We start from the raw sequence: 461,373 nt of genomic DNA on the forward strand, positions 1-461,373 counted from the left end.
TTGCGTTAAAACCATGCGGAGCGCCTTCGATGACCGCAAGCTGGCTGCCAGAAATCATCTCGTGTGCCCGTTTTCCACTGACCTCTAGCGGAACGATGGCATCTGAGTCGCCGTGGATGACGAGTGTCGGCACAGTAAATTTTTCAAGGTCTTCTCTGAAGTCAGTCCGGCCGAATGCGGAGATACAGTCGAGCGTTCCTTTTGGCGATGCGAAATCGGCTATGTTTTTAATATATTGACGGAACGGCTCGCTCACAAGATCTGTTTTGTCTCCAGCGGTAAAGAATTTCTTTGTAAAGTCATCAAGAAATGCCAGCCTGTCGCTTTTGACTCCTTTCTCGAACTCAGCGATTGTCGCATCATCCAGCCCGCCATCAGGGTTGTCAGATGACTTGTAAAGGTATGGCGTAACAGCACCAGCTAGAACGGCCTTGCTCACACGTTCGGTTCCATACGTGCCGATATAGCGGGCAACCTCGCCGCCGCCCATTGAAAAGCCGACAAGAGTGACGTCCAGAAGATCCAACTGCTGTATGAGCTGGTGGAGATCATCTGCGAAAGTATCGTAATCATAGCCGCTGTATGGCTGTGAGGACTGGCCAAAGCCTCTGCGGTCATATGTGATAACTCTATATCCTGCATCGATAAGCGCTGGCACCTGTTTCTCCCATGAACGTCCGCTGAGCGGCCACCCGTGGATGAGAATGACAGGTTTTCCTGTTCCATGATCTTCGTAATAAAGTTCCACCGGCGTATTGTTTTCTGAACCTGCATTAATCCTTGGCAAAATAAAACCTCCTCATGTGTGGGGGGTACGGTACCATTTGATGAGAAAGCTTCTATGATGCTGTTTCTCCTAAATGGTACCGTACCCCGTCCCTTCTATCTCCTTTACCATTTTCCCCTCACACTATAGTGCTTAAACGGTTTTGACTGCGGCTATACAAACAACCATTTTTGCAAGATTAAGAGGTTTGTCCAAACACTTTAGACAAGCCTGCGTAAGATAAGGTATGAAAGGAGCATGACTCTTTTCCAGTTTCCTTATCGAGGGGGTGGAATTGACCGTGATTGAATTTCTAGAGGATTGGCTTTCTTTCAAGAAGAAGAAAAAGAAGAAAAAAGTTAGAAATGGTGACGACGCTGCTAACCCGCCTGCGTAGTTAAATACACCTCAAGAAAACCGGGAGTGAACCCCGGTTTTTTGTTGTTTAGGAGTCGAGGAAAACTCGTTTTAACAATTTGCGGGTTTATGATGCTTTGTTTGTTTTTGCTGTTCCTGAGGGCTGCTTTGTGGGGTACGGTACCCATTTGAAGAAAATGCTTCTATGACGCTGTTTCTCCTAAATGGGTACCGTACCCCCGACGAATATCCAAGCCAATCCGGACAAGCATCATATAGTAGTAGAAAGGGAGAACTCAATTATTACCTATAACTAATCGTTCATTTTCTGCCCTTTGGAAGCAGTAAAAGGGGGAATATCCTTGTATATTCGAAAAAGGGTCCGCGGCCAGGATGACCCTGTTTTAATTAATATGGTAATTAAACAATTTAAGGTTAAGAATGAAGTGATTACCGCTATCATCGAACAAGCCCATGAAATATTGGTTGTATGTGATGAACAGGATACGATAGTCGGTTTTGTATCGTACCGTTTTAAACTATTGGACATGGTTTATGTGGATTATGTTGTACTTGATGAAGAGCACCAAGGAAGAGGAATTGCGTCAAAATTTCTTCCTGTGTTTGAAAAGCATTGTTTAAAACAGGGCATACGTGTTATTTACGGAACAGTTGATAGTGACAATACAGATGCACTGAGACTTTTTGAACGCTGGGGCTTTACAGTGAAGGGTCAGCTCGGTTCAAGTGTGATTATTGAAAAGCATCTACAAGAGATACGTAATAAAAATGCACCGCCTCCATATGTTAAAAAGCTGTCCGAGCCGCCGGGTCTGACACGTAATAAATAATGATTTACTAAGAAAACCTTATCCCTCTGTAAAAGGGATAAGGTTTTTGTCATTGATAGCTTGTCCAATTATTCAGCAGCTCTGTCTGCGTGCTTCAACAGTTTTTTAGGCGGACGGCAGATCTCGCAGTCACAGTTAAAAAAGGAATGGTGCGGGGAAGCAATGCAGCATTCCCGGCCTTTTTCAATAGGCGGACACGTGCACTCGCGGCTTGAAAAACCGCATTGCGGGCAGTCACTCAATCATTCTCACCCCCTTGAAACAGCATGTTTTATAGTATGAGAAATGACATTGAAGGTTCTTTTCATGCTTGAAAAAAGGCTATATTCAAGTGCCGGTCACAAATTTTCGAACTTAATAAAGAAACGGTCATTTTAACGGGGGTGTCCTGAGTATATTAGATGGATTGAATTCCCATTTTTGTCGGAGGTGTTGGGATGGCTTTTCCCTCTAATGACCAATTTACGGCGATTACGGTAGGAGGTGTGCCCTACGCTGATGTGATCAATGACATCAGTCCAGCAGGAACAGATATTGTAGGGAGTGCCAGCTTTCCATCGTTTTATTTTGCGTATGATGAAATTAACGTTTATTTCCGCATGCGCGTAAAATCTGATCCGAGAAACAATGCGAAAACAGCATTCACTAATTTTGCATGGGGAGTACTGCTCAATACTACTGGGGTGCCGGGTACATATGACTGGCTGCTCGCGGTCAACGGTCTGAACAAGCGTGTTAACCTGGTTAAAAACACTATCATTGAAGTCAACTCATGGAACGATCCTGCAGAAGGTACGAACGGGAGAGGGGAGCCGAATTATTCCCGTTCTATTATCAATTTTGATGTAGCCCGTGTTCTGCAGGCCGATTCCACTCTTGGAAGCACGCAGAACTATTTTATTGATTTTCTCATTCCAGCCTCTACGCTGTTTTCTTTTTTAGGAATTAACGCATTAAGCCAGGTTCGAATGGTGGCATTTACATCGGCAAATAACAACAACTACAACAAGGACTCGCTGAGAACATCAGAGGGCTTTCAGTTTTCAGCAGCGCTATCCACCCCTGCGACGATAAATTCAGGAAATGTTAGAGCGAATCTCCAAGTTGCAAAAACGCTGCTTACCGGTCCGACGACACCGGCCGCGGGGCAGATCGGCGAATGGACAGGAAGAATTACGTTAACAAATACCGGTAAGAGCACGGCGACTCTTATTAATGTGACAGATATTGTTTCATTGGACGTAGTTTCTCAGTTTACGGTTATGAATGTTTCACAAGGAACAACCGCTTATAACGCAGCAACGAAAACATTGACATGGTCGGTCGGAAACATCGCGCGGGGAGCGAGTGCGATCCTTGATTTCGGAGAGAACGGTATATTTTACACACCAGGAAACAGGGTGCTGAATACGGCGCGGGCAACAGGGATTGACAGCTTTACGGGAGCGGATCTTACACCTGTATCGGCAAGCATTTCTGTTAATGTTCAAGCGGCGGGAGGAGCAGCTGGTACCGTGCTCGACAGCTCGAACGGCCAGCCGGTAGCCGGCGCACAGGTCCGTCTGCTTTCAGGTGCAACGCCTGTTGCGGTGACTTCCACCGATGCGTTCGGAAAATATAGCATTACCAATATTGCATCAGGCACGTATATTCTTGAATTTTCAAAAGCTAACTACACGACTCTTGCACAAGGGGTTCTAATAGAATCTGATACCATTACGATCGTCAATCCAGTATTAGTTGCCTTACCTGGAACACTGCAGGGAACCGTCACTGCAAGCGGAGGCGGGGGGGTTAACGGTGCTGCTGTTCTGTTGTCAGATAGCTTAGGGACTGTTGTGGCACAGGCGGTAACTTCTCCTGAAGGAACGTACTCCATTTCGGGCATTATACCGGGTCATTACACGCTCACGGTTTCGGCTGATGGATATCAGTCAGTAACAATCGGTCAAAATGTTCCATCAAATCAGGTGACAACAGCTGATTTTGTACTTCAGTCAAACCCGGGAACTGTCACGGGAACCGTTACAGGAAGCGGAGCGCCTTTGGCTAACGCGTTCGTTGAGGCATTGAATGCTACCGGTATTGTTGTTTCTTCTATATTAACGGATGGAGCAGGGCAATATTCTATCAGCCGTCTTTCAGCAGGGTCCTACAGGCTGAGGGTCAGTGCACCATCCCATCAGACATTTATCGTCGGTTTTTCGATTGCTGAAGGAGAGACGGCCACCGTAGATGTTAATTTGCTCGCGAGTCCTGGTTCCATTACAGGAACGGTTATTGATGAAGATACAGGTGCACCGATTGAAGGAGCGAGCCTGAAGGTTGTAAACAGTTCAGGAATAACGGATGCAACGGTACTAACTGACGTTAACGGCCAATATACGGTAAATTCCCTTGCTCCAGGAAACTATGTAATCACATTTTACTCTGACGGTCATGGTACAAAAACGGTCGGGGCATACGTGCAGTCTAATCTGCCGACGACAGTGAACGTATCGCTCAAAAGGCTGGCAGGGGTTTTGACAGGCATCGTATCCTCAGGGGGTTCTGCCATAAGCGGGTCAACTGTAGACGTTGTACTGAACAACATCGTAGTGGCCAAAACACTGACAGATGAAAATGGAAGCTACACGATCAGCGGCCTGTCACCTGAACGCTATACCGTTATTTTTAATGCAGAAGGATATTCACCTGTAACACTTGGGGCTGTTATTCAAGATAATGAAACAACGGTAGTCAATGCTGATTTGCAGCTAACATTCGGTTCACTATCAGGCAACGTTCAGGACAATGAAGGAAATGTGCTGGCCGGCGCTGTTGTTCTCGTGAAAAATGCAGACTCAGATGTCCTAATATCGCGTGTGGTAACTGATACAAACGGTGACTTTAACATTGGGGAACTGCTGCCGGGCAGTTACAACGTTATAGCGAATATAGATAATTATCAGACCGGTTTAATCGGAGCCATCATTATTGCAGGAGAAACATCAACTGTAAACTTTACTTTGGCTCCAGATCCGGCTGGCATTACGGGGCTTGTCATTAATGAGGAAACGAGTCAGCCTATATCAGGCGCTTCCATTGAAATTCAGCTTCTCGATTCAAACGGAGTTATTGTAAGATCAACATTTACAGATACAGATGGCAGCTTTATCGTCGAGTTTTTAATGCCGGGCACGTATACGATCATTGTGAGCAGCGAAGGCTTTCAGGCTTCATCTGCTTCCATTCAATTAACGCCGGGAAGTGTATCTTTTATCACGATTACATTAACACCAGCACCAGGGTTTGTGTCTGGATTGGTGGCTGACAGCTTGACTGGCCTCCCGATTGCTGGAGCAACCGTTAATATCAGCAACTCTTTGGGTTCTTTTGTGGATTCAGCGGTCACGAGTACAGATGGAACATTTATTTCACACGGTCTTTCAGGAGGCTTTTACACACTTGCTTCAGTAGCTCCTGGATTTGAAACAAACGTAGTCGGCGTACTCGTTCCTGCTGGACTAACCAAGTTTGTAAATATAGAACTAGCTCCAAATCCGGGGGGCGTTTCAGGAACGGTCACACCGGCAGTGGAGGGGACAGTGCTGCAGCTTTACACGAGTGATAACCAGTTTATTAATACAGTAGCTGCGACACCTGAGGGAGCGTTTTTATTCCAAAGTCTTGCACCGGGAAATTATTTTGTAAAAGCGGTGGCTGCTAATTATTCGGTTGGCTGTGCGGGTGCTTTCGTTGTTTCTAATCAAACAACGAACATCACTCTTACAATGCAGCCAAATCCAGGCTCAGTGAGCGGAACAATTTTCTCCGATTTAGGGGATCCGGTGGAAAATGCCACTATATCTTTGCTCGATGCAAACGAGACGCCGATTGGAAGCAGTACAACGGATTTAGATGGCGGCTATATCGTCAGCAGTATTCCTCCAGGGTCATATGCTGTGGTTATTAGAGCAGGAGGATTTGCCAATGCGACCGGTACAGTAGCTGTCGGTCCGGGGCAGACGGTTGCCGATTTAAATTTTCAGTTAGAGACGATTCGCGGTTCTATCTCTGGTTCGGTATCTGATTTTGCGACGGGAGCGGCAATACCAGGGGCGGTTGTGCTTATACGTGACAGCATCGGAATTATTATCCGTTTTACATCGACGGATCAATTCGGAAACTATTTGCTGCGTAATTTTGTTCCAGGATCTTATTCGGTCACGTCCTCTGCTCAAAGTTATTCAACTGAAATTACGGGTGTGATCGTACAAAGCGGCGAGACGGCAGGAGCTGATCTGCGGTTAAGGAGTACGGTAGGAACGATTGCCGGACAGATTACAAATGAAAACGGAGATCCTCTTGGCGGAGACAATATTCAATTAAAACTGTTTGGTTCAAACGGCGAGGTTCTTCAAGCATTGATCGCTCAGACAGACGGGTCCTTTCAGATACCTGATTTGGCAGAAGGAACGTATTTTGTCAGCGCGGACTTGGCGGGATATTCGCCGAACTTAGGGGCAGTCATTGTCACCGCTGGAGCGGTCAGCACGATTAATATCCCGCTGTCGCTTATCGTCACGACGCTGACAGGAAGCGTGACGGATTCGGCGACAGGAGCACCAATAGCGGGAACGGCAGTATCCGTTTCATTGACTACAAACACAGGTATGTTTATTGCGAAGCAGTTTCCGGGAACAGATGGCACCTTCACGTTTGGCTCAATAGCGCCCGGTTTGTATTTGCTGAATGTAAATGCAGAAGGGTACGGAAACGAAGTCATTACAGTCACTGTGCCTGAAACAGGGTTTAATATTGCTGTTTCATTGACACAGAATCCGGGTGCAGTAACGGGATTTGTGACGAATCAGCTGACAGGAGAACCGCTGTCTAATGCTATCATCCAAGTGATTGAGTTAGGCAAGCCGGTGGATTTAACAGGAGTAACAGACAGCTTCGGCCAGTTTGTGTTTTCTAATTTAACGCCGGATTCATACCGTGCAATCGTGAGTGCAGACGGTTTTTCCAGCCAGAGTGCTACGTTTACCATTTTCCCTGATCAGACGGTATCCTTAAGCTTTATCTTAACGCCAGAGCCTGGAAATGTGGCCGGTACAGTTACAGATGCTGTCACGGGGAATCCAATTCGCCAGGTAATGATACAGGTCCGTTATTTATCGCCGACAGGTCCAGTTATCGCAACGACTCTGACCGATGACCAAGGAAACTATATAACGCAAGGTGTGTATTCAGGAATTTACACGGTTATTGCTTTTACAGATGACGGATATGGTTCATCCAGTGCTTCTGTTCAAGTTCCGGCAAACGGAACAGCAGTCTTGAACTTTACGCTGCAGCCAGATCCTTCAACGGTTCAGGGAATCGTAACCTCCGCTTTGACAGGCGAGCCGCTCGCCAATGTGGCTGTCACGTTATTAGACGTTTACGGATTTACGGTGCGTGTGGTGAACACGGACGGTAATGGTTTTTATAGAATTATAGGATTTACGGAAGGGCAATATCTTGTGACCGCGATTGTTCCTGATTATCAAAGATTAAGAGTGGCGATTTCTCCTGTACCTGGAGAGACGGTCACGGCTGATCTCGCATTAGCTCCGGATCCAGGAAATATAGCCGGTGTCATATTAGATGAACAGACGCTTGCACCGCTCGTTGGGGCGCAGATCGAAGTGTATGCGCCAGGCGCAGTGACACCTATTGCCAGAAGAACCACAGGTGCGGGCGGGAATTTTCTGATCGAAGGTGTTGCACCAAGGTCCTACACGATTAATGCGTATCAGCTGAACTACAGCATCCGCTCCACAGGAGTAATTGTGCAGTCGAACGAGACGGCGAATGTACAGCTGACCTTAATACCTGAACCAGCTTCTGTTGCAGGTACGGTCACGGATAATAACGGGGCGCCGCTGTCTAATGCGAGCGTCCGAGTGGTGGATGAAACCGACCTTGAGATCGGAAATGGCATAACCGATAATAACGGGAACTATGTGATTGGAAACCTGCCTGCAGGGGCTTATACGGTTATCGTTGGCGCACGGGACTTCTCATCTGCTACGACAGGAATATCGCTGCAGCCGGGTCAAGAGCTTACAGGTCTTGCGTTCGCCTTGGATCCATTGGGAGGGCTTATTTCAGGAAGTGTAGTAAACGCAAATACGGGAGATGGTTTGCCGGGCATATTGATTTCCTTTTACACGCCAGAGGGCATTCCGGTAATTTCAACGAACACGGATACAGCAGGGAATTTTACATCGATCTTGCTGCCGCCTGGAACATACACAGTGATTGCGAGCTCTCCTTATTTTGTTCAAGATCAAACAGGGGTCATAATCCTGCCAAATCAGACAGCGGCCGTATCGTTCGCGCTCGCTGAGGTCGGCGGCTCTATTTTCGGAACTGTGGTTGATTTGGGGGGCATACCAATTACGGGTACATCGATTTCCGTCAGGCTTCTAAATGTTAATGGCGTATTGCTGCAATCGTTAAATGCTCTTTCAGATGGAACCTTTGCGTTTCCTAATCTGGCAGCTGGAAGTTATCAAGTAAATATCATCGCGGAAGGCTACCAGTCTGCAACAGTAGGTGCTATCGTAGTGAATGGCGAGGTTTCTGAGCTAACCGTTCCTCTAGCGCCGGAACAAGGGTCCATTTCTGGTGTCGTGACGGATGAGATTACTGGATTGCCTGTATCGGGCAGTTTTATTGAAGTTACAGATGCGAACGGAGTGCTTGCGGCAACCATTACTAGTGACCAAGATGGAGCGTTCAGGATCGACAATCTGCTGACAGGTCCGTTAAATGTCAGAGCAACAGCACGCAGCTATGGTTCTGCTACAGTCGGGGTTATTGTAAACGCCATGTCTGTTTCAACTGTTGAGCTTTCCTTGCCGCCTGACCCTGGCAGTATTGCTGGAACGGTTACAAGACCTGACGGCACACCAGCCGGTAATACGACAATAAAGATAGTCGATAGGAAAAATACAACTATTACATCGGTTATTACAGATGAAGATGGATCTTACGAGGTAGATGACCTTGATGAAGGACAGTACACGATTACAGCAAACAATACGAATTCCGGCAGTGGGATCGGCAGCGGAATTGTTCTGCCGGATATGGAAACTGATGTAGATATTATATTAATTCCTGAAGGTGGAGTGGTGGAAGGAAATGTGACCAGCCGATCAACGGGTGAGCCGCTGATTGGAGCTTCGGTCGAGTTAAGGTCTGTATCTCCGTTTGGCCCTGTAATTGTTACAGCGCTGACAAACAGCACCGGCAGCTATCGTTTTGACTTTGTTTCAACAGGCACGTACGCCATCGTTGTAACTAAAGAGAATTATGGATCTGAAATTGGATCTGTGCTCATTGAGAACGGTGTCACGTATTCCCGTGATTTTGCGCTGACTCCGCTGCCTTCTAACGTTACAGGTGCCATCACAGCGAGGATTCCAAGCGTTCAAGCGGAGTCAGATAGAGTTTCAGCAGCAGCTGATATAATCATTCCGCTCGTTAACACGGCTGTTCGTTTAATAGATGAGAACGGTGCGGAAATTGCTGCAGTGCAGACGAATGAGGAAGGAACATACTTGGTTGAGAACTTTGCTGCCGGAATTTATTCCTTAAACACATTCAATGTAGATTATGAAACAAACAACATTGGCTTTTCGGTAAATCCTGGCCAGACTCAAATCGTAAATATTGAGCTCGTTGCTCTTCCTGGCACGCTGACAGGAACGATTGTTGATCTGCAGACAGGGCTGCCGATTGCCGGCGCGATTGTTCAGCTTGTTTTCGGAGCGAGTTTGCAGCCAGCGGGGCGTGGGGTGACGGACAACGCAGGCATTTACACCATTTTAGGATTGTCGCCTGGTTCGTATTCTCAAACGATGACAACGCCTAACTACAGCACGTTTACATCTGGAGCAAACATTTCGGCTAACGCAACGACTACTGTTGACGGGTTTTTACAGGGTGATCCTGGTGTTGTCAGCGGGACCGTATCCGGCCCTGGCGGCGGTATTGGTGGAGCAGGTGTTAAAGTAATCGACGTGAACGGAACGGTTATCGGTTCTGCTGTTACAAATAACGACGGTACGTATTTTATTGGCAACCTGCCGGAAGGAACATTTGCGGTTACAGTAACGGCCCCTGACTTTTCAAGCGGTACACAGGGAGTAACGGTTGGACCAGGACAGACAGCGGATGTTTCCTTCGTTCTAACGCCTGATTCCGGCTCAATAACGGGATCAGTCATAGATGAAAACGGCGTACCGCTTGCTGGAGCGGTTGTGAATGTGCTGCTAAATGATGTCATTATTGCTTCAGCTGTTACAGATTTAAGCGGCGGCTATACATTTAGAGATTTGCTTCCAAACACCTACCAAGTCACTGCAAATCTATCTGGCTATGGGATAACATCAGTTGGAGCGATCGTAACAAGCAATGCTGCAGCGGCGGCCAGCCTTACATTAACTACGTTGTTTGGAAGCATTGCTGGGACGGTAACAGATGCAGGCGGTTCACCGATAACGGGCAGAAGCATTCAGATCAATCTCTACGACCAGAATAATAGCTTAATAACGACCGTTCTCGCCCAGTCGGATGGAACGTATGTCATCCCGCAGGTCAGACAAGGAAGCTATGTTATTACGGTTACTGTAAGAGGCTTTAATCCAGGGAATTTTGCAGCTGAGGTGACGCCGGGTGCACAGACAGCGGCTGATCTTTCGCTGACAGCAATTGGAGGGCGTTTGACTGTAAAAGTCGTGGATGCTACTACGAGTGTGCCGGTTTCAGGCGTTGTGACAAATGTTTATAATGAGGCAGGTATACCAATTACAACAGCAATTACAGATCAGGAAGGCGCATTTACCCTGCAGAGCCTTGAGGAAGGAAGTGTCATTCTATCCACTGCTTCCCCAGGATACAGCAGTCTGTCGCAAGGAGCCATTATTGAGAATGGTGTGACGACAGAAGCCGTTTTGGCAATTTCGCCAGAAACAGGAGATTTAACGGGAACAATCACGGGTCCTGATGGGCTTCCGATCACGGGCGCTGTTATTCAGATCATCGACGCCACCCGTGCTACCGTTAATACGGTATTGTCGCAATCCGATGGCACATATGCGGTGCTTGATCTTCTGCCAGGCATCTACACGATGACCGTGAGTGCAGCAGGCTTTGAACAGCTGTCACTAAGTGCGTTTATTGAAGCAAATGAAACGACAGTGACAGATATTACTCTCGCCTTTGAACCAGGAAGTGTCGAAGGAATCGTGACAGATGCAGGTACGGGTGCCTTTATTTCAAGAGCAAACGTCGAGCTGAGGCTGATCAGCCCGTCCGGTCCGGTTATCGCTTCCACCATTACGGACGTCCAAGGCAGGTATCGGTTTAACACGATCAGGAGCGGAACCTATACTGTTGTAGCTACTAACAGCAATTACGGTAATGATTCAGATTCTATATTTGTTGAACCAGGTCTCACCACATTTGCCGACCTTCAGCTGTCGCCGCTGACCTCAAGGGTAACAGGTACGATTACTGGTGATGGAGGACTGCCGCTGGTCAACACACTTGTGCGTGTTGCGGACTCAAATGGCACGGTCGTGGCAGAGATACAGACCGATATTGATGGACGCTATCTGGTCGAAGGGCTTCTACCCGGCGAATACAGCCTTTCTGTCATCAACATTGATTACCGCAGCGAGGTGGTAGTTTTTACGGCTGAACCAAATTTAACGGCAGTTGTAGATGTCAGCCTGACTGCGCTGCCGAGTTTGTTCACTGGGTTTGTCACGGATGCCGAGACAGGGCTTCCAATCGTGGGAGCGATCGTGGAGACGTTTACACTGCAGACCAGTCCAGTTACGAGTGCGTCTTCTAGCGCTGAGTCACAGGTGCAGGACTCTGCACAGTCAGAAACAGCTGCTGCAGTGGAGGCGCAGGCAGTGGATGTTCTGGGCCGTCCGGTTGCCGTCGCATTAACGAATATTAATGGTTTTTATACGATTCCAGGGCTTAGCAATGGAACATATACGCTGAGAGCTTCGGCACAGGGATATGGTACGGATGGAAGACTTACTGTGCTGCCTGTTAATGCAACAGTAGAAGAGGATTTTGCACTTGTGGCAGGCACGGCTTCCATTTCGGGTACCGTGTTGATCGCGGGCAATGGACCATTATTTAATGCATCTGTATCCGTGTTTACAGCTGACGGAGTTTTAGTAGCGAACGCAAGTACTAATCAAGAAGGGTTCTATTTTATCGGCAATCTGCGTGCAGGAAGTTATCGAGTTTCGGCTGATGCGGATGGATATTTGGAGCAGTCGACTTCCGTGGAGCTTGATAATGGAGAAGTGCTGGAGGACGTAGATTTTGCTTTAGTACCTGGAGCTGACGGCAACATCACAGGACAGGTGTCGGACAGCCGAACGGGGCGCCCGATTGTGGGGGCGGCTATACAGCTGTTCGACCTCCGAGGGAATTTGGTTGCTGAGGTGGAAACGAATGAAGTGGGAATCTTCCTGCTAACAGGAATTTCAGCAGGCTTCTATACGTTAAGAGCATCTGCGGCAGGATACGTACCGTTCACAAGTGATGAGTTTGAGCTTGTGGCGGGAGAAACGCTCTTACTGCCAATTACACTGCGCGCGGTGAGGCCGATACCTCCTGTTAATGGGACGGCACTGTATTATATCCTCGTTGGCGGCGAACCGTTAGCGCTGGATAGTGCGGAATCACCGACTGCATTCCAGCTGGAGAACATTGATCCCGACAGAAACTGCGCCGTTTTCTCGTATGAAGCGGTTGTGGATGGAGGAGGCACGGTCAGGAGGTATATCACGTTTGATCTGACGTGCATCAGCATTATTCGGATAATAGAGTAGCATGAAGAGAAGGTGTCCCGAGTGCGGGACACCTTCTTTGCTGTTTTGAGCTTGTTTGGGAGAGGGTGTAGGCAGTTTATTTGCAGATTTCAGAGTTTTATTTGCGAATTTCGAGTAATTATTTGCAAATCCCGGAGGTTTATTTGTAAATCTAAAAATTTGTTTGCAGCTCAAATTTTTATTTATTTTTCGACACATTTATTTGCAGCAAATCAGTCTTATTTGCGCCTGCTCGCCGGCTACCACTCCACATCACAAACACGAATCACAATGCATCTTCCCCCAGCTCAAGCAGCTGCGCCTCGTTCAACCCGCCGACCTGCTCAAGCTCTGCGATGACCTCATTGCCAAGCTTTTTATCCAGCGACAGCACCATGATCGCCTCGCCGCCCTTATCCGTTCGGCCGACCTGCATCGTGCCGATATTGATATCATGGCTGCCGAGCAGTGAGCCGACTTTCCCGATCATGCCGGGAACATCGTTATGCTTGATGAAAAGCAGATGGCTTTCTGGCCTGATGTCGATATGGTAATGGTTCAGCTTCACGATTCGTGCGCCGTATCCGTTCAGGACAGTAGCGCCGATGACCGCTGTTTCTCCCTGGTTGTGAACACGCAGCTCGATATAGTTGGCGAAGCCCTTGCTGCGCGTATTTTTCTCGACGTTGTACGGGATATCCTGTTCTTTTAACAGATGAAGGGCATTGATCAGGTTCACAGAGTCGGTCAGGTGGTGGGAGAGCAGCCCCTTGATCATCGTCCGGGTGAGTAGATCGGTATCCTCGGCGACAAGATCACCTTGATACGTGATGTCGATCTTATCTGGTGCATGCTTCAATAGTTGAATGACCAGCTGGCCGATCTGTTCGCCGAGCTTTAAGTACGGCGCCATCTTTTCCTGCTTTTGCTTGGAGATGGCGGGCATGTTCACTGCATGGCGGATATTTTTCGCTTCTAAAATTTCAATGATTTCCGCGCTGACCTCCTGCGCCACTTTTTCCTGTGCTTCGACTGTTGAAGCCGCTAGGTGAGGAGTCATGATAATCGCAGGATGTTTGAAAAGCCCCTTGTTTTCGGGAGGTTCGATCTGAAAAACATCGAGTGCAGCGCCTGCTACATGCCCTGAATCAATCGCGGCAACCAATGCCTCTTCGTCAATAATCCCGCCGCGGGCACAGTTAATGAAGCGCACGCCTTGCTTCGTTTTTTGAATATATTCGGCGTCGACCAGGTTTCGAGTCGCGTTCGTGAGCGGTGTGTGGAGTGTGATGTAATCCGATTCTGCCGCGATCTCGTCTAACGTTGCTTTACGGATGCCCAGACTTTTTGCGCGTTCCTCGGTCAGGTAAGGGTCAAAGCCAAGTATCTCCATCTCGAAGCTTTTGCAGCGCTTTGCCACCTCGGTTCCGATTTTCCCCATTCCGACGATGCCAATCGATTTCTTATACAGCTCGACGCCTTGAAAAGCGCCGCGGTTCCATTCGCCGCTTGATGTGAGCTGGTGCGCCTGAGGGACGTTGCGCGAGAGTGCGAGCATCATCGCCATCGTGTGCTCTGCAGCCGCAATCGTGTTGGCGCCGGGTGCGTTGATGACGATTATGCCTTTTCGTGTGGCTGAATTTACGTCGATGTTATCGACACCGACCCCAGCACGTGCGATTACCTGCAGTCTGCCAGAGTGCTCGAGAATGTCCTGAGTCACCTTCGTTTGGCTGCGAACGATGAGCGCGTCATAGTTTCCGATGATTTCTTTTAGCTCTTCTGGCGGGATTCCAACCTTTTTATCGACCGTAAAATCGTGGTGCTCATACAGGTCGATCAGTCCGTTATCGCTGATGCTGTCGGTTACAAGTACATTAAACATGTTGTATCCAAACCTCCTCTGCTTTTGCGGTTGCTTTTCCGAGCACGTTGTTTCCTGTCAGCTGCTGCGTCGCCATTTCGATCGCGTTTAATACTTGAAGCATGGAATACGGGGTGCTGTAGCCCATATGACCGATACGGATGATCTCGCCTTTTAGCTTCTTCTGGCCGCCGGCGATGCTCAACCCGTATTTATCAAGCAGCAGTTTCTTTAATTTCTTTGTTTCTTCCGTTGGTGTTCTGACGGCTGTAATGGTAGGGGATGCTGTTTCATCGCTCGTTAAAAGCGGCAGTTCCAATGCTTTCAATCCTTCGCGAAGCATGTTCTTTAGCAGGTCATGGCGTTTGATGACTTGATCCAGGCCTTCTTCTTCAATCATCGCGCAGACTTCAATTGTTCCATTGATGAGTGATACGGCTGGTGTAAACGGTGTTGACTTTTCATTGTCATAAGAGGAGAAATAACGGTTCAGATCTAAGTAAAAGCGTTTCGTCTTATTGTTCTGGATGACTTTTCTGGCTTGGTCGCTGCATGCGAGAAAGGCGAGGCCAGGAGGAAGCATGAGCGCTTTTTGCGAGCCGGCTGCAAGAATATCGATGTTCCAGCCTGGCATATCGGCTTCTACGGCTCCGATGCAGCTGACACCGTCGACGATAAAGAGAGCATCTGTCAGCTCTTTTGTCACTTTGCCGAGCTCGTGCACAGGGTTGAGGACACCTGTTGATGTTTCACAATATGTTGCGATGACCGCTTTAATGTTCTTGTCTAACTGCTTTAGAAACGATTGTAGCTGGTCGGGTGAGCATGTTTTTCCCCACTCGATATCAAGGCGGTGAACATTGGCGCCAAATGCTTCACAGATGCTCGCGAAACGGTCTCCGAACGCACCTGTCACGATTACGACGACATCATCGTTTTCTTCCAAGACATTCGCGGCGGCGGTTTCGAGCGCTGCCGTTCCGCTTCCGGAGATGATCGTGACCGGGTTATCTGAGCCGAAAACAGGCTGCAGGCGTGTGGCGGCTTGCTCAAGCAAAATCGGGAATTCCTGGCTGCGGTGGCCGATCATCGGCTTGTTCATCGCATACTGAACCCGTTCTGGAATCGGAGTCGGACCTGGAGTGTACAGAAACTGCTGGTTAAAAAGCATATCTTTCTCTCCTCTCGATATTTGGAATGGGGGTACGGTACCATTTAAGAAATTTGCTTTGTTTACGCCAGATTGGTGCAAATGGTACCGTACCCCCGAACTTGCTTAAAATAAAAACGCCCCTCATAACAGACAGAGTTGTCGTGTTATGAGGGGCGTGGATATACGCGGTGCCACCCTCGTTTGTTACCACAGAAATGCAGTAACCTCGAGAGAGATAACGGCTACTTGCCGGACGTACCTACTAAGGTTTCAGCACGTCAGTTCCGAATGGCTCAGGACTGTTAAAAAAAGCATCGGTTCGCAGCTACCACCGACTCTCTTAAGCTTCTTTTTAACGCCTCATTCGTCATTACTTTTTTGCATTTTTCAGAATATGTTGACTAGTTTACCTTGTTTCTTTACCGTTGTAAAGTGTAGAATTGACAAAAAGAAAAACCAAAGTGAGCGGGGAGAGATTAGATGATAAGTACTGTGCTTTTTGATGTAGACGGCGTTCTCTTAAGTGAGGAGCATTATTTCGATGCCTCAGCACTCACCGTTTGGGAGCTGTTACTAAGCGAAAATTATCTAGGGTTAGCTCCTAATCAATACCGGGTGGATGTTGCTTTTAGCGAGATCAAGCTTATCAGAGGCGAGGTGTTTCAGCATGATCAGGTTCTGTCCTTCTTAAAATCAAGAGGACTGAACGCAAACTGGGACATGATTTATCTGACGTTCAGCTGCCAGCTGATCGAGCTTTTGGCGCAGCTTGATGATAAAGAAAAAACGGCAAAATGGCTGAGTGCGCCAATTGACCGCGGAGTTTTGCAGGAAATTGGCCAGGCGCTGCGCGCTGCGGATGTGGAGATCCGTTATGAAGCATTTTTGGAGAATTTTAAGGATACTCCGGAAACGAAGCAGTGCTTGATGAAGCATCTCGATTTGCTGGCGGATGAAAAGCTTGGAGTAGAAACGTCCATTTTTAGAGAAAAAGGTGCATTATGGTCGGTTTGCGAGCATGTGTCGCAGGAATGGTATGTCGGGGATGAGCATGTGCTGCAATCGACAGGGCGAGAGAGTGTGCAAACAGGGAAAAAAGGTTTCCTGGCAGATGAAAAAACGCTTGCTCCGGCTGAGGAGATTGCAGGGCTTTTCCGCGGTCTGCTTGATGCAGGCGTGAAGATCGGGATCGGAACAGGACGTCCGCAGCTGGAGACCATTCAGCCTTTTCAGCACCTTGACTGGCTGCAATTTTTCGATGAAAATACGGTCATTACTGCAGATGACGTTTTGGCAGCGCAAAAGACGAACCCGGAGAGAGGGTCGCTGTCTAAGCCGCATCCGTTCACATACGTGATGGCGCTGAACGGCCGCGATAAGGGTGAGAGTGCTAGTTTAAAAGCGCAGCTGCCGTACGAAGGCGCGGGCGAAGTGCTCGTTGTAGGAGATTCATTGGCTGACTTGATCGCAGCGCGTGAGATCGGCTGCCAGTTCGCCGCTGTTCTGACGGGGCTATCGGGCGAAAAAGCTCGGGCGGATTTTGAAAAACACGAGGCGGATTACATTTTGAGTGATGTGATGGAGCTGAAGAGGCTGTTTTAACGGCGACGCAATTATAAGCTGTCAGAAAAAATATTTGGGCCGTCACTGAATTTTTATGAGCCGTTAAAAAACCTATATAAGCCCACTATGAAAATATATAAGCTATCACTAGCGATATATGAGCTAAACACTGCTGCACAACTATTATAGTTTGAAAAATAAACAGGGTTCTCTTCCAATGAGACCCTGTTTTCTTTGTTTTGGGGTTAGAAAGGCAATGCTTTTGGGTATTAAAATTCGTGATGGGAGTGGAAATTTTTAGAAGGAGCCCGTGATTGCATGAAAAGATATTGGTTATTAATGCTTATGCTATTTGTATTATTAATGGGATGCAGTGAGAAAGCCTCGTCTAAGGAAGAGACAAAGCAGCCAATAAATGAAACGAGCAAAACTGAAAAGAAGGAAGAAAAGACGAAAGACATGTCTTTTAAAGAAAAACAGCTCTACATCATTCAATTCATAAACAAGGATATTGAAGAAGTTTCAGTGCATGAAGTTGAAGCTAAACAAGCATTAGCAACGGTCTCTGGCAAAAATTATAAGAGTGATGAAGAAATGTACGGTGTACTGACTAGTCAAGTGATACCAGTCTATGAAAAAGCAAGGGATACGGCTGAAAAACTAGATCCCAAATTAGAAGAACTAGAGCCGCTTACAGACCGGGTTAAAGAGGCGACGAGTATATACTATGAGGCATTGCTGATTCAGAAAGAGGCGCTTGAAAAACAAGATAAGAACTTGATTGATCAGGCAAATGCGAAAGTCATGGAATACAGCGCTATTATTAATCAGCATCATGCTGAAATGGAGAAGCTGGCTAAGACTTATAAAGTAGATTATAAGCCTCACCCTGGAATACAGTAATTCAAACAAAAACAGCGAAACCGAACAATCGGCTTCGCTGTTTTTTTATATTGACTCATCCTCCACATACTCCAGCAGATCTCCTGGCTGGCAGTCCAGTGCTTTGCACAGGGCATCGAGTGTTGATAAGCGAATTGCTTTTCCTTTTTCATTTTTCAAGATAGATAGGTTGGCGGGTGTGATGCCAATCGTGTCGGAAAGTGTGTTGAGCGAGATTTTCCGCTTGGCCATCATGACATCCAGGTTGATTTTTATCATCACATTCTCCTTAAATCACTAGATTGTGTGTTTGTTTTCTTCTACAGCAATGACCGCTTTTTTCAAAGCCAGTGAAAAAATAATGAGCACGATGCCGTTTATGACATAGTCAGCGAATTGAATGTTAGAGTATGAGATTGTTGCATTCGCAATCTGCACATCCGAAAGGGATCTGTTAATCAGAATACCTTCAATCAGAGAGGAAGCAGCTCCGATAATCATAATGGTTAATCCCATTTTCATGAGGATGGACACATTTTCAATCATGAACAGGCTGTCTGTGTGGATGTTCTTCAAAAGCTTGTGCATGAACCACAGGAACAAGACGACAACAGCAAAAGTAGTGATTGTGGAAACTAATGATAACATGAGGAACGATTTTTGACTGTAAACAGCAGGCTGCTCGTGAAAGTTTAGGTTGAGGTAAGAAAAGATCGGTTCCACCTCGCCGAGTGATTTGGTAATCGCACTGTCTGGTGCAAAGACTCTAAAAGAATCTAATACAATGATCAACATTCCAAAAGCGGATAGTACGTAAAACAGGATGATACTGATTTTTGATAAAACTTTAAACAGATTAGTCATTTTCAACAAACCCCTTTTCCTTATTTATACATAAAGAATAAAACATGGTAATTTAAAAATCAATAAAAATTTATTGTTTTTCAATAAATTTTTATTATTTAGCGTGATATTTAAAATTAATTTTACAAATTGTGTTAATGTAAAAGGTGCAATTAAACGTACAAGCAGGGGGAGACATAATGAATTTTCAAATTTCAAAAGAGATTAATGAGAGTGCAAAAAGCCATATTAATCATCAGCTTTATGAATATAATCTGAAGCACTTTCCGGAGGATTTAAGAGGAAGATATCAAGAGGTTAATTTGTACCTTTTGGATGAAGAGAGCAATGTTCGCGGCGGGATTTTAGGAGAAATCTGCTGGAACTGGCTGGAGATTCATACGCTCATGGTTGATGAAGATTTACGAAAACATGGGTATGGATCAAAGCTATTGTATGAGGCTGAACAAATTGCCAGAGAGAAAAAATGTGATTTTATCAAGGTTGAAACGTTAAGCTTTCAGGCATTAGAGTTTTACAAAAAGCATGGTTATGAAGAGTTTGGTGTTCTGGATAATGTAGGCAGGGATTATCAGCATCATTATTTGAAGAAGGATTTATAGAGCTAAATTTTACGTCCAGAGAAAAAATCTCTGGGCGTTTTAAATCTGCAGCGAAAGAACCCTCAAGGATGATCACGAACGTTTTAAAGGGAACGCTGCGTGAATAAAAAAATAAGGAATGAAGTGCTGTCACAAAACAACGCTCTATCTCGTTTTATTTACAAACAGATAGAGGAGCGATGGAAATAATGGAGAAAACATGTGTTATTGTAGGCGGCGGCTATGCCGGCATCCATGCGGTTAAAGCGGTGCAGAAGGCTTTTAAAGGGAGAGCAATCAAGATTGTTTTGATTGATAAAAATTCTTACCATGTCCGGAAGGTGCTTCTTTTTAAGCCTGCTGTTAAAGATGAGGATATTAAAATTCCTTTTAGCGAAATCTTTCCTGAAGGTGTGGATATTATTCAAGCGTGCGTTCAGTCACTTTTTTCGGAAAATAAAATGCTGCGGTGCTTAGATTCAGCAGGAGAAACCTTTGATATCCACTATGACTATCTAGTGCTAGCTGCAGGCAGTGTCGTTCGCGAGCCAGAGACTGATCGTGGGGGAATTGCGCTTAGTGGAATTGATGCAGCTCAGCAAATCAACAAAGCTTGGCGAGCTAACCTAAAAGCTGCCGTGACAGAAACCGATAAGCAGAAAAAGCAGAGTCTACTGTCTATCTCAGTGGCTGGTGCTGGGCTGAGCGGTATCGAAACAGCAGCAGAGCTCGCTTATAGCATTCGTGCTTACGCAAAAGAGCTTGGACTAGAAGAACGTGAAGTGAATATATATTTGATGAACGCTCAAAATAGGCTGTTTTTAGATGGACCATCAAGTGTTGGGGATAAGCTTGAACGAGATTTGAAAGAAGCTGGTGTAAAGGTTTGCCATAACAGCAGGGTACTGCGGGCGTCAGGTGGAAAGGTGCAGCTAGAAAACGGAAATGAAATGTTAAGTGATCTATGTGTGTGGACACTTGGTCTGCAGCCAAACCCGATGCTGCAGCAGATGAACGTTCCATTGAACGCGGACGGTAAAGTGATCGTCGATTCAAGCTACAGAGTGAAGGGGTTGCCTAGCGTGTACAGCGTAGGTGACTGTGCGCATATTGTGGACGCTGTCAGCGGAAAGCCTGATAAGATGACGTGTAAAGAAGCGGGCGCACAAGCTGCAAGGCTTGGGCAGGTGATTTTAGCTGATATTAAAGGAATCAAGGCTCCTTTACACAAAAGTTATAGGGACACCTATTGCTGGAGTATCGGGCCGGATAAGGGGATGGGCTGGGTCTCGAAATGGGGATTGAACGTTATGATTACTGGAAAGCTTGGCTTGAAAATGAGGAAATTCACGTGGGACATAGCGAGTCTATTAAGAATCTATTAAGAAGCTGAGTGAGGGCAGGGGATGAAATGCACGACCTGTACGAGTCGTATCAACCATTGCTGTTTAAGATCGCTTATCAAATGACCGGCTCCATCAATGACGCAGAGGATGTTGTGCAAGATGTGTATTTGAAAATGTACGGTATGAAAAAACAAGTACAGGAGCCAAAAGCGTATTTATGCAGAATGGTGACGAATCACTGTTTGGACTTGTTAAAATCGGCGCGCAAACGGCGGGAGCACTATGTTGGGGAATGGCTGCCTGAACCGATCATGGTTTCAGACAACGAATTTTTTGATAGTGTCTATCAAGGCCAGCAATTGTCATACGCAATGCTCGTTTTGATGGAGAAGCTGTCACCTGCAGAACGAGCGGTGTACGTATTGCGTGAGGCGTTCGGTTTCGGATATAAAGAAATTGCTGAGTTAATGGAAAAAAGTGAGTCCAATTGCCGTAAGCTGTTCAGCCGGGCAAACGAAAAAATGGGCATTACAGAAGAACACGCTGTTTTGTTAGAAAAAGAAAGTGAAGCATGGGTCAGCCGGCTTCTCCATGCATTTGGGAATGGAAACATAGAGTCCGTCTTAGCGATATTATCTGAAGATGTTGTGCTCATATCAGATGGCGGAGGAAAAGCTGTTGCAGCGCTTCACCCGATCACATCGAGAGAGCGAGTTGCAAAGTTCCTTTTTGGCTTGTTAAAACAAATACCGCAATATGACGGGAACATTTCGTTTGAGGTGAAGAACATTAACGGTCAGGCTGGCATCGTCGTCCTATCTGATAGGGAGATCATTACGGCCATCCTGCTGCATACTTCAAATGACCGCATTCAAAACCTTTATTTTATCCGAAACCCAGATAAGCTGGCTAAAATGGGGCGCTAAAGATCTCCGGGGTCCGGTACCACAAACAAGAAAAAGCGGCTATTCCGCCGTTTTTCTCGTTTGGTACCGGACCCCGGTCTCGTTTTATACTAACGAACCTCTCTTTTTGCTCTCAACCATCTGAAAAGTTTATAAAGCCAAAATGCAGCAAAGCCCCCCATTACTAAACTATTAAAGACGGTTTTAAATGTATAAGATACGCTGTCTAGATTATTGATCACCATGATTAACATTATGACTACTAAAGCTAGTACGTTATTAATTTTATTATTCATGATTGTTGAATCCCATCAGTTGCTGCTCAGCAGTGACAACTCACTGGCTTGCTGTTTCGGATACCGCCAAGCGAAGACGAATTCCAGCGTAATCGTGCCGTTCACATCTGTAAAATTGATCACTCCATACTCTTGGGTCATGAACAAGTTCTTTGTGATAGGGCGGCAGGTCTGCTCTTTGTTATTGTGAACTTCTTTTAAGATTAAAGCTTCACCGTCGATTGAAATCTCGTACGATTCTTTTCCGCTGCCATAGACCCCAGTCCATTCTTCCCAATCCGATGGTTCAGGCTTATAGGTTGGCAGAAATTCTGGACATCCCTTGCTGTTGACCATGATGGTTTTTGAGCTTTGACCTGGGATCTGAGCAGGCAGTCCAACTGTAAAAGGCGTGTGGCCTTCAGCATCATGTGCAAAATAGGTGTCGCTGCTGTGGCGGACAAGCTTAAACTCCTGGTCGTTGTGCTTTAAAAAAACTTCCCCTTCACGTTTCTCAAGGTGGATAATTCCATAATAGCTGTGCAGATATGACCCTTCATACAATGCCCAGTCTGGTGTGCTGCCATCATCTGAGCTATCTTGGCGCGCACTCTCCACAGTTTCCCCTTTTAGAAGTTCGTCCACGATTTCATAGCCCGCTTGGAAAATGTTTTCGCCGTTTGCTAGTGCAATAACAGCGATTCCTTTTTCCGGAACTAGGATAAACTGGCTTGAATACTCATGGCTGTATTGCCCATAATGCCAGAAGCGGTCGATGCCGTCTTTGTTTTCCTGGAAAAACGTGATCCCGCACCCACCGTCTGTCGGCGTGTACCATTTGCTTTGCTGCGTTCTCATCTCTGCTACGGATTCCTCTGAGAGCAGCTGTTTGCCATCATACATACCGTCTTGAAGGTGCAGCATAGCGAACTTGCTGAGGTCTTCAATCGATGAAAACGCATAGTACGAGGGATAACAAGCTTTGTTATTGTACATCTGATGCTCGATGGCTCGATGTTCTCCGTCATTTGCAGGACCGTGTGGCAGCGCCAGCGGATACGTCATTGCTTTTAGCGGATCGTATGTTGTCTGGTTCATTTGCAGCGGTTTGAAAAGCAGCTCCTCCATGAGTGCAGCGAACGGCTTTTGTGTGACATGCTCAGCGACATAGCCTGCAATATTTAGAGAGTGGTTGCCATACGAATATGCCGTACCTGGGTGGAAATGAATGTGCACTGTCGGAACAGTTTCTTTCATGTAGCCTTCAAGGTCGGTTGTTATACCGTCACCGCCAGTCGGCAGTCCGGAAGAGTGCGACAGCAGCATGCGGATCGTGATCAGCTTAGAAAGCTCGGTGTCTGCAGTCGTGAACCATGGAACATAATGCTGAACAGGCTGATCGAGATCAATGAGTCCTTGTTCTACGAGCATCATGATAACAGTGCCAGTGAAAAGCTTGCTGACAGAGGCGATCCGGAAGAGAGTATTGGCCGATACAGGAGAACCCCAGCCTTCCGTATTTGTCATGCCGAATCCTTGTGAGAGGATCAGTTCATTATCTTTTATCACCGCAACAGCGGTGCCGGGTATATTGTTTGTTTTCATTGAGTCTTCAATGATGTTTTGGATATTGTCTATTAAATGTGACATGGCAGTTTCTCCCCTATAATTTCTTAATAACCTGTAATACATTCAATTAATGAAGGAGAATATCCTTTTGGCTATAGAGAGATTTGAAGAGTTTTAAATTAGAATCATGTAAAATGAGAGCATTATCACCTGCGCGGAAGGAGTTGTGGATTATGTTAAGTCTTACCGATACTGTACAGGATGCAATTTTGTTATTCTCGTCAATGGGCAAGGATGTTCTCGAAATTCATGACCAGAATGGCGAGGCTGCAGGCGAGTTTTCCTTATCTGATCTTCATAAAGCTATTCAGCAAGGGAAACTGAACGAATCTTTGAAAGATTTTTTACGTGATCAATCATCGAGTGAATCAATTCATAAAAATCTTTCTGTTAATGAGAATGAGTACTCGAAGCTCCTAGGAAATCACGTATTCTCTGAAATCATTAACTCTTTATATGATGGCGTTTATATCACGGATCATAACGGAATCACCGTTCAGGTGAATCACGCGTATGAACGGATAACAGGCATCAAAGCCGGTGAAGTGATAGGTCGCCACATGGATGAGCTTGTTAAAGCTGGTTTTATATCGAGATCTGTATCGGTTGAGGTTTTAAAAGAAAAAAGACCAATTACTAGAATGCAGACAATTAAAGATAAAAGAAAAATCATTGTGTCAGGAACGCCGATTTTTGGTAATAACCGAAACATTCTTTATGTCATTAACAGTGTTCGTGATATTACGGAACTGCTCCATTTAAAGCATGAAATAGAAGAATTGCAGGATTTGAAGAAGCTGAGGCAAAATGCGAGACAGATGCATGTAAACACGTACGACAGTATTCTAAATTCAACCATTATCAGCGATGAAACGCGAGAAGTATACGAGCTGGCTGAGCGTGTGGCTCAGACAGACGTTAAAGTATTGCTCCAAGGTGAAACAGGAGTAGGGAAAACGCTTGTCGCTAAGTTCATTCATCATAAAAGCAAACGAAAAGATGAAGCCTTTCTTGAACTGAACTGCGGTGCACTGCCGGCAAATTTAATTGAAGCTGAGTTATTTGGCTATGAAGCAGGAGCGTTTACAGGAGCTTCTTCTAAAGGGAAGAAAGGATTGCTAGAGCTTGCTCACCAGGGGACGCTGTTTTTGGATGAGATAGGAGACCTTCCGCTGGAACTACAGGTTAAGCTGTTAAAGGTAGTCGAGGAAAATAAATACATGCCGGTTGGCAGCACTGAAGTGAAATCAGTCGACGTTAGGATAATTGCTGCATCGCACAAAGATTTAGCGGAAATGGTGCAAAACGGATTATTTAGAGAAGATCTATACTACCGGCTGAGTGTAGTACCGATCACGCTTCCTCCTTTGCGCTCAAGAAGAAAAGAGATTATTCCATTCGTTCAGTATTATTTGAATGCATTCAATAAGAAATATCAATTCACAAAAGAGTTCTCAATTGAGGCGCTTGATGTGCTGACCGAATATACATGGCCAGGCAATATCAGAGAGCTGATAAATTTAGTAGAACGTCTAGTAGTCACGACAAATACGGACCAAATCGATGCAAAAGATCTTCCTGAAGGTGTGAAGACTCGCAGAAGTGAAAAAAATGAAGAAAGTACCTCTCTAAAAGATGCTGTTGAACACGTGGAGCGCCAGCTCATTACTAAAGCGTTAAAAAAATATAAAACGACTCGCAAGGCAGCAGAGGCACTGGATGTAAGCCAGTCCACCATCGTCCAAAAAATGAAAAGATGGGATAAAGTTGATTAAAAAACCAATCAAATGCAATCATTTGATTGGTTTTTTGTTCGTTCAATAATCGTCATCACCTTATTTTTGCTGTATTTTCTGAATTATTAGACTTGGCATGCTTTTTGCAAGACTAATAAGGAGAAAGGAGATTTGATATCATGACTATTTCTGAATTTAAAGTGGCAAACAAACTGATTACAGGTGAAGGTGCAACAGAAAAGCTGTATGAGGAAGCTTTGCGTCTGCATATGAAAAATCCTTTAATCGTAACTGACACCATTCTGCTGGAAATCGGTGTGGTTGATCAAATTAAAGAAAAATTGAAAGGGTTTTCACATGGTGTGTACAGCGGAGTTAAACCAGAGCCTGAAATCGTTCTCGTTGAGGAGTGCCGCTCTGTCTTTATAGAAGGAAACCATGACAGCGTAATTGCCGTAGGCGGCGGAAGTGCAATCGATATTGCTAAAAGTGTTTCGGTTTATGTGAAGCACCTAGGCAATATCGAGGATTTGTTTGAAAGCAACGCTGTACTAGAAAAAGGAGTGCCGGTTATTGCCATCCCTACAACGGCAGGAACAGGCTCTGAAGTAACAAATATTGCTATTTTATCAGATAAAGAGGCACAGCTGAAAAGGGGAATTGTCAGCAACTACCTTTTGCCTGATGTGGCGATTGTTGCTCCGGAGATGACGCTGACGATGCCAAAGGGCGTTACAGCAGCGAGCGGAATTGATGCTCTTGTCCATGCTATTGAGGCATATATTTCAACAAATTCTTCTCCTATAACTGACAATCTCGCATTAGGGGCGATGAAGCTGATTGCTGTGAATTTGCCAATAGCCTATCAAGAGCCAAACAATATGAAGGCTAGAGAAAATATGGCGACTGCGAGCCTGATGGCCGGTATGGCTTTCGGAAATGCTGGGGTTGCGGCGGTACATGCTCTTGCTTATCCGCTCGGCGGAAGATTTCAAATCGCTCACGGAGTTAGCAATGCCCTGCTTCTTCCATACGTTATGGATTGGAACAAAACCAGCTGTTTGGATCGGTTCCGTAATATTGCGGAGGCACTGGGTGAAAGTGTATCAAACCTTTCTGACCGTGAATCAGCCGACCGTGCAGTTGATGCGATGCGCCGCCTTTGCGAAACAGTTGATATTCCAAAAGGGATGCGGCATTTTAATGTGCCAGAGGAAGTGATTCCATCTATGGCAGAAGATGCGTTTAAAATTGACCGTCTCTTAAAGAATAATCCTCGGGTTTTATCTGTTCAGGAAATTGAAGAAATCTATCGATCAGCTTATTAGAAGAAGAGGAGGTTTTTATGATGTGGAAAAACCGTATTGATGGCGAAGAATCACCTTATATTCCGATGGGGCCATTTAAATTAAGACTGCCATTTGTTCACTATAAGTTTGAGTGGCCAGATTATGCACAAGGATTGCTGATGTGTGCTGTCGACCTTGCTGCGATACCATTGATGATTGAGCTTCTCGGAATGCCTTTTGAAGTAGCGTTAGCTGTCGTCATGCTCAATGGACTGCTGTATCTAGCGCACCACTTGCTTGGAGACCCTGTAGTCCCAGGATGGATCACGCCAGCCATTCCGTTAATCATGGCCTATGTATCGCTGTTTCCGGAAGGGGCAGAAAGGGTACATGCTCTAGTGTCCTTTCAGCTGACTCTCGGCCTGGTATCCATATTGCTTGGTGCGACCGGCATGGCCCAGCGGGTTGTACGGCTTGTTCCTCCTGCTATTAAATCAGGTGTTATTTTAGGAGCGGGATTTGCTGCTGTTATTTCCGTATTTCAAGTAGGCGGACGCTTTGAAACATTTCCATGGTCGATTTCCATTGCAGTTGGAATTGCCTTTTACCTGTTGTTTTCTAGACATTTTAATAAAATTAAACAATTTAACCCTGCACTTCTATTTATTTCAAAGCTTGGTTTGTTTCCGATCATCCTTCTCGCTGTTTTCATTGCACCATTATTCGGCGAAGCAGCTTGGCCAAAAATTGAGTGGGGTATCAGCAAGCCGGATTTTGTGACACTTTGGAGCGATTATACGATCTTTGGGCTGGGAATGCCGCCGCTAGAGATGTTTATCTCTGCTCTTCCTACTGTTCTGGCAACCTATATTGTCTTGTTTGGCGATATTCTTCAGAGCAAGGCACTTGTTCAGGATGGCAATAAAGTGAGGCCGGATGAAAAGATTGATTATAATGCTAATCGCGCTCATTTAATTTTCGGCGGTCGTAATACGGCCATGAGTATATTAGGCCCTGATGTCACCATGTGCGGACCACTATGGGCTGCGATGCAGGTTGTCGTTGTTGAGCGGTTTAAAGAAGGGAAAAAAGCGATGAATTCTATTTTCAGCGGATCTGGTTCTTTCCGCTGGGGAACGAACACGGGATTATTGCTCCTGCCAATTGTCAGTCTTGTTAAGCCGATACTCGGAGTCGCCTTGGCATTAACCCTGCTAATCCAAGGGTATGTAAGCGTAAAGGTCGGGATACTCGAATCAAAAAGCCAGCGGGACTTGGGAATCGCAGGTGTAATGGGGGCAGTATTGGCTACAAAAGGAGCAGCATGGGGATTTGTTGTCGGCATTCTTCTTTGCCTGCTGATATATGGCAAGCAATTCTTCAAAGGGGAAGAAGATGGAACATTTACTTCTGAAAATAATGTAGAAAAATCCGCCAACAAGGCATCGTAATTAAAGGAGGAGACTATGCAAAACTACGGATTATATATAAATGGTGAGTGGACTGGACAAAATCTTGAGAAAATTGAAATTGCCAATCCAGCAACAAATGAAGTCATCGCCACTGTGCCAAGAGGAGGCCATCAAGAAGCTGTTCAAGCTGTAGACGCAGCCCAAGAGGCTTTCAAGGAATGGTCTCAACACTCAGCGTACGAGCGTGCCTCTGTTATTCAAAAATGGCACGATCTCATTGAAGAAAATAAAGATGAACTGGCAAAAACAATGACAATGGAACAAGGAAAGCCTCTGAAGGAAGCAATCGGTGAAATGAGCTATGCAAATGGCTTCTTTTCCTGGTATGCGGAAGAGGCTAAAAGAATTTATGGTGAAACAATCCCTGCTACACAGCGCAATAAGCGTCTGTTTGTCCAGAAGCAGCCTGTCGGAGTTGTAGCAGCGATCACACCATGGAATTTTCCTGCAGCTATGATCACAAGAAAAGTCGGACCAGCACTTGCTGCAGGCTGTACCGTGGTTATTAAGCCCGCCAACCTAACGCCTTTAACCGCTATAAAAATGGTGGAATTAGCAGCAGATGCCGGCATTCCAAAAGGAGTTGTCAATCTCGTTACGGGAGACTCTAAAGCTATTGGACAAGCCTGGCTGGAAGACGACCGTGTACGAAAGCTTACGTTCACCGGATCAACGGAGGTAGGAAAAGAATTAATGAGAGGTTCTGCTGATACTGTAAAGAAAATATCGATGGAGCTTGGAGGCCATGCGCCTGTTATCGTATTGGATGATGCGAACCTAGACAAAGCGGTAGAAGGTGTCATTAACTCGAAATTCCGCAATGCTGGGCAAACGTGCATCTGCTCTAACAGAATTTATGTCCATGATACGATTTATGAGCAGTTTCTTGAAAAACTCGTACCTAAAGTAAAAGAACTTAAAATGGGAAATGGATTGGACGAGGGTGTTGATATCGGCCCTCTAATCGATGAAGCTGCAGTAAAGAAAGTGAAAAAGCAAATCGATGACGCTGTACAAATGGGAGCCAAGATTGAAGCTGGCGGTGAGGTTAGAGATGGCTTATATATTGAACCTACAGTCTTATCTAATGTTCACGATGAAATGAGCTGTATGATTGAAGAGACATTCGGTCCTTTGGCTCCTGTTACTTCTTTTTCAACCGTTGAGGAAGTCATCAATCGTGCAAACAATTCTATCTTTGGCCTGGCAGCTTATGTCTTTACGGAGAACATTTCCCGCGGCATCAAGGTGACAGATGCGCTCGAATACGGCATTATCGGTTTAAATGATGGTCTGCCTTCCACACCGCAGGCGCCATTTGGAGGATTTAAACAAAGTGGCATCGGACGTGAAGGCGGACATTACGGAATTGAGGATTATTTAGAAGTGAAATATATTTCTTTAGGTTTATAAGTTGGGCAGTTATCAAGCGGAGTGAAAATGGGCTCGCAGAACATAAACTTCTGCAAGCCCTATTTATTTCCTCTCATTCTAGGGTATACCTCTAATACACCAATTTACTGTAGGAGGATATCGTATGAAGTGGAGAGGAAGACAGGGAAGCCGGAATGTTGAGGACCGCCGTGGTATGGGCGGAGGCGGGAAGCTGATCGCGGGCGGCGGTGTCGGCGGGATTATAATTCTGCTGATCGTAACGCTTTTAGGCGGTAACCCTACGGAAATATTGAATCAAATGGGTCCTGAGCAGAACAACAGCGGTACGTATGAAGAATCGGCTGAGGAAAAGGAGCTTTCTCAGTTTGTTTCGGTTGTATTGGCCGATACGGAAAAAGTGTGGGCAGAGCAGTTTAAGAAGGAAGGCATGACGTATAAGGAGCCGACGCTCGTGCTTTATACAGACAGTGTTCAGTCGGCGTGCGGGACCGCGGGGTCATCTGTAGGGCCTTTTTATTGTCCAGGTGATCAGAAGCTTTATATCGATCTTAGCTTTTATGATGAGCTGCAGCGTGAGTTTAAGGCACCGGGCGATTTTGCGATGGCGTATGTGATCGCGCATGAGGTCGGCCACCATGTTCAGACATTGCTCGGTACAACTGAGAAGCTTGGACCGCTGCGTCAGCGTTTAAGTGAAAAGGAATACAACAAGTATCAGGTCCGTTTCGAGCTGCAGGCGGATTATTATGCTGGTGTATGGGCGCACCATGCGCAAGGAATGGACCTCTTAGAGAAGGGCGATTTAGAAGAAGCATTGACCGCAGCGAGTGCAGTAGGCGATGATACGATTCAAAAAAGGTCACAAGGCTATGCGGTGCCGGATAGCTTCACGCACGGCACGTCTGAGCAGAGGATGCAATGGTTTAAGAAAGGCTTTGACAGCGGCACGATCAAGGGCGGCAATACGTTTAAAGGAACGCCGCTAAATTAAACCCGCTTTTTGTCGTTGTAAAGATCAATGACAAGACGCCCGCTTGAGCTGACGACAGCATAGAACACATCGTCAAGAGAGTGTCCGCGGCTGTTGATCTCATGTATCAGCCAGCCATACGTATGCGTATGGCTGAAATTTTTCTCGATGATTCTGCCGTCCATAATCAGTTCACGCGGCAGTGACTGGTTTGGGGTCTCCGGCAGATGCAGGTCGCTTTTCGTAACGCTTTTATACCGGTCTTTTTTCATAATAGAAAGGTTGCCGCTGATTTCGAGCATGGCATATTCCACTTCTTCAATGTCAAAAATACCTGATTCACGGAGCTGCTGATTCAGGTCGTCGAGAGAATAGTGAATTTTTTTCATGTTGTGCTCTAGGATCTCTCCTTTTTCGATCAATACGGTTGGCGAGCCGGATAGCCATTTGCGCAGCGGTCGGCTGTGCATCGACACATACGAGATGAGGAAGTAGAGAAGAGACAGCATGACGAACGACATCAGCATCGGCCAGAACGAAATCCGCATGTTGAATCCCATGTTCGCCACGAGCGAACCGATCGTGATAGACAGGGCGAAATTGAAGTAGTTTTTATTCGAATTGATCTGTTTCCCGATAAAGTATGTAAGAAGCAGGAGCAGCAAGTACGAGACAGCTGTCCGTGCTCCAGATTGCAGAAGCTGTTCCATCAGGATCATCCTCTTAAAAAGGTTTTGCTGTTAGTATGAGCAGAGAACATAAAAATCCTCCTGCAAAATGAATTGCAGGAGGATTTTTTGTGGATATTTTTATTTAATACCTTTCATGAACACCTGGATTCTAGGCGCTAGCATGAATAGGAATAAGCTCAATACGATTGCTGCTACACCGATGACACCGAAGTACATCATTTCGTTTTCTGGATTGTAGAAGCGTACAAGCTGTGCGTTGATTGCCTGTGCTGCGGCACTGGACAAGAACCATAAGCTCATTGTCTGTGCAGAGAACGCTGCAGGCGCAAGCTTAGTTGTTGCAGATAGTCCTACTGGTGATAATAGAAGCTCACCGAGTACGACGATAAAGTAGCTCAGTACAAGCCATAGCGGGTTAACTAGTGTATCTGTTCCGCCAAAGTAAGCTGGAAGCAGGATTACTAGGAACGAAAGGCCGGCAAACAGAAGTGCTAGTGAGAACTTCTGCGGTACTGATGGCTGACGGTTGCCCATCTTCACCCACATCCAAGCGAATACTGGCGCTAGGACGATGATGAATAGCGGGTTCAATGACTGGAACCAAGCTGGTGCAATTTCAATACCTGCAAAAGTAAGGTCAGTACGCTTGTCCGCATAGCTTGCAAGGATAGTTGAACCTTGCTCCTGAATTGCCCAGAACATCACAGATGCGATGAAAAGCGGAATGTACGCGATAAGGCGTGAACGCTCAACATCTGTCGTTTTCTTGCTCTTGTACATGATGATGAAGTATAGTGTTGGGATCGTGATACCGAAAATCCCGACAAGGTTAATAAATACATTAAGCGTGAACATGCCGTTTGGAATCGTGATTCCTAGGATAACAGCTAACAGAACTGTAACTGCAGCGATGATTCCAGTGTACTTCTTCTTTTCAGCAGAAGAAAGCGGGTTTGGAACGTATGTCCCAGCAAGTCCAAGGTTCTTTTTCTTTGTTAAAACAAATACGATCAAACCTAAAAGCATACCAACTGCAGCGATTGCGAAGCCTGCATGGAAGCCTACATCCTTTTGAACTTTACCGATGATAAGCGGTGAAAGGAATGCACCAAGGTTGATACCCATGTAGAAAATGCTGAATCCTGCATCGCGGCGAGTGTCTTGCGGGCTGTACATATCCCCAACAACGCTCGATACGTTCGGCTTAAGCATACCTGTACCGATAACGATGAACGCCATTGAGATGAACAGCATCGTTACGTTTCCAGGAAGTGATAACGCGATATGACCAAGCATGATCAAGATACCGCCATAGAACAAGGCTCTCGATGTACCGAATACCCGGTCAGCGAGCCAGCCGCCGATTACACCAGACATGTAAACAAGTGATCCGTAAATCGACATGATTGCAAGTGCGGTCTTTTCGTCTAGGCCAAGTCCGCCCTTTGATACCTCGTAGTACATATAGTAAACAAGGATTGCGCGCATTCCGTAGTAGGAAAAGCGCTCCCAAAATTCGGTGAAGAATAATGTGAACAAACCTTTAGGATGTCCGAAAAAGCCTTTTTGCGGGACACTATCCACAATTTTCTGTTTATTCATAGTTGACATAATGTAACCTCCCCTATCCACAAATTATATTAACCGCAAATAATTTATATTGTCAAAACTTTTTGTGTGTTAATTGTTGGGAATTGTCGAATTTTCTTGTATTTTTGCGTATCAAAAATAGATTTTTTTGTTTAAAAAAGGTATAGTGATAGAAGCTTGCAACTGTTGATAATAATAGGTTTAGCGAGTGTTTTTTGAGCGAATTTCCATAGTGAAATGAGGGTTATGCATGAATAAGCCATCCATTTACGGATTAACGTCAAGCCAGCTGGAATCTTGGCTGCTTGAACGCGGACATAAGAAATTTAGAGCGTCCCAAGTGTGGGATTATTTATATAGAAAACGCGTGACTGCGTTTGAAGAGATGACCGATGTCAAATCTGAGTGTGTCGACCTTCTAGTTGAACATTTTTCGATTCAAACGCTTGAAGTGCACGTAAAGCAAGAATCAGCGGACGGAACGGTTAAGTTTCTGTTCAGGCTGCAGGACGGCAACTTGATCGAGACGGTGCTCATGCGCCATAAGTACGGTCTGTCCGTTTGTGTGACCACACAGGTCGGCTGCAATATCGGCTGCAGCTTCTGTGCGAGCGGATTGCTGGCTAAGACGCGCGACTTGTCGAGCGGTGAGATCGTCGAGCAAATCATGAACGTTCAGCATCACCTCGACAGCAAGGGTGAAAACGAGCGCGTCAGCCATATCGTTGTCATGGGAATCGGTGAGCCTTTTGATAACTTTGACAATATGGTCGATTTTATACACATCGTCACCGACTACAAAGGGCTGGCGATCGGTGCGCGTAAAATTACGGTATCGACAAGCGGCCTTGCGAACAAGATGAAAGAGTTCGCAGATACAGGATTGCAGGTTAATCTGGCGCTCTCGCTTCACGCACCGAATAATGAACTTCGTACGCGTATCATGAAGATCAACCGCGCGATTCCGATCGAGAAGCTCATGGAAGCTGTTGACTATTACATCGAAAAAACAAACAAACGCATCACGCTGGAATATATTCTGCTGCGAGATGTGAACGATCATGTTGAAGAAGCTGAGCAGTTAGCCGATCTTTTCGCTGATAAAGGCAAGAGTGTATATGTAAATTTGATCCCGTACAACCCGGTCGATGAGCACAGTCAATATCAGCGCAGTGATCAGGAAGATGTGCTCGCTTTTTATGATACCCTTAAAAAGCGCGGCATTAACTGCAAAATACGCCAAGAGCACGGCACGGATATCGATGCCGCTTGCGGACAGCTGAGAAGCAAGCAGATTAAGAAGGCGCAAGGGGAGTAAACCGGGGTGCCTCGAGGTGCTTTGCGGGCAAAAACTAAAATTTGCGGGCAAAAGTCGAATTTTGCGGGCAAAAATTAAGATTTACGGCTAAAAATAAAAATTTACGGACAAATAAAAGAGGCTCAACACCACAAGCGGTGTTGAGCCTCTTTTATTATGTTAAATACCAGATTAGTCCTGCAGCTCCAAACGAAAGGAATCCAACGAGCCCGCTGTACATTCCCATTTTGGTCCGAAATGCACGGTGATCTGCTGTTTCTGAGTGGTAATTAGCCCGCTGCTGTTCCCCGTTCGTCCATAATCCAATAAAGGTACCTGAAACAAGTATGGCAACCACCCCTGCTATTACAAAGAACCTTAACATACAGCTCAGCCCCCTATTCAAATGGATATATTTAACATAACCCACACTCAGGTATTTGGAAAGGTTTTCAAAAAAATAAGATTGACTGACTGGTCATAACCGCTATATACTAGCATATGTTGAGAATGACCAGTCGGTCAAAAGAGGTGAAGTAGTGAAAAACGCTAAACGAGTAGAGATTATAGAAAAAGCCATAGAAATGTTCGCCGAAAAAGGATTTCACGCCACGACAGTGCAGGAGATCGCCTCTGCACTTAAGATTTCAAAGGGTGGCTTTTATACGTATTTTCCGTCCAAAGATGAACTGATCATCGAGATTTTCGATTATTACAGCGAAAAGATGAAGTCTGGCATGCAGCAGGTGAGCACGGAGCTTCCGCCGCGCCAGAGGATGGAGCAGCAGCTCAAGGTACAGATGGAAAACTATATCGCGCATAAGCCGTTCATGCAGATGCATTTCCGTGAGCAGAATGCGTCGATTATTAAGGGCATCCAGCTTTTTATCCGCAAGAACTTTTTTGAAATGTCTAGATGGTATGAGAATTATTTTATCGAGATTTATGGACCAGATATACAGCCATACATGGGGGACATCATCACGATCTGTGAAGGAATGAAACAGTCCTTCGTCCGTGCGTTCATGTTCAATGAGGAAGAAGTGGATATGGAGCAATTCTCTGTTTACCTTATGGAGCGCTTTGATGATGTGATTTCTGGACTTCTTAAGACTGAGAAAGCTCCTGTTATCGATAAAAAAAAGTTCGATCAAAAGCTGAAGCCTTGGAGTGAGAAAGAACATAAAGAGGAAGAAGCGAAGGAAATTCTTAACACGATGAAAGAAAGGCTAGAAAAAGAAGTGCTGGAGGATGAAACGAGACAAGAGTTTATTCAGGTGCTCGACTTTATCCTGCAGGAAATAAAAAAAGAACAGCCGCAAAGGATGGTCATTCAAGGGATGCTGGCCAACTTAAAAGGCATAAAAGGAATTGAAACTGAGCGTGAACGCTTCGCGCAAATGATGAACGTTCAGCTTTTATAAGGAGAATACACAATGGAAACAACACAGAAGCAGCTCAACACTAAGCTGATTTTAGCCGGTCTGATCATCGGGATGTTTTTCAGTGCGCTCGAGCAGACGATTGTCGGTACAGCGATGCCGACGATCATCGCTGACTTAGACGGCTTTTCAATCTTTGCATGGGTCACAACGGCTTATTTGATCACCTCGACGACAGTCGTACCGATAGTCGGGAAGTTATCCGACTTATATGGAAGAAGAAAGCTTTATCTGCTTGGTAACATTATTTTTATCGCAGGTTCAGCGCTATGCGGAACTGCAACTTCAATGGAAGAACTCATCATTTATAGAGGGCTGCAGGGAATTGGCGGCGGTATGATCATGCCTCTTTCGCAGACGATCATCGGTGACATCTTCTCACCTGAGCAGCGTGCGAAATGGCAGGGTGTGTTTGGCGCAATATATGGTTTGAGCTCTGTTATCGGACCGTTCATCGGCGGTCTGATGGTCGATCACATCAGCTGGCATTGGATTTTCTTGATTAACGTACCGTTTGGCCTGATTTCTACAGCAATGATTGTTATCGGAATGAAAAATGAAACGATCCGGGCTGCAAAAGGTAAAGTAAACATCGATTATTTCGGGATTTTCACACTGATTCCGGCTGTTGTCCTTCTATTGTTAGGACTCACGTTCGGCGGCGACAAGTTCGAATGGAATTCATCAACTAGCTATCTGCTGTTCGGCGGATTTGCAGTCTTGATCGCTTTATTCTTGTTTATTGAAAAGCGTGCGGTGGAGCCGATTTTGAATCTGAATCTTTTTAAGAACAGAGTGTTTGCAACGACGAACGTTCTTGGCTTTTTGCTTGGATTAGGCATGTTCGGCGCGATCATGTTCGTGCCAATGTACATGCAGGGAATTCAAGGGGTGAGTCCGACAAAGGCGGGGTCTACCATGACGCCGATGATGGTTTCACTTATCTTGGCCTCCATCATTGGCGGACGATTGCTGCTGAAATTCCGTTTCAGAACGGTACTAACAGCAGGGATGGTCATCACATCAATTGGATTCTTCCTTATGAGCACGATGGGCGTAGACTCTAATGAATGGACAGCATACGGATTCATGGTTGTTCTAGGACTTGGAATGGGTCTTGTTATGCCGACATTGATGATTGCGGTGCAAAACGAGTTTCCGAAGTCGCAGCTTGGCGAGGTAACAGCCGCTTCGACGTTCTTCCGTTCTATAGGGGGAACAATCGGAATCACGATTCTTAACGCGGTAATGAATCACCAGCTTAACGATAAAATTAAGGATTCAGTGAACGGCGAGTCCAACCCGGTCGTAGCAGGCATTCTCGCGAAAATCGCAGAAAAAACAGATGCGATGTTCGGGATTTTAATTAAGCCGGATGCACTTAAGCTTCCTGCAGAAGTATCCGCACCTGTCATTGGAAATATTAAAGACGTTTGGGCGTCATCGTTCTCATCTGTTTTCTTGACTGGACTTATCTTCGTCGTGATTGGAATCGCGGTTGCTCTTTCTGTTGGGAAGAGCAGGATTGTGAGATCTGACAAGTCTGAGGAAAAGCAAGAACAGGCGATGACTGCCGTGGTAAAGCCAGCGGCGGCTGAATAAATAAAGAAGCTAACCTAGAGAAGGGGATTGCCCTTTAGGTTAGCTTTTTTTATTAGTTTTTTCAGATCAATCTTATGTTACCTTAATGATAGAGGTGTTTTATGAAAAATAAACCAATTTATGTAGAGATACCCATTAAAGCGGAAGTAGACGAAGTATGGGAAAAATCTCAGAACCCAGAGCTTCATGAGCAGTGGGATTTGCGTTTCACGTCCATCACCTATTTACCAAAGAAGAATGAAGAGGATCCGCAGTCTTTTTCATATGAAACCAGCATTGGATTCGGCTTAAAGGTAGCAGGATGGGGGAAAAGTGTTGGGACGCATGATAAAAGTGACGCTTCCAAAACGTCCTCGCTTCATTTCGGCACTGAACAAAAAATTTCACCGATATCTGAAGGGAAAGGCTATTGGAGATACATACCGAAAGAAAATGGAACAACTTTTTTGACGCAATATGACTATGAGACGCGTTATGGCTTTTTAGGTCGGCTTGCGGACGTCATTTTCCGTCCGATCATGGGCTGGGCGACGGCACTTAGTTTTGATGTGCTGAAACGATGGATTGAAAAAGGTGAGTCGCCGAGGAATCAATACATACGATTTTTCAGCAGTACGCTTATTTCGGTGCTCTTTTTCTTTATTTGGTTTTATCAGGGGCTTGTTCCTAAAATAATCGCCAAACATCCTGAAGAAGTGGCGATGCTGTCGAGCTTAGCTCCATTTAAAGGCGAAGCTGCAATTAATGCTGTTGTAGTAGTAGGAATACTGGAGATGATTTTCGGTGCCGTCTGGCTTTTTTATCGACAAAAAAGGCATCTGCATTTGCTGCAAATCATTGTGTTTCCGGCATTGACCGCCAGTGCTTTAATCGCAGCACCTGCTGTCGCATCACATCCGTTTAATCCGGTTACGTTTAATGCGGCTCTTTGGATTCTATCAATAATCGGCTTCATTTTGGCAAAAGACTTGCCAACAGCCGCCAGCTGCCGACGATCGAAAAAGAGTGATTCACAATGACCATTTACAAGACATTGTTAGGAAGCGATTTTTATAAGCTGCATCCAAATTTGCAGTCACGCTATGCTCTTCCAGTCGGAGAATCGTTTTATGGTAAGGGAACGATGCTTAGGATAAAAAATGGTGGGTCTTGGTTAAAGCCATTTCTGACGTTAGCTGCACGCTGGAAGTTTCTTTTTCCTGAAGCCGGGGAGAATGTTCCGTTTACGATTAAAAATACGTGCAGGCAGCTTCCTGATGGCAGGGATGAAGTGTATTGGGAACGGACCTTTTATTTTGAAAACAAAACACGCCATTTCAACGCGTTTATGACGATAGATTCCAAGCGAAATATAGTGCGGGATTATTTAGGGGAACCGAGTTTCTTTTATTCTGATTTGAAGTTTCAAGTCACATCTGAAGGGCGGCTACAAATTCGTTCCGGAGCCCAGCGGTTTGTAATCGGAAGTTTTGAAATTCCGATACCGCAATTTCTTGAGGGTGTCGTTGCAGTGGAGGAAGGTTACGACGATACGAGAGAGGTATTCACAATATCCGTGGACATTAGAAACCGTATCGCAGGAAGGTTGATGGCCTATGAAGGCGAATTTAAAGCGCATACTGTTTAGTCCGCTGACGGATATTGGGTGTCTGCTTTTTATTATTAGCAGTATATTTACTAGCGAACCCTATTTGCTTATGCTGACAGCGGCACAGCTAATCTTTGTTCCAATAATGCTTCAGCTGCTGACTGACATCAAAAGAATTCACATTATATTCATCGGATCGGGCATGATAGCAGTCAGTTTGATGCCGGTTGTTACTTCGGTTACTGGACAGATTATTCTTGCTCTCATTTATTTGATTTACACGTTGTTTGTGATGGTTTTGGGGCTGCTTCGGTTTTTTACTGTGAATCGTGCAAGCTGGAGCGACATTTCAATTAATGCAGGAATGATGTACTTATTTGTGGGCGGTTTATGGTATTTTGCATATATTGCGGGTATTGATACAGGTTTCAGCCCGCTGATTACGTGGCTGACCGCGATTCACTTTCATTATTCCGCTTTCTTGCTTCCAGTGTCGATTGGGTTCTTTGGTAGATTACATCATTCTGCTTCATATAAATATATCGTGACCATCATTTTAGCAGGACCGATGCTTGTGGCTGCAGGCATCACGTTCTCCAAGTGGCTTGAACTGGTTTCAGTTTTGCTTTACATAGCTGCGCTTTACACTTTGATCATCCTTGCTTTCCGGACGTCATTTTCCAGCCGGATGCAGGGTGCGCTCGTCCGTGTTTCGTATTCTGCGCTCGGCGTAACAATCCTGTTTTCTTTGCTGTATGCCGCAGGAAACTTGTTTGGGGAGTGGGCTATAAGCATTCACTTTATGCTCGCGTTTCATGGTTTGTTGAACTGTGTGGTATTTGGGCTGGCAGGAGTTGTTGGGTGGGCAATTGATACGCCGGAAAAAACGGAGTCAGAGTTGAATTTTCCTGTTAGCCGTATTCGAGGAAAGCTTAAAGGCGAAGGCAGCCAGAAACCAGGTCTAGTAAACAATCTGAATGTTTTTGTTGAAGCGAGCAGACTTCCGCAATCGATTGTTCATTTCTACGAACAGACAAGTGAATATCGATTATTTGCTTCTGTAAATTGGGCAGTATGGTTTAAGCCATTCGCCATTATTTACAAGCTGTTCAGCACGCAATGGCAGCAATTAAACTTGCCGCTTTCGAGTAAAGAAGTCGAGATGACAGGTGAAATTTTGTCTGTGGATTCTATGGTTGATGGACGGGAAGATCCCCGCGTTTGGATTCGAAAGGTAGATAACGAGACGGTATTTTCGGCGATTTACTCACAGCACGAAACAGACGGCAGACCGTACTTAAACATCGCGCTGCCGCTTCCATTTTCTACGATGATAGGAATACTGCAGCTGGAGGAGATTAATAGGTCTCTCGTTTTAAAAAGCGAGGGCGGGGGAGATGCTGGGATTTATCTGGCTGCTGGTAAAACGCTATTCAGGCTGCCGTTATCAGAGCATTTTATTATTGAAGAAACAGAAGAAGGATTGCTTGTGGCTATGCATAAAATGAAAGTGTTTGGTGTTCCGTTTTTGAGGATTGACTATCGCATTATACAAAAAGAGATGTCGGCCATTTCAAAACGATTTGATTAGGGGGAAATAGACGTATGATAAAAAAGTGGTTAACCAAGGAGAACCGTCCGCACCGTCTAAGCGAACTGATCAGTATGAGCATTTTATTTTTCCTTCTTCAGCTTTACATATTAAAGAAAGATATTCCCGGCGGCTGGATTGGTTTTATTGGTTATATTTTTACGGCGATCATCATCCTTATTGTTTTAGAATTTATTATGGCAGTGCTGTTAAAAGGAAGAGATAGAGAAGTTAAAAACAGCAGCTTTGTTTATAGCTTTGTGGCTATTGTTTTTATCATTATCGCTATTGATACAATCTCGTAAATTTATAGGGGAATTAAAGGATGTTAAAGCGATGGTTTAAGAGAGAAAAGTCTCCGCAACGCTTAAGCGGGCTGATTTGGCAGCAGTAATAATTTTAGTGACTGTATTAGAATTTATTTTTGCAAAGCTATTAAAAGGAAGAGACAGGGTAGTCAAAAACAGCAGCATTATTTACAGCATTGCTGTTATTACCTTTACACTTATTATTTTCACTATAATAACGGAATAAAACAAACCCGGAATTTACTAACGGGTTTACTTGTGAGGTCAATACGGTAAATCACAGACAAAATCACATATCAATTCACATTAATTTCACAGGACTATTCACAATGCAAAAAGGGCTTAGAGCACTTCCCGTCTCTAAGCCCTTTTTCATATTATCTTATTAAGCTAAAGCTACCCGTTAGTATAAGTACATTTTTTCACAATCTTGCTATTGAAAGTAAACAAAGGAGACTCCATTAAAAGAAAAGTTTTATCAACAATCACAATCGTTCTATTAACTTCAAATTTATTTATATAAATCTCCTTAAATATTCGCTAAATATTTTGTTCATAACTTTGGGAGTGTTTTCTAAATAAATATTAATTTGTTCAATGTTCGATTCGAATTTATCAGAGCTGCTTTCTTCTGTTGGAAAATCAGATATTCCTTTTATAATAATGCACTCAACATCATTCTTCTTACAGATATAAGCAATTGCACTCGCTTCTGTATCGGCTATTGTTATTTTGTTTTCTTTAAGTTCTAAATAGTCCTTCCACATAACTACTGCTTTATCAGCGGTGCCAATTGTTCCGGTATAAAAATCATTTCCATATTTTGATAGTTCAATATCGACTATGAAGGATTGTTTAATAAAAGGCTCAATTTCTTTTACTGTACAATCATATTGAACGGCTTTATCGGGTACAAAAATATCCAAATTACTGAATTTATCATCTATTCCTGCACATGTTCCAGCAACGATTACTTTAGTTAAATTAAATTTAGAAATCATATACTGATTACCACCAACACCATTAACTTTTCTTACACCGGTACTATAAAAAACAAGCTCAGTATCATTAATTGTTCTCATGAAATACTCGCCATAAGGATAACCGAAACGTTCGTTATCTTTTATGCTAAAGTATTCCAATGTCGCTTCATATTCCCACTTCGTAGCTATACTTATTCCTATCATTGACTTATCAGCCTACTTTTTTTAATTAAAGAACTTTATTATTCATTAACACCGACTTTTTGCAAACCCATAATTGTATAAGTTTTTTAAGTTAACCTGCCTCGTTAGTTTAAGTACATCTTTTCACAATTTCTACATTCATTTTAACATAAATATCCAAATACCTTGTAAAATGCCATACATTTCACTCGTTAAATCACAACAAAATCACAAATCCTCCAATAATTTTCCGTCATTGAGAAATGACCTGTGAATTGATGCGTGCTTTTTAAATTAAATTACAAAAAACATTGATATAACAAGAAAAATCGCACGGTAAATTTCAATGTGAAAATCAGTGCGATTTGCCTTGTTATTTACTTGTTTGTACCTCTGAAGTAAACCCGTTAGGAAATTACTCCGGGTTTGTTTTATGTAAAAGTCACTGATTTCCTCTCCAATCCTCTAACCGCATACACCTTATCAATCAGCAAGTCCTGCACGCCGTTACCGACGACGATGGTTTTCTTTGCTGATTCATCGGCCGTAACGTTCGTGATCCTGACAATATCGGCCTTGTTGTCACCGCCGAACACCTTAATGTCAGTATCGGCGCTTTTAAAATGGGTGATGTGAATGTTGTTTAACACTACATTACGTGCCCGGAACTGAACGGCGAGTACCGGACCCCCACTATAATCTTCGTAGTCAGGGTCACCGATCAAGGTGAAGTGGTTGATGACCACGTTTTTGTAGCCGGAGACGACCAGGCCGCGCGGTGCAGAGTCACTGTATAGTGAAGTCCGCAATGGAGCGACGGCGATGATGTTCGTCGCTTGGATGTTGTATGCTGTGAGCGACTCCGGATCGGCGGCGTGGTGGTGGCCGATATGCCGGAAGTTATATGACCGGTTATCGTTCACCGATAGATGACCGATGATATGAACGTTTGCTGCAGCGGCTGAATTGTGGTGCGCCTTGACCTCTATACCGCCGAAGCAGCGGGCTGATGAATTGTTCATGAGCCATACGTTTCGCGAGCCGTCATCGACTTCAAAACCGTTGGAGTTAGAAAAGCCGCTTTTGTGTGAACGGCCGCTAGGGTCGCACATGTGGCTGTTCGTGATCAGAATATTGTCGCTGTGATGAGTCGTGACCCCGTCATCACCGAACCCATAGCCAGTCAGGCTATCGAGCCATATATAGCTGCTGCCATAGCGGGCACGTGTGCCGTCGCCAAGGTACGTGTAATAGGCGGATGAAACATCAAAACAGTGAAGTCCCGGATTGATGGCTTCAACATTTTGCACCCAGCCGTACGTGACATGAGCGAGTGTAAGGCAGCTTGACTGGTTGTTGCCAGCCGCTGTTTTTGGAATGTTGCCGAGCCGCTCCACGTTCCAGTCCAACGACATGTTTCGGACGAGTATATTGCGGTTTCCTTTAATATAGCGGCTGTTAGTGACGAGCCGCCTTCCGATAGGGGCAGCGTCATGCAGTTTAAGAACGGTGATTCCTTTGCCTTCGCCTGAAAACGAAGTCCATGACGGCAGGCGGATTCCTTGTGTCACGTAAACGCCTGCAGGAACCGTCACATGAACACGGCCCGATCCGAGCGCTTTTTCAAAGGCTGCGGTATCATCAGTCACCCCATCCCCTTTGGCACCGTAATCCTTAACATTTACCTCTCGCGTCACTTCGGAAAAAAGAAGGTCATATTCGCTGTTGAGAATTGACATCCATTCAGGCTGAACCGATCCATCTTCCCCAATGATCGTATGAGAAGGCGTAAGGAGACGGTGTGAGGCTTTCTCCACAAAAAAACACTTCACCATGTTCTTTATCTTTTCAAAAAGAGAAAGACTAGGGATGGGTTTCATAATGGGCGTGTAATCGCGATTATAAATGTCCTGAAAAAGGCGCTCTGTCTCTTGAACAGCAGCGGCCGTGTTCAGGCCTTTCCATCCATATTCTGCAATCAGCTGCTGATTATCCAGCGGGTTGTGTTCTCGAGTCAACGTAAGCACGGCTGCACCTCTTTCTGGAGATTCTTGTTTTTACTTTTTAAAGTATTGTTTTAAAAGAAATTTCATCATCTGAGTTGCATCTTAGAGCAAATGATGCTGCTATTCTACGTTCGATTTTCAGCATACTTTTTCATTTAAACTTCTTGAGTCCATCACTGATAAAGTTGATCGGAGTGTAAGGTGCCGACTCCAGCGGGACGAGTGGGACAGGTGAGACCCTTTAGGGCGCGCAGCGGCAAAGGGGCTCACTTGTCCAGCAGAGAACGGCTAGCCCCTCGAGGTCAAAAGGGCAAGTGCCCAATAAGTCAAAGAGCGACTTACCGGTCCCTTTCCCTTTTGCTTGTCGGGGCTGAACGAGCCGTTTCTGCTTTTCGCCACGCCCCGCGGAAAGCTTGCGCCTGAAACGGAGATCAACCTCTTCTCTGAAAACTTTCATAGCTACGGGGTCTACCAAAGAAGCTTTACTGTATGAAAAAAAGCACTAAAATTTTAGCGCTTCTTTACGTTTTATGATGTAAAAAATTCGTTATGCCTCAACATAATCCCTTTCAAAATCTTCTCGATGCTGTTCAAAGTACTCTGCAATAATATCCTTATCAGAATGCGGGATTTTTTCTCCTTTTACAATCTGAGCACCGTTTATGCAGCCGCTCGTCAAGACGACCAGATCGCCTTCACGGCTGAGAGCAAGGGAGGATAAAACTCCTTCACGCCTTGTTGGTGCTCGATGAACATTGACTGCATGCTGATTCTTAAATCCGGTGATCACATGGCTGACGATTTCGTTCGGATCGTTAAATCCTGGGTGATCGACGGTAACGACAACTTCATCCGCATGTCCTTCTATTACTTCCGCCATTTTCGGCATCTTGTCCCGGTCTCTTATGCCGATCCCGGCAATCATCACGATCAGTCTTTTGTGCGGCAGTTTTTTCACCTGTGCTAACAGGTTTGTCAGCGCGACAGGTGTGTGTGCGTAGTCCAAAATAATGTTCCTGCTGCCGTACTGCTGCAGCACTTCGAATCTTCCTTCTGGCCCTTCAATTCTCGGAATCGCATATAAAATCGATGGCAGAGAATGGCCGAGCAGGACGGCGGTCCCGATCGCTGATAGCAGGTTCGCCACGTTATAATCTCCAAAAATCGGAGCTCGGACAATGTACGATTTGTTTTGAATCCTCAGCTCGAACGAAGTGCCTGTGCCGGACGTTCTCATGTTCATAGCGATGATGTCTGCTCCTGAATGCCTGTCCAGGCTGTATGTGATAACAGGTCCGGAAAAGCATTTAAGAATATCGCGTCCCATACCGCTGTCATCGATATTTACGACAGCCGTCTTTGCCTGCTGAAACAGCTTCAGCTTTGCTTTTTTATAGTTTTCAAACGTGTGATGAAATTCCAGGTGTTCCGGTGAAAGGTTTGTGTGTATCGCCACATCAAATGGTATCCCGGCAGTACGTTTCTGTTCAATGGCCACCGACGATACCTCCATGGCAGCGAGTCGGTCGCCGTGAGTATAAATTTTTTCGAATATGCCGTGAAGGTCAGGAGCTTCCGGAGTGGTCGGCGTTGTTTGCTGAAAATCCATCTTTCCTTTGGACGTTAAAACTCCGTTCGTTCCAATAAGAGTAGAAGGTGTACCGAGCTGATTCATGAGTGACCGGACGTAAGCTGTTACCGTCGTCTTGCCGTTTGTACCTGTTACTCCGACTGTTGTAATTTTTTCGTGAGCACGGCTGTGAAATTGAATAGAAAGCTGTGCTAAAAAATCCCGCGCGAATCTAACGATAACAAAAGTGATTTCGCTGTACTTAATGCTCAGCTGCTTTAAAATTTGTGCGTTCTCACCTGCGATCAGAACAGCGCCTTTTTCTATGGCCTGTTCAATATAATCATGTCCGTCATGATTTTCACCGCTCACACAAATAAAAGCAGACCCTTCAGCTGCTTTTCTGGAGTCGTATATAACGGAGGAAATGGCGACGTTGTCTTTTCCTATAATGTCTATTACTTCTGAGTTTTCAAGACTGCTGATACATATATTCATGGGTTTCTCCTTTTCAACTCTAAACTGGCGCGTATCCATCAATATTCCTTTACCCTTAAAAGCCAATAATAATGTCTGTTTCCCTTCATATGATCCGTTAGTGCTAGTTTTAATAGCTAGATTGAGGGAATAGGTTTTGAGAATGTACATAGCTTTTTAATGATCTGGAGGGATAATGTTGAAAAAAGACGAACAACTAGAACAGTATCGATCGGATAATGATGGAAAAAAGCTAACGACGAATCAAGGTGTGCGCATCACAGACGATGAGCATTCATTAAAAGCGGGCCAGCGCGGTCCGACACTCATGGAAGATTTCCACTTCCGCGAAAAGATGACCCATTTTGACCATGAGCGCATTCCAGAGCGTATCGTTCATGCCCGCGGATATGCAGCACATGGTGTGTTTGAAGTGTATGAATCAATGAAAGAGTACACGAAAGCTGGGTTTCTTCAGGATCCTGGTGCTAAAACTCCAGTGTTCGTCCGTTTTTCAACGGTAGCCGGCTCGCGTGGATCGGGCGATACGGTCCGTGATGCCCGCGGGTTCGCGACAAAGTTTTATACTGAAGAAGGTAACTACGACCTCGTTGGAAATAATATTCCCGTGTTTTTTATTCAGGATGCGATAAAGTTTCCTGATTTGGTTCACTCATTTAAACCGGAGCCGCATAATGAAATGCCGCAGGCGTCGACAGCACATGATACGTTCTGGGATTTCGTCGCAAACAATACAGAATCAGCCCACATGATCATGTGGGCGATGAGTGACCGAGCTATTCCGCGCAGTTTCCGTATGATGGAAGGGTTCGGCGTCCATACGTTCCGTTTTGTGAACGATCAGGGCAAGGCGCGTTTTGTAAAATTCCATTGGAAGCCTGTACTCGGCGTTCATTCTCTCGTGTGGGACGAGGCGCAAAAGATTGCGGGCAAGGATCCTGATTTCCACCGCCGCGATCTGTTCGAGGCGATCGAGATGGGCGATTATCCGGAGTATGAGCTTGGTGTTCAGATGATTGATGAGGAAGACGAATTCAGCTTCGATTTTGATATTCTTGATCCGACGAAAGTATGGCCGGAGGAGCAAGTTCCGGTTAAGATTATCGGAAAAATGACGTTGAACAAAAACGTGGATAACGTGTTTGCAGAGACCGAACAGGTGGCATTCCATCCTGGTCATGTCGTGCCAGGCATCGATTTTTCGAATGACCCGCTGCTGCAAGGCCGTCTGTTCTCTTATACAGATACCCAGCTGTCACGTCTAGGAGGACCGAACTTCCACGAGATTCCGATCAACCGTCCGGTGTGTCCGTTCCACAATAACCAGCGTGACGGCATGCACCGCATGACGATTGACCGCGGTCCTGTTTCTTATCATAAAAACTCGCTGCAAAAAGGGTATCCGCAGACTTCTTCTGTTGAGGAAGGCGGATATGAGCATTATCAGGAAAAAGTAGATGGGAAGAAGGTAAGGCAGCGCAGCGAGAGCTTTGCCGACCATTATTCGCAGGCGCGACTGTTCTGGAACAGCATGACGCCGGTCGAAAAACAGCATATCGTCAAGGCATTCTGTTTTGAGGTCGGAAAAGTAAAATCCAAGGACGTTCAGCAGCAGGTGGTGAATATGTTCAGCAACGTGGACGTATCGCTTGCTGAAGAAATCGCGTTGAGTGTCGGGGCGAAGGTGCCTGAAAATGCCGCAGCGGTTGACGTGAGCGCGACATCACCGGCACTCAGTCAGGAAAAAACGGCGAAAAGCCCGAAGACGAGAAAAGTCGCTGTTCTTGTTGATAAAGGCTTTGATTATGCCGAGGTGACCGCTGTGCTGCAGGAATTGAAGAGTGCCGGCGTGATGCCAGAGGTGGTAGGCCGTCATTTAGGAAACGTGCTGAGTGCTGACGGGCAGCCGCTTGAGGCTCAAAAAACATTCCTGACAACAGACTCTGTACTGTATGACGGTGTGTACGTGGCCGGCAGCGAAGGATTCTTGGAAAGTGTGAAAAAGATGCCGGAAGTGGCGGACTTTATCACCGATACGTTCAAGCACTTCAAGACCCTTGGTGCATCCGGCATTGCGGCAGAGCTTGTCGTGTCGCTTTGCGAAGGGAAAGGGATCGTTAGTGAAGAAGCGGGTGTACTTCTGAATGAGGCAGGCGGAGATTCTGCTTCGTTTGGGAAGAAGCTCGTCGAGGCCGTGACCGTTGACAGGCATTGGGTGCGGGTGCAGCAATAATAATGTGAGGATAGAGCAGGTTCCATGGTGTAGATGCCGTGGGACCTGTTTTTTTTGCGTAAGAGCGGAGTGAGTTCACGGGGGAGTAATTGAATTTGAGGCGAGGTGCAAATAAACGGTTAATGCTGCAAACAAACGTGTCGATAAATAAATATGAAGTATGTGCAAAAGTGAGCATGCAAACAAATTTTGAGATTTGCAAATAAGAGGCCGAAATTTGCAAATAAAACGTTAAGATTTGCAAATAAATAGCTCGGATCTGCAAATAAAATAATCGCGGGGTACCGTACCCCACAATTCCATTTATAATAAAGAGAAATCTATTAAAACGGCAGGGGTATAAGAGATGAACGAGCAGCAAAGCCGCATTTATAAAGTGCTGGATTACATACATAGCAATCTAAACGAAAATTTGCCTTTAGACGTTCTTGCTGAGAAGTCCACCTATTCTTCCTTCCATTTTCATCGTCTTTTTGCGGAAGTCATGCAAGAGACACCTGCTGATTATGTGAAGCGTGTGAGACTGGAAAAGGCAGCGCATATGCTCATTTATGAACCTCATGTTTCGGTGACAGAAATCGCCTACGAGTGCGGTTTTGGCTCGCTGTCTTATTTCACGACGGCGTTCAAGGATACTTTTCAAAACAGCCCTAAAGCTTGGCGTGAGGGCGGCTATCTTGAAAGATTTTCGAAGCCGTATCTGCATAGCAAGAAATCTAAACAAATGAGCAAAAATCAGAAAGAAAGCGGCGGGGAAAATCCATATAATCAAATTCAAAGGCTGAATCTTGAAAAGGTAACGACAGTGGAGCTTCCTGAGCGGACGTTTGTTTTTGCCCCGCACTTTGGAGCGTATTCAGAGGATATTGCAGAAACTTGGGAACAGGTTTACAGCTGGGTGAAGGCGAGAAACCTGTTATCAGCCAACAGCATGATAATCGGTTTGCCGCAAAACAATCCATACATTACCCCGCATGATAAATGCCGGTATGACTGCTGTATCTCTATTCCCGGCGAACTGAGCAGCTCAGAACAGGCGGCTAGCGTAACAATCCCAGGCGGAAGGTATGTATTTTACGAGTTTGAGGAGCCGGTTGCTTACGAGGATCGCCAGCTGTTAATCGAATGCTACGCTGAAATATACAGCATCTGGCTGCCGAGAAGCGGTTACCGTTATTTGGGCAATCCGGTCGAAATCGTTCAGGTAGAGGAAGTTCGAGGCACACTTGATCTGTTATGCAGAATTAAAAGCATTGCGCTTCCGATTGAGCCGAAATAATGAGAGGCAGGAAAATAAAATGGTTGAGTTGCAGAATTTAAATCTATTAGCCGTGCTGGCAGGCGGTTTTATTTACATGCTGTTTGGCGCACTGTATTATTCACCGATTGCGTTTGGTAAAACGTGGACGGTGATCCACCAGGAAAGGTTCAGCGCATACGGCGATGGTGCAAAATACGGTGTGGCCGCGGCTGCCGCGTTTATTAGCTCCTTTTTAATCGCTGTGATCGTAAACGATGCTGGGGCAGATAGCGTGGCAGACGGATTAGTGATCGGATTGATTCTCGGGTTGCTTATCGCTGTTGCACTATTAAAAAACATGATGTTTGGCATGATGCCGAAGAAGGCGTATTTCATCGCAGCAGGTGATCACGCTATTATCTATATTGTGCTGGCTGTACTGCATGCAGTTTGGCGTTAAGGGGAATGCTCCGGTCTATTAGACTGGAGTTTTTTATTTACCTGTATGCGAATTGCTTTCCATTATTTTTACAGAACGATATACTGTGCATAATAACCGATGAGTTTTAAAGCGGGAGGACGATAGAAATGAAAGTAGAAATCTGGTCAGATATCGCATGTCCATTTTGTTATATAGGAAAAAGAAAGTTTGAGACGGCGCTGGAGGATTTCGGGCAGAGTGCCGATATCGAAATAGAATTCAAAAGCTTTGAACTGGATCCTAACGCCAAAAAGGGTACAAACATGAGCAACTACGAGATGCTTGCTGCGAAATATGGCATGAGCATTGAACAGGCGAAGGTAACTAGTAATAATGTAGCTCAGCAGGCGCGAGCTGTAGGGCTGGAGTTTGATTTTGATAAAAACATTCTAACGAACACGAAGGATGCTCATAGGCTTCTTCATCTAGCTAAGGAAAAAGGCAAAATGATAGAGCTGAAAGAGCGTATATTAAAGGCTTACTTCACAGAAGGACTGGATGTCGGCGATCATGAAGTGCTGGCTGGGCTGGCTGAGGATGCTGGTCTGAGCAAAGAAGAAGCGAGCCGCGTGCTGACAGACGGTTCTTACAGTGCAGCGGTGGAGCACGATGAAAATGAAGCACGCGAGCTTGGAATCACAGGAGTACCGTTCTTCGTATTCAACCGAAAATATGCCGTATCAGGCGCACAGAATCCGGAGCATTTCCTCGATGTGCTAAACCAGGTGTACGAAGAGGAAAAAGGGAAGCCGGCGCTTAAAATGATGAACAGCAAGGCGAAAACTGAGTACTGCTCTGGAGATAATTGCGGAGAAGAAGAATAGTTTATATTAAAAAACCACACAGCTTCGCTGTGTGGTTTTTTTGATGTGAAGCTTTGTGGGGTCCGATACCATTCCGTAAATCGGCCGCTATAGCATCGATTACGGTGAATGGTACCGGACCCCGATGTTTTAAGCTCTTTCTTCGTAAAGCTTGATGATCTCGATCATAACGTTGACGGCTTTTTCCATGTTGTCGACGGAGACGAACTCGTATTTGCCGTGGTAGTTTTCACCGCCTGTGAAGATGTTTGGCGTCGGCAGCCCCATGTAGGATAGCTGTGATCCGTCTGTGCCGCCGCGGATCGGTTCAATGATCGGCTTTATATCGAACTTTTTCATCGCATCAGAAGCGATTTCGACGATTTCCTTTACAGGCTCGATCTTTTCGCGCATGTTGTAGTACTGGTCGCCCATCTCAAGTGTTACGCTTTTTTCGCCGTACTTTTCTTGGAATTCAGCGACTGTTTCCTGAATAAGTGCTTTGCGCGCTTCGAATTGATCGCGGTCATGGTCGCGGATGATGTAACCGAGTCTTGTATCCTCTACATCACCTGTGATGCCAGTCAGGTGGAAGAAGCCTTCGTAGTTTTCCGTATGCTCAGGTGCTTCGTCAGCTGGCAGCGCGCTGTTGAATTCCATCGCAATTTTCGCAGAGTTGACCATTTTTCCTTTTGCCGTGCCTGGGTGGACGTTCGTTCCTTTAAAGTTGATTTTTGCGTAAGCGGCGTTGAAGCTTTCGTACTGAAGCTCTCCGAGAGGTCCGCCGTCCATCGTGTAGGCATATTTCGCGCGGAATGCTTCCACATCGAATTTATGCGGTCCACGTCCGATCTCTTCGTCAGGTGTGAATGCGACGCGGATTTCGCCGTGTTTGATTTCCGGGTTGGCGATCAGGTGCGCCATCGCAGTCATGATTTCAGCGATACCCGCTTTGTTATCTGCGCCAAGAAGGGTCGTTCCGTCTGTTGTGATGAGTGTGTGACCGACATAGTTTTTGAGATTAGGGAACATGTCGGGTGACAGTACGACATCCAGCTCTTCGTTAAGGACGATGTTACCGCCGTCATAATTTTCACGAAGCTGCGGGTTTACGTTCGTCCCTGTAAAATCAGTTGCTGTATCTACGTGAGCAAGAAATCCAATCGTTGGCACATCTTTATCTGTATTTGAAGGCAAAGTCGCCATCACATAGCCGTTGTCATCGATCGTTACTTCTTCCATTCCGATAAATTTAAGCTCGCCGACAAGCTGGTTGGCAAGCTCAAGCTGTCCAGGTGTGGACGGACAAGAAGCATTCGCATAGCTTGACTGCGTATCTACTTTTACATAAGAGGTGAGGCGTTCGATCAATTCGTTCTTCATTTCTTCATCTCCCTTTGAGTACATATGTATATTCTACCATTATAGCTGGAATCTGGTTTTAATGAGCTCTGCCGTTTCAGCTGCTGATAGATTTGTATTGTTGATTTTGATGTAATTTTCCCTTGTTATTTCGCCATCTCGAGAGTTGAGGCGGTATTTTTCCATCGACGTTACAACATCGTGATCCGACCACTCCAAATCACGTTTCGTCGGTTTGTGCTGCAGCCGGTGCTCCGTCCTGTTTCGTTCGAGTCTCGTGTTGAGTTCAGATTCCAGCTCAACAAAATAAACTTCGGCTCCATAAGATTCAAACAGCTCAACTGTCCGGTTCACAAAATCCCAATCGCTTTGCTCGTTGAACGCCCATACATATGTAAAAATAAGCCCGTACATATTGCTCTTTGCAGCTTCCTCAAACATCTCCTCTCGAAAAAGGTTCACGAGCCGGTTGAACGGCTTTGTGCCGTAATCAAAAAAAGGAACAATCAGATCGATCGTCATATGGTTATGAAAAAGCTTGAGCTGTGTGGTTTTCTCCAGCTCATGACCGATCGTCATTTTGCCCGCAGCTTGCGGACCGAATAGCAGGATAAACTTCATAGTGAATTTTCCTTTCCTTTTTCAAGTACAGCAATGCTTTGTATGTCTCTCTGACTCGCCAAATACACACCGGCAAACACGAGAAGCCCGCCGAAAACCTGAACGGCTGTAATGCTATTTCCGAGCAGCATGCTTAAGATGGCCGTGAAAACTGTGATCAAGTTCAAATAGATACCGGCTTTTCCTGGGCCGGTTTTGCGGATTGCTGTATTCCAAAGAATATACGAGCATACAGAAGGAAACAGTGCAATGTAAATAAGTCCGGACGCCGCATGCCAGCTGATCTGCTGAGGAAGGCTGCTAGTCAGGAAGAAAGGCAGAGTGACGGCAAGACCGAGCACGACAGAAACAGACGTCGCTGCGATCGGAGGAATGTCCTTTAAACTGCGGCCGATGATAGAGTACAGCGTCCATACAAGAATCGCGAGCAGCATGAGCAGATCGCCTTGATTGTAGCTCATAGTGAAAACTTGAAGGACATGGCCATCTGTCAGAACGAACAAAACGCCGACTAGAGAAAGTAACAGACCCATTATGTTTTTTCGCGAAATCTTTTCTTTTAGCATTAAAAAGGAGAACAGGACCATAACGGCGGGGTTGAGTGAATTGACGAGTGCCGCGTTCATAGAAGAGGTGTGCTGCAATGCCTCGTATAGAATCGTGTTATAGCCGACGATGCCGAGCAGGGACAGAAGCAGAAGTGTCTTCCATTTTCTCCAAACGAGCCGCCAGTCGGGTTTTTCCATATAATGAGCGGCCGGGAACAGAAGGAACACGGCAATCAGCCAGCGGGAAAACGTAAGCTGGACGGGAGAAAGCTCCGTCACAACGCTTTTGGCAAACACATAGTTACCTGCCCAAAAAAGGGTGGCGAAAATAAGAAATACATAATATTTTTTCATAGTGAGCCCATACTCTCTGATGATTTGTCTTAATTTTCAACCAATAATAACAGATGGGACAGGTTGATTCAATGTGTAAAAAATTTACAGTGCATCATGAGAGTTTTATAATATGAAGTGAAAAAGGGGGCTGAAGAGGATGAGAGTAGAATGTTTAACGCGGGAAAAAGTTCCTGCTTTCAAGAGGTATTGTCAAAAACATATTCAGAAGCTCGATCAGTCATATATCACGGTTACAGAACTGGATTCTTTTCAGCCCGATGAGAAAAACCCGACGTACGTTGCTTTTGATGAGAACGGGGAGATGACCGCTGCGGCGTCATTGATTATAAACAGCAGCACAAAAGCGCGATTCCGGATTTTTCATAGTGATTCAGGCGAGCCGGATATCTATAAGCAGCTGTTTGACGCGATGCAAAAGCATACGCAAAAGCTGAACTACGTGTACCTTTTTACACAGGAAACAGAAACAAACCACCGGCAAATGCTTGAGTCGGCGGGGTTTGAGGTGGAGAGATACTCGTATGTGCTGGCGCGGGAGCCGAAGCGTGTGCTTGCCCTTGATCTGCCAGATGGCTGCACAATAGTGCCGTTCGTGTTTGATCGGGATGAAGAGCTTTTCTGTGAGGTGCGAAACGCCGCGTTTGCACAGCATCCGGGAAACGAGACACTTTCATCGGATATCATCAACCAAATAATAAACTCAGCTTACTATTTGGAAGGCGGCATGATGCTGCTTAAACATAACGACCGGGCAGTTGGAGCGGTGAGGGTAGAGAAGGAAATGGAAAACGGGGAGCAGGTTATCTTTATCAGCTCGCTGTCTGTATTGCCGGAATATCAAGGCAAAGGCTTAGGGCGGCAGCTGCTGCGTGCTTGTCTGCAGCTTGGTGAAGAAAAAGGAATTCCGAAAGCTATGCTGTGCGTGGACAGCCAGAACGACCGCGCTGCTCAACTTTATGAGAAAGAAGGCTTTGAAAAGATCGAAAGCTATGTTTGTCTTGGGCGAACTGTCCCGAACGGCAAATTAGTTATATAGTTCATTTATTTACACTTGTACGGGGTGTATTCTGTTTATAGCTTATTTATAAGGAAGAAGGGAAACGTAATGCAGGATAAAAGGATGCGGTATGTGGTGCTGGCGATGGCGCTCGGGCTTTTCATGTCGTCGCTCGATAATACGATTGTGTCTGCTAGTATCAATCAGGTTATCAAGGATATCGGCGGCTTTGAGCAGATGAGCTGGATTTTTACCGCTTATATGCTTGCAGCGACGAGTACGATGCTTGTTTTTGGAAAAATGAGCGACTTGTTTGGCCGCAAGAAATTTTACATGATCGGGATCGGATTGTTCCTGATCGGTTCGGCTCTTTGCGGGACAGCGCAAACAATAGATCAGCTTATTTTTTACCGTGTTATTCAAGGAATCGGGTCAGGCGCGATATTCCCGATCTCGTTTACGATTATTTATTCGGTATCGACCGATCCAAAGCAGGCGGCGAAAATGTCAGGCGTGTTTGCCGGAATCTTCGGCATCTCATCTGTACTCGGGCCGCAGATCGGAACATGGATTTCAGAAGCATCATGGCTTGGATGGCGCTGGTGTTTCTACGTAAACCTGCCGTTCGGGATTCTGTCGATGATCACGCTGTTCTTCTCGTTAAAAGAATCTAAGTCTGAGAAGAAGCCAAAAGTCGATTACGCGGGAACGCTGCTTCTCATCATGTCGACTGTCATGCTCCTCCTTGGCCTTGAGTGGGGCGGCAAGGATTACGCGTGGAATTCTGTGCAGATTATCGGTCTGTTTGCCGGTGCTGCGGTTTCGATTGCATTATTTTTATGGGTGGAATCACGGGCAGAAGAGCCGGTGCTGCCGCTTACTATTTTTAAAGATAAAATGGTGTTTGGGACGAGTGCCGTTGTGTTCTGCCAAGGCGCGATAATGTTCTCGGCGATCACGTATTTGCCGATCCTGTCTGTGGCGGTTATCGGCAACGAAAACTCAAACAGCGTGCTGACGCCGATGATGTTTCCGATTATGGTCGGCGCGATTCTCGGCGGATTTCTCTGTACGAAGCTAAAGTTCCGTTCTATCATGGCTGTTTCAATGGCGACTGGAATCGTGGTCGCTTATCTTCTTGGATCGATCACTCATAACACGGCGAAATGGGAAGTTACGACGATCATGGTCGTTCTTGGACTCGTCGTTCTCGGACCACTCATGAGCGTTTCGCAAAACGCAGTGGCGCAGTCTGTAGATGCCCGTTATATGGGGATCGCTTCATCCGTCGTCGGGTTCTGGCGCAGCATTGGCGGTGTAATGGGTGCCGCTATCACGGCTACTATCGTTAACAACCATCTAAAAGACAAGATGAGCGAGTTTGCGGCTGCGTCGGGACTGCCAGCAGGGCAGGCCGAGAAAATGGCTAAGCCTGAGATTCTCATGCAGGACAATATTCAGCTGCCGCCGCAAGTTGTCAGCTTTATGCGCGATGCGGTCGAGTCAGCGCTTCATAATGGTTTTTACGTCGGACTTGTCGCGTGTGCGATCGGATTTGCCATCTCACTGACTGTCGGGAACACGAAATATGTGTTTTTGAAAAAGAACGGGCCTGAGGGCTTAGAGAAGAAAGAAGAAGAGCGGGAATTGGTGACGAACTAAATTTTACTGAGCTTGAGGGCATAGTCCTCAGGCTTATTTTTTTGCATGAAAGAAGTGCTGTGTACAAAACCTAACTGTGAAAGGAGATGATATGATGAAAATAAGAAATACATTAGTTGTGCTAACATGTATCTTCGCGCTGACAGGAGCGCCGGCAGCCGCTAAGGAGGCTGCGAGAATTCAACAAAAACCATGTTATTCACAGCAGGCACTCACGCTTCATTCACATATGCGGAAATTGTGGAGTGATCATGTGCAGTGGACAAGAAGTTATATTGTAAGTGCTCTTGCTGGTCTTCCGGATCAGGATGCTGCGTTAAAGAGGCTCCTTAGAAATCAAGAGGATATCGGAAACGCTGTCGGTCAGTATTATGGGAAAAAAGCAGGCGATAAGCTGACAGGGCTTTTAAAGGAGCACATCATGATTGCGGGGCAGCTCGTTGCTGCAGTGAAAAGCGGCAATCAAGCCGACGTGGAAAAGTACAATAAGCTGTGGTACAAAAATGCCGACGATATTGCTGGATTTTTGAGCAGCGCGAATCCAAACTGGCCGAAAAAAGAAATGAAAGCTCTTTTGGACAGGCATTTAAAATTAACGACGGATGAAGTGGTTTATCGAATGAAGAAAGATTGGGTTTCCGATATTAAGGCGTATGACTTGGGCTACGATCATATTTTGGTGCTGGCTGATACATTGTCAAAAGGGATCATGAAGCAATTTCCTCAGAAGTTTTAATGAGAGATGTAAGCAAGGTCCTTGTGGCTTTGCTTTTTTGTATGAATGTATTCAGCGAATGTGTGTCGAATTTTGTCAAATGGCACATATCTTTAAAATATGGCACATAATGCTTCAAAAACGGCACACAACCCGATAAATCGGCACATAACACTCGAAAATGGCACATATCCGGCGGACTGAACGTTTTCGGAGAAGCTCACCCTCTTCCAGCACACTCAAACACTTAAAATTGACGGCTCGTGATGTGCTTTTTAGAATAAAGGAAGGTTATTGTAAGAAAATAAACATGTTTTCTCATCGTTTTCAACCGATGAGACCATGAAACGAGGGATACATATGAAAGCTTTAGTTTTTCATAAATTCGGTGGTCCGGAAGTGCTGCAATATGAGGAAATTTCAGAGCCTGTTATCGGGCCGGATGAAATTCTCGTCCGCATGAAGGCGATCGGGCTAAATTACGCGGACGTTTACCGCCGTAAAGGAAACTACCATCTAGCGGGAAATCCGCCGTACATCCCGGGCTACGAGGGTGCGGGTGTTGTTGAAGAGGTAGGCAGCAATGTAACAGGAATCCGGCCGGGAGACCGCATCGGGTTTGCTGATGTGCCGTTCGCGAATGCTGACCTTGTAGCGGTTCCATATGAAAAAGCAATTCCGCTGCCAGACGGGATCTCATTCGAGACCGCGTCATCCATTTTCCTGCAGGGACTGACTGCGCATTATTTAACGCGCGACAGCTATCCGGTGAAGCTCGGCTCGACGGTGCTCGTGCATGCTGCGGCTGGGGGTGTTGGCCAGCTTCTCGTCCAGATGGCGAAGCTCCTTGGCGGCCGTGTCATCGGGCTCACGTCATCAGATGAAAAAGCAAAGGCAGCAAGAGCGGCTGGGGCTGACGTTGTGTACTTGTACAGCGATGACTGGAAACAGAAGGTGCTGGATGCTACGGAAGGCAGAGGCGTTGATGTTGTGTATGAATCGGTTGGCTCGACGTTGATGGAAAGCTTTGAAGCGACGAGAATCGGCGGAACGGTCGTGTTTTATGGAATGGCAGGCGGAGATCCGGCGCCGGTTGATCCGCGTATGCTGATGGACACGTCTAAAACGCTGACGGGCGGGGATTTGTGGAACGTGCTGACGAACCGTGAAGAGCGCGTGAAACGGTCGGCTGAGCTGTTTGGCTGGATTGCAGAAGGTCAGCTAAAAGTGGCGGAACCAACGGTGTTCGCACTGAGTGAAGGCGGCAAGGCACATGAACTGCTTGAAAGCCGTAAAAGTACAGGCAAGATTTTGCTGCGTCCTTAAATGATACGAATTCAAAAATATATGAGCGAGACGGGGCGGTTCTCGCGGCGTGAGACCGATCGGCTGATTAAGGCCGGGCGGATTATGGTGAACGGTGAGGCTTGTCATAAGGATTCGCTAATTGCCGCGGATGATGTAGTGATGGTGGATGGAGAGCGGGTTGAGCGGCAGCAGGATGTTCGCGGCGTTTACATCCTGCTTAACAAACCGCGCGGCATCACGACAACTGCGCAGCCAGCGGTGGAAGGCAACATCATCGATTTTGTCGGGCATAGTGAACGGATTTTTCCTGTCGGCAGGCTGGACAAGGATTCTGAAGGGCTGATGCTGCTGACCAATGACGGCAGCATCGTGAACAATATAATGAAGTCGGAGTTTGGCCACGAAAAAGAGTATGAGGTCACGGTGGATCAGCCTGTGACACAGCTGTTTTTAGATAAAATGGCGGCAGGGGTTGAGATTCTCGGCGGGGTGCGGACGCTTCCTTGCAGGACGTGGCAGGTAAGTCCGTACGTGTTTCGCATTGTCCTTACACAAGGTTTGAACCGCCAGATCAGGAGGATGTGCAAGACATTAGGATATAACGTTATCCGATTGAAACGCGTCAGGCTCATGAATCTGACGCTGAATGGCTTGGAGACAGGGGAATGGCGGGAACTAAAAGCGGCAGAATTACAGGAAATGAATGATCTGTTGAGTGGAGAGAGCTGAGTTAGCGCTCTCTTTTTATTTTGTCGAACGATTCTTTGCACAAAACTAATATCATTAGTTTATAATAAAACTAAGAGCATTAGTTTTTGAAGAATAAAGGGGTTTTGATAAAATGAGAATCACAAAGGAACAGTCCGTTTATCAGTTAACTACCATGCCGCGAATGTTTCCGGTGAACTGTTATTTGGTTGAAGAAGAGAAGGAGCTCACGCTGGTGGACGCTGCAATGCCGTTCAGCGCTGCGGGAATCTTGAAAGCGGCTGGAGATATCGGAAAGCCGATCACTCGCATCGTTATCACTCATGCACACGAAGATCATGTTGGTGCGCTTGATAAAATTAAAGCTGCGGTTCCGGATGCGCGCGTTTATATTTCGAGGCGTGATGCCCGTTTGATCGAAGGCGACCGGTCGCTGGATGCTCATGAGGCGCAGACGCCGATTAAAGGCGGTGTACCGAAAAAGATGATCACCCGTCCGGATGTGCTGCTTGAAGAGGGAGATAAAATCGGTTCTTTGCTGGCTATATCATCACCGGGACACACACCGGGCTCGATGTCTTTTATGGATGTAAGAAACAACATCATGATCGCCGGTGATGCGTTTCAGACAAGAGCAGGTTTTGCGATCTCCGGCCAGGTGCGTTTCTGGTTCCCGTTTCCGGCATTGGCGACTTGGGACAAAAAGACGGCTGTGGCGAGTGCGGAAAAACTGCTTTCTTATCGCCCGTCTGTTCTGGCGATTGGGCATGGCGAGATGCTTAAGGCCCCTGAAGAGCACATCCGTAACGCCATCATGCTTGAAGAAGCGGCAGCATCTAAGGCTTGATTAAAAGGAGAGTAGGTTATGTCACCTAGAATTGGCTTGGATTTGGATAAAGTGGTAGAGGCTGCGGTGGAGATCGTGGACAACGAAGGATTTGGTGCTTTGACGTTAGCGATACTTGCGAAAAAACTCAATATACGTACCCCGTCTCTTTATAACCATATCGACGGGCTGCCAGCATTGAAACAGAAAATAGCTGTTTTTGGTTTAGAAAAATTGTTTTCTGTGATGGAAGAGGCTTCAAAAGGGCGAACTGGCGATGCTGCGATTATGAGTGTCGGAATTGCATATGTGAATTTTGTAAGGTCTCATCCCGGCCTTTATGAGGCAGGGTTTAAGCCGGCAGATCTTGACAGCGAGGAGCAGATGGCGGCAGGAGCTAAAATCGTTGAACTGTCGCTGAAATTGCTGCGTTCATATGGATTGAACGAACGTGATGCGTTCCATGCAGTCCGAGGATTGCGCAGCCTATTGCATGGGTTTGCCTCAATCGAACAGGGCGGGGGTTTTGCGATGGATTTTGACCGTGATGAAAGCCTGCGATTTACATTGGAACGATATTTGGCAGGATTAAAAAGTATGTAAAAAGGAAGGCCGCAGGGACCTTCCTTTTTCTTATGCAGTCTGTGTGTTGTATTCTTTTTTAGCGGTGATCGCATAACGTACCGTAACAATCACAAAATAAGCGATAGATGCGAGTGAAACGAACAGCCAGATTTGCTGTACGTTCGGAGTGCTCCAGACGCCAAGCATCATGAGCATCGCTGGGATCGTGAGAGTCGTCCATGACTGAACGAAAGCGATTTTGCCGATATACGCTTCAATCGGCTTTTTAACGGCGGATAAAAGGTAGAACAAGAACCATAGAAACGCCCACATGATCCAGATCAGTGTGTTGACGATGTCGTTTTGCTGTACGAAGTAAACGGCTGCGTAAACGAGTGCGACGATCGCGACCCAAAGCGAGTACCAGCCTAGTCCTGTTGTATCAAGATCTTTAAGGATCGTGACACCTAAGTACAAGTATGTGAGTCCGAAAAGAAAAATGGCTCCATTATTGAACGTGGCCCAGCTGGATCCGTCCGATGTGATGACAAGGTAAAAAGGCGCGGCGATCTGAAAAGCACCGACAAATAAGTTGAAAATGGCTGCGCTGCGAGCGTCAGCTTTGCCGGAAAGCATCATGCTGTTGATGAAAAGCGCGGCACCTGAAAGAAATAATCCGATAGCTCCCATATGTGAACCTGCCGAGTGAATAAGGCAGGACAACCTCCTTTTTGGTTGAAAAGTAAAGATGTCAGACCTCTGACTAATTTACTATAGTCAATTTCCTCTCCGTTATCAATAGCGCTTTCACAGTAAATTGTGGCAGGCTATTGAAAAATAAAAAAAGCCGGAGTATCCGGCTTTTAAAAAGTATCTCGTAATGGCATGAAATTAGAAGGATTGAGCTCCTCACTTTCTATAACGATGGCTGTTAAGCCTTTTTTAGTAGTAGTTTCATGACCTTCACCCTTAGTCCAAAAAACGGCGTCGCCTGTTTGTACGTGAACTCTTTCTTCATCCTCACCGCACACCCAGCCTTCTCCTTCCACGATCAAAAGCAGCTGTGGAACGACCGCATCATGATAGCCAATGACCCCGTTTTCCTCAAGGTGCATACAGCCGATGTGTGCTGGTTTAGACGTCATCATAATCCGAGACATAATGAAATCAGACTCGAAATGCGTTATTTTCTTTCCTGCTTTTTTATCAAAACGGTAGATTTCCAACGCTGCGGACCTCCTTAATCGTTAAAAGAAATCGATGAAACATACTGATTTTGTTGTGATGATCTCAGCAAGTGCATCCAAGTCTTCGCGAGATCCTGCGATTTTCTCCGTCTCATATAAAACGGCTGGCGGCATCGCGTTCAGCAACAGCGCGGTCAAGGTGCCGATGTCCATGGTTAGGCCAGTGCTGCTGTCTCCAGTGGTAATTCCTTCTTCTCCAATTCGGTAAGCGCTGTTGTTCCAAGGGCATTGGCTGTCTGTGACGGTGATTGTTATCGGACGCGATATATTTTCAAACGGATAGAGCTGCAAAAAGCCTTCAACGTCAACTATACGCGCCATGAAATAAGGATACAGCTCCTGCTTGATGCGCGGGTTTTGCAGGTGATAAGCGAGACTGTCATTTTCGGGCGCGACGATTTTCACTTTGTCGACCATCGAATCGTGCTGCGCGATAAAATTCCAGAGCGCACGGCGAGCCGTTTCGTTTAAGTAAACCATTTCTTGGACGTCCAGCAGCTTGTCAGCAGCCTTGCAGCAAAGGTAGCCTTCCGCCTCATTATTTTCGTTAAAATAAACGACGCGGTTATAGCCGTCCGTGAACACATGATGGTTCCACCAATTATCGTCGCGGACGAGCATATGATTGAATTTCGCGAACCATTGCTCGTAAACACTGTTCAGCACATCGTTGCCTTCGTCTTTTCCGAACCGCTTTATCCGGCCAGGTCCATCAGGATAGCGGAACAGATCTTTCTTTTCGAGCTCATATTTTTTTAAAGATGCGGTCAATTCCCAACCAAAGCGGCGGTAAAAGTTAATGTCGAACGGGTGAAGGAGGCTGATCGTCTGGCCTCGTTCCTTCATGGATTGCAAAGACTGCTTCAGCAGACGAGTGACCGATCCTTTGCGGCGGTGCTCAGGATACGTTGCAACTCCCGCAATTCCGCCCATTTCGAACAGTCTGTCTCCAATGTTGATCTTCTTGTGCAGTATGTGAAGCTTGGAAATGAGCGCATCGTCTTCATACTCACCCCAAATTTCATGCGTCTTCAGCATGTCGATTCGCCGCTCATAATCCTCGCTCGGCACACTGTATTGGAACGCGTATTCCGAAAGTTTAATCGCCTCGTCAAAATCTGTTTCTGTTAACTTGCGCATTTCGATCATGAGTACCGTACCCCCTAAGTATGTATGGTGTTATTTTACAGGGGGACAAGCTAGTGTGGGAAGCGATAGCCCTTATTTAGTCTGAAAACTGGTAAAATAGAACGACGAGATAAGAACGGGGAGGAATGCGGGATGAGTGAAGCAGTAAAGATATCAGTACGGTCGCTGGTAGAGTATGTGTACCGCAGCGGCAGCATCACGTCAGGCTTCATGACTTCCGCAAGTTTGACGGAAGGGACGAAGGCGCACCAGAAAATACAGAAAACGTATGGAGAAAATGATGAGCGAGAGGTGTATTTGAAGTGTGAGGTCGAGCTGGAGGGAATGACCTTCTTGATCGACGGTCGTGCGGACGGCCTTCTTTATAATGATGACGGCAAAGTGACGGTGGATGAGATCAAATCAACCGCCCGCGATCTGGCTGATGTGGAGGAGGACTCCCATCCAGTTCACTGGGCGCAGGCGAAGTGCTACGCGTATATGTATTCTCTCGATCACGGGCTGTGCGATATGAACGTGCAGCTGACGTATGTTCACGTTCATACCGAGGAAAAAAAGCGATTTGTCCGGGAGTTTTCGTTTAAGGAGCTTGAGGGGTTCGTTTTCGAGGTGGCAGAAGCGTTTGTGCCATATGCGCGCATGCTTGCTGATCATGAGAAGCAAAGGAATGAGAGCATCCGTGAGCTACCGTTTCCATATGAGAAATACCGTGAAGGGCAGCGGAAACTGGCGGGCGCAGTATACAAGTCGATCGCGGACAGCCGTACGCTTTTTGCCAACGCCCCGACCGGGACAGGAAAGACGATCAGTGTGACGTTCCCGGCAGTTAAGGCGATCGGCGAAGGCCATCTGCAGCGATTTTTTTATTTAACGGCAAAAACGATCACAAGAACGGCGGCGGAAGAGGCATTCCGGCACATGCAGTCAGGCGGGCTGCATATGCACACGGTGACGATCACGGCAAAGGATAAGGCGTGTTTAAAAGAAGAAACGATCTGCCAAAGTGATTATTGCGAGTTTGCGGACGGTCATTATGACCGGATCAACGGCGCGATGCTTGATATTTTAAGTAACGAAACGGTGATGACGCGTGATGTGATTCAGGAATATTCGCGTAAGCACCGGGTTTGTCCGTTCGAGTTTTCAATTGATCTGGCATATGCTTCAGATGCCGTAATCTGCGACTATAATTACGTGTTTGATCCAAAGGTGTCGTTGAAGCGGTTGTTCGAGGAGCAGAAGAAAAAAGCTGCGATCCTCGTGGATGAGGCGCATAATCTTGTCGACCGCGCGCGTTCGATGTTTTCGGCTGAGATTGAGAAAAAAGTGTTTCTGCAGCTGAAGCGGGAGTTCAAAGGACGCGATGCTGGGGTACGGTACTCAGCTTCAGCCCTGAATGACCACCTGTTAAATGCGCGGAAAAAGATGGAGCCGGAGCGGGAAAGTGTCGATGCAGCGCTGCCGGAGGAGCTTGTGGATCTGCTCGAGGAATTTTGTGTTCAGGCTGAGCGGGTGCTGGCTTCTGGAAGCGAAGACAGCGAGCTGCTGCTTGAGGCGTATTTTGCGGCCATGAGCTTTATACGTATCGCTGATTTATATGATGAGCGGTTCGTCACGTTTATGGAGCACGACCGGAGTGAGGTGCGGGTGAAGCTGTTCTGTCTGGATCCTTCGCAGCTTGTAAGTGAAGCGGGCCGTCGGTACCGGTCTCGTGTGTATTTTTCTGCGACATTATCGCCGTTAGGGTATTTCCGCGAGATGCTTGGCGGTGTGCCGGAGGATTATGTGTTCAAAATTCCGTCTCCGTTTCCGAAAGAAAACTGGGATGTGTACGTTCAGCCGCTTTCGACGCGCTACCGCGACAGGGAGCGGTCTTATGAGCCGATCGCGCGAACATTGGCTGAGGTGCTCGCCGGTAAGCCGGGGAATTTTCTCGTGTTTTTTCCGTCGTATGCGTACATGAACGAGGTGTATGAGGCATTTATTGCGCGTGATGATGGGATTGAAACGGTCTTGCAGCAGCCTGGCATGAGAGAGGATGAGCGGGAGGCGTTTTTGGCTGCTTTTAAGGCAGACCAGCAAGGGACGTTTCTCGGGTTCGCGGTCATGGGCGGCATCTTTTCTGAAGGTGTGGATTTAAAAGGCGACCGTTTGAACGGTGTAGCGGTCGTTGGTGTCGGGCTGCCTCAGTTAGGTTTGGAGCGGAATATCATTAAAGACTATTTTAATGGCAGCGGCCGGAGCGGCTACGATTATTCGTATGTGTATCCTGGCATGAACAAGGTGCTTCAGGCTGGCGGCAGGCTCATCCGGTCTGAGGAGGACACGGGAACGATTCTGCTGATCGACGACCGGTACTTGACGCCGAAATACCGTGCGCTGCTGCCTGAGGAATGGCAGGATTTTACGGTGTTGAATAGATGAAGAGGTTAGGCTGTCCTATTAATATATGGGGCGCCTTTTTTTGTTGTGAGTGTACTCTTTTGCTGCATTTTTTCATATCACATCAGCAAAATCTAACTTTTGAAATTAAAAAGGGCAGTTTATCTTTACCTATTTGCTCTGAAAACTGCATCGGCACATCAGTTTTGAGAGTTTTTACATCATTTCAAGGATTTCTTAAAGCATTTCAAAATTTTCTTATAGCATTTCATCAATTTCTTACAGCATTTCCTTAAAATCATACTACTTTTCTTATTGTGGGTGTGGGGGTCCGGTACCAAAGGTACCGGACCCCCACTACCACCTTTTTGTCAATTACATGTAATTTTGCAATATTCATTGTTTGATATAGCAGGAATCTGTATAATGGTTTTTGTTGAGATTGAGAATTATTATCATTCGGTTATTAGGGAGAGAACATAGATATGAAATTGAAACCGTTTAATACGATGGCAACGGCTGCTGTGGCGATGAGCTTGATGCTTGCAGGCTGTTCTGCTGGCAGCAGTGAAAAGGAGAAGGAAGAAGGCAAATCTTCCTCACCAGTAACCGTTAAGCCGACTGACTATACATTTGATACAGCAAGCAACATGTTTGCTTACGCGGAGTTTGAGCTATCAGGAGAGCCGCTTGTTGAAGGGCTTGGGCTTGATCTGGACATCCTAGATCCGAAGAAGGTGGATCAGCCGGCGAAGTTTGATTATACGGCTGGGATCGAGGCATATGAGTACTCTGAGGAAGCGATGTATGAGGTTGTTGAGAAATCAGGGCTTGGTCTTCACCTGCTGAACGGGCCAGTCATTCAAAAAGCAGCAAAAGAAGAAGGCAAGAAGCCTGAGGAAGTGCTTGGGGAGCGTTTTTATAAGCTGGCTGATTCCGTCGGATATCCAAAAGAGGAAATCTTCTCGAACATGTATCCGACGATGATCGAGTACGCTTACGGCGACCCGCATTATTCGCAAAAAGTTGAGACTGGCGAGTATGCTCCGGGCGAGGACGGCGCGTATGTGCCGGAATATCAAGTAAACTTTGAATCTCTCCGCTGGGACCGCAGCCGTATGGAGAAGCTTTTGACGCCAGCAGCTTACGGGGGAACGTTCCTGAAGCAGGCGCTTTGGGCGGGTGACTTTATGGGCGGATTCCATACAGTGGATAAGGATGAAGAGCTTGCCGGCGAAACGCCGAAAGATGATGACGACAAGAACATAAGGCTTGGCGTGAGCTCTGCGGACGGCATGCAAGGTGTGATTTTAACAGAAGAGATCTGGAACAAGCTGAACTATGTTCACGATTCATTGTTCTATCAATCTGCTAAAGGCGAGCTTGGAAAAGCAGGTCTTGGCAGCGAATATGATCCATCAAAAGGGTTCGTTTATCTGCCTCACGCGACTGAAGTGACGGAGGGCGGAAGTGAAGCTGCGCCAAACGCAGAGTCGCTGAACGTGACGGACAAGAGCAGCAAGCTGAACGACCAGTGGATGATGCTATGGCCATCTGCTGAATTCTTCGGCATGACGGACCAGCGTGCGGATAATAAAAACACGCCGCCGTCGTTCCGTGCGTTGTTTGACGGTGAGCCGTTTGCAGCTGCACCAAAAGAAAACACAGACAATGATCCTGCAAACGATGTTGTGTCTGACGATGCGTTCTCGGTAAACCGTGACGTGATGCTGCATACATTTAAAAACTTAGACGCGATGCACTTCAACAATGACGAAGGCACGTTTGTGACGGAGCATGACGGAAAAACGCAAGGCACTAAAGTAGATGCGTTTGAAGCGGGCTACACGATTGAGTCGCTTCGCATCTTCCAGCGCGCGATCGATGGACTTCCAGTTGGCTATGCGAGCGGCGAGGCTGCAAAAGGACTTGAAACGGCTGAAGGAAAGCGTGCATTGGAGCTTATCCGCAAGCAGGCTGATTTTATGATGAATGAGATGATCAATGACTCTGGGCTTGTTACAGAGAGCTATACGATTGGCAAGGGTAAAGAAGGCAATGAGACGCTGAAGGCGCAGCTAGGTGCGATCCGCGGCCTGAACGCGGCGTTCCTTGCGACAGAGGATGAGAAGTACCGTGATGCTGCACGAAAGCTTTATGCAGCGATGGATGAAAAGCTGTGGGACAAGAAAGCACATGCGTATGAGACAGCTAAAGGCGAGATGAAATACGATCCTGCAACAGCAGGGGCGGTCGCGGCTGTGTACCGTGTGGCATTGAATAACTTGAGCAATTCAAGCGGCGACGATGCGGTGAAAGCGTTAGATAAGGAAACGATCGTAAACCGCTATACTGACTTTTTTGATACTGTAATTGATGGACCAGGTCTTGATGAAGGAATGCAGACTAGCGAGTTCTGGGATACAGGCGATTTTTATAAAAAAGGCGATAAGAGCGAGAATACAGACGGCGACAACGTTCCGCAAATTCAGGCGGGACATGGAAAGTACGGCATTTCGCCAGTGCTTGTGCCGGTTGAAGTAAAGAAAAAGTAAAGAGGCGATTTTTGTGAAGCGAGTCATCTTTTCTCTGCTGCTGCTCCTCATGATAGGGGCAGCGGCCGGATGTCAGTCAGAGAACGTAACGCGTGATTATGCGGTTAACAGCGACAACATCATACAAACGCAAGACGGGAAGACCATCTTCACTGCGAACATTGATGTAAACTCGGTTACGTTCATGGACGCGAAAAAGAAAAAGGTGACCGCGGAAGTGCCGGTATGCAAGGAGCCGCGCCAGCTCACATTAAGTCCGGATGAAGAAGAGCTGTACGTCACCTGCATGTACGATAACAAGGTGAACGTGATTTCGGTTGAAGATAAGGAAGTAACGGGTTCCATCAAAACAGGTGTTGAGCCGTACGGCGTCGTAACGAGCCAGGACGGCGAGCTCCTGTACGTCGCCAACTACAGGTCTGATTCGGTGTCTGTCATCGATCTTGAGGATGAGAAGACGGTAAAAGAAATCAAGACTGGCAACCGGCCGCGGACGCTGGCTATCACAGCAGACGGCGGCAAGCTGTACGTGCCGGAGTACTTGGACGCCGGTATTGATGTGATCGACACGAAAAAGCAAAAGGTCGTAAAGGTCATTCAGCTGGAGAATTCTCCTGATAAGAAAGATGTGAAGAAAAGCCAGGGTATTCCGAACACACTCGAGCAGTTTGTGATCAGTCCCGACGGCAAAACAGCGTGGGTCCCGCACATGCTGACGAACGTAGACACACCGGTTCATTTTGAAGAGACAATTTTCCCAGCGATCTCGGTCATCGATTTGAAGAAGGATGAAGAGCTGGTTGACGAGCGGAAAGAGCTTTTTACATCAATTAACGTAAAAGATAAAAACGATAAAGCGATGATCGTCTCAAATCCTTATGATGTGGTGTTCCAAAAAGACGGCAGCAAAGCATACGGGCTCATGTCAGGCAGCGAGGATCTTGTTGTGTTTGATTTAAAGCGCGGCGGCAATGCCGTTCAGATTCTGCGCCGGATTGAAGGCGACAACCCGAGAGGCATGGTGCTCTCGAAAGACGGCAAGTCAATTTATGTGCACAACGCGATGAGCCATGACGTGGCAACTGTCGCGACCGGAGGCAAGTCAGCGTTTGCGCAGGCGAGGCTTTCAGGTGATAACGAAAAGCTGATACAGAAGGATTCGCTCACTCCGCTAGTGCGCAAGGGGAAGAAAATCTTTTACAGCGCCAACAGTGATGAGTATGCGACGGAGATTACCGGAAACAACTGGATGAGCTGCGCATCATGTCATGCAGACGGCGATATTAACGGTTTGTCCATCATGACGGCCAAAGGTCTCCGCAACATTCCGAGCAACGTGGGCACAACGGAGAACGGCCTGTTCATGTGGGACGGCACTCGTGATGATTTCAATGACTATCTGCTCACGGTACAGGGTGAGATGGGCGGTATGACGGAGCTTGATCCAGGTAAACCGATTCCAGCGGAGGTGCAGAAGATGTTTGACGCGATGTTCGCTTATCTGGATGATCCGCAATCGTTCCCAGCGCCGAAGAGTCCGTATCGTGATGGCGGAAAGCTGTCAGCTGATGCGGCAAAAGGGAAGGAATTGTTTGAAAAGGCAGGATGTATATCGTGCCACGCAGGCTCGCAGTTTACGGACAGTACGAAAGCGTTCGGTAAGGATGGAAAGCTCTCGACGAAGAACATTTCGTTCCTGCATGATATCGGCACAGGGAGTTCGATTGATAAGGCGTCAAAAGGAGATGCGCGCGCTGGGTTCTCAAACCCGCGTGACGCGAAGTCCTTTGATACCCCGACACTCCGCGGCGTTTATGATACCGCACCGTATTTCCATGACGGCAGCGCCAAAACGCTGGAAGAAGCAATCAGCCGTCATGAGTACAAAGATAAACCAAACCTGTCTAAGGGAGAGGTTATGCAGATCACGCAATATTTGAAGTCGATAGAGTAATAGGCGGAAGACCAGTCTTTTTTGGAGGCTGGTCTTTTTTTTGTGTAAAGGAAGGCACTATGTCCTCTTAATTGTCACTTTACCTTCCTCATTTTTCTCATTGTTCCAATGCACTTGAATCTCGAATGTTCCTGCTTCAAAAAATAATGGAAAGCGGCGCCGAATAGACTTTTGCATTGGCAGGCTGTACGCCTCGTTGATTTTTACCCAAACTGGCTTGCCTTCCATTGAGTTTTCGATGAGATCACCCGTAAATTCCTTTGTCAGGTAGTTGAAGATGATGTAACGGTCCTTTTTCTCCACGTTTATGTATTCATAGACTCCCTTGAATTCAAGGTTTTTCACGTCCAAGCCTGTCTCTTCCTTCACCTCACGCACAGCGGCATCTATAAAACTCTCAGGAAATTCAACTTTTCCTCCGGGAGGTATGAATCCTTTAAAGTGATCGTGCTGCCTGTCGAGCAAAAGAACGGAATCACCGTCCTGTATCATGCAGACAGTCCAGAATTTGTAGTTGATGTTGTTCATTTTTTGCTCCTCCTTATGAAGTTTATTCTAACAAAAAAAGGAAGTTTAAGTGATTTGGAGAATATTTCCTAAAAATAGGAAATTGGGGGATAAAAAGTGGATTCATCGCTTAAGCCGATAGATCGGTCACGGCTCAGAATTTATTTGGGGAAGAAGTTTTATCGATTGAAGCGCTATGCTGCATGGTATACAGACAGCAACACGTATGCGAAGCACAAAATGAATGAGAAGCTTCCTTTTACACGGTTTCGCCACCAGACACCGCTGATGAGGCAGCTTAAGGATGTTGATATGTGGCTGCAGCATAATAAAGTAAAAAATTTAAAGATAGCGTCAGACAGAGTGAATGGGATCATTCTGAAACCTGGCGAAACCTTTTCGTATTGGAAGCTAATCGGCAATACAACAAAAAGGAAGGGCTATGTTGATGGTATGATCCTGCATTATGGCAAAGTGACAGTCGGAACTGGCGGGGGGCTGTGTCAGTTATCAAACCTCATTTATTGGATCACGCTGCATACGCCGTTAACGGTGACGGAGAGGTACCGGCACAGCTATGACGTGTTTCCGGATTCAAAGCGAAATCAGCCGTTTGGAAGCGGAGCGACCTGTGCATATAATTATTTGGATCTGCAGATCAAGAACGAAACGAACCATGATTTTCAGCTGGTGCTGGAATTGAACGATACGCATTTAATTGGCGAGTGGCGATGCGAGGTACCATCCACGATGAAATATAAAGTGTATGAGAAGGATCACTTGATCACAAAAGAGTATTGGGGCGGCTATGTGCGGCATAATACGATCTATCGAAAGGTGTATAACGGCAGCGGAGAGCTGATCGATGACGAATTTGTTGCAGAGAATCACGCCATCATGATGTATGAGCCGCTGCTTCCGGCTGCTGAGGAGGCGTGAGAGGATCTTATCAAGGAAATCCTAAACAAATAGGCTGGTCCTGAGTATTCAGGGCCAGCCTATTTTAATGGGGTCCGGTACCTTTTCGGCGAAACCGCTTTGCAGCGGCTTCAAAACGAAAAGGTACCGGACCCCCATCTGTTTTACTTATCTTCCTTGATCAAGCCGATCTCAACGAGGCGCTGATACAAGAAGTCGCCTGCTGTGATCGCAGGATATTTTTCCGGGTTGTCCGGTGTAATGCACTGAGGGATCGTCTCAAGCAAGCAGTTCGGGTACGGGTGTACGAAGAACGGCATGGAGAAGCGAGAAGTGTTCTCTCCTTCAGGGTTCACTACGCGGTGAGTAGTTGCCGGAATAACTTCGTTCGAGATGCGGGAAAGCATGTCTCCAGCATCAACGATGATCTGGCCTTTTTCACCTTTAACAGGAATCCACTCGCCTTCGCGTGTAAGTAACTCAAGGCCTGATGCTGTAGATTCAACGAGAAGTGTGATCAAGTTGATGTCTTCGTGCTCTCCTGCACGAATCGCGTTTTTATCCATGGACTCATCAAGAGCCGGATAGTGAATCGTACGAAGGATGCTATTCCCATCCTGGATCATGTCAGAGAAGAAGTTCTGACGAAGATCCATTTCAAGAGCAAGCGCCTCAAGCATGTTGCGGGCTACGCGCTCAAGCTCGCGGTAGAAGTTCAATGCATGCTGGCGAAGCTCAGGAAGCTCTTCAGGCCAAACATTTGCTGCGTAGTCGCTTGAAAGCGGGTGTCCTACAGGAAGCTCCTGGCCGACATGGAAGAATTCTTTCAAATCGCCGACTGTACGGTTTTTCGCGTGCTCTTTACCAAATCCCGTGTAGCCGCGTGCTCCGCCAAGGATTCCTTCGTACTTCTTCTTTGTATCTGTATCTAATGAGAAAAACTTTTCCCAAAGCTCGTAGTTTTTATCGATAAGATCAGGGTTTACACCGTGTCCTTCAAGGATGATGAATCCTGTTTCTTTAATGCCTGCTGTAAAGCTTTCTGCGAACGCCTTGCGCTGGCTGCTTGTGCCATGAGTAAAGTCTTTTAAATTTAGCGTTTTTACCAGTGTTTGGATCACGAGTAAAGCACCTCCATAGATATGTTGTAATCGCTTTCATATAAACCTTTTTGATTTTATCACAAAAGCAATTAAAAACAATAGACTTTGTCGGAAATTAGTACATTCGTACAACTGAACTAGTAATCCCATTAAATGGGCCTTTTGTTGCAGTTTTGTAATTTTACGCTTTGCGGCTTGAAAGGTGTCAAGACATGCCCGATATAAAAGATGAGTCTAAATGTATATGGAATAGGAAAATATCGTCTTTTTAAACTCCTGGCTGTATAATGCTTAAGGGTTAATGAAGTGGTACTAACAACTATTGTAAATAACGGTAAATGTGTCTCGGAAAAGACATCTGTAAAAAAGAAAAGCTGCAAGTGGAGGTTTGCTATGTCTGAAGTTCAAACACGCTATTCCAGACTGGCTGAAATTACGAAACTAATCAATATGAAGCTGGAATTAAAAAATGTGCTGGAATATGTGGTTTATGCCATCTCTGAGGAGATCGTGAAATGTGATTCGGTAGGTATTTATTTACCGCAGGGCGACGGAACGTACCGGGGCTATGTTGGAAAGCCTGCGGTTATCAACGGCATGACGCTCGATAAACTAATCATCAATCCGGAAATCGATTTGCTTGCGCGGGAAGTGCTGTCTACGAAGCAACCTATCTATATTCCGGATACGTCACGTGATAAACGGCCGGACCCGGCGCCGGTTAATGCGTTCAGCATCAAGTCGCTGCTGTGCGTTCCTATTTTTTATGAAGATGAGATTTACGGGCTTGCGTTTCTGTTCGATTACGGAATCCCGATGAATCTTTCTCAGGACGAAATCCAGACGGTTGAAGCGTATGTGAATATGGCGGCAGTTGCCATCCGAAATGCGAATAACTTGAGCCGAAAAGAAAACCTGATCGCCGAAAAGCAGCTGCTGCTCGACATCAATAGAGACCTGCCGCACTGTGCAACCATGCAGGATGTATTGAATACATGTTTTCATTATGTTGGAAAAGTATTAAATAACACGAACGTTGCAGCACATGTGCTCGATCCGATCGTAGAGAAGAAAATTAAGCCTGAGAGCTTAAGCAAGGACAGTGATTGGACAGAGGAAGACTGGATGAAGTCGCACGGTGAGATGAAGCTCGATCATAACAAGGATGAGCTCATCCAGGAAGTAGTCAGGACTAAGAAAGCCATCTATATTCGAGACGTTTACGCCGATCCAAGACCAAACCATGAAGTTTGCCGTCATTTTGGAATTAGAGGCATGTACATGATGCCGCTGGTCGCTATGGGCGAAGTGCTTGGTGCTATTCCGGTCGTTCATCTGGATGAAGATGAGCCTGAGTTTTCGGAGTCAAATATGCTGCTGGCGCAGTCAATCGTTGATGCAACGGCACTCGCTCTTGCCAACCTTCTCTTTTTTGAGAAAAAAGAACTGATTATTCAAGAACGTACGTCTGAGCTGACGCAAAAGAATGCTGAGCTGGAGCATGTCGTGAAGCAGCTGAAACGATTGAGCCGTGAGAACGAACTGATCCTTGATTCAGCGGGAGAAGGCATTTTCGGATTGGATCTTGAAGGGAATTTCACGTTCTGCAACCCAGCCGCAGCTTCTATGCTCGGGTATCCCCAGAAGGAGGATCTGATCGGACTTCCTTTTAACAGTATTTATAAGCGCTATGCAAATAAAGAGCAATTGCATTTTGCTATTCCGCAAAACAAACATACGACCGATGAGCATTTCTTTAAAAAAGACGGCACTAAATTTCCTGTGGAATTTGTCGCATCATCCATCGTTGAGAGCGACAGTACAGTAGGATACGTGGTGACGTTCAAAGACAGCACCGTAAGAAAACAGATGGAAGAAAAAATCAAGTACCACGCGTATTACGATAGCTTGACGAACTTGCCAAACCGTGTGCTGTTCAAGGACCGTCTTAATCAGGCGCTCAACTATGAACGGAAACATAACGAGCAGCTCGCCGTCATGTTCCTTGATCTGGACCGTTTTAAGACGATCAATGATACGATGGGACACAGTTTTGGCGATGTTCTTTTGAAAAAGGTCGCGGACCGGCTCGTGACTTGCACGCCTGTTGAGTGTACGGTTTCAAGGCAAGGCGGCGATGAATTTACGATTATCGTGCCGAGTGTCAAGAATGAAGATGAAGTGCGAAAAATTTCAGACCGAATTCTTGAAGCATTTACAAGCCCGTTTGATCTGGACGGCAATGAAGTGTTTGTAAAAACGAGCATTGGTGTTGCGCTTTATCCGAAGGACGGCTGCGACAGCGAGGACCTCATCAAGAATGCGGACACGGCGATGTACAAGGCGAAGGAACTTTCCGGCGGCAACTGCCAGTTCTACGAGCAGGGTATGGACGTGCGCACGCTCGACAGCGTGAGGCTCGAGAACGATTTATATAAAGCGCTTGAAAACAATGAGTTTGTCCTCTATTTCCAGCCGCAGATGGATGTAAGGACGAAACAGATTTTTGGCGTCGAGGCGCTCATCCGCTGGAATCATCCAGTGCGGGGCATGGTTCCGCCGCTTGATTTTATTGGGATAGCCGAAGAAACGGGCCTTATTGTACCGATAGGAGAATGGGTCATCAAGACCGCCTGCACGCAGCTGAAGCATTGGCGTGATTTAGGCTACAGCATCAAGATGTCAGTCAATATTGCCGCTCAGCAATTTAAGCAGCGGGATCTGATTTCGGTCGTGAGCTGCGCACTTGAAGAGACAGGTGTGCCAGCTGATCTTCTTGAACTAGAATTGACGGAAAACGCCATCATTCAGAACACTGACATGACGATAAACATGATGAAGCAGCTGAAAAGTCTCGGTGTGAAAATTGCCATTGATGACTTTGGGACAGGCTATTCATCGCTTGGCTACCTGAAGAATTTTCCGATCGACACGCTTAAGATCGATCAGACGTTTGTCAGGGATGTGACGGGTGACAGCAATAACGCGGCCATCACGGATACCATTATCACTCTTGCCCAGAATTTGAAGCTTGATGTTATTGCAGAAGGCGTTGAGACAGAAGAGCAGATTGAGTTTCTTCTTTCAAAGGATTGTCATTATATGCAGGGTTATCATTTCAGCCGTCCGCTCACCGCGGCAGATTTGCAGAAGCAGTATTTCATAATGCAATCATAAGATCTATTTGCATAACTCTGTTGTTTTTAAAGAACTCAGAGAAGCAGTTGATCTGCGTTTCAGGGTCTCACCTGTCCCACTCGTCCCGCTGGATAAGGAAGGCTACGCAGCAAGACATCGCACGAAGAAAATGTGACCTTCATTTTCGAGGAGTCGGCACCTTACACTCCGATCAACTTTATCAAAGAAGGATTCATGGATGATAAAGCAATTTGATTAAATGACATGCATAGAAACTGAACGAGTAGAAGGAAATTGTCTAAAAGAAAAAAACTTAAAACAAAATAACACCGCTGCACAAAGGCAGCAACGATGATTGTCAGATAAAAAAATGCTAATGGGGAGCGATTTTTTATGAAAGCTGTTCGGGCTGTGTTGGATTATTTGAAAAGCGGCGGAGTTGAATATATCTTTGGAATTCCGGCGGGATCTGTGAATGCTTTTTTTGATGAGCTGTATGAAATGCCGGAGATCAAGCCGGTCGTAACGAAGCATGAGGGTGCGGCCTCTTATATGGCGGCAGCTTATGCCAAGTATTCGAAATCACTCGGCGTCTGCATCGCGTGCAGCGGGCCAGGCGCTACGAACCTTGTGACGGGTGCGGCGAACGCGATGAGAGAGCATCTGCCGGTTTTGTTCCTGACAGGTGCAGTTCCTGTCAACACTGAAGGGCTAAACGCATCTCAGGAGCTGGATGTGGCACCGGTTTTTGCACCTGTAACAAAATACAGCGTATCGGTAAAAAGCTCAGAATTGCTTTTAGAAGAAGTAGCTAAAGCGGTAGAAATCGCGCTGAGCGGCGTGCCGGGTCCTGTGCATGTGGCGATGCCGATCGATGTGCAGCTGGACATGCTGTCAAACGTTCCAGAACTTCCGGCATATCCTGTTAAAACTCCGGCGGTTCCGGATGAAAATGTGCTAGCAAAAGTGGCTGAACACCTGTTCAGATCTAAGAGCGGCTATATTTTTGCCGGGCAGGGAATACGAGGCTGTGAGAATCTTGTAATAGAGTTGGCGGAGCTGTTAGGCTGGCATATTTTAACGACTCCTCAAGCCAAGGGAATGATTCCGTCACAGCATCCTCTCAGTGCAGGTGTGTTTGGTTTTGCCGGACACGAAAAGGCATCCGAACTGATCAACAGCACGCGCGGAGAGACACTGCTTGTGCTGGGATCCAGCTTGGGCGAGACGGCAACGAACAACTGGAACGCTAATTTGGCAAAAGACCGTTATGTCATTCAAGTGGACATCGACGAAACAGTGTTTGGCAGAAAGTATGAAGTGGATCTGCCGGTAGTTGGAGACGTTTCAGTGACAGCAGCAGCTTTGATAGAAAAGCTGAAGGCGTATGGGTTTACGAAGGAAACTGCTGAAAAGTCTGGAAAAGCAGATCATGCTGCTTTGGAAGAGTACAACACGCGAAACGTTTTGCTGAAGCTGCAGGATTATCTTCCGGTTTCCACACGATACACAGTGGATATCGGCGAGTTCATGTCATATGTGATCCACCATATGGAAGTAAAGGAAACAGGTACGTTTGATATTAACGTTCACTTTGGCGCGATGGGAAGCGGCATTAGCACGGCGATTGGGTCGAAGCTGGCTGAGCCGGAGCGTCCTGTTGCGGCGATTACGGGCGACGGATGCTTCTTTATGCACGGAATGGAGCTGCTGGCAGCAAAGGAATATAATCTGCCAATCTTGTTCGTCGTGATGAACAACGCCCGCCTCGGAATGGTGTATCACGGTCATACTCTGCAGTATAAGCGCTCACACGACCGCTTTGAGCAGAAGCCGGTTAATATCGCAGCGATGGCGGAAGCGATGGGCATCCAAAGCGCTCGAGTAGAGAACATGGACGATATCAACTTGAATTTGTTCAGCACGTTGACGGGAGATGGTCCTGCACTGCTGGAGATCGCCCTCGTTGATAACAACGTGCCGCCGATGGGCGACCGCGTAAAGTTTTTATCTTCTTTTGGAAAATAAATAAGTTGAGGCCGGCTGATCCTGATGTGATCGCCGGCTGTTTTTATGGCTATAAGAATTTAATTTATAGCTATAAGAATCTGATTTATGTCCATTAAACATCTAACATCTTTATTAGAGCTAAGCAAACTAGTATAAAGAAACCTCTTCTGGCGTGCTTTTGATGTGCTTTTTCCTAGACTTGCCGTTCAAACCGGTCAGGATACGAGGCAAAGAGTATGGTTTTATTGCAAAATGATAGAGTGCAGCGACTGATCCATACGCAATGCAGGCGAGCAGCAAGAATTTTAGTGCAACAGACAGATCCAAACCTCTTAGAAAGAAGCCTGCTATGACAATAATCGGCTGGTGCAGCACGTAATAGGGCATTGATGCTTCGTTAAAATAACGCAAAGAAGAGTTAGAGAACGAAAGATGCTTGTTAGCAAGATGAAAGATTAAGAGTACACTTGACCAGCAATACAGCACTTGTACAGCCGCAAGCAGCAGGACGTTCCATTGCTGCAAAAACCCGGTCACCCAAAGCACAGAGCTGACAGAGGCAGCCGCAATCAACAAGGTGCTGTACTTTTCAAGCACCATTGTAAACGTACGATCTTTCAAAAAGTAAAATCCGTACAGCAAAACAGCTAAGTAAAAAAGAATATCATAGCCTCCAAGCTGGATTGTCGGGGCCAGCACTTTTATTAAAGATAGAGGAACAGGCAGCAAAATCAGATGATAGCCTTTGAAAGCTGCAGAGCTGTTTTTTGTCCGGATCAGCAGAGGCACTAGAACTGCTGAAAAAACGAGGAGCACAAGCACATACCACAGATGATGGCCGGCAAATGAAAAGTTTCCGCTTCCTCCAATATCCAGATAGAGGCCATCGGTATAATGCGGCAAAAATTGAAGAAAGCTGCCCGTGAATTGTCCGCTGGCGAACCTTTCGATGTAAACCTGCGGAGGCGACAGTACCCATACGGCAAACAAAAGCGGGATGCCAAGGCGAAGCAAACGTTCCTTTAACAAGACCCTAATGCTCCTTTTTTGAAGCGCAAAATATAGGCTGATTCCTGAAATCGCAAAAAACAGCGGCATGATGAAAGAACCGATTAAAAGCGAAAGAACAAGTATTACGCTATGATCAATATCGTTGTTTTTTACATGCCATGGCCATGGGTTGAAGAACATCGTGCAGTGATAAAAGATTACAAGTCCTGTTGCGAGCACCTTTATCCAGTCTAAATCATATCTTCTTTCCAACGCTCGTGCCTCCTTCACTCTATACGCGACCACTATAACGGAATCAGCTGTTTATTGGAAGAATACGGTTAATATTCCACGGGATGAAGCATTGTGTCACATGTAAACTACTTATTAAAAATAGAGGAAATAAACTTGTCTCAATGAAATATAGTGTAATAAGCAAGTACAAAGGATGGTGCATATGGAAGATTGGCTGATGGTCATGGCTGCCGTGCTGCTTTCAGGTATTGTAGTTGCGGTAATCATCGCACAATACAAAAAGGAAAGAAGTGAGGATATGTTCCGCCAGCTGTATATGTATCTTGTCCTGTTTGTGACGTTGATGATGACGATTAAGGGAACGGTCATGCTCTTTAACAATGGTGCAGATTTGGTGAGCCCTGAACCGTATTATGAGAGCTACAGCAGTTTTAAGTACAATGAAATAACTATGGCAAGAGAGCAAAAATTGGAGATACCATCAGAAGCTGAAATAAGACAGCGTTTTGATGAAAATGAAAAACTTCATTATGAGCAAGTAAAAAGAGGGGCGATGAAGGATATTATCCGTTCGCTTGGATGGATTGTTATTCCTCTTCCTTTATTCATATACTTCCAGCTTTTAATCCGGCGTGAGTGGAAAAATACAGCAAAGGGCGGCTGAGGCTGCTCTTTTTCTTTTGCAGTAAAGTGAAGGGCAAGGTAAAATGAACAGTGTGTAAGCGCTTACTTTTATGAGGGGGCATGTGAGATGGGGAGCAGGTTTTCCAACTATTTTTTAATGAAAAATGAAGACGTTATAGATTACGCGAAGGAAAGACTCGATTTCTTTGCGCCGGGCAGTGAGCTGGAGTGCGATGAGATCGGTGATGGAAACCTGAACTATGTCTTTAAAGTGCGCGACAAGAAATCAGGTAAATCTGTGATTATAAAACAGGCAGGCGAGACAGCGCGCATTTCAGATGAGTTCAAGCTGTCGACGAACCGAAACCGCATTGAATCTGAGGTGCTCGTGCTGCAAAATAAGCTGGCGCCGGGGCTCGTTCCTGCTGTATATCAATATGATGACGTGATGAGCTGCTGTGTAATGGAGGATCTTTCAAACTATAAAATTCTGCGGGCGGTTTTAAGTGAGGATCACCGCATTTTCCCTTATTTTGCAGAGCACATTACGTCGTTTATGGCGAACACGCTTTTGCTGACGAGCGATGTGGTTATGAATCATAAGGATAAAAAAGATGCGGCTGTGAATTTCATTAATCCTGAGTTATGTGAGATCACAGAGGATCTCGTGTACACAGAGCCTTTCAATGACTGTTTCGGGCGGAACGATGTATTTACCTCGAATCAGGAGTGGGTAGCGGCTGAAATTTATGGGGACGACCAATTGCGCCTTGAAGCAGCCAAGCTGAAGTTTCAGTTCATGACAAACGCGCAGGCACTTTTGCACGGCGATCTTCATACAGGATCCGTTTTTGTAACGGAAAAAGAAACGAAGGTGATCGATCCTGAATTCGCCTTTTACGGACCGATGGGCTATGACGTCGGGAACGTGATCGCCAACCTGATGTTTGCGTGGGCAAACGGCAATGCGGTCATAAAAGACGAGAAGAAGCGCAGCGAGTATATCGCTTGGCTGGAGCAGACGATCATCGATGTGGTGGACTTGTTCCGTTCGAAGTTCTCCGCAGTATGGGACGATTCCGTTCAAGATGTTATGGCGAAAGAGAAAGGCTTTAAAGAATATTATTTGCAAAATATAATTACCGATACGGCTGCTGTGACGGGTTTGGAGCTTATTAGACGCATTGTCGGCTTAGCAGGAGTAAAGGATATCACATCCATCGTTTCAGAACATGATAGAATGACAGCGGAACGTGTGTTGCTGACGGCGGCGAAAACGTTTATTAAAAACCGCTATTCTTTCGTAAAAGGACAGGACTTTTTAGATACATTATTACAAGTGCAGCAAGACTTTGACTGGAAAACGAGGAGAGATAACGATGAACAAACAGCTCATATCGATTCGCTGGGAACATGACCGCCTGATTCTGCTTGATCAGACGATCCTGCCGAATGAAGTGAAATATGATGAATATACAACTGCTGAAAGTGTGTGGGAAGCGATTCAGGCCATGAAAGTGCGCGGCGCACCGGCAATCGGCGTATCCGCAGCGTATGGTCTTTATCTTGGTGTGAAGGATCTGCCGGAAGGTGATTCTGATGCCTTTCATGAGGCGGTGGCAAAGACATCATCCTATTTGGCGACGTCCCGTCCGACAGCTGTTAACCTGTTCTGGGCGCTTGAGCGGATGGAGAGGGTCGCTGATGAAAACCGCAGCCTGTCCGTTTCAGAGGTTAAAAGCCTTTTAAAGCAGGAAGCAGAAGCGATTCATAAGGAAGACGAAGAAATCAACCGCCAAATCGGCGAGAATCTGCTGACACTTTTAAAAGATGGCATGGGGCTGCTCACTCACTGCAACGCGGGTGCGCTGGCAACGGCTAAATACGGCACGGCAACAGCACCTATGTATCTGGCAAAAGAGAGAGGCTGGGACTTTAAGGTGTACAGCGATGAAACACGCCCTCGTCTGCAAGGTTCAACGCTTACAGCGCTCGAGCTTCATTCTGCCGGCATCGATGTGACGGTCATCACCGATAACATGGCGGCAGTCGTTATGTCTCAGGGGAAGATCGATGCGGTTATCGTCGGCTGTGACCGTGTCGCAGCGAACGGTGATGCGGCCAACAAAATCGGCACGCTCGGTGTATCTATTCTGGCGAAGCATTATGGCATTCCGTTTTATGTGGCGGCGCCAACACCGACGATCGACATGAAAACGCCAGACGGCTCGCAGATTCCGATCGAGGAGCGCGATGCGTCTGAGGTTACAGGTCTTTACGGCACGAAGACAGCGCCTGATGGTGTGAAGGCGTACAACCCGGCGTTCGATGTGACACCGCATGAAAACATTACCGCCATCGTAACAGAAAAAGGAATCGTGTATGCGCCATTTGAAAAGAACCTGCAGGAACTTTTTTATGGCCAGCATACTTAAAAATCGAGGTGGAGCATGATATTACAGCAAGAACGTGAAGATATTGTGAAATACGGAAAAAAGATGCTGACGAGCGGCCTGACAAAAGGGACGGGCGGCAACATCAGCATCTTTAATCGTGAAAAGGGACTCGTCGCGATCAGCCCGAGCGGCTTGGACTATATGGAAACAGAGCCTGAGGACGTGGTAGTTATGGATCTAGCAGGTCAGGTGATCGACGGCAGCCGCAAGCCTTCGAGCGAGCTGGATATGCACCTGATCTTCTACCGAGAGCGTAATGATATTGACGCTCTTGTCCACACGCATTCGCCGTTTGCCTGCACGATCGCGACATTGAACTGGGAGATTCCGCCGATCTCGTATCTGGTGGCGTTTGCAGGTCCGAACGTGCGCTGTGCACCGTATGCGACGTTTGGGACGAAGGAGCTGGCTGAGCTGGCGTTCGAAGGGATGAGCGACCGCCGCGCCGTGCTGCTAGCGAATCATGGTATGATCGCTGGCGGTGCTTCAATACAGCAGGCGTTCAACATCGCAGAAGAGATCGAGTTCTGTGCCGAGATTTACTGGAGGGCTAAATCATCCGGAGGAGAGCCCGTGCTGCTTTCAGATGCTGAAATGGCGCTGCTTGGGGAAAAGTTTAAGAGCTACGGTGTGTAGTTAGAAAAGCTTGGGGGTACGGTACCATTAACCGCATTTCGCGCTGTTAAGCCGAAATTGCGGAATGGGTACCGTACCCCCTTGTTTATATTAAGAAACAGCTCCAAATGCTGAAGGATACTTCACCTTGCCTTTTATGCTGTCGAGTGAGTTCTCTTGCAGTTCGATGACCATGAACACTTCATCTGGCACAGGGAAAGGTGCTGCGATGCCTTTTGTGACAGAAGGAGTGAAGCCGAATTTTGAATAGAATTCAGGGTGCCCGAGAACAGCAGTGTGTTTGTAGCCAAGCTGTCTGCATTTTTGCAGCCCTTCTTTAACGAGAGAAGAGCCGATGCCCTGGTTTTGATATTGTGGCCTGACCGACATTGGAGCAAGAGCTAATGTTGGAACGGGACCAGCTTCTGTTTCAATGGAGATAATGCTGAACAGGATGTGTCCGATGACTTGGTTGTCATGTAGCGCAACAAGTGAAAGCTCAGGAACGAAAAACTCAGATTGTCTGATCGCTTCTACTAGCTTTGATTCATTTTCGCCTTTAAAAGCGAGATCGTTTACCTCTCTGATGGCAGCGATATCTTGTATTTGTTCAGGCCGAATGGTTATCAATGACCTCTTCCTCCCTATAAGTCAGTCTTATTAAAAAGAAGGTGCCCTTTTGAAAAGAGGGGCACCTTCTTGTCGTTATGGCGTGTCCTGTGGCGTTTATTTGCGATTTCAGGTCTTTTATTTGCAAATTTCAGAGTGTTATTTGCGAATCTTGAAGTTTTATTTGCAAATCCTGCAAGTTTATTTGCAGCTCTAAAATTGCTATTTGCAGATAATCTTGTTTTCTTGCTTTTTAACACATTTATTTGCGCAGAACCCCAGTTATTTGCATGCAGCAAGCAGGAAAGAATTTAAACCGGCATTTTCGCAAGCTGCTCCTGAATCGCATTTTTAATAGACTCTGGCTTGTCTGTCGGAGCAAAGCGGCTCACGACATTTCCGTTACGGTCGACAAGAAACTTCGTAAAGTTCCACTTAATCGACTTCGAGCCCAGTATGCCTGGTGCTTCTTTGCTCAAGTATTTGAAGAGCGGGTCAGCAGCATCGCCTTTTACATCAACCTTGGCGAACATCGGAAAGCTGACGCCGTAGTTTAGCTGGCAAAATTCCTGGATGTCGCTCTCGCTGCCCGGTTCTTGTGCGCCGAACTGATTGCACGGGAATCCGAGGATCTCGAAGCCCTCGTCTTTAAGCTCGCTGTAAAGTTCCTGAAGTCCTTCGTATTGAGGTGTAAAACCGCATTTGCTCGCCGTGTTTACAATCAATAAAACCTTGCCTCTCAGTCTATCAAGAGGTACCTCTTCACCTTTAATGTTCTTAGCCGTAAAATCATAAACCGTCATGAAGGCCGTGCTCCTTTTGTTTTTCTTTTATTGTACAATGCTTAGCCAGCGACTTCACACAATTTGCACAGCATTCACTTTTAATAGACGTAAACTCCAACAAGCAGCAGGGCGATGACGAAATTCATTCCCATAAAGTATGCGAAGCTTTTTAAGACGCCCCATTCTATCCCTTTCGCAGCCTTCAAAATAAGAAGGGAAAGGACAGATGCAGCAACTGGAATAACGTACGAGCTGCCCGAGAACGTCAAATAAGAAGGGGCAGTGGCATAGAAGGATTCGTTAAACAGCCGCTGTATGCCATAAACCTGTATAGCCGTGAACAGAAGAGCAGGCACCCAGAACACCCACGGCCGCTCATCGTCAACCGCTTTGCTGTTGGTTGCATAAAGAACCATAAATAACAGTATTGTAGGAACGATCCATAGCATGGCTACGGACATGGCAAAGAACCCAACCAGCACAGAAGAGAATGTATCGGATCCTGCAATGATTAGATCATTGCGGTTCATTTCCTGGCTCTGTTCCTTAATAACAGGATTGTGGCTGGAGGCATAAAGGCGGTTGCCATCTTTTTGCATTCCTCTCAGCCAGAAAACGTTCTCCCCGTCAATCGTAGCTGGGAAGCGATTAAAGTTATCGGTCGTGCTGATCCTTTCTGCATCCCAATCCGCTATTCCTCGAGTAGCTGAAAAAATGCTGACTGACTTTTGATTGGAAGCTAGCATTGCCCTTGCTGAAAAAAGAATTTGCGGCACTCCATCCTTAACAAAAATCTCGGTGTGTGTCGGCTTTTCAACAAATGTAGCGGTCTTTTTATCAAGAAAGAGCATCTTATTGAATTTCATTTCCTCAAGCTTATCGGCAGGTGCATGTCCGTAATAAGGGAAGTAGGACTGGCCGCCGCCTGCGGTTGAATATCTTGTGTATATGACGTGTACCTCTCCTTTTTCTTCTGCAAAACGGAAGCCAAAGAGTGTTTCTGAGGACAGTTTAAAGTACTTAACAAGCGCGGAGACTTTATATTCCTGTTCGTTCTTTGTAACGTAATACAGGTTTTGATTGGTGTTAGATGTCTCGGTCGCAAGGACAGAATCGCTTGTTGAGTTGCCTGAAAGGTGTGTCACTGGGGCTTCGAATTTCTTGATTTCCACCGTTTTTCCGCTATCAGGCGTATAGGCGAACAAGCTGCTGCCTCGTGAATAATACACGATACTTTTTGAAGGAGCCATCAGTTCCACGTTTTCTGCCAGCACGCTTTTTTCTCCATCTTTTAAAAGGATTAAATCCTTCTGATAGGTAGAAATAAACGTTGAACCATCCGACCAGACTCTTGCATTATCGTCTAGTGTTGTCTTGATTTTCTTCTGTTTAACAACATTTAGCGTTTTATCTAGTTCTACCGCCTGAACACCGGTTTTGCCCGCTGTAAATACAAGTGTATGGCCATCTTTTTCGGACAAGAAAGGCAAGTATTCTCCTGATTCAATTGGAAGCTCGATCGAACGGCTCCAGTCCTTTGAAGGCAGTCTTGTAACATTCTTAATATTGTCCCATAAAATGAGTGCGGCAAGGAGGGACAGGACAAGCAGCGGGACTAGCCAATGCTTGTATTCTCTTGGATCTTGCTGTTTCTTTTTTTTGAGCGATGTTTCCATATTTTTTCCCCTTTTTATTTCTCTGTACATTATGGATTCAAGATATAAATCCCATCTCCTTTTTATTTCGGCCATGTTCTCCTACGCCTCAAGTCTTATCTGAAATTATAGCTGCGGTCCATTATGAGAAAACGGAGATACAGGTAAGCTAAATGTATGAAAGGAGGAAGCCACAAATGAAAAAATTTGGCTTGCTTGTTATAGGAGGAATTGCGGCGATCGTGCTGCTGGCGAATCTCGGCCCGATGGCGGGACTCGCGATTGGATTGGCGATATTGTATTTCGCGTTTAAAAAGTTTACCGGTGCTGAAACGACCGGCAAGAAGGTACTGTGGGGAGCGATTGGGGTGCTTGCATTATGCGCTTCAATTTCAAACCTGCCAGCTATCCTTGGCGTAGTCGCGATCTACGTGCTGTATGTTGTGTACAAAAAATGGAACGACCATGCGATCAGTGAACCAGCTGTGTCAGACGATCCATTTACTAATTTTGAGCGCCAATGGGCGGAACTAAAGAAAAACTAAAGGAGAGATTCAGGATGAACGCATTTGAACGGTTGAAAAACACGATTATGGCAGATATTCACGATTTGATGGATAAGAAGGAGGAGAAGAACCCAATTCTTCTTCTGAATCAGTACCTTCGACAATCCGAGCAGGAGGTTGCGAGGATTGGAAAGCTTGTTGAACGTCAGCGAACATTGCTTGACCAGTTCGTCGGCGAGCTGAGAGAAGCGGAGGAAAAAGCGGCAAAGCGAGCAGGGCAGGCGGAGCTTGCACAGCGTGCTGGCGAGCAAGATTTGTATGATTTTGCGGTGATTGAAAAAGAGCAGTACGAATTGCGCGCGGCTCAGTTGAAGGAGTCAGGTTCGAAAGCAGAGAAGGATCTCGAGCAGCTTGAGCAAAAGTATGAGCAGATGAAGCATAAGCTGAAGGACATGTACATTAAGCGTATGGAGCTGATGGGGCGCGAGAATGTTGTGCGCGCGAACCGCAGCATCGACCGGGTGCTGAAGCCAGAGGATGCGAGCAAGCAGCCGTTCCGGTTTGAGGATATTGAAATGTTTATCGAGCGCCTCGAGCAGAAGGTGAACAGCGAGTATAACCGAAGCTCGATGGAAGCCCGTTTTGCACAGCTGGAAAAAGAGCTGAAAAAGGAAGAAGCGCCCGGCGCGGCGAACTAACTATAGCTGATTGTTTTAAGGCGCCTTAATTGTGCGCCTTTTCATGTTGAGAATGCTTTGGGGGTACGGTACCATTCATAGTAAATAAGGTTAACAGCGCTAGATTATGATGAATGGTACCGTACCCCCAGACCTTGAAAGAGAGAGTGACTGCACATGCGCCTGAAAAAGAAATCCGAATATATAAGCTGGATCCTGTTGATCGGGGTTGTGCTTTTATTATTAGAGGCATCCTTTAACGGCGAGGGCATCGTGTTCGTGTGCGTACTCTCTGCCGGCCTCATTTATCTCGGGAAGAAAAAGTGGAACAAGACAATTGGAAAGCTGATGTTCTGGGCTGGTGTCATTATTTTAGGCATAACGGTATTAAATTTAATGGCGTTTAAGTTTCTGCTCGTTGTCGCCCTGCTGTTTCTCATCGTTCAGTTTTATCAGTCCAAACAAAACCCTTCCATCATTGAACCGGTTATTTCAGGACCTGTCGAAGGGGCGGAGGAAGAGCTGTATGAACGGAAATCCCTGCTGCAGAATTTGTGGTTTGGCAAACAGTCGACGCCGGATTATGTGTACGAGTGGGATGATATAAACGTGCAGTGCGGAGTCGGTGATACGATTATAGATCTGAGCCAGACAATCTTGCCGCAGGGAGAAGCGGTCATTTTTATCCGAAACGTGATCGGCAACGTGCAGATTCTTATTCCTTATGATATTGACGTGAGCGTACAGCATTCTGTGTTTGTCGGCTCTACGGTTATTTTTGAAAAATCGGAGCAGAACATCTTCAACCAGACCCTTTATTACCGGACAAAGGAATATGCTACTGCTGATAAAAAGGTGCGGGTTCTTACAAGCATCGGTGCCGGGACACTGGAGGTGAAGCGAGTATGAGTACGGTACTGCGCTATATGATCTCTGGAATCGGCATCGCGTTTCTTGTTCTTGCCCTTATTTCAGCAAGTGTTTATTGGTATTTTCCGATAACGGATTATGAATTTTTATGGAAAACACATGTGCTGGATGTGCCGTTCGTGCTTCTCGTGCCGTTTGCATCGTTAATGATCGGAGCATTCTTAGGGATGTTCTCTGGCATCTCATCAAGACGACAGCTTAAAATCGTCGAGCAGACGCTGAAAATGATCGAGGACGGTCGACAGGTGAACGTGAAGGAAGCTGGCGGGCTGGAACTTCGTGCGGTGATGAAGCGGGTCGCTGCCATTCAGCAGCAGCTAGGCGAGAAAATTCGGCAGTCACAAAAGATGGCGTCCGAAAAAGCCGTGCATCAAGAGCAGCGTATACAGGATATTATCTCGCAGGAACGGCATCGGCTCGCGCGTGAGCTTCATGATTCGGTATCGCAGCAGCTGTTCGCCGCGAGTATGATTATGTCGGCGGTGAATGAAATAAGGCCACAATCTGATGACCGCGAAACGAAGCAGCTGAGGATGGTCGAGGAAACGATTCATCAGACACAGCTTGAGATGCGAGCATTGCTGCTTCATTTAAGGCCTGCCGCGCTGAACGGGAAATCGCTTCAAAAAGGGATGGAAGAGCTGCTCGGCGAGCTGCTGCAGAAGGTGCCGATCGAACTCAAGTGGAAGATTGAAACGATTCAGCTCGATAAAGGTGTCGAGGATCATCTGTTCAGGATATTGCAGGAGTCGGTCTCAAACATCCTGCGCCATGCCGAGGCAAAAACAGCACAGATTTTGCTCATTCAGCGTGATGATCTGATCATTTTACGAGTGGAAGACGATGGTGTCGGATTTAAGATGGAAGCACAGAAAACAGGTTCTTATGGACTGCAGAACATGCATGAGCGAGCAGCCGAGATCGGTGGCACGCTGAAGCTCGTAAGCGTTCCAGGCCAAGGAACAAGGCTGGAAGTGAAGGTACCGATTATTGCGGCAGGAGATGAGAATGATGATTAAAGTACTGTTAGTCGATGACCATGAGATGGTGCGGATCGGTGTTTCAGCTTATTTGTCGGCACAGCCGGATATCGAAGTCGTAGGCGAGGCGGAGAACGGAAAAGTGGCGGTAGAGCTGGCATTAGAGCACAGACCGGACGTCATTTTGATGGATCTTGTCATGGATGTGATGGACGGTATCGAGGCAACGCGCCAGATTACGAGTTTGTGGCCAGAAGCTAGAATTATAGTCGTTACGAGTTTCCTTGACGATGAAAAAGTGTATCCTGCACTCGAGGCCGGTGCGACGAGTTATATGCTGAAAACGTCCAAAGCGGGCGATATTGCGCAGGCTGTACGCGAAACGCATCATGGAAAATCGGTGCTTGAGCCAGAAGTGACCGGGAAGATGATGAGCCGGATGCGCCAGAAGACGGTCAGGCTGCCGCACGAGGAGCTTACTGCACGTGAGATGGAGATCCTCATGCTGATGGGGCAGGGAAAGACGAACCAAGAGATCGCCGACGAGCTGTTTATCGCGCTGAAGACGGTGAAGGTGCACGTGAGCAGCGTTTTGAGCAAGCTTGACGTACAGGACCGGACACAGGCTGTGATTTACGCGTTCAATCAAGGGCTGATTAAGGCATAAAAAATGGGGGTCCGGTACTCTTTGGTACCGGACCCCCATTTTTTTGTTAAATCTGAACGTGAGGCTCTGCTTCCTCTTTTGTCTTCTCTTCATGAGGTTTTTGACTGTTCTGCAGCTCTAGCTTCAGCTTTTTGATCGTGCTGTTCAGCTGCAGCATTTTGATAAAGCCGAAGAAGCCTGCAGCCAAGCCGCCAATCGCGGCGGATCCGAGTATGATCAGGACGAGCGGCCATTTTACACTTCCAAAGATATAGTTAAACTCCACATCATTTCCGTTAACCACCGCGAAAACAGCGATAATCAGGGCGAATACTAGTCCTAAAATAAGATAGCCTTGAGCTTTCATTCTACTTCCTCCTCTTATTTTCTTTTTTCATTGTTAAAATAAATCGCATTAATGATGCCGCCGAGAATGATGACCATTGCGGACAGGTAGAACCAAAGCATAAGTACTACGATCCCGCCGAGCTGGCCGTAAAAGGCGTCATAGTTATTGTCACTCACATAAGCCGCGAACCCGAACGAAACAAGCTGCCAGCATATCATTGAAAATACGGCCCCTGGCATAACTTGGCGCAGTGTGAGGTTGATAGACGGCGAAAAGTAGTATAAGGCGATAAAAAAGCTGAACAAAAAGATGCTCCCGATGCCCCACTGTACGCCCGTCCAAAACAGATAAAACTTAGGAATATCAAACACGTTTGTCAGATACACACGGATAAATTTTTCGAAAAACGGGATGATGACCGAAAATAGGACAGCGATCATGAAGCCTGCAGTAAGGAGCAGACCCTGCGCGATCTGCTTTAGAGCACTGTCATTTGACTGCACTTCATAGGCGTCATCCAATATCCGTTTCATGCATTGAAATCCCATCGAAGACAGCCAGAGCGTAGCAATTAAACTTAATGAAAGAAAATTGCTGCTGCTGTGGCTTGTCGTGTATTTCAAGGTCTCTGTGATCAATTCAAATGTTTCATCAGGCGCGTAGGGCTGTACGAGCAGCAATAATGCGTTCTCGTTTACAGGCAGATAAGCTAAAAGGGAATAGATCACGAACAAAAACGGGAAGACAGACATTAAGAAATAATAAGCCATCTGTGCAGAAAGGTCATACACCCGCATCGTCACGAACCGGCTTTTTAATTGCTGAAGCAGCACGGCGCTTCACTCCTTTCACCACGCCTTGTCCTTATTTTACGTTATTCATGTGCTGTAATAGGTATTCGGGAAGACGTGTTTTCAGGTTTCGATTGTTTCGTAGAATTTTACTATTGTGTTATAATAACTCATGCATATCAACGGATTATAAATTATTGAAAAATAAAATGCAACAAAAAATACTTCGTAGAATTTTATTCGTGAGGTGATTTTCCATGCTCTTTTCTGATGTCACAAGTCAGTTTTTAAAGAGTTTAAAAGGCAAATCGAATGAAACCATAAAAACGTATCATCACGTCATCAAGCAGCTTAGCGCCTTTCTTATAGAGAGGAAAAAAAGTATACAAAGTGTGACGAGAGAGGATATACAGCAATATTTGAACAATCTGGCTGCATCGGATAAAAGTCAGGCGACGATTCAAAAGCATTGGAGTGCGATCAACACTTTTGCCAAAATGTCCGGCAAGGAAAAGATACTGAAAGAAATCGTGGTACCAAGTAAGGAAGCCGCAGCGAAAACGATGAGAAGCGGCTTGGGCAAGCTGGAGCAGAGCAGGCTTGTGAAAAGTGTGAAAAAGCATGGCAGCAGGCGGGACGTGGCGATTATCATGCTGCTGCTTACAACGGGAATATTAATTTCCGAACTGATTGCTCTCAATAAAAAAGACGTGACGATCACGCCGCGGAAAGCGAAAATAACAGCTGGAAAGCAACGTGCCAAAAGGACGATCACGCTGAATGCAGCGGCAAGAAAAGCGCTGGTTGTGTATCTTGATCAGCAGCAGGAAAAAGAAAAAGAGAATGAAGCGCTGTTCTCGTCAAGCCGGTCTGGCAGGCTGGATGTCCGAAGTGTGCAGCTGATGCTGAAGAAACACGGCGTTACGGCGAGAGAGCTGCGCCAGACATTTATTATGAGTTTGGTATCGGCCGGAAAAAAGCTGTCAGAAGTGCAAAGTTTGACAGGAATTCAGTCACCCCAGCAATTGAGTGAGTACTTTATGAAGAAGAAGGAAGAAAAATAAGGAAAGCCTAGAATAACATCCTAAAGACAAGGATGTTATTTTTTTACATAAATACCTTGCATTATAGAGTAATGTGAATTATAACTAAATTAGGAGGTGGGCAATTTTGGAAGTGAACAAAGAGGTTTTAAAAGGACATATTGATACATTGATCCTATCGCTATTAAATGGCCGGGATATGTATGGATATGAATTAGCAAAACTGGTGCGGGAAAGAAGCGAAGAGCAGTTTGAATTGAAAGAAGCTACGCTTTATTTGTCATTAAAACGATTAGAAAAGAATAAATGGATCTCGTCTTACTGGGGTGATGAACAAGGACCTGGCGGAAGAAGAAAATATTATAAACTTACTGCTTTAGGTGAAAAAGGTTTTGAAGAAAAGCGTTCTGAATGGCAATTTGTTAAAAAGATCATTGATTCGTTTTTAGAGGGGGGAAAGAACCATGAAACAAATTGAAGTGTTTGTAGATTCGGTATATAACAGGGCAGGGGGCAGCACAAAAGAAGTTAAAGAGTTAAAGGCAGAACTGAAAAGTCACCTGCTGGAGGCTGTTCAAGATTTAAAAGCACAAGGAACATCAGAACAAGAAGCCATTACTATTGCTCTCGAACGCTTCGGTGGAGAAAGTGAAATGCGTTCTTTAGTCGATCAATTGTTCAAAGCTCAAAAGGTGTTTGCCAAACGATTGCTTCAGACAGCACTGGCATTCTTAGTTGTAACTTCCGTTATATGCGGCGGTTTATGGGCGATGGATGAGTCCGAAATGAAAGAGAATGTCACGGTTGTTGATAAAATAATCGGTACAGAAAATACAGCCGGAATTTTGGAAGGTAAAGAAGCAATTTCCGAGGATGCGAAAGAGAAAATCGAAGCTTTAGTACGAGATCATAATCAAATCTTAAATCTTCAAGTTTTTAAAATGACTGATGTCGCAAAAACATCAGAAACAGGCTCCGTTTATTACCGTGTAGACGAAGCTGCACCAGCGTATAAGGTTGGAAAATCGCCTTCTGATGAAAAAAATTGGATGTTGATAAAGGAAGAATATCTTTATGACAATGACTGGTATGTGCAGCTTGAAGCAGTAAAACTTTTTGCTTTCATCCCTTTTGTTTTATTGATCGGATTGGCGATATATGCGACATTGTTTACCATCTGGGCATCAATCAATGCCTATCATCATAGACGGCTAAACACTGGCTGGGTTCTTGCTTTTGCTTTGCTAAATGTGGTCGGTTACTTGGTGTATTATCTTTCGGGTAGAAAAGCAATGGTGTAAAAAACGATGAAATACAAGCTTCCTCATTCCTAAGCGAATCAGGCGGCTTTTTTTATGGTTTTTTTGTAGGGTACGGTACCATTCATCTTCCATTCAGGGATAACGCCTGCTGCAGATGAATGGTACCGTACCCCCATTTTCTGTTGACACAGCAGGCACTTACGAATTATAGTTATCATCGTGAACTGTTTAAGAAATGAACAACTTATTCTAGCAGGATGGAATGGTGAATAGAATGGACATTGTGCGTTTGCAATCAGTGATGCAGCGGTTTGATACAGCATCATTTACGGTGAATAAAAAGTTTGCCTCGCTTATACGGGAGCAGATTCAGGATGAGCTGACGATGGATCAGCTGAACATGATGCGGTATATCCAGAATTTCAGTCCGTGCACGACGACGGAGCTGGCGGATGCTTTTTGCGTGAACAAAAGTGCGATCACCGCGATCGTGACACGTATGACGGAAAAGAACTACATAAAGCGAGTCCGCGACCGTAAAGACCGCCGCATCGTTTACTTAACGCTGACGGCGGAAGGCAAGAAAGTGTTTGATTGGGCTGAGGAAAAAGTGTTTCAAATTGTGGGGCCGTATCTTCAGCAGTTTGATGAGAAAGAGATCGAAACGTTCCTTTCGCTATATGAAAAGCTAAGCAGCATGCTGCAAAAAGATTAAGGGGAGAAACCAACATGAGTTCACTGCTTAAAATGAAGTGGTTTGTTTTTGCTGCATGGGTGGCGGTTGTCGCGGTTCTTGTCACGACGGCGCCAAACATGGTCGACCTTGTCCGCGATAAAGGGCAGATCAACGTGCCTGATGGCTACTCGTCGAGCTATGCGAGCGAGCTTCTCGATGAGATGGCAAAGCAAGATAAGGATGCGAAGGGATCATCCGTCGCGCTTGTTTTTCACGAAAAGGATAAACTCAACGAGCAGGATCTAGCTTCGATCCAGACAGGAATTAAGAATCTTGAAGATAACAAAGAAAAGCTTGGCATCACGTCTATTGTTTCGCATTTTAACGAAAAAGAGCTGAAGAAGCAGCTTGTCGCAAAAGACGGAAAGACGGTGCTCGCGCTTGTTACGGTAGACGGAAAAGACCGTCCGGCAGCTGAGATCTCGGAAGACTTGTATGATGCCATAAAAGACGTGAACGTGAATCATTATTACACGAGCAGCTGGATGATCGATGAAGACGTGGTCATGAGCTCGCAAGAAGGGCTGAAAAAGACCGAATACATTACGCTGATCTTTATCTTAGCGGTGCTGTTTATCGTGTTCCGGTCGTTCGTAGCGCCATTTATCCCGCTCATTACAGTGGGATTGAGCTATATCACCGCACAGTCAATCGTGGCTTTTTTAGTGGATCAGTGGAACTTTCCGCTCTCCAACTTTACGCAAATTTTCCTCGTGGCGGTTTTGTTCGGTATCGGAACAGATTACTGTATCCTGCTGCTGAGCCGTTTTAAAGAGGAGATGGCACATCATGAATCACTTGCTGACGCAATAAAGGCAACTTATAAAACAGCAGGGCGTACCGTAATTTACAGCGGACTCGCGGTTATGATCGGTTTTGCCGCGATCGGCTTTTCGCAGTTCAAGCTGTATCAGTCAGCTGCAGCGGTCGCGATCGGGGTGGCTGTCCTTTTGATCGCACTATTAACATTGGTACCGTTTTTCATGGCGGTGCTCGGCAAGAAGATATTCTGGCCGGCCAAAGGCTCGATGGAGCACAAACAAAGCCGTTTATGGGCGGCGGCAGGAACGTTCTCACTCAAACGTCCGCTTGCCTCTTTGCTAGTGGTGGCAGCGATTACGGTTCCGTTTTTGGCAACATATGACGGTGATCTCTCGTTCAACTCACTAGACGAAATCGGCGACAGTTACAATTCGGTAAAAGCGTTCAACGTGATTTCGGAGAGCTTCGGTCCTGGCGAATCGCTTCCGGCTAAAATCGTTGTGAAGAACGACGAGCCGATGGACGAATCGCAGTATTTAACGACGATCGAAAAAATCAGCCGTGAAGTGGAAAAAGTGGACGGCGTAGATAAAGTTAGAAGCGCCACACGTCCGGTCGGCGAGGAATTGAGCGACCTGTACGTGTCCAACCAGGTGGATACGCTTGGCGAGGGACTTGGCAAAGGAAACGATGGATTGAAAAAAATCAGCGGCGGACTGTCAGAAGCGAGCGCGAAGCTGAGCGAATCCGAGCCGAAAATGAAGCAGACAACGGACGGTATCGGCGAATTGATCAATGGTACGAACGCGTTAAAATCAGGGGTAACGGATTTGTCTGGAGCGCTTAACCAAATTGAGCAAGGCATCCGTGACGGCTCTGCCGGAGCGGGCGATCTGACGGCAGGTGTTCAGCAGATCAGAACAAAGACGCAGGAGTTTTCAAAAGGCACCCAGACGCTTTTAACAAATTACAAGGAAGTTGAACAGGGGCTTGGCGACCTGCAAAAGGGATACAGTGACGCTCAAGCAAACCTGCAAGTTTCGTCTCAAGCGCTGGCAGGTTTGTCGGATAACTTTTCAAACCTAGAGTCAGCCTATCCTGGCATCAATTCAAACGATGATTACAATGCAATAAAGGGAACGGTCAACCAGGTAAGCGGAGGAACGAATCAGCTGTCAGAAGGGCTTGCAAAGTTGAACGGAGGACTAACACAGTCACAGAATGGCCTTCAGCAGCTGAACAATAATTTATCTCAAGTTGCCCAAGGGCAGCAGGCACTCGCTGACGGCCTTGGCCAAATCGAGTCTGGTCTAGCTGAGCTTGAATCAGGCTTAGTAAAGCTAGCAGACGGGCAGGGTCAGGTTACGGCGAAAATGCCGGAATTCACGAATGGTCTGAGCAAAATCGCCGGCGGTCAGGAGCAGCTGAAAAGCGGTTTCGGTCAGCTTGACGGACAGCTCTCTCAGCTGACGGACGGACTCGATCAAAGTGTGAACGGCATCGAGCAGGTGTCGGACGGATTGGATTCAGCGAATGACTATCTCGAGACGCTTTCTTCTTCAAGCGACAAAGAGATGGCCGGCTGGTTCATCCCGCAGGACGTTCTTAACAACAAAGAATTTCAGCAGGTGTTCGACAATTACATGTCTGAGGACCGTAAATACATGACGATGGATGTTGTGCTGAGTGAGAATCCTTACTCACAGGACGCTCTGACCAAAGTGGATGACATCGAGGCAGCGGTCGACCGTGCAGTGAAGGGGACGAACCTGGAAAACGCGGATTACGGCATCAGCGGTGTGACGAGCATCTATTCTGACCTTGATGAAATCTCCGCGTCCGACTACGCGCGCACGGTCGTGCTCATGCTTGTCGGAATCGGCATCATCCTTGTCGTGATGCTGCGGTCATTCATTATGCCGCTTTATATCATCGCATCGCTCATATTGACGTATTACACAGCGATGGCTATTACGGAGACAGTGTTCGTAAACATTCTTGGATTCTCCGGCATCAACTGGGCAGTTCCTTTCTTCGCCTTCGTCATTTTAGTCGCGCTTGGCGTGGATTACAGCATCTTCCTCATGGACCGGTTTAACGAGTATAAGGAGCTTACGGTTCAGAAGGCGATGCTTGAAGCGATGAAGAACATGGGGACGGTCATCATCTCGGCCGTTGTCATCCTTGGCGGAACGTTCGCCGCGATGTACCCGTCCGGCGTAGGATCGCTGCTGCAGATTGCAACCATCATATTAAGCGGGCTGCTGCTGTACGCGTTTATTATCCTGCCGCTTTTCATTCCGGTTATGGTAAAAACGTTCGGCAAAGCCAACTGGTGGCCGTTCATGCCTGGTGAAAAAGAATAAATAATAGAGTAACTGCCGCAGATGTGAAAGTCTACGGCAGTTTTTGTGTTTATGCTTTTAACGAAATATGCGAAAAGCTGCTAAAATCGAACAGCCCCATATCGGTCAGCTTAATCTCTGGTATAACCGGCAAAGTCAGGAACGACATCGTAAGAAACGGATCGAAATCACCGGTGAATCCGAGCTCCTTCAGCTTTGATTTTAAAGTAAGGATTTCGTCGTTCACTTGCTCAAAGCTTTTATCCGACATCAAACCGGAAATCGGCAGCGGAACAGAAGCGAGGACTTCGCCATTCTTAACGATCACATAGCCGCCTTTCATTTCCTGTATCGCGGATATGGCAGCGAGCATATCGCGGTCGTTCGTTCCAGCAACTACGAGATTGTGAGAGTCGTGGGCGACGGTTGAGGCGATCGCTCCTTCTTTTAAAAGCAGACCTTTTACAAGTCCTAAGCCAATGTTTCCTGTCTGGTGATGACGCTCGATGACCGCAATTTTCAGCAGATCATCTTTTACAGCAGGCACATCGCTTACTGTGATTTTCTTTTTGATCGTCACTAGTTTATTCGGAATAATCTCGATAACATTTGCGCTGTTACCATTATCCAGGTTAAGTGCCAGATTTTTTTCTGTAATTTGATGGATATGAATCGAGTCAGTGAGCGTTTCAGGCGGCTCAGCAGCAGGGAGATCTTGACCTGTATATGTTCCGTTACTGGCCGTTCGTTTTCCGCTCACATACACTTCTGAAATGGCGATGCTCTCAAGGTCGTCGAGCAGCAGAATATCGGCCTTATAGCCAGGTGCGATCGCTCCTTTTTCTTGGAGCCCATAGCATCGAGCCGCATTCAGTGAACTGAGCTGTATCGCCTGAAGAGGGTTCATACCATGACCGATGGCGAGCCGTACGTTATGGTCGACGCTGCCTTCTGCGACAAGATCGTCTAAATGCTTATCGTCTGTGCAAAACATAAAGCGGCTGGCGTTCGCTGGAGTTACAGCCGGAATGAGCGCGGCAAGGTCCTTAGCGACCGAGCCTTCCCGGATGAGCACGTACAATCCGCGGCGGATGCGGTCCAGCGCTTCTTCAGCTGTTGTGCATTCATGGTCGGTCGTGATGCCGGCTGACGCATATACATTTATCCCGTCAGCATCCAGCCCCGCGCCGTGTCCGTCGATGATTGCAGCGTTATGCGATACGGACAGAAGCTTGTTCAGCATGTCTTCTTTTCCGTTCAAAACAGCCGGATAGTCCATCACTTCAGCCAGACCGAGTACACGGTGGTGGGCATAGAAAGGATGCAGACTTTCTGCGTCTAGTGTGGCGCCGGCATTTTCAAATTGCGTTGCCGGAACACAAGATGGAAGCATGACCCGGACATCGAGCGGCAGACCCTCAGACTGCTGAAGCATGAACGATATGCCTTTGGTGCCGGACACGTTCGCGATTTCATGCGGGTCGGTGATTACGGTCGTCACACCGTGTGCGAGCAGCACTTTAGCGAACTCTTTCGGTGTTACCATGGAAGATTCAATGTGCACGTGCGCATCAATAAACGCTGGACTTATGTATCGTCCTGCTGCATCCACGATTTCCGTCGCATCTTTATAGCTCCCGATTCCAGCGATATATCCGTCTATTATGGCAACATCAGCCTCGATCGTTTCAAGGTTAAATACATCGATAATTTTTCCGTTCTTTATGATCAGGTCAGCTGGAATCCGCTTGCTCGCAGCATCGATCCGCCTTTTAAGTGCGTTCTTATCCATGAAGTACTCCTTTTTCACATATCTTATTCAATATCTCAAGTGTTGCACATTTTGGGGTGGATGAAACGTGGGAGTATTTAAAAAGGAGCGCTGATGGCGAGCGATGTGCAAATAACGCGGCGATGCTGCAAGCAAACGTGTCGAATAATAAATGAAATTACGCGCTGCAAACAAATTTTGAGATCTGCAAATAAAGGGTTCAGATTTGCAAATAAATCCCTCAGATTTGCAAAGAAAACTCCCGGATTTGCAAATAAATTAAGAAGTTATAAAATGTCTGCTGCTTTTGGTAAGCTCAGTTTGTATTTTCTATTCTTTTTTGCTCCTGTTGCAGGGATTACGAGCTGTTTTAATAGGCGGCTAGCAGTAAATACGGACTCTATAAGGACAAATTTTCTAAATAAAGAATTGGTGATATCTTCTCCAAATAGCAATACATAGTCATGTAAGGCAATAATGTGTGCATCGCGAGAAAAAGTTAAACAATTTCTGCAGCGCCACCCAGAATTAACTTTCACCATTGGATCACTAACCGATGGACAATTAGTATTTGGGCAAAAAACACCTAGAATTAAGTCATCCATTTTAAGGCTGTACCATTCCATTAGGTTGGGATTGTATGGAGTGTTGCGCTTCATCAGTATTTTGGAAATTTGTTTAATGGCTTTGTGGGATAGAAGCTCTTCTGTATGAACCGCTTCAAATTCAGTTGTTCGATTTGGAAGATTTAATCGAGAGGTAACGTTCTTATAAACAAAGTTGTGATTGGTTGTTGCGTCATACCTAGTATCCGAATTGCTCAGCACCACTTGGGTTTCTACTGGTACGAAAGGGCATTTATGATGTTTGAGCCAATTTTCCAGCTGTATGCGCTGTCTTTGAACCTGCAGAAGAGGATCGCTGTAGCTCCGTTCAAGGCCATTTTTATTATTATGAATCATATGCCGTGTATGCTGGTTAAACATAATGGAACCCGACATGTTTTTCGCTTCTAATATTAGAAAATAAGTAGGGGAGAGCAGAAGACAATCAATCTGAAAAAAATCTCCATTTTGGTTTTGAAGTCTCAGATCTTCAAGCACATAATAAAAGTCTTGTTTCAAAAACTTAAAATCATAATTTAAGGCAAGTTCTCCTCTATAACCCGCTAAACTCTTGGATAAATCCTCTTCAATTTCAACTCGTCTTTTATGCATAAGAGGAAGCCTTCTTAACAGAGCTTCCAGCTTCAAAATCTTTAGGGATATATAACGCTTTTTTAGAATGGTTACCATGGCATCCACCAGCCTTTTTTATGAATCATGGCATACATAAGATGATTTGCATAAAGAACAAAATCAGGATTTTAATAGTTGCTGACTGCTGAATTTAGATTAGTTCTAGCGTATTTCTCTAATTTTGATTGTTAGAGTAGTCATTTTTCTGCATTTCATAGTTTTTTGTGTGCAAATAATGCAGTGGTGCTGCAAGCAAACGTGTCGAATAATAAATAAAATTTCGCGCTGCAAACAAATTTTAAGAACTGCAAACAAAGGGTTCAGATTTGCAAATAAATCCCTCAGATTCGCAAATAAAACTCCAAGATTCGCAAATAAACCTGTACGGCCATCCTAAACAACATCTGCGCACTCTAAAAAATAGGTGTTGACACAAAGTGTCAACCCATATATGATTGTTAACAATTCAATATTGAGAATATTTACTCTTATCGAGAGCGGTGGAGGGACTGGCCCTATGAAACCCGGCAACCAAACTTACACGTTGTAAGTTCAGGTGCTAAATCCTGCAGAACACGTTTGTGTTCTGAAAGATAAGAGAGGTCTGAACTTAACTATTATGCCTCTCTGATTCTTTCAGAGGGGCTTTTTTGTATTCTCATAACAAAAATTCGAGGAGGACGACAAAGTATGAAAAAATGGGGACTTTTATTACTAATTTTAGTGGTGGCATTAACAGGCTGCGGAAGCGGTTCGGCAGAAAAAGGTGAAGCGCTGCCTGAAGATAAGCTGACGATCGGGGTAACAGCTGGTCCGCACGAGCAGATTTTTGAAAAAGTAGCGGAAGTGGCCAAGAAGGACGGACTTGAAATCGATGTGAAGGTATTTAACGAATACGTGATGCCGAACGTGTCGCTGTCTGAGAATGAGCTTGATGCGAACAGCTTCCAGACACAGCCATACTTAGATCAGTTCAAGAAAGACCGCAAGCTTGATATTGTGGAAGTTTTCGATACGGTCACGTTCCCGCTTGGCATCTACTCTAACAAGATTAAGAGCCTGGATGATATTAAAAAAGGCGATAAGCTGGGCATTCAGAACGATCCGATCAACCTGGCGCGAGCCCTTCAGCTGTATGAAAAAGCCGGCCTTATCAAGCTAAAGAAAGACGCGGGAATGGATGCAACGCAGAAGGATATCGTGGAGAACCCGAAAAATGTAAAGTTTGTTGAGCTCGAAGCTTCACAGATTCCTAGACAGCTGGATGAGCTGACAGCCGCAACGGTTAACACGAACTTTGCTATTGAGCACGGACTGAAGCCGAAAGAAGACTCATTGTTTATTGAAGGCGATGATTCGCCGCACGTGAACTTGATCGCGGTAAGAGGTGAGAACAAGAATGACAAGGTGCTGAAGAAGCTGGAGAAGGCGTACCGTTCGAAGGAAGTAAAAGATTTCATCCTGAAAGAATTTGACGGAGCAGTTCTTCCATCTTGGTAAAAAGAAAGGGCGGCGAGCGAGCAGATGATTAAGCTTCAGAACGTATCCAAAACGTTTGTCACGAAAAAAGGGAAGGTGGAGGCTCTGAAAAACGTCTCCCTTGAGGTAAAAAAAGGTGAGATATTCGGGGTGATCGGGTACAGCGGAGCAGGAAAGAGCACGCTCATCCGCACGGTGAATCTCCTCGAAAAGCCGTCGGAAGGGACGGTATCGGTGAATGGCACCGAGCTGACGAAGCTTTCTCCCAATAAGCTGAGTGCATCTCGAAAGAAAATCGGCATGATCTTTCAGGGGTTCAATTTGCTGAAAACAGCGACTGTCTATGAAAATATCTCGATCCCATTGCGGCTCTCCGGTCTGCCGAAAGCAGAGATTGATAACCGGGTAAAAAAATATCTATCTATCGTAGGAATTGAAAGCAAATCGGATTCGTATCCGTCACAGCTTTCCGGCGGGCAGAAGCAGCGTGTGGCGATTGCAAGAGCGATTGCACACGAGCCGGAAATCTTGCTGAGTGATGAAGCGACAAGCGCACTGGATCCGGATACGACCGAGGCGATTCTTGATCTTTTGCTGAAAATTAATGAGGAGCTCGGGATTACCATTCTCTTAATCACACATGAAATGAAGGTGATTCAGAAAATCTGTGACCGTGTCGCGGTTATGGAGAACGGTGAGGTGGTAGAGAACGGAAGCGTGCTGGATGTGTTTACGGCGCCGAGGCATGAGACGACAAAGCGTTTCGTGAACAGCATCTTCCATCATCAGCTGCCTGAAGCTTTACTAACAAAGCTGAAGGAAACCGGCTCGATCGTCAGCCTTTCTTTTGTGGACAACACATCGGGTGAACCGACGCTCGCTCTTGTGAGCAAGAAGTTCAACGTGTTTCCAAACATCCTGTCCGGTACAATCACTCAGCTGAAGGATGTGCCGTATGGAAAGCTGATCGTCCATTTGCAGGGTGATGACAGCGAAATCGACAGGGCAGTCGAGTTTTTAGAGCAACAGCATGTTTTGGTGGAAGGAGTGAAACGGAACGATGTCAAAAATAAGCGAATTTCTTGATCTGTGGGGCGACCAAATTATAGAGGCTATACTCCAAACGTTCCAGATGACGTCGATCGCGCTTCTCATCTCGATCCTGATCGGACTGCCGCTCGCGGCGTTTCTCGTATTGACGCGACAGGGAGCACGATTAGAAAACAAGTATGTTTACGGCTTTCTGAACACAGTGATTAACGTGATCCGTTCAGTGCCTTTCATCATCCTGCTGTTCTTTATCCTGCCGTTCACAAAATTTATTGTCGGCACATCGATCGGCGTAAAAGGAGTCATCGTGCCGCTTGTTGTTTACACAGCACCGTATATCGCGCGATTGATGGAATCGGCGCTGCTTGAAGTGGACCGTGGTGTGCTTGAGGCGTATGAAGCGATGGGCATCCCAACGAAAAAAATCATCTGGAACGTGCTCGTCCGGGAATCGCGCCCGGCTATCGTGCTAGGGCTGACTATCGCTACAATCGGGCTGATCGGCGCGACAGCGATGGCTGGACTCGTCGGAGCAGGCGGACTAGGAGACCTCGCGTATCGCTTCGGGCACCTGCGATATGAAGCCGATGTGATGTATGTGACCGTGTTCCTGCTGATTGTGCTCGTGCAAGGGCTTCAAACCGCGGGGAACGTGATTGCGGCTAGGTTGAGGAAGGATTAATCGATGACGGTTATTGAAAGAAGTCTCCCTTATTCGTATTCACATTTAGAAAAGGCTGCAGAACTGACGCTTGAAAAAGAACCGTTCACATACGTTCAGAGCGGAGCGGGAGCAGAGGTAACATTGCGTGCCAATGAGGAGGCATTTGAGAGGTGGGCTATTGTTCCCCGCGTTTTAAAGGATGTGAGCAGCCGCAATCTTTCGGCTAATCTCCTAGGCACACATCTGCCGTCTTCCTTTATGCTCGCGCCGATCGGCAACCAGGGCATCTTGCACGATGAAGGAGAGCTTGCCTCAGCGAAGGCAGCAGCCGCGTTCGGCGTGCCCTTTATCGCGAGCACCGTTTCGACCTTTTCGCTAGAAGAGATTGCTGCGGCAAACGGCGATGGCTCAAGGTGGTTTCAGCTATACTGGTCATCCGATTTTGAAGTGACAGCGAGCATGGTGCAGCGTGCGGAAACAGCAGGCTATTCAGCGATTGTCGTGACGGTCGATATGCCGGTCGTCGGTCATCGGGAGCGGGATCTGAATTATCAATATTTTCCCCTTGCACTCGGAAAAGGTGCGGCGAACTTCCTTCAAGATCCTGTTTTCCAAAGCAGACTGAGTAAATCTCCTGTTGAAGAGCGCGATGTAGCTCTAGCTGAGCTGCTGTCCGTCTTTTTTGAGCCGGCTCTAACGTGGGACAAGGTTCAGGAACTGCGAAAAATCACTTCACTTCCTATCTTGATTAAGGGAATTCTTCATGCAGATGACGCCAAAATAGCGGTGGACTTAGCCTTTGACGGAATCGTCGTTTCCAATCACGGGGGCAGGCAGCTGGATGGCTGCTTCTCATCGCTGGACGCTTTGCCGGCAATTGCGGACACAGTTAAGGGCAGAATTCCTGTTCTGTTCGACAGCGGCATTAGGCGGGGAGCAGATGCAGTGAAGGCACTCTCGTTAGGAGCGGACGCAGTACTCCTTGGCAGACCGTACGTTTACGGGCTAGCTGCAGGCGGAGAAAATGGCGTGAAGCATGTGATTGAGCAGTTTATAAAAGATTTCGATTCCGCCATAGCTCTGACTGGGCTTACAAAAGCGTCTGACGCGAATAGATCGATATTAAGAAAAGTAAATTAAAAAAGCTGGCCGTGGCCAGCTTTTCTTATTTATGCCGTCGTAATCACCGGCCCATTCTTCGTCACAATAATCGTATGCTCAATCTGCGCAACATAGCTGCCGTCATTTGTCGCAAGAGTCCAGCCATCTTCCATCTCATACGCTTCCTCAGCTTTCGTGGACACGAACGGTTCGAACGCCAAGACGAGGCCTTCCACCAGCAGCGTGCGGTCATGCGGCTCGTAATGATTGTGCACGAAATCCGGTTCGTCACGCAGCGACCAGCCGATACCGTGGCCGGTCAGATTTTTGATAATGTTATAGCCTCGTTCGCGAGCGCTGTTCTCGACCGCTCTCCCGACATTGTTCAGCTTAGTGCCTGGCTTGAACTTCTTTAATCCTTCTTCAAAGATTTCCCGTGCTGCCGCGCAAAGTTCCACGAGCTTTTGGTCCCCTTTTCCAACGACGAACGAGATGCCCGTATCGGCAAAATAATCGTTTTTCGAGCCGGAAACATCGATGTTAACCAAGTCGCCTTCTGCGATCACACGCTCGCCGGGAATCCCGTGCGCGACCTCTTCATTGACGCTGATGCACGTATATCCTGGAAAGCCGTACAAATCGAGCGGTGCCGAAACAGCACCATGCTTTTCAAATAAATCCTTCGCGAGATTATCAAGCTGTTTCGTCGTGATACCAGGTACGGTAGCTCGAACCATCTCATCGCGAATCCCTGCAACGATTTTTCCGATTTCTTTTAATCCGATTAAATCTTCTTCCGTTCGTACGATCATGTTTATCAGCCTTTCGAGTTGTTTTCTGCAAAATGTAATCCATTGTCTAAAAGAGCCTGACGAAGCTGCTTCATCACTTTTGGCCCGACACCATGCATGCTCGCGATTTCTGCCTCAGTATGTTTGGCGATGTCTTCTAAACTTATGCAGCCAGCTTGAGTAAGGGCACGCTGAGCAGGTTTGCTTATTTTAGGGAGGTCCATTTTACACCGCTCCTTTTTGTCAAAAAAACCAGCCCGAAAGTTCAGGCTGGCTGTATGCTATTCACTTAGGATGTCGATCACGCGGCCAACTTGTCCGTCTTCAAGGCGGACTTTGATGCCGTGCGGGTGGTTCGGCGACTTGGTCAAGATGTTCTTGACCACGCCTTTTGTTTTCTTTCCCGTACGCTGGTCCGCTTTTAGAATGACGTTCACAGGCAGTCCGGGTCTAATATTCGAGCGCTGACGGTGCATTATACACCAGTCCTGCGCGTTTGGTTGTTCTTCTTTTTCGTCTGCTGGCTCGACATCGGCTTGGTCGATTTCACCGGGTTCGTACTGAACGCGCCGCCGCTTTGCTGTGCTTTTTTCTCAGCCAGGCGCTGTTTAGCAAGCTCCTGGACGCTTAATTTCTTTTTCTCCTCAGCCATCGTTCAGGCCTCCTATTTTCTCGGCTTAAAGCCTTCTTCTTTTAAATAGCCTTCTGCTTCTGCATACGTTTCAAATGCTGCTTCAAGATTGCGGTTGTCGTCAAAAATGAACCACATCTCGTCTTCGAAAGCGAGCGTAACGTACTCGTAGTTCGGCCCAAGCCATCTAGACTCATTGCGGTCAGGAGTATCGTCTTTTTCCTGTTTCTCCTGCTGCCAGCCGTGGCGTTTGGACATGAATTCGATCGACTCTTGAATCTGAGCGATCAGTTCTTCTTTTTCAAACTCACGAATGTTCACATAGCCTTTGTCGTTGATCTGGTTCTGCGGCAGGTAGGCACCGTAAACAAATCCGTTTCCATTCGGGTGAAGGTGGTACACGACAATCGTCTTGTCCTGAACACTTTCCTCATAGTGGTAGTTCACGCGTCCAAGGGACACATCCGCACGCGTAAGCTGCGGGAAATTTTCTTCAATAATCGCAATTTTTTCTTCAAAAGAAAGCATGTATCGTAATCTCCGTTTCTTCAATATGATGGGATGATTATAACACACAACAGGGGTGAAAAAGAAATGGCGCCGGTGTATGGAATTATTGAACAAAAATCATAATCGTTACAACGGCGAAAGGCAGCCCGATTAACAGCAAAAACAAAAGCACCTGCTTTTTATGTTCTTTCATAAAATAAGCGAAGTTTGTTCTAGCCTTTTTGTTAGCCAGGAAAAAGACTAGAAAGAGAAAAGCAGCAATATATTCGATATTATCGAAAATGGATTTAACTATATTCATGTTATTTCCTCCAAGGGTTTACTATAAAAATTCTTGGCGGAGAATGGTTTTCCTTTGTGGTGTATTTGATTATTATCGAAAAATAAAATGGAGAAGTGTATTAATACACTACTCCACTTTAATCCTTAAAACCGAGTTCCTTTAAAAAGAACAAATAGAAAAGAAGCGGCAGCTGCCGCTTCTTTCATCTTTATACTGCTGACTCTTCTTTTTGTAACGCTTCTTCAAGCTCGTACCAATAATGGGCGAGTGTTTCCATGCCTTTGTCGAAGTTCTCGAGGTGGAAGTGCTCGTTTGGCGCGTGGAAGTTTTCCGTCGCCAAACCGAAGCCCATTAACACGACTGGAAGCTTCAGCAGCTCGTCGAACGTGGCAACGATCGGGATCGAGCCTCCGCCGCGTGTGAACGCCGTCGGTACGCCGTACACTTTTTCGTAAGCGCGCGCACCAGCCTGGATTGCCGGATGCTCGAGCGGTGTCACATATGGTGCGCCTTTATCAAACAGCTTCACGCTCACTTCAACACCAGGAGGCGTGTGAGCAGCGATATGGCGCTTCAATTTTTCCACGATTTCATCAGGCTGCTGGTCCGGCACGAGGCGGCAGCTTATTTTCGCATGAGCTTCGTTCGGCAGCACGGTTTTAATGCCTTCGCCTTGGAAGCCGCCCCAGATTCCGTTCACTTCAAGCGTTGGACGGACCCATGTCTGTTCCACATGCGTGTATCCTTTTTCGCCGAAAAGCTCCTTCACCTCAAGCTGCTTTTTCAACGGTTCCTCGCTCATGTTGAGCGCCGCAAACGCTTCTTTTTCAGCCTGTGTCATCTCTTGAACGTTTTCATAGAATCCGTCTACTAAAATACGTCCGTTACCGTCACGGAATGAAGCGAGAATCTCGGTGATCGCGTGAAGAGCGTTCTGAACGGCACCGCCGTAAAGGCCAGAGTGAAGGTCGCTGTTCGCGCCCTTAACATCAATCTGCAATGCCGCAAGTCCGCGCAGTCCATAGCAGATCGCCGGCTTGCCGCGGTCGAGCATGCCTGTGTCCGAGATTACGATCACATCAGCTGACAGCAGCTCTGTGTTTTCTTCAATAAACTTCGGCAGGTTCGCGCTTCCGATTTCTTCTTCGCCCTCGATGCAGAACTTGAAGTTCATCGGCAGCGTGCCGCGCGTTCTGAGGATCGCTTCGAGCACTTTTAAATGCATGAACACTTGGCCTTTATCGTCGCTCGCACCGCGCGCATACAATTTTTCATCGCGCACTTCGGCTTCAAAAGGCGGGCTGTGCCACAGCTCAACCGGGTCGACAGGCTGAACATCATAATGTCCGTAAATGAGCGCAGTCGGCTTTCCTTCTGCTTTGAGCCAGTCACCGTAAACAACTGGGTGCCCGTCTGTCTCGTAAACCTTTACATTTTCCATACCGATTTTCTCTAGATGGTCGGCAATCCACTGTGCGCCGCGCTGCATGTCGTCATTATGTTCCGGGAGTGCGCTGATGCTCGGGATGGCAAGCCACTCTTTCAGCTGGTTCAGGTTCTCTGTACGGTGCTGTCTCATATACTCCGCAATCACATGTTCCATGGACGTTCCTCCTATAAAGTCGTGTCTTTCTTCTAGTTTAATAGATTCGCGATGTAAAAGAAAATATTCTTTGGCAACGGGCAGGCACATATACTGGAACTTAACTCTGCAGAGGGAAGTCATTTTCCTCCTTTCCTAACATTTACTTTTCTTTGATAAAAGGCTAAAGTTAAGGATAAAAACCTTACACACTTGATAAGAATGAGAGAGAAAAGGGAGTGGAGCGATGAAACAGACGATTGGTTTTATTGGATGCGGAAAAATGGCGCAGGCGATGATCGGAGGCATGCTTAATTCTGGACTAGTGGCGCCGCAGCAAATCATGGCAAGTGCAAGATCCGAGAAAACGCTGGAATATGTAAAAGGAAAGTTTAACATCCTGACAACTGAGAGCAATGTCAGTGTGGCCCGTGAATCAGATGTCTTATTTTTAGCGATTCAGCCTTACGGGCATGAAGATGTACTAACCGAAATCGCCGAGCATTTGAAAGCCAATGCGGTAATCGTGACGATCGCAGCAGGTGTTAAAATAGAAAAGGTGGCAAGCTTCTTTGCATCTGGTGTTAAAGTTGTCCGCACGATGCCGAACACACCGTCGCTTGTCGGAGCCGGTATGACGGCTATGTCAGCGAACAGCGAAGTGACACGCGAAGAACTGCAGAACGTAATTACATTGTTTAAAAGCTTCGGTGAGGTCGAGCTGCTGCCAGAATCACAGATCGACGCGATCCCGGCCATAAGCGGTTCATCGCCAGCTTATGTATACATGTTTATCGAAGCGCTAGCAGATGGGGGCGTTAGGCAAGGCCTTTCCCGCAGCCAATCGTACCGTCTCGCAGCACAAGCGGTGCTTGGCGCGGCGAAAATGGTGCTTGAGACCGGCAAGCATCCAGGAGAGCTGAAGGACCAGGTCACATCTCCTGGCGGCGCGACCATTGCCGCTGTTGCGACACTGGAAGAAGAGGGTATGAGAAGTGCTGTGTTAAAGGCGATGGAAAGCTGTACAAATCGAGCGAAAGAACTGGGTGGAAAATAGATGAGTTTTAGAAGTTTAGGAATAAGTGAACAATGGGCGGAAAAGCTGGATGGGCTTCGGATTGTTAGTCCGACCCCAATCCAGCAGGACTCGATCCCGCACGTACTGCGCGGGCGTGATGTAGTCGGACAAGCACAGACTGGAACAGGTAAGACGCTGGCGTTCGTTCTGCCGATCGTAGAAAAATTAGATCCTGCTAAAGAGCACGTTCAAGCGCTGATCGTTGCGCCGACTAGAGAGCTGGCGATCCAGATCACAGAAGAAGTGCTAAAGCTGACAGAAGGAACAGGCGTTCATACGCTTGCCGTTTACGGCGGCCAGGACGTGCTCGCTCAGATGCACCGTCTGGAAGGGACTGTTCACATTATTGTAGCCACACCGGGCAGGCTGCTTGATCATGTGCGCCGGGAAACGGTATCACTTGACCGAGTTGAGACAGTCGTCCTCGATGAAGCCGATCAGATGCTGCATATCGGGTTTCTTTCAGATATCGAGCTCATTTTAGACGAAACGCCATCACAGCGCCAGACGCTGCTGTTTTCGGCGACGATGCCGGATGAAGTACGTGACTTATCAGAGCGTTTCATGAACAATCCGCTTCATATAAAAGTGAAAAGCGAGACGGTGACGGTAAAAGAAATCCGCCAGCGCATTCTGGAGACGACAGACCGCGCGAAGCAAGGCGATCTGATGAGCGCCATCCGTCAGCTTCGTCCGTTCATGGCGATCATTTTTTGCCGGACGAAACGCAGGGTGTCGAAGCTGAACGAAGCCTTGCAGGAGCACGGCTTTAACTCGGACGAGTTGCACGGCGACATGTCGCAGGCGAAGCGCGAAGACGTGATGAAACGGTTCCGTAAATGTGAAGTGCAATTTCTAATCGCGACCGATGTGGCAGCACGCGGCATCGATGTCGATGGGATCACGCATGTGTTCAACTATGACATCCCGCACGATGCTGAGAGCTACATCCACCGCATCGGCCGGACGGGGCGCGCTGGCAGTGAAGGTCTCGCCGTGACGTTTGTTGGGCGTAAGGATGATGAATTTTTGCGCGAGATTGAGAATGCAGCTGGGATGAAGCTGAAGCCGCTTGTTTTGGACAAGCATGAGAAGAAATCGGCTGATTCGGACGGAAATTCGAATGAAAAGCCGCGTAACTTTGCACGTGGACGAACACGTTCGAGGCAAGGGAACAAGGAAGAGCAATATAGAAGGAAACCACGCCGATAAATTATCGGAAATTAGGCCAGTGTTGCAGAAGATTCTGCAGTGCTGGCCTCTTTTTGTTGTGTGTTTGATTGGATTTAAGGTGGTGAGGGCTTGTGAAGGCTTGTTATGTGTGTCCAGCGGAAGTGCACTGAGGGGCGGCGGGCGTGTTCTACACAAATGCGGGCGCGATTAGCAAAGGCGCGGGCGCGAATGGATAAAACGCGGGCGCAAACACCTCATCCGCGGGCGCAAAACACCAAAGCGCAGGCGTTATTCCGTAATTTACCAAAAACCAACTAATTTCTACTTCACAAGCTCCCTCTTAAACCCCAAAAAGTCCTGCCGAAACACCGCATGCAGCACACAAGGCTGCTTTTCCCGCGTCTCCAGCCATTCCAGTTCCTCTGGAAACTGCGATTCAACATGCAGCGAAAAATAAGGAAGCTTCTCCTGCGCTTTCTGCGAACGGAGGTTAACCGCCCGCGCGCCGGCAAATACGTGCTCCATGCCAAGCTCCTCGAACGCGATCGACAATATCGCGAGCTTAGATGCCTGATTGTAGCCCATACCCCAATACTCATGGCCGATCCAGCTGCCGATATGGCAACGCTTCAGCTCACGGTCGATTTTCTTCAGTTCGGTAATGCCGACGAGCTCGCCATCCTCATTCAATATGACGCGCGACAGCACACGGCCCTCACGCTCTTCATCCATAATAAAATTCAAAAAAGACAAGGTATCTTCCACACTCGTATCGCGTAATCCAAGCGCGTCGCGGACTTGAGGCTGAGAGGCCAATTCGAAGATTCGCTGTGCGTATTTTAAATCGTGCTTAGCTAATGTTATGGTTTTCATCGATAACGTCACCTTTCAACCCGTAATAAAACTTTCCCCGTGCTCTGCCGGCTTTCCACCCAGTCATGGGCAGCGGCAGCCTCAGATAGAGGGTACTCCCGTCCTACTTTTATCTTCAGGCTGCCATTCGCTAAATAGCGAAAGACATGCTCTGCTGTTTCCTGCAGCAGCTCTGGCCGCTTAGCTCTTGTTGTACCAAAGCTGAAGCCAAGCACAGAACGGCAGCTTGAATGCAAATCTGCACTTACGACCGTACCCGCCTCGCCGCCTGCGTTGCCAAAATGGACAAGACGACCGAATGGCGCCAGGCACTTGAGGCTGTTTTCAAACACCTTGCCGGAAACCGAGTCTAGTATGACGTCAGCACCTCGGCCATCCGTTAACTCGTTCACTGCTTCAGCAAAATCTTCATCTAAAGTGCAAATCACATGATCCGCACCGGCGTCTGTAACCGTTAGCTTTTTATGAGGACGGCTTACCGTTCCGATCACGGTTCCGGCACCGAGCAGCTTTGCGAGCTGGATCGCAGTCGTGCCGATCCCGCCGGCGGCTGCGTGAATAAGCACAGTTTCACTTGGCTGAAGTCTCGCCACCTTTGAAAGAAGGTTAAACGATGTAAAAGAAACGATCGGGCAAGCGGCCGCTGTTTCAAGAGCAATGCCATCAGGAAGAACAAACGTAAGTTTTTCAGATGCCAGTGCATACTCAGCGTATGAACCGCCTGAAGTAAAGGCGATAACACGCTGGCCAGGCTTCAAATTTTCTACCCCAGGACCGACTTTTTCAATAACGCCGGCAGCTTCCATGCCAGGTATGTACGGCAACTCAACATTTCCTTTTTTACCGTAACGGGATTTTATATCTGCGAAGTTAACGCTTGTTGTGTGGACACGTATTAAGACCTGCTTATAGTCGGGGTCCGGTACCGGAACATCTGCAACGATCATATTTTCAGAACCGCCTAAGTTTTTAACGAGTATTGCTTTCATAAGTTGGCCCCCATTTTTTACAAAAATCTTATCATAATTTTGGAAATAAGTGGTGATAATACGTAGGTATATCGAATGAATTATGTGAAGTTTTCGTGAATAATGGGCTGTTATTAACACCTGGTAATAAATAAAGGTTGTATTATAAAGGTGACCTTGTTACGATAGGGATATTGGAAACGATTAGTAACGAAATTCAGGAGAGTAGGAGATGAGGAGAGCATGAAGGAACTGCATTCTTTCGGCTGGTATGCGAAGCAGATCACGCCAAAGCTGCCTGAAAAAGCATTTAAGCCTGTACCCGCACGACTTTTGGGAGGGCTAGCCTATTTGTCCATTACAGTTGCCGGTATTTTAGTGATCGGTTTGATAGATTCTTTTTATTGGTGGTTATCACTTATCATGGCTGCCGTTATTGGTTTAAGTTTTGCAGGAATGGGATTTTTGGGACACGAAATATTGCACGGAACGGTCGTACGCAAGCCGTGGCTCCGTGATTTTCTTGGAGGGGTAGCGTTCTACCCGCTTAGTGTCGGACCGAAGCTATGGCGCAAATGGCACAATGCCACTCACCACGCGCACACTCAGCATGTGGAGAAGGATCCGGATGCATGGCCGACGCTTGAGAAATTTACGCAGGACGACAACAAGTTTCAATGGGTGTACAAGCTGCCATGGTTTATTCGTTCAATCATCAGCTTTGCGTTTTTAGGAATTTCATTTACGATGCACTCGCTGAACATGTTCAAGCTGTTCATTAAAGAATTTAAGCCATCCAACCGTCCGATCGTTTGGATCCAGATGATTCTGCCTTGGGCAACATGGTTAGGTCTTCTGTTCTGGCTTGGACCGGTAAAATGGGTGTTTGCAATTCTGATTCCGCTTGCGATCGCGAACACGGTCGTCATGAGCTACATCGCGACGAACCACCGTTTGAACCCGATCACGAACGTGAACGATCCGCTGGCGAACAGCTTGTCGGTAACCGTTCCAAAATGGATCGACGTGCTTCACTTTAACTTCTCATACCATACGGAGCACCATTTGTTCCCGGGGATGAGCCCGAAATATTATCCGATGGTAAAGAAGCACATCATGGAAATGTGGCCTGAGCGCTATCATGCGATGCCGCACTGGAAAGCACTTATGGCACTTTGGAAGACACCGCGTCTGTATTACAACGAAAAGCAATTCATCGATCCTGCTCAGGGCAATGTGTACAACACCCTTGGCAACGGACTCGATCCAAGCAACATTGAATATATGAAAAAGCATGATATTAAAGGGGAGCAAGAGTCTCTTTAAATAGGATGAAACCGCCGGGCAGCTAGTGCTCGGCGGTTTTACATTTCACTGCATGGTTGAGGAAGAGAGAAGGTAAAGATCTGGCTCATGCTGTTGCAGAACCGGCGAGGGCTGGGGGACGAATGGCGCAGGTTGAGTATGAAGCGGCGCAGATAAGACCGAACGGCGCATGCTAAGTCAGTTGTGGCGTAGCGGGCTAAACAATCGGCGCAGGGTCTCTACTCAGTGGCGTAAGTCGAATGTTGAGTGGCGCAGGCTAATCAAAATTCCTTAATTTCAACTCCTAAAAATCGATAAACTCATTAGTGTGGCGCAGACTTGAAAATAAGCGGCGCAGGATCTCATCTTAACGGCGCGGGTTAGTTCCGAAAAGCTATCTGAACGGCGCAAGTTCAGTAGTTTAAATAGTGTTGGGGGTACGGTACCATGAGTACCGTACCCCCACCCCCCAACAGCTACCAATAAAAAAGCACAAAAAAATAAGGCTGATCCCACGCCAGTGGGATCAGCCTTCCTTGATTGCTATTACTCCGCCACGCGGTAAACACGCGCTTCATAAGGCTTCAACGTGAAGCTCGTCAATCCTTCATGAGCCTCTACCGGATAGTTCGCCAGCATCAAGCTCTCAGACGACAGCTTCAATTCTTCGAAGCTATACTCCGCATCTGTTTTAGACAAGTTCGTGATCACAACAACCTTGTCATCTTCAGATGTGCGTGTATACGCATAGATCTGTGCATCTTCTTCTAAAATCAGATCGTAGATGCCGTATGTGAACACGTCATTTTCTTTCTTCAACTGAATCATCTTTTTATAGAACGAGAGGATTGAGTTCTCGTCTTTTTCCTGAACAGCGACGTTGATGTCTGTGTAGTTCGGGTTCACTTTCATCCATGGACGTCCCATCGTGAAGCCTGCGTTCACGTCAGATGACCATTGCATCGGCGTACGGCTGTTGTCGCGGGAAGATGCCCAGATGACCGCCATGATATCTTCGTGCGATACGCCTTCTTCGCGCTTGATGCGGTACATGTTCTTTACGGCTACATCGTCATAATCCTCGATCGCCGGGAACTGAACGTTTGTCATGCCGATCTCCTGGCCTTGGTAGATGAACGGCGTACCTTGCATGAGGAAGTACATCGCGCCCATGCTTGTCGCACTCTCACGCCAGAACTCCTCGTCGTTGCCCCAAGTGGACACTACGCGCGGCTTATCGTGGTTTTCGATAAACAATGCATTCCAGCCTTCTTTTTCAAGGCCTTTCTGCCAGCGAGATAGTACCTTTTTCAGCTCGACGATATCAAGATCTGGGTTATCTTCTGCATCCCATAGTCCGAGGTGCTCGAACTGGAAGATCATGTCCATCTTGCCGTCTTTTTCGCCGACCCATAGGTCAGACTCGTCAACCGTTACACCGTTCGCTTCACCGACTGTCATTACGTCGTAGTTCGCGTATGTGCGGTCTTTGAACTCTTTCAAAAACTCGTGGATTCCTTCTTGGTTCATGTGCATATCGAAGGAAGAAACGTACTTCTCGTTTTTCGGATTCGGCATGTCTGGGAAACCAGGACGCTTTTTAATGTGGCTGATCGCGTCGATACGGAAGCCGTCGATGCCTTTATCAAGCCACCAGTTAACTGTGTCATAGAGAGCGTCGCGCACTTCTGGATTTTCCCAGTTCACGTCAGGCTGCTTGGTAGAGAACACGTGCATGTAATACTGTCCAGTCGTCTCGTCGTATTGCCAAGCCGATCCTGAGAAAATGGACTCCCAGTTGTTTGGCTCTTTGCCGTCCTTGCCGTCGCGCCAGATGTACCAGTCGCGCTTCGGGTTGTCTTTGGAAGAACGGGACTCGATAAACCATTGGTGCTCATCGCTCGTATGGTTGAGGACGAGGTCGATGATCAGCTTCATGCCGCGGTCGTGAACTTCTTTTAAAAGCTGGTCGAAATCCGCCATCGTGCCGAAGTCATCCATGATGTCCTGGTAGTCGGAAATGTCGTAGCCGTTATCATCGTTCGGCGATTTGTACATCGGGCAGATCCAGATTACATCGATCCCAAGATCCTTCACATAGTCGAGACGCTGAATGATACCTTGAAGATCCCCGATTCCGTCACCGTTGGAATCCTGGAAGCTGCGCGGATAAATTTGATAGCCGATGGCTTCTTTCCACCATGCTTTTTTCATGTTTGTTCCCTCCAAAATAACAGGGCAGGGGGCCTGCAAAGTTTGCAGATCCCCATGTAGTCCCGTTTATAAAATAATTTCAGCTTTTACACCCATATGATCAGAGATAATAGGCGTTTCTTTTCCGTTAAAACGAACGAATGAAGATTGTACGTTCAATTCCTGATTGCAGAGGATATAATCGATCCGAAGTCCATCTTCGTTGCCTTCCCAGCCAGCAATCGATCCCTCGATCGTCAAACCATCATCCTTTTGCGCAGCAAGCTCATACGTATCATAAAAGCCGCTTTTGAGCGCTAAATCGTAGCCTTCGTTTCGTGCGACAGCTGGGTTGTTCAAGTCACCCATCAAAAAGGCAAGTCTGTCAGACGGCACATGCTTCAGGAAGTTGTTGAACTGTCTTTCAAACGGCTCCGCTTCGTCTGTCCACCAGCCAAAGTGGCCGGAGAAGAACGTGATTGGGCGGCCGTTATAGTCAATATCTGCTTGTACGATCACACGTGTTTTCCATGTATCCATCGAAGTGCTGTCTGTGATAAAAAAGCTTTCGTGATGCGTGATGGAGTGGCGGGTAAGGATCGCCAGACCTTCCTCGTACGTTTCATAGCCGATGTGCGCCTGCGCCCAGACGATATCGTAGCCTGTCACACCGAGTTTTTTCAGCTCATCTAAAACTACGAGTCCGTAGTTGTCTTCTTTTAAAACGCCGCTGACGAGCGGTGCTGCGATTGACTGCATCACTTCCTGCAGGGCGATCACATCATAGCGCTCGGCTGCGATATCCGCAGCGAGCGCCTTAATTTTTTCCATTTGATTGTCTTCTTGCCAGGCATGGACGTTCACGGTAAGAAGTTTCATCATTTAAGCTCCTAATCGGTCTTGGATATCTGACTTCAGGACGTCGGCTTTCGGTCCGTAAATCGCCTGTACACCTTGTCCTTTTAGGATCAAGCCTAGTGCGCCTGATTCTTTCCAGCTCTTTTCAGCTGCAACAGCTGCAGGATCTTTTACCGTAACACGAAGGCGAGTCATGCAAGCGTCAACGTCTTCAATGTTAGAAGCGCCGCCAAGCATCGCGATAACTTTTGAAGCTAGAGAATTGTCATCGCCAGCTGCTGCTTCAGCTTTTGCTGTTTCAGCAGGTGCTTGAGTCGTTTCGATATAGTTGCCATTACGGCCTGGTGTCGGCAGGTTGAACTTTTTGATCAATACATAAAAGACAGAGAAGTTAAGAGCAAAGAACGCGATACATGTTAGAGCAAAGTTGATCAAGTCTTTCGTAAGACCTGCTTTTACAAGCAATGGTGTACGAGTCAGGAACTCGATGAATCCGAACGAGTGAACACGAAGGTGGATGATGTCCGCCATCGCGAACGCAAGACCTGTTGTGATCGCGTATACCACGTAAAGAAGCGGTGCCGCGAACATGAACATGAATTCGATCGGCTCAGTTACACCTGTTAAGAAAACAGCAAGAGCTGCAGAGAAGAACATAGACTTGTACTTGCTGCGCTTTTCTTTATCAACGTTCATGTACATCGCAAGTGCAATCGCGATAAGTGACGCAGTTGAAAGAATAACTTGTCCAAGCTTGAAGCGGGCAGGAACAACGTCATTCAAAAGTGCTTCGTAACCAGCTTTATCGCCAGCTGAAAGCAGGTTGTTAAGGTCAGTAACCCATGCGAGCCAGAGCGGATCTTGTCCGGCAACAGTTGAACCAGCGCCTGAACCTGTAAGGATTGTGTACGTTCCGCCAAGCTCTGTGTAGTTGATCGGAACAGTAAGCATGTGGTGAAGCCCGAAAGGCAATAACAGACGCTCTAATGTACCAAAAATGAATGGTGCAAGAACAGGTGCAGTGTCGCGTGAAGTTGCGATCCACTGACCGAAGCTGTTTAGTGCAGCCTGAATGAACGGCCAAACAATCGCTAATGCAAGCGCTGTAATAACAGACCAGAAAATAACGACGAACGGTACGAAACGCTTTCCGTTAAAGAACTCCAGCGCTTTTGGAAGCTTGCTGTAGTTGTAATATTTGTTGAAAAGAACGGCTCCTAAGAAACCGGCAATAATACCGACGAACACACCCATGTTAAGGGCAGGTGCACCGAGAACAGAAGTAAAGTAGTTCTTTACGACAAGCTCGCTGCCAAAAAGGGATGTAACCTTTGCGCCTTCTTCAGCCATCATCGTGTTGTTAACGCCGAAAATGGCACCTGTAATACGGTTGATGAGGATAAAAGCGATAACGGCAGCGAATGCACCGCCAGCTCTTTCCTTCGCCCACGATCCACCAATGGCTACGGCGAACAGGATGTGCAGGTTCGTGATGATACCCCATCCGATGTCTTCCATCACTCGAGCAACCGCTTGCACAAATGCGATGTCTCCGCCACTCATGCCGATCACTTTACCGAGTGAGATCATTAAACCAGCCGCTGGCATAACGGCAACTACTACTAATAGTGCTTTACCAAGCTTTTGCCAAAAATCGAATGAAATCAGTTTCCCTTTTTTCATCGAAAAATTACCTCCTTAAGTTTACCATATTGTTATGTGTAATCGTATACATTTTGTTCGTATGTATACGCTTGCGCAATCGTTTGCATCTGTCATTCTATATGAAATCGATTTCATATGCAAGCGTTTTAGCAAGATTTTTAACAAGCAAGGATTGCGCACTAATTGCAGCTTTAAAAATAAAAAAGGAGCCAATAACGGCCCCTGTTTAAAGCTATTATTCTTATAATGATTTCACTACTGCCATCTCTTTCCCAAAACGGTCGCCATGATCAACAAATCCAAGGCTCGCGTACAGGTTATGAGCGCCTTTATTCTCTGGGTGGTAGCCGACCACAATCTTTTTCACATCAGGCAATTTTTGCATCTCATCCATCATGAGCTGAGTCGCTTTCTTGCCGATTCCTTTGCCTTGAAACTTTTTGTCTATCATAATGCGGTAAACCCAATAGCCGTCCAGTTCTTCCGGCTCGGAATTAAACATGAGGAAGCCAGCAGTCTGTCCTTCATAAGTGATGGTATAAGGCTTTAATGAAGGCTGGAATTTTGATTGAGCGATGGAGATGGCGTTCGGTTCCATATAATCTTCTTGTTCTTTTGTTAGTTCTAATTGGCAGCACTCGTACCAGTTGTCTGCGTTTAATTCAACTAGCTTTACTGTATTCATTTGATTTCCCCCTGTGTATGTAAAATAACGGAATTACGCCCGCGGATGGCTCGTTTGCGCCCGCGCTTTCCTCTTTCGCGCCCGTGGATTGGCTAAACGCGCCCGCGCCTGCCCAATATGCGCCCGCAAATGTGTAGAACCCGCCCGCGCGCCTATCAATACTGTCTTTTTTACTCAATAAAAGGTCCTGAATTACCCGATATCAGATTCCGAAACACAGGCTGCTGCGGTGTCCAGATCTCTGGCAGCTCGTTTAGCGGGAAAAACTGCAGTTTCAGTGTTTCCGCTGCATCACCGGCAAGCTCTCCTTCAAACTCACGGCATGTGAACATGATTTTAATGAGTGCGACCTCGTCGCCGTTCACCAGCTTCCGGTCATGCGCGCTTCCTGAATAGATGCCAAAAAAGTCCAGCTTTCCAAGTCTCAAGCCCGTTTCCTCGAAAACCTCCCGTTTTGCCGTCTCGGTTACACTCTCGCCGAGCTCCATAAAGCCGCCGGGATGGCCCCAAGCTTTTTCATCCGACCGAAGCTGCAGCAGCAATCGGTTTTCATGATCAAAAATAAGCACGCCGCACGCTGCCATAATGACTTTCGAATGGCCGACCATGCTGCGTAAATAAGTTATGTAGTCCACGATTCACTCACATCCTTATTTTTACATTCTAACATTAGTAGAAGGGAAGCAGTGAAAAAGAAAGAAAGGTTAGGAAGAGGAGTGTGAGTAAAATGCCGCTTGAGAGAGTGAAATCATTTATTAAAAAATTCGATGAAACGTTGGAACCGATCGTGCTGAATGAGGAAATGCATACATCAGAGGCAGCCGCTCGAATGCTCGGTGTGGAGACGGGACAGATCGCAAAATCAATCTTGTTCAAGTGCGGAAGCGAGTTCGGTCTGTTTGTAGCCGCAGGAGACGTGCGGATCGATCCCAAAAAGGTGAAGCAGCAGCTCGGGCCTGGGAAGGTGAAGATGGCGAGTGCAGAAGAAGTGCTGGAGATGACAGGATTTCAGCCGGGTGCGGTCTGCCCTTATGCATTAGCAGCAAATCTGCCAATCTACTTAGATGAATCGCTCGCCCGGTTTGATACGGTGTACACAGCGGCAGGCATACCGGAATCGCTGCTGCCTGTCTCTCTTGATGTGCTGAAGGATATGACCGGAGGCACAGTTATTAATTTGCAAAAATAGAGATATTAATTATGCTGTAATCGCGCCTTTGTGGCGGGCTTTAATTTGAGACAAAGGAATCAATTGCTTTGAAAATCTCCGGAAATACTTTGAAAAATCCTTAAATTGATTTAACAAATCCTTGAAATGCTTTGAAAAAGTATAAAAATGCTGTAAAAATCTTCCCAAATGATGTGAACGGACATTTTCTAAGCGCCCATCAATGGTAATAGGATGCTCATCAGTGATTATAGAGAGATTTTTGCCATTAATTATTAGAGGTTATGAGGATATTACATCTATTTAATGGGATTTCACAAAAATTCCGCAGTTTTTAATCTACCAAATCAGTTACAAATCTTACAAAAGCCACCCTTTATTACAAACCTTAAAAGAACAGCCGTTTTGTGCGTTTCCTTTGACACACTTTTCTCTCTTGCATTAGTCTTTATAAGCGAAAAGCAGAGCGATATGTTTTAAGAGGCGCCTGCTGGTGAAAACTTATAACAGCATAGAGGAAAGGTGACGATGACCATGTTTAAGAAATTATTCGGATTACAAGAGGAAAAACAGACAGAGGATACGCTTTTATCGCCTTTAACTGGGAAAGTAGTAGCGATCGAGGAAGTACCGGACCCTACGTTTGCACAAAAAATGATGGGTGACGGAATCGCGATCGAGCCGACAGAAGGTGTTGTTGTTTCACCAGTTGACGGAGAAATCGTGCAGTTCTTCCATACAAAGCACGCGATCGGCATCAAGTCTAACGCGGGAACTGAAATCCTTATCCACGTCGGGCTAGAGACGGTCAACATGAAAGGCGAAGGATTTGAAGGACATGTGGAAGTAGGCGACAAGGTATCTGCCGGCCAGAAGCTGCTCACCTTTGATCTGGATCTAATCAAGGAAAGAGCCGCCAGCACGATCACCCCGGTCGTCATCACAAACAGCGACCAGATCGAAACACTAAACAAACGCGCCGCAGACGAAGCAGTGAAAGGCGAAACCGCTTTGCTTTCTTTAGAACTGAAGAAAGTATAACTTTTTCTGAAGCGGATTTCAGAGATAACCATGCCGCATCATTGGCTTGATTCTCGAAGTTTTCCTGAAATACAACCGCTGTTTCCTTAAGGATTACAGTACTTTTATTTCTCACTTGAACATCCTTGAATAAGTTGATCGCAGTGTAAGGTGCCGACTCCAGCGGGACGAGTGGGACAGGTGAGACCCTTTAGGGCGCGTAGCGGCAAAGGGGCTCACCGCCCGCCCCGCGGAAAGCGTGCACCTGTAACGGAGATCAACAGCTTCTTCGACTTCTTTCATAGCAAGTGTTTCTTTACAATTAAAAGTGCAATAAGCCCTTGCAATGCAAATGAAAAAGAGTATGATATAGGTGAAATGAACAGGCAGCCAAATGATTGCCTGTTCATTTTCGTTATTTAAGGGAAGTTAGCGGGCTAGCAAGCGGTTTTGGAGCCTTAAAAACTTTTCAAAATAAGGGAGGCCTGCAGATGAAGAATGGTGTGATCTCGCTAGGAGAGGCACTGATCGATTTTATCCCGCTCGATGAAAGCAACTTGACGTATCAGAAAAGTCCGGGCGGCGCCCCTGCGAATGTGGCGGTAGGCCTCGCGAGGCTTGGCGTTCACTCCGTCTTTTTAGGCAAAGTGGGCGATGATGTACTAGGAAACTTTTTAATTGATACACTTCACAACTATGGTGTTGTGACAACGCATATATATAAAACGAAAGAAACGCGGACAGGCGCTGTTTTCGTGACGCTTGCTCCGAACGGAGAGAGAAGCTTTGACTTCTATATTAATCCGAGCGCGGATCGTTTTCTTCATAGCGAAGAAATAGACAGTGCGCTTTTCGAGCAAAACAAAATTCTTCATTTCGGCTCGATTTCGCTGATCAGCGAACCGTCGAGAAGCGCGACAGAGCGTGCGGTTCAATTGGCAAAAGAGAACGGCATGGTGGTTTCGTATGACCCTAACTTAAGGCTGTCGCTTTGGGAAAACGAGAATCATGCAAAGGAAACGATCATTAGCATGCTGCCGGCTGCAGATATCGTCAAGATTTCGGATGAAGAGCTTGTTTTTTTAACAGGAGAAGAAGAGCTTCCGGCTGCCCTTAAGGCGATGGAACGCTATAATATTCCGCTTCTGCTCGTCACGTTTGGCGAGAACGGGAGCTATTGTGTGACGAAGGAAGGATATGTCCATGTACCTGCAAAAAAGGTGCAGGCGGTCGATACTACAGGTGCGGGGGACGCGTTCGTTTCCGGGATGCTTTATCAATTAAACAAATACGAAGGAAACCTTGCTGATATCACGCTTGCAGAAGCGGCCGAAATGGCGCGTTTTGCCAGCGTATCCGGCGGACTGGCGGCGTCTGTAAAGGGCGCGATGACCGCACTGCCGACTCTGCAGCAGGTGAACGAACTCGTCTTATTCTAGATGTAACATAAGGGGGATTGCCTTGTGACAGAGCGTGAAAAAGAATTGCTGGCACAAGCATATGCTGAAATAGAAAAAAATCGCGATATCGTCGAAAACGACCCGTATCGCATGAATTATCATATTATGCCGCCGACGGGCTTGATCAACGATCCGAACGGCTTTATTGAGTGGAACGGCAAGTATCATCTGTTTTATCAATGGCAGCCATTCAAGACGGGACATGGCACGAAGTTTTGGGGCCATGTGTCCTCAACGGACCTTGTGCACTGGGAGCATGAGCCGATCGCGCTCGCGCCGAGTGAATGGTACGAGCAGGATGGCTGTTATTCCGGCAGTGCAGTTGAGCAGGACGGGAAGCTGTTTCTTTTATATACAGGAAACGTGAAAGAGGATGATGATCGCGAGACGTATCAGTGTCTTGCAGAATCGTCAGACGGCAAAACGTTCAAGAAGCATGGCCCTGTCCTACATCTGCCAAAAGAGTACACAGCGCATTTCCGTGATCCGAAAGTGTGGAAAAAGAATGACACGTGGTACATGATTATCGGTGCACAGACCAAGAAACTTGAAGGCCGCGCTGTGTTGTTTCAATCACAGGATCTGAAAAACTGGACGCGCCTTGGCGATGTGACAGGGACGAACACCGATCTAATCGGAGAGTTCGGCTATATGTGGGAATGTCCAGATCTGTTTGAGCTTGGCGGAAAAGAAGTCATGGTCGTGTCGCCGCAGGGCGTAGCGCCTGACGGTATGCTGTATCATAACGAGCATCAGTGCGGATACCTTGTCGGAGACCTTGATTACGAAGAGGTAAAATACCGCCATGGGGCGTTTGTCGAGATGGATCGCGGTTTCGAGTTTTACGCGCCTCAGACGCTTGTTGACGCGAAAGGACGCCGTATCATGATCGCCTGGATGGGGATGCCGGATCAGTATGAACAGAAGCATCCGACGATTCCGTTTAAGTGGATTCACAGCCTTACGCTTCCACGCGAGCTAAAGCTTGTAGGAAACAAGGTGTACCAGGTGCCGCTTGAAGAAATGAAGATGCTTCGCGGCGATGGAGTCAGCTATGCTGGGGCTGAAATGGTTAATGAGGAAAAGCAGTTTGACGGTGTAGAAGGCGACGTGATGGAGCTCGGCCTTGATGATATTTCTGGTACGTTTGAACGGCTGGAGATCACGCTGCGCGGAAACGCACGCTTTATTTATAACAAAGAAACGAAGCTGGCTACGCTTGAGCGGGCAAGCTTCGCACACGGGCAGACCGAGTCGCGCCATTGCTATTTGGAAGAGCTGAATTCGCTTCGTATCTTTGTCGACAAATCATCGATTGAAATTTTTATCAATGAAGGGGAAGAAGTGTTCAGTGCAAGGCAGTTTGCGTATCCGGAAAACAAGGGATACAGCTTTGCTTCGAAAGGCTATGTTTCTTTTGATCTGAACAAATGGAACCTAAACAAAAGCGCTGCTGCTTATCAGGTGCAGGACGAGCGCTACGCATAGCTTTTAAAGATGCCAAAATCACGGAAGCCGTTATATTCTGGATAAACCGATTCAAAGAACATCCAAATCGGTGCCATGTCCAGGTGCGTGTGAGCTTCAAAAAAAGCTTTGTCGCCGAATCGTATTGATTTCAGCGCGAGCGGGAGCTCTCTCGTGAAGATTTCAAACCGTTTTTTCGCAATTTCTTTTGAAACAGAGGAATCTGCCACGAGCACCTGGCCCGCAAAAACGGGATAAGAAAAATTCGTTTTCCACTCGCCGAGCACTTCGTCGCGCATCGGTCCGATCATGTTCCATGCGTATTGTGTGCCGATGTTCAAAAATAAATCGCCAGTCTCATCAGAATGAGTAAGGGTATAATGGCGCCCGATGACCGGTTCTTTTTCCGTTGCGGGCGGTGTGATGACGGTTTTCAGCTTTTGCGGGTTAAACATCACCATATAAAGACCTCCTGAACGTTTGTGAGGTGCGAAAAAACAAATCGTTTTGACTAACACTTTTGTTTTTTGGTAATATTACTATATTAATTACAACAGCATACGCGACTATGAAGGATAATAGTAGCTGTCGAATCTTTTGCAAAGCGAGCCAGGGGCGGTGGAAGCCTGGTGAAAAGGCGCAGTGAAACGGAGATCTGGAGTTGCCTGTTCATGAAAAGAGGATGCGCTATAAATTTTTTGCGCGTCAACTAGGGTGGAACCGCGGGAGAATTTAACTCTCGTCCCTGGGCTAAAACTAGCCCGGAGACGGGAGTTTTTATATTTTTACAAACCATTAATAGGAGTGATTTTGATGTCAAAGAACATGGAAACTATCACGAACCATGCGAAGCACAGAGGCTTTGTGTTCCCGGGTTCTGAAATTTACGGCGGTCTTGCTAACACGTGGGATTACGGCCCGCTAGGCGTTGAGCTGAAGAACAACGTGAAAAAAGCATGGTGGAAGAAATTCGTTCAAGAATCTCCATACAACGTCGGTCTTGATGCTGCGATTCTGATGAACCCGCGTACGTGGGAAGCATCCGGCCATATCGGCAACTTCAACGATCCGATGATGGACTGCAAAAACTGTAAAGCGCGCCACCGTGCTGACAAGCTGATTGAAGATGCCGCTGAAAAAGAAGGCAAGGAAATCATCGTCGACGGCCTTCCGTTCGAAAAGATGGAAGAGCTTGTGAAAGAATACAACATCGCGTGCCCTGAGTGCGGCAGCCACGACTTTACGAGCATCCGTCAGTTCAACTTGATGTTCAAGACACACCAAGGTGTAACTCAGTCCAGCTCGAACGAAATCTACATGCGTCCAGAAACGGCGCAAGGTATTTTCGTTAACTTTAAAAACGTTCAGCGTACAATGCGCAAAAAGCTTCCATTCGGTATCGCACAGATCGGCAAAAGCTTCCGTAACGAGATCACGCCTGGTAACTTTACATTCCGTACGCGTGAGTTCGAGCAGATGGAGCTTGAGTTCTTCTGCAAGCCTGGCGAAGAGCTGAAATGGTTCGACCACTGGAAAGAAACAGCTGAAAAATGGCTGAAGTCACTTGGCATGGCAGAAGAGAACCTTCGCCTGCGCGACCATAATGATGATGAGCTTTCTCACTATTCAAACGCAACAACAGACTTTGAATACAAGTTCCCGTTCGGCTGGGGCGAGCTTTGGGGCATCGCGTCACGTACGGATTATGATCTGAAGCAGCACATGGAATTCTCAGGCGAGGACTTCAACTATATCGAGCCAGAAACGAACGAGCGCTACGTTCCTTATTGCATCGAGCCATCACTTGGGGCAGACCGCGTGACACTTGCGTTCTTGATCGATGCATACGAGGATGAGCAGCTAGAGGACGGCACGAGCCGTACGGTGATGCACCTTCACCCGGCACTTGCTCCATACAAAGCGGCAATTCTTCCATTGTCTAAAAAATTATCTGAAGAAGCGCAGGAAGTTTTCGGAACGCTCGCGAAAGACTTTATGGTCGACTATGACGAGAGCGGTTCAATCGGCAAGCGTTACCGCCGCCAAGATGAAATCGGTACGCCGTTCTGTATCACATATGACTTCGATTCCAAAGAAGACGGCATGGTAACAGTCCGCGACCGCGACACGATGGAGCAGACACGCGTGAAAATCAGCGAACTGAAAAGCTTCTTAGAAGAGAAGATGAGCTTCTAAATATATCTTTTAGAATTCGGAGAAGAGTTGATTTCCGTTACAGGCGCACGCTTTCCGCGGGGCGGGAGGTAAGCCCTTTTGTCGCTACGCGCCTTTAAAAGGTCTTACCTTCCCACTCGTCCCGCAGGAGTCGGCGCCTTACACTCCAATCAACTTGATCAAAGAAGTATTCAAGACGATTTTTATCGAGCTAATGAAATTGAATGTAGTTGATAGAATTCCTCTTGAGTAGTCGTCATGTTAATCCTTAAGAAATAACTAATACAAACTGATTAAATGAAAACTAAGAAGACCTGGCGCCTGCCAGGTTTCTCTACATATTTTACAAGGGGGAATTCTAATGAGCGAAAGACTCCAGAAATTTACACAATGGGTAAAAGAAGAGAACTATGCGTTCTCGTTCGTGCATACGTCTGCGAACGTCCTTTATTTGACAGGCTTTGACTGCCACCCGCATGAGCGTGTGCTCGGCCTAGTTGTCCTGCCAGATGCTGATCCGTTTCTCGTATGTCCGGGGATGGAGGTGTCGCAGGCAAGAGATGCTGGCTGGAAGCATGAAATCCTAGGCTACAGCGACTCTCAGAATCCATGGGCGATGATTCAAGAAAAGCTGAACGAGCGCGGTGTTGCGAAAGCGGAAAAGATCGCTGCAGAAACCGAGACTCTTCCATATGCTCGTGGCGAAAAGCTGCTTGGCATGTACCCTGGCGCGAAGCTTTCGGCAGCAGAAGAAGCATTGAATGAGCTTCGCCTCGTAAAAGAAGAAAGCGAGCTTGAAATCTTGAAGCGTGCTGCAGCGTTGGCTGATTACGGCGTAGAAGTCGGTGTTTCGGCGTTAAAAGAAGGCGTCACAGAGATGGACGTGATCGCGAAGATCGAGTACGAGCTCAAGCTAAAAGGTGTCAGCGCGATGTCGTTCTCCACGATGGTTCTTTTTGGCGAAAAATCCGGAGCACCGCACGGCAATCCAGGTCTGCGCAAGCTGAAGCACGGCGACCTTGTGCTGTTCGACCTTGGCGTTGTGCTTGATGGCTATTGCTCGGACATTACCCGTACGGTGGCGTTCGGTGACATTGACGAGAAGAGCAAAGAAATCTATGAGACTGTGCTCGCGGCACAGCTCGCAGCACTCGAAGCGTCTAAGCCGGGCACGCGCATCGGTGATCTTGATTTGACAGCGCGCAAGGTGATCTCGGACGCGGGTTACGGCGAACACTTCCCGCACCGTATCGGCCACGGACTTGGCATCGACGTGCACGAGTTCCCGTCAATGAGCGATAACAACGACGGGATTCTGAAAGCCGGTATGGTTTACACGATCGAGCCAGGCATCTACATCGATGGCCTTGGCGGCGTGCGCATCGAGGATGATGTTGTTGTAACGGCTGATGGGTATGAGACATTGACGAAATATCCGAAAGAATTGCAGATTATTAAATAATGAGTTGAGTAGAACGGTAAAAGCGAAGCCTCGTGCTTCGTTTTTACCGTTTTTTGTTTTGTTAGAGAGAGTGGACGGATGCGGAAAGTGGTTCTCGGGCAAATTTTTAAATTTACGGACAAGAGTAGAAGAATTGCGGCTAAATTATAAAATTCACGGGCAAAAATCCAAGATTTCCGAGCAAACTGCCAAATTTCAATAAAAGGCTTTCAACATAACAGGAAAAAGTGCCTTTCATCTTGAATACATACTCATCCATTTATAGGAAATCAGGGGGATGTGCTGATGGAACTGCAACTTTATGAGAGTATTCCGGAGTTTTACGGTGATAATGAGGCGTTTTTGCTGGAGCACGAGGACCGGGCTTGCATCGTTCTTGGCAACTGCCTTCGCTTTGCTGCTGTTGAGTGGGAGAAGGAGAAGCCTTTTTTGGCTGCGGTAAAAGATAAAGAAGAAACGCTGCTGCTGGCGATGCTCATCCCGCCTTATTCGATGCTGATGCTCGAAAAGAATGAAGAAATCTCGGACGAAGCAGCAAAATTGATCGCTGACTATCTTAATAGCATACAATACGCTGTGCCTAAGGTGATGGCGAGCAAGTCTGCTGGACTGGCGTTTGCTCATCATTGGACAGGCACGTCGCCGGTTTTAAGGAAAAGAGTAACGATGGACCTTAGGCTGTACACACTGAAAAACGTCAGCCATCCAACTGGACTGGAAGGAACGATGAGGAAAGCGACTGAGCAGGACCTGCCATTTCTGCCAGACTGGATTGTTGGCATGACAGACGAGACAAATCAGCTGATCAGCCGAAAAGAAGCGGAAAATTATGCGTTGGAACGGATCGGCACAGGCTCGCTTTACATATGGGAAAGCAAAGGAAAGCCCGTTTCGATGGCAGCCAAAACGAGACCGAACATTAAAGGAGCATCGGTGAACCTCGTTTATACACCAAAAAATCTGCGCGGGAAAGGTTATGCCAGCGCGCTCGTCGCAGCGCTGAGCCAGCACTTGCTCGATTCTGGTTTTGAATTCTGCACACTGTTCACCGACCTCGCGAATCCAACATCCAATAAAATCTATCAAAACATCGGTTATGCGCCAGTCTGTGATTACATCGAGTACAAGTTTGGCTAAACGCACTTTAAGCTTTTTTGATAGTAATCTAGGAACGTGCGGTAGCTTTGATGAAGCGTGTCTGGCATATGATTGAGAGAGAAGTATTGAAGAGATACGGTTTCATCGTTGTCGGTGCGAGCTTTGCCTTTTGTTTCGCCGGCTATGTATACTGCAGTGACACAGAACATCTCATCACCGTTGGCCACTTTTAAATAGAAGTCAGAGCCAGAGAATACATGAAGCTGCTGAAGCGAAAGAAGGTGCAGTCCAGTCTCTTCAAGAAGCTTTCGCCCAGCTCCATCAGCCCGCCAGGCAGACCCCAGCCGCCGTCAGACCGCTGCTGCAGGAGTATATCGCCTTTCTCATCAGTGATGATGGCAACCGCACCAGGAAGGATAAGCGGACGAGAGCCGACAAACTTTCGTAAATCAGCAAAATAGGACATGAGTGTTCCTCCTGTTTTTATACAAGTTTAACATGTTCATACAAAAAGTTATTAGGAAACTGCCACATAAAGAAGTAAGATGAAAACAGAGGGAATTTTCCTAATATAGTAAAGGGGATCTTGGAATGAGCGTAGAGTCAAAACTTGAGAAAATCGTAAAAAAGCTCCGCCAGGATGAGGTGGATGTCAGACATGACGCGATGGTCATGCTGCAGGATTTAAAAGAAGACGATGTCGAGGCAGCGATCGATAAGCTTGTTTGGGTAGTGAAGGAAGCAGCGAAAGGTTTTCCGACAAGCGGAGAGCCGTGGGATGTACCGGAATATCACTTGATGCAGTTTGTCTGCCAATATTACGTGCCGCCAGTGACGGAGGCGATCAGTCAGCATTTTCATTCTTTTCCGCCGATGGTAAAAGAGATGCTGATTGAATATATGTGCGAATCGCCGGATGACAGGGCAGAGCTGTTTGTGTATCAATGGTACGAAAAGCTGCTGGAGGAAGACACCGCGATTTATCCGCTCGGCAGCCTGTACAGTCAGCCGCAGCTTTTAAAGCGTATCGTGACGAACCATATGAATAAAATTGAGCATCCGGAATGGAAGCATTTTATTTACGCCAGCCTTCTGTTCCTGCTTGATAATGATGCAGTAGACCGATTGTCTCCGGGTCTTATTCATGAGAGGCTTCCGGCTGATTATGAAGAAGCGAAGGCAAAGTTCAAAGAGTATGAAGAATCGTATTCAACCAAATTTGTATACCGCTTCTGGAAAGGAGATTACTTTGACAGGCGTGCCGAGCTGATCACGTGCATGGCTTTGCTCGACTATTACTTTAAGCCAGAGTATGAAGCGATCTTCACAGAGGCTAGCAGTTTCAAAGATCCTGTCGTGCAGGGACGTGCTTTGACTCTTTGTATGCAAAAAGGCTTCCACTATGACAGCTCTGCACTTGAACACTGTGCTACGCATCTTGAGACGAGCGTGCTCATGTATGAAGAGCTTCTTGAACAAAGAAAAGACCACCTTTTCCCGGTCAAATCGAAAAAACAGCATTATTTTGCGAGAACCATACTGTTTAAGTTCTTGATGGAACAGGAAGAATATGAGGATTTCCCGGTCAGCATGACGGTCAAAGAAGAAGTGAACACAGAAAATATTTATGGTCAGCCGGTCCGGTATTATCTGATGGGCTTTACGGGTGAAAATCATGAGGAATACGCGGCGTGGGTCGGTGCGTTCAGCACGGAAAATAACGATGACTCTTCTGATATGTGGGAAGGGACGTACACAGATTTTGAGCCATTTGCAAAGCGTACGGTCCCCCAGCACGTTGACCGCTTTTTCAAAGACCGCGAACATGCAATAGCGGAAAGCGAACAGGAAGTTCATTATGAAGACGGCGCGGGCAGCAAGCGGGTGGCGATCATTGGTACTAGCCTTGTTTATGAGAACGGGAAAACGGAGCATAAAGTGCGCTTGCATGAAGTGCTCAGCATCACGGTTGAGCGCAAGCGCAGTCTGTTCATGAGCGCTATTCATATCGTCGTGACCGGGAAGGATAACAAAGAACTCTTCTCCTTCCCGGCGAAGCTCGTGGATTATGACGAGTTTGCCGGTGCGATGCTTACACTGACAAATCATCTGAACGATCCGCCTGTGGTAGAGGAGCTTGTCACAAGTTATGGCGTATAAAAGTTGAAACGCAGCAGCTGCCTATTAGAATCTTAGCTGAGGAGAAAGTGAACGATTTGAGAAACCAGATTAAATAAAGGGAAGTAGGTTATGAGTAAATCATTTATTGAACAAGTACATTATATTAGAATTCCTGTTAAAGATTTAGAACGGTCTGCATATTGGTATAGAGATGTATTAGGGTTCAAGTTACAGAACATTACTGAGGAACTTGCCATTTTAAAAGTAAATGAAGGACCTTTCTTACTTATCCTGGTTCCTACTGAAGATGAAACATTTGCACATTTTACAATTGATAATGAACAAGAATTTAGTATTGGCTTTACAAGTCCAGACTTATCTAAATTTCATCAACACTTAATTGATAATCAAGTTAAGGTCGAGGATATAAAAGAAGATAATGGTCATGCCTTTTTCCACTTTTATGACCCAAATGGTAATAAACTTCAAGTACACTGGTAAGATCATGATAATTTGCCTTATTTCATTACCGGTGCTTTAACGGAATAAAAATGGGAACGTCCAAATCAGACGTTCCCAATTTTTTTGCTTGATATTTAACAAAGCCTATAAATGCAGCTCTCTACATGGAAGAGACTCGAAGTCCTTATAAATTAGGGGCATGTCATCATTCAAGTTTTTTGTTTTGTGCGTGCATCGTTTGGCAACAATGCAAATATCGACTTTTTTGCAGAGGAGCCATTCAGATGACAGAGTATGCCCGTCCGAGGCTTGTTGTAAGCCAGTGTCTTGAATTTGATGCGTGCCGCTATAACGGTGACGTGATACATAATGCCGTTGTGCAGCGGCTCATGGATTTCGTGGATTTTGTACCCGTTTGTCCTGAGGTAGAGATCGGGCTTGGGACGCCGCGTGAAACGATACGTATCGTCGGCCGTGACAGCAAGCATCGCCTTCTTCAGCCCGCTACCGGAAATGATGTGACAGATGCGATGAATGATTTTTCAGAGCGTTATCTGGACGGTGTTTCAGACACGGATGGCTTTATTTTAAAAAGCCGGTCGCCTTCTTGCGGGTTAAAGGAAGTGAAGGTGTACGCTGGAACCGAGAAGGGCCCGGCGATCGGCAACGCGAGCGGGCTTTTTGGCGGAAAGGTGCTCGAGCGTTTTGGGTTGTATGCTGTTGAAGAAGAAGGACGCCTTAACAATTTTACGATCCGTGACAGGTTTTACACGAAAATGTTCACGCTCGCCGCGTTTCGGTCGGTGAAGGGGAACGGAGACGGATTAGAGGGGCTGCATGAGTTTCATGAGAGAAACCGATATTTGTTCATGGCTTATAGCAGGCCGACTCTTAAGGTGCTTGACCGTATATTGAAGGAAAGCGATGACCGCAGTGAGGAACAGGTGATGTCGCTGTATGAGAGAGCGCTGCTGAAGCTGTTCAACCGCGCTGCGCGATATGATTCTAACTTGAATGTTTCACGTGTGATCGCCGAGCGGTTTGCGGATCGGATCAGTGAGGGTGAGCGGGCTTTTTTTGATGAGCTCGTTGAAAAATACAGAGCTAAAAAAGAACCGTTCTCGAGTATCGTGACGCTGCTGAAATCATGGGCTGTCCGCTTTGAAGATGAAGGGCTGCTCGAGCAAACTTTTTTCGCGCCTTATCCGGAAAAGCTGATGGAGATCACCGATTCGGGAAAGGGAAGGGATTATTGAACGGTGGCCTTGGCCGTATTCGGTGGCAGACTGCAGCTGGCTGCAAATAAATAGGGCTAGCCGCAAGCAAATGGTCTTGCGTGCAAATAAAAAATGCCTCTCGTGAGCCCCGTGCAAACAAAATTTAATATCTGCAAATAAGAGGACCTTATTTGCAAATAAAAGTCCCGGATTTGCAAATAAAACCTTCAAATTCGCAAATAAAAGGTGAGGCAGGGTACCGTACCCCCTCATGCTGCCCCATAAAATGTGTGCTACCCTATAAACAGAGCAACAACGATTACATAATAGGGGATGAGCGCATGTTTTTAGCGAAAGGAGAAGTTCTTTTCCGGCAAGGCGAGTCCGGACCGCTGTTTGAGCTAAAAAGCGGACTATTGAAGATTGTGAAACTTCACGAAGATGGCAGTGAGGTGCTGCTTAACTTAATTGTTCCAGGGGAGATCATTCCGCACCACTCATTGATCAGCCCGAAGGAATACAATGGAACGGCACATGCATTAATTGCCTCTGAAGTAGAAGTCTTACCCGCGGAAGAGTGGTATGGGAAGCTTAAGCAGTCTCCTGAGCAGTATGAGGTGGTCGCGATGCGGCTGCAGGAGAAGCTGCGAATGATGCAGCAGCGAATCGATCAGCTGACAGCCCTCGCACCTGTTGAAAAGATTCTTAAATTGCAGACGTGGTTTGCTGCTTATTTTCCAGGCGTGGATGTGCAGGATGTACTGAAGCAGGAGGAAATCGGACAGTTTGTTGGACTGAGGCGTGAAACAGTTAATCGTGCAATGAAGCAGCTAAAGAATATTTTATGAGTGACAGCGCACCTTTTGTATCACACTAACACTGTACGTTAGATGAAAGGGTGCGTTTTTTATGAAAAAAATTGTCGTCTTGATGCTGGCAGCTTCTGCAGTACTTTTTAACCCGGGGTACGGTACCGCTGAAAAAACGGGGTTTGTTCAGTCAGACAGCCCTAGCCGCATGCAGTTTCAGGAAGAGCTTCATAAAGCCAATCAAATCCGGTTTGAACGGCTTGAGATCAAACAGGATATACTTCAGAAAAAGGATGAACTTCTGCAGCTTCGGGCTCATAGGATCGCAGATAAAAAGGGAGCTGGCCTGACTGATGTGCGTAAGCAGATGAAGGAAATACGCAGCGATTTGATACAGCTGCAAAAAAAATCGGCAACTGCGAAGAAAGAGTTCAAAGCGGCTATGAAGAAGAAGAACCACGCTGAAGCCAAACAGAAGATGGATAGCTGGCTGCTTGTGCAGGAAGAGATCAATGCTAAGCTGAAGGAAAAGGTAAAGCTGATGGATTTGATGATTGTAAAACTAAAAAGCTGAGAAAAGCGCTGCGGAGTGAACCCGCAGCGCTTTTCTTATTTCAGGGAATAACCAATCTATTGTTTATGTTGCGGCACGTAATCCGGATAATCCGTAATAATGCCATCAACGCCAGCGTTTAAAAGAGGTTGTACTTCTTCTTGCTTACGGACGGTCCAGCTCATGATGCCCATATCATAAGAATGGCTGGAATCAACGACTTCGCTTGTGACGTTGCCTAGGTAAGGGTTCACGTATTCACAATAAGCCGAGAATTCTTTTAGCTTGGCGGCTGTTAAATCGTCCTTGTTTCCTGTTAGTGCCCCGATCGGCATGTCAGGCAAAAGTTCATTTGTGATTTTTAGAGAATTGAAGTCAAATGACTGGATGATTATTTTGTTATTGGCAGGCTTGTCCATGTCGCGCTTTTTAAGAACAGCAGCCACTTTTTTCTCTATACCAGGGTATAGATGTGGTGCCTTTAGCTCAATCAAAATACCATTTCCTCGGAATTCGTCGATCACCTCTTCAAAGGTTGGAATTTTTTCTCCGGCAAATTCAGGGGAGTAGAAGCTTCCTGCATCCAAGCGGCGGAGATCCTCTAGAGTGTGGTCTTTTACATTGCCGCTTCCGTCCGTAGTGCGGTCCAGCGTTGTATCATGAATAACTACCAGTTCACCGTCTTTGCTCATCTGTACATCGATTTCAATATAATCAGCCTTCATTTCAACGCCTTTGCGGAAAGCCGCCATCGTGTTTTCAGGAGCATAGCCTGATGCGCCGCGATGAGCGACTGTCTGAACTTGTTCGGATGGATCGTAAGCAGATGTTATGGAACTGGTCCCTGCACTGATCAGTCCTGCTGCAACCAAAGTTGTTAAAGCCAGCTTCTTCACATTAAACATCGTTCATTCCCCCGTGATTGTAGTTTTAACGGCCTTGCATCACTAGACTAACAAAGCATAGTGGGGAATGAATGGTGATGAATACCCAACCTTTTTTAAAGAAAATTGGGGACATCGAATCGCAATTTTTTACAAACTTCGACTTGGCTGGGGCATAAGACCATATATCTAATAAATGGAATTTTTTAATGCCGAAAATGGAATCAATGTGCTACACTAATTTTGAAGTGATGAACGTGCAGGATAGGGGGCGCATAACAGTGTCTGTACCATTTATTGAAAGTGAGAACGTTAGCAAGGATTTCAACGGACAGCGTGTTCTGCAAAATGTAAGTTTTTCTATTGATGAAGGAGAGGTTGTCGGGCTGCTCGGTCCGAATGGTTCTGGGAAAACGACGATGATTCGGCTGCTGAACGGGGTGATTAACCCTTCTTCAGGAAAGATGAGGGTAGGAGATTATAATCCGGAAAAAAATGCCGATGATATTCGATCGATGAGCGGTATTTTAACTGACGGAGCTGGTCTTTATCAGGAAATGACGGGGCTTGAAAATCTTGTGTTTTTTTCTAAGCTGTATAAGGCGTACGATTTAAAACGGATTAAATTGCTGCTTGAAGAATTCGGTCTTGCGGAAGCTCAGTATAAAAATGTCGGGAAATACAGCACAGGTATGAAACGCAGGCTCGGTATGATCAAAGCGATTCTGCATAAGCCGAAGCTGCTTTTCCTGGATGAGCCGACGAACGGCCTCGATCCTGAGGGCATTCAGATGGTGTTGAAGTATATAAAAGCCTTGAACCAGCAGGAAGGGACGACGGTTTTGCTGTGCTCGCATATTCTTCATCAGCTCGAGCATGTATGTTCACGCTATTTATTTTTGCAGCAGGGCCAGATTATAGAATCCGGAACTTTAAAAGAGCTTGAGAAAAAACGGGTTAACATAATAGAGCTGAAAGTAGAGACTGGTCTGCCGGTCAGTGCTGGCGAATTTGGCTTTCCTGCAGCGGCAGCAGGAGAAAATGTCTATCGTTTCACTCTCCCTGACCGGTCGGACATAACGCCGCTGATTCAGCGTATCGCGGCTAAGGCGCCGGTTTATCATGTGGAAATAGAGAACCGGGATCTGGAGTCACTTTATTTTCAGATAAGAGGTGGCAAGAATGAATAAACAGATGGTCTGGGCGATCGCTGAAAAGGACATAAGGGGTATCACGAAAAACAGCCAAGTATGGATAGGAATGATCCTCCTTCCTGTGCTGTTCGCCGTTCTCGTGCCAATTGGTTTTATATTGGTGATTAAGTATATGCCTTCTCTTTCGCCTGAAATGGAGCAGATGGTAAATAAAATTATCTCAGGCATCGGAAACGAAGAAATGAAGCAGGAGCTGATGAGCCTGCCGAGCATGACGCATCAGATGATTTTTGTCGTGGTCAACTATTTGCTTGGATCGATTTTTTTAATGATTCCGTGCCTGAACGCTATGATGATCGCGCTTAACAGCTTTGTTGGTGAAAAAGAGAGAGGCACATTAGAGACTCTTCTTTTTTCTCCTGTCACCTTGAAGGAACTGTTTGTAGGTAAGATTCTTTCTGCCTTTATTCCGGCGATGGGTATTTCACTTCTAAGCTTTCTGCTGTTCGGTACGATTACAACCATCCTTACGTACCCGATGTTCGATGAATTTATATTTCCGAACAGCAACTGGCTTGTGATGATTTTCTGGCTGATTCCTATCATTACTATTTTTACGATTCTTGTTAATATTCTCGTATCCGCTAGAGCAAAAGGTTTTCAGGAAGCTCAGCAGATCGGGGGGATTGTGGTCCTCCCAATCATCGGGCTTTTCATCGGCCAGGCAACCGGATTGCTCATTATCAGCCCGGTGATGCTCTTTGCCATAGGTGCTGTGCTGCTTATTGCGAACGCAGGTATTCTAAAGCTTATTACAAAGTATAATGACCGGAACATGCTGTTTACGAAGCAAATATAAAAGCTTGAGGAGAATTTCCTCAAGCTTTTTTCATTAACATAATACGGACCAGTTTATCGCTAAAAAGGATTGGCCGGCGTTGGCTGACCAAACTTATTTCTTTTTCGGTACATAAATAGTGCTGAATAGCCGTTCTTTTCTTCCATCACCAGGCGGATTAGTGATGTATTTACTCACAACGCCGTTCAGTTCCTGAGCGAAGGAAGAGAGCTCTTCATCAGTCAGGTGAAGGGCAGTCTGCCGGTAGCCAACACCGTCAGTAAGCATGTCAAAATTGCCACTATTAAGATACTCATCAAATTGCTGATGAAGCATCAGCAGAAAGGTAAAAAAGGAACGGAGATGATCGTCTTTTGACATCGACTGAATCTCTTCAGGAGACACTTCAGCCCCCGCCGCAGCAATACGGTAAAACTTTTCAATTGAGCCTCTCGACTGCTGTTCTTTTGCGACCTCAATCATACCGGCTTCTGCAAGAATGTTAACATGGCGATACACGCTCGTTCTCGGAATGTCTGATAATCGGACGGACAGTTCTTGAGGGGAATAAGATTCATTTCCGATCAGGCATTGGAGGATCCGCATTCTTACCGGGTGAAGCAGAATATCGATCTTTTTCACGATGCCTTTCCTCCTTTTATTGATTTATTGGCGCTGCTCATGCTCTTCAGGAAATTCATACCCTCGAGCGATATAAATAAACGGAGTGGATGCAGCTGATACAACAAATTTAATCACATAAGTGGAAAGAAGAATCTGCCACCAAACATCCCAAGAATACACTCCTGCAAACGCGATCGTACAAAAAACGAGCGAATCAATAAGCTGGCTCGCCATCGTACTCCCGTTGTTACGAATCCAGAGCTGCTCAGGCTTTGGGAACCTTCTTCTGAGCAGAGAATAAAGCTTCACATCGGCAAACTGGCTGATTAAATAAGCAGCAAGGCTTCCTAGCGCAAGCCGCCAAAGCAAGCCGAACAATGCTTCCATATGCGGCTGGGCAAAATCGCTTTCCGCCGGCTCGAATATCAGGACGAGCTGCATGATAATCGTCATCATGATAAGGGTGAAAAAGCCGAACCAAACCGCTTTTTTGGCTTCTTTTTCGCCATATTTTTCGTTTAGCAGGTCAGTTGCCAAATAAATCGTTCCGTAAATAACGTTTCCGAGCGTCATGATGATACCGAACATTTCAATCGTTTTGACGACTTGAATATTGGCAAGAATCGTGGCTGCTCCAATCCATGCATACAATCCTGTTCTTCCAAAAAACCGGTAACATAGTAGGAATAATACAAAGTTAACGAGCGCGAACCCGATTCCGAAATATAAATTAAACATAATTAAACATAACGCCTCCTGCTTTAGAGGGGAACAAGTCCCTTAATAACACTACCATTATACACCAGTCGACAAATTATTCACCGGGAAATAAAAGGACCTCATTCGTTAAGGCGAATGAGGTTGGTTGTTATTTAAATTTTACTTCGAATGAAGCAGGTTCAGCCAGCTTTTTCTTGTTTTTGTCGAACGCTTCACTCGTCTTTAACGTGAGAGATTTCATTTTAGCCGGGTCTGTATCGTCGATTATAAAACCAAGGCTGCCCATTTTTTTCTCGCCAGGCTTTATTTCCCCGTTCAGCTCTTCAATATAAAAATCATTTTCCCATGTGACTTTCTGCCCTTGGTCGGTTTTTACTTCAGACACTGGTGCGAACTGTATTGGATCATCTGATGTGTTTTCAAATACAACGTTTACCCTGACGTAAGGAAATTTCTTTTCGTCTTTATGTGTATAGCCATGGAAGAAGTCAACCAAATCCACCGAGGGCTTGTATTCGATCACACGTACGTTTGCGACTTTCATCTTGATCGGTCCAATTGTTTTCGTTTCGTTTAGCTTAGCCTCTTTTAAAAGAGTAACAACGCCGTCATCGTCTTCATTAGAGGTTCCTGGTTTCGGTAAGACACTGTCATCTGCTGCCTGCGGGCTGTCGCCGAACGCTTCTTTTTCAGTTTCAGGTTTTTTCTCTGTTTCCTGCTGTTGCTGCTCTTTTTTCGGTTCTTTTTCAGGATTGGATTCCTCTGGCTTAGCGGTACAGCCGATAGTGAATAATGAAATCATTAAAAGAATCATAATCTGTCTCAATGTTATCCCTCCAAAAAGACGAGCACCCCGCCGCGACGGGCAACGGGATGCTCTTGTTTACCTTACTGTACCCTTACGGAAAGAGTATTATTTATTGAAAGCTGATTTGCTCTGTTCAAGGATAGCGAAGATTTCTTTAGCTGTGTCTGTGTTTTCGATTTTCCCAGCAAACTTCTCCATACCAGGACCATAAGCATAAACCGTTACGTCTTCACCAGTGTGGCCGTCTGTAGTCCAGCCAGTACCTGAACGAAGATCAAAGATTTTTTCGATCGCGTTGTCGATATCCAGCGCCTTGCCTGATTTTTCTTTAGCATCTTTAACTGACTGGATCTCTTCAGGTGTAAGCTCAAGGTCGATATACTTCTTCAATGTTTCTTCAACAGGTGCGCCGCCTTCGATTTCTTTTGCGATGAAATCAGGTGTTTTCTTAGCCGCTTTTAATGGAGCTGGATCCCACTTGTACTCACCGTCACGTCCCATTGTCATGCCGCCAGTAGAGTGGTCAGCTGTCGCGATAACGAGTGTATGCTTGTCCTTTTTCGCGAATTCAATCGCAGCTTCGTATGACTCTTCGAAGCTCTTCATGTCGCTCATTGCCGCAACAACGTCGTTATCGTGGCCAGCCCAGTCGATCTGTGAGCCTTCAACCATAAGGAAGAAACCTTTTTTGTTCGAGTCCAAGCGGTCTAGTGCAGAGTTTGTCATTTCCTTAAGAGTAGGCTGTGTTTCAGGACGGTCAATATACTTGGCCATTTCCTTTTCGCCAAATAATCCTAGGATCTGCTTGTTCTTGTCTTTCAGCATGTCCTCACGTGTCTTAACATAGCTATATCCGTCTTTCTTGAATTGCTCAGCGATGTTGCGGTCTTTACGCTCAAAATACTTCGTTCCGCCGCCGAGAAGAACGTCAACTTTGTGCTTGCCGTTAATAAGATCATCATAGTAGTCGTTTGCGATCGCGTCATAGTTTTCACGAGAATGATCGTGAGCACCGAATGATGCTGGTGTCGCATGGTTGATCTGTGAAGTAGCGACTAGTCCTGTTGATTTGCCGTTTTCTTTTGCTTGTTCAAGTACAGTTTTAACGTCTTTTTTGTCCATATCAACACCGATTGCGCCGTTATATGTTTTAATTCCTGCTGACATAGAAGTTGCAGCAGCTGCGGAGTCCGTTACGGATTCTTTCGGGTCCCAAGAATAAGTCGACTGCATGCCGACTAAGTCTTTGTCGAATGAAGTGTCTTCCTGCATAGGAGTTTCTTTATTGTCTTTAAATGAACGGTAAGCCGTCGTATAAGTAGGCCCCATTCCGTCACCGATTAAGAAAATGACATTGCGGATCTCGTTTTTCTTTGATTTTTCTGCTGCTTGTGCAGGTGAATCAGAGTTAATTGTGAAGCCGCTGACAGCTAATGTTGAAGCGAGTGCTACAGGCCACAATTTTTTAGTGATTGTATTTTTAGGCAAAATAATAACCTCCCAGAAGGAATTTGTTTTATTGCTAACACGATAAAATATATCAGCATAGTGTTAAGGGGAGGTTAGAGAAGTATTAAGAACATGTAAATAAATATGACGAAAGCCCCCTGAATAGTTCAGAGGGCCTAAATAATTATTATTTAATTATACAGTTTGAAGCGTTTTAGCTAGTGCTTCTTCAGCTGTCATGTACTCGTAGCCAAGGTCACGTGCAACTGCTTCGTAAGTAATCGCTCCGCCAGCAACGTTGAGTCCAAGCTTAAGAGCTGGGTTTTCAGCGATCGCGCGTGCAGCACCTTTGTTAGCGATTTGAAGCGCATAAGGAACAGTTACGTTTGTAAGCGCGATTGTAGATGTGCGCGGAACCGCACCAGGCATGTTAGCAACTGCATAGTGAACAACGCCGTGCTTTTCATAAGTAGGGTTGTCGTGAGTTGTGATGCGGTCAACCGTTTCGAAAATTCCACCCTGGTCGATCGCAACGTCAACAACAACAGATCCTGGCTTCATGCTCATGATCATTTCTTCTGTTACAAGCTTTGGCGCTTTTGCTCCTGGGATAAGAACAGCACCAATTACTAGGTCAGACTCAGCAACTGCATCAGCAATGTTCATTGGTGAAGACATAAGCGTCTGGATGCTGTATCCGAAAATGTCGTCAAGCTGGCGAAGACGGTCTGGGCTAAGGTCGATGATCGTTACATCTGCACCAAGTCCTGCAGCAACTTTTGCTGCGTTTGTTCCTACAACACCGCCGCCGATTACAGTAACTTTACCGCGCTTAACGCCTGGTACTCCTCCAAGAAGGATTCCCATTCCACCTTTTGGCTTTTCAAGGAACTGTGCACCGATTTGTGCAGACATGCGTCCAGCAACTTCGCTCATTGGTGTTAGAAGCGGAAGTGTGCGGTTGTGCTCAACAGTCTCGTAAGCAATCGCTGTTACACCGTTCTCTGTAAGTGCTTTTGCCAATGCAGGCTCAGCAGCCAAGTGAAGGTATGTAAACAAGATAAGTCCTTGACGGAAGTAAGTGTACTCAGACGCCAACGGTTCTTTAACTTTCATGACCATTTCAGCTGCCCATACGTCTGCTGCAGTGTCGATCAGCTTCGCGCCAGCTGCTGCGTAATCTTCGTTTGTAAATCCGCTGCCAAGTCCAGCATTTGTTTCTACTAATACTTCATGTCCAGCTGCAGTAAGAGCTACTACACCAGATGGCGTGATTGCCACGCGGTTTTCGTTATTTTTAATTTCCTTAGGAATCCCGATAATCATTGATAAAAACCTCCTGTGTGAAGCGCTGTTTTGAGTGCGCTTTCATTACTATGAAATCAGTATATCTGCTGTCTCGTGGAAAATCTTTGTTAGAAAAAAAGAAAGTTATATGCGGCGTTTGTGGAATTTCACAAATGGAGTTCCTGAAATTTGGATGTGACTTGAATTGTGGTTTATAGAAACATACAAGGGTTTAAATTGTAAGTGTTCATTCAAGATGTACAAAATGGGGTGAATGTCTTTTTCGAGTACCGTACCCCATAAGAGAAAAAACAAAAAACCTCAAGATCAGAAGAGTTTTCTGATCTTGAGGTCGATCATGAGCATGATTTTCTGCTCTGGGCTTTTGAGGTTGAGGGTTGTGATCTCGGTTATTCGCTTCAGGCGGTACATGAGGGTGTTGATGTGTATGTGCAGGTGTTCTGCGGCGTGGTGCTGGTTTTCGTCGCAATTCAAGTACGTTTCAAGCGTTTCGTAAAGATTGGTTCGGTGCATCTTATCGTATTCCTGAAGCTTTACGAGCACTTCATTCTCGTATCCGTCACGAGTCTGTTTTTCTCGGATAACATCAAGGAACTGGTAGATGCCAAGATCTTTGTAGCCGTAAAGGCTGAGTGTATCCGCGCCGAATTTATCTTGTATCGACAAGACGTTCAATGCTTCTTTGTAGCTTTTTTCGGTCTGATCGAACCGGCTGATCAGGCTGCCGTATGCGGCTTTTACATTCGTGATGGAAAAGCGCTCTTCCATGTGTGTGAAACAGGTGCTAATGAACTCCTGTATCGTCTGCTCATGTTGATCTTTTTGGTTCGAGCTCACAAGAAGGATCATCTGCTGTCCGTCTGCGGCTGCAAGGAGCACGCGGATGCGCTGGTGAACAACAGCTAGGTACAAAATATCCTTCTCACGTGCATCAGTTACTTCATCTTCAAACTGAAGAATCATGACGGAGACAGGGAGAGTTGGCAGGATCGAGATCTCCTGAAACTTCTCCAAAATGCGTTCTTCAGACGGATGATTGCCAGTGAGAAGCTTCCATAGAAACTCCTGCTGATTTTCCTGCTTCTTTTTCGTCCCCATCTGATGCTGCAGCAGCTGGCTGCGGGCCGCCTGTGCGGCCTGCTTCAGCACTTCGAGATCGTCCTCGTCCAGCTTCTTGTTGATTTCGAGCACCCAAATATAGCCGAGCACTTCTTCATTTTTACGTATGGAAACGGCCACACGATCGCCGAGGCCGACTTGATTGATCGACTTCACGCGCAGCGGATCACCGCTCTTTTGCAGTGTCGGGATGACGCCATCCTTCCAGAGGCTGTTGATAACCTTTTCAGGCACGCGTCTTCCTATAATCGTCGCGATGCGTGCGGGGTCAGTACTGTCTTCGTGTGTGCTGTAGGCGAGGAGGCGGTGGTTGCGGTCCTCGATCGTCACCGGACAGTCGAGCACGTCGCTGATCCGGTCAGCCAAGTTCTCGAGGCTTCCGAACGTGCCTTTAAAATGCTCAGTCTGCTTCATGTTATCTCCGTCCTTGTTGGTTCATACCGTTATCATAACAATATCAATTTTAAAAAGGAATATGGGAGGCTTTGGAGAATTGATTATTGGGAGAAAAAGGAGGATTACACGATGAAATTTAATCAATTTTCATATAGCAGGCCAGATATGGATGATCTGAAAAAGCAATTTGAAGGGCTGTTGAATCGTTTTGAAACAGCTGGTTCGTTTGAGGAGCAGATCACGGCGATGAACCATATTTCCGAGCTGCGGAGCTCCTTTGAATGTCAGGCCCGCATCGCGAGAACCCGATATACAATTAACACCGCGGATGATTTTTATAAAAAAGAACAGGGATTCATGGACGAGAACCTGCCTGTTTACCAAGGGATGATTAAACGGTTTTATGAGGCGCTCGTAAAGTCTAGTTATAAAAAAGAGTTAGAGCAAAAGCATGGCACTCAGCTGCTAAAGCTGGCTGATCTGCGTGTGAAAACATACAGCGATGAGGTGCTGGAGGATTTAAAACAGGAAAATAAGCTGACGAGCGAATATGTGAACCTTGTGGCGTCTGCTAAAATTCCGTTTGAAGGAGGCGAACTTACTCTTTCTCAGCTCTCGCCTTATATACAGTCAGCAGACCGGGAAACAAGAAAGAAAGCGTTCTTGGCGAGCAACGGATTTTACAGTCAGCATCAAGTTCAGTTTGATGAGATTTATGACAAGCTTGTTAAACTGCGTGCCGGCATCGCAAGAAAACTAGGATACAAAAACTTCGTCGAGCTTGGCTATGACCGGATGAGCCGGACAGATTATAATGCAGCGGACGTGAAGGTATTCCGCGATCAAGTGAAAAATGTGATCGTACCGCTCTGCACAGAGCTGAAAAAGAAACAGCACGAACGCATTGGCACGCCTGAATTTTATTATTATGATGAAACGTTCCAATTCCCAGACGGCAACCCGAAACCGCAGGGAGATAGTGATTGGATCGTAGAAAAGGCACAGAAGGTGTTTGAGGAACTGTCGAGTGAGACAGGCGAGTTTTTCGCGTTTATGACCGAGAACGAGCTGATGGATCTTGGCAGCAAAAAAGGGAAGGCGGCAGGAGGCTATTGCACGTATTTCAGCACATATCAGTCGCCGTTCATCTTCACGAACTTCAATGGTACAGACAATGATGTAAGGGTGCTGCTGCACGAGATCGGCCACGCATACCAGATGCATTCAAGCCGCGGGTATGAAGTGCCGGAATATCAGTTCCCGACACTTGAAGCGTGCGAGATCCATTCGATGAGCATGGAGTTCTTGACGTATCCTTCCATGAAAGAGCTGTTTGAGGGAGACACAGATAAGTATCTGTATTCTCACCTGACGGGTGCTGTCGAGTTTATTCCGTACGGTGTAGCGGTCGATGAGTTCCAGCACTTCGTATATGAAAATCCAGATGCAACGCCAGAGGAGCGCAGGCAGGAATGGAGCCGTTTAGAGAAGGTTTATCTGCCGCACCGCGACTTTGCAGGACTACAGTACCTCGAGAACGGCGGGTTCTGGCAGCGCCAGGGTCACATTTATAAGTCACCGTTCTATTATATCGACTACACGCTCGCCCAAATCTGCGCACTGCAGTTCTGGAAGCGTTCGGTCGAAGATGCAGATGGCGCCTGGAAAGACTACGACCGCTTATGCAAGCTTGGCGGAAGCTTGCCGTTTACCGCTTTAGTAAAAGAAGCAGGGCTGAAATCGCCTTTTACAGATGGTTGTGTGGCGGAAGTGATCGAGGAAGTCAGGAGCTTTCTTGGGACTGAGGCAGCAATGAAATAAACAGATTTGAAGCAGCTTCTTCCTTAAGTCAAATGGGAGAAGCTGTTTTATTGGGGAGGAAGAAAACATGAAGTCTAATATAAGCAGATGGTCTATGTACCTTAGTGCAGCGGGGGTGCTGTTGGCGGTATTACCATTTATTGTTCCGAATAAGCTAGCTGTTAACATTTATTATCTGTTTTATGGCGGTATTGTTTTGTATGCAGCAGGCTGGGTTCTCAGCATCGCTGCATTTTGGAAAAAAGAGAGCAGCAGGGCGATGGATTTTATTATCTTTTCACCGGTTGTTCTTGGTGTAGCGGCGATGGCGAGTTTACTTTTACTTGCTTATGGAATCGGCGAAAAGTGACTTAGTTTGTTCATTTTTAAATTCCCGGCTTGTTTGGTAAAATGGGGAGTATATCCCTGTTAAAGGAGAAATGAAAATGAATGAAACGAAGCAGCGCAATTATACGCCGCTTATTATCGGGCTTTCGATTGCCATAAATGTACTTGTTGCCGTACTTTTTTTCTTGCCAGAATACGAGGGGGAAATCGCGTTTGACGTGACGCTTTTGCCGCGCCTGAACGCCATTTTTAACAGCTTTACGTTCGTATTCCTGCTTGCCGCTCTTTATTTTATTAAGTTGAAAAACATTACCCTGCACAAACGCTTTATCTTTGCGGCGTTCACTTCAACAACGCTGTTCCTTCTGTCGTATGTGACGTATCACTATCTGACTGAATCAACGAAATACGGCGGCGAAGGTCCGCTGAAATACATTTACTTCTTTATCCTGCTGACGCACATCCTGCTTGCGATCGTCATCGTGCCGCTGGCGCTGATCACGGTAACGCGCGGACTGAACATGCAGGTGGAAAAACACCGCAAGATCGCGCGCTGGACGATGCCTCTATGGCTGTATGTGAGTCTTACGGGCGTAATTGTTTATCTCCTGATTTCACCGTATTATTGATGAGGAGCAGCTGATATGGATTGGTTCATGCTCGTGATGAGTGTCGTGCTGTTTGGGTTAGGTGCTGCGGCGGTTGTATACAGCTGGCGTTACAGCTCTGTGCATCATGAAAAAGCAAAGCGTGAAGGGGTTTCTTCGCCCGGTACTTCAGACAGCATCCTCGGAGCTGTGTTTGAGTTGATTCTCGTGTTCTTTTTTGACTTATTGCTCCGATTCCTCCCGTTGTGGATGGTGAAGCTATTCATTTTTCTCGCGGGAGCAGGATTCATCTATCTTGCATATCTGGCGTTTTTGGAAGTATAGGCTCATAGACCGCCTCGTGCGGTTTGTGGGTCTTTTTTTGATAGGAATGGAGCCCCTAGCCGCTGCTGTGTGCTGCAATTAAATTGATGCCTGAGTGAATAAAAGCGACGGGATGCAAACAAGCATACCGGCGCGCAAATAAATTTCAAGTGCTGCAAATAGAACGCTCTGAATAGCAAATAAAACTCTAAGATTCGCAAATAAATCTCCCAGAATTGCAAATAACATCTCCAAATTCGCAAATAAACAAAAACGATATGATTAGTTAATAAGCGATTCCAACTCGTTTGCCGATATGAAGACCTTCTGCGAGGCATCTGTAGGCAAATTCGGATGTATCGCCGGTCGATATGCTCGATCCGCCTTCTGGCAGGCGGTCTTCTTCCATACGATACGTTCCTGTAGCAGGGCCTTCTGGCAGATAAGTCGGGCAGACAATCGTCCAGTCTAAACCCGACTTACGCAGCGATTCATATACTGCTCGGTGCTCCTCAGCCGCCCTTGTCAGCTTCCGCCTGCTCTCCGAAGATTCATAGCGCAATAGGTGAGGCTCTGTGCGGCTTTGGAGGATTCCTGCCGTTCCGATCGTGACGATTCTCTTTATCTTTTTCTCTTCCATCGCTTCAATAATGAGAGGCATGGCTTGAGAGAGGAGGTCGCCGCCGTCGGTTGAGAGCGCGCTGACTACCGCATCGCAGTTTTCCATTGCATTCAATAAATCCTGTTTGCTCCGGGCGTCTCCTTCCACAATATCTATTAACTCACCAGAAAGCTTGTCTTTATCTCGGACAAGCACGGAAATTTCATGGCTGTTTTCTTGCAACAGTTTTAAAATGGCAGAACCAGTTCGACCGGTCGAGCCTAAAAGGCAGATTTTCATGGCTGCAGCTCCTTTAAATAATCGTATACGGAAGTTGTTCTTTATTTTATCATGGAAATTACACATTGATTTATTTTCAAATTCCAACAATTTTCGGAAGGAATTGACAAAGTTTTTGCAGAAAAGGTATAGGACTTAAGGAGAGATCAGCATGAAATACGTGAAATATATTTTATTCGTTCTGCTTGCCAGCTTGATTGCTGGATGCGGGAACGATCATCAGGGCTTAAGTGAAGTTGATTCTGAAAAAGAAGAGCATGCTGAACATAAGCCTTTTCTTGAAGCGAGTGCGGAAGTAAAGGGACGTGAAGCTTTAATAAAAGTAAAAACTGATATGGAGATTTCAAAGAAAAAGTTCGGTAAACAGAGAAAGCACGGACAGGGGCATATCCATATGTATGTGGATCAAGGTGAGAAGCAGGGGGTTACCTCGAGCCCGATTTTGCTGGAGAATCTGTCACCTGGACAGCATGAGGTCAAAATTTCGCTTCATAATAACGATCATACACCGTATGATGTGACTGAAAAGCTGACTTTTACAATAAAATAAACTCTTACAATTAGGCGGGGGAATATGCTTCAACGTTTGAATTTGCCCAATAGAATTATCATCATGTTTTCTGCGGCTATTTTCGTTACAATAGCGGCGGTCATCGCGTATGATACATACAGCCTTCAGAGTGCAGTGAAAGAAACGTATGTGAGCCAGCTGAAGGGAATAACCACGACTATTAATGGGAGATATGAAGAGTCGCACGTAATTGAAGATGTGCAGCAGACATTCGATTATATAAAACATCGCGAAGATAAAGTTCTTATGCTGACACTGCATCTGTCGGAAAAGCAGGGAGACAGGGTCATGGCGTCTACAGACAGAGGCAACATTGGAAAACATACGCCTGGCGAGCTGAGGCCATCGTATAAAGATGGAAAAACGTTGATCGCCCATCTTAACAATAAGAACGGTGAGCCATATGTACGGCTTGTTGCGCCGCTTATTGAGGACGGGTTGCCGATAGGAGCGATTGAGCTGCTGCTCGACTCGAGCGAAGAGCAGCTTATCGTACAGAAACAGCTTCAGAAGTCGATCATCGTCGGTATCACGATCGCCTTATTGCTGCTCTTTGTATTATGGTGGTTCATCCGCCGTCTGCTCGTCATGCCGCTGCTTCACCTGCAGCAGGCTGCTAAGGAAGTTGAAAACGGCAAGCCGTACAAGCCGGCATCATTGAAAGGAAGCCAGGAGATCATTCAAGTAGGCGAGGCTTTTAATGGAATGGTGACAAAGCTTGAGCAGCGGTATTTGGAAAGCATCACCGATCCTTTAACGGGTGTTTATAACAGTGCTTATTTTAAGCGGACACTAACTGCGGAAATAGAGAATACCCGCAAAAACGGCGGCTCTATGGTGCTTTTATTTTGTGACGTCGATAACTTTAAGATGCTGAACGACAGCGAAGGACATGTATATGGCGATGATGTTCTGAAGACGATCGCCGAAACGATTAAGGAAAACGTCCGCGACATCGATGTCGTATGCCGCTACGGCGGAGAGGAATTTGTGATTATCCTGCCGGGGTGCACACAGGCAGAAGGACTGAAGATTGCTGAGAACATCCGCCAGATGGTCGCCATCTATGGCAGCCACAGCCTATTGTCGCCGGTCACGATCAGCATCGGTCTTGCGGCTTTTCCTAAAGATGCAGACGAGTCGACGCTTGTCCACATGGCTGACCGGGCCATGTATGCGGCCAAAACGAACGGTAAAAATCTCGTGGTATCAGCAGGAGAGCTTTCACATTACAAAGAGCAGGAGTACAACCGCCGAAGGGTTCAGTCAAACTGGCACTTGAACACGATCGTTTCCCTCGCACGGGCAGTGGAAGTGAAGGACTCCTACACACACAGCCACTCGGAAATGGTGTCCCGATATGCTTCAGCGATCGCCAGCACGATGGGGCTTCCGGATGAGGAAGTAAAAAAGGTCTCTGTTGCTGGCCTGCTTCATGATGTCGGAAAAGTCGGCATACCGGACAGCATTTTGAACAAAGAAGGCAAGCTGACGGATGAAGAATATGAGATAATGAAGGACCACCCGGTGCTGGGCTTTAACATTCTGTCGAGTGTTGAAGAGTTCCAGGATATTTTATCGTACGTGCTGTACCATCATGAAAGACCGGACGGCAGAGGCTATCCGGAGCAGCTTCGGGAGGAAGAAATCCCGCTCGGTGCGAGGATTATCGCTGTAGCGGATGCGTTTCATTCCATGGTGTCACAGCGTCCTTACCGCAAGAAGCCGCTGACAATAGACATGGCCATCGAAGAGCTGAAGCGCGGCAGAGGTTCGCAGTTTGATAAGGATGTTGTTGATCTTTTCTTGCCGATTATTGAAGAAATTAGAGAAGAAGAGCATAAGGAAGAGATCGCTGCTTATTAAAATGGAAACAGACCCGTTAACGGGTCTGTTTTTGCTTTGGATGTTATTTTTAAACAAGTCGCAATATTGCTTTTAAAGGATTCAGAGAAGAGGTGTTGATCTCCGTTTCAGGCGCACGCTTTCCGCGGGGTGAGCGGTGAGCCCTTCCGTCGCACGCGCCATTGGAAGGTCTCACCTTCTCACTCATCCCGCTGGAGTCGGCGCCTTACACTACAATCAACTTAATCAATGATGGATTCAAGATGATTAGTGAATGTGATAAAAGCGACAGCCAAAACAATTCATAGTTTAGATGTTGGATTTTTGCAGAGGTAATAGCGCTGAACTTTCTTACAAAAGCAACAATCTTTTACAAAGAAGCCTTTCACAAATAGACGAAACGACGCAGTCTAAAAAGTTTAAGGGAAAGGAACAAGAACATACTGTCTTAAAAGCTTTGTAGCAGCCAAAATTCCTTAAAGCCATTCATTGGAGGCTCACCTTCCAGATCATATGGTCCATTCCTTCTCCCCAATAGTCTTTCATCCAATAATCAGGCTCTCCGAACTTTTTTCTCCAGATGATTTGTGCGCTTTCGTAGCCGCTGTCTAAGCAGAACTCATGGATGCCGCGTTTGTGCAGTGCATCATAAATGGCTTCGAGCAGCGCGCGTCCTAGTCCGTTTCGCTGATGTTCGGGATGAACAAAAACGGTTCCAACCTCTACCAGATCACTTAAAGCACCGCTCGAGCAGTCCGTAATAAGCTCGCTTGCCGGGCCATATTCAATAGAACCTACAATTTTACTGCCGCTCAGAGCAATTAAAAAATACCTTTCGCGGCCATCGCTTTTATAATCCAGTTCTAAGTATTTTTTCTTTTCGTTAATTTCGTTTTCCAGATCTTCCGCTTTGTCGCCGATTCCATTTTTGTTAAACGTGTCAGTAATGACGGTTTTGAAAAAATGGTGAAGCTCACTTCGATCTTCTTCTACTGGCCTTCTAATTTCTATCCTCTGCATTTATTGAGCCTCCTTTTATAGCATCAAGCATTATTCGACACAATTTCCTATAATCCTGTTAACGACTCTGAGCACCATAACAGCAATCGTGCTAGCAACGTGGTAGTATGGGAATATTGATTTACAAGGAATGGATGTGAGATGAGATGGAAGATAAAAATGCCGGCGCTGGTGCGATTCAGGAAAATCGCATTATTCCGCTATGGAGTCTGACGGTCTGGCTTGTTGTTATGAATACGACGATGTTTAATGTTGCGCTTCCGAGCGTGATTAAAGAATTCTCCCTGACGCCCGCAACAGGCTCGTGGATTGTATCCGGTTATTCCATCGTTTTTGCGCTCTCGACCATCACATTCAGCCGGCTGTCTGATTTTATCCCGATCGGAAGACTGCTGATGACCGGTCTCGTGATACTCGGCATGTCGTCAGCTGTTGGGTTCTTTTCAGACAGCTTTGCCTTTTTACTTGCCAGCAGGGTGCTGCAGGCGATGGGTGCCGGCGCGGTTCCAGGGCTTGCTATGGTTCTTGCCACGCGCTATATCCCGATCAGCAGGAGAGGGAAGGCGATGTCGCTCATCTCTTCCGCAGCGTCGCTCGGCTTTGGTCTCGGTCCGGTTATCGGAGGGGCGATTACCCAGTATCTTGGCTGGAACGATCTGTTTCTCGTAACCGCGCTAGTCCTTTTGCTGCTTCCGCTTTTTAAAAAGTTTCTGCCGGCAGAACAGCGCAAGGAAGGTTCATTTGACTTTGCTGGGGCTCTGCTGACAGGTGTCGGCGTTTCAGCGCTTCTTCTCTTTTTGTCGACGTTCAATTTGATTTTGCTTGCCGTGACTGTGGCTGCGTTCGTGATGCTAATTGTTCTTTCTAAGCGAAAACAAGATCCGTTTATTAAATTAGAGTTGTTTTTAAACAGACGCTACCGTTCGATTCTGCTAGTCGGTCTGATGGCGTTTATGACTCATTTTGCGTTTCTGTTCGTCATGCCGGTGATGCTGGCAAAGCTGTTCAGTCAGCCGCCTGCATCCATCGGGTTCATTATCTTTCCCGGTGCCATGCTTTCAGCGCTCGCAGCTATATATATCGGGCGATTCATCGACCGCTTTGGCAGCCTGCCGATTATGAGGTTCGGGCTGGCGGCGCTTCTACTGTCTGCCGTTCTGTTCACCATTTTTGGAACAAAAGCACCAGCGATGACGGCAATTTTTTATATGTTTACAAGCTTAGGATTTTCCAGTCTCACATCTAGTCTCGCGAACGAGGCGTCCAGAATCCTAGATAAAGACGTTGTCGGATCGGGAATGGGGCTGATGCAGCTCGTGCAGTTTTTCGGCGGTGCTTTTGGTGTAGCGGCTGCTGGGCTGCTTATCGACTGGCAGAAAAATGTTGCGCTTGCAGATGTGTTTCATAATATTTTCCTATTCTTCGCGCTGCTGCTGATTGTGGCGTACGCGGTTTATTATTTCGGAATTTATAAAACAAGGGAAAAATCGTAAAAAGTGTGGACATATTTGTGCAATATCGCGCATATCGCCCCCCGATATGCTTGAGGAGAGCCTTAATGGCTCTCCTTTTTTCGGTATTTAGCTGTTTGCGGGCTGTGAAACGGACCGGTACAATCGGGAAAAAGCCTTGTGCGGGAGGTTGCCGATGGAGACTAATCTGGAACTGATTCAGTCGCTTGACCGGTTCAGAAGAATTCTTGTTTTTTATGATGATTGTGCGGAATCACTTCCAGTCGTGACAAAATTTCTGCGCTCGTTCCTGCAGATTAAAACGCCGAACAGCTCATTGCCGACGATGGAACTGATGGCGATTCTCCGTCATGAAAAGCCGAACATCGTTTATTATTTAAGGCACTATTGTGCAGATGATACGATGCGCATGCTCTCTCTTTTGAAGATGGACTACAAGAAGGCACAGAGAAGAATTGAGCAATTGTCGCAGTACAGGTCGATTACAAGAGTGAAACGGTTTAACAGCGAGGGTTTCTAGTTGTGACACACGCCGATTATCGTTATCTTAGTGATATAGTCAAAAAAGTGAGATAAGGGCGTGAGAAATTGAAAAAGAAAGTAGGATTTATCGGGACTGGCGTGATGGGGAAAAGCATGGCAAAGAATCTGATGAGTGCGGGGCATCCGCTTGTCGTATATACGCGCACGAAAGAGAAGGCAGAAGATCTTATCGCTGCAGGCGCTGAGTGGGCAGCGAGCCCGAAAGAAGCCGCTGCAGTGTCCGATGTCGTAATTACGATGGTCGGAATGCCTTATGACGTGGAAGAGGTCTATTTCGGAAGCGAGGGAATCATCGAGAACGCACGCCCAGGAAGCGTTCTTGCGGATATGACCACATCAAGCCCTGCATTGGCAAAGCGAATTGCCGAAGCCGCGGCGGCGAAAGGACTGCACGCAGTAGATGCACCAGTATCCGGCGGAGATATTGGCGCAAAAGAAGCGAGGCTTTCCATCATGGCAGGCGGGTCGGACGAGGCGTTTGAGCTTGCACAACCAATATTCGCGGTAATGGGTACGAATGTCGTCCATCAAGGCGGACCAGGATCAGGGCAGCATACGAAAATGTGCAACCAGATCGCGATCGCCTCAGGCATGATCGGAGTTTGTGAGGCGGTCTTATATGCGGAAAAAGCCGGACTCGACCCGGAAACAGTTTTAAAGTCAATAGAGTCAGGTGCTGCCGGAAGCTGGTCGCTCAGCAACCTCGCACCAAGAATGATTAAAGGCGATTTTGCGCCAGGCTTTTACATCAAGCATTTCATCAAAGACATGAACATCGCACTTGAATCAGCAGAAGAGATGGGGCTGCTTACACCAGGGCTGAAGCTCGCACGTGAGCTTTATTTAAAGTTAGCCGAGAGCGGTGAGGAAAACTGCGGCACACAGGCACTTTATAAACAGCTTAAGAATTAAGAATAAAAAGAGGCGTTCAATTAATTTTAACAGGTTCTCTTTCGGAGGAGAAAAGTGTAATTCGCAAGCCTGTTAGCAGGTGAAATATCACTATAATTGGATATGTGAATGATATTAAAACGACCAGATTTTTGTCTGGTCGTTAACTTATAGCCTTATTCATTAAACGCTGTCCGTAAGCGACCGTGTATTACTGCCGTTGGTGTCTAGTTTCTTCGCTTTGACGGAGAATCTCGTCAACGACGTGCTCAATCGGTGCGGCAGCGTCGATTATAATTCCGTTTTTCGGAATGTCTTCTCTCGTTTGGTGCAATCGCACAATGAGTTCCCGTTCCGATCTCTTTCCGCCCCACTCATTTTCCGGTCGCTCGTCAAGCCGCCGGTACAGTGTGTCAAGGTCGATCTCAAGGACAAACACGCTGTCAAATAGATCTATAAATTTTGAAAAGTTTCTAGAACCACCGCAGAAAAATGTTATCGCCTCATCTTGGTTGGCGACTAAAGCTTTTACTTTATCTACATGCCAAATGTGGTGCTCGTGCGTTCCGCCATCCGTCGGTGTACCCGTTTCCGGATCGCCTTGATAGGCCAATTCACGGTCACCATGAATGGCATGGTAGCCACGCCGATGCAATTCATTGCAGACCGTTGTTTTGCCTGTGCAGGAAACGCCTTCAATCAGATAATTCCTAATGCCCATTTCTAGAACCTCCACTCAAATGGATAAGCAAACTTCTTTTCCGAGAGAACCTGTTTACAATTATTTTGTATTCCTCTTTTTTCTTTTTACAACGGCAAAAACGGTTCCAGCGAACAATACGCTGCCAGCTCCGCCATACGCCCATTTTTCAGTGGAGGATAACGGCATCCTTGCAGAGTTGTCGTTGTTGGGAGGAAATCCTTCGCCAAGTGCTTGAAGGTCTTCTTTCGCATCTTTCAGCAATGCAGTCCGTGAGCAGTAGTTCGTACTAAGCTTGCCGTCATTTTCATAGGCGTAAACGATGTACTCTTCGCCTTTCTTAAACTCGTAGCCGCAGCTGGCAGACTGTTCAGCCGTATAGATAATGAAGCTATTATTTTTCTGCCCTTTCCAAACGTTTATGGTTACAATTTTAACGGCGACAGAGGATTCCCATAGACCGCCGGTACGTTTAATATCGGTGACTACACCGGAAAAAACGGCAGTGGCGTTACCGAGCGCCTTCTTCGGGTCCGGATTTTGTGCGCAGCTGCAAGCCAGTGCTGTATTTGTCTGATATACAAGTGCAATCGTCATGAGCAGCAAAAACACTAGACCTGCACGCAACAATAAATTCATTTCCAAATTCCCCCTTTTCTTATTAGACGGTTTAAAGAGAATCATAGTTTCAGATTTTCTTTCAGCACCCTCAACATTTTTATGCCGAAAGACTCATATTATGAGGGTAGAAGGAAAGGAGGAAATGAAATGGGAATTAAGATGATTAAATTGTCTGCGCTTTATTTTGTGCTGGGAGTCGGTCTGGGTATGTTCATGTCCATCTCGCATGATTTTGCACTGAAACCGGTACATGCACATGTAAATTTGCTTGGTTGGACCGCATTGACACTCGCGGGGATATTGTATTATTTATTTCCGGCAGCAGAAAGCAGCATGCTCGGCAAGATTCATTTCTGGCTGCATAATATCGGACTTCCGGTCATGATGGCGGCTCTCGCGGCTTTCACCTATGGGTATGAAAAGGCTGAACCGCTCATCGGCATCGGTGCAACGATCACTTCTGTCGGCATCCTCCTTTTTGCGGTGAACGTCTGGAAAAATGTGAAGGCAGGGGCAAAGGACTAAACAATTTTAACTAAGGCACAGGCGGTGCATATGCATGCCTGTGTCTTTTTTATGTTTGAAAAACAGGAGTTGTACTGCTGGCCGAAGAATTGATTATCATCACGTGTGACCGGAGGGGATAGGATGAGGTATGCAGCGAGTCTTGTATTGGCCGGAGCCATGATGCTGTCGGGCTGCAGTGAAGATCAACCAACGGCAAAACCGCTGAACGACAAGCATCTTGAACTCCAAAGCCGGGAGAAGGATTCATATCCGCACTATTATGGTGCAGTGGACATTAAGCAAGCGGATAAAGCATTGCCTTTCAAAGTCATTTTGCCAAAAAAATACCCGTTTAAAGGGAGTGCGGAAAAATCGGTCATCACGGACTGGGGAAAAAAGAAAAAGCTTTCTGTTGAAACGGGGATTTTGCCTTCAGATCAGGGGCTGCCCTTTTATATGGCAATGTACACGTTCAACCATGAAAACAAAGTATCACAGATGATCAAGGACAAGCAGTATAGCGAAACTGCAGAGCTTGATGACGGAACAGAGGCGTACATCACCGTAAATGACAGTTACATCTCGATAGGCTGGAAAGACGGAGAATTCGAGCATCTCCTCGAATACGCCGCCTCAAGCGGCGCACTGCCAAAATCAGCTAAAAAGGACGCCTTGAAAGCTGCCAGTTCGGCTATGGACGATAAATGAAGGCTTAAAATGGTCTTTGAAATTTAAGACTCTTCTATATAGGATTTTTGCTTTTGATCGGTTTGATTTTCTTAGTTATTTCTGAAGTATTTGTTTAGCTTCAGCGGGATCAGTAGGACAGGTGAGACCTTTTAATGGCGCATAGCGACAAAAGGGCTCAACGCCCGCCCCGCGGAAAGCGTGCACCTGAAACGGAGATCAACTGCTTCTCTGATTACTATTAGGTCTATTCTTTTATGCTATGATATGGGAGAAAAGGAGGAGAGTGCTCATGCAGAAACTCCTGTTTGAACCAGCGTGGGACAAGGCTTTAGCCAGCCAGGACCGCGAATACATTAAAAAGATATTTGAAGAAACGAAGGATGCTGCTCCTGAAGATGCTATTTCATCTGCCGTTTTAAGAAAAGCGGTTAACCATAAAGGTGAGCGCCTCGTGACGGTGCTGATCCATAACCGGAGCAGCGAAGAGGAAGTTTTTCACGATCGTACCGTTGAGCTGCAAAAGGAAGACGGATCATCCGAGGAAAAGGCGTTCACATTGCCGATAGCTGTTCCGCCATATACAAGCATGCCGTGGACGTTTATTTTCCCGGCGAAAGAAGCTGAAGAGGACTTTGTAACACAAAATATAAAGCTGATTTCTTAACAGACAGAATGGAGAGAGTAGAACGTTGAGAACGATCGTTTGGTTTATTTATTTTTGGCTCGTATTGCCGCTTACCGTACCCGGTTTGATTAAGGTGAAAAAACTCGACAGAGAAGGGCGTTTGGCGGAAAAGGAAAAAGTGGTCGACAAGACGGTGAAATGGTGGGCAAGATCGCTAGTGAAGCTTGCTGGAGTCAAGGTCACGGTCAGAGGGGAAGAGAACATCCCATCCGATACAGCCGTGCTGTTTGTTTCCAACCATCAGGGCAATTTTGATGTGCCGCTCATGCTTGGCTATATTACGAAGCCGAAAGCATTCATCTCGAAAATTGAAGTGAAAAAAATGCCGCTGATCGGCACATGGATGGAGCAGATGAACTGCCTGTTCATGGACCGCAGCAACGTCAGGCAATCGCTTAAAGCGATACAAGAAGGCGCACGTTTTCTCGAAAATGGCACGTCACTCGTTATTTTTCCTGAAGGAACGCGCAGCAAAGGCGGAGATATGGCTGAATTCAAAGCAGGGAGCTTCAAGCTTGCGACGAAAAGCGGGGTGCCAATCGTACCTGTGACAATCAACGGCTCATACAAGATCATGGAGCAGCAAAAATTTTGGATCAAGCCTGCAGAAGTAGAGCTTGTCGTACACCCGCCAATTTTGCCAGAAGGTGCGGATGCGAAGGAACTTGCAGCGCAGACACAGGAAATCATTCAATCAGGGCTTGTTCAAGACAAATATGGAGCGGCCGTTAGTTAAGCATCTTTTTGCAAAGGCTGTTTTTGCTGTGGCTGCACCTTCATCACATTCGCTAGATCACCTTGAATTCTTCCTTGATAAAGTTGATCGGAGTGTAAGGCGCCGACTCCAGCGGGACGAGTGGGACAGGTGAGACCCTTTAGGGCGCGCAGCGGCAAAGGGGCTCACTTGTCCAGCAGAAAACGGCTAGCCCCTCGAGGTCAAAAGGGCAAGTGTCCAATAAGTCAAAGACCGACTTACCGGCCCCTTTCCCTTTTGCTTGTCGGGGCTGAACGAGCCGTTTCTGCTTTTCGCCACACCCCGCGGAAAGCGTGCGCCTGAAACGGAGATCAACTGCTTCTTTGAGTTCTTGGAATGAAATATAGTTTGTGAAAATAGCCAAAAAAAAGACGCTAAAGGACATCAAGTCACTTTAGCGTCTTTCATTTTGTTAGCGATAATTAATAAACTGCACGTCGATCGGAAGGTTCGCCTCTCGAACTGCAGCGATAACAGCCTGAAGGTCGTCACGGCTTTTGCCGGTCACACGCACCTGGTCATCCTGCACCTGGCTTTTCACTTTAAGGCCAGAGTTTTTGATAAGAAGGTTGATTTTCTTCGCGTTGTCCTTATCGATTCCCGTCACAAGCTTAGCCCGCTGTCTTACTGTACCGCCTGTAGCAGGCTCGATCTTGCCGTAATCAAGGTTTTTCGTCGGCACGTCGCGTTTGATGAGCTTTGTGATAAGCACATCCTTCAGCTGTTCCAACTTGTACTCGTCGTCAGAAACGAGAATCAATTCTTCTGCTGATTTATCAAGCTTAATGTCGCTTTTACTTCCTTTAAAATCATAGCGGTTCGTGATTTCCTTCATGGCGATATTAATCGCATTATCGACTTCTGAAAGGTCTACTTTTGAAACGATGTCAAATGATGCTTCTTTACTCATAGCAATCCCTCCTGGTTAATTTCTCTCTATTATGAAACTATTATATAAAAACAAACGTATAGTTACTAGTTTGTCACATTCATTCTTGTGGTAAACGGTTACGGATAACAAAAATTATGATACAATGGTGAATGTTTCAGTAAAGATTTTGTTAATTTTAATTTTTATGGCAACTTCATTATAGATGGAGGTCTTGTTTTGCTTCATTATAAAACCTACAAACATGAGACAGTGGAAGACTGGGTCGTTTTTGTCCATGGGGCGGGCGGCAGTTCTTCTATCTGGTACAAACAAATTCGCGAATTTAAGCAGCATTTTAATATTCTATTGCTTGATCTGAGAGGTCATGGGAAATCGAAGTCTGACCGGTTTCTTTTAAAAAAATATTCATTTCATGAAGTGAGCCAAGATGTGCTCGAGGTGATGGATCACCTGCGCATCCAGAAGGCGCATTTTGTCGGCATCTCACTAGGCACGATCGTTATTCAGACACTTGCTGAGATGAATCCGGACCGTGTCGCGTCCATGACCCTTGGCGGTGCAGTGACGAAGCTGAATTTCAGGTCGCAGCTGCTGATCACACTCGGCAACATGTGCAAATCGTTCATTCCTTACATGTGGCTGTATAAGCTTTTTGCGTGGGTTATCATGCCGCGCAGCCGCCATGTGGAATCGCGCTCTCTTTTTATAAAAGAAGCAAAAAAGCTTTGTCAGAATGAATTCAAACGCTGGTTCAAGCTGACATTGAAAATTAATCCGTTCCTGCGCGGTCTGATCGACAGGGAAATCTCGATTCCGACGCTTTATATCATGGGGGAAGAGGATTACATGTTCCTTCCGCCGATACAGGCGTTCATCGACAAGAAAAAGCATTCGAAGCTGATCACATTCCGCGACTGCGGTCATGTGTGCAATGTCGACCAGCCTGATCAGTTTAACGAAACGAGCATTGGTTTTATAAAAAAACATCTTTCAACTGCGGCTAAGCCTGCTGCGGTATAAAGGGAAACGCTGACTGAATTTATCAGTCAGCGTTTTTTTATTTCTTATTGCAATACAGGAACTCGGGCAAGTGAGAACAGCTTTTGAGCCGGATGGCTGCCATGAGTGAGAAGTTCTTTGATCATTTCAGCTCCAATCATGCTGTAGACAGTGCGGTTTCCGCCGAATCCGAGGCAATAATACTCGCCTTCGTTGTTCGGATGTTCGCCTATATACGGCAAGCCGTCATGCGAATCACCCAATGTAGTTTCCCAGGCATGAGCTAGAACGGGCTTCACGTCTGGAAATAACTCATTTATTTTTGCTAAAAGACGATCAGCTTTTTGCTGGAGCATTAGGGCATCGAATGGTTCATCCGGAGAATTTTCGTCCATCCCGCCGGCAATAATCCGGCTGTCAGCAGTTGTTCGCATATAGAGGTACGGGCGGTTCGTTTCCCAGATCATACACTTATCGTTCCATCCTTTAATAGCGGGAAGGGGTTCGGTGATGACGGCGTAGGAACGGTGCAGGCTCGCACCGAATTGCTGAGCGAGGAAATCGTTGTCGTAGCCGGTTGCAAACAATAAATGCTTTGCGCGTATGATGGCACGCCCTGTATCAATGATAAAATAATCGCTTCCTTTTGATTTGTGAAGCAGCGGCGTTTCTTCATAAACTCTGGCACCGTGATTAACGGCGCAATTCACGATTTCCTGTACAAAGCGGAAAGGGTTCATATCGGCATCGCCTTCCGTTAAAAGAGCTGCCGGCTTATGAAAGGGCACATAGTTTGAAATGTTTTTTTCCTTGATAAAGTGAACAGGAAAACCGTAATGGTGCAGCGCTTCGTACTCTTTGGCAATCTTTACAGCATCCTCATCGCTGCTTGCAAAATATAAGCTGTTGCGGATCCGGTAGTCATTACCCATGTTAAGATCGAGTGCAAGACTCCCGAGTTTCTTTACAGCATCCTGGCACATTTCATAAAAATAAACCGCCGCATCCGTCCCGATATCGCGCATCAGTTCATGCAGCATTCTATCGCTCGAAAACTTTACCATGCCGTTATTAGCAGGAATATTTCCCTGCGCTATTTTCTGGCGGTCAATCATCACAACATCTAAGTCTGTATCTTTTGATAACGTATAAGCACATAATGCCCCCGTCATGCCTCCGCCGACAACCAGCACATCGCACGATTCATTTTCGGTCAAAGCAGGATATGATGGTTCTTCATTATATGTGGACGGCCAGTAAAAGCCGTTATTATTGTTCTCCTTCATGTTTTTCGCCTCCTGATGATTACAGTACCCGCGTCAAGGCAGTTGAAAACAGCAGGAATCCCGGCAATGTGCGGAATGCGAAAAAAAAAAAGAAAAGCCGGCTCCAATGATGGAGGCCAGCTTCTGCTTTATTTTATAAGCTTAAACTTGGATCTTTAACGATTAGGAGCATAGCCCCGGTATCGAGCTTGCGTTCATATTCTTGCGCTTCTGTCTGAGTAAGACCAATTTCTTCCAGTTTATTCCGGAGCTCATCGCCGCGTTTGCTGAACACATTCGCGATGGCGGTTCCTAAGCCTTCTTCCTTCATCCCGATCGTGTTCGTGTCCGATACATCCGCGAGCTGTTTTGTTTCATCTTTTTCGTGGGTCAAGACGTATAGATCACTATCACTGACGCCTCTGTTCTTGTAGTCGTGCGCTGCCTGAATCAGTTCCTGCTCGCTAAAAAACTCATGAATCGTTGGACGTGCCATTTAACATCTCTCCCTTTATACGAAGTTGGTATTACAATTCACGCTATGAAGGGAGATGAAACATAAAACGGCTTATTGAGATAAAAGTGATAAAAATGTACTACAGATTTAGCGGTTATCTTCCTTTATCACATCGAGCTTGCCAGTTTCAGGATCGATCACGAGTCCGTGAACGAGAATGCCTTCTGGCAGCAGCGGATGATTCTTTACCATTTCCACACTGTTGCTGACAGCTTCTTCTACAGAACTGAACCCTTTCAGCCAATTATTTAAATCCAGTCCAGAATATTTCAGCGTATTAAGCTTGTCCTCAGGAACACCGCGATCTGTCATTTTTTCGATCATTTTTTCTGAGTTCAGTCCGCTCATCCCGCAATCATAGTGGCCGATAATGCATACTTCCTCTGCTTTCAGCTCATAAATTGCAACGAGGATGCTTCGCACAATAGAGCCGAACGGATGTGAGATAACGGCTCCTGCAGTCTTGATAACCTTCACATCGCCGTTCTTAATATCCATAGCTGCCGGCAGAAGTTCTGTCAGGCGGGTGTCCATACATGACACGATGACAAGTTTTTTTTCTGGAAACTTTGTGGTCTCGTATGGAACATATTCCTTGTTTTCTACAAATCGTTTGTTATGCTGCAATATTTCCGTAAGAATGGACATGATTTCCTCCTTAAATTTCACACGTTATACTCTAAATTCTATCAAAAACAGCGCAATTAAAAAAAGAATTACTTCCTCTCATCATATTAGCCTGTAAATCGCTAAAAAATAAGGGGATTTAAGACCTCTTTTTATGACCTGGCCAAAAAAGCGGCCGGAATTTGTTTGGAGAAATCACCTTTTGTTGGAAAAAAGGCACTTGCCTCTGCAACATTCTGACAAACATTTATGAAAACGGTGCGTATAATCACAGTTAAGAACACATAGACTGATAGATTGAAATTTATCTCGTCAGGAAGGAAGGGGGATCGCAGGAGCTTTTATGTTCGGCCGTTTTTCAAATAGATAAAACACACTTTAAAAGGAGGAGTTAAAGAATGGAGATGTACACGTTTATCGTTTGGATCGTACTGGCTGCGGGACAGGTGGCCATGGCAGCCCTGAGATCATATGCGGTTCCTGGAATCGGACAAGCAATGCCTGAGCAGTTCGGAACATTATCGCCGGAGAATCAGAATGCAGTGCTACATAAGCGTGCGGTTTCCTTACAATTTCATAACAAGAATGATGGCAATCCAGTATTTCGTGAAGTGTGTCTCGTGGATACCTCATAAAAAAACTTACCGCAACTTATTTGGAAACGAATAATGGGGTAATGGGAAGGAGATGAGGCGATAGAAAGTTGTCCGTATGTGTGGCGTTGTCTAGGGTATAAAAACAGATTGGCGCGAGGATATTCGGGCAGCTTATTCAGGCTGCTTTTTTTTTTGCGTGGTCATTTGTGATAAACTAAGGAAAAAACATTAGGTGATAGCCATGAATATATCGATTCAGCAGTTTGCAGCAAAAATTGAGAAGCATTTGGACGAGATGAAACGCTTGGAGGAGCATTCTCCAAAGGTACGCCAGCACGCGGCGGCGATTCAGACGCTTTGCGATTTGATGCTGGATGCGGGTGAGCAGAGCACTCCGCAAGAAACAAAAACATGGGTGCCTTCACACCCCGTACAAGCTCCGCCGCAGTTCGGAACTGTGCCGCAAGTCCAGCCGAAAAAGCTTCAAAGTGACGATGACGAAGGAAACGGCGATTCCATTTTTGATTTTTAACGATATAAAAAAGAGCGGGCAGAAAAATTTTCTGCACCGCTCTTTTATATTTATATTAGCTTCGAGTTACCAGCAGGCTGCTGCACTCTTTCTTCAGCGTAAACTTCCTGCTCGACCAAGGTCACCTTTAAACTTGAAAAGTAAACAGCCGCACCCATTCCGATGAGTGTTAAGCCGATCAATCCTATTACATAATATAAACTCGTAATGAGCATGTTCTCCATTTCAAATCCCCCCGCATATGTAACGTAGTCAGTTAGTTCCTTTTTACCCGATTATCTTTAACTGAAACCTATATTAATAAAATTTTTTCTGGGTAATTGGTCTTGTTTTCCATATCCGCTAAAGGAACGATGGTCAAAAACGCGTTCGCATTTTATAATAAATATACGAACATACGTTCCTAAAAAGAGAGGGTGGAAAAGATGAACAGTGCGAATGATTGGCTGAACCTTTTAAGCAATGTCGGGTTTCCGATCGTCATGGCGGGCTATTTGATGCTGCAGTTTGAAAAAAGAATTCAAAGCCTTGAGGAAACCATCCGTCAGCTGCGCGAACAGCTAGACGACCAGGAAGAAATGGTAAGAAGGATCGATCAGTATTTGGCGATCATGGAGAGAACGAACAGACATTAATCCTGATTTGTAATAGCGGGGTTTAGCTGGCTTTAAATGAAAGGTGCCATACAATTTTTTTATCATGGGACTTAATGTTCCGCCGACAATTGCAAGATTTTGTGACATTTCAGTGTGTTAGTTTTGAACGACGAACCATCATGATATGATAAGAGAAAAACAGGAGTTGGATGTTTGTGAAATTGTTTTTGATCTTAGGAGCAATAAATGCTGGACTAGCCGTCATTCTCGGCGCGTTCGGAGCGCACGGACTTGAAGGGAAGCTATCCGCCCGTATGCTCGACGTGTTCAAAACGGGCGTTCAGTATCATATGTATCACGCGATCGGTCTTCTCGTTATCGGGATCCTGATTGGAAAATGGCCGGGATCGACGCTGCTTACTGGTGCAGGATGGGCGATGTTCGCTGGTATCGTGCTGTTTTCCGGAAGCTTGTACGTTCTAAGCAACACAGGCATCTCTAAGCTCGGCATCATCACGCCGTTCGGCGGCCTTGCCTTCATCATCGGGTGGGTTTTAGTCGTAATGGCAGTTATTAAAGCGTAATAAAGAAGGCTGATCATCGCGATCAGCCTTTTTTCGTGCGTTTTCATTGTGTGGATTCTGCTGGAATTTGATTTGCGGGTCTAAATAGAAATTTACGGGTCAAAGATGCGATTTACGGGTCGAAATGCTAAATTCTCGGGTCTAAATCAGAATTTGCGGGTCTCGTGTAAAAGTGCCGCACGGGCTCTGTCCGCTGTTTCTATCAGCGCGGGCTGTACGAAGTCATCTGCTGCATCTGCTGTCCTTGCTGTGACTGCTGCTGTCCGCCGTTGTACGGATAGCTGTACTCGATTTCGTTATCAAACGTGATGTAGTTAACGTAAACCATGAGGAGCAGGTAGCGTTTTCCGGTCTGCGGGTCACTTAAAATTATGTGGTCGCGGCCGGCTGCTTCAATGATACCTTTGAAAATTTTAGCGTTCCACTTTTCATTGTTTTCGAACGTCATATAAACAGTCGCCACTTGGCCCTTGTTCATGCGCAGGATATTTTCGATGTATGACTGTTCAAGAGGCAGCTGGCCAGGCGAAGCGTAATCCGGCATCTGCTGCGTGTATCCTGCACCTGGCGCCTGCTGTGACTGTGCCATTTGCGGAGGAACGCCATATCCGGCCTGCTGCTGTTGCTGGCCGTTCGGCCGTACATCCCAATAAAAACCTTGCTGATTATAATACGGATAATACCAGTAGCTCATTCACAAACCTCCCTAGAACGTGTTAAAGACATTCGGACAATCCTTTGGTGTCGGCTGATAAAAGCAGTGTGCCTTAAAGCTTCCGGCGCTAGGCTGGTTATACCACTTTGGCGGGCATGCACCTTTTGGATCGAAAAACCACAATGAATTCGTCGCGGGGTGAAACCTTCTGCCGTTGATGACCTGCTGAGCCAGGCGGCGCTCATTAGCGCGTGCACCTTGATAGAAGTAGCCTTTTATGGTCGCCTCGAATCCGCCAGGGCGCTGAAAAACCATCTGCCGCATGTTGGTGATTTTTTTGAAATCAAGGCAGTTGGAGCGGATTCGGTTAACGCCTGTATTGCCAACAAGCAGCATGCCAAGATCGCCTTCACCTTCTGCTTCCGCACGAATCAGCCGGGCGAGAAGATCCACATCTTTGGATGTATAATTAATGACCGCCATACGTTCCCTCCCAGGTGCATAGAATCATGGCTGTACAAGAACAAATAAAGACAGTCTTACCGTTAATATGTATGACGAGCTTGCAGGAGGTAGACCAAAACATTGGGAGGAGATTTTGGGGGTACGGTACCATTCAGCCTCATTTAGCTTAAAATCAGCATTTTGCGCGAATGGTACCGTACCCCAATCCCCCAAGCCACGCAAAAAAGCCCGGACCGCATCATCGCGGCCCGGGCTCACATAATTCTCTTACTATTTAAACACTCAAAAACGCAGGCACTTTGTCTCTTAAAAGGATGTTGCCGACATAGAAGGATCCGAATTCGCCGTAGCGTGCGGATACTTCGTCGAAGCGCATTTCGTATACGAGTTTCTTGAACTGAAGAACGTCGTTCGCGAATAGAGTTACGCCCCATTCCCAATCGTCGAACCCGACAGAGCCGGTGATGATCTGCTTTACCTTGCCTGCATAGCTGCGGCCGATCATGCCGTGGGAGTACATCATCTTCTTGCGCTCTTCCATCGGAAGCATGTACCAGTTATCGTTGCCTTCACGGCGCTTATCCATTGGATAGAAGCAGACGTGGTTCCATTTTGGAAGCTCAGGGAACAAGCGCGCTTTGATCATCGGATCCATCTCGCCCGCTTCGTTAACTGGGTTATATGTGCTCAACTCGACTACAGATACGTAAGAATGAGCCGGAATCGTATATTGTGCGAACATCGTTTTGTTAAACGCGTTCTCAATTTCGTTCAGCTCTTCCATTGTTGGACGGAGAAGCATCATCATGAAGTCTGCTTTTTGCCCGACAATGCTGTAAAGGGCGTGGCTTCCTGCATTTTGTGCTTCAGTGTTTTCCCATTTTTCAAGGAATGTCATAAATTCACGGATCGCAAGCTCGCGCTGATCGCTTGTAAGCGTCTTCCACGCTGCCCAGTCCATCGTTCTAAAATCATGCAGACAATACCAGCCTTCTAAAGTAACTGCTGCTTCGCTCATATTTTCACTCCTAGCATAAGTTTACGTTCCACTACAGATTTTATCATATCCACCACAGAATGAGAAAAAGCTGCCTCTGTAATTGAGGCAGCTTCATGAATGATTTAGATATAGCGCTGAATCAGCTGCTCCAGCTCACGGCCAAGCACCTGCGGGTTCTGCAGCTGAGTTTGAGTCAGGCTCACGCGGACCTTGCGTTCGTCCATGTCCATCGCTTCCTCCAGCATCCCGAAAAGGCCTTTTGCTTTTTTGTCGATTTCAAGCAGCAGCTCGATTCCTGTGCCTTGGCGCATCATGATCACTTCTAGCTCATCCAGCTTGCGGTAGAACGCTCCGCTCATCGGCACGAACTCGAATTCCTGAACGAACGGCATGTGTGAGCGAAGGTATCGCGGTGCCAGTTCGCAGTTTGCTTTTCGCAGCTTGAAGCCAATGTGCTCGACCGCTTCGAAAACAGCTGAAGCCGATGCATCTGGGAGTACTTTTATATAGTCGTTATCAGTAGGGTCGACAGCCATCTGGATGTCGAGGCCCGTCTTGATCCAAACCGGCGTGTGGCCGATCGTGTAAGGCGTCTCAGATGGAAGAGTGAACGAGAATGGAATTTCTTCGTTTTGATTTGCGGCGATTTTCAGCTGTGATGCGGCTGTATACTTGGCGACCGCCGTCGTTTCGCGGACCTTCTTATCATCGACTTCTCTGTAATATTCAGTCATCACATAAAGAGTGATGTGATCGATGTCCTGCTCCACTTTTCCGCCGTAAATCTTTACCGTGCCGGTTACATTTTCTCCAGGGTAATATGTATCTTTATCTAAAACAGTATCAACTTTCGCTGCGCCGATCCCGACGCTTGCAAACATGCGGTTAACAAATGACATGGTCATGACCTCCTGAAAATGTTTTCTCCACTTTATACGGAGTATTCATTGAAAAAGATTCAAGGGGACACAAAAATATCCTGCTACTTGATCTGAACTTTCCGAAAAAAAAGACTTCTTGTTTCAACCGCTTACATGAAGGGGGATAGGTTTAAATAGGGGATGAAAAGGAGTAAGCTGTAGGTGAGATTATATTTAATTAGACGCAACCTAATTTAGGAGGTTTTTTTACTGTGAGTGATTTATTTCTTGATTTGAAAAATAAAGTACAGCAGGCGAACCCGATTATCGTGTTTCCTGAAGGCACTGACGAGCGCATTTTGGAAGCGGCGAGCCGTCTCGCAAGCGAAAAAGTGCTGCAGCCAATTTTAGTAGGAAACGTATCTGAAGTAGAAGGTCTTGCGGGCAAGCTTGGCCACGACCTATCTGGCGTACAAATTCTAGATCCAAAAGAATACGAAGGCTTCGACGAGCTTGTCGCTGCATTTGTAGAACGCCGCAAAGGCAAGGCGACAGAAGAGCAGGCGCGCAAAGCACTTCTGGACGGCAACTATTTTGGCACGATGCTCGTGTTTACCGGAAAAGCGCATGGCTTAGTGAGCGGTGCTGCGCATTCAACAGCTGACACGGTACGTCCGGCTCTTCAAATCATTAAAACAAAAGAAGGCGTCAAGAAAACGTCCGGCGCGTTCATCATGGTAAAAGGCGACGAGAAGTATGTGTTCGCCGACTGCGCGATCAACATCTCGCCATCGAGCCAGGATCTTGCTGAGTCTGCGGTCGTGAGCGCGCACACGGCACGCGTTTTCGGAATAGACCCAAAAGTAGCGCTGCTGTCGTTCTCGACTAAAGGATCTGCGAACTCTCCTGAAACGGAAAAAGTAGTTGAAGCGACAAAGCTTTTGGCTGACATGAACCCAGACTTCCCGTTTGACGGCGAGCTTCAGTTCGATGCAGCGTTCGTGCCGTCTGTGGCACAGAAAAAAGCCCCGGATTCATTGATTAAAGGCGAAGCGAACGTTTTCTTGTTCCCGAGCCTTGAAGCAGGGAACATCGGCTACAAAATGGTGCAGCGCCTAGGCGGTTACGAGGCAATCGGACCGATTCTTCAAGGACTGAACATGCCGGTCAACGACCTGTCACGCGGCTGTAACGCAGAGGATGTGTACAAGCTCGCGCTGATCACGGCGATGCAGGCACTATAATAAAAAACGTGAAACAGACTCGATTGATCTCGGGTCTGTTTTTTCATGTACTGTAATGGAAAGCTTTCATGTGAATTCAGGCGATGACTTGGGAATAATAGAAGCAGAAGCAAATTTATGAGAAGGATTGATAGATATGAAAGCAGTTGTTGTAACAGGCTACGGAGACGTAGATAAATTAGATGTCGTGGAAAGACCGATTCCTGAACCAAAAGCGCATGAAGTACTCGTTAAAGTAAAGGCTTGTGCCATTAATAATACGGAAATCTGGATGAGAGAAGGAGCATACGGCAAGGGGGAAAAGTCGGGCTGGCGGCCTGAAGGGGTGGAATTCCCGAGAGTTCCAGGCTCAGATATTACTGGGACCGTTGTGAAAATAGGAAAAGATGTGGATCCTGCTATGCTAGAAAAGAATGTTGTCCTTTTTCCTTTTACATCGAGCGGAAAAGAAGGAGAAGAACATATTTCTGAAGACATGTCCTTTATCGGTTCGGAATACGATGGAGGTTATGCCGAGTATGTCGTTTGGCCGGCAGAACTATGCTTTGATATGCCACTATCAAGTTTTACGGAAAGTGCCGTGTTCTCAGTCAGCGGCATGACGGCGTGGCACATGGTCGAGCAAATACAAGCCAAGCCGCAAGAGACGATCCTTGTTACAGGAGCAAACGGCGGTGTAGGTTCGTTAAACGTCCAGATAGCAGCTAACGTATTTGGAGCTAGAGTCATTGCTGTCGTTGGCGATTTGTCGTTAGAAAACAAAATGAAAGAATTGGGTGCAGCACATGTGGTGTCGTACAAGTCAAACTCTCTTGCAGAAGAAATAATAGAGTGGAATGGCGGTCCTATAGACTCCGTGCTAGATGTCGTGGGAGATGCATTGTTCGCGACATCTCTTGAAGTGTTAAAGAATGGCGGCAAATTCTGCACTTCAGGTTCAGCGGGCGGTCAGAAAACAGAGCTGGATTTGAGAACGCTGTATTTAAAGCACATCACTATGTTTGGCTCAGTTTTAGGGACGCGGTCCGAGTTTAAAAAGATGCTTGATGCCATCGCGAATAAGAAAATCGTACCCGTTATCGACCGGACGTTTCCGCTTGAAAAAGCAAGAGATGCTCAGCTTTATTTTAAAAAATCAGGGAAACTGGGGAAGATTGTTTTGCTGCCGGAGGAATGATTCGATAAAAGTTGTAAAAGCGCATGGAATTTCCATGCGCTCTTTTTGTTTTTTAAAATACATTTACTAAAAATATCCTTTAAAATAAGAACAAGATGAATTTTATTTATAAGGAGCAAGACAATGGTCAATTTTTTAAAACGAGCTGAAGAAGCAGCGGCTATATACAGTGCAAATCCGAAAGTGAAAGCGGTTCTGCTTGCAGGATCCGTCTCGCGCGGATGGCAGGATAAGTACTCTGATATTGAAATCAACATTTTTTGGCAAGAAGATCCTACTGATATTGATCGAAAATCCGCGATTCAGCAGATGAACGGCGATATTCTTTCGTATTTTGAATACGAGGATGAAGAGTGGTCCGAGTCTTATATGTCTGAAGGCGTGAAGTTCGAGATCAGCAGTTTCCACTGTTCAACGGTGGAAGAAACCATCCATTGTGTGATGGAGTATTTCTCGTCATCATTAGATGAACAGGCGCTGATAGCCGCGATTGAAGCGGGAACTGCGCTATATGGCAGAGAGTACATTGAGTCCTTGAAAAAGCAGATAGCGGTTTATCCCGAAAATTTAGCAAGAGTCATGATCGAATCGCGACTAGAAATGGGTTCGCGTTGGATGAATCGGACCGGGCTTGTCAGCCGAAAGGATTCTTTACTGCTGTTTACAACGATCGGACAGGTCCAGCAAAACTTGCTTGGCATCCTGCATGGTCTGAACGGTATGTATGTGCAGCATCCAGGCTTTAAATGGCTGCATAAAACGCTTAATCGGATGACGGTAAAACCCAAAAATGCTGCCGAGCGCTTTGAGAGAGTATTTACGTCTCCGCCGGCTGAAGCGGTAAGGATTATGGAACAGCTTATTATGGAAGTCTATGACCTTGTAGATAAAAAATATCCTGACATGAATGTGGATCAATTTCGGCAAAAAGCGCAGATGGTAAAATTGAACACGAATAGTTAAAGTAAATCTAGGAGGGAACAGCATGGAAGTTTTTAAAGAATTTTTAGCAAAGATAGATGACCCGCAGCATCGAGAACGAACTGAAGAAGTGTTAGGTTGGGTAGCTGGAAAATTTCCTGATTTAGAACCGAAAATTGCTTGGAATCAGCCTATGTTTACCGATCATGGGACATTTATCATTGGATTTAGCACCGCCAAGCAACATTTGGCTGTTGCTCCTGAAAGTGCTGGGATTCAACATTTTTCTGATGAAATCGTGAAGGCTGGCTATGATCATACCAAGCAGCTCGTACGTTTTCCATGGAATAAGCCGGTAGATTTTTCATTACTTGAGAGAATCATTGAGTTTAATATTTCGGAAAAAGCCGACTGTACCACATTCTGGCGGAAGTGAAAAATAGTTTAAGGGAAAAAGGACCTGATGTACGGGTTCTTTTTTTATTTTGCCGTAACACCTAAAAAAATTAGTATAATTTAGTAAAACCTTAAATCTTTTTCCATTTTTTCTCGTTAGCTTATTGGAGGTGAGGGTATGACGGATGCTGAGCTGATTGCGGAGGCAAAAAACGGGAGCCAGGCGAGCCAGGAAATTCTGGTGCGGCGGCATTATAAGCTGGTGTTCAGCTTTCTTTACCGGATGACAGGTGAGAAGGAGCTGGCGATGGACCTGACACAGGAGACCTTCATAAAATCATTGAACCAGCTGTCAAAATATAAGCCGATGTCTGACTTTAAAAGCTGGCTTTTGACCGTAGCAAGCAACCACGCCAAAGATTACCTGAAAAGCAGAAATCATAAAGACAGCCAGAATACATATGAGCTGCTTGAAAAGGATATGAAGCAGGGAAAAAGCGTGGCATCAATATTTGAAAAAAATGAAAAGCGCAAAGAAGTGAAGGAAGCGCTGTTGAGTCTGCCGGATTTTCAGCGGGAGGCGATCCTCCTTAAATACTATAACGATATGAAAATAGCCGAGATCGCATCGATCACTAACGCGAGTGTGCCGACGGTCAAATCGAGACTCAAGCAAGGGCTTGGGAAGCTGAAACTTTACTTGAACAGAGGTGAGCGGGATGAAGAACGAACAGTTTGACGAAGAGATTCAGGATTATTTGAGCCTCTATAAAGTGGACCTGCCGGATGAGGATGAGATGGAACGTTCCATTGCCGCCATCATGTCGAGCGTCCCGAAAAAGAAAAGCAGTCTCCTAGTATGGCAAAATGGTGCCCGGTCACTGTTGCAGAACAGTATTCGGGAGCTTATGCACTTTGGCGCGTTGTTCTGGGTTATAAACGTATTGTTCCTTATTCTCGGTGCCATCACTTTGATTGACCGCAGTGCGGATCCTTATTTAACAGCCTTTATTCTGGCTCCACTACCGTTTATCACGGGAACCTATGAAATTTTTAAAAGCCGGGATGAGGGGCTCGTCGAGCTCGAGATGTCGCTTAAATACAATACTCACCAAGTTTTCTTATCACGGCTGGTTGCGGTGGGTGTTATGAATTTTGTACTCAATGCGGCATTATGCACGTTGTTCGCCAGCTTTTATCCGCAGATGCTCGTTGTTAAACTGCTGCTATGCTGGACCATACCATATGTATTTGTAACGGGTATCGCGTTTCTTTTTGCGATGAATGTAAGAAGCAGCATAGCGAGCGGAACTTTAGCTGCGGTCTGGTTTGCTTTCTGCTTCGGGTTCTTGCAGGGAGAAGAGTTTCAAAGAATGGTGATGCAAATGGATATAGTAACTGCCATAGCCATCCTTTTAATAGGTGTCATGCTTTGGGCGATAGGAGTACAGAGAATGAAGAAAATCACGATCGGGAGAGAAAACTATGAAGCTTAAACTAGAGAACGTATCAAAAGTTTTTGGTGATAAAAAGGCGGTCGACAACGTTACCACAGAGCTGACGAGCGGAGTGTACGGGTTTCTCGGGGCGAACGGATCGGGCAAGACAACGCTGATGAGAATGCTTGCTGCTGTATCGATGCCAACGTCAGGCGTCATCTCATTGAACGGTGAAGACATAAGCGATATGGGTGCCCGTTACCGCGATGTACTTGGATATCTGCCTCAGCATATTGGCTTTTATAAAAGCTTTTCCGTTGAAAAGTTTTTACAGTATATTGCGAGTTTAAAAGGGCTGGAAAAAAGGGAGGCAAAGGAAAGGATTGCGGAGCTGCTAGAGATGGTGAACCTTTCTGAGAGCAAGAAGGTGAAGATGGGCAAACTGTCTGGCGGGATGAAACAGCGGGTCGGCATCGCGCAGGCGCTGCTGAACGATCCGAAGGTGCTGATCGTCGATGAGCCGACTGCCGGTCTCGATCCGAAAGAACGGATCCGCTTCCGCAATCTTCTTGCCGAGATCGCCAGCGACCGTATCGTTCTGCTGTCGACGCATATCGTGTCAGATATCGAGTATATCGCCAAGGAAATTTTAATCATGAAGGATGGGAGGCTCATTCAAAAGGATACGCCGCAAAACTTGATGAAACACATTGCGAGCAACGTGTGGAGCGTCGATGCGAGTGATGCGGAAATTCCGTCTTATCAGGCATCGTATAAAGTCGGCAATATTACGAGAAGAGCGGAAGGCATCGATCTGAGAATAATTTCCGAGAAGAAGCCGGCACCTCAGGCTGTCAATGTGCCCGTTAATCTTGAAGATCTATATTTGTATTACTTTGATGAAGAGGTGGGCGCATGAGTTTGTTCAAGTGGGAGTTAAAAAAGATTTTTCAGCAGAAAACGATTTATATCGTAGCGGTGTTCCTGCTTGGGTTTTTATCGCTGAATGCTTTTGATAGAGAGGATAGAAGCGCGAATCGAGAGGTGTATCGCGAGTGGGCGGGCCCGTTTACGGCGGGAAAACTGGAAAAAGCAAACAAGCTGAATGAGGAATTAACAAAAAAACTTCCGGAAAATGAAGATTTAGGTGTGTTAAGCGCACGTGAACGCGTAGAGTATGGACTAGGCGAAACACTCGCCTACAGCCAGAACAGTGTTGATCAGGCAAAAAATGCGATGGCACGTCTAGATAAGCGCATTAAGAAAGCGGAAGCTAAAGGCGATGATTCGGCGGTCAGTAAGCTGAAGCTGGAGAAGCAGATGTTCAGTAAAGTGGAGGTCAATACATTTGCTTACCATGACGCACCGCAGGAAGTGGTAGACACAGTCAACACGTTCGGCCTCGTTTTCTCAGGACTGCTGCTGGTGGTCGGCCTCGCTGGAATTTATTCGAACGAACGGTCATCTGGTGTGGAGAACTACATCCTGAGCGCAAAGAACGGGCGAGAAAAAATAATGCGCGCGAAACTGTATGCTGCCTTTCTTTATTCACTGGCTGTTGTTGTGGTTTGGGAGCTGTACAGCCTTGGTGTTTGGACGTATTTATACGGAACAGACGGCTGGAACCTGCCAATTCAGTATTCGTTCAAGTATTATTTCTCACCGTATAGTATGACGTTTACGGAATATCACTTCATGCAGATGGGGCTTCATTTGCTAGCCACACTCGCTCTAGCAGGAGTGATTGTGATCGTATCGATGATATCCCGTTCGTCAATGATCGCCCTATTTGGTGCCGGAGTGGTGTTCGGGTTTCCGGTTTTCGTTGAAAGCATGCTTGGCATGGAGGATGGCTGGGTGAATAAGCTGCTTACCTACAGCCTTACAAACATCATGAAAGTAGAAGGATTGTTTATGAACTTTAAATCAGTCAGTTTGCTTGGTATGCCAGTAATCGCACCATATATCGGGATCGCGGTATCCATCATAATTCTTGCGCTGGCGGTTTATTTTACGAGATTCCTTATTGTCAGGAAGCAGGTTGCTTAAAAAATTAGGAGGGAAACCCTAGGATGCTAGGGTTTCTCTCTATTTATTTTAATGGAACGCTAGTCTCTGTACCGCTTTGAACAATGACTGCATTCTCTATATTCTTTGTTTTTTTCTTATCAATTGCGATTACAAACGTCCTTGGAGTTGCATCATCCGTGCATGCACCGTCTGGCACTGTCAAAGGTACATTTAGCGTTTTATTGTCCGCGCTCAGATTCATATTTTTAATCTTGAGTGAACAGCTCCCAGACTCATGAACGCCAATGAAGAAAACATCTTTTTCCTTCAAGTCTACGTTCGGCATTTTATTTTGAAAAGCATATAAGTTCCAAGCATCTTCAAATTCAGATGTATTAACGGCTTTTTTTACTAAATATTGAAAGTGAGGCGTTTCTTTTCTTTCAAACGCAATGTCATGAAAAGTATCAGGCAGCGTTTTTTCGCTGGCTATAAGATCGAAGGCAATTTGATTTTCTGAAACATCATTACTGCCGTTGCTGCAGCCAAATGCAAAAAACAGCGACATAAACAAAGCAAGTGAAAGTATAAAAATAACGTTTTTCATGTGATACACGCCCTTTCTAAAAAGATTAGACGAAATTTAATGGTTAAAGTTTCTGAGAAGCCAAATAACAAAGGGTGTCCTGCGGCAGCAGAACACCCTTTCAGCATGTAGGATTTCATTTATTTGCAGATTCCGATGGTTTATTTGCGAATCTTCAAGTTTTATTTGCGAATCCTGAGGGTTTATTTGCAGATCTGAAAATTTGTTTGCAGTACCAATTTTTATTTATTCTTCGACACGTTTATTTGCATAAACGCCGCTTTATTTGCGCCGCCGCGACATCAGCCTCGCCAGCACCACAAGCCAATCATCAAAGCCCCGCAAACACCTTCTCATTCCGCTCCCATATCCGCTCCAGATTCGCGGCCATCATGCCGGACTCTTCCAAAGAAAGGCTCCCGGTAACGAGTTCATCAGAAACCTCGCCGAGCACAACGAGCAGATGCTTCAGCATGTCGACCACCGTAATCTTCACACCGGCAAGCTCGCTTAGCGATGCCATCACTTCCGGACGAATCTCAGGATAAACGAATTTCGTCTGCTCACCCTTTAAAGCACGCTTGTAAAACTCACCGATCAAAGCAGCACGATCAGATCCGCTGCCGTCACAACACAGATAGATCTGCACAGCGACACCGCCGCGCATGCGCCGCTGCGAGATGCCGGCAAACTTTCGGCCACCAATGCTCAGGTCATAACTTCCCGGGCAATATGAGCCCGCGATTTCGCGTGCCTCGAACTCAAGTCGATATGGCTTCAGCATCCGCTTAACCAGCTCGACCATCGTGTCATAGCCTAAATCAATATCAATCTTATTATCTTTTTCTGCAAAAATAAGAGAAATGTTCAGCACGCTCTCATCCAAAACGACAGCGAGGCCGCCAGAGTTGCGGACGATAACGCGATAGCCCTGCTCATTCAAAAAGGCAATGCCGTCACTCAAATGAGGCAGGCGTGCATCCTGAATGCCGAGCACGATCGTATTGTGATGCACCCACGTGCGGGCGGTTGACGGCGCGTCGCCTTTTCCGACAGACGCACACAGCGTATCATCGGTCGCGAAGCTTTGGCGTGCGTCAAACGCCGGTCCTAAAAACGATTGGTCGATCAGGCGCCAGACATGCTGGCGCAGCAGATCCCCGTTCATTACAGCTTCTCCGCTGTGATGATGAATGTTTTCGGGATGCCGCGGTCGAATTCTTCCGCGTGTGGCTCTTCAACGAGCTGCTGTATCCAAAGGCCTTGGCTGCCGATCGCTGTAACGATTTCCCCGATCGTCCATTTACGGAGCGACACTTGGAAAGGTGCGCGTTCCTCGGCGTTCGCGTAGCGCAGCTCAGGCAGAAATTTAGAATAGGCCACTTCTGTTGTTTCCAGTGACTCATCAAAATAATCACCCGTTACCTTGTGCTTTCGGACTGCCTGGCTTTTACCTTGTGACGAAATCAATTTGGTTGAAACCGGATGAAAGTCCTGCAGCACAAGTTTTCCGCCCTTTTTCAGCAGCTGTGCCGCAACGGCGAAGAACGGTTTTAAGTCGGTAAAATAGTGCAGGATGCCGAGCTCGGTAAATACTAGATCGTAATCGCCGGTCAGCTCTGCATCAGGCAGAGCCAGCACATCCTCAACCACGTAACGCAGCGGTACATTTGCGGCATCCGCCAATTCACGTGCATATGCAGCGTTTGATTCAGAGATGTCGATGACAGTCGTGTCGGCTCCGAGCAGTGCGAGCGCAACCGCTTTGCTTCCGTGTGAGCCGAGCAGGTTCACGACTTTTTTTCCTTTTACATCTCCAATATATTGATCAAGGGGCTCAAGCCTTTTCAGCGGATCTTTCGCGATTTTAGCCGCTGCTTTTTCAGGCGTGCCGAAACGGTTGCTCCATGCGTTATAAGCGCTTTTGTTCCATGCCTGTCCGTTTGACTCCCTGCGTTCTGTATCCATGTTCATTCCTCCAGCTATATAGCGGCGTCCGTCCTGTATCTTTACAGTATGGACAGCATTTTATTATCAATAATCATTCTATATGATACCATTTTTCAGCCCGAAAAAATTTACAATTCGATGAAGGCGCGCTATTAAAGGAATGTTGCACGTATGGCGAAAAAAGGTTGTTGCCGGGCTGTTACGGCGGGGATACAATAGGGTATATCTTCAGTAATACACATCTGAAAAAAACAGCGATAGAGAACCTTCTGCAGAGTGCCGGCGAGAAGGGATTTTCTTTTTTTAGCCGAATATTTATCTCCAATATATCTCGCAAATTATATCTCACATACATGATTACATGACCAGTTTATAAGAAAAGCGGAAGCGGTACGCATGTTAGAAGCCGCTGCTGCTGGACAAAAAAGGAGTATCCTAGAACCGTATGGCGAAACCATTAGGGCAGTTACATGAAGAGAAGGTATTTAAAGATCCCGTTCACCGCTATATTCATGTCCGGGACGAATTGATCTGGAAACTGATCGGCACACGCGAATTTCAGCGGCTCCGCCGAGTGCGCCAGCTCGGAACGACATATCTGACCTTTCATGGCGCCGAGCACAGCCGGTTCAGCCACTCACTCGGTGTTTATGAGATTACAAGAAGGATCATGGATATTTTTCATGGCCGTGATCAATGGGATGACAGCGAGCGCCTGCTCGTCCTGAGCGCCGCGCTTCTTCACGATGTGGGGCATGGTCCGTTCTCCCACTCGTTTGAAAAAGTGTTCGGGGTGGATCACGAAGAGTTCAGCCGCGATATCATCACAGGGGACACCGAAGTGAACAGCATACTCCGGCTTATGGGGGACGATTTTCCTCATAAAGTGGCAGACGTGATCGCGAAAACGTATCCGAACAAGCTGGTTGTCAGCCTTATTTCGAGCCAGATTGACGCCGACAGGATGGATTACCTGCTTCGCGATGCTTACTTTACAGGCGTCAGCTACGGCAATTTCGATATCGAGCGGATATTGCGCGTGATGCGTCCGACCGAGGACGGCGTGGTCATCAAATCAAGCGGCATGCATGCTGTAGAAGATTACATAATGAGCCGATATCAGATGTACTGGCAAGTATATTTCCATCCGGTGACCCGCAGCGCAGAGGTTATCTTGAGCCGGATCCTTCACCGCGCCAAGGAGCTTTACGAGGATGGGTACGTGTTCCGTGAAAGTCTTACTCACTTTGAATCTCTTTTTAAAGGAAACATCTCGCTTGAGGATTATATCCGCCTTGATGAAGGTGTCATGCAGCATTATTTTCTTCTTTGGCAGGATGAGAGAGATGAGATCTTGAGTGACCTGTGCCGCCGTTTTATGAACCGGAAGCTGTTTAAGTACGTAGATATGGTGTCGATCAGCGACATACATGAGTTGTACAAGCTGTTTGAAGAGGCCGGGCTGAACCCGAAATATTATTTGATCATGGATTCATCATCTGATCTGCCGTACGATTTTTACCGGCCGGGTGAAAAAGAAGAGCGGCTGCCGATCAATCTGCTGAAGCCGAACGGGGAGATCCGCGAGCTTTCGCGCGAGTCGGATGTTGTAGAGGCGATTTCCGGCAAACGCAGAACCGATCATAAGCTGTATTTTCCATCCGAGCTGATCGAAGCGATGGATGATGAAAACGTAAAACAAAAGATAAAAAATATACTTTATAAATAGAACGAACCGTGTTAGGGGGAAAAGGATAATGTTTGATGATCATTTAAAGATCATGACAATGCTGAAGGAAGCAGGCGAGGTTGTTGGACGGAAAAAGCTTCAGAAAATGGTGTTTATCGCCAAAAAGCTGAGCTTTCCGTTTCAGGAGAAATACCAGTTTCATTTTTACGGCCCTTATTCAGAAGAGCTGACACTGCGTATCGAGGAACTGTGCAACCTTGGCTTCCTTCAAGAGGAAAAGGAAAAGGTAAGCGGCTATTCGCAATACCGCTACATGCTGAATGAAGAGGGCGACAAGATGGCGTCTTCGTTCGGGAAAGAAATCCCAGGGCTCGGCCAGTGTGTCCGGTCGATGAACGAACAGCCTTCGCGTTTCCTCGAGCTCGTTTCGACGATCATGTATTTTGATAAGCTCACAAAAGAGCAGGTGATCGAGAAAGTCCATATCGTCAAGGCGAAGCTGAAATACAGCGATGAAGAGATCCAGGAAGCTTTCAGCTATATTGAATCTCTTATGCAGATGAAAAACTAAACAACAAAGAGGGTGCCCGCACGCAGGGGCACCCTCTTTCTATTACCAGCGGAATTTAATAGAGTGTCCGCCTTGGTAGATTCCATAAAAATAAATAATGATTAAAAAGGCACACACAGGAACGATTAGTGCGGCCAGGGTGGTGATGAAACCGAGCCGCACGCTGCGGTTGTACACTTTATTAGCGATATAGCCAATCACGAATCCAAGCATCATCATGCTTGTAACGAAAATCGCGACCCATAGGTTCATATGCACACACCCCTCCTTGTTCACAGCATCTCCATCACAAACAATCTTTAAACCGTTTTTACAGTGGTGAAACACTTCTGTCGCCTATCTCGTCTATTATGAAAATACTTCAACTATTGAATTTTCAGAAGGGAGATGAGTTTCATGAAGAGAGCTGGAATACTTTTAGCTGCGGTTATGTTCATGTTAGCCGGCTGCGGGACGAGTACAGGTAAGGAAGAGAACTCAGCAGACGGGGGAAAAGCATACTTTCCTGTCGTGAAGGATCAAGGTGTGGAGATGAAGCTTGAGGATGGCGGGAGCGGCAAGTCGCAGCTCGTCATCACAAACAATACGAAAGAACAGCTGACAACAGGAATGCATTATAAACTGGAAAAGAAGACAGAGGGCGGCTGGGAACTCGTGAACAGCGATATGGCGTTCACAGAGCAGGCGGTCATTGTAGAACCAGGAAAATCGTTTGAACAGGAAATCGAGCTGAATAAGGAAGACGGCGAGCACAGGATCAGCAAGCAGGTGTTCAGCGGAAATGGGAACAAGAAAGAGCTTGTGCTGAATCTAAAATAATAAGAGGACGCTGAAAACCAGGAGGAAGAATTATCCTGGTTTTTTTTGCGTGTGTTTACTGTTTAAACGATTGCTGCCGCTCTCATAAAAAGTTGCAGGACAAAAATTATATCAGTTGACTTTCATACTAATTTCCAAATATTATAAAAATTACAAATGTGTTACCAAAGTATGACTTATTATTACTTTTGGTATGAAAGGCGGGTAAAAGATGCAGCGTGCGGTAATTGAAGGATTTCAAAGCTTACTCAAACTGGCACTTGCAGTATTTGGAATCATTTGTTTAGGCTCGTTGCCTGGATTGTTTAATCATCTGACTGTGAATGTTCCGCAATACATACAAACGATTCAGGATGTGGCTGCGAAATTAGCTCATCCTGCAAGCATCACATATTCAACGACCGTACGTCCGCTTTTCCCTGAAATTTTCATCCGCTTTAAGGAGTCATTGATTATCTTCAGCTGCTCATTGTTTTTTTCAATTACGCTGGCGATTATTGTGGTGTATTATTTGATTCGTTTAAGTGAACGCCGTCTTAATCAAGTGAGGCAGCTGATCGCGTTTTTTGAATCCATACCGGATATACTGATCATTCTAGGATTGCAGCTTTTTGTTGTCTGGCTGTTCCAAGTGACGGGCGTGCTGTTTGTCAAAGTGGCAGGTATCGGTGACAACACAGTGAGGGCGCTGCCAATGATCGCGCTGAGCATTCCGACGACCCTTATGTTTATTAAGCTTCTGCTCGTGCGATTTGAAGAAGAATTTCGCCGGGACTATGTCCTTTTAGCAGAAGCAAAAGGCTTAAGCCGGGTGGCCGTTTTTTACCGCCACGTGTTCATCAATGTGCTGTTCAGCTTGTTCTTTTTTACGAAAACGACAATCTGGTTCATGCTGTCTAACCTCTACATCATCGAGTACTTTTTCAACTCGCTGGGCATTTTCCTTTTTGTAAAAGAAAATCCTACAAGTGAAATCTTTGTTGTCAGCTTGCTGCTGATTTATATTCCGGTATTTCTCTTTATCCAGGCTTTCCAGCTATTTGCACCTGATGCATTGAAAGAGAGGACTTGATATGTGGCGTTTTCTGATACGAGATAAAAAGTTTATTATAGGTCTGCTTTTTTTGGTCACCCTGGTCGCCTTAAGTATCGGGAACACCATTTTTAATGACGGGGAAATCCGGAAGGTTATTCTCAGTTATGATGAAGATGGAATGGTTCAAGTACCGCCTTATCCGCCTTTTTCAGATTTCATTCTCGGTTCTGACCAAAACGGAAGAGATCTTCTTCATGTCGTTATAGAAGGAGCAAAATGGACAATCGGTGCGACTGTTGTGATTGCATTAGCGCGAATAGTATTCGGGCTTATATTCGCGATGATTATTAGTTTTTTCGTTAAAAAAGGGTACGATTATCTAGAATCATGGTTTGACAGCTTCAGTATTCTCCCAATGACAATGATTGCGTATTTTTTACTGGCGAACGTACTTGTTTTCGATAGCGGAGATACTTCCGCACCATCTTTTTCTGTGAGATTAAGCTTCGAGATTTTGATTTTGACGATATTGGCAGTACCGACGGTTTCTTTTTACATCGCGAATGAAACAAAGCGTTTGCTGCGGGAGGAATATGTTCAAACATCTCGCATGCTTGGCGGGAACACCAAACATGTAATCATCAAACATATCATTCCACAGCTGTTTCCAGTGCTGATCATCGTGTTCATGCAGCAGTTTGTGCAGACCCTCATTCTTCTCGCTCACTTAGGCGTCCTTAAATTGTTTTTAGGAGGAACGGTCGTCTTTACCGATTTAAACGGAAAAGAATTTTACACCGCATCTCATGAATGGTCTGGCATGCTTGGTTTATATTATCAGCAGCTTATGGCATATCCATGGATCCCGTTTGTACCGATGCTTTTCTTTGCACTGACAATCATTGCAGGCAACTTTATCCTCAGTGGAATTCAAAAAGCGTATGAAGGTATTAGAAAACCTGTTTCGAAGGTGAAAAAGAAAATACCTGCATTGGATGACATGCCGGCTGCAAAAAAAGATTCATTTGTGTTTGTAGAACGGAAGGACTCGATGAGTATATAAAGAAAAAGCCAAGGCTCAAAGGCCTTGGCTTTCCGTATTAGTGCGGTAAAAATGCCAGCTGGTAAAAGAACAGCACAGCGAACAAGTAGACGAGGAACGGTACCTCGCGCCATTTTCCGCGTACGACTTTAAGCAGCGGGTAGGAGATGAATCCTAGTGCGATTCCTGTGGCAATGCTCGATGTGAGCGGCATGCTTAAGATAATCAGGAACGCAGGGAATGCTTCGTCAAACTCGTCCCATTTAATTTTTCCAAGCGAGCTGAGCATGAAGCTTCCGACGATGATCAATGTTGGCGCTGTGATGGCTGCGATGCCTGAGATCGCGCCGACAAGAGGTGCGAAGAATGCAGCAGCGATAAACAGAACCGCGACAACGACTGATGTTAAGCCTGAACGGCCGCCAGCGGCAACGCCTGAAGATGACTCGATGTATGCACTTGTCGGGCTCGTTCCAAGAGCGGCACCGACTGTTGTCGCAACAGAATCAGCAAGAAGCGCTTCACGCGCACGCGGCATCTTGTTGTTTTTCATCAAGCCGGCTTGTTCAGCGACGCCGACCATCGTTCCCGTCGTATCAAAGATAGTGACGAGAAGGAAGGAGAAGACAACCGCATACAAGCCATATTGAAATACATCTGATATAGCTGTGAGCGGGCTGCCGAAAATGAACAGCTGATCTGGCATGTTAGGCATTGCCATAATCTTTTCTTTAAACTTCAGCTGACCTGTCGCGTAGGCGATGATACCTGTCGCGATCATACCGAAGAACAAGGCGCCGTTCACGTTAAGCGCGATAAGCACGAGCGTGATGGCAAGACCGGCAAGAGCGAGCATGACGCTTGGAGAATGAAGGTCACCTAGTGCGACGAGATTCTCTTTGTGTGCTGTGATGATGCCAGTAAGTCTCATTCCGATAAAAGCGATAAACAGACCGATACCTGCTGTGATGCCGTGTTTTAAGTTAGAAGGAATCGCTTCGATCAATTTTGAACGGAAAGGTGTTAATGATAATAAAATAAAGATAAGGCCGGCAACGAAAACCGCGCCAAAAGCTACTTGATACGAAATGTTAGTGTGTGTGCCGACAACCGAGAACGCAAAATAAGCGTTCAGCCCCATTCCGGGAGCGATAGCGATCGGATAGTTGGCGAAGAGCGCCATCCAAAGCGTTCCTACAACGGTCGCAATGATCGTTGCTATAAAAACAGTATCAAACGGAACTCCCGCAGAGTGAAGGATGATCGGGTTGACGATAACAATGTAGACCATCGTCAAGAATGTGGTGATCCCGGCAAGTACTTCAGTTTTAACAGTTGTTCCAAGTTCTTTTAATTTAAAAAAGGATGATAGCATGCGTTACCTCCAAAATACGAACATTATTTACATACAAATTATATATTATTCGTTTTTAAGGTGCGAATCAACCCTTTTTTAGGATTTAACCATACGGAAAACCGTATTGATGCGGCAGATGACTGTAATAGAAGCGTGCCTGTGTGGTACAATAATGTCAGTAACGACGGAGACGGGGGCTTGGAAATGAAGGACTTTTTTGAGAAAAAAAATGATGGTGCGAAAAAAGGCAGCGGCTTTACGATTTTGAGCGGAGATTCAACTGGCGGTCACGGAGGTTTCGGCATTGGTGCACTAAGTCTGGACAACGTGACGCCGGTCATCGTTGACACAGAAGACAGCGTAGCATATGTAGATATGGGCGCACTTCATGCGAGAAGTGAAGTGGAGAAGCGGATTAAATTTACACCGGACCGCAGCAACACACCAAACCCGAGGCTGTACTGGCTCGTATGGGTGACGATCAACCGCAGCGAACAAGGACCGTATTATTACGGAGTGACAGCTTGCGAGATGCAGATCGATTCAGAGGCGCGCAGAGGGTACAAGAGCTTGCCGGAGCATGTAAACCGCATGGATAAATCGATGAAAGGGCATGTGATCATCGAAGACATGGATGAAAAATCACGCCGTCTGCTAGGTAATTTCCTGCGCGATCATGATGAAGCCATGTTCGAACGCTCATCAGACACTGTCAAAGCAATGGTGGAATAATATTGGAAAAGTTATGAACCTTTTTTGAACTTTGTCGAAAAAAGCTTGTAGCAAGAAAGCCTTTCCATTAAAATAAATCTAGCATTGTACACACATTGCTAGGACAAAAAAATGCCCGGGACCGCTTCTGCGGATCCGGGCATTTTTTTTTGTTCAGGCTGGGGGTACGGTACCATCAGCCGAAATTCGGCGGTACGGCTTTGTTTTGTGTTGATGGTACCGTACCCCAAAAGCCATGTTACCACCAGTTAAACCAGCCGCTTTCTTCTTCTTGCTGTGGCTCAGCGTAATGATCTTCGCCGTGTTCGTCACAGAATTCGGTCGGTTCTGTGCCTGCTTTGTAATACGAAATTCTTGTAACAGGGCAGCTGTCAGTAGCGAGCTTTCCGTTTGCCGGATTAACAGTAACAGCCGTCACTCCGTCAGGCTTCTTGAATGACATGGCGGGCTGTCCTTGCAATGCTTCTTCCATGAATTGAGCCCAGATGCGCTTAGAGTAGCCTGTATCCGTTTTGCCGAGTTCTTCACCTTTGTCGTAGCCGACCCAAACTGACGCAGTCAGCTGCGGCGTGAAGCCGATCATCCAGCTGTCGTTCGGTGTAGAACCTGATTTGCCAGCCATTGGCCTTGTGAGCTGCTGGTTGATGCTTGATCCGGTAACCGCCGTGTAGGTGCCGAGCCGGTCGTCGAACATTCCGGCAAGCATATCGGTCAGAACGTAGGCGTTTTCTTCGTTCAGCACCTGCTTTTTCTCGTATTCGTGCTCGTACAGCACACGTCCATCGCGGTCGGTGATTTTCTGAATGAACACCGGATCCATTCTGTGACCGCCGTTCGCGAACAGGTTGTACGCGTTCGTCATCTCCATTACACCAACGCCTTTTGAGCCAAGAGCGAGCGACGGAATTTTATCAAGCGGCGAATGAATGCCGAATTTCTTTGCACTTTTCACAAGCTTATCTGGTCCTAAAAACAGATTGGTTTTAACCGCATAGATGTTGTCTGACATGGCGATCGCCTGTGACATCGTAATAAAGTCGTTCGCATAACGATCTTTAAAGTTTTGCGGCTCATAATCTTTGTGCCCGTCACCCATCGCGAATGCAGTCGGCTCGCTCTTCAGCGAAGTAGAAGGCGTATAGCCGTTTTCGAGTGCGGCGTAGTACAGAAACGGTTTAAACGTCGATCCGGGTGCACGTTTTGCCTGCACTGCCCGGTTGAACGGGCTCTTGCTGTAATCGCGCCCTCCGATCATCGCACGCACATCGCCATTGCGCGGATCCATCGCGACAAATGCTGCCTGGAGATTTTCTTTGCCTTTGATCTTTCCGTTCATTGAGTCCTCTGCAATTTTTTGCATATTAGCGTCAAGCGTCGTATAAATGTGCAGCCCGCCAAACCGGAGCGTCTCCGGATTGACCTTCAACTCGTTTTTCAATACCGACAATACAGCATCCTGAAAATAAGGAGCTACTTTCTGTTTTTGCTCTTCTTTTATTCTTTGAAAAGAAAGGTGAGTGCGTTTCGCTTCTGCCTTTTCGTTCTCCGTCACATGCCCGTCCTCTGCCATGGCGGTCAATATCACAGCCTGGCGGTCCTTCGCACGGTGATAATGCAGGACCGGCGAGTAAGCGGAAGGACCTTTTGGGATTCCTGCCAGCATGCTCGCTTCTGCCAAGGTCAGGTCATCCGCATTTTTCCCATAATAATAATGAGCGGCAGACTGGATTCCGTATGTTCCATGACCGTAATAGATCGTGTTCAGATAGCCTTCTAAAATCTCTTCCTTTGAATAGTTCATCTCAAGCCTTAGTGTATAAAAGGCTTCCTGAAGCTTTCGGCGCCATGTTTTGTCGTGTGTCAGAAAAAGGTTGCGGGCATACTGCTGTGTGACCGTGCTCGCTCCCTGCACTTTGGAGCCTGCCTTGATATCGGCTAGTAGTGCACCGGCAATACGTTTGAAATCGAACCCGCTATGCTTAAAAAAGCTTTTATCCTCAATCGAAAGGGTGGCATCGATCACGTCCTGATCGATTTTTTTCAGCGGCATCCAATAACGGTTCTGACCTTGGTTATGAATCTCGCCGATCACTGACCCGTCACGAGCATGAAGGACAGTTGTCTGCGGAACGAGCAGAGCCGGCGGTCCCATGAGCTTTGCGAGCAGCAGAAGCCCAGCGAAACTAGCAAGGACAGCACCCGCGCTTAACAGGCTCCACTTTTTCAGCAGTCTCTGTTTCTCTTGTTTTGGCATCTCTTTTATTTTTAATAAATACTTTTTTAACACTTCCATTTGGACACCCCTTATATCTGGATAATGGCCGTCTGCTAAAAGTTTTATGTCTAGTTATTGTTAGTATGGGAGAGTTCAGGCGGCCTTAAACATGGAACGAGGGTAAGAATGATATAATGGCACATATAAAGGAGTGGATCGGAATGCTGCTGAAAAATGTCAGGCTTTTGACGCGCGGAAACGTTGGCAACTGGAAAACAAAATCAGGAGATATTCTTATTGACGGCGATAAGATTACGGCCGTGGGAACGTTTGATGATGACGTGAGCAGTCATGAAGTGGCGGACGGAAAAGGGATGCTGGCAGCACCAGGACTTGTGAACGGTCATCAGCATACACCGATGTCGCTGCTGCGCTGCTACAGTGACGATGTGCCGCTCATGAAATGGCTGAACGAGAAGATGCTGCCGATCGAGATGAAGATGGATGATGAAGACCGTTACATCGGTGCACTGTTATCAATGGCAGAAATGATGAAAAGCGGAACAACGGCTTATGCTGATATGTACATAGGAATGGATCAAGTGGCTGAGGCTGTTACATCTTCTGGGATCAGGGCGTCACTCGCCCGCGGTCTGATCGCGATGGACAGCAACTTCGAAGGGCGTTTGCGTGAAGCTGCTGATGTGGTTGACCGCTGGCACGGCAAGGCGGACGGCAGGATCACGACGATGATCGCCCCGCATTCGCCATACATGTGCCCGCCGGAGCTGCTAAAGGGAGCAGTCGCGCTTGCTGGTGAAAAGGGTGTGCCGCTTCATATCCATCTGGCGGAAACAAAGGATGAAGAGCGAATCATCCACGACCGTTACGGCATGCGTCCGGTGCAATATTTGTTCGAAAACGGTGTGTTTGAGCAGCATGTCCTTCTCGCTCACGGAGTTCATTTTAATGATGAGGATTTTAAAATACTAAAAGGAATAAAAGGCGGTATCGTCCATAATCCGGTATCGAACGCGAAGCTCGGCTGCGGCATAAGTGATGTGAAGAAGCTGAGTGATCTCGGTGTGAAGGTCGGGCTTGGAACAGACGGAGCAGGGAGCGCGAGTACGCTTGACCTGTTTATGGAGATGAAGGCGGCGAGTTGGATGCAGAAGCTGAGGTATGAGGATGCTGGTGTCTTGTCGGCGCATGATGTGCTGTCGATGGCGACGGTGAACGGAGCGGATATTCTCGGGCTCGGCGGAGTGACAGGAGAACTGAAGCCGGGCATGAAGGCGGACGTGATCTTACTGAACATGAACCAGCTGCATTTGACGCCGGCTTATGAAGAGGCGAGTCTGCTTGTTTATGCGGCGAGCGGCCATGACGTTGATACGACGGTTATAAACGGGAAGATGGTCATGCGCGGCCGTGAACTTTTAACGGTGGATGAAGAAAAGCTGATGTTCGATGCAAGAAACCGGGCTGAGGGGCTATTGAAGAGGCTGTCATAGGACAGGCTTTTGAAAACGTGGTAAAATAATTAAAGATTGAGCATAGTATAAATGAACATAAAAACCGCCCGTGCGCGAACACGGACGGATTAGCAGACGGTGCCTGACTAGGCGCCGGCTATAAGCTGCAACTGCATAGGGCAACGTATAGGCCGCGAAAACTCCTGCCAGAGGTGAGCGGTCTATTTTTTTTGCTTAGACATGATCGTGACAACAAGCGAGCTGAACGCAACCGCGAACATTAACGCTTCGAAAACTGTCAGAGGCACCACCCCCCTCCACTGTAAGCTGCTTAGCACAATGGTTTGACCAGCTCCAGTCTTAAAGGGAATGCGCCGACCGCTCAAGCCTTAAGCAATCCGTCTGCTGTATCTACCATTATATCACGAACGTATGTTTTTATGCTGAGCCATAAGGACCAATGGTAAAAATAAAAGTCTTGTTTCGCGAATATTGTTGCTAATAAAGAATTCATGGTAGCTGTTGATTTCCGTTACAGTCACACGCTTTCCGCGGGGCAGGCGGTGAGCCCCTTCGTCGCACGCGCCATTGAAGGGTCTCACCTGCCCGCTTGTCCCGCAGGATAAGGAAGGCTACGTAGCAAGACATCGCACGAAGAAAATGTGAACTTCATTTTCGAGGAGTCGGCGCCTTTCACTCCAATCAACTTAATCAACGTAGAAATCAAGATGAAAAACCTTTGTAAGAATTTTTTCCAGTGGGTTCTTGTAGCCCAAAATAAAAGAATTGCAGATCTTTCAACGTTAATTATGTAACCCTATCTAGAGCAACGATCTTTTAGAAAACAGCTAAAAATTACGCAAGGTGTACAAGGTGAACTATCCCCCACAAGCCCTATTGGAAGGTCTCTATTGTCTTACACATCCCGCTGTAAAATTAGGGGTGCTCAGCAGACATTAAACGTAAAGAAAAAGTGGTGTTTATTCTCAAGTTGTCGACACTTAGGATCAACTAATACTTTTTAAAATCACCTTTGAATACATCATTGATAAAGTTGATCGCAGTGAAAGGTGCCTACTCCAGCAGGATGAGTGAGACAGGTGAGACCTTCCAATGGCGCTTGCGACGGAAGGGCTCACCGCTCACCCTGCGGAAAGCGTGCACCTGTAACGGAGATCAACGTCTTCTTAGAATTCTAAAAAGCAACAACGATTGCGAAAAGAACTGTTAAAAAAGAAGGTTTTCATTAAAAAGCGAGTGGAATAACAGAAGTGTAAATGCTATAATCGTTATGTTTGTAAAAAACAATGACAACGATGCCTGGCATTTCAATATAGAAGGAGTGGTATTAATGGGAATCTGGTTTACTGAGAAACAAACAGAAAACTTCGGAATCACAATGAAAATCAATAAAACGTACGTATCGGAGCAAACGGAATTTCAAAAGCTCGATATGGTAGAAACAGAAGAGTTCGGTAACATGCTGATCTTGGACGGCATGGTTATGACAACGCAAAAGGACGAGTTCGTTTACCACGAGATGGTCGCTCACGTGCCTTTGTTCACGCATCCTAACCCGAAAAACGTACTAGTTGTCGGCGGCGGCGACGGCGGCGTAATCCGCGAAGTATTGAAGCACCCGTCTGTTGAAAAAGCGACTCTTGTTGAGATCGACGGAAAAGTTATCGAGTACTCTAAGCAGTACCTTCCGGAAATCGCTGGCGAGCTTGAGAACGAGCGCGTTGAAGTGAAAGTCGATGACGGATTCATGCACATCGCAACAAGCGAAAACGTGTACGACGTGATCATGGTTGACTCTACTGAGCCTGTAGGACCTGCAGCTAAGCTTTTTGAAAAAGGCTTTTACGAAGGTATCTCTAAAGCTCTTAAAGAAGACGGAATCTTTGTTGCACAGACGGACAACCCTTGGTTCACGCCTGAGCTGATCACAAACGTTTTCCGCGATGTGAGCGAGATCTTCCCGATCACGCGCCTTTACACGGCTAACATCCCAACTTACCCAAGCGGCCTTTGGACGTTCACGATTGGATCTAAGAAGCACGATCCGCTTGAAATCCCGGCTGAGCGTTTCCACGACATCGAAACAAAATATTGGACGCCTGAACTTCACAATGCGGCATTCGCGCTTCCGAAGTTTGTTGGAGACCTAATCAAGAAATAATACTTCGAGGGAGCTTAGCTAAAAGCTCCCTCGCTACATATAAAAAGGAGCTGTTAATTATGCGTTTTGATGAAGCATACTCTGGTAACGTATTTATTTTGAGCAAACCTGACTATAAAACGGCAGACGCAGTCATCTACGGCATGCCGATGGACTGGACTGTTTCATTCCGTCCGGGATCCCGTTTCGGCCCGGCTAGAATCCGAGAGGCATCACTCGGACTTGAAGAGTACAGCCCGTACATGGACAAGCACTTAGAAGAAGTGAACTACTTCGACGCTGGCGACATCCCGCTTCCGTTCGGAAACCCGCAGCGTTCGCTTGATATGATCGAGGAGTACTTAGGCAAGCTTTTGGATGATGACAAGTTTCCGCTCGGTCTTGGCGGAGAGCACCTTGTTACATGGCCAGTTTTTAAGGCGCTTCATAAAAAATATGACGATTTCGTTGTCATTCATATTGACGCACACGCAGACCTTCGCGAGCAGTATGAAGGCGAAGTGCTTTCACATTCTACTCCAATTCGCAAGGTGTGCGGATTAATCGGTGCGGAAAACGTGTATTCGTTCGGAATCCGTTCCGGAATGCGCGAAGAGTTCCAGTTCGCGAAAGAAAGCGGCATGCACATGTACAAGTTCGATGTAGCTGAACCGCTTAAAAAAGTACTTCCTACACTTGCAGGCCGCAACGTGTATGTGACGATCGACATCGACGTATTGGACCCTTCAGCTGCACCTGGAACAGGAACAGCTGAAGCAGGCGGAATCACGTCTAAAGAGCTTCTAGAAGCGATCCAGCTGATCGCTCAGTCTGATGTGAAAGTGATTGGAGCAGATTTGGTGGAAGTGGCGCCAATCTACGACCCATCCGAACAGACACCTATTGCAGCAAGCAAATTCCTTCGTGAAATCCTGCTTGGCTGGGTAAACAAGAAATAATTATCTCTCGAGAAAGCTGGAGCCGCTTTGTGCTCCGGCTTTTTTTATGGACTTTTAGTGCTTCCTGTTTGCAGGACTTTGGGGGTGTTTTTTTGAGATGCTTTATGGGGTACGGTACCCTGTGGTACCGTACCCCATAAGTTCTTCCTCCAAGCTCAGCAGTCTTTTTCAGCTTCGAGTACCGTACCCCAAAATTACTTAAATGTATTATCTTTTTACTAGGTCTTTGGTATAGTGAAGGTTAGGGAATATTCTGAACTTGGGATTTTGTTAAAAAGGGGGCGGAAGGATATGGATCATTTACAGTTAGAATCCACTCCTTTCTTAAGCCAGTTCATTCACCATGTTTCTGATGCTGTCGTCATTTTAGACGATAAGAGGAAGGTGCTTTGTGTGAATGAAGCGGCAGAAAAACTGATTGGATACAGCTCCAGCCAGCTGGCTGGGAAAGCTGAAGAAGATATTATAAAGAAATATCATCCTCGCGTAGAAGAAGTTCATGTGTGCGGGACTGAGGGAGAGTTCCTGTCAACTTGTGCAGAAGGGAAGCTGCCCGCTGGCGGCGGCGAGGTGACATATCTGATTTTGAAGCCTGTCCGTCTGCAGCCGCAGGACGATTTGCTTAAGACACTCATGAATATCGTTCCGGATTTTATCGGAATCAAGGACGGCAAAGGGCGGTTCGTATTTGCCAACGCATTTGTCGGCGAAATGTTTGGCGTGCCTGGCTTCGATTTTACAGGAAAACATGACAGCGAGCTTGCAGAGCTGATCAAACCTTTTAAAGATGTGTTTAATTATTGTGTAGAAACCGATGAATCGGTTTGGAATGAAGGCAAGATATTGCGGGTGGAGGAACGCGTTCCTTCTCTAGATGGGGGAGAACGTGTTTTTGACGTATATAAAATTCCTGTTTTCCATGAAGACGGCACACGTAAAAACCTGCTCGTATTCGGGCGTGAAGTGACAGAAAAGATCTCGGTCAATGAAAAAATGCAGGAAAGTGAGGCGCGCTACCGCCTGCTTGCTGAAAATGTTCATGACATGATCTCTACTCACTCTCCTGATGGTGCCTTTACATACATATCGCCTTCGAGTAAAGAAATTCTTGGGCTGATGCCAGAAGAGCTTCTTGGCGGCACAGGCTTCGGTCTTATGCACCCGAACGATGTTGAGAAAATGCAACATGCACTTGAATATATGAACGGCGGGGAAAGGGCGCTCACGGTGCAGTTCCGGCTTCAAGATAAAGAAGGCGGTTATGTCTGGCTTGAGGCATCCTTTAAAAGCGTGATCGATCCGTTAACAGGGAAAGTGCATGAAATAACAGGTGTAACGCGCAACATTACAGAGCGGAAAAATACAGAAAAGCTTTTAATCGAGAGCAAGGAACGATACAAATCGCTGTTTGACCATAACCCTTCTATCGTCTGTTCGATGGACAGGCATGGCCGGTTTACGAGGGTTAACAAAGAAACGAGAACGCTCAGCGGATATAAATTGAGTGAGCTGCTGCAGATGACAATCGAGGATTTGCTGGCAGAAGGGGAAGCTGACAGGCTTAAGGATGATTTTAAAGGTGTGCTGAAAGGGACTCCAAGAACCTTTGAAACGTTTATCAACTGTAAATCTGGTGAAGTAAAAAACCTCTGTGTGACGGCGATCCCGATTGTTGTCGAGGATGAAATAATCGGTGTATATGGAGTTGCGAGTGATGTAACCGACCAGAAGAAGACTGAAGAGATGCTCCGAAAGTCTGACAAGCTGTCCATTGTTGGCCAACTCGCAGCCTCCATCGCTCATGAAATCCGCAATCCGCTTACTTCACTGAAAGGGTTTATCCAGCTTTTTCAGGAGAATTGCGATATTGATGCAGGAAAATACTACATGATCATGCTCGATGAGTTGAACAGGATCGAGCATATTATGAGCGAATTGCTCCTTCTCGCGAAACCGCAAGTAAAATCGTACTGCGATACAGATTTAAATAAGCTTGTGCGCTTTGTCGCGACACTTCTTGAACGCCATGCACTCGTGCAGAACATTCATATCGTCACCGATCTCGAAAAAGACATACCACTTGTTCGCGGTGAAGAGAACGAGCTGAAGCAGGTGCTGATCAATTTAATCAAAAATGCGATCGAAGCGATGAACGATGGCGGGATTATCCTTGTAAAAGGATTCCGTGAAGGTGATAAAGTGCTGATTCAGATTATTGACCAAGGGTGCGGCATTCCAAAGGATTTAATCGACCGCCTCGGCGAGCCTTTTTTCACAACAAAGGAAAAAGGGACAGGTCTTGGCATGATGGTCAGCTATAAAATCATGAAAGAACACAATGGTGATATCACCATCAAATCAAAAGCAGGAAAAGGAACGGAAATCACCCTCTCCTTCCCGCTGCAGAACTAACCGGGGTCCGGTACGATATGTAGATTGGTGCAACAGCTGCCGATCCAATATCGTACCGGGCTTTTTTATTAGCGATCAGGGCTGGGGGTACGGTACCGTTCGTTAAAATGCCAATAGCAGAGCGATTTTGAGAGGGTCAGTACCGTACCCCCAACCCCAACCAGCCCCAAAAGAGATAAAGCCACTTTAGGCCTATGACTCTGGATGCATTAGTTGTTTGAATTTTCAGTTAAATAATTCCCTTGCTCTATTTCTCTTTTTTTACAATTCCTGTAATGTTTTGGACAAGCAACTTAACAGGGAGGCTAGGAATATGAAAAAGAAGTTCTTTTATTCTGCTGCACTTGCAGGTGTAATGGCATTTTCCGTTTTCTCACCAAAGGCATTGGCACATGATGAGCTTGGCAAAGACTACATAGAAAAAGGTGAAGACGTCGGTCAGTATGAATTTATGGGACCGCAGCTGGAAGCCTCGAAGAACATTCTTGGCTGGAAAGAGGCAGCCGCAGTTCAGATTCAAAAGAAAAACGGCGTCCAGAATAACACGGCAGATGTTTATGCTCATAAAGGCTATGCTTACCTTGGAACGCACACAGCAAATGGCGGTGGAGGAGGAGTACGTGTTTTTGATTTGAAAGACCCGTCAGATCCGAAAGAAGTGGCTGTTTTTGCCGACATGCCAGGAACATGGCAGGAAAAAGTAATCGTGAAATCAGTAAGTACTCCGGAGTTCACGGGTGACCTGGCGGTTGTCAGCGTTCAGAAGATGAATCGTCTAGACCAAAACACTACAGGAGGTTTTCTCTTATACGACGTTACAAACCCTGAGCAGCCAAAAAAGCTGGGATTCTGGAGCACACCGCAAAATGTGCGTGGAACACATGAGTTGTATTTGACGGAGCAAGGCAACCGTGTGCTCGTATTAACGGCTAACCCATACTCGAATTTTTATGATAAAACATCGCATGATTTTAATGTTGTCGATGCGACAAATCCTGCCGCGCCAAAAACGGTTTATTCGTTTGATGCCTCGCAGCTGGAACCAGAGTATGACGGCTATAATTTTAAAGACAAATATAATCAAGACCGTGTCGGATTCGCTCACAGCGTTAAAGCAGACGGTAACGGATCAACTGCGTATGTTTCCTTCTGGGACATGGGAACCCTTATTTTTGATATCAGTAAGCCTGAAAAGACAAAGTTCCTCGGCCGCACAGAGTTTGAGAAGACCGTTCAGGGCGCCGCGCACTCTTCTGCCCTGGCAAAAGGCGGCAATATCCTGATTGAAACGCGCGAAGTCTCCAATCCAAAACGCGACGGTTTTGAGTACGGCTACGGCTATACGCGCATTTACGATATTAAGGATAAAACAAATCCAAAGCTTTTGAGCTATTTTAAGACAGATGCTTCCATGACAGAGGGAGCAAGGCCAACCTTTGCTTATACGGTGCACGATCCTAAAGTGCGCGGCAATACGCTTTACCTTTCGCATTATGCGGCGGGTGTGAGGGCGCTTGATATTACGAACCCATCCTCGCCTTACGAGCTAGGTTATTATCGCCCGGAGAATGCGTATTTCTGGGGCGTCTTTGTAGACCGCAACTATATGCTGGCGTCAGATATGGGCAGCGGGCTTAAAGTCGTTCTTAAAAACAATGGACAGGACGATTAACCCAATAAACTGAGCATCACGAAAAGAACCGCACTCCCCCAGCGGTTCTTTTTTATTTGGACAAAAATTGGGGTACGGTACCATTTCCCGAATATTTCCCAAATGAATAGTATGTAAATGGAAGAGCCTTTATGCTGCGGGCTTTTATGAAAAGTGTCCATATGGGGGAGACAAAAAATAAATTTTGTCTTTCTGGGGTACCGTACCCCACAGGATAAGATTTTGGGCACGATATATGTAATAGCAACTTTGTTGAAGGAGAGTCAGCATGAGATTACGGAATGTATGGAATGCGCTGCGGAATCGGAATATTCTGCTGCGGCAAACGATTGACATAGATATAGATGCAATAACAATGAGCGGGCTGGAAAGCAACTCATCAAAAGTAGAAGAAGGATTCTTGTTTGTTGCAATTTCAGGCTACAAGCATGACGGTCATGATTTTATTGAGGATGCTGTGAACCGGGGAGCGGCGGCTGTTATAGGAGAGAAGGACGAAGCGGAAATTAAAGGGCTGCAGGAAGGTGTTCCTTATATTCAGGCAGCGAACTCGCGTGAAGCACTTGCTTTGGCGGCGAGCCGTTTTTATGAAAGACCTGACCGGAAGCGGACGATAATCGGGATTACAGGGACAAATGGCAAGACAACAACGTCGTTTTTGCTGCGGGATATTTTAGAGCAGGCGGGTATTTCTTGTTCATTGTTTGGTACAATCGCTAACTTTCTTAACGGAGAAGAAAGAAAAGCGGCGAACACGACTCCTGATGCGCTTCAGCTGAACAGGATGATGGCGGAAAGCAACGATGAGGTCATTATTTTAGAAGTCTCGTCACATGCGATTGAGCAATACCGTGTCGAGGGTATTCAGTTTGATATCGCGCTTTTCACGAACTTAAGCAAAGAACACCTTGACTATCATGGGAGCATGGAAGAGTATTTCAGCGTTAAGCGAAAGCTGTTCAATCAGCTGAAACCAGACGGAAAAGCGATCATTTTCACGGATACTGACTGGGGCAAACGGCTTGTTCAAGAGCTGGGAGACGAAGGCATACCTGCTGTATCGGCAGGGCGCGGAGAAGAGAACGATTTTTGGCTGAAAAATATACAAGCAGACGAAGAGCCAGTTTTCACACTGCGGCACGATGAGAATGATTATATGGTCAGCCTGCCGATTCCAGGCATCCATAACGTGTATAATGCGGCGCTCGCTTTTGCAGCGGCAAAGGAACTGATTGCGGACAGCAGCACGATCGCAAGCGGGCTTGAGGGCTTTAAAGGCGTTCCAGGACGGTTCGAAATGCTGCGGCACCCGTGCGGCGCGCGCTTTATTATCGATTACGCACATACGGCAGACGCGGTGCAGTATTGCCTGTCCACTGCAAGAAGGCTCGGTGCGAAACGCATCATTCATGTATTCGGATTCCGCGGCAACCGGGATACAGGCAAACGAGGCACGATGGTAGCCTCATCAGCAAAATACAGCGATCAGCTGATTTTAACATTCGATGATCTGAACGGAATCGATCCTGCTGAGATGGAGGCCGAGCTCCACACGCTGAACAATCAGGAATCTGGCGGAAAAGGGATCGTAATATGCGACAGAACCTCCGCAATAAAACATGCGTGGGATCATGCTCGTGAGGGAGATTGGATTTTCATTACCGGAAAAGGACCCGAAACATACAAGACACCGTTCTTCATGCCTGCTGACAGCGACAAAGCAGCACTCCAGCTGTTAAACAAAGAACACGACAGCATAAAACCTGCCAAGACAGCGGATAGTTATTGATATAAGGTCCTTTACTGATTTTGAACCATTTTTGGTGGATTCTTTCATAACATTTGCTTGATCATCTTGAATTCCTCTCTGAACAAGTTGATTGGAGTGTAAGGTGCCGACTCCAGCGGGATGAGTGAGAAGGTGAGACCTTCCAATGGCGCGTGCGACGGAAGGGCTCACCGCTCACCCCGCGGAAAGCGTGCACCTGAAACGGAGATCAACCACTTCTCTGAATTCTAAAAGAAACACGTTTTACGAAATCAATCGCATAGTCATGCAAAATTCCTCTCTGTATGGTTGAATAACAGAGGGGAATTCTTTTATAATATATAGGTTATAGAGATTTTTATATAGCAACGGTTAAAGGAAGTGTCGACAGCCATGGAACGAGATACGAAAATGCAGGTTTCCGTAACGGTTCAATCTGAGATAAAAATGGGAGATGATGCGGAAAAGCATCATACGCATACGGACGGGATGCTCATTCAAAAGGGTGAGGCCACCTATCTTCAGTACAAAGAAGAAATAGAAGGGGCCGGTTCGGTCAAAAATGTCATTAAGATAACGAATGACGGAATTCTCATCATCCGTTCAGGCAGTGTGTCGATGAAGCAGAAATTCCTTATCGGGCAGACGACCAAGGGCATGTACGACAGCCCCTACGGACAGCTATGGATGGAAACAAACACAGATAAAATGAATTTCCGCTATAACCAGCAAAAGAAGGAAGGCGATCTGCTGCTTTCTTACGGACTGGTTCTGCAGGGTGAAGATACAGGTAAACATACGATAAAGATATCATTTCAGGAGGCGAAAGCATGAACGTAGTTGATCAGGTGAAACTTCAGCTGAAAGAAGAGATTGAAGCTGCAGTTGTGAAAGCGGGTCTCGCAGCAAAAGAAGAGCTTCCGGCTGTTGTTTTGGAGACGCCGAAGGATAAAGCGAACGGAGATTTCGCAACAAACATGGCGATGCAGCTGGCGCGTATCGCGAAAAAAGCACCGCGTGCGATCGCAGACGAGATCGTCGCGAACTTTGACAAGTCTAAGGCATCGATCGGGAAGGTAGAGATCGCAGGTCCTGGATTTATTAACTTTTACATGGATAACTCATACTTAACAGAGCTTGTGCCGGCAATCTTGAAGGCTGGCGCCGATTATGGCCGCACGGATATTGGAAAAGGCACTAAAATTCAAGTTGAGTTCGTTTCCGCGAACCCGACAGGCACGCTTCACCTCGGACACGCGCGCGGCGCGGCAGTCGGCGACTCGATCTGCAACATTCTGGATGCTGCAGGGTATGATGTTTCACGTGAGTACTACATTAACGATGCGGGCAACCAGATCAATAATCTGTCTGCCTCTATTGAAGCACGCTATTTTCAGGCTCTCGGCATGGAAAAAGAAATGCCGGCTGACGGCTACCACGGCGCTGATATCGTAGGTTTCAGCGACGAGCTAGTAAAGGAGTACGGCGATAAGTTTGTCTCTGTTCCTGAAGATGAGCGCTTAGCGTTTTTCCGTGAGTACGGATTGAAAAAAGAGATGGAAAAAATCAAGAGAGACCTTGCAGATTTCCGCGTACCGTTTGATGTGTGGTACTCAGAAACTTCTCTTTATAAAAACGGCAAGATCGGTCCGGCGCTCGATAAGCTGAAAGAACAAGGCTATGTGTATGAAGAAGACGGCGCAACATGGTTCCGTACGACCGATCTTGGTGATGACAAAAATCGTGTATTGATCAAAAACGACGGCTCTTATACGTATTTGACTCCGGACATCGCGTACCATAAAGACAAGCTCGAGCGCGGATTTAACCGCCTGATCAACATCTGGGGAGCGGATCACCACGGCTATATTCCTCGTATGAAAGCGGCAATCGAGGCGCTTGGATACAGCAAAGATCAGCTAGATGTGATGATCATTCAGATGGTTTCGCTTTATCAGAACGGTGAAAAAGTGAAGATGAGCAAGCGTACAGGGAAAGCTGTTACGATGCGCGACTTGATGGAAGAAGTTGGCACAGATGCTACTCGTTATTTCTTCGCGATGCGTTCAAACGACACACACCTTGATTTTGATATGGACTTAGCTGTTTCGAAGTCTAACGAAAATCCAGTGTTCTACGTTCAGTACGCACATGCTCGCGTATGCAGTATGCTCCGCCAAGGTGAAGAGATGGGTCTTTCTTTTGATGGTGACATCGACTTGAGCTTGATGGATTCAGAAAAAGAGTATGAGCTTCTGAAGAAACTCGGCGAGTTCCCGGCTGTCATTAACGAAGCTGCTGAAAAACTGCTTACACACCGTGTGACGAACTATGTGTTTGAACTGGCTTCTGCGCTTCACAGCTTCTACAATGCAGAGCGCGTTCTTGACGCAGAAAACAAAGAAAAATCAACAGCTCGCTTCGCACTTATGAAAGCGACGCAAATCACGATCGCAAACGCGCTTAAGCTCATCGGAGTCGAAGCGCCTGAAAGAATGTAATACAAGCATTAAACCACGCCTTTTTATGGGGCGTGGTTTTTTTGTGTGTCTGCTGGTGGGGGTACGGTACCCGCCGCCAAAGAATCTGCAACAGCGGGATTCATCTATGGCGGGTACCGTACCCCTAAAAACAAATAGAGGATTCTTCATTTTCTTATGGAATGTAAAGAGCGGTGAGTGAATCTGCTAGAGGAGGCTTGCGACAATGAACATGGATCGGCTGTTTTTGATTGACGAAAAGGAAGAAGGGCTATCGCCTGACTTTTCGAAGCTTGTGTCGATGATGAACTATGCGCGACATACGACCATTCGCGCGGTAGAAGATCTTTCGGTAGAGGATCTTGACTTTACATATGATGAAAAAGGAAATACGATCGGGATGCTGCTTGCGCATATGGCGGCAGTTGAACGGATTTATCAGTATTTGACGCTAGGCGACCACACGGATGAAGAAGTGGACGCATATGCTGAAACTCTTGAACCGGCGCTTTCTCTTGGTGATGCAGGACGGGCTTTAAAGGGGAAAAGAGCTGAAGAATATATTCGCGAGCTTGAAATTGTACGCGAAGAAACGATCGCGGCGTTCAAAAACCTTCCTGATGAATGGCTTTATGAAGAAAAAGAGTGGTGGCAGGGCAAACAGGCGAACCGCTACTTTATGTGGTTTCATGTTTTTGAGGATGAAATCAACCACCGGGGACAGATCCGGATCATTAAAAAAATGGCGCAATCAGTCAGTGCTGGCTAGGTTTAAGGATATAGAAGGCAGTGACGAGAGATATTAGAGTGGAATATTCTTTTTCTAACATTTCAGGAGTGATGATATGAAAATTATTTTTTTATCGCTGATTACAGGTTTGATCGTAGGATTTGTTTTTGCATTATTTAAGCTTCCGATACCAGCGCCGCCCGCACTTCCAGGAATCATCGGCATCATTGGCATTTATCTCGGCTTTCAGCTTTACGGCTGGGTAGCTGCCACTTTTTTAAAATAAATACTGAAATCGTATGATGTAAGCCGTAAAAAGTTAAAGCCAGCTCCGCAAACTGCTTGCGGTGCTGGCTTTTTAAGTGCTGGGGGTACGGTACTCCAGCACTTAAAACCTTATTATAAGAGGCGTATAAGTGATGAGTACCGTACCCCCTTCTTTGTAAGCCTACATCAAGATCGTCCCGCCGGACAGGCGCTTGAAGCCGCGCACTTTCTCGACCTTTGCGATGAGCCGGAGTGCGGCGCGGTCTTTTTCTTTTGCCTCGATCATAACGTCAAGCGTATCTGTGTGCTTTGCCGCTTCCTTGAAAAAAGGCAGCACATAATCAAGGCTCACAAAGTCATGGTGGCTGCGGTACTGTTTTTCATTTTTAGGTGAAGACAGGTGAACCTTTGGCGGCCTTCCAGTTCCTTCCCACGTTTTCACGAACCGCGGCATGATCTCAGATAGAGGAATCGATGGGTTCGCTTGATCGTGGTGGAAATCGTACATCATAGGCACTCCAAGCTGCTCACACACGTCTAGCGTTTCCTCAGCATGAAACGTTTTGTCATCGTTCTCGAGTGTCATCCGTTTAAGTATCGTCACTGGAAGCGTCTTGATGTTTTCATAGAACCGCCGCAGTGCATCCTCTTTGTCGCCGTATGCACCGCCTACGTGGATGTTCAGATAGCTAGAGTCGGCTATGCCCATAGCTGACAGCATATCGTAATGGTACATCAGATCTTTGACGGCGTTCTGGGTCACTTCTTCTCTTGGACTCGTAAAAAGCGTGAACTGATTCGGATGCATGCTTGTCCGCAGATCATATTTTTTAACGAGTGCTCCAATTTCGGCAAATTCGCGCCACGTGTATTTTAAATAATCCCAATTGACGTCAGGGTGTGTGGCTAGCGGCACGATGGAGGAGGACATGCGGTGCAGCGGCAGCTGATGCGCGACGCAGTAATGCAGCACCCGCAGCGTGCTCTCCAGGTTCTTTTTTGTGATCGCGATGAGCTGCTGCAGCCGCAGCTCCGAATCGCGCTTAGAATAAGTCGCATATGTCATCGTCTTGGCGGGCGATGAATCATGCAGCTCGAGTGCCGTTGAAACAAATCCAAATGATACGAGCATAATCATCTCCCCTTTCGATTTTAAATAATTGTCTTTGAACAGTTTGTAAGAAGGTTCAGTGGAGTTTCCACTTAAGTGTAATTTAATCTTCAATGGCAAATCCATAAAAATGCTGTCATTCTTCGTTCATTTGCAATGGCTGGCTTTTTCATCGTGTTCACTGAAGCATCTTGAATACATTCTTGAAAAAGTTGATCGTAGTGTAAGGTGCCGACTCCTCGAAAATGGAGTTCACATTTTCTTCGTGCGATGTCTTGCTGCGTAGCCTTCCTTATCCTGCGGGATGAGTGAGAAGGTGAGACCTTCCAATGGCGCGTGCGATGGAAGGGCTCACTTGTCCAGCAGAGAACGGCTAGCCACTCGAGGTCAAAAGTTCAAGAGTCCAATAAGTCAAAGAGCGACTTACCGGCCTCTTGCCCTTATGCTTGTCGTGGCTGAGCGAGCCGTTTCTGCTTTTCGCTGTCACCCCGCGGAAAGCGTGCGCATGAAACGGAGATCAACTTCTTCCTCGATTGCTGTTATTTGCGAAAACAGCCTCATGAAAAAACACGCCAGCGGCCTGGCTGGCGCATCATAACGGACAGTTTAATATGCTGATAGTGTTTCCTTACCCGATTAATTGCATGAATAAAAAAATTTTTGAAAAGTGGTTGACTGAATGCTCATTCACTTTTAAGTTTATGTTATACTGAAGTCAGAAAATTTAATGCTTTTTGAATTATAGGTTAAAGACTTATTTTTACAGGGAATAGGTAACCGGATAGGAAGGGGAGGACCAGCAATGAACACATTGCAGCTCATCAATTGGATTGCCTTTCTTTTTGTAACCGCTTACGCATTCTATTTGTTTGCGTATGTTGTCAAAACGCGGTACGAGTTTATAAAGCTCGGCAAGAAGGTAGAGTTTGACCACACGGTACAAGAAAGAATCAAGGCTGTGCTCATCAACGTCTTCGGACAAAAGAAACTTTTAAAAGATAAAAAAAGCGGAATCATTCATGTGATGTTCTTTTATGGATTCATCCTTGTACAGTTCGGCGCCATCGATTTTATCTGGAAAGGTCTCGCACCTGGCTCGCATCTGCCACTAGGGCCGCTTTACCCGGGCTTCACGTTCTTCCAGGAAATCGTAACGCTCATGATCCTCATCGCGGTCGTTTGGGCTTTTTACCGCCGTTACGTGGAAAAGCTCGTCCGTCTGAAGCGCGGATTTAAGTCTGGCCTCGTCCTTCTATTCATCGGCGGACTGATGCTGTCTGTACTCCTCGGCAATGCTGCTGAAATCATCTGGCACGATATGCCGTACGAATGGACGGCGCCAATCGCGTCAGGCTTGGCTTACTTGATCGGTTTCGTCGGAAAAACAGGCGCAGCCGTCATCTTCTTCATCTGCTGGTGGATTCACTTATTGTTCCTGCTCACGTTCCTCGTGTATGTGCCGCAGTCCAAGCACGCTCACTTGATCGCTGGCCCGCTAAACGTGTGGCTTGGCCGCAGGGATAAAGTAGGAAAGCTGTCTTCCATCAACTTTGAAGACGAGTCTCAGGAAGTATTCGGTGTGAATAAGATAGAAGAGTTCAACCAGAAGCAGCTCGTGGACCTTTATGCGTGTGTGGAGTGCGGGCGCTGTACAAATGTCTGTCCTGCGACTGGAACTGGAAAAATGCTTTCTCCGATGGACTTAATCGTTAAGCTTCGCGATCATCTGACGGAAAAAGGAGCAGTCGTTACATCCCGTACGCCGTGGATGCCGGCTTACGCATTTGCCGGAACAGCTGGAAATCAGCTCGCTTACGCTTCACGAAGCGAGGGCGCTCAGGAAACGGCAGCTGCTGGCTACGATGTTTCCATGATCGGCGACGTCATCACAGAGGAAGAAATCTGGGCGTGTACGACATGCCGCAACTGTGAAGATCAATGCCCGGTCATGAACGAGCACGTGGATAAAATCATCGACATGCGCCGTTATCTTGTGTTGACAGAAGGTAAGATGGAGAGCGACGCAAAACGCGCGATCCAGAACATCGAAAAGCAGGGTAACCCTTGGGGCATCTCGAAGAAAGAGCGCGAGAACTGGCGCGACCTTCGTGATGATGTTCATATCCCGACGGTAAAAGAGATGGAAAAAGCGGGAGAGGAATTCGAGTACCTGTTCTGGGTAAGCTCGATGGGCTCTTACGACAACCGCAGCCAAAAGATCGCGCTGTCGCTGGCGAACATCATGAACGCAGCAGGCATCAAGTTTGCGATTCTTGGAAACAAGGAAAAGAACTCTGGCGATACGCCTCGCCGTCTCGGAAACGAATTCCTTTATCAAGAGATGGCAGCAGCAAACGTGGCGCTGTTTGAAAAGCATAACGTGAAAAAGATCATCACGATCGACCCTCACGCGTACAATACGTTTAAAAACGAGTATCCTGAATTCGGCTCAACGGCTGAGGTGTACCACCACACTGAGCTTCTCGCACAGTGGATTAAAGAGGGCCGCATCAAACCGACACATGCAGTGAATGAGACGATCACGTACCACGATTCCTGCTACCTCGGCCGCTATAACGAGGTATACGAACCGCCTCGCGAGATTTTAAAAGCGATTCCTGGAGTGAACCTCGTCGAGATGGACCGCAACCGCCAGAACGGCATGTGCTGCGGCGCCGGCGGAGGGCTTATGTGGACTGAAGAAAAAGCCGGTTCCCGCGTGAACGTTGCCCGTACCGAACAGGCGCTGGCCGTTAACCCGACAATGATCGGAAGCGGATGCCCGTTCTGCTTGACGATGCTGAGCGACGGAACAAAGGCGAAGGAAGTAGAAGAGCAAGTGCAGACGCTGGATGTTGTAGAAATTCTCGAAAAGTCAGTGTTCGGCAACGCAAAAGAAAAAGTGCTTCAATAATAAAAAGTGAAAGGAACCCCATGGATTGTTTTAGCCATGGGTTTCCTGCACGTTATAGATTGACTGAGCGTTCGCTCGGCTGACGGCAAAAATTTTTTCTCTGCTTTTGTAAGCGTTAACAACATTTCTTTTACTACTCAAAGGAGGTCATTATTCATGGTTCGTTCTGTCATTGTAAGCGGTGTGCGTACACCGATCGGCAAGTTTGGCGGAGGTCTCGCAACACTTACGGCATCTGATCTTGGAGGCATCGTGATCAAAGAAGCGCTGAACCGCGCAGGTGTAGCTCCTGAATCGGTAGGGGAGGTCATCATCGGAAACGTGCTTCAAGGCGGCCAGGGTCAGATCCCCTCACGGCAGGCTGCGCAAAAAGCCGGCATCCCGTGGGAAGTGAAGACGGAAACGATCAACAAAGTATGTGCGTCAGGTCTGCGCGCCATCACGATGGCTGATCAGATCATCCGTACCGGCGACGAGGAAATCATTGTGGCAGGCGGCATGGAATCAATGAGCAACGCGCCTTACCTTTTGCCAAAAGCACGCTGGGGCTTCCGCATGGGCGACGGCCAAGTGAAGGACATGATGACGCACGACGGTCTGACATGCTCATTTACAGGCGTTCACATGGGTATTTACGGAAACGATGTAGCGAAAGAACTGGAGATTTCAAGAGAAAAGCAGGATGAGTGGGCACTCCGAAGCCATGAGCTTGCTCTTGCATCTGCTGAAAAATTCGCAGAAGAAATCGTTCCGGTTCAAGTGCCGCAGCGCAAAGGAGATCCACTGACGGTGGCAGTCGATGAATCGCCAAGAAAAGGATCTTCAATTGAAGCGCTCTCTAAGCTGAAGCCTGTCTTTTCGCATGATGGCACGATTACAGCAGGGAACGCGCCAGGTGTGAATGACGGAGCTGCAGCAGTTGTCGTCATGAGCGAGGAGCGCGCGCAGAGCGAAGGAAAAGAAGTACTGGCGACAATTCTCGGACATACGGCGATCGCGGTAGAAGCGAAGGATTTCCCGAAAACACCGGGTCTTGTCATCAACGAGCTTTTAAAGAAAACAGGCAAGAAGCTGGAAGAAATCGAACTTTTTGAAATCAATGAAGCGTTCGCGGCTGTCGCACTCTCTAGTTCGGTGCTTGCAGGGTTAGATCTTGAAAGAGTGAACGTAAACGGCGGTGCTGTTGCGCTCGGACATCCGATTGGAGCGAGCGGTACGAGAATCGTGGTTTCACTGATTCATGAATTGAAGCGACGCGGCGGCGGATTGGGCATTGCCTCGATCTGCAGCGGCGGAGGCCAGGGCGACGCGATTTTAGTGGAAGTTAAATAGTGTGGGAGGCAAAGAGATGAACATACAGACAATCATGGTAATCGGCGCAGGGCAGATGGGTTCAGGAATCGCCCAGGTGTGCGCGATGGCAGGCTACAGTGTGTACTTGCACGATTTGAAGGAAGAGTTTGTTGAAAAAGGGATGAACATCGTCCATAAGAACCTTTCGCGCCAAGTGGAAAAAGGGCGGATGACTGAGGAAGAGAAGGGGGCGGTGCTTGACCGCTTAACGGCATCCACTGAGCTGAAGAACGCGGAGAAATGCGACCTGATCATCGAGGCGGTCGTGGAAAACATGGAAGTGAAAACGAACCTGTTTAAGATTCTTGATGAATTCGCACCAGAGCACGCGATTCTTGCTTCTAACACATCTTCGCTTCCGATCACAGAAATCGCAGCGGCAACAAAGCGTCCTGAAAAAGTCATCGGCATGCATTTCATGAATCCGGTACCGGTTATGAAGCTTGTAGAGATCATCCGCGGGCTGCAGACAGCAGACGAAGTATACGAAACGATCGAGGCTGTATCGCGCAAGCTTTCTAAAGTTCCGGTGGAAGTGAACGACTTCCCTGGATTCATCTCTAACCGCATCTTGATGCCGATGATCAACGAAGCAATTTTTGCCGTATATGAGGGTGTGGCGACACCAGAAGCGGTCGATGAAATTATGAAACTCGGAATGAATCATCCGATGGGGCCGCTTACGCTCGCAGATTTTATCGGATTGGATACGTGCCTTTATATTATGGAAACGCTGCATGAAGGCTTTGGCGATGACAAATACCGTCCATGCCCGTTGCTTCGCAAGTATGTGAAGGCAGGCTGGCTCGGCAAGAAATCTGGCAAAGGGTTCTACGATTATCAAGCAAACTAGCGCATCATTAGAAAAAGAGGTGGAGAGACCATGAATCTCACGTTTACAGAAGAACAGAAAATGATGCAGAAAATGGTTCGCGATTTTGCGCAAAAAGAGATCGCGCCGATCACAGAGAAAATGGATGAGACGGATCAGTTTCCGCGCGACATCATCAATAAGATGGCAGAGCTTGGATTAATGGGGATCCCGATTCCGGAAGAATACAGCGGCGCAGGGATGGATTTTACATCTTATATTATCGCGATCAATGAATTGTCCAGAGTAAGCGCGACGGTAGGCGTTATTTTGTCCGTTCATACAAGTGTCGGGACGAACCCGATCCTTTACTTCGGGAACGAAGAACAGAAGAGAAAATATATCCCGAAATTAGCGAGTGGAGAGTACTTAGGTGCGTTCGGACTGACAGAGCCGGGAGCCGGTTCTGATGCTGGCAGCTTGAGAACGAGAGCGGTAAAGCAGGGTGATCATTATATCCTGAACGGCTCGAAGATTTTTATCACGAATGCAGGCGAGGCAGACATCTACATCGTGTTCGCTTCGACTGATCCGGAAAAAGGAAGCCGCGGCATCTCAGCTTTTATCGTGGAAAAAGATACACCAGGATTCTCTGTCGGCAAAAAAGAGAAAAAGATGGGGATGAACGGATCCAACACATGCGAGATCGTGTTCGATAACGCGAAAGTTCCGGCAGAAAACCTGCTCGGAGAGGAAGGCATCGGGTTCAAAATCGCGATGAGCAACCTTGATGCAGGACGCATCGGTATCGCGGCGCAATCTCTCGGCATAGCAGAAGCCGCGCTACAGCAGGCAGTAGCTTACAGCAAAGAGCGCAAGCAGTTCGGCAAAGCGATCGGAGCGCAGCAGGGAATCGCGTTCAAGTTAGCAGACATGGCGACAGAGGTCGAAGCATCAAAGCTTCTCACATACCGCGCGGCGAACCTGAAAACGCTCGGGCAGCCATGCGGAACAGAAGCATCCATGGCGAAACTTTTCGCTTCAACAACTGCGATGAAGTCGGCGATCGAGGCGATCCAGGTGCACGGCGGCTATGGCTATACGAAGGAATACCCGGTCGAGCGGCTGTTCCGTGACGCGAAGGTATGCGAGATCTACGAAGGAACGAGCGAGATTCAGAGGATGGTTATTTCGAAGGATTTGCTTGGGTAAAGATTTTCTTGTGGGGTACGGTACGCTGAGTACCGTACCCCGGTGAAAGAACGGTTGCTCGCTGCAAATAAAATAGTTTTCGCGCAAATAACGGTGTCGAAAAATAAATAGAAAATTTGACTTGCAAACAAATTTTCAGATCTGCAAATAAAGGTGTCAGATTTGCAATTAAATAACTCGAATTCGCAAATAAAACTCCCAGATTCGCAAATAAAACTAATTTAAGCTTCAACAAACGTGGTTCCGGGGGTACGGTACCCCTGGTACCGGACCCCGGAACTCCTAACAACACAAAAACAAACAGAACAGGCTGGTGACGATATGTTTTTTAAGCTTTCTGAAGAGCATGAGATGATTCGTAAGATGGTTCGCGATTTTGCGAAGAATGAGGTAGAACCGACGGCGGCTGAGCGTGACGAGGAAGAGCGTTTTGACCGTGCGATTTTTGACCAGATGGGCGAGCTTGGCCTTTGTGGTATTCCGTGGCCGGAAGAGTACGGCGGAATCGGCGGAGACTATCTTGGATATGTCATCGCAGTAGAAGAACTATCGCGTGTGTGTGCATCTGTAGGTGTTACGCTATCGGCTCATACATCGCTTGCCGGCTGGCCGATCTTCAAGTTCGGTAACGAAGAGCAGAAACAGAAGTTCCTTCGTCCGATGGCAGAAGGAAAGAAAATCGGGGCGTACGGTTTGACTGAAGCGGGATCTGGTTCTGATGCTTCCAACATGAAGACGGTGGCGAAGAAAGACGGCGACCATTATATCCTGAACGGTGCAAAGATTTTCATCACTAATGCAGGCGACGCAGAAATCTACGTTGTTTTTGCGAGAACAGATATCGAAGCGGGATATAAAGGCGTTTCAGCTTTTATCGTGGAAAAAGGAACTCCGGGCTTCTCGTTCGGAAAGAAAGAAAAGAAGCTTGGCATTCGTTCATCCCCAACTCTCGAGATCATTTTCGAGGATTGCAGAGTACCGGCTGAAAACCTTCTTGGAAATGAAGGAGACGGCTTTAAGATCGCGATGATGACACTTGACGGCGGACGTAACGGTATCGCGGCGCAGGCTGTCGGTATCGCACAAGGTGCGCTTGATGCAGCGACTGGCTACGCGAAGGAGCGCAAGCAGTTCGGCAAGCCGATCGGTGCGAACCAAGGGATCGGATTTAAATTAGCTGATATGGCGACAAAGATTGAAGCAGCAAGACTGTTAACCTACCAGGCGGCTTGGAGAGAGTCAGAAGGCATGCCGTACGGAAAAGAGTCGGCGATGTCTAAGCTGTTCGCGGGCGATATCGCGATGGAAGTGACGACGGATGCTGTTCAGGTGTTCGGCGGATACGGCTATACGAAGGATTATCCGGTCGAGCGCTACATGCGTGATGCGAAAATCACTCAGATCTATGAAGGAACACAGGAGATTCAAAGACTCGTTATCTCGAAAATGCTTTTAAAGGATTGATATCAGTGGATACCATGCACCCATTAGCACAGCGTATACAGCAAAAAGAAGAGCGCGCTCTCGCCAGGGCCATAACGCTTGTGGAAAACAATGCGCCTGATAAGCTCGAGCTCTTAAAAAGCATCTATCCGCTGCAAAAAGGGGCGCACTGGATCGGCATTACAGGGTCGCCGGGAGCGGGTAAAAGTTCGCTTGTTAACCGGCTGATCTCGCTGCTTCGGAAAAAAGGGATGACGGTCGGCGTGGTAGCGGTCGATCCGACGAGTCCTTTCAGCGGAGGCGCAATCCTCGGCGACCGGGTACGAATGGAACAGCATTTTACCGACAGCGGCGTTTTTATCCGAAGCATGGGGACGAGGGGGAGCCTTGGGGGGCTCGCCCGGACGGCGAAGGAAACGGTACGGCTTATGGACGCTTACGGATTTGATGTGATTTTAATCGAGACGGTCGGGGTCGGACAGTCAGAGCTCGACATTATGAAACTTGCACACTCGACTGCTGTCGTCTTGAACCCGGGAAGCGGCGATGTGATTCAAGTGTTCAAAGCCGGAATTATGGAAATCGCCGATCTGTTCGTCGTGAACAAGGCTGACATGCCAGGAGTTCCAAAGCTGCTCGCGGAAATTGAAGCGATGCTTGACCTCGTCAAGCACGATGCTGATTACCGGCCGCCAGTTGTTCAGACGATTTCGACCGAGAACAAAGGACTTGAAGAGCTATGGACAGCACTTGTTGCGCACCGTGAATACCTTGTACAAAGCGGCGAGGGAAAGAAACGAAGAAATCAGAACCTGCAGCAGGAAGTGATCGAGGTCGTGCAGCATGAATTGTATCAGCAGATCTGGCGGCAGGAGGAAGAGCGGGGATTCTCATGGCTCGAGCCGCTTTTACAAGGAAAGACAGACCCTTACTCAGCAGCTGAGAGCATCATGAAAGGCAAGGCAGAAGCGCCAACCGGAAATGAGGGATAGCACTTGGGCAAAAAAGAAGTGCCGTCGCTGGTAAAGGACGAGAAACTGATCAAAAAGCGGCGGGAAGAGATGGTGAAGGCGGCGGTTTCGCTTTTTAAAGAAAACGGCTTTCACCGCACAACAACGCGCGAAATCGCAAAAGCGTCAGGGTTCAGCATCGGCACCCTGTATGAATATATCCGTTCTAAGGAAGACATTCTGTACCTCGTCTGTGACAGCATTTATGACGGGGTAAAAGAACGGCTGAACGAGGAAATGTCGTCGTCGGGCAATACGGCCGAAGACGTTAAGGCTGCCGTGACGGCCTATTTTAAAGTGATGGATGAGATGCAGGACGAGGTTCTGGTCATGTATCAGGAGGTTAAATCTCTTTCGCACGAGGCGCTGCCTTATGTGCTGAAAAAAGAGATCGAGATGACAGCGATGTTCGAGGGACTGCTGCTGCAGGCGCGCGAGAACAACGAACTGTCACTTTCAAAGCAGGAAGTGAAAGCAGCAGCACATAACATTCTCATTCAGGGACAGATGTGGACGTTCAGGCGGTGGATTCTGCAGAAGCTCTACACACTCGAAGAATACACGGACATTCAGATCAAACTCCTGTTTGACGGGATCAGAAGGGAAGGATAGCGATGAGTCAATCAGCGGTATACAAACCAAAGCATGCGGTTCGTTTTGTAACGGCTTCAAGCTTATTCGACGGACACGATGCATCGATTAACATTATGCGCCGCATCCTGCAGGGAAGCGGAGCGGAGGTTATCCACCTAGGACATAACCGTTCAGTGGATGAAGTGGTCAGCGCGGCGATCCAGGAAGACGTTCAGGGGATCGCGATCTCCTCTTATCAAGGGGGGCATGTTGAGTATTTTAAATACATGATCGATCTGTTAAAAGAAAGAGGCGCAGGACACATCAAGGTGTTCGGAGGCGGAGGCGGCGTAATCATACCGCCGGAAATCAAAGAGCTGCACGCGTACGGCGTGACGCGCATTTTCTCGCCAGAAGACGGCCGTGTAAACGGGCTGCAGGGCATGATCGATTTTATGATGGAGCAATGCGATTTTCCGACCGTTACGGGTCTTACTGATGAAGTCGAGAAGCTGGCAGACCGTGATTCTCGTGCTGTCGCAAGGCTGATTACGCTAGCTGAAAACTTGAAGACCGCGCCGGAAGAGATCGCGGCGACCGCTGAAGGTATTCTCGATCAGGTAAAATCGCTGCAGAAAACGGTTCCTGTTCTCGGAATTACCGGAACGGGCGGAGCGGGGAAGAGCTCGCTGACTGACGAGCTTGTGCGCAGATTTTTATATGAATTGAAGGATCAGACGGTGGCGATCATCTCAATTGATCCGACGAAACAGAAGACTGGCGGAGCGCTGCTTGGCGACCGTATCCGCATGAACGCGATCTACCATCCGCGAGTGTATATGCGCAGTCTGGCAACGCGCGGTTCAAGATCTGAGCTGTCAGCGGCAGTTGCGGATGCAATCGCGGTAACGAAGGCGGCAGGCTACGATCTGATAATCGTAGAAACGAGCGGTATCGGCCAGGGCGACGCGGGCATTACCGAGATTTCGGATGTATCGATGTATGTGATGACAAGCGAGTTCGGTGCGCCGTCACAGCTTGAGAAGATCGACATGATCGATTATGCGGACTTGATCGCGATCAACAAGTTTGAGCGCAAAGGTTCTGAGGACGCGCTTCGCGATGTGAAGAAGCAGTATCAGCGCTCACGCCAATGGTTTGAGCGTGATTTGGATGAGATGCCGGTATTCGGTACGATCGCATCTCAGTTTAACGATGCGGGCACGAATGTACTTTTCTCAGCGCTAATCCGTACGATTCAGGAAAAATGCGGTGTGAACTGGGGCGTTCAGGCTGCGGCTGACGCGATGACAGCGAAAAAGAACGTCATTATTCCTGGCGAACGCGCACAGTACTTGAACGATATCGCACAGACAGTAAGGCGTTATCATACTTCGATCGAAGAACAGTCGAAACTCGCACGCAAAAGCTACCAGCTGAAGGGCACGCTTGAAACGGTAAAAGAGTACGATGCAGCGGGCAACGAGGTTGTGGAAGCACTTGAAGCGACACGCGTGAAGGTGGAAGAGAGTCTGCTTCCGGCGACGAAGAAGACGATCGAGAACTGGCCGAAGCTGAAAGAGATGTACAGCGGCAAGGAGCTTGTCACGAAGATCCGCGACAAGGAAATCCGTACAGAGCTGACGACAAAGAGCTTGTCTGGCCTCGACATCCCGAAAGTGGCACTGCCGAAGTTTGAGGACTGGGGCGAGATCGTTAAGTGGATCATGAAGGAGAACGTGCCAGGTTACTTCCCTTACACAGCGGGAGTGTTCCCGTTCAAGCGTAAAGGTGAAGATCCGAAGCGCCAGTTTGCAGGAGAAGGAACGCCTGAGCGCACGAACCGCCGTTTCCACTACTTATCGAAAGACGATGATGCGAAACGCCTGTCTACAGCGTTTGACTCTGTCACGCTTTATGGCGAAGACCCAGATTACCGTCCGGACATTTACGGAAAAATCGGGGAAAGCGGTGTGAGCATCTGTACGCTCGAAGACATGCAAAAGCTTTATGACGGCTTTGACTTGATCGCCCCGAGCACATCGGTTTCGATGACGATCAACGGTCCGGCTCCGATCATCCTCGCGATGTTCATGAACACGGCGATCATACAGCAGCTGAAGGCATTTGAAGAGAAAAACGGCCGCCAGCCAAATGAACAGGAGCGCCAGGATATCGTGGCATATACGCTGTCTTCTGTCCGGGGCACGGTACAGGCGGATATATTAAAAGAAGATCAAGGGCAGAACACATGCATCTTCTCGACTGAGTTCGCGCTCCGCATGATGGGCGACATTCAGCAATATTTTATCGACCATAAAGTGCGCAACTATTACAGCGTTTCGATTTCGGGCTATCATATCGCTGAAGCTGGCGCTAACCCGATCTCACAGCTGGCGTTCACGCTAGCGAACGGCTTCACATATGTCGAGTACTATTTAAGCCGCGGTATGAAGATCGATGACTTTGCACCGAACCTGTCGTTCTTCTTCTCGAACGGTCTTGATCCGGAATACTCTGTTATCGGCCGTGTGGCACGCCGCATCTGGGCGTCTGTCATGCGCGATAAATACGGTGCGAACGAACGAAGCCAGAAGCTGAAGTACCATATCCAGACTTCAGGCCGCTCGCTTCACGCGCAGGAGATCGATTTTAACGATATCCGCACAACGCTTCAGGCATTGATGGCATTGTATGATAACTGTAACTCACTCCACACGAACTCGTATGACGAAGCGATCACGACGCCGACGGAAGAATCTGTCCGCCGCGCCATGGCAATCCAGCTCATTATCACGAAGGAGCTTGGCTTGGCTCGCAACGAGAACTCGCTTCAAGGATCGTTCATTATCGAAGAGCTGACGGATCTAGTAGAAGAGATGGTGCTTCAGGAATTTGAACGAATCAACGCAAGAGGCGGCGTTCTCGGCGCGATGGAAACGCAGTATCAGCGCGGAAAGATTCAGGAAGAGTCAATGTACTACGAAATGAAGAAACACGACGGCTCGTTCCCAATCATCGGCGTGAACACGTACCTGAACCCGAATCCGCCGACAGACGAGGAGTTCAACATGCAGCTCGCACGTGCGACAAAGGAAGAAAAAGAGCAGCAGATCGTAAATCTCGAAGCCTTCAAGCAAAAGCATGCGGACCAATCAGAAGAAGCACTGCAGCAGCTGAAAGACACAGCATTATCAGGCGGCAACATCTTTGAAGAGCTGATGAACACCGTCCAATACGCCTCACTCGGCCAGATCACATCCGCCTTGTACGAAGTCGGCGGTAAGTATAGAAGGAATATGTAGTACGTTTTTAGGTTAGGGGGTACGGTACCGAAGCTGAAAAATCCCTGTCACCAGAGGGATTTCAAGGTAAAGTACCGTACCCCTCTTTCTATCTGGTAGTTAAATATTTTTTATTTTAAGGGTAATGTGCTTTAACGCTGAACGAAAAGAATGCTAAGAATTGCTGCTTACATACATTGGTCCTTTCTTGGTCCTTTAATCATCTTAGATTTCTCCATTGATATAGGTTGATCGTAGTGTAAGGTGCCGACTCCAGCGGGACGAGTGGGAAGGTGAGACCCTTCAATGGCGCGTGCGACGAAGGGGCTCACCTCCCGCCCCGCGGAAAGCGTGCACCTGAAACGAAGAACAACCACTTCTCAGAATTCAAACAAAACAACCTGATTTATCAAAAACGTTATTTTTCATTCAATACTTGCAATTTTATTTTGCATAAGCTCTTGAAATTTGTTTATAATGGGGAGTATGAATCCTCTAGAATGCGCATACATGCATAAGATATATGATGGTAGAGAAGGAAAGGAAGTGCGGGCAGGGGTATGAAGACAGCTTATTCCAAAGAACAGATCATGGAAATGTCTATGGTCGAAATGACGTACGAAATTTTAAAAGAAGAAAAACAGCCTGTTCAGTTCAACGATCTAGTGAAGCGTATCGCCGAACTTAAAGAAGTATCGGAAAAAGAACTTCACAAGCGTTTGGCATTTTTCTATACAGATTTAAACATTGACGGCCGCTATGTTTCTCTTGGAGATAACAAATGGGGCTTGAAGGCTTGGTATCCAGTAGAAAGTTCTGAAGAAGAGCTCGGTGCGACAAACAAGCCGGTAAAACGCAAAAAACTCGTTGACGATGAAGACTTCGATGACTACGACGATGACTTTGAAGAAGAAGACTTCGATGAGCTTGATGTAGAAGACGAGTTCACAGCGGACGAGGACGATGATTCTGTTGACCTTGAAGAAGAGGATGACTTCGAGGATGAGGAAGAGATCGAAGAAGATGATGAAGAACTCGCCGATGAAGAAGATTTAGAGGATGAAGAAGAGTAATCCGTTTGCGTTTTTGAAAACCCCGCTGGTGCGGGGTTTTTTATTTTGTTTGTTATAGAAGATCCTGTTCAACGCCGTGGATTGATTAAAAGGTTGTCCATCCCACAAGGACAAAATAAGGAGAATGTCTTTTTGGGGTACCGTACCCCCAGCACTCCCAACAATTTTCACCGTCATTCACCCTTGACATGGATGAATGATTTCGGTAATATCATTTTTGGGCTAAACCTGTATGTGTAATTGTATAAATCGTTAATCATAAAACAAAAGTGCCCCCTGTCATTAGGGGAAGTGTCACTTTTGTTTTTTTATTTTTTATATGAACCCTGTAAACACTGTAAAGTTTGGTAATTATAAATTTAGATTTGTAATTGAGCCATTCAATATTCGATCTGGGAGGAAAGTGGACATGGCAAAGTATATTTTTGTAACGGGCGGCGTTGTCTCCTCGTTAGGTAAAGGAATTACAGCAGCTTCATTAGGACGCTTGCTTAAAAACCGCGGAGTAAAGGTGACGACTCAAAAGTTCGACCCGTACATTAACGTTGACCCGGGAACAATGAGCCCGTATCAGCATGGTGAAGTTTTCGTAACGGATGATGGTGCGGAAACAGACTTAGACCTTGGCCACTATGAGCGTTTTATCGACATCAACCTGAATAAGTACAGCTCTGTAACAACAGGTAAGATCTATTCTACGGTTCTTCGCAAAGAGCGCCGCGGGGAGTACCTTGGCGGAACGGTTCAGGTTATCCCTCATGTAACGAATGAGATCAAAGAACGCATCCAGCGTGCAGGCCGCGAGACAAACGCGGATGTTGTGATCACAGAAATCGGCGGAACAGTTGGAGACATCGAGAGTCTTCCGTTCCTTGAAGCAATCCGTCAGCTGAAGAGCGACCTTGGATCTGAAAACGTGATGTACATTCACTGTACACTTCTTCCATACATTCGTGCTGCTGGTGAAATGAAAACAAAGCCTACACAGCACAGTGTAAAAGAGCTTCGCAGCCTTGGAATTCAGCCAAACATTATCGTCGTGCGTACAGAAATGCCTGTACCGCAGGAAATGAAAGATAAGATCGGCCTATTCTGCGACATCGATCCGAAAGCTGTAATCGAAGCGCGTGACGCTGAGACGCTTTATCAGGTTCCGATCGATCTTCAAGATCAGGACATGGATGATCTCGTATGCAAGCATTTGAAGCTTGATTGCCCAGAAGCGGATATGACAGAGTGGAAGACATTGATCGACCGCGTTCTAAACTTGTCAGGTAAAGTAAAAATCGCGCTTGTCGGTAAGTACGTTTCTCTTCAAGATGCTTATATTTCAGTTGTAGAATCTCTCCGCCACGCGGGCTACCAGTTCGATGCGGATATCGATATTGATTGGATTAACTCAGAAGATGTGACGGCAGAAAACGTGAACGAATTGCTTAAGGATGCAGATGGAGTACTCGTTCCTGGCGGCTTCGGCGACCGTGGTGTAGAAGGAAAAATCCTTGCTACGCAATACGCGCGTGAAAACAACGTTCCGTTCCTCGGAATCTGCTTAGGGATGCAGCTTGCATCCGTAGAATTTGCCCGCAACGTGCTCGGTCTTGATGGTGCACACTCTTCTGAGCTAAACCCGGAAACGAAATACCCGGTTATCGACCTTCTTCCAGAACAGAAGGATGTAGAAGATCTTGGCGGAACTCTTCGTCTTGGCCTGCAGCCTTGTAAGCTGAAAGAAAACACAAAAGCTTTCGACGCATACAAAGATGAAGTTATCTACGAGCGTCACCGCCACCGTTATGAGTTTAACAACGAATACCGTGAGCAGATGGAAGCGAAAGGCTTTGTGTTCTCAGGAACATCTCCTGATGGACGCCTTGTTGAAGTGATCGAGATCAAGGATCATCCTTGGTTCGTTGCTTCCCAGTTCCACCCAGAATTCACATCTCGCCCAACACGTCCGCAGCCGCTGTTCCGCGACTTCATCGGCGCTGTTGTACAGATGAAAAAATAAGCATAAAGAAAAAGGGGGTCCGGTACCCAGACAGGAAATGCGGCGTGTTCGCCGCATTCCTGTCTGGTAGTACCGGACCCCCATCTTTTTTTAGATTTCCTCCAGATACTCACTGACGGTGATATGCAATGCCTGATAGACATACAAGCCGCAGATGGCAGATGGCAGGGCTGTGCGAGTGCCGTCGTCCTGCGGGATAAGACCTCGGACCGCTTTCGTATCTAAGACAACGTCATATGGCAGAGAATCCAGATCGGTACCTTTTTCAGCTGCGCCGATGAATATCGTCCTCGTACCGGCTTCTCGCGCTGCTCCTGCGATGGCGGCGGACTTTTCGCATGCAGCAAAACGCGCACTCACGATGACTGTGTCCATCGCGGTTAAGGCAGTTTTTTCATCGTAAAAATGACTGGATGGTATAGCGTTTGGTCCAGTTACACCTTCATAGGCAACCGCCATCATTTCATCTGTGCCGTGAAAATAAACCGTTCCGTCAGAGACAAGAGATTGAGCGAGCAAGCGGGCTGCGTCCTCCACAGCCTCTTCGCTGGATTTTTCGATGTTTTGAAAAATTCCTGCCAGCTGTGTGCTGAAAATTTTAAGCATGTTAAATAACCTCCGAACTTGTAAAGAACTGAATGAGCCTTTTTAGTATACTGAAAATGGTTGGATATTTCACATAATCCAGAAGGAAAAAACTAGAATAGGGCGAATAGTTAAGAGATGAACTATAAAAACAAGAATACTCAAATTTAAAATAGAGGTGGGTCAGCATGGAAGGAAAAATTTTGATTGTTGATGACCAGTATGGCATTAGAATATTGCTGAACGAAATTTTCCAAAAAGAAGGATATAAGACGTATCAGGCGGCCAATGGCGTCCAGGCGCTTTCAATCGTTGAAAAAGAAGCGCCGCACCTGGTGATTCTGGATATGAAGATTCCAGGAATGGACGGTCTGGAGATCCTTCGCCGTGTTAAAAAACACGATGAAGGGATTCAAGTAATCATCATGACAGCGTATGGCGAGCTCGACATGATTCATGAAGCGATGAAGCTTGGGGCGATCACTCATTTTGCAAAGCCTTTCGATATCGATGAGATTCGTGCTGCGGTCAGGAAAGAACTACCACTTCCTGAAAAATCGTCTTAAAAAGGAAAAAGTCCCGCCACTCCGCAAATGATAGCGTTTGCACCCGAAAACGTTGATTTGTTGCGGTTTTCAGGCTGTATTGGTATGCTATAATAGGTTTGAAAACAGACATGTCCAGGTGTTTATTTGCTGTGCCGCGATGGGTAAAGTATATAATGTGTTATTTATTCGTTGTGGTCCGGCGGCAGACATTCCGGACAAAACTATACAATCGGCTATCAGCCGGATCGTACCAATATACCAAGGAGGACTTTCACATGCCTTTAGTTTCAATGAAAGAAATGCTAGAAAAAGCAAAAGCAGAAGGTTATGCGGTAGGACAATTCAATCTAAATAACCTCGAGTTTACTCAGGCTATTTTAAAGGCGGCTCAAGAGGAGAAGTCTCCAGTCATTCTTGGAGTATCCGAAGGTGCTGCTCGTTATATGGGCGGATTCAAGCTTGTTGTAAGCATGGTAAAAGCTCTTATGGAAGAATATAAAGTAACAGTTCCTGTTGCGATTCACCTTGACCACGGTTCAAGCTTCCAAAAGTGTGCTGAAGCGATTCACGCAGGATTCACTTCTGTTATGATCGACGGATCTCACCACCCGCTGGAAGAGAACATCGAACTTACTAAGAAAGTGGTTGAGCTTGCACATATCCACGGCGTTTCTGTTGAAGCAGAACTTGGCCGCATCGGCGGACAAGAAGATGATCTAGTGGTAGAAGATGCGGATGCAGCTTATGCGATCCCTTCTGAATGTGACCAGCTTGTTCGCGAAACAGGCGTTGACTGCTTCGCTCCTGCACTTGGTTCTGTTCACGGACCTTACAAGGGCGAGCCTAACCTTGGCTTCGACCGCATGAAGGAAGTTATGGAATTGACTGGTGTACCGCTTGTTCTTCACGGCGGAACTGGAATTCCTACAAAAGACATCCAAAAAGCGATCTCTCTTGGAACAGCTAAAATCAACGTAAACACAGAAAACCAGATTTCTTCTCACAACGCTGTGAAAGAATACGTTACGGCTAACCCTGGCAAATACGACCCTCGTTCGTACTTGACTGCGGCGCGTGATGCGATTCAAACGACAGTTCAAGGGAAGATGCGCGAGTTTGGTTCTTCAAACAGAGCGTAAGCTAACGTAACCTATACAAAACAATGAAGGAAACCGCCTATACTTTATAGGCGGTTTCATTTACAATGGTGGAGTATGCAAGAGAATGCCGGACTAAGACAGCGTAGAAAGCCGGCTTTAGTGAAACAATAATATCGTTCAGTAAGGACAGCAACTTAACTAATTGAAGGAGAGGATTCCTTTTGAAATTCTTTATTGATACCGCTAACATCGATGAAATCCGCGAGGCTCATGCCCTTGGAATTCTTGCAGGTGTAACGACAAACCCATCGCTAGTAGCGAAAGAAAAAGGCGTGAACTTCCAAGACCGTCTGCGCGAGATCACTGAGCTTGTATCCGGATCTGTCAGTGCAGAGGTGAATGGAACAACTTACGAAGAAATGGTGAGTGAAGGGAAAGAGCTTGCAGCGATCGCCCCTAACATCACGGTAAAAGTTCCGATGACGGTTGACGGTTTGAAAGCTGTTAAGACGTTCAGCGACAACAACATCAAAACAAACGTGACCCTTATTTTCTCAGCTAACCAGGCACTTCTTGCAGCGCGTGCGGGAGCGACTTACGTATCTCCGTTCCTCGGTCGTCTTGACGACATCGGCCAGGACGGCTTGGAGCTGATCTCACAGATCGCGCAAATTTTCGCGATTCACGACATTCCGTCTGAGATTATTGCAGCGTCTATCCGCCATCCGATTCACGTGACGGAAGCTGCTTTAAGAGGAGCACATATCGCAACAGTTCCTCCGTCTGTCATTCATGGACTCATGAAGCATCCTCTGACTGATCAGGGAATCGAGAAGTTCTTAGCGGACTATAAAGCTTCACAGCAAGGATAATAACTTCTAATGGACCTGTAATACAGGTGAAAATAGAACAACTAAGCGGCTGGTGCTTTCTTTTATAGAAGGCACTCTCCGCTCTTTGTTTTTGGATTATTTTTCCTTATACTGCAAATACTAATCCTAACTTATTTATAGAGTCAGAGAAGAAGGGAGTTAACCATGGAAAAGCTAATGATTGAAGGCGGCTTCCCGCTAGAGGGGACCGTTCATATAAGCGGGGCAAAAAACAGTGCGGTGGCGCTCATTCCAGCTACTATTCTTGCGGAATCTACAGTAACGATCGACCATCTGCCGAATATTTCCGATGTCAGGCTGCTTCGGGATCTGCTTGAGGAGATCGGCGGAGAAGCAGAGCTTGATGAGAACAACTCACTTACAGTCAACCCTGCCAACATGATTTCAATGCCTCTTCCGAACGGAAAAGTAAAAAAGCTGCGTGCTTCTTATTACTTGATGGGCGCCATGCTCGGCCGTTTCAAGAAAGCCGTTATCGGTCTTCCAGGCGGGTGCAATCTTGGTCCAAGGCCGATCGATCAGCACATAAAAGGCTTTGAAGCGCTTGGCGCAAAGGTGACGAACGAGCAGGGCGCGATCTATCTTCGTGCAGATGAGCTTATTGGTGCACGCATCTATCTCGATGTGGTGAGCGTTGGAGCAACGATCAACATCATGCTCGCAGCCGTCCGTGCCAAAGGACAGACGATCATCGAAAATGCCGCGAAAGAGCCTGAAATTATTGACGTGGCTACTCTTTTAACAAGCATGGGAGCAAAGATCAAAGGTGCCGGTACAGATGTGATCCGCATCGAGGGTGTAGATAAGCTGCACGGCTGCCGCCACTCAATAATTCCTGACCGTATCGAAGCAGGGACGTACATGATCTTAGCGGCAGCGATGGGACAGCAGGTCGTGATCGATAACGTGATCCCGCTGCACTTAGAGTCGCTGATCGCCAAGCTTCGCGAAATGGGTGTAGCGATCGAGACGATGGATGATCAGGTGCTTGTCCATTCAAGCCACAGGCCGCTTAAGAGCGTAGATATTAAAACATTAGTGTATCCTGGTTTCCCGACCGATCTGCAGCAGCCTTTCACTTCACTTTTAACAAGAGCAGAAGGGACGAGCATCGTGACAGACACGATCTACAGCGCCCGCTTTAAGCATATTGACGAACTGCGCCGCATGGGTGCGAACGTGAAGGTTGAAGGACGTTCATCCATCATTAACGGTCCGGCTAAGCTTGAAGGTGCTAAAGTGAAGGCAAGCGACCTTCGAGCAGGAGCAGCTCTTGTCGTTGCTGGACTGATGGCTGAAGGCGTGACAGAAATCTCTGGTCTTGAGCACATTGACCGCGGATATGAGTCTCTTGTAGATAAACTTTCAGGACTCGGTGCAAAAATATGGCGTGAAAACATGGACGCCGAAGAAATGCAGGAAATGAAGAATTCGTAAAAAGATATAAAAAAAATCGCCTGGCAGCAGGCGGTTTTTAATGACTATAACTGTAAGCGTTACCATATTAAGGAGAGTGGGACTATGGAAAGAAGCTTATCTATGGAATTGGTTCGAGTAACAGAAGCAGCAGCACTTGCATCCGCACGATGGATGGGGCGGGGCAAGAAAGATGAGGCAGATGATGCAGCAACAACCGCGATGCGCAACGTATTTGATACGATTCCGATGAAAGGAACCGTCGTAATTGGAGAAGGCGAGATGGACGAAGCGCCTATGCTTTATATCGGCGAGAAACTTGGAACGGGATACGGTCCGCGTGTAGACGTAGCTGTCGATCCGCTGGAAGGAACGAATATCGTCGCATCGGGAACATGGAACGCGCTGGCGGTACTTGCGGTTGCTGACCACGGAAACCTTTTGCACGCTCCTGATATGTATATGGATAAAATTGCAGTAGGACCAGAAGCAGTCGGAATGATCGACATTAACGCGTCAGTCACAGATAACCTTCGTGCGGTCGCAAAAGCAAAGAACAAAGAGATCGAGGACGTTGTGGCAACAATACTTAACCGCCCGCGCCACGAAAAAATCATCCAGGAAATCAGAGAAGCTGGAGCCCGTATCAAGCTTATCTCAGACGGAGATGTAGCAGCGGCGATCAATACCGCGTTTGAAGGAACAGGAGTTGATATCCTGTTCGGATCAGGCGGCGCACCAGAAGGCGTTATCGCAGCAGTTGCGCTGAAATGCCTCGGCGGCGAAATTCAAGGCAAGCTCCTGCCGCAGGATGATGCGGAGCTAGAGCGCTGCATCAAGATGGGAATCACAGACGTGAACCGTGTCCTTCGCATGGAAGACCTTGTGAAAGGCGACGACGCGATTTTTGCAGCAACAGGCGTGACAGACGGGGAACTTTTAAAAGGTGTTCAGTTTAAAGGATCCATCGGCACGACTCAATCTGTTGTCATGCGTGCTAAATCGGGTACAGTCCGATTCATCGACGGCACTCACAGCTTGAAGAAAAAGCCTGATCTAGTAATCAAGCCATAAAGAGTTTTTGGGAAAAACGTGCGGCAGGCTGCGCGCTTTTCCCTTTTCTCTTATAAGGGATTGCAGTCCTGTTTGATTAATGGGGTTTATTGTGGTTAAAATAAGAAGTAATATTTTTATACCAAATCTTTCTCCTTTTTTATTCCTTCCTTAAAACCTTTGAATCCCAATTGCTTTACTTTAGATGAAAAAACGATATAGATAAGTGTGGTGTCATTATGGGTATTTTACTATCCGATTTAGAGAACAAAAAATTAAAAGAGCTTTACGAACTGGCAAAAGAATATAAAGTGGCTTATTACGGCAAGCTGACGAAACGAGAGCTGATGATCTCGATCCTAAAGGCACAGGCGGAAAAGGATGGCTTCTCGTTCATGGAAGGAATCCTTGAAATCATCCCGACTGAAGGCTTTGGCTTCTTGCGTCCGATCAACTATTCGCCGAGCTCGCAGGACATTTACATCTCTGCGTCACAGATCCGCCGCTTTGAGCTGAGAAACGGCGACAAAGTATCCGGAAAAGTGCGTCCGCCAAAGGAAAACGAACGTTACTACGGCTTGCTTCAGGTAAACATGGTTAACGGCGAAGACCCGGAAACAGCGAAGGACCGCGTTCACTTCCCGGCACTGACAGCACTTTATCCTGACCAGAAAATGGTGATGGAAACCGACGGAAAGAACCTTTCCACGCGTATCATCGACATGATCGCACCAGTCGGCTTCGGCCAGCGCGGACTGATCGTGGCACCGCCTAAAGCAGGTAAAACGAGCCTGATCAAAGAAATCGCGCACAGCATAACAACAAACAATCCGGATGTCGAGCTGATCGTCCTTTTAATCGACGAGCGTCCTGAGGAAGTAACCGACATCGAGCGTTCTGTAAAAGGCGACGTTGTCAGCTCAACGTTTGATGAAGTGCCGGAGAATCATATTAAGGTAGCAGAGCTTGTTCTTGAACGTGCGATGCGCCTTGTTGAGCATAAGAAAAACGTTGTCATCCTGCTCGACAGCATCACACGTCTAGCACGTGCCTACAACCTGGTTATCCCGCCAAGCGGCCGTACGCTTTCCGGAGGTATTGACCCGGCTGCGTTCCACCGTCCGAAGCGTTTCTTCGGGGCTGCCCGAAACATTGAAGAAGGCGGCTCACTGACAATCCTTGCGACAGCTCTTGTTGAAACAGGCTCGCGTATGGATGATGTGATTTATGAAGAATTTAAAGGTACAGGAAACATGGAGCTCCACCTAGACCGCAAGCTGTCCGAACGCCGTATCTTCCCGGCGATCGACATTCGCCGTTCTGGTACGAGAAAAGAAGAGCTGCTTATCGAAAAAGAGCATCTTGAGCACCTGTGGTCGATCCGTAAAACGATGGTCGACTCCATCGATTTTGTTGATTCCTTCATGAAGCGATTAAAGCGCACACCGAACAACGAAGCCTTTTTTGAGATGTTTGAGGCTGAGAAAAATGGATCAGCTAAACGCACGAAAACACTGCAAAATTAGAATATTTTTCTGACCAGCAGGCTGTTGCAAATGCCGTATGTCCCTGTTATACTGTTTTTATGTGTTTATTTAACTCTGGCTCTTCCTCGGAATCCAGGGCAGAAGGAGTGATAACGATGAAAGAAGCTATTCATCCAAACTATAAAAAGGTTCTTTTTGTAGATGCACAAAGCGGATTCACTTTCCTTTCCGGTTCTACATTGTCTTCTAACGAAACAATGAAGTGGGAAGATGGAAACGAATACCCAGTGATCAAAGTGGATATCAGCTCTGACACTCATCCGTTCTACACTGGCCGTCAGAAGTTTACTGACGTTGGTGGACGTGTTGACCGCTTCAAAAAGAAATACAACATGAAGTAATCAAAAGGGCAAGTTATCTTGCCCTTTTTTTTCACTTTAAATAGAGCAAAAACTTTTTAACGATGGAGAAATCCAACGTTGTCAAAAAGTTTACGAATAAAGTATAAGGTCAACTAAGGCTGACTTTAAGGCTTGGCGTCAGCCAAGTTTTCTTTATCTTCATTTTCATGTTTTTAACCATAAATCCGTGAGTTTTTGGCGGGTTTTTTACACTTTTAGGAAGTAAAACTTTTTAGCGCAGAAGTTTATCGACGTCATTAAAAAGTTAAAGTTTAAAGTATAAGTGCAACTAGGGCTGACTTAAAAGACTTGGCGTCAGCCGAGTTTTCTTTATATGCCGGTACATACTAAAAAGAATGAGGACAAGCGAAAGGGGGAACCGGAACATGTATATCACAAAGCATCACGGATGGCTCGAGCTCATCTGCGGAAGCATGTTTTCAGGGAAATCGGAGGAACTGATTCGCAGAGTGCGGCGCGCTACATACGCGAGGCAGCAGGTACAGGTGTTTAAGCCGCAGATCGACAACCGCTACAGCGAAGAATCGGTTGTCTCGCATAACGGATCGGCTGTTCTGGCAGAGCCTGTTGAGCGTTCTGTCGATATTTTAAAAAATGTGCGTCCGGAAACAGAAGTTGTAGCGATTGACGAAGTCCAATTTTTTGATATGGACATCATCCCAGTCGCACAGGAGCTTGCCGATCAAGGTATGCGCGTAATCGTCGCCGGACTTGACCAGGACTTCAGAGGAGAGCCGTTCGGGCCAGTTCCTGAACTGATGGCCCTCGCTGAGCACGTGACGAAGCTTCAGGCTATCTGCCAAGTGTGTGGTTCCCCAGCAAGCCGTACGCAGCGCCTGATCAACGACGCGCCCGCATCATACGACGACCCGATCATCCTAGTCGGAGCATCAGAATCATACGAACCACGCTGCCGCCACTGCCATAAAGTGCCCGGCAAAAAGCGCAACGAACTCAAAAACGATGCGTTGAATCAATAAATAGATGCTGAGAAAGCCAATAATCCCTTAGGGTTATTGGCTTTTTTGTTTGGGTGGTTGTTGAACTTAGTTTTGGTTTGTATTTTCATCGAAGCCAAAACGGGTTTGGTACCAAGAGACAAAACCGTTATTGGTACCAAACCCCTCTGTGGGCTACTGTGGGTTGCGGAGGAGCAAAAGAAGGGTCGGTTCATGGTCTTGGTTTTAGAGAGCATCTATTGGAGGCGTGAGGATATATAAATTCATTTATTTAATTGCTTAAGCTGACTCATTCTTTATCATCTTTGAATACTTCATTGAGTAAGTTGATCGCAGTGTAAGGCGCCGACTCCAGCGGGACAAGCGGTCAGGTGAGACACTCAATGGCGCATAGCGGCGAGTGGCTCACCGCCTGCCCCGCGGAAAGCGTGCGCCTGAAACGGAGATCAACCACTTCTCTGAATCCTTTAATAAGAAGTAAAAAATTTCTAACATGCTATACATCCATTTTGGGGATTTTAAGGGATACGGGAGGTCTATGCTGTGAGGAAGTGGATCTTCAGCTTATCAGCGGTTGTGCTTCTCGGCGCATGTTCTTCGCCTGTTAAGCCGCCTGAGGCACTGCAAAACAAGACAGAGCCCGCTGCATATGAGAGCAAAAAGGAATTCCGTGACAACCTGTTCGGCCATGGCATCGTGAACTATCATCTGACGAAAAACGAGCCGCATATCAACTATTCCACAGACACGAACATGAACCCGCACGACTACCGGACGATGAATACGACGAGGTTCGATATTTCGGACGATCAGGATAATATCCGGAGTGTGGTGAAGACCCAGACAGGGATTGAGCCGCAGATGGTCAGCATCAACGGCAACTATGCCCATATTCATGTGAACGTTCCTTCAGATACGTCCAAAAAGGAACGCGGCCAGATTCGCCGAAAAGTCATGAACGCCGTCAAGATAGCCGTTCCACGCTACAACTACTCGTTAAAGATCGACTAGCAATAAAAAAGAGCCGCATACCGCCGGCTCTTTTCTCCTTATTTAACGCGCCTCGCAGCTTGCTGGACAGGATCCCATGAGCCGTTGTAAGGCGGTGCATAGCTTAAATCAAGGTCGACCAGATCGTCTATTGTCATTTCGCTGTGAAGTGCGGTGGCGATGACATCAATCCGTTTATCGACCCCTTTTTTACCGATAATCTGAGCTCCGAGCAGTTTTTTGCTATCTTTGTCAAAAAGCAGTTTCAGCTGCATTTTTTCCGCCCCTGGATAGTAGCCGGCATGATCTTTTGCCGTAATCGTTACGCTGTCATAGTTCATCCCCAGCTTTTCCGCTTCTTTTATGGAAACCCCTGTTTTCCCTAGCGTCAAATCCATGAATTGAATGATCGACGTACCGACAATTCCTTTGAAAGGCCGTTTAATGCCAGCCATGTTCAGCCCAGCAATGTGGCCTTGTTTATTAGCTGTTGTGCCGAGCGGGATGTGGTCATCCAGCTTTTTTACAAGATGATATTGAGTGGCGCAGTCCCCAGCAGCGTAAATGCCTTCAACGTTCGTCTGCATAAACTCATCGACAAAGATCACGCCCCTGTCATTCAGCTTGACCCTAGAATTTTTAAGAAAACCGGTGTTCGGAGTAACGCCGACAGAAACGATCACAAGGTCGGTCATGTAATCCTTTTTGGCTGTTTTAACGAACTGAACCCGGTCATCTCCTTTAAAACCGAGCACTTCTTCATTAAGGCAGACCTCGATACTGTGTTTTTCCGCTTCCTCTAAAATGAGGGAAGCCATGTCATCGTCAAAAATGCCCGCAATTTGCGAACTTCGCTGGATAATGCGCACGTTCTTGCCGATGTGTTTCATGTTTTCCGCCATTTCTAGTCCGATATAGCCGCCGCCGATGATGGTCACTTCACGGACATCATCGCTCAAATCTGAAAGAAGCCGCTCCATGTCGGGTATGGTTTTGACGACATGTACGCCGTTTAAATGCGTACCATTCCAGTCGGGCATGAGAGGACTGACGCCGGACGCGACGAGCAGCTTATCGTAAGTGAAGGTGAAAGGCTCTTTTGTCTTAGTATGTATTCCCGTCACTTGCCTAGTTTGCTCATCAACCCCTGTCACTTCATGAAACGTGCGGGCATCGATTTTATATTTGTCGCGAAATGTCTCTACAGAGCGAGCAATCAGCTTTTCCGCGGATGGAATAAGTCCTCCGGCTACGTACGGCAGACCGCACTGGCCGTAGGAATAAATCCCGCCTTTTTCAAAAACGGTGATATCCGCATTTTCATTGTGTCTGATAATCTGCATGGCAGCACTCATGCCGGCTGCATCGCCGCCAATAATGCAATATTTCATCTTTTACAGCCCCTTTCTTGCTTCTAACATCTCATTATTCCCTAATTCGTTTAGTGCTTAACCTATATTTTTCGAGAAACGGCGTAATATTCCTTTCTGACCAACATTAACGCGCTGGGAAAATCGAAACTTATCGTAAAAGAAAGAGGTGGACGCTTTGCTTGAAATCAAATCAAACGGTCCGGACTGGAACTCTCCGTCGGAACCGGTCACTCACCTGCTGAAGCTGCTGGATAAAAAGCCGCTGGATCCAGTTTATGAGGCGATGGGGAATTTTATTGTGAAGAACAAGAAGAAAGTAGCAGAGGATCCTCACTATGCAGGCAGTACGCAGTTTTTTGGCCATTTCGCGACTGTTCCATTCTGCTTTAATATCATCACTGATGAAAAAGTAGTCATTGAGGAGCTGACAAAAGCAATCAGGATGAATCAGAACCGCTTGGATTATGAACGTCTCCGCAAAAACATGTTCTAAAAATTGTAAATAAATCAGCGATAAGTGATAATTTAATCATCAATCAAAGAGAGCTGGTGGATGATGGAGTGTCTGGTGAAATCGCTGAATGTCGGGATGCCCGGCTTGCTGCAGGTGAATGGAAAAGAAGTGCGGTCTGCTTTTGTGAAAACGCCTTCTGAACAGCCGGTATTTCTGCATTCTCTCAATTTTGAAGGAGACGGGCAAGGAAACCTGGAAGTACACGGAGGCGTGGATAAAGCGGCATGCGCCTATCCTTATGAGCATTACCCTCATTGGGAGAAAGAACTGGGCGCTGTAATGCCTGCCGCATCATTCGGGGAGAATTTGACGCTCACTGGCATGACCGAAGATTCCGTGTGCATCGGTGACATTTGGCGGATGGGAGAAGCTGTACTGCAAGTGTCTGAGCCGCGCCAGCCGTGTGCCAAGCTCGGTGCAAGGCATAACCGGCCTGACCTTGTGAAAAAAGTAGCCGATACTGGATTTACCGGCTATTATTTCAGAGTGCTGCAGGAAGGATATGTGCAAAAAGGAGATTATGCGGTGCTCGAACAACGGCCTTATCCTGGCGTAACGGTCCAATTTGTGAACGGCGCGATCTATAAAAAACCAGAGCGAGCCGATCTCGAGCGGATTCTGCAGTGTGATGCGCTTGCGAGCGGTCTGCGTCAATCCTTCGAAAAGAAAATGAGGAATCTTTTTCCTGCTTCTTTATAGACGATTCATGTTCTTTTTTAGGTAAATAAGGGAAAAGGACTGTAAGAAGGTGTCTATAAAAAGGGGTGGCCGTAATGGAGACGAAAATTAATCTTGAAGATTACAAGATGCCAGCTGAAGTGACGCATCCAGTTGAAGCATCCCCGAAAGTTCCGAGCAATCCTAACCTTGCGAGTGATTTTCATAAAGCGCTGATGAACATGATCAATGAGTTTGACGCGCAGCTCGACCACGAGCATGAGGTCGGCATGAAGCTCGTCTCGTTCGGCAAGACCATTCAGTTTCACGTATCACAGATTGGCTATGTGAACCCGAGCTTAATCACATTCGCGGGATTCACGCCAGAAGAACATCCAGTCAAACTGATTCAGCATGTGTCGCAGCTCAGCTTCCTTCTCATGGAAGTAAAACGCTTGAAGCCTGAGGAACCGAAAAAAAGAATCGGTTTTACAATTGAAGGATAAAGGACAAGCTTTTCTTGAGATTGTTTTATCAAGAGAAGCTCTTTTTCTGCACTTTTTGAAATACAGTTGAGACTTGTACGGCAAAAGCATATAATTAGAATGTTATGCAACGATAAATGAGGTGAAAAGCGTGTTTGAACGTTTAGAAACGATTGAAGCCCGATATGATAAATTGAACGAACTATTAAGCGATCCAGAAGTGATCAGCGATAACAATAAACTGCGCGACTATTCGAAAGAGCAGTCTCAGCTGCAGGAGCAGGTTGCGGTCTATCGCGAGTATAAAGAAGCAAAAGAGCAGCTTGACGGCGCAAAGCTTATGCTTGAAGAGAAGATGGACGCTGAAATGACGGCGATGGTAAAAGAAGAGATCAATGAGTTAGAAGAGCAGATCGAGGATTTTGTCGCGCGTCTGAAAGTACTTCTTCTTCCGAAAGATCCGAACGATGACAAGAACGTTATCGTCGAAGTTCGCGGAGCAGCAGGCGGAGACGAAGCAGCATTGTTTGCCGGCGACCTTTACCGCATGTACAGCCGTTATGCGGAAGTTCAAGGATGGAAGACAGAAGTTATTGAAGCATCCTATACCGAGCTTGGCGGCTACAAAGAAATCATTTTCATGATCAGCGGTAACGGCGCTTATTCGAAGCTGAAGTATGAGAACGGTGCCCACCGCGTGCAGCGTGTTCCAGCGACAGAGTCGGGCGGACGCATTCATACGTCTACTGCAACTGTAGCCGTTCTTCCGGAAGCAGAAGAAGTAGAAGTTGAGATTCACGAGAAAGATGTTCGTGTTGATACGTTCACTTCTTCAGGCCCTGGTGGACAGTCTGTTAACACGACACAGTCTGCGGTACGTTTGACGCATTTGCCAACAGGTACAGTCGTGTCGTGTCAGGATGAGAAGTCTCAGATCAAAAATAAAGAAAAAGCGATGAAAGTTCTTCGTGCCCGTGTGGCGGATAAAATTCGTCAGGAAGAGCAAAAGAAATATGATGAGTCGCGTAAATCTGCCGTTGGTACAGGTGACCGCTCTGAGCGTATCCGTACGTACAATTTCCCGCAAAACCGTGTAACAGACCACCGTATCGGTCTGACAATCCAGAAGCTTGACCAGATCCTTCTTGGAAAACTGGATGAGTTCGTCGAGGCGCTTATTACAGAAGACCAGACGAGCAAGATGAAAGCACAGGCGGAAAGCTAAAATGAAACATATACACGAAGCCCTGTCTTGGGCTTCTTCTTTTTTAGAGAGCAAAGGGCGGGAAGGATTCGCGGCAGAAATCCTTTTACGGCACGTGCTCGGCGGATTATCCCGGACTGAACTGATGATGAAGATGCGCGATGAGATAAAAGCAGATGAGCTGGCCGCGTTTAAACAGGCAGTATACCTTCATGGAGAAGGCGAGCCAGTCCAGTATATTACCGGGCATGAAGAGTTCTACGGCCGTAAGTTTTCTGTAAACCACGAGGTGCTCATCCCAAGACCGGAAACGGAAGAACTCGTAGACCACATGCTCGGACTTGCTGAAAAATATCACCATATCCGAAAAGTGGTCGATGTCGGAACAGGAAGCGGCGCCATCTCTGTGACGCTTGCGCTTGAGAACGAAAAGCTGGATTTATATACGGTGGATATTGCTGAAGCGTCGATCGAGGTGGCAGAGAAAAATGCGGCTGCACTTGGTGCTAAAGTGGAGTTCCTGCACGGCGACCTTCTGCAGCCGCTCATACAGCGCGGCATGAAAGTCGATGCGGTCGTATCGAACCCGCCGTATATTCCAGAAGCGGATATTCTGGAACTCGAGACGATCGTCAAAGACCGAGAGCCTTACCGTGCACTGAGCGGAGGAACAGACGGCCTCGATTTTTACCGCCGTTTCATGGAAGAGCTGCCCCTCGTTTTGAACGACGGAGCAGTTGTCGGCTTTGAAGTCGGAGCCGGTCAAGGTGAGGTCGTCGCAGAAATGCTCCGCCTCACATTCCCAGGCGCACTCGTCTACGTCAAACACGACATCTCAGGCAAAGACAGGATGGTCTTCGCGGAAGGAATCACAATTAGTGAATAATAATTCTCTCAAAAGATTCATTTCTAAAGGCTCATTTCTTAAGATTGTACTTCTTAGCCATTTTTTAATACTTCGTTGATTTAGTTGATTGGAGTGTAAGGTGCCGACTCCTCGAAAATGAAAGTTCACATTTTCTTCGTGCGATGTCTTGCTGCCGTAGCCTTCCTTGTCCTGCGGGACGAGCGGGAAGGTGAGACCCTTTAATGGCGCATAGCGACGAAGGGGCTCACCGCCCGCCCCGCGGAAAGCGAGCAACCTGGAGCGGAAATCAACTGCTTCTTGCAAGCCCTTTTAAAAAAATGATAGTTTGCTAGTATGTTTTTTCTCAATTCTGTTCACACTGTTCTCATGAGGTTGAAAGGGGACGGTTGGGGATGAAGAAGAGACAAAAACGCAATCATTTTATTTTTATTCTATTGATTTCATTAGCGGTAATGTTCTTATTTTTTGAAACACAAACAAAGGTGGCAAACGCCACGTTAAATAGCTCAGTAGAGATTCCGGATGAGTCAATCCGCCTCCGCATTCTTGCTAACAGCGACAATGCGTCTGATCAGCTGCTGAAGCGCCAGATCCGCGATGAAGTGAACAAGCAGATCACGACTTGGGTTGGCGGCATCGAGGATATCGAGCAGGCAAGAGAAGTAATCAAATCACAGCTTCCGGCGATCGAAAAGATAGTGAAGCAAGAACTGAAGCAGCTTGGCGCAAAAAGAGAGTTCACGGTCGATTTCGGCAAAGTAGCATTTCCGACGAAAATGTACGGCGATTACGTGTACCCGGCAGGAAACTATGAAGCCGTATTGATCACACTTGGAGAAGGAACTGGCGCCAACTGGTGGTGCGTACTCTTCCCGCCTCTTTGCTTCCTTGATTTTGAAAACGGCGATGCAGTAAAGACTGCTGATGAAAAAGAAGGCAAGACAGCCGGCAAGAATGATATGCTTCAGGCGGATGCTGCGTCCTCTGAAGAAGAAGAGACGGTGCAGACAAAGTTTTTCCTGGTCGAATTGTTCAGTTCACTGTTTGACGCACTTGGAACATTATTCTCCTAAATGAACATAAAATGATCGCGATTTTCATAGAGTAGAAGAAAAGAAGGCTTTCATCTTGATGAGATGGGCCTTTTGCTTCTTTTAAGACAATGAAAATGACCATATAGGAGAGGATAAATAATGGGAATTATATTGCGCCAAGCAATGGCATTTGAATCAGGCGACATCCTGAGCCTTGTCGGAAAAGCGGGGCTTACAGCAGAAGGCATCCAGGAGAGCATCGGCAATTATCTCGTCGTAGAAAACAGCGACGGCGAGACGATCGGGACGGTCGGACTCGAGAGGATGGGAGAGGACGGGCTGCTTCGTTCTTTTGTTCTAAAGCAGGACTATTCCACTGAATCTCTATTGCTTAAGCTGATGGACAAGATTTTGGTATACTCTAAGAAAAAGGGCGTAAAGACGATCTATCTACTGACAAAATCCGTTTCTTTCTTTGAACAGCTGTCTTTTATCCCTGTAAAAAATGAAGAAATACCTGAGCATATTAAGAATTCAGCGCACTATAAGAACAATGCGGAAGAAAAAGTGGTATTGCTGTCTTATCCGCTGCATTAACGTTGCCCACAATTTGTCCACATTATAAACAGTTATGTGTATAACTCTGTGGATATAAAAGTTTTGTATTGTAACGGTTTACAATGCGGATGGCTGCTATACCTGAAAGGAATGCAAAACATGATGCCATATAAAACCACGGTGTGGACTGTGGATAACTTTGAGCAAATTTCCGAAAAAAATACACAGCTTATCCAAGCCTCCCTGTGGATAAAGAAGGATGAAGTCGTTGCTTTTCCTACCGAGACGGTTTATGGGCTAGGCGGTAACGCACTCAGCGATCAGGCAATCTCAAGAATTTACGAAGCAAAAGGGCGTCCGAGTGACAATCCTCTCATCGTGCACATCGCAGAAGAAGGGCAGCTGAAGGAGCTAGCCGCTGAAATTCCTGAAAAAGCAAGAATCCTCATGGAAAATTTTTGGCCAGGTCCGTTGACGATCATTTTTCCTAAAGGAATTAAAGTAAGCTCGAAAGTGACCGGCGGACTGGATACCGTAGCAGTGCGAATGCCAGATCATCCTGTTGCACTGGCGTTTATTAAGGCGTGCGGTGTACCGCTCGCAGCTCCGAGCGCCAACCTTTCCGGCAAGCCGAGCCCGACATCGGCTGGTCACGTATTTGATGATCTTTCCGGACGCATTCCAGGGATTGTGGATGGCGGACAGACCGGAATCGGAGTGGAATCCACGGTTGTGGACTGTTCTGTGGACGGCGCGGTCACGATTCTCCGTCCGGGAGGGGTGACAAAGGAGCAGCTCGAAGAAGCACTTGGCTCTGAAGTCGGGCTTGACCCTGCTTTTACCGAAAAAGAAGCGGCACCAAAGTCTCCGGGCATGAAATATACACATTACGCACCAGATGCTCCTTTTGTACTTGTGGATGGTTCTCGTGAATTTATCCAGTCGCTTGTGGATAAAGCAAGAGCGGAGGGCCGCCGAGCAGGTGTGATGACGACAGCTGAAAATGAAAAGTTCTATAATGCCGATGCTGTTATCCCAGCAGGGGAGAGGAGCCGCCCTGAAACCGTGGCAGCTGCCCTTTATGATACACTGCGAACGTTTAACGAAGCGAAGGTAGATGTTATATACGGTGAAGTGTTCCCGAAAACTGGAGTCGGTTACGCGATCATGAACCGGCTTGAAAAATCGGCGGGTGGGAACATCGTGGCCGAGAATAAGTAAGAAAAACTAGTTGGGGTACGGTACGCCAAACTATCTAAATATCGTGAAAATCATTCCATACAAAATGCCTGCGCCGTCAATCGGCTGCAGGCATTTCGTCTGTTAATGGGAGGGCGATGGTGAAGGTGCTTCCTTCGCCGACTTTGCTGTCGATCGAGATTTTACCGTTATGGTTCTCGACGATTTTGTAGCAGATCATGAGTCCGAGACCGGTGCCTTTTTCTTTTGTCGTGTAGAAAGGCTCACCAAGCGTCTTGATGCGGTCATCCTCAATGCCGCAGCCTTCGTCGGTGATGGAAGTCCAAATAAACCCGTCCTTCACATAAATGCGAACTCGAACAGTGCCGCCGTTTGGCATCGATTCAATCGCGTTTTTCAGGATATTGATAAAAACTTGCTTGATCTGGTTCTCCACACACCAGACGGATGGCAGATCTTTATCATAGTCAAAATAAATCTGGACGTTAAGAAGTATGGCCTGCGAATCAAGCAGGGAGATGACGTGATTGATCAGCTGCTTGATGTCGGTCAGAGTAAAGTTCATTGCTTGCGGCTTGGCGAGAAGCATGAACTCTCCGACGATGCCGTTGATCCGGTCGATCTCTGACAGCATGATGCTGTAATATTCGTTGTTCTCTTTCGCTCTGGATTGAAGCAGCTGCAAAAATCCTTTAATCGACGTGAGCGGGTTGCGAATCTCGTGCGCCACCCCGGCAGCGAGCTGACCGAGAACTGACAGCTTGTCCGATTTGCGCAGCATCTCTTCGGTTTTCTTGCGTTCAGTAAGATCGCGAGAAACAACGACTACGCTCTCAAGCTCGTTGTTTTCTTCGTTTACCACGGGCGTCGCCTGTGATTCGAGCAAAACAAAACCGCCATTTGCGTGCTTGCCCCGTGCCTCGAATTTAACGGGAAGCTTTGTTGCAGCCATCGTACGGAACGCGATCTTTGCCTTGGCGATATCCTCGCTGTTAAACAGCATAAGACCGTTTCTTCCGATGTAATGAGACGAATCAAAGCCAAGCAGCTGCCGTATCGATGGTGAAACATACGTGATCTTCCCTGCGGGTTCTGCAACTGCAATGAGATCCATCGTATTTTCCGCGATGATGCGGTACTTTTCTTCGCTGGCTCTCAGCGCTTTTTCCTTTTCTTTGCTTTCGGTAATATCTCTGGACATAGCAGACATCGCGATAACGTCCCCTTTGTCACCGAACACAGGGCTCAGTGACAGGCTGACGGTGATCCGCCTGCCTGTTTTATGGAGGCGGGTCGTTTCGTGGCTTTTGACGTATCCGCCTTTTTTCACGATGCTTAATAGCTGTTCTGATTCTTTTCTCATATCTTCTGGCACGATTGGCAGTATTTCAGCAGGAAAGTAACTGAGTTCCTCCGTGCTCCAGCCATATATTTCTTCGAATGCCGGATTGACCTGCGTGGTATTGTCAGCAAAGTTGATGATCGAGATGGCGTCCGTAGAATTATAGATAACGGCTTCGAGCAGTTCCTTCGTGTCGCGGAGCTCGCGTTCATAATTCTTTTTTTCCGTAATATCCTTGGCGATTCCGTACACTCCGAGCACCTGATCCATCACGATGATCGGCGTCAGCGTTAAATTGACGAAACGCCGCTCGCCGCTTTTTACGAGTACACTGATTTCATGTGTCTGAGGGGTGCCATTGATCGCTTCTTTAAATTGCTGTTCCGCATACGCATGCCGATTTTCCGGCAATAAAGGATGAAAAGTCATGCCCAGCAGTTCATTTTGTGTGAAGCCAGTCAAACATTCGCACGCTGGATTTACGGTTGTAAAGCGCCCGCTTAAATCGACAGAAAACAAAGCATCCATATTGTGCTCAATCAAGGAATGAAAACGCTGCTCGCTCTCAGCGAGCTGGCGTTCCATAACAACGCGCTCTGTCGTGTCCACGCAAAAACCATACACCTCCACGACCTCGTTATCCCGATAGACAGGCCCGATCGCGGCTAAAAAAGGGATGCCGTTCAACACAGACTCGTACGTAACGCTTTCTCCCTGCCATGCACGCTCGTAGCATTGCAGCTTGAACTGTGCGATTTCAGACGGGAAAATGTCTTTTACTGATTTTCCGATCACTTGCTCTCTCGTCAGGCCGAAAGCATCGAACAGTGGTCCTTCGCTCTCGGTCATGATCATCTCGCCGTTCTCTTTCTTGAACGTAAACGTCATGCTTTTTTGTTTGGAAATGCCTCCAGCTTTATAAGGATGAAGGGTTTCCTTACTATCGGCTAACTGAGGCGGTGAGTAGGATTCTTTCATGACGTTTTATAGCCTCCCTTGCAAGAGATTTAGTTAATAAACTATATACGCTAAAAGTCGTATAATCCCTTTTCTTTAACTGCTGAAAATATGCAATTGTACTTGTACATCTTTTTCTTCTATCTCTGTGTGGACGTGCATAGGTATAAGTAGCACATGGGAGGGAGTGAAAAGGTTGGCTGTAATCGGTGAATGGATGACGCTTTGGTTGATGTCTTTCGCCCTCGGCATGGACGCATTCTCCATCGGCCTTGGCATGGGGATGCTGGAACTGCGAAAAAAACAAATCCTGAAAATCGGAATGACGATCGGGCTGTTTCATATGATCATGCCGCTGCTTGGCATGACGCTAGGCAAGCAAATATCGGTCTATTTCGGCGGTATCGCCACAATGGTCGGAGGCTTCCTGCTGCTGTTGATGGGCATGCTGATGATACGTGCTTCCTTTTCAAAAGATAAAGAGTCGTTTATTACTCCAGTCGGCATCGGCTTGCTTCTGTTCGCTCTGAGTGTCAGCCTGGACAGCTTTTCTGTAGGGCTTTCTCTCGGCATCTACGGAGCCAAAACTGCTGCGGTCATCATCATGTTCGGGTTCATGAGCATGGTCCTCACTTGGGCAGGATTGCTCATGGGATCCAAAGTGCAGCAATGGCTCGGCTCCTACAGCGAAGCCCTCGGAGGCTGCATCCTCATGGCATTCGGCGCCAAACTGCTCTTTTAATTATTGGTTAATTGTTGGGGGTACGGTACCTTTTAGGACCGCCCGGGTGTGCCGCACGAGATAAGCAAGCGGGCGTCTGGGCGGTTTTTGACTCTTATTTGTGCTCATAACAGGAAAAGTGCATTTTTTACCCGTGAATTTTGATTTTTGCCCGCAAATTCCGATTTTTACCCGTAATTCTAGTTTTTTGCCCGTAAACACGAAAATCGTACACTCACGGCAGCTTTTGTCGCACAATCTGTTCATCCCAAATTTCTAGTTTTATGCTAGAGTGATAATCATAGAGGCACGGCTTTTATGTGTGCCCTTTTTTGGGAAAACTAGAGTAAGAGGTGACAGACGATCATGAACGTTTTGTTTGTGTGCACAGGAAATACATGCCGCAGTCCAATGGCAGAGGCTTTATTGAGAAATATGGGCAAAGGGCGGTTTGAGGTAAGGTCAGCTGGCGTTTTTTCAATGCCGGGTGCTCCGATCAGCCTGCATGCTGCAAAAGCGCTTGAGGAGCAGAGTGTGAGCCACTCCCACGCATCACAGGGGATGTCGGAGCAGCTGGCGGACTGGGCAGATGTTATTTTAACAATGACAGAGAATCATAAGTTTGCGATTATCCAGCAATGGCCGGAAGCGGTGGAAAAGACGTATACACTAAAAGAATTCGTGCTTGATGATGAGGAGCGGAAGGCGTTCGAGCAGCAGTATAAACTCATTGCCGAGATCGAAACACTGAAATCTTCCTTTCTAGCAGGCGGAGAAGCGCCTTCAGAAGAGCGGCAGGCACAGTTCAGCCAGGCGGTAGAGCCTCTTGTTAAAAAACTGCAGGAGCTTGAAAAGTCTGCGCCAAACCTGGATATTACGGATCCGTACGGCGGTTCGCTTGATTTATATAAAAAAACGCGGGACGAACTCGCTCAGTTGCTTGAAAAATTTATAAAAAAGTACGATAACTAAAGTAATAAAACATTGTACAATATTCGTAACAACAGATAAGGGAGCAGATGCAGATGAAAATTGTAATAGGATCGGATCATGCAGGCGTTCAGCTGCGAAAAGATATCGCGGCAATGCTGGAGGAAATGGGGCATGAAGTGGCAGATATGGGCTGTGAGTGCGACGTTTCGGTCGATTATCCAGATTATGCGATTCCTGTGGCATCACAGGTCGCAAACGGTGAAGCTGACCGCGGCATCCTTATTTGCGGGACGGGCATCGGCATGAGCATCGCGGCAAACAAAGTAAAAGGAATCCGCTGTGCGCTTGTACATGACCTTTTCAGCGCGAAGGCAACGCGCCAGCATAACGATTCAAACGTGCTGGCGATGGGCGAGCGTGTGATTGGTCCAGGCCTCGCGATGGAAATAGCGAAGGTTTGGGTGGAGACAGAGTATGAAGGCGGACGCCATGCACGCCGCGTAGATAAAATCACGGAATACGAAGGCAGATAAACGAAAGGACGAATAAGGAACGATGAGCGAAGAGCTTCAGCAAATTCAACGTCAGGTACTGCAGGCACTGCGGGACCTCCAAAAACAGGCGAGCTTACGGAGCGGTCAGCTCCTGGTTGTAGGAGCGAGTACGAGCGAAGTGATGGGGGAAAAGATCGGCACTTCAGGCACGATGGAAACGGCAAGCACACTTTATAACGGGATAAAAGAATTTCAGCATGAAACGGGAGTGATGCTCGCTTTTCAATGCTGCGAGCATTTAAACCGGGCGCTTGTCATGGAGCGTGCTGACGCTGAGAAAAAGGGCTACGAAGAAGTGCGCGTCGTGCCTGCACGCAGTGCGGGCGGTGCGCTGGCTACCCATGCTTACCATCATTTTGACGAGCCGGTTGTTGTCGAATACATTAAAGCTGATGCAGGCATTGATATTGGAGACACGTTTATTGGAATGCACTTGAAGCATGTTGCTGTTCCTGTCCGAAGTGAAATCAAGCAAGTTGGAGAAGCGCATGTTACTTTGGCCAAAACAAGGCCGAAGCTGATCGGCGGCGAACGGGCCGTCTATCCTTCGAAGGAAGACATCCGCTGCTTTTAATAACTAGCCGGAATAGCCGGGGTACGGTACCCCGGAAATAGTGAAACCTCCTGTCGCCTAATGACAGGAGGTTTCTTGTGTATTGGGAAGTCTCATAGTACTCAGCAAAATTCCCCCGTTAACTTTTAATATTAACCTTTTCAAGGATTACAAGAGTACGAACGATTATTAAAGAATTTTCAAAATTAATCGGAAATAGTAGAATAGTGGGGAAGAACAGAAACAGAAGTAATGTTACAATACAAAAGTGATGAAAAAACATATTGTACTTAAGGGGGAGCTAAGATGGAACAGCTAAGAAGCCAGGATCAGGAAGTATTTGCAGCCATTCAGGACGAGCTTAAGCGCCAGCGCACGAAGATAGAGCTTATCGCATCTGAAAACTTTGTCAGTGAGGCGGTTATGCAGGCGCAAGGGTCTGTGCTGACGAACAAGTACGCAGAAGGTTATCCGGGACGCCGCTATTACGGCGGCTGTGAGCATGTGGACGTAGTCGAGGACCTTGCACGCGACCGCGCGAAGAAAATCTTCGGTGCTGACCATGCAAACGTGCAGCCGCATTCCGGTGCACAAGCAAACATGGCAGTTTATTTTACTATTTTAGAGCAGGGCGATACGGTGCTCGGCATGAACCTGTCTCACGGCGGCCATCTGACTCACGGCAGCCACGTGAACTTCTCAGGCATTCAGTACAATTTTGTTGAGTACGGTGTAGACAAAGAAACACAGCGGATCGATTATGAAGACGTGCGACAGAAAGCACTTGAGCACAAGCCGAAGCTGATCGTAGCAGGGGCGAGTGCATATCCGCGTGCGATCGATTTTAAAAAGTTCCGTGAGATCGCGGATGAAGTGGAAGCATACTTGATGGTCGATATGGCGCATATCGCAGGTCTTGTTGCAGCTGGATTGCACGAGAACCCAGTGCCTTACGCAGATTTCGTGACAACGACGACACACAAGACACTTCGCGGACCTCGCGGCGGTATGATTCTTTGCAAAGAAGAATACGCGAAAAAGATCGACAAATCCATCTTCCCAGGGATCCAGGGCGGACCGCTCATGCACGTGATCGCGGCCAAAGCGGTAGCGTTCGGCGAAGCCCTCACAGACGAGTTCCGTGACTATGCGCAGCAGATCGTCGATAATGCGGCTCGTTTAGCCGAATCTCTGCAAAAAGAAGGATTGACGATCGTTTCCGGCGGTACAGACAACCACCTTCTTCTTCTTGATGTGAGCCAGCTGGCACTAACAGGAAAAGTGGCAGAAAAAGCGCTCGATGATATCGGGATCACGACGAACAAAAACACGATTCCATTCGATACGGAAAGCCCGTTCGTTACAAGCGGTATCCGCATCGGAACTGCGGCTGTCACTTCCCGCGGCTTCGGCTTAGAGGACATGGACGAGATCGCTTCGATCATTGGACTCGTGCTGAAAAACATCGAAGACGAAGAAAAGCTGAAGGAAGCAGCTGTACGAGTAGAAAAGCTCGCAGGCAAGTTCAAGCTTTACGAATAAGAATGTTGATAACGCCCTCTTTTGCCAGAGGGCGTTTTTTTACTTTTTGAACGTTTTACTTTAAAATAGTGAGTAAAATCAGTTACATAATGTTACGAGGTGGATTATGGCGAATAAAAAGAAATACACCAAAAAGCCAGCGCAGAAAAAAAGCTCAAACGGCTGGATTTTCTTGGCGGTCGGAATTGTTGCGGCGCTTGCGGCGATCCTTATTTTTTCTGGGGCTTTCGAAGGTAAAAAGGATACAGCAGAAAATGACATCGACTACAGCGGACAGCCGTTTTTAGGTGACGAGAACGCACCTGTTGAGATGATCGAGTTCGGCGATTACAAGTGTCCAGCATGCAAAAACTTTAACGAACAGCTATTTCCGGTCATCGAAAAGGAACTGATCGATACAGGCAAAGTGAAGTTTTATTTCATGAACTACGCGTTTATCAACGTTGATTCTGAACGTTCGGCAAAATTTGCTGAGGCAGTGTACAAAGAACTCGGCAGCGAAACGTTCTGGAAGTTCCACCATAAGCTTTACGAAGAACAGCCGGCAGATCATGGAGCTGAAAAGCAGGATATTTTTACAGAGGACAAGCTGACAAGCATCCTGGCAGGAGTTTCGTCCGAGAGTGATGCCGAAAAAGTAAAGGCGGCATACACAAAGGACGCAGCAGATAAGGCTTTTGAAACGGACAAGGATCTCGTGAGCGAGCTCGGCGTCAAAAGCACCCCGACTCTTTTCGTGGATGGCGAGGAGTTTACTGGAAAGTCGCTTGATGATCTGAAAAAGATGGTAGAAGACGCGGCCAAGGAGAAGAAGTAATGAACAAGCCGTTATTCGCGGCGTGGCTGGCGGCGATTGCCGCCACGCTCGGAAGCCTCTATTTCAGCGAGGTAAAGCAGTTCGTCCCGTGCAATTTATGCTGGTACCAGCGGATCCTCATGTACCCGCTCGCCATCTGGCTCGGCATCGCGGCATACCGCAATGACCGGAGCATCACCACATACGTGCTGCCGGTCTCGGTAATTGGCATGCTCCTGTCCGGCTATCATTATGCACTGCAGAAAGTACCGGCGATGAAAGGCTTCGAGATCTGCACTTCCGGAATCCCATGCTCGGGTCAGTACATCAACTATGCAGGTTTTATCACGATACCTTTTTTGGCTCTCGTTGGTTTTACAGTGATCACGGTGTGCATGATTCTAGCTCGCAGGCACGATTAATAGTTCATAAGGAAAACTCAGCTTACGGGCTGAGTTTTTTGATTTTGATTCACGTTCAATTGCTCTGGCTGAAGCTTTTATCACATTCGCTTGATCATCTTGAATCCATCATTGAAAAAGTTGATCGGAGTGTAAGGTGCCGACTCCAGCGGGACGAGTGGGACAGGTGAGACCCTTTAGGGCGCGAAGCGGCAAAGGGGCTCACCGCCCGCCCCGCGGAAAGCGTGCGCCTGAAACGGAGATCAACCACTCCTCTGAATTCTTTAAAAAAAATGCCTTTTAACAAAACGACTTTAGGTAAAACGCCTACTTTATTCTGGTAATTGTCTAAAGTGGTTGCGGCTTGAATCGTTTTTCTGTAAAATGCTAGAGATGCTTGAATTGAACGACAAAGATTTTACATAAAAAGGAGTGCTGACAATGGGAAAAGTGCATGTATTGGATCACCCGCTTATCCAGCATAAGCTGACACACATCCGTGATGAGAAGACGGGTACGAAGGAGTTCCGCGAGCTAGTGGACGAGGTTGCTGGATTGATGGCGTTTGAGATCACACGTGACCTTCCGCTTGAGGAAGTACTAGTGAAAACACCTGTAGCAGAAGCGAAAATGAACGTAATCGCAGGGAAGAAGCTTGGCCTTGTACCAATCCTTCGTGCTGGCCTTGGAATGGTGGACGGCATCCTTAAAATGGTTCCTGCAGCGAAAGTAGGACACGTCGGCCTATACCGCGACCCAGAAACTTTAACACCTGTGGAATATTACGTGAAGCTTCCATCTGACGTAGAAGAGCGCGACTTTATCGTTATCGACCCGATGCTGGCAACTGGCGGATCAGCTGCAGCAGCGATTGACTCGATCAAAAACCGCGGCGCAAAAAACATTAAACTTATGTGCTTAGTAGCTGCTCCAGAAGGTGTTAAAGTCATCCAGGACGAGCACCCGGACGTGGACATCTACCTTGCAGCACTTGACGAAAAGCTGAACGACCACGGATACATCGTGCCAGGACTTGGCGATGCTGGCGACAGACTGTACGGAACAAAATAAATGGATAATATAAAAACCGGTTCGCAGCCAATTTTATGGCTGCGAACCGGTTTTTCTTATTTGGCATGCTTGAGTTCATTTTCATCAAGAAAGTTTGTCTAAAATAGCTTAAACATGAAGTCAACTTAGCACATTGAAGTGTTCTTGGCTTGTTATGAGCTAGAAAACAGTGCCAGAGAGTCATCTTTTCTGATAAAATTCAAGCCGCCGATAACATATGTGCCATTTTCATCTGTTATGTGCCAAATTTGATACTTATATGCCATTTTCATCTGTTATGTGCCGTTTTCATAGGATTTGTGCCATTCGACATAATTCGCCATTTCTATAGGACAACTAGGCTAATTAGATTTCTGGGGTACGGTACTTTTGGTACCGTACCCCAGAAATTCCAGAAAGTTTCCCGCAATAAGCCCGTCCATAATTCCCGAATGCTTACCCCTGCTCCTCAAACATTATATCAGTCACTTTTCTCGAGTCAGGTTCATGCAGGATGCTTGTCTTAACGATGTGTTTCGTGCCGTTTTTCATGACGTTAAAATTGAAGGAGTCGATGACAGATCCGTCTTGGTTCACGGTGCGTCCGTCGTACGTGTAGTCCTTCACTTGATCGCTATTATATTTTTTCTTTGTTTCTGCCAGGGCGACCTTGCCCCAGAAGAAATAGTCATTCTTGCCGGCAGGCGGAGAGGAGACGTCTGTGCGGAGTTTTTCCTGGTAGTCTCCGGTGTTCATTTTACTCAGTTGTTTCGAGCTTTCTTCGGTCTTTGGCTTATTGGCAGTGCATGCAGTCAGCAGTACTGCGGCACCCAAGATTACGGCTGCTTTTTTTAACATAACTTTGTGCCCCTTCCATAAGTATATAAAGAAGTATTTGCCAAAAATGTTTAGCTTATGAATGGGGTGGAGATGCTTCACAATGTGTACTTTTCACAAAGCAAATAAGCCACAAAATTTCCACAATTTATTTAACAAATCGACCTATATTGCGTTGACATCATTTTGTCACTATTGTATTCTTACAAAGGGAATATGGTAAGGTTTTCATTACAGTGTTGTCAAGGTTTTGACACATGTTATAGTCTTCCATCATTTCCAGAGGAGGGGAGTCCGGAATATGAGCGGGAAACGGCCTTATAAAGCAATGGCTTTGATGACCGGCATTCTTTCTCAGCTTGTCGGATGCATATTGATCGGCCTTTTCGGAGGCAGATGGATCGACTCGTACATAGAAACTGGTTTTCCAATTTTCCTCATTCTAGGGTTGTTTCTTGGACTTGCAACAGGTGTTTACGGAACGATTCGCCTCATCAACAACTTCTCAGAGGACGGGCAGAAATGACAGAATACAGCGCGACTTACGCTAGATATTTTAAATACACGCTGTTTTCGCTCTCTTTTTTTGTCCTCGGATATGCGTTTACAGATTACAAGACCATCTTTTTGGGACTGGCTCTCGGAACGGTGTTCAGCCTCTATAATCTGTGGAACATGTATTCCAAGATCGGCCGTTTTGGACAAGCGGTTGCCTCAGGACAGAAGGTCAAGACACTAGGTTCGCTGGCAAGGCTGGTTACAGCAGGCCTCGCTGTTCTCATCGCTCAGCGGTACCCGGAACATTTTCATTTGTTAAGTGTGGTAGTGGGATTGATGTCAGTCTACATTATCATGTTAATAGATTCACTAACTCGAGCTACTCGAACTTCAAAGGAAAAGAGGTGAACTAAAAGTGGAACATCATGCTCCAATAGAAACGTGGATGGGTTTACAGTTTAACATGTCCAATGTATTAATGATTTTAGTATCATCTGCAATCGTCTTTATTATCGCCGTTCTCGCAACGCGTTCTCTAGCCATGAGGCCAGGCGGAATGCAGAACTTTCTAGAGTGGGTCGTTGATTTCGTAAAAGGGATCATCAACAGCACGATGGACTGGCACACGGGCGGGCGCTTCTTGTCATTAGGGCTTACGCTGTTAATGTACATTTTCGTCTCCAACATGCTTGGACTTCCATTCGCTATCATGTGGGATGGGGAACTTTGGTGGAAATCACCGACAGCTGACCCGACCATTACTCTGACACTTGCGGTTATGGTGGTGGCATTGACTCACTACTATGGCGTTAAGATGAAGGGTGTTAAGGAATACGGCGCTGAATTCTTCAGACCGATGAAGTTTTTATTCCCATTGAAGATCATTGAAGAGTTTGCGAACACGCTAACGCTCGGTCTTCGTCTTTACGGGAACATCTACGCGGGTGAAATCCTGCTAGGGCTTCTTGTCGGAATGTCGCACCAAGGTATTTTCTCAGGCATTCTCGGGTTCTTCCCGATGATCGTTTGGCAAGGCTTCTCAGTCTTCGTCGGTGCGATCCAGGCATTCATCTTTACAATGCTGACCATGGTTTATCTTGCACATAAGGTTAGCCACGATCACTAAGAATCACGTGAACTATCAGTTTCTGTTTAACAGGAGCTAATTTTAATAAAAAAACTCAAGGGAATTGAAGGGAGAAATTTCACAATGGAACATCTTATTGCAGCTGCAATTGCTATCGGTTTGTCAGCACTAGGTGCAGGTATTGGTAACGGTCTTATCGTAGGACGTACAGTTGAGGGGATTGCACGCCAGCCAGAACTTCGCGGTACTCTTCAAACAACAATGTTTATCGGGGTAGCACTAGTTGAAGCCCTTCCGATCATCGGGGTAGTTATCGCGTTCATCGCGCTTGGCTCTAAGTAATTCAACTGAAAAACATTGTTTACTAAAGGATCTATAATCAGGGCGAAGCTTGTTTCATAGATGGAACCTTCGCCTTTCCTTATGTATGACCACTGAAGGGAGGAAAAGCTGTGCAATCCTTAATTTTAGGTGCTGCTACAGGTGGATTAAACACTGGCGACATTCTCGTCCAGTTAGCTGCTTTTTTAGTATTAATGCTATTGCTGCGCAAATACGCATGGGGTCCTCTAATGGGAATCATGAAAGAGCGTCAGCATCATATCAACAACGAAATCTCGGCCGCTGAAACGAGCCGTAAAGAAGCTCAAAACTATTTGGACAACCAAATTCAAGAGCTTAAGAACGCGAAAGAAGAAGCGAAAGCGATTATCGATAACGCGAAAAAGCAAGGTGAAACACAAGGCGAAGCGATTATCGCTGCTGCCCGTACTGAAGCTGAACGCGTAAAAGAATCTGCGATCGCTGACATTGCTTCTGAAAAAGAAAAGGCAGTGGCTGCCCTTCGTGAAGAAGTGGCGTCATTATCCGTTATGATCGCTTCGAAAGTAATTGCAAAAGAACTTGACGGCCAAGCCCAAGAGAAGCTGATTAACGAATACCTTCAAGAGGTAGGCGAGTCTCGATGAGCAAAGACCAGGCTGCAGTGGCAAAACGTTACGCGCTTGCTCTTTTTGAAATCGCTGGGACACAGAACTTGGACAAGACAGCTGAAGAATTGCGCCTTGTAAAAAGCGTGATCAGCTCGAACAAGGATCTGATGAAGGTTCTTGCACATCCAAAGGTATCTGCATCTCAGAAAAAAGAGCTTGTGAAAGACAGCGTTGGAGCTGAGCTTTCAACTCCGGTCATGAACACGCTGTTCTTGCTGGTTGACCGCAACCGTTATTCTCTTATCGGAGAGATGGCTGACCAGTTCATTAACTTGGCAAATGACGCGCAGGGCATCGCAGACGCGAAGGTGTACTCTGTCCGACCGCTTTCCTCAACTGAGACGGCTGAGCTGGAAAAGACGTTTACATCGCGCCTCGGCAAAAAGCTGCGCATTGAAAATATTATCGACCCATCGCTTATCGGCGGTGTGAAAATCCGTATCGGCAACCGTATCTTTGACGGCTCTGTCAGCGGAAAACTTGATCGAATCGAACGTCAATTAGCTTCAGTCCGAAGCTAGAAAGATAGGGGTGAAATTCATGAGCATCAAAGCTGAAGAAATCAGTGCGTTAATTAAAAAGCAGATTGAAAATTATCAATCTGAAATCGAAGTAAACGATGTAGGTACAGTCATCCAGGTTGGTGACGGTATCGCCCGCGCCCATGGATTAGACAACGTTATGGCGGGTGAGCTTGTTGAATTCTCTAACGGTGTTATGGGTATGGCCCAAAACCTTGAAGAAAACAACGTAGGTATCATCATCCTCGGACCATACGCTGAAATCCGTGAAGGAGACGAAGTGAAGCGTACAGGACGCATCATGGAGGTTCCTGTAGGACCTGAACTTCTTGGACGCGTAGTGAACCCGCTTGGTCTTCCACTTGATGGAAAAGGACCAATCGACACGAAGAAAACTCGTCCAATCGAGCAAAAAGCTCCAGGCGTTATGGCTCGTAAATCTGTTCATGAGCCGCTTCAAACAGGTATCAAGGCGATCGACGCTCTTGTTCCAATCGGACGCGGACAGCGTGAATTGATCATCGGTGACCGTCAGACTGGTAAAACAGCTGTCGCGATCGACACGATCCTTAACCAAAAAGATCAAGACATGATCTGTATCTATGTAGCGATCGGACAAAAAGAGTCTACAGTTGCAGGCGTTGTAGAAACACTTCGCCAGCACGGTGCACTTGATTACACGATCGTTGTAACAGCATCCGCTTCACAGCCAGCTCCAATGCTATTCCTTGCTCCTTATGCTGGGGTATCTATGGCAGAAGAGTTCATGTGGGATGGAAAACACGTTCTAATCATCTATGATGATCTTTCTAAGCAGGCAGCTGCTTACCGTGAGCTTTCCCTTCTACTTCGCCGTCCTCCAGGCCGCGAAGCTTACCCAGGGGACGTATTCTACCTTCACTCACGCCTTCTAGAGCGTGCAGCGAAGCTTAGTGACGAGCTTGGCGGAGGATCGATCACAGCGCTTCCGTTCATCGAAACGCAAGCATCTGACGTATCGGCTTACATTCCGACAAACGTTATCTCAATCACTGACGGACAGATCTTCTTGCAGTCTGACCTGTTCTTCTCCGGTGTACGTCCGGCGATCAACGCTGGTATCTCCGTATCTCGTGTAGGGGGAGCAGCACAGATCAAAGCGATGAGCAAAGTATCCGGTACACTTCGTCTGGATCTTGCTTCATACCGTGAGCTTGAAGCGTTCGCTCAGTTCGGTTCTGACCTTGATAAAGCAACTCAAGCTAAGCTTAACCGCGGTGCGCGTACAGTTGAAGTACTTAAGCAAGGACTTCACAAGCCGCTTCGCGTTGAGTACCAGGTTTCTATCCTTTACGCATTGACTCGCGGTTACCTTGATGATGTAGCTGTTGAAGACGTAAGCCGCTTTGAAGAAGCACTTTACGCTCACATGGAAGCGAACAGCAAAGACGTGTTAAACCACCTCAAAACTGTTGGAAAGCTTCCAGAAGACGACAGCCTAGACAACGCGATCAAAGCGTTCAAGAAGACTTTCGCATAAAAATATTTAAAAAACTGTTTTGGTTAGACTGAAAGCTGTGAGGGATAAGTTGGTTTCCGTTTCAGGTGCACGCTTTCCGCGGGGCGGGAGGTGAGCCCCTTCGTCGCACGCGCCATTGAAGGGTCTCACCTTCCCACTCGTCCCGCAGGAGTCGGCACCTTACACTTCAACCAACTTCTCGAGGATGTCTTTAAAACATTAGTTAGCAACAGTCTTGAAGAACAGTGTTGATACAGCAGAGGTGCGCCCCGGGGCTGCACCCTGCACCATTTCTAACGCATGAAGCTGCAAAGCCCGTGCAACCAGCTTTTATAAAATGTAGGACGTTTAAAACGAGGATTTGCAGGCCCGAGTAGTTCGAGGCGCGGAAGGTGCGAGGATCGGAGTTACGAGCGTTAACTTGCACGAAGACTGCGAGTTGCGCCGAGTATTCGCAGGCGCATAGTTACTGCTATGCACCGGAGCACCGACGCAACGAAGAAATACGAAAGGCATGCGAACCGGAGTTTTAAACTACCTATAAAGGTGGTGAATTACGAAGATGGCATTGAGAGATATCAAAGCTAGGATAGATTCAACTAAAAAAACCATGCAGATCACAAAAGCGATGGAGATGGTATCAGCGGCTAAGCTGAACCGTGCTGAGCAGAACGCCCGATCTTTCGGTCCTTACGTGGATAAGATCCAGGAGGTTGTCGGGAGCATCGCTTCAGGCTCAAGCTCTGCGCGCCACTCTATGCTGATCTCAAGGCCGGTTAAGAAAACGGGTTATTTCGTCGTAACGGCGGACCGTGGACTTGCTGGAGCATACAACTCAAACATCCTTCGCCACGTTTACCGTACGATTCAGGAGCGTCACAAGTCAGCTGACGAGTATGCGCTGATCGTTGTTGGTAAAGTAGGCGTGAACTTTTTCAAAAGCCGCAAGATGAACATTCTCGACAGCATCACTGGTGTCGCAGACCAGCCGTCTTTCGCGGATATTAAAGCGATCGCGAGCAAAGCAGTCAGCCTATACGCTGACGGTACGTTTGACGAGCTTTACATGTACTATAACCATTTCGTAAGTGCCATTCAGAACGATCTGACAGAGAAGAAGCTTCTTCCTCTTACAGATCTTAGCTCTGGAAAATCAAAATCTTCTTCGTATGAGTATGAGCCTTCTGAGGACGAGATTCTCGAAGTGCTTCTGCCTCAATATGCAGAAAGCTTGATTTACGGTGCTTTATTGGATGCAAAAGCAGCCGAGCATGCTTCACGTATGACTGCGATGAAGAATGCAACCGACAACGCGAACGAGCTGATCGGCCAGCTGACTCTTTCTTTCAACCGAGAGCGTCAGGCAGCGATCACGCAGGAAATCACGGAAATCGTCGGTGGTGTAGCAGCGCTTGAATAGACGTTCGGCTTAAAGCCGCAGATGTCAAGATAGGAGGGAACCCGATGAATAAAGGCTATATTACTCAGATTCTTGGACCGGTCGTAGACGTTAAGTTCGAAGGCCAGCTTCCAGAACTGCTTAACGCTTTAAAAGTTAGCGCTGAAGGTGTTGACCTTACTTTAGAAGTAGCACTTCACCTTGGCGACAACATGGTGCGTACGATCGCGATGGATTCCACTGACGGTCTTGTACGTGGAATGGATATCGTGGACTCAGGCAAGCCAATCTCTGTACCAGTAGGAAGCGCGACTCTTGGACGCGTATTCAACGTAACTGGTGACCCGATCGACCTTAAAGAGGACGTAGCGGCAGATGTTCGCCGTGACCCGATCCACCGTGCAGCACCTTCATTTGATGAATTAACAACAAAGACTGAGATTCTTGAAACAGGAATCAAGGTAGTTGACCTTATCGCTCCATACGTAAAAGGTGGAAAAATCGGCCTTTTCGGTGGTGCTGGTGTAGGTAAAACAGTTCTTATCCAGGAGCTTATCAACAACATCGCACAAGAGCACGGCGGTATCTCCGTATTCGCAGGTGTTGGTGAGCGTACTCGTGAAGGAAATGACCTTTACCACGAGATGAGCGACTCTGGCGTTATCAGCAAAACAGCGATGGTATTCGGCCAGATGAACGAGCCGCCAGGAGCACGTGCACGTATCGCACTTTCTGGTCTTACAATGGCAGAATACTTCCGTGATGAAGAAGGACAAGACGTTCTATTCTTCGTAGACAACATCTTCCGCTTCACGCAAGCTGGTTCTGAAGTATCCGCCCTTCTTGGACGTATGCCTTCAGCGGTAGGTTACCAGCCTACACTTGCAACTGAGATGGGTCAGCTTCAAGAGCGTATCACATCTACTAAAACAGGTTCTGTAACATCTATCCAGGCGATCTACGTACCTGCGGATGACTACACGGATCCAGCTCCAGCGACTGCGTTCGCTCACTTGGATGCGACAACGAACCTTGAGCGTAAACTGACAGCGATGGGTATCTATCCAGCGGTAGATCCATTGGCTTCAACTTCTCGTGCGCTTTCTCCGGAAATAGTTGGAGAAGAGCACTACAACGTTGCTCGTCAAGTACAGGCAACATTACAGCGCTACAAAGAACTTCAAGATATCATCGCGATCCTTGGTATGGACGAGCTTTCTGAAGATGACAAGCTTGTTGTATCACGTGCGCGCCGTATCCAGTTCTTCTTGTCCCAAAACTTCCACGTTGCGGAACAGTTCACTGGACAAAAAGGTTCATACGTACCTGTTAAAGAAACCGTTCGCGGATTCAAAGAAATCCTTGAAGGCAAATACGATGATCTTCCGGAATCAGCATTCCATCTCGTAGGTTCTATCGAGGACGTTCTTGAAAAAGCAAAAACTTTGGCCTAAAGCCTGAAAGGGGTTCATCTGAATGAAAACCATTCAAGTCAGTGTAGTCACCCCTGATGGTCCTGTGTTTGAAGGAAATGCGAGAATGGTCAGCGCGAAAGCAAAGAGCGGGGAGCTTGGCATCCTGCCAGGACACATTCCCCTCGTTGCTCCTTTAACCATCAGTGCCGTTCGCGTGCATGAAGAAGATGGAAAAACACACTACGTGGCTGTTAGCGGTGGATTTATTGAAGTGCGACCTGAAAAAGTCACGATTCTGGCTGAATCAGCAGAAGCAGCAAGCGAAATCGAAGTAGACCGTGCGAAAGCAGCCAAGGAACGCGCTGAAAAGCGTCTTGCTGGCAGCAAGCAGGAAGACATCGACTTCGCCCGCGCAGAGCTCGCTCTGAAAAAAGCCCTGAACCGTATCGATGTAGCAACACAAAAGTAATAGAAAAAGGATGCCCCGGTTTCGGGGCATCCTTTTTTATGGTTTACGGTCTGGCTTATTACTCGTCCCAGCCATCCGCATAAACACTGACAGCGTACTTGCTGTTCGGCAAATACGTAACCGTAATGTTCTTTCCCTTCAATTCTTTTTCATAAAAGATTTTCTCGATCACGAGCTCGGTAGTATCATACTCCTGTCCTTTTATGTAGATATAGTCCATATATAGCTCCCCATCATCTTCCTCAGAACTGAATTCAGCTTTCTTTGCCTTGCCGCTTACAGTGGGCAGGCTGTTGCTGTCAAATGCCTTTTTATCATCGATCATTCCAGGGATTTGTACAAACATTAATAGAGCCGCGAGAAAAAAAGGTGTTTGAATCAAGCCCCATAAAATTTTGGACACAATCTTATTGGAACGCAACAATGCTCGCAAAAGGTAACATCCGATCAATCCTGCGACTAACCCAACAATCAAAGTAAAGTACAAAATGTTTAATACATAATGGCTTTCGTAGGTGTAAAAACCTACTGTGACGGCTATTGCTGCAATAAATATGAAAATTGCCGCCTTCATCGTCTTTTCCATGAGAGGCTTTTGCTGCTGATTATTTTTCTTTGCAGTTTCAAGTTTCATCGTAACTAATGGCTCCCTTGAAAATTATTCTTTGCTGAATTGAAAGCATTTTTATTAGAAAATTCGTTGTCGAGCTGATAGACATTTCAACTGGCATTTTATATACTTTACATTTTGATGGACTGCTGGCTGTTTAGCAAGCATACAAGTTGGGAAACTTGGAAAGAAGAGCACTTTTTGCACATTTAAAACCTTATATAAGAAAGAGGAAACAGTATGAGTTTTCATGGCCAGACGGTATTGCCGGCTGCGCGCAAGATGAAGGAGTTTGAGAAGCTGCTGAAACTGGATTACGAGTACCTTGTCTGCCTGGATACCCACATCAGCCAGCTGAAGTTTATGCTGCAGATGGCGCGTACGGCTGAAAAGAAGGTGCTTGTGCATCTGGATCTTATCAGCGGGCTGAAAGCAAACGAATACGCAGTTGAGTTTCTCGCACAGGAATTTAAGCCAGCGGGGATCATATCAACGCGGTCGAACTGCATCATTAAAGCAAAAAAGAAAAATATGATCGCGATTCAGCGTTTGTTTTTGCTCGATTCGATCGCGCTTGAAACGAGCTACAAGATCATCGACAGAGCAAAACCTGATTACCTGGAAGTACTGCCGGGAATCATGCCTGAGATCATAAGAGAGGTGAAGGAAGCCACTAATACGCCGGTTATCGCAGGAGGATTAATCCGTACAGAAGAAAACGTGCGGATGGCGATAGAAGCCGGTGCAGAGGCTGTGACCACATCCAATCCGGCTTTATGGATCTGATTTTTTCCTGAACAGCATTTGACAACGTTTTCATTCCTGCTATAATAGGGGACAAGTTCATACATGTGACGGAGAAAATGGAGATCCACAAAAGCGGCCTTTTAAGCAAGAAAGGTTTGTTTTCGTGGATTTCTTTTTTTCGCCTTCATTTATAAAAAATGAAACCGCTTTAAAGGAGGAAGTTTATATGACACCATTTATCGGAGAGATTGTCGGCACGATGCTGCTCATTATTTTTGGGGGCGGAGTTGTCGCCAACGTCAGCTTAAATAAATCAAAAGCGCAGGGCGGAGGCTGGATTGTCGTTGCACTCGCATGGGGACTTGCCGTCTCGATCGGCGTGTATGCTGTAGGAAGCATCAGCGGAGCGCATTTAAATCCTGCCGTAACACTCGGGCTCGCATCGATTGGAGAGTTTCCTTGGAGTGATGTGCCAAGCTATATCGCAGGACAGATGCTTGGAGCGTTTTTAGGAGCAACAGTCGTGTACCTGCATTTCCTGCCGCACTGGAAAGCTACAGAGGACAAAGCCGTAAAGCTCGGCGTATTCTCAACAGACCCGGCCATTCCGCACACGTTTTCAAACGTGCTATCAGAATTTATTGGAACAGCAGTTCTTTTGGTCGGACTTTTATCAATTGGAGCGAATAAATTTACAGAAGGACTTAATCCTTTAATCGTTGGATTTTTCATTGTAGCGATCGGGCTCTCACTTGGCGGAACAACGGGTTATGCTATCAACCCGGCACGTGACCTCGGACCGAGAATCGCACATTTCGTCCTGCCGATTGCTGGCAAGGGCGGATCGAACTGGGGATATTCATGGATTCCGGTAATCGGGCCGATTTTTGGCGGAGTATTTGGAGCACTCTTTTATCAGGCAGTCTTTAAAGGTGAAGTGACAACGATGTTCTGGGGCTGGAGCGCGGCATGTGCCGTATTGCTGCTTGCTGCCATGATGCTTGGAAGAAAAGGCACACATGCTGTAAACCATGGAGATAAGATTAAAAACTAATTGAATTAGAGGAGGAACTAACGCATGGAAAAGAAATATATTATCGCACTAGACCAAGGGACAACAAGCTCAAGGGCAATCTTATTCAATCAAGCTGGAGAGATCGTTGAAATCGCACAAAAAGAATTTCAGCAGCATTTCCCAAAGCCAGGCTGGGTCGAGCATAACGCTGATGAAATCTGGAGCTCAATGCTTGCTGTAATCGCAGATGTTCTTTTAAAAACACAAACGGATGCGAACGAAGTAGCTGGGATCGGGATCACGAACCAGCGTGAGACAACCGTCGTCTGGGACAAGAACACAGGCCGTCCGATTTACAACGCGATCGTTTGGCAGTCGCGCCAGACAGCTGATATTTGTACAGAACTAAAAGACAAAGGCTACAATGATAAGTTCCGTGAGAAAACAGGTTTACTGATCGATGCGTATTTCTCCGGTACGAAGGTAAAATGGATTCTCGACAATGTAGACGGAGCACGCGAGAAGGCGGAAAAAGGCGATCTTCTATTCGGAACGATCGACACATGGCTTGTCTGGAAGCTTTCTGGCGGAGAAGCGCACGTTACTGATTACTCGAATGCGTCACGTACACTCATGTACAACATCTATGACTTGAAGTGGGACGAGGAACTTCTTGAAATCCTTGGCGTGCCATCGTCCATGCTGCCTGAAGTAAAATCTTCATCTGAAGTTTACGCACACACAATAAACCATCATTTCTTCGGCGAGAACATCCCGATCGCGGGTATTGCAGGAGACCAGCAAGCGGCATTGTTCGGCCAGGCTTGCTATGAAAAGGGTATGGCGAAAAACACATACGGCACTGGGTGCTTCATGCTCATGAATACGGGCGATAAGGCAGTTCCATCTGAGCACGGTCTGCTTACAACGATTGCTTGGGGAATCGACGGCAAGGTGGAATATGCGTTGGAAGGAAGTATTTTCGTAGCAGGATCTGCGATTCAATGGCTTCGCGATGGAATGCGCATGCTGAAGGATTCTGCCGACAGCCAGAAATATGCGGAAAAAGTGGATTCTACAGATGGTGTATACGTAGTGCCCGCATTTGTCGGACTTGGAACGCCGTATTGGGATTCAGACGCACGCGGTGCTGTGTTTGGAATCACGCGCGGAACGGATAAGGAGCACTTTATTCGTGCGACGCTTGAGTCACTTGCATACCAGACAAAGGATGTACTGGCTGCAATGGAAGCCGATTCCGGCATCAAGCTTAAAAAGCTCCGCGTCGACGGCGGTGCTGTAAAGAACGATTTCCTCATGCAGTTCCAGGCAGACATCCTGAACACGCCAGTCGAGCGTCCGAAAATCAACGAAACGACAGCTCTTGGTGCGGCATATTTAGCTGGATTAGCGGTTGGATTCTGGAAAGACCGCAGCGAGATCGCGGAAAAATGGAAGGTAGACCGCGACTTCGATGTGGAGATGAAGGAAGAAGAGCGCGAAGACCTTTATGATGGCTGGAAAAACGCTGTTACAGCAACTCGTGCGTTCAAGCGTAAACGCTAACCACTTGCTTTTTTGAAGAAATAGGTTATACTTTACTCAAGTTCATATTGACCGGTTGGAGACTTGGAGAGGCCACAAACCCTGCTTAACATGTTTAAGCAGGCGGTTTGTGGCCTCTTTTTTGCGTTGAATAGCATTCAAAAGGGTATATATGCTTTATAGTCCCCTGACCGGCCGTTTAATTATAGAAGCAAATGCATAACTTATAAGCAGATAATTCGTTGGGAGTGATTGATTCATGGCAGCAGCATTTTCGAGCAAAAACAGAGAAACTGTATTGAATAATCTTAAAAAGGGAGAGCTTGACCTTCTTGTCATCGGCGGCGGTGTAACAGGTGCAGGGATTCTGCTTGATGCACAAACAAGAGGATTGAATGTCGGTCTTGTGGAAATGCAGGACTTTGCAGCAGGTACATCGAGCCGTTCAACAAAGCTCGTTCACGGCGGACTTCGTTATTTAAAGCAGTTTGAAGTAAAACTTGTTGCTGAAGTCGGCAAAGAGCGTGCGATCGTTTACGAAAACGCTCCGCACGTAACTACGCCTGAGTGGATGCTATTGCCTTTTTATAAAGGCGGAACGTTCGGCAAGTTCTCCACATCCATCGGCCTTAAGGTTTACGATTTCCTTGCAGGCGTTAAACGAAAAGAACGCCGCAAGATGCTTTCTGTCGGTGAGACATTGGCGAAAGAGCCTCTATTGAAAAAAGACCAGCTGCTAGGCGGCGGTTATTATGTGGAATATAAAACAGATGATGCCAGACTGACACTTGAGATCATGAAGGAAGCGGTCGACCGCGGCGCATCAGCGATCAGCTATTCAAAAGTAACAGGCTTCATCTACTCTGGGAAAAAAGCTGTCGGAGCGTACGTTGAAGATCAGCTGACAGGCGAGACGCATGAAATTTATGCGAAAAAAATCGTTAATGCGACAGGTCCATGGGTTGACCTTCTTCGTGAGGCAGACCGTTCTAAAGAAGGCAAGGAGATTCACCATACAAAAGGTATTCACCTTGTCATCGACGGAAGCCGCTTCCCGCTGAAGCAAGCCGTTTATTATGATACAGAGGATGGACGCATGGTGTTCGCGATTCCTCGCGGCGGCAAAACTTACGTTGGAACGACTGATACAGATTATAAGGGAGACTTGGCGAATCCGGGCATGACAGAAGACGACCTTCACTATGTCATCAACACGATTAATTTCATGTTCCCGTCCGTCAACATTACGAAGGACGACGTAGAATCTTCATGGTCAGGACTCCGTCCGCTCATCCATGAGCCGAAAAAAGGACCATCTGAAATTTCCCGTAAGGATGAAGTGTTCCACTCACCGTCAGGGCTTCTAACCATTGCCGGCGGAAAGCTTACGGGATACCGTAAGATGGCTGAAAAAATTGTCGATCTAGTTGCAGGTCAGCTGAAGGAAGAAGACGGCCGCAGCTTCCCAGGCTGCCAGACAGAGCACATGGAGCTGTCCGGCGGAAAATTAGGAGGAAGTCTCAACCTGAAGCCGTTCATCGCGGAAAAAACGGATGAAGGAACAGCACTCGGACTATCTCCTGAAAAGGCGAAGGAAATGGTTTATCGTTTCGGTACAAACATTGATGAAGTTTACGATATCCTGAAGACGCGCGGCGAGGAAGCGAAGAAGTATACGATGCCAAAAAGCTTGTACGCGCAGCTTATCTACAGCATTGAGAATGAAATGGCATGCACGCCTTCTGATTTCTTGATCCGCCGTATCTCCGCGCTGTACTTTGACATCGACACTGTCTACGCTTGGAAAGACGAAGTATACAACGCTGTGGCTGACATCTTAGGCTGGAGCGAAGAGCACAAACGCAACATGATCATCGATTTCGAAGAGCAGATCAGGCTCTCCACAGAAGCGATCTAAAGATATAAAAATAGTCGGGGTCCGGTACCATTTGGTACCGGACCCCGACTATTTTATTTACACTTTAAGATAGGATAACTTTTTACCAAGGAAGAGATTCGACGTAGTCAAAAAGTTTAGGTGTAAAGTATAAGTGCAACTAAGGCTGACATAAAAGCTTGTCGTCAGCCAAGTTTTCTTTAAGAAAAGCAGATTTTTCTAAGTAGCTTGATGGATATTTTTCTAGCAGTTTATGTAGTGCGGAAACAGGGGCGGCGGGCGGCTTTGAGCTGAAGTCATCGCCATTCTTTCTATATTCCTCTAAAGCAGCAAAAAAGGCTTCTTTCTCCTCAACCTCCGCCTGCTTTTTAAAATAACCCCAAATGTGCTCTAGTGTATTAATCACTGCTTTTTTTTCATATTTCAGCTGCTCAAAGTATTGAATCTTCTCGATGACTGCTGCAAAATCCTCTTCTGCTGACGCTTCTCGCAGCAAACCTTGCACCTCTTTATAATGTGCGTAGCCCTTTGCCATCACGTTGTATTTTTGAATTGTCCACAATTGCTGAGCTTGTTTTTTCACCTTAATCCTCCTTTATCTTAACCATCTAAGCATAGGCGACAGCCTGTTTACCGATAAAAAAAGGTGTTTGTCCTGCTCCATTCGCCCGAGCATGTCCACGAGAAATGAATAGGATATAAGGAAATGAATGAAGACCACGGTCATCATTTCAAAGTAAAGCAATGAAAGTAGGAAAGTTAAAATGGGTAAAAACTATAACTGGAAATGCCGCGAAAGAGAAGAGAGCTCTCCTCGCAATAACGTATCTGCTGATATGTTGTTCCTAGACAAAATCGCGATCGGAACTCGAATTGAAGTGTTTTTGCTAGGCGGTTTCACGATCGAAGGTTCATTCCAAGGCTTCGACAGAGGATTTATCTTGGTGCTTGAAGACGACAATGATCTTAACCGCATCAACCCTCGCTCCATCGTAAACGTAGTTGTAGACTAATCATACGAAAAGAAGTCCACAGTAGTGGGCTTCTTATTATTTTTTCTAGGATTTTTTAAAAGGATTGTAGCTTTGGTAAGGAAATTTATTTGAATTGCCGCTGAAGTGTAAGCTTCTACGCATAATTCATGAGAAATGTTCAGGTTCAATTGCTATGGCTGAATATTCATCAAACTCGCTTAGTCTTCTTGAATTCATCATTGATAAAGTTGATCGGAGTGTAAGGTGCCGACTCCTCGAAAATGAACCGCACATTTTCTTCGTGCGATGCCTTTCCGAGTAGCTTTCCTTATCCTGCGGGACGAGTGGGAAGGTGAGACCCTTCAATGGCGCGTGCGACGAAGGGGCTCACCTCCCGCCCCGCGGAAAGCGTGCGCCTGAAACGGAGATCAGCAGCTTCTTTGAGTTCTTTAATCTACAATGTATTGGGAAAATAGCCTCTTTATATTACTACATATACCGTTAAAGCAATAATAGAAAGCAAGATCACAACGGCGTAGATGAGTGTGAGTCTTGTCAGGTTCTGTTTCGTTGAACTGCCGTATTTTTCATCTCTCGTGCCGGCAATGTAAATCGTACCTCCAAGTCCGATGACTGAAAATAAAACGATAAGTCCATAGGCGATCCACCAAAAATCCATATTACATTCCCCCTTACTTATAAGATAGCGGTATTTAACGCGTGTGATGAAGCATAAAATTTACAATCAATTGACATTTAACTGTTTCAAGAGCGGATTGAAGTACAAGGTGACACAATTTTTCCCATTTGTTATACTTTAAATGATTACATAATTTTAAAAATTCAGATTTTGAGGGGGCAGCTTGGTGGAATTATACCATTTTTATCAAAATAATTACCTCATTGTTGCTGTTTTTTTATTGCTCGGCATCCTGCTGCCGGCGGCTGCACTGACGTTAGGAAAGATTCTGCGGCCGTACAAGCCGGTGAAAGAAAAGTACACCACTTATGAAAGCGGAATCGAACCATTTCAGCAAAGCTGGGTGCAGTTCAATGTCCGTTATTATTTATTCGCGCTTTTGTTCGTTATTTTTGATGTTGAGACAGTCTTTTTGTACCCATGGGCAGTGGCGTATGAAGAGCTTGGCATTTTCGCTCTGATTGAAATGGGGATTTTTGTAGTTCTGTTAACGCTCGGTCTATTATATGCGTGGAAAAAGAAGGTGCTCAAATGGAACTAAAACTTGATCTTACACCGGAAGAACAGGCGGAACTGAACCGTAATGTATTTATGGTCACGCTTGAACAAGTAAAAGCTTGGGCTCGCAGCAACTCACTATGGCCGCTCACATTCGGCCTGGCTTGCTGTGCGATTGAAATGATGGGAACCGGTTCCTCACACTATGATCTCGACCGTTTCGGAACAATCTTCCGAACATCGCCCCGCCAATCAGACGTCATGATCGTATCAGGCACCGTGACGAAAAAGATGGCGCCAGTTTTAAAAAGGCTTTATGACCAGATGCCAGAGCCAAAATGGGTGATCGCGATGGGATCTTGTGCGACGGCTGGCGGACCTTACGTTAAATCGTATGCCGTCGTGAAGGGAGTCGATCAGATCGTTCCGGTCGATGTGTACATCCCTGGCTGCCCGCCAAATCCTGCCGCCCTCATCTACGGCATCAATAAGCTTCAGGAAAAAATCCGGTATGAGGCGAAAACCGGCAAGAAGGTGATGAGCTGATGACAAAAGAGGTTGATGGACAAGGCGAAGAAAACCTTTCAATAGAAGAGCAAAAAAAGAAAGCAGCCGCTGAAGCGAAAGCAAAGGCACTCGAGCTCGCCAAACAGCGAAAAGCTGAAAAAGAGGCTCAAGAAAAAACTGAGGCACCAGCTGAAGAGCCTCTCTCAGTAGAAGATCAGAAAAAGAAGGCAGCAGCTGAAGCAAAGGCTAAGGCACTAGAGCTTGCTAAACAGCGAAAAGCCGAAAAAGACGCACAGGAAAAGGCCGAAACACCAGCTGAAGAGCCTCTCTCAGTAGAAGATCAGAAAAAGAAAGCCGCAGCTGAAGCGAAGGCAAAGGCACTCGAGCTCGCCAAACAGCGAAGAGCCGAAAAAGAGGCACAGGAAAAGGCTGAGGCACCAGCTGAAGAGCCTCTCTCAGTAGAAGATCAGAAAAAGAAGGCAGCCGCTGAGGCGAAGGCAAAGGCACTGGAACTTGCGAAACAGCGGAAAGCGGAAAAAGAGCAGGCGGAAGCTGGGGTTACTTCTTCTATCAGTACCGAGGATGAAGATAAAGAAAAAGCGCTCGCACTTGCGAAGGCAAAGGCCGCAGCGGCTGCCAAAGCGAAAGCAGCGGCTGCAGCGAAAGCGAAAATGGCGAGAGAAGCGGGACAAACGGACTCCGAACCGGCTGATGAAACGGAAGCCAGCAATGATGAAAAGGCACTTGCAGCAGCGAAGGCAAAGGCCGCAGCCGCTGCAAAAGCAAAAGCCGCCGCAGCAGCAAAAGCGAAAGCGATGCGCGAAGCAGGAGACGGCGGGGATGCAGCGGCAGACGAAAAGGCGAAAGCGATCGCGGCCGCTAAGGCAAAAGCTGCTGCCGCGGCAAAAGCAAGGGCATCACGCGATGCAGGCGGCGAGCCCGCTTCAGATGATGAGAAAGCAAAGGCAATTGCAGCTGCAAAAGCAAAAGCGGCAGCCGCAGCGAAAGCTCGTGCAGCAGGAGGCACCGCCAAAGCGGAAGCAGAACCTGCTGAAACAAAGCCGTCACCATATCAGCCGATGCTCGACCAGTATGTTGCCCTCATCAGAGAGCAGCTTGGCGCGGACGTTCTTGAGGACGCTTACATTAACAAGCTGTCAAAGGATGTCCCTACGCTTGTGGCAAAAAGCGATACATATTACATCATCGCGGAGCTTTTGAAAACACATGATGATCTGCATTTTGAATACTTATCTGAATCGCACGGTACCGATTTTAAAACTCATTTTGAAGTGTACAACTATCTGTATTCCTATAAAAACCGCCGTCCAGTCGTCCTGAAAGCGAAGGTAGACCGTGAAAAACCAGAGGTCGCTTCACTCGCGCCATTATGGGAAGGGGCAAACTGGCCAGAGCGTGAGACGTATGACTTGCTTGGGATCACGTTTACGAACCATCCGAACATGACGCGGATCATGCTGCCGGATGACTGGGTCGGCCATCCGCTCAGAAAAGATTATGAGCCGTTTGATGTGGAGGTATAGCACATGATCAGAACAGAAGAAATGCTCCTTAACGTCGGTCCGCAGCATCCAAGTACACACGGCGTGTTCCGCATCGTGCTCAAGATTGACGGAGAGACCATCATCGAGGCGAAGCCTGTCATCGGCTATCTTCACCGGGGCACCGAAAAGCTTGCGGAGGATCTTCAATATACGCAGATCATCCCATACACCGACCGGATGGACTATTTGGCAGCGATGACGAACAATTACGTGATCTGCCATGCAGTAGAAACGATGATGAACCTCGAAATTCCAGAGCGTGCCGAATATTTGCGCGTCATCGTGATGGAGCTCGGCCGAGTCGCCAGCCACCTTGTCTGGTTCGGCACGTATTTGCTTGATATCGGGGCGATGAGTCCATTTTTGTATGCGTTCCGCGAACGGGAAGCGATCATCAACATGCTGAACGAAATTAGCGGAGCACGACTGACGTTTAACTATATGCGCGTCGGCGGTGTGAAGTGGGATGCTCCAGACGGATGGATCGAAAAGGTACGAGGGTTTGTTCCATATATGAGAGAGCAGCTCGCCGGATATCATGATCTCGTTACAGGTAATGAAATTTTTCTTAATCGTGTAAAAGGCATCGGAACATACTCGGCAGAAGAAGCGCTTAACTACTCGCTGAGCGGTGCAAACCTGCGCTGTACAGGCGTGAACTGGGACCTGCGTAAAGATGAGCCGTATTCGATCTATAACCGTTTCACATTTGATGTGCCCGTTTTTTCAAGCGGCGATGCATGGGCGCGTTACCAATGCCGCATGGCCGAAATCGAGGAATCACTGAAAATCCTTGAACAGGCTGTCGAGCAGATTCCTTCAGAAGGAACAGTGATGGCGAAGGTTCCAAAGATCATCAAGCCTCCTGCGGGCGAAGGGTTCGTACGCATCGAATCGCCGCGGGGAGAGATCGGCTGCTATATCGCATCAGAAGGAAAAAAGGAGCCATACCGCCTGAAGTTCCGCCGCCCGTCTTTTTATAACCTGCAAATATTGCCGAAGCTGCTTGTCGGTGAAAACATTTCCAACTTGATCACGATTCTTGGAGGCATCGATATCGTGCTAGGGGAGGTGGATGGCTGATGATGAACGATCTACTCCATTCACAGCCTGGGTGGTATAACGCAGCTGTCTTTTTTGTAATGGGTGCCGTCCTGCTGCTCGTCGTTCTCGGTTTCGTTACGTATGCCATTCTCGCTGAGCGAAAAGTGCTCGGGTTCATCCAGCTCCGTCCCGGACCGAACCGGGTGGGCGGAAAACTCGGCCTGCTGCAGACCGTAGCCGACGTTTTCAAGCTTTTAATAAAAGAAGATACGATCCCGAAACTGGCAGACAAGCCGCTCTTCATACTAGCGCCGGTGCTCGCGTTCTCGCCCGCCTTTATGGTGCTGGCGGTCATGCCGTTCACAGAGCATGTGCAGTTCGCTGATCTTGGTGTCGGTCTGCTGTACTATGTAGGGATTTCAGGGATTTCAACAATTGGCATCCTGATCGGCGGCTGGGCATCGAACAATAAATATTCCTTGCTCGGCGGCATGCGTGCGGCAGCTCAGATGATTTCCTACGAGATCCCGCTCGTCATCTCAGTCGTCGGCGTCATCTTGTTCGCCGGCAGCCTGAACTTGACTGATATCGTCGAGGGCCAGAAGAACGTTGCGTACATTTTTCTGTCGCCGATCGGATTCTTTGTCTTCCTCATTGCATCCATAGCCGAGTTGAACCGGACACCGTTTGACCTGCCGGAAGCCGAATCTGAGCTTGTTGCCGGCTATCATGTCGAATACTCAGGATTTCGTTTCGCGTTCTTCATGCTCTCTGAATACGTGTACTTATTCGCGATGGCATCACTGACAACCGTCCTTTTCCTAGGCGGCTGGAACCCGATTCCGTTTCTGGAGTTTATCCCTGGTGCTGTCTGGTTCGCATTAAAATTCAGCATCGTCGTCTTCTTCATGATCTGGATCCGCGGAACACTCCCAAGACTCCGCGCCGATCAGCTGATGGAATTCGCATGGAAAGTCCTCCTCCCGCTGGCACTGCTGAACATCTTCCTCTCAGCAGCGGTAAAGGAATTGTTTCTAAAATAAGATTTTACAAACAAGCATGGATCGGTTAACTTCCGCTCAAGGATGCTCGCATTTCTCAAGCTTCAACGACTAATGAGGAATGTTTAATTTTTCGTTCAAGTGCTGATGCTGACACCTTCACTTCCATATTCACTTAATCATCTTGAATACATCATTGACAGTTGATAGGAGTGTAAGGCGCCGACTCCTGCGGGATCAGTGGGACAGGTGAGACCTCTTAAGGCGCGTAGCGGCAAGAGGGCTCACCGCTCACCCCGCGGAAAGCGTGCGCCTGAAACGGAGATCAACCTCTTCTCTGAATCCATCAATTCTTAAGAACCGGCCTGAAACTGTAAAGGAGCGTGATGATCATGAAGGGCCTCATGAAAGGATTAAGCTATACCGTCAAAAACCTTGCCAGAGAAAACGTGACGACCAGCTATCCGGACGTGCCGATGCTGATGCCCGACCGTTTCCGCGGCATTCAAAAGTTTTATCCCGAAAAATGCATCGTCTGCAACCAGTGTGCAGCGATCTGCCCTACCGACTGCATCCTGCTGACAGGCAAACCTCATCCGGACCCGGCCAAAAAAGGGAAAATCATCGACACGTACGATATTAACTTCGAAATCTGCATACTGTGCGACCTTTGCACGGAGGTATGCCCGACAGAAGCGATCGTGATGACGAATAACTTCGAACTGGCGGAATACAGCCGGGATGATCTGTTCAAAAACCTGGAGTGGCTCGATGAGAACGATGAGAACGTCAGGAAGGAGAACAAAGCATGAACGGCGATATGATTGCATTCTTTATTCTTGCACTCTGTGCCATCGCCGGCGGTGTGATGATGATCAGCAGTACGAATGTTGTTCATATGGTCGTCTCGCTCATCTTCACATTTTTGGCGGTCGCTGGCATTTATGTCACGCTGTCAGCCGAATTTGTCGCCGGAGTCCAAGTGCTCATCTATTCCGGAGCGATCACGATCATCATGCTGTTCGGCATCATGCTGACTCGACATGATAAAGAAAACGAAAAGAAAACTCCAAAACTGCGCCAGTTCGCGGCTGGGGGAGCGATTCTCGTATTCTTCCTGATCATGTACGGCAAAATAAAAGATTTGAATTTTCCGCAGGGTGATGTGGAGCTGCACGTAGATAACACGAAAAAAATCGGAATCGAGCTGTACTCAAATTACGTGATTCCATTTGAGCTCATGTCGGTGCTGCTGCTTGTGGCACTAATCGGTGCCGTCGTTCTGGCGAAAAAAGACGAAAAAGAAGAGGGAGGCGGAAAAGAATGAGCAGTGTGCCATTATCGATGTACTTGATGCTTGCGCTCATATTGTTCTGCATCGGCCTTTTCGGCGCTCTGACGAAAAAGAACGCGGTCATCGTTTTGATTTCAATCGAGCTCATGCTGAACGCGGTCAATATCAATCTTGTCGCATTCAGCAAATACAGCCTTCATCCGGGACTCTCGGGTCAGATTTTCACGCTGTTCACGATAGCCGTAGCGGCAGCGGAGGCAGCAGTCGGACTCGCTATCCTGATCGCACTCTACCGCAACCGGCCAACCGTTTCTGTCGATGAAATGGATACGATGAAGCACTGAGAGATAAAAGGGGATGAATACTATGTTGCAAAACGCCTGGCTTATACCGCTGTTCCCGCTTCTGTCTTTTATCGTATTAACGGCCTTCCGCAGGCACACAGGGCGCTTAGCGGCGGTGATCGGATTGGCAGCGACAGGCGCCTCGCTCCTGATGGCGCTTATGGTTTTCGCGGAACAGTGGCAAGGAAACTCGTTCAAAGCTGAGATTACGTGGCTTGAGATCGGCGATAAGATCATCACTATGGGATATGAAGTGAATCCATTGAACGCGCTAATGCTCGTAATCGTCACGCTAGTCAGCTTTTTAGTTCATCTTTACTCAAAAGGTTACATGGAAGGCGACAGCCGAATCTCTGTCTTTTACGCGTATCTTGGGCTGTTTACCTTCGCGATGCTCGGGCTGGTGCTCTCGCCCAACCTGCTGCAGGTGTACATATTCTGGGAGCTCGTCGGGCTCGGTTCCTTCCTGCTGATTGGATACTACTATTTCAAGCCTGAGGCAAAAGCTGCTGCGAAAAAAGCATTCATCATGACGCGCATCGGGGATGTCGGTCTTTTTATCGGCATCATTCTATTATTCTGGCAGACCGGAAGCTTTGAATACGATGAGATCTTTAAAGCGGTGGCTAATCAAGAAATCTCGCAAACAATGATCACACTCACGGCACTGCTTGTTTTTGTCGGTGCGATCGGAAAGTCCGGACAGCTTCCTCTTCATACTTGGCTTCCGGATGCGATGGAAGGCCCGACTCCCGTATCAGCACTCATCCACGCCGCGACGATGGTCGCAGCGGGTGTATATCTTGTTGCATCTGCTTTTCCGCTGTTTGAAGCATCGCAAACGGCTTTGACGACTGTCGCGGCTGTAGGCGGAGCGACAGCTATCTTCGCCGCATCGATCGGCCTTATGCAAAAGGACATCAAGCGCGTCCTGGCATATTCGACCGTCAGTCAGCTCGGTTACATGATGCTCGCACTCGGTTCAGCTGGCTATACTGCAGGAATTTTTCATCTGACGACTCATGCATTTTTTAAAGCACTGCTGTTTTTGGCTGCAGGAAGCGTCATCCATGCTGTACATACACAGAACATTGAGGAAATGGGCGGTTTATGGAAAAAACTCCGTCTGACCGGCCCGCTTTTCTTAATTGGTGCTCTGGCAATCTCGGGGTTTCCGCTATTATCCGGTTTTTTCAGTAAGGACGAAATTCTCGCTGCTGTCTATGCAGACGGACGCTACGGCTTGTTCGTACTGGCGCTGATTGCAGCGTTTATGACCTCGTTCTACATGTTCCGTCTGTTTTTCATGGTGTTCAGCGGTCAGCCGCGATCAAAGCAGGACGGAGTGCACGAATCTGGATGGACGATGACGCTTCCTATGATCGTGCTCGGCGTTTTGGCAGTTGTTGCAGGTTATGTAAACACTCCTTGGTTCGGCACATTTTTAAACGATTACCTGGCGCAAGGACCAGTTGAACTGGCTCATGAGCATCATGGGCCGCTCTGGATCCCGATTGCCGCAACAACGGTTTCACTGCTCGGCATCTTGCTCGCTTACTTGATGTATGCGAAAAAGTCGCTAAGCCGCGACTGGCTCAGCCGCTCGTTCCCGAGTGTGAGTGACATCATCTACAACAAGTGGTTTGTGGACGAGGCGTATGAGGCGACTTTTATAAAAGGAACAAAAGCGGCAAGCTGCGGCGGTACTCTCATAGACAGGTATATTGTCGAGGGAGCAGCAGAAGGGACGGTGTCCGCTGTCCAGCTGCTCGCCAAGTCAGGAAATAAGGTGCAGGACGGGAAGGTACAGACATATGGAACGGTCGTCATTCTTGGTCTGGCCGTCATATTTGCGGTCGTCGCGCTGACAGGAGGGTATTTCTCATGAGCAGCATGCTGCTGACATTATTGATTTTTTCGCCGCTGCTTAGTGTGCTGATCCTGCTTTTCGTCCCGTCAGATGACGAAAAGACACTGAAGATGACAGGTGTACTAGGCGCTCTGCTCCCGCTCATCGCGGCAGTCACAGCATTCACTGCTTTTGACACGGCAGAGTCTGGCGTGCAGCTGGAGGAAGTGTATCAGTGGATCACATATGAAGTTTTTCAAGCGAATGGGGAACTGAACTATTCGATTCAATATCATATCGGTGCTGACGGATTGTCGATGATACTCATTCTGCTCACAGCGTTTATCGCATTTCTCGCATCGATCGCTTCATTTTCCATTAAAGAAAAATTAAAAAGCTTCTATATCCTGTTTTTTATTCTGGAGCTCGGCATGCTCGGCGTGTTTTCCGCACAGAACTTGTTTTTATTCTTTGTATTTTTCGAGCTGACACTTGTTCCGATGTTCTTTTTGATCGGACGGTACGGCTACTTGAACCGTGAAAAGGCCGCGTGGAGCTTTTTAATCTACAACGGCATCGGCTCGGCGATCCTGCTCATCGCGTTCGTCGCATTGTTCATGAAGTCAGGATCAATGGCGTTCGACCAGCTGAAGGCAGTATTCGCGCTGCCAGAAGCAGACCTTAAAGAGATGTACTTAACGGAAAATTTCCGAATGGGCATTCTTATCGCAATCCTTGCAGCGTTTGCCGTCAAACTCCCGGTCGTTCCGCTTCATACATGGATGCTGCGCGTTCATGCGGAAGCTCATCCGGCAATCGTAATGATCCATTCAGGCATACTGCTTAAGATCGGAGCATACGGCATGATCCGGTTCGGACTCGGAATCTTTCCTGAAGAGTTCAAGAGCCTGGCGGGAGTAATCGCCGTCCTTGGAGTGGTGAACCTGCTTTACGGCGCGTTCCTGGCACTGTCACAGAGCGATATGAAAAAAGTGCTCGCTTATTCTTCTGTATCGCATATGGGTATCGTGCTGATCGGGCTTGCGGCACTTAACGAATACGGCATTCAAGGTGCAGTATTCCAGACCGTCTCGCACGGATTAATATCGGCGCTGCTGTTCTTCCTAGTCGGTGTGCTCTATAATCGGCGAGGTTCGTCGCAGCTTCATGATTTTGGAGGGCTCGCCAGCCAGATGCCGGTCGCAGCAGGGCTGCTGCTGGCAGGTGGTCTTGCATCCCTTGGACTTCCGGGAATGTCTGGCTTCATATCAGAATTCATGGCCTTTTTAGGGTTATTTGAGGTGATGCCAGTCACGGCAGCAGTCGGAACGATCGGCTTAATCCTTACTGCGGTATACGTCCTTCGCGCTGTGCTTGGCGTCACGTTCGGCCGTGTGAAGCGCGAGGGAACAGTTTACGGAGCAGACATGACAGCCGCCGAACGTTTTCCGGCCTTTATGCTGCTGGCAGCTATTATTATCATCGGGTGCTATCCGGCTTTGCTCAGCGGTTTGCTTGGCGCCACATTAGAAAGCATCAAGCTAGGGTTAGGAGGATAAAGAATGGACACCGATGCATTGCTTTCATATAACTGGGCCATTATGGCTCCAGAATTTACAATTCTAGGCGTTGCCACTCTTTTATCTGTTCTTGACTTGTTCATGGGGAAAAACACAAGCAGGCGCCCTCTGCTCTGGATGGCGCTTGCGGGTGTCGCAGTCGCGATGGCATTCGTGTTTGCAGAGCTCGATACCGATGTTACATCGATCCTGCATGATACATATCGGCTTGATTTTTTCTCTAAAGCATTCAAAATCCTGCTCCTCCTCGGCGGCTTCCTCGTACTGTTGTTAGCAGCAGATTACCGAAAAAAAGAGCTGCAAGAGTACCGCGGAGAATTTTATTATCTGTTTTTGACAGCACTGCTCGGCGCGATGATCATGGCATCGAGTGCCGATATGATCACCCTGTTTGTAGGTCTTGAACTTTTATCGCTTTCTTCCTATATACTTGCAGGGATAAGAAAGAAAAGCGGAAAGTCGAACGAATCAGCCTTCAAATACGTCGTATCAGGCGGCATAGCGACCGCTATCACACTGTTCGGTATGAGCTACATTTTCGGTCTGACAGGGCAGACAAATTTGTTCGATGTTGTCGAGACGCTGCAGGAGCCAGTATTGCTGGAGCATTCTTTCTTGCTCGTGTTCGCTTTCTTTATGACATTTATCGGCCTTTCATTTAAAATTGCTGCCGCACCGTTTCACATGTGGGCACCGGATGTTTACGAGGGAGCACCTATTCCGGTCACAGCTTTCTTGAGCGTCGTATCTAAAACTGCAGGATTTATCATCCTGCTGCGCTTTATTTTGCTGACGTTCATCGCTGCAGCTGGCATCGACCGCGACCCGCTTCTCGTTCAGGTCCAGCCATATGTCATCGTCCTGGCAGCGGCCACGATGATTCTCGGAAATCTCGGCGCGCTAAGACAGCGGAACATTAAGCGCCTGTTCGCCTACTCATCAGTGGCACAGGCTGGATACATCCTCGTCCCGTTCGTATCCAACTCAACGCAGGTGTTCGAGCTGATCTGGTTCTATCTGCTGGCATACATCGTGATGAATATCGGAGCGTTTGCGTGCTTGCAGACACTCACACGCGATGCCGGCTCCAATGATGTGTCCATATTCAGAGGACTGTTCAGCCGCTCACCGTGGCTAGCCTCCGCCATGACGATCTTCCTGCTGTCACTAGCAGGCATCCCTGCAACAGCAGGGTTCGCAGGCAAGTTCGGTATCTTCATGGGTGCACTCGGTCCAGAGCCGGGTCACTACGTGCTTGCGGGCATCATGATGCTTATGACACTCGTCTCTTACGTGTATTACTTTAATATCATCGGCCTCATGTTTTTCCGAAGCGGAGGTACTGGCGGACGCCGCATCTCAATCGCCCCAAGCATCGGAGCCGTTCTCGTCTTCTGTGCCATCGCCACCATCGGCCTCGGCATCATGCCGAACATCGCCCTAGACTTCTTCTTCGGCCAATTCGACGTAAACGAATTCTTCATGAACACAGGCCACAACCACTAAAAAAGACCGCTTCGGCGGTCTTTTTGTTTGGTTCTTGGGCATGGTTTTGGCCAATTAAGAGCTCCGATGTCAACCTGGGGTCCGGTACCGGACTCCACTGCGGGACGCGCAGAAGCAAAAGATGGTTTTACTCTCAGGCCATAATTGGCAAACATTTTCTACGAAGTCAACTGAGGGAACGTGGAGTCGATCTTCAATGAAAGTTCAGGGAGATTCCTTTAAACCTTCAATGGTAATCCATGAGGAGTATTCTCATTCCTGGCAAAATTGCTTTGGTAATACTCTCATTACATGTACTTAATCACCTTGCATTCATCTTTGAATAAAGTTGATTGGAGTGTAAGGCGCCGACTCCAGCGGGATCAGTGGGACAGGTGAGACCCTTTAGGGCGCGAAGCGGCAAAGGGGCTCACCGCCCGCCCCGCGGAAAGCGTGCGCCTGAAACGGAAATCAACCGCTTCTCTGATTACTTTAAAAGCAACAAAGTAAGCGAAAGAGAAACTTTCATAAGAAATACTACGTCTAATTAGTAGGCGAACCGCCAATGTGCTGACGTTCGAAAAGTTTTAATAAAGATAGGTAATTGGAACGATTTAATTACATTGTCGAAGCTTTATGCTAAAGCTGTCGAAATATGTAAAGGGGGATAATGCATTGATAGAAAATGCAGGTCAGAGCGCATTATTACATATTATCGTTAACATCATGTTTCTTGTGATTGCCTGGTGGTCGATGCAGGCATTTCATATTGATAAATTCGTCCGCAAAGGAAAAGTCATGCAGGCGAGGGTACTTTTTATCCTGCTGACAGTAGCACTGGCGAACCTCGCGAGCGATTTTTTCCTCAAGTATTTAAATTATTCCACAAATCTGCAGTATTTATTTTCATGATGCAGCAATAAATACCGCGAAAGATCCTGTCGGAATATGACTTCATCTTCCACGAATACATCCCGCTCACTTGGCAAGAATGTCAAATAGAGAGGATGTGTCCGGGGAATGAAAAAAATGATTGTCGTATTCATACTTATACTATTTAGCATTCATATTTCTGTTTCGTATGCGGAAAGCAGCAATAATCACCGTAAACTTGAGTTGATGGCAGAGCAGCTGGAGAAGCATAATTTAACGCTCTCAAAATGGACTTTATATACGCGCGGGAATTTGGGTTTCAGCAAAGATCTTAATGGGTATTTAGATACAGTGAAGAAGTTGCAAGACAAGATGCCTGAACTCCAGTGGAGCACCGAACCGGTTAAGGTGCGAGAAGAATGGAAAGTTTCAGGCAGAAAAGTGCATGGTGACGGCAGTGTTGAGAGGCTTACAGTTATTGCCTACCCCCACAAAAAGCAATACCAATCGTATTTTATTTATGCGGTTGAAGGGACGCTTTTGCCAAAATCCGGATTTGAAGAAACAGAAAGACGCTTTTATCAAAAAGCAGAAAAGTTTGCCAGCAAGAATTTGAATTATTTTTCTTGTATGTCGGGTATAACCGATGATAAAATGAAGTTTGGTTTGTATAATGAAGCACACGAGCTAGTATCGTCATTCTCCGCTGTTCAAATAGAAGAACTGCAGGAAGAGACGTTTGTATCACTATCGGCATATACTGCATTATGGGATGATGCCATTACTACAGCTCAAGATAAAATGAATCTGCAGATAGCAGTGCGAACCGATGGATTGGGCGGTCGAACAACCGTTACAATTGGAACACCAATAATTACGTCTGAATATTAATATAAGAAAATTGGACGCGGAGGGGAATATCGTTGGAAAAAATCATTGTCCGTGGTGGTAGGCGGTTAGAAGGCTCTGTACGAGTAGAAGGAGCCAAGAATGCCGTACTTCCTGTCATCGCAGCATCAATTTTAGCCAGTAGCGGCACGAGCACGATCAAGGACGTGCCAACCCTTGCTGATGTATACACAATTAACGAGGTACTTCGTTATTTAAATATCGATGTAAAATTCGAGAACAATCAAATCAAAGTGGATGCATCAGGAGAGCTTAAGACAGAAGCACCTTTTGAGTATGTGCGTAAAATGCGTGCATCATTCCTAGTAATGGGACCATTGCTTGCGCGTGTAGGACTTGCGCGTATCGCACTTCCTGGCGGATGTGCTATCGGATCCCGCCCGATCGACCAGCACTTGAAAGGCTTTGAAGCTATGGGTGCAACAGTCAAGATCGGAAACGGATTTATCGAAGCACGCATCGACGGCCGCCTTCAAGGCGCAAAGATTTACTTAGACTTCCCGAGCGTGGGCGCGACGGAAAACATCATGACGGCTGCTGTTCTTGCTAAAGGAACAACGATCATCGAGAATGCAGCGAAAGAACCAGAAATCGTATGCCTTGCGAACTACTTGAACGCTATGGGCGCAACAGTAGTCGGAGCTGGCACTGGCACAATCCGCATCGAAGGCGTCGATGAGCTTTACGGCGCAGAGCATACTGTTATTCCAGACCGTATTGAAGCGGGAACATATATGGTGGCAGCTGCGATTACTGAAGGAGATATCCTTGTTGAAAACGCGATTGCTGAACACCTTCGTCCATTGATCGCAAAAATGGAAGAAATGGGTGTATCGATCCGTGAAGAAGGAAATGGACTTCGCGTACGCGGTCCTAAAGAACTGAAGCCTGTCGACATCAAGACGATGCCGCACCCTGGTTTCCCGACTGACCTTCAATCACAGATGATGGCTCTTCTTCTTCGTGCAAAAGGCACGAGTGTGATCACAGAGACAGTATTTGAAAACCGTTTCATGCACGTGGAAGAATTCCGCCGCATGAATGGAGACATCAAGATTGAAGGCCGTTCATCCGTAATCAACGGACCTGTTCAGCTGCAAGGTGCTGAAGTTCAGGCAACAGACCTTCGCGCAGGTGCTGCTTTGGTACTTGCTGGGCTTGTCGCAGACGGCTACACGCGTGTCACTGAGCTTAAGCACATCGACCGCGGTTATGTTGATTTCACTGGTAAACTTCTTGCACTCGGCGCTGACATAGAGCGTGTAAACGAAGCTTCTGAAGCAGAGCCGGAAGAGCAACAAGAACAATCACTAAAAAGCAATCTTGCCTAAATCATTATAAGCAAACCCCTCCAGCTGGAGGGGTTTTTAATATGGCGTGAAAACCGTAAATATGGGCTATTACATGAGAATTTTTTTCGATATTTTTACTCGGGAATACTGATTAATATCAAAGAAACTTTTTATATGGTCTAGTCAGTTATGAATAGACGTAAAAGCGCTTGTTTACCATGAGTGATTAATGGGAAATCTGCAAATAATAAGAGATGCATTAAGTATTTTGTGAACCATTCAGAAATCTCATGGAAAGGAAGATCTTGATGCTTTGGACGATACTGGTTATTATTATCGCGCTTTGGCTGCTTGGCTTAGTGCTGAAAGTTGGCGGCGCACTAATCCATATCCTGCTTGTTATTGCGGCAATCGTATTAATCATGAATTTAGTAAGAAGGAGAAGATGACTTATGTTATCTTCTTTTTTTATGGTGAAAAACAGCATAGACATATGGGAATAGGTGTAATTTACTGTATTTTTTAAGGATGTTAAGAAGGTCTTTAGACCTAAAATAGCTCTATGTTACAAAAGAATAATCCCTTATAATCAAAATTTTTAAAATAGTTTGAAAACTAAACTATGCGTGCTATGATAATTTCACGCTATTTAGTTTACTTTGATAAAGGGGATACGTACATGAACAAGAAGGTATTGGCATTAGGGTTATCTTTAGGTCTTGCAGCAACACCGTTATTGGGAGGACAAGCTTCAGCGGCAGAAGGGCAAAATGTATTATCCACTAAGAAGTTCAGTGAGTTGACGGGTACTCCAGCATTCGTTTCTGGAAAACTGACAGCTGCGAGCTCAAAATCGGCTAAAGACGTAGTGCTTGGATATTTGAACGCCAACAAGCAATCGTACAAGCTCGGCAAGGCGACAGCAGCAGAGTCTTTCTCTGTTTTATCTGAGAAAAAGGACGAGCTTGGCCGTTCTGTACTGCGTTTACAGCAAACTTATAAAGGAGTGCCAGTTTGGGGATCAACTCAAGTCGCTCACGTGAACGACAAGGGTGAATTGCTTGTTGTATCTGGAACGGTTGCACCTGATCTTGATAAAAAAGCAGGTCTAGGATTCTCCAAAAAAATCTCAGCTTCAAAAGCGATCACGGCAGCTGAAAAAGATTTAGGCTATACACCTAAATATGAGCAATCTCCAAAAGCTGATCTAGTTGTTTTGGCAGATAAAGGTGTATACGCTTATAAAGTAAATCTAAATTTCCTAGCGCCTGAGCCTGGGAACTATAACTATTTCATTGATGCATCAACAGGCAAGGTGCTGAATAAATACAACGATCTTGATGAGGTTCACGGAACGACAGCGAAAGCCCCTGGAGGCGGCGGACAGCCTGTTACTGGAACGAACACAGTTGGATCTGGGAAAGGTGTTCTTGGAGACACGAAATCATTGAATACAACTTTATCTGGAACGACCTACTATTTGCAGGATAACACGAGAGGCGGAGGCGTTTTTACATATGATGCGAAAAACCGCCAGCAGCTTCCGGGATCACTTTGGGCAGATGCAGATAACGTGTTTAACGCGGCATATGACGGAGCGGCAGTTGACGCTCACTTCTATGCTGGAAAGACATATGACTATTACAAGACGGTTTTTAACCGCAATTCGTATGACAACAAAGGAGCAGCGTTAAAATCGACCGTACATTACGGCCGCAGCTACAACAACGCGTTCTGGAACGGCTCGCAGATGGTTTACGGTGACGGAGATGGCTCAACGTTCATCCCGCTGTCTGGCGGCCTTGACGTTGTTGCGCACGAGCTGACTCACGCTGTTACAGACTTTTCATCTGACCTTATCTATCAAAACGAATCAGGTGCTCTGAACGAGTCGCTTTCTGATATTTTTGGTACATTGGTAGAATTCCATGCCAATAACAATCCAGATTACGAGATTGGGGAAGATATCTATACCCCTGGTACGCCGAACGATGCACTACGTTCCATGAGCGATCCGACGAAATATCAAGACCCTGACCACTATTCTGTGCGCTATACAGGCACAGGAGATAACGGCGGAGTGCACATCAACAGCGGTATCATCAACAAGGCGGCGTATTTGCTGGCTGTCGGCGGCACGCACTACGGTGTGACGGTTCCTTCAATCGGAAACGCGAAAGTTGGAGCGATCTACTACCGCGCAAACACAGTATACCTCACTGCTTCATCTAACTTCAGCCAGGCAAGAGCAGCACTTGTACAATCAGCTGCTGACCTGTACGGAGCAGGATCTGCCGAAGTGAACGCTGTAAACAAATCGTACGATGCAGTAGGAGTCTACTAAAATAATCGCAAAGCTGTCTCAAGAGGCTATAGCCTTGGGGCAGCTTTTTCTTTTTGCGGATTGGAGAGACCGGGGTCCGGTACCGTCACGGTACCGGACCCCGGTCTGAAACGGAATCATTGTTTTACTAGAATCATGTTCTATGACGTTTTTTCAGTGTATACAATAGACTATCAACTACACACACGGAGGAACGTCTTTCATGAATGCACGATTTAAGCCTGCTTTATGGATTGCTGCTGTTTTTATTATTGTTGTCCTGATCATCCCCTCCCTTCTCGTGCTCCCTTTTTCCTCAGGTCCTCCGCTTGTCGAGAAAACAGATGAAAAGAGCGCTCGTAACACAAAGCCAAAGGTGCTGCAGATCGCCCATTCGGATATGGTCGTGCCGGTTTACCGCAATGCCTCAGAAAAGGTTGAAAATATCCCGCTTGAGGAATATGTAGCGGGTGTGGTGGCATCAGAAATGCCTGCCAATTTTGAAGTAGAAGCATTAAAGGCACAGGCACTCACCGCAAGGACGTACATCGTGAACAGACTGATGAATAAAGGAAGCAGTGATGCGGTTCCTGCTGGTGCAATCGTAACCGACACCGTACAGCATCAGGTGTATGCGAGTGATGGTGAACTGAAGCAGCATTGGGGGAAAGACTACAAAAAGAACATGGAAAAGATCATCAAGGCGGTCAATGAAACAAGCGGGAAAATCCTGACTTATGACGGAAAGCCGATCAATGCCAGCTTCTTTTCAACGAGCAATGGATATACCGAAAATAGCGAGGAATATTGGGATAATCCTTACCCTTATTTAAAAAGTGTGAAGAGTCCATGGGATGAGAAATCTCCTAAGTTTAAGGAAACTACTGAGATGAGTGTCAGGCAGGTCGAGCGCTTGCTCGGCGTCAAGCTTTCAAGTGACGGCGAGATCGGCAAGGTGAAAAAGAAAACAACCGGCAATAAAATCGCACAGTACCAGATTGGCAAAAAAACGTTCAGCGGCCGTGAGATAAGAGAGAAGCTAAAGCTCAGATCTTCTGATTTTTCATTAAAAAGAAAGGGGAAAGTGGTTCTCGTATCTACGAAAGGGTACGGCCACGGTGTCGGGATGAGCCAATACGGCGCCAACGGCATGGCGGCAGAAGGCAAGTCGTATCAAGAAATCGTAAAGCACTACTATAAAAATGTTGTGGTTACTGACTATCGGCCCGTGACAGCGGTTAAATAGAATAAGAATGATAGCCCGCCCCTCGTGAGATGAGGGGCGGGCTTTTTGATTGTGTTTTGACCGGTTTGTATTTGAGCTGCAAGTTAAGCTTATTAGAATGCTTTTTTTTATTGCTTTGGATCTTACTTGCTTAATCATCTTGAACCATCATTGATAAGTTGATCGAAGTGTAAGGCGCCGACTCCAGCGGGACAAGCGGTCAGGTGAGACCTCTCAATGGCGCGTAGCGACGAGAGGGCTCACCGCCCGCCCCGCGGAAAGCGTGCGCCTGAAACGGAGATCAACATCTTCTTTGATTTCTTTAATAGCAACATTGAATTACATATAACAGTTTAAGAGAGGAAGTCCTGCTTTGTCGAAAATTAATTCTCTATCTTTTTTTAGGGCAAAGTATATATTTTCAGAATTCTGTTCAAACTTGTTGCTGAGGTGATGAAAAAATGAAAGAAGAAGAAAAGCAATCCAAAAAAACATTATCAATGAAAGGCAAGGGAAGCAGAATGGCGAAAAAACGCTGGGTGTATCCTGCAGTATATCTTAGTTTTGCAGCAGTTATTTTAACGTCGGTTTTATGGTATCAAAATGATGCAAAGAACACGAAGGAGGGCACTCCTGAGAGCGCGTTCGAATCTGAGAACAGCGCAGTACCGGTATCTCTATCAAAAGAACAGTTCCAAATGCCAGTGGCGGACCCAGATAGTGTTTCTGTCGTAAAGGACTTTTACAGTGACGAAGCAACAGCTGCTGAAAAAGAAGCGGCGCTCGTTGTGTACAACAACATCTATTACATGAACCGCGGAATTGATCTAGCAACAGAAAAGAACGAAAGCTTTGAAGTAACAGCCTCATTAAGCGGTAACGTTGTCAAAGCTGGGAAAGACCCTGAGCTTGGATACATTGTTGAAATCGAGCATGCAAAAGGTGTTGTCACACACTATTCATCACTCGCTTCAATCAATGTGGAGGAAGGCGACGCAGTTAAGCAAGGCGACGTGCTCGGTAAAGCCGGCCAAAACGTTTACGACAAAGATGCGAAAGTTCACGCACACTTTGAAGTCCGTAAAGACGGCCAGCCAATCGATCCGATTTCTGTCTGGAACCAAAACGTCACTGAAGTAGCAGCAAGCTTCGAGCAGGCGAAAGAACTGCAGAAGAAGCAAGCTGAAGAAGAGCAAAAAGCAGCAGATAAAGCAGCTGAGCAGGAAAAGAAAGCTGAAGATAAGGGCAAGGAAGAAGGTTCTAAGGACCAAGGCAAGGACAAGGATCAAGGCAAGGATGGCAAAGACCAAGGCAAGGACCAAGGTAAGGATGCCAACGCAGAAACAGAGTCTTCAACTGAAAGCTCTGAAACTGAATAACGTACGAAAAGAACAGGAGCGATCCTGTTCTTTTTGCGTTGTGCATCTGTTATTGTCTGCGGGTCCCGAACTGCGCGTTGATCTGGCCCTGAATCATCGTGCGGACTTCGGCTTTGCTGCTTCGTTTGCTTTCCTGAACGAGTTCGCGGCGGATCTCGTGTGTCTGCACACCATCCTCGATTTTATCTGCGATGACCATAAGCCGTTCAACATCTGAAAAGGAATACTTGCGGCTGCCGCCAGCGGACCGGACAGGAAAGATCAGCTTTCTTTCTTCATAATAACGGATCTGCCGGTCGCTGAGTCCGGTAAGTTCTCTCACTACGCCGATCGTGATCACTTTTTTGTCTTTATACGGCTCCTCGCTCCTCACTTTCCCACCGCCTCTGTGCCCTCTTGATAATGTGAGAAATTATAACATAATAGAACCGAAAATCAGAAAATTTAAACCATTTAAGTTAGTTTTTGTTCGGTCCGCTGCTTGTTATTTAGGAGAAGAAGCCTCAATTCAGTAAGCGTTAAATGGTAAAGCTGGCGGTCCTCCTTTTTAAAAACACCCGCTTTAAGCAGGTGTTCAATATAATGCTGCTTCGTTTTCTCAAGAGCTGCACGAAACTGAACCGACATATTACCCTCTCCTTTCATTGCCCCCTGTTACAACTCATCTTAAAAGAAATTTCCAATACTATCCGCTAGTTTGTAAGAAAACCTGACAGACTTTTTGAAACTTAGGGTTGGATTTGGGGTACGGTACTCGAGGTATCGTACCCCGCATTTAATGCAGTATCGAATATTTTTATAAAAACAGAGATTTTTCCGCGTTAACTCAGCAAATTTTTGCGTTAATAGCTCAAATGATAATCCCAAGAGCTAAATAAGGCAGTTTTTCGTCACTTGGTCAGCCTTGTAACTCCCCCAATCACAGCATTTCTGAGAATTCTTATATCATTTGAAGGAATTCTTGAAGCATTTCAAAATTTTTTCATAGCTTTTCGTGGATTTCTCACATCATTTCAGCTGATTTTTAAATCATTTCTATAAATGTCTTCACAAGATTCGCTCCAGCTAGGCTTGCCTGCAATCTAAAGCTTAAGGATAGAGGAGCTTGAAGAAGCACATGCGCATAATGGTTTGCCTAAGGCCAAAACCAAAAAAATGTATCTAATCTACCTGATTTACTCTGGCTAATTCTTTCATTACTTTAGCTTATTCATCTTGAGTCCATCATTGATAAAGTTGGTCGTAGTGTAAGGCGCCGACTCCAGCGGGACGAGTGGGACAGGTGAGACCCTTTAAGGCGCGTAGCGGCAAAAGGGCTCACCGCCCGCCCCGCGGAAAGCGTGCGCCTGAAACGAAGATCAACCTCTTCTCTGATTTCTTTAAAGCGGCGTGATTAACAAAAACAGCCTTTCTAAAAAAGTACCGTACCCCAAATATCCGTTTAGGCATATAACTTGGTATGTCTTAATAAACTGAAAACAAACCTACAATTATTTTAATCGAGGGTGAGCGGTGAGAAGACGTACTATGGCTGCGGTGAAAAAGGGAATGGGGTAATGTTTATAAAACACACAGGATACTAACCAGACTTGTTGTCGCGTAGCTTGATCTCAGAAGTCTCAATCGCATCTCTCACTATCCAATTCAGGGAGGCGAGTGGTGTGCACGATTACATCAAAGAGCGAACCATCAAGATAGGGCGTTATATCGTGGAGACAAAAAAAACCGTAAGAATGATCGCAAAAGAGTTTGGTGTATCCAAGAGCACAGTGCATAAAGACCTTACAGAACGGCTGCCGGAAATTAATCCTGATCTGGCAAACAACGTGAAGGAGATCCTCGAGTATCATAAATCCATCCGGCATTTAAGGGGCGGTGAAGCGACTAGAGTCAAATACAAAAAAGGTACAGAGGAAGTTGTGCAATAAACCAAATTTATGTAATTTTTTACTTCCTGTAAGCCATCATTATGATATAATGGTAAATTGGATACATCTTCGTTAATTTACTATAAATGTCATAAAATTTGATGGAATGGTTTCATGCAGGGAGGAGCAGCAAAAATGTTTTCAAGGGATGTAGGAATCGACCTTGGCACTGCCAACGTGTTGATTTATGTAAAAGGTAAAGGGATTGTACTGAACGAGCCATCTGTTGTGGCGATTGACACGAATACTGGCAAAGCGCTTGCAGTTGGAGAAGAAGCATTTAAGATGGTCGGGCGTACGCCAGGCAACATAGTGGCGATCCGCCCGATGAAAGACGGCGTTATCGCTGACTTTGAAGTAACCGAGCAGATGCTCAAGCATTTTATTGACAAGATTCAGGTAAAAGGCGTTTTTGCCAAGCCGCGCATCCTGATCTGCACGCCGACGAACATTACGTCCGTTGAGCAGAAAGCGATCCGTCAGGCCGCACAAAAATGCGGAGCGAAGCATATTTTCCTTGAAGAAGAGCCAAAAGTGGCAGCGATCGGAGCGGGAATGGACATTTTCCAGCCAAGCGGCAACATGGTGGTGGACATCGGCGGCGGAACGACCGATGTAGCCGTGCTCAGCATGGGGGATATTGTTACATCCGCTTCGATTAAAATGGCCGGAGACAAATTCGATTCTGAAATCCTGAACTACATAAAGAAGGAATACAAGCTCCTGATCGGCGAAAGAACCTCTGAAAATATTAAAAAGCAAGTAGCGACCGTCTTCCCGGGCAGCCGCAATGAAGAGCTTGAAATCCGCGGGCGCGACATGGTTTCAGGACTGCCGCGCACAGTTACGGTAAGATCTGAAGAAATCATGGACGCGCTCATGGAGCCGGTCATGACAATCGTTCATGCGGCGAAAAGTGTATTGGAAAAAACACCGCCTGAATTGTCAGCGGATATCATCGACCGCGGCATCATGCTTACTGGCGGAGGTGCGCTATTGCACGGAATCGACCAGCTGTTTGCACAAGAGCTGAAAGTGCCGGTCTTCATCGCAGAAGATCCGATGGGTGCAGTAGCCCGCGGAACAGGCCTCATGCTCGAGCATATGGACAAAATCGCGAGAAGAAAAGTATTATAAAACACAAAAGAACCTCCTTTTCCACTTATGGAAAAGGAGGTTCTTTTGTGTTTTATGGATAGAATTTTCATGGGAATCCACTTTGGGAATTAAGTAAAAGGTATCGCTACATTTTTATTATGATTGCGAACTAAACGGTCAGAGTGTTTTAAGCTGACGGTTAGATGACATTTGTACGTTTAAGGTTTAAAAAAACTTGAATTATAAAAATAATAGCGGGCTGCCCTAGGGAAAAACCTGGGGGATGCGAAAGGATTGGATTACGATGCATACGGCCGCTGGGCAGCCCGCAATATCCTGGTATGGGAGCAGGATATGTGAAAATCGTAATAAAAATTTTGTTCATTGTCTAATGCACAAAGCCCTTTTTAAGACGCTTATCACCCCGTTTAGAATTTGCGCTTCCCCCGAATGGAAACTATCAATCCCTTTTACACTCTTTTTTTGAATAAATAGTGCAGATACATAACACTCTGTGCAGAAAAGAATTCGGACTTTTTCACATATTGTTATTAACAACTAACAATATGTGCCGATATAAAAAAGTATAAAAAACGATCCACATCTTTTTCCCCGGGAGGAACGAACATGATAAGGGGTTTTTATAATGCTGCTGCGGGCATGCTCGCACAGCAGCGCAAGCAGGAGCTGCTTTCTAATAATATCGCGAACGCGAATACACCGGGGTTTAAAGCTGACTCCGCCTCGCTGCGCGCATTCCCAAACATGCTGCTGCAGCAGATGAACAACACCACTTTTGGAAGCGGAAGAGCGGGACAGACAGTTGGAACGCTCAGCACAGGTGTTTATTTACAAGAAACGATCCCTGATTTTAGACAGGGTGATATAAGAGAAACCGGAATCAAGACAGACTTCGCCCTTTTACAGGGTACGGTACCGGTTAATGAAGAAACAGGCAAAGCGGGTGCACTCTTTTTTGTTGTAAACGTGAATGGAGAGGACCGCCTCACACGCAATGGGCACTTTACTGTCGATGCTGATGGAAGACTGACGACAGCTGACGGGCATACTGTCTTGAACACGGAAGGCGATCCGATCACGGTAAGCGGCCAGAATTTCTCGGTAACACGTGACGGGAGAGTGCTCGACAACGGCCGTGACGCAGGACAGATCAATGTAGCATTCGTAGAAAATCCAGACAGGCTTGCTAAAGAAGGAAACGGGCTTTTCCGTGCTGAAGGTCCCATAACAAGTGCGATAGGAAACGGAAATATTTCTTACGGCATGCAGCAGGGATTCCTTGAACGGTCAACGGTAGATGTGGAGCAGAATATGGCGGACATGATGAATGCGTACCGTTCGTTCGAAGCAAACCAAAGGGTTCTTCAGTCGTATGACCGGTCACTCGAAAAAACGGTCAATGAAGTCGGCAGGATCGGATAAGGAGGCCGCTTATTATGAATAAAATGATTATTAATTCCAGCGTGACAATGGGGCAGCTGCAAATGCAGCTCGACACAATCGCGAATAATATGGCGAACAGCAATACGACGGGGTATAAGAGCCGCCAAGTGCAGTTTTCTGACCTGCTTTTTCAGCAGGTGAAGGGACTTCCATACGCGGAAAACGAAAACAGCCGCGTAACACCGGAAGGCACGCGTTTTGGAAGCGGTGCAAGGCTCAGTTCAACAGCAATGAACATGGCCGCAGGCTCGCTTCAGCAGACTGGCCGTTCGCTGGACTTTGCCTTAACATCACCGCAATCTTATTTTCAAATACAAGTAAGCGATGATAATGGAAGAAACGTTACCGAGTATACGAGGGACGGAGCATTTTACTTAAGCCCTTCTGCAGGGAATCCGAATGAGCTGGATCTTGTGACATCTGACGGCAACAAAGTGCTTGGGACGAACGGTCCGATTAAGATTCCAAGCGGCTACAAGGAAATTTCCATTGGACAAAACGGCGCGATTTCGGTAACGTTAACTAATGGAACGACCGTTAACGCGGGCCAGCTGGCTGTCGTAACGATCAACAAACCGGATCTCATGCTGTCAGTCGGGCACCATTTAAGGCTTCCTGAAAATATTCAGGCCGCTCAGGTCATGACGGCGGCAGCGGGAAGGGAAGCAGCTGTCCAGCAAGGTGTACTGGAGGCTTCCAACGTGGACATCGCCACAGAGATGTCCGACCTCGTCAACGCACAGCGCTCGTATCAGTTTAATGCGCGCACCATTTCAATGGCAGACCAGATGATGGGGCTTATTAACGGAATACGCTAAAATAAGGCAGGTAACGAAACGATGGCACAGGAACAGGAACCCGTAACTGAAAAGAAGCAGCGCTATAAAGAAAAAGAAAAAATGAAGGCAGACTCTTTGCGTGAAGAAAAGAAAAAATCCTTCGGCAATAAACGCCGCATTTTTCCGATCTGGCTCCGGCTTATTGTCATCCTTTCACTCATGGTCATCCTTTTCGCCGCAGGCACGATGGTCGGCTATGGCGTGCTGGGCGGAAAAGAATCGAAGGATGTATTCAAGAAGGAAACGTGGACGCATATCGTCGACCTTGTGAAAAAAGAGCAGTAATTTTATAATGTAGAAAGCAATGGTTATGATGCCGTTGTTTTCTTTTTAATGTATAATTAGTACCAGGTAATAGAACCTAACGATATATATCGTGATGAGAGGGGACATTCACATGTTAAACATTGATCAAATTAAAGAGATTATTCCTCACCGATACCCATTCTTGCTCGTAGACCGCATTCTCGAGGTAGAAGATGCACAGCGCGCGGTCGGGATCAAAAATGTATCAGCAAACGAAGAATTCTTCAACGGCCACTTTCCAGAATACCCAGTCATGCCTGGCGTACTAATCGTGGAGGCACTCGCGCAAGTCGGAGCAGTAGCGATGCTGAAAAAAGAAGAAAACCGCGGACGCTTAGCGTTTTTTGCAGGCATCGACAACTGCCGCTTCAAACGCCAAGTCATCCCTGGCGACCAGCTTCGCCTTGAAGTTGAGATGACCCGTGTACGCGGATCCATCGGAAAAGGCAAAGCCGTAGCCACAGTCGACGGCGAACTAGCCTGCGAATGCGAGATCACCTTCGCATTGAAATAATGGGGTCCGGTACTCGAAAAAGACAAAACAGCTGATTTGTCTTTCTAAGAAGGACAAAGTAAATATCATGTTGGACGGGGTCCGGTACACAAAGCAACCAGCGCTTTGTGTACCGGCTTTTTAATGCGTGGAGTACCGTACCCCCGAAGTTGTTTTTCATTATTCTTTTAAGAAAACAATTCTCAAAATATGGGTTTTACATTATGATAAAACAAGATGATATTTTAACATAATGAAGAGGTGCGGTGAGGGATGAGGAAAAAATGGAGCTTGATTGTGCTGGCGGCAGGACTTGTGGCAAGTTCAGTGCAGACATATAACACAAACCCGGTAATGGTTTCAGCTCAGGAGCAAGGAACAGTAGTAACGGAATCAATTTTAGAGGATACGGTTTGGACAAAAGATAAATCACCATACATACTGCAAAGTGGATTGTTCATTGCAAGCGGCAAAACGCTTACGATTGAACCGGGGGTTAAAGTTGAAGGGCAATCATCCAGCTTTACCGAACTGCTTATTGAAGGCTCTTTAGATGCAAAAGGGACGGCAGAAGATCGCATCGTATTTGAGAATGTTTATTTAAAAGGAACGAATTTCATCGGCAGCCGTATTGCAATCTCTAATAGCGATGTTTCAAGACCTTTTGGAGGCTTTTTGCTTACTGTTCCAGGGAACTTTTCCGACATCCAGTTGCTGAACAACTCATTTTCAGGCGGAAGTGTCATTTTAGGCAACATGAAAAACACTTCATCAGTCGAGGGAAATCTTTTCGCAAAAAAAGCATCTCTTTCTGTCAGCAACGGAAGCGGCCTTGTAACTGTGAAGAGGAATACATTTGATAATGGCGATTCTGAGAGCAGCACGGCTGATTTTGAGATGAACTGCAGTGATCCGAACTGTTCAGCGCCTAACATCCTAGTTCAGGAAAACAATTTCCTCGGCAGCGGTCATATTAAAGTGAAGCTGAACGGCAGCAAGAATCTCGAGTTTAACGGGGACAGCAACTATTGGGGGACGCAGGAGCCTGATACGATTAACAGCTTGATCGTAGACGGAAAAGATTTTTCTAACAATAACCTTCTTTCGATCGGAAATCCGGCACAGAAGCCATTTGCGAATGGATGGCCGGCAGGAGAAGAGGCGGCGCCAAAAGTCAGCGATTTAACGAGTGAAGATGCTTATGTTTCTGGAGTGGCAACTCCGGGTCACATCGTTCAGGTTTGGAAAAACGACGATTTGATTGGATCCGGGAAAGCTGTTGCAGCTGACGGGGGTATATTTAACATCGCCATAGATTCGCAGAATGCTGGCGATAAGCTGGAAGTCGTTGCTTTAAAGCCAATCTCAGGCTATGTAAGTGCACCGGCCATCGTAACGGTAAAGCAGTACATTCCGCGGTTTTACGAGGTATCCGAGGTGACGGACCAGTCTGTTTCGGTAACGGGGCGTACTGCTCCATATGCAGAACTGAAGATTTTAAATGGTACTGCCCTTGTGGGGTCCGGTACTGCAGATTATGTTGGATACTTTAATATTTCGTTCCTAGCTAAACAGCCTGGAGGTACAGTCCTTGATGTGAATGTGAGAACGACAAAAGGCAGCGAACGCACGTACAGCATTGCGGTAGTTGACAATACAGCACCAGCCGCGCCTAAAGTTAACCCAGTTAGTAACAAAAGCGTATATGTGACTGGGACAACGGAACGCGGGGCAGTGGTTTCCGTTCAGGCTGGCGGAAAATCGTATACAGGCGCTGCTGACAGCTACGGCAAGTTCAGGATCGCCATTCCTGTCCAAAAAGCGGGCACAGCGATTACGGTCACCGCAAAGGATGCTGCTGGCAATGTGAGCGCGCCAGTCACTGTTAAAGCGACCAAAATCGCACCTGACGTTCCGGCAGTAACCAGCATCAGCAACAAGGCATCAGTGGTAACAGGAACTGCTGAACGGTATTCCACAGTCAAAGTACAGATCGGGTCAAAAATCTACTCAGCAAAAGCTGACGGATACGGCAAATATAAGGTGAGCATACCGGTCCAGAACACCGGAATGACGGTGTACGTCACTGCGACTGACAAGTACAGCAGAGTGAGTCTGGCAAAAGTGACGAAGGTTTACCGCGCGGCGCCGAACATGCCGGCAGTGAGTCCTGTGCGCTATACGTCGACTTTGGTGAAGGGGAAAACCGAGCCTTCGATCATGGCGTATGCGAAAATCGGAACTAAAGTTTACAGCACGAAATCTGCTGCTGACGGAACATTCAACATCACAATCCCAAAGCAGAAAAAAGGTATTAAAATCTACGTTACTGCCAAGGATGCGAAGTCCATGGTCAGCGCAGCACGCGTTGTAACGGTATACTAATACAACCCGAAAGCTGAAATCCGTTGTTTAAACGGTTTTCAGCTTTTTAACTTTTGGGGTACGGTACTCACAAGTGTCCACTCCTGAAATAGCTTCGTTTGTTGCATGTGAGTACCGTACCCCCAGATTCAACAATCTAACAAATGTTAAGGAAATATAAAGGAAATTCCCTCTTTTGTGAAGGGTTTGTTAGGTGTTGGTAAATCACGGATTTTTAGCTTTTTTGCGTGATATAGTAAGGACAGGAAGGCGATCCGCAGTTCTGGCAGTACCCTTAATTTCCAAATCCGGAGGGAGCAATCGAAATGTCAAAATCATTATTAATGAAAATTGGCGCGTCTCTAATGGCAATGTTTTTGATCACTGCATGCGGCAACGCAGAGGAGAAAAAAGAGGAAGAAACAGGTACAGAACAAAGCCAGGATCAGGATACACAGGATGAAGAAACTTCAGCTGATGAAGATTCTTCAACAGAACAAGAAGGGCAATAAATTTCATTCAAAAAAGAAGAAAACCGGGCTGCCGCAGCACCCGGTTTTTATTAATGCATTAACTGATGAAGGGTCAAACCGACCTTTTTTAAATCCAGCACCTGTTTGTCGTTGATAACGATGACTGGGCGGTTAGGCTTGTCAGGATGAACATGAAGGATGCGGCCAGTACGATCATCCTTTAACTGGATAAGGCGCCCTTTTTCGTGCTGAAGAAGGTAAGCAGTGAAAGCTAAAATAATATTTTCGCTCAAACGGCCTTTTTCAGCTTCTTTTACTAGTTCATCGACCGCGAAAAATACGGAACGGGCACCCTTGTATACTCGGTTCGAGCAGATGGCGTCGAACGTGTCAGCTACAGAGAGGATTTGGATCAGCATAGGAATTTTCTCGCCCTTAATGCCGCCAGGATAGCCAGTGCCATCATTTCTTTCGTGATGCAGCAGTGAACTCAGAAGGAAGATTGAATCAAGCGGTGAGTCTTTAAGAAGATCATAGCCGTACTTTGTATGCTTTTTAATCTCCTCAAACTCTTCAGCAGTCAGTTTGCCAGGCTTGTTCAGGATGTTCTGATCGACCTTCAGCTTGCCGATGTCATGAAAAAGCCCCATGCGTGCAAGCAGGATCTGATCTTCCTCAGGAAGGCTGAGCAGCTCGCCGATCTTGCGCGCGATGATGCCTACGTTCAAACAGTGCTTGAATAAATACGCATCTACAGCTACCTTTTGCAGTATGCATTGAATAAAGTCTCTGTCATCCCTCAGCTGAAGAATCAAGTCATCTTGAACGGACGCTGCCTCAATAAACAGCTCCTCCGTCAAAACACCTGTGTCGTTGATATTATGAAAAATACCCTCGATCAACTGCATGTTCTCCTCATAAAGCTTTTGAATGACAGATTCCTGATGCTCAGAACTTGCCGCTTCTTCCGTATGCTCAGAATGATCGCTCAATTCAGCAATCTGATGTTTATCTAAATGTTCGATATGATAATCAGTCAGTACAGTGCCTTTAGATATTAGAAGACGGCCGTCAGCAGAATACACATCAGCATCTACTGCATCACCAAGCCTAAACAACAGCTTCGCAGACAAAATAAACTCCCCCTCGAATGGGTTATTATATGATTTTGAGATTAGGGGTCCGGTACACTTTAAAAAAGCCGTGTGTGCCAAACATCTCAAATAAAGTCGAAAATTGGTATATTACGCTATTCTATTATAACAGCAGGGCAATATTTGGGAAATAGTACCGGACCCCACAATTTATAATTTTTTCTTCAAAAAGGCAGTCGTTACATTATAAGGAATAAGTCCTATTCTTTACGTGGTGATGGTGTGGTTTAATGAAATAAAGCGTGAAAGCGTTTTCTTGTGGTGGGAAATTATGCAAACGCTTTCTCTAGCGAATGGGGGATGAAAGATGGGAAGTAAAAGTTTTCGCAGCGGTATGAGCTGGGTTCTTTTATTGACGCTATTTGTGCAAGCGTTTGCAACTTCGCTCACAGCTGCACCGCAATCTGCAAACGCAGAAGGACGGACGGTCACGCTCGTAGGGAGCCTGCAGAATGAACTTGGCGCAGAGAAAGAATGGGACCCTGCAGATACGAAGACTGTTATGGCGCAGCAGCCTGACGGAAAGTACAAGCTATCCGGTACATTGCCGGCTGGCAGCTATGAATACAAGATCGCCATCAACGGGTCTTGGGACGAGAATTATGGAGTAGATGGCGTGAAGGGCGGCGACAATTACAAGATGACGCTCGACAAGGAAACGAACGTGACCTTCATTTACGACGATACGACACATAAAGTGACGATTCCTGTGGCGCTTCCAGAATCCGATCTTCCGCGTATCGTAGGCGATATCCAGCCTGATCTTAACGCGGGCGGCGAGTGGTCTCCCTCTGAATCTACTGCTATTTTAAAAGATGAAGACGGGGATAACATCTATACTTACAGTGCGAAAGTGCCAAAAGGCAAGCACGAGTTCAAAATTGTGCTAGGAAACAGCTGGGACAAGCCAGCTTACCCGCAGGACAACTTTAAGCTTGCTGTGCTGAAGGACGCGAGCATTACGTTCTTCTACAACCACGACACAAAAGCGGTTTACACCGATTACGATCCTGGTGTGCCGGACGGCTCTGTTCAGAGCGACAAGCTGTATCATGACACATGGAATAACGCGTACCGTACCCCATTCGGGGCTGTGAAAACAGGAGACAAGGTCAAGCTCCGCCTACAGGCAAAGAAGGGCGACCTGACAGCGGCGAAAGCGTATGTGAGAAACTACAACTCTGGCAGCACGAACGTCATCAACATGGAATACGCGGGCTGGCTTGAGCTTGACGGAAAAGAAGTTGAGCTATGGGAAGCGGTCGTGACGCCAAAAGAAAAAGGCGTGTACGGCTACAAGTTTATCGCGCGTGATGGCGAAAGCCAGAAAGAGTACGGTGAGGATACGAAAGAAGGCGGAACAGGAGCGGCAGCTGACAGCAACGCCGGCCTTTTCCAGATGACTGTTTTTGATCCAGCATACAAAACACCTGACTGGATGAAGGAATCTGTCGTATATCAGATATTCCCAGACCGTTTCAACAACGGCAATAAAAAGAACGATACAGCCAAGACAACGGCTCGCGGCACCGAGCCGATCGAGCACCAGCAGTGGAACAATCTGCCGGATAATCCACGCCAGGCAGAAAATCCTGACTACAAAGGCGACAGCATCTGGTCGAACGACTTTTTTGGCGGCGATATTGCCGGCATCAAGCAGAAACTCGACTACATTCAATCTCTTGGCGTAAACACGCTTTATCTGAACCCGGTAGCACACGCCGCATCCAACCATAAGTATGATGCGACAGATTTTAAAGCGATCGATCCGATGTTCGGAACACCGGAAGAGTTTAAGGCGTTCACAAAAGAATTGAAAAAGCGTAAGATGCATCTGATATTGGACGGCGTGTTCAACCACGTCGGCGATGATTCGATCTATTTTGACCGCTACAGCAAATATAAAACAGTAGGCGCGTACGAATACTGGTCTGCAGTTTATGACCTCGTCAACAAAGGCACTTCAGAAGAGGCAGCGAAAAAGCAGGTTGAAGCGAAATTAACAGCAGAAGGACAGACTTTCAGCCCATACGGCTTCCATAACTGGTTTAACATCGACAATGAAAAAGTGAACGGCGTCTATAAATACCAGGCATGGTGGGGCTTTGACTCGCTGCCTGAAATCGAGTCCATCCCTGGCAAAGCGGTGGATTACAACTCTGAGCTGAACAACGAAAAGTTCGCAGATTATATCATGTATGACGATGATTCAGTTGCAAAATCATGGCTCGACCGCGGCGCATCCGGCTGGCGTCTGGATGTTGCAAACGAGGTAGATACCGAGTTTTGGCGCGAGTTCCGTGACGAGCTGAAAACGGGAAGCGACACCGATCCGCTTATCCTCGGCGAGATCTGGGATGACGCGTCCAAATACTTCCTTGGAGACCAGTACGATTCGGTCATGAACTACCGTTTCCGCGGTGCGCTGATTGATTATTTGAAAAACGGCAACGCGGAAGGTGCGGAAAGCCAGCTGAACGCCGTGTTTGAAGACTATCCGCAGGAAGCGTTCTACGCGCTCATGAACTTGATGGGCTCGCATGACACACCGCGTGCGGCGTTCGTTCTCGGAAACGGAACAGACACGTACGAGCGTGCTGAGCTCGATAAAAAGTATGACCATGAATTAGGACTTAAACGTTTAAAATTAGCAGCTGTACTCCAGATGGGCTATGCCGGCGCACCGACCGTTTATTACGGCGATGAAGCAGGTGTGACCGGCTCCAAGGATCCGGACGACCGCCGCACATACCCATGGGGCACGGAAGACAAGACTCTTATTAAACACTACCAAGCTGTCGGAAAAGTGCGCAGCGACTATCATGAGCTGTTCAGCTACGGCAAGCTTCATAACCTTTACGCAAAAGGCGATGTGATGGCGTATGGCCGAACAGACAAGAAAGATGCGGCAATCGTGATCACGAACCGCGGAAATGAAGCGAAAACGGTTGAGCTGAATGTAGCCGATCTTCTTGTAAACGGTCTTCAGCTGAAAGACCAGCTCGACAAAGCGTACAAAGCGCAAGTGAAAAACGGCAAGCTTAGCATCACGGTACCCGGGATGACGGGCCGCATGCTCACAATAGAAAAAGGCGAGAACAACAAGCGGCCTGACAGTGTGAAGCAAGTGTACGCGTTTGAAAACAGCCATAAAGCGCTTCTCGCATGGAAAGGCAGTGCGAAGTCATATGCTGTCTATCAGACTACGGTGAGCGGAGCGTTTTATAAGAAAATAGGAGAAACAAAACGAAACACGTTCACAGTAACAGGCCTCGATAATGGCCGTAAATATTATTTTGCGGTAGCCGCGATCGACAAGAACGGCAATGAATCTGTGAAAAAAGAAACACCGAAAGCGGTCATCCCGCATGTGGAACTTAAGAAAGGCAACTACAGCATCGAGAACGTGACGAAGCTGGCAAACGGCACGCTTGATCTATCGCAATCGCAAACCGTAACTGCTGACATTTTTATAAAAGGTGAAACAGAAAGCGATGAAGCGGAAGGCTTGCTCGGCAAGCTTCAAGTTAAAGAGCCAGGCAAGACAGTATGGACAGATGTGAAGGCAGCGTACACAGCGCAAAACGGTACGTCTAACGTGTACAGCGCGAGCTTCCTGCCAGTTGATACGGGCAGCTACGAATACCGTTATGCGTTCTCAACGAATCTAGGACGCACGTGGGTAACGAGCGCATCGCAGACAGTGAACTTTGTAAAAGGCGATGACAATACGCCGCCGGCAGCAGGCATAGCGCTTAAGCAGCCATCACAGGAATCTGGCCAGGTAAATCTGAGCTGGACTGTGGACGGAGCGAACGATCCGTACATGGCAGCGATCGTGCGCGATGGCGTGATCATCGACAGACTGCTGGATCTTAGCAAAACCACATATAAAGACTTGAATGTGGCGAACGGCACGGCTTATAACTACGAGATCCACCTGTACGATAAAGCTGGTAACGTTGTGAAGTCTAATGCAGTTAATGTGACGCCTGACCTTGTGATGGTGAAGGTAACGTTCAAGGTGAACGCACCTTCCTACACCGAGCAAGGTGCGAGCATTTCCATACCGGGCAGCGGCAACGGCTGGAACACGGGCGCATGGACGATGACACGCGGCGGCGCTGTTACGAACGACTATGAATATACGATTGAAGCGCAGGAAGGCGAAGTGCTGACATACAAGTATGTGAAGAACGCATCTTGGGATCAGGAAGGCCTAGCCGACCATACGCCAGGCAACCCGAACGACGATGATATCAGCTACTACGGCTATGGCGCACCGGGAACCGACATGTCTGTTGTCGTAACGAACCAAGGCGGCAACGAGATGGTCATTCAGGACAAGATTCTGCGCTGGATCGATCAGCCAGTCGTTATCACCTCACATGCTGACGGCCAGGATGTAGCGGGCGATACGATTACGCTGAAAGGCAACGCGATCAAGCAAGGCGTGCTTACGATCAACGGCGAGAGTGTTACAGTGAACGACGACATGACCTTCTCGCACACAGTGAAGCTGGCGGCAGGCGAGAACAAGCTGCAGATTCACATCGAACCGACTGAAGCGAACAAATCCGGCATCTTCAAGAACGACGGCGGTGCGATCGCTAAAAACACGAAGGATATCGTGTTTACGGTGAACAGTAAGTAAATGAATTGATGAGCCTCTCTCCGGCCGTGTGCCGGAGAGGGGTTTTTTAAGTTAGTATGACGCGTTATCGTGTCGAAATTTGTCAAATGGCACATAACTTTTTAAAACGGCACATAAGCCTCAGAAATGGCACATATCCGCTAAAAATGGCACATAGCGAGTGAAAAAACGGCCATAAACAAAAAGGGCATTGTTTTGATCTGTAGAATTATAGAAAAACAGAGGAAAATCTCACGTTATGGAGGATAAAATGACATTTGAAGAGCTAAAATCGAAAAAACCGACAGCTGAGTGGCTGGAAAACGATGAGGATGGCGATTTTTTTAACGAGGAGAATATCAGCGTGACGAATAAAGTGCTCGATGCGTACATCAGCACCTTGCAAAAGCTTGGCAGTGGAGCGGATGAAGACGACATCATGGAGGCTGTAGAAGAAGTCGTCACCCGGCTCAATGAGCTGAATGAGGAATATGACGATTACATCGAAACGAGTGAACGCGAGGATCTCTGTGAATTTATTCAATCCGCAGCAGAAATCGCTGGACTGCATTCAGAAGAAGATATTACTGAAGAGTGGAGAGAGTGGTAAGAATGGATACCGTTATTTTCACAGTGAAAGACCTTGATACAAGCGAGGCTGGACTGATCGAGATCGCCCGCTGCTACAGCCGTGTTTGGGGCGGCGAGGAGAGCGCATTTCTAGAGCGGCTGAAGCGGCACACGTCATATGAAGGGTTCCGCGGAATTGCCATGTTCACTAGCGATAATCAAATTGCCGGATTTGCTTACGGCTACACTTCAGCAAAAGGGCAGTATTACAGAGGCTTGCTGGAAGAGGTGCTAACCCCAGAACAATCTCAAAAGTGGCTGGATGACTGCTTCGAATTTGTCGAGCTTGCAGTGGAAACCTCATACAGAGGAAACGGCCTTGGAAAGCGCCTTGCTGAAGGTTTGCTTGCAAATACCGCGCATAAAACAGCGGTACTAACGACTCAGTGTGACAATCTATCCGCCCGCCGGCTATACGAAAGTATGAACTGGTCTGCTATAAACGAAAACTTTTTGCCGACACCGGATCCGTTCAAGCCGTATGTGATTATGGGGAAGGTTCTGTAAAATATGATTTAAAATATGCCTTCACACAAAAATGAACCTGCACGCCGCAGGTTCATTTGCTGTATTTCTCTAAAATTTTCTCTGTAGCGCCAAGCGATACAAGCGCCTCGCGATAATCATCCTCGGATATCTCCAGTAAAAACGATTCCGGAAAGATGTATGTCTTGCCAGAGTCGCGCGGATCGGCTTCATTCAGCACCTCAATTTCATCATTCTCTTCCTTGCACCGTTCAGGATCAAATAAGAACGCTTTCCCGTACTCTTCTTCTACGCTTTTGTTCATGTTGATGTAATAACGCAATGCCATCATCTCCTGCCATATTAAGATTCTTATTTTGGTATTCCCTTTAACGGTTTGTTTAAGACATTCGGTGATATATCTAACATAAAAATGGGTACAATTGGTTAGTTTAACGATAGATGGAGAGGGAACACTTCTTCTAGTGCAGGAGGTGGGTATAATGTTCGGAGTTGCAGATGTGATAAAGTTCCTATTTTCGTTTCTTTTAGTGGCGCCGCTCGTGACATTGACTCATGAGTTTGGACATATGATTGCGGGACGTTTGACCGGCAGCAAGGTAGACATTCATATTGGCGCAGGAAATTTGCTCGTGAAACTAGGTCCGTGCAAGATCCGGAAGGTGTACTTTTGGGACGGCTGGTGTGAATATAAAAATTTAAACTGTGATAAAAAATGGCGTCAGGTGGTTGTCTACCTAGGTGGACCAACCTTAAACCTGCTCAGTATTTTAGTTGTAAACACACTTATGATTTACAACGTGTTTGAACCAGACATCTTTTTCTATCAGTTCATGTACTTTTCGTTTTACTTTATCTTTTTCTCAGTTATCCCGATCGAGCACAACGGACTGCCGACCGACGGGAAAGCGGCACTTGACGTGATAAGGTTTGGACAAGCAGAGAAGAATCCATATGGGTGATTGGTGAGCTTTGGCGCCGAGTGCGTTAAGGCTTTTTTTATTTTTAAAACCAAAAAACACGCCCAATTTCACTAACGAAAAGGGGCGTGCACTTTATGACTGATTCGCCTTCGTACTGAACAATTCAACCAAAATCAATGAAACCGCACCGATCGCGGCAGCGTTTTTGCCAAGTTTCGATAATACGATCTCGGTATTCTTGGCTGACTCGGTCAGAGCGCGTGTTTTTACGGTCTGCCGCGCACTTTCTAGCAAATAATCGCCAGCAAGGGACACGCCGCCTCCAATGATGATGCGCTTCGGATTAAGCAAGTGGATCAGATTAATAAGCCCGATTCCAAGATAACGTCCTGTCAGCTCGAACTGCTCGATGCTGAAACGGTCGCCTTTCTGCGCTGCTTCATGCAGCATTTCGCCAGTAAGCTCGTTCAAATTTCCAGCCATATCGCGCAGTATACTTTCTTTTCCGAGAGAAAGATCGCGCGCCGCACGGTCAGCGATCGCCGGACCGGACACGTGAGTCTGCAGACAGCCGTAATTGCCGCAAGTACAGCGCGGGCCGTTCAGATCGATGCACATGTGGCCGATTTCGCCGGCAAGGTCGTGCTCACCGTGAAACAGTTTGCCGTTGATGACAACACCGGCTCCAACTCCAGATGCGACGTTCACACACACTAAATGATCGACGTCTTTGCCGTTGCCGAACCAAGTTTCGCCAAGCGCCATCGCACGTGCATCGTTCTCGACCTTCACGATCATCGCAAATTCTTTCTCCAGTGTTTCCTTTATCGGAATATCACGAAGCTGAAGGTTTGGCGCAAACAGCGAAATGCCGTTCTCAATATCGACGATCCCGTGCATCGCAACACCAATTCCGATAATCTGGTCAGTAGATGCTTTGCCGCTGTTTATCACCTCTTTTATCCCCGAAATCATTAGGTTCAGGAAGTCAGCTTCAGTGATGCCAGGCTTCAGAGGAACTTCATGCATCTGAACGATGTCTGCGTTAAGATCGGTCATAATCACGTGAACGGAAGCAGGTCCTGCATCTACACCGATCATGAAAAAGCTGCGTGCGTTAATGACTAGCATTGTCGGCTTTCTTCCGCCTTTTGACACACCTTGGCTCTGTTCAATCACGATTTCTGCTTCTAAAAGTTCCTTTACGATGTTTCCTACGGTTGGAGGCGTCAATTTTGTCAGCTTTGCAATTTCAGCGCGAGAAATCTGGCCATGTTCTCGAATCGTGTTCAGAATCAGAGAACGGTTGAGCGATTTCATGAGCTTGAAGCTGCCGGCCATATATTTTGTGTTCATCCTCATGCCCCCCTTGTATGTATATGTTTCCATTATAAATTAATTTTAAAAAGTCTCTTTTCATCATACATCATCTTTTATAAAAGTAAAAGAAAGGAGAAATAATAGAAATATGCCATTTTGAAAACGTATTCAATAAAACCTTCACAAAAGTGGACTACCTATGTTACTCTGAACTTACTAATTTAATTTAATAAAGTTTTCTGCAATGCTTTTTCACAATAAGAAGGAGGGCATCATATGAAAAGAGTTTTGTCTGCGGCTTTATCATCGGTACTGCTGGCCGGAGCACTTGCAGGCTGTTCGGGGAACGGCGGCACTCCTGAGCTGGCTTCAAAAAAAGTAGATGGGAAGATTGACGGAGAAATCACCGTATGGGGCTGGAACGTAGCGGCACAGTCGATGGAACTGGCAGTGAAAGATTTCAAGAAAAAGCATCCGGATGTAAAGGTGAAGGTAGAAGATATCGGTCGCCTGGATGTGTACGATAAACTGACAGTCGGACTTGCGGCCAACGGTTCAGGACTGGCAGATGTTATTTTAGTAGAAGATGACCGCCTTGATAATTATAAAAACAACTTCCCGAAAGGATTGGCTGACCTTTCATCGCTTGGATTCGATAAGCATGAAAAGAAGTTTTCTCAGTCCAAGATCGATGTAGCGAAGGATAAAGATGGCAAGTTTGTCGCTTTTCCGTGGGACAGCGGTCCAACAGGCGTTTTCTACCGTGTTGATTTGTTTGAAAAAGCAGGTGTCGATGCGGATTCGATAAAAACGTGGGACGATTATATTGAAGCAGGAAAGAAGATCAAAGAAAAAACAGGAGTACAGATGCTGCCGGTCGATGTGGCGAAAGACGATGCACTTTTCCGCATGATGCTGAACCAGCAGGACGCATATTATTTTAACAAAAAAGGCGAGATCAGCTTTGCGTCTAAAGAATCGAAACGCGCGCTGAAGGTAATTCAGGACATGAAGAAAGAGGACCTTGTCGTTAACGCGGACGGCTGGAACGGGACAGTAGCCGCAACCGTTAACAGCAAGGTGGCAACCGTTCCATTCGGTGTGTGGTACTCTGGTACGATTATCGATCAGGCACCTGATCTGAAAGGGAAATGGGACGTGTTCCAGCTTCCGTCGTTCGAAGAGGATGGAAACCGCGCTGCTAACCTCGGCGGATCAAACCTCGTCATCCCGGCGGGTTCTGACAATATAGACGCAGCCTATGCGTTTGCCGAATTTTTCACAACAGACGAAAAATCACAGATGACAGCTTTGAAGGAGAAGGGAATCTTCCCGTCACTTCTAAGTACGTACGAAGATCCATACTTTGATGAAAGAAACGAGTATTTTAACAACAAGCCAGTATTCAGGATGTTTGCGGATGAAATGCAGGATGTTCCATCGCCTAACTACACAGAAGATTATGCACGCGCACTGAAATATGCGGCAGATGCCCAAGGTAAGGCGCTGTTGTCCAATGACAAAGTGGCAGAAGTATTGAAGGAAGCTGCAGAGAGTCTAAAGAACGAGACGAACCGTGACATCGAGTAAAAAAGCAAAAGAATAACGCCTGGACGAAAATCCGGGCGTTCATTTTAAACAAGATAGTAAATTAAATTAATTAATAAAATAAGAGGAGTGCTGCAAGATGGCTGAACTTCGATATAATCCGCTTTTAAAAGATTGGACGATGGTGGCGGCGAGCAGGGCAAAACGTCCACACATGCCAAAAGACTTCTGCCCGTTCTGCCCGGAGTCAGGCAAGGTTCCGGCTGACTATGATGTCCACCTTTACACGAACGATTTTCCGGTGCTGTCGCCGCAGCCGCCTGAACCTGATCAAGTAGGCGGGGGGCTATATAAAACAAAAGAAGCATACGGAAAATGTGAGGTTGTACTGTACTCGCCTGGACATCATGACACGATTCCAGATCTGTCGCGTCCGCACATGAAGAAGCTTGTAGACCTTTGGACAGAGTCGTTCGCCAAGCTGGATGCAGATCCAAACCACGAATACGTGATGACGTTTGAAAACAGAGGAGAAGAAGTAGGGGTGACGATGCCTCATCCTCACGGGCAGATTTATGCGTACCCGTTTATTCCTCTAAAAGTGAGGACGGAGCTTGATTCCTGCCGAGAGTATTATGCTGACAACGGCCGCAACCTTTTTGATGACATGGTGAAGGAAGAAAAAAGGTTCGGTGAACGTGTAATTGCTGAAACAGAGCACTTTATCGCTTTTATCCCGTTTTTCACGGACTATCCTTATGGCGTATTTATCGTCGCAAAGGATAAAAAGACCGCGCTGACTGAATTTGACGAACTGGAAAAAGAAGAACTTGGGATGCTCATACAGGATGTTGTCGGCGGGATGGACCGCATTTACGACCGGCCTTTTCCTTACATGATGACGATGCACCCGCGGCCTTCCAACAACGATGAACAGTACGATGAATTTTACCGTTTTCATATCGAATTTTACCCTCCGCTGCGTGCGAAGGACCGTCTGAAGTTTAACTCATCCTCTGAGACAGGAGGATGGGCGGCTGCCAATCCGACAAAGGTTGAGGATAACGCAGCGATCTTGCGTCAGTGTACAGAGGAATACAGAGCAGAAAAGGACGTGGAGCAGCATGAACGAACAGCAGCTGATTGATCAATTCACTCGGTATTTCTCGGGAAATACCGACAATATACGACTCTTTTTCGCACCAGGACGAGTGAACCTGATCGGCGAGCATACCGACTATAACGGCGGTTTTGTTTTTCCAGCTGCTCTGACAATCGGAACATATATGGCAGTGAGGCAGCGGAATGACGGCATCCTTCATGTCAGAAGCGAAAATTTCCCGCTCGCGGTATCGTTCGACGCCAAAAAGGAGATCGGAAATAAAGCAGAAGATGACTGGGCGAACTACCCGAAAGGAATCGTCAAGGAGCTTCAGACGCTCGGACTGGAGATGAGCGGTGCGGACATCCTTTATTACGGAAATATTCCGAACGGTGCAGGTCTTTCATCGTCGGCTTCGATCGGGATGGTAACAGCTTACGGGCTTTCCCGTCTGGAAGGCTCCGAGATCAGTGAGCTTGAACTCGCACTGCTGTGCCAGCGCGTAGAGAATACGTTTATTGGTGTGAACAGCGGGATCATGGATCAATTCGCAGTCGGGTTCGGCAAAAGAAACATGGCTGTTTTCCTGAACTGCGATAACAATGAGTTTAGAAGAATACCTTTGAATATAGGAAGCTGCAAGCTAGTGATCACGAACACGAACAAGCGGCGAGGACTGGCAGATTCGAAGTATAACGAACGAAGAAGCGAATGCGAGCAGGGTCTTGCCGAGCTGCAGCAGCATATTCCCGGGCTTCGCAATCTGGGCAGCCTTTCTCTTGCAGACTTTGAAAAAACTGAGCATGTTATCAAAGATGAGGTTATTAGAAAAAGAGTAAGGCATGTAGTGACTGAGGACGACCGTGTCCTGAAAGCGGTAGATGCTCTTGAAAAGGGTGACCTGAAGCTGTTCGGTGACTATATGAAGCAGTCGCATCTGTCGCTGAGAGAAGATTATGAAGTGACAGGAAAGGAACTGGACACATTGTTTGTGCTTCAGTCTCAGCATGACGGGTGTGTCGGCTCTCGTATGACAGGTGCAGGCTTTGGCGGCTGTACGGTTTCCATCGTGGAAAGTGAACGGGTCGATCATTTCATGACAGAGGTCGGTGCAGCTTACGAGAAGCAGACAGGTTTGAATGCCGACTTTTATGTTTGTGATATCGGTGACGGAGTTCAAGAAAAAGGAAGGGTGAAGACGATATGAGCATACTTGTAACTGGCGGGGCAGGATACATTGGCAGTCATACGGTTCTCGCGCTGAAGGAAAAAGGCGAGACTGTCGTGGTGCTTGATAACCTTACAAAAGGCCACAGGCAGGCGGTGCTTGACGGTATACCTTTTTATGAAGGCAGTCTGACAGATGAAGCGGTGCTGGACCAGATTTTCGAGCAGCACAAGATCGACGCGGTTATTCATTTTGCAGCACACTCTCTTGTCGGCGAAAGCGTGAATGACCCGCTTCAATACTATGAAAACAACGTCGCCGGCTCACTTGCCCTTGTAAAATCCATGGTTAAACATGATGTGAAGAACATTGTTTTCTCTTCGACTGCCGCCACTTATGGCGAGCCGAAAAGCATCCCGATACAAGAAAGCGATCCAACCGTTCCGACGAACCCTTACGGAGAGACGAAGCTTGCGATCGAGAAGATGCTGCACTGGGCAGACGGTGCATATGGCTTGAAGTCAGTAGCATTACGCTATTTTAACGCAGCGGGTGCCGATCCAGAAGGGCGTATCGGGGAGGACCATGACCCTGAGTCCCACCTTATTCCGATCGTGCTTCAAGCGGCGCTCGGACAGCGTGAAAGTGTCAGCGTGTTCGGTGACGATTATGCTACAGCAGACGGCACGTGCATCAGAGATTACATTCACGTGATGGATCTCGCGGCAGCGCATGTGAAAGCAGTTGAGAGACTTCGTACAGCGAAGGAGAGCGGAATTTACAACCTTGGAAACGGCAAAGGATTTTCGGTAAAAGAAGTGATTGAAACGTGCCGTGAAGTAACAGGACGCGATATCGAAGCGAAGATAGCTGAAAGGCGCCAGGGCGATCCTGCAATCCTGATTGCTTCATCAGAGAAAGCAAAACTTGAGCTTGGGTGGCAGCCGCAATACCCAGAACTGAAAGAAATCGTGCAGCACGCATGGAACTGGCATGTTCATCACCCGGCAGGCTTTAAAAAAGAAGGTGTTTCTCATGCCTCTCAATAAAATAAGGAAACTGCTGCAAGACAAAGGCTTGGACGGTGTCCTGCTGCGAAAAAAGAATAACTTTTCTTGGGTGACAGGAGGCTTGGAAAATCATATTGTCCGCAGTGCTCCTGAGGGTGTAGCCGATCTGGTTGTACTTCCAGATGAGGTCGTGCTCGTCACTACAAAGACAGAAGAGCGCAGGATTATGGAAGAAGAGCTTTCTAACTGGGATGAGAACGTACGGATCGTGTGCGAAGACTGGTTCACTGGAACGGACGCTTTACTTGAGGATTTGGGCAGCGGGCGGAAGATGGGAACCGATACACCTTTCCTCGACTGGATCGACGTAACCGCAGAGCTTCGCACGGTCCGGTCAACCCTTTTGCCGGCTGAAATCTGCCGCTATCGGGAGTTAAGCCGTGACGCTGCTTGGGTGCTTGAATCGGCGTGCAAAGAAATTCAGCCAGGGCAGACAGAGCACGAAATTGCCGGACTCATCGCCAAAAAGGCGGTATCGCTGAACATAAAGCCGCAGGTGCTGCTCGTCGCAACAGACGAGCGCATCTATCATTACCGCCATCCGATACCGACAGCCAAGCCTTTGAAGAAACACGCGCTTGTGGTCATCTGCGCAGAGCGCGGCGGTCTTGTAGCCAACCTGACGCGTGTCGTGCATTTCGGACCGCTGCCAGAAGAGCTCACTGATTTCAAGGAGCGGCTGGCCCGCATCGATTCAGCAATGATTTTAGCGACCGTACCCGGAGCACGCACAGGGGATGTGATCAGCCGGGGCATCCAGCAGTACGAAGCAGAAGGCCGCCCTGAGGACTGGAAATTCCTTCACCAGGGAGGACCGACTGGCTACGATTCCCGAGAGTTCATCGCCACAGCTTCCAGTGATGAGATCGTAAAGGAAAATCAAGTGTTCACATGGAACCCATCACTTCCCGGGGTAAAGTCAGAAGACACATTTTTAGTGAAAAAAGACGGCTTTGAAATCCTGACACAATCAGACAACTGGCCCCTTCAGAGGGTAATGCTCGAAGGCCGCGAACTGCTACGTCCAGACATTCTAATCAGGTAAAAAGGCATCTTCACGAACACTTATAATATGTTATACTCTTGATAATAAATTAATTTAAAAAAGTAACTTAATAAGATTATTTACTAAAAGGTTTGTTTTTGTAGAAAAATCATCGGAATTGCTTCTGAAGTGGAAATGAATCTTCAACGAGTAATCTGAGGAATCATTTTCGTTCAATTGCAGATACTGATTCTTTCATTAAATTGCTTAATCATCTCGATTACATCATTGATAAGTTGATCGCAGTGTAAGGTGCCGACTCCGGCGGGATGAGTGGGAAGGTGAGACCTTCCAATGGCGCATGCGACGGAAGGGCTCACTTCTCACCCCGCGGAAAGCGTGCACCTGAAACGAAGATCAACACTACTCTGATTTCTTTCACAACAACATAGTATACGCAAAGTAATAATGAAAACGCTTTTAAAAAGGAAGGTGGCGATTACATGGCACAGCTTCACATACAAAGCGATCATCAGAACAAAAGAGAGGGAACGCCTGTGAAACCGGTTAAAGCGTCATCTAAGAAAAAATGGATCACACCGCAGAACGCGCCGTATTTGTTTATCCTGCCGGCCGTACTGTTTTATATCCTTTTCACTCTCTATCCTGTGATCTCTTCATTTATTATGAGCTTTAAAACAAACACTGACGGAGAGTACGTGTTTGCAGGGCTCGCGAACTACACTCGCCTCATTCATGACCCGCTCTTTTACAAGGCGCTCGGCAACACGTTTCTTATCTTAATCGTGCAAGTGCCGGTTCAGCTTTTCCTAGCGGTTCTGATCGCAGTCGCGCTCAATTCGCAGCTTGTAAAATTCAAATCATTTTTCCGAGTCGCCTATTTTATGCCGGCGATCACAGCACTTGTCGCATCATCCATTATCTTTATGATCATGCTCGATGAGAACTACGGCCTCGTCAACTACTTGCTCGGTCTAGTAGGCATTGAAAAAATTGCTTGGCTGAACGACCCGTTCTGGGCAAAAGTATCGCTTATGATGGCGATCACGTGGAGATGGACAGGCTATAACATGGTAATCTTCCTAGCAGGTTTGCAAAACATCCCGAGCTCGCTGTATGAAGCAGCAAGCATGGACGGAGCTTCAAAAGTGAAGCAGTTTTTCTACATCACACTGCCGCAGCTGAAGCCAATCTTTCTTTTCACTTTTGTACTGTCGACGATCGGAACGCTGCAGCTGTTTGATGAGGCGTTCATCCTGACAAAGGGCGGTCCGAACAATTCGACACTGACCATCACGCTTTATTTATACCAAAACGGATTCCGTTATTTTGACTTTGGATACGCATCCGCGATTGCTTACGCGCTTGTCGCCATCATCGTGGTGCTGTCATGGATCCAGATGAAAGTGGCAGGTGACCGCAAATGAATAAACAGACAGGTTTGCAAAAGGTACTCATGTATACACTGCTGCTGTTTGGCGTCATCCTTTCTGTCGGACCTTTTTATTGGATGTTCGTCAGCGCGACACACAGTTCAGGAGAGATTTTCAAGGTTCCGCCGAACTTTCTTCCAGGGGACAAGCTGCTGGAAAACTTCCGCAACCTGAACGAATCGATCGACATCGCCAGTGTGATGACCAACTCCCTGATCATCACGTTGACATTCACATTTTTCGGCGTGTTGATGTGCACGATGGCAGGCTACGCGTTTGCAAAGTTTCACTTTAAAGGTAAAGACGCGATCTTCTTCATGCTTTTGATCGCGATCATGATTCCGTATCAGGTAACACTCATTCCGCTGTTTGAGGTGTTCGCGAAGCTAAACTGGCTGAACACGTACCAGTCGGTCGTACTGCCGCAGCTCGCATTTCCATTTGCCATCTTCTTGATGAGACAAAACATGGCCGCGCTGCCAGATTCTCTTTTAGAAGCAGCACGTGTTGATGGAGCAGGAGAGTTCAAGATTTTCTTTACCGTCGTATTGCCGACCATGCGTCCTGCACTAGCAGCCGTAGCGATCTTCCTATTCATGTTTCAGTGGAATAACTTCATCTGGCCGCTCGTGGTCTTGAACACACAGGACATGTACACGATGCCTGTGGCGCTCTCGAGTCTGATCGGGATGTCGCGCATCGATTACGGACAGGTAATGCTCGGCACGACGATTTCAACACTGCCGATCATGATTTTCTTCTTATTGCTGCAAAAGCAATTCATTTCAGGAATCCTCGGCGGATCGGTTAAAGAATAGCGAAAAGGAGTTTTGCGATCATGTATATTGGTGTGGATTATTATCCGGAGCAGTGGCCAAAATCGCGCTGGCCAGAAGACATCCGATTGATGAAAGAGCTTGGTGTCAACGTCGTCCGCATCGCGGAGTTCGGCTGGCAGCTGATGGAGCCTGAAGAAGGAGTGTACGATTTCTCGCTGTATGATGAAGCGATCGAGCTGATCACATCAAACGGCATCGATGTGATTCTCGGAACGCCGACCGCGACGCCGCCGGCATGGATGGTGCACCGTTATCCTGAAATATTGCCGGTAGACGATCATGGCGTGACCATTTCGTTTGGTGCGCGGCGTCATTATACGGTCAATAGCGCGAAGTACCGCGATTTCACTCGGAAGATGGTAGAAAAAATGGCACAGCACTACGGCCAGCACCCGAACGTCATCGGCTGGCAGACCGACAACGAATATGGCCATGAAAAATCGGACCGCTCTTACGGCGAAGAAGACCGTGCAGCTTTTCAGGAATGGCTGAAAAATAAATATGGTTCTTTAAATAAACTGAACGAAGAGTGGGGCACGGTGTTCTGGAGCCAGACGTATACCGCATGGGAGCAGATTCCCGTACCGCGCAAAGTCTATCAAGAGCATAATCCAAGTCTTTTGCTGGACTTTGACCGGTTCTGTGCTGACAGCTACACATCTTACAATAAGCTGCAGGTCGATACGCTGCGCGCGCACATCAGGAAGGATCAATTCATCACTCACAATTTTGTATTCACTGATCTCGCGCAAAAACAACGGGATATCGCAAAGGACCTCGATTTTATCTCGTTCGATAACTACCCTGTCTGGGGCGGGCTGCCAGAGCCGATCAAGCCGGCAGCGATCGCGTTTCAGCATGATTTGTGTTTGTCGACAAAAGATGGAAAAGGATATTGGGTGCTCGAGGAGCTTTCCGGCGCGCAAGGCTGGAGCCGTATCGGCTATCTGCCTCGGCCTGGACATATCAAGCTTTGGACGTACCAGGCCGTGGCGCGCGGAGCGGAAGCGATCGTTTATTTCCGCTGGCGTGCAGCACAGTTCGGAACAGAGGAGTTCTGCCACGGCATCTTAGACCATGACGGCAAGCCGAAGCGCAAATATGAAGAGGTTAAAGAAGTGTTTGCCGCGCTGAAAACGTTCGGTGACGATTGGATCGCGGCAAAGCCAAAGCCTGAGGTCGGCGTTTATTATGATGCCGAGAACGCTTGGGCATGGCAGATCCAGCCGCAAAGCGACGCGTTTGATTACCGCCGCGAGCTGCTCCGCTTTTACGCGCCGGCTCACGATCTAAACGTGAATACGGCAGTCGTGGCAAGAGAAAGCGATCTATCAAAGCATAAAGCGGTCATCGTGCCAGTATACTTTTTGACTGATCCGCATTTTTCGGAGTCGCTCAAGGAATATGCAGCGAACGGCGGAACGGTTATCTTCTCCTACCGATCTGGCGTGAAAAAGCCAAACAACTTCGTCACCGGCGAAACATTGCCGGGTGAACTGGCAGAGTTGGCAGGCATCAACATTCACGAATACGAATCATTGCAGACGGGCCAGACGAACTCTGTCAAAGGAGTGTCTGGGGCGTTGGAAGGAAGGAAGTCATCAGCTGAGATCTGGTGCGATCTGATCGAGCCTAATGGTGCGGAAGTGCTCGCAGAATATGAGGATTGCTTCTATACAGGGACCGCCGCAATCACGAAAAACTCGTACGGCAAAGGAACGGTTTATTATGTCGGCTCCGCACTTGAGCCAGAAATGATGACCGCACTTTATAAAGAAATATTTGCGGAGATTGGCGTCGCTGCTCATGAAACGCCGCTAGAGGTAGAAATGTTGCAGCGTGAAAACTACCTTACAGTGCTGAACCACTCTACAGCTGAAAAGCATAATGCGCCTTTGCCAGACGGTAACTGGAAAGACCCGATGACAGGAACAGTGTACAACGGAGAAATCGAACTAAAGCCAATCGACTCATACGTGCTTGTAAAAGAGTAAGAAAACAAAAATCAGAGGAGAGATTCTCTGATTTTTGTTGCATATAGGAAGAGCTTGAAGAGTAGTAAAAAATGTTGATAGCAGGCTGTTTTGACTTGAGGAGAATCTAGGGTGGACAGTTTGCTAAAAGATTGTTTCTGTTTACGTATGGAACGCTTCATTTGCCGTTCAATTCTTTTGCTTGATCATCTTGAATTCATCTTTGAGAAAGTTGGTCGGAGTGTAAGGTGCCGACTCCTCGAAAATGAAGGTCACATTTTCTTCGTGCGATGTCTTGCTGCGTAGCCTTCCTTATTCAGCGGGATGAGTGAGACAGGTGAGACCTTCCAATGGCGCATGCGACGGAAGGGCTCACCTGTCCAGCAGAAAACGGCTAGCCCCTCGAGGTCAAAAGAGCAAGTGTCCAATAAGTCAAAGACCGACTTACCGGCCCCTTTCCCTTTTGCTTGTCGTGGCTGAACGAGCCGTTTCTGCTTTTCGCCACGCCCCGCGGAAAGCGTGCGCCTGAAACGGAGATCAACTACTTCTCTGAATTCTTAAATGGCAACTAGTTTAATACGAAAATATTTTACACGAAAGAAGGGTTCAAGATGCCGATTTATGTGACGAATGAGGAAAAACGGTTCATTCTTGAGGGCCGTACAATGGCATATGTTCTTGAAGCAGGAGAAAAAGGGCACATGACCGCCGTTTATTGGGGAAAAAAGCTGCAAAACCATGACGATTACAGCAAGCTTTCACCGGACGTGATCCCGCACTCGTCGTTCGAGTCGCCGCGTGGTGTGATGGGATACGACTACATTCCATGGGGCGAGATGGTGTATACGGAGCCGTCACTTAAAGTAAGGTACGAAGACGGGACACGCGCACTGAACCTCGAATTTTCAGGGTACAAGACCGCAAACGATGATAAGCTCGTCATCACACTCAGCGATAACGCGCGCAATACAGAAGTGGAATTGCATTATGAGCTTTATGCCGAATATGATGTGATCGGACGGAGCCAGGTGATTAAGAACGAAGGAAAATCGGCGCTTGCCCTTGAAGCGGTGAGGTCATTGCAGGCAGCTTTGCCATGGGGCGGTGACTACAGGCTCTCCCATCTTGCAGGAAAATGGACAGGCGAGACGCAGCTGCAGCAGACAGCCCTCACCCCTGGGCGAAAAACGATCGAAAGCCGGCGCGGCGGCACATCGCATCAGGCGAACCCTTGGTTTGCGCTCGATAACGGAGCGAATGAGGACAGCGGCGAGGTGTGGAGCGGCCATCTGGCATACTCCGGCAATTGGGAAATCAACATCGAACAGGATACGTTTGGATTTGTTTCCGTGAACGGCGGGCTGCAGTCGTTTGATTTTGAGTGGAAGCTTGATCCAGGGAAGTCGTTTACAGCACCGGTCTTTTATATAAGCTACAGTGACGAAGGTTTGGGCGGCATGAGCCGAAAAGCGCACGATTTTCAGCGGCAGTTGATACTGCCTGAAAATCACAGAAACACAGCTCGCAAAGTGCTATACAACTCGTGGGAAGCGACTTATTTTGACGTGACAGAAGAAGGTCAGAAGAAGCTGGCAAAAAAGGCGGCATCACTTGGCGTGGAGCGGTTTGTTGTCGATGACGGCTGGTTCGGCGAGCGCCATAGCGACAGTGCGGGACTCGGCGACTGGCACGTGAACGAGAGGAAATTTCCGAACGGGCTGCAGCCTCTTATCGATCACGTTCACGGTCTGGGAATGTCGTTTGGGATATGGGTCGAGCCGGAGATGGTGAACCCAGACAGCGATCTGTACCGGCAGCATCCGGACTGGATCTATCACTTTCCGGAAGTGGAGCGGACCGAGGGACGCAATCAATATGTGCTGAATATCGGCAGACCGGAAGTGCAGGAGTATATTTTATCGTTTATGAAAAATCTGCTGTCTTCCTATTCAATCGATTTTATCAAATGGGACATGAACCGCGCCTTTTCAGAGCCAGGCTGGCCAGACCGTGAAATAGGCCGGCAGAAAGAGGTGTGGGTGCGCCATACTGAAGGGCTTTACCGCATTCTTGATAAGCTGCGTCAGGAGTTTCCGCACGTGGAGTTCGAATCGTGTTCAGGCGGCGGCGCGCGTATCGATCTTGGTGTGATGAAACGTACAGATCAAGTTTGGACGAGCGACAATACGGACGCGGCTGAACGGTTATCTATTCAGGATGGCTACAGCTACGCCTATAATCCAAAAACGATGATGTGCTGGGTGACGGATTCACCGAACTGGCTGTCTGGACGGGAGCTTTCTTTAGCGTTCCGGTTCCGGAGTGCGATGGCCGGCTCGCTCGGTATCGGCGGAAATCTGAATGAATGGAACGAAGCGGAGCTGGCGGAGGCGAAGGATTGGATCGCCGAGTATAAAAAAATCCGCCATATCGTGCAGGATGGAAAGCAGTACCGGATCCTGCTGCCGCAAGATAAAACAGCGGTGCAATATGTCAGTGAGGACGGAAACAGCGCGGTCATGCTGGCATTCCTGCTGCAGCAGCAGTTTGGCGAACGGTATGTGAAGCTGAAATGGAAAGGGCTTGATCCGCATGCTAACTACCGTTTAGTAGGCGCAGAACTCGAAGCAAGCGGCAGCTACTTTATGCAGCACGGTATCCATTGGACAGCTTCAGGAGATTTCGACTCGATGCATTGGGTGCTGGAAAGAATATGAGCCGTGATAAGGAAAGCCGCCTGAGCGCGGCTTTTTCTTATTTGCGTTTCATAAGATACAATAAGAACAACATGAAAGCAGAAAAGGGGACGGAATATGAAAGCGATATTGCTCGGCGTGCTGGCCGCGCTGTTTTTCGGGGTAACGTTCGTGCTCAACCGCACGATGGAGCTGTCCGGCGGAAGCTGGCTGTGGAGCTCATCGCTCCGGTTTTTTTACATGGTACCGCTGTTGTGGGGAATTGTCTGGCTCCGCGGGAACGTAAAGCCAGTTTTGAATGAGCTGAGACAGAACTTCGGCGTCTGGTTTTTATGGAGCACGGTCGGCTTCGTGCTCTTTTATGCGCCGATCACGTTTGCTGCAGGATTTGGAGCAGCATGGCTCGTCGCATCGACGTGGCAGATCACGATCATCGCCGGCTCGCTGCTCGTCCCATTTTTTTACGAAAACGGAAAGCGCCAGTCGATTCCGCTGAAAGGCTTGCTTTTCTCTGGCATCATCCTTGTTGGTGTGGCACTCGTGCAATGGGAAGAAGCGCGCAGCGGATTGGGCATGAACAGCCTGTACTGTGTGCTCGCGGTTCTTGTTGCGGCATTCGCGTATCCGCTCGGCAACCGGAAAATGATGCAGCATACAAAGGGTCGACTGGACGCGTTTCAGAGGGCGCTCGGAATGACGATCGCGTCTCTTCCGGTCTGGATTGTGCTCGCTGTTATTGGATTCGTGACGGCAGGGCCGCCTAGCAGCGGACAGCTTGTACAGACCGTTTTTGTCGCGATATCTTCAGGTGTCATCGCGACGGTTCTCTTTTTTAAAGCGACCGATATGTGCGGCGGCAATCCGGTGAAGCTTGCGGCTGTCGAGGCGACGCAATCGGCTGAGATCGTATTCGTCCTGGCAGCCGAAATGATTTTCTTGTCGCTCGCTGTGCCGTCTATTACTTCCATAGGCGGGATGGTGATCATCATGATCGGCATGTATGCTCATGCGGTTTATTCAGCCCGAAATGCAGCCGGTTCTGCGCTGCAAAAGAAGGCAGGATAATCAAATCTAGTTTTCTCTGAAAATAGTGTATAAAAAACAGGGAGCGGGGCATCCTGTTTATATCCCCTTTTAAAGTTTACCCTTTGGCTGCTGCCGATTTCGGCGGCAGCGCTTTTTTTATTTGAAAGGATCCTTTCTAAAAGATTGTTTATTTTGTACGCTTTGTTTTATAACATCGCCTAATCCAAAGGTGGTTACGTTTTTGTTCAATTACTTGGCTCTCTATTTTAATATATTCGCTTAATCATCTTGATTACATCAATGATAAAGTTGATTGGAGTGTAAGGCGCCGACTCCAGCGGGACGAGTGGGACAGGTGAGACCCTTTAAGGGCGCGCAGCGGCAAAGGGGCTCACCGCCCGCCCCGCGGAAAGCGTGCGCCTGAAACGGAGATCAACCACTACTCTGAATTCTTTAAAAGACTTTTGAAAAAAGATGATTAAAACCAAACACAAGCGGGTATCGTGTAAGTACCCCCCTATAAATAAAGATTTTCTAGCCGCCGCTGCATTAACTCAAGCAGCGGTATTTTTTTTAAAAGCGCAGGACATTTATAAGTTATAAAGGTTTAAAAATTGTTAGATAGTGGAAGTGTTAACTAACTTTTCAATAGTACAATAATGTTGTAATGTCAGGGTTTGTCGTACTAAAATGGTGTAAAGACACATAAAAAGACATAAAGGCAAAGCTGTTGAAAAGCAGCGGCGCAAAGCTACAGGGGCTAAGGCGGACAACCGCTATGCCAGCCAGTTGCCGGAAACGGCCTCCATTATTACATAACAGGAGGAGTAACGTATGATTACATTTGTGTTAGGGTGCTTTGCAGGCGGGATTGCGGCTGTGTTCTACATGAGCCTCATGATTGTGGCCAAACGCTCAGATGTATCGAGTGAACGTTTTTACAATGACTTTTCATCCTAAACCCGAGCGGCCGAAGTTGGCCATCGGGTTGTTTTTTTGATTCAAAGAAAGATAGATAACGAGGTGGTAATTTGAATTTCAGCTTGGTAATTGAAGAGTCTAAAATCGAACAATACAAAAGCATCCGCGAAAGAGTTGCCGTCAGGTCTATTTTGATGAGTAATAATAAAATTTTGCTAGTCCAATCGAATAGAGGTGACTATAAATTTCCCGGAGGCGGAGTGGAAGAGAATGAAGATCACTCTGAAGGACTTAAGAGGGAAATAAGAGAAGAAACAGGGTACATAAACTGCGCTGTCAATAAAAAAGCAGGCATCGTAATTGAACGGAGAATGGACGAATTTAACGAGAATGTTTTGTTTCAAATGACTTCCCATTATTATTTGTGCGAATTAACAAGCGAAGATAAAATTCATCAACAACTTGATGACTACGAGTCTGAACTAGATTTCACACCAAAATGGGTCAACTTAGATGATGCCATCCAGCAAAACGAAAGTCTTACCGGGCAAATTAAGAAAAACAGCTGGCTGAATCGGGAAACATTTGTACTAAAAGAGATACAAAAAGGGTTAATAAATAATGGAGCTGTGAGAAGCGTTGAAGTAGATTAATCATTAAAAAAGGGATGATGGCGATGACGAAATTATCTTATAGCGGTGTGAAATATGGAAAAAGTGATGTGGAAGAAAAAATATTGGTGGATATACAAAATGATTGGCATGAGATCACACATACCAAGGAAGTTTCCCAAGTAATGAATAAAACTACAGGAGAATATATTCAAGTAAATCGTAACACCTTGAAATTTGAGGTTGTTTCATAAAATCAAAAATTAAAAACCACAGAAGATAAAATTCTTTTGTGGTTTTTGTTATTTTTTAGGGTCTTTTAATGCTTCTTAAACAAGCTTATACATCAGTACATCGTCTACATATTCACCATCGCTGAACTTGAATTCTCTCACTTTGCGACCTTCCTCCACAAAACCGAGGCTTTTATAGAGCGAGATCGCTCTCGTGTTGGTAGAAAACGTCCCTAGGAAGACTTTTTCAATCAGCGGATTCTGTTCTGCCCACGACAGCAGCTCTGTGATCATCGTTCTGCCGAGCCCCATGTTCCGGTACTCCTTTTTAATCATGATGGCCATAGAGCCTGTATGAGATTGGCGCTTGCGTTCCTGTGAGATAAAAACGATCCATCCTGCAAGCTTGTAATCCACTTCCGCCACGAGCATGGTGTCTCTTTGGTTCTCTAAAATCTTTTGAATCCATTCGCGCTGCTGCTGGGCGGTTTTGTTGAACTCATCTGCTACTGCGATAAAATAATCGCCTTCTCCGACTACCTCATGATGAATAGCTAAAACGGCCTCCGCATCCTCCAGTCGGACTGTGCGGATTACGGCTGTATCCACTTTTTTTATTAAAGTCATCAGGTTTTCCCTCCTATTAGCGATGGAGTCATATTTTACCATTACAAAAAAGAAAAAAACAAGAGTTTGCTAGACTCTTGTTTTATTGGCTGACGATCGTCTTCAGTTTCTTCTGCCATTTATCGTCGTCGAGTATGATCTGGAAAGAGATGCGGCGGTTTTTTTGCAGCGCGGCAGGCGAGCTGCCTTTGGCGATCGGTTTGAACTCACTGTATCCGGTGGCGGCCATATACTGTGCGTACTCTTTTTTTGCCAGTTTAGGGTTCGCATCAGCCAGGTAATCAACGACCGCGACGGCACGCTGTGTGGAGAGAGTCCAGTTGTCATATGGAACCGAGTCGGTATGGCCCTCGATCAGGATGATGTACAAATATTGGCTCATGTCTTTTTCTTCAATTATTGCGGCAAGCGCGTTCGCGAGAGGGGCAAGCACCTGCTTTCCTTTATCGGAAATCTCGGCGCTTCCAGTTGGGAAGAGGATGTTGCCGTCGACAGAGATCGTATTGTTCGGTCCTCGGACGACTTTGTCTTTACCGACGTTTTTCTCGAGCTGCTTTTCGATCAGATCAGAGATGTGCTTTTTCACGTCCGCCACCTGCTGCAGCTCCTGCTTGATCTGCGCCTGGTCGTACGCGTTGTAGATGCTCTGAACGTACGCGATAATCGCAACGAACACCATGACGAGCACCATCATCGCCATCATATCGGTAAAACTTGGCCAGTAGATCTCTTTCGGCTCCTCCTCATGCTGAAAATAACTCTGCCTCGCACGCATATGTTACCGCCTCCTTAATTCCTGAGGTGTAACATACGGCTGTTCGATGACCGGCCCCTGCATGGCGGCAGGTTGCCTCGTTTCATACACGACTTGCGGCTGCGATGCTGCTTGATAGATGCGCTGCAGCAGCTGGTGCATATCTCCGAGCGTACGGTTGGAATCTGTGACACTGCGGTTCGATTCAGAAAGCGTGCGGCTCAGCCCGTGAAACATGTTTTCGAGCGTTCGTGAAAGGTCGCGCATTTCGTCCTCACGCCCAGGGCTGGACAGCATCTGCTGCAGCTGGCGGTCGCGGGAGTCCATCATGTTCCGCAGCTGATCGACAAAATCGCGCTTCATATGTTCGACAGCCGAATGGAAGCCTTTCTCAAGCTGCTGCACGCTTGAGGCGAAGTCAGACGCGGCACGGCCGTATTCACCTTGTTTTTCGGCATAGCGGTAATGCCATTCGTCCTGCTTTTGCGCGAGGCGGTTCTCGAGCGCATCGTGCTGATCCTTATAATGCTGCAGCTGCTCCTGCAGCGCCCTAGTGAGTGTCTGGGCGTGCTCCTCTGACCTGCGCTGAGATTCTTGTAAAATTTTATCCGAACGCGTTAGCAGCTGTTCGAATTTCTGCTGTCCAATTGTATGACGGTCGTTCGCGTTTTTCAGCTGCTGCTCAAAGGAAGCGATGTTGGCTGCAAGTGCGGAGATGCTCTGGTCGACCGTCTTTTGAATCGAGCCTAGCTTTTCGGTCGTCTGATGGAAGCTTTGGCCGAATTTTTCAAGCTGTACAGCCGATTGCGCAAATTTTTCTGAAGTTGTGCGCTGTGCCGCCAGTATTCCATTTACTTCTTCAAGGCCGTTTTGCAGTCCAGCGGTAAACTGAACCATCTGGGTCGCGAATTCACCGAGCGTGCTATGAAAGCTTTCCTGCACCTTGGACGCGAGTCGGTCCAGCAAGCGCTCAGTGGAATCCTGCGGTTTTTGGGATAAAAGATGGGTGCTGTAACGGTGATCGAGGTAGTTCTCCGCCTCTGCCATCAGCTTGCCTTGAAGATAAGGAAGAGAAGCGCCGCGCGACAGGAATCCTGTTTGGAGAATCGTTAAAATAAAAGCTCCGCCGATCCCGGCGATACTTGTGATAAAAGCTACGCTCATCCCCTGAAACGGAGCGGTTAATGCAGCAAGGATCGTGTTCATCGTCATCGTGGAAGACGTGGACTGATTGCCGAGAGTGAGAAGTGTATCCTGCATCGCAATGAGTGAGAGTGTCAGGCCGATGAACGTTCCCATGACGCCGAGAATGATCGTGAATGACGGCAGCTGCTGCAGCAGCCTGACGGCATTGCCTGCTGGAACTCGGATGATGCCCATGACAGCAAGCCTTTCCTGGTAAAGATGCTTTTCTATGAGAGCCTGTGTGTTCAGGTTAGAGACACCAGACATATGAAAATCACGGTATTCGTTCACGGCGTTCTGCAGCCAGCGCGAGCGCGGTGTGGCGGCAGTGCCAGCGGATTCTGCGTGCGTATGGGAATCCATTTCCTGCAGCTCGCGGATCCATTTGCGGAAGCGGTAACCCGCCTGTATCTGCCCGGTAAACCCCATAAATACGAGCAAGCCAATTATACCGACAACCACTGAAGTCAACATATCCATCCTGCATACCCCCAATCATCTTGTCTTAAATGTATGTACAAGACGGAGGGAAAATAACTTTGTTCGGGGTCTTGTTTGTTGTTTGGGTACTTGTTTGGGGTACGGTACCTTTTTCAATGAACCTGGTGTTCATGCGGGAAGATGAAAAATGGTACCGTACCCCATATCCTTATGCCTCGGTTTACGTTACAATAAAATATCAGAGCTATTAAACAAGGATAAATGTTCCGAAATAGGGAACTAATGATAATCAAGAAATCATAGCTGGTTAGTGTACATTTTCTGTTTTTGTTTAAAGCAGGAGTGGACTCGATTGCCGAGTGACTATTTTTAATCCGGGGAAGTGCTAAAATGAAACGACATATACCGAACATGCTGACTTTCGGCAATCTGTTTTGCGGTTTTTTATCGATAAAATATATCATCAACGGTGACATCAAGAATGCGACGATCCTTATCTTTATCGCCATCATGCTCGATGCGATCGACGGACGGGCGGCAAGGATATTAGGCGTGTCCAATAATCTTGGTAAAGAACTGGATTCACTCGCTGACATCGTGTCATTCGGTGTGGCGCCGGCTTATCTCGCTGCCTTCACATATTTTCATCAATTCGGGCTGTACGGCATCATCATGGCCGGCCTGTTCCCGCTTTTTGGGGCGTACCGTCTGGCGCGCTTTAACATGACCGACCAAGAAGAGAACTTAAAGCATTTTACAGGCATACCGATCACACTCGCAGGTGCACTCGTGACGTTCTTAGTATTGTTTTACAAGTCACTTCCACTGCCGATTTTCATTATGATGTTTTACGCACTGTGCTACTTGATGGTCAGCACGATCAAGATTCCAAGCTTTAAGAAAATACCGGTTCCGAAATACAGCGTGAGCATCCTGACATCATTGTTTTTGTTTTATATGTTCTATCTGGTCGCAAGCACGCGCTTTGAAAAAGTTCCAGTGTTCTTCTACATCGCGCTTGGTATTTATATCCTGTTTATCGTTGTAAGATTTATGAAAGAAAAAAAGCCAAAGTTTCCAAAGCGGAAGCGTTTCTTCAAAAGAAGAAGAAAAAGGTTATAAGCATATTCGCTGGCTGGGGTCCGGTACTCGAAGATTACTTCGAGTACCGGACTTTTTTTGATTAGGCGAGGTAGTCGGGGTACGGTACCATTTCCCGTTCGCCGGCGGTATTGCTGGAGATGAGGAAAATGGTACCGTACCCACATGAAAAATAATTGGAACTTTTTACAAATTTATCCGTATTTATTGTTAGAATAGAAATAGAGCAGAAAGAGGGGGAAATACGTTGAGTGAATTTACGCTTGAATTAAAGAATGTATCAAAACGGCTGAAGAAAAAGAACGTAGTTGACGACCTTTCATTTTCGGTGAGAAAAGGCGAGGTGTTTGGTCTTTTAGGGCCGAACGGAGCGGGTAAAACGACGACAATTCGAATGATCGTTGGGCTTATTTCCATGACTTCTGGTGAGGTCATGATTAACGGCTTGTCTGTGAAAAAGGATTTTGAAAAAGCGATGACTCATGTTGGAGCAATCGTTGAGAACCCGCAGCTGTACGATTATCTGACAGGCTACAAAAACCTGATGCAATACGCGAGAATTTTGCCAGGAATCACGAAGGAGCGTATTCAGGAGGTCATCAAGCTTGTCGATCTTGAAGCTGCCATCCATCACAAGGTGAAAACATACTCGCTCGGTATGCGCCAGAGACTTGGAGTGGCGCAGGCACTTTTACATAAACCATCATTATTGATCCTTGATGAGCCGACAAATGGTCTTGATCCGCAGGGAATCTATGATCTGCGAAACTATTTGCGTCAGCTTGCCAACAACGGCACGTCTGTTATGGTATCGAGTCACATGCTCGCCGAGATGCAGATGATGTGCGACCGCGTCGCCATTATTCAAGAAGGCAAACTCATTGAGATCCAAGAAATCACGAATGTGAGCGAGCAGGAAATCAGAGTAGAATTCGAGATTGATGGAGACCTTAAGCTCGCGCAAAAACTCGTGCTCGATACAGTGCCGGATGCGATGACAGAAATCGTCGGAAGCTCGGTTCTTGCAGTACAGTCCAGTGTCGATCTGCCGATTGCCGGGCTGAACCGACAGTTTATTTTGGCTGGTCTTGATGTTTCAGGCATCAGTAAAAAATCGAAAACATTGGAAGAGAAATTCCTCGAAACAACAAAGAAAGGGGGCGGAATCAATGAAACTACTGTCGCTCATTCATAATGAATGGATCAAGATCTTTAACCGCCCGAGAACGTGGATATTCTTCATCATTCCGCTGCTGATCATGCTTGGGGTGACGATTTACGATAAGGTAAACAATGACAACGAACAGAGGGAATGGAAACAGGAAGTTCAGGCTGAGGTGAAGCAGCTTGAAAAAGATTTAGAGGAAGCTAAAAAAAGTGGAGTGGGTGCAGAACAAGCGGTCAGTTATTTGGAAAGCGATATAAAAAAGAAGGAATACGCACTTGAGAATAACATCTCTCCTTATGAGAAAACAACATGGACGTTCATTAAGGAATTTGCGCCAATCTCATCATTGCTAGGCTTATTCGTTATAATCGTTGCAAGTGATATTGTGTCTAATGAGTTCTCTAAAGGAACAATTAAAATGCTTCTGATCCGCCCGTTCAGCCGCTGGAAAATTTTATTGTCCAAATTTTTGGCTACTCTCGGTTTCGCCATCACGCTATGGCTTGTGACGCTGTTCTTTATGTGGGTTATCGGAGGATTCGCTTATGGGTTTGGCGGCTTCAGCCAGCCTCACATTATTGTGGATTCCGATGGAGCGGCTACTGAACAGACATTATCGAATTATGTTCTGAGTACGATTGGACTTGAAGTGATTGAACTTACTGTACTTGTAACGCTGTCTTTCATGATTTCAACAATCTTTATCAGCAATGCCATCGCGATTGGTATTGCCATGCTCGTGTCGTTCATGGGAAGCACGTTTGTAATGTTGTTCCAAAGTAAAGATTGGATCAAATATTCATTGTTTGCCAACATGGACCTGACACAATTCTTGAACAAAGAGTTTTTAATTGAAGGGCTAACCTTGCCGTTCTCACTCTCTGTTCTCGCGGTGTACACGGCACTCATGCTCGCCGTCACCTTCATGATCTTCCAAAAGCGCGACGTAAAGTCTTAAAGTTGATTGGTGGGGTACGGTACCATTTTCGATGAACCTTTGTGCTGTAAACGATGCTGCGAAAAGGTACCGTACCCCAATAAAATAATTGGCACAACGCAAATCCCCCTTCACCTGGCTGCAAGCCAGAATGAAGGGGGATTTACGGTTTGGAGGAGTAAAGATTAGTTAATGATGATTGCAGTTTTACCTTTTTCCTTTTCCGATACCTGTGCATGAGCAGATATGAATGAATAGCAGGTTTATATCGCCGCATATTCAACGCTGCTCCCGTCACGCCCCGGTTTTTCCAGAAGGGACTTGAAAGAAACCGGGCCGGGCCAGTTGACCGCGGTGTCTTATCTTTACTGGTAAACTCAGATTACAGTACAAACGAGTTGTATGTAAAAACTTGAAATTGGCGATTTCAAGCCACTTTTTTGTCGTTTTCAGGCATACGGAGTGTTGAAATCCAAAAAACAACAGGCTTTTGGCTGCAAGATGGAGAAAAAACTATTAAATATACTATTTTTCTTATGCTGTTGTGAATATCTTGTGGATAAGTTTTCGGGACGGGTTATGGGGTACGGTACTCTTTCCGCGGACGCCTTGAAAGGCAAGGAGATGCGGTAAAGAGTACCGTACCCCTAAATCCCCAAAAAGAATGGAGGGCAATATGTTTTTTGATCATATGGTGATTTTTGAGAAGCGAGATCTGGAGAATTGTGTAACACTGCTGAAGGAATCTGGTATGAAAGCAGGAATCGGCGGAAGGCATGAAAACTGGGGTACAGAAAATGCCCTTCTTTATTTTGGACTGAGTTATGTCGAATGGCTGAGCGTATTTGATCTGGAAACAGCAAGGGCTTCGGATAACCCACTCGTTCAAAAGCTCCTGAACTCTCCTAATGGTCCAGGGCATTTTGCCATTCGTACGGATAACATGCAAAGATTGATCAGCAGGCTGGATCAAGCAGGACTAAGGACTGTTCACCTCCCGGGAGAAAGACGGAGAGCAGACGGGAGACTTCTGCAATGGGAGCTTCTTTTTGTGGATGGTGAGCAAGAATATTGGCCGTTTTTTATTAAGTGGAATGAAGAGGATGATGAGAGGCTGAATGACCTTGAGAGCAGCGGATGGACAGGCTGGCAGGAATCGTCGGATTTGAAAATTGAGCACATTGAGATTGCGGTTGGAAATGCAGCTCGGACCGCACAAGTTTGGAGCGATCTATTGGACATCCCCCGGCTTGAGAACGAAGGTTGTTCTGAGTTGCTCAAGCTTGAGGGCGGGAACATCCGCCTTGTCAGTATGCCAGACGGGCGGACGACGGGACCGATAGAGCTGCTGCTGTCGAACGGTCAGGTTATTAAATAGGAGTGGTGGATGATGGAAGACCAGCATGTGATTCTTTTTGATGGTGTATGCAATTTATGCAACGGCGCTGTTCAATTTGTTTTAAAACACGAGAGAAATCAGAAGCTGCGGTTTACCGCACTTCAATCTCAGACAGGTGAGGAGCTGCTGCAAAAGCACGGATTCCCGGCTGAGAAGATGGATAGCTTTGTGCTGATACAGGGAGGCAAGGCTTTTACGAAATCCGATGCAGCAGTACGTGCAGCTCATTATTTAAAGTTGCCGTATCGGCTCGCGGCGGTTGGAATAATCGTGCCCAGGCCGATCCGGAACAAAGTATATGAATACATTGCCCGCAACCGATATAAATGGTTCGGAAAAAAAGACGAGTGCATGCTTCCATCACCTGACATCAAAGAGCGTTTTATATAAATGTCAGAGTGTGTTGGGGGGTACGGTACTCGAAAAAGACAAAACGGGATTTTTGTCTTTTTGGAGTACCGTACCCCAGAACCAAAAGATTTTTTTAAAAAGTGAACCTTTTTTAAGCAGACAGGTAATAAATAGCAGGAAGGAGGAGCAGATGTGATGGAAGATCAGTTGATTAAGCGGGTCTTGGACGGTGATGAAGAAGCGTTCCGGCTACTAGTTACACCTTACATTCTTCAGGCAAAGCAAACGGCCTATTTAATCGTCCATGATTATACTCTTGCTGAGGATGCGGTACAGGAAGCTCTTTATGAAGCGTTTAGGTCTATGCATCGATACAATCCTGCTATAGCTCTGTTTAAAACGTGGTTCAACAAAATAGTCATTCATCAGGCAATGAAAGTGACAAGAAAGTGGTCTGTTAAAAAATGGCTCCCATTTTTTAATGACCCGGAGGATCGCTGTACCCCAGAAAAATTGTATGAAATGAAAGAGCATAATAAGCTTCTTTATGAAGCAGTGAAGAAATTAAGCATAAAGCATCAGGTTGTCATTGTTCTGCATTATTTTCAAGAACAGACGCTAAAAGAAATAGCGGCAACACTTGGTATATCTGAAGGAACGGTCAAGTCGAGACTATTTAAAGCAAAAGAAAAACTGAAGAATGTTTATGGTGAGGGAGGACAGGATTATGGAACAGCACTTAAAAGAAATGTATAAAGAGGCTGCTGAACAGTACCCATTTTCAAGAACGGTGCATCTTAAAAAGAAGAAATCGTTCAAGTTTACAGCTGCAGCAGGACTAGCCGCGTGTTGTTTGTTTGCCTTTTTCCTGATCCAGACAAACATTCTTCCAGGAAAAAGTGAAACGATTTATGTAGAGCAGGGAAATTCCTTTGACGTGTCCAATCCACACATGCTGTCTAGCTGGGCTGATAATATTTTTATCGGAGAAGTGGTGAAAAAGAAAGGCAGCAAGTCGCTTGGAGAGCAGCCGGAAACACAGTATGTGGTAGAGGTAATGCGCAGCATGAAAGGTAATCTGAATGGCCAGGTAACGGTTAACCAGCTGGCGGGATATAACAATGATGATCTGTCTATCACAAAAGGTGACAATCTTTTAAAAGAAGGACAAAAGTATTTATTTGTCACAAGATACCTAGAAAGCGAAGATTGGTATACGACAGTACCGGTTTATGGAAATATTAAAATTGAGGATATAAAAGAGGAAGAAGATTTGGCGAAAAAGTATGAGGAATATGCCGAAAATCCAATCCCTTTTGAATAGCAAGAAAGCCTGTCACTGTTTCCAGTGCAGGCTTTCTTTGTGTATGGAGTTTTTTTGGGGGGGACTTTTTGGGGGTACGGTACTTCGGAAGTAGATTTTGATGTAAAGGCAGTGCTGATAAGGCTTTTCAGGAGGCAGCGCAGTGAGTAGTACCGTACCCCATAAACCCCATAAATCAAAAATCCTCACAAAAAACCGGAACAGCATTCACGCTGTTCCGGTTTAATTATTTTTAAATAATAAGTAATTTGGTTTATCAGGCTGCGCTGCAGACCTCATTGTATGTGTTGAGCTTTTCATCAAGCAGCTGGCTGAGCTGTACGAGCAGCGGATCGGAAAGGTTGTCCACTTTTTTGCTGAACTCATACATCGTGATACGAATGGCGTCTATCTCTTTGACTAAAACGAGCATTTGCTTACTCATATCCATTCCCCCTCTTATTCCAACAAGCTATTCTGCTTCTACTATTATTATATACTATATTTAGTGGATGTGTAAGAATTTTCTACAAAATATAGAAAATTGTTTGATGCGAATTTTTAAAAGTTTCAACCTGTGGGGTACGGTACCAAGAAGTGAATTATTCCTAACAAATCCAGACAGGACGGGAGTTTTTACTCTTATCATCATGAGCGAGTACCGGACCCCGGAGAAGAGGACCCCGGAGAAGAACCTGAAGACAGATCCCTAGAAGATCCGCGTGATTTGGACCTGTTCTGTTTTGGCTGGCTTTTCTGGGGTGCTGCAGCAGCTGGGACAAGCTCCAGCGGGAACTCCGCATATTTTCTATACGCTTCACGGGAACCATGGTAGTAAGCGAGAATAAGGGTGGTATCAACTAAGGGGCTTTCTGCTTCGGTCACATAGTATTTGTAGCTGCTGTACGGGTATTCGAGCGGAGTGTCGACGATGTCGGACCGGACGGGGTTTAAATGGATGTAGCGGCTTGTTTCGAGAAATTGATCAAGCTCTTCAATCAGCTCAGCTTTGTAACGCCCTTGAAAAACGTGGCCGACGGTCTCATATTTTTTGTTAAAGTACATGGCGTAAAGCTGGTGGACGGATTTCATAAAAGCTGATGGAGGCTCTGTCTCGCACTGCACTTGAAGATGGACGTGATTGCCCATCAGGCAGTACGTGACGATACGGATAGAATGTTTGAAGGAATATGCGTGCAGAAGGTTGAGGTATGTCTTGAAGTCTTCGTTACCAATAAATATTGGTGCTTTTTGATTGCCGCGAGTTGTCAGGTGATACATCGCGCCTGGGTACCATATGCGGTGTTTCCTTGCCATGATACAGCCCCTTTCCTATTAGAATGACTTTCATTTTAGCGCGTCTGTTGGAGTTTGGGAAATGGTACCGTACCCCAAAACAGTTATTTTCCATGCTGTTTTTCAGTATTTGAGCCACACCGTAATTCAAAAACCGAGCTTCAATGTCTCTTTTTTAGGCAAAACAGTATGATTTTTGTCGTTTTATGCATTATTCCCTCGGAAATTATAGATGAATAACATTTAGTCTTTGTTCAAAAAATAACCTCCGTAATTGAAAACGACTTGGAGGTACTTTTTTATGCAAAACAATAACCAAAATCAAAACCCGATGACAGGAACGGGAATGAATCCTGTACAGCCGCAAAATCCAGCGTTCCAGCATGAAAACATGCATACTGGACAGGTTGGACCGCGTTACAATCATGGCGGTCATGAGATGTTCGATGTGTCGGAAATGCTGTCAGGTACGATTTCCACGCTGAATCTTTTCACCCTTTGCAAACAGCATATTCAGGATCAGGAGCTGCGCCAGATTCTTGACCGCCAGTTCCAGTTCATCTGCCAGGAGTATAATGCCTGTGTTCAGGCGTTCCAGACAGGTCAGGATCCAGCGATGGCAACACAAACCTACAACATGACGCAGGACAATGACTGGACGTACGGCATGAAACCGGGTCAGCCGCAAAAGCCGGCAGCATCTGTCAACGAACTGAACGACCAGGCGATCTCCTCCCTTATTCTTGGAATGGTAAAATCAAACGCATCACTGCGGGGAATGGCGACGCTTGAAGTGTCCAATCCGGTGCTACGGCGCGTGCTGGCAGACAGCATGCCAAACTGGATCGAGATGGCATACGAGATTTCAATCTGGCAGAACAAGCATCACTATTACCAGGTTCCGCAGCTCGCTCAGCCAGATATGGACCAGATCATGGACGGATTTGCACCAGCACAGATCACGCAGCAAGGCGGACAGCCGCCGCTGCAATAACCAAAAAAAGCCCGGAGATTCAATGATCTCCGGGCTTTGCTTTTTTATTGAAGAGCATTTACGGCGTTAATCAGGCCAAATCCGCTGTTCTCGTCATAACCTGTCTTGAACACATCATCTGATGAGCTTTGCAGGATATGTTTGACTTGAGCAGGAGAGAGGACGTCTTTACCGTGCTGTGCGATGATAATGCCAGCAAGAGCCGCCGCTTTAGGTGCCGCCATAGATGTTCCGCCTTTATATCCGTAGCCGCCGCCAGGGATTGTAGCAAGGCATAGCTTAGTGTTGTCACGGTCCGCGTTGTTGCGTGTTTCGTGGTATTTCAATCCAAGATCACCGCCTGGAGCCATCACATCAATTTTCCCTACTCCGTAATTGGAATAGAAGGCAAGGTTCTTTGCTTCTCCGTTAGCAGAGACGCGGATCATTGTCTGTGAGCTCGGGCTGCGGTGTGTCGCTCCGTTATCGTCGCCAGAGAGGCGGCCAGGGCTTGATAGGTCAACAGCATTGTTACCAGCTGAGCCAACAACGGTCACGCCTTTTTTAATCGCATATTGAATGGCACGGTTGAACAGCCTCACGTCTTCTACCGTATCTTTTGTCGCGTAGTCAGGGTTTTGAAACCAGTCATATCCGCCGAGACTCATGTTGACAACATCCACGTTATCATCCGCAGCTGTCATAAGCGCGCTGGCAATGTCTGCAGTAGCAGCTCCGCCTGTCGGTCCGAATACGCGGTATGCTGCGACTTTTAAATCAGGCCCGACGCCCATTGAACGGCCTTTTGCTGCGATAGAACCGGCGACATGCGTTCCGTGGCTATTTTGATCCATCGCATCAGGATAGCCAGGCACGAACGATTTTCCGTATGCATAGTTAGCTTTTAAATCAGGATGGTTATAATCAATTCCAGTATCAACTACAGCGACGACGATATCCTTGCCGTTCGCCGATCTGCCAGTACCGCCTGGCAGGTTCCATGACGCACCGTCGCCAGTCACCTGCTGGATATCCCATTGCAGTGCATACACATCACCGCCTGCAGCTGCGGCTTCCAAATCCTGCTCAATAACAGGTGAATCTGGCATGATTATATTTTCGACGCCGGCATCTAGAACGGCGCTTGATTTTTCAATATTTGCTTCAAAATCAGCGTTGTTTGTTACAACCTGTACTGCGCCCATTTTTCCAAGAACCTTTTTAACAGATCCCCCCGCGCTGGTAATCAGCTTGTCATAGCCTGAAGGAAGAGAGTTTTCGTTTTTAAACAACACAAGATACTGCTTCGTTTCAGGTGCCGCATTAGCTGCCTGTCCAGGAACGCCAAACGCCCCCAATATCATCGTTGCACTCAAGCTGAGCGAAGCAAGCATCGCCTTAGTATTCTTCTTCATCCAACGTACACATCCTCTCCAATTTGCATAATACTTTATTTGACAAAATATTCTGAAATACCTTGTAACTATTTTCCTGTTTTTGTAGACGAAGCCCAGTCCATTTGTCATGATAAGTAGAGAAAAAGAGATGGGGGTCCGGTACTCGAAATGGACATTTTTTATGTTTTGTCCATTTGGAGTACCGGACCCCAATTATAAGAAAAGGCGGCTTTTTTATGAAAAGAGGATTATTTTTAGCGGGGCTGGCTTTTATCATCTATCCGGTTGCGGTATACGTACAGTCTACCAATATGGATATAGGACTGGCGTTTTTCTTAGTCGTTGGGCTATTCTTGATAGCTGTTTCGCACTGGTTTGAATTGTCTTCAAGGATATATAAGAAAAATCGGAAACTGCTGATAACCATGGCAGCCTTAGCTGTTGCTGTCGTGTTGATGTTTGAGTTTTTTATCTTCAAAAATACGGTGACTGATCCGGGCGATTTAAAAGAAAAAGCCGATACGATTTTAGTGCTTGGAGCAGGTACGAAAAACGGTCGGCCAGGCGCGGTTCTGAAAGGCCGTCTCGATAAAGCGCTGGATTATGAGAATAATCATCCAGAAGTGACCTTTATCGTGAGCGGCGGGAAGGGAATCGGCAAAGACGTGAGTGAAGGCGAAATCATGAAAAATTATTTAGTTGAAAAAGGTGTTTCCGCGGATCGCATTACGATCGAGGATAAAGCGACGAGCACGAATGAGAATATCTTGTATGCGAGCAAGCTGATGAAAAAGGGCAGCAATCTGCTGATTGTAACGAGTGATTTTCATTTGTTCAGAGCCAAAATGATTGCGAAGGAACTTGGAGTTCAGGTGCAGGGACTTGGCGCGCCGCTTCATATAAGACACGTCCCGCAAGCCCACATACGAGAGTACTTCGCGATTGTCCATACGCTGTGGAGCTTTATTTAATCGGGGGTTAATTGGGGGTACGGTACTCGAAATGGATATTTCCCGAATATTGTACGCGTGGAATGTACAGATATAAAAGAACCTTAATACAGCAGTGTTTTTTGCACACTGCTAACCTTCCAATAACACCCTTTGGGAAATAAAATCGAAATGGTACCGTACCCCAAAAAGGGTATGCTAAAATAACAGGCGAGTATTGGGGCAATAATGGTGGTAGATAGAGCCCGTGAAAGGATTTTAACTAATGAAATTGAACTTGCCTGAAATGATAGAACAGCAATTAAATAGAGAACGAAATGAACGTGTTTCTGGGCTTAACCAGGAATTCAAGGACTTAATCGGCGGGGCAGGGTATACGGCTCCAGATCACGCAATTGTCGAGGATGCGGTGATTGCGCTCGCGATGGGTAAGAATGTCCTTCTTAAAGGGCCGACTGGGTCAGGGAAGACGAAGCTTGCGGAGCTTCTTTCGCACCTTTTCGGACAGCCGCTTCATCAAGTGAATGCATCGGTTGATCTGGATGCTGAAGCGCTGCTCGGCCACAAGACGCTTGCTTACCGCGAGGGCAGACAGGAGATCGATTTTATTCCTGGTCCTGTAACGAAAGCGGCAGAGCATGGTTATTTTTTGTACATTGATGAGATCAATATCGCAAAGCCAGAAACATTGCCGATCTTGAACGGGATGCTTGATTACAGGCGAACGATCGCGAATCCGTTTACGGGAGAGGTCGTGAAGGCTAAGCCTGGTTTTAATGTGATCGCGGCAATTAATGAAGGATATATCGGTACAGTGCCGCTAAATGAAGCGCTGAAAAACCGTTTTGTAGTGATCGAGGTGCCTTATATTCAAGGCGATACGTTAAAAGAAATGCTGGTGAACCAATCAAAACAGCAGGATGAAGAGGTGCTGTCACGGTTCGTGCAGCTTTCTGCCGACTTAGTGTCACAGGCGAAAGCGGGGCACTTATCAGAGGAAGCGGCGTCTATTCGTGCACTGCTTGACGCAGCAGATCTTTCTGTTTACATGCCGGCAAAACGTGCTGTGCAGCGAGCGATCGCAGATAAGCTGGAGGATCAGAGAGAGAAAGCGCTCGTGAGCAACGTCGCTGGCACGCTGTTTTAAGAAGGAACAACTGATCGGGAGGGGGTACGGTACCAAGCATCATCAAACTGCGCAGCTGCGCGGCTAATGATGAGATGGTACCGTACCCCCAAAGAGTGTTTTGGAGGTTTTGAATGTGAAGTTTTTAGTGTTCGCTGATACGAAAATCGACTCGCTCGTTCATATGCAGCTGATCGACTTGGCACGTGCGCTCTCGAAGGATGAGAAGATGGACGTGGAATTTTCGTTTCACTCCTACCTTGAGCGCGGCAATTCAGCGACTCATGTCAGCCAGTTCTGGAATCCATACCCGAAGGACATTCAGATTGAAGGCTGGAAATCCGACGTTTATCTGCGAAGCTACGGTGCATTCCGTTATACAGAGGATCAACTGGTTTGGGATACACTCCACAAGCTGTCAGATCATCCTCAAAAGGAATTCTTGAAGCAGATTTTCATGTTTTCAGAGGACTTCCGGCTTGAAAGGCGCTGTATCGCTGACAGGCCGGGAATGGCTGAGGCGTTCAAGGTCCGCAGAGCAGAGTTTCTTGTGCATTACAGCCGGCAATATCGCCAGCATTTACAGGCGAAGCGTTGGCTTGACGCGCTTTTTTGCCATATCGTTCTCCTGGCTAACCGGCGTTTTACAGCAGTACCGGACCCCGTAAAAGAGGTATATCAGCAGATGCGGCAGCCGCTTGCCGAGCTCAGCAGCTGCAGTTCAACGGCAGAGGTTGCAAGGATTATCCTCAGCATGGCTTCCATTCTGAAAAATGCGGAACTGCCGCACAGCGATATGTCGACGGCTTATTTTTCGTTTGCTGACCCTGTAAAAGATGGTGAGCAAAATGGTGAAGAGTTTAAGAACCTTTTGCGTGAAAACGAGAAAAAATCGGGATCGAGCAAGCAAGTAGAAGATGACGACAAGGATCAGGAAGACGGGGAAAAGGAATCGTACTCTTCATGGCATGATGAAACGTCCGACCCGCAGGATTCCTTTTTGCAGATGGATCTCGATCAGGGCACAAGTACGGACCTGCTCGGTGAAGGAGCAAGGAAAGCGGAGACTGGTGATCAGGTGTTCGGAAACGTGCAAGCGAGCGCTCAGTCGGCGCAAGGGAACGACTTCTCCGAGCAAGACATCAACGCACAAACAGACGGAGAAATCCCAGGATCAGGCGAAGTTGCTTACCCTTACGGCCACGTGAACCGCAGCGTGTCGGAGCATTGGAAGCATGCGGAGCAATCCGGACCTGATGAAGCGGCACAATACGAAGCGGTAAAAGCTGAAGTTACGCCGTTCGTTTCCAAGCTGAAGCAGAGCTTTTTAAAAACGATGGAGCATAAAAAGAACCAGCCGGCAGGCGATCTGCATTTTGGGCGGCTCGGAAAGAATCTGATCCGTGTGGTGACAGACAATAACCCGCGGCTGTTTTATAAAAAACAAGAGTCAGAGCAGGAGCTCGACACGACGTTCACCTTGCTTGTCGACTGTTCGGCGTCGATGTTCAATAAGATGGAGGAGACGCAAAAAGGGATTGTGCTTTTCCATGAAACATTGAAGTCGCTGAAGATCCCGCACAGTGTCATCGGGTTTTGGGAGGACGCAGCAGATGCCTCGGCAGAAGACCAGCCGAACTATTTTCAGGAAGTGATCTCGTACCGCAATTCGCTGTACCAGAGCGGAAGCAGTATTCTGCAGCTTGAGCCGCAGGAAGATAACCGCGACGGCTATGCGATTCGGCGGATGGGGGAGGAGCTGCTGAAGCGGAGCGAAAAGCAGAAGTTTCTGCTCGTTTTCTCAGACGGAGAGCCGGCAGCGTTTGATTATGAGACGCATGGTATACTTGATTCGCATGAGGCAGTCTTGAAAACGCGTAAACAGGGCATCGAAACACTCGGCATGTTCATCGCGAACGGCGAAGTAACTGATAAAGAGGAGCAGCTTATGCAGAACATTTACGGTCCGCAGAGTGTTGTCGTTCCTGATGCCAGCCAGCTTACGGAATATTTAATGCCAGTTTTGCGAAAATTGCTGTTTAAGCTTATATAAAAAGTAATGGGGGTACGGTACCTTTTTCATGTAAAGGTACCGTACCCCCATTATGTTAACTATCGAGCATCTGAAACCAGCTGAATAGGGCGGCAAAGACGAGAAAGGTGCTTATGAGTGTAGCCAGCCAGTTTGGGAGGAGAAAGCGAATAATTGAAGTTAAAACAAGAATTACAGCCATCGCGCCAAACAAGATCCAGATAGCTGTCATGTTAAAAGTCATGCGATTTCCTCCTTCACATTAAGTCATACGAATGAAATACCCTATTTTGCCAGCACACATTCCTTTAAAGTGCAGCCGGAAAATGCTCATTATCAGCATAGCGAACGAACTAAACTACTCAGCCGCTCTAGTACCGCAGCATCCCCAGCAAAAAAAGAGCTCGCCCGCCGGCAAGCTCTTTACGTTTTCAAAACTTCTATTTGATTCTTAAACAGTTCATCCATTTCATGAGCCGATATTGGCTGGCTGAAGAAGTAGCCTTGCGCTTCGTTACAATGCCTTTGCTGCAGGAATTGAAGCTGTTCCCGCGTTTCTACGCCTTCCGCGATCACTTTTAAATCGAGGTTATGAGCCATGTGGATGATCGTTTCCACAAGGGAAGCATCCTTCGGGTCATTGTAAATATTGCTCGTAAAGCTGCGGTCGATTTTTAGCGTGTTGATCGGGAAGGTCTTCAAATAGCTTAACGAAGAATAGCCTGTCCCAAAGTCATCGATGGACAGATGAATACCCATGTCCTTTAGCTGCTGCATTTTTGTTACAGCATGCTTGGAATCCTGGATGATGCTTTCCGTCAGCTCCAGTTCAAGATACGCTGGATCAAGACCTGTGCTGCTTAAAATCCGCTGAATCATCTCGACTAGATCGCTCTGCTGAAACTGGCGCGAAGAGATGTTAACAGACATGCGCAGCGGCGGCTGCCCTTCATCCTGCCACTTTTTATTCTGCAGACACGCTTCGTGAAGCACCCATTCGCCGATCTGTAAAATGAGGCCGGTTTCCTCTGCGATCGGAATGAACTCGGCAGGGGAGATCGTTCCCCATTCAGGATGATGCCAGCGGATGAGAGCCTCTACGCCGGAAAGAGAGCCGGTCGTGACGTCGATCTGCGGCTGATATACCACACGAAACTCATTACGTTCCTGAGCTTTGCGAAGCCCGATTTCGAGCTTCATTTTTTTAGAAACGATCTCATTCATTTCAGGAGTATAAAACTGGAAGCCGTTTTTTCCCTGCTCTTTAACCCGGTACATGGCCGTGTCGGCGTTTTTGATCAGTGTTTCGATATCCCGGCCGTCTGATGGATACATGGAAATACCGATGGATGGCGTCACAAACAGTTCCTGACCGCCGCACATCACAGACCGCTGAAAGTGCTCGATGAGTTTCTGCGCTTTTTTCGTGATTTCGTCGGACGTCGTATGAGGCAGCAGCACGATAAACTCATCTCCGCCCTGACGGCTGACCGTATCGTTTCTTCCTACGCAATCTTGAATCCGCTTAGAAATTTCGATCAACAGCTGATCGCCGACCGCATGCCCAAGTGTATCGTTGATGTATTTAAAACGGTCGAGATCGATAAACAGGATTCCGATATTCTGCTTATTTTCGTTCGCCTGCTCTAACGCCTGAGAGAGACGATCGCTCAGCAGCAGACGGTTTGGCAGCCCGGTCAGAGGGTCGCGGTAGACCATCTGGTTAATTTTCTGCTCATTCCGTTTTCTTTCCGTAATATCGCGGATAATGCTGCTGAAAAAGACTTGGTTATCTTCATTCCATGTGGCAAGAGAAAGCTCGATCGGGAATTCGCTTCCATCCTTTTTCAGACCTTCGAGTTCAACCGTCTTTCCCATCACTTTAGGGATATTGGTTGAAAGATAACGCTCCATGCCCTTTTGATGAGCTTCTCTAAACTTTTCAGGGATAATAATCTGCAGCTTGCTTCCTATTGCTTCTTTTTCTTCAAAACCGAATAAATGCTGTGCACCTTTGTTCCATGAAAAGATGGTACCCGTGCTGTCTGATAAAATGATAGCGTCGTTGGCTGATTGTATGACAGAGCGGAACTTTCTTTCAGATTTCAGCCACTGGTACCGAAACCGCTTATCGATGAGCATGCTGATGAACACTAAACCGAAAATGATGAATATGCCTGCGCTGATCGAGTATGCCAGAAACACCGTGTCAGTCGCTTCTCCTGAATGCATCGAATGCTGGTGAGGGGTGAAGCTGACTCCGGCCATCCCAGTATAATGCATTCCTGCAATAGCGAATCCCATAATGAGTGCGCTCGTTGCTTTTCGCCGCCTTAGTTTAGAGACATCGCTATTTTCACTCACATAAAAAAGCAAATACAAAGCAACGATGGAGGCGATGAACGCGATGATGACCGATAAAGTGAATAGCACCGGATCATAGTGAATAGAAGCTCCCATTTCCATCGCTTCCATGCCTGTATAATGCATGCATACGATTCCCGCAGCGATCAACGTGCCGCCGAGCAGGACAAGCTTTTTACTCATGACAGGCCTGCTGATGATTGAAAATGCCAGCCATGAAGAGATGACGGCAGGAAAAATCGAAACGATGACGAGCGTTGGATCATAGCTGACGTCAATTGACAGATGAAATGCGAGCATCGCGATAAAATGCATCGCCCAAATTCCGAGTCCAAGAGCAACGGCCCCTGTTATGAGCCAAATATGACGTCCGGAAGACTTGGTTTTCTTGATTTGGGCCGCCAGATCAAGCGCAGCATACGACGCGATGATGGCGATTACGACAGAGAGTGCCACAAGAGGCAGATTATATGTATGAGAAACATCCCCCATTAACAGTAAACTCCTTATAAAGAAATTAATTATTGGTATAGCGTATCTTCATTTTAAAGGAAAAAGAAAGAGGGTACCAATATCGCTGCGATCTGATACCCCTTTTTATATGTTATTTAAAATATTTCATAAGTCCAGCGGCGATACCTGCCGCTGCTTTTGACTGGAAATTAGACCCCCTGACGATCAACTCGTCATTCGCATTCGATAAAAATCCGAGCTCGACCAGGACAGCGGGCTGTTTGTTTGTGCGCAGGACCTGAAAGTCACCGACTCGAAGGCCTTTTGCTGCGAGCCCTGTTTTGCCGGCTGCTAAAGACGTGTCAATAGCGCTCGCGAGACCGTAATCCTTGCTGCCGTAATAAAAGGTGAGCAGACCGTTCGCGCTTTTGTCATACGCTGAGTTGTAGTGCAGGCTGACAAATGCGTCGGCAAAATGATAATGGCTGACACTCACGCGGTTCGAGAGCGAGATATACTGATCAGTGCTGCGTGTCATGATGACTGTAGCACCAGCATTCTCGAGCTGTGTCGCAAGCAGTCTGGCAGTCGTAAGTGCGAGAATTGATTCTTTCGTGCCGTACGTACGTCCGACAGCTCCTGAATCATAGCCGCCGTGGCCCGGGTCAATCACGATCCGTTTGCCTTTAAGGCTGTTGTTCGTTACAGGGGCAGGCGCTGTGCTGTTGTTTCCTTTTGAAACCGATGCAAGCCAGCCGGCGATCCAGGCGCTTTTACCGCTCTTCAGCTTGATTTGCACCCAGTCATTCTGCTTTTTAATCACGTTAAAATTATCGCCCTGCTGTGCCGTGCCGACGACTATGTAGGATGTCGATGGGCCGCTTCGCAGGTTTACGTTGTTGTATAGAACAGTCAGCGTCTGTTGTGATGCGGACGGCGGCTGTGAGACAGGCGGAGTGCTTGGGGCCGGAGCCGTTCCGTTCGACTTTTGAACATAAGCGCCGCTGACCCAGCCTTTTAGCTTGCCGTACTGGACGTTCAGCCAGCCGCTGCTTTCCTTTAAAATAGTGACAGTCGTATTTTGTCCGAGCCCCCCGATGATTGTTCCATTCATAGAAGGCGACGTGCGCACGTTCAAATATGACGCAGTAACCTTGCCTGATGCTTGATTTTTTCCAGGTGAAGCGGGCGTAGGTGTAGCAGCTTTTTGTTCTGCAATGATATAAGCTGAAGATGCCCAGCCGGACAGGCTTCCGGATGTGATCTTAGCCCATCCGCTTTTTTCTACAAGAATCGTGACCGTGCTGCCGTTCTTAAGCGAACCGACAATGCTTGCGGTCGTGCTCGGACCGCTGCGGACGTTCAATGAACTGGCAGTAATGGTGCCGGTTTTGGCGGCGGATGTCTTTGGCTTCGGATGTGAGTGGCTTTTTTTCTTTAAAAAAGAAGAGCTCGCCCAGCCTTTAATGTTTTTATAGTTGATTTGTGCCCAGCCGTTTTTTTCAGCAAGAACAGTGACGGTTGCACCTTGCTTAACAGAGCCAACCCACTCGCTCGTAGTACCAGGAGCCTTTCTTACGTTCAGGCTCGTTGCCGTGACAGATGCCTCTGACGATGTGTGCCCATAAGTGCTGATGGCGGGAATGCATAAAAAAATAACCAAAAACAACGACAACAACCTTTGAAGCTGATTACGATTCAGATTACCCACTCTCCCTTTGCAGATGACAATAATAGTAAATTAGTTATCGGCAAAATTCGCCATAGTTTTAGCTTTTTCCTGCTTTTTTCCTATAGGTTTGCTGAAAAAGATTGACGCAGATTTGGTGGGCAAAAATGAGGTGGGAAATTGGGTGAATAATGGGGGTCCGGTACGCCATCACAAAAACCGTGATGGCGTACCGGATTTTTCACTGAGGTACCGGACCCCCAAATTAAAGCGTGCCCTCAAGAGATTAATCTCCAGGAAGACGGCAAATGATAGATTCGGTGTAGCTGCAGGAGAGGCAGATGCGTTCATCGCTTTCAGACGTTTCGACAAACACATGGCGGCACCGGCTTTGCAGAAATTGTACCTGCTGCTCAAGCTCCCGAACCTTATTCAGCAGTGCAAAAACAAGAATATTGCAATTAGGAATACAGCTTTGAGCCATTTTCAACAAACTCCTGAGCCTTTTGTTTCATACCTTGCTCTGCATCATCTTGAACGCCGCCAATGTCTCTAGTGCTTCCGTGCATTTTTCGGATATCGTGCGAGATGCGCATTGAGCAGAATTTCGGACCGCACATGGAGCAGAAATGCGCAGTTTTAGCACCTTCAGCAGGCAGCGTTTCGTCGTGGTACTCACGCGCACGCTCCGGGTCGAGCGACAAGTTGAACTGATCTTCCCAGCGGAACTCAAACCGTGCTTTGGAGAGCGCGTTGTCACGAATCTGTGCCCGCGGATGGCCTTTGGCAAGGTCGGCCGCATGCGCTGCGATTTTATAGGCGATAACTCCTTCGCGCACATCGTCTTTGTCCGGCAGCCCGAGATGTTCCTTTGGCGTCACATAGCAGAGCATTGCCGTACCGAACCAGCCGATCATAGCGGCTCCGATCGCTGATGTGATATGGTCATAGCCTGGCGCGATGTCAGTCGTGAGAGGCCCGAGCGTGTAGAACGGCGCCTCGCCGCAGATCTCGATCTGCTTGTCCACGTTCTCTTTGATCTGATGCATCGGTACGTGTCCTGGGCCCTCAATCATCACCTGCACATCGTGCTTCCAAGCGATTTTTGTGAGTTCGCCTAGTGTCTCCAGCTCGGCAAACTGTGCTTCGTCGTTCGCGTCAGCAATCGAGCCAGGGCGCAGCCCATCACCGAGCGATACCGCAATATCATACGTTTTTAAAATCTCGCAGATTTCTTCAAAGTGCGTATATAAAAAATTCTCTTCATGATGTGCAAGGCACCATTGCGCCAAAATCGAGCCGCCGCGGGATACGATACCTGTCGTACGCTTGGCGGTCAACGGAATGTACCGCAAAAGAACGCCGGCATGAATCGTAAAATAGTCCACGCCCTGTTCCGCCTGTTCGATGAGTGTATCGCGATACACTTCCCATGTGAGATCTTCCGCAACGCCGTTTACTTTTTCAAGTGCCTGATAGATTGGAACGGTGCCGACTGGAACAGGAGAGTTGCGCAGAATCCATTCACGCGTGGTATGAATGTTCTTGCCTGTCGACAGATCCATGATTGTATCCGCACCCCAGCGCGTCGCCCACGTCATTTTTTCAACCTCTTGTTCGATAGATGAACTGACCGCAGAGTTTCCGATGTTGGCGTTGATCTTTACATGAAAATGGCGGCCGATGATCATAGGCTCAAGTTCCGGGTGGTTGATGTTGCTTGGAATGATGGCGCGGCCGGACGCAACCTCTTTTCGTACGAAATCGGGTTCCATTCCTTCACGAATAGCAATAAACTTCATTTCAGGCGTAATGATGCCGCGCTTGGCATAGTGCATCTGCGTTACATTGCCGCCGTTTGCTGCACGCAGCGGGCGAAAGTTCGTGCGCGGGAACTCAGCAAGATTAGCACGCGGATCTCCTTCAAGCTTAAACCCATTGTCTTCAGGACGGATATGGCGCCCTTCGTATTCCTCCACATCTCCACGTTCGCGAATCCATTCAAGGCGAAGCTCAGGCAGCCCGCGTTTTATATCAATATCGTAATTTAGGTCTGTGTAGGGACCGCTCGTATCATAGATGGTAATCGGTGCGTTTTCCTCTTCTCCAAAGCTGCCAGATGTCGGATGCTGTGAGATCTCACGCATCGGCACCCGTACGCCGTCCTGCTCTAGATACACTTTCCGGCTCATTGGAAATGGAGCCTTCAGCTGTACGTTCACGTCATGTTTTGCCATAAAAAAATTCCTCCTCATTTTTCATGATTCGGAATTATGCCAAATAAAAAGCCGGACTCTGAAAACATCAGAGAACCCGGCGGGAATGTGCGATGAGCTGCATATGTAGAAAGAAGCTGATGAAATATATCGAGCTTCGGCTGCGCCCTGCTTCCCTCCGCTGGCATAATCCAGATCAGGTTCAAAGGGTCAAAGAACTTCAGAGCGTTCTAATCTCAGCCTGGCTCACAGGCTCCCCTAGCAGAAATGCTATGAAATTATGTCTATCATACAGAAGCAAGAGCGCATGTGCAACTAAAAGGCCAGAGGGGCTCGGGGTACGGTACCTTTTAGGAGAAGCAGCGTCATAGAGGCTTTTTCATCAAAAGGTACCGTACCCCCATCAGAAAATGCTACACTAATACCGAAACTAAATAATAATCAACACTTCATGGTGCTCTTGTTTCACAAAGTAAGAGCTTAATAGGGAAGTTCGGTACATTCCGACGCGGTCCCGCCACTGTAAGAAGGAGCTTTCTCCCAATAGCCACTGTTCTGCTCATAAGCAGAATGGGAAGGGGGAGAACGCGATGATCTTAGCCAGGAAACCTGCCATGAAGAAGAACACTAGCAACCTACGGAAGATAGGGAGGTGTGGCGCAACGTTATTCATCTATAACGCTTATTTGTGCACCTGTTCTGTTTTTCATCCAGAACAGGTGCTTTTTATTTTATTAGAAAAGGAGTCTATTAAACATGACAATCCCAAGTAACAGTGTTTCTTCAAATCAATCATTTACCATTCAGACTCGGCTCGTCATTCCTCCGGATACCAATCACATCAATACCATCTTTGGCGGACAGGTGCTTTCGTTTATTGACGAGATCGCTGCCATTACCGCTATGCGCCACAGCAACTCTGTCGTCGTAACGGCCTCGATTGACTCGGTCAATTTTGTCGGGTCAGCTAAAGTCGGCGATATCCTGATCCTGCAGGCGTTCGTCGCCTCGACAGGCCGTACGTCGATGGAGGTGTACGTGGAGGTTTTTTCTGAAAACCTGCTGAAAAAAGAGAAAAAGCTGACCACAACATCATTTCTGACGATGGTTGCAGTCAACGAAGACGGCAAGCCATGTGTGGTGCCGGGTGTGATTCCAGAAACAGAGCAGCAAAAGCTGCTGTATGAGACAGCGGCTGTCAGACGCGAACAGCGCAAAATGCAGCGCGAGAACGGGGGAATGCGGTGAATGGTCCGAATAGTACGGTGTAGTTAAATTGACATTAATTGGTTCTGGCTAAATAATAAAGGTGCAGAAAACTAGTTGGGGTACGGTACTTTGGGTACCGTACCCCAAAGTACCGTACCCCCAACACAAGGAGGACTTGAAGATGAAAATCGAGATTAAGAGATTTGATCATGTGCAGCTGTGCATCCCGGCTGGGGCTGAGGATGAGGCGCGAGCTTTTTACAGCGGCATTTTAGGGTTTCCTGAGAAAGAGAAACCAGAGTCATTAAAGGGAAACGGCGGGGCTTGGTTTCAGGCAGGTGATATTGAGCTTCATGTCGGCGTTGAGAACCGTGACAGCTATAACAGCAAGAGCCATCCAGCGTTTGAAGTGGCTGATGTTGAGGCGGTGCGTAGCTACTTAGAGGAAAACGGTGTTGAGACATTTAACGAGAAACCGATCCCGAACGTGTCCCGGTTCAGCTTCCGTGATCCGTTTAACAACCGTATTGAATTTTTGTCTAAATCCTTATAAATACACAAAACCCTGAACTCAGCCGGTTTCATGGCGGTTCAGGGTTTTTTCTAAAAGTTATCCAGCCACTTTACAGCTTTATCATACTTTTCTTCGTCTTTATTCATCAAAAAAGTGACAGCCACAGTCAGCAGGATAAGAAGAACACTGTAAATCACACCTCCCATAGAAAAAGCTTGAAGGAGGTGGAAGCTGTGGTCAGGGATGAGCAAGAGAATGCTTGCCGAGACGATGAACACCGCCACCGCGAGCACCAATTTTTTCAGCAGCACAGAGTGATGTTTCATGTTCTTTTCCCTGATCTTTCCTATGACAAATAAATAAATGAAGATTAATAACCCATCCAAAATAGACAAAATAATGTCCATTTGCTTAATTAGCTTTTGCCTTCTCCAACTGGCTGCGGAAATCCGCAAGCACTTTTTTACGCTTTTCATAATCAGCCGGATCGCCGTCTTCCCAAAGCGGAAGGTCACCGCCTGCGTCGATGAGCTGAATCGCTTTGTTTTTTACTGTATTCTGCAATGCCTCGTTCTCGAGCTGAAGCGCAGCAACGGCGATGTACAGCAGCGCCTCATACGGCTGGCGCTCCTCATCGTCATCATAATCGTCTAACTCGACGAGCCATTCGTTCAAGATGAGCTGTGTCGCCTTTTCAGGTGCCATCCCCTCATCCATGAAATGGTTCCAGTCCTCCTGCACATCGCACGAAAAATCGTCTTCCCACAAATCTGTTCCCCACGTGCCCAACGCCATTCCTCCTCAATCGTAATCTTTCTTTTTCCATTCGTCCTCTGGCATGTCAAATCCTTCTCCGGAAAAGCGCTGTTCACGGAAAGGGTCGGCATAATTGTGAAAACCGTTCTGCTCCCAAAAGCCGGGGCGGTCGTCGCGCATGAACTCGATGCGGCGAATCCACTTCACGCTTTTCCAAAAATATAGATGAGGCACGATCAAACGCAGCGGATAGCCGTGCTTATCGGTCAGCGGCTTGCCGTCAAAGGAATGGGCGAGCAGAATGTCATCACGCATCAGATCCTGAATCGGTATGTTGGTGTCATAGTCATGATCGCCGTACGCCATCACATGCCTCGCCTCAGGATCCACATCAATCGCTTTTAGAAAATCAGAAAAAAGTACCCCAGTGAACGCATTATCAAAGCGCGACCATCGCGTTACGCAATGAATATCCTTAACGACGGTCGTCTGCGGCATCGCCATAATATCCTCGAACGTGAACGTTTTCGGTTCTTTCACGAGTCCGTCGACAGTGAGCGTCCAGTCGGATAGCTCGTACTGCGGCACCTCGCCTTCATGCAGGATCGGAAACCTTTCTGTCAGCACCTGACCCGGCGGAAGACGGCCATCTAGCCCTTCCGCCGCTTCCGGCACACGCATCTTTTTAATACGGTCAGCTTTTTTCATCTCATTCCTCCCCATAAGAAAAGCCCCTTTCTGCTAATAGAAAGGGGCGGCTGTATGTACATCCGTTCCTCTCATCTTTCAGCGTTTTTTTTATCGCTGTTAGAATTAGCACCGTTTCTATTTTACGATAATAAAATAGATGGTTGCCGGGCTTCATCGGGCTAAATCCCTCCGCCTGCTCGCAATAAGAGTGTTCTTAAAATTTATGAAAAGTATGTCATGATGAGCACTCTTTGTCAATGCTGCATCCAGCTGATGACTTTTATGCCAAGCCAGTACGCCGCAGTGATCCATATAAGGATGAACAGCGCGCCAATAAACCAGTTTTTCGGTTTGCTGGCATTGGCAATTTCAGCCGCCTTTGCTCTGTGCTTATCGATTATTTGGGAAGGGATAAGCTTCAGCGCGAGTGCGATGCCAAGCGGAACAAGGATCAAATCGTCTAGGTATCCGATTATCGGAATAAAATCAGGGATCAAGTCGATCGGGCTGAACGCATAGGCGACAACGATGATTGCTGTGATTTTTGCATGCATCGGCACCCCAGGATCGCGGTAAGATAAATACAGCACGAACAGCTCGCGTTTTAGCAGTCGAGCTTTCAGTTTTAGTTTTTCAAGCATCGTTTCTTTCTCCTTCATAAAAAAACGGCGCCGCATCATCTGCAGCGCCGCCGTTGACGTTATCTTACTCGTTTAAAGAAATACAGAGCCACTAGTATTACTGCTAGTATAATTAAGATCTTCATCATGTACAATCATCCTTTCGTAGTTAGGCTATTACTTTGCTCTCTAATACTTTGATTCCCTTTTTCGAGGTCTTTTAATCGTTTTAATTTTAAGAGTTTAGGATGTGTTCTGGAGGGTACACACTACTATGGCCAAATAATAATCAAAACCCAAAAGGAGATGATTGCAAGATGGCTCAGAACAGCAAGAACAACAGAAGTGATGCAAAGATGTCTAGGGAAGAAGCGGGCCGCAAAGGCGGAGAAGCTACCGCTCGGAACCATAACAAAGAGTTTTATCAGGAAATCGGTGAAAAAGGCGGAGAGGCAACCTCCAAAAACCACGATCGCAGCTTTTACGAAAAGATCGGGCGGAAGGGCGGAGAAGCCGCCAGCCGGAACAACACAAACAAGTAAATAAGTGGATTTTAGACTGCCAGCACATCGGCAGTCTTTTTTTATCTTTATAATATTTGTTTATTCGACAGAGTTTGACGTACAATAGATTCATAACTGTAACTTTAAAAGTATTTGAGGTGAAGAAGTGGGCCAGGTAATACCTTTTCCAATACCAATTCCTAAAGTTACACTGACAAAATCCGAGAGCGACGAGTATTATGAAATTAAAGACGCGATCGAGATGGCAACAGATGAAGAAGACATCATCCACCTGCAGAAGCGCGTCCGCGCATTGCTGGAGAAAATAGAAGAACGCCAAAAGAAAAACTAAAACCGTCCGCGAATTTTCTGCGGGCGGTTTTTGTGTTCTTAAAGTATTGAAAGAAGCACAACTTCTTTGCTGGTGACGTTAATAAACGCTGCTCCGCTGTCAGACGGCAATCCTCTCAAACTTCCTCTTGCACTTCCTATATCGCAAATCTCTTTGTTATGAATGGACTGTTCGTCGAGCGGCGCAGAAATAATGGCATTCTGGCTGTCGTAAGGACCGTGAAAATAGGCTTGCTGTTTATAAACGGCGATGGCAGTTGCTCCGTGGAGCTGTTCAGCTGTCTCAATAACGGCTGTTTTATTTTTTCTGTAATGAAGGGAGACAAGCGGGAAATCGTAGTATGGGAAAAGCCAAATATCACCGTTCTCGCCAGGGCAGATGGCATAACAGTCATCGATTATCACACGGTTATGATTATCATGGCGATAACGATAAAGAACCTCTCCGTTTTGGCTAAACAGCACAAGGCCATTAGTTGATATACCCTCGCCATAAACTCCTTGATCAAAATAGCTGATCCAGATGCCGTCAGCTGTTACCAAAACATCTCTGATACAGTCGCCTCCGTGAAAGCTTGAGAGAAGTCCAGCCTCCAATGAAACGATATGAATGTTGGGACGGTCATTGTCGGCAAGTGTTTCGGCGAGCAAGATTGTGTTCTCCGTCAGCCACCGAACTTTGGAAAACGAAATTTTGGTTGTGAGGGTGAGAGCTTCGCTGTTTTTGTAAAACACCCTGCGGCGGTTTTTACGCACAACTGCGATATAGCCATATACATGATGATAATCCGCATCAATTACTTTTTCGGTTGATGCAGCAGTATGTATAATCTTCTCCTGAATCTCCATTGTTCTTATGTTCCTTTCTAAAAAACTAATCGGGGGTACGGTACCTTTACAATTGAAGCCGACAATTGTAAAGGTACCGTACCCCCTCATTTTATTTTTTAAAGTAGCGCTTGCGCCAGAAGAAGAAGGCAGCTGCGCCTGAGAGCATGAAGGCGAGGCTGAGCATGATCCCGAACGCATGCGGGTTGTGCTGGTACGGGATCGGAATGTTCATCCCGTAAAAGCTAGCGACCATGGTTGGCAGCGCGAGAATGATCGTGAATGACGTTAAAAACCGCATCTCAAGGTTCAGGTTGTTGGAGATAACAGAAGAGAACGCATTCGTCAGTCCCTTCAAGATGCTGCTGTAAATCTGACTCATCTCGATCGCCTGCTTGTTCTCGATGATAACATCCTCAAGCAGCTCGCGGTCTTCTTCATACATCTTCAAAAAGTTCATGCGGAGCAGCTTCTCGAGTACCGCGTCGTTAGATTTCAGTGACGTTGTAAAGTAAACCAGAGATTTATCGAGGCTTAGCAGCTCAAACAGGTCCTGGTTCTTCAGTGTCTGTCGCAGTTCTCGTTCGATCGTATCTGTTTTGCGGTTGATCTGCCTCAGATATCGCAGGTAATATTGCGAGATAAGCTGCAGAAGCTGAAAGATAAAGCGCGTCTTTTTATAAGTGTAAAAGTTGCGCACTTTTCGTTTAACAAACATCTCGATAATTGGATTTTCCTTCAGACAAACGGTAATAAAGTAGTTTTCGCACGCGATCATGGCGAGCGGGAACGTATCATACGCGTTTTGGCCATTTTCATCTTGTTCGATGAGCGGGATATCGACGATGACACTCACTGTATCATCTTCTTTTTCAATGCGAGAACGTTCTTCTTCATCTAGCGCGTCGCGCAGGAAGTCAGGGTCGATGCCAGTTGCATGAACCACATGTTCAATTTCTTCGGCAGTTGGAGCGATAAGATTGATCCAGCAGCCTTGTTCTATAGTATCCAGTTCGGTTAATGAATGATGTTTATTTGATAATATTTGCAGCATAAGCGGTAACCTCCTTGCAACTATCACTAATCCACTATACCGCTATTTTCCCCCTGCCAGCAAGACAGCAAACATGAGCATAAGGGGCGGGGGTACGGTACCATTTCCCGTAGCGTCAGGAAATGGTACCGTACCCCCGCCTAAAGATGCTGGATGCAAAAGGGTTTTAGAAAGTATGTCCGTTCCATATGGACAAAAACAGTGATTGTCTTTTTGCGGTACCGTACCCCATAATAAAAATATACAGGTTATTTTTAACATAGGAGATAAATTATGGGTGTAAGGTATAAGGGGATGCTTCTGGCGGCGGGTCTGCTGCTGCTTGGGGCTTGTTCGGATCGTACGGAAATGGTAAGCACTGCGGATCTGGCAGATATAAAAATAGATAATAGTGATAGCACTGCCACGAATTCAGCAACGGAAAATTCAAGCTCCAATGAAAAAGAAAAGGACTTGGTTCAGCATATAGAAGAAGAAACATCAAAATCAGCTTTATCCATACAAGCCTTAGTCGAGAAATACACTCCGATAACACCTCAGCAATGGGGAGAGAACGTAACGGGTGTTAAAACACAGCTGGATACAGCAGACAAAGTGATTGCTCTGACACTTGATGCATGCGGCGGAGTATATGGAAGCGGCTATGATAAGGATTTGATAGAATTCTTGAAGCAGCATAAAATCCCAGCGACGCTTTTTGTGAACAGCCGCTGGATCGACAAGAACGAAGAAGCTTTTTTATCACTTTCGCAGGATCCGCTTTTTGAGATAGAAAACCACGGAACAGAACATAAGCCGCTGTCGGTTAGCGGCAAGTCTGCTTATTCTGTTCAAGGAACAGCAACCGTAGAGGAAGCCATTCAGGAAATAGTAGAGAATGAACAAAAGATAGAGAAGCTTACTGGCAAGGCTCCAAAGTTTTTCCGTTCTGGCACAGCACATTATGACGAAGTGGCCGTACAGATCGCAGAAGAACTCGGTGAAACAGCCGTCAACTACAATTTATTAGGTGATGCTGGTGCCACATTCTCAAGCGAGCAGGTGAAAGCTGCATTGCTCGCAGCCCAGCCTGGCTCAATAGCCTTGCTTCACATGAACCAGCCGGAAAGCGGGACAGCAGAAGGGATCATGCAGGCGGTGCCGCTGCTGCTCGATCAGGGGTTCCGGTTCGTGAAGCTTGAAGATCATAAGCTGAAATAACAAAAGAATGGGGTCCGGTACCACGAGTACCGGACCCCATTTCGTTATTAAGCTTACTGAGCTACTGCCTTGCCTGCGTTTATGCGTCCGTGTTTGAAAAGTGTACCGGACCCCGTCACCTTATCTGATGTGCTCTCGAGTGCAGTGCGGATCTGTGCAGCGTTTTTTCCTTGTGATGCAAGAAGGCCTGCAACACCCGCGACTACTGGAGAAGCCATGCTAGTTCCGCTTAAGCTTTCGTATTTTCCGCCAGGAACGGTCGAGTAGAGGTCTACACCTGGTGCAGCTACGTCAACCCATGGACCATAGTTCGAGAAATACGCGATCTGGTCGTTTTGATCAGTTGCTGCTACTGCGATTGCATTTTCATAATACGCTGGGTAGCTAGGAACCGGCGTGCTTTCGTTGCCTGCTGCAGCTACTACAACCGAACCCTTGCTTGCAGCATAGTTCACGGCATCTTCCAATGTTTTTGTTCCGACCGGACCGCCAAGGCTCAAGTTAATAACCTGTGCACCGCTGTCTGCAGCGTGACGGATGCCTGCTGCTACATCGTCAAGCGTACCGCTGCCGTCTGCATCCAGTACACGCTCCGCAAGAATTTGTACGTTAGGAGCAAGTCCTGCAATACCGACACCGTTGTTCGTGGATGCTGCTGCAATCCCCGCCACGTGGGTTCCATGAATGTTTTCGTCCATCGGATCGTTATCATCTGTAACAAAATCTTTCCCCTTGATGACTTTTCCAGCTAAATCAGGGTGATTATAGTCAACGCCAGTATCAACGACGGCGATTTTAACGCTGGAGGAACCGCGAGTCACATCCCAAGCCGCTTCCGCTCCAACCTTTTGAGGAGCATATTGTTTCGTTGAGTAATCAGGGTCATTTGGAACATAGCTTGCCGTATATGTTGCATTTGGTTCGGCATATTCTACGTCAGGGTTTGCCTCATATTCTTTCACAGCGTCAGCTACACTGCCTTCTGTGATTTTAACAACACTATAAGCGCTGTAATTCTCTTTAATAGAGTCGTTAAGCTTGGAGACGACGGCTTTTTCCTCAGTAGATGAAACACCATCTTTATATTTTACGATAATTTCCTTAGGTGCTGATTTTGACTCGTATTTTTCTGGTATCGCAGCAGCACTTGCTTCTGACGGAGCAGCAAGGCTGACTATAAGAGCAAGAGAAGCATAACCTGCAGCAAAACGTTTTAACATGACTGATCACTCCTTCTTCTAAGTTGCTTTCAAGGTTAACACAAAAAACAACAGGGAAAAGAGTTTCTTTTTTAATTTAACAAATCCTTTAAATTATCTTAAAATAACGCAAAAGTAATAGAATATTCTGAAAAATAATTTATGGAAACGCTGACATGGAGTAAATACGAACCAAATAAAAAGCAGCATATGGATAATAGACGGAAATTGGAAAAATAAAAAAGGTAGAATGTTACCACGTTGGGAGGAGGGGGGGTACGGTACCATATTCCACAAGAGGCGCCGCTTCGCAGTTTTTTGGAAATGGTACCGTACCCCACAAGAAGATAACCGCATGAAAAAACCACCGTTCTTTAAACGATGGTTTAAAAAAAGCCTCCGGGAAATCCGGAAGCTTCTAAAGCTTATTCTGCAGCAGGCTCACCGAATTCTTTATTGTTCAAATTCGTTAAGCTTTCTGCAATGAGTGCTTTTACTGAATCATATTTGTCAGTTGCTGCTTTGATCAATGATGCATCAAGTGTTGCGCCTTTTTTCTTGGCGTCTGCCGCCACTTTGTTCATCTCTCTTTTCGCCTGATCGAGCTGCTTTTTAAGTGAAACCAATTTATTGTTGAACTCCGCATAGCGGGATTCTTCTTCATCTTCTTTGTCGCAATCCTTTTCATCATCGCCGTCTTCATTTTCGCCATCTTCATCATCACTATTAGAATCGGCAGTGCCTGTTTCCGGTGCTGGCTCTGCTGGAGGTTCTTCCTCTTCTGCAGGCTCTTCAGCATAGTAAAGCTCGATTTCTTCATTAATCGATTTTACTTTGTATTCGATTCTTACCAGCTTTTTATTAAGCTCGCGGTATTTGTTTGTGTACTGCTTTTTAAGCTTAGCCTTCTTTTTTGCTTCCTCTTTTTTCTTTCGTTCTTTCTCTTTTTTCTTTTTGTCGTCCTTCTTCTTCTTTTCCTGTTTCTTTTGCTGCTCATGCTTCTTGCTGTGGCTTTGCTCTTTTGCGTAAGAGCCTGCCGGTGCACCGAGCATGACCGCTAGTGCCAGAATGGCAGCAGCAAATTTCATCATCTTGCTTTTCATTACCTCATCCTCCTAGGATATTAAAATAGGCAAAGGCAGCTGGCTGGCGTAGGCGTTTCTAATATGCGCCCGTAGCCCCTATAGCTTTGTGCCACCAGATTTCTCTGGTTTTACCATTAACAATAGTTTACAAATTATTTAAAATAATGGAAATAGTATGTTCGACCTATTTCGACACTTTTCATATGGGGGTACGGTACCATTTCACGCCATAGAGCACCATATCGGCATATTTAGTAAATCGTACCGTACCCCATAACTATATTTCCTACAAAATCTACCAAATTAGACCCATTGCGCGATGTAGAGAGCAGGCTTTACACTAATTGTATGAATATTCTAACTTTTAGGAGGCTGCTCATTTGAAACGGAAGAATATGTTCAAGATGCTAGGTTCGGCTGCACTTGTTGTGACTCTTGCTCTGCCTGTTTACAGCGGTTCCACGGAATTATCCCCCAAAATGGTACAAGCTCAGGTGTTTGACGCGAAGGTAAAAGCGGATGATTTTTTAAAGAAAAATGCAGAAAAATACAAGCTTCATCGTGATCTTTCAGGGCTTACCTATTTAAATACGATCGAAACCAAGGCCGCTACATACGTGCGCTATCAGCAGACGGTGAACGGTGCTCCGGTTTTTACAAAGCAAGTAACGGTTACCCTTGACCGCAGCGGCAACGCGCTTATGGCAGTCTCAGATTATACTCCGTACACAAAAATAGAAGAGGCGAAACAAAAGCTGGCGAAAAATGATGCGGAAAGTAAAGCGGCAAAGCATCTGGGCGCAGCAGCAGGCCGCTGGGCTCAGGATAAAAACGAGTTTGGCTATACGATTGAAAACGGCACGGCTGTTCCTGTTTACAAAGTGACCCTTCACGCAGAAGAGCCATTTGGGGCGTGGGAGGTGTACGTGCACGCGGGAACGGGAAAGGTGCTGAAAAAGAAGGATTTGAACCAAAAAGTGAACGGAACAGGTCAGGTTTTCATGCCGAACCCAATAGAATCCCAAGGGTCTGTAACCGGACTCGCAGATAACAATGACGCCGATTCTGCGGCACTGAACGCTCAGCTGAAAACTGTCACGCTGCAAGGGTTAAGCGGCAACGGCAAGCTGACAGGACAGTACGTGAACATCTACTCAAAATCTAAGACGTCGAGCGCCAATCATGTGTTCAACTACACACGCAGCGACAACCGTTTTGAGGACGTGATGGTGTACTACCATCTCGACACGCTGCAGCGCTATATCCAGTCGATCGGGTTTAACAACATCAACAACCGCTCGATTACAGCGAACGTGAACACGTATAAAAAAGATAATTCCTTCTATAGCCCGTCCACAAAAGAGCTGACGTTCGGTACAGGCGGTGTGGATGACGCAGAGGACGCAGGCATCATCGCGCACGAGTACGGCCACTCCATCCAGGACAACCAGGTGCCTGGCTTCGGAAACAGTGCTGAAGGCGGCGCGATGGGTGAAGGATTCGGTGATTTCCTTGGCGCGACGTATGAAGATGCAGCAGCGCCAAACAGCTTTGGTTCGGCATGCGTAGGAGAGTGGGACGCAATTTCCTATTCAAGCAGCAACCCTCCGTGTCTGCGTCGTCTTGATAAAAACAAAGTGTATCCGCGTGATGTCGTGAATCAGGTTCATGCGGACGGCGAAATTTGGTCGCAAGGATTATATGATCTAGCCGGAGCTCTAGGGCGCGACACGGCAACAAAACTTGTGCTGCAGTCGCACTGGTCACTGACGCCAAACGCCACGTTCAACGACGGAGCAAGGGCGATCAAGCAAGCTGACCAGCTGCTGAACGGCGGGCGAAACGCAGCAAAAATTGATTCTATCTTTGCTGCGCGCGGACTGTCAACAAACTAAGAGCAATGCAGGGGGTACGGTACCATTTGCAACAACTGCGCATGACAACTCAGCTAATTAAGAATGGTACCGTACCCCCAACCTCCAAACCAAAAAAAGGCTGTCTCAGCAGGTCATATTGGATGACATGCGGGGCAGCCTTTTTGTGTCTATGTATTAACCCTGGTTATGCTTGAAAAACGATTGTATAAGCGGCAGATCAGGAGGATTTACACTGTCTGGAAGGTTGCTCAATGGAAAGAAACGAACATCGAGCGACTCGCTATGATCAGCTTTGGGAACTCCGCTGTATTCCCGGCAAATAAAGACCGTCACCACATTATGAACCTCGTCGCCATTAGGATAGCGGTAATAAAATTCCGGGCCTGAGAATACGTTGAACAACTTCAGATTGGAAACTATGAGACTAGTTTCCTCGAATGTCTCTCTTGCAGCAACGTCCTCTAGCTTTTCACCAGGCTCCATCGCACCTCCAGGCAGTCCCCAGCATCTGTTGTCAGCTCTAAGCTGCAGCAGCAATTCACCTTTGTTGTTGATAAGCAGAACACATGCGCCGGGCATGATAAGCGGCCTGGTCCCGACTAGTTTTCTTAAATCTTTTATATAGCCCACCTTTTAATCCCCTTTGTATTGGAACTATCATATTGCTTACAGAGATATTCGGGGGTACGGTACCATTTCCTGCCGCGGCGCATCACACCGCAGTTTTTTGGAAATGGTACCGTACCCCACAAAACCCCACAAAAAATCCATCCTTGCAACCGCTTCCAATATGTTGTATGATGCAGGCAACACGTTATCCGAAACGTTTTGGAGGTAAGCATGACGACAATCAAAGATATAGCAAAGAAAGCGAATGTGTCGGTTACGACCGTCTCTCGCGCTCTGAACGGCTATTCGGATGTTAATGAAAAAACAAGACAAAAAATCATTGAGATCGCGAAAGAGCTGAATTACAGCCCGAACACGCTGGCGCGCGGACTAGTGATGAAGAAGTCCAAAACACTTGGGATGCTCGTTTCAGGCATGAATCGTGCAAGTACGAAGGACAACTTTACATTCGAAGTGCTGTCGGGCGTGAATGAGCTCGTTTCCGAAAAAGATTACGACCTTGTCCTGTTCAGCACAACAACGACGAAGCAGCGTGAGAAGACTTACTCTCAGCTTTGCCGCGAACGGCGCGTGGACGGTGCGATTTTACAAGGAATGAAGATCGATGATCCGTACTTGAAAGAGGTTATCGAAAGTGACATACCTTGTGTGCTTGTCGATATCCCGATTGAATCCGATTCGGTCGGCTACGTGACGACGGACAACGTTCTCGGCGCCAAAAAAGCAGTACAGCATCTGATCGAATCAGGGCATAAGAATATTGCGATGATCAACGGCCACGACCAGGCTTACGTCAGCATTAAAAGGCTGGAAGGCTACAGGCAGGCATTAGAAGAAGCCGGTCTGGAGTACAAAGAGGAATACGTCGTAAACGGCGAATTTACAGAAGCCACTGCCGAAACGGAGGCAATGGAGCTGCTGCAGAAACACCCTGAGATCACCGCCATTTTTTCTGCAAGTGACTTGATGGCACTAGGGATCATGAAAGCGGCGCGAACGTTGAACATTAGAATTCCCGAGGATCTTTCCATCGTCGGCTATGACAACATTCTGCTATCCTCGTATACTACGCCGGCACTGACGACGATTGCGCAAGACAAGTTCCAGCTCGGCTACAGGGCAGCAGAACTGCTCATCAATATGCTCGAAGGAACAGTTGATTCGCACGTCTGCATTTTGAAAACTGAACTCATCATAAGAGAAACAACAACGAACCGCTCATCCTGAAAAAATGGCGGTGTCATTTTTACTACAAAACCGAAACGTTTCGGATTATCCGGGCGTATTTTTTACTACATCTTTCCGAAACGTTTCGGATTCACCTGCAACTTAAGGAGGACAACATGGACTACAGAGTGATAAAAGACAACGACTTATTTTTGCTATCAGACACAAAGGGCAACATTCCAGCCGACCACCCGTACGGCCTGGGCTTGTATACAAAGGATACGCGGTTTCTGAACAAACTGGATCTGCGGATTAACGGTGAGGAGCCAATCCTGCTTTCCTCGGACGCAGACGAGAACTTTGTAGCAACGATCCTCCTCACGAACCCGCACATGGAAAAAGAAGGCGAGCTCATCCTTTGGCGTGAGTCGGTCGAAATGGAGCGCACCCGCTTCATATACGATGGCGTGCTCTATGAAACCATCAAAACGAAAAACTACTATCCGAAGCCAGTATCGTTCACAATCACGCTGCATGCGGATGCGGATTTCACGGACATGTTTATCGTCCGTGGATTCCAGAACGGCGATACAGGAAAGCGCACCGGCCAGACAGCTGCCGGAAACTCGTTCTCCATCCATTACATGGGGGCGGATGACGTTCAAAGGACAACCGCGATCTCTTGGGATCAAGAAGCGCAGCACGTCACGAACGACGGCAGCATATCGTTCGCGATCAGCCTCGGACACTCAGAGGAACATTCCGTAACATTCGCGGTTCAGCCGCACATCGGCGAAGGCTCACCGTCACAGCCGCTGCAAAAGGACGAGGCGTTCGCGAAGCTCCAGGAATCCTACAAGGAATGGGAAAACTCGGTTACACGCGTGAAAACAGACAACGAGCAGCTGCAAAAGCTGATCGACAGGGGAATCGGCGACCTCCGCGTACTGCTTACAGATCTCGGATTCGGCCGGTTTCCAGTCGCTGGCCTTCCATGGTTCGGTGTTCCGTTTGGCCGCGACAGCCTGATCGCCGCGCTTCAAATGCTGCCTTTCCAGCCAGATGTAGCAAAAGGCACACTGCTTACGATGGCACACTATCAAGGGAAAAACAACGATCCGTGGCGCGACGAACAGCCTGGCAAGATCATGCACGAGCTTCGTTTTGGCGAGCTTGCGGCAACGAACCAGATCCCGTTCACACCGTATTACGGTACGATCGACGCGACCCCGCTGTTCCTTGTTCTGCTGACCGAATATGTGAAGTGGACTGGCGACCTTAAGATCGTTGAGCAATTAGAAGAGACGATTGATGGAACGCTCAAGTGGATCGACGAATACGGCGATCGTGACGGCGATCTGTTCGTCGAGTACCATCAGGAGTCGAGCAAAGGCATCGCGAACCAGGGCTGGAAGGATTCCGGCGACTCCATCGTGCACCGAAACGGCGATTATGCTGAAACGCCGATCGCGCTCTCCGAGGTTCAAGGCTACGTGTACCAGGCGAAAACTGGACTCGCTGAGCTTTTCGAAAAAATTGGCAAAACAGAAAAAGCCGCTGAGCTCCGCGCGCAAGCTTCACGCTTAAAAGAAAAGTTTGACGAAGCGTTCTGGATGGAAGACGTCCAATTTTACGCGATCGCACTCGACAAAGAGAAAAAGCAGGTCGGCACGATCACTTCGAATCCTGGCCATGTGCTGCTGTCGGGTATGCTTGACAGCGACAAGGCTGAAGCCGTTACAGAAAAGCTGCTCTCGCCTGAAATGTTCTCAGGCTATGGTATCCGCACGATGGCAGAAGGCGAAGCGGGCTACAATCCGATGAGCTATCATGACGGAAGCATTTGGCCGCACGATAATAGCCTGAGCATTCTCGGCATGAGCAAAAGCGGACATCAGGATGCGGCGAACAAAGCGATAACAGGATTGCTGAACGCCGCTGCGCACTTTGAGTATGACCGTCTGCCAGAGCTGTTTTGCGGATATGACGACAAAAACGGCAAGAAAGCGGTCAAGTATCCGGTCGCTTGCTCACCGCAGGCCTGGGCGGCAGGGACACCATTAATATTCATTCAAAGCTTGCTTGGACTTTTCCCGGACAGCTTGAACAGTAAAATCTATCTTACTCCGGCACTTCTGTCGGACATGACCGAGCTGACGGTCGAAAATATCACGGCAGGCAAAGGGCATCTTTCTCTGACCGTCAAGCGTATCGGCAATGAAACAGCCGTTGTTGTCGTGGAGAACACAACAGGCTATGAACTAGTCATCAACCGTAATCACAGTGCAAAGACGCTTCATTAATTTTATAAAAATTGAGAGGGGTACTGAAAAATGATGAACAAAAAATGGTTTGCGGGGCTTGGAATCAGCGCGATGCTTTTAGGAAGCGCATTAACGGGGTGTTCAAGCGACAACGGCGGCAGTGAGCCGAAGGACGGAGAAAAAGTTGAGGTAACACTAGCTGGATGGGGCGGTAACCCGACTGAAGAGAAGCTTTTAAAAGAAACGCTTGCTGATTTTGAGCAGAAGCATCCAAACATTGATGTAAAGCTTGAAGTGATAACTGAACAGTACATGGACGTTATCAAAACGCGCTTGATCGGCGGAGAAGGTCCGGACGTATTTTACCTTGACGCATTTGAAGCGCCTGGTCTGATCAAGACAGGTGCGGTCGAGCCGCTAGATGAGTATGTAACAAAGGATTTTGACGTAGATGATTTCGAAAAGCCGCTGCTGGACGCGTTTAAGGAAGACGGGAAAACATACGGATTCCCGAAAGACTATTCCACGCTTGCTCTTTTTTATAACAAAAAAATGCTGAGCGACGCTGGCGTTGAAGTTCCGAAAACGTGGGAAGAGTTCACTGCAGCATCAAAAAAGCTGACAAAAGGCAAGGTAGCCGGGTTCGGTGCAGCGCCTGAACTGGCACGTGTTTACTGGATGGCAGAATCCAAAGGCGGTAAAGTCGTGACGGACGATAAAGCGTCATTCGCTTCTAAAGAAGTGGAGGCAGGTCTTCAGCCATTGCTTGATATGCACAACGTTGACAAGTCTGCAGTTGAGCCGAAGGAAGTCGGCGCATCATGGGGCGGAGAGATGTTCGGCCAGCAAAAAGCGGCGATGGTCATTGAAGGAAACTGGGCGATTCCATACTTGAAGGACACGTTTCCTGATGTGGAATACGGAACAGCAGAGCTTCCGACTGTTGACGGAAAGAACTCGACAATGGCTTATGACGTGGCATACGTGATGAACGCGGCGTCTGAAAAGAAGAAAGCGTCTTGGGAACTCCTGTCTTACCTGACTGGAAAAGAAGGCATGAAAACGTGGACGAGCAAAGGCTACGCGCTGCCGGCACGTCAATCGGTTGCTGAAGAGCTTGGCTTTGATAAAGACGAGCTGCGCGCACCGCTTGTAGCAGGCGCATCATATGCAACAGTTTGGCAGAAAGGTCCGAACATGCCGATCATCGTCAACAACTTCAACAACCAGTTCATGAGTGCATTCCTCGGCAAGCGTCCGCTCGGCGAAGCATTGAAGGATGCGGAAAAACAGGCGAACAAAGAGATCGAATAATGGAAATGGCGGTGCTTGCCATGTGCCGGCACCGCCAGAATTTTTCCTGAAGTATGCCGAGAAGGAGTGAGTGGCCATGCAAAGACAATCACGAAAAAAGATGCGGGAAATGGGGCAAGGATACTTTTTCATGTCCCCGTCCCTGCTCGTACTTGCACTATTTATCATCGGACCGATCCTTTACGTCGTTTTCCTTTCCTTCCATAAAGTGCAGCTGCTCGGAAACGGCAGCCTGGAGTTTGTCGGGCTCGACAACTTTTCACGGCTCGCCGATGACAGCCGGGCACAGATTGCACTCTGGAACACAATAAAATACGTCGCGATCGTCGTGCCAGCACAGACATTTCTTGCACTTGTGCTCGCCGCGACGCTGAACGCCGGTTTGAAAGGGCAGCAGTTTTTCCGAATCGTCTATTTTCTGCCGACACTGACGTCATCCGCTGTTCTGACGCTCATTTTTATGTGGATGTACAACAAAAACGGCCTGATCAACAGCATGCTTGAGGGAATTGGACTGCAAGGCTATAACTTCCTCGGTGACCCAGACATCGCGCTGAACGCGATCATGATCATGAACATTTGGTCGACCGCACCATTCTTTATGGTCATTTATCTCGCGGCACTGCAGGATATCCCGGAATCGGTTTATGAAGCAGCCGAGATCGATGGTGCTAACTGGTTTCAGAAGTTTTGGAAAATCACGGTCCCTCAGCTCCGTCCAGTCACATCGTTCGTTGCGATCATGGGGCTGATCGGAACGTTCCAGCTGTTTGACCAGTCATACATCTTCTCCGCGGGATCTGGCGGACCGGACAACTCGACGTTAACCGTTGTTCTCTTAATCTATCAATATGCGTTTAAAACGCTCGGCACGATGGGATATGCGGCGGCTCTCGCATTTATCCTAGCGCTCGTTATCCTGATCGCGACATTGCTGCAGCGCAAGTTTTCAAAAGAAGAATCGCTCTATTAAGAGGAAAAGGAGGGCTTCACTCATATGAAAAAGAAAAAAATCGGGGCAGGCAAGGTGCTGCTGTACGGCATCTTGATCGCCTATGCTATCACGACGCTCGTTCCGTTCCTCTGGGCGATTTCCTCTTCTTTTAAAACGCTTCAGGAAATTGTCAGCGGAACGATCAGCTTCATACCGAAAAACTTCACACTTGACAACTACAAGCAGATTTTCCTGCAGCAGGAGCTGTTTCCGCGCTGGATGTTTAATAGTGTAGTGATCGCGGTTTCGGTAACATTTCTGAATCTATTATTTAACTCGATGGCCGGCTACGCCTTGGCGCGTCTCGCTTTTCCAGGGAAAAAGGCACTGTTCATCATCATCCTCGCCGTCTTAATGATTCCGGCGCAGGTAACGATGATTCCTAACTACTTGATTCTAAAAAGCCTTGGCTGGCTGAACTCGTATCAAGGCATGATCGTTCCATCGATGATCAACGCGACATTCATCTTCATGATGCGCCAGTTCTTTATTAACTTCCCGAAGGAGCTGGAGGAAGCGGCCGAGATCGACGGTCTGAGCCGAGTGGGAACATTCTTCAGGATCGTCCTGCCGCTGGCAAAGCCTGCTTTAGCAGCACAGGCAATCTTCGTGTTCATGGGATCATGGAATGACTTCATGCGTCCGCTGATCATTATGACAGACGCTGAGATGTTCACACTGCCGCTTGGATTGAACACGTTCAAAGGGCAATACATCAGCTACTGGAACTACATCATGGCCGCATCTATGGTATTCACACTACCCGTGCTGGTCATCTACGCCTTCTTCAACCGCTACTTCATCAAAGGCGTCTCCTTTACTGGAGGGAAATAAAATTTTGGGGTACGGTACCAATTCCCGCCGCGGCGCATCACACCGCAGATTTTTGGAAATGGTACCGTACCCCATTCTCTATTATTTCTGTAAAATTATGTTTATTATTTTGATAATAGTGGAAGTTACGAAAATGAGTCTATCAACCTATTCTTTGGAACCGTGAAACCATTTAAACGGATGCTGCGTAAATGGGTATGTGGAAAACGCTAGGTGATAGATCGAGTGTCCGTTTCACACGGAAAAAAATGGCCATTTGTCTTTTTGGAGTACCGGACCCCCAATAAGACCATACTTTCTTACCATTTCCTGCGAATTTCCATATTCTATAGAAATTTTCCAAGGAATGCCGTATAGTAAGTAATCGTGAGTGCGGCGGCCAGTGATTTATGAAGCAGAAGTTATACATAATTTTCGTATCTGGCCCGTACTATTCAAGAGTGAAAAACTTTATTAGGAAAGCACAATTTAAGGAGGGCAACACATGCAAACGCAAGTGAACACACCGGCGAAATCAAGCAAGAAGTTTCTGATCATCGCACTCGCTGCGGTTCTTTTGATCGGAGGCGGAGCTGCTGTATATGCAATGATGATAAACACGCCGAAAAATCAGTATTTAATGGCGGAGTACAACACATACGAAGCGACTGCCGAGTCTTTTGACAACCAGTTCGGCGATCTAATGGATCTATCTGAAAAAGCACAGAAAGAAGCAAACGAGTCCGATACTCGCATCGGCATCGATATGGACCTTGGCGCGATGGGCGCGACTGGAATGGAAGCAGCTCTTGCACAGTCTCTTTTAAAAAGCGCTGAAGTTCAAGTGAAAACACAGCATGACCCGAAAAAAGAAGAAGGCTCGTTCAAGCTTGGAGTATTGATGAACGACTCTGAAATCGCTGGAGCGGAGTTTTATCAGAATAACAAACAGACGGCGATAGAAGTGCCTGAACTATACAGCAAGCACGTATATTTCGAGAACAAGCAGTTCGGCGACCTTATGCGCAAGTTCGACTCTTCATACGTAGGACTTGAGGAAATGCAGAACTTTTTCAAGGCATATGACAGCTATCTGACAGACGAAGATGCACGCGAAGAGATGGTTAAAGAGTATGCAGAAGTATTGAAAGATAACATTAAAGACGACAACGTAACGGAGAAAGACGCTGACTTCAACGGCGAAAGCATGAAAGCTCTTACTCTCACACTCTCTGAAAAAGAAGTGAAGGACATCCTTGTAGCGTATATCGAAAAAATTGAGAGCGACGACAAGCTGATCAACGAGATTGCAAAACAATCATCACTTTCTGGCGGATTTGATACGACAATGAGCGGAACTGCTTCAGAAAAAGATACGAAAAAGCAAATTCTTGACGGTCTAAAGGATGTTAAAAAAGGCATTAAAGAAGACGTTTCAATGCCAAAAGGCTTCAAACAGACGGTTATTATCAACAGCGATGACGTGATCGTGAGCCGTTCATTCGATTTTGAAGCAGGACCTAAAGACAGCCCGGACGAGATTGTCGCGTTCGATTACGATTCTGAATCAAAAACAGATGATAACGACAAAACAAAATCAAGCTGGAAGATGGTCATGACACCGAAATCTGGCGAAGGCACATTCGTTTTTGATATGAAAATGGACTCTGAGCCAAAAGGCGAAGGCATGAAGCGCGACATCAAGACAAAGTTCGAAATGACGGAGAACGGTGCGACTGACGGAGCCGGCTTCCACATCTGGGGCGAAGGCAATAAAGAGAAGTCGAAGTGGAACCTTGAAATGACGCCGGTCGGCGATATGGCCGCATCTGAGCTTCCTGACTTCAAGCTTCAGCTTGAGCACAAAGGCAAGCAGGACCTCGACAACGACAAGGCACAGCACGATTTTAAAACAACGATCGTCGTGAACGACCCGTCAATGGGCGGCGAAATGAAGATGGACCTGAACATCAAGTCCAAAACAACGTTCACTGACAAGCTGAAGTTCCCTAAGCTTAGCGGCGATAACGCGGTGAACGCAGCCGAAGCGAGCGACGAGGAAATCGGCGCGATCATGCAGGAAGTGCAGATGAACATCCAGAACTTTATCGGTGAAAACGCCCAGCTATTCCAAGGCGGATTCTAACATAGTGCATCAGAAGGGCAAGAATAACATTCACGTGTTATCTCTTGTCCTTTTTCACGCCCAGCCGGCATAAACTGTTGTATAAAGAAGAGCAAATAAAGCCTGTGAGAGGTATAATAGCGGAAAAAGGCATGTCCAAAATGTGAAGTTTATTTGGGACCCAATTTTATTGGCCATAAACAAGAATCTTATAGCCAAAACGAAAATTCTAATGTCCATAAATCGAATTCACTTGGCCGTTAAAATTCAACAGCTTATTTTTTACAGACCATAAAAAGTTAATATCTAAAAAAGAAAGGACGGCCCAGCATGCGGCTCATATTGCTACTCACTGCCAACACAATCCGCTCGTGGCTCCGCAATCCAGTGCCGCTGCTCATCATGCTGCTGTTCCCGCTGGCCTTGCTCGGCATCCTCTACACAGGACTGCAGCCGCTTTTAAAAGAAAAGCAGTGGATCGAGCCGTTCCCGGTCGCGATCGTCGACAACGAGCAGACCTTCGAAACGAAGCTGCTGCTCACACAATATCAAAAATCAGAAGAACTGAAGAAACTCATGAAATTCAGCGTCTTATCAGAGGAAAAAGCTGAACAGCAGCTAAAAGCAAACCGAGTTGCAGGTGTGGCGATCATTCCGGAGGGCTTTACAGAAAGCCTTTGGACAGGGAAAAATATCCCGGTCGAAGTGATCAGCAACGAAAAACGCGGCTTCCAGGCGAAGCTGTTCCGCCAGTTTATGGCGACGAACGCGAAGCTGATCTCTGCGGCACAGGCAGGGGCGAACGGTGCTTATCATTATTCCAAAAAACTGCCTATTACCGAAGACGAGCTGAAACAGCAGCGCAAACAGATCGCAGCGACGCTGACGCTCCACGCGCTCGACCGGAATCAGTTTTTTACTGAAGAAACAGTAACCGGGTACGGCGGAACAAGCCAGAAAAGCTTTTACGCCTTGTCGGGAGTACTTTTGCTGCTCATGATCACAGGCCTTTTTGCGATAAAAATGACGCGTCGTGAGGAGCAGCAGGTGCTGCAGGACCGGCTGGCGCTTTACGGGCTTACACACAAAGAGTTTGCTTGGAGCTCCTTCTTTTCCAGCTCTTTTTTGTTCGTGCTGCAGGCTGCGGTCTTATGCGGGTTGTTTTACGCTTTTGCCGAAACGTGGAGCTGGAGCGCCATCTTCTTAACACTTTTATATGTGATAGCGCTCGCAGCTGGATTTTCGCTGTTAACCGAAATACTCAGCAACGAAAACGCCGTACTAGGAGCCGCCATCTTGTTCACGGCAGCAAACGCGCTGTTTGGAGGAATCCTCTTCCCAGTCAGTCTGCTGCCAGAATCACTGCAGCCAGCCAGCTCTTGGACACTAACGAACATAGCGCAGGAAGGTCTGCTGCAATCTTTATTCAGCTCAGGCGATTTGCCGATTGGGGCGACGATTAAGCTCGCTGCAGCTACGGTCATCTTGCTCGCAGCCAAACAGCTGCTAATAAAATTAAAAAAGAGGGACTTATGGGCCGAACATTCGCAATCGCCGTCAACCGCATACGACTCCTGATCGCCTCCCGCCGGAACGCTCTTCTGCTGCTTCTTCCGGTCCTGTTTCTTGCGGGCATCGACCGGTTCGCGGGCGAAACGGTCAGCGAGAGCAAGATTCCGATCGTAATTGCGGACAGTGATGAGAGCGAGATCAGCCAACAAGTTGTTTCAGCGATAAAAAAGAACCCTGTACTAAAGGTGCTCGTGGTGGGTAATGAGACTGAAGCGCAGGAATTAGTCGAAACACAAAAAGCGGCAGCCGGCTTTCATTTCCCGGAAGGCATGGGGGAGGAGCTGCTGGCGAACGAAGCAGATGAAATCGTGACGGTCTGGACAACGCCAACCGTCATATCAACTGCTGCCGTTCAGGAAATGGTCGCTGCAGAAATCTTGCGTCCATCCGCCAACAGTCTAGGTGCCGAAACGGCTGTTGATTATGCTATAAAAGCCCAAGGTAAGATGAGCAAGATCGAGCAAGACCAGCTATGGAAAGAAGTGTGGGAATACAGCGACAGCCAGTGGAGTACGAAGCCGCTTATGACCATCCAGGATCGTGTTATGGGGTCCGGTACCGTGACGGTACCGGACCCCAACCAGCCGAGGCCTAGTCCCAATCTATATCTGCCAGGAACGCTCGCAATCATGATGCTTTTTGCATTTGCGTGGTCCGGATGGGCGATACAAGAGAAAAACAGTACGATTACAAGCCGTCTTTTCTTAACAATAAAGCCGCGCCAATATGTGGCCGGCAACCTGATTGCGATGCTGCTGCTGCAAAGTGTGCTTTTAGCAGGATTTATATTGTACGGAAAGCAAGCGAGTTATTGGGATGCCGAAGAACTGCCAAAAGCAGTTGCAACACTTCTCATCTACGCTTTTCTTATCACAGCATTCGTTTTCTGGCTCGCTCATCATGTTCACTCCATGAAATCTTGGGGAATGATCACCATAACCGTTCTGCTGCTATCATCTTTGTTCAGCGGAACGTTTATCCCGCTGAATGAAATTTCAGAGCGGCTGCAGCAGATCGCCTATTTTACGCCGCAGTTCTGGGCGTCAGACTCCATGCAAGGCAGCATTTCTTTTCCAGTACTAGCCGGCATGGCGGCATTAGGACTGTTGATGGCGGCACTTACAACACAAAAAGCAGGTGTACAGCGATGATCACACTCAGTCATGTATCGAAAAAATATGGTAAAAAAACGGTGCTTCATGATATTTCGTTCTCTGTTCAAGCTGGTGAAATAACAGGGGTGGTTGGGCCGAACGGGGCGGGCAAGTCAACGCTTCTTAAGTGTATCGCTACCATGATGCCGCCTACCTCGGGTTTGATCATCATCGACGGCAGCAACGCGGCGGCTGACCCTCAGGCTGTACGCCACCTGATCGGATATGTGCCGCAGGAAATCGCGGTGTATCAGGAGCTTACGGTTAAGCAGAATATCGAGTTTTTTGCGAAGCTCGCAGGAAAGCGAGACTTACGCGCCATTCAAGAGCGGTGCGAGGAATGGCAGCTCATGCCTCATTACCGCAAAAAGGTAAAGCACCTTTCAGGCGGTAACCAGCGCAAGCTTAACATACTAGTTGCGCTCCTGCACGATCCGCAGCTGCTCATACTCGATGAGCCGACCGTCGGCATCGATATCGCCGCCAAGCAGGAAATCGTCTCTTATCTGAAACAGCTGGCGTATGAAGGAAAGACGATACTGTACTCCAGCCACGACGCTCAGGAGCTGCAAATGCTGTGCGATTCCTATTTAATCATGAAAGAAGGAGAGCTGCTCTTTTACGGACCAAAGGAACGACTCCGCCAGCACGTACCGTACCCCTATAACCAGTCCTTCACCGACAGCTTAGCGCATGTCGGCGAGTGGGCAAACCGATAGATTAGCAGTTTTCTAGAGAGAATGTCTTTAATAAGGTTGAAAACCTATTAAAGACATTCTCTTTATTTGTTTTCGAGACTTATAGACAAGGCTCTTTACTAGTACAAAAGACTTATTTTTAATTAGCGGGCAAAAATCTAGAATTGCGGGCAAAAACAGAAAAACACGGGCAAAAATCAAGATTTACGAGCAAAATTTAAAATTTGCGGACAAAGCGACATAGACTTCATGGAACACTTGGAGCGATCTTTGGAAGCATCATTGGGGGTACGGTACCATCTCATCTAAACCCCCGCCATAAAAGCAAATTTCATTAAATGGTACCGTACCCCCAGCCCCACTCACCAACCCTCAATCAGCCGCCACAAACCCACAAAATCCTCCAAATATTTCACCCAACGAAATAGTTATCACATAATGTAGAATTTTCAGAAAAGTAATTGACTTACTTTTGGCCTACAACTATTATTAAAGAATAGCTAATAAATTACTTTTATTACATTAACAGGGGGTATGGGAAAAATACGGATATTTTGCGTTGCCTGCTATTTTTTAAAATAAAAAACGGGGGAAGTGCTCAAAAAATTATGAAAAACAACAAGAAAAAAATCTCTAAAATCGCTACATATGCTTTATCGTCAGCGCTTTTATTATCTAGTTTAGGTCTATCAACTCCTGCTGAAGCTGCATCAAAAAGAAACATGGATTCAATGATCAGCCAGATGAAGGAGCAAGCGGCTTCTAAGCAGCAGCCTTCTAAAAAAGTTGATACTAAAAAAGTAAAACAGCAAAAGCTTCAGCTTCAAGCTGATGACATTATCCGCGTTATTGTCGAAGTAGAAGGGCAGACGCCTGTCGAATACGCGACTGAAAAAGGCCAGCTTTACAAAGACCTTTCTGCATCAAAGAAGCAAGAAATTGGTGCAAAGGTAGAAAAGCAGCAGAAATCAGTAAAAGACAAGATTAAAGCTAAAGGCGTTAAATTTAAATTCAAAAAGAACTTCAACGTAGCTTTCAGCGGTTTCTCTGGTGAAGTTACATATAGCGATGTAGCCAAGATCGAAAGCATTGCAGGCGTAAAAAACGTATTCCTTGCTAACGAGTACAACCGTCCTGAAGTGAAGCCGGACATGACGACAAGCCACCAGTTCATCCAATCTAAGCAGACTTGGGCAGATGCTGGCTTTAAAGGTGAAGGAATGGTCGTTTCTGTTATCGACTCTGGTGTGGATCCATCACACAAAGACTTCGTATTAACAGATAACGCAACAGGTGACCTTTCAGAATCAGAAGTGAACTCAATCGTTGAAGAAGGCGGCCTAAAAGGAAAGTTCTACACAGAAAAGGTTCCTTACGGCTACAACTACTACGACCAAAATGACACGGTTCTTGACCTTGGTCCAGACGCGTCTATGCACGGAATGCACGTTGCAGGAACGGTAGCAGCGAATGGAGATGAAGCAAACGGCGGCATCAAAGGGGTTGCACCAGAAGCACAGGTTCTTGGCATGAAGGTATTCAGTAATGACCCGAACTATCCTTCAACTTGGTCTGACATCTACCTTGCTGCGATCGATGACTCTATTAAACTAGGTGCTGACGTTCTGAACATGAGCTTAGGTTCTACAGCTTCCTTCTACGATGAGAGAAGTGCAGAAGACCTAGCGATCACTCGTGCGGTTGAAAACGGAATCGTGTGCTCTGTTTCTGCTGGTAACTCAGGCCACGTTTCAAGCGGATGGGACAACCCGTTTGCATCGAACCCGGATATCGGTGTAGTTGGAGCTCCTGGTTTGAATACAGATTCCATTCAGGTAGCAGCTTCTGGAAACGAAGCGTTCCTTTATCAGCACACAGCAACTGTTGAAGGCGTAGACGGATTCTCTTCTGTCGGATACGGCATCGACAACTGGACGAAGCTTGCTGAGAAAAACGGCGGAAAGCTTGAGCTTGTAAGCCTTGGCACTAAGCTTGGATACCCTGCAGACTATGCTGGAGTTGACGTTAAAGGGAAAGTAGTCGTCGTTCCACGTGGTGCATTGTCTTTCTATGACAAAACAAAGAACGCTGCTGATGCAGGAGCGATCGGAATCATCGTGCATAATGCAACAAACGGATTCTTCTATGAGAACCAAGGCGGTTGGCAGGTTCCGTTTATGATGATTTCTAAGCAAGAAGGAATCGACCTTCTTGAAGCGATCGAAGCTGGCAACACAACTCTTCATGTTTCTGAAAAGAGCAAAACAGAAGACGCTGAAATGGGCCGCATGACAGACTTCACATCTTGGGGAACAACTCCAAGCCTTGAGTTGAAGCCAGAAATCACGGCACCAGGCGGAAAAATCACGTCTACATTGAACGATGACCAGTATGGCCAGATGAGCGGTACTTCAATGGCCGCGCCGCACGTTGCGGGTGGAGCGGCACTCGTTCAGCAATATTTGACTGGAGACGAGCGTTTTGGCGATCTTACAGTTGAAGAGCGCACACGCCTTGCTAAAGTTTTATTGATGAATACAGCGAAAGTAATCGACGATGTTCACGGACAGCCATTCTCTCCTCGCCGCCAAGGTGCTGGGATGATGCAGACGTTCGCAGCAGTCGACACACCAGTATTCTTCTTTAACGAAGAAACAGGTGAAGCGAAAGTTGAACTTAAAGATTTCACTTCTAAAACAATCGAAATGTCATTCGGAGCACAAAACATCTCTGATGAAGACGTTACGTACAACGTAAACACTGACGTACTGGCTGACACAATCATCCAGGCAGGCGGAATGGATTACAACGCACTAACAGCAGGAGACCTGAAGGATGTTAAGATCTCAGCTCCTGAAACAGTTACTGTAAAAGCTGGAGATTATGCTTCATTTACGGTAACAGTTGATCTGTCTGATGCGAAAATTCCAGTTCTTGACGCTAATGGAGAAGAAAACGGATTCCAAGAGCTAAAAGAAAACATGTTCGTTGAAGGCTTCGTTAAGCTTGAAGACGCTGAAAAAGTTCAGCCGACTCTAGCTGTACCTTATGTTGGATTCTACGGCAATTGGGATGAGCCTGAAATCGTTGACGGATTCAAGGATCTTGGCGAAAACCGATTCTTTGACCTTGACTACCTGTTTGACGGCGCGCATGACATGCTTGAAAACGATGGAGACTTTGTAGGATTGATCCCAGGAAAAGAGTTCTATGCGATCTCGCCAAACGGTGACGAGCAGCAGGAAAACATCTATCCGCTTCCATCATTCCTAAGAAATGCGTCTGAAGTTCAGTACAATATCCTTGATAAGGACGGCAAGTTCCTTCGCCGTGTTGCAATGGAAAAGAACGTAAGAAAATCCTTCTACGACACGGGCAGCGGAACGCCATACAGCTTCAGCGAAAAGCGCAAGTGGGATGGAACAGTTAAAGGTAATGTAGTAGAAGATGGCATGTACTACTACGAAATCAAGTCTGTGATCGACTATGACGGCGCTGACTGGCAATCTAAGAAGATTCCGGTTGTCGTTGATAACACAGCACCAAAAGTAAACGCGAAATTTGACCCAGAGTCCAAAGTTGTTACGTGGGAAACGGAAGAAGCAGGAACAGGTGTTGAGCTTTACGGAATCTTTGTTGACGGAGAAATCGTTGACACAGTCGGTGAAGACGCTACTATGTACCAGTTTACAGAAGAGCTTCCAGCAAAAGCAGTCATTGACGTATTTGCAATCGACTACATGGGCAACGTTGGCGGAGACAAAGCGGCGATCGGCGACAGCGACATCCCGTTAATCTTCCTAGATGACAATGGTCCAGCACCTTACGGACAATACAACACAACTGAAATTCCTGTATCTGGTTATGTAACAGACGACAGCGGCATTAAGAAGCTTACTGTTAACGGTGAAGAAGTAGAAGTAGTAGAAGATGAAGCGGGTAACCTGACGTTCTCTACAACGGCTAAGTTCGACAGCGAAGGGCTTCACGATGTACTTATCTCTGTTACAGATTACGACAACAAGGAGTTCAAGATTTCACGCAAAGTGTTTATCGACACGACTGCAGCAGAAATCACTGTTGTTGCTCCTGAAAAAGTAAACAATGACAAGGACGAAGCAACATTGAAGATTAACCTTAAGGATAACTTCAACTTCTTCTCACTCTTTGTTGATGACAACCACGAGTTCGAGAGCACGTTCGAAAGCCCTCACGATGTATTGGTTGAAGGTAACGAAACGCTTGAAGTAACAGTACCGCTTAAAGACGGCGCTAATACATTCACATTGACAGCAACTGACCTTGGCGGAAACAAAACGACGAAGACAGTAACTGTAAACCGTGTGGATACAGAAGGTCCTGCACTTGCAATTTACGTAGTTTCTGACAAGTCTACAAAAGTTCAAGGCGCAACTGAGCCAGGATCTAAAGTTACAGTAATGGCTGGCGGCAAGACGCTTGGCACTGCTAAAGCATTGTCTAACGGACGTTATTATGTAACAATCCCAGTTCAAAAAGGCGGAACAGTTCTTACTGTTGTAGCTGAAGATGCTGCTAAGAACAAAACAACAAAAACAGTAACAGTAAAAGACACTACTGCTCCAAATGCACCAACTGTGTACTATGTGAGCACGAAGTCTGTACTGGTACAAGGTAGAACAGAAGCTGGTGCTAAGGCAATCGTAAGAGTTGGCAGCAGAGTAATCGGTACAGCAACAGCTGACCGTTACGGCAAGTTCAAGGCTCCGATCGCGAAGCAAAAGAAAGGTACAGTACTTTCAGTCACTGTACAAGATGCAGCTGGCAACACAAGCAAAGCAACGAAAGTAACAGTAAAATAATGCATCATCCCCCAGTCTGCAGATAGCAGGCTGGGGGTTTTTTGTTGGATTTTTAGTAAAATCGCCCCTCAACCGTAAAGTGTCTTTTCCAAATGGCAAATGCTTATAGGTCCTTCCAATCATTTTCCAAAAATAAACAGCTTTTTTGTTGAATTTTCTGAATACTAAAGTTTATAATGATGTTGAAGGTAAGTTAGGTAACTTAACTAACTAACCTGACTGCATCCAGAACCTGCAAAAAACCCCTCTATCAATCTATTAACACGATCTTCATAACATCTCAGAAACTGCATAAAACTAAACTCTTGATGAGGAGCCAAACAATGACGCTGTTTAAAATGGGTAATGCTGCCTACATCAAAGAAAAAAATAAACGGCATATTCTGCAGTGCATCAAAGAGCACGGTCCGATCGCAAGGAGCCGCATTTCTGAAACACTTCATCTCAGTAAACCGACTGTTTCGGCACTTGTAGAAGAACTGCTGCACGAGGGCTGGGTACGTGAGGAAGGAAACGGCGATGCCGGCCAGCTCGGCGGGCGGAAACCGATCTATCTTACGTTCAACAGCCGCGCCGCGTACATCTTTGGCGTGGACATCGGCGGCACGAAAACATTGACCGCTGTCAGCGACCTTGCTGGAAACATCCTTGGAACACGCGAATTCCCGACGCAGGACAACCTTCAATACGGCCTTCTGAAAAAAGTACAGAAACACGTGCAGGAGCTGCTGCTCGAACAGCAGATATCCGAAGACCGCGTGCTCGGCATTGGAATCGGAGCCCCGGGAACGACCGACATTGTCCAAGGAACGGTCATCGACGCGCCCAGCTTAAACTGGCATGATTACCCTCTGCAAAACGAGGCATCTGCACTGTTTCCGTTTCCTGTTTTTATCGACAATGACGTGAATGTTGCCGTACTTGGCGAGCAGTGGCTCGGCTCGGCGAAGAACATGTCCAACGTTGTCCTCATCTCTATTGGAACAGGTATTGGATGCGGCATTATGATCAACGGCCAGCTGTACCGGGGAGCGAGCTTTGCGGCGGGTGAGATCGGCTATCTTGTTACCGATAAAAACGAAGCAAAAAAGCATACGAAACGGGCATTTGAAGGCTATGGTTTTCTAGACAGCTTTACAGGCGGTCCGGCAATCGTCGCCAAGATGCAGGAAGCACTTGGAGACAAAGCAATCCAAGAATTAACCGCCAAAGACGTTTTCGACCTAGCAAAAAGCGGGGACCAGACGGCACTTGCTGTCACAGAAGAGGTTGTCGATCATATTGGCTTTGCGATTGCCAACGTGATTTCAATTATAAATCCAGAGGCTGTTATTTTAGGAGGTGGCATTTCAAAAAGTTCGCCTTGGTATTTGCCGAGAATCGAACAGATCGTGTCTGAGTTCGCGGCAGTGAAAACAGTCATCAAGACAACAACGTGCGGCCCGAACCTTGGGGTAATTGGAGCGGTATCTTTGGTATTACGGGAACATGAAAGCGCTTTAAAAACATTCTGAGACAAGGAGATGAACACATGTCTAGACGGTATGTTTCAATTCTAGCCAGTTTGGTTTTACTGTTTACCCTTTTCATTCCTGCCGGGGCACAAGCTCAAGGACAGAACAGCACACAGCACGATGCGGAGCTTTGGAATGCACTGAAGCCTTTGGATACAGTTATCAGCTTTATGAACACAGGGGCACACCCTGATGATGAAAGAAGCGACCTGCTCGCCTACCTTTCAAGAGGAAAAGGAGTCCGCACCGCAAGCTTGATCGCTAACCGCGGTGAGGGCGGACAGAACGAGATCGGAACCGAGCTCGGAAACGGGCTTGGCATCATCCGTTCACGCGAGCTGATCGAAGCGTCGAAAGTAACAGGAGTTAAAGTCTTTCATCTAAGCCAAGAAACAGACGACAAGATCTATGATTTTGGATTTTCAAAATCAAAAGAAGAAACGCTTTCCAAATGGGGAGAAGAAGTCGCCTATGAGCGCCTTATCCGCCTCATCCGCACATATCAGCCAGACATCGTCATGCCATCGTTCTTAGACGTTGACACAGAGCATGGCCACCACAGAACGATCAACGCACTGACGCTGAAAGCATTTGAAGATGCGGCAGACCCAGCCGTATTCCCAGAACAGCTTAAAGAAGGTCTCCAGACATGGGAAATTAAGAAGCTGTATCTGCCAGGAAAGCAGGATAATGCCACAACTTCATTTGAGATCGGAATGGTCGATCCTGTATACGGCAAAACGTACCCGCAGTTAGGGGAAGAATCACGCTTCCTTCATAAAAGCCAGGGAATGGGACGAGTCCTCCCGGTCGAGCCAAGGACCATCCATCTGAAACTGGAAAATACTCGGGGTACGGTACCCGAAAAGGAAACCACTATATTCGACGGACTGCCATACGACCTCCGCGAATACAGCAAAACGGTGAAATCAGCACCAGCCGTATCCATGCTTTTATCAAAACTGCAGCAGCAGTTTGACAGCATGATCGAGGAATACCCAAGCCGTGATGCTGTTTCCGACGATGTGTACAAGTCGCTCGACACACTCCGCATCACGCAAAAACTGGTCTTACATAGCCGGTTGAACAAAGAGCAAAAAGACGATCTGCTGCACCGTTTATCTATAAAAGAAGACCAGCTTAAAACAGTGGCAAAGGTGTCATCAAAACTCCAAGAAAAAGTGACAGTCGATAATAATGTGCTCGTACAAGGCGGTAAAGCAAAAGTAACCGTCACCGTCGAGAACAACGGCAAGCAGACGTTTAAATCATTAAAAGCAGCGCTGAACCTGCCAAAAGGCTGGACAGCGAGCAGCAGCGGCAAGTCAGTTAACGTAAAGCCGGGGCAGTCAGCCACACAAGAGTTTACCATCAGCGTGCCAAACAAAGCTGAATACTACAAGCCGTATGACGAATCTGTCATCCAGGCCGACATCAGCTATCGAGTCAAAAACACACAAGTGAACCACACGGCTGAGCCAGCAGAAACGGTCGCTGTGCTGCCGGAAGTTGCAGTAAAAGCAGATCCTGAAAATCTCGTCGTTAACACGAAGGACGTGAGAAGCGAGATTCCGGTTTCCGTCCAGCTGAAAAACAACACAGCAGGAGCAGTACAGGCAACAGCGGGTCTTGACCTGCCAGCAGGATGGACAGCTGTACAGAACGATTTGCCTGTTTCCTTCCAAAAACAAAACGAAGAGAAAACCGTCACGTTTACGGTAAAACCGCCGGCACAGACGGAAGAAGGCAGCTTTGAACTCAAGCCGTATGCGAAGGTTAACGACAAGAAGCTATCAACGTCCGTCCAGACAATTTCCTACGACCATATCGGGACATTTTATTACCTGTACGATGCAAAAACAAAGGGAGTTGCCTTCCCGCTGGAGTTCGACCGCAGCAAGAAAATCGGCTATGTCGAGAGCGGTTTTGACAGTGTGAGCAATGAGCTTCGCGCAGTCGGCATGAACATTACGAGTCTATCAGAAGAGCAGTTAAAATCAGCTGATCTATCAGAATATGACACGATCGTTGTCGGAATCCGCGCGTACCTGTCGCGCACAGATCTGCTTCAAAACAACGCGAGACTGCTAGATTTTGCAAAGAACGGCGGACACCTCGTCGTGCAGTATCATAAGCCGGATGACAAATGGAACGCCCAGACGACGGCACCTTACCCGCTGACGATCGGCAGCCCTTCGATCAAGTGGCGTGTGACCGATGAGAACGCGAAGGTGACGATGCTGCAGCCAGATCATCCGCTGTTCAATACACCGAACAAGATCACGGAAAAAGATTGGGACAACTGGATTCAGGAGCGCGGACTCTATTATCCTAGCAGCTGGGCGCAAGAGTACGAGACGTTCGTCAGCATGACCGACCCGGGAGAGCAGCCGTTCACAGGCGGAATCCTGATGGCTGATTATGGCGAAGGAAGCTATCTATATACGAATCTCGTATGGTACCGCCAGATTCAGGGCCAGGTGCCAGGCGGATACCGAATTTTTACGAACCTGATCGATTACACGAAAAACTAACCGCGGCACAACTAGATTTTATTATAAAAAGACAATGAAAAAGGGGAGTACAAACATGCTAAGAAAAAAGGCCACATATTTATCCGCACTAGGATTAAGCTTATCGCTTGCACTGACCGGCTGTATGGCAGGCGGCGATGATGACAAGGAAACAGCAGGCGGAGCGCCGAAATCAGGCAAGAAGCTGGAGGAGAAGGTCGTCATCTATTCTCCGCACGGCAAGGATATTCTGCAGCAGTTCGAGCAAAAGTTTGAAGCTGAGAATAAGAACGTTGATGTCGAGTGGCTCGATCTCGGGTCACAGGAAGTACTCGACCGTATCCGTTCTGAAAAAAGCAACCCGCAGGCTGACGTCTGGTGGGGAGCGCCTTCCGTAATGTTCAACCAGGCGAAGGGTGAGGACCTGCTGGCAGAGTTTAAGCCGAGCTATGCGGATGCACTCGACGAAGAGCATCATGACAGCGACTGGACGTGGACTGGAACGAGCAAAACGCCTGAAGTAATCATGTACAACACGAAAGAGCTGAAAAAGGAAGACGCGCCAAAGGATTGGGACGAGCTGTTAGATCCTAAGTGGAAGGATGAGATCATCATCCGCTATCCGCTCGCATCCGGAACGATGCGCACGATTTTCTCGGCGATGATCTACCGCGATTACAAGGATTCACAGGATCCAGCAAAGGGCTACGAATGGCTCAAGCAGCTAGACGCGAACACGAAGGAATACGCAGCAAACCCTGAGATCATGTACAACAAGGTGGCAAAGGGCGAAGGCAAGCTGTCGGTTTGGGCGATGCCGGACGTTGTTATGCTGAAGGAAACGAAGAACTATCCGTTCGATTTTATCGTGCCAGAGAGCGGGACGCCGGTTCTGACAGAGGGGATCGCGATCGTGAAAAACGCGAAGCATCCGGAAGCGGCAAAAGCGTTTTATGAGTTCGTAAACTCGCAGGAATCCAACAAGACATTGGCTGAAGAGCACTACCGCATCCCAACGCGCAATGACATAAAAGATCTGCCAGCTTGGATCGCTGAAACGAAGATCGAAGCGATGGACATCGACTGGAAAGTGTTCGAAGAGAAGTCCAACGAGTGGATGGAGCATTGGGACAACAATATAAAGAACAAAAAGAAAGAGACGAAAGAATAGAGTTTAAGGAAGATAGGGGGAACAGCACGAGATGTCATCCATCACATTAGACGCCATCGCAAAGTCATTCGGCAAAGTAAAAGCCGTCCACGAACTGAATCTGGAGATCAAAAAGGGTGAGTTCTTCACGTTCCTCGGCCCGAGCGGCTGCGGTAAAACAACTACGCTCCGGATGATCGCAGGCTTTTATTATCCGACAAAGGGCAGCATTAAATTTGGTGAAAAAGACGTCACTCGAGTCGTTCCTGAGAAAAGAAACACGGGCATGGTTTTCCAAAACTATGCCCTCTTTCCTCATATGACGGTGTTCGAGAACGTTGCGTTTGGACTTAAGGTAAGAAAGCAGAGCAGCAGTGAGATTAAACGAAGAGTGGAAGACGCATTAAAAAAAGTGAGACTGGATCAATACATGATGCGCCAGGTGAGCCAGCTGAGCGGCGGACAGCAGCAGCGTGTGGCACTGGCACGTGCTCTCGTCATTGAACCAGATATCCTGCTCCTTGATGAGCCATTGAGTAACCTCGATGCCCGTCTGCGCGACGAGATGCGGACCGAGATACTCCGTCTGCAGCGCGATTATGGCATCACGACGATTTATGTAACGCACGACCAGGTCGAGGCTCTTTCCATGAGCGACCGAATCGCCGTGTTCAACGCGGGGGTGTGCCAGCAGATCGGGACGCCGAAAGAGATCTACAATAATCCTGCCAACGATTTTGTTGCCTCATTTATTGGGGAAACAAATTTGATACCGGTGACGCCAGCAGCGGCGGACGCCGGAACGATTCGATTGAACTGGAACGAAGACAGCGGGAAGTCGCTCGTTCTGCACAACTATCATCAGGGAAAATGGAGCGAGCTTTCCTCACAGCCTCTGTCGGTATCGATCCGTCCTGAGGCGCTCGAGGTGCTGGAGCAGCCAGCGGGTGAGAATACGTTTGAAGGCAAGGTGGAGATGGCGCAGTTTACAGGAGCGGCGCTGCAATTGTTCATTCGCATCGGCAGCCGCTTAGTGCAGGCGATGGTGCTGAACAACCTGACATTGCGGGAGCTGGAGGAAGGGGATATCGTGTACGTCCGTTTTCCGGAACAGCATATGCGCCTGCTGCCGCGGGTGATGGGAGAGGAAGAACATGAAGAATAAAGAACTGCGCTTCACACTGCTGCTTCTGCTTCCGGTCGCACTCGTCCTGTTCGCGTATGTCCTGTATCCATCGCTGCGCACAATCATTGAAAGCTTCTCATCAAAAGAAGGCTTTTCTGCCGCAACATATGATACGTTCTTCAACTCAGAGAGCAAGTCTAACCTTGAGGCGCTCTGGAACTCGGTGTACATCTCACTGCTGAGCGTGTTCTTGAGCGCGTGCATCGGCATCCCGCTCGCGTTTATTTTTAACAAATTCGATTTTCCCGGGCGAGGCTTTTTCTCAAGCATCGCCATTCTGCCTATTGTCCTGCCGTCCCTCGTCGGGGTTATGGCGTTCATGTTTTTGTACGGCGAATCAGGCCTCGTGCCGAACGCGATCAAGGATCTCCTAGGACTTAAAAAAGTACCGTTCAGCATCGGCGGTATCTCGGGAATCCTGATCGTCCACGCGTATACGATGTATGTGTACTTCTACATGACCGTGTCGTCGACGATCCGCAGCATCGATCCATCGCTTGAGGAAGCGGCGTATAACCTTGGTGCTTCAAGGCTGACAGTGTTCCGAAAAGTGACGCTGCCGCTTTTAACACCGGCAATTGTCGGCGCTTCGCTGCTCGTGTTCATGACTTCAATGGCTTCGTTCTCGGCACCGTTCCTGCTTGCCGGCGGGTTTCGCGTATTGAGTCTGCAGATCTATTTTTCAAAAGTTAACGGAAACCTGCAGATGGCCGCAACACAGTCTGTCATCCTGTCGATCGTGTCCATCGCGTTCCTGTTATTTATGAGATGGTATCAAAATCGAAAAGACTACCGCATGTCGTCTAAAGGGATCGGGGCGCACCGCAGCGAGGTGAAGAACCCGTACATCAAATGGACGATGGTGCTGATCGGCATTTTTGGCGTTGTTGTGCTGCTCCTTCCGCACGCGACAATACTGCTATTGTCTCTCGTCCCCGACGGCACGTGGACATGGCAGAAGTATCCGACGAAGTTCAATCTGAACAACTTTCTTCTATTATTTAATGAACCGCGTATATGGGATCCGGTCCGAAACAGCTTGCTGCTCGCCTTTATCGCAACAGCTGGCAATCTCGTGTTCGGCGTACTCACATCGTACGTGCTCGTTAAACGGAAATTTATCGGCAAAAACATGCTCGATATTCTCGTCATGCTGCCATGGGCGCTGCCGGCAACAGTCGTCGGGATGAACTTAATCCTCGCGTTCAACGAACCGTCTGTGTTCACGTTCGGCAACATCCTCGTCGGCACGTTCTGGATTTTGCCGCTCGCGTACTTTACGCGCCACATCCCGCTCGTGGTCCGAAGCACGAACGCCGCCCTCGAGCAGCTCGACGACTCGCTTGAGGAAGCAGCACGAAACCTTGGAGCGAAATGGTTTTATACATTCAGGAGGGTGGTCCTTCCGCTTGTTATGCCCGGCGTCTTGTCGGGAACGCTCCTCGCATTCGTACAGGCGGTCGGAGAATTCCCGACATCCGTTCTTCTTTACACACTGAGCAACCGCCCGATCTCGATCGAAATCATGAACCAGCTGCGCATGTTCAACATGGGGCAGGCGGCTGCATACGGTATGATACAGATCTCATTAATCGGCATCGTGCTTTTCATCTCAAACAAGTTCTTAGGCGTAAAAGCCGAACGTTCATTATAAAAGCGCAATAGGAGGCAGCTATGATTACGAGAGACCGCTTTATCGAGTCAGAAGGGACGGCGTTTCCAGGAAAATCGTACGTCGACCATCTGCTGCGCCACGTCTTTAACGACCAGCGCGACTATCTTTTTAAAGAAATGTTCGCAATTCACCGGGCACATGTGGTTATGCTGACCGAGCAGTCCATCATAAGCCGGAATGAAGCATCCGTCATCTTAAAAGGCGTTGAAAAAGTGCGCCAGACCGACTACAAAAAGCTCGAGTACGACCCGCTGTACGAGGATCTCTTTTTCATGATGGAAAGCAAGCTGAGCGAAGAGATCGGCCCGGACCTTGCCGGTAAAATTCATATCGCGCGCAGCCGCAACGATATGGGCGTGGCGATGTACCGCCTCGTGCTGCGGGAACACATCCTCACGCTGATCGAAAGCTCACTCCAGCTCGCCGATGCCCTGCTCGTCCAGGCGTTCGAGCACGCGGAAACGGTCATGACAGCTTACACACACACCCAGCCGGCACAGCCTACGACTCTCGGACACTATCTCGCCGCCATCTATGATGTTTTTATGCGGGATACAACGAGATTATGGGCTGCGTACGAAAGTGTGAACCGGTCGCCGCTCGGAGCGGCTGCCCTGTCCACGACTGGTTTCCCGATCAGCCGAGAGCGCGTGCGCCAGCTGCTCGGGTTCCACGGACTCGTTGAAAACTCATACGACGCCATCGCTGGCGGAGATTACCTGATTGAAACGGCGAACGCGTCGATGAGCATGATGATCAACGCGGGCCGCTGGATTCAGGACTTCCTGCAGCAGGCGACGCGTGAGTTTGGCGTTATCCGCGTAGCTGATCCGTACGTCCAGATCAGCAGCATCATGCCGCAAAAGCGCAATCCAGTATCGATCGAGCATTCGCGCTCGCTCGCAAGCAGTGCGGTCGGCGAGGCGCTCGCCGCCATCCAGATGATTCACAACACACCGTTCGGCGACATTGTCGACACAGAGGACGACCTGCAGCCGCATCTGTACCGAAGCTATGAAAAAGCGAACCGCGTCGTTCACCTCATGCATGCGGTCATCCAGACGATGATCGTGGAGAAGGACGTTATCGGCAGTCGTGCCCGAACATCATGCATCACGATCACCGAGCTCGCTGATGTACTGGCGCGCGATAAAGGAGTGCCATTCCGTTTGGCGCACCGCATCGCGAGTTTAGTAGCGAAAAAATGCACGGTACAGCAAAAGGAAATGGATGAACTGAAGCTGGATGAAGTGAACGAGCTGATCGGCAGCGTCCACCCTGTCGCGCTGACCGAGCAAGAGTGGGGCGGTATCACATGTCCGACTGAATTCGTTCGCCGCCGCAAGATCCAAGGCGGCCCGAACCCGGATGAAGTGAAAAGGATGATTCGGGAGCGGGAAGGGAAACTGCGGGATCTTGGTGTGAAGCTGGATATAGAGCGCGCCAAGCTAAAACAAGCGGATGATGAGCTCAACGAGGCCGTCAGCCAGCTTGTTTCGAATAACTTGATACCTTGATGATAAAGAAAAGCCGCTGGTGAGCGGCTTTTTTTGTGTGTTGGAAGTAGGGCGGAAGGTGGTTGTTTGCAGGTATGGACACTTTATTTATGAATCTGGACACTTTATTTGCAGATCTCGGTTTATTATTTGCAAATATGAAAATTTGTTTGCACGCGCTGATTTTCTTTGCACCACGCCTGGTTTGTTTGCATAAGGTCCGATTTATTTGCGGACGAGTGAAAAAGCGCTGGAGTACCGTACCCCCAACGGTCAAAATCCCCGCTGTACAAGCATTCTCTTTAATGAGTACCGTACCCCGCACAACTACTCACAAAACGGGTTGTATTAATTTGTCTAATAAAGTTTTGTTCTTAATTAAGAATATAATGTTCTTTAAAAAGAAAAACCGTGATATAATGACGACGTTGCATGATAAAAAATGTTAAGGAGATGATTTGATGAAACTCGTTAAAATGATAGCAGCCGGGCTGCTGTCGACCATGCTTGCTGTGCCGGCGGCATATGCTGACGAAGGCCAGCCAACTTCGTTTAGAGGTAACTTATCGCCATCTGAGGTCCAAGCTCCAGCTCGTTCGTTCTCAATCATGGCAGACGGAATTACCGGAAACATCATGCAGCATGATATCCCGACACAAGAATACGTGAATGAAACGAGCGTCATCAGTCTTGCTAATCTCTATAATTACCAACAAGTAAATGCTGTATCTGATAATAATCTAACGGTAACCTTCGATCGTAATGTAGAAAAACTCCCAATAGGAGTGACGTGGGGAACACTTCCAAATGTGGAAACAATTTATCCGAACGTTCTATTCACATGGAACAACTCCTTAGAAATGAATCTCTCCAAGCCAGCTAAAACGTTTGGATTCGAGCTTGCCCCAAACATTTTTAACACTCCTTATCCATTCACGGCAGACTTTTACAATGGCGACATAATTGTCGGCAGCATCACTAGAACTATTTCAAGTCCCTACGGAGTCAGCTTAATGGCTGCTACTGCTACATCGTCCTCATTTACAAAAGTAAGAATCACAACAACAGGCAACCCATCAGGTCTTGCAATCGCACAGATCCGCTACAACCTCGACAACACAGCTCCTGAAACATATGCCACGATGGCGATGGTCAAGAACCGTTTTAACGTGAAGCTTTCTGCGTCAGACGATATGTCTGGTGTAGCGAAGACTGAATACCGAATCGATAACGGCAATTGGATGACGTATGAAGGAGGTTTCTCTATCGGCAACAAGCAGACGCTTGAATACCGCAGTGTTGACAACACTGGCAATGTGGAGAGCACACACTTCATCGGGCCGAATGAAGAAGGATACCATCTCGAGAACGTTTATGTAAAAACGTCTAAAGGCATCGAAGGTCCATACACGAGAACAATCACAGACGGCGAGGAGTTTTTACGACTGTTCATGGGATTGGGAATGCCTGCAACACAATAAAAATTAGTTAAAGGGGAGTATATTGATGAAAAAAAGAGCCGCCGCTTTACTTGCCGGAGTGATGATGCTTTCCATCCCACTCGGTGTTTCCGCAGCAGAAAAAAAAGCAGCACCTAAATCAATTGATTATGTCGCACTCGGCGACTCTTTAGCTGCCGGACAGACACCTTATAAAACATTAGATACCGGCTATACCGATTTTATCGTGAAGCATTTACGCAATGCGGATTATAAAGTAGATTACCGTAACTTCGGGGTGAGCGGATATACGTCTATCCATCTGATGGGCGATGTGCTGATGAATGAAACGGTAAGGAACGAGATCCGTGAGGCTAGCCACGTAACGATTGATATCGGTGCGAATGACCTGCTTTACAAGCTGAAAACAGATCCGGCAAACGCAGCGCAAGCGGTCGTGACGGTGAGCAATAACCTGCAGACTATCTTGTCGGAGATCGACAGACTGAACAGTGATGTCGATGTGTTCGTGATGGGCTATTACAACGCGTTCCCGTACTATCCACAGGCTGAGCAGGCAAGACTCATGCCGTTGCTGGAAGGGCTTAATAATCAGATCGAGCTTCGCGCCAAAATGAACGGCGACAGCTATGTCCCGACATTTGATAAGATAGGCAGAAACTACCCAGCGTATTTGCCAAATCCGATGGATATCCATCTGAGCAAGGAAGGATATAAGGTGATCGCCAACCAATTCTTCAGCCAGATCAAGATTCAGCTCATCCTGGATGTCATCAACAGGCGTTAATGGTGTTGGGGGTACGGTACCAAGGGTACCGTACCCCCAACACACCATAAAAAAAACAAAAACCCAGAGCCGGTAATCGGCACTGGGTTTTTGCAATCGCTTACTTTGCGATGAGTTCTTTTATATCGGCAACGCGGACAACTTGTTTTTCATGCTCGAAAAGCTCCTGGAAATTCTCCATTGAAGAAAAATCCACAACGACTGTATTTGTCAGGGTCGCGGTCACGACGCCCTTCCAGCCCTTAGTTGTCACGATTGTGTCTCCTGTTTTGACTCCCAAGCTTTCAACGTTCTCCATTTAACAGTCCCCTTTACGAAGATCTCATTTTTCTCTTTATTTTATCATAACAATCCCTATTTGTGGCAAGGAACGCATTTTGTTCTATAAAATGAACAACTGTTCGAAATAAATAACGAAAAACTATGTAATTTAATGAAAAACAGAGAAAAAGAGATCGTTTGTATGTTAAAACGAACAAAATCGTTCGATTCAACAGTTTTTCTTTTGAAAACTACGTTCTATAATAACACCAAGATGTTCGTTAAAAAGAACAACTTGGATCCCGCTAAAGAAGGAGGGAATCAGGATCAGAAGCAAAAGGATACGGAAATTCAGAAGGAAGAATGCATCCTATGTGCTGACAGTTAAACTGTGCATGATCTTTTACACGATGCTGTTCTGCTTGAGCTATTTATCAGGTGCCACGGGGGCTTATTTTAATGACCGTGCCAATCTCTCCATTCCGATAAAAGCGGGAACATGGGACACGACACTTGGCTGGGATAAAAGCTCGCTAAAGTTTGGCGCAGTCAGCATGAACTCTGAGGGATGTGCCCCAGTAACGGCGATTATTAAAAACAAGAGCGAAAATGACATGAAAGGTCCGGTAGCCTATGAAGTTTGGTGGGCTGCAAGTGGAAATCCAATGAATGGCGAGAAAGTGGCCACAGGGGAAGTTCCAGCACTAAAGAGCATGACTCAAACGACATTAACGTTTACACCGGTTAATGATGGCGTTTATAAATTCAAGGCGTATCAGCGTCCTGGTCATCCTGGTCAAGGAGTGCTTTGGAGCGACAGCATTACCGCTTCAAAATGCAGTCTTCCTCCATTAGCGCCAGAAAAAACACCAGAAGCACCGGTAAAGACAGAACCGCAGCAGCCAGCACAACAGCCAGCAGCACCAACTGCTCCAGTCACACCGCAGCCAGAAGCAGAAAAGGAAAAAGCTGATGAGGAAAAAACGCCTGCACCAGCTCCGGCTCCACAGCCTGAAGTAGATGCACCTCAGCCGGCAGAACCGGCAAAGACAAATGAGGCACCGGCACCTGAACCATCAGCAGAAAAGTAAAGGGTGATAAACATGAATGTAAAAGCAGCTACCTTTAAAAAATGGGCAGGCAACATCATAACCGGCCTGCTATTCATAACGCTTCTCTCGACTGCCTTTGTAGTCGTCTCTTCCAAGGCATCAGGCGGCGAACCGAAAGTTTTCGGCTATCAGCTGAAAACGGTGCTTTCCGGGTCGATGGAGCCGGGAATCCAGACCGGATCGATCATCGCGATCAAGCCCGGCGGCGATATGACCCGTTTTAAAAAGGGTGATGTAATTACGTTCATGGAAGAGGATAACCGCCTCGTCACTCACCGCGTTCTAAGTGTGAAGGGTGAAGGCGATGCTACTCAATACACCACCAAAGGCGACAACAATGACGCAGCCGATCTGATTCCGGTTCTCGCGCAAAACGTTGTCGGCGAGTATAACGGCTTTACGATCCCGTACATCGGCTACCTGCTGAGCGGGGCACAGTCGAAAGGCGGCGCCGCATTGCTTCTTATCCTTCCAGGAATACTGTTGATCTTATATTCAGCGATCACAATCTGGAGAGCGATCAGAGAAGTAGAGTTAAAGAATGACAGCACGAAAACAGAAAACGTTTGATATTCCGCACTACCATGCGGACTCAATATAAAAAAACAATTTAGGGGAGGAAATAATCATGAGTTTGAAAAACAAATTAGGTCTTGGGGTAGCTTCAGCAGCACTAGGTTTGTCTTTAATCGGGGGCGGTACATACGCTTATTTCAGTGACTCAGAAGTAACGAACAACACGTTTGCAGCTGGTACGCTTGATCTTGTGGCAAATCCAACAACAATCATTGACGTGGATAACATCAAGCCTGGTGACACGATGCTGCGTGAGTTCTTCCTTGAAAACAACGGAACCCTCGATATTAAGAGCGTTGTGCTGAACACAAGCTATGACGTTACTGATGCTAAAGAAGACAATGACGGCGAAGATTTTGGAAAGCACATCCGCGTAAACTTCCTGTTCAACATCGACAAGCTGGACGCTCCAGTATGGTCTACAACATTATATGACCTGCAAAACATGGATCCTAAAGTTGTGAAAAATAAGTTTGATGATATTTTCGGAGACGAGTGGGATCACAGAGGTCTAGCAGCTGGATCTAGCGACCGTATGTGGGTACAGTTCGAGTTCGTCGATAACGGCGAAGACCAGAACATGTTCCAAGGCGACTCTCTAAACCTAGAGTGGACGTTCAATGCAACTCAAAAGAACGGCTCCGAAAGATAATCAGCGAGCAGACAGGCGGGAATGGTCACTCCCGCCTTTTTTTCATAAATAAATTGCAAGAGAGGTTAAGAACATATGAAACTTAAACTCTTATTCGTCGGTTACTGCCTGCTGGCCTTCACGCTTGTTCTGTTTCAGCCGTTCGGCAAAACAGGAGCGGACAGCAGCTCGGCGGTCATCGATATTGAGGCGCTCCCAGAGAGCGTGCTTTTTTCAATAGAAAACTTCAAGCCAGGAGACTGGGCACCGCGCGAGCTCACTGTTAAAAACAGCGGGAACACCGATTTTCAATACAATATGATATCAAACCTGAAGTCCGGTTCTGAAAAGCTGTACGCTCAGCTTCAACTTAAGGTTGAGGATTCGAGCGGCGTGCTGTATGAAGGCAGTATGAGTGAGTTCGACGGCATCGAGTCGCGTACACTGGCTGCTTCAGCTGAGGAAAAACTTAAGCTGACGGTCGAGTTTCCATACGAATCTGGCAACGAGTATCAGGGTCTGAACGCAGAGAGCGAGATTATCCTGTATGCAGAGGGCGATGAGCCTCCGACACCGCCAGGCGATGGAGATGACGGCGACGATGGTGGCGGCGATGATGGCACCGAGACGCCTGATGACGGGACACTTCCAATCACAGGTGAAGACAACCCAGCGATCCTGTTCATTTCCGGCTTCTTGCTCACATTCGGCGGACTCATGCTTCTTATGATCAAAAAATCGATGATCCGCAATCCGTTCAAGCGGGGCTGATCATGAAATGGATCGCCTACCTCCTTATTGCGGCCGGCATCCTGACGATGAGCTATCCGAAGCTGAAAGCCGCTTACACGACACATCAGGAAAAAGAGCTGGTGAGCGAGTGGGAAGCGGCAAAAAAAAGCTATTCCAGTCTTGATACTGTTTTTGCGTCAGAAAGTGCGGCAGCGGCTTCCGAAAAGCCCGCCGATCCGCCGCCTAAAAACGGCAGTCTGCTAGGCAAGATCAGTATCCCGCGCATCGAAGTTGAGCTTCCCGTAGTTGAGGGTGCGAGCCAGAAAAACTTGAAGAACGCTGCCGGTCACCTTGAGGGTACGGCACCGCTCGGCGGGGCAGGCAACGCAGCATTGGCCGCACACCGCAGCTATACGTACGGCAAGCAGTTCAACCGACTGAACGAGATGAAGAAGCACGATGAGATAATGGTGGAGACAGCCGATGGCGAATTTACGTATAAAGTGTTCAGTATAACGATCGTGGAGCCAGATGACACATCGGTTTTAAAGCAAAAAGAAGGCGAGAACATCCTGACCTTGATCACGTGTGAGCCGATGAAAAACCCGACACATCGACTCATCGTTCAAGCGAAGAAACAATAATGAAGGAAGCTGGTGAGAGTGAACCTACAATTAGGAAAAACGATTAAAACATTGCGACTGAGCAAAGGCTTTAACGTTACGAGGCTGGCTGCAGCTGCCGGCATCTCCAAGAGTTATTTAAGCAGCATCGAAACACAGAGGACGAACCCATCAGCTCACGTCCTGCAGAAAATTGCAGGGGCACTCGGTGTTCCGGTCGAGCGGCTCATCTATGAAAGTGTCGAACCCCTCGATCCTGAATGGACAGAGCTGCTCAAGCAGGCAAAAGAGATGGGAATTGAAAAAGAAGACATCCGCACGTTCATCAGCTATGAAACGTGGAAAAACAATGGGATGGCGAAGTAAATGAGGAGCGCAGACAACATGTCTGCCTCCTATTTTTTGTTTACGGCCAAAAATTCTTCATTTTTTTCACAGCATGCCGATAATTCACATAGTGAAACGTAATCGATTAGAGAGAAAAAGGGGATGCAATTATGGTTTGTTCAAATTGTCAGCACGAGAATCCTGAAGGAAGGTTCTGTGCGAAATGCGGGACGATGCTTGTCGGAAATGAAGCCGCACAGGAAACGGCGGCTGGAGTGCATGATGCAGCCGGGTATCAGGCTCAGCAGCAGTCAAACGCACATTTAGAAAACGCGAAAAAAGTCACAAAGCAGTATGCGGGTTATTTTATGTCTGTCCTGAAAAACCCGTACAAAACAGCGAGCCGCATTGAGGGAGACCAGCTGATTAACGGGCTGATCACAATAGCGCTGTATGCACTGTTCATCCCGCTCATGGTTTATATCGTGGTCGAGAGCCAATTAGGAGATTGGGCTGATCTTCCGTTCTTCGATTTTGTTGTAAAACCGACATTAGCATATACATTGTTCATCGTCTTAGTAGCAAGCTACACATTCGCGGCCATTCGTCTCGCCAAGGTTCAGGCCAGCTATCAAGCTGTATTAGCTCGTTTCGGAAGCTTGCTCATTCCATTTGTAGCAATGTTTGCCGTAGCACTTTTGCTTGCGTTATTAGAAATGGAATTGTTCAGCTTTTTCTTGGTCGTTGGATTTTTGAGCTCCATCTTCACAGTACCGGCGCTCACAATTCTAAGCTTTAAGAAAGAACAGATGGAAGAAGGACTCGATGTTGTTCACGGCATGATCCTCGCATATGTACTAACGTTCATCACACTTTACGTAATGTCTTCAATCTTAGTTGAAAGAATCGTAAACAACTTAAACAGCCCATTTTGGTTTTAATAAAAAAGTCAAAGACCGATGCGCCATACTGGCAGCATCGGTCTTTTTTCGTTGTTAGCTAAGTACGATCGGTTCCTCTGAGCGGTCTACGATGCGTGCGCCTTTCTTGCCGACAAGGTCGCCGCCAGTAGAGTTGAAGATGTTCTGTGCGATCACAGCATCCATCGCCGCGCTGACAGATGCAGCGTTCACAGGCTCAATCGGTGCATCCAGGCGGATCGTGACCGTCTTGCTGTCCTCATTCAAAAACTGAAGCTCAAGCGTTCTAGCCATTTAAGATTCCTCCTTTCTTTTGGAATGTTGGGCGTTGGACCTTTGGACCGTTAGACCGTTGGGGGTACGGTACTCGGGGAGCTTAAACCTTGATGGGTTAAGCTTCGTAGGTGGATGGGGTACGGTACCGCGGGTACCGTACCCCATCACTTCAATTACGCGTGGATGTCGTAAGCGTTGTTGCGCTCGACCGCGTACAGGACGTGCTGCTGAAGTCCAGAGAGAGCGGTCGCGACGGCTAGCATTTGATCAGGAGTCGCAGTCGTCTTCAGGCTGGAGAAGTTTTTGCGCTTGAGTACAGGGTACCCTTCGCCATCAACACCAGCCTGAAACACCATCTGCAGCTGAGACTTTTGAATAGAAGCTGTTGCCATGCTTATCACCTCCTTTCACACAATAAATCGAAGGGAGTGGGGGAAAGGAGGCTAAGAAGTTAAAGAATTTATGATTGCTGAAATGTGGTGGCGCAGGCGGAGCTTAGAGTGGCGCAGGCTGAAGGTGATGTGGCGTGGGAGGTTATTTGAGCGGCGCAGGATAATGAAATTGGCGCAGGGCAGGGGAGTTGTTGCGCAGGAGTGCATATTAATGACTCAGGACAAACTCAAACAGGCTCAAGTTAAGAGTCGAGTGGCGCAGGCGGAATGAAAAGAGTTTAAAAAAAGCATGTGCAGCATCTCCCAAAAGCTATCCGGCGAAAGATTTTCATGAACCAGCGCAGGATATTTAACAAACGGCGCAGCCTAGCTCCAAATAACCCTAAAACGGCGCATGCTGCCCAATAAGGGATCTGCTAGATTAGCAAGAAACGGAACTAGTCCAAATTCATCCCCAATTTTTAAACAATTTTCAGCAGGTACATATCATCCAAGCCCGAATCATATCTAAATCTATTAAATAGAAAAGTGGTGATGATGTGATTTACAAGGAGCGGTCTAAGCCTATAAGGTTAATGATGCTAGAGGCTTTAACCAGGAGGCTATCGCAAAATCATCCTATGAGGTCTAGGGTAGAGGAGGACTGCGCAAGGCAATTGGCGGGATATAAGGGAGAACTTGCAGCGCAATACTTCATTGACCAGCTTCCTGCAAAAACGCTAGTGCTGTATGACTTGCGGATACCAGCAGATACGCAGGGAAATCGGTTTTTCCAGATTGATACACTAGCCCTAACACCTGGATATGCACTCGTAATGGAAGTGAAGAACATCTCTGGTCAACTGCTTTTCGAGCCTCGGTACGACCAATTGATTAGAAAGAAAAAAGACGGCTCTGAAGAGGTCTTTCCAGATCCCATAAATCAAGTGCGCCGTCAGAGCCAGCAGCTTAAGGATTGTTTTGCTTATAACAAGCTGCCTCCTCTTCCGATTGAAAATCTTGTTGTCGTTGCGAATCCTTATGCAAAAATTACGGTCTCTTCATCAGATTCGCGGGATCATGCTGCAGTAATCAGGTACACTGCAATTACGAGCAGAATGACTGAGTATGCTGGCCAGTTTAGAAGAAACGTGCTCAGTCAAAAGCAACTAGAACAAGTTGCTGCAACCCTCCTTCAGATTCATACTCCGAATAAAAATCCAATCCTCCCTGTATATCAGCTTTTACCTTCAGATTTAATGACAGGTGTTCAATGTTCCGCATGCAAAAGCTTTGATATTGTAAAAAAAGGGAGAGGCTGGCTATGCCATAAGTGCCTCGTACGTGAGGATAGTGCAGGGTTACTGGCCCTGATTGATTATGCCTTGCTCATAAATAAAAAAGCGACCAAAAAAGATCTGCGGGAGTTCCTCCGGTTCACCTCAAAATCTTCCCTTCAAAAATGGCTAAAATCCCTTGGTTTGCAGTATGAGGGTCACTCCACAAAACTAGTTTATAACCTATGTTTAGAGCTTCTGTTATCAAAATAACAAAAAGAGGGGGTACGGTACTTTTCCATGAGAAACCGCTTTGCAGCAGCTTCAATGGAAAAAGGTACCGTACCCCCCACACATAAAGTTTAGAAGTCGATCGCACGTCCGCCGCGGGCGGCGTGGATATCGTTATTTTCGTTATTCTCTGGCTTTGGAATCTCAGGTTTTCTAGGAGGAGCCCCGTTATAGTCAACACGGTCTTCCTGCGGAGTTGCGGTAATGGCGCGAATATTTGCCCATTCCCTGATAGCGAGTATCTGCTCTGCCTGGGTCACTGATAATGGAACAGTGTTCTCGATCGCGCGCTCGAAATCAGCTAGAGTGATACTTCGATTCTCAGAGAACGCTTCAAATAGGGCAGACACGACGAGGTGCTCAATTTCAGCGCCAACAAAGCCTTCAGTGCTGTCTGCAAGCTCTGATAATGTCTCGGGACTTTGCTCAAAGGATCCTACAACTGACGCATCATGCAGCCTTTTACCCATGTGAACCTTCAAAATTTCCATCCGTTCGCGTTTTGTCGGGAGGTCGACAAAGAAAATCTCGTCAAATCTCCCTTTACGCATCATCTCAGGCGGAAGACTTTGAATATTGTTTGCCGTCGCAATGACAAATACAGGACTTGATTTCTCCTGCATCCATGTCAAAAACTGACCAAAAATACGCGCTGACGTGCCGCTGTCACCATTGCTGCCAAGACCGCTGAATCCTTTTTCAATCTCGTCGATCCAAAGAATAGCAGGGGCGAGGGCCTCAGCGGTTTTGATTGCTTCCCTCATATTTTCCTCGCTGCTTCCTACAATGCCGCTGAAAATTTTTCCAATATCCAGACGAAGGAGAGGAAGGTGCCACATAGAGCTGATCGCCTTAGATATCAAGCTCTTTCCACAGCCAGGAACGCCCGTGATCAGCACACCTTTAGGGGCGGATAATCCATACTTGCTTGCCGAATCAAGCCACGATCTGTTCCGTTTCTGCAGCCAGCGTTTCAGGTTTTCAAGCCCGCCGACGTCTTCCATCCTCAAGTCACTTTTAATGAATTCCAGTATGCCGGTTTTCTTAATAATCTGCTCTTTCTCTTTCAATATGACATCCACATCATCCACATCTAGTTTGCCGTCTTCTACCATCGCTCGTGCGAAAGCATTCTCTGCTTCCGACAGTGTCAATCCCAATGCGGCGTTAACGAGCTGTTCCTTTTCCTCTTCCATCAGGTGAATTCTGATGCGTCCAGCTTGTTCGTTAACAGAAATCATCTCGTTTAAAATGGATTTTATCTCTTCGAAAGTTGGCAGATTGAAGTCAACAATTGTTACGTCCTTCTGCAGTTCATTTGGCAGGACAAGAAAAGGAGATGTGAATATTACATTTTTAGGACGCGGACTGAGTTTTAACTTGATGACCATGTCGCGCAGCTTTCGTATTACATGGAAATCAGGGAGCTTTCCATTTCCGCCAAAGTAAATATGGAAATCCTGAAGAACGATGACGGCTGCCTCATCCAGTTTTTCAATGTATTCAAGAGCTTTAAGGGGAGCAGCCGTATCTCCGACCTTTTGCGAAAATTCATCTGTTATGCCTGTTGTCAGCCGCCATGTGTAGACTCTTCGGGGTGTTTTAATGAGGTTCACATCTGCGGCAACAGAACGGATGACTGATAGAACGCGTTCCTCTTCGTAAGTTGATATGTATAAAAAAGGAAAACGGGCTTTTAAGAGTTCCGAGAGCACCGTTTCCGTACTTTTGCTCATCTTATTTGCAGTTTTCATAACCATTCGTTCCTTCCTTTTTGGCGATGGCCGAAGCCTGTCGTAAGTTGCCTTAAGTCGTTCTGTGTAGCCATGCCATTCACAGCGACTACGCCATTTCGTTCGATTCTGATCTCAAGCTTATTCGGGATCGAGTGCAGCTGATCTTCCAGGAATGAGTAACGGTCCGTCAAAAAACGATAGTTCTGGTTGGACGAACCAACCCAAGGACGGCTGAGGTCCAGCTGTTCTTGCACAAAGGGTCCATCAATTAATAAATCAGTGAGAGAGAGAAGAGTGTCTGAACCCGGTTTATGTCCTTGCAGCAAAGTCTCGTATGTGTAGCCGCTAAAACACATGACTGACAATCCGATGCTTTTCACAAGAGCGGCAAGTTCCGCTAATGCCTCAGCCTGGTCAAACGGCTCTCCGCCGAGAAATGTTACGCCTTCAATATCATTTTTTTGCAAGCTTTCTTTAATTTGTGAAAACATCTCGATGACAGTCGTGTCGCTGCCGCCTTTGGAGTTCCATGTCCATGGTACACCGCAGCCGCGGCATTGAATCGAACACCCCTGCACCCAGAGGCATGCTCTTTTGCCTGGCCCCTCAACCGTTGTCACGGGCAAAAAACGATGGATACGCAGTCTCATTAAAAATCGACAATCCTTCCAGATTTAACGGCTGCTGCTGGCTTTTTAACAGGTGAAAATGCAACGTGAGTTTTTACGCGCTCCATCACATGCGGCTTAAGCTGCAATACTTGACAGAACTCCTCAAAGTTTTGAAAACCGCCATTCTGTTCTTTATGAAGAGCAGCTTTTTTCGCCAAAATCGCTCCAATCATTGGCAATGCGCCAATTTCCTCTTCAGAAGCAAGGTTTACATCAAGAACGTGAAGTGTCTCAGTTTTCGGTTGTGCTGGCTTTACATTTTGAACGGGTGGAACTGGTGCTGAGCTCAGAGCGTATTCACGATTAATACTTTGCTTTAAACGCTCCATCTCTTTTTCCTCATATCCGCTGTCTTTTAGCTTTTCAAGGCGAAGCAAATATTCAGGCCGAATGCGGAAAACATGAATGAGCGACACAATCCAAGCCAAAAAATAAATCACGAATGACATATCAGAAAACCAATGGTCTTCAGGAACTGTTTCCATGCCGACAATAAGAAGGATAAAAGGAATAGAGTAAACAACGCCAGTAATCGTCCATTTACGCTGTTTCACGCGATATCCGATGTAATAGAAAGAAATATAATTAAAGAAGCTAAACGGAATAAATGTCCAGAACATCCAGAGTGAATTCTTCCATTCCCAAGCTCGGCCTTTTTGAGTGATGCCGTTTTTCATTCTTTGCCCCTCCTGCTTTGCTGTGTGATAGATTGCTTGTCTACCAATTGGCTAGTCTCATAATACTCATCTGTAAACGCTGAATCTACCGTTTCAGCGTCGAGCATATTTTCAAGCTTCTCTAGGAATTCAAGGCATTCTTTACCTTTTAAACCAAGCGTCTCTGCTTTGATTTTGCCATCAGGTCCAATCTCAATCTTTATGCGCTGATCCATTACCATTCCTCCCTTACACCTTAAATGTCAGGACGATAGAATTATTGTCTGTGATCTCTTCCGATTCAAGCACATATCCTTGTTTCTGGGCACGCTCTAACAGTTTTTGATACGTCTCCTGCTGAAGGATGCGCGTGTATTCATCCTGTATATGATGTAAAAATTGTTCCGCATCCTCCTGTGAAACAGAAGAATCAGCAACAAGGTCGAAAATATCTTCAACGTTTTTATAAAAAGCCATCTGATGAGCCCCATTATGTAAAGCAATGTTCGAATCTTCAAGCATTACGGTACTGCAACCGTACTGTTCCAAAGCCTGCTGAAGAAGCTTTTCATCCTTCATATAAGAAGAGAGAAGGTACGACTCACTTTTCTCTTTTCTTTTCTTTATCTGCTCCGATGTAAACTGAGTCGCCGCAATTGCGATCGGAATTAAAACTAGCTCAATACTCATATGTATACCTCCTTAAACAAACAACATAAAATGACAGTATTTGTATGAGTATAACATTATTTTCACTTTATATTTAGATAGAAATATAGGAGAATGTTCTGTTTTAAAGATGGGGGTACGGTACCTTTATGAAGAAAAAGCTTTGTGAGGCTATTTTCTGTAAAAGGTACCGTACCCCCTTTAATCTCCTTAAACGAAAAAGTTATTGTAAAATCATTTTAACACTTGTAATCATATTGTAACAAATGGTAGATTAAAGAAAGTTTCTTTAAGGAGTGAAAGCATGTTTAGTAAATTCATAACTTCTAGTATAGTTTTTTTTATTATTTTAGGACTAGCATCTGAGGCAAGTGCGCATCCAGGACGGCTGGATGGCAACGGAGGGCATAACTGTTCAGAGAAATCGATTTCAAAAGGCCTTTGTACCGGTTATCACTATCACAATGGAAATGGACCAACACCAACACCAGCGCCAGCACCAGCTCCTGCTCCGAAGCCAGCGCCAGCACCAGCTCCTGCTCCGAAGCCAGCGCCTGTACCAGCTCCAAAGCCTGCACCAGCACCGGCTCCTAAGCCAAAACCAGCACCGCAGCCGGCACCTGCACCAAAACCAAAGCCGAAGCCAGCACCACAAAAAGTAGATGAAAAACAGGTGAAAGCAGACAAGCTTTACAAGACAGCAACTAGTTTGATACAGTCGAAAAACTATAAAGAAGCAATTGTTGAAATTGAAGCTATTTATGAGTTAGAAAAAGCAGACGCAAAAGTAGAGGATCTTTTAGAGGAAGCGTTCAACGGCATTTTCACAGCATCAACACATCATCTTAAAATTAAAAAATACAAAAAAGCCAAATCTGATTTGAACTTTATATTAGATCATGAAAAATCAGGAACTGAGCTGAAGAAGAAAAGCGGAGATCTGCTAAAAGTGGTAAAAGCAGAAGAGAAGTATAACAAGCTTTTTAAGAAAGCAAAAAAAACATTAGTTGAAAAAGAGTATGAAGAGACGCTCAATACACTCGATGAGCTTCTTGTAATGAAAAAAAACGAAGCTGAGGTAACAAAACTTAAGCAGCGAACGCTTGAAGATTTAACAAAAGATATGAAAAAAACGGTCGAAAATCAATCGTATAAAAAGGCAAAAAAGTGGCTGAAGCTGCTCATTATTAATGCTCCTGCCAATCTGCAGCCCCAATACAAAGAGCTGCTAAAGGACGTTGAGAAGGAAGCCGTCATTCAAGAGACACTTGGCGTTAAGAGTTGGGACCGTGATGGAAATTCACTTTTCAATCACATTATGGAGGCGGAAAACGAGACTCCTTATAATCAGTCCATTATCAAAAGCCTAAAGAACAGTTTGGTGGAAAAAGGCGAGGAACTCAGCTTTATTTTTAAAACGCATATTAAACAATTATTTTAAGGGGACAGTGGTATGCAGCCAGATAAAACGTTAACAAGAAAAAAGGGCATTTTTCAGAAATCCTGGATCACATGGGCTTTCCTTATTTTGTTTCCGCCGCTAGGGCTATTCATTTTATGGAAACAAAAGAAATATACAACCAAGAAACGATGGGCAATTACGGCAGGTGCAGCAGCATATTTTGCTGCACCGATTGCAGCTGGAGCGCTAATGACTGCTCCGCTCTATTACAGCCATCAGGAATTTACCGAATCATTTGCTGAAGAAGTGAAAGCACTAAAGCTAAACTACAAGCTCGAGGGAACAAAGAAGGAAAAAGAAACGATAACGTCGCTCGTGACTGATGATGTGACAGTTATCGAAAATATTGATGAGTCTGGAAAGGTTCATGAATTAATCATGGTAGGCCAGGGAGACGGACAGGATATCGTGCTTACGATGGGACTACTTGTTAGCATGACGAATCCTGATTTAAGTAAAAAAGAAGTAGGGAACGTGCTTAAAGAATTGCGTTTGTTTGATGAGTCCTACAATTATCACAAAAATGAAACATCGATTGAAGAGGGCTTTATTCGCTACAATTTAAAATACGATCAAACCGCTGGCGTGATTTTCAGCGTCTCGAGGGTTAATTAAAAGAGGGGGTACGGTACCTTTTCATTTTGAACCCGCTGCATAGCGGTTTCACCGAAAAGGTACCGTACCCCCTAATTCATTCTATTTATCTTCCAATATCCACAATACGGTCTTCATCAGCCGGATCAACGTTTACAAGCTTCGCTACGTAATCGCGCAGGTTCTCCCAGTCAGAGATCCCGAGATCTGTCACACGCCCAGAGTCATAAGCCTGTTTAAACACAGTAAACCCATCGCCGCCTTTTGCAGTAAAGGCGTTTGTTGCAATAACATATTGCTTGCTAGGATCAATCGCTGTAAACGTGCCGTCTGCGTTTTTCACATCCATAGAAACAACGCGCGAGCCAGCTGGCTTCGTGCTGTCATACGTGAACTTCATTCCCGAAACGTGAAGGAATCCTCCGCTTTCCTTAGGCGCTTGACTGACACTGTGCTCAAGCGCTGACTTGATTTCAGCACCCGTAAGCTTCATTGTCGCTAACGTGTTCCCGAATGGAAGGGTAGTCAAGACTTCGCCAAGTGTAATCTCACCTTGGTTGATCGTCGCACGTATACCACCGCCATTTTGCATCGCGATAACTGTTTCAGCGTTGTAGGCCTTTGCTTTATCGAGCATGCCGTCTGTAATAAGGTTTCCAAGCGGAAGCTCTGAATTTCGCACACTTACTCCTGTACCATCCGTACGCGGCGCTTCAAGTGCTTTTACCGCCGTACCGCCAGTCGGTGTGTTTTTCAGCTCTGCAATTTTATCAGAATACTTTTTCAGCATCTCAGCCGCCTGCGGGTCTGCTGCTTTGTCGGCTACTTTAATGAGCTGGCCGGAATGGCTGATCACTTTTCCTTTTTTGTTAAACTCGACATCAAGCGTTCCAAGGTACTCGCTGTACTGGTATGCCTGGACGATAACCGTTGGATCTTTCGCTTTGCCGTTTTCATCTGCTGAAATCACTACCGGTGCGTTCAGCTGCGTGTGGCTGTGCCCGCCGACAATAACATCGATGCCGTCCACGTACTTGGCAAGCTCTAGGTCGTTGTCATACTCAGGATTGTCGTCATATCCAAGGTGAGTGACCGCCACGACCTTGTTGATGCCGCGTCTTTCAAGGAATTTAACCGCCTTGTTCGCTTCTTTTATATAATTCTCAAATTCTACTGTTCCAGGGCTGGAAATGTCCTTCGTTTCTTCCGTTGTGAGACCAAAGAAACCAACTAACTGACCGTCCACATACTTCACGAGAGTGTTGTAGATGTTTCCGCCTTTAGGCTCAAATCGAGTACCGCCCTTAAAAAGACCGGAAAGCTGGCTGTCGTTTGAAAAATTAACGTTTGTGCTGACGATCGGGAATTTTGCGCCTTTTACAAAGTCAGCAAGCGCCTTATGGCCTTCAGGGCTTGAGCCGAGATCAAACTCGTGGTTTCCGAGAGTCATAACGTCATAGCCTGCCAGGTTCATAAACTCAAGGTCAGCTTGTCCTTTAAACTCGTTAAAATAAAGGCTGCCAGAGAAAACGTCCCCTGCATCAATCAATAGTGATTTAGGCTTTGCCGCACGAACCTCTTTAATCGCCGTGATGCGCTTCGCAACGTTATCAAGACGAGCGTGCGTGTCGTTCGTATGCATCAAGCTAAGTGTAAACGGCTTGTCATTGCGCTCTTTATGATTACGCTTGCCGTGCGCCTCCGCATCAGATGATGCAAATGGAGCAACTGCAAGAACAGCCGCCAATGAAGACGCTGCCATTTTCTTAAAAAATTGACTATGTGCCATACATCCACCAACCCTTCAATTAATTAACATCTAAAACAACCATAACACGAATGATGAAAATTTAGAGAAAAAATTTTGTAAAAACGCTAAACATTTTGTAAAAATAGCCGACGAGGGAAAAGAAGGGGGTACGGTACCTTTTCAAATGAAAGCCGCTGCATAGCGGTTTCTCCGAAAAGGTACCGTACCCCCTTCAAAACAAACACATCTTTAGTTATAGCTGATCGCCTGGCGACCCATCTGCTCCCACGCGGCGATGAAGCTGCTGCGCGCAATCTTGCGGTTTTTCTGGACAGCCAGCGGATCGTTGAAATAAATATATGAGCTGTCATAGCCCGTCACAAGAACAGAGTGCTCACGGTAAGTAATGCGTACCGGCCCCTGCGGTGTATAGAAATAAGAAAAATGCTCTGAAGAAAGCTTCGTGAAGCGTGAATTCGCGATGACCCATACAGGTCTCTTCTTTTGCAGCTGAGAGATAACCGCTGTACTGAACGGCTTTCCAGTCAAGTTAACGATGCGCGAACCCATGTACCGGCGTGCCAAGCTTTCAACTGGCTTATTGTAAACACCGTATCCCGGCTTGTTCATGTCATACATACTGCCGACAAACCCAACATTCGGGTTGCCAAAATAAACTTTTCCGTCCGAACCTTTACGGTAAGGCGTCGTATCTTTTATCACCTTGCTGGCAAGCGTCATCTTATTGGCACTCATCCCAGCATATCCGAGCATCATGGATAAACTCGTAACCTCACAACCGCGAGGCAGTTCAGGATTTTGATTAACGAGCGGAGCGCTCAATACAACCTTTGATGGCGGAACAGACGTTTTCACGATCCAGCTCGCAACCCATCCTTTACGGCCATCCGGCAGCACCACATGGTACCAGATCTCTTTAGAGCTGTTCGTCACCTGCTCGTAAGCTCTCATTTTAGCGCCAGTCTTTAACTGTGTCAGACGGCTGTAATTTGTACCAGGACCAGTACGGATATTCGCCACATCTACACTGACGTAAACCGTTTTATTAATGGCCGTTGCAGCAGACGCCTGTTTTCCCGGAATGACCGTAAAAACAGAAAGTGCCAGACACAAAGCCAGAAGCAGCTTAGTAAACTTTTTCATCCTTTTCCTCCTAAAAACGATTTTATTCTACAAACAATTGTATAGTTTGACAGATACTTCTTCATAAGGAAACATAACTAATTTAATGATTTATTAACCAATTAAAATAAGGAACATCAGCACCCCCAGAAACATCAAGACTTTTCGAGCTGCCCCTTGGGGTACGGTACCAGGGGAGAGAGCATGGAGTGGACAGGGGGTACGGTACCTGTTGATAACTATTTCGATAGATTTCATACGTTATCCACAGAAACACAGCAATAATCTATATTCCGACAAATACCGAGTCGGTTTTCAAAACTTTCGTCATAACTCCCTGTGCATACTGTTGACGGCTTGGTGGATAAGTGGATTTGTCCACAGATAAAATCTCTGGGGTACGGTTCCTTTTCCATATGAAGCGGCTGCAAAGCGGTTTCTCCGAAAAGGTACCGTACCCCAAGTTGTTTGTTTTATAAAAAATTCCTGCCGGAGTAAATAGGAGGAGGGTAAGAAAAAGAGGCTATAGAATTCTATAAAACAGAAAATTACTTTGAAAGAGGGCAGCAAGAATGAATAAGGCATTGAACATCGGGGCGTTTTTGGGGGCGCTCATATGCATAGGATTGTCGTATAGCGCAATATCATATCTGGATTTAAGCGCAACCTATGCGTTACATCCGCTAATGGCCATCGTATATGTAACCTTATGCGTTTTTTTACTAGGGGTATTGGGTTTCAAGGGGATACGTGGATGGGTGTCCGCATTTAGAAGTCTGGCGACAATCGGGATGACAGTGGGATTAGTAATTTTTATTCTTGTCCTTCACTCGGTAGGCAGTCTTATAAAATAAAGTCCGGTACCACTTGATATGGTACCGGATCCGGGATAGTTATTTTAGGATGGGTTGACCATCCGATTGACCAACTATCTCAATAGTTGTATAGGCATCATGTTCAGGTGTTTCTGGTTTTTCCAGATTAACATAAAAATGCACTTTGACCTCAGTTCCAGAAATGTTCCAAGGATTAGGGGCGAAACTATAATCAGGAATATTTAAATTCTTCTTATCAGGATCGAAAATTTTATATAAAAACAGGTAAAGTTGGCTAAATTGATCTTCAGCATCATAACGTGATGTTTCTGTATCGTAATTTTCATTAGTGTTAAATGATATGCTTATTTTTGCAAGCTTGTTTTCTTTAAATATATACGAAATTGACGAGTCTCCTTTTGCAAAATTAAAATGCGTAAATGAGTCGGTTTTCATTGAATAGTAGTCTGGATGATTTTTGGCTACTGCATTCGGAACAATTTTTCTGAATTTTTCCTTAGACATCCCCCAAGTAAGTCCCTCAAAATACTGACGTGCTTCAGCTGCTTTTCCTTCATCAACCTCGGATTCTGCAAGCTTGACCGGAACCTCAAATTCCAGTACCTCTCCAGTTTCATCCTGATATTTTACGATAATCACAGTTTCGTCAGCCGTCGGATTTTCCACAGCTTCAACAACGCCGTCTTCACTCACCGTCACAACGTTTTCGTCTCGGACTTCAAAGGTAACGTTTTTACGATAGTTTTCATCATTCATGACATATACGATTTCAGCTGAATTGTTCTTTTCAAACGTCACTTGAACGTTGAGCTGGGTATCCTCATCGCCATTTACTTCACTCAATGTCTCCACGTTTATTGCCGTTGCCTTAGGAGCAGCAGCTTCATTCACAACTAAATCGCTGATGATATAAGAAGACAGCACACTCTCATCGTTATAAAAAACCACTTCAATCCCATTCTCAAGGGCAGTCGGGTCAATCTCAGCATCCAGCGGGATAGAAGATGCGAATCTGAACGGATCTCCAGCGCGCATTTCGCCCTTTGGTACATCGACCAATACTTCTGGCACACCAGCTGCTTCAGCAATGCTAGGGTTTTTCAATGCCAGCTTCATTTTAAAAGGTACACCCGCATGCTGGGACTTGTTTACAACACTGCCTTTCACGTCCAGTGTCTTCGTGTCCGGATCATACGTTACAGTTCCTTTAGGCTCTGAGAACTGCTCGTTCGGTGCCGCGAATTGCTCTTTTACTTCTTTTTTCTCAGCACTGTTAGGCGCTTTTTCGTAGTTCATTACTTCATAACCAGCAAAAGCGATTCCAGCAACAACCGCGGCAGTCAGCACCTGTGGCGCATAGCTCTTGCGCTTCGGTTTAATTTTCGCGTACCGTAGTTCCTCGATTTTTCTCAGGACGGCCGCCTCATCCTTTGCGGTAAACACTTTTTCAGTAGACATTTCATCATTTAAAATGCTATTAAGGTTACTCAGCTTTTTCTCCATCATTCACGGCCTCCTTTCTTTTCATAGATTTCCTGCAGTTTGTTCCGTCCTCGTATGAGGCGCGTTTTCAGCGTTCCTTCGTTCACGCCGATTATGCTGCTTATTTCCTTCAATGAAAATTGTTTGTAGTAGTAGAGTATGACGACTTCGCGATATTTTAGCGGCAGCTCGAGTACCGAGTCAGCCAGCATTTTGTTGTCCGAGTTTTGAATCACGTCTTCCTCAATCGTTGTCGAAGATGCGCTTGTCAGCGGCATCCATTTGTCTGTAAACGATATTTTGCGGTGATGCCAGCTTCGCAAATAGTCTTTGGAGCGGTTGATCGCGATCGTGTAGATCCAGCTGCGCACAGCCGAATCTCCGCGGAATGTATCCAATTTGGTATACAGTGTGACAAAAACATCCTGAGTGATGTCCTCTGCCTGCTCCCAGTTTTTCACGAACGTGTACACGAGCCGTTTTATTTCCTCCCCGTACTGCCTCATAAAATAAACAATTGCGTCCTCATTGCGCTCTGAACGCCAGTCGAACTCATCTTCTGCGGTGCTCAAGTAATTGACCTCCTTTGTTCTCTGATGGTAAGACGATGCTCGCCTTCAACAGGCTTCAAAAAAATGACAAGTTTTTTATCCTTTGCCATTATGGAGGAAAATCATGGGAGAGGGTAGGGGCTAAAGGTGGATTCTGGGGTACGGTACCTTTTCCTTATGAAGCCGCCGCAGAGGCAATTCTTCGAAAAGGTACCGTACCCCAATAAAAAATCGAAGGATTAGCAGCTTTGCTAAAGAACATATTCTTAGGAAGCAAAGAGAAAGGTTTTGACTGAAAATGAAAATATTATTGGCACCAGATTCTTTTAAAGGAAGCTTAACAGCAAAACAGGCGTGCGACGCGATGGAGGAAGGAATTCGCCGAGCGGGTGTGGATGCCGAGATTGTCAAAGTTCCGCTTGCCGACGGGGGTGAGGGTACGGTACAAAGTTTGACTGATGCCACGGGCGGTACCATCTACGAAGCCGAAGTACAAGACCCTCTGGGCAGGATGGTAACAGCGGAATACGGCATTTTAGGCGATGGCGTAACCGCTGTGATCGAGATGGCAGAAGCCTCAGGACTTGTTTTAGTAGAAGAGAAACTGCGCGATCCACGTGTCACCTCTACATATGGGACAGGTGAGTTGATATTGGCCGCACTAGACCGCGGCTGCCGTAAGTTTATTCTCGGAATAGGAGGGAGTGCGACCAACGACGGCGGAGCGGGAATGGCACAGGCGCTTGGTATTAGGCTGCTAGATGAAGAGGGAGATGAATTGGCGCGAGGCGGGGGTCAGCTTGATAAGCTGCATCGTGTGGATGTGAGCGGAATGCGTGCTGAGCTGAAGGATTCCACGTTTCTAGTAGCATGTGATGTCGACAACCCGCTGAGCGGACCGAACGGAGCAAGTGCGGTTTTTGGACCGCAAAAAGGTGCGACGCCCGAGATGGTGGAGGAGCTAGATCGGAACTTGGCACACTATGCGGATGTGCTGAAGCGCAATCTCGGCGTGGATGTAAAGGACATTCCAGGAGCCGGAGCAGCCGGCGGATTAGGCGCTGGATTGCAGGCGTTTTTAAACAGTTGTTTAAAAAGCGGCATCGATATCGTGCTCGAAACGGTTGAATTTGAACGGTTTTTAGAGGGTGCGGACCTCGTTTTGTCAGGCGAGGGGCAGATCGATTACCAGACAGTAAGAGGTAAAACACCGTTTGGAGTGGCGCAGGTAGGTAGTGCGGCTGGTGTTCCTGTCGTACTGCTGGCGGGCTCGATCGGGAGCGGAGCTGAAGTGCTGTATGAACATGGTGTGCAGAGCTATTTCTCAATTGTCAGCCGGCCGATGACGGTGGAGGAAGCGATGTGTGATGCGTTCGAGCTGCTGGCGGATGCGACGGAGCAGGTAATCAGGGTAATGGTTAAATAATTTATTGGGGGTACGGTACCCTTTCAAACCGAAGCAGCAACAGCGCGGATTCTCCGAAAAGGTACCGTACCCCAAACACGGCATGCCGTACTCCAAGCCCTTCCTTCCCCGTTCCAAAACAAAAAAAGGCGGACCACCGTCCGCCCTCCTTACTTCATCATATACGCCGCCAGCAAAACTCCCACAAGGTTCAGCACCGGCAGTGCAATCCCCAAGTAGGTCCCGACTGATTTACGTGCTTTCGTTCCAATCAAGAATGCCGCTGCACCGCCAACAATCGCTACTAATAACTGACTCAGCGCACTGTCTTCAAAAAGTCCATAAGCGAACAAAACATTAAACAGCAAGGCACACACAATAACGTGAACCGACAGCTTCCAGGAAGGGAAAAAGCGGCGGACAACGAAATAACTTACATAAGCCAAAAGAGTTGTTATATAAACGAAAGGTATACCATAAAAAGTGACAACCAAATATGAAAATCCTAAATCACCATAATTGTTTTGTATTAACGGAAACGCCACTATAATAAGTAAGAAAGCAATATAACTCATGGACGAGCCTAAGAAATATGTAAGGTAACGAGAACTCTTGCTGTTCATTTACATCCTCTTTTCGGAATTATTTACTATATTATACATTTTAATAGATAAGGAGACTATACATGATTAAACTCATTAAAAAACAGCACAACGAACTTCTTTACTGGGAAGTATGGAATGATGGGAAGATCCTGACCGTTCATTACGGTACAGTCGGCGACCGCGGTGAAGCGGAGGAAATCAAACTTGGGATGTTTGATAAGCCTGAGAAAGAAATGAGCAGGCTTGCTCAGGAACAGATGGAGAACGGATACGAAGAACTGGATGAGGACGAATTGATAGAATTTGTTGTGCAGTTCAGCTACAGCGGGGATGAAACAAACGATCTTCTTGAAAAACGATATATGCTCGAAGACCTGATGAATGAAGGTCTTGGCTGGACAGGGAACGGCCACTGTGACGGCGGTGACATTGGCAGTGGAACGGCGAATATCTTCAGCTTCGTCATAGATCCCCAAAAAGCACTGCAAACAACAATGGAGGAGCTGCGAGAAAACGAGCTGCTCGACAATAATGTGAAGATTGCCTATGAAAATGAGGAAGAGGAATTCGTTGTTCTATATCCTAAAGGCGCAGAATTTGAATTGATGTAAAACCTAGTCGGGGTCCGGTACCATTGGTACCGGACCCCGGCTATTTATCAGCTAGTCCTTTTTCTTCCAACTTCCATAAAAAGTATCTTGATAACTTCCTATAAATGTAATACTATATTTTTCGTGAATAGTAATTTATTTGAAAGGGAGTATAGATTTTGAAGAAGGCATCTGCGGTTGTTTTATCCTTAGGACTAGTTTTAGGAGTTTCATCTGCAACACCTGAAACTGCTTCTGCAAAAGTAAAAGTTTTTAAGAATTGCAAGGAGATGAACAAGGTCTATAAAGGCGGAGTGGCGCGCACGTCTAAAGTGAAGAACAAGGGCGGCAAGACGAAGTACAAGCCATATGCTTCTAAAGCTCTTTACGACGCGAACAAGAGCCGCGACCGCGATAAAGATTTCATCGCTTGTGAGAGATAAGTAGATTTAAAGGCGCACAATTGAGGTGCGTCTTTTGTTATGCATCAGCACGAATTGAACAGTGGAGGAAAAAATGAAAAGAATATTTCAGTTAGTTTGCTGCATTTTACTATTAATCAACCTAGTCCCTTTGAACGCCAAAGCAGCGTACAATGACGTTTTTATTACCGACCCAAATGTTGAGCAGCAAATTAGAAACCAAATTGCCAAGCCGCAGGGCGACATAACAATAGAAGATATGCAGAAGGTGAACAGTCTAACGTTTTATGATAACTCAGACGACCTTCACATTATTTCATATGCTCAAAATTTAAAAAGTCTTGAAATAACCGCTGCTAATACTTCAAATTGGAGTTTTTTAAATAATTTACCCCTTTTAACTGATTTAACGATTTCAGGAACTAATTTTAAGGATTTTGCAGAAATAAAAAATTCTTTACACCTCAAAGTAATTAAACTTCCATTTAATGAACTGACAAATCTTAACGGGTTGGAGTATCTTGCAAATGTAAGTTTTCTTGACCTAACGAGTAACAAGCTTACTGATATTACACCGATACATAATGCAGCAAATAATCCGAACGTCCAGCTCAAATATCTTAACATCCTTGGTAATCCTATAAATTACAACGAAGACGCGACTTGGAATCAGCTTCATTACCTGATGCAGGAGGAGCAGGCAAGCGTGGATTATGCGTATAGTGATCAGCCTATCACCGGTTCCAGCGCACTTAGCGTGAACAATCCTGCTTTCGAAAGAGCCGTTAGGATGCAGCTCGCTGTTAAACCTTCTGCTGATTTAACAAGCCAGCACATTAAAGAGGCTAAAAAACTCAATCTGTCAGGGATCGAAGCGCCATTCAAAATAATTCCATTCGAAAACTTGGAATCTCTCCAGATGGGCAGCACGAATCCAGAAAACATCCCGTTTTCCGAAATCAGCAGCCTCCCTAAGCTGAAATCTCTTAATCTAAGTGATGCGATGCTCCAGGATATAAGTTTTATAGAAAACATCACTCAGCTGGAAGTGCTTAATCTAGGCAATCAGAATTTTATAAAAGACTTAACATCGCTTGCGAAGTTAACGAACCTTCAAGAACTAGAGCTGCCTGGTGACATGGGCGGACGCGCGATTACAAGCATTGATGAGCTGAAAAATATGCCGAATTTAACAAAGCTTAATCTCGGCAATAATCTGGTCCGCAATATTGAACCTCTGGCAGGTCTGACGCGATTAACCGACATTAACCTCGGGAGCAATCAGATCCGGGATCTCGGTCCACTCGTGGAAAACGTGATGAATTCAAACGGCCGTGAGAACATTGCCATTGAATTAGGGTTCAATCCTCTTGCTTTAAATAACATTCAGCAGCTAGAGGAACAGAACGTACAGCTTCAATATAACAACGAATACTACACTTATTTCGAGGATCTAGTTCCTACAGAGACGGAACCGCAGAACGGAGCTAAGTACGTTAATATTCATCAATTAATCAGTATTCCTTTTAACATTTTAAATCAAGTAGAGCCTGATCGGTCGTATGATGAAATTCAGCTGGTGGACGAGAACAACCATGTACTGCCGATTTTAAAAAGGATAAGAGACAACAGCCTGCAAATCAGCGCCGATCTCGAGCCAGAAACATCTTACAAACTAACGGTGCCTTGGGATGCCATCAGCCGTTCGGAGTCATTATTCAATTACAAAAAGACCTATCTGGAAGATGATATCGTCCTCTCATTCGAGACGGAGAGCGAACTAACAAGTCTCCAGTTAAACAAAGAATCATATGTCCTGACAAAAGGCGAATCAACAGAACTTACACTAACCGCGAATTATAAAAACGGGGAGCATCTGGACGTCACCAGTCGTTCGGAAATTACAACAGACAACCCCGCTGTCGCCAAGCTTGAAGACGGCAAGCTAAACGGCTATACGACTGGAATCACAAAAGTGAAGGCTGCGTATAACGGTTTTCAAACAGAAGCGGAAGTCAAAATAATTCCGCAAAGGCCGGTGGTAAACCCTGTTTCTGAGCATACGACCGAGATGGACGGAGTGGCTGAGACAGGAACAGAAGTGGTAGTGAAATGGGAAGATCACTTCCGTAGTGGCCCAACAGATCAAAACGGCAATTTCCACATATCCATTCCAGAGCTGCCAATCGGGACGGTCTTGACCGTGCATGCGACCGATTCATCCGGTTTAAATAGCGAGGAAGCAACGGTAACGGTGTATGACGCACCGCCGCCATCACCGCAAGTGAACATTTTTTCGGATATTGACACAACGTTAACAGGAAAAACGCTGCCTAATACTAGCATAGAGGTATATATTAACGGCACAATCTATACGGCTGAACCTGATTTAGAAGGGAATTTCAGCGTGGAAATTCCTATGCAGCCTGCAAGCGCCTCTTTTTATGTAACGGCTATTGACGAGGCAGGAAATAGAAGCGAACCAGCAGGTGTGTATGTCCGCGACAAAACACCGCCGATGAAACCTATCATTCAATCAAAGGTTGGAAATAACACAACAAAAATTACGGGGCTTTCAGATACGCATACAACGGTCTTTGCTTTTGTTGGAGAAAAAGAGATCGGCAAAGCAGTTTTAAATTATTTAAGGTCATTTGAACTTACAATTAAGGCTCAGCCTATGGGAACAAATATTGAAATTTATGCAGTAGACATATCTGGCAACAAAAGCGAAAACGCCATCGTGACTGTTTCCGACATTACTCCACCGCCGGCTCCATTCGTGAACCCGATTATGGATAACGAATTAACCGTGACGGGAAAAGCGGAAGCGAACTCGACTGTAACCGTTGAGTCATCTGGGGGAACGTACTTGTTTGGAATAGCCGTAGCCGATGAGAACGGCGATTATACGGTCACTTTGCCTTATAAGCTGCTTGCTGGCAGAGAGATTCAAGTTTCGGCTAAAGACGCTCAAGGGAACAAGAGTGCATTTACAAAGCTAAAGGTAACAGACAACACGCCTCCTGAACTTACACGTCTTGATGCTGTTTATGACTACCATACAGAGATAAAAGGCTATGTAAACGGTGCTTATAAAGTGACCGCACTTGCGGGAAATACCGTTTTAGGGACGGATACGAGTTACAATTCAAACGATCAAGACTTTTCCTATTCCATAACTGTGCCAAAACAAAAAGCAGATACGGTCATCACGGTGAGAGCGGTGGATAAAGCAGGGCATACACATGAAATGATTGTCACCGTTATAGACAAAACCGCACCAGCAGCGCCTGTTGTTGATCCAATCGACGATAACGATGAGATCATCACAGGAAAAACTGAACCGAATGCGAAAGTCGTAGTATCTTATCGCTCTGCCACAGCAACAGCTGATGGGAGCGGAAACTTTACGATTCCAATCAATACGTTACCAGCCGATTGGGTGGTTGAAGTGTATGCTGTGGATAGCGCCGGTAACAAAGGAACGACCACAAAAGTAACAGTAAAAGATGACACACCGCCTAAAATAACGGTTGAGCCAATAGGTGACAGCACGACTAATATCATCGGTAAGACAGAGATTCATACTACAATTGTACTTAAAACAGGAGATGTGGAGTTAGGACGTACCACATCAGATTCTTACGGTAACTTTTATATACCCATTACTAAACAAAAAGCAGGTACAGTTTTAACATTTTCAGCCGAAGACTCAGTCGGCTTTAAAAGTGCGGACTACACAATTACAGTCATCGATAATACAGCTCCGGCAGCTCCAACGGTCGCTGGAGTGCCGGACAGCTTTGACTGGATTGGCGGGTGGACAGAGCCTCAGGCGAAAGTCGAAGCTTTTATAGGCGAAACCTCGCTTGGCGAAGTGAAGGCAAGCGAGACGGGTGAATTTATCATTTACATCACTCCGCTGCCTGCGGGTACAGTAATCAAGGTGTACTCGACTGATATGTCAGGCAATAAGAGCAAGGCAGCAAGCGTTAAGGTATATGACATTACACCGCCTACAACGTTAAAAGTTAACCCTGTGGGTGATAATCAAGATTTTATTACAGGAAGTATTGATGAACCAGCTACTATTTATGTGAGGATTGACGCCGAGTATTTCATTATAGAGCGCGTAAATGCAGGCGAGTTTACAATCTATTTTAACGAATGGTTAGGAGCAGGAAGAGTTATTGAAGTCTTCGCAGACGACCTTGAAGCCAACCGCAGCGAAAGCGCCTTCGTTACCGTCGAGGACAAGACCGCACCAGCTGCACCTGTCATCAACACGGTCACGAACAAAGCCACAACAGTGACCGGCCGAACAGAGGCGAATGCAGATGTGGCGGTTACGGTCGGCGCTTCATCATACAAGGCAAAAGCAAAACCAGACGGCACGTTCAGCATTACAATTCCAATTCAAAATGCTGGTACGAAAATCACGGCAAAAGCAACAGATCTTGCTGGCAACACGAGCGCAGCAGCAGCTGCAACTGTGTCGCGGATCGCACCAAACCTGCCGGCGCCAGTCACAGTCACGAACAAAGCGGCGTATGTGACAGGAAGAGCAGATGCCAGCACAACAGTCACGCTGAAAATAGGCACACTAACATATACAGGCAAAGCCAGCACAACTGGAATCTACAAAATCACGATTCCAATCCAAAACGCCGGAACGAGCATTGCGATAACTGCCAAGGATTCAAGAGGCCTAGTGAGTGCACCGCGCTCCACAAAGGTCACGAAAGTCGCGCCGAACATGCCAGCTATGGTCACGGTCAGCAACAAAGCTGTGTATGTGCTCGGAAAAGCAGAAGCCTACTCATCTGTTGTGGTAAAAATCGGTACCAAAACTTATAATGGCAAGGCTAGCTCAACCGGAACGTACAAAATCACGATACCGGTCCAGAACGCTGGCACGAGCATTTCGATAACAGCAAAAGATAAAGCCGGAAACGTAAGCGCAGCGCGTTCGATCAAGGTCACAAGAGTCGCACCGAATATGCCGACAGTTAATACGGTGAAAACCACATCAACATCGGTTACTGGAAAAACGGAGAAATACGCGACCGTCACCGTGAAAATCGGCAGCAAGGTGTATTCGGCAAAAGCAACAAGCACGGGCAGCTTCACTGTCAAAATACCTAAGCAAAAGTATGGCACGAAGCTGTACGTCAACGCAAAGGACTCTAAGAAACAAGTCAGTGCAACAAAAATTGTTTCGGTAGTGAAATAACCTGCCATTTGGAACAGCAAAAAACTTTAGTAATAAATATCTATAACTTCAAAAAAATGGATGAATTTTCCTATGTATAGTGATACAATGAGTTGTGTAACTATACGATGAAAGGTCGGTAAGCCCTTTGAAAGAGCAAGATTTATTTCAACTGATCGCAATCAAGCGTAAAGAGTTATATCAACTGTACAACATCGCTAAAGAGATGACGGATTCACGGGTAGTGGCGTTGAGCCAAGAGTTAGACTCCCTCATTTTGAAGAGTCAAAACCAGCAGTTCGCTCAGCTTGCAGCCAAATAATAATCAACGAGACAAATATATATAAATAAAAAACTCGTCATACGTGGCGAGTTTTTTATTTATATTATGAAACCTTTTGTGCGTTTTAACGTAAAACGATTATAACAATATAGAAAAGACTTGGAGGAGCCTGTCACCAAGGGAGTAGTCTGTCCCTTGGTGGCAGGCTCTTTTTTGTGGAAAGGCGGTATTTATTATGTTAATTCTTCAGTTAGCTATTATTTTAATAGCATCAAAGGTTGCGGGAAGCCTCAGTGTTAGATTAGGGCAGCCATCGGTTCTTGGAAAGCTATTGATTGGGATCGTTTTGGGACCAAGCGTTTTAGGCTTAATTAACGAGACAGAAACCTTAGCAGAATTTAGCCAAATCGGGGTCATCTTGCTTATGTTTATTGCGGGGTTAGAAACAGATATCGAACAATTTAAGCGGACCGGAAAAGCGTCCACATTTGTCGGCTTAGGCGGCATAATTGTCCCGCTTTCATTAGGCTATTTAACAGGTATGACTTTAGGTCTATCCGTTTTCGAATCCTTGTTTCTAGGTTTACTGCTGTCAGCAACGAGTGTCAGTATTTCTGTTCAAGCGCTTAAGGAGATGAATCAACTAAAAACACGTGAAGGGACAACGATTTTAGGTGCCGCCGTCATTGATGATGTGGTGGTTATTATCGCTCTGGCCTTTTTAATGAGCTTTGCCGGCGGGGACGTCAACCTATCGCTGGTGATCTTGAAAAAGGTATTGTTCTTTGCCGGAGCCATCCTTGTTGGCTGGAAAGCCGTTCCTTGGTTCCTGAATAAGTTTTCTACGCTAAGAGTGACAGAAACCGTTATTTCATCCGCTCTAATCATCTGTTTTGTGTTTGCGTATCTAGCTGAATTTACAGGAGTTGCTGCAATCATTGGGGCATATATCGCTGGGGTGGCCATCAGTGTAACGAAATTCAAGCATGAGGTATTCGAGAAGATTGAAACGATCAGTTTTTCTGTCTTCGTGCCGGTATTCTTTACTTCTATCGGCGTTTCCGCTCAATTTAATGGGATTACGGAGAACCTAGGATTGATTGTTGTTCTAAGCATCATTGCGATTTTAACAAAATTAGTCGGTGCATCGGCTGGTGCTAGATTGTCTGGATTCTCTTGGAACAGCTCATTAGGAATCGGTTCAGCAATGGTTTCAAGGGGAGAGGTCGCCTTGATCATTGCGGCCATTGGCTTAGAAACAAAATTGCTCACACAAGAAATGTTTGCTGTCCTCGTTGTCGTCATACTGGTGACAACCATCGTGACTCCGCCGATGATGAAACGTTTTTTCACATCAAACGTTATGCAAAATAAGAACATAGCTTGAATGTAAAGACAGACCATTTCGCAGCTAGTGAAATGGTCTGTTGTTTTTTAATTTTTTCTCCGACGATAAAGATCCATGGATTTGTAGCCTTCGCCGATGATCGTTTCCATCTCGGCAAGGCGTTTTTGCTGCGTTTCCTCGCGTTTTGCGCTGTACACATAGCGCGCCCAGTCTTTTTGGTACCCGAACGTCAGGTCATTATACTTTTGTAAGAGCTCATCGTTTTTAGCCAAATATCGCTTAATATCCTCAACATGCACAATATAATCAGCCACACACTGGCTTTTTGCCGCACTTTTTGAAGCCTTTTTCTTAGCAGATTTCAATCCCACGACCGTAAACACATCGTTCAGGCTGACCATCCTAGAAAACTTCAGACTGCTCCCTGCCACATAGCCATCTTCATCGGGATTGAGCTCGCCGTAGAAACTGTCTCGCTCAATAAACTCCTTATACTGAGGGTTGTTCTTTTTCGGATAAGCAAAAAATACATAGCCGTTGTCCTCGACAAGCTGTTTGTCGATCAGCTTGCTCAGGTGCTCCTTCATTTCTTCAATGCTAAAAACAAAAATAAACACTAAGCTGTACTGATCCTTTTGAGCGACAGAATCATAATCGATTTCAGCAAAATCATCATTGTTAGCAGGCATATTCAAAATAAGTTTTGTCGGGTATTTAGCAAAATTCAGCTTTTCTGCTACACTTTTCGTCGAGTTTGCAGGCATAATGGTTCTCCTTCTCTTTTTTTCCATTTTAATAAAAAGAAGGATGCGCGGGCAATCTATAAATGAATTCCCAGTTATTATGCCCTGAAAAACGGTTTTATTATGACTCGTTTTAGCCAAAATATAAAGGTTCAGGCGACGGTCTGAACGCCATTTTACAGGGATGGGGTGCGGCTTAAAATGATGAACAGAAATATGATGGGCAGAAGCTCAAGCATGATGGGGAAGATCTGGCCAATGGTGGCAGCAGCTGGAGTCGGGTTTGCGGCTTATCAGATGTTCAGCAAAAGAGACGCTAGCATGAAGGACATGCTGCCGATCGCGACAGGCATGATGGGGATGTCTGGCGGAGAAAGCATGGCAGGTATGCCTAAAATGCACTAACATAACATGAATGCCTGAATAATGGCTAAGCCTGTTATTCAGGCGTTTAATTTATCTTGAAAATTGCATCCTAATAATACGACCAGCCAGAAAGGAGGAACATGCGTGAATTGGAGAAAATACATCATGATGTTCATGTCAGCTATCATGCTTTCCGGACTTTTAGTTGGCTGTAATGAGAAGCGTGATAATCAAGAGCCAGATCCTACGGAAGAGCCTTCTGAGGAGAAGAAGGAAAACAAGAAGAAGGATGAAGGAGAACCGGATCCGACGGACGAGCCTTCTGAAGAGAAGAAAGAAGAAGAAAACGAGAATAAACAGCAGTAACGGATTTTACTGCTGTTGAAAATTCTTCAAAACGTCCTACCTCTGGACGTTTTTTGTATGTTTACAAAAGCTTTGACAGATGCTTTTTCCCGTCATACTGTTTCAATTCTCTGTTCTCCGTTAACCTTTGAACAAAATCGGGATTGGCGAGCAATGGCCGGCCAAATGCTGCGAGGTCGATCGTGTTTTCATGAACTGCGTTACCTGCAAGAATTGGATTCAGGTTTCCAACTCCCACAATGATTCCATCCCAATATTTCCGAACAAGTTGATGAAACGTTTTGCCGTTAGAGATCACTTGATTAAAATGGTTGGTTGAAGGATGTAGGTTTTTAATCCCCACTTCTTTAAATACTTGTATGAACGTTTTTATGGCGGTTTCCGAATCTTCCCACATATAGTCCGGCACATCGTCTTTTAATGCAGAGAACCGAATCATCGTCCGATCAGCACCTGCCTCTTGCTTGACGGCCATCAGCACTTCCTTCATGAAAGTTAACCTTTGTGCCAAGTCTCCTCCATATTGATCGGTCCGTATATTGGATATGTCAGAATTGAACTGATCAATCAAATAACCATGAGCCCCATGAACCTCGACACCATCAAAGCCGGCGAGCATCGCGTTACGGGCTGCAAGCCTATATTGAAGAATCGTCTCTTTTATATCCTGAAGTGACATCTCTTCGGGCATGTCAAAAGGCTTCCCAAATCGGTGAACGTGGCCGATCGCTTTAATCGCTGACGGAGCTTGCGGCGGAAAACCACCTGTGATCTGATGGTGAGTAAGCCTGCCAACATGCCATAGCTGCGCAATAATCGTACCGCCTTCCTCATGCACCGCATCAGTCACCCTCTGCCAGCCCTCGATCTGAGCTTTTGTAAACAAGCCTGGCAGATTGAATGTCCCTTTTCCTCGAGAACTGATCACAATCCCTTCCGTAATAATCAGACCAACCCCATCTGCAGCTCGCTTTCGATAATAGTCAATAACATCCTCACCAACAACGCCTGTTTCGTCATCTGCAAAGCACCGCGTCATCGGCGCCATGCAAATACGATTCCTTAAATTCCAAGACCCGGCTTTAACAGGCTCTAGCAATCTGTGATACGCATGATCCATTTTGGCTGCCTCACTTTCTCCAACATGTTCTTATAAAAATTTTAATCAAAAATTGGAGCTTCTTACAGTGAGGATTAAATGAATACAGCGAGACTTTATTATAAAATAAAGTTAATATCTTACTTTTACAGTGATTTTAAAAGGAGGGGTGAATGATGGATGCTGTTGATAAAGAAATCTTGCTTCAGCTGCAGGATCAAGCTCGGATATCCATGACAGAGCTAGGAAAATTAGTTGCCCTGTCACAGCCGGCTGTTACGGAAAGAGTACGTAGGCTTGAAGAAAAAGGCGTGATCGACCATTATCGGACGATGATCAATCCTCAAAAAGTACACAAAAATACGACGGCTTTTCTCTTATTTCATACAAAGGATTGTGAGAAGTTCATTGGGTTTTGTGAGGAATCTCCTGATGTGATCGAACTTCACAGAATCAGCGGTCAGTACAATTATCTGCTAAAAGTCATAACCGAATCGAATCAATCACTCGAGGATTTTATTAACGCGAGCGGCAAGTACGGAGACTCCACGACTCTTATCGTGTTATCATCACCGATCTCGTTAAAGAATATTGTTCCGCTGGCAGAGTAATCATGCATCATTTAAAATGGATATATCAACCAAACAGGAGGTATTCCTATGAACAAGGTAATCTTTCCCGACCTCTCCACAGAATTTGGCTTTACGATAGAACGTGAGATGACAGCTTCCCCAGAGGTGCTTTTCCGCGCATGGACGAACTTTGACCTCTGGTTCGCCGCGCCCGGCACAACGCTGATGGAAGGCAAGGTCAACACCGTTTACTTTTTCGAGACGCACTTTGAAGGAAAGCGTCACCCGCATTACGGGCGTTTTTTGCGGCTGGAGCAAGATCGACTAGTCGAAATGACATGGGTTAACGGAGAGGGCGGGACGAAAGGCACCGAGACAGTTCTGACAGTTGAGCTTGAGCCAGCAGCTGGTGACGGAACAAAGCTTCGTTTGACACATAACGGATTCCCGGATGAAGAGGCAAAAGTGAGGCATGAGCAGGCATGGCCGCACGTTCTGGAGCATCTGGATAAGGTGATGACGGACAAATAAGGCTGACATGCTTGTCAGCCTTTTATGTTTTTGGCAATGGCTTTAGGCAAGTGGCATGAATCATAAAGTGAGCGGCGTAAAATATTAGTTTACAAGCGTGAATGCAAAGTGTTTTAAACTCCATTTAACCATTAGTTATGGGGTTAAAAACCTTTATTCCACAATCCTGTTACGTTTGCTGAAGGCAAGGTGCAGATCTCCCTTCTTGAAGAAATGCACCAGAGGGTTTAATGTGATTCCTGGCTTCCTACTATAAAATATTAACCCTCTAAAAAGGAACTATTTTTTGTATTGTGCGAAAATATGCTTTGCAACAGTATTCTTTAAATAGGTATATTGCTTTTCATTAGTATCCGAAAATGCTTCGTTTCTCGAAGAGGGAACATCTATGTACAGAATTTCTTCTTGAAATTGTGAAGCGGTTAAGTCATAGCGTTTCCCATTTATAAAGTTATAAAAATGCCAACCATCAGCTAACTTGGTTTTTAAAATTTCACCACCTACTTGATCGTGCACTACTAAAGCTGTGACACCACATTGTCCCTTTGCGGGGTTTTCCTTACTCCATTTAGAACTTGAGTTTATCGACCAAGAGTTCTTTAATGCCTTAAGGATAAATTCTATTTCTAACATTGAAGAGTCTCTCATAATAATATTTTCCTTATATTGTTTTATAATAAAAAACAGTAGATTCCAATTCTCCGTTTGAAGATTTAGCGTAAAAAGGGATTTTTCCGGCTTCATAATAGTTAAGCGAAGAATATAGAAGATTTGAAGGGTCACCTTCGCGAGTGTCGAGAACAATTAACGTCTTTCCCTCTTTACGCGCTCGTTCTTCTGCAAAGTTCATTAAACAACGGCCTATACCCTTTCGCCTATGTTTAGGGTGTGTCATGAGTTTGGCAATCTCAACTCTATGATTGCCATTTTGTTTAGTACATAGGTGTAGTTGGACAGTGCCCGCTATTTCATTCTCAATTTTTGCGACAAACAAGTAAACTTCTGGACTTATTACATTTCTCCAATAGATGTTTGCATCTTCTTGTTGCATTCCTGGTAAAAAGCCGATTGATGCACCGTCCTCTACTACTTGCAATAAAAGTTCAGACAGCTCATTAATATTATTTTTAATGGACTTCACTTGTTCTAATTGGATATCATAAATCAACATCATCACCCCGAGAATAATTTATTAGAATGTTATTTAGTCTGTGTTTTTTTAAATAATCTTCATGAATAATTCCATATATTGCACAATCTTTATATTGACCTTTGGCATTGCGAATCATATGTCTAATTGTTCCTTCTTGCTCCATTCCAACTTTGGCCATCACTTTTCCAGAAGCCGGGTTGTCAGTGTTATGTGCTGCGGTGATTTTGTGAATGTTCATATGTCGGAAGCCGAATTCCACAATCGCCCTTAATATTTCCGTTCCATACCCCTTGTTCCACCATTCGTATCCAATCGAATAACTTACCTCACAGTTTCCGGTGGTATTATCGAATTCATACAAATCAATTTCACCAATCAATTTACCGTCAGCTTTTCGCTCAACAGCCCACCAACAAAATTCTTTATTGGCATAATCACTTACTATCTTTGCTATCCTCTCGATTGTTTCTGAAACGGTAGTGTGTGCGGCATTAACTCTATTGTCTGATACCCGTTCGTCTGAAAGCCAGTGATCAAAAACATTTTGAGCATCAGATTGTTTCATCTTTCTAAGGATCAAACGATCAGTTTCTACTTTTGGTGTTCCTGTATAGTTAATCACTTTTTAAAAAATACACCCCTTCAATCAATGAACCTTAGTCTAAACTATCTCACTTTTTAAAATGTGGACGCATTTTTCAAAGTATTGTTCCTTGTAAATCCACTATTGTTTAATTTCCTTATAATCTTGCTTGAAAAGGTATAACTGGAAATCAGCTCTTACTTCATTCATATCAATTGCAATTGTTTTCAGTTGTCTCCTACAGCTTGCATTTTAATCGATCGTTTTTTCATAAGTTTAATCATTACTCTTTTAAACGGCTATTTTTACATAATCTACAATTTCTAGATGTTTCTAATAATTTCCTTCCTTACGACATAATGCGGCCCATTTGTAATTAATTTGAATGAATTGAATATTTCTGCGACGGCTTGGACGTGCTGTCCAGCCATGAGATGTTCTTAACCTATTAAAAGCTCGCGGCGACTGCCGGAGTCCGTAAGCTCGGAGTTATTCGAGTTCTTTGGCGGGGAAGATGAGATGGGGTGTAGGGTACGGTACTCCATACTATTATCCCTTGTATAATAGGAGTTTATTAAATGGAGTACCGTACCCTAATAAATTTATACAGCCTTCCTTATTAAAAAAGCCTTCCAGCATTTCTGCAAGCCTTTGAATAGCCAGTAAAAGAAGAAAAAGTTAACGATTAAACCAAGCGAGGCAGTAGTGAGGGTCGATCCGCCGTGATAAACAATCATATCAAAGGGGAAACCGAAGACGTGGGATCCTGTTTCCTGGTCCACTCGATAGCCGATGGCAGGGATAGCGGTGATAACAAGCGTAGCTAATAAGCTTAACCATGATAGCTTCTTCTTTTCCGCACTCATTTTTCCTTTAAGGCTTAAGAACACCATGATGAATAACCCATTTAATGCTAAGTTCAGCACAAAATCCACCGTTTTAAACATCGCATTATCCCCTTTAAAAAACATCCTTATTTTTACATTTTATCATGGTAAAATGGATTAAGACTATTAAAAGTTGGAGGGGAAATCGTTTGAATAAAGAATACCTTCTAATAAGGAGACATTGTGATGAAAAAGCGCTGGTGGATTGTAGTGATACCGATTCTGCTTTACCTTTTAATCAGCTGGTATTATCCATACTCTTGGTGGAGCATGCATCAGACTTATGATTATGAAGCGGATCCAGTGTTTGCGAGAGATTACAAGAATAAGATAGAAAATTTTAAGAAAAGTTACACAATAAATCCAAAAGACAAACTGACGACTGAGACCACGGGCATGGCGGTAGAAGATCTATTTACTGAGAAGTGGCTCGTAACTGACAATCCAGTGAGTGTGGAATATGCGTATTTGGACAAAATCAAGAATGATGTGCAGAGCATCAGACAGAACTTCACGCACCTTGACCGGAAAGGACCTGAGTATACGCCGCATGCTCAGAATCAGCTGTACCTATTAATAGATACTTTGGAGTCCATTGAAAAAGAGGTGGATGACATAAAAGATATGCGAAATGGATTGATGAGGTCTGACGCTGACAATGTGCTGAACAACCTGCATGTGTCGGTGGCGGCTAGTGCGGATATGTTAATTGAATTTTATGGAGCACATCAAAATGGCGAATAAACCTCCAGCATGGCAAAGAATTGAACACGACATCGCAAACGGTGATCTTGGCAAAGCTCGGGACCGGCTGCACGGGCTGCTTTCCACGTATCCTAATAATCTCAAGATTCGCAGAAAGCTAGGGGATATCTACTATCAGCTGCAGGATCCGGCGATGGCTGGTCGGTACTGGTATCTTGAGGAAGAGAAGACGCCTGAGATGACGGCGGCGTGTGAGAAATTTGAGCGTGCTCATGGTCAGGATCCGAAGTATATGCTGCGCGCGCTGAAATACAACGGCAACCATAAGAAAATAGACGATTTACGAAACGAAGCTGGTGAAGAAAACACTCCTGCAGATTGGCTGTTTTTAATCGGTTGTTTAACAGTTTTGGCTCTCATACTGACGGTGCTCGGCATCGGCATTTACACCATTTTTCAGTGGATCTTTTAAAGGGGGCGTGGGTGTATGAAGGTGTTGTTGGTCGGTATTTTCCTGGTTGGCCTGCTGGCGGGCTTCACATATTATCTGGAGCACCCGGCCATAATCACCATGAATGAACAGCCTGAGGACAATCATGCTTTTTATTTAAAGAAGTTCGGCTGGCATGCCGTTTCTAAGATTGGCGAGAACGGTGAGTTGATCGCGCACGGTGAAAGCGCAGGATTTAGAGCCGCCGGACTCAACTACGATACGTATAAAAACAAAATGCTGAAAGCCCACACTTACTCTTTAAAAGAAAAACAGAAAAATGGAAATTCTATCAAGGCTACGCTTTATGAGTATAATAATAGAATAATAGGCGGCTACTGCGCGCTGGAGGGCTGGACACCTGGGGCCGTTCCGCTGGACAGTAAGAAGCGCCTGACGGAAGAAGGTGTGTTACATGCTGGCGACTGAGCTGAAGAGACTGCTGCAGCAGTTTCCTCATATAAAAAGTGAATACGAGCGGCTGCAGAACACAGGCTATACGCCGACCGATATCCTGATCCGGTCGACGGCGATCTGGGATGGTGAGGATCTCGATACAGCGGAGGTTATGATGGAGAATGATGAGGGAAAGAGGCTGCTCATCACCGTCTCGCAGGGCTATTTTAATGATATATCGGTAAAGGAAGTGCAGCCGCGCAAGCCAGGAATTCATCACAACCTGATGCTGAACGATGCGCTCATTCACTACAAGAGGTTTAACAAAAGCCTGTTCCGCGGCTATAATATGAACGAGGTCGACGAGTTTCTCGACACGGTTATGAAGGATTACACGTATCTTGAGCATGTGCTCGTCAAAGAAAATGATATCTTGAAAAAGGAAATCGAACAGCTGAGAGGAAGACAGATGTGGCAAAGAAAGTAATCAACTGGCTGCTCGTCCTGTTATGGATGGGCGTGATATTCTTTGCGTCGTCGCAGCCATATGAAAAACAAAACATGAAACCGCTCTGGCAGGAGCACCTGCCGGTTGAGGAGATTGAAAAACACGCAGATTTCGTCTCGTTCCCATACGCCGGGGAAGAGGTGAGCATGAAGGAAGACGGCGCGGCAAACGTCATCGAGTTCTTCGTGCGAAAAGCCGCACACGTAGGTACATACTTCATCCTCGCTGTCCTCCTGTACCGCGCTATTGGACGAGCATCGCTCGCTTGGATTTTTACCGTACTGTACGCGATGAGCGACGAATTCCACCAGTCCATTACACCGAACCGAACGCCGCATTGGGAGGATGTTGTGCTCGATGCATTCGGGGCTCTTTTGGGAGTGCTGGTTTGTGTGCTGCTTGCTAGACGTAAGAAAAAACGCCGTTACTAATAGGGCGTTTTTTTAATACCTTTAAAAAGGACGTGCTCTCATGGTCAAAAAACTATTCTGGCAAGACCCGTACGCCACAGAATTAAACACTTGTTTAAAAAGCGTCAACGGCAATGAGATAACGGTAGATCAGACCATCTTTTACGCATTTTCTGGCGGCCAAGAGAGCGATGCGGGGACGATTGGCGGCCACAGCGTGTTACAAGCGAGAAAAGACGGCCATGAAATACTCTATACCTTGGAAGAAGGGCACGGACTGCAGCCAGGTGACCAAGTGACAATGAAGATTAACTGGGACCGCCGCTACAAGCTCATGCGGCTGCACTTTGCCGCTGAAATTATACTGGAGCTGGCGTACAGGAATCTAGAGGGCATCGAAAAGGTAGGTGCTCATATCGCTGAAGACAAGTCTCGAATCGACTTCATCTGGGATGAGAACATCTCAAAATCATTTCCGCTGCTTGATAAAGAGGCACATGAAATTATTGAGGCTGACCATGAGATTATCAGTGACTTTAGCGATGAGGCAGAGGGCAGAAGGTACTGGGAAATTGAAGGATTTGCGAAGGTTGCTTGCGGAGGTACACACCTGAAAAAGACAGGCGAGGTCGAGCGAATCAGGCTGAAGCGCAACAACATTGGCAAGGGGAAAGAGCGGATTGAGATATATCTAGTAGACTAGAGATTTTATGGGGTACGGTACCATTTCCAACAAACAGCGTAGCATCGCACCGCTGCGGGAAATGGTACCGTACCCCCCAACTTGGAAGCAGCTTACAAAGAGGGTGAACTTTATGAACAAACTCTGGAATCGTTTTTTAAAACTCGCAGTGATACTTATGTTAATTTCAGCTGTTGGAATTTATTATGTTGATCAGCATCTTCCTCCAGCATTAGAGCAAGATAGAATGCTTTATGTAATTCTACTAGCAGTAATATTTGGTTCTGGGTTAATTTTTTTAATTGCCTATAGGATAAGAATATCTAGAGATAATAAATTTACTGTAAGATCGTTAGCTTACACTATTTTAGTTGTCGTCATTTTGTTTTTGTTAATGTGGAATTTTTAATTCATCGGGGTGCGGTACCATTTCCAATAAACTGCGCAGTATCTCACCACTGCAGGAAATGGTACCGTACCCCCATATAACTACCCACAAAAAAAGCTCCCCACAAGGAGGAACCTTCTCCAAACCTATTAACCCTTCTTCACAACCACACGCGCAGACTTACTCACATTCTTCGCCTTATCCGCCGCCGCTACATAAAGAACAGTACCTTTTCTCTGCGCCTTCACAGTCACAATAAACTTACCCTTAGAATTCGCACGGCCAGTCGCGATTACTTTACTCCCGACTTTTACCGTAATCACCGCATTCGCTTCCGCTGATCCCGTCACTTTCTTGTCATTCGAATCAACGGCGTTAACCCTAGGCATCCCAGGTGCTGTCCCGTCTTTCACGACTACATTCGTTACTCGGCTTGTGTCGTCAGCCCATTCATCGGTAATCATCACCGCAAGCTTTGTACCTGCTTTCACGGTTGTTTTTAACGGAACGGTATATCCGCCAGTACGGGAAGCATAAGTTCTGCCTAACTCTTTAGTGCCGGACTTCACAACAATCCTTTCTCCAGGAGGCGCTATACCTGTTACTCGTTTATCGTTATCATCTACTGGATTAACCTTTGGCGGAAGATGCCATTCCACTTCGGATGGAATGGTGACAAAGTGATAGAAATCGTACATAGAATTGTAGGCAGCGCCGTTCAACTCATTCGCTTTGATATAATAAGTACCTGCGTTAATGTCATAAATTTTTGTGATAAGTTCCTCCGCAGATTCATCAACGGGTTTAACATAGTTCCCCTTTGCATCAAGGAGATCAAAGACTAACGTGAACTTTGCTTCATTATTTGGCAGGGCAACGATATGAAAATCGTCATCGTTCTTTGTGACCTCAATCTCGTAATAATCCACGTCGCCTTGTGTAGTGAACCCGCCTTTAGCAAATGTTTCATCAAGGAATGGTGTGGCCTGTTCCATAGAGTTATTCGGTTCTACTTCCATTACCACCACGTCAGCATCTGACTTGGTTAAACTCTGAGCTGTTGCAGTCAAAGCACCGCTCACAGCAACCATTCCAGCCAACAAACCTGTCATCCATACTTTCTTCATCAACCGCACCTCTTAGGATATTTTTATAAAAAGCTCCCCGACAAGGAGGAGCCTTCACCAATTCTATTAAGCTTTCTTCACAACCACACGAGCGGACTTGCTCACGTTCTTCGCTTTATCCGCAGCTGCTACATAAAGAACTGTGTTCGTTTTCTGTGGCTTAATGGTCACCACATAGTTTCCTCTGGAGTTAACCTTGCCTGTTCCGATCACTTTGCTGCCCACTTTAACCGTAATGGTTGCGCCAACTTCACCGGATCCAGTGACTTTCTTGTCGTTAGAGTCGACTTTGTTTACTTTAGGAGTCGCTGGCTTCGTGACATCCTTAACAACCACTTTCGTCGCAGCGCTTACGTTAAACCAGTCGTCCATTGCTGTGACGGAAAGAGTAGAGCCCGCTTTTTGCGCGCTTCGAATTGGCACTGTATATCCGCCAGTGCGTGAGGCATAGGCTGTTCCAACCACCTTCGTTCCATACTTCACAACAACTTCTGATCCAGGTTCAGCTACCCCAGTAACCTTTCTATCGTTGTCATCAACCGTTCTGACAGTCGGTGCAGGTGGTGGTGTTAAGTCTTCATACAATGCGATAAGGGCATATTGGTCCGTTTCGTTCATACGGGCCACACCTTCGCCATCAATGGCTAGAACATGGTATTTACCAGCTGGAATGTCGTAAAAGAAGGCAGAAGATATTTCGTCAAACTCCGCTCTATCTGGTTCAATAAGATTACCGTTTAGGTCAAACAAACCATACATAAGATCAACATTTCCTTCAGGATTTGCTGATCCGCTCAGAATAAATTCATCAAATCCCTCTCTATAGGTAACCTCATAAAAATCCATATCTTCTTGCGTTTTAAATTCGCCAAGCATATATTCAAACATTGGAAGATTATTAGCCAACTCTGGTGTATCGTTTGGTTCTTCCTCGGTAAAATACCACTCATCATCCTGTGCAGTAAAACCACTCTTTTTAAAGCTAGTTGATTGCTGGTACTGACTCTTTAATACAGAATACTGCTGTTTAACCGCGGTTACATCTGATTTAAAATCCGCCGCTGAAACATTTGCCGGAACACTTGCTGCAAGTAAACTAGCGAACAAACCTGTTAATAGGACTTTCTTCATGAATCGCACCTCTTTTAATTATTTTTAATAAGGTAATAGTACCATATATGCATAAAATTACCATATAAATTTATAGCTAAAAGTGTAAATTTACACACCGCGCTAAACAAAAAGCTCCCCACGAGGAGGAGCCGACACAAATCTCTTAACCCTTCTTCACAACCACTCTCGCAGACTTACTCACATTCTTTGCCTTATCAGCCGCCGCTACATAAAGCACAGTCCCTTTTCTCTGCGCCTTCACAGTAACAATAAACTTGCCTTTAGAATTCGCGCGTCCAGTAGCAATCACCTTGCTTCCGACTTTCACCGTAATCGCCGCATTCGCTTCAGCCGTCCCCGTCACTTTCTTGTCATTAGAGTCAACCGCGTTCACTTTCGGCGTACCAGGTGCGGTGCCGTCTTTCACGACAACTCGTTTTGCTTTGCTATCGTGTCCCCGGTCATCTGTAGCTGTTACAGCAAGAGCAGTGCCTGCTTTAATAGAAGCTTTTAGCGGTATCGTGTATCCTCCCGTGCGCGACGCAATGGCTTGACCCACTTCCTTTGAACCGGATCTTACAGAAACATAGGTTCCAGGTTCCGCTACTCCTGTAATTCGTTTATCGTTGTCATCCACCGTGTTGACGGTCGGCGCATCTGGCGGGGTTGTATCTATTGGGAACGCCATTAGAGCGTAATCATCGAGTTCTGTTTGAGAGATTTGACCGTCGAGCTCGAGTGTCATCACATAGTACGTGCCAGCACTAATGTTATAGAATTGAGCGGTTTCAATATCATCGCTTTCTATTTTATAAGGCTGAACCGTCTTGCCGTTCTTATCAAGCAGTTCAAACGCTAGCTCAATATTGCCATCTGGAATCGTATAGCCAGCAAGCGCCAGCTTGGAATAGTTTTTCGGAACGGTAAATTTATAATAATCCATATCTTGAGCACTATGAAAATCTCCCCTAATAGGCTCAAATCCTGGAATAACGTTGGCCTGGCTGAGCGTATCATTCGGCTCAGTCTCGATCAGAAATCCGTCTTCATCACGAGATTCCATCTGTTGTATCTTACTCTTTATGTAACTGCTAACCTTGGTGTCTGATTTGAAATCTGCCGCTGATACATTTGCCGGAACACTTGCTGCAAGTAAACTAGCAAACAACCCCGTTAATAGGACTTTCTTCATGAACAGCACCTCTTAATTCTTAGATTTTTAATAAGATAATAGTACCATATATACATAAAATTACCATATAAATTTATAAAAAAAGTGTAACTTTACACATTTAACACATTCTAAAATTATCTAACTTTCACCTCCCATGCTCGCACAATTATGGTAAAATAATACAAGGTAAAAACAGATTAATAGAATGGGGATACATACATGTTCAAACAGATTCTAACCGGCTCTCTGGCGGCGTCGCTGCTGTTCACTGGCACGGCGATAAACGCAACGGCTGAGACCACAACGAGTGCCGCAGTCACACAGGGTACGATTACAGACCCAGTCATCTTTGCGGCGGAGGGCTCGTTCCCAACGCTTCATCCAAACGGAAAGGTACTCATCACATCAGACAAGTATGACGATGTGAACCGCACGTACACGAACTCGATGTACAACGTCGAGACAGGGGAGAGAATTAAGGAGTTCACGACAGACAACGACAGCGGCTATTACACGTTCAGCCCGAATGGCACGTATATGGTGTCGAGCGGAGATCACACAATTGTCAGTGATGGCGCGACGGCTGAGGAGCTGTATACGCTGCCGTACCGCTGGGGTAAGCCAAAGTTTCATCCGTCGAACGAGGATCTTGCTGTTTTCACGAACTCGCCTGATCTCTTGGACAAAAACCAATTCGCTGTCGTCAACCTGAAGACGAAGGAAACGCTCTATCAAATGGATTACGCAACTGAGATGAACATGCGCACGGCGATGCATCCGACAGAGCCGGTAGTTGCGGTAGTCCGCGGCAGGGACGTTCAAATCTTCAACTATGAAAAAGGCGAAATCATCACGACGATTCCAAACATTTTTAACGTTGAAGAAAAGCAAAGCTACCACGCGATCTGGGATCTTACATTCAGCCCAGACGGCGGCCGTTTATTCCTGATCAGCTCAGCAAAACCTGATCAAATGATTGTGCTGGACACAACGAAAAACTACAGCAAAATTGCGCTGACAGCATCACAGTTTGCAAACAAAAGGATCTCAACTAAAATCGACGACTACCGCCCAATCGATATCCGCATCTCGCCGGATAACAAGGAACTGTATACAAGGAACTATGATGGCATCAAGTTTTACAGCCTTGAGACCGGAGCGATGACGCACTATATCGTCGCGCAGAATATGGGAGAGAGCATCAGCATCGCAAACAACATGAATGTTGCGATCGAGCGCAAATTTAAATCAGAAGCCGGGCAGACGTACATTGAGGTCGTCAAGCATCCGTATAAGGCGCGCTCCGGCAACGGCATTCAGTTCGAGGATACGTACATCCACCTGAACACCGGCCAGTCGACGTTTTACGGTGTGGATTACTACAACAACGGCGAAAAGACACTGCTCGCGCCATCTCAAGTGACGTTTGCGTCAGACAACCCAGCTGTCGTAGCGGTCAGTCCATCCGGTATGCTTGTAGCAAAAAGCGAGGGCAGCACGAAGATTACAGTTACTTATAATGGCTATACCGACGAGATGAACGTGCACGTGCGCAACATCACACCGTCGCCGATTAAGATTGACAACCTTAAGGATTCAAGCTACTACATCACTGGGACATACGAGCCGAACAAGACGGTCGAGACGATGATCAACGCAAGGTGGTACTCAGTGAAAACAGACAGCACAGGCCGTTTCTCTTTCTATCTGGACGCGCCGCTTGTCGCCAACATGGCCATCCGTGTCTATGACAGCAGCGATGACGAGCAATGGGCACACGTCCTTCGCGATACCATCGCACCAGCCGTGCCAGCTGTGACAACAATCAACGACAGCGCCGATACCGTATCGGGAAGAGCCGAACCTCTTTCAACCGTAAAAATCCAAGTGAACACAGGCTCAGCCATATCGGTAAAAGCCGACGCATCAGGCAAGTTCACGAAAAAATTCACTGCCTTAACAGCCGGGCACACTGTTAACGTAAAAGCACAGGACCGCTCTGGCAACCTGAGCAAACCGAAAACAGCAAAAGTCACTGACAAAACACCGCCAGCGACTCCGAAGGTCAACAGCCTGACGACTTCATCAACAAAAGTAACCGGAACCGCTGAAAACAAAGCCAAGATCTATGTTGTCATTAACAAAAAGACATACAGCGGTACATCTGTAAACGGCAAGTTTACGATTACGATACCGAAGCAGAAGCGTGGCACGAAGGTTTATGTGTATGCGAAGGATGCGGCGGGGAATAGATGTAAGACGAATGCGATTGTTTCTGTAAAATAAACAGAGAAAGAGCCATGCGTGGGTGCATGGCTCTTTAAACGAGGTATAGATATGAACACACAAGAATTAAAACAGTGGATTATAGAAAAAGGATTAGTCGAAGAAAGTATAAAAGCATTTTGGGAATCATTCTATGATTGGGAAAAAGAGAGTCCAGAAGAATACCAAAAGACATTTCCAGATGGGTTCTCACCAAAGAAAATGGCAGTATACATTCATAGAGTTTCTTTAACGTTCACCCGTTTTCCAGATGTTGAGGATCACTACTATATCATCATAGCCGTTCGATTTGAATATGAAGATGATGAACTCGGGGAATATGAAATCTGGTTTGATCCAATAACAGGTGAGGTGTTTGATGATTGGTGGATCTTGTTTTAAATTTTATTCATAGACAGTGAAATAGAGAAAAGTGTTGTACGTCATCATCAGCGAAAAGACTTAAGTTTAGGTGATAATGAGGAGAGCTATGTGCGAAGCATGGCTCTCTTTAATAGTGAAGTTTATTATTAATCATGGCGATCGTACAAGATAATTGAAATTACTTAAACCTACCAGACCATTTCTCAACATCCGTCCATTTATGTGAATAATGCTTTTTGCTGTCAAAGTGAACATAGTCAATATGAAGACAAAGAGTAATATCTCCATCTAAAACATTCGTTTTTGGAAAAACAAAATGCTTCAAACGATGCAGTGATTGAACAAACCCTATAGACGGAATTTCTCCACATCGATCAAGGAAAACCCATTCAAGGGAATTTAGAGATTGTATTCGAGATAAGTCCGTGATGTTTTTACACGACGTTATATCTAGCCGTTGTAATGAGTCTAAGCCTTCTATTCCTTCAAGTGAAGTTAAAGTACGCATGTAATTCAATTCTAGCTTTCTTAGTTTTGATAGATGTTGAATGCCTTGTAGTGTACGAACTTTTGATTGAGTGATGGTTAGTTCTTCAAGCTCATTAAGAGCAGACAATTCCTCCAGATTTCCATGTTTAGGTGCGTAATTACATAAGTATAATTCCTTTAACGCAGGAAGTTGATGGAATCCTTGAAGCTTTTTATTCCATTGGAAACCTAATGATTCTAGGTTTGGAAATAACGAGAAATCAATTCCTTTTTTCACAATAGTAGTGCCTTCAATTGCTAAATGAGTTACATTTTCTAAAAAAAACAACCCCGAAATATCCTTCAGATCCTCGCTTGCTATGGAGACTTTTTTAACAGTTGGGCATTGGCTTAAAAACTCCAAGTCCTCACCCTCATAGTACAAATCTTTTATATCAATCTTAGTAATATGGTGGAGATTGATATACTCAATACATTCATCTAAATATTTACTAGATATCATGACGTCAACTTCACCATCATCATAGACTCTTAAAATAACGTTCTTATCTTTTTGGAGTTTCATCACTGTCAGCTCCTGAAAAGTTCATCCTATCGGTATTCTATTTCAATGCCATATAATCCTTGCTGAATCAACGCTAGATAAAGGGATATTCCTCCTTTCGAGCGAATATAAGCAAAGAATATGGAAGAGAGGAATAGCAAAATGCAAGTATATAGAAGTACTGTAAAGATTGATGAGGGAGATATACAACTATATGTCGCGAGCAATCAGCATGAACTGACCTTTCTGCTTGGCCTAGGATCTATAGCTTTGCCCTTGTTCTTTAATAACCTAACCGAACTGCTCAATCACCAGACCTCCTACGTAGAGGTCGATGGGTGGGATTACCTCACGTTTTATACGTTTTCGAGACACGGTGATCAGGTTGTGATAAAGGAAAAGCATGATAAATACGCATTCAATATTTTTGCTTTCTGTGAAGCGGTGGATGCTGCTTTTAAAAAGTGTTTTAGAAAAATGCGGTTAGAAGGGTTGTTGCCTGTTCCGGTAGAGGATAGTGAATTTCATCCTTTAGCAAAGCCGACAATGGATGCGTATCAGAGATTTACTAGTGCAGTAAATAAAAAGAGAATTTAAATTACATTACCAATTACTTCCGTATTCTTGCTACAATTAAAACAGAGAATTGTCAGCCGCTGCTTAACATCATTAGGTGGTGTTGCGTAATCGCATTTCTCTCTTGGTGGAAGCTGGTGTTCCTTTTGGAGCCAGCTCGGTGGGTTCAATCCCCAATGGCGATTCACTCACGGAAAGGATAGGAGAAAAGCGATTCTGCAGGTTAAGACCTCCATCGCGGCCTCTTTTTCTGTGAGTGGATTCATAAAGGAAAGGTGAAGACATGTTCGAGATCATTTTAAAGACGGGGCTAACATTACTCCTCCTAGCGGGTTCAGTGGGAATATGGAGGGCGCTCCTGAAGTCGGTCACAATTTTTGAATACGAACGGGGCGTCCGGTTTCATAACGGAAAGCTTACGGAAGTTGCAGGGCCAGGGAAGTACCGATATTTCAGTACGACTACGAGAATAGAAGTCTTTGATATGAGGCCGCAGATTTTGCAAATCAACGGGCAGGAAGTATTAACAGCTGACAATGTTACGGTGAAAATCAGCCTGGCTGTCGGCTATCGTGTCATAGATCCAAAAGTACTTCTCACTCAGTACAACGACTACGCGGAGTATGTGTATACAACGTGTCAGCTGAAGCTGCGGGAAGTCATCTCGTCTATCGAAATGGATGATGTGTTAAGCAGCCGCAGAACATTGAATGAAGCAATAAAAGAATTGGTGCTGCAGGAAGGAAGTCTTGTCGGATTGGAGATCATTTCACTCGACATCAAAGACATGATGATGTCTGCCGAGCTTAAGAAGGTATTTACAGAAGTGGTTCGGACGAGAAAAGAAGCGCTGGCATCACTTGAAAAAGCAAGAGGCGAGACCGCCACATTAAGAAGTCTGGCAAAGGCGGCGAAAATGATAGAGAATAATCCTGAATTAGCGAAACTTCGCTTGCTGCATACGATTGAGTCTTCGCAGGGGAATACGTTTATGATTGATGGGAAGTAAATAAAAATGAGGTCGTACCATACTTCTGGAACGACCTCGTTTTTTTAACTATTTTCTCTACTCTATATTTCTTCAAACGAATAATTAATTTTTCAGATGCTCCGCTACCATGGTTTGAAGCCTTGCCTTTTCCTCGTCATTGATAATGTAATACCAAACCTTATTAATCGTTTGTCCGCTTCCTATTATCTCGGTTGAGTCCACTTTCTTCCGCGCATCTTTATAATTCTTCTGGATATCCTTCATTTCATCAAAAGTCATGTTTGTTTTTACGTTATCACCGAGAATCTCCAGGATATTATCAAACTTTGTAATGGATGACGCAGAAGCCCCTTTGTTAATGATAGCAGAAATAACTTGCCGCTGCCTGTCATTTCGGCCGCGGTCACCTTTGGGATCCTCGTAACGCATTCGTGAATATTCAAGTGCCTGTTTACCATCAAGGTGCTGCTCACCTTCAGGGAATGTATGTCCTCCATATTTAAACGCGAAGGGATTATTTACCGTTACTCCCCCGACGGCATCAACAATATCACGGAATGACTCCATATTGACCTTCATATAGTAATCTACTTTCACATCAAGAAAGTTCTCCACTGTATCCATTGCCATCTGTGTCCCGCCAAAAGCATAAGCATGGTTCACTTTATCTTCAATTCCCTTGCCTACAATCTCCATTCGCGTATCACGAGGAATGTTGAACATGAGCATGCTTTCTTGTTTTGGATTCACTGTAATGAGAATCATCGTATCTGAACGTCCTTTATCACCTTTTCGTTCATCAACACCGAGAAGGAGGATAGAGATGGGTCTTTTCTTTTCCCCTGTTAATTCTGGCTTTGGCTGATCAATTTTTACGGTTTCTTGCATCTCGTTGACTGCACTTTTTGTGGAACTGTATAAATAGTACACATACCCTCCAACGCCTGCGAGCAATAAACCGAGTACTGCCCCTATTATAATGATAATACGCTTCATAACGTCAACTCCATCTGCAGAATTAAGGTTTTTTAGATTGTAAACTATTGAATGCCATTTGATTGTACGGTGTAAAGAACGACAGAACAACAAATTTTAGAAAAAATAGAAATAATAGTTCTTTCATCATAACAAATAAATTGATATATAATGACAAAAAGTGACAAAAATACTATAAACTTATTTTTGGATATAACCGATAATAGAAATATCTCAAAACAATTAGACAAGTGAAAAAATAAAATAAGGATTAAAATTTGAAAGGAGTATATTAATGGCCAACTTTCTAACACCAGAAGAAATATTCCGTAAGAAAAAGCGTAACAAAGGATTACTTTACGTTGCATTATTCCTAGGAGTCATACTTCTCAGCAGCGGTGCTACCTTCCTTTTAGGAGCTTTGTAATAAATACAAAGAAGACTGAAGATCCATTGAGGATTCAATGAATCTTGCAGTCTTTTTTTCATGGAGATATGTTCTAGGTTAGTTATTGAACTTGACAATTTCCACGTATTTACTTTTCTTTCGTGAACTCGTACAATAAAAAAGGACTTTTGGCTTATTCATTGTGATTTAAGACAGTTCTTGTCATATTTTTGTAAAATTTGACGAATGATTTTCTATTTTAAGATATAATATGTAAAATCCTGTGCTATAATAACTTTTTGTAATCAAAGAATCGGAGGCTTTTATGGAAGAAACCATCAGCTTAAAAGAACTGTTTGCTATTTTACGAAAGCGATTATGGCTTATTATTTCACTCACGGTTGTTGCAGCTGTAACAGCTGGTATTATCAGCTTTTATTTTTTAACCCCAATCTATCAATCTTCTACTGAACTCTTAGTCAATCAATCAAAGAATGATAAACAAATAGATTTAAACCAGGTGCAGACAAACTTGGACCTAATCAATACATACAATGTCATTATTAAAAGCCCAGCTATTTTAGGAATTGTAATCGAGCGTATGGATTTGGACTTAACCGTAGATCAGCTTAACAGTCAAATTACCGTTGGCTCAAAAGAAAACTCTCAAGTTGTCGAAGTGACAGTGGAAGATAAGGATCCGAAATTAGCGGTTGAATTATCAAACACGATTGCTGATGTATTTAGAACAGAGATTAAAGATATTATGAACGTTGACAACGTCAGTATTCTTTCAAAAGCTGAGCTCACAGAAAATCCCTCGCCTGTAAAGCCGCAGCCAATCCTTAACATTGCGATAGCGTTAGTAGTCGGATTAATGGGTGGTGTCGGACTGGCTTTCTTGATCGAATACATGGACAACACGGTCAAAACAGAGCAGGATATTGAAAAAATATTGGGTGTACCGGTGCTAGGATCGATTCTTGAGATGGAACCTGAAAAAGAGATGAAGAATAGAAGAAGTCAAAATTCTATGAAAAGAGGAGGCACCTTCGATGTTTAAGCGAAAGATTAATACAAAGCAGCGTACACTCGTAACGAGCTTAAACAGTAAATCGCCTATCTTTGAAGCGTACCGTACACTGCGCACCAACATTCAGTTCTCAAGCGTCGATCAAGACATGCGCTCCATTGTTGTTACTTCTTCTGGTCCAGGTGAAGGGAAATCTACAACGACAGCAAACCTTGCTGTCGCATTCGCACAGCAAGGCAAAAAGGTACTATTAGTAGACGGCGACTTGCGCAAACCGACAATGCAGTACACGTTTCAGGTTCAAAATATCTCAGGATTGACATCGGTTCTGTCACGCCAGTCAACCCTAGATAAAGTAGTGCAAAAGACGAATATTGATAACTTGTATCTTCTTACATCTGGGCCAATTCCGCCGAACCCATCCGAAATGCTCGGATCAAACGGTATGAAAGACCTATTAGCAGAAGCTTTACAAGAATACGAATATGTCCTTTTTGACAGTCCTCCTGTGCTTGCAGTAACTGATGCACAAATTCTTTCTAACATGACAGACGGCAACATTTTAGTCGTTAAAAGCGGACAGACAGAGCAAGAGGCAGCCGTTAGAGCAAAGGAGCTTCTTCTTGCATCTAAAGGAAAAATGCTTGGAGCTGTTCTGAACGGAAAGAGTCAAAAAGACAATACGTATTACTATTACTATTAAAATTAGCCTGGTGGGGGAAAAAAGTCACGATTCGACAATTTACCCCCATTTAGTTTGTGTTCTTTCTATGGTACGATAACGAAGAATTGTCAAATTGATACAAAAGTCCTTCGTGCTTACATACAGAACAGAAGATGAGAGAGAGAATTTTGTAGAAATAGGTAGAAGGAAGGATGAAAACATGATTGATATACACTGTCATATTCTCCCTGGAGTCGACGATGGTCCTGCGGAAATGTCTGAAGCCATCGAATTGGCTGAACATGCCGTTCAGGAAGGCATCACCACGATTATTGCCACGCCGCACCACAATTCTCGTTACAGCAACAATAAAAGCAAAATTCTTGATGAGGTTCAGCGGTTAAACAAAGCTTTAACAGATCGAAATATCCCGCTTAACGTACTGCCTGGTCAAGAGATTCGTATTATCGGCGAGTTTCTAAACGCATACGAAACAGACGAACTGCTTACCGTCAATAACGGCAATCAGTACGTACTTGTAGAATTACCCTTTAGTGAAGTACCGCATTACACTGAACAGCTGCTGTTCGATATCCAGCTAAAAGGCCTTGTGCCTGTTATCGTCCATCCAGAACGAAACACCGAGCTCATGAACAATCCTGATCGATTGTATAAGCTCGTTAAAAACGGCGCCCTTACCCAAATCACATCAGGAGCCTATGTAGGAAAACTCGGAAGAAAAGTGAAAAGCTTCTCCCGTAAAATCATCGAACACAATCTGGCTCACTTTATTGCAAGTGATGCACATGATATACATAAACGCGGCTTCTATTTGAGACAAGCTTACGAACAGATTCAAAAAGAGTTCGGGACTTCCACACGATATTATTTCGAGGAAAACGCTGAACTTCTGACCGCAGGAAAGAACGTCATGAAAGAAGTACCTGAAAAATTTAAAAAGCGCTCTTTTGCGTGGTTTAGTTAACAAAGTAAATATTCAAGAAGGAGAACTGTATATGTCTGAAGTTCTCACAATGATTGTGCCGGTGTTAGGTAAACAGCCCTTTATAATGAATAACCTTACCGCTCTCTTTAAAGAAGCAATCGAAATAGGAATAAAGGATATCGTTTTTGTTACCGATATAGAAGGTATAGCAGATACGGTGCTTTTAAATTGGGTAAATCATAAACAGCTTAATATTCATTGTATATATGATTCGTCTATCAAGCACATAGGAGAGACGGTATTATGTTGCAAGGATTATATAAAGGATGAAGCATTTGCTTTAATATTGGATAATGAGCTGCAAATTAAAACGTTGATAAACCAGCATCTAGAAACAGGAGCATCTATTATAGGCGTTCAGTCAGTTCATAACGCAAAGTCTAAAGAGTATGGGGTTATTCAACCTTCTAGTCATTTTAGTTCGCTGTATGGAATCAAAGAGATTTCAAACATAGGTTATGTTGAGAAAGAAACTACACTCATAATGACAGGACAATATATCCTTTCACCAGATATTATGCGTTACATAAAAAAATCATTAGACCGAGCATCAGCTAGCGAGCTGTTTTATCAAGCCGTTAGGTTGCTAAACGATTACCAACGTGTATTTGCTTTTGAAGCAACCGTACTGCAAAAAGAAGTACTTATATAACAAAGGAGGAAAGTAGTAGTGAGCTACGGAAAACGATTAACTTCCTTAATCTTAATAGATTCAATCATTGTACTGGTGTCCATTTACATGTCACATTTTTTCCTTAATCCATATATGACAAAAGTAGATGGAATACTAATTACTAGCTCATTGGTATTGCTGCTCAGTCATCACCTTTTCTCCCATTTGTTAAAATTCTATCGACGTGCTTGGCGTTATGCCAGTTTGGAAGAATTGGCTGGAATTATAACCATTGTAACAAGTTCTGTTATGTTGACTGTTATTACTCAGCTAACCTTTTACACAAACGTATATGAAAGAGCATTGATCATAACATGGATGATTCATGTCATGTTCATGGGAGGTGTGCGTTTTGCATGGAGATACTATGTAGGAGCAAAGCATTATCAAATGAGGAAAGCCACCCCTGGAAAGCGGACTCTAATAATAGGAGCAGGTGCTGCTGGTCGCATGTTAGCACGACAATTGAAGTCAAGTGAACAAACAGAATTGCAGCCAGTAGCATTCATTGACGACAATCCAGTACTATCTCAGTTAACAATTTCAGGTATTGATGTAGTAGGAACTATTAACGATATAGAACGAATTGTAGAAACGAAACAAGTACAGCATATTATTATCGCTATTCCTTCACTAGGTCAAAAACGATTGAATGAAATTATTACTGATGCAAAAAAACACTGTGAGCATGTTCAAATACTACCTAAAATTGAGGATTTAGTACTTGGGAATGTTTCTATTAACTCGATTAGAGATGTCTCCATAGAAGACTTGCTAGGCCGTGAACCTGTTCAGCTGGATGTAGATGGGATATCTGAAAAAATTGAAGGCCACACAGTGTTAGTTACGGGTGCTGGGGGATCAATCGGTTCTGAGATTTGCCGCCAGGTGTCTAAGTTTAATCCTTCAATCATTGTGCTTCTCGGACACGGAGAATACAGCATCTATAATATTGAAAAAGAACTAATAGCTACATATACTCACATTCAATTCCCTACTGAAATTGCAGATATCCAAGACCGGGAAAAGATGTTTGAAATCATGCAAAAATACAAACCTGCATTTGTTTATCATGCAGCCGCCCATAAACATGTACCGTTAATGGAACGTAATCCAGAAGCTGCTATTAAGAACAATATAATCGGCACTAAGAATGTGGCTGAAGCTGCAGATGCGGCTGGTGTAGATACATTTGTCATGATCTCCACCGACAAAGCGGTTAACCCGACAAACGTAATGGGAGCAACTAAACGCTTAGCGGAAATGATTGTTCAAGACCTTGATCAACGAAGCAACACAAAGTTTGTAGCGGTTCGCTTTGGTAACGTTCTAGGAAGCCGCGGAAGTGTAATTCCGCTCTTCAAAGAGCAGATTAAAAAAGGTGGTCCAGTCACAATCACTCACCCAGATATGGTTAGATATTTCATGACTATACCAGAGGCGTCACGTTTAGTGATCCAGGCAAGCTCTTTGGCATGGGGAGGCGAAATCTTTGTGCTTGATATGGGAGAATCGGTAAAAATTATAAATCTTGCAAGGAACCTTATTAAGCTATCAGGTTTTACGGAAGAAGAGATTGGTATTTCGTTTAGCGGGATAAGGCCGGGTGAGAAGATGTACGAAGAATTGCTCGGGGAGGATGAGATTCACAGTAAGCAGGTGTTCCCTAAAATCTACATCGGGAAAACAGCGCACTTATATATAGAAGAAATTAAGGATTTAATAAAAGATTTCTCCAATTTAAATAATGAAGTATTACGAAGGATATTAATCGATTTAGCTAATAATAAGGCTAATTCTAGAATCGTAGAAGTTGTTTGAAAATAAGTTGCAGGTATTAAAAAGATGCCTGCAACTATTTCATGTTTAGCAGGTTCATGAGTTTATTAACCAGCCGCTATTAAGCTCTGGCATCAATAATTTTATATTAAAGATTAGAGAGGGAATTGTATGTCAATTACACAAGTACGAAACATACCTTTTTCACCACCAGATATCTCAGAAGCTGAAATTGAAGAAGTAATTAAAACGATGAAATCGGGCTGGATAACAACTGGTCCACGAACTAAGGAATTTGAAAAGAGGATAGCTGATTTTACTGGAACTAAAAAGGCAGCATGTTTAAATTCAGCTACAGCAGCAATGGAATTAACGCTTAGAATTTTAGGAATTGGGCCCGGAGACGAAGTAATTACATCAGCATACACTTATACAGCATCGGCTTCTGTAATAGACCATGTAGGAGCAAAAATAGTGCTTGTGGATACAGCTCCTAATTCTTTTGAAATGGATTATAATCAATTAAAAAATGCGATAAATGAGAATACAAAAGCCATTATTCCTGTAGATTTAGCTGGAAAGATGTGCGACTATGACATTATTTTCAAAATCGTTGAGAGTAAGAAAAAATTATTTGTTCCAAAAAATGATTTACAAAAAAAGATTAATCGTATCGTTATAATGACGGATGCTGCACATGCCTTTGGAGCAGAACGAAAAGGGAAGAAATGTGGGCAAGCCGCTGATTTTACTTGCTTTTCTTTTCATGCGGTAAAAAATCTTACGACTGCAGAAGGTGGAGCGGTTGTATGGAATCCTGAATTAAATGTAGACGATGAATGGTTATACAAGCAATATATGCTATATAGTCTTCATGGACAATCAAAGGACGCGCTTGCAAAAACGCAAATCGGGGCTTGGGAGTATGATATTGTTTTTCCAGCTTATAAATGCAATATGACTGATTTAACAGCAGGCGTTGGACTAGTTCAATTAGAACGATATGAAGAATTAATGGAGAGAAGAAAAACCATTATAAAAAAGTATGATGAAGCATTTTTAACCATAGGATTAGATAGTTTGACACATTATGGGGAAAACTTTTCTTCATCAGGACATTTATATTTAACCAGATTACCTGGACTACAAGAGGATCAGCGAAATAAAATAATTATTCAAATGGCTGAACTCGGGATAGCTTGTAATGTCCATTACAAACCTTTACCAATGTTTACAGCTTACAAAAATCTGGGTTTTAATATGAAAGACTTTCCGAATGCATTTAATATGTATAAAAATGAGGTTACTCTTCCATTGCATACGCTATTAAGTGATGAAGATGTCGATTATATTATAAGCTGCTACCAGAATATTATTGTTAATCTTAAAAATAATATTCCTCAAAAGGAGTATTAAAATGTATAAAATGTTTATTAAAAGAATTATAGATTTAATTTTAGCTTTTATTCTATTGCCATTTTGGTTTTTATTTTTATTGATTGTTGGTCCTTGTATATACTTTCAAGATAGAGGATCAATTTTTTATATCGCCCCAAGGCTCGGGAAAAACGGGAAGAAATTCAATATGTTTAAATTTCGCACTATGTATGTAAACGCTCCTGATTTAAGAAATAATGATAGATCTACATTTAGCTCTGAAGATGATTTAAGGCTTACTAAGATAGGAAAACTTATTAGAAAAACCAGTTTAGATGAGACACCGCAGCTTTTAAATATACTAAAAGGCGATATGAGTTTTATAGGACCTAGACCTGATTTGCCTGAGGCTAAAGAAATATATAGCAACATGGAAAAGAAAAAACTAAATGTAAGGCCGGGCGTTACTGGCTATAATCAGGCTTATTATAGAAACTCTGCCACCACCAAGGAGAAATTTAGAAATGATGTGTATTATGTAGACAATATTTCTTTGGTTTTAGATTTAAAAATATTTTTTTCAACTTTAAAAAATGTTGCTTTAAGAAAAAATGTTTTTAATAACAAAACAACTTTAAATAGTCGAGGTATAGACAAGTGATAATTGGAAATAGAGTCCAACTGATTGCATTAAATGAAGAATGCTTAAGTTTAACATTAAATTGGATAAACGACCCTGACATTAGAATATTTACAGGAGCAAGATTCCCAGTCTCTATTTATGAACATGAACATTGGTTTAAAGCAAAAGCAACCGATAAATATAATAAAACATATGCAATCCAAATGATAAATTCAAAAAAAATAATAGGGTTAGTAGGGAATACTGAATATGATCCGATAAATAAAACTACTTATCCCTTTATTTATATTGGTGAAAAAGAGAACCAAGGTAAAGGGATTGGCCAAGAAGCTTTTTCTCTATTTTTAGACTTCTGTTTTAACACATTAAATGTAAGAAGAGTTTATGGATATCTTTTCGAGTATAATGCAGCCTCAAGAAATATGCTGGAAAAGTGCGGTTATACGCTTGAAGGTGTACTAAATGAACATTGGTATAAAGATGGTAAGTATCATAATGTTCTCTTAATGGGACGTGTTATAAATAAATGAAAAAAATTATGATTTTGGGCGCAAGCATATTGCAAGTCCCAGCTATAAAAAAAGCAAAAGAAATGGGATTTCAAGTAATAGCTGTAGATAAAGACATAAATGCTGTAGGTTTTGAATTTGCAGATATTAAGTTAGTGATCAGTACCATTGACACACCAAGGGTTCTAGAAGCTGCAAAAAAATATCAAATTGATAGTATTATGACGGTCGCTTCTGACCTTCCAATGAGAACTGTTGCGAAAGTAGCTCAGAAATTGTCACTAAAAAGTATTAGTATAGAAACATCAATGATCGCAACTAATAAAGGACTTATGAGAGATTGTTTAAAAGATAATTCGGTTCCCATACCATATTTTACAAGAGTGGGTGGATATGACGATTTTTTGAAATCAGTACTGTACTTTAATGGGAAAGTAATTACAAAACCGGCAGACAATTCAGGAAGTAGAGGCGTTTATTTAATAGACAATAAAAGTGATAGTAATATTGAATTTGCGTTTAATTATGCAAAGGAAAACTCCAGAAATGGTGAAATACTAATAGAAGAATTTATGGAAGGACCTGAAGTGAGCGTTGAATCCATTAGCATAGATGGCAAGGTAAATATCATTGCGATTACAGACAAACTAACAACGGGAGCACCGGGCTTTGTTGAAATGGGTCATTCTCAACCATCTATGCTAAATCGAGAGATAAAAAAAGAAATTGAAATAATAACTAGGAAAGCAATTCAAGCAATAGGACTTAATGATGGTCCTGCTCACACAGAAATTATTATTACGAATGAAGGTCCTAAAATAGTTGAGATTGGAGCAAGACTTGGTGGAGATAATATTTCTAGTCATCTAGTTCCACTATCTACTGGTATAGATATGATTAAAGCATGTATTGAGATTGCATCAGGAGAAGCACCTGTAATTAAGAAAAAACTATCTAAGGGATCAGCAATAAGATATATTAAAGCGCCAAAAGGGAAAATAAAAGAGATTCAGGGTATTAATAAGGCAACAAAAATAAATGGTGTTAACAAAGTAGTGCTACTAAAGAATGTAGGGGAATATTCCGTAAATATAGAAAGCAGCCTTGATAGAATTGGATATATAATTGCGCAGGCAAGTGATGTGGAGAAAGCAATTAAAATATGTGAGGAAGCAATTAATTCTATATTTATTTCAGTGGAAAATCAGGTGGAACATCAATGAAAGTATTATACATTGCAACTTCTTTTCCGGAACCAAACAAAGGAGCAACAATCTACACAGATTTAGCTGAAGAACTTCATAAATCAGGTCATGAAGTGGTTGTTGCAGTAACCAATCAAGAAAGCACTAGAAAAAAAACGCAAATCAAATATGAACGAGGGTTTGAAGTGTTACGAATTAATGTTGGTAATTACTTTGATGTCGGTTTTATACAAAAAGGAATTACGACATTAAGAATACCAGCATTAATGAAAAGAGGAATTTCTAGATTTTTAAAGAATCGAACATTCGATTTTATTTTATTTGAAGCCCCTCCAGTGACAAATGGTAAGCTAGTTAATTGGGCGAAAAGAATGTTTAAATGCCCTGCTTATTTAATGTTAAAAGATATTTTCCCGCAAAATGCTATTGATCTAGGGATTATAAAAAAAGGGAGCCTTTTGGAGAAGTATTTTAACATTAAAGAACATCAACTTTTCAAAACAGCTGATTATATAGGATGTATGTCAGTAGCTAATAAAAATTTTATTATTGACAATAATGTTTGGTTAAACAAAGATAAAATCGAGTTGTTTCCAAATACTAAAAAAATTAAATCAATACAAACGATGAAACCCAATATAAGAAAAGATTTAAATATACCTGAAGAGGCATGTGTCTTTCTTTTTGGTGGTAACATGGGAAAACCACAATATATTGATCTGCATTGTCATGCTGTTCTACAATGCAAAAATCAAAAAAATATCTTTTTTCTGTTCGTGGGCAGAGGAACTGATAGATATAAATTAGAAGAAACAATAAAAGAACATAACATATCTAATGCGTTAGTTATTGAAAATCTACCAAGAGATCAATATGAAGATATTATGCAGTCAAGTGATGTAGGTTTAATAACTTTAGATCCCAGATTTACTATTCCAAATTATCCTTCACGCATACTATCTTATATGGAATATGCTAAACCTATACTTGCTGCAACAGACAAAGTCACAGACCTGAAAAATTTGCTGGAAGAAGTAGATTGCGGTGGATGGGTTTGGTCAGGAGATAAAGAAGGTTTTGTGAGAAAAATCAAAGAAATGGCAAATAATTCACATATCTACAAACAAGGATTAAATGGTCGGGAATATATTGAAAACCACTTTAATGTAAGGAAGTCTGTAGAAATTTTAGAAAATCACTTCAATTAAAAGAGGAGTAAAAATGTTTAATAACAAAACACTACTAATAACCGGTGGAACAGGTTCGTTTGGCAATGCAGTTATGGAACGATTTTTAGACTCTGATATTAAAGAAATTCGAATTTTTTCTCGGGATGAAAAAAAGCAAGATGATATGAGGAAAAAATATAGAAACAATAAGTTGAAATTCTATATTGGAGATGTGCGAGATCTTGCCAGTGTAAAGAATGCAATGCATGGAGTGGACTATATATTCCATGCAGCAGCTTTAAAGCAAGTTCCTTCATGCGAGTTTTTTCCCATGGAAGCAGTGAAAACAAACGTAATTGGTACAGACAATGTACTTACTGCAGCTATAGAATATGGAATAAAAAAGGTGATTTGCCTTTCTACGGATAAGGCTGCCTATCCAATTAATGCTATGGGTATCTCTAAAGCAATGATGGAAAAAGTTTTTGTAGCAAAATCAAAAACGGTAGATCCAGAAAGAACTCATATTTGCGGAACACGTTATGGAAATGTTATGGCATCTCGTGGCTCCGTGATCCCTTTATTTATAGACCAAATTAAAAAGGGTGAACCTTTGACTGTAACTGATCCAAATATGACAAGGTTTTTGATGAGCTTGGAAGAAGCAGTTGAGTTAGTTGTATTCGCCTTCCAAAATGCTATTGCTGGAGATGTTATGGTTCAGAAAGCACCAGCTTGTACAATCGGTGATCTTGCTAAGGCTTTAAAAGAACTATTCAATGCTGATAACGAAATTAAAGTAATTGGCACGAGACATGGTGAAAAACTTTATGAAACTCTTCTAACAAGGGAAGAACATATTGTTGCCGAAGATTTTGGTGGATTTTACAGAGTGCCAGCAGACCAACGTGATTTAAACTATGATAAGTACTTTGCTGAAGGTGATCGTGAGCTCTCTACAGAGGATGAATACAATTCACATAATACAATTCAACTAAATGTAGAGCAAATCAAGAAAAAACTTCTCGAGCTTGAATATGTACGCAATGAAATTAAAGGCTGGGTTTATTCGTGAAACTAATAATTACTGGCGCAAATGGTTTTATTGCTAAGAATCTTATTACTGAATTAAGAAATCGCGGTTATAACGATTTGTTCGAATATACCAGAAAAACTAGCTTAGCAGACCTTGATGAGTATTGCAAAAAAGCTGATTTTGTATTCCATCTGGCTGCAGTAAACCGTCCTAAAGATCAATCAGAATTTATGGATGGTAATTACGGTTTTACTTCTCAATTGATAGAACTGTTAAAAAAACATAACAACAATTGTCCTATCTTAGTATCTTCTTCTACACAAGCCGCATTGGACAACCCTTATGGGATAAGCAAAAAAGCAGGCGAAGATATTATTTTTAAATATGGCAAGGAAACGGGAGCTAAGGTTTTAGTTTACCGTTTCCCAAATGTGTTTGGCAAATGGTGCAGACCAAATTATAATAGCGCAATAGCGACATTCTGCCATAACATCTCTCGTGACTTGCCTATTAAAGTTAACGCTTCAAGTGTAGTGATGAACTTAGTTTATATTGATGATGTAGTAGAAGAGCTAATTAACGCTCTCAATGGAAATGAAAATAATAAAGGGCATTTATGTGAGGTACCAGTGGTTCACACGGCAACTTTAGGCGAGATTGTTGAAAAAATAAAGTCGTTTAAAATAAGTCGTGAGGAACGAACGATTCCAAACATGTCTGATCAATTGACTAAAAAGCTGTACAGTACGTACCTCAGTTACTTGCCTGAAAAACAATTTAGTTATGATTTGAAAATGAATGAAGACCATAGAGGTTCATTTACGGAATTTATAAAAACGCCAGACCGCGGACAGGTTTCCATTAACATTTCTAAGCCAGGAATAACAAAAGGGAACCACTGGCATCACACTAAGAATGAAAAGTTTTTAGTGGTAAGTGGTGAGGGAGTTATCCGTTTTAGAAGGATAGATTCGGAAGATGTGATTGAATACTATGTAAGTGGTCAACAGCTGCAAGTATTAGATATACCGACAGGCTTTACACATAATATAGAAAATATTGGCAACACCGATATGGTAACGGTCATGTGGGCAAATGAACATTTTGATCCTAATAGACCAGACACCTATTTCCTGGAGGTTTAAATGAAAAAGTTAAAAGTTATGACAGTTGTTGGTACGCGTCCAGAAATTATTCGACTGTCAGCTGTTATTAATAAGTTTGAAGAGTCAGATGCTATTGATCACGTTCTCGTACATACAGGACAAAACTATGATTATGAATTAAACGAAGTGTTTTTTGAAGATTTCAACTTAAAAAAACCTGATTACTTTTTGAATGCAGCCACCGGCACTGCTATTGAAACAGTTGGAAATATACTAATCAAAATTGATCCAATACTAGAAGAAGTAAAACCTGATGCGTTCTTAGTCCTTGGAGATACAAACAGTTGCCTGTGTGCCATTGCAGCAAAGAGAAGGCAGATTCCAATTTTTCATATGGAAGCGGGTAATCGTTGTTTTGATCAAAGGGTACCTGAAGAAACAAACCGTAAGATTGTAGATCACATTGCGGATATCAATTTGACATACAGTGATATTGCAAGAGAATACTTATTAAGAGAAGGCCTTCCAGCGGATCGGATTATTAAGACCGGAAGCCCTATGTATGAAGTTCTTAATTCAAGAAAAGAAGACATTGAAAATTCTGAAATTCTTGAAAGGTTAGAACTTGAAAAAGGAAAATATTTTGTAGTATCTGCCCATCGAGATGAAAATATTAGTTCAGAAACTAACTTTTTGGATTTAGTGGACAGCTTAAATGCAATAGCTGAAAAGTATCAACTGCCGGTCATTGTAAGTACCCATCCAAGAACTCAAAAAATGATTGAAGCGAAAGGAGTTAGTTTCAATTATTTAGTAAGAACTTTAAAGCCTTTAGGTTTTAATGATTATGTGAAGTTGCAGACTAAAGCTAAAGCAGTTCTTAGTGACAGTGGGACTATTAGTGAAGAATCTTCAATCCTTGGTTTAAAAGGATTAAATATACGACAAGCACATGAAAGACCAGAAGCAATGGAAGAAACTGCAGTAATGATGGTCGGGTTAAAAAAAGATCGAATTATACAAGGTTTATCAATTTTAGATATGCAAGAATCAACAACCTTACAAAAAGTTAGTGATTACCACAAACCAAATGTATCAGAAAAAGTATTGAGAATCCTATTATCTTATACTGATTATACAAAAAGGATTGTATGGGGAGAAAAGTAAGTGAAAAAAATAGCAATCTTAAGTGCTGTAAATATTAAACACATGTCTTTAATATCTTTATACACTGAAAAGTTAATTAAGGATAAAATCACTTTTGATATTATCTATATGGATAAATACGGTGAGGAAGAAGAGTTTTCTGGAAATGAAAAATATGTTTTTAAAAATATTATAAATTCCAAAGATACTAAATTAAAAAAGATTATAAAGTATTTTCGTTTTAAAAAGTTTGCAATTAATATTATAGAGAAAAACAATTATGACTTTATAATAGTATGGAATGATATTGCTATTTTTATGTTTGCGACCTACTTAGCTAAGTATTGGAAGGGTAAGTATTGTTTAAATGTACGTGATTATTGCGGACAAAAAAACCCATTTATATTTAAAAGGTTTAAACATGTAATTAGTAATTCTGCTTTTACTACAATTTCTTCAGATGGCTATAGATCCTTTCTGCCGAGTTATAATTATTTGCAGGTTCATAGTTTAAACAAGGAAATTTTATCGAAAATAAAACCTAGGGAATTATTTCAAAAAGATATACCTATTAGAATAAGTTTTGTAGGAAACATTAGATTTATGGACATAAATAAAAAGATATTAGATGTATTTAAGAATGATAAAAGATTTAAAGTTCAGTTCTATGGAACTAATGCAAATATATTAAAAAAATATGCACAAGAAAATGATATAAAAAACACTGATTTTCATGATTCTTTTCAAATTGCTCAAACATCTCAATTTATTCAGAATACCGACTTGGTAAATAATCTTTATGGCAATGAAAATGTAGGTTTAGACTATGCATTATCAATAAAATTATATCATGGAATATATTACAGAACTCCAATTTTAGTATTTGCTAAAACACATATGGAAAAAATCATTTCAAAATATAATATTGGCTACGTAGTTAGTGATATTGATATTGATTTACCAAATCGAATTTATAATTGGTATCAATCCTTAGACTTTATTAAATTTAATGAAAGCTGTGAAAAGCTTTTAAATGAAATTGAGGAAAATAATTTAGAATTTGAAAATTATTATAGGCGATATATCGCACCTGAGTTTTAAAAAGGATGTATAACTTGTGTAGTTTTTTAGTGTTAAATTCCATTATATATTTAATGGTTTTGCTTAACCTGGATATAAGAATTCACTCAAAATATAAAGGTATAGAGGCTATGCATGATTAAAATATTGCTTAATTTAACTATTTTCATTTCTACGATAAGTAGCATAATAATAAATTTGTCTTCTGTTACACAAATAGATTCAGGTTACAATTATTTATGGGTTCAACCCCTATTTTTCATTTTAATTTATTCTTTTATTTTATATCCTATATCAAGACGTAATTATTACAAAATAACGGTTTATTCTTTTATCCTATTGGCGTGGATTAGATTTGTATTAGTACCCTTAGGATCTGGGTTAACAGGTGTATATAATGGAGTTCCATATATATTTGTAGGATCAAGTTCTATTCAGAAATCAATATTTTTAATGGTATATGAATTAGTTATAGCAAGTTTGTTTCTTTACATTCTAGTACGAAATAAACGAGGTAGTATAACTGAGTTGAAAAAACTAACCCTTAAAGGGAATAAATATGTTTATGCGTTATTAATATTAATTTCTATATCTTTATACGTGATATACGGAAGGAACTCAAATGTAATTCAATTCTTCGTTTTATCAGCAAATATGGGCGATAGACATGGGGATATAGATTCTACCTTTCTTATACTGATTAGACAAATAATAATTACCGGAATTATTTACATTTTTGTTTGGTTCGTTATGAAATGTAAAGAAAAGAATGAAATAACCGGAAAAAGTATTTATGTAAACTATGCAATTTTAGCTGCGATTTTAAACGTTGGTGTTATAGTTGGGGAAAGAAGAACTGTTCAACTCTATACTGCTCTTATCACTACGTTTATTCTTGTGTATGTCTTTAATAATTATAAAAAAAGGATAATCAGTACTATTGCTATTTCGGCAATGACTATACTCTTTTTTATGAGTGTATATAAACACTTTTCTGCTTATGCATACGACTCATATATAACGGCTATTGAAGGCAACGAAATGGATTTGGAATTTTTAACGATAACATTCCAGTCTTATTTTTTTAGTATTCAGAATGTGGCTGTAGCTATAGAAATGAAAAATCATTTAGATATAAATATAACTAATATGATATATGATTTTGCGCGCTCAATTTTCGGACTCAATGTACTTCTGAAAGATAAAATGGTTATTACATCTCAATTGTTTAATAGTTATATATATGGTCAAACCGTAAGCACAGGACATATTATTTCTGGAATCGGTTATGGATATATATATTTAGGAAGTTTATTAGCACCTTTCATTGTTTGTATTAATATATTATGTTCTATTAAATTAGAGCATTGGTTTAATAATACAGATTCGATTGAATTAAAATATATTGTTGGGTACATTTTAGTCAGATTTACTACAAATTTATTTGCTACTACCCCATCCTTAGTTAGTTTAGCCACAATAATGTTTTTTACTACAGGATTGGTTTATTATTTTGCATTGACTTTAAAAAAACCAACATATAATTTTAAGAAAGAAATCTTACTAAAATAAAGGAGTATTTATGCTAAAACGCATGGTCTATTCTAAAATCATTCTTTTTTTGTGTAAACTTTTCTTTGGATTAATATATGAAAAAAAACACATGAAAGGAAAGTACTTTGAAGAAAAGAGAATGGGTTGGTATTGGGCTTTAGTGGGGCTCCCAAGAAAGGTAATTGGAACTCACAGAAAAATACCTTGGCCTGTAGGGAAAAATACAATAATATCAAGAGCCGAAAATATAGATTTTGATCCTGACAGTATAAATGTTTTCCAATCACCAGGTAGTTACTTCCAATGCCATGATGGCAAAATATTTATAGGTAAGAATGTTCATATAGCACCAAACTGTGGGATTATCACTACTAATCATAAAAATGATAATCCTGACCTCCATGAACCAGGAAAAGATATCATTATTGGGGATAATTGTTGGATCGGTATGAATTCAGTAATATTACCTGGTGTTAAACTAGGTAATAACACAATTGTTGGAGCAGGATCAGTAGTAACAAAAAGTTTTCCTGACGGTTATGTAGTTATTGGAGGAACACCAGCAAAAAAAATAAAATTAATAGAAGCTAGAGCCTAAGAAAGTTGAATGTTTAATTATGGACAAAAAAAAAACTAACACTTTTACAAGGTCAATATTGATCCTTTTTTCAGGATCAATTTTGGCTCAAATAATAGTCCTAGCTACTTCCCCTATTTTAACAAGGTTATTTACAGTTGAGGAAATAGGAATATACACATTCGTATTATCTTTTTGTTCTATTTTCATGGCTGTAATAAATGGAAGGTACGACGTTCCTATTGTAACTGAAGAAAGGGAAGAATATGTCTTTCCTCTAATAAAACTAGCTTTAATAATTGCGTTGTTTTTAAGTATAGTTGTTACTTTAATTTATGCAATTTACATTACATGGATTTCACCAATGTATAAAGAATATATTTACACTATTGTTATTGTTTATCTATTGCTAGTTTCTTATGGGGTATTAAATATATTAACAGCATATAATAACAGAAAAAAAGATTACAAAATTATAACAGCAGTCTATGTTGTAAGAACTTTTTTTCAGAATTTTGGAGCTGTAGGATTAGGTTTTTTCAAGCTAGGAGTAGTAGGTTTATTGCTGCCTTATACAGTAGGACAATTAATGGGAATAAGGAGGCAAGGGAAGCCTTTATTTGCACATTACAAAAGCATCTTAGGTTCATCGAAAAAGAATATTATGTATGTTTTGAAAAAACATTCCAAACAACCTTTATATTCTGCTCCAGCCATTTTGGCTAATAGTTTATCATATTCTTCAATTGTTATATTTATTGATATTTTATACAACATGTCCACTGTCGGTTATTATTCAATTTCAGTAAGAATACTGGGATTGCCATTAGCTTTAATAAGTGGGAATGTTGCAAAAGTTTTTTTGGAAGAAGCCTCAAGAGAATTTAACGCTACTAACCAATTTTATAAGTCCTTAAAAAAAACAGTTGTTTTTCAATTTTCCTTAGCAATTCCAATGGTAGCTTTTATGATGCTTTTTTCCCCGTGGCTTTTCGGTCTTTTTTTTGGCGAGCAATGGAAAGTAGCAGGTGAGTATGTAGTTTATCTAGCTCCAATGTTTGGAATAAGATTTATAGTATCTGCAATTTCTCCAGGACTAGTAATTGCAAATAAGCAACAATTAGAATTACTTATGCAATTTATTTTTATAGTCGCTTCAACTATATCTTTCCTCCTTGCACATACTCTTCATTTTTCAATAGAGGAATTTTTAATCAGTATTTCAATTGCTTTTTCAATAGCTTATTTATTGTTTTTTATTGCAGTATTTAGATACTCAAAAACAAATATGAAAATATAAATTGTGAGGAATCTTTAAATGACTACTATTAATGTTATTGGATTAGGGTATATTGGCTTGCCGACTTCACTGATTTTAGCGAAAGCTGGATTAAAGGTAGTAGGCACAGACTACAATAAGGAATTAGTTAATATATTAAAAAAAGGAGAAATTCCTTTTGAAGAAAAAGGAATAGAAAACTTATTTAATGATGCTATTAAAAATAAAATAGAGTTTTCTACTAACTATTACAAAACAAACATGTACATTTTAGCTGTTCCTACGCCTTATTTAAGTGAAAACAAAAAACTGGATCCCACTTACGTGATTACTGCAGTTAATAATGTGTTAGATGTTTGTGAAAAAGACTCTATAATTATAATTGAATCAACTATCTCTCCTGGGACAATAGATAAATATATCCGACCGGTAATTGAGGATAGAGGATTACAACTAGGCGTTAATATCCACTTAGTTCATGCTCCAGAGAGAATTATTCCAGGAAATATGATTTTTGAGCTAGAACATAATTCTAGAACAATAGGTGTAGATAATCAAAATATAGGCGAAAAAGTTAAATCAATTTATTCTACCTTCTGTAAAGGCGAAATAGTTATTACAGATATACGCTCGGCTGAAATGTCTAAAGTTATTGAAAATACATACAGAGACATAAATATAGCATTTGCCAATGAACTTGCAAAAATTTGTCGACACGATAATATGGATGTTTATGAGATTATTAATATAGCCAATAAACATCCACGAGTAAATATATTACAACCAGGTCCCGGAGTGGGGGGGCACTGTATTTCTGTAGATCCTTGGTTTTTGGTTGGAGATTATCCAGATTTAACGAACCTTATTCTTACAGCACGTAAAATAAACGATTCTATGCCAAGACATGTTCTAAGACGAATTAGAGATATAATGAGAGAACATAATATCGGAGATATTTCAAAAGTTGGGCTTTACGGTTTAGCATATAAAGAAAATGTAGACGATACACGTGAAAGTCCTACCCTGCAATTATTGGAGCGTATGGATGAGCATCTTGCTTCCGGAGTTAAAGTTTTCGATCCTTTCGTGAAAGAACGAATTGTTGACCATCAATTTATGAACTTTGATGATTTTCTAAATGAAATTGAGATTTTAGTCATAATGGTTGGCCATGATCACATTAAACAATCTTTTAAGAAAATAAATAAAAAACTGGTGTTGGATACAAAAAACATTTGTGACTTTGAGGAAGCCTATAAATTATAATTTTGAGTTGTGGATTAAGGTATGTGTTCTGGGATGGTTAAATGGTTCCGTGACGATTGGGCATAAGACAAAAGGGGATATTAATAATAGGCGTTGCGGGAGAGCTGAAATTCCCTTGTTACTTCTGTTAAAGATGATTTAGGAAACTCTGAGCTAATAGATCACATTTACTTACTATTCAATAGATGCCGTCTTGCATTCGCTGCTTAAGAACCTTATATTTTTATCCACTGCTGCAATTTACGGTATTCCTAAAACAACACCGATAGCGGAAGAGACACCTGTGTCAACGATTAATCCATACGGCCGATCTAAATTGATGGTCGAGCAGATGCTTAGTGATTTCCACACTGCATATGGCTTGAACTATGTTGCTCTTCGTTACTTTAACGCTTGTGGCGCGTATGAAACAGGTGAGATTGGGGAAGATCATACGCCTGAATCTCACCTGTTTCCAATTGTCATTCAGCATCTACTTGTTCAGTGTGAGTCTATTTCTGTTTTCGGAAGGGACTACAATACCTCGGACGGAACGTGTATCCGTGACTACATCCAATGTAACTGATCTCGCAAAAGCGCATGTGATGTCACTGGAAAGCTTATTAAACGGAAAAAATACCAACGCCATTTATAACCTTGGTAGTGGCAGAGGGTATTCAGTTAAAGAGATTATTGAAACATGCGAACGTGTAACAGGAATAAAAAGCAAATATTGTTGAAACAGAAAGACGAGAAGGAGATCCAGGTTTCCGTGCTTCATTCTTAATGTTTCGTAGTTATTAAAAAACAAGTTACAGAAACACTATTTATGGATACAAAGAATGTAAGGACTATTTTATAATTCTTAATTTGGTGTTGTAATTAACATTATCTTATCTCTATCTGTTTTTTCTACTAAATCTTTGAGTGTACATTCATCGCAAATGGGCATAGAGTTATGCATTTTTAAAATCTCCCAGTCTGAACTATGTAATCGTGTTCCGCACTTTAAGCAACTTATAGGTTTCTTCATATTATCATTTCTCCCGTTTTTAATTTAACTGTAAGCTAATGTGTGAGAAAATGGTAGATTTAGGTGATTATAGAGAGAGAAGGTTTGTAATCTAATCTAAAGATAGGTAGTACATGCTCCTAATTACTTGTTCTCTATAAGTTATAAACCCTTAAAACAACTTAATTCAATACATAGAAAACCACCTTACTGCATCTGCATAGTAAGGTGGTTTTCAACTCTAGGGAGTGCGGGGACGGTTCTCGCCCTTCGTTTAACAATTACTCTGTGCAGGAGTAGTTCTGTATTTTAGAGACAGTGTATGGAAGAGGAAGCATTAGAACCCGTTCCTATGCTTTTTTTCTAATCTTTATTTAATATTTGATATTCGTCTTTAGAGAATTTTTTCTCAGCATAATCTTCTCCCCATTTACAAAGTGTTTTAAACAGTGGTTCAAGGGATTGGCCAAGTTCTGTTGTTGAATATTCAACTTTTGGAGGCACTTGATTGTACATTTTTCTATGAACTAGTCCATCAGATTCTAATTCTCGAAGTGTTTGAATGAGCATTTTTTGAGAAATATTATGCACCAATTTTTTTAATTCCCCTGTGCGTTTAGGGCCTTGCAGCAAATAGTAAAGTATTAAACCTTTCCATTTCCCTCCAGTCACTTCCAAAAAAATCTCCATGTTACAATAATATGTTTTCATTGTAAAACAACCCCCTGTTTTCAATTATCACTTTTAGGTTACTATATCACGAAAAAGTGTGTACTTGTAGAAAAGGTATTTTTAAATCATACTAACACTTGTTCGCGAACACGAACAGTTGCATGGCTTAAATTGTTATTGCTGTTCAATAAAATTTTATTAGTTTAATAGTGATAAGAAATTCGAGATTGGATACACAATCAAGAAACTCAGGGAGGAAAACATGATGAGTTTACATTCATCTGAACAAGGAAGTTTAAACCCAAAACAAAAGTATTTGGTTTTTACTTTGTTTCTATTAACTTTCACTGTAGGAACGAGTGAGTTTATTATAATTGGGCTGCTAAATAATATTGCAGACTCTTTAAATTACTCCATTTCTAATATAGGTATTTTAGTAACAGCCTTTGCTGTTGCTTTTGCGATAGGTACACCTATTTTAACTGCAGCACTTAGCAGGTTTTCGAAATATCCAATACTATTAATCGTTATGTTGATATTTATTGCGGGGAATATTGGGAGTGCTTTATCTGATAATTTTACGATGCTCCTATTATCCCGAATACTTACAGCCATTGTAACGGGTGTTTTAATTGCTATGGCAATGACAGTCGCCAGCATAAAAATTCCATCAGAAAAAGTAGGAAAGGCCATTTCCATTATATTTTCTGGGTTTACTGTTGCCGCAGTTTTAGGAGTACCTATTGGAACGTATATCGGAGAAAATAACGGCTGGAAAATGACTTTTTGGTCTGTGGCCATTTTAGGGATAATCTTATTAGTAATAAGCATTTACACGATTCCTAAAGATCTAAAAGGTAATAAAGGTACTTTAAAACAATTTATAAGGTTCATTGTCCATCGACAGGTGTTATTAAGTGCTTTGATACCCGCTTTAAGTATCGGTGCCACATATGCGGTTTACACCTTTCTTACTCCATTATTAGAGCAAGCTATTGGGGTGCCTGCTAAGTATATAAGTGTTGTTTTGTTATTGTTTGGAGTTGTATCTATATTTAGTAATTTGGTTGGTGGAACCATTGCAGCTAAAAATGGGGTCAGTAAGTTGAGGTTTATCTTTATTGTACAAGCCATTGTGTTAGGGTCTCTCTATTTCACTTCACATCATTTAATAGTAGGATTGCTCAATATTGGATTCATGTCACTGCTCATGTATATTCAAGGATCTTCATTACAAATGTACTTTGTACAAATAGCGGACCGTTACTTTTCATCAGCAAAAGATTTGGCATCATCATTAACTCCCATTTCACTAAATATCGGAATTGCGCTCGGATCAGTAATAGGAAGCTGGGCGACGAATTCAATTGGTTTAATTCACGTCACATGGGTAGGGGCCTTAATTGCAGTAGCTGCCTCAATCGTCACATTTATCAGCATTCGTTTTAATAATTAATTTAAAAAGGTTTTTAACAAACTATAATAAGGATGTGTCCCAAATTGTCCAACCAAATCGTACTAAATATACGCTTCAAAATTAAACCTGGTCAAAAAGAAACATTTCGTTCTAACTTGTTTGAGCTGATAGAACAATTTAAAGAAGTTCCGGAATTTATCCATGCCATTGTTTCTGAAGATATTGATAATCCCAACGATCTGCACATTTATGAAGTTTGGAAAGGCACACGGGAAAGCTGGATTGAACATGAGCTTCCAAAGCCGTATCGCAAAGAGTATGAGAAAACGCTCGGCAGCATGATTGAAGACCGTATCGTCAGCTGGCATAAGCCCATTGGAGAATGGGGCGGGAATTTGATGGGTTGAGATGGAAATTTTTGAAGCTCGGGGGAGGGTTCTCGCGTTTCTTTTTTCTATTATGTTCCTGTAAGTGATTTTCACCTAACATGATCATCTAAAATTGTTAATTGCTTACATTAACTGCATTATGCATACTTGTTATTAGGGGGTCGGCAAATCTTGTGAGAAGCAGGAGAACCATTAACCGCTCAAACCGTTGATGTATAAAATTTAATAGAGGGAGGAAAACATGTCAGTCATTCAAAAGGCATTTAAAATTATTGAGAAAAATAATGATGAAGCAGATTTTATTGGTCCAGTTTCTGTAGAAGAAATTAATAAGTGCCAAAATGATTTAGGGGTAAAGTTTCCTAAGAGTTATATTGAATTTCTATCTAAGTATGGGTTAGGTGATATATTTGGAGAGGAAATATATGGTTTAGGGGTAGAAGAGGTTGGACTCCCACATGTTAAATGGATAACTCTGGAGCTAAGAAAAGACAATTTGCCAAATCACCTTGTCCCTATATATAATACTGGCTATGATTTTGAGTATTATTGTTTAGACTGTTCCAAAATTAAAAATCAGGAAGATGATAATGCTCCTGTAGTTTTATTTACTAGTCACAATGAAACCGAACAAAAATATGAGTTAATAGAACCTGATTTTGGAACATTTCTTTACAAATTTTTAAAGGAAGCAATGGAATAAACTTAATTAATCTGTGGCTAAGGGCATTACTTTTTTAGGTAATGCCTTTAGCGCACACAGACGCGGGGACGGTTCTCGCGTTTCCTGTATCAATTCTCAGTGCAGAGATATTTCTTTAAAATACAGAGAATAGTAGCGAAACGCTCAAGGAAGATAGGACCCAAACAAGAAAAAAATGAAATCTGTACCATGCCTAATCCGTAAGCATTTGAATCATTAAAAAGGATTGAGCGTTTAGAGATGGCCATCACGTTAGCTGTCTTTTTGCTTTGCTGTACTAGCATTTCTTTTGATGTAACGAAAGGAAAGAAAAGATACTTCAATGAGTCGGGAAGAGGAAAGAACCTCCGCGTGTAGAATCAATATAGCAGCACGTCTGTTTCTTACGATAGCGAGGAGGAAGAGGATGAGCGTTCCAAGAGGGTATGCCCGGTTTGAAAGAAGAGGGGACCATGTTTTTCGGAAGCACACGTATCTGCAGTACGGCGATCAGCCAACGTCAATCGGGAGCTGCCTGCTGTTGAATCCGGGTTCGGCCGAAACACTTCATTCCGATACACATGAAGTGAATCTTGATGCAACGATGAAGCAGCTTGACTGTATCATTCAAGAAATTCACCGCGGCAAAGACATCAACGGACGTTTTACGGTGTACAACCTATTTCCGTTACAAAACAGCTCCTCCAAGCATGCAATTTTGACGATGGAAAACCTCATGATAAACCGTGCTCTCACATACGAAGATTGCCTCGTTAATGTGGAAGAGCTGAAACAGCACCCGTGGATCTTAATTGGCTGGGGTGTCATGCAGCATTCCAAATGGACTCACCTCCAAGAGCTTCGAACAAGGTGGATGAACACCATACAAGAAGCCGGTATCCAGCACTTCGGCAAACAAAAAACTCCCAAACGATATTATCACCCATGCCCTCAACTCTACAAAAACCGCTTAATGATGGTGAAGAACATACGTGAACTGTACGACGAGACGATTGGCGGCGGTGCGTTGGTGAACTGACGGCGTATTGTAATTTGATAGGATAGTCAAAAGCACCCTAATAACGGGTGTTTTTTTTATTCCTACACACGCCTCAACCCCTCCCTAATATAGTTATTGTTGTATTATTTTTGAAAATAGTTTAGTAATATTGAAAACAGGGGGGATGTTGTCGTGTTTTGTAATAAGTGTGGGAATCAATTAAGTGGTGATTCCGTTTTCTGCAGCAAATGCGGAACGAAAATAATAGATGTACATCATGAAAGTATGCGTGAACAGGCGGCTGAACGTGAGGCGATTGTCGTTGAGCCGTCACAAGAGGAGCGGCATAAGAGCCTGCTAACAGCATTTGTTGGCAAGAATGCTCATTTTTACATACCAAAATGGGAGAAAAGCAAAAGTCCGGCAGCACCAAGCTGGAACTGGGCATCGTTTTTCCTCACGCCGTTTTGGCTTGGATACAGAAAGATGTACGGTCATCTTGCACTTTATTGGTCTTTGGCGGGCTTGGTTGCTTTATTCACGATGGACGAGCTGATCATCAACGTACTGAGCCTGTTAATGGCCATGGTTTATGGACTATACGGAAATAAGCTTTACTACTGGAAAGCGGCTAAAGCGGTACGGAAAGTAGAAGGGTTTTCTTCAGATATAACGGCCACACAATTTGCTTTAAGCAAGCAAGGCGGTACGTCTAAACCAGGTGTGTTCATCTCGATTCTCAGCTTTATTGCAGCCATTGTACTCTTTGCCGCTGCCTTTATCTTTATGATGTCTGGAAAGGTGATTTTCGGGACAGGCATAGATGAAATAGGGGTTACGGGTATGAGCGAAACGTTTGAAAAAGGTGATGACATCTATTACGAATCCGATTTTGGCGGAGAGGCAGGCACGTCAATCATCGAGTTCTCCTTATTTAAAATCGAGGACAATAAGGAAGAAATCTATTATGAGTGGGAAGAAGAAATTGCACCCGATTGGGAAGGCTCCTTCAATCTGTTGGACGGCGAGAACGATGGCGATCCAGACCTTGAAAGAGGCGACTACATCCTTCGCGTTTCGAATGGGGAAGATATTATTAGTGAAGGTGAGTTTTCGGTTGAATAGTATTTAGGAGAAGCATGAGAAGCGTGGAAGATGATTCTCGTGCTTCTTTTTTTGTCCACAAATAAAAGTTTACAGTTAACTGAGACTGTTAACTATTGGGGTATTTTAGAAAAAATTGATATAATTAACTTAAATTTTAAAAAACAAACTATTGAGAGGTGACATATATGGAGGGTAAACAAGGTCAGAATAAAATTATTGAATTAGGTAATAGAGTAGGCGAAAAGGCTTCAGAAATTGGAAGTAAAATAAGCGAAACAGCAAAAATAACTTTTGATCATCTAAATTTTTTAAAGCATTTTACTGATTTAGATAAGGAAGTTTCCAAGAACGAAAAAGAAAAAGCAATTGCAATAATAAATGTTATCAAAGATATGAAAGATGATGAGACAAAAGCTGAAGCGTTAAAGGATTATATTGAGTCAAATAATCGTAAAGAAATAATTGAAAAGATAATTTACGCAATAAAATATTTATCAGGAGCAGCTGCTATAGTTGTTGTTGCTGTACTTTTGAAACAAAAAAGTGACCAATAATTACTCTCTACGTAGCAAGGGGAAGGTTTTCGCGTTTCCTTTTTAATATTCTTTGAAGTGTCAATTAACTCACGATATGAGATAAGGCGAAATTATTTGGAACTTAAGAAGTTATGCAAAGCGGGTCAGGGAAATAGAATTAGGATAATAGTTTATGAACAAGACACAACGTATTACAAGGTTGTGTCTTGTTCATTTTTTATAGCCAACAACAATAAAAGCGCCTTGCCAGGCTAATGGGAGAACGGTTCTCGCGCTTCTCAGTAACCCATTCAATAAACACTTACTTTTTACTACTTTTATATTTAAATATCGGTATATTTTGCCCATGCAAATCCTCCTTATAAATAGTTATTATTTTCTAGTGCCAATATGTATTGGTAACTTTGGAAAAGGCAGGGATTAGGGGAATGGGTTGGAAGGCGATTACACATGTTTTAGTGGCGTTTACTTTAGTTTTTAGCAGTATTCCTTTTTATAGTATTGATGTGGAGGCTGCTTCTGAAAAGAAGAAAGTGTCTTATCAAAACGTAATAAAAGAGGAAAAATTGAATGTACCTGAAGTTGCAAAGAAGCAAAAGAAAGAAAAGCGTGAAGCTCGTAAAGAGAAAGAAAAGGTAATTGATAACGGAGACGGGACATTTACAAAGCAAATTTATTCTGTTCCTGTTCATAAGAAAAATAGTAAGAAAGAATACGAGGATCTTTCATCATCTTTAGTTGAAGAAGGACAGGTTATTAAACCGAAAAAAACATTCATTGGATCTGAGTTTAAGAAAGAACTTCATAACAATAACTATGTTTCTTTTAAAGATGGGGAAGATTTTCTTTCATACAAACTTCTCGATGCATCGAGTGGAGAAAGTACTGTTCGACCATTAAAATCAAAAGCGTTGTTTCATGATAATTTCTTGACTTATGAAAATATATTTGCAGGTGTGGATCTTAGACATATTGTGTCGGATACGGCTGTGAAAGAAGATATTGTCCTTAACCAAAAAACGGATTTGAACACTTTCCGCTTTGAAATAAACACCAATTTAAATGCAGTTCTTCAAGAAGGTGGCTCTATATCTTTCTTAGATGATAAAGATGAAGAGAGATATATTCTCCCGAAACCGTTTATGGCTGACTCCAATATTAATAAAGAATCAGGCGAATCACAGCGGTCTGATAATGTCCATTTCGAAATAGAAAAGCAGAGCAAGTCTAAATATATTCTTACCTTAACAGCAGATAAGAACTGGCTGCTAGATTCTGAAAGGGTTTATCCCATCTATATAGACCCGACAACTAAGACAGCAGGAACAACTCAGGATACGTTTGTATCAGATGCCTATCCAACGACAAATTATGGTGCATTCTGGGATTCTTCCGCAGGATTTTACTCCTTAAAAGTTGGTAAATATGATGCAAGCTCTGGATTAAACTATGCTTATTTAAAACAAGATGTAACACCATTTCAATACAGTGTCATTGATTCAGCCACACTTAAACTGTACACGGGACATTCTTATTATCCGAGTACCGTAACAGGAGTATGGGCTGATGAAGCGGGCGGCAGCAGCTCTTGGACTGAAACGGGAATGACATGGAACAACAAGCCTCCTACTAAAACAGCTAACATTGCAAGTGATACAGTCTACAAAGGTCAATGGGCTGAACTTCCTGTTACGAACACAGTAAAGAACTGGGTAGAAGGAAAAAGCACAAACTATGGTTTTAAAATTCATACAAGCACGTTTGGAACGTCTTATTGGAAGAAATTTTATTCGTCGGAGAACAGTACAAATAAACCGTTTTTGTCGGTTACGTATCATTATCCAACAACAACAACTCCTGTCAGCACAGCTTTCACATATGGAAACTCTTCCAACACAGGCTATGTGGATTTAAAGTGGAATGCGGTATCAGGAGCAACTTCTTATAAAGTATTAATTTTTAATGGGAAAGTGTATGAAGAATTCCCAGTGGGCAATGTTACATCGTGGTCGACTAAAAATCAGAAAATATGGCCAACACCGGAACAAATTTCAGCTAATGGCTTTACTGGCTTAAATCATTCAAAAACAGGTATGGAACTTCCGATCGATCCTTCTTATGTGTACAAAGCGTCTGGCGGCGGAACGTATGATAGTAGGAAGAACTATGCGATGCGTGTTGTGGCTGTATTTGATGGCGGTGAAAGTGCTGCATCTGAAGCCGCTGTTCCTGTAATTCCTGTCATGAGCCAGCCGGCAACACCTACAGGAAAAGCCTTTTCAAATGGAAATGGAACAGGATATGTAGATGTTCATTGGAAAGCTGTTGCAGGGGCAACGGGTTATAAAGTTTGGTTTTTTAATGGTAAAGGGTATCAGTCCTTCGATGCTGGAAACAGCCTGTTTTGGACAAGTAAAGGAAAGAAAATCTATCCGACAGCAGTAAATCGTTATTGGTACCACACGGATAAGCTTGGCACAGAGCTTTCTGCAGACCCTTCTGTTTTATACAGATATGCCCAAAACACGACATATGCCAATAATAAAAACTATTGGATACTTGTAAGTGCCTACAATTCTCAAGGTGAAACCGTTCCTTCTGGGTCGTACAAGCCTGTGCTGCCAACCTTAAATTTACCTTCAACACCAACGGGCACGGCTTATTCAAATTACGACGGGACCGGTTATGTAGATGTCAACTGGACGCCAGTACTTGGAGCAGCTGGCTATAAAGTCTGGATTTTTAATGGTAAAGGAACATATGATTTCGGCAAAACACCGTATCAGTCGTTTGAAGTTGGCAACACAACGTCATGGAGCTCTAAAGGAAAAAAAATCTGGCCAACAAAAGAAGAGATTGCCGATGTTAATAATCCTGAAGGTTACTTGCTTCATACGGACGGATTAGGCGAAGAACTTCCAGCAGATCCTTCACCTGTTTATCGAAAAGCTGGAAGTACGACATACGCGAACCATAAAAATTACTGGATTGCCGTTAGTGCATATGACTCGTTGGGTGAAACTGCCATGTCAGCTACATTCAGGCCAACAATCCCAACGCCTCCAGAGGAAGCACTGAAAGAAGAACTCCTTGGGTTTGAAGATTACTTCACGTATGGATCACATGAGATGGGAACCGGATCGCTATCTGTTAACGTTACGACCGGTAATGCTGTTATGGAGGTTCCTGATCAGGAGATGTATACGAGGGGAGCATTAGGGTTTACTTTTACCCGGTTTTATAATTCTCGTTCAAATCGTTCTTCTGCACTAGGAAAAGGCTGGTCATTCACAGGAGGAGAACTGCTTAAAAAAATCGAAGCAAGCGGCTCTGAGCCTGCTAAAATAGTCTACTACGATGAAGATGGCACTCTTCATACCTTTACGTATGACAGTGGTACGAATAGTTACACATCTCCAAAAGGGAAATACTTAAATTTAACTTCTGAAACGATAAATGGAAATACGGCTTATCGCATAAAAGATAAGGACCAGTTTTCGAAGGTATTTGAAGTCTCTCCTAATAATGGGGAATATAGACTTTATTCTTATGAAGATTTTTATAAGAACACCATTCGGTTTATTTACAATACATCAAATGAATTAATAGAGATTAAAGAGGTCGATAGTGCGGGTAACAAGGTGAAGAACAGCCTTTCTTTGACTTACCAAAACGGGTTGTTAGATAACATCAACTATATCTCAAAAAATTACAAGTTTGATTATAATAACGGCAAATTGATCCGTTCAACGGTAACGGCTGACGGTTCATCTGAAAGTATTGTTAATGAGTTCGGATATACAGCTGATGGATTGCTTGAAACATTTAAAGATGGGGAAGGGAATGTCAATACAGTTACGTACGCTTCAAATCAAATTATGGTAGAAGAGCCTGCTACTGAAAATACACCTTCTGAGTCTAATACGTATACTTTTGATTTTGCAAACAACAATTACGCATCAAGTAATCAAGAAGGTACAGTCACAACTTATAAAAGAGATGTAATCAATAATACGTTTGCTGTAAATGAAACTTTAACAAATAACAACAATGCTAGTACGAAATTCATATTTGATAATCATTACAATGTCACGTCTATTGTAGAGAAAAAGGGTGATGCACCACTAAAAACTCAATCGAATACTTTTGACTCAAATGGAAACTTGGTGAAAAGTTTATTAGAAAATGGTACAGAGACACCTAAAGTTAGTGAATTTAAGTATGATACCCTTAATCGAGTTATTGAAAAAATTGATCCAGAGGGCGAGAAAACATCTATTACTTATAGTACTGATCAAAGAACGATAACCAGTAGTGTGGGTATTGATAAAACCATACACGAATTTGATGCGTATGGACGCCAAATAAAAGTCTTGTATCCGAATAATACTTTTGAAACAACGCAATTCATTGATTCGGAAAACAAAATTATCCAAACAGATAAAGACAATAACTCGATAACCAAAACCTATACTGATTATGGTAGTGAGAAAACAGTCACGGATAAAGAAGGAAGAACCCAGTCCTACTCGTATGATCCGCTTTTTACCGATCGTGTATTTTCAATAACGGATGGTCTGCAAAATAAAACATCATATGATTATGACAAAAACGGGAACATTGCTGCTATTACGAATGCTAAAGGAATCAAGAAAAGTTATCTTTATAACGACAATGATTTACTTACGGATATTGTCATGCCTATTAATGCAGACAACACTATGAGGTTCAATTATTCTTATGATCTTGCTGGTAATTTACAAGAAACTATTAAGAATTCTGGGATTTCTATTAAAAACGAATTAATTAATGAAGATCAAGTAAGCTCCATTAAAGTTTCCAAAGAATCCGAAACCTTGATGGAAACATCAATTACGTATACCGATGGTGGTAATGCACAATCAATTGTTCATAATGACATTTCAAATAACGTTCAGTCTCAAAAGAGTTTTGAATATTATGACAGTGATTTACTTAAGCAATTAAATCAAGACAAATTCCAAGTAAATTATCAGTATGATAACGTTGAGCGTCCTGTGGAAAAAAGTTTAAAGTATACAAGTGAGAATGAAGCGTGGAATGTCATTCAAGGAATAATGTACAACAATGAAGGAAGGGAGAACACTCTCTCAACTTTAATAAATGGACAGAATGCTTTAACTTATGATTATTCCTATGATTTACCAAATAATAAGGTGGAAATTAGCTTCAACAGTGGATTGATCAACAAGGAAATGAGCTTTAAAAATAGTAACGTAGTGGAATTTATTAAATATACAGCTAGTGATGCTATAACTCCTTATGCACAATTTGAGTATCGATATGACGGTTCTGGGAACATATTGAAAGAAATTAGTGGACAAGGAGAAACAACGTTTAGCTATGACGCTAACAATCAGCTAACGCAAGAGACATTAACCAATGGTTCCATTATTGCTTACGAATATGATTCAGTTGGCAATCGTAAAAAAACGACTCGCAATGGTGAAGAAAGTATTTTTACTTATAATGATGGAAACCAAATTGTCACAAAAAATGGAATTCAGTATTCTTATGACCTAGATGGCAATCTCATTCAGGATGAAAGATTCGGCTATGAATATAACGGACTGGGTCAACTGATAAAGGTTAACGATCTTCAAAATAATGAAGTTGCACGTTATGAATATGACGAAGAGGGTATGCGCACCAAAAAAATCTCCGGAAATGAAACTCGTGAATATTTATATGAAGCCGGATCTCTCTTTCTAGAGATCGTAAAGGATAGCAGCGGGATCAAGCAATATAAGTACTATCAGTGGGATACTTCTAGAATTCCACTGGGCATGGTCATAAGTGAAAAAGATGAAAATCTAGAGTGGAAAGAAAAAAAATATCATTTTATTACGAATCAGCGTGGAGATGTCATCCAAATTCTTGATAACTCACGAAACCAAGTAGGTTCTTACTCATATGATTCGTATGGAAATGTATTATCTGAAGATGGAGTGTTGGCGTCAGATAATACAATCCGCTATGCAGGATATTATTATGATGTTGAAACTAAACTTTATTACTTGCAAGCTAGATATTATAATCCAGATAACGGGTGCTTCTTATCCTATGACCCATTTCCTGGAGATGCAGATGACCCTATCTCCCAAAATGGATACACTTATGCAAACAATAACCCAGTTGTATATGTTGACCCTGATGGAGATTTCCCTTGGTGGATTCTGGCAAAATTTGCTTACGGTGGTGCTATGAATTCTTGGGATATTGTTTGGAATTTTTATAAGAAGAATGGACTTAAGTGGAGTAAATGGAGAAATAATTTTCCTTTAAGTAAATTCGGAAAAGCTTTTGTAGTCGGTGGAGTTACCGAAGTTTTAGGGATAAGCTGGACAAAAGCTTTGAAATACACGGGTGTATCCAACAGGGTGGTTCATGCTATTAACTTTATTAAAACTGAGTCACAAAAGTATCTTTATAACACTCTTTCAAGAGGAGAAAAACCAAATTTCTGGGATCTCATTACTCATATCAGAAATGCTAGATTGGGCAATTTTGGTACATTCCTCGATGTCTTATCTAAAATATAATCAAGTTTGGCAGTAGGAGAGTCCTAAATGAAAAAAAAATTAAGTTTTCTAGTCATCGTGCTTGTAGGAATTAGTATTTTAATATTAAACTTCCCTATCATTCACTTTCCTGTCAACATGCCGGAAAAATTCACAGGGATGGACTACAGACCGAAGTATATACCATTCCAAACAACGAATGAATATTCTACTATTATTTCTTGTGGGAGAAATTGTGTCGAAATTAACTATCATTATGAAAATAATGATTATCAACTTTCCATATTAGCAAGTGAAAAAGTAAGTTTCTCAAGTGAACCCATTTGGAATAAGGAAAATAGGGTCAAGGAAACAGATTATTACTTTATGAGAGACCCTAATTCACAACTTCTTGCTTGGGTAGATGAGAAGAGGGAAACTGAATTTTTCATCGAAAATAAAGGCAAGGTGCTTGAAAAAGAAACAATGATAAAAATCGCTCAATCTCTTAATGATTTACAGAAATAATTTGAAACTGGTTTATGTAACTTAAATGATTTAGAATATGAAACTAGAGCCACATCTCCATTTGAGATGTGGCTCTTTTATTTGCTAGGAAGGTAAATGCAAAAGGGAGAGCCACAAAATGATGATATGTTCTTACGCTCAAATCGGATTTCTATCGAATGGGTCATCCTCTTTTTGTTAAAGGTTACATCATAGGTGATATGAAAAATATAAAAGATAGCATGATATGACGATAATCGGGAGCACAATTGGTGTTCTTTTTTAATATGCTAGTACAAGGAGGTTAGTAGTTTGGGTTATAAAATTACGTATGACTATATACGAAAAGGAAATGCGCGGCCGGGCGATGCTCTGCGAGGTCCGCTTTTCGCAGTTGCGCATGACACAGGGAACCCGGGGTCCACAGCGCGTGAGAACCGGACTTATTTTGATACACAGCAGCCTTCTGCAAGTGCACATGTGTTCATTGATGACAAAGAGATTCTCGTCATCATTCCGTTGAACGAGAAAGCCTGGCACGTGCAGTATGATAAACCGAAAGATAATCAGCTCTTTGGCGACGATGCGAATGATGCAGCGATTGGAGTAGAGCTCTGCTGGGGCGGCGCGATCAATTTCCGAGAAGCTTACAAGCGCTATGTCTGGTTCTTCGCTTGGCTCTGTAAGAAGTACAAGTGGGATCCACTCAAGAAAATCGTCAGCCACAAAACACTAGATCCAGAGCGCCGATCAGATCCTGATAACGCTCTTAGCCAATACGGCAAAACATTTGCTCAGTTATTGAATGACGTGAAGAAGGAAATGGAGGCGGCCGATGTGCCAAAGGAAAAACCACAGGTGATCAGCCCGTTCGCACAGGATGCACATAAGTGGGTAACAGAAAACGGAATCTCAGACGGCAGCCGGCCGCAGGATGCCGTCACTCGCCAAGAAGCGTGGTACATGCTGCAAAAGGTGCATGAACACACAATCAGGGAAGTGCAGAAGCTTTTGGATGCAGCAAAGGAAGAGAACACTTAATCGCTGTCTTCTACTGATATTCAAGACACAGGGCACCATTATTACTTGCATGAAGTATTTCAAGTTAACCTTAAAAGAACCTGCTCATGTAGCAGGCTTTTTTTTATTTTCCGAGTAGAAAGAATAATGAAATAATTACCATTTATCGACAAAATATGGTATATTACTCCTAGAACAAATAGCCTACTTGGTTTTGAGAGGTTGGTCAGAGTTGAACCTAGATAGTCTGCACGAAAAAATTAACCACAAAATAGAAGAGTTACAAGAGCTTTCTGTAATGGTAGATCGATTGACAGATCCTCGAATGGTTACGTTAAGTCAGGAATTAGATCAGCTCATACTGGAATACCAGCATTTCCTTATATCTAAAAAAAGCCCATCTTCTTGAGAGTGGCTTTTTTTAGTTTTCTGAAAATTCCCTTATACAAATCGTAGTAACATGCTAAAATTGAAGTGATTTATTCAATAATTTTAGCAGGAGCTACTGATATGATACATACTAATGAAGGCAGAACAAAATTGTCATTGTGGTTAGACAAACAGGGACTGGATGTTGAATGGTTAATGACCAGAACCAAATTATCTAAAGAAATCATATTAAAGTCTGTGAAAGATAGTGATTACAGACCAAGTGGTTCAGCAATGCGAGTGATATTAAGCGTGCTCAAAGAAAAGCAGAGTACAGTAAAGTTAAGTGATTTCTGGGATGTATAAGTTCACACCATGAGACAGCGGAGGGAAGAATATGCGCAAGCTTACCAAGAACCAGCTGAAAATTATTGCCGCAATCAGCAGCTATATGGAGCAGCATCCGCATCCCCCGACGGTTAAGGTAATTACTGAGATAACCGGTCTCCCTTGTGAAAAAAGTGTTCAGAAGTATCTGGATCGCTTGAAGGCCAATGGTGTTGTTACATGGGAGAGAGGTAGATTGTCTACTTTGAAAATTATTGCGATTAATTTATAAATAATAAAAGACCACCTTATAGTGGCCATATAACAAGGAGTATGGGAACGGTTCGGTGGTTCTTGTGCTTCTTTTTTTATTAAGTTGCGACAGCTTCCATTATATACTTCGTTAGTTTATCTCTGATAGTTGAGCAGGAGAACAGTCACGATGCTTCTATCTATCGGCGAACAAATAAGTTAATCCATCCAAGTGTAGTTGCTTCATTAGCTTTTTGATAAGTAGCTTCTTGAAGTTGTTGCATTATTCTTAGTTCGTTAATTTGTTCTTCATGTCTAACCTCTTGTTCAAACAAGTTTATCGCTTCCTTCAAAGAATCTGCCCTTCCGTTCTTGAAGTAAGTTATAAAGCGGTCCAGAGCATATAAGTTTCTATAAGTCATTGGAACTAACGATTCTTTCTCTAATTTATCAAAGTAAAATTCTTTTTCACTAATAATCTTATTAATTCTGTTTCTGTTTTTATTTATTTTATTTTTATACAACTTGTTGTTAAGTCGATTAAATAAGATTGAATACAAAATTAAGCTACCGATAAATAATGGAGGAATTAATAAATCATTTGTTGGATCAAAGTCCAAGATCATGGATAATGGAGCAGTCACAATAGAATAAACAAAAACTATTAATATAAAGAAAATAAAAAATCCAATAATATGCAAGAACCACGGTAAGTTTAAGGGTTTGATATGATAAGAGTTTTATTCATTATGATTTTTAACTAATGAACTTACACTATCCTTCGTACTTATTAAGTTACTAATAATGTGATTTTTGTCGCTAAGAGTGCTAATTATTTCTGACATTCGATTACCTTCCTATTCTACTAATTAGTATTGTTTAAGAATTACACAAATATTATCGACAATATTTAACAATTTTTAAGGGCGTTAAAATCATAAATAAAAAATCCACCATACACATGTGTT

At 45.7% G+C, this 461,373-nt stretch carries 432 protein-coding genes, 3 pseudogenes, 6 riboswitches and 1 other annotated feature (1 of these 442 cut by a window edge); of the genes and pseudogenes, 306 read left to right on the forward strand and 129 right to left on the reverse strand.

Annotated elements, in window-relative coordinates:
- Nucleotides 1-787 carry the 5' portion of an alpha/beta fold hydrolase gene (locus tag CGZ90_RS11095; RefSeq protein WP_094252575.1) on the reverse strand. It extends 56 nt beyond the left edge of the window, so only the first 787 of its 843 coding nucleotides appear in the window; its start codon is at nt 785-787; its stop codon lies off the left edge, out of view.
- A 698-nt stretch (nt 788-1,485) separates the two neighbouring features.
- Here CGZ90_RS11095 and CGZ90_RS11100 point away from each other — a divergent pair.
- Both CGZ90_RS11100 and CGZ90_RS11105 read left to right on the forward strand, forming a co-directional pair.
- Complete coding sequence (locus CGZ90_RS11100) at nt 1,486-1,974, forward strand: GNAT family N-acetyltransferase (RefSeq protein WP_094252576.1); 489 nt, start codon at nt 1,486-1,488, stop codon at nt 1,972-1,974.
- A gap of 437 nt (nt 1,975-2,411) precedes the next feature.
- Entirely contained in the window at nt 2,412-12,872 is a 10,461-nt protein-coding gene (locus CGZ90_RS11105; protein ID WP_094252577.1) for a carboxypeptidase regulatory-like domain-containing protein, read from the forward strand.
- 265 nt (nt 12,873-13,137) lie between these two features.
- Here CGZ90_RS11105 and serA read toward each other — a convergent pair whose 3' ends face one another.
- Both serA and CGZ90_RS11115 read right to left on the reverse strand, forming a co-directional pair.
- Complete coding sequence (serA, locus tag CGZ90_RS11110; protein ID WP_094252578.1) at nt 13,138-14,736, reverse strand: phosphoglycerate dehydrogenase; 1,599 nt, start codon at nt 14,734-14,736, stop codon at nt 13,138-13,140.
- Nucleotides 14,729-15,886, reverse strand: coding sequence for a pyridoxal-phosphate-dependent aminotransferase family protein (locus CGZ90_RS11115; protein WP_094252579.1), 1,158 nt, complete (start codon nt 15,884-15,886; stop codon nt 14,729-14,731). The genes serA and CGZ90_RS11115 overlap by 8 nt, the downstream gene beginning before the upstream one ends.
- A 148-nt stretch (nt 15,887-16,034) precedes the next feature.
- Nucleotides 16,035-16,248, reverse strand: a binding site (T-box leader).
- 100 nt (nt 16,249-16,348) lie between these two features.
- Between CGZ90_RS11115 and CGZ90_RS11120 the strand changes: the two genes are divergently transcribed.
- Both CGZ90_RS11120 and CGZ90_RS11125 read left to right on the forward strand, forming a co-directional pair.
- A complete protein-coding gene (locus CGZ90_RS11120) occupies nt 16,349-17,470 on the forward strand; it encodes an HAD family hydrolase (RefSeq protein WP_094252580.1) in 1,122 nt (373 codons plus the stop codon).
- A gap of 279 nt (nt 17,471-17,749) precedes the next feature.
- A complete protein-coding gene (locus CGZ90_RS11125) occupies nt 17,750-18,334 on the forward strand; it encodes a hypothetical protein (protein ID WP_094252581.1) in 585 nt (194 codons plus the stop codon).
- A 45-nt stretch (nt 18,335-18,379) separates the two neighbouring features.
- On the opposite strand, the gene CGZ90_RS11130 is transcribed toward CGZ90_RS11125, so the two are convergent.
- Together CGZ90_RS11130 and CGZ90_RS11135 are read right to left on the reverse strand one after the other, a co-directional pair.
- The gene (locus CGZ90_RS11130; RefSeq protein ID WP_205727393.1) at nt 18,380-18,592 is read right to left on the reverse strand and encodes a helix-turn-helix domain-containing protein; all 213 of its coding nucleotides are present in this window, start codon (nt 18,590-18,592) and stop codon (nt 18,380-18,382) included.
- A gap of 18 nt (nt 18,593-18,610) precedes the next feature.
- The gene (locus tag CGZ90_RS11135; protein ID WP_094252583.1) at nt 18,611-19,177 is read right to left on the reverse strand and encodes a DUF2975 domain-containing protein; all 567 of its coding nucleotides are present in this window, start codon (nt 19,175-19,177) and stop codon (nt 18,611-18,613) included.
- Between the two features lie 179 nt (nt 19,178-19,356).
- Between CGZ90_RS11135 and CGZ90_RS11140 the strand changes: the two genes are divergently transcribed.
- From CGZ90_RS11140 to CGZ90_RS11150, 3 genes are all read left to right on the forward strand, one after another.
- Entirely contained in the window at nt 19,357-19,779 is a 423-nt protein-coding gene (locus CGZ90_RS11140) for a GNAT family N-acetyltransferase (protein WP_094252584.1), read from the forward strand.
- A gap of 188 nt (nt 19,780-19,967) precedes the next feature.
- Nucleotides 19,968-21,143, forward strand: a complete 1,176-nt coding sequence (locus CGZ90_RS11145) for an NAD(P)/FAD-dependent oxidoreductase (protein ID WP_240515416.1) — start codon at nt 19,968-19,970, stop codon at nt 21,141-21,143.
- A 26-nt stretch (nt 21,144-21,169) separates the two neighbouring features.
- The gene (locus tag CGZ90_RS11150) at nt 21,170-22,030 is read left to right on the forward strand and encodes an RNA polymerase sigma-70 factor (RefSeq protein WP_094252585.1); all 861 of its coding nucleotides are present in this window, start codon (nt 21,170-21,172) and stop codon (nt 22,028-22,030) included.
- A gap of 290 nt (nt 22,031-22,320) precedes the next feature.
- Here the strand turns inward: CGZ90_RS11150 and CGZ90_RS11155 are convergent, their stop codons facing one another.
- Nucleotides 22,321-23,934 carry a serine hydrolase domain-containing protein gene (locus tag CGZ90_RS11155; protein WP_165766835.1) on the reverse strand — a complete coding sequence of 538 codons (1,614 nt, stop codon included), beginning with the start codon at nt 23,932-23,934 and terminating at the stop codon, nt 22,321-22,323.
- Between the two features lie 152 nt (nt 23,935-24,086).
- On the opposite strand from CGZ90_RS11155, the gene CGZ90_RS11160 reads away from it, so the two are divergent.
- The 5 genes from CGZ90_RS11160 to ypfJ all read left to right on the forward strand — a co-directional run bounded on the left by CGZ90_RS11160 (nt 24,087) and on the right by ypfJ (nt 30,796).
- Complete coding sequence (locus CGZ90_RS11160) at nt 24,087-25,688, forward strand: sigma-54 interaction domain-containing protein (RefSeq protein WP_094252587.1); 1,602 nt, start codon at nt 24,087-24,089, stop codon at nt 25,686-25,688.
- 140 nt (nt 25,689-25,828) lie between these two features.
- Entirely contained in the window at nt 25,829-26,977 is a 1,149-nt protein-coding gene (locus CGZ90_RS11165; protein ID WP_094252588.1) for an iron-containing alcohol dehydrogenase, read from the forward strand.
- 17 nt (nt 26,978-26,994) lie between these two features.
- A complete protein-coding gene (locus CGZ90_RS11170; protein ID WP_094252589.1) occupies nt 26,995-28,389 on the forward strand; it encodes a hypothetical protein in 1,395 nt (464 codons plus the stop codon).
- Between the two features lie 15 nt (nt 28,390-28,404).
- Nucleotides 28,405-29,823: an NAD-dependent succinate-semialdehyde dehydrogenase gene (locus CGZ90_RS11175; RefSeq protein ID WP_094252590.1), complete on the forward strand. Its 1,419-nt coding sequence runs from the start codon at nt 28,405-28,407 to the stop codon at nt 29,821-29,823.
- Nucleotides 29,824-29,947: 124 nt separating this feature from the next.
- Nucleotides 29,948-30,796 (forward strand): KPN_02809 family neutral zinc metallopeptidase, encoded by an 849-nt coding sequence (gene ypfJ / locus CGZ90_RS11180; protein WP_094252591.1) that lies wholly within the window; start codon nt 29,948-29,950, stop codon nt 30,794-30,796.
- Here the strand turns inward: ypfJ and CGZ90_RS11185 are convergent.
- Both CGZ90_RS11185 and CGZ90_RS11190 read right to left on the reverse strand, forming a co-directional pair.
- Nucleotides 30,793-31,485, reverse strand: coding sequence for a DUF421 domain-containing protein (locus CGZ90_RS11185; RefSeq protein WP_094252592.1), 693 nt, complete (start codon nt 31,483-31,485; stop codon nt 30,793-30,795). The genes ypfJ and CGZ90_RS11185 overlap by 4 nt on opposite strands.
- Before the next feature lie 99 nt (nt 31,486-31,584).
- The gene (locus tag CGZ90_RS11190; RefSeq protein ID WP_094252593.1) at nt 31,585-33,078 is read right to left on the reverse strand and encodes a peptide MFS transporter; all 1,494 of its coding nucleotides are present in this window, start codon (nt 33,076-33,078) and stop codon (nt 31,585-31,587) included.
- Between the two features lie 229 nt (nt 33,079-33,307).
- Between CGZ90_RS11190 and rlmN the strand changes: the two genes are divergently transcribed.
- Nucleotides 33,308-34,375, forward strand: coding sequence for a dual-specificity RNA methyltransferase RlmN (rlmN, locus tag CGZ90_RS11195; protein ID WP_094252594.1), 1,068 nt, complete (start codon nt 33,308-33,310; stop codon nt 34,373-34,375).
- Between the two features lie 154 nt (nt 34,376-34,529).
- Here rlmN and CGZ90_RS11200 read toward each other — a convergent pair whose 3' ends face one another.
- A complete protein-coding gene (locus CGZ90_RS11200) occupies nt 34,530-34,739 on the reverse strand; it encodes a DUF5316 family protein (protein WP_094252595.1) in 210 nt (69 codons plus the stop codon).
- A gap of 154 nt (nt 34,740-34,893) precedes the next feature.
- Here CGZ90_RS11200 and CGZ90_RS11205 point away from each other — a divergent pair, with 154 nt between their 5' ends.
- The 6 genes from CGZ90_RS11205 to CGZ90_RS11230 all read left to right on the forward strand — a co-directional run bounded on the left by CGZ90_RS11205 (nt 34,894) and on the right by CGZ90_RS11230 (nt 40,882).
- Nucleotides 34,894-35,778, forward strand: a complete 885-nt coding sequence (locus CGZ90_RS11205; protein WP_094252596.1) for a TetR/AcrR family transcriptional regulator — start codon at nt 34,894-34,896, stop codon at nt 35,776-35,778.
- Between the two features lie 12 nt (nt 35,779-35,790).
- Nucleotides 35,791-37,398: an MDR family MFS transporter gene (locus CGZ90_RS11210; RefSeq protein ID WP_094252597.1), complete on the forward strand. Its 1,608-nt coding sequence runs from the start codon at nt 35,791-35,793 to the stop codon at nt 37,396-37,398.
- A 101-nt stretch (nt 37,399-37,499) separates the two neighbouring features.
- Nucleotides 37,500-38,417, forward strand: a complete 918-nt coding sequence (locus tag CGZ90_RS11215; protein ID WP_094252598.1) for a DoxX-like family protein — start codon at nt 37,500-37,502, stop codon at nt 38,415-38,417.
- A complete protein-coding gene (locus CGZ90_RS11220; RefSeq protein ID WP_094252599.1) occupies nt 38,414-39,025 on the forward strand; it encodes a DUF4166 domain-containing protein in 612 nt (203 codons plus the stop codon). Before CGZ90_RS11215 ends, CGZ90_RS11220 begins: the two co-directional genes overlap by 4 nt.
- Nucleotides 38,994-40,577, forward strand: coding sequence for a YndJ family protein (locus CGZ90_RS11225; protein ID WP_094252600.1), 1,584 nt, complete (start codon nt 38,994-38,996; stop codon nt 40,575-40,577). Before CGZ90_RS11220 ends, CGZ90_RS11225 begins: the two co-directional genes overlap by 32 nt.
- Nucleotides 40,578-40,591: 14 nt before the next feature.
- On the forward strand, nt 40,592-40,882 hold the full coding sequence (locus tag CGZ90_RS11230) for a hypothetical protein (RefSeq protein ID WP_094252601.1): 291 nt from the start codon (nt 40,592-40,594) through the stop codon (nt 40,880-40,882).
- A 518-nt stretch (nt 40,883-41,400) separates the two neighbouring features.
- Here CGZ90_RS11230 and CGZ90_RS11235 read toward each other — a convergent pair.
- The 3 genes from CGZ90_RS11235 to CGZ90_RS11245 form a co-directional block, all read right to left on the reverse strand.
- A complete protein-coding gene (locus CGZ90_RS11235) occupies nt 41,401-42,072 on the reverse strand; it encodes a 5'-methylthioadenosine/S-adenosylhomocysteine nucleosidase family protein (RefSeq protein ID WP_094252602.1) in 672 nt (223 codons plus the stop codon).
- A 410-nt stretch (nt 42,073-42,482) separates the two neighbouring features.
- Nucleotides 42,483-44,078 (reverse strand): glycosyl hydrolase family 28-related protein, encoded by a 1,596-nt coding sequence (locus CGZ90_RS11240; protein WP_094252603.1) that lies wholly within the window; start codon nt 44,076-44,078, stop codon nt 42,483-42,485.
- Nucleotides 44,079-44,604: 526 nt separating this feature from the next.
- Nucleotides 44,605-46,125 carry a UDP-N-acetylmuramoyl-L-alanyl-D-glutamate--2,6-diaminopimelate ligase gene (locus CGZ90_RS11245; RefSeq protein WP_094252604.1) on the reverse strand — a complete coding sequence of 507 codons (1,521 nt, stop codon included), beginning with the start codon at nt 46,123-46,125 and terminating at the stop codon, nt 44,605-44,607.
- Nucleotides 46,126-46,300: 175 nt separating this feature from the next.
- On the opposite strand from CGZ90_RS11245, the gene CGZ90_RS11250 reads away from it, so the two are divergent.
- From CGZ90_RS11250 to CGZ90_RS11265, 4 genes are all read left to right on the forward strand, one after another.
- Nucleotides 46,301-48,358: a catalase gene (locus tag CGZ90_RS11250; protein ID WP_094252605.1), complete on the forward strand. Its 2,058-nt coding sequence runs from the start codon at nt 46,301-46,303 to the stop codon at nt 48,356-48,358.
- A gap of 346 nt (nt 48,359-48,704) precedes the next feature.
- Entirely contained in the window at nt 48,705-49,637 is a 933-nt protein-coding gene (locus CGZ90_RS11255) for an AraC family transcriptional regulator (RefSeq protein ID WP_094252606.1), read from the forward strand.
- 19 nt (nt 49,638-49,656) lie between these two features.
- Nucleotides 49,657-50,058 (forward strand): DUF1761 domain-containing protein, encoded by a 402-nt coding sequence (locus tag CGZ90_RS11260; protein WP_094252607.1) that lies wholly within the window; start codon nt 49,657-49,659, stop codon nt 50,056-50,058.
- A 128-nt stretch (nt 50,059-50,186) separates the two neighbouring features.
- Nucleotides 50,187-50,903, forward strand: coding sequence for a DsbA family oxidoreductase (locus CGZ90_RS11265; protein WP_094252608.1), 717 nt, complete (start codon nt 50,187-50,189; stop codon nt 50,901-50,903).
- A gap of 129 nt (nt 50,904-51,032) precedes the next feature.
- Here the strand turns inward: CGZ90_RS11265 and pepT are convergent, their stop codons facing one another.
- The 3 genes from pepT to CGZ90_RS11280 are packed head-to-tail and all read right to left on the reverse strand — an operon-like array spanning nt 51,033 to nt 53,767.
- Nucleotides 51,033-52,265, reverse strand: a complete 1,233-nt coding sequence (gene pepT / locus CGZ90_RS11270; RefSeq protein ID WP_094252609.1) for a peptidase T — start codon at nt 52,263-52,265, stop codon at nt 51,033-51,035.
- 39 nt (nt 52,266-52,304) lie between these two features.
- Complete coding sequence (locus CGZ90_RS11275; protein WP_094252610.1) at nt 52,305-52,865, reverse strand: DEAD/DEAH box helicase family protein; 561 nt, start codon at nt 52,863-52,865, stop codon at nt 52,305-52,307.
- Nucleotides 52,862-53,767, reverse strand: a complete 906-nt coding sequence (locus CGZ90_RS11280; protein ID WP_094252611.1) for a DMT family transporter — start codon at nt 53,765-53,767, stop codon at nt 52,862-52,864. Before CGZ90_RS11280 ends, CGZ90_RS11275 begins: the two co-directional genes overlap by 4 nt.
- A 139-nt stretch (nt 53,768-53,906) precedes the next feature.
- On the opposite strand from CGZ90_RS11280, the gene CGZ90_RS11285 reads away from it, so the two are divergent.
- The 7 genes from CGZ90_RS11285 to CGZ90_RS11315 all read left to right on the forward strand — a co-directional run bounded on the left by CGZ90_RS11285 (nt 53,907) and on the right by CGZ90_RS11315 (nt 60,589).
- Complete coding sequence (locus tag CGZ90_RS11285) at nt 53,907-54,806, forward strand: GNAT family N-acetyltransferase (RefSeq protein ID WP_094252612.1); 900 nt, start codon at nt 53,907-53,909, stop codon at nt 54,804-54,806.
- Between the two features lie 69 nt (nt 54,807-54,875).
- Nucleotides 54,876-56,429 carry an MFS transporter gene (locus tag CGZ90_RS11290; protein WP_094252613.1) on the forward strand — a complete coding sequence of 518 codons (1,554 nt, stop codon included), beginning with the start codon at nt 54,876-54,878 and terminating at the stop codon, nt 56,427-56,429.
- Nucleotides 56,430-56,520: 91 nt separating this feature from the next.
- Nucleotides 56,521-57,165, forward strand: a complete 645-nt coding sequence (locus tag CGZ90_RS11295) for a glycosyltransferase (protein WP_094252614.1) — start codon at nt 56,521-56,523, stop codon at nt 57,163-57,165.
- A 339-nt stretch (nt 57,166-57,504) separates the two neighbouring features.
- Nucleotides 57,505-58,470 (forward strand): quinone oxidoreductase family protein, encoded by a 966-nt coding sequence (locus CGZ90_RS11300; protein ID WP_094252615.1) that lies wholly within the window; start codon nt 57,505-57,507, stop codon nt 58,468-58,470.
- Nucleotides 58,471-58,473: 3 nt separating this feature from the next.
- A complete protein-coding gene (locus CGZ90_RS11305; RefSeq protein WP_094253113.1) occupies nt 58,474-59,181 on the forward strand; it encodes a pseudouridine synthase in 708 nt (235 codons plus the stop codon).
- Nucleotides 59,182-59,293: 112 nt separating this feature from the next.
- Nucleotides 59,294-60,007: an MBL fold metallo-hydrolase gene (locus CGZ90_RS11310; protein WP_094252616.1), complete on the forward strand. Its 714-nt coding sequence runs from the start codon at nt 59,294-59,296 to the stop codon at nt 60,005-60,007.
- A gap of 18 nt (nt 60,008-60,025) precedes the next feature.
- Nucleotides 60,026-60,589 (forward strand): TetR/AcrR family transcriptional regulator, encoded by a 564-nt coding sequence (locus CGZ90_RS11315; RefSeq protein ID WP_094252617.1) that lies wholly within the window; start codon nt 60,026-60,028, stop codon nt 60,587-60,589.
- Nucleotides 60,590-60,619: 30 nt separating this feature from the next.
- On the opposite strand, the gene CGZ90_RS11320 is transcribed toward CGZ90_RS11315, so the two are convergent.
- The 3 genes from CGZ90_RS11320 to CGZ90_RS11330 form a co-directional block, all read right to left on the reverse strand.
- Nucleotides 60,620-61,240, reverse strand: a complete 621-nt coding sequence (locus CGZ90_RS11320; protein WP_094252618.1) for an AmiS/UreI family transporter — start codon at nt 61,238-61,240, stop codon at nt 60,620-60,622.
- 173 nt (nt 61,241-61,413) lie between these two features.
- The gene (locus CGZ90_RS11325) at nt 61,414-61,776 is read right to left on the reverse strand and encodes a cupin domain-containing protein (protein ID WP_094252619.1); all 363 of its coding nucleotides are present in this window, start codon (nt 61,774-61,776) and stop codon (nt 61,414-61,416) included.
- A 21-nt stretch (nt 61,777-61,797) separates the two neighbouring features.
- A complete protein-coding gene (locus CGZ90_RS11330) occupies nt 61,798-62,946 on the reverse strand; it encodes a GNAT family N-acetyltransferase (RefSeq protein WP_094252620.1) in 1,149 nt (382 codons plus the stop codon).
- 132 nt (nt 62,947-63,078) lie between these two features.
- Between CGZ90_RS11330 and CGZ90_RS11335 the strand changes: the two genes are divergently transcribed.
- The 3 genes from CGZ90_RS11335 (at nt 63,079) to CGZ90_RS11345 (ending at nt 69,837) form a co-directional block, all read left to right on the forward strand.
- Nucleotides 63,079-65,370 (forward strand): ATP-dependent DNA helicase, encoded by a 2,292-nt coding sequence (locus tag CGZ90_RS11335; RefSeq protein WP_094252621.1) that lies wholly within the window; start codon nt 63,079-63,081, stop codon nt 65,368-65,370.
- A 443-nt stretch (nt 65,371-65,813) separates the two neighbouring features.
- Complete coding sequence (locus tag CGZ90_RS11340; RefSeq protein ID WP_094252622.1) at nt 65,814-67,883, forward strand: hypothetical protein; 2,070 nt, start codon at nt 65,814-65,816, stop codon at nt 67,881-67,883.
- Between the two features lie 49 nt (nt 67,884-67,932).
- Complete coding sequence (locus tag CGZ90_RS11345; protein WP_094253114.1) at nt 67,933-69,837, forward strand: beta-propeller fold lactonase family protein; 1,905 nt, start codon at nt 67,933-67,935, stop codon at nt 69,835-69,837.
- A gap of 57 nt (nt 69,838-69,894) precedes the next feature.
- On the opposite strand, the gene CGZ90_RS11350 is transcribed toward CGZ90_RS11345, so the two are convergent.
- Nucleotides 69,895-70,365: an 8-oxo-dGTP diphosphatase gene (locus CGZ90_RS11350; RefSeq protein WP_094252623.1), complete on the reverse strand. Its 471-nt coding sequence runs from the start codon at nt 70,363-70,365 to the stop codon at nt 69,895-69,897.
- A gap of 96 nt (nt 70,366-70,461) precedes the next feature.
- Between CGZ90_RS11350 and CGZ90_RS11355 the strand changes: the two genes are divergently transcribed.
- On the forward strand, nt 70,462-71,283 hold the full coding sequence (locus tag CGZ90_RS11355; RefSeq protein ID WP_094252624.1) for a VanW family protein: 822 nt from the start codon (nt 70,462-70,464) through the stop codon (nt 71,281-71,283).
- Nucleotides 71,284-71,426: 143 nt separating this feature from the next.
- Here the strand turns inward: CGZ90_RS11355 and CGZ90_RS11360 are convergent, their stop codons facing one another.
- Entirely contained in the window at nt 71,427-72,383 is a 957-nt protein-coding gene (locus CGZ90_RS11360; RefSeq protein ID WP_094252625.1) for an isopenicillin N synthase family dioxygenase, read from the reverse strand.
- A gap of 375 nt (nt 72,384-72,758) precedes the next feature.
- On the opposite strand from CGZ90_RS11360, the gene CGZ90_RS11365 reads away from it, so the two are divergent.
- Nucleotides 72,759-75,542, forward strand: coding sequence for a bifunctional diguanylate cyclase/phosphodiesterase (locus tag CGZ90_RS11365; RefSeq protein WP_094252626.1), 2,784 nt, complete (start codon nt 72,759-72,761; stop codon nt 75,540-75,542).
- 354 nt (nt 75,543-75,896) lie between these two features.
- Nucleotides 75,897-77,531 (forward strand): thiamine pyrophosphate-binding protein, encoded by a 1,635-nt coding sequence (locus CGZ90_RS11370; RefSeq protein ID WP_094252627.1) that lies wholly within the window; start codon nt 75,897-75,899, stop codon nt 77,529-77,531.
- Between the two features lie 129 nt (nt 77,532-77,660).
- Here the strand turns inward: CGZ90_RS11370 and CGZ90_RS11375 are convergent, their stop codons facing one another.
- The gene (locus CGZ90_RS11375) at nt 77,661-78,776 is read right to left on the reverse strand and encodes an acyltransferase family protein (protein ID WP_165766836.1); all 1,116 of its coding nucleotides are present in this window, start codon (nt 78,774-78,776) and stop codon (nt 77,661-77,663) included.
- A gap of 184 nt (nt 78,777-78,960) precedes the next feature.
- Here CGZ90_RS11375 and CGZ90_RS11380 point away from each other — a divergent pair, with 184 nt between their 5' ends.
- The 4 genes from CGZ90_RS11380 (at nt 78,961) to CGZ90_RS11395 (ending at nt 82,474) form a co-directional block, all read left to right on the forward strand.
- Nucleotides 78,961-79,422: a hypothetical protein gene (locus CGZ90_RS11380; protein WP_094252629.1), complete on the forward strand. Its 462-nt coding sequence runs from the start codon at nt 78,961-78,963 to the stop codon at nt 79,420-79,422.
- Nucleotides 79,423-79,509: 87 nt separating this feature from the next.
- Nucleotides 79,510-80,799 carry an S-methyl-5-thioribose kinase gene (gene mtnK, locus CGZ90_RS11385; protein ID WP_094252630.1) on the forward strand — a complete coding sequence of 430 codons (1,290 nt, stop codon included), beginning with the start codon at nt 79,510-79,512 and terminating at the stop codon, nt 80,797-80,799.
- Entirely contained in the window at nt 80,762-81,817 is a 1,056-nt protein-coding gene (gene mtnA, locus CGZ90_RS11390) for an S-methyl-5-thioribose-1-phosphate isomerase (protein ID WP_094252631.1), read from the forward strand. The genes mtnK and mtnA overlap by 38 nt, the downstream gene beginning before the upstream one ends.
- A 15-nt stretch (nt 81,818-81,832) precedes the next feature.
- Entirely contained in the window at nt 81,833-82,474 is a 642-nt protein-coding gene (locus CGZ90_RS11395) for an L-fuculose-phosphate aldolase (protein ID WP_094252632.1), read from the forward strand.
- A 90-nt stretch (nt 82,475-82,564) separates the two neighbouring features.
- Here the strand turns inward: CGZ90_RS11395 and CGZ90_RS11400 are convergent, their stop codons facing one another.
- The gene (locus CGZ90_RS11400) at nt 82,565-83,083 is read right to left on the reverse strand and encodes a GNAT family N-acetyltransferase (RefSeq protein WP_094252633.1); all 519 of its coding nucleotides are present in this window, start codon (nt 83,081-83,083) and stop codon (nt 82,565-82,567) included.
- Between the two features lie 69 nt (nt 83,084-83,152).
- Between CGZ90_RS11400 and CGZ90_RS11405 the strand changes: the two genes are divergently transcribed.
- Nucleotides 83,153-83,377 (forward strand): hypothetical protein, encoded by a 225-nt coding sequence (locus CGZ90_RS11405; RefSeq protein ID WP_094252634.1) that lies wholly within the window; start codon nt 83,153-83,155, stop codon nt 83,375-83,377.
- Here the strand turns inward: CGZ90_RS11405 and CGZ90_RS11410 are convergent.
- Together CGZ90_RS11410 and CGZ90_RS11415 are read right to left on the reverse strand one after the other, a co-directional pair.
- Nucleotides 83,374-83,865: a glutathione peroxidase gene (locus CGZ90_RS11410; RefSeq protein ID WP_094252635.1), complete on the reverse strand. Its 492-nt coding sequence runs from the start codon at nt 83,863-83,865 to the stop codon at nt 83,374-83,376. The two genes, CGZ90_RS11405 and CGZ90_RS11410, sit on opposite strands and share 4 nt — an antisense overlap.
- An 80-nt stretch (nt 83,866-83,945) precedes the next feature.
- A complete protein-coding gene (locus tag CGZ90_RS11415) occupies nt 83,946-85,523 on the reverse strand; it encodes a hypothetical protein (RefSeq protein ID WP_094252636.1) in 1,578 nt (525 codons plus the stop codon).
- 176 nt (nt 85,524-85,699) lie between these two features.
- On the opposite strand from CGZ90_RS11415, the gene CGZ90_RS11420 reads away from it, so the two are divergent.
- From CGZ90_RS11420 to CGZ90_RS11440, 5 genes are all read left to right on the forward strand, one after another.
- Nucleotides 85,700-86,047 (forward strand): lmo0954 family membrane protein, encoded by a 348-nt coding sequence (locus CGZ90_RS11420; RefSeq protein ID WP_094252637.1) that lies wholly within the window; start codon nt 85,700-85,702, stop codon nt 86,045-86,047.
- A gap of 14 nt (nt 86,048-86,061) precedes the next feature.
- The gene (locus CGZ90_RS11425) at nt 86,062-86,706 is read left to right on the forward strand and encodes a PspA/IM30 family protein (RefSeq protein ID WP_094252638.1); all 645 of its coding nucleotides are present in this window, start codon (nt 86,062-86,064) and stop codon (nt 86,704-86,706) included.
- Nucleotides 86,707-86,862: 156 nt separating this feature from the next.
- Nucleotides 86,863-87,594: a cell wall-active antibiotics response protein LiaF gene (liaF, locus tag CGZ90_RS11430; protein ID WP_094252639.1), complete on the forward strand. Its 732-nt coding sequence runs from the start codon at nt 86,863-86,865 to the stop codon at nt 87,592-87,594.
- Nucleotides 87,591-88,634, forward strand: coding sequence for a sensor histidine kinase (locus CGZ90_RS11435; protein WP_094252640.1), 1,044 nt, complete (start codon nt 87,591-87,593; stop codon nt 88,632-88,634). Before liaF ends, CGZ90_RS11435 begins: the two co-directional genes overlap by 4 nt.
- Nucleotides 88,627-89,262, forward strand: coding sequence for a response regulator transcription factor (locus CGZ90_RS11440; protein ID WP_094252641.1), 636 nt, complete (start codon nt 88,627-88,629; stop codon nt 89,260-89,262). The genes CGZ90_RS11435 and CGZ90_RS11440 overlap by 8 nt, the downstream gene beginning before the upstream one ends.
- A gap of 46 nt (nt 89,263-89,308) precedes the next feature.
- Here CGZ90_RS11440 and CGZ90_RS11445 read toward each other — a convergent pair whose 3' ends face one another.
- Together CGZ90_RS11445 and CGZ90_RS11450 are read right to left on the reverse strand one after the other, a co-directional pair.
- On the reverse strand, nt 89,309-89,608 hold the full coding sequence (locus tag CGZ90_RS11445; protein ID WP_094252642.1) for a LapA family protein: 300 nt from the start codon (nt 89,606-89,608) through the stop codon (nt 89,309-89,311).
- Between the two features lie 14 nt (nt 89,609-89,622).
- Nucleotides 89,623-90,423, reverse strand: coding sequence for a YihY/virulence factor BrkB family protein (locus CGZ90_RS11450; protein ID WP_094252643.1), 801 nt, complete (start codon nt 90,421-90,423; stop codon nt 89,623-89,625).
- A 215-nt stretch (nt 90,424-90,638) separates the two neighbouring features.
- Between CGZ90_RS11450 and CGZ90_RS11455 the strand changes: the two genes are divergently transcribed.
- The 5 genes from CGZ90_RS11455 to CGZ90_RS11475 all read left to right on the forward strand — a co-directional run bounded on the left by CGZ90_RS11455 (nt 90,639) and on the right by CGZ90_RS11475 (nt 96,550).
- The gene (locus tag CGZ90_RS11455) at nt 90,639-91,445 is read left to right on the forward strand and encodes a tyrosine-type recombinase/integrase (protein ID WP_094252644.1); all 807 of its coding nucleotides are present in this window, start codon (nt 90,639-90,641) and stop codon (nt 91,443-91,445) included.
- Nucleotides 91,446-91,551: 106 nt separating this feature from the next.
- Nucleotides 91,552-91,902, forward strand: coding sequence for a PadR family transcriptional regulator (locus CGZ90_RS11460; RefSeq protein ID WP_094252645.1), 351 nt, complete (start codon nt 91,552-91,554; stop codon nt 91,900-91,902).
- Nucleotides 91,889-92,725: a permease prefix domain 1-containing protein gene (locus tag CGZ90_RS11465; protein ID WP_094252646.1), complete on the forward strand. Its 837-nt coding sequence runs from the start codon at nt 91,889-91,891 to the stop codon at nt 92,723-92,725. The genes CGZ90_RS11460 and CGZ90_RS11465 overlap by 14 nt, the downstream gene beginning before the upstream one ends.
- 223 nt (nt 92,726-92,948) lie before the next feature.
- Nucleotides 92,949-93,401, forward strand: a complete 453-nt coding sequence (locus CGZ90_RS11470; RefSeq protein ID WP_240515417.1) for a MarR family winged helix-turn-helix transcriptional regulator — start codon at nt 92,949-92,951, stop codon at nt 93,399-93,401.
- A gap of 14 nt (nt 93,402-93,415) precedes the next feature.
- On the forward strand, nt 93,416-96,550 hold the full coding sequence (locus CGZ90_RS11475; RefSeq protein ID WP_094252647.1) for an MMPL/RND family transporter: 3,135 nt from the start codon (nt 93,416-93,418) through the stop codon (nt 96,548-96,550).
- A 49-nt stretch (nt 96,551-96,599) separates the two neighbouring features.
- Here CGZ90_RS11475 and ade read toward each other — a convergent pair whose 3' ends face one another.
- Both ade and CGZ90_RS11485 read right to left on the reverse strand, forming a co-directional pair.
- Nucleotides 96,600-98,321 carry an adenine deaminase gene (gene ade / locus CGZ90_RS11480; RefSeq protein ID WP_094252648.1) on the reverse strand — a complete coding sequence of 574 codons (1,722 nt, stop codon included), beginning with the start codon at nt 98,319-98,321 and terminating at the stop codon, nt 96,600-96,602.
- 266 nt (nt 98,322-98,587) lie between these two features.
- The gene (locus CGZ90_RS11485) at nt 98,588-99,595 is read right to left on the reverse strand and encodes a nuclease-related domain-containing protein (RefSeq protein WP_094252649.1); all 1,008 of its coding nucleotides are present in this window, start codon (nt 99,593-99,595) and stop codon (nt 98,588-98,590) included.
- A gap of 428 nt (nt 99,596-100,023) precedes the next feature.
- Nucleotides 100,024-100,138, forward strand: a riboswitch (SAM riboswitch).
- 90 nt (nt 100,139-100,228) lie between these two features.
- On the opposite strand from CGZ90_RS11485, the gene CGZ90_RS11490 reads away from it, so the two are divergent.
- From CGZ90_RS11490 to CGZ90_RS11505, 4 genes are read left to right on the forward strand one after another with little or no spacing between them, the layout of a single operon-like run.
- A complete protein-coding gene (locus CGZ90_RS11490; protein ID WP_094252650.1) occupies nt 100,229-101,038 on the forward strand; it encodes a MetQ/NlpA family ABC transporter substrate-binding protein in 810 nt (269 codons plus the stop codon).
- A 24-nt stretch (nt 101,039-101,062) separates the two neighbouring features.
- Nucleotides 101,063-102,103 carry a methionine ABC transporter ATP-binding protein gene (locus tag CGZ90_RS11495; protein ID WP_094252651.1) on the forward strand — a complete coding sequence of 347 codons (1,041 nt, stop codon included), beginning with the start codon at nt 101,063-101,065 and terminating at the stop codon, nt 102,101-102,103.
- Nucleotides 102,078-102,749, forward strand: a complete 672-nt coding sequence (locus CGZ90_RS11500; RefSeq protein WP_094252652.1) for a methionine ABC transporter permease — start codon at nt 102,078-102,080, stop codon at nt 102,747-102,749. Before CGZ90_RS11495 ends, CGZ90_RS11500 begins: the two co-directional genes overlap by 26 nt.
- A gap of 3 nt (nt 102,750-102,752) precedes the next feature.
- Nucleotides 102,753-103,871 carry an alpha-hydroxy-acid oxidizing protein gene (locus CGZ90_RS11505; protein ID WP_094252653.1) on the forward strand — a complete coding sequence of 373 codons (1,119 nt, stop codon included), beginning with the start codon at nt 102,753-102,755 and terminating at the stop codon, nt 103,869-103,871.
- Nucleotides 103,872-103,900: 29 nt separating this feature from the next.
- Here CGZ90_RS11505 and map read toward each other — a convergent pair whose 3' ends face one another.
- The 7 genes from map to CGZ90_RS11535 all read right to left on the reverse strand — a co-directional run bounded on the left by map (nt 103,901) and on the right by CGZ90_RS11535 (nt 107,650).
- Nucleotides 103,901-104,644 carry a type I methionyl aminopeptidase gene (gene map, locus CGZ90_RS11510; RefSeq protein ID WP_094252654.1) on the reverse strand — a complete coding sequence of 248 codons (744 nt, stop codon included), beginning with the start codon at nt 104,642-104,644 and terminating at the stop codon, nt 103,901-103,903.
- A 5-nt stretch (nt 104,645-104,649) separates the two neighbouring features.
- Nucleotides 104,650-104,847, reverse strand: coding sequence for a helix-hairpin-helix domain-containing protein (locus CGZ90_RS11515; protein ID WP_094252655.1), 198 nt, complete (start codon nt 104,845-104,847; stop codon nt 104,650-104,652).
- Between the two features lie 57 nt (nt 104,848-104,904).
- Nucleotides 104,905-105,099 (reverse strand): YwbE family protein, encoded by a 195-nt coding sequence (locus CGZ90_RS11520; RefSeq protein WP_106408313.1) that lies wholly within the window; start codon nt 105,097-105,099, stop codon nt 104,905-104,907.
- Entirely contained in the window at nt 105,099-105,275 is a 177-nt protein-coding gene (locus tag CGZ90_RS20750) for a hypothetical protein (protein ID WP_165766837.1), read from the reverse strand. The genes CGZ90_RS11520 and CGZ90_RS20750 overlap by 1 nt, the downstream gene beginning before the upstream one ends.
- Nucleotides 105,276-105,287: 12 nt before the next feature.
- Entirely contained in the window at nt 105,288-105,782 is a 495-nt protein-coding gene (locus tag CGZ90_RS11525; protein ID WP_094252657.1) for a hypothetical protein, read from the reverse strand.
- Between the two features lie 85 nt (nt 105,783-105,867).
- Nucleotides 105,868-106,065, reverse strand: coding sequence for a hypothetical protein (locus CGZ90_RS11530; protein ID WP_094252658.1), 198 nt, complete (start codon nt 106,063-106,065; stop codon nt 105,868-105,870).
- Nucleotides 106,066-106,255: 190 nt separating this feature from the next.
- Nucleotides 106,256-107,650: a dipeptidase gene (locus CGZ90_RS11535; protein WP_094252659.1), complete on the reverse strand. Its 1,395-nt coding sequence runs from the start codon at nt 107,648-107,650 to the stop codon at nt 106,256-106,258.
- A 226-nt stretch (nt 107,651-107,876) separates the two neighbouring features.
- On the opposite strand from CGZ90_RS11535, the gene proC reads away from it, so the two are divergent.
- Nucleotides 107,877-108,686: a pyrroline-5-carboxylate reductase gene (gene proC, locus CGZ90_RS11540; RefSeq protein WP_094252660.1), complete on the forward strand. Its 810-nt coding sequence runs from the start codon at nt 107,877-107,879 to the stop codon at nt 108,684-108,686.
- Nucleotides 108,687-109,919 (forward strand): DEAD/DEAH box helicase, encoded by a 1,233-nt coding sequence (locus tag CGZ90_RS11545; protein ID WP_094252661.1) that lies wholly within the window; start codon nt 108,687-108,689, stop codon nt 109,917-109,919. It abuts the gene before it with no gap.
- 282 nt (nt 109,920-110,201) lie between these two features.
- Here the strand turns inward: CGZ90_RS11545 and CGZ90_RS11550 are convergent, their stop codons facing one another.
- Complete coding sequence (locus tag CGZ90_RS11550) at nt 110,202-110,753, reverse strand: GNAT family N-acetyltransferase (RefSeq protein WP_094252662.1); 552 nt, start codon at nt 110,751-110,753, stop codon at nt 110,202-110,204.
- An 8-nt stretch (nt 110,754-110,761) separates the two neighbouring features.
- Nucleotides 110,762-111,742 (reverse strand): quinone oxidoreductase family protein, encoded by a 981-nt coding sequence (locus CGZ90_RS11555; RefSeq protein ID WP_094252663.1) that lies wholly within the window; start codon nt 111,740-111,742, stop codon nt 110,762-110,764.
- A 222-nt stretch (nt 111,743-111,964) separates the two neighbouring features.
- Here CGZ90_RS11555 and desB point away from each other — a divergent pair, with 222 nt between their 5' ends.
- Nucleotides 111,965-113,047 (forward strand): Delta(10) desaturase DesB, encoded by a 1,083-nt coding sequence (desB, locus tag CGZ90_RS11560; RefSeq protein WP_094252664.1) that lies wholly within the window; start codon nt 111,965-111,967, stop codon nt 113,045-113,047.
- Between the two features lie 525 nt (nt 113,048-113,572).
- Here desB and CGZ90_RS11565 read toward each other — a convergent pair.
- The 5 genes from CGZ90_RS11565 to CGZ90_RS11590 form a co-directional block, all read right to left on the reverse strand.
- Nucleotides 113,573-115,240, reverse strand: coding sequence for a glycoside hydrolase family 13 protein (locus CGZ90_RS11565; protein ID WP_094252665.1), 1,668 nt, complete (start codon nt 115,238-115,240; stop codon nt 113,573-113,575).
- Between the two features lie 66 nt (nt 115,241-115,306).
- A complete protein-coding gene (locus CGZ90_RS11570; RefSeq protein ID WP_094253116.1) occupies nt 115,307-116,098 on the reverse strand; it encodes an endonuclease/exonuclease/phosphatase family protein in 792 nt (263 codons plus the stop codon).
- Between the two features lie 3 nt (nt 116,099-116,101).
- Nucleotides 116,102-117,760 (reverse strand): PTS transporter subunit IIBC, encoded by a 1,659-nt coding sequence (locus CGZ90_RS11575; RefSeq protein WP_094252666.1) that lies wholly within the window; start codon nt 117,758-117,760, stop codon nt 116,102-116,104.
- A gap of 223 nt (nt 117,761-117,983) precedes the next feature.
- Nucleotides 117,984-118,427, reverse strand: a complete 444-nt coding sequence (locus CGZ90_RS11580) for a GNAT family N-acetyltransferase (protein WP_094252667.1) — start codon at nt 118,425-118,427, stop codon at nt 117,984-117,986.
- 170 nt (nt 118,428-118,597) lie between these two features.
- Complete coding sequence (locus CGZ90_RS11590; RefSeq protein ID WP_094252669.1) at nt 118,598-119,062, reverse strand: NUDIX hydrolase; 465 nt, start codon at nt 119,060-119,062, stop codon at nt 118,598-118,600.
- Between the two features lie 92 nt (nt 119,063-119,154).
- Between CGZ90_RS11590 and CGZ90_RS11595 the strand changes: the two genes are divergently transcribed.
- The 4 genes from CGZ90_RS11595 (at nt 119,155) to CGZ90_RS11610 (ending at nt 123,563) form a co-directional block, all read left to right on the forward strand.
- Nucleotides 119,155-119,616: a YbaK/EbsC family protein gene (locus CGZ90_RS11595; RefSeq protein WP_165766838.1), complete on the forward strand. Its 462-nt coding sequence runs from the start codon at nt 119,155-119,157 to the stop codon at nt 119,614-119,616.
- Between the two features lie 513 nt (nt 119,617-120,129).
- Nucleotides 120,130-120,636: a PTS sugar transporter subunit IIA gene (locus CGZ90_RS11600; protein ID WP_094252671.1), complete on the forward strand. Its 507-nt coding sequence runs from the start codon at nt 120,130-120,132 to the stop codon at nt 120,634-120,636.
- Between the two features lie 470 nt (nt 120,637-121,106).
- The gene (locus tag CGZ90_RS11605) at nt 121,107-122,054 is read left to right on the forward strand and encodes an aminoimidazole riboside kinase (protein WP_205727394.1); all 948 of its coding nucleotides are present in this window, start codon (nt 121,107-121,109) and stop codon (nt 122,052-122,054) included.
- Nucleotides 122,055-122,078: 24 nt separating this feature from the next.
- Nucleotides 122,079-123,563, forward strand: coding sequence for a glycoside hydrolase family 32 protein (locus tag CGZ90_RS11610; protein WP_240515418.1), 1,485 nt, complete (start codon nt 122,079-122,081; stop codon nt 123,561-123,563).
- Here the strand turns inward: CGZ90_RS11610 and CGZ90_RS11615 are convergent.
- Nucleotides 123,554-124,003, reverse strand: a complete 450-nt coding sequence (locus CGZ90_RS11615) for a staygreen family protein (protein WP_094252672.1) — start codon at nt 124,001-124,003, stop codon at nt 123,554-123,556. The genes CGZ90_RS11610 and CGZ90_RS11615 overlap by 10 nt on opposite strands.
- Before the next feature lie 352 nt (nt 124,004-124,355).
- Between CGZ90_RS11615 and CGZ90_RS11620 the strand changes: the two genes are divergently transcribed.
- From CGZ90_RS11620 to CGZ90_RS11630, 3 genes are all read left to right on the forward strand, one after another.
- On the forward strand, nt 124,356-125,738 hold the full coding sequence (locus CGZ90_RS11620) for a glycine--tRNA ligase (RefSeq protein WP_094252673.1): 1,383 nt from the start codon (nt 124,356-124,358) through the stop codon (nt 125,736-125,738).
- A gap of 340 nt (nt 125,739-126,078) precedes the next feature.
- On the forward strand, nt 126,079-127,179 hold the full coding sequence (locus tag CGZ90_RS11625) for a M24 family metallopeptidase (protein ID WP_094252674.1): 1,101 nt from the start codon (nt 126,079-126,081) through the stop codon (nt 127,177-127,179).
- 285 nt (nt 127,180-127,464) lie between these two features.
- Nucleotides 127,465-128,316, forward strand: coding sequence for a GNAT family N-acetyltransferase (locus CGZ90_RS11630; RefSeq protein WP_106408314.1), 852 nt, complete (start codon nt 127,465-127,467; stop codon nt 128,314-128,316).
- Between the two features lie 190 nt (nt 128,317-128,506).
- On the opposite strand, the gene CGZ90_RS21340 is transcribed toward CGZ90_RS11630, so the two are convergent.
- Nucleotides 128,507-128,743 carry an NUDIX domain-containing protein gene (locus CGZ90_RS21340; RefSeq protein ID WP_486598936.1) on the reverse strand — a complete coding sequence of 79 codons (237 nt, stop codon included), beginning with the start codon at nt 128,741-128,743 and terminating at the stop codon, nt 128,507-128,509.
- Between the two features lie 125 nt (nt 128,744-128,868).
- Here CGZ90_RS21340 and CGZ90_RS11640 point away from each other — a divergent pair, with 125 nt between their 5' ends.
- The 5 genes from CGZ90_RS11640 (at nt 128,869) to CGZ90_RS11660 (ending at nt 133,460) form a co-directional block, all read left to right on the forward strand.
- Nucleotides 128,869-130,437 carry a hypothetical protein gene (locus CGZ90_RS11640; protein WP_094252675.1) on the forward strand — a complete coding sequence of 523 codons (1,569 nt, stop codon included), beginning with the start codon at nt 128,869-128,871 and terminating at the stop codon, nt 130,435-130,437.
- A gap of 90 nt (nt 130,438-130,527) precedes the next feature.
- Nucleotides 130,528-130,899: a VOC family protein gene (locus tag CGZ90_RS11645; RefSeq protein WP_094252676.1), complete on the forward strand. Its 372-nt coding sequence runs from the start codon at nt 130,528-130,530 to the stop codon at nt 130,897-130,899.
- A gap of 245 nt (nt 130,900-131,144) precedes the next feature.
- Entirely contained in the window at nt 131,145-132,116 is a 972-nt protein-coding gene (locus CGZ90_RS11650; RefSeq protein ID WP_094252677.1) for a YbgA family protein, read from the forward strand.
- A gap of 302 nt (nt 132,117-132,418) precedes the next feature.
- Complete coding sequence (locus CGZ90_RS11655) at nt 132,419-132,925, forward strand: Crp/Fnr family transcriptional regulator (RefSeq protein WP_094252678.1); 507 nt, start codon at nt 132,419-132,421, stop codon at nt 132,923-132,925.
- Between the two features lie 61 nt (nt 132,926-132,986).
- Complete coding sequence (locus CGZ90_RS11660) at nt 132,987-133,460, forward strand: hypothetical protein (protein WP_094252679.1); 474 nt, start codon at nt 132,987-132,989, stop codon at nt 133,458-133,460.
- 56 nt (nt 133,461-133,516) lie between these two features.
- On the opposite strand, the gene CGZ90_RS11665 is transcribed toward CGZ90_RS11660, so the two are convergent.
- The gene (locus CGZ90_RS11665) at nt 133,517-134,344 is read right to left on the reverse strand and encodes a glycerophosphodiester phosphodiesterase (protein WP_094252680.1); all 828 of its coding nucleotides are present in this window, start codon (nt 134,342-134,344) and stop codon (nt 133,517-133,519) included.
- Nucleotides 134,345-134,604: 260 nt separating this feature from the next.
- Here CGZ90_RS11665 and CGZ90_RS11670 point away from each other — a divergent pair, with 260 nt between their 5' ends.
- Together CGZ90_RS11670 and CGZ90_RS11675 are read left to right on the forward strand one after the other, a co-directional pair.
- Complete coding sequence (locus tag CGZ90_RS11670; protein ID WP_240515419.1) at nt 134,605-135,513, forward strand: ABC transporter ATP-binding protein; 909 nt, start codon at nt 134,605-134,607, stop codon at nt 135,511-135,513.
- Nucleotides 135,506-136,336: an ABC transporter permease subunit gene (locus CGZ90_RS11675; RefSeq protein ID WP_094252681.1), complete on the forward strand. Its 831-nt coding sequence runs from the start codon at nt 135,506-135,508 to the stop codon at nt 136,334-136,336. Before CGZ90_RS11670 ends, CGZ90_RS11675 begins: the two co-directional genes overlap by 8 nt.
- A 93-nt stretch (nt 136,337-136,429) precedes the next feature.
- Here CGZ90_RS11675 and CGZ90_RS11680 read toward each other — a convergent pair whose 3' ends face one another.
- The 6 genes from CGZ90_RS11680 to CGZ90_RS11705 all read right to left on the reverse strand — a co-directional run bounded on the left by CGZ90_RS11680 (nt 136,430) and on the right by CGZ90_RS11705 (nt 142,757).
- Nucleotides 136,430-136,957: a helix-turn-helix domain-containing protein gene (locus tag CGZ90_RS11680; RefSeq protein ID WP_094252682.1), complete on the reverse strand. Its 528-nt coding sequence runs from the start codon at nt 136,955-136,957 to the stop codon at nt 136,430-136,432.
- 24 nt (nt 136,958-136,981) lie between these two features.
- Nucleotides 136,982-137,677, reverse strand: a complete 696-nt coding sequence (locus CGZ90_RS11685; RefSeq protein WP_094252683.1) for a queuosine precursor transporter — start codon at nt 137,675-137,677, stop codon at nt 136,982-136,984.
- Nucleotides 137,678-137,807: 130 nt separating this feature from the next.
- Complete coding sequence (locus CGZ90_RS11690; protein WP_094252684.1) at nt 137,808-138,485, reverse strand: DUF4352 domain-containing protein; 678 nt, start codon at nt 138,483-138,485, stop codon at nt 137,808-137,810.
- Nucleotides 138,486-138,572: 87 nt separating this feature from the next.
- Nucleotides 138,573-139,955, reverse strand: a complete 1,383-nt coding sequence (locus tag CGZ90_RS11695; RefSeq protein WP_094252685.1) for an alkaline phosphatase — start codon at nt 139,953-139,955, stop codon at nt 138,573-138,575.
- 156 nt (nt 139,956-140,111) lie between these two features.
- Nucleotides 140,112-141,242 carry an alanine dehydrogenase gene (gene ald / locus CGZ90_RS11700; protein ID WP_094252686.1) on the reverse strand — a complete coding sequence of 377 codons (1,131 nt, stop codon included), beginning with the start codon at nt 141,240-141,242 and terminating at the stop codon, nt 140,112-140,114.
- Nucleotides 141,243-141,530: 288 nt separating this feature from the next.
- A complete protein-coding gene (locus tag CGZ90_RS11705) occupies nt 141,531-142,757 on the reverse strand; it encodes a PucR family transcriptional regulator (protein ID WP_094252687.1) in 1,227 nt (408 codons plus the stop codon).
- Nucleotides 142,758-142,868: 111 nt separating this feature from the next.
- On the opposite strand from CGZ90_RS11705, the gene CGZ90_RS11710 reads away from it, so the two are divergent.
- The 4 genes from CGZ90_RS11710 to CGZ90_RS11725 all read left to right on the forward strand — a co-directional run bounded on the left by CGZ90_RS11710 (nt 142,869) and on the right by CGZ90_RS11725 (nt 145,819).
- Nucleotides 142,869-144,560, forward strand: coding sequence for a M3 family oligoendopeptidase (locus CGZ90_RS11710; RefSeq protein WP_094252688.1), 1,692 nt, complete (start codon nt 142,869-142,871; stop codon nt 144,558-144,560).
- Nucleotides 144,561-144,627: 67 nt separating this feature from the next.
- On the forward strand, nt 144,628-144,909 hold the full coding sequence (locus CGZ90_RS11715) for a hypothetical protein (protein WP_094252689.1): 282 nt from the start codon (nt 144,628-144,630) through the stop codon (nt 144,907-144,909).
- A gap of 70 nt (nt 144,910-144,979) precedes the next feature.
- A complete protein-coding gene (locus CGZ90_RS11720) occupies nt 144,980-145,516 on the forward strand; it encodes a DUF420 domain-containing protein (RefSeq protein WP_165766839.1) in 537 nt (178 codons plus the stop codon).
- A gap of 15 nt (nt 145,517-145,531) precedes the next feature.
- Nucleotides 145,532-145,819 carry a hypothetical protein gene (locus CGZ90_RS11725; protein ID WP_094252691.1) on the forward strand — a complete coding sequence of 96 codons (288 nt, stop codon included), beginning with the start codon at nt 145,532-145,534 and terminating at the stop codon, nt 145,817-145,819.
- Nucleotides 145,820-146,084: 265 nt separating this feature from the next.
- Here CGZ90_RS11725 and CGZ90_RS11730 read toward each other — a convergent pair whose 3' ends face one another.
- Nucleotides 146,085-146,699, reverse strand: coding sequence for an NAD(P)-dependent oxidoreductase (locus tag CGZ90_RS11730; RefSeq protein ID WP_094252692.1), 615 nt, complete (start codon nt 146,697-146,699; stop codon nt 146,085-146,087).
- 151 nt (nt 146,700-146,850) lie between these two features.
- Between CGZ90_RS11730 and CGZ90_RS11735 the strand changes: the two genes are divergently transcribed.
- Nucleotides 146,851-147,249: a DUF6130 family protein gene (locus tag CGZ90_RS11735; RefSeq protein ID WP_094252693.1), complete on the forward strand. Its 399-nt coding sequence runs from the start codon at nt 146,851-146,853 to the stop codon at nt 147,247-147,249.
- A 24-nt stretch (nt 147,250-147,273) separates the two neighbouring features.
- Complete coding sequence (locus CGZ90_RS11740; protein ID WP_094252694.1) at nt 147,274-149,136, forward strand: diguanylate cyclase; 1,863 nt, start codon at nt 147,274-147,276, stop codon at nt 149,134-149,136.
- A 465-nt stretch (nt 149,137-149,601) separates the two neighbouring features.
- Here CGZ90_RS11740 and CGZ90_RS11745 read toward each other — a convergent pair whose 3' ends face one another.
- Nucleotides 149,602-150,135, reverse strand: a complete 534-nt coding sequence (locus CGZ90_RS11745) for a GNAT family N-acetyltransferase (protein WP_094252695.1) — start codon at nt 150,133-150,135, stop codon at nt 149,602-149,604.
- 146 nt (nt 150,136-150,281) lie between these two features.
- Between CGZ90_RS11745 and CGZ90_RS11750 the strand changes: the two genes are divergently transcribed.
- The 3 genes from CGZ90_RS11750 to CGZ90_RS11760 all read left to right on the forward strand — a co-directional run bounded on the left by CGZ90_RS11750 (nt 150,282) and on the right by CGZ90_RS11760 (nt 153,062).
- Nucleotides 150,282-151,628 carry an MFS transporter gene (locus tag CGZ90_RS11750; protein ID WP_094252696.1) on the forward strand — a complete coding sequence of 449 codons (1,347 nt, stop codon included), beginning with the start codon at nt 150,282-150,284 and terminating at the stop codon, nt 151,626-151,628.
- Nucleotides 151,629-151,782: 154 nt separating this feature from the next.
- On the forward strand, nt 151,783-152,127 hold the full coding sequence (locus tag CGZ90_RS11755; RefSeq protein ID WP_094252697.1) for a hypothetical protein: 345 nt from the start codon (nt 151,783-151,785) through the stop codon (nt 152,125-152,127).
- 68 nt (nt 152,128-152,195) lie between these two features.
- Nucleotides 152,196-153,062 carry an NAD(P)-dependent oxidoreductase gene (locus CGZ90_RS11760; RefSeq protein ID WP_276206765.1) on the forward strand — a complete coding sequence of 289 codons (867 nt, stop codon included), beginning with the start codon at nt 152,196-152,198 and terminating at the stop codon, nt 153,060-153,062.
- A 190-nt stretch (nt 153,063-153,252) separates the two neighbouring features.
- Here CGZ90_RS11760 and CGZ90_RS11765 read toward each other — a convergent pair whose 3' ends face one another.
- On the reverse strand, nt 153,253-153,762 hold the full coding sequence (locus CGZ90_RS11765) for an AAA family ATPase (protein ID WP_094252698.1): 510 nt from the start codon (nt 153,760-153,762) through the stop codon (nt 153,253-153,255).
- Nucleotides 153,763-153,822: 60 nt separating this feature from the next.
- Nucleotides 153,823-154,380, reverse strand: a complete 558-nt coding sequence (locus tag CGZ90_RS11770; RefSeq protein WP_165766840.1) for a hypothetical protein — start codon at nt 154,378-154,380, stop codon at nt 153,823-153,825.
- A gap of 129 nt (nt 154,381-154,509) precedes the next feature.
- On the opposite strand from CGZ90_RS11770, the gene CGZ90_RS11775 reads away from it, so the two are divergent.
- The 4 genes from CGZ90_RS11775 to CGZ90_RS11790 all read left to right on the forward strand — a co-directional run bounded on the left by CGZ90_RS11775 (nt 154,510) and on the right by CGZ90_RS11790 (nt 156,980).
- The gene (locus tag CGZ90_RS11775; protein ID WP_094252700.1) at nt 154,510-154,887 is read left to right on the forward strand and encodes a cytochrome-c oxidase; all 378 of its coding nucleotides are present in this window, start codon (nt 154,510-154,512) and stop codon (nt 154,885-154,887) included.
- Nucleotides 154,888-155,010: 123 nt separating this feature from the next.
- Nucleotides 155,011-155,577 (forward strand): hypothetical protein, encoded by a 567-nt coding sequence (locus CGZ90_RS11780; RefSeq protein ID WP_094252701.1) that lies wholly within the window; start codon nt 155,011-155,013, stop codon nt 155,575-155,577.
- Between the two features lie 271 nt (nt 155,578-155,848).
- Nucleotides 155,849-156,223, forward strand: a complete 375-nt coding sequence (locus CGZ90_RS11785) for an SLAP domain-containing protein (RefSeq protein ID WP_165766841.1) — start codon at nt 155,849-155,851, stop codon at nt 156,221-156,223.
- A 25-nt stretch (nt 156,224-156,248) separates the two neighbouring features.
- Nucleotides 156,249-156,980: a lysophospholipid acyltransferase family protein gene (locus tag CGZ90_RS11790; protein WP_094252703.1), complete on the forward strand. Its 732-nt coding sequence runs from the start codon at nt 156,249-156,251 to the stop codon at nt 156,978-156,980.
- A 430-nt stretch (nt 156,981-157,410) separates the two neighbouring features.
- On the opposite strand, the gene CGZ90_RS11795 is transcribed toward CGZ90_RS11790, so the two are convergent.
- Nucleotides 157,411-157,908 (reverse strand): YajQ family cyclic di-GMP-binding protein, encoded by a 498-nt coding sequence (locus CGZ90_RS11795; protein WP_094252704.1) that lies wholly within the window; start codon nt 157,906-157,908, stop codon nt 157,411-157,413.
- Nucleotides 157,909-158,106: 198 nt separating this feature from the next.
- On the opposite strand from CGZ90_RS11795, the gene CGZ90_RS11800 reads away from it, so the two are divergent.
- Entirely contained in the window at nt 158,107-158,910 is an 804-nt protein-coding gene (locus CGZ90_RS11800) for an alpha/beta fold hydrolase (protein WP_094252705.1), read from the forward strand.
- Between the two features lie 44 nt (nt 158,911-158,954).
- Here the strand turns inward: CGZ90_RS11800 and CGZ90_RS11805 are convergent, their stop codons facing one another.
- The 3 genes from CGZ90_RS11805 to CGZ90_RS11815 all read right to left on the reverse strand — a co-directional run bounded on the left by CGZ90_RS11805 (nt 158,955) and on the right by CGZ90_RS11815 (nt 161,319).
- Complete coding sequence (locus tag CGZ90_RS11805; protein ID WP_094252706.1) at nt 158,955-160,175, reverse strand: NAD(P)/FAD-dependent oxidoreductase; 1,221 nt, start codon at nt 160,173-160,175, stop codon at nt 158,955-158,957.
- A gap of 133 nt (nt 160,176-160,308) precedes the next feature.
- The gene (locus CGZ90_RS11810; protein WP_094252707.1) at nt 160,309-160,650 is read right to left on the reverse strand and encodes a YflT domain-containing protein; all 342 of its coding nucleotides are present in this window, start codon (nt 160,648-160,650) and stop codon (nt 160,309-160,311) included.
- 108 nt (nt 160,651-160,758) lie between these two features.
- Nucleotides 160,759-161,319: a beta-class carbonic anhydrase gene (locus CGZ90_RS11815; protein ID WP_094252708.1), complete on the reverse strand. Its 561-nt coding sequence runs from the start codon at nt 161,317-161,319 to the stop codon at nt 160,759-160,761.
- 377 nt (nt 161,320-161,696) lie between these two features.
- Between CGZ90_RS11815 and CGZ90_RS11820 the strand changes: the two genes are divergently transcribed.
- Nucleotides 161,697-161,933: a hypothetical protein gene (locus CGZ90_RS11820; protein ID WP_094252709.1), complete on the forward strand. Its 237-nt coding sequence runs from the start codon at nt 161,697-161,699 to the stop codon at nt 161,931-161,933.
- A gap of 202 nt (nt 161,934-162,135) precedes the next feature.
- The gene (locus CGZ90_RS11825) at nt 162,136-162,426 is read left to right on the forward strand and encodes a YwdI family protein (RefSeq protein WP_094252710.1); all 291 of its coding nucleotides are present in this window, start codon (nt 162,136-162,138) and stop codon (nt 162,424-162,426) included.
- A gap of 50 nt (nt 162,427-162,476) precedes the next feature.
- On the opposite strand, the gene CGZ90_RS20755 is transcribed toward CGZ90_RS11825, so the two are convergent.
- The gene (locus CGZ90_RS20755; RefSeq protein WP_165766842.1) at nt 162,477-162,650 is read right to left on the reverse strand and encodes a hypothetical protein; all 174 of its coding nucleotides are present in this window, start codon (nt 162,648-162,650) and stop codon (nt 162,477-162,479) included.
- Nucleotides 162,651-162,851: 201 nt separating this feature from the next.
- On the opposite strand from CGZ90_RS20755, the gene CGZ90_RS11830 reads away from it, so the two are divergent.
- Nucleotides 162,852-163,061: a YvrJ family protein gene (locus tag CGZ90_RS11830; RefSeq protein WP_094252711.1), complete on the forward strand. Its 210-nt coding sequence runs from the start codon at nt 162,852-162,854 to the stop codon at nt 163,059-163,061.
- Between the two features lie 176 nt (nt 163,062-163,237).
- Nucleotides 163,238-163,606, forward strand: a complete 369-nt coding sequence (locus CGZ90_RS11835; RefSeq protein WP_094253122.1) for a DUF423 domain-containing protein — start codon at nt 163,238-163,240, stop codon at nt 163,604-163,606.
- A gap of 202 nt (nt 163,607-163,808) precedes the next feature.
- Here the strand turns inward: CGZ90_RS11835 and gerQ are convergent, their stop codons facing one another.
- The 4 genes from gerQ to CGZ90_RS11855 all read right to left on the reverse strand — a co-directional run bounded on the left by gerQ (nt 163,809) and on the right by CGZ90_RS11855 (nt 166,625).
- Nucleotides 163,809-164,300 carry a spore coat protein GerQ gene (gerQ, locus tag CGZ90_RS11840; RefSeq protein WP_094252712.1) on the reverse strand — a complete coding sequence of 164 codons (492 nt, stop codon included), beginning with the start codon at nt 164,298-164,300 and terminating at the stop codon, nt 163,809-163,811.
- Between the two features lie 12 nt (nt 164,301-164,312).
- Nucleotides 164,313-164,744, reverse strand: coding sequence for a cell wall hydrolase (locus CGZ90_RS11845; RefSeq protein WP_094252713.1), 432 nt, complete (start codon nt 164,742-164,744; stop codon nt 164,313-164,315).
- A gap of 256 nt (nt 164,745-165,000) precedes the next feature.
- On the reverse strand, nt 165,001-165,744 hold the full coding sequence (gene hemQ, locus CGZ90_RS11850; RefSeq protein ID WP_094252714.1) for a hydrogen peroxide-dependent heme synthase: 744 nt from the start codon (nt 165,742-165,744) through the stop codon (nt 165,001-165,003).
- Nucleotides 165,745-165,848: 104 nt separating this feature from the next.
- Entirely contained in the window at nt 165,849-166,625 is a 777-nt protein-coding gene (locus tag CGZ90_RS11855) for a sporulation protein (protein WP_094252715.1), read from the reverse strand.
- 233 nt (nt 166,626-166,858) lie between these two features.
- Between CGZ90_RS11855 and pta the strand changes: the two genes are divergently transcribed.
- The 8 genes from pta (at nt 166,859) to CGZ90_RS11895 (ending at nt 173,812) form a co-directional block, all read left to right on the forward strand.
- Nucleotides 166,859-167,830: a phosphate acetyltransferase gene (gene pta, locus CGZ90_RS11860; protein ID WP_094252716.1), complete on the forward strand. Its 972-nt coding sequence runs from the start codon at nt 166,859-166,861 to the stop codon at nt 167,828-167,830.
- Nucleotides 167,831-167,966: 136 nt separating this feature from the next.
- Nucleotides 167,967-169,007: a zinc-binding dehydrogenase gene (locus tag CGZ90_RS11865; protein WP_094252717.1), complete on the forward strand. Its 1,041-nt coding sequence runs from the start codon at nt 167,967-167,969 to the stop codon at nt 169,005-169,007.
- 123 nt (nt 169,008-169,130) lie between these two features.
- On the forward strand, nt 169,131-169,970 hold the full coding sequence (locus CGZ90_RS11870; protein WP_094252718.1) for a DUF4037 domain-containing protein: 840 nt from the start codon (nt 169,131-169,133) through the stop codon (nt 169,968-169,970).
- A gap of 22 nt (nt 169,971-169,992) precedes the next feature.
- Nucleotides 169,993-170,364 carry an iron chaperone gene (locus tag CGZ90_RS11875; RefSeq protein ID WP_094252719.1) on the forward strand — a complete coding sequence of 124 codons (372 nt, stop codon included), beginning with the start codon at nt 169,993-169,995 and terminating at the stop codon, nt 170,362-170,364.
- 138 nt (nt 170,365-170,502) lie between these two features.
- Nucleotides 170,503-171,063 carry an RNA polymerase sigma factor gene (locus CGZ90_RS11880; RefSeq protein ID WP_094252720.1) on the forward strand — a complete coding sequence of 187 codons (561 nt, stop codon included), beginning with the start codon at nt 170,503-170,505 and terminating at the stop codon, nt 171,061-171,063.
- The gene (locus CGZ90_RS11885) at nt 171,044-171,820 is read left to right on the forward strand and encodes a hypothetical protein (protein WP_094252721.1); all 777 of its coding nucleotides are present in this window, start codon (nt 171,044-171,046) and stop codon (nt 171,818-171,820) included. The genes CGZ90_RS11880 and CGZ90_RS11885 overlap by 20 nt, the downstream gene beginning before the upstream one ends.
- On the forward strand, nt 171,810-172,682 hold the full coding sequence (locus CGZ90_RS11890) for an ABC transporter ATP-binding protein (protein ID WP_094252722.1): 873 nt from the start codon (nt 171,810-171,812) through the stop codon (nt 172,680-172,682). The genes CGZ90_RS11885 and CGZ90_RS11890 overlap by 11 nt, the downstream gene beginning before the upstream one ends.
- Nucleotides 172,679-173,812, forward strand: a complete 1,134-nt coding sequence (locus CGZ90_RS11895; protein WP_094252723.1) for a hypothetical protein — start codon at nt 172,679-172,681, stop codon at nt 173,810-173,812. The genes CGZ90_RS11890 and CGZ90_RS11895 overlap by 4 nt, the downstream gene beginning before the upstream one ends.
- A gap of 43 nt (nt 173,813-173,855) precedes the next feature.
- Here CGZ90_RS11895 and CGZ90_RS11900 read toward each other — a convergent pair whose 3' ends face one another.
- The 3 genes from CGZ90_RS11900 to CGZ90_RS11910 form a co-directional block, all read right to left on the reverse strand.
- A complete protein-coding gene (locus CGZ90_RS11900; RefSeq protein WP_094252724.1) occupies nt 173,856-174,380 on the reverse strand; it encodes a hypothetical protein in 525 nt (174 codons plus the stop codon).
- A gap of 310 nt (nt 174,381-174,690) precedes the next feature.
- Nucleotides 174,691-175,527 carry an octanoyl-[GcvH]:protein N-octanoyltransferase gene (gene lipL, locus CGZ90_RS11905; RefSeq protein WP_094252725.1) on the reverse strand — a complete coding sequence of 279 codons (837 nt, stop codon included), beginning with the start codon at nt 175,525-175,527 and terminating at the stop codon, nt 174,691-174,693.
- Complete coding sequence (locus CGZ90_RS11910) at nt 175,527-176,327, reverse strand: class I SAM-dependent methyltransferase (RefSeq protein ID WP_094252726.1); 801 nt, start codon at nt 176,325-176,327, stop codon at nt 175,527-175,529. The genes lipL and CGZ90_RS11910 overlap by 1 nt, the downstream gene beginning before the upstream one ends.
- A 427-nt stretch (nt 176,328-176,754) precedes the next feature.
- Between CGZ90_RS11910 and CGZ90_RS11915 the strand changes: the two genes are divergently transcribed.
- Nucleotides 176,755-178,038, forward strand: coding sequence for an HD domain-containing protein (locus CGZ90_RS11915; protein ID WP_094252727.1), 1,284 nt, complete (start codon nt 176,755-176,757; stop codon nt 178,036-178,038).
- 28 nt (nt 178,039-178,066) lie between these two features.
- Nucleotides 178,067-178,570, forward strand: coding sequence for a YwgA family protein (locus tag CGZ90_RS11920; RefSeq protein ID WP_094252728.1), 504 nt, complete (start codon nt 178,067-178,069; stop codon nt 178,568-178,570).
- 42 nt (nt 178,571-178,612) lie between these two features.
- Here the strand turns inward: CGZ90_RS11920 and CGZ90_RS11925 are convergent, their stop codons facing one another.
- Nucleotides 178,613-178,822: a hypothetical protein gene (locus tag CGZ90_RS11925; protein ID WP_094252729.1), complete on the reverse strand. Its 210-nt coding sequence runs from the start codon at nt 178,820-178,822 to the stop codon at nt 178,613-178,615.
- 144 nt (nt 178,823-178,966) lie between these two features.
- Here CGZ90_RS11925 and CGZ90_RS11930 point away from each other — a divergent pair, with 144 nt between their 5' ends.
- From CGZ90_RS11930 to CGZ90_RS11940, 3 genes are all read left to right on the forward strand, one after another.
- A complete protein-coding gene (locus CGZ90_RS11930; RefSeq protein ID WP_094252730.1) occupies nt 178,967-179,389 on the forward strand; it encodes an immunoglobulin-like domain-containing protein in 423 nt (140 codons plus the stop codon).
- A 211-nt stretch (nt 179,390-179,600) separates the two neighbouring features.
- The gene (locus CGZ90_RS11935; protein WP_094252731.1) at nt 179,601-180,461 is read left to right on the forward strand and encodes an ABC transporter permease family protein; all 861 of its coding nucleotides are present in this window, start codon (nt 179,601-179,603) and stop codon (nt 180,459-180,461) included.
- A gap of 1 nt (nt 180,462) precedes the next feature.
- Nucleotides 180,463-181,488, forward strand: coding sequence for an ABC transporter permease (locus tag CGZ90_RS11940; protein ID WP_094252732.1), 1,026 nt, complete (start codon nt 180,463-180,465; stop codon nt 181,486-181,488).
- Nucleotides 181,489-181,525: 37 nt separating this feature from the next.
- On the opposite strand, the gene CGZ90_RS11945 is transcribed toward CGZ90_RS11940, so the two are convergent.
- Nucleotides 181,526-182,842 carry an NCS2 family permease gene (locus CGZ90_RS11945; protein WP_094252733.1) on the reverse strand — a complete coding sequence of 439 codons (1,317 nt, stop codon included), beginning with the start codon at nt 182,840-182,842 and terminating at the stop codon, nt 181,526-181,528.
- Nucleotides 182,843-183,028: 186 nt separating this feature from the next.
- Between CGZ90_RS11945 and CGZ90_RS11950 the strand changes: the two genes are divergently transcribed.
- Nucleotides 183,029-183,556, forward strand: coding sequence for a YwhD family protein (locus CGZ90_RS11950; RefSeq protein ID WP_094252734.1), 528 nt, complete (start codon nt 183,029-183,031; stop codon nt 183,554-183,556).
- Between the two features lie 238 nt (nt 183,557-183,794).
- Here CGZ90_RS11950 and CGZ90_RS11955 read toward each other — a convergent pair whose 3' ends face one another.
- Nucleotides 183,795-185,849 carry a transglycosylase domain-containing protein gene (locus tag CGZ90_RS11955; protein ID WP_094252735.1) on the reverse strand — a complete coding sequence of 685 codons (2,055 nt, stop codon included), beginning with the start codon at nt 185,847-185,849 and terminating at the stop codon, nt 183,795-183,797.
- A 143-nt stretch (nt 185,850-185,992) separates the two neighbouring features.
- On the opposite strand from CGZ90_RS11955, the gene CGZ90_RS11960 reads away from it, so the two are divergent.
- The 10 genes from CGZ90_RS11960 to CGZ90_RS12005 all read left to right on the forward strand — a co-directional run bounded on the left by CGZ90_RS11960 (nt 185,993) and on the right by CGZ90_RS12005 (nt 199,714).
- Nucleotides 185,993-187,285 (forward strand): amidohydrolase, encoded by a 1,293-nt coding sequence (locus CGZ90_RS11960; protein WP_094252736.1) that lies wholly within the window; start codon nt 185,993-185,995, stop codon nt 187,283-187,285.
- A gap of 1,312 nt (nt 187,286-188,597) precedes the next feature.
- Nucleotides 188,598-189,428 (forward strand): spermidine synthase, encoded by an 831-nt coding sequence (gene speE / locus CGZ90_RS11965; RefSeq protein WP_094252737.1) that lies wholly within the window; start codon nt 188,598-188,600, stop codon nt 189,426-189,428.
- Nucleotides 189,429-189,487: 59 nt separating this feature from the next.
- Nucleotides 189,488-190,366: an agmatinase gene (gene speB / locus CGZ90_RS11970; protein ID WP_094252738.1), complete on the forward strand. Its 879-nt coding sequence runs from the start codon at nt 189,488-189,490 to the stop codon at nt 190,364-190,366.
- 291 nt (nt 190,367-190,657) lie between these two features.
- Nucleotides 190,658-192,778 carry a PAS domain-containing sensor histidine kinase gene (locus tag CGZ90_RS11975; protein WP_094252739.1) on the forward strand — a complete coding sequence of 707 codons (2,121 nt, stop codon included), beginning with the start codon at nt 190,658-190,660 and terminating at the stop codon, nt 192,776-192,778.
- A 313-nt stretch (nt 192,779-193,091) separates the two neighbouring features.
- Nucleotides 193,092-194,450: an LVIVD repeat-containing protein gene (locus CGZ90_RS11980; RefSeq protein WP_094252740.1), complete on the forward strand. Its 1,359-nt coding sequence runs from the start codon at nt 193,092-193,094 to the stop codon at nt 194,448-194,450.
- A gap of 268 nt (nt 194,451-194,718) precedes the next feature.
- Complete coding sequence (locus CGZ90_RS11985) at nt 194,719-196,239, forward strand: UDP-N-acetylmuramoyl-L-alanyl-D-glutamate--2,6-diaminopimelate ligase (RefSeq protein ID WP_094252741.1); 1,521 nt, start codon at nt 194,719-194,721, stop codon at nt 196,237-196,239.
- A gap of 372 nt (nt 196,240-196,611) precedes the next feature.
- Complete coding sequence (locus CGZ90_RS11990) at nt 196,612-197,052, forward strand: YwiB family protein (protein WP_094252742.1); 441 nt, start codon at nt 196,612-196,614, stop codon at nt 197,050-197,052.
- A complete protein-coding gene (argS, locus tag CGZ90_RS11995; protein WP_094252743.1) occupies nt 197,049-198,719 on the forward strand; it encodes an arginine--tRNA ligase in 1,671 nt (556 codons plus the stop codon). Before CGZ90_RS11990 ends, argS begins: the two co-directional genes overlap by 4 nt.
- A gap of 211 nt (nt 198,720-198,930) precedes the next feature.
- On the forward strand, nt 198,931-199,467 hold the full coding sequence (locus tag CGZ90_RS12000; protein WP_379675166.1) for a DinB family protein: 537 nt from the start codon (nt 198,931-198,933) through the stop codon (nt 199,465-199,467).
- Between the two features lie 76 nt (nt 199,468-199,543).
- Nucleotides 199,544-199,714 carry a DUF1427 family protein gene (locus CGZ90_RS12005; RefSeq protein ID WP_094252745.1) on the forward strand — a complete coding sequence of 57 codons (171 nt, stop codon included), beginning with the start codon at nt 199,544-199,546 and terminating at the stop codon, nt 199,712-199,714.
- 162 nt (nt 199,715-199,876) lie between these two features.
- Here CGZ90_RS12005 and uvsE read toward each other — a convergent pair whose 3' ends face one another.
- Nucleotides 199,877-200,827: a UV DNA damage repair endonuclease UvsE gene (uvsE, locus tag CGZ90_RS12010; RefSeq protein ID WP_094252746.1), complete on the reverse strand. Its 951-nt coding sequence runs from the start codon at nt 200,825-200,827 to the stop codon at nt 199,877-199,879.
- 781 nt (nt 200,828-201,608) lie between these two features.
- Here uvsE and CGZ90_RS12015 point away from each other — a divergent pair.
- From CGZ90_RS12015 to pyrG, 10 genes are all read left to right on the forward strand, one after another.
- A complete protein-coding gene (locus tag CGZ90_RS12015; protein WP_094252747.1) occupies nt 201,609-203,720 on the forward strand; it encodes a (Fe-S)-binding protein in 2,112 nt (703 codons plus the stop codon).
- Between the two features lie 156 nt (nt 203,721-203,876).
- Nucleotides 203,877-205,052, forward strand: coding sequence for an acetyl-CoA C-acetyltransferase (locus CGZ90_RS12020; protein ID WP_094252748.1), 1,176 nt, complete (start codon nt 203,877-203,879; stop codon nt 205,050-205,052).
- 16 nt (nt 205,053-205,068) lie between these two features.
- A complete protein-coding gene (locus CGZ90_RS12025; protein WP_094252749.1) occupies nt 205,069-205,926 on the forward strand; it encodes a 3-hydroxybutyryl-CoA dehydrogenase in 858 nt (285 codons plus the stop codon).
- A 30-nt stretch (nt 205,927-205,956) separates the two neighbouring features.
- Nucleotides 205,957-207,096, forward strand: a complete 1,140-nt coding sequence (locus tag CGZ90_RS12030) for an acyl-CoA dehydrogenase (protein WP_094252750.1) — start codon at nt 205,957-205,959, stop codon at nt 207,094-207,096.
- 321 nt (nt 207,097-207,417) lie between these two features.
- Complete coding sequence (locus CGZ90_RS12035; RefSeq protein WP_094252751.1) at nt 207,418-208,560, forward strand: acyl-CoA dehydrogenase; 1,143 nt, start codon at nt 207,418-207,420, stop codon at nt 208,558-208,560.
- A 14-nt stretch (nt 208,561-208,574) separates the two neighbouring features.
- Nucleotides 208,575-209,531 (forward strand): methylmalonyl Co-A mutase-associated GTPase MeaB, encoded by a 957-nt coding sequence (gene meaB, locus CGZ90_RS12040; protein WP_094253123.1) that lies wholly within the window; start codon nt 208,575-208,577, stop codon nt 209,529-209,531.
- A 3-nt stretch (nt 209,532-209,534) separates the two neighbouring features.
- Nucleotides 209,535-210,161, forward strand: a complete 627-nt coding sequence (locus CGZ90_RS12045; RefSeq protein WP_094252752.1) for a TetR/AcrR family transcriptional regulator — start codon at nt 209,535-209,537, stop codon at nt 210,159-210,161.
- 2 nt (nt 210,162-210,163) lie between these two features.
- Nucleotides 210,164-213,427 carry a fused isobutyryl-CoA mutase/GTPase IcmF gene (gene icmF, locus CGZ90_RS12050; RefSeq protein ID WP_094252753.1) on the forward strand — a complete coding sequence of 1,088 codons (3,264 nt, stop codon included), beginning with the start codon at nt 210,164-210,166 and terminating at the stop codon, nt 213,425-213,427.
- A gap of 539 nt (nt 213,428-213,966) precedes the next feature.
- Entirely contained in the window at nt 213,967-214,479 is a 513-nt protein-coding gene (rpoE, locus tag CGZ90_RS12055) for a DNA-directed RNA polymerase subunit delta (RefSeq protein WP_094252754.1), read from the forward strand.
- Between the two features lie 409 nt (nt 214,480-214,888).
- Nucleotides 214,889-216,490, forward strand: a complete 1,602-nt coding sequence (pyrG, locus tag CGZ90_RS12065) for a CTP synthase (RefSeq protein ID WP_094252756.1) — start codon at nt 214,889-214,891, stop codon at nt 216,488-216,490.
- A gap of 90 nt (nt 216,491-216,580) precedes the next feature.
- Here pyrG and CGZ90_RS12070 read toward each other — a convergent pair whose 3' ends face one another.
- Nucleotides 216,581-217,096: a DUF2529 family protein gene (locus CGZ90_RS12070; RefSeq protein ID WP_094252757.1), complete on the reverse strand. Its 516-nt coding sequence runs from the start codon at nt 217,094-217,096 to the stop codon at nt 216,581-216,583.
- A 167-nt stretch (nt 217,097-217,263) separates the two neighbouring features.
- Between CGZ90_RS12070 and CGZ90_RS12075 the strand changes: the two genes are divergently transcribed.
- From CGZ90_RS12075 to CGZ90_RS12115, 9 genes are all read left to right on the forward strand, one after another.
- Nucleotides 217,264-217,641 (forward strand): response regulator, encoded by a 378-nt coding sequence (locus CGZ90_RS12075; protein ID WP_094252758.1) that lies wholly within the window; start codon nt 217,264-217,266, stop codon nt 217,639-217,641.
- A gap of 257 nt (nt 217,642-217,898) precedes the next feature.
- Complete coding sequence (fba, locus tag CGZ90_RS12080; protein ID WP_094252759.1) at nt 217,899-218,762, forward strand: class II fructose-1,6-bisphosphate aldolase; 864 nt, start codon at nt 217,899-217,901, stop codon at nt 218,760-218,762.
- 182 nt (nt 218,763-218,944) lie between these two features.
- The gene (gene fsa, locus CGZ90_RS12085; RefSeq protein ID WP_094252760.1) at nt 218,945-219,595 is read left to right on the forward strand and encodes a fructose-6-phosphate aldolase; all 651 of its coding nucleotides are present in this window, start codon (nt 218,945-218,947) and stop codon (nt 219,593-219,595) included.
- A gap of 165 nt (nt 219,596-219,760) precedes the next feature.
- Nucleotides 219,761-221,053, forward strand: a complete 1,293-nt coding sequence (murA, locus tag CGZ90_RS12090; protein WP_094252761.1) for a UDP-N-acetylglucosamine 1-carboxyvinyltransferase — start codon at nt 219,761-219,763, stop codon at nt 221,051-221,053.
- A gap of 84 nt (nt 221,054-221,137) precedes the next feature.
- Nucleotides 221,138-222,106, forward strand: a complete 969-nt coding sequence (gene glpX, locus CGZ90_RS12095; protein ID WP_094252762.1) for a class II fructose-bisphosphatase — start codon at nt 221,138-221,140, stop codon at nt 222,104-222,106.
- A 218-nt stretch (nt 222,107-222,324) separates the two neighbouring features.
- On the forward strand, nt 222,325-223,611 hold the full coding sequence (gene rho, locus CGZ90_RS12100; RefSeq protein ID WP_094252763.1) for a transcription termination factor Rho: 1,287 nt from the start codon (nt 222,325-222,327) through the stop codon (nt 223,609-223,611).
- A 116-nt stretch (nt 223,612-223,727) separates the two neighbouring features.
- Nucleotides 223,728-223,973 (forward strand): type B 50S ribosomal protein L31, encoded by a 246-nt coding sequence (locus CGZ90_RS12105; protein ID WP_094252764.1) that lies wholly within the window; start codon nt 223,728-223,730, stop codon nt 223,971-223,973.
- A gap of 386 nt (nt 223,974-224,359) precedes the next feature.
- On the forward strand, nt 224,360-224,974 hold the full coding sequence (locus CGZ90_RS12110) for a thymidine kinase (RefSeq protein WP_094252765.1): 615 nt from the start codon (nt 224,360-224,362) through the stop codon (nt 224,972-224,974).
- A 522-nt stretch (nt 224,975-225,496) separates the two neighbouring features.
- The gene (locus tag CGZ90_RS12115; RefSeq protein ID WP_094252766.1) at nt 225,497-225,964 is read left to right on the forward strand and encodes a hypothetical protein; all 468 of its coding nucleotides are present in this window, start codon (nt 225,497-225,499) and stop codon (nt 225,962-225,964) included.
- A gap of 38 nt (nt 225,965-226,002) precedes the next feature.
- Here the strand turns inward: CGZ90_RS12115 and CGZ90_RS12120 are convergent, their stop codons facing one another.
- Nucleotides 226,003-227,334, reverse strand: coding sequence for an FAD-dependent oxidoreductase (locus CGZ90_RS12120; RefSeq protein WP_094252767.1), 1,332 nt, complete (start codon nt 227,332-227,334; stop codon nt 226,003-226,005).
- Between the two features lie 157 nt (nt 227,335-227,491).
- On the opposite strand from CGZ90_RS12120, the gene CGZ90_RS12125 reads away from it, so the two are divergent.
- The 8 genes from CGZ90_RS12125 to CGZ90_RS12160 all read left to right on the forward strand — a co-directional run bounded on the left by CGZ90_RS12125 (nt 227,492) and on the right by CGZ90_RS12160 (nt 233,857).
- Nucleotides 227,492-227,809, forward strand: coding sequence for a hypothetical protein (locus CGZ90_RS12125; protein ID WP_094252768.1), 318 nt, complete (start codon nt 227,492-227,494; stop codon nt 227,807-227,809).
- Nucleotides 227,810-227,869: 60 nt separating this feature from the next.
- On the forward strand, nt 227,870-228,529 hold the full coding sequence (locus tag CGZ90_RS12130) for an MOSC domain-containing protein (RefSeq protein ID WP_240515420.1): 660 nt from the start codon (nt 227,870-227,872) through the stop codon (nt 228,527-228,529).
- 74 nt (nt 228,530-228,603) lie between these two features.
- Nucleotides 228,604-228,993 carry a DUF6173 family protein gene (locus CGZ90_RS12135; RefSeq protein WP_240515421.1) on the forward strand — a complete coding sequence of 130 codons (390 nt, stop codon included), beginning with the start codon at nt 228,604-228,606 and terminating at the stop codon, nt 228,991-228,993.
- A gap of 130 nt (nt 228,994-229,123) precedes the next feature.
- Entirely contained in the window at nt 229,124-230,197 is a 1,074-nt protein-coding gene (prfA, locus tag CGZ90_RS12140) for a peptide chain release factor 1 (protein WP_133063582.1), read from the forward strand.
- Between the two features lies 1 nt (nt 230,198).
- Complete coding sequence (prmC, locus tag CGZ90_RS12145) at nt 230,199-231,062, forward strand: peptide chain release factor N(5)-glutamine methyltransferase (RefSeq protein ID WP_094252770.1); 864 nt, start codon at nt 230,199-230,201, stop codon at nt 231,060-231,062.
- 374 nt (nt 231,063-231,436) lie between these two features.
- Nucleotides 231,437-232,117, forward strand: a complete 681-nt coding sequence (spoIIR, locus tag CGZ90_RS12150; protein ID WP_094252771.1) for a stage II sporulation protein R — start codon at nt 231,437-231,439, stop codon at nt 232,115-232,117.
- Between the two features lie 120 nt (nt 232,118-232,237).
- Entirely contained in the window at nt 232,238-232,675 is a 438-nt protein-coding gene (locus CGZ90_RS12155; RefSeq protein WP_094252772.1) for a GNAT family N-acetyltransferase, read from the forward strand.
- A 120-nt stretch (nt 232,676-232,795) separates the two neighbouring features.
- Nucleotides 232,796-233,857 (forward strand): L-threonylcarbamoyladenylate synthase, encoded by a 1,062-nt coding sequence (locus CGZ90_RS12160; protein ID WP_240515422.1) that lies wholly within the window; start codon nt 232,796-232,798, stop codon nt 233,855-233,857.
- A gap of 76 nt (nt 233,858-233,933) precedes the next feature.
- Here CGZ90_RS12160 and CGZ90_RS12165 read toward each other — a convergent pair whose 3' ends face one another.
- Nucleotides 233,934-236,156, reverse strand: coding sequence for a PAS domain S-box protein (locus CGZ90_RS12165; RefSeq protein WP_094252773.1), 2,223 nt, complete (start codon nt 236,154-236,156; stop codon nt 233,934-233,936).
- Nucleotides 236,157-236,367: 211 nt separating this feature from the next.
- Here CGZ90_RS12165 and CGZ90_RS12170 point away from each other — a divergent pair, with 211 nt between their 5' ends.
- From CGZ90_RS12170 to upp, 8 genes are all read left to right on the forward strand, one after another.
- Nucleotides 236,368-236,877: a manganese efflux pump MntP gene (locus CGZ90_RS12170; RefSeq protein WP_094253127.1), complete on the forward strand. Its 510-nt coding sequence runs from the start codon at nt 236,368-236,370 to the stop codon at nt 236,875-236,877.
- A gap of 345 nt (nt 236,878-237,222) precedes the next feature.
- Nucleotides 237,223-237,828 carry a low molecular weight protein arginine phosphatase gene (locus CGZ90_RS12175; RefSeq protein ID WP_240515423.1) on the forward strand — a complete coding sequence of 202 codons (606 nt, stop codon included), beginning with the start codon at nt 237,223-237,225 and terminating at the stop codon, nt 237,826-237,828.
- Between the two features lie 53 nt (nt 237,829-237,881).
- The gene (gene rpiB, locus CGZ90_RS12180) at nt 237,882-238,322 is read left to right on the forward strand and encodes a ribose 5-phosphate isomerase B (RefSeq protein WP_094252775.1); all 441 of its coding nucleotides are present in this window, start codon (nt 237,882-237,884) and stop codon (nt 238,320-238,322) included.
- Between the two features lie 22 nt (nt 238,323-238,344).
- Complete coding sequence (locus CGZ90_RS12185; protein ID WP_094252776.1) at nt 238,345-238,917, forward strand: TIGR01440 family protein; 573 nt, start codon at nt 238,345-238,347, stop codon at nt 238,915-238,917.
- Between the two features lie 285 nt (nt 238,918-239,202).
- Nucleotides 239,203-240,438 carry a serine hydroxymethyltransferase gene (locus CGZ90_RS12190; protein WP_094252777.1) on the forward strand — a complete coding sequence of 412 codons (1,236 nt, stop codon included), beginning with the start codon at nt 239,203-239,205 and terminating at the stop codon, nt 240,436-240,438.
- 106 nt (nt 240,439-240,544) lie between these two features.
- Nucleotides 240,545-241,255, forward strand: coding sequence for a DsbA family protein (locus tag CGZ90_RS12195; RefSeq protein ID WP_094252778.1), 711 nt, complete (start codon nt 240,545-240,547; stop codon nt 241,253-241,255).
- Nucleotides 241,255-241,656, forward strand: a complete 402-nt coding sequence (locus tag CGZ90_RS12200; protein WP_094252779.1) for a disulfide oxidoreductase — start codon at nt 241,255-241,257, stop codon at nt 241,654-241,656. Before CGZ90_RS12195 ends, CGZ90_RS12200 begins: the two co-directional genes overlap by 1 nt.
- Nucleotides 241,657-242,076: 420 nt before the next feature.
- The gene (gene upp / locus CGZ90_RS12205) at nt 242,077-242,706 is read left to right on the forward strand and encodes a uracil phosphoribosyltransferase (protein ID WP_094252780.1); all 630 of its coding nucleotides are present in this window, start codon (nt 242,077-242,079) and stop codon (nt 242,704-242,706) included.
- A gap of 435 nt (nt 242,707-243,141) precedes the next feature.
- Here the strand turns inward: upp and CGZ90_RS12210 are convergent, their stop codons facing one another.
- Nucleotides 243,142-243,543, reverse strand: coding sequence for a DUF3889 domain-containing protein (locus tag CGZ90_RS12210; protein ID WP_094252781.1), 402 nt, complete (start codon nt 243,541-243,543; stop codon nt 243,142-243,144).
- A 280-nt stretch (nt 243,544-243,823) separates the two neighbouring features.
- On the opposite strand from CGZ90_RS12210, the gene CGZ90_RS12215 reads away from it, so the two are divergent.
- The 10 genes from CGZ90_RS12215 (at nt 243,824) to CGZ90_RS12260 (ending at nt 251,401) form a co-directional block, all read left to right on the forward strand.
- Nucleotides 243,824-244,048, forward strand: a complete 225-nt coding sequence (locus CGZ90_RS12215; RefSeq protein ID WP_094252782.1) for an AtpZ/AtpI family protein — start codon at nt 243,824-243,826, stop codon at nt 244,046-244,048.
- Nucleotides 244,045-244,428: an ATP synthase subunit I gene (locus CGZ90_RS12220; protein ID WP_094252783.1), complete on the forward strand. Its 384-nt coding sequence runs from the start codon at nt 244,045-244,047 to the stop codon at nt 244,426-244,428. Before CGZ90_RS12215 ends, CGZ90_RS12220 begins: the two co-directional genes overlap by 4 nt.
- A 7-nt stretch (nt 244,429-244,435) precedes the next feature.
- Nucleotides 244,436-245,146 carry a F0F1 ATP synthase subunit A gene (gene atpB, locus CGZ90_RS12225; RefSeq protein WP_094252784.1) on the forward strand — a complete coding sequence of 237 codons (711 nt, stop codon included), beginning with the start codon at nt 244,436-244,438 and terminating at the stop codon, nt 245,144-245,146.
- Between the two features lie 84 nt (nt 245,147-245,230).
- The gene (atpE, locus tag CGZ90_RS12230) at nt 245,231-245,449 is read left to right on the forward strand and encodes a F0F1 ATP synthase subunit C (protein WP_094252785.1); all 219 of its coding nucleotides are present in this window, start codon (nt 245,231-245,233) and stop codon (nt 245,447-245,449) included.
- A 110-nt stretch (nt 245,450-245,559) separates the two neighbouring features.
- Nucleotides 245,560-246,075 carry a F0F1 ATP synthase subunit B gene (atpF, locus tag CGZ90_RS12235; protein WP_094252786.1) on the forward strand — a complete coding sequence of 172 codons (516 nt, stop codon included), beginning with the start codon at nt 245,560-245,562 and terminating at the stop codon, nt 246,073-246,075.
- Nucleotides 246,072-246,620 (forward strand): F0F1 ATP synthase subunit delta, encoded by a 549-nt coding sequence (locus tag CGZ90_RS12240; protein WP_094252787.1) that lies wholly within the window; start codon nt 246,072-246,074, stop codon nt 246,618-246,620. Before atpF ends, CGZ90_RS12240 begins: the two co-directional genes overlap by 4 nt.
- A 19-nt stretch (nt 246,621-246,639) precedes the next feature.
- Nucleotides 246,640-248,139, forward strand: a complete 1,500-nt coding sequence (gene atpA / locus CGZ90_RS12245) for a F0F1 ATP synthase subunit alpha (RefSeq protein WP_094252788.1) — start codon at nt 246,640-246,642, stop codon at nt 248,137-248,139.
- A gap of 541 nt (nt 248,140-248,680) precedes the next feature.
- Nucleotides 248,681-249,538, forward strand: coding sequence for an ATP synthase F1 subunit gamma (gene atpG, locus CGZ90_RS12250; RefSeq protein WP_094252789.1), 858 nt, complete (start codon nt 248,681-248,683; stop codon nt 249,536-249,538).
- Nucleotides 249,539-249,582: 44 nt separating this feature from the next.
- Nucleotides 249,583-250,971, forward strand: a complete 1,389-nt coding sequence (gene atpD, locus CGZ90_RS12255) for a F0F1 ATP synthase subunit beta (RefSeq protein WP_094252790.1) — start codon at nt 249,583-249,585, stop codon at nt 250,969-250,971.
- A gap of 22 nt (nt 250,972-250,993) precedes the next feature.
- The gene (locus CGZ90_RS12260; RefSeq protein WP_094252791.1) at nt 250,994-251,401 is read left to right on the forward strand and encodes a F0F1 ATP synthase subunit epsilon; all 408 of its coding nucleotides are present in this window, start codon (nt 250,994-250,996) and stop codon (nt 251,399-251,401) included.
- Between the two features lie 58 nt (nt 251,402-251,459).
- Here the strand turns inward: CGZ90_RS12260 and CGZ90_RS12265 are convergent, their stop codons facing one another.
- Nucleotides 251,460-252,035 carry a hypothetical protein gene (locus tag CGZ90_RS12265; protein WP_094252792.1) on the reverse strand — a complete coding sequence of 192 codons (576 nt, stop codon included), beginning with the start codon at nt 252,033-252,035 and terminating at the stop codon, nt 251,460-251,462.
- Nucleotides 252,036-252,251: 216 nt separating this feature from the next.
- Between CGZ90_RS12265 and CGZ90_RS12270 the strand changes: the two genes are divergently transcribed.
- The 4 genes from CGZ90_RS12270 (at nt 252,252) to CGZ90_RS12285 (ending at nt 257,236) form a co-directional block, all read left to right on the forward strand.
- On the forward strand, nt 252,252-252,797 hold the full coding sequence (locus CGZ90_RS12270; RefSeq protein ID WP_094252793.1) for a glycerol-3-phosphate responsive antiterminator: 546 nt from the start codon (nt 252,252-252,254) through the stop codon (nt 252,795-252,797).
- A 187-nt stretch (nt 252,798-252,984) separates the two neighbouring features.
- Complete coding sequence (locus CGZ90_RS12275) at nt 252,985-253,812, forward strand: MIP/aquaporin family protein (RefSeq protein ID WP_094252794.1); 828 nt, start codon at nt 252,985-252,987, stop codon at nt 253,810-253,812.
- Between the two features lie 24 nt (nt 253,813-253,836).
- The gene (glpK, locus tag CGZ90_RS12280) at nt 253,837-255,339 is read left to right on the forward strand and encodes a glycerol kinase GlpK (RefSeq protein WP_094252795.1); all 1,503 of its coding nucleotides are present in this window, start codon (nt 253,837-253,839) and stop codon (nt 255,337-255,339) included.
- Nucleotides 255,340-255,577: 238 nt separating this feature from the next.
- A complete protein-coding gene (locus CGZ90_RS12285; RefSeq protein WP_094252796.1) occupies nt 255,578-257,236 on the forward strand; it encodes a glycerol-3-phosphate dehydrogenase/oxidase in 1,659 nt (552 codons plus the stop codon).
- Nucleotides 257,237-257,375: 139 nt separating this feature from the next.
- Here the strand turns inward: CGZ90_RS12285 and CGZ90_RS12290 are convergent, their stop codons facing one another.
- Complete coding sequence (locus tag CGZ90_RS12290; protein ID WP_094252797.1) at nt 257,376-257,798, reverse strand: YbgA family protein; 423 nt, start codon at nt 257,796-257,798, stop codon at nt 257,376-257,378.
- 181 nt (nt 257,799-257,979) lie between these two features.
- Here CGZ90_RS12290 and CGZ90_RS12295 point away from each other — a divergent pair, with 181 nt between their 5' ends.
- Nucleotides 257,980-258,228 (forward strand): hypothetical protein, encoded by a 249-nt coding sequence (locus tag CGZ90_RS12295; protein ID WP_094252798.1) that lies wholly within the window; start codon nt 257,980-257,982, stop codon nt 258,226-258,228.
- 442 nt (nt 258,229-258,670) lie between these two features.
- On the opposite strand, the gene CGZ90_RS12300 is transcribed toward CGZ90_RS12295, so the two are convergent.
- On the reverse strand, nt 258,671-258,868 hold the full coding sequence (locus CGZ90_RS12300; protein WP_094252799.1) for a hypothetical protein: 198 nt from the start codon (nt 258,866-258,868) through the stop codon (nt 258,671-258,673).
- A gap of 187 nt (nt 258,869-259,055) precedes the next feature.
- On the opposite strand from CGZ90_RS12300, the gene CGZ90_RS12305 reads away from it, so the two are divergent.
- The 18 genes from CGZ90_RS12305 to spoIIQ all read left to right on the forward strand — a co-directional run bounded on the left by CGZ90_RS12305 (nt 259,056) and on the right by spoIIQ (nt 278,057).
- Nucleotides 259,056-259,430, forward strand: coding sequence for an NADH-quinone oxidoreductase subunit A (locus CGZ90_RS12305; RefSeq protein WP_094252800.1), 375 nt, complete (start codon nt 259,056-259,058; stop codon nt 259,428-259,430).
- Nucleotides 259,421-259,933 (forward strand): NuoB/complex I 20 kDa subunit family protein, encoded by a 513-nt coding sequence (locus tag CGZ90_RS12310; RefSeq protein WP_094252801.1) that lies wholly within the window; start codon nt 259,421-259,423, stop codon nt 259,931-259,933. Before CGZ90_RS12305 ends, CGZ90_RS12310 begins: the two co-directional genes overlap by 10 nt.
- On the forward strand, nt 259,933-261,438 hold the full coding sequence (locus CGZ90_RS12315; RefSeq protein ID WP_094252802.1) for an NADH-quinone oxidoreductase subunit C: 1,506 nt from the start codon (nt 259,933-259,935) through the stop codon (nt 261,436-261,438). Before CGZ90_RS12310 ends, CGZ90_RS12315 begins: the two co-directional genes overlap by 1 nt.
- Before the next feature lie 3 nt (nt 261,439-261,441).
- Entirely contained in the window at nt 261,442-262,542 is a 1,101-nt protein-coding gene (locus CGZ90_RS12320) for an NADH-quinone oxidoreductase subunit D (protein WP_094252803.1), read from the forward strand.
- The gene (gene nuoH / locus CGZ90_RS12325; RefSeq protein ID WP_094252804.1) at nt 262,542-263,546 is read left to right on the forward strand and encodes an NADH-quinone oxidoreductase subunit NuoH; all 1,005 of its coding nucleotides are present in this window, start codon (nt 262,542-262,544) and stop codon (nt 263,544-263,546) included. Before CGZ90_RS12320 ends, nuoH begins: the two co-directional genes overlap by 1 nt.
- 350 nt (nt 263,547-263,896) lie before the next feature.
- Nucleotides 263,897-264,316, forward strand: a complete 420-nt coding sequence (gene nuoI / locus CGZ90_RS12330) for an NADH-quinone oxidoreductase subunit NuoI (RefSeq protein WP_094252805.1) — start codon at nt 263,897-263,899, stop codon at nt 264,314-264,316.
- Nucleotides 264,313-264,831, forward strand: coding sequence for an NADH-quinone oxidoreductase subunit J (locus CGZ90_RS12335; protein ID WP_094252806.1), 519 nt, complete (start codon nt 264,313-264,315; stop codon nt 264,829-264,831). Before nuoI ends, CGZ90_RS12335 begins: the two co-directional genes overlap by 4 nt.
- Nucleotides 264,828-265,142 (forward strand): NADH-quinone oxidoreductase subunit NuoK, encoded by a 315-nt coding sequence (gene nuoK, locus CGZ90_RS12340; protein WP_094252807.1) that lies wholly within the window; start codon nt 264,828-264,830, stop codon nt 265,140-265,142. The genes CGZ90_RS12335 and nuoK overlap by 4 nt, the downstream gene beginning before the upstream one ends.
- Nucleotides 265,143-265,164: 22 nt before the next feature.
- Entirely contained in the window at nt 265,165-267,030 is a 1,866-nt protein-coding gene (gene nuoL, locus CGZ90_RS12345) for an NADH-quinone oxidoreductase subunit L (RefSeq protein WP_094252808.1), read from the forward strand.
- The gene (locus CGZ90_RS12350) at nt 267,027-268,550 is read left to right on the forward strand and encodes a complex I subunit 4 family protein (RefSeq protein WP_094252809.1); all 1,524 of its coding nucleotides are present in this window, start codon (nt 267,027-267,029) and stop codon (nt 268,548-268,550) included. The genes nuoL and CGZ90_RS12350 overlap by 4 nt, the downstream gene beginning before the upstream one ends.
- A gap of 3 nt (nt 268,551-268,553) precedes the next feature.
- A complete protein-coding gene (gene nuoN / locus CGZ90_RS12355; protein ID WP_094252810.1) occupies nt 268,554-270,077 on the forward strand; it encodes an NADH-quinone oxidoreductase subunit NuoN in 1,524 nt (507 codons plus the stop codon).
- A gap of 654 nt (nt 270,078-270,731) precedes the next feature.
- Nucleotides 270,732-270,968 carry a DUF1146 family protein gene (locus tag CGZ90_RS12360; RefSeq protein ID WP_240515424.1) on the forward strand — a complete coding sequence of 79 codons (237 nt, stop codon included), beginning with the start codon at nt 270,732-270,734 and terminating at the stop codon, nt 270,966-270,968.
- A 108-nt stretch (nt 270,969-271,076) separates the two neighbouring features.
- Nucleotides 271,077-271,820, forward strand: a complete 744-nt coding sequence (locus CGZ90_RS12365; protein ID WP_094252812.1) for a YwmB family TATA-box binding protein — start codon at nt 271,077-271,079, stop codon at nt 271,818-271,820.
- Nucleotides 271,821-271,852: 32 nt separating this feature from the next.
- The gene (gene murA / locus CGZ90_RS12370) at nt 271,853-273,169 is read left to right on the forward strand and encodes a UDP-N-acetylglucosamine 1-carboxyvinyltransferase (RefSeq protein ID WP_094252813.1); all 1,317 of its coding nucleotides are present in this window, start codon (nt 271,853-271,855) and stop codon (nt 273,167-273,169) included.
- 269 nt (nt 273,170-273,438) lie between these two features.
- On the forward strand, nt 273,439-273,579 hold the full coding sequence (locus tag CGZ90_RS20360) for a lmo0937 family membrane protein (protein WP_106408315.1): 141 nt from the start codon (nt 273,439-273,441) through the stop codon (nt 273,577-273,579).
- Between the two features lie 230 nt (nt 273,580-273,809).
- Entirely contained in the window at nt 273,810-275,474 is a 1,665-nt protein-coding gene (locus CGZ90_RS12375; RefSeq protein ID WP_094252814.1) for a M4 family metallopeptidase, read from the forward strand.
- A gap of 202 nt (nt 275,475-275,676) precedes the next feature.
- The gene (gene spoIID / locus CGZ90_RS12380) at nt 275,677-276,699 is read left to right on the forward strand and encodes a stage II sporulation protein D (RefSeq protein WP_094252815.1); all 1,023 of its coding nucleotides are present in this window, start codon (nt 275,677-275,679) and stop codon (nt 276,697-276,699) included.
- A 440-nt stretch (nt 276,700-277,139) separates the two neighbouring features.
- Nucleotides 277,140-278,057 carry a stage II sporulation protein SpoIIQ gene (gene spoIIQ, locus CGZ90_RS12385; protein WP_094252816.1) on the forward strand — a complete coding sequence of 306 codons (918 nt, stop codon included), beginning with the start codon at nt 277,140-277,142 and terminating at the stop codon, nt 278,055-278,057.
- Nucleotides 278,058-278,106: 49 nt separating this feature from the next.
- Here the strand turns inward: spoIIQ and CGZ90_RS12390 are convergent, their stop codons facing one another.
- Complete coding sequence (locus tag CGZ90_RS12390) at nt 278,107-278,430, reverse strand: MerR family transcriptional regulator (protein WP_094252817.1); 324 nt, start codon at nt 278,428-278,430, stop codon at nt 278,107-278,109.
- An 80-nt stretch (nt 278,431-278,510) separates the two neighbouring features.
- Entirely contained in the window at nt 278,511-278,684 is a 174-nt protein-coding gene (gene fbpA, locus CGZ90_RS12395) for a Fur-regulated basic protein FbpA (RefSeq protein ID WP_106408316.1), read from the reverse strand.
- A 1,034-nt stretch (nt 278,685-279,718) separates the two neighbouring features.
- Between fbpA and spoIIID the strand changes: the two genes are divergently transcribed.
- The 8 genes from spoIIID (at nt 279,719) to CGZ90_RS12435 (ending at nt 287,061) form a co-directional block, all read left to right on the forward strand.
- On the forward strand, nt 279,719-279,985 hold the full coding sequence (gene spoIIID, locus CGZ90_RS12400) for a sporulation transcriptional regulator SpoIIID (RefSeq protein WP_133063583.1): 267 nt from the start codon (nt 279,719-279,721) through the stop codon (nt 279,983-279,985).
- Nucleotides 279,986-280,120: 135 nt separating this feature from the next.
- On the forward strand, nt 280,121-281,122 hold the full coding sequence (gene mreB / locus CGZ90_RS12405) for a rod shape-determining protein (RefSeq protein ID WP_094252819.1): 1,002 nt from the start codon (nt 280,121-280,123) through the stop codon (nt 281,120-281,122).
- A gap of 588 nt (nt 281,123-281,710) precedes the next feature.
- On the forward strand, nt 281,711-282,526 hold the full coding sequence (locus CGZ90_RS12410; RefSeq protein WP_094252820.1) for a flagellar hook-basal body protein: 816 nt from the start codon (nt 281,711-281,713) through the stop codon (nt 282,524-282,526).
- Between the two features lie 14 nt (nt 282,527-282,540).
- Nucleotides 282,541-283,365 (forward strand): flagellar hook-basal body protein, encoded by an 825-nt coding sequence (locus CGZ90_RS12415; RefSeq protein ID WP_094252821.1) that lies wholly within the window; start codon nt 282,541-282,543, stop codon nt 283,363-283,365.
- A gap of 21 nt (nt 283,366-283,386) precedes the next feature.
- Entirely contained in the window at nt 283,387-283,671 is a 285-nt protein-coding gene (locus CGZ90_RS12420) for a DNA-directed RNA polymerase subunit beta (protein ID WP_094252822.1), read from the forward strand.
- Between the two features lie 112 nt (nt 283,672-283,783).
- Nucleotides 283,784-284,206: a 3-hydroxyacyl-ACP dehydratase FabZ gene (gene fabZ, locus CGZ90_RS12425; protein WP_094252823.1), complete on the forward strand. Its 423-nt coding sequence runs from the start codon at nt 283,784-283,786 to the stop codon at nt 284,204-284,206.
- 252 nt (nt 284,207-284,458) lie between these two features.
- Nucleotides 284,459-286,570 (forward strand): Ig-like domain-containing protein, encoded by a 2,112-nt coding sequence (locus CGZ90_RS12430; RefSeq protein WP_094252824.1) that lies wholly within the window; start codon nt 284,459-284,461, stop codon nt 286,568-286,570.
- Between the two features lie 305 nt (nt 286,571-286,875).
- The gene (locus CGZ90_RS12435) at nt 286,876-287,061 is read left to right on the forward strand and encodes a hypothetical protein (RefSeq protein WP_094252825.1); all 186 of its coding nucleotides are present in this window, start codon (nt 286,876-286,878) and stop codon (nt 287,059-287,061) included.
- A gap of 50 nt (nt 287,062-287,111) precedes the next feature.
- On the opposite strand, the gene CGZ90_RS12440 is transcribed toward CGZ90_RS12435, so the two are convergent.
- Complete coding sequence (locus CGZ90_RS12440; protein WP_094252826.1) at nt 287,112-288,155, reverse strand: HD-GYP domain-containing protein; 1,044 nt, start codon at nt 288,153-288,155, stop codon at nt 287,112-287,114.
- Nucleotides 288,156-288,483: 328 nt separating this feature from the next.
- Between CGZ90_RS12440 and CGZ90_RS12445 the strand changes: the two genes are divergently transcribed.
- The 3 genes from CGZ90_RS12445 to CGZ90_RS12455 all read left to right on the forward strand — a co-directional run bounded on the left by CGZ90_RS12445 (nt 288,484) and on the right by CGZ90_RS12455 (nt 293,946).
- On the forward strand, nt 288,484-292,830 hold the full coding sequence (locus CGZ90_RS12445) for an alpha-amylase family glycosyl hydrolase (protein ID WP_094252827.1): 4,347 nt from the start codon (nt 288,484-288,486) through the stop codon (nt 292,828-292,830).
- 250 nt (nt 292,831-293,080) lie between these two features.
- A complete protein-coding gene (locus CGZ90_RS12450) occupies nt 293,081-293,419 on the forward strand; it encodes a hypothetical protein (RefSeq protein WP_094252828.1) in 339 nt (112 codons plus the stop codon).
- A 2-nt stretch (nt 293,420-293,421) separates the two neighbouring features.
- Nucleotides 293,422-293,946, forward strand: a complete 525-nt coding sequence (locus CGZ90_RS12455; protein WP_094252829.1) for a GNAT family N-acetyltransferase — start codon at nt 293,422-293,424, stop codon at nt 293,944-293,946.
- Nucleotides 293,947-293,998: 52 nt separating this feature from the next.
- On the opposite strand, the gene CGZ90_RS12460 is transcribed toward CGZ90_RS12455, so the two are convergent.
- Complete coding sequence (locus CGZ90_RS12460; RefSeq protein WP_094252830.1) at nt 293,999-294,247, reverse strand: hypothetical protein; 249 nt, start codon at nt 294,245-294,247, stop codon at nt 293,999-294,001.
- 160 nt (nt 294,248-294,407) lie between these two features.
- On the opposite strand from CGZ90_RS12460, the gene CGZ90_RS12465 reads away from it, so the two are divergent.
- Nucleotides 294,408-294,887 (forward strand): site-2 protease family protein, encoded by a 480-nt coding sequence (locus CGZ90_RS12465; protein WP_094252831.1) that lies wholly within the window; start codon nt 294,408-294,410, stop codon nt 294,885-294,887.
- A gap of 93 nt (nt 294,888-294,980) precedes the next feature.
- On the opposite strand, the gene CGZ90_RS12470 is transcribed toward CGZ90_RS12465, so the two are convergent.
- Nucleotides 294,981-296,204, reverse strand: a complete 1,224-nt coding sequence (locus tag CGZ90_RS12470; RefSeq protein ID WP_094252832.1) for an ROK family transcriptional regulator — start codon at nt 296,202-296,204, stop codon at nt 294,981-294,983.
- Nucleotides 296,205-296,444: 240 nt separating this feature from the next.
- On the opposite strand from CGZ90_RS12470, the gene CGZ90_RS12475 reads away from it, so the two are divergent.
- The 13 genes from CGZ90_RS12475 to CGZ90_RS12530 all read left to right on the forward strand — a co-directional run bounded on the left by CGZ90_RS12475 (nt 296,445) and on the right by CGZ90_RS12530 (nt 311,815).
- On the forward strand, nt 296,445-297,758 hold the full coding sequence (locus CGZ90_RS12475; RefSeq protein WP_094252833.1) for an ABC transporter substrate-binding protein: 1,314 nt from the start codon (nt 296,445-296,447) through the stop codon (nt 297,756-297,758).
- Between the two features lie 97 nt (nt 297,759-297,855).
- Nucleotides 297,856-298,863, forward strand: a complete 1,008-nt coding sequence (gene galT, locus CGZ90_RS12480; protein ID WP_094252834.1) for a galactose-1-phosphate uridylyltransferase — start codon at nt 297,856-297,858, stop codon at nt 298,861-298,863.
- Complete coding sequence (locus CGZ90_RS12485; protein ID WP_094252835.1) at nt 298,841-300,025, forward strand: galactokinase; 1,185 nt, start codon at nt 298,841-298,843, stop codon at nt 300,023-300,025. The genes galT and CGZ90_RS12485 overlap by 23 nt, the downstream gene beginning before the upstream one ends.
- Nucleotides 300,022-301,035: a UDP-glucose 4-epimerase GalE gene (galE, locus tag CGZ90_RS12490; protein WP_094252836.1), complete on the forward strand. Its 1,014-nt coding sequence runs from the start codon at nt 300,022-300,024 to the stop codon at nt 301,033-301,035. Before CGZ90_RS12485 ends, galE begins: the two co-directional genes overlap by 4 nt.
- Nucleotides 301,022-302,101, forward strand: a complete 1,080-nt coding sequence (locus CGZ90_RS12495) for a M24 family metallopeptidase (protein ID WP_094252837.1) — start codon at nt 301,022-301,024, stop codon at nt 302,099-302,101. Before galE ends, CGZ90_RS12495 begins: the two co-directional genes overlap by 14 nt.
- A gap of 443 nt (nt 302,102-302,544) precedes the next feature.
- A complete protein-coding gene (locus tag CGZ90_RS12500) occupies nt 302,545-303,489 on the forward strand; it encodes a carbohydrate ABC transporter permease (RefSeq protein WP_094252838.1) in 945 nt (314 codons plus the stop codon).
- Nucleotides 303,486-304,313, forward strand: a complete 828-nt coding sequence (locus CGZ90_RS12505; protein WP_094252839.1) for a carbohydrate ABC transporter permease — start codon at nt 303,486-303,488, stop codon at nt 304,311-304,313. The genes CGZ90_RS12500 and CGZ90_RS12505 overlap by 4 nt, the downstream gene beginning before the upstream one ends.
- Nucleotides 304,314-304,333: 20 nt before the next feature.
- Entirely contained in the window at nt 304,334-306,328 is a 1,995-nt protein-coding gene (locus CGZ90_RS12510) for a beta-galactosidase (RefSeq protein WP_094252840.1), read from the forward strand.
- 590 nt (nt 306,329-306,918) lie between these two features.
- Nucleotides 306,919-309,024, forward strand: coding sequence for an alpha-galactosidase (locus CGZ90_RS12515; protein ID WP_094252841.1), 2,106 nt, complete (start codon nt 306,919-306,921; stop codon nt 309,022-309,024).
- 96 nt (nt 309,025-309,120) lie between these two features.
- Nucleotides 309,121-310,068: a DMT family transporter gene (locus CGZ90_RS12520; RefSeq protein WP_094252842.1), complete on the forward strand. Its 948-nt coding sequence runs from the start codon at nt 309,121-309,123 to the stop codon at nt 310,066-310,068.
- 671 nt (nt 310,069-310,739) lie between these two features.
- A riboswitch (cyclic di-GMP riboswitch) is annotated at nt 310,740-310,826 on the forward strand.
- A 37-nt stretch (nt 310,827-310,863) separates the two neighbouring features.
- Nucleotides 310,864-310,989, forward strand: coding sequence for a DUF3789 domain-containing protein (locus CGZ90_RS21070; protein ID WP_106408317.1), 126 nt, complete (start codon nt 310,864-310,866; stop codon nt 310,987-310,989).
- A 71-nt stretch (nt 310,990-311,060) separates the two neighbouring features.
- The gene (locus CGZ90_RS12525) at nt 311,061-311,603 is read left to right on the forward strand and encodes an NUDIX hydrolase (protein WP_240515425.1); all 543 of its coding nucleotides are present in this window, start codon (nt 311,061-311,063) and stop codon (nt 311,601-311,603) included.
- A gap of 23 nt (nt 311,604-311,626) precedes the next feature.
- Nucleotides 311,627-311,815 (forward strand): hypothetical protein, encoded by a 189-nt coding sequence (locus CGZ90_RS12530; protein ID WP_094252843.1) that lies wholly within the window; start codon nt 311,627-311,629, stop codon nt 311,813-311,815.
- Between the two features lie 75 nt (nt 311,816-311,890).
- On the opposite strand, the gene CGZ90_RS12535 is transcribed toward CGZ90_RS12530, so the two are convergent.
- The 3 genes from CGZ90_RS12535 to CGZ90_RS12545 all read right to left on the reverse strand — a co-directional run bounded on the left by CGZ90_RS12535 (nt 311,891) and on the right by CGZ90_RS12545 (nt 314,840).
- Complete coding sequence (locus CGZ90_RS12535; protein WP_094252844.1) at nt 311,891-312,421, reverse strand: GNAT family N-acetyltransferase; 531 nt, start codon at nt 312,419-312,421, stop codon at nt 311,891-311,893.
- Between the two features lie 82 nt (nt 312,422-312,503).
- A complete protein-coding gene (locus CGZ90_RS12540; protein WP_094252845.1) occupies nt 312,504-313,196 on the reverse strand; it encodes an OmpA/MotB family protein in 693 nt (230 codons plus the stop codon).
- 3 nt (nt 313,197-313,199) lie between these two features.
- On the reverse strand, nt 313,200-314,840 hold the full coding sequence (locus tag CGZ90_RS12545) for a hypothetical protein (protein ID WP_094252846.1): 1,641 nt from the start codon (nt 314,838-314,840) through the stop codon (nt 313,200-313,202).
- 351 nt (nt 314,841-315,191) lie between these two features.
- Here CGZ90_RS12545 and pssA point away from each other — a divergent pair, with 351 nt between their 5' ends.
- The 7 genes from pssA (at nt 315,192) to CGZ90_RS12580 (ending at nt 321,081) form a co-directional block, all read left to right on the forward strand.
- The gene (gene pssA / locus CGZ90_RS12550; RefSeq protein WP_094252847.1) at nt 315,192-315,923 is read left to right on the forward strand and encodes a CDP-diacylglycerol--serine O-phosphatidyltransferase; all 732 of its coding nucleotides are present in this window, start codon (nt 315,192-315,194) and stop codon (nt 315,921-315,923) included.
- A 226-nt stretch (nt 315,924-316,149) separates the two neighbouring features.
- Nucleotides 316,150-317,097, forward strand: a complete 948-nt coding sequence (locus tag CGZ90_RS12555) for an ABC transporter ATP-binding protein (RefSeq protein ID WP_094252848.1) — start codon at nt 316,150-316,152, stop codon at nt 317,095-317,097.
- The gene (locus tag CGZ90_RS12560) at nt 317,072-318,028 is read left to right on the forward strand and encodes an ABC transporter permease (protein WP_165766843.1); all 957 of its coding nucleotides are present in this window, start codon (nt 317,072-317,074) and stop codon (nt 318,026-318,028) included. Before CGZ90_RS12555 ends, CGZ90_RS12560 begins: the two co-directional genes overlap by 26 nt.
- A gap of 655 nt (nt 318,029-318,683) precedes the next feature.
- Nucleotides 318,684-319,385 (forward strand): VOC family protein, encoded by a 702-nt coding sequence (locus CGZ90_RS12565; RefSeq protein WP_165766844.1) that lies wholly within the window; start codon nt 318,684-318,686, stop codon nt 319,383-319,385.
- Between the two features lie 9 nt (nt 319,386-319,394).
- On the forward strand, nt 319,395-319,796 hold the full coding sequence (locus tag CGZ90_RS12570; RefSeq protein WP_094252851.1) for a thiol-disulfide oxidoreductase DCC family protein: 402 nt from the start codon (nt 319,395-319,397) through the stop codon (nt 319,794-319,796).
- 156 nt (nt 319,797-319,952) lie between these two features.
- Nucleotides 319,953-320,513: an RNA polymerase sigma factor gene (locus CGZ90_RS12575; RefSeq protein WP_094252852.1), complete on the forward strand. Its 561-nt coding sequence runs from the start codon at nt 319,953-319,955 to the stop codon at nt 320,511-320,513.
- Entirely contained in the window at nt 320,485-321,081 is a 597-nt protein-coding gene (locus CGZ90_RS12580; RefSeq protein ID WP_094252853.1) for a hypothetical protein, read from the forward strand. The genes CGZ90_RS12575 and CGZ90_RS12580 overlap by 29 nt, the downstream gene beginning before the upstream one ends.
- A gap of 256 nt (nt 321,082-321,337) precedes the next feature.
- On the opposite strand, the gene CGZ90_RS12585 is transcribed toward CGZ90_RS12580, so the two are convergent.
- Both CGZ90_RS12585 and CGZ90_RS12590 read right to left on the reverse strand, forming a co-directional pair.
- Nucleotides 321,338-321,505 (reverse strand): aspartyl-phosphate phosphatase Spo0E family protein, encoded by a 168-nt coding sequence (locus CGZ90_RS12585; protein WP_165766845.1) that lies wholly within the window; start codon nt 321,503-321,505, stop codon nt 321,338-321,340.
- A gap of 203 nt (nt 321,506-321,708) precedes the next feature.
- Nucleotides 321,709-322,377 carry a transposase gene (locus CGZ90_RS12590; RefSeq protein WP_094252855.1) on the reverse strand — a complete coding sequence of 223 codons (669 nt, stop codon included), beginning with the start codon at nt 322,375-322,377 and terminating at the stop codon, nt 321,709-321,711.
- 325 nt (nt 322,378-322,702) lie between these two features.
- Here CGZ90_RS12590 and CGZ90_RS12595 point away from each other — a divergent pair, with 325 nt between their 5' ends.
- The gene (locus tag CGZ90_RS12595; RefSeq protein ID WP_094253130.1) at nt 322,703-323,350 is read left to right on the forward strand and encodes a spore coat protein; all 648 of its coding nucleotides are present in this window, start codon (nt 322,703-322,705) and stop codon (nt 323,348-323,350) included.
- A gap of 44 nt (nt 323,351-323,394) precedes the next feature.
- On the opposite strand, the gene CGZ90_RS12600 is transcribed toward CGZ90_RS12595, so the two are convergent.
- Nucleotides 323,395-324,744, reverse strand: a complete 1,350-nt coding sequence (locus CGZ90_RS12600) for a S8 family serine peptidase (protein ID WP_240515426.1) — start codon at nt 324,742-324,744, stop codon at nt 323,395-323,397.
- 218 nt (nt 324,745-324,962) lie between these two features.
- Between CGZ90_RS12600 and CGZ90_RS12605 the strand changes: the two genes are divergently transcribed.
- The 3 genes from CGZ90_RS12605 to CGZ90_RS12615 all read left to right on the forward strand — a co-directional run bounded on the left by CGZ90_RS12605 (nt 324,963) and on the right by CGZ90_RS12615 (nt 328,855).
- Nucleotides 324,963-325,697: a YdcF family protein gene (locus CGZ90_RS12605; RefSeq protein ID WP_094252856.1), complete on the forward strand. Its 735-nt coding sequence runs from the start codon at nt 324,963-324,965 to the stop codon at nt 325,695-325,697.
- A gap of 244 nt (nt 325,698-325,941) precedes the next feature.
- Entirely contained in the window at nt 325,942-326,823 is an 882-nt protein-coding gene (locus tag CGZ90_RS12610) for an ATP-binding protein (RefSeq protein WP_094252857.1), read from the forward strand.
- A gap of 115 nt (nt 326,824-326,938) precedes the next feature.
- On the forward strand, nt 326,939-328,855 hold the full coding sequence (locus CGZ90_RS12615) for a vWA domain-containing protein (RefSeq protein ID WP_094252858.1): 1,917 nt from the start codon (nt 326,939-326,941) through the stop codon (nt 328,853-328,855).
- Between the two features lie 55 nt (nt 328,856-328,910).
- On the opposite strand, the gene CGZ90_RS20760 is transcribed toward CGZ90_RS12615, so the two are convergent.
- The 5 genes from CGZ90_RS20760 to thiC all read right to left on the reverse strand — a co-directional run bounded on the left by CGZ90_RS20760 (nt 328,911) and on the right by thiC (nt 335,557).
- Complete coding sequence (locus CGZ90_RS20760; protein ID WP_165766846.1) at nt 328,911-329,078, reverse strand: hypothetical protein; 168 nt, start codon at nt 329,076-329,078, stop codon at nt 328,911-328,913.
- Nucleotides 329,079-329,257: 179 nt separating this feature from the next.
- Entirely contained in the window at nt 329,258-331,690 is a 2,433-nt protein-coding gene (locus tag CGZ90_RS12620; protein ID WP_094252859.1) for a bifunctional diguanylate cyclase/phosphodiesterase, read from the reverse strand.
- A 112-nt stretch (nt 331,691-331,802) separates the two neighbouring features.
- Nucleotides 331,803-333,320, reverse strand: coding sequence for an N-acetylmuramoyl-L-alanine amidase family protein (locus CGZ90_RS12625; RefSeq protein ID WP_133063585.1), 1,518 nt, complete (start codon nt 333,318-333,320; stop codon nt 331,803-331,805).
- A gap of 286 nt (nt 333,321-333,606) precedes the next feature.
- Nucleotides 333,607-333,804 carry a hypothetical protein gene (locus tag CGZ90_RS12630; protein ID WP_094252861.1) on the reverse strand — a complete coding sequence of 66 codons (198 nt, stop codon included), beginning with the start codon at nt 333,802-333,804 and terminating at the stop codon, nt 333,607-333,609.
- Nucleotides 333,782-335,557, reverse strand: coding sequence for a phosphomethylpyrimidine synthase ThiC (gene thiC / locus CGZ90_RS12635; protein ID WP_094252862.1), 1,776 nt, complete (start codon nt 335,555-335,557; stop codon nt 333,782-333,784). The genes CGZ90_RS12630 and thiC overlap by 23 nt, the downstream gene beginning before the upstream one ends.
- A gap of 135 nt (nt 335,558-335,692) precedes the next feature.
- Nucleotides 335,693-335,806: riboswitch (TPP riboswitch) on the reverse strand.
- Nucleotides 335,807-335,971: 165 nt separating this feature from the next.
- Nucleotides 335,972-336,167, forward strand: a riboswitch (cobalamin riboswitch).
- Nucleotides 336,168-336,292: 125 nt separating this feature from the next.
- Between thiC and CGZ90_RS12640 the strand changes: the two genes are divergently transcribed.
- Nucleotides 336,293-336,784 carry an acyl-CoA thioesterase gene (locus tag CGZ90_RS12640; protein WP_205727395.1) on the forward strand — a complete coding sequence of 164 codons (492 nt, stop codon included), beginning with the start codon at nt 336,293-336,295 and terminating at the stop codon, nt 336,782-336,784.
- 142 nt (nt 336,785-336,926) lie between these two features.
- A complete protein-coding gene (locus CGZ90_RS12645; RefSeq protein WP_094252863.1) occupies nt 336,927-337,298 on the forward strand; it encodes a VOC family protein in 372 nt (123 codons plus the stop codon).
- A gap of 50 nt (nt 337,299-337,348) precedes the next feature.
- Here the strand turns inward: CGZ90_RS12645 and CGZ90_RS12650 are convergent, their stop codons facing one another.
- From CGZ90_RS12650 to CGZ90_RS12665, 4 genes are all read right to left on the reverse strand, one after another.
- The gene (locus CGZ90_RS12650) at nt 337,349-337,585 is read right to left on the reverse strand and encodes a hypothetical protein (protein WP_133063586.1); all 237 of its coding nucleotides are present in this window, start codon (nt 337,583-337,585) and stop codon (nt 337,349-337,351) included.
- Between the two features lie 85 nt (nt 337,586-337,670).
- Nucleotides 337,671-338,048, reverse strand: coding sequence for a hypothetical protein (locus CGZ90_RS12655; protein ID WP_094252865.1), 378 nt, complete (start codon nt 338,046-338,048; stop codon nt 337,671-337,673).
- A gap of 12 nt (nt 338,049-338,060) precedes the next feature.
- Nucleotides 338,061-338,723 carry a sulfite oxidase-like oxidoreductase gene (locus CGZ90_RS12660; RefSeq protein WP_094252866.1) on the reverse strand — a complete coding sequence of 221 codons (663 nt, stop codon included), beginning with the start codon at nt 338,721-338,723 and terminating at the stop codon, nt 338,061-338,063.
- 68 nt (nt 338,724-338,791) lie between these two features.
- Nucleotides 338,792-338,914, reverse strand: a riboswitch (SAM riboswitch).
- A gap of 45 nt (nt 338,915-338,959) precedes the next feature.
- On the reverse strand, nt 338,960-339,346 hold the full coding sequence (locus CGZ90_RS12665) for a YkvA family protein (RefSeq protein ID WP_240515427.1): 387 nt from the start codon (nt 339,344-339,346) through the stop codon (nt 338,960-338,962).
- A 296-nt stretch (nt 339,347-339,642) separates the two neighbouring features.
- On the opposite strand from CGZ90_RS12665, the pseudogene CGZ90_RS12670 reads away from it, so the two are divergent.
- Nucleotides 339,643-339,855, forward strand: a pseudogene (locus CGZ90_RS12670) (KGG domain-containing protein); the annotation flags it as partial.
- Nucleotides 339,856-339,994: 139 nt separating this feature from the next.
- Nucleotides 339,995-340,180, forward strand: a complete 186-nt coding sequence (locus CGZ90_RS12675; RefSeq protein ID WP_094252868.1) for a hypothetical protein — start codon at nt 339,995-339,997, stop codon at nt 340,178-340,180.
- Nucleotides 340,181-340,218: 38 nt separating this feature from the next.
- Here CGZ90_RS12675 and CGZ90_RS12680 read toward each other — a convergent pair whose 3' ends face one another.
- Together CGZ90_RS12680 and CGZ90_RS12685 are read right to left on the reverse strand one after the other, a co-directional pair.
- A complete protein-coding gene (locus CGZ90_RS12680; protein ID WP_094252869.1) occupies nt 340,219-341,028 on the reverse strand; it encodes a hypothetical protein in 810 nt (269 codons plus the stop codon).
- A gap of 91 nt (nt 341,029-341,119) precedes the next feature.
- Entirely contained in the window at nt 341,120-342,061 is a 942-nt protein-coding gene (locus tag CGZ90_RS12685; protein WP_094252870.1) for a magnesium transporter CorA family protein, read from the reverse strand.
- Nucleotides 342,062-342,334: 273 nt separating this feature from the next.
- On the opposite strand from CGZ90_RS12685, the gene CGZ90_RS12690 reads away from it, so the two are divergent.
- Complete coding sequence (locus tag CGZ90_RS12690) at nt 342,335-343,261, forward strand: polysaccharide deacetylase family protein (protein WP_240515428.1); 927 nt, start codon at nt 342,335-342,337, stop codon at nt 343,259-343,261.
- Between the two features lie 53 nt (nt 343,262-343,314).
- Here the strand turns inward: CGZ90_RS12690 and CGZ90_RS12695 are convergent, their stop codons facing one another.
- Complete coding sequence (locus tag CGZ90_RS12695; RefSeq protein ID WP_094252871.1) at nt 343,315-344,481, reverse strand: S8 family peptidase; 1,167 nt, start codon at nt 344,479-344,481, stop codon at nt 343,315-343,317.
- A 404-nt stretch (nt 344,482-344,885) separates the two neighbouring features.
- Nucleotides 344,886-345,563, reverse strand: coding sequence for a hypothetical protein (locus CGZ90_RS12700; protein WP_094252872.1), 678 nt, complete (start codon nt 345,561-345,563; stop codon nt 344,886-344,888).
- 31 nt (nt 345,564-345,594) lie between these two features.
- Nucleotides 345,595-345,688, reverse strand: a riboswitch (cyclic di-GMP riboswitch).
- A 261-nt stretch (nt 345,689-345,949) separates the two neighbouring features.
- Between CGZ90_RS12700 and CGZ90_RS12705 the strand changes: the two genes are divergently transcribed.
- Nucleotides 345,950-347,440 carry a M36 family metallopeptidase gene (locus CGZ90_RS12705; RefSeq protein WP_379675167.1) on the forward strand — a complete coding sequence of 497 codons (1,491 nt, stop codon included), beginning with the start codon at nt 345,950-345,952 and terminating at the stop codon, nt 347,438-347,440.
- Nucleotides 347,441-347,596: 156 nt separating this feature from the next.
- On the opposite strand, the gene CGZ90_RS12710 is transcribed toward CGZ90_RS12705, so the two are convergent.
- Nucleotides 347,597-348,052, reverse strand: coding sequence for an NUDIX hydrolase (locus tag CGZ90_RS12710; protein ID WP_094252873.1), 456 nt, complete (start codon nt 348,050-348,052; stop codon nt 347,597-347,599).
- A gap of 210 nt (nt 348,053-348,262) precedes the next feature.
- Here CGZ90_RS12710 and CGZ90_RS12715 point away from each other — a divergent pair, with 210 nt between their 5' ends.
- From CGZ90_RS12715 to CGZ90_RS12805, 18 genes are all read left to right on the forward strand, one after another.
- Nucleotides 348,263-349,279 (forward strand): LacI family DNA-binding transcriptional regulator, encoded by a 1,017-nt coding sequence (locus CGZ90_RS12715; RefSeq protein WP_094252874.1) that lies wholly within the window; start codon nt 348,263-348,265, stop codon nt 349,277-349,279.
- A 116-nt stretch (nt 349,280-349,395) separates the two neighbouring features.
- Complete coding sequence (locus tag CGZ90_RS12720) at nt 349,396-351,522, forward strand: amylo-alpha-1,6-glucosidase (protein ID WP_094252875.1); 2,127 nt, start codon at nt 349,396-349,398, stop codon at nt 351,520-351,522.
- Between the two features lie 30 nt (nt 351,523-351,552).
- Entirely contained in the window at nt 351,553-352,797 is a 1,245-nt protein-coding gene (locus CGZ90_RS12725) for an ABC transporter substrate-binding protein (protein WP_094252876.1), read from the forward strand.
- Nucleotides 352,798-352,873: 76 nt separating this feature from the next.
- On the forward strand, nt 352,874-353,770 hold the full coding sequence (locus CGZ90_RS12730; protein WP_094252877.1) for a carbohydrate ABC transporter permease: 897 nt from the start codon (nt 352,874-352,876) through the stop codon (nt 353,768-353,770).
- Between the two features lie 24 nt (nt 353,771-353,794).
- Nucleotides 353,795-354,625, forward strand: a complete 831-nt coding sequence (locus CGZ90_RS12735) for a carbohydrate ABC transporter permease (RefSeq protein ID WP_094252878.1) — start codon at nt 353,795-353,797, stop codon at nt 354,623-354,625.
- A 484-nt stretch (nt 354,626-355,109) separates the two neighbouring features.
- On the forward strand, nt 355,110-356,750 hold the full coding sequence (locus CGZ90_RS12740; protein WP_094252879.1) for a flagellar basal body-associated FliL family protein: 1,641 nt from the start codon (nt 355,110-355,112) through the stop codon (nt 356,748-356,750).
- Between the two features lie 309 nt (nt 356,751-357,059).
- Nucleotides 357,060-358,307, forward strand: coding sequence for an ABC transporter permease (locus CGZ90_RS12745; RefSeq protein ID WP_094252880.1), 1,248 nt, complete (start codon nt 357,060-357,062; stop codon nt 358,305-358,307).
- A complete protein-coding gene (locus CGZ90_RS12750; protein ID WP_094252881.1) occupies nt 358,262-359,452 on the forward strand; it encodes an ABC transporter permease in 1,191 nt (396 codons plus the stop codon). Before CGZ90_RS12745 ends, CGZ90_RS12750 begins: the two co-directional genes overlap by 46 nt.
- Nucleotides 359,449-360,174, forward strand: a complete 726-nt coding sequence (locus CGZ90_RS12755; protein ID WP_094252882.1) for an ABC transporter ATP-binding protein — start codon at nt 359,449-359,451, stop codon at nt 360,172-360,174. The genes CGZ90_RS12750 and CGZ90_RS12755 overlap by 4 nt, the downstream gene beginning before the upstream one ends.
- A 587-nt stretch (nt 360,175-360,761) precedes the next feature.
- A complete protein-coding gene (locus tag CGZ90_RS12760; protein WP_133063587.1) occupies nt 360,762-364,994 on the forward strand; it encodes a S8 family serine peptidase in 4,233 nt (1,410 codons plus the stop codon).
- Nucleotides 364,995-365,317: 323 nt separating this feature from the next.
- Nucleotides 365,318-366,508 carry an ROK family transcriptional regulator gene (locus CGZ90_RS12765; protein ID WP_240515429.1) on the forward strand — a complete coding sequence of 397 codons (1,191 nt, stop codon included), beginning with the start codon at nt 365,318-365,320 and terminating at the stop codon, nt 366,506-366,508.
- 17 nt (nt 366,509-366,525) lie between these two features.
- Nucleotides 366,526-369,042 (forward strand): NEW3 domain-containing protein, encoded by a 2,517-nt coding sequence (locus CGZ90_RS12770; RefSeq protein WP_094252884.1) that lies wholly within the window; start codon nt 366,526-366,528, stop codon nt 369,040-369,042.
- A gap of 55 nt (nt 369,043-369,097) precedes the next feature.
- Nucleotides 369,098-370,192, forward strand: a complete 1,095-nt coding sequence (locus CGZ90_RS12775; RefSeq protein ID WP_094252885.1) for an extracellular solute-binding protein — start codon at nt 369,098-369,100, stop codon at nt 370,190-370,192.
- Nucleotides 370,193-370,223: 31 nt separating this feature from the next.
- Complete coding sequence (locus CGZ90_RS12780; protein ID WP_094252886.1) at nt 370,224-371,336, forward strand: ABC transporter ATP-binding protein; 1,113 nt, start codon at nt 370,224-370,226, stop codon at nt 371,334-371,336.
- Entirely contained in the window at nt 371,326-373,011 is a 1,686-nt protein-coding gene (locus CGZ90_RS12785) for an ABC transporter permease (protein WP_094252887.1), read from the forward strand. The genes CGZ90_RS12780 and CGZ90_RS12785 overlap by 11 nt, the downstream gene beginning before the upstream one ends.
- A 20-nt stretch (nt 373,012-373,031) precedes the next feature.
- The gene (argH, locus tag CGZ90_RS12790; protein WP_094252888.1) at nt 373,032-374,549 is read left to right on the forward strand and encodes an argininosuccinate lyase; all 1,518 of its coding nucleotides are present in this window, start codon (nt 373,032-373,034) and stop codon (nt 374,547-374,549) included.
- Between the two features lie 440 nt (nt 374,550-374,989).
- Nucleotides 374,990-376,009 (forward strand): OmpL47-type beta-barrel domain-containing protein, encoded by a 1,020-nt coding sequence (locus CGZ90_RS12800; protein WP_094252890.1) that lies wholly within the window; start codon nt 374,990-374,992, stop codon nt 376,007-376,009.
- A 25-nt stretch (nt 376,010-376,034) separates the two neighbouring features.
- Complete coding sequence (locus CGZ90_RS12805) at nt 376,035-376,775, forward strand: SGNH/GDSL hydrolase family protein (protein ID WP_094252891.1); 741 nt, start codon at nt 376,035-376,037, stop codon at nt 376,773-376,775.
- A 100-nt stretch (nt 376,776-376,875) separates the two neighbouring features.
- Here CGZ90_RS12805 and CGZ90_RS12810 read toward each other — a convergent pair whose 3' ends face one another.
- On the reverse strand, nt 376,876-377,073 hold the full coding sequence (locus tag CGZ90_RS12810; protein ID WP_094252892.1) for a DUF2187 family protein: 198 nt from the start codon (nt 377,071-377,073) through the stop codon (nt 376,876-376,878).
- A gap of 165 nt (nt 377,074-377,238) precedes the next feature.
- Here CGZ90_RS12810 and CGZ90_RS21075 point away from each other — a divergent pair, with 165 nt between their 5' ends.
- The 8 genes from CGZ90_RS21075 to CGZ90_RS12850 all read left to right on the forward strand — a co-directional run bounded on the left by CGZ90_RS21075 (nt 377,239) and on the right by CGZ90_RS12850 (nt 381,978).
- Nucleotides 377,239-377,424, forward strand: a complete 186-nt coding sequence (locus CGZ90_RS21075) for a hypothetical protein (RefSeq protein ID WP_094252893.1) — start codon at nt 377,239-377,241, stop codon at nt 377,422-377,424.
- On the forward strand, nt 377,411-378,127 hold the full coding sequence (gene tapA / locus CGZ90_RS12820) for an amyloid fiber anchoring/assembly protein TapA (RefSeq protein WP_094252894.1): 717 nt from the start codon (nt 377,411-377,413) through the stop codon (nt 378,125-378,127). Before CGZ90_RS21075 ends, tapA begins: the two co-directional genes overlap by 14 nt.
- Nucleotides 378,128-378,139: 12 nt before the next feature.
- The gene (gene sipW / locus CGZ90_RS12825) at nt 378,140-378,718 is read left to right on the forward strand and encodes a signal peptidase I SipW (RefSeq protein ID WP_094252895.1); all 579 of its coding nucleotides are present in this window, start codon (nt 378,140-378,142) and stop codon (nt 378,716-378,718) included.
- Between the two features lie 58 nt (nt 378,719-378,776).
- Complete coding sequence (locus CGZ90_RS12830; protein WP_094252896.1) at nt 378,777-379,376, forward strand: CalY family protein; 600 nt, start codon at nt 378,777-378,779, stop codon at nt 379,374-379,376.
- A 75-nt stretch (nt 379,377-379,451) separates the two neighbouring features.
- Nucleotides 379,452-380,126 carry an LPXTG cell wall anchor domain-containing protein gene (locus CGZ90_RS12835; RefSeq protein ID WP_094252897.1) on the forward strand — a complete coding sequence of 225 codons (675 nt, stop codon included), beginning with the start codon at nt 379,452-379,454 and terminating at the stop codon, nt 380,124-380,126.
- 2 nt (nt 380,127-380,128) lie between these two features.
- Nucleotides 380,129-380,731: a class D sortase gene (locus CGZ90_RS12840; protein WP_094252898.1), complete on the forward strand. Its 603-nt coding sequence runs from the start codon at nt 380,129-380,131 to the stop codon at nt 380,729-380,731.
- Nucleotides 380,732-380,749: 18 nt separating this feature from the next.
- The gene (locus CGZ90_RS12845; protein ID WP_165766847.1) at nt 380,750-381,076 is read left to right on the forward strand and encodes a helix-turn-helix domain-containing protein; all 327 of its coding nucleotides are present in this window, start codon (nt 380,750-380,752) and stop codon (nt 381,074-381,076) included.
- A 131-nt stretch (nt 381,077-381,207) separates the two neighbouring features.
- Nucleotides 381,208-381,978 (forward strand): zinc ribbon domain-containing protein, encoded by a 771-nt coding sequence (locus CGZ90_RS12850; RefSeq protein ID WP_094252900.1) that lies wholly within the window; start codon nt 381,208-381,210, stop codon nt 381,976-381,978.
- A gap of 54 nt (nt 381,979-382,032) precedes the next feature.
- Here the strand turns inward: CGZ90_RS12850 and CGZ90_RS12855 are convergent, their stop codons facing one another.
- Both CGZ90_RS12855 and CGZ90_RS12860 read right to left on the reverse strand, forming a co-directional pair.
- Nucleotides 382,033-382,251, reverse strand: coding sequence for a DUF2922 domain-containing protein (locus tag CGZ90_RS12855; RefSeq protein WP_094252901.1), 219 nt, complete (start codon nt 382,249-382,251; stop codon nt 382,033-382,035).
- Nucleotides 382,252-382,406: 155 nt separating this feature from the next.
- Entirely contained in the window at nt 382,407-382,625 is a 219-nt protein-coding gene (locus CGZ90_RS12860; RefSeq protein ID WP_094252902.1) for a DUF1659 domain-containing protein, read from the reverse strand.
- Between the two features lie 656 nt (nt 382,626-383,281).
- On the opposite strand from CGZ90_RS12860, the gene CGZ90_RS12870 reads away from it, so the two are divergent.
- Complete coding sequence (locus tag CGZ90_RS12870) at nt 383,282-384,154, forward strand: nuclease-related domain-containing protein (protein WP_165766848.1); 873 nt, start codon at nt 383,282-383,284, stop codon at nt 384,152-384,154.
- Between the two features lie 89 nt (nt 384,155-384,243).
- Here CGZ90_RS12870 and CGZ90_RS12875 read toward each other — a convergent pair whose 3' ends face one another.
- The 5 genes from CGZ90_RS12875 to CGZ90_RS12895 are packed head-to-tail and all read right to left on the reverse strand — an operon-like array spanning nt 384,244 to nt 387,925.
- Nucleotides 384,244-385,926, reverse strand: coding sequence for an AAA family ATPase (locus CGZ90_RS12875; RefSeq protein WP_240515430.1), 1,683 nt, complete (start codon nt 385,924-385,926; stop codon nt 384,244-384,246).
- Nucleotides 385,923-386,558, reverse strand: coding sequence for a 4Fe-4S single cluster domain-containing protein (locus tag CGZ90_RS12880; RefSeq protein WP_094252906.1), 636 nt, complete (start codon nt 386,556-386,558; stop codon nt 385,923-385,925). Before CGZ90_RS12880 ends, CGZ90_RS12875 begins: the two co-directional genes overlap by 4 nt.
- The gene (locus CGZ90_RS12885) at nt 386,558-387,256 is read right to left on the reverse strand and encodes a ComEA family DNA-binding protein (RefSeq protein WP_094252907.1); all 699 of its coding nucleotides are present in this window, start codon (nt 387,254-387,256) and stop codon (nt 386,558-386,560) included. The genes CGZ90_RS12880 and CGZ90_RS12885 overlap by 1 nt, the downstream gene beginning before the upstream one ends.
- Nucleotides 387,253-387,471: a DUF2997 domain-containing protein gene (locus tag CGZ90_RS12890; RefSeq protein WP_094252908.1), complete on the reverse strand. Its 219-nt coding sequence runs from the start codon at nt 387,469-387,471 to the stop codon at nt 387,253-387,255. The genes CGZ90_RS12885 and CGZ90_RS12890 overlap by 4 nt, the downstream gene beginning before the upstream one ends.
- A gap of 13 nt (nt 387,472-387,484) precedes the next feature.
- Nucleotides 387,485-387,925: a DUF1257 domain-containing protein gene (locus CGZ90_RS12895; protein WP_094252909.1), complete on the reverse strand. Its 441-nt coding sequence runs from the start codon at nt 387,923-387,925 to the stop codon at nt 387,485-387,487.
- A 283-nt stretch (nt 387,926-388,208) separates the two neighbouring features.
- On the opposite strand from CGZ90_RS12895, the gene CGZ90_RS21080 reads away from it, so the two are divergent.
- Together CGZ90_RS21080 and CGZ90_RS12905 are read left to right on the forward strand one after the other, a co-directional pair.
- Nucleotides 388,209-389,345 (forward strand): YHYH domain-containing protein, encoded by a 1,137-nt coding sequence (locus CGZ90_RS21080; RefSeq protein ID WP_094252910.1) that lies wholly within the window; start codon nt 388,209-388,211, stop codon nt 389,343-389,345.
- A 12-nt stretch (nt 389,346-389,357) separates the two neighbouring features.
- On the forward strand, nt 389,358-389,981 hold the full coding sequence (locus CGZ90_RS12905) for a hypothetical protein (protein ID WP_094252911.1): 624 nt from the start codon (nt 389,358-389,360) through the stop codon (nt 389,979-389,981).
- Between the two features lie 85 nt (nt 389,982-390,066).
- Here the strand turns inward: CGZ90_RS12905 and CGZ90_RS12910 are convergent, their stop codons facing one another.
- The 4 genes from CGZ90_RS12910 to CGZ90_RS12930 all read right to left on the reverse strand — a co-directional run bounded on the left by CGZ90_RS12910 (nt 390,067) and on the right by CGZ90_RS12930 (nt 395,743).
- Complete coding sequence (locus CGZ90_RS12910; RefSeq protein ID WP_240515431.1) at nt 390,067-391,749, reverse strand: bifunctional metallophosphatase/5'-nucleotidase; 1,683 nt, start codon at nt 391,747-391,749, stop codon at nt 390,067-390,069.
- Nucleotides 391,750-391,959: 210 nt separating this feature from the next.
- Nucleotides 391,960-392,874 carry a C39 family peptidase gene (locus CGZ90_RS12915; protein WP_094252912.1) on the reverse strand — a complete coding sequence of 305 codons (915 nt, stop codon included), beginning with the start codon at nt 392,872-392,874 and terminating at the stop codon, nt 391,960-391,962.
- Nucleotides 392,875-393,746: 872 nt separating this feature from the next.
- A complete protein-coding gene (locus CGZ90_RS12925; RefSeq protein WP_094252914.1) occupies nt 393,747-395,195 on the reverse strand; it encodes a hypothetical protein in 1,449 nt (482 codons plus the stop codon).
- Complete coding sequence (locus CGZ90_RS12930) at nt 395,192-395,743, reverse strand: sigma-70 family RNA polymerase sigma factor (protein ID WP_094252915.1); 552 nt, start codon at nt 395,741-395,743, stop codon at nt 395,192-395,194. The genes CGZ90_RS12925 and CGZ90_RS12930 overlap by 4 nt, the downstream gene beginning before the upstream one ends.
- Before the next feature lie 277 nt (nt 395,744-396,020).
- Here CGZ90_RS12930 and CGZ90_RS12935 point away from each other — a divergent pair, with 277 nt between their 5' ends.
- A complete protein-coding gene (locus tag CGZ90_RS12935; RefSeq protein WP_094252916.1) occupies nt 396,021-397,148 on the forward strand; it encodes a glycerate kinase in 1,128 nt (375 codons plus the stop codon).
- Nucleotides 397,149-397,297: 149 nt separating this feature from the next.
- Here CGZ90_RS12935 and CGZ90_RS12940 read toward each other — a convergent pair whose 3' ends face one another.
- The gene (locus CGZ90_RS12940; protein ID WP_094252917.1) at nt 397,298-397,750 is read right to left on the reverse strand and encodes a hypothetical protein; all 453 of its coding nucleotides are present in this window, start codon (nt 397,748-397,750) and stop codon (nt 397,298-397,300) included.
- Between the two features lie 62 nt (nt 397,751-397,812).
- Between CGZ90_RS12940 and CGZ90_RS12945 the strand changes: the two genes are divergently transcribed.
- The 5 genes from CGZ90_RS12945 (at nt 397,813) to CGZ90_RS12965 (ending at nt 405,629) form a co-directional block, all read left to right on the forward strand.
- Nucleotides 397,813-398,343: a WGR domain-containing protein gene (locus CGZ90_RS12945; protein WP_094252918.1), complete on the forward strand. Its 531-nt coding sequence runs from the start codon at nt 397,813-397,815 to the stop codon at nt 398,341-398,343.
- A gap of 158 nt (nt 398,344-398,501) precedes the next feature.
- Entirely contained in the window at nt 398,502-398,765 is a 264-nt protein-coding gene (locus CGZ90_RS12950) for an excalibur calcium-binding domain-containing protein (RefSeq protein ID WP_094252919.1), read from the forward strand.
- 73 nt (nt 398,766-398,838) lie between these two features.
- Nucleotides 398,839-403,980, forward strand: a complete 5,142-nt coding sequence (locus CGZ90_RS12955) for an Ig-like domain-containing protein (protein WP_094252920.1) — start codon at nt 398,839-398,841, stop codon at nt 403,978-403,980.
- A gap of 127 nt (nt 403,981-404,107) precedes the next feature.
- Nucleotides 404,108-404,281: an aspartyl-phosphate phosphatase Spo0E family protein gene (locus tag CGZ90_RS12960; RefSeq protein ID WP_094252921.1), complete on the forward strand. Its 174-nt coding sequence runs from the start codon at nt 404,108-404,110 to the stop codon at nt 404,279-404,281.
- Between the two features lie 196 nt (nt 404,282-404,477).
- Nucleotides 404,478-405,629, forward strand: coding sequence for a cation:proton antiporter (locus CGZ90_RS12965; RefSeq protein WP_094252922.1), 1,152 nt, complete (start codon nt 404,478-404,480; stop codon nt 405,627-405,629).
- A 47-nt stretch (nt 405,630-405,676) separates the two neighbouring features.
- On the opposite strand, the gene CGZ90_RS12970 is transcribed toward CGZ90_RS12965, so the two are convergent.
- Complete coding sequence (locus CGZ90_RS12970; RefSeq protein ID WP_094252923.1) at nt 405,677-406,354, reverse strand: YdeI/OmpD-associated family protein; 678 nt, start codon at nt 406,352-406,354, stop codon at nt 405,677-405,679.
- A 180-nt stretch (nt 406,355-406,534) separates the two neighbouring features.
- Between CGZ90_RS12970 and CGZ90_RS12975 the strand changes: the two genes are divergently transcribed.
- Together CGZ90_RS12975 and CGZ90_RS12980 are read left to right on the forward strand one after the other, a co-directional pair.
- Entirely contained in the window at nt 406,535-406,738 is a 204-nt protein-coding gene (locus CGZ90_RS12975; RefSeq protein ID WP_094252924.1) for a hypothetical protein, read from the forward strand.
- A gap of 105 nt (nt 406,739-406,843) precedes the next feature.
- Nucleotides 406,844-407,065, forward strand: coding sequence for a hypothetical protein (locus CGZ90_RS12980; protein ID WP_094252925.1), 222 nt, complete (start codon nt 406,844-406,846; stop codon nt 407,063-407,065).
- Nucleotides 407,066-407,126: 61 nt separating this feature from the next.
- On the opposite strand, the gene CGZ90_RS12985 is transcribed toward CGZ90_RS12980, so the two are convergent.
- Complete coding sequence (locus CGZ90_RS12985; RefSeq protein ID WP_094252926.1) at nt 407,127-408,185, reverse strand: oxidoreductase; 1,059 nt, start codon at nt 408,183-408,185, stop codon at nt 407,127-407,129.
- A gap of 155 nt (nt 408,186-408,340) precedes the next feature.
- Here CGZ90_RS12985 and CGZ90_RS12990 point away from each other — a divergent pair, with 155 nt between their 5' ends.
- Together CGZ90_RS12990 and CGZ90_RS12995 are read left to right on the forward strand one after the other, a co-directional pair.
- Nucleotides 408,341-408,775, forward strand: a complete 435-nt coding sequence (locus CGZ90_RS12990; protein WP_094252927.1) for an Lrp/AsnC family transcriptional regulator — start codon at nt 408,341-408,343, stop codon at nt 408,773-408,775.
- Between the two features lie 48 nt (nt 408,776-408,823).
- A complete protein-coding gene (locus tag CGZ90_RS12995) occupies nt 408,824-409,267 on the forward strand; it encodes an SRPBCC family protein (protein ID WP_094252928.1) in 444 nt (147 codons plus the stop codon).
- Nucleotides 409,268-409,546: 279 nt separating this feature from the next.
- Here the strand turns inward: CGZ90_RS12995 and CGZ90_RS13000 are convergent, their stop codons facing one another.
- From CGZ90_RS13000 to CGZ90_RS13015, 4 genes are all read right to left on the reverse strand, one after another.
- A complete protein-coding gene (locus CGZ90_RS13000) occupies nt 409,547-409,900 on the reverse strand; it encodes a YunG family protein (RefSeq protein WP_379675035.1) in 354 nt (117 codons plus the stop codon).
- A gap of 28 nt (nt 409,901-409,928) precedes the next feature.
- On the reverse strand, nt 409,929-410,438 hold the full coding sequence (locus CGZ90_RS13005) for a GNAT family N-acetyltransferase (protein ID WP_379675168.1): 510 nt from the start codon (nt 410,436-410,438) through the stop codon (nt 409,929-409,931).
- Nucleotides 410,425-411,042, reverse strand: coding sequence for a GNAT family N-acetyltransferase (locus CGZ90_RS13010; protein WP_094252930.1), 618 nt, complete (start codon nt 411,040-411,042; stop codon nt 410,425-410,427). The genes CGZ90_RS13005 and CGZ90_RS13010 overlap by 14 nt, the downstream gene beginning before the upstream one ends.
- 563 nt (nt 411,043-411,605) lie before the next feature.
- Nucleotides 411,606-411,950, reverse strand: a complete 345-nt coding sequence (locus tag CGZ90_RS13015) for a hypothetical protein (protein ID WP_094252931.1) — start codon at nt 411,948-411,950, stop codon at nt 411,606-411,608.
- A gap of 126 nt (nt 411,951-412,076) precedes the next feature.
- Between CGZ90_RS13015 and CGZ90_RS13020 the strand changes: the two genes are divergently transcribed.
- The 7 genes from CGZ90_RS13020 (at nt 412,077) to CGZ90_RS13050 (ending at nt 415,490) form a co-directional block, all read left to right on the forward strand.
- On the forward strand, nt 412,077-412,634 hold the full coding sequence (locus tag CGZ90_RS13020) for a hypothetical protein (protein WP_094252932.1): 558 nt from the start codon (nt 412,077-412,079) through the stop codon (nt 412,632-412,634).
- Entirely contained in the window at nt 412,624-413,067 is a 444-nt protein-coding gene (locus CGZ90_RS13025) for a DUF6584 family protein (RefSeq protein WP_094252933.1), read from the forward strand. Before CGZ90_RS13020 ends, CGZ90_RS13025 begins: the two co-directional genes overlap by 11 nt.
- A gap of 15 nt (nt 413,068-413,082) precedes the next feature.
- Nucleotides 413,083-413,514: a DUF4830 domain-containing protein gene (locus CGZ90_RS13030; protein ID WP_094252934.1), complete on the forward strand. Its 432-nt coding sequence runs from the start codon at nt 413,083-413,085 to the stop codon at nt 413,512-413,514.
- On the forward strand, nt 413,501-413,968 hold the full coding sequence (locus tag CGZ90_RS20965) for a DivIVA domain-containing protein (RefSeq protein ID WP_205727396.1): 468 nt from the start codon (nt 413,501-413,503) through the stop codon (nt 413,966-413,968). Before CGZ90_RS13030 ends, CGZ90_RS20965 begins: the two co-directional genes overlap by 14 nt.
- Complete coding sequence (locus CGZ90_RS13040; RefSeq protein WP_094252935.1) at nt 413,953-414,420, forward strand: VanZ family protein; 468 nt, start codon at nt 413,953-413,955, stop codon at nt 414,418-414,420. The genes CGZ90_RS20965 and CGZ90_RS13040 overlap by 16 nt, the downstream gene beginning before the upstream one ends.
- Nucleotides 414,421-414,460: 40 nt before the next feature.
- Nucleotides 414,461-415,102, forward strand: coding sequence for an alanyl-tRNA editing protein (locus CGZ90_RS13045; protein ID WP_094252936.1), 642 nt, complete (start codon nt 414,461-414,463; stop codon nt 415,100-415,102).
- Between the two features lie 112 nt (nt 415,103-415,214).
- Complete coding sequence (locus CGZ90_RS13050) at nt 415,215-415,490, forward strand: hypothetical protein (RefSeq protein WP_094252937.1); 276 nt, start codon at nt 415,215-415,217, stop codon at nt 415,488-415,490.
- Between the two features lie 128 nt (nt 415,491-415,618).
- Here CGZ90_RS13050 and CGZ90_RS13055 read toward each other — a convergent pair whose 3' ends face one another.
- The 3 genes from CGZ90_RS13055 to CGZ90_RS13065 all read right to left on the reverse strand — a co-directional run bounded on the left by CGZ90_RS13055 (nt 415,619) and on the right by CGZ90_RS13065 (nt 418,901).
- Nucleotides 415,619-416,596, reverse strand: coding sequence for an Ig-like domain-containing protein (locus CGZ90_RS13055; protein WP_094252938.1), 978 nt, complete (start codon nt 416,594-416,596; stop codon nt 415,619-415,621).
- 66 nt (nt 416,597-416,662) lie between these two features.
- Nucleotides 416,663-417,727, reverse strand: coding sequence for an Ig-like domain-containing protein (locus tag CGZ90_RS13060; protein WP_094252939.1), 1,065 nt, complete (start codon nt 417,725-417,727; stop codon nt 416,663-416,665).
- Nucleotides 417,728-417,872: 145 nt separating this feature from the next.
- Nucleotides 417,873-418,901 carry an Ig-like domain-containing protein gene (locus CGZ90_RS13065; protein ID WP_094252940.1) on the reverse strand — a complete coding sequence of 343 codons (1,029 nt, stop codon included), beginning with the start codon at nt 418,899-418,901 and terminating at the stop codon, nt 417,873-417,875.
- A 201-nt stretch (nt 418,902-419,102) separates the two neighbouring features.
- On the opposite strand from CGZ90_RS13065, the gene CGZ90_RS13070 reads away from it, so the two are divergent.
- Nucleotides 419,103-421,169: an Ig-like domain-containing protein gene (locus tag CGZ90_RS13070; RefSeq protein ID WP_094252941.1), complete on the forward strand. Its 2,067-nt coding sequence runs from the start codon at nt 419,103-419,105 to the stop codon at nt 421,167-421,169.
- Between the two features lie 51 nt (nt 421,170-421,220).
- On the forward strand, nt 421,221-421,550 hold the full coding sequence (locus tag CGZ90_RS13075; RefSeq protein ID WP_094252942.1) for a hypothetical protein: 330 nt from the start codon (nt 421,221-421,223) through the stop codon (nt 421,548-421,550).
- A gap of 160 nt (nt 421,551-421,710) precedes the next feature.
- Here the strand turns inward: CGZ90_RS13075 and CGZ90_RS13080 are convergent, their stop codons facing one another.
- Nucleotides 421,711-422,586 carry a leucine-rich repeat domain-containing protein gene (locus tag CGZ90_RS13080; protein WP_094252943.1) on the reverse strand — a complete coding sequence of 292 codons (876 nt, stop codon included), beginning with the start codon at nt 422,584-422,586 and terminating at the stop codon, nt 421,711-421,713.
- Between the two features lie 141 nt (nt 422,587-422,727).
- On the opposite strand from CGZ90_RS13080, the gene CGZ90_RS13085 reads away from it, so the two are divergent.
- Together CGZ90_RS13085 and CGZ90_RS13090 are read left to right on the forward strand one after the other, a co-directional pair.
- A complete protein-coding gene (locus CGZ90_RS13085; protein ID WP_094252944.1) occupies nt 422,728-423,162 on the forward strand; it encodes a hypothetical protein in 435 nt (144 codons plus the stop codon).
- A 316-nt stretch (nt 423,163-423,478) separates the two neighbouring features.
- A complete protein-coding gene (locus CGZ90_RS13090; RefSeq protein ID WP_165766849.1) occupies nt 423,479-424,150 on the forward strand; it encodes a slipin family protein in 672 nt (223 codons plus the stop codon).
- 84 nt (nt 424,151-424,234) lie between these two features.
- On the opposite strand, the gene CGZ90_RS13095 is transcribed toward CGZ90_RS13090, so the two are convergent.
- Complete coding sequence (locus CGZ90_RS13095) at nt 424,235-425,128, reverse strand: LCP family glycopolymer transferase (protein ID WP_094252946.1); 894 nt, start codon at nt 425,126-425,128, stop codon at nt 424,235-424,237.
- A gap of 274 nt (nt 425,129-425,402) precedes the next feature.
- On the opposite strand from CGZ90_RS13095, the gene CGZ90_RS21220 reads away from it, so the two are divergent.
- The 20 genes and pseudogenes from CGZ90_RS21220 to CGZ90_RS13190 all read left to right on the forward strand — a co-directional run.
- The gene (locus tag CGZ90_RS21220; RefSeq protein ID WP_276206766.1) at nt 425,403-425,534 is read left to right on the forward strand and encodes a hypothetical protein; all 132 of its coding nucleotides are present in this window, start codon (nt 425,403-425,405) and stop codon (nt 425,532-425,534) included.
- A 286-nt stretch (nt 425,535-425,820) separates the two neighbouring features.
- Nucleotides 425,821-426,558: a YveK family protein gene (locus tag CGZ90_RS13100; protein WP_094252947.1), complete on the forward strand. Its 738-nt coding sequence runs from the start codon at nt 425,821-425,823 to the stop codon at nt 426,556-426,558.
- Nucleotides 426,551-427,231 carry a CpsD/CapB family tyrosine-protein kinase gene (locus tag CGZ90_RS13105; RefSeq protein WP_094252948.1) on the forward strand — a complete coding sequence of 227 codons (681 nt, stop codon included), beginning with the start codon at nt 426,551-426,553 and terminating at the stop codon, nt 427,229-427,231. The genes CGZ90_RS13100 and CGZ90_RS13105 overlap by 8 nt, the downstream gene beginning before the upstream one ends.
- A gap of 181 nt (nt 427,232-427,412) precedes the next feature.
- Nucleotides 427,413-428,177 (forward strand): tyrosine-protein phosphatase, encoded by a 765-nt coding sequence (locus tag CGZ90_RS13110; RefSeq protein WP_094252949.1) that lies wholly within the window; start codon nt 427,413-427,415, stop codon nt 428,175-428,177.
- A gap of 31 nt (nt 428,178-428,208) precedes the next feature.
- Nucleotides 428,209-428,850, forward strand: a complete 642-nt coding sequence (locus CGZ90_RS13115; RefSeq protein ID WP_094252950.1) for a sugar phosphate nucleotidyltransferase — start codon at nt 428,209-428,211, stop codon at nt 428,848-428,850.
- 18 nt (nt 428,851-428,868) lie between these two features.
- Nucleotides 428,869-430,692, forward strand: a complete 1,824-nt coding sequence (locus tag CGZ90_RS13120) for a polysaccharide biosynthesis protein (protein ID WP_094252951.1) — start codon at nt 428,869-428,871, stop codon at nt 430,690-430,692.
- 129 nt (nt 430,693-430,821) lie between these two features.
- A complete protein-coding gene (locus CGZ90_RS13125) occupies nt 430,822-432,066 on the forward strand; it encodes a DegT/DnrJ/EryC1/StrS family aminotransferase (RefSeq protein ID WP_094252952.1) in 1,245 nt (414 codons plus the stop codon).
- Between the two features lies 1 nt (nt 432,067).
- Nucleotides 432,068-432,688, forward strand: coding sequence for a sugar transferase (locus CGZ90_RS13130; RefSeq protein WP_094252953.1), 621 nt, complete (start codon nt 432,068-432,070; stop codon nt 432,686-432,688).
- Nucleotides 432,685-433,200: a GNAT family N-acetyltransferase gene (locus CGZ90_RS13135; RefSeq protein ID WP_094252954.1), complete on the forward strand. Its 516-nt coding sequence runs from the start codon at nt 432,685-432,687 to the stop codon at nt 433,198-433,200. Before CGZ90_RS13130 ends, CGZ90_RS13135 begins: the two co-directional genes overlap by 4 nt.
- Complete coding sequence (locus tag CGZ90_RS13140) at nt 433,197-434,402, forward strand: ATP-grasp domain-containing protein (protein ID WP_205727397.1); 1,206 nt, start codon at nt 433,197-433,199, stop codon at nt 434,400-434,402. Before CGZ90_RS13135 ends, CGZ90_RS13140 begins: the two co-directional genes overlap by 4 nt.
- Nucleotides 434,399-435,592, forward strand: a complete 1,194-nt coding sequence (locus CGZ90_RS13145; protein WP_094252955.1) for a glycosyltransferase family 4 protein — start codon at nt 434,399-434,401, stop codon at nt 435,590-435,592. Before CGZ90_RS13140 ends, CGZ90_RS13145 begins: the two co-directional genes overlap by 4 nt.
- Nucleotides 435,593-435,605: 13 nt before the next feature.
- Nucleotides 435,606-436,628 carry a nucleoside-diphosphate sugar epimerase/dehydratase gene (locus CGZ90_RS13150; protein WP_094252956.1) on the forward strand — a complete coding sequence of 341 codons (1,023 nt, stop codon included), beginning with the start codon at nt 435,606-435,608 and terminating at the stop codon, nt 436,626-436,628.
- Nucleotides 436,625-437,734 (forward strand): capsular polysaccharide biosynthesis protein CapF, encoded by a 1,110-nt coding sequence (locus CGZ90_RS13155; protein WP_094252957.1) that lies wholly within the window; start codon nt 436,625-436,627, stop codon nt 437,732-437,734. Before CGZ90_RS13150 ends, CGZ90_RS13155 begins: the two co-directional genes overlap by 4 nt.
- Nucleotides 437,735-438,862 (forward strand): non-hydrolyzing UDP-N-acetylglucosamine 2-epimerase, encoded by a 1,128-nt coding sequence (wecB, locus tag CGZ90_RS13160; protein WP_094252958.1) that lies wholly within the window; start codon nt 437,735-437,737, stop codon nt 438,860-438,862.
- Entirely contained in the window at nt 438,863-439,942 is a 1,080-nt protein-coding gene (locus tag CGZ90_RS13165) for a glycosyltransferase family protein (protein WP_094252959.1), read from the forward strand.
- 114 nt (nt 439,943-440,056) lie between these two features.
- Nucleotides 440,057-441,493 (forward strand): hypothetical protein, encoded by a 1,437-nt coding sequence (locus CGZ90_RS13170; RefSeq protein ID WP_094252960.1) that lies wholly within the window; start codon nt 440,057-440,059, stop codon nt 441,491-441,493.
- Between the two features lie 10 nt (nt 441,494-441,503).
- On the forward strand, nt 441,504-442,073 hold the full coding sequence (locus CGZ90_RS13175) for an acyltransferase (protein WP_094252961.1): 570 nt from the start codon (nt 441,504-441,506) through the stop codon (nt 442,071-442,073).
- 19 nt (nt 442,074-442,092) lie between these two features.
- Nucleotides 442,093-443,352, forward strand: a complete 1,260-nt coding sequence (locus CGZ90_RS13180) for a lipopolysaccharide biosynthesis protein (RefSeq protein ID WP_094252962.1) — start codon at nt 442,093-442,095, stop codon at nt 443,350-443,352.
- 18 nt (nt 443,353-443,370) lie between these two features.
- Complete coding sequence (locus CGZ90_RS13185) at nt 443,371-444,597, forward strand: nucleotide sugar dehydrogenase (RefSeq protein ID WP_094252963.1); 1,227 nt, start codon at nt 443,371-443,373, stop codon at nt 444,595-444,597.
- Nucleotides 444,598-444,805: 208 nt separating this feature from the next.
- A pseudogene (locus CGZ90_RS13190) lies at nt 444,806-445,341 on the forward strand (NAD-dependent epimerase/dehydratase family protein); the annotation flags it as partial.
- Nucleotides 445,342-445,951: 610 nt separating this feature from the next.
- Here CGZ90_RS13190 and CGZ90_RS13195 read toward each other — a convergent pair.
- The gene (locus tag CGZ90_RS13195) at nt 445,952-446,299 is read right to left on the reverse strand and encodes a winged helix-turn-helix transcriptional regulator (protein ID WP_094252964.1); all 348 of its coding nucleotides are present in this window, start codon (nt 446,297-446,299) and stop codon (nt 445,952-445,954) included.
- A 223-nt stretch (nt 446,300-446,522) separates the two neighbouring features.
- Here CGZ90_RS13195 and CGZ90_RS13200 point away from each other — a divergent pair, with 223 nt between their 5' ends.
- The 12 genes and pseudogenes from CGZ90_RS13200 (at nt 446,523) to CGZ90_RS13255 (ending at nt 460,445) form a co-directional block, all read left to right on the forward strand.
- Complete coding sequence (locus tag CGZ90_RS13200) at nt 446,523-447,716, forward strand: MFS transporter (RefSeq protein WP_094252965.1); 1,194 nt, start codon at nt 446,523-446,525, stop codon at nt 447,714-447,716.
- A 44-nt stretch (nt 447,717-447,760) separates the two neighbouring features.
- Nucleotides 447,761-448,084 carry a putative quinol monooxygenase gene (locus CGZ90_RS13205; protein ID WP_240515432.1) on the forward strand — a complete coding sequence of 108 codons (324 nt, stop codon included), beginning with the start codon at nt 447,761-447,763 and terminating at the stop codon, nt 448,082-448,084.
- 223 nt (nt 448,085-448,307) lie between these two features.
- Entirely contained in the window at nt 448,308-448,769 is a 462-nt protein-coding gene (locus tag CGZ90_RS13210; protein ID WP_094252967.1) for an SMI1/KNR4 family protein, read from the forward strand.
- 406 nt (nt 448,770-449,175) lie between these two features.
- Nucleotides 449,176-449,787: a hypothetical protein gene (locus CGZ90_RS13215; RefSeq protein WP_094252968.1), complete on the forward strand. Its 612-nt coding sequence runs from the start codon at nt 449,176-449,178 to the stop codon at nt 449,785-449,787.
- Nucleotides 449,788-449,940: 153 nt separating this feature from the next.
- Nucleotides 449,941-450,873 carry a DUF2628 domain-containing protein gene (locus tag CGZ90_RS13220; protein ID WP_094252969.1) on the forward strand — a complete coding sequence of 311 codons (933 nt, stop codon included), beginning with the start codon at nt 449,941-449,943 and terminating at the stop codon, nt 450,871-450,873.
- 167 nt (nt 450,874-451,040) lie between these two features.
- Entirely contained in the window at nt 451,041-451,409 is a 369-nt protein-coding gene (locus CGZ90_RS13225; protein ID WP_094252970.1) for a hypothetical protein, read from the forward strand.
- Between the two features lie 410 nt (nt 451,410-451,819).
- On the forward strand, nt 451,820-457,972 hold the full coding sequence (locus CGZ90_RS13230) for a DNRLRE domain-containing protein (RefSeq protein WP_094252971.1): 6,153 nt from the start codon (nt 451,820-451,822) through the stop codon (nt 457,970-457,972).
- A gap of 27 nt (nt 457,973-457,999) precedes the next feature.
- Nucleotides 458,000-458,458 carry a hypothetical protein gene (locus CGZ90_RS13235; protein WP_094252972.1) on the forward strand — a complete coding sequence of 153 codons (459 nt, stop codon included), beginning with the start codon at nt 458,000-458,002 and terminating at the stop codon, nt 458,456-458,458.
- A gap of 291 nt (nt 458,459-458,749) precedes the next feature.
- Nucleotides 458,750-459,250, forward strand: a pseudogene (locus CGZ90_RS13240) (peptidoglycan recognition protein family protein); the annotation flags it as partial.
- 439 nt (nt 459,251-459,689) lie between these two features.
- Entirely contained in the window at nt 459,690-459,866 is a 177-nt protein-coding gene (locus CGZ90_RS21315) for a Spo0E family sporulation regulatory protein-aspartic acid phosphatase (RefSeq protein WP_205727398.1), read from the forward strand.
- 101 nt (nt 459,867-459,967) lie between these two features.
- Complete coding sequence (locus CGZ90_RS13250; RefSeq protein ID WP_094252975.1) at nt 459,968-460,192, forward strand: hypothetical protein; 225 nt, start codon at nt 459,968-459,970, stop codon at nt 460,190-460,192.
- Nucleotides 460,193-460,223: 31 nt separating this feature from the next.
- Nucleotides 460,224-460,445 carry a LexA family protein gene (locus CGZ90_RS13255; RefSeq protein ID WP_094252976.1) on the forward strand — a complete coding sequence of 74 codons (222 nt, stop codon included), beginning with the start codon at nt 460,224-460,226 and terminating at the stop codon, nt 460,443-460,445.
- Between the two features lie 160 nt (nt 460,446-460,605).
- Here CGZ90_RS13255 and CGZ90_RS13260 read toward each other — a convergent pair whose 3' ends face one another.
- Nucleotides 460,606-461,049: a hypothetical protein gene (locus CGZ90_RS13260; protein WP_133063589.1), complete on the reverse strand. Its 444-nt coding sequence runs from the start codon at nt 461,047-461,049 to the stop codon at nt 460,606-460,608.
- Nucleotides 461,050-461,373: the final 324 nt, after the last annotated feature.

Origin of the sequence: Fictibacillus aquaticus, from assembly GCF_002245695.1 — a bacterium.
GTDB classification, from domain to species: Bacteria; Bacillota; Bacilli; order Bacillales; family Fictibacillaceae; genus Fictibacillus; species Fictibacillus aquaticus.

Coding starts and splice junctions, on each gene's coding strand:
- CGZ90_RS11105 (WP_094252577.1), top strand. CDS start 2,412: ATGGCTTTTCCCTCTAATGACCAATTTACGGCGATTACGGTAGGAGGT.
- serA (WP_094252578.1), bottom strand. CDS start 14,736: ATGTTTAATGTACTTGTAACCGACAGCATCAGCGATAACGGACTGATC.
- CGZ90_RS11115 (WP_094252579.1), bottom strand. CDS start 15,886: ATGCTTTTTAACCAGCAGTTTCTGTACACTCCAGGTCCGACTCCGATT.
- CGZ90_RS11120 (WP_094252580.1), top strand. CDS start 16,349: ATGATAAGTACTGTGCTTTTTGATGTAGACGGCGTTCTCTTAAGTGAG.
- CGZ90_RS11125 (WP_094252581.1), top strand. CDS start 17,750: ATGAAAAGATATTGGTTATTAATGCTTATGCTATTTGTATTATTAATG.
- CGZ90_RS11130 (WP_205727393.1), bottom strand. CDS start 18,592: ATGATAAAAATCAACCTGGATGTCATGATGGCCAAGCGGAAAATCTCG.
- CGZ90_RS11135 (WP_094252583.1), bottom strand. CDS start 19,177: ATGACTAATCTGTTTAAAGTTTTATCAAAAATCAGTATCATCCTGTTT.
- CGZ90_RS11140 (WP_094252584.1), top strand. CDS start 19,357: ATGAATTTTCAAATTTCAAAAGAGATTAATGAGAGTGCAAAAAGCCAT.
- CGZ90_RS11145 (WP_240515416.1), top strand. CDS start 19,968: ATGGAGAAAACATGTGTTATTGTAGGCGGCGGCTATGCCGGCATCCAT.
- CGZ90_RS11150 (WP_094252585.1), top strand. CDS start 21,170: ATGCACGACCTGTACGAGTCGTATCAACCATTGCTGTTTAAGATCGCT.
- CGZ90_RS11155 (WP_165766835.1), bottom strand. CDS start 23,934: ATGTCACATTTAATAGACAATATCCAAAACATCATTGAAGACTCAATG.
- CGZ90_RS11160 (WP_094252587.1), top strand. CDS start 24,087: ATGTTAAGTCTTACCGATACTGTACAGGATGCAATTTTGTTATTCTCG.
- CGZ90_RS11165 (WP_094252588.1), top strand. CDS start 25,829: ATGACTATTTCTGAATTTAAAGTGGCAAACAAACTGATTACAGGTGAA.
- CGZ90_RS11170 (WP_094252589.1), top strand. CDS start 26,995: ATGATGTGGAAAAACCGTATTGATGGCGAAGAATCACCTTATATTCCG.
- CGZ90_RS11175 (WP_094252590.1), top strand. CDS start 28,405: ATGCAAAACTACGGATTATATATAAATGGTGAGTGGACTGGACAAAAT.
- ypfJ (WP_094252591.1), top strand. CDS start 29,948: ATGAAGTGGAGAGGAAGACAGGGAAGCCGGAATGTTGAGGACCGCCGT.
- CGZ90_RS11185 (WP_094252592.1), bottom strand. CDS start 31,485: ATGGAACAGCTTCTGCAATCTGGAGCACGGACAGCTGTCTCGTACTTG.
- CGZ90_RS11190 (WP_094252593.1), bottom strand. CDS start 33,078: ATGTCAACTATGAATAAACAGAAAATTGTGGATAGTGTCCCGCAAAAA.
- rlmN (WP_094252594.1), top strand. CDS start 33,308: ATGAATAAGCCATCCATTTACGGATTAACGTCAAGCCAGCTGGAATCT.
- CGZ90_RS11200 (WP_094252595.1), bottom strand. CDS start 34,739: ATGTTAAGGTTCTTTGTAATAGCAGGGGTGGTTGCCATACTTGTTTCA.
- CGZ90_RS11210 (WP_094252597.1), top strand. CDS start 35,791: ATGGAAACAACACAGAAGCAGCTCAACACTAAGCTGATTTTAGCCGGT.
- CGZ90_RS11215 (WP_094252598.1), top strand. CDS start 37,500: ATGAAAAATAAACCAATTTATGTAGAGATACCCATTAAAGCGGAAGTA.
- CGZ90_RS11220 (WP_094252599.1), top strand. CDS start 38,414: ATGACCATTTACAAGACATTGTTAGGAAGCGATTTTTATAAGCTGCAT.
- CGZ90_RS11225 (WP_094252600.1), top strand. CDS start 38,994: ATGAAGGCGAATTTAAAGCGCATACTGTTTAGTCCGCTGACGGATATT.
- CGZ90_RS11230 (WP_094252601.1), top strand. CDS start 40,592: ATGATAAAAAAGTGGTTAACCAAGGAGAACCGTCCGCACCGTCTAAGC.
- CGZ90_RS11235 (WP_094252602.1), bottom strand. CDS start 42,072: ATGATAGGAATAAGTATAGCTACGAAGTGGGAATATGAAGCGACATTG.
- CGZ90_RS11245 (WP_094252604.1), bottom strand. CDS start 46,125: ATGAATATATGTATCAGCAGTCTTGAAAACTCAGAAGTAATAGACATT.
- CGZ90_RS11250 (WP_094252605.1), top strand. CDS start 46,301: ATGTTGAAAAAAGACGAACAACTAGAACAGTATCGATCGGATAATGAT.
- CGZ90_RS11255 (WP_094252606.1), top strand. CDS start 48,705: ATGAACGAGCAGCAAAGCCGCATTTATAAAGTGCTGGATTACATACAT.
- CGZ90_RS11260 (WP_094252607.1), top strand. CDS start 49,657: ATGGTTGAGTTGCAGAATTTAAATCTATTAGCCGTGCTGGCAGGCGGT.
- CGZ90_RS11265 (WP_094252608.1), top strand. CDS start 50,187: ATGAAAGTAGAAATCTGGTCAGATATCGCATGTCCATTTTGTTATATA.
- pepT (WP_094252609.1), bottom strand. CDS start 52,265: ATGAAGAACGAATTGATCGAACGCCTCACCTCTTATGTAAAAGTAGAT.
- CGZ90_RS11275 (WP_094252610.1), bottom strand. CDS start 52,865: ATGAAGTTTATCCTGCTATTCGGTCCGCAAGCTGCGGGCAAAATGACG.
- CGZ90_RS11280 (WP_094252611.1), bottom strand. CDS start 53,767: ATGAAAAAATATTATGTATTTCTTATTTTCGCCACCCTTTTTTGGGCA.
- CGZ90_RS11285 (WP_094252612.1), top strand. CDS start 53,907: ATGAGAGTAGAATGTTTAACGCGGGAAAAAGTTCCTGCTTTCAAGAGG.
- CGZ90_RS11290 (WP_094252613.1), top strand. CDS start 54,876: ATGCAGGATAAAAGGATGCGGTATGTGGTGCTGGCGATGGCGCTCGGG.
- CGZ90_RS11295 (WP_094252614.1), top strand. CDS start 56,521: ATGATGAAAATAAGAAATACATTAGTTGTGCTAACATGTATCTTCGCG.
- CGZ90_RS11300 (WP_094252615.1), top strand. CDS start 57,505: ATGAAAGCTTTAGTTTTTCATAAATTCGGTGGTCCGGAAGTGCTGCAA.
- CGZ90_RS11310 (WP_094252616.1), top strand. CDS start 59,294: ATGAGAATCACAAAGGAACAGTCCGTTTATCAGTTAACTACCATGCCG.
- CGZ90_RS11315 (WP_094252617.1), top strand. CDS start 60,026: ATGTCACCTAGAATTGGCTTGGATTTGGATAAAGTGGTAGAGGCTGCG.
- CGZ90_RS11320 (WP_094252618.1), bottom strand. CDS start 61,240: ATGGGAGCTATCGGATTATTTCTTTCAGGTGCCGCGCTTTTCATCAAC.
- CGZ90_RS11330 (WP_094252620.1), bottom strand. CDS start 62,946: ATGATCGAAATGCGCAAGTTAACAGAAACAGATTTTGACGAGGCGATT.
- CGZ90_RS11335 (WP_094252621.1), top strand. CDS start 63,079: ATGAGTGAAGCAGTAAAGATATCAGTACGGTCGCTGGTAGAGTATGTG.
- CGZ90_RS11340 (WP_094252622.1), top strand. CDS start 65,814: ATGAAATTGAAACCGTTTAATACGATGGCAACGGCTGCTGTGGCGATG.
- CGZ90_RS11345 (WP_094253114.1), top strand. CDS start 67,933: ATGATAGGGGCAGCGGCCGGATGTCAGTCAGAGAACGTAACGCGTGAT.
- CGZ90_RS11350 (WP_094252623.1), bottom strand. CDS start 70,365: ATGAACAACATCAACTACAAATTCTGGACTGTCTGCATGATACAGGAC.
- CGZ90_RS11365 (WP_094252626.1), top strand. CDS start 72,759: ATGTCTGAAGTTCAAACACGCTATTCCAGACTGGCTGAAATTACGAAA.
- CGZ90_RS11370 (WP_094252627.1), top strand. CDS start 75,897: ATGAAAGCTGTTCGGGCTGTGTTGGATTATTTGAAAAGCGGCGGAGTT.
- CGZ90_RS11380 (WP_094252629.1), top strand. CDS start 78,961: ATGGAAGATTGGCTGATGGTCATGGCTGCCGTGCTGCTTTCAGGTATT.
- mtnK (WP_094252630.1), top strand. CDS start 79,510: ATGGGGAGCAGGTTTTCCAACTATTTTTTAATGAAAAATGAAGACGTT.
- mtnA (WP_094252631.1), top strand. CDS start 80,762: ATGAACAAACAGCTCATATCGATTCGCTGGGAACATGACCGCCTGATT.
- CGZ90_RS11395 (WP_094252632.1), top strand. CDS start 81,833: ATGATATTACAGCAAGAACGTGAAGATATTGTGAAATACGGAAAAAAG.
- CGZ90_RS11410 (WP_094252635.1), bottom strand. CDS start 83,865: ATGACGGTTTATGATTTTACGGCTAAGAACATTAAAGGTGAAGAGGTA.
- CGZ90_RS11415 (WP_094252636.1), bottom strand. CDS start 85,523: ATGGAAACATCGCTCAAAAAAAAGAAACAGCAAGATCCAAGAGAATAC.
- CGZ90_RS11420 (WP_094252637.1), top strand. CDS start 85,700: ATGAAAAAATTTGGCTTGCTTGTTATAGGAGGAATTGCGGCGATCGTG.
- CGZ90_RS11425 (WP_094252638.1), top strand. CDS start 86,062: ATGAACGCATTTGAACGGTTGAAAAACACGATTATGGCAGATATTCAC.
- liaF (WP_094252639.1), top strand. CDS start 86,863: ATGCGCCTGAAAAAGAAATCCGAATATATAAGCTGGATCCTGTTGATC.
- CGZ90_RS11435 (WP_094252640.1), top strand. CDS start 87,591: ATGAGTACGGTACTGCGCTATATGATCTCTGGAATCGGCATCGCGTTT.
- CGZ90_RS11440 (WP_094252641.1), top strand. CDS start 88,627: ATGATTAAAGTACTGTTAGTCGATGACCATGAGATGGTGCGGATCGGT.
- CGZ90_RS11445 (WP_094252642.1), bottom strand. CDS start 89,608: ATGAAAGCTCAAGGCTATCTTATTTTAGGACTAGTATTCGCCCTGATT.
- CGZ90_RS11455 (WP_094252644.1), top strand. CDS start 90,639: ATGCTCTTTTCTGATGTCACAAGTCAGTTTTTAAAGAGTTTAAAAGGC.
- CGZ90_RS11465 (WP_094252646.1), top strand. CDS start 91,889: ATGAAACAAATTGAAGTGTTTGTAGATTCGGTATATAACAGGGCAGGG.
- CGZ90_RS11470 (WP_240515417.1), top strand. CDS start 92,949: ATGGTGAATAGAATGGACATTGTGCGTTTGCAATCAGTGATGCAGCGG.
- CGZ90_RS11475 (WP_094252647.1), top strand. CDS start 93,416: ATGAGTTCACTGCTTAAAATGAAGTGGTTTGTTTTTGCTGCATGGGTG.
- ade (WP_094252648.1), bottom strand. CDS start 98,321: ATGGATAAGAACGCACTTAAAAGGCGGATCGATGCTGCGAGCAAGCGG.
- CGZ90_RS11485 (WP_094252649.1), bottom strand. CDS start 99,595: ATGGTAACCATTCTAAAAAAGCGTTATATATCCCTAAAGATTTTGAAG.
- CGZ90_RS11490 (WP_094252650.1), top strand. CDS start 100,229: ATGAAAAAATGGGGACTTTTATTACTAATTTTAGTGGTGGCATTAACA.
- CGZ90_RS11495 (WP_094252651.1), top strand. CDS start 101,063: ATGATTAAGCTTCAGAACGTATCCAAAACGTTTGTCACGAAAAAAGGG.
- CGZ90_RS11500 (WP_094252652.1), top strand. CDS start 102,078: ATGTCAAAAATAAGCGAATTTCTTGATCTGTGGGGCGACCAAATTATA.
- CGZ90_RS11505 (WP_094252653.1), top strand. CDS start 102,753: ATGACGGTTATTGAAAGAAGTCTCCCTTATTCGTATTCACATTTAGAA.
- map (WP_094252654.1), bottom strand. CDS start 104,644: ATGATCGTACGAACGGAAGAAGATTTAATCGGATTAAAAGAAATCGGA.
- CGZ90_RS11515 (WP_094252655.1), bottom strand. CDS start 104,847: ATGGACCTCCCTAAAATAAGCAAACCTGCTCAGCGTGCCCTTACTCAA.
- CGZ90_RS11520 (WP_106408313.1), bottom strand. CDS start 105,099: ATGCACCGTCAGCGCTCGAATATTAGACCCGGACTGCCTGTGAACGTC.
- CGZ90_RS20750 (WP_165766837.1), bottom strand. CDS start 105,275: ATGGCTGAGGAGAAAAAGAAATTAAGCGTCCAGGAGCTTGCTAAACAG.
- CGZ90_RS11525 (WP_094252657.1), bottom strand. CDS start 105,782: ATGCTTTCTTTTGAAGAAAAAATTGCGATTATTGAAGAAAATTTCCCG.
- CGZ90_RS11530 (WP_094252658.1), bottom strand. CDS start 106,065: ATGAATATAGTTAAATCCATTTTCGATAATATCGAATATATTGCTGCT.
- CGZ90_RS11535 (WP_094252659.1), bottom strand. CDS start 107,650: ATGGAACATGTGATTGCGGAGTATATGAGACAGCACCGTACAGAGAAC.
- proC (WP_094252660.1), top strand. CDS start 107,877: ATGAAACAGACGATTGGTTTTATTGGATGCGGAAAAATGGCGCAGGCG.
- CGZ90_RS11545 (WP_094252661.1), top strand. CDS start 108,687: ATGAGTTTTAGAAGTTTAGGAATAAGTGAACAATGGGCGGAAAAGCTG.
- CGZ90_RS11550 (WP_094252662.1), bottom strand. CDS start 110,753: ATGAAAACCATAACATTAGCTAAGCACGATTTAAAATACGCACAGCGA.
- CGZ90_RS11555 (WP_094252663.1), bottom strand. CDS start 111,742: ATGAAAGCAATACTCGTTAAAAACTTAGGCGGTTCTGAAAATATGATC.
- desB (WP_094252664.1), top strand. CDS start 111,965: ATGAAGGAACTGCATTCTTTCGGCTGGTATGCGAAGCAGATCACGCCA.
- CGZ90_RS11565 (WP_094252665.1), bottom strand. CDS start 115,240: ATGAAAAAAGCATGGTGGAAAGAAGCCATCGGCTATCAAATTTATCCG.
- CGZ90_RS11570 (WP_094253116.1), bottom strand. CDS start 116,098: ATGAAACTTCTTACCGTGAACGTCCATGCCTGGCAAGAAGACAATCAA.
- CGZ90_RS11575 (WP_094252666.1), bottom strand. CDS start 117,760: ATGAAAAAAGGGAAACTGATTTCATTCGATTTTTGGCAAAAGCTTGGT.
- CGZ90_RS11580 (WP_094252667.1), bottom strand. CDS start 118,427: ATGAATACAGTAAAGCTAGTTGAATTAAACGCAGACAACTGGTACGAG.
- CGZ90_RS11595 (WP_165766838.1), top strand. CDS start 119,155: ATGCCGCTTGAGAGAGTGAAATCATTTATTAAAAAATTCGATGAAACG.
- CGZ90_RS11600 (WP_094252671.1), top strand. CDS start 120,130: ATGTTTAAGAAATTATTCGGATTACAAGAGGAAAAACAGACAGAGGAT.
- CGZ90_RS11605 (WP_205727394.1), top strand. CDS start 121,107: ATGAAGAATGGTGTGATCTCGCTAGGAGAGGCACTGATCGATTTTATC.
- CGZ90_RS11615 (WP_094252672.1), bottom strand. CDS start 124,003: ATGGTGATGTTTAACCCGCAAAAGCTGAAAACCGTCATCACACCGCCC.
- CGZ90_RS11620 (WP_094252673.1), top strand. CDS start 124,356: ATGTCAAAGAACATGGAAACTATCACGAACCATGCGAAGCACAGAGGC.
- CGZ90_RS11625 (WP_094252674.1), top strand. CDS start 126,079: ATGAGCGAAAGACTCCAGAAATTTACACAATGGGTAAAAGAAGAGAAC.
- CGZ90_RS11630 (WP_106408314.1), top strand. CDS start 127,465: ATGGAACTGCAACTTTATGAGAGTATTCCGGAGTTTTACGGTGATAAT.
- CGZ90_RS21340 (WP_486598936.1), bottom strand. CDS start 128,743: ATGTCCTATTTTGCTGATTTACGAAAGTTTGTCGGCTCTCGTCCGCTT.
- CGZ90_RS11640 (WP_094252675.1), top strand. CDS start 128,869: ATGAGCGTAGAGTCAAAACTTGAGAAAATCGTAAAAAAGCTCCGCCAG.
- CGZ90_RS11645 (WP_094252676.1), top strand. CDS start 130,528: ATGAGTAAATCATTTATTGAACAAGTACATTATATTAGAATTCCTGTT.
- CGZ90_RS11650 (WP_094252677.1), top strand. CDS start 131,145: ATGACAGAGTATGCCCGTCCGAGGCTTGTTGTAAGCCAGTGTCTTGAA.
- CGZ90_RS11655 (WP_094252678.1), top strand. CDS start 132,419: ATGTTTTTAGCGAAAGGAGAAGTTCTTTTCCGGCAAGGCGAGTCCGGA.
- CGZ90_RS11660 (WP_094252679.1), top strand. CDS start 132,987: ATGAAAAAAATTGTCGTCTTGATGCTGGCAGCTTCTGCAGTACTTTTT.
- CGZ90_RS11665 (WP_094252680.1), bottom strand. CDS start 134,344: ATGTTTAATGTGAAGAAGCTGGCTTTAACAACTTTGGTTGCAGCAGGA.
- CGZ90_RS11675 (WP_094252681.1), top strand. CDS start 135,506: ATGAATAAACAGATGGTCTGGGCGATCGCTGAAAAGGACATAAGGGGT.
- CGZ90_RS11685 (WP_094252683.1), bottom strand. CDS start 137,677: ATGTTTAATTTATATTTCGGAATCGGGTTCGCGCTCGTTAACTTTGTA.
- ald (WP_094252686.1), bottom strand. CDS start 141,242: ATGATTATCGGGATTCCTAAGGAAATTAAAAATAACGAAAACCGCGTG.
- CGZ90_RS11705 (WP_094252687.1), bottom strand. CDS start 142,757: ATGAAGCAGACTGAGCATTTTAAAGGCACGTTCGGAAGCCTCGAGAAC.
- CGZ90_RS11710 (WP_094252688.1), top strand. CDS start 142,869: ATGAAATTTAATCAATTTTCATATAGCAGGCCAGATATGGATGATCTG.
- CGZ90_RS11715 (WP_094252689.1), top strand. CDS start 144,628: ATGAAGTCTAATATAAGCAGATGGTCTATGTACCTTAGTGCAGCGGGG.
- CGZ90_RS11720 (WP_165766839.1), top strand. CDS start 144,980: ATGAAAATGAATGAAACGAAGCAGCGCAATTATACGCCGCTTATTATC.
- CGZ90_RS11725 (WP_094252691.1), top strand. CDS start 145,532: ATGGATTGGTTCATGCTCGTGATGAGTGTCGTGCTGTTTGGGTTAGGT.
- CGZ90_RS11730 (WP_094252692.1), bottom strand. CDS start 146,699: ATGAAAATCTGCCTTTTAGGCTCGACCGGTCGAACTGGTTCTGCCATT.
- CGZ90_RS11735 (WP_094252693.1), top strand. CDS start 146,851: ATGAAATACGTGAAATATATTTTATTCGTTCTGCTTGCCAGCTTGATT.
- CGZ90_RS11740 (WP_094252694.1), top strand. CDS start 147,274: ATGCTTCAACGTTTGAATTTGCCCAATAGAATTATCATCATGTTTTCT.
- CGZ90_RS11745 (WP_094252695.1), bottom strand. CDS start 150,135: ATGCAGAGGATAGAAATTAGAAGGCCAGTAGAAGAAGATCGAAGTGAG.
- CGZ90_RS11750 (WP_094252696.1), top strand. CDS start 150,282: ATGGAAGATAAAAATGCCGGCGCTGGTGCGATTCAGGAAAATCGCATT.
- CGZ90_RS11755 (WP_094252697.1), top strand. CDS start 151,783: ATGGAGACTAATCTGGAACTGATTCAGTCGCTTGACCGGTTCAGAAGA.
- CGZ90_RS11765 (WP_094252698.1), bottom strand. CDS start 153,762: ATGGGCATTAGGAATTATCTGATTGAAGGCGTTTCCTGCACAGGCAAA.
- CGZ90_RS11770 (WP_165766840.1), bottom strand. CDS start 154,380: ATGAATTTATTGTTGCGTGCAGGTCTAGTGTTTTTGCTGCTCATGACG.
- CGZ90_RS11775 (WP_094252700.1), top strand. CDS start 154,510: ATGGGAATTAAGATGATTAAATTGTCTGCGCTTTATTTTGTGCTGGGA.
- CGZ90_RS11780 (WP_094252701.1), top strand. CDS start 155,011: ATGAGGTATGCAGCGAGTCTTGTATTGGCCGGAGCCATGATGCTGTCG.
- CGZ90_RS11785 (WP_165766841.1), top strand. CDS start 155,849: ATGCAGAAACTCCTGTTTGAACCAGCGTGGGACAAGGCTTTAGCCAGC.
- CGZ90_RS11795 (WP_094252704.1), bottom strand. CDS start 157,908: ATGAGTAAAGAAGCATCATTTGACATCGTTTCAAAAGTAGACCTTTCA.
- CGZ90_RS11805 (WP_094252706.1), bottom strand. CDS start 160,175: ATGAAGGAGAACAATAATAACGGCTTTTACTGGCCGTCCACATATAAT.
- CGZ90_RS11810 (WP_094252707.1), bottom strand. CDS start 160,650: ATGGCACGTCCAACGATTCATGAGTTTTTTAGCGAGCAGGAACTGATT.
- CGZ90_RS11815 (WP_094252708.1), bottom strand. CDS start 161,319: ATGTCCATTCTTACGGAAATATTGCAGCATAACAAACGATTTGTAGAA.
- CGZ90_RS11820 (WP_094252709.1), top strand. CDS start 161,697: ATGGAGATGTACACGTTTATCGTTTGGATCGTACTGGCTGCGGGACAG.
- CGZ90_RS11825 (WP_094252710.1), top strand. CDS start 162,136: ATGAATATATCGATTCAGCAGTTTGCAGCAAAAATTGAGAAGCATTTG.
- CGZ90_RS20755 (WP_165766842.1), bottom strand. CDS start 162,650: ATGGAGAACATGCTCATTACGAGTTTATATTATGTAATAGGATTGATC.
- CGZ90_RS11830 (WP_094252711.1), top strand. CDS start 162,852: ATGAACAGTGCGAATGATTGGCTGAACCTTTTAAGCAATGTCGGGTTT.
- gerQ (WP_094252712.1), bottom strand. CDS start 164,300: ATGAGCTACTGGTATTATCCGTATTATAATCAGCAAGGTTTTTATTGG.
- CGZ90_RS11845 (WP_094252713.1), bottom strand. CDS start 164,744: ATGGCGGTCATTAATTATACATCCAAAGATGTGGATCTTCTCGCCCGG.
- hemQ (WP_094252714.1), bottom strand. CDS start 165,744: ATGAGCGAAGCAGCAGTTACTTTAGAAGGCTGGTATTGTCTGCATGAT.
- CGZ90_RS11855 (WP_094252715.1), bottom strand. CDS start 166,625: ATGTCATTTGTTAACCGCATGTTTGCAAGCGTCGGGATCGGCGCAGCG.
- CGZ90_RS11865 (WP_094252717.1), top strand. CDS start 167,967: ATGAAAGCAGTTGTTGTAACAGGCTACGGAGACGTAGATAAATTAGAT.
- CGZ90_RS11870 (WP_094252718.1), top strand. CDS start 169,131: ATGGTCAATTTTTTAAAACGAGCTGAAGAAGCAGCGGCTATATACAGT.
- CGZ90_RS11875 (WP_094252719.1), top strand. CDS start 169,993: ATGGAAGTTTTTAAAGAATTTTTAGCAAAGATAGATGACCCGCAGCAT.
- CGZ90_RS11880 (WP_094252720.1), top strand. CDS start 170,503: ATGACGGATGCTGAGCTGATTGCGGAGGCAAAAAACGGGAGCCAGGCG.
- CGZ90_RS11885 (WP_094252721.1), top strand. CDS start 171,044: ATGAAGAACGAACAGTTTGACGAAGAGATTCAGGATTATTTGAGCCTC.
- CGZ90_RS11890 (WP_094252722.1), top strand. CDS start 171,810: ATGAAGCTTAAACTAGAGAACGTATCAAAAGTTTTTGGTGATAAAAAG.
- CGZ90_RS11895 (WP_094252723.1), top strand. CDS start 172,679: ATGAGTTTGTTCAAGTGGGAGTTAAAAAAGATTTTTCAGCAGAAAACG.
- CGZ90_RS11900 (WP_094252724.1), bottom strand. CDS start 174,380: ATGAAAAACGTTATTTTTATACTTTCACTTGCTTTGTTTATGTCGCTG.
- lipL (WP_094252725.1), bottom strand. CDS start 175,527: ATGAACGGGGATCTGCTGCGCCAGCATGTCTGGCGCCTGATCGACCAA.
- CGZ90_RS11910 (WP_094252726.1), bottom strand. CDS start 176,327: ATGGATACAGAACGCAGGGAGTCAAACGGACAGGCATGGAACAAAAGC.
- CGZ90_RS11915 (WP_094252727.1), top strand. CDS start 176,755: ATGGCGAAACCATTAGGGCAGTTACATGAAGAGAAGGTATTTAAAGAT.
- CGZ90_RS11920 (WP_094252728.1), top strand. CDS start 178,067: ATGTTTGATGATCATTTAAAGATCATGACAATGCTGAAGGAAGCAGGC.
- CGZ90_RS11925 (WP_094252729.1), bottom strand. CDS start 178,822: ATGAACCTATGGGTCGCGATTTTCGTTACAAGCATGATGATGCTTGGA.
- CGZ90_RS11930 (WP_094252730.1), top strand. CDS start 178,967: ATGAAGAGAGCTGGAATACTTTTAGCTGCGGTTATGTTCATGTTAGCC.
- CGZ90_RS11935 (WP_094252731.1), top strand. CDS start 179,601: ATGCAGCGTGCGGTAATTGAAGGATTTCAAAGCTTACTCAAACTGGCA.
- CGZ90_RS11940 (WP_094252732.1), top strand. CDS start 180,463: ATGTGGCGTTTTCTGATACGAGATAAAAAGTTTATTATAGGTCTGCTT.
- CGZ90_RS11945 (WP_094252733.1), bottom strand. CDS start 182,842: ATGCTATCATCCTTTTTTAAATTAAAAGAACTTGGAACAACTGTTAAA.
- CGZ90_RS11950 (WP_094252734.1), top strand. CDS start 183,029: ATGAAGGACTTTTTTGAGAAAAAAAATGATGGTGCGAAAAAAGGCAGC.
- CGZ90_RS11955 (WP_094252735.1), bottom strand. CDS start 185,849: ATGGAAGTGTTAAAAAAGTATTTATTAAAAATAAAAGAGATGCCAAAA.
- CGZ90_RS11960 (WP_094252736.1), top strand. CDS start 185,993: ATGCTGCTGAAAAATGTCAGGCTTTTGACGCGCGGAAACGTTGGCAAC.
- speE (WP_094252737.1), top strand. CDS start 188,598: ATGGGAATCTGGTTTACTGAGAAACAAACAGAAAACTTCGGAATCACA.
- speB (WP_094252738.1), top strand. CDS start 189,488: ATGCGTTTTGATGAAGCATACTCTGGTAACGTATTTATTTTGAGCAAA.
- CGZ90_RS11975 (WP_094252739.1), top strand. CDS start 190,658: ATGGATCATTTACAGTTAGAATCCACTCCTTTCTTAAGCCAGTTCATT.
- CGZ90_RS11980 (WP_094252740.1), top strand. CDS start 193,092: ATGAAAAAGAAGTTCTTTTATTCTGCTGCACTTGCAGGTGTAATGGCA.
- CGZ90_RS11985 (WP_094252741.1), top strand. CDS start 194,719: ATGAGATTACGGAATGTATGGAATGCGCTGCGGAATCGGAATATTCTG.
- CGZ90_RS11990 (WP_094252742.1), top strand. CDS start 196,612: ATGGAACGAGATACGAAAATGCAGGTTTCCGTAACGGTTCAATCTGAG.
- argS (WP_094252743.1), top strand. CDS start 197,049: ATGAACGTAGTTGATCAGGTGAAACTTCAGCTGAAAGAAGAGATTGAA.
- CGZ90_RS12000 (WP_379675166.1), top strand. CDS start 198,931: ATGGATCGGCTGTTTTTGATTGACGAAAAGGAAGAAGGGCTATCGCCT.
- CGZ90_RS12005 (WP_094252745.1), top strand. CDS start 199,544: ATGAAAATTATTTTTTTATCGCTGATTACAGGTTTGATCGTAGGATTT.
- uvsE (WP_094252746.1), bottom strand. CDS start 200,827: ATGCTCGTATCATTTGGATTTGTTTCAACGGCACTCGAGCTGCATGAT.
- CGZ90_RS12015 (WP_094252747.1), top strand. CDS start 201,609: ATGAACACATTGCAGCTCATCAATTGGATTGCCTTTCTTTTTGTAACC.
- CGZ90_RS12020 (WP_094252748.1), top strand. CDS start 203,877: ATGGTTCGTTCTGTCATTGTAAGCGGTGTGCGTACACCGATCGGCAAG.
- CGZ90_RS12025 (WP_094252749.1), top strand. CDS start 205,069: ATGAACATACAGACAATCATGGTAATCGGCGCAGGGCAGATGGGTTCA.
- CGZ90_RS12030 (WP_094252750.1), top strand. CDS start 205,957: ATGAATCTCACGTTTACAGAAGAACAGAAAATGATGCAGAAAATGGTT.
- CGZ90_RS12035 (WP_094252751.1), top strand. CDS start 207,418: ATGTTTTTTAAGCTTTCTGAAGAGCATGAGATGATTCGTAAGATGGTT.
- meaB (WP_094253123.1), top strand. CDS start 208,575: ATGCACCCATTAGCACAGCGTATACAGCAAAAAGAAGAGCGCGCTCTC.
- icmF (WP_094252753.1), top strand. CDS start 210,164: ATGAGTCAATCAGCGGTATACAAACCAAAGCATGCGGTTCGTTTTGTA.
- rpoE (WP_094252754.1), top strand. CDS start 213,967: ATGAAGACAGCTTATTCCAAAGAACAGATCATGGAAATGTCTATGGTC.
- pyrG (WP_094252756.1), top strand. CDS start 214,889: ATGGCAAAGTATATTTTTGTAACGGGCGGCGTTGTCTCCTCGTTAGGT.
- CGZ90_RS12070 (WP_094252757.1), bottom strand. CDS start 217,096: ATGCTTAAAATTTTCAGCACACAGCTGGCAGGAATTTTTCAAAACATC.
- CGZ90_RS12075 (WP_094252758.1), top strand. CDS start 217,264: ATGGAAGGAAAAATTTTGATTGTTGATGACCAGTATGGCATTAGAATA.
- fba (WP_094252759.1), top strand. CDS start 217,899: ATGCCTTTAGTTTCAATGAAAGAAATGCTAGAAAAAGCAAAAGCAGAA.
- murA (WP_094252761.1), top strand. CDS start 219,761: ATGGAAAAGCTAATGATTGAAGGCGGCTTCCCGCTAGAGGGGACCGTT.
- glpX (WP_094252762.1), top strand. CDS start 221,138: ATGGAAAGAAGCTTATCTATGGAATTGGTTCGAGTAACAGAAGCAGCA.
- rho (WP_094252763.1), top strand. CDS start 222,325: ATGGGTATTTTACTATCCGATTTAGAGAACAAAAAATTAAAAGAGCTT.
- CGZ90_RS12105 (WP_094252764.1), top strand. CDS start 223,728: ATGAAAGAAGCTATTCATCCAAACTATAAAAAGGTTCTTTTTGTAGAT.
- CGZ90_RS12110 (WP_094252765.1), top strand. CDS start 224,360: ATGTATATCACAAAGCATCACGGATGGCTCGAGCTCATCTGCGGAAGC.
- CGZ90_RS12120 (WP_094252767.1), bottom strand. CDS start 227,334: ATGAAATATTGCATTATTGGCGGCGATGCAGCCGGCATGAGTGCTGCC.
- CGZ90_RS12130 (WP_240515420.1), top strand. CDS start 227,870: ATGATGGAGTGTCTGGTGAAATCGCTGAATGTCGGGATGCCCGGCTTG.
- CGZ90_RS12135 (WP_240515421.1), top strand. CDS start 228,604: ATGGAGACGAAAATTAATCTTGAAGATTACAAGATGCCAGCTGAAGTG.
- prmC (WP_094252770.1), top strand. CDS start 230,199: ATGAAACATATACACGAAGCCCTGTCTTGGGCTTCTTCTTTTTTAGAG.
- spoIIR (WP_094252771.1), top strand. CDS start 231,437: ATGAAGAAGAGACAAAAACGCAATCATTTTATTTTTATTCTATTGATT.
- CGZ90_RS12155 (WP_094252772.1), top strand. CDS start 232,238: ATGGGAATTATATTGCGCCAAGCAATGGCATTTGAATCAGGCGACATC.
- CGZ90_RS12160 (WP_240515422.1), top strand. CDS start 232,796: ATGATGCCATATAAAACCACGGTGTGGACTGTGGATAACTTTGAGCAA.
- CGZ90_RS12165 (WP_094252773.1), bottom strand. CDS start 236,156: ATGAAAGAATCCTACTCACCGCCTCAGTTAGCCGATAGTAAGGAAACC.
- CGZ90_RS12170 (WP_094253127.1), top strand. CDS start 236,368: ATGTCTTTCGCCCTCGGCATGGACGCATTCTCCATCGGCCTTGGCATG.
- CGZ90_RS12175 (WP_240515423.1), top strand. CDS start 237,223: ATGAACGTTTTGTTTGTGTGCACAGGAAATACATGCCGCAGTCCAATG.
- rpiB (WP_094252775.1), top strand. CDS start 237,882: ATGAAAATTGTAATAGGATCGGATCATGCAGGCGTTCAGCTGCGAAAA.
- CGZ90_RS12185 (WP_094252776.1), top strand. CDS start 238,345: ATGAGCGAAGAGCTTCAGCAAATTCAACGTCAGGTACTGCAGGCACTG.
- CGZ90_RS12190 (WP_094252777.1), top strand. CDS start 239,203: ATGGAACAGCTAAGAAGCCAGGATCAGGAAGTATTTGCAGCCATTCAG.
- CGZ90_RS12195 (WP_094252778.1), top strand. CDS start 240,545: ATGGCGAATAAAAAGAAATACACCAAAAAGCCAGCGCAGAAAAAAAGC.
- CGZ90_RS12200 (WP_094252779.1), top strand. CDS start 241,255: ATGAACAAGCCGTTATTCGCGGCGTGGCTGGCGGCGATTGCCGCCACG.
- upp (WP_094252780.1), top strand. CDS start 242,077: ATGGGAAAAGTGCATGTATTGGATCACCCGCTTATCCAGCATAAGCTG.
- CGZ90_RS12210 (WP_094252781.1), bottom strand. CDS start 243,543: ATGTTAAAAAAAGCAGCCGTAATCTTGGGTGCCGCAGTACTGCTGACT.
- CGZ90_RS12215 (WP_094252782.1), top strand. CDS start 243,824: ATGAGCGGGAAACGGCCTTATAAAGCAATGGCTTTGATGACCGGCATT.
- CGZ90_RS12220 (WP_094252783.1), top strand. CDS start 244,045: ATGACAGAATACAGCGCGACTTACGCTAGATATTTTAAATACACGCTG.
- atpE (WP_094252785.1), top strand. CDS start 245,231: ATGGAACATCTTATTGCAGCTGCAATTGCTATCGGTTTGTCAGCACTA.
- CGZ90_RS12240 (WP_094252787.1), top strand. CDS start 246,072: ATGAGCAAAGACCAGGCTGCAGTGGCAAAACGTTACGCGCTTGCTCTT.
- atpA (WP_094252788.1), top strand. CDS start 246,640: ATGAGCATCAAAGCTGAAGAAATCAGTGCGTTAATTAAAAAGCAGATT.
- atpG (WP_094252789.1), top strand. CDS start 248,681: ATGGCATTGAGAGATATCAAAGCTAGGATAGATTCAACTAAAAAAACC.
- atpD (WP_094252790.1), top strand. CDS start 249,583: ATGAATAAAGGCTATATTACTCAGATTCTTGGACCGGTCGTAGACGTT.
- CGZ90_RS12260 (WP_094252791.1), top strand. CDS start 250,994: ATGAAAACCATTCAAGTCAGTGTAGTCACCCCTGATGGTCCTGTGTTT.
- CGZ90_RS12265 (WP_094252792.1), bottom strand. CDS start 252,035: ATGAAACTTGAAACTGCAAAGAAAAATAATCAGCAGCAAAAGCCTCTC.
- CGZ90_RS12270 (WP_094252793.1), top strand. CDS start 252,252: ATGAGTTTTCATGGCCAGACGGTATTGCCGGCTGCGCGCAAGATGAAG.
- CGZ90_RS12275 (WP_094252794.1), top strand. CDS start 252,985: ATGACACCATTTATCGGAGAGATTGTCGGCACGATGCTGCTCATTATT.
- glpK (WP_094252795.1), top strand. CDS start 253,837: ATGGAAAAGAAATATATTATCGCACTAGACCAAGGGACAACAAGCTCA.
- CGZ90_RS12285 (WP_094252796.1), top strand. CDS start 255,578: ATGGCAGCAGCATTTTCGAGCAAAAACAGAGAAACTGTATTGAATAAT.
- CGZ90_RS12295 (WP_094252798.1), top strand. CDS start 257,980: ATGGGTAAAAACTATAACTGGAAATGCCGCGAAAGAGAAGAGAGCTCT.
- CGZ90_RS12300 (WP_094252799.1), bottom strand. CDS start 258,868: ATGGATTTTTGGTGGATCGCCTATGGACTTATCGTTTTATTTTCAGTC.
- CGZ90_RS12310 (WP_094252801.1), top strand. CDS start 259,421: ATGGAACTAAAACTTGATCTTACACCGGAAGAACAGGCGGAACTGAAC.
- CGZ90_RS12315 (WP_094252802.1), top strand. CDS start 259,933: ATGACAAAAGAGGTTGATGGACAAGGCGAAGAAAACCTTTCAATAGAA.
- CGZ90_RS12320 (WP_094252803.1), top strand. CDS start 261,442: ATGATCAGAACAGAAGAAATGCTCCTTAACGTCGGTCCGCAGCATCCA.
- nuoH (WP_094252804.1), top strand. CDS start 262,542: ATGATGAACGATCTACTCCATTCACAGCCTGGGTGGTATAACGCAGCT.
- nuoI (WP_094252805.1), top strand. CDS start 263,897: ATGAAGGGCCTCATGAAAGGATTAAGCTATACCGTCAAAAACCTTGCC.
- CGZ90_RS12335 (WP_094252806.1), top strand. CDS start 264,313: ATGAACGGCGATATGATTGCATTCTTTATTCTTGCACTCTGTGCCATC.
- nuoK (WP_094252807.1), top strand. CDS start 264,828: ATGAGCAGTGTGCCATTATCGATGTACTTGATGCTTGCGCTCATATTG.
- nuoL (WP_094252808.1), top strand. CDS start 265,165: ATGTTGCAAAACGCCTGGCTTATACCGCTGTTCCCGCTTCTGTCTTTT.
- CGZ90_RS12350 (WP_094252809.1), top strand. CDS start 267,027: ATGAGCAGCATGCTGCTGACATTATTGATTTTTTCGCCGCTGCTTAGT.
- nuoN (WP_094252810.1), top strand. CDS start 268,554: ATGGACACCGATGCATTGCTTTCATATAACTGGGCCATTATGGCTCCA.
- CGZ90_RS12365 (WP_094252812.1), top strand. CDS start 271,077: ATGAAAAAAATGATTGTCGTATTCATACTTATACTATTTAGCATTCAT.
- CGZ90_RS20360 (WP_106408315.1), top strand. CDS start 273,439: ATGCTTTGGACGATACTGGTTATTATTATCGCGCTTTGGCTGCTTGGC.
- CGZ90_RS12375 (WP_094252814.1), top strand. CDS start 273,810: ATGAACAAGAAGGTATTGGCATTAGGGTTATCTTTAGGTCTTGCAGCA.
- spoIID (WP_094252815.1), top strand. CDS start 275,677: ATGAATGCACGATTTAAGCCTGCTTTATGGATTGCTGCTGTTTTTATT.
- spoIIQ (WP_094252816.1), top strand. CDS start 277,140: ATGAAAGAAGAAGAAAAGCAATCCAAAAAAACATTATCAATGAAAGGC.
- fbpA (WP_106408316.1), bottom strand. CDS start 278,684: ATGTCGGTTCAGTTTCGTGCAGCTCTTGAGAAAACGAAGCAGCATTAT.
- mreB (WP_094252819.1), top strand. CDS start 280,121: ATGTTTTCAAGGGATGTAGGAATCGACCTTGGCACTGCCAACGTGTTG.
- CGZ90_RS12410 (WP_094252820.1), top strand. CDS start 281,711: ATGATAAGGGGTTTTTATAATGCTGCTGCGGGCATGCTCGCACAGCAG.
- CGZ90_RS12415 (WP_094252821.1), top strand. CDS start 282,541: ATGAATAAAATGATTATTAATTCCAGCGTGACAATGGGGCAGCTGCAA.
- CGZ90_RS12420 (WP_094252822.1), top strand. CDS start 283,387: ATGGCACAGGAACAGGAACCCGTAACTGAAAAGAAGCAGCGCTATAAA.
- fabZ (WP_094252823.1), top strand. CDS start 283,784: ATGTTAAACATTGATCAAATTAAAGAGATTATTCCTCACCGATACCCA.
- CGZ90_RS12430 (WP_094252824.1), top strand. CDS start 284,459: ATGAGGAAAAAATGGAGCTTGATTGTGCTGGCGGCAGGACTTGTGGCA.
- CGZ90_RS12435 (WP_094252825.1), top strand. CDS start 286,876: ATGTCAAAATCATTATTAATGAAAATTGGCGCGTCTCTAATGGCAATG.
- CGZ90_RS12445 (WP_094252827.1), top strand. CDS start 288,484: ATGGGAAGTAAAAGTTTTCGCAGCGGTATGAGCTGGGTTCTTTTATTG.
- CGZ90_RS12450 (WP_094252828.1), top strand. CDS start 293,081: ATGACATTTGAAGAGCTAAAATCGAAAAAACCGACAGCTGAGTGGCTG.
- CGZ90_RS12455 (WP_094252829.1), top strand. CDS start 293,422: ATGGATACCGTTATTTTCACAGTGAAAGACCTTGATACAAGCGAGGCT.
- CGZ90_RS12465 (WP_094252831.1), top strand. CDS start 294,408: ATGTTCGGAGTTGCAGATGTGATAAAGTTCCTATTTTCGTTTCTTTTA.
- CGZ90_RS12470 (WP_094252832.1), bottom strand. CDS start 296,204: ATGAACACAAAATATATGGCCGGCAGCTTCAAGCTCATGAAATCGCTC.
- CGZ90_RS12475 (WP_094252833.1), top strand. CDS start 296,445: ATGAAAAGAGTTTTGTCTGCGGCTTTATCATCGGTACTGCTGGCCGGA.
- galT (WP_094252834.1), top strand. CDS start 297,856: ATGGCTGAACTTCGATATAATCCGCTTTTAAAAGATTGGACGATGGTG.
- CGZ90_RS12485 (WP_094252835.1), top strand. CDS start 298,841: ATGAACGAACAGCAGCTGATTGATCAATTCACTCGGTATTTCTCGGGA.
- galE (WP_094252836.1), top strand. CDS start 300,022: ATGAGCATACTTGTAACTGGCGGGGCAGGATACATTGGCAGTCATACG.
- CGZ90_RS12495 (WP_094252837.1), top strand. CDS start 301,022: ATGCCTCTCAATAAAATAAGGAAACTGCTGCAAGACAAAGGCTTGGAC.
- CGZ90_RS12500 (WP_094252838.1), top strand. CDS start 302,545: ATGGCACAGCTTCACATACAAAGCGATCATCAGAACAAAAGAGAGGGA.
- CGZ90_RS12505 (WP_094252839.1), top strand. CDS start 303,486: ATGAATAAACAGACAGGTTTGCAAAAGGTACTCATGTATACACTGCTG.
- CGZ90_RS12510 (WP_094252840.1), top strand. CDS start 304,334: ATGTATATTGGTGTGGATTATTATCCGGAGCAGTGGCCAAAATCGCGC.
- CGZ90_RS12515 (WP_094252841.1), top strand. CDS start 306,919: ATGCCGATTTATGTGACGAATGAGGAAAAACGGTTCATTCTTGAGGGC.
- CGZ90_RS12520 (WP_094252842.1), top strand. CDS start 309,121: ATGAAAGCGATATTGCTCGGCGTGCTGGCCGCGCTGTTTTTCGGGGTA.
- CGZ90_RS21070 (WP_106408317.1), top strand. CDS start 310,864: ATGATTACATTTGTGTTAGGGTGCTTTGCAGGCGGGATTGCGGCTGTG.
- CGZ90_RS12530 (WP_094252843.1), top strand. CDS start 311,627: ATGACGAAATTATCTTATAGCGGTGTGAAATATGGAAAAAGTGATGTG.
- CGZ90_RS12535 (WP_094252844.1), bottom strand. CDS start 312,421: ATGACTTTAATAAAAAAAGTGGATACAGCCGTAATCCGCACAGTCCGA.
- CGZ90_RS12540 (WP_094252845.1), bottom strand. CDS start 313,196: ATGCGTGCGAGGCAGAGTTATTTTCAGCATGAGGAGGAGCCGAAAGAG.
- CGZ90_RS12545 (WP_094252846.1), bottom strand. CDS start 314,840: ATGGATATGTTGACTTCAGTGGTTGTCGGTATAATTGGCTTGCTCGTA.
- pssA (WP_094252847.1), top strand. CDS start 315,192: ATGAAACGACATATACCGAACATGCTGACTTTCGGCAATCTGTTTTGC.
- CGZ90_RS12560 (WP_165766843.1), top strand. CDS start 317,072: ATGAAACTACTGTCGCTCATTCATAATGAATGGATCAAGATCTTTAAC.
- CGZ90_RS12565 (WP_165766844.1), top strand. CDS start 318,684: ATGTTTTTTGATCATATGGTGATTTTTGAGAAGCGAGATCTGGAGAAT.
- CGZ90_RS12570 (WP_094252851.1), top strand. CDS start 319,395: ATGATGGAAGACCAGCATGTGATTCTTTTTGATGGTGTATGCAATTTA.
- CGZ90_RS12575 (WP_094252852.1), top strand. CDS start 319,953: ATGGAAGATCAGTTGATTAAGCGGGTCTTGGACGGTGATGAAGAAGCG.
- CGZ90_RS12580 (WP_094252853.1), top strand. CDS start 320,485: ATGGAACAGCACTTAAAAGAAATGTATAAAGAGGCTGCTGAACAGTAC.
- CGZ90_RS12585 (WP_165766845.1), bottom strand. CDS start 321,505: ATGAGTAAGCAAATGCTCGTTTTAGTCAAAGAGATAGACGCCATTCGT.
- CGZ90_RS12590 (WP_094252855.1), bottom strand. CDS start 322,377: ATGGCAAGGAAACACCGCATATGGTACCCAGGCGCGATGTATCACCTG.
- CGZ90_RS12595 (WP_094253130.1), top strand. CDS start 322,703: ATGAATCCTGTACAGCCGCAAAATCCAGCGTTCCAGCATGAAAACATG.
- CGZ90_RS12600 (WP_240515426.1), bottom strand. CDS start 324,744: ATGAAGAAGAATACTAAGGCGATGCTTGCTTCGCTCAGCTTGAGTGCA.
- CGZ90_RS12605 (WP_094252856.1), top strand. CDS start 324,963: ATGAAAAGAGGATTATTTTTAGCGGGGCTGGCTTTTATCATCTATCCG.
- CGZ90_RS12610 (WP_094252857.1), top strand. CDS start 325,942: ATGAAATTGAACTTGCCTGAAATGATAGAACAGCAATTAAATAGAGAA.
- CGZ90_RS20760 (WP_165766846.1), bottom strand. CDS start 329,078: ATGACTTTTAACATGACAGCTATCTGGATCTTGTTTGGCGCGATGGCT.
- CGZ90_RS12620 (WP_094252859.1), bottom strand. CDS start 331,690: ATGGGGGATGTTTCTCATACATATAATCTGCCTCTTGTGGCACTCTCT.
- CGZ90_RS12630 (WP_094252861.1), bottom strand. CDS start 333,804: ATGGCTCAAAGCTGTATTCCTAATTGCAATATTCTTGTTTTTGCACTG.
- thiC (WP_094252862.1), bottom strand. CDS start 335,557: ATGGCAAAACATGACGTGAACGTACAGCTGAAGGCTCCATTTCCAATG.
- CGZ90_RS12640 (WP_205727395.1), top strand. CDS start 336,293: ATGACAATCCCAAGTAACAGTGTTTCTTCAAATCAATCATTTACCATT.
- CGZ90_RS12645 (WP_094252863.1), top strand. CDS start 336,927: ATGAAAATCGAGATTAAGAGATTTGATCATGTGCAGCTGTGCATCCCG.
- CGZ90_RS12650 (WP_133063586.1), bottom strand. CDS start 337,585: ATGAAACATCACTCTGTGCTGCTGAAAAAATTGGTGCTCGCGGTGGCG.
- CGZ90_RS12660 (WP_094252866.1), bottom strand. CDS start 338,723: ATGAAAAAAGCTGACCGTATTAAAAAGATGCGTGTGCCGGAAGCGGCG.
- CGZ90_RS12665 (WP_240515427.1), bottom strand. CDS start 339,346: ATGCTTGAAAAACTAAAACTGAAAGCTCGACTGCTAAAACGCGAGCTG.
- CGZ90_RS12680 (WP_094252869.1), bottom strand. CDS start 341,028: ATGGAGATTCAGGAGAAGATTATACATACTGCTGCATCAACCGAAAAA.
- CGZ90_RS12685 (WP_094252870.1), bottom strand. CDS start 342,061: ATGCTGCAAATATTATCAAATAAACATCATTCATTAACCGAACTGGAT.
- CGZ90_RS12690 (WP_240515428.1), top strand. CDS start 342,335: ATGGGTGTAAGGTATAAGGGGATGCTTCTGGCGGCGGGTCTGCTGCTG.
- CGZ90_RS12695 (WP_094252871.1), bottom strand. CDS start 344,481: ATGTTAAAACGTTTTGCTGCAGGTTATGCTTCTCTTGCTCTTATAGTC.
- CGZ90_RS12700 (WP_094252872.1), bottom strand. CDS start 345,563: ATGAAAAGCAAGATGATGAAATTTGCTGCTGCCATTCTGGCACTAGCG.
- CGZ90_RS12705 (WP_379675167.1), top strand. CDS start 345,950: ATGCTAGGTTCGGCTGCACTTGTTGTGACTCTTGCTCTGCCTGTTTAC.
- CGZ90_RS12715 (WP_094252874.1), top strand. CDS start 348,263: ATGACGACAATCAAAGATATAGCAAAGAAAGCGAATGTGTCGGTTACG.
- CGZ90_RS12720 (WP_094252875.1), top strand. CDS start 349,396: ATGGACTACAGAGTGATAAAAGACAACGACTTATTTTTGCTATCAGAC.
- CGZ90_RS12725 (WP_094252876.1), top strand. CDS start 351,553: ATGATGAACAAAAAATGGTTTGCGGGGCTTGGAATCAGCGCGATGCTT.
- CGZ90_RS12730 (WP_094252877.1), top strand. CDS start 352,874: ATGCAAAGACAATCACGAAAAAAGATGCGGGAAATGGGGCAAGGATAC.
- CGZ90_RS12735 (WP_094252878.1), top strand. CDS start 353,795: ATGAAAAAGAAAAAAATCGGGGCAGGCAAGGTGCTGCTGTACGGCATC.
- CGZ90_RS12740 (WP_094252879.1), top strand. CDS start 355,110: ATGCAAACGCAAGTGAACACACCGGCGAAATCAAGCAAGAAGTTTCTG.
- CGZ90_RS12745 (WP_094252880.1), top strand. CDS start 357,060: ATGCGGCTCATATTGCTACTCACTGCCAACACAATCCGCTCGTGGCTC.
- CGZ90_RS12750 (WP_094252881.1), top strand. CDS start 358,262: ATGGGCCGAACATTCGCAATCGCCGTCAACCGCATACGACTCCTGATC.
- CGZ90_RS12755 (WP_094252882.1), top strand. CDS start 359,449: ATGATCACACTCAGTCATGTATCGAAAAAATATGGTAAAAAAACGGTG.
- CGZ90_RS12760 (WP_133063587.1), top strand. CDS start 360,762: ATGAAAAACAACAAGAAAAAAATCTCTAAAATCGCTACATATGCTTTA.
- CGZ90_RS12765 (WP_240515429.1), top strand. CDS start 365,318: ATGACGCTGTTTAAAATGGGTAATGCTGCCTACATCAAAGAAAAAAAT.
- CGZ90_RS12770 (WP_094252884.1), top strand. CDS start 366,526: ATGTCTAGACGGTATGTTTCAATTCTAGCCAGTTTGGTTTTACTGTTT.
- CGZ90_RS12775 (WP_094252885.1), top strand. CDS start 369,098: ATGCTAAGAAAAAAGGCCACATATTTATCCGCACTAGGATTAAGCTTA.
- CGZ90_RS12780 (WP_094252886.1), top strand. CDS start 370,224: ATGTCATCCATCACATTAGACGCCATCGCAAAGTCATTCGGCAAAGTA.
- CGZ90_RS12785 (WP_094252887.1), top strand. CDS start 371,326: ATGAAGAATAAAGAACTGCGCTTCACACTGCTGCTTCTGCTTCCGGTC.
- argH (WP_094252888.1), top strand. CDS start 373,032: ATGATTACGAGAGACCGCTTTATCGAGTCAGAAGGGACGGCGTTTCCA.
- CGZ90_RS12800 (WP_094252890.1), top strand. CDS start 374,990: ATGAAACTCGTTAAAATGATAGCAGCCGGGCTGCTGTCGACCATGCTT.
- CGZ90_RS12805 (WP_094252891.1), top strand. CDS start 376,035: ATGAAAAAAAGAGCCGCCGCTTTACTTGCCGGAGTGATGATGCTTTCC.
- CGZ90_RS12810 (WP_094252892.1), bottom strand. CDS start 377,073: ATGGAGAACGTTGAAAGCTTGGGAGTCAAAACAGGAGACACAATCGTG.
- CGZ90_RS21075 (WP_094252893.1), top strand. CDS start 377,239: ATGTTAAAACGAACAAAATCGTTCGATTCAACAGTTTTTCTTTTGAAA.
- sipW (WP_094252895.1), top strand. CDS start 378,140: ATGAATGTAAAAGCAGCTACCTTTAAAAAATGGGCAGGCAACATCATA.
- CGZ90_RS12830 (WP_094252896.1), top strand. CDS start 378,777: ATGAGTTTGAAAAACAAATTAGGTCTTGGGGTAGCTTCAGCAGCACTA.
- CGZ90_RS12835 (WP_094252897.1), top strand. CDS start 379,452: ATGAAACTTAAACTCTTATTCGTCGGTTACTGCCTGCTGGCCTTCACG.
- CGZ90_RS12840 (WP_094252898.1), top strand. CDS start 380,129: ATGAAATGGATCGCCTACCTCCTTATTGCGGCCGGCATCCTGACGATG.
- CGZ90_RS12850 (WP_094252900.1), top strand. CDS start 381,208: ATGGTTTGTTCAAATTGTCAGCACGAGAATCCTGAAGGAAGGTTCTGT.
- CGZ90_RS12855 (WP_094252901.1), bottom strand. CDS start 382,251: ATGGCTAGAACGCTTGAGCTTCAGTTTTTGAATGAGGACAGCAAGACG.
- CGZ90_RS12860 (WP_094252902.1), bottom strand. CDS start 382,625: ATGGCAACAGCTTCTATTCAAAAGTCTCAGCTGCAGATGGTGTTTCAG.
- CGZ90_RS12875 (WP_240515430.1), bottom strand. CDS start 385,926: ATGAAAACTGCAAATAAGATGAGCAAAAGTACGGAAACGGTGCTCTCG.
- CGZ90_RS12880 (WP_094252906.1), bottom strand. CDS start 386,558: ATGAGACTGCGTATCCATCGTTTTTTGCCCGTGACAACGGTTGAGGGG.
- CGZ90_RS12885 (WP_094252907.1), bottom strand. CDS start 387,256: ATGAAAAACGGCATCACTCAAAAAGGCCGAGCTTGGGAATGGAAGAAT.
- CGZ90_RS12890 (WP_094252908.1), bottom strand. CDS start 387,471: ATGGATCAGCGCATAAAGATTGAGATTGGACCTGATGGCAAAATCAAA.
- CGZ90_RS12895 (WP_094252909.1), bottom strand. CDS start 387,925: ATGAGTATTGAGCTAGTTTTAATTCCGATCGCAATTGCGGCGACTCAG.
- CGZ90_RS21080 (WP_094252910.1), top strand. CDS start 388,209: ATGTTTAGTAAATTCATAACTTCTAGTATAGTTTTTTTTATTATTTTA.
- CGZ90_RS12905 (WP_094252911.1), top strand. CDS start 389,358: ATGCAGCCAGATAAAACGTTAACAAGAAAAAAGGGCATTTTTCAGAAA.
- CGZ90_RS12910 (WP_240515431.1), bottom strand. CDS start 391,749: ATGGCACATAGTCAATTTTTTAAGAAAATGGCAGCGTCTTCATTGGCG.
- CGZ90_RS12915 (WP_094252912.1), bottom strand. CDS start 392,874: ATGAAAAAGTTTACTAAGCTGCTTCTGGCTTTGTGTCTGGCACTTTCT.
- CGZ90_RS12925 (WP_094252914.1), bottom strand. CDS start 395,195: ATGATGGAGAAAAAGCTGAGTAACCTTAATAGCATTTTAAATGATGAA.
- CGZ90_RS12935 (WP_094252916.1), top strand. CDS start 396,021: ATGAAAATATTATTGGCACCAGATTCTTTTAAAGGAAGCTTAACAGCA.
- CGZ90_RS12940 (WP_094252917.1), bottom strand. CDS start 397,750: ATGAACAGCAAGAGTTCTCGTTACCTTACATATTTCTTAGGCTCGTCC.
- CGZ90_RS12945 (WP_094252918.1), top strand. CDS start 397,813: ATGATTAAACTCATTAAAAAACAGCACAACGAACTTCTTTACTGGGAA.
- CGZ90_RS12955 (WP_094252920.1), top strand. CDS start 398,839: ATGAAAAGAATATTTCAGTTAGTTTGCTGCATTTTACTATTAATCAAC.
- CGZ90_RS12965 (WP_094252922.1), top strand. CDS start 404,478: ATGTTAATTCTTCAGTTAGCTATTATTTTAATAGCATCAAAGGTTGCG.
- CGZ90_RS12970 (WP_094252923.1), bottom strand. CDS start 406,354: ATGCCTGCAAACTCGACGAAAAGTGTAGCAGAAAAGCTGAATTTTGCT.
- CGZ90_RS12975 (WP_094252924.1), top strand. CDS start 406,535: ATGATGAACAGAAATATGATGGGCAGAAGCTCAAGCATGATGGGGAAG.
- CGZ90_RS12985 (WP_094252926.1), bottom strand. CDS start 408,185: ATGGATCATGCGTATCACAGATTGCTAGAGCCTGTTAAAGCCGGGTCT.
- CGZ90_RS12990 (WP_094252927.1), top strand. CDS start 408,341: ATGGATGCTGTTGATAAAGAAATCTTGCTTCAGCTGCAGGATCAAGCT.
- CGZ90_RS12995 (WP_094252928.1), top strand. CDS start 408,824: ATGAACAAGGTAATCTTTCCCGACCTCTCCACAGAATTTGGCTTTACG.
- CGZ90_RS13000 (WP_379675035.1), bottom strand. CDS start 409,900: ATGTTAGAAATAGAATTTATCCTTAAGGCATTAAAGAACTCTTGGTCG.
- CGZ90_RS13005 (WP_379675168.1), bottom strand. CDS start 410,438: ATGTTGATTTATGATATCCAATTAGAACAAGTGAAGTCCATTAAAAAT.
- CGZ90_RS13015 (WP_094252931.1), bottom strand. CDS start 411,950: ATGTTTAAAACGGTGGATTTTGTGCTGAACTTAGCATTAAATGGGTTA.
- CGZ90_RS13020 (WP_094252932.1), top strand. CDS start 412,077: ATGAAAAAGCGCTGGTGGATTGTAGTGATACCGATTCTGCTTTACCTT.
- CGZ90_RS13025 (WP_094252933.1), top strand. CDS start 412,624: ATGGCGAATAAACCTCCAGCATGGCAAAGAATTGAACACGACATCGCA.
- CGZ90_RS13030 (WP_094252934.1), top strand. CDS start 413,083: ATGAAGGTGTTGTTGGTCGGTATTTTCCTGGTTGGCCTGCTGGCGGGC.
- CGZ90_RS20965 (WP_205727396.1), top strand. CDS start 413,501: ATGCTGGCGACTGAGCTGAAGAGACTGCTGCAGCAGTTTCCTCATATA.
- CGZ90_RS13045 (WP_094252936.1), top strand. CDS start 414,461: ATGGTCAAAAAACTATTCTGGCAAGACCCGTACGCCACAGAATTAAAC.
- CGZ90_RS13050 (WP_094252937.1), top strand. CDS start 415,215: ATGAACAAACTCTGGAATCGTTTTTTAAAACTCGCAGTGATACTTATG.
- CGZ90_RS13055 (WP_094252938.1), bottom strand. CDS start 416,596: ATGAAGAAAGTATGGATGACAGGTTTGTTGGCTGGAATGGTTGCTGTG.
- CGZ90_RS13060 (WP_094252939.1), bottom strand. CDS start 417,727: ATGAAGAAAGTCCTATTAACAGGTTTGTTCGCTAGTTTACTTGCAGCA.
- CGZ90_RS13065 (WP_094252940.1), bottom strand. CDS start 418,901: ATGAAGAAAGTCCTATTAACGGGGTTGTTTGCTAGTTTACTTGCAGCA.
- CGZ90_RS13070 (WP_094252941.1), top strand. CDS start 419,103: ATGTTCAAACAGATTCTAACCGGCTCTCTGGCGGCGTCGCTGCTGTTC.
- CGZ90_RS13075 (WP_094252942.1), top strand. CDS start 421,221: ATGAACACACAAGAATTAAAACAGTGGATTATAGAAAAAGGATTAGTC.
- CGZ90_RS13080 (WP_094252943.1), bottom strand. CDS start 422,586: ATGAAACTCCAAAAAGATAAGAACGTTATTTTAAGAGTCTATGATGAT.
- CGZ90_RS13085 (WP_094252944.1), top strand. CDS start 422,728: ATGCAAGTATATAGAAGTACTGTAAAGATTGATGAGGGAGATATACAA.
- CGZ90_RS13095 (WP_094252946.1), bottom strand. CDS start 425,128: ATGAAGCGTATTATCATTATAATAGGGGCAGTACTCGGTTTATTGCTC.
- CGZ90_RS21220 (WP_276206766.1), top strand. CDS start 425,403: ATGGCCAACTTTCTAACACCAGAAGAAATATTCCGTAAGAAAAAGCGT.
- CGZ90_RS13100 (WP_094252947.1), top strand. CDS start 425,821: ATGGAAGAAACCATCAGCTTAAAAGAACTGTTTGCTATTTTACGAAAG.
- CGZ90_RS13105 (WP_094252948.1), top strand. CDS start 426,551: ATGTTTAAGCGAAAGATTAATACAAAGCAGCGTACACTCGTAACGAGC.
- CGZ90_RS13110 (WP_094252949.1), top strand. CDS start 427,413: ATGATTGATATACACTGTCATATTCTCCCTGGAGTCGACGATGGTCCT.
- CGZ90_RS13115 (WP_094252950.1), top strand. CDS start 428,209: ATGTCTGAAGTTCTCACAATGATTGTGCCGGTGTTAGGTAAACAGCCC.
- CGZ90_RS13125 (WP_094252952.1), top strand. CDS start 430,822: ATGTCAATTACACAAGTACGAAACATACCTTTTTCACCACCAGATATC.
- CGZ90_RS13130 (WP_094252953.1), top strand. CDS start 432,068: ATGTATAAAATGTTTATTAAAAGAATTATAGATTTAATTTTAGCTTTT.
- CGZ90_RS13140 (WP_205727397.1), top strand. CDS start 433,197: ATGAAAAAAATTATGATTTTGGGCGCAAGCATATTGCAAGTCCCAGCT.
- CGZ90_RS13145 (WP_094252955.1), top strand. CDS start 434,399: ATGAAAGTATTATACATTGCAACTTCTTTTCCGGAACCAAACAAAGGA.
- CGZ90_RS13150 (WP_094252956.1), top strand. CDS start 435,606: ATGTTTAATAACAAAACACTACTAATAACCGGTGGAACAGGTTCGTTT.
- wecB (WP_094252958.1), top strand. CDS start 437,735: ATGAAAAAGTTAAAAGTTATGACAGTTGTTGGTACGCGTCCAGAAATT.
- CGZ90_RS13170 (WP_094252960.1), top strand. CDS start 440,057: ATGATTAAAATATTGCTTAATTTAACTATTTTCATTTCTACGATAAGT.
- CGZ90_RS13175 (WP_094252961.1), top strand. CDS start 441,504: ATGCTAAAACGCATGGTCTATTCTAAAATCATTCTTTTTTTGTGTAAA.
- CGZ90_RS13180 (WP_094252962.1), top strand. CDS start 442,093: ATGGACAAAAAAAAAACTAACACTTTTACAAGGTCAATATTGATCCTT.
- CGZ90_RS13185 (WP_094252963.1), top strand. CDS start 443,371: ATGACTACTATTAATGTTATTGGATTAGGGTATATTGGCTTGCCGACT.
- CGZ90_RS13195 (WP_094252964.1), bottom strand. CDS start 446,299: ATGAAAACATATTATTGTAACATGGAGATTTTTTTGGAAGTGACTGGA.
- CGZ90_RS13200 (WP_094252965.1), top strand. CDS start 446,523: ATGATGAGTTTACATTCATCTGAACAAGGAAGTTTAAACCCAAAACAA.
- CGZ90_RS13210 (WP_094252967.1), top strand. CDS start 448,308: ATGTCAGTCATTCAAAAGGCATTTAAAATTATTGAGAAAAATAATGAT.
- CGZ90_RS13215 (WP_094252968.1), top strand. CDS start 449,176: ATGAGCGTTCCAAGAGGGTATGCCCGGTTTGAAAGAAGAGGGGACCAT.
- CGZ90_RS13225 (WP_094252970.1), top strand. CDS start 451,041: ATGGAGGGTAAACAAGGTCAGAATAAAATTATTGAATTAGGTAATAGA.
- CGZ90_RS13230 (WP_094252971.1), top strand. CDS start 451,820: ATGGGTTGGAAGGCGATTACACATGTTTTAGTGGCGTTTACTTTAGTT.
- CGZ90_RS13235 (WP_094252972.1), top strand. CDS start 458,000: ATGAAAAAAAAATTAAGTTTTCTAGTCATCGTGCTTGTAGGAATTAGT.
- CGZ90_RS13250 (WP_094252975.1), top strand. CDS start 459,968: ATGATACATACTAATGAAGGCAGAACAAAATTGTCATTGTGGTTAGAC.
- CGZ90_RS13255 (WP_094252976.1), top strand. CDS start 460,224: ATGCGCAAGCTTACCAAGAACCAGCTGAAAATTATTGCCGCAATCAGC.